The 458,199-nt window shown below is 73.4% G+C and carries 413 protein-coding genes, 5 tRNA genes, 2 rRNA genes, 8 pseudogenes and 1 riboswitch (2 of these 429 cut by a window edge); of the genes and pseudogenes, 232 read left to right on the top strand and 196 right to left on the bottom strand.

Annotated elements, in window-relative coordinates:
- The 3 genes from ACYX4T_RS28385 to ACYX4T_RS28375 all read right to left on the bottom strand — a co-directional run.
- Window positions 1–2,810: ribosomal RNA gene (locus ACYX4T_RS28385) — 23S ribosomal RNA — on the bottom strand (it extends 298 nt beyond the left edge of the window).
- A gap of 369 nt (window positions 2,811–3,179) precedes the next feature.
- A 16S ribosomal RNA gene (locus ACYX4T_RS28380) occupies window positions 3,180–4,711 on the bottom strand.
- Together the 16S and 23S rRNA genes form the textbook arrangement of a ribosomal RNA operon.
- A 452-nt stretch (window positions 4,712–5,163) precedes the next feature.
- Window positions 5,164–7,260, bottom strand: coding sequence for a bifunctional copper resistance protein CopD/cytochrome c oxidase assembly protein (locus tag ACYX4T_RS28375; RefSeq protein ID WP_476012536.1), 2,097 nt, complete (start codon window positions 7,258–7,260; stop codon window positions 5,164–5,166).
- Between the two features lie 59 nt (window positions 7,261–7,319).
- On the opposite strand from ACYX4T_RS28375, the gene ACYX4T_RS28370 reads away from it, so the two are divergent.
- Window positions 7,320–7,392: transfer RNA gene (locus tag ACYX4T_RS28370), tRNA-Arg, on the top strand.
- A gap of 164 nt (window positions 7,393–7,556) precedes the next feature.
- On the opposite strand, the gene ACYX4T_RS28365 is transcribed toward ACYX4T_RS28370, so the two are convergent.
- Window positions 7,557–8,390, bottom strand: a complete 834-nt coding sequence (locus ACYX4T_RS28365) for an alpha/beta fold hydrolase (protein ID WP_476012535.1) — start codon at window positions 8,388–8,390, stop codon at window positions 7,557–7,559.
- A gap of 24 nt (window positions 8,391–8,414) precedes the next feature.
- Between ACYX4T_RS28365 and ACYX4T_RS28360 the strand changes: the two genes are divergently transcribed.
- Together ACYX4T_RS28360 and ACYX4T_RS28355 are read left to right on the top strand one after the other, a co-directional pair.
- Entirely contained in the window at window positions 8,415–8,978 is a 564-nt protein-coding gene (locus tag ACYX4T_RS28360) for a TetR/AcrR family transcriptional regulator (protein WP_476012534.1), read from the top strand.
- Between the two features lie 265 nt (window positions 8,979–9,243).
- Window positions 9,244–10,674, top strand: a complete 1,431-nt coding sequence (locus tag ACYX4T_RS28355; RefSeq protein ID WP_476012533.1) for a WS/DGAT/MGAT family O-acyltransferase — start codon at window positions 9,244–9,246, stop codon at window positions 10,672–10,674.
- 28 nt (window positions 10,675–10,702) lie between these two features.
- On the opposite strand, the gene ACYX4T_RS28350 is transcribed toward ACYX4T_RS28355, so the two are convergent.
- Entirely contained in the window at window positions 10,703–12,214 is a 1,512-nt protein-coding gene (locus ACYX4T_RS28350; protein ID WP_476012532.1) for a gluconokinase, read from the bottom strand.
- Window positions 12,215–12,313: 99 nt separating this feature from the next.
- Between ACYX4T_RS28350 and ACYX4T_RS28345 the strand changes: the two genes are divergently transcribed.
- From ACYX4T_RS28345 to ACYX4T_RS28310, 8 genes are all read left to right on the top strand, one after another.
- Window positions 12,314–12,409 (top strand) — tRNA-Sec (locus ACYX4T_RS28345).
- Window positions 12,410–12,438: 29 nt separating this feature from the next.
- Entirely contained in the window at window positions 12,439–15,672 is a 3,234-nt protein-coding gene (gene fdh, locus ACYX4T_RS28340; RefSeq protein WP_476012531.1) for a formate dehydrogenase, read from the top strand.
- On the top strand, window positions 15,672–16,769 hold the full coding sequence (locus ACYX4T_RS28335) for a 4Fe-4S dicluster domain-containing protein (RefSeq protein ID WP_476012530.1): 1,098 nt from the start codon (window positions 15,672–15,674) through the stop codon (window positions 16,767–16,769). The genes fdh and ACYX4T_RS28335 overlap by 1 nt, the downstream gene beginning before the upstream one ends.
- Window positions 16,766–17,851: an NrfD/PsrC family molybdoenzyme membrane anchor subunit gene (gene nrfD, locus ACYX4T_RS28330; RefSeq protein ID WP_476012529.1), complete on the top strand. Its 1,086-nt coding sequence runs from the start codon at window positions 16,766–16,768 to the stop codon at window positions 17,849–17,851. The genes ACYX4T_RS28335 and nrfD overlap by 4 nt, the downstream gene beginning before the upstream one ends.
- Window positions 17,852–17,923: 72 nt before the next feature.
- Window positions 17,924–19,006, top strand: a complete 1,083-nt coding sequence (locus ACYX4T_RS28325; RefSeq protein WP_476012528.1) for a permease — start codon at window positions 17,924–17,926, stop codon at window positions 19,004–19,006.
- Window positions 19,007–19,013: 7 nt separating this feature from the next.
- Window positions 19,014–20,312, top strand: coding sequence for an L-seryl-tRNA(Sec) selenium transferase (gene selA, locus ACYX4T_RS28320; protein ID WP_476012527.1), 1,299 nt, complete (start codon window positions 19,014–19,016; stop codon window positions 20,310–20,312).
- Window positions 20,309–22,099 carry a selenocysteine-specific translation elongation factor gene (gene selB / locus ACYX4T_RS28315; RefSeq protein WP_476012526.1) on the top strand — a complete coding sequence of 597 codons (1,791 nt, stop codon included), beginning with the start codon at window positions 20,309–20,311 and terminating at the stop codon, window positions 22,097–22,099. Before selA ends, selB begins: the two co-directional genes overlap by 4 nt.
- Window positions 22,100–22,296: 197 nt before the next feature.
- Window positions 22,297–23,553 carry a cytochrome P450 gene (locus tag ACYX4T_RS28310; RefSeq protein WP_476012525.1) on the top strand — a complete coding sequence of 419 codons (1,257 nt, stop codon included), beginning with the start codon at window positions 22,297–22,299 and terminating at the stop codon, window positions 23,551–23,553.
- Window positions 23,554–23,706: 153 nt separating this feature from the next.
- Here ACYX4T_RS28310 and ACYX4T_RS28305 read toward each other — a convergent pair whose 3' ends face one another.
- The 3 genes from ACYX4T_RS28305 to ACYX4T_RS28295 form a co-directional block, all read right to left on the bottom strand.
- A complete protein-coding gene (locus tag ACYX4T_RS28305; RefSeq protein ID WP_274234701.1) occupies window positions 23,707–24,444 on the bottom strand; it encodes an RNA polymerase sigma factor SigF in 738 nt (245 codons plus the stop codon).
- 92 nt (window positions 24,445–24,536) lie between these two features.
- Window positions 24,537–24,992, bottom strand: coding sequence for an ATP-binding protein (locus ACYX4T_RS28300; RefSeq protein ID WP_476012524.1), 456 nt, complete (start codon window positions 24,990–24,992; stop codon window positions 24,537–24,539).
- Window positions 24,993–25,085: 93 nt separating this feature from the next.
- Window positions 25,086–25,451, bottom strand: coding sequence for an anti-sigma factor antagonist (locus tag ACYX4T_RS28295; RefSeq protein WP_274192486.1), 366 nt, complete (start codon window positions 25,449–25,451; stop codon window positions 25,086–25,088).
- A gap of 329 nt (window positions 25,452–25,780) precedes the next feature.
- Between ACYX4T_RS28295 and ACYX4T_RS28290 the strand changes: the two genes are divergently transcribed.
- Window positions 25,781–26,104 carry a WhiB family transcriptional regulator gene (locus ACYX4T_RS28290; RefSeq protein ID WP_476012523.1) on the top strand — a complete coding sequence of 108 codons (324 nt, stop codon included), beginning with the start codon at window positions 25,781–25,783 and terminating at the stop codon, window positions 26,102–26,104.
- Between the two features lie 27 nt (window positions 26,105–26,131).
- Here ACYX4T_RS28290 and ACYX4T_RS28285 read toward each other — a convergent pair whose 3' ends face one another.
- Complete coding sequence (locus ACYX4T_RS28285) at window positions 26,132–26,611, bottom strand: bacterial proteasome activator family protein (protein ID WP_476012522.1); 480 nt, start codon at window positions 26,609–26,611, stop codon at window positions 26,132–26,134.
- A gap of 141 nt (window positions 26,612–26,752) precedes the next feature.
- Between ACYX4T_RS28285 and ACYX4T_RS28280 the strand changes: the two genes are divergently transcribed.
- A complete protein-coding gene (locus ACYX4T_RS28280) occupies window positions 26,753–27,538 on the top strand; it encodes an ATP-binding protein (RefSeq protein WP_476012521.1) in 786 nt (261 codons plus the stop codon).
- Window positions 27,539–27,548: 10 nt separating this feature from the next.
- Here the strand turns inward: ACYX4T_RS28280 and ACYX4T_RS28275 are convergent, their stop codons facing one another.
- Window positions 27,549–28,631, bottom strand: a complete 1,083-nt coding sequence (locus ACYX4T_RS28275; RefSeq protein ID WP_476012520.1) for a DNA topoisomerase IB — start codon at window positions 28,629–28,631, stop codon at window positions 27,549–27,551.
- Window positions 28,632–28,704: 73 nt separating this feature from the next.
- On the opposite strand from ACYX4T_RS28275, the gene ACYX4T_RS28270 reads away from it, so the two are divergent.
- From ACYX4T_RS28270 to ACYX4T_RS28255, 4 genes are all read left to right on the top strand, one after another.
- Window positions 28,705–30,417 carry a RecQ family ATP-dependent DNA helicase gene (locus ACYX4T_RS28270; protein ID WP_476012519.1) on the top strand — a complete coding sequence of 571 codons (1,713 nt, stop codon included), beginning with the start codon at window positions 28,705–28,707 and terminating at the stop codon, window positions 30,415–30,417.
- Between the two features lie 78 nt (window positions 30,418–30,495).
- Window positions 30,496–30,933, top strand: coding sequence for a hypothetical protein (locus ACYX4T_RS28265; protein ID WP_476012518.1), 438 nt, complete (start codon window positions 30,496–30,498; stop codon window positions 30,931–30,933).
- Between the two features lie 42 nt (window positions 30,934–30,975).
- Window positions 30,976–32,925, top strand: a complete 1,950-nt coding sequence (gene malQ, locus ACYX4T_RS28260) for a 4-alpha-glucanotransferase (protein ID WP_476012517.1) — start codon at window positions 30,976–30,978, stop codon at window positions 32,923–32,925.
- A gap of 83 nt (window positions 32,926–33,008) precedes the next feature.
- The gene (locus ACYX4T_RS28255; RefSeq protein ID WP_476012516.1) at window positions 33,009–33,986 is read left to right on the top strand and encodes a type IV toxin-antitoxin system AbiEi family antitoxin domain-containing protein; all 978 of its coding nucleotides are present in this window, start codon (window positions 33,009–33,011) and stop codon (window positions 33,984–33,986) included.
- Between the two features lie 13 nt (window positions 33,987–33,999).
- Here the strand turns inward: ACYX4T_RS28255 and ACYX4T_RS28250 are convergent, their stop codons facing one another.
- Both ACYX4T_RS28250 and rfaE2 read right to left on the bottom strand, forming a co-directional pair.
- On the bottom strand, window positions 34,000–34,830 hold the full coding sequence (locus ACYX4T_RS28250) for a glycosyltransferase family 2 protein (protein ID WP_476012515.1): 831 nt from the start codon (window positions 34,828–34,830) through the stop codon (window positions 34,000–34,002).
- Entirely contained in the window at window positions 34,827–36,392 is a 1,566-nt protein-coding gene (gene rfaE2 / locus ACYX4T_RS28245; RefSeq protein ID WP_476012514.1) for a D-glycero-beta-D-manno-heptose 1-phosphate adenylyltransferase, read from the bottom strand. The genes ACYX4T_RS28250 and rfaE2 overlap by 4 nt, the downstream gene beginning before the upstream one ends.
- 128 nt (window positions 36,393–36,520) lie before the next feature.
- On the opposite strand from rfaE2, the gene ACYX4T_RS28240 reads away from it, so the two are divergent.
- Window positions 36,521–36,922, top strand: coding sequence for an STAS domain-containing protein (locus tag ACYX4T_RS28240; RefSeq protein WP_476012513.1), 402 nt, complete (start codon window positions 36,521–36,523; stop codon window positions 36,920–36,922).
- 23 nt (window positions 36,923–36,945) lie between these two features.
- Here the strand turns inward: ACYX4T_RS28240 and ACYX4T_RS28235 are convergent, their stop codons facing one another.
- The 7 genes from ACYX4T_RS28235 to ACYX4T_RS28205 form a co-directional block, all read right to left on the bottom strand.
- The gene (locus ACYX4T_RS28235; RefSeq protein ID WP_476012512.1) at window positions 36,946–37,701 is read right to left on the bottom strand and encodes an SDR family oxidoreductase; all 756 of its coding nucleotides are present in this window, start codon (window positions 37,699–37,701) and stop codon (window positions 36,946–36,948) included.
- Window positions 37,698–39,128, bottom strand: a complete 1,431-nt coding sequence (locus ACYX4T_RS28230; RefSeq protein WP_476012511.1) for a PfkB family carbohydrate kinase — start codon at window positions 39,126–39,128, stop codon at window positions 37,698–37,700. Before ACYX4T_RS28230 ends, ACYX4T_RS28235 begins: the two co-directional genes overlap by 4 nt.
- A complete protein-coding gene (locus ACYX4T_RS28225) occupies window positions 39,125–39,772 on the bottom strand; it encodes a D-sedoheptulose-7-phosphate isomerase (RefSeq protein WP_476012510.1) in 648 nt (215 codons plus the stop codon). Before ACYX4T_RS28225 ends, ACYX4T_RS28230 begins: the two co-directional genes overlap by 4 nt.
- Window positions 39,769–41,013 carry a glycosyltransferase gene (locus ACYX4T_RS28220; protein WP_476012509.1) on the bottom strand — a complete coding sequence of 415 codons (1,245 nt, stop codon included), beginning with the start codon at window positions 41,011–41,013 and terminating at the stop codon, window positions 39,769–39,771. The genes ACYX4T_RS28225 and ACYX4T_RS28220 overlap by 4 nt, the downstream gene beginning before the upstream one ends.
- A 128-nt stretch (window positions 41,014–41,141) precedes the next feature.
- The gene (locus ACYX4T_RS28215; RefSeq protein WP_476015390.1) at window positions 41,142–42,149 is read right to left on the bottom strand and encodes a glycosyltransferase; all 1,008 of its coding nucleotides are present in this window, start codon (window positions 42,147–42,149) and stop codon (window positions 41,142–41,144) included.
- A gap of 126 nt (window positions 42,150–42,275) precedes the next feature.
- Complete coding sequence (locus tag ACYX4T_RS28210) at window positions 42,276–43,340, bottom strand: glycosyltransferase family 9 protein (protein ID WP_476012508.1); 1,065 nt, start codon at window positions 43,338–43,340, stop codon at window positions 42,276–42,278.
- Window positions 43,337–43,867 (bottom strand): HAD-IIIA family hydrolase, encoded by a 531-nt coding sequence (locus ACYX4T_RS28205; protein ID WP_476012507.1) that lies wholly within the window; start codon window positions 43,865–43,867, stop codon window positions 43,337–43,339. Before ACYX4T_RS28205 ends, ACYX4T_RS28210 begins: the two co-directional genes overlap by 4 nt.
- Window positions 43,868–44,071: 204 nt before the next feature.
- Between ACYX4T_RS28205 and ACYX4T_RS28200 the strand changes: the two genes are divergently transcribed.
- The 8 genes from ACYX4T_RS28200 (at window position 44,072) to ACYX4T_RS28165 (ending at window position 51,743) form a co-directional block, all read left to right on the top strand.
- The gene (locus ACYX4T_RS28200; RefSeq protein WP_476012506.1) at window positions 44,072–44,581 is read left to right on the top strand and encodes an ATP-binding protein; all 510 of its coding nucleotides are present in this window, start codon (window positions 44,072–44,074) and stop codon (window positions 44,579–44,581) included.
- A gap of 236 nt (window positions 44,582–44,817) precedes the next feature.
- Complete coding sequence (locus tag ACYX4T_RS28195) at window positions 44,818–45,555, top strand: RNA polymerase sigma factor SigF (RefSeq protein ID WP_274234703.1); 738 nt, start codon at window positions 44,818–44,820, stop codon at window positions 45,553–45,555.
- A 1-nt stretch (window position 45,556) separates the two neighbouring features.
- Window positions 45,557–46,510 carry a glycosyltransferase family 9 protein gene (locus tag ACYX4T_RS28190; RefSeq protein WP_476012505.1) on the top strand — a complete coding sequence of 318 codons (954 nt, stop codon included), beginning with the start codon at window positions 45,557–45,559 and terminating at the stop codon, window positions 46,508–46,510.
- Between the two features lie 10 nt (window positions 46,511–46,520).
- On the top strand, window positions 46,521–47,372 hold the full coding sequence (locus ACYX4T_RS28185) for a DUF2127 domain-containing protein (protein ID WP_476012504.1): 852 nt from the start codon (window positions 46,521–46,523) through the stop codon (window positions 47,370–47,372).
- A 48-nt stretch (window positions 47,373–47,420) separates the two neighbouring features.
- Entirely contained in the window at window positions 47,421–48,338 is a 918-nt protein-coding gene (locus ACYX4T_RS28180) for a YhjD/YihY/BrkB family envelope integrity protein (RefSeq protein ID WP_476012503.1), read from the top strand.
- A complete protein-coding gene (locus ACYX4T_RS28175; RefSeq protein WP_476012502.1) occupies window positions 48,335–49,153 on the top strand; it encodes a carotenoid biosynthesis protein in 819 nt (272 codons plus the stop codon). The genes ACYX4T_RS28180 and ACYX4T_RS28175 overlap by 4 nt, the downstream gene beginning before the upstream one ends.
- The gene (locus ACYX4T_RS28170; RefSeq protein ID WP_476012501.1) at window positions 49,150–50,262 is read left to right on the top strand and encodes a glycosyltransferase family 2 protein; all 1,113 of its coding nucleotides are present in this window, start codon (window positions 49,150–49,152) and stop codon (window positions 50,260–50,262) included. Before ACYX4T_RS28175 ends, ACYX4T_RS28170 begins: the two co-directional genes overlap by 4 nt.
- Entirely contained in the window at window positions 50,184–51,743 is a 1,560-nt protein-coding gene (locus tag ACYX4T_RS28165) for a phytoene desaturase family protein (RefSeq protein WP_476012500.1), read from the top strand. The genes ACYX4T_RS28170 and ACYX4T_RS28165 overlap by 79 nt, the downstream gene beginning before the upstream one ends.
- Before the next feature lie 42 nt (window positions 51,744–51,785).
- Here ACYX4T_RS28165 and ACYX4T_RS28160 read toward each other — a convergent pair whose 3' ends face one another.
- Together ACYX4T_RS28160 and ligD (ACYX4T_RS28155) are read right to left on the bottom strand one after the other, a co-directional pair.
- Window positions 51,786–52,430 (bottom strand): CDP-alcohol phosphatidyltransferase family protein, encoded by a 645-nt coding sequence (locus ACYX4T_RS28160; protein ID WP_476012499.1) that lies wholly within the window; start codon window positions 52,428–52,430, stop codon window positions 51,786–51,788.
- Window positions 52,427–53,353 carry a non-homologous end-joining DNA ligase gene (gene ligD / locus ACYX4T_RS28155; protein ID WP_476015389.1) on the bottom strand — a complete coding sequence of 309 codons (927 nt, stop codon included), beginning with the start codon at window positions 53,351–53,353 and terminating at the stop codon, window positions 52,427–52,429. Before ligD (ACYX4T_RS28155) ends, ACYX4T_RS28160 begins: the two co-directional genes overlap by 4 nt.
- Before the next feature lie 112 nt (window positions 53,354–53,465).
- Between ligD (ACYX4T_RS28155) and ACYX4T_RS28150 the strand changes: the two genes are divergently transcribed.
- The 7 genes from ACYX4T_RS28150 to ACYX4T_RS28120 all read left to right on the top strand — a co-directional run bounded on the left by ACYX4T_RS28150 (window position 53,466) and on the right by ACYX4T_RS28120 (window position 60,670).
- Window positions 53,466–53,654, top strand: a complete 189-nt coding sequence (locus tag ACYX4T_RS28150) for a hypothetical protein (protein ID WP_476012498.1) — start codon at window positions 53,466–53,468, stop codon at window positions 53,652–53,654.
- 69 nt (window positions 53,655–53,723) lie between these two features.
- A complete protein-coding gene (locus ACYX4T_RS28145; RefSeq protein WP_476012497.1) occupies window positions 53,724–55,745 on the top strand; it encodes an SDR family oxidoreductase in 2,022 nt (673 codons plus the stop codon).
- Window positions 55,742–57,367, top strand: coding sequence for an AMP-binding protein (locus ACYX4T_RS28140; RefSeq protein ID WP_476012496.1), 1,626 nt, complete (start codon window positions 55,742–55,744; stop codon window positions 57,365–57,367). Before ACYX4T_RS28145 ends, ACYX4T_RS28140 begins: the two co-directional genes overlap by 4 nt.
- Before the next feature lie 106 nt (window positions 57,368–57,473).
- On the top strand, window positions 57,474–57,977 hold the full coding sequence (locus ACYX4T_RS28135) for a PH domain-containing protein (RefSeq protein WP_476012495.1): 504 nt from the start codon (window positions 57,474–57,476) through the stop codon (window positions 57,975–57,977).
- A complete protein-coding gene (locus ACYX4T_RS28130; RefSeq protein WP_476012494.1) occupies window positions 57,974–59,464 on the top strand; it encodes a PH domain-containing protein in 1,491 nt (496 codons plus the stop codon). The genes ACYX4T_RS28135 and ACYX4T_RS28130 overlap by 4 nt, the downstream gene beginning before the upstream one ends.
- Before the next feature lie 10 nt (window positions 59,465–59,474).
- Window positions 59,475–60,149: an oligoribonuclease gene (gene orn, locus ACYX4T_RS28125; RefSeq protein WP_476012493.1), complete on the top strand. Its 675-nt coding sequence runs from the start codon at window positions 59,475–59,477 to the stop codon at window positions 60,147–60,149.
- 107 nt (window positions 60,150–60,256) lie between these two features.
- Window positions 60,257–60,670 carry a cupin domain-containing protein gene (locus ACYX4T_RS28120; RefSeq protein ID WP_476012492.1) on the top strand — a complete coding sequence of 138 codons (414 nt, stop codon included), beginning with the start codon at window positions 60,257–60,259 and terminating at the stop codon, window positions 60,668–60,670.
- Between the two features lie 6 nt (window positions 60,671–60,676).
- Here ACYX4T_RS28120 and ACYX4T_RS28115 read toward each other — a convergent pair whose 3' ends face one another.
- Entirely contained in the window at window positions 60,677–60,919 is a 243-nt protein-coding gene (locus ACYX4T_RS28115; RefSeq protein WP_476012491.1) for a DUF1049 domain-containing protein, read from the bottom strand.
- A gap of 160 nt (window positions 60,920–61,079) precedes the next feature.
- On the opposite strand from ACYX4T_RS28115, the gene ACYX4T_RS28110 reads away from it, so the two are divergent.
- The 5 genes from ACYX4T_RS28110 to ACYX4T_RS28090 all read left to right on the top strand — a co-directional run bounded on the left by ACYX4T_RS28110 (window position 61,080) and on the right by ACYX4T_RS28090 (window position 64,406).
- Window positions 61,080–61,152, top strand: a tRNA-His gene (locus ACYX4T_RS28110).
- A gap of 64 nt (window positions 61,153–61,216) precedes the next feature.
- Window positions 61,217–61,289 (top strand) — tRNA-Lys (locus ACYX4T_RS28105).
- Between the two features lie 206 nt (window positions 61,290–61,495).
- Window positions 61,496–62,614, top strand: a complete 1,119-nt coding sequence (locus tag ACYX4T_RS28100; RefSeq protein WP_476012490.1) for a tyrosine-type recombinase/integrase — start codon at window positions 61,496–61,498, stop codon at window positions 62,612–62,614.
- A gap of 854 nt (window positions 62,615–63,468) precedes the next feature.
- Window positions 63,469–63,915: a hypothetical protein gene (locus ACYX4T_RS28095; protein WP_476012489.1), complete on the top strand. Its 447-nt coding sequence runs from the start codon at window positions 63,469–63,471 to the stop codon at window positions 63,913–63,915.
- Between the two features lie 71 nt (window positions 63,916–63,986).
- Window positions 63,987–64,406 carry a hypothetical protein gene (locus ACYX4T_RS28090; protein WP_476012488.1) on the top strand — a complete coding sequence of 140 codons (420 nt, stop codon included), beginning with the start codon at window positions 63,987–63,989 and terminating at the stop codon, window positions 64,404–64,406.
- 300 nt (window positions 64,407–64,706) lie between these two features.
- Here the strand turns inward: ACYX4T_RS28090 and ACYX4T_RS28085 are convergent.
- From ACYX4T_RS28085 to ACYX4T_RS28075, 3 genes and pseudogenes are all read right to left on the bottom strand, one after another.
- A pseudogene (locus tag ACYX4T_RS28085) lies at window positions 64,707–65,468 on the bottom strand (IS3 family transposase); the annotation flags it as partial.
- A 14-nt stretch (window positions 65,469–65,482) separates the two neighbouring features.
- Window positions 65,483–66,556: an IS110 family RNA-guided transposase gene (locus ACYX4T_RS28080; RefSeq protein WP_476015388.1), complete on the bottom strand. Its 1,074-nt coding sequence runs from the start codon at window positions 66,554–66,556 to the stop codon at window positions 65,483–65,485.
- Window positions 66,557–66,788: 232 nt separating this feature from the next.
- Window positions 66,789–67,082: pseudogene (locus ACYX4T_RS28075) on the bottom strand (transposase); the annotation flags it as partial.
- Between the two features lie 190 nt (window positions 67,083–67,272).
- Here ACYX4T_RS28075 and ACYX4T_RS28070 point away from each other — a divergent pair.
- From ACYX4T_RS28070 to ACYX4T_RS28050, 5 genes are all read left to right on the top strand, one after another.
- Window positions 67,273–67,593, top strand: coding sequence for a helix-turn-helix domain-containing protein (locus ACYX4T_RS28070; RefSeq protein ID WP_476012487.1), 321 nt, complete (start codon window positions 67,273–67,275; stop codon window positions 67,591–67,593).
- Window positions 67,586–68,641: a serine/threonine protein kinase gene (locus ACYX4T_RS28065; RefSeq protein WP_476012486.1), complete on the top strand. Its 1,056-nt coding sequence runs from the start codon at window positions 67,586–67,588 to the stop codon at window positions 68,639–68,641. Before ACYX4T_RS28070 ends, ACYX4T_RS28065 begins: the two co-directional genes overlap by 8 nt.
- On the top strand, window positions 68,638–70,434 hold the full coding sequence (locus tag ACYX4T_RS28060) for a tetratricopeptide repeat protein (protein ID WP_476012485.1): 1,797 nt from the start codon (window positions 68,638–68,640) through the stop codon (window positions 70,432–70,434). Before ACYX4T_RS28065 ends, ACYX4T_RS28060 begins: the two co-directional genes overlap by 4 nt.
- Before the next feature lie 718 nt (window positions 70,435–71,152).
- On the top strand, window positions 71,153–72,811 hold the full coding sequence (locus ACYX4T_RS28055) for a GmrSD restriction endonuclease domain-containing protein (protein ID WP_476012484.1): 1,659 nt from the start codon (window positions 71,153–71,155) through the stop codon (window positions 72,809–72,811).
- A 166-nt stretch (window positions 72,812–72,977) separates the two neighbouring features.
- Complete coding sequence (locus ACYX4T_RS28050; RefSeq protein ID WP_476012483.1) at window positions 72,978–73,418, top strand: hypothetical protein; 441 nt, start codon at window positions 72,978–72,980, stop codon at window positions 73,416–73,418.
- Here the strand turns inward: ACYX4T_RS28050 and mobF are convergent.
- From mobF to ACYX4T_RS27995, 11 genes are all read right to left on the bottom strand, one after another.
- Window positions 73,403–77,857: a MobF family relaxase gene (gene mobF / locus ACYX4T_RS28045; protein ID WP_476012482.1), complete on the bottom strand. Its 4,455-nt coding sequence runs from the start codon at window positions 77,855–77,857 to the stop codon at window positions 73,403–73,405. The two genes, ACYX4T_RS28050 and mobF, sit on opposite strands and share 16 nt — an antisense overlap.
- A 300-nt stretch (window positions 77,858–78,157) precedes the next feature.
- On the bottom strand, window positions 78,158–79,018 hold the full coding sequence (locus ACYX4T_RS28040; RefSeq protein ID WP_476012481.1) for a serine/threonine-protein kinase: 861 nt from the start codon (window positions 79,016–79,018) through the stop codon (window positions 78,158–78,160).
- On the bottom strand, window positions 79,015–79,368 hold the full coding sequence (locus ACYX4T_RS28035; protein ID WP_476012480.1) for a hypothetical protein: 354 nt from the start codon (window positions 79,366–79,368) through the stop codon (window positions 79,015–79,017). The genes ACYX4T_RS28040 and ACYX4T_RS28035 overlap by 4 nt, the downstream gene beginning before the upstream one ends.
- Window positions 79,365–80,090, bottom strand: a complete 726-nt coding sequence (locus ACYX4T_RS28030; protein ID WP_476012479.1) for a hypothetical protein — start codon at window positions 80,088–80,090, stop codon at window positions 79,365–79,367. Before ACYX4T_RS28030 ends, ACYX4T_RS28035 begins: the two co-directional genes overlap by 4 nt.
- Complete coding sequence (locus ACYX4T_RS28025) at window positions 80,087–81,646, bottom strand: hypothetical protein (RefSeq protein ID WP_476012478.1); 1,560 nt, start codon at window positions 81,644–81,646, stop codon at window positions 80,087–80,089. The genes ACYX4T_RS28030 and ACYX4T_RS28025 overlap by 4 nt, the downstream gene beginning before the upstream one ends.
- A 51-nt stretch (window positions 81,647–81,697) precedes the next feature.
- Window positions 81,698–83,605 carry a type IV secretory system conjugative DNA transfer family protein gene (locus ACYX4T_RS28020; RefSeq protein ID WP_476012477.1) on the bottom strand — a complete coding sequence of 636 codons (1,908 nt, stop codon included), beginning with the start codon at window positions 83,603–83,605 and terminating at the stop codon, window positions 81,698–81,700.
- Window positions 83,605–83,952 carry a hypothetical protein gene (locus ACYX4T_RS28015; protein ID WP_476012476.1) on the bottom strand — a complete coding sequence of 116 codons (348 nt, stop codon included), beginning with the start codon at window positions 83,950–83,952 and terminating at the stop codon, window positions 83,605–83,607. Before ACYX4T_RS28015 ends, ACYX4T_RS28020 begins: the two co-directional genes overlap by 1 nt.
- Complete coding sequence (locus ACYX4T_RS28010) at window positions 83,939–84,484, bottom strand: hypothetical protein (RefSeq protein WP_476012475.1); 546 nt, start codon at window positions 84,482–84,484, stop codon at window positions 83,939–83,941. The genes ACYX4T_RS28015 and ACYX4T_RS28010 overlap by 14 nt, the downstream gene beginning before the upstream one ends.
- Window positions 84,481–84,903: a WhiB family transcriptional regulator gene (locus tag ACYX4T_RS28005; protein WP_476012474.1), complete on the bottom strand. Its 423-nt coding sequence runs from the start codon at window positions 84,901–84,903 to the stop codon at window positions 84,481–84,483. Before ACYX4T_RS28005 ends, ACYX4T_RS28010 begins: the two co-directional genes overlap by 4 nt.
- Window positions 84,900–85,139: a hypothetical protein gene (locus ACYX4T_RS28000; protein WP_116709536.1), complete on the bottom strand. Its 240-nt coding sequence runs from the start codon at window positions 85,137–85,139 to the stop codon at window positions 84,900–84,902. Before ACYX4T_RS28000 ends, ACYX4T_RS28005 begins: the two co-directional genes overlap by 4 nt.
- Window positions 85,139–85,423 (bottom strand): hypothetical protein, encoded by a 285-nt coding sequence (locus ACYX4T_RS27995; protein WP_476012473.1) that lies wholly within the window; start codon window positions 85,421–85,423, stop codon window positions 85,139–85,141. Before ACYX4T_RS27995 ends, ACYX4T_RS28000 begins: the two co-directional genes overlap by 1 nt.
- Window positions 85,424–85,621: 198 nt before the next feature.
- Between ACYX4T_RS27995 and ACYX4T_RS27990 the strand changes: the two genes are divergently transcribed.
- From ACYX4T_RS27990 to ACYX4T_RS27975, 4 genes are all read left to right on the top strand, one after another.
- Window positions 85,622–86,686, top strand: a complete 1,065-nt coding sequence (locus ACYX4T_RS27990; protein ID WP_476012472.1) for a hypothetical protein — start codon at window positions 85,622–85,624, stop codon at window positions 86,684–86,686.
- Between the two features lie 4 nt (window positions 86,687–86,690).
- Window positions 86,691–87,824, top strand: coding sequence for a hypothetical protein (locus ACYX4T_RS27985; RefSeq protein WP_476012471.1), 1,134 nt, complete (start codon window positions 86,691–86,693; stop codon window positions 87,822–87,824).
- Entirely contained in the window at window positions 87,742–88,230 is a 489-nt protein-coding gene (locus tag ACYX4T_RS27980) for a gamma-glutamylcyclotransferase family protein (RefSeq protein ID WP_476012470.1), read from the top strand. Before ACYX4T_RS27985 ends, ACYX4T_RS27980 begins: the two co-directional genes overlap by 83 nt.
- A 77-nt stretch (window positions 88,231–88,307) precedes the next feature.
- Entirely contained in the window at window positions 88,308–88,502 is a 195-nt protein-coding gene (locus ACYX4T_RS27975) for a hypothetical protein (RefSeq protein WP_476012469.1), read from the top strand.
- Here ACYX4T_RS27975 and ACYX4T_RS27970 read toward each other — a convergent pair.
- From ACYX4T_RS27970 to ACYX4T_RS27955, 4 genes are all read right to left on the bottom strand, one after another.
- Window positions 88,490–89,434 (bottom strand): hypothetical protein, encoded by a 945-nt coding sequence (locus ACYX4T_RS27970; RefSeq protein WP_476012468.1) that lies wholly within the window; start codon window positions 89,432–89,434, stop codon window positions 88,490–88,492. The two genes, ACYX4T_RS27975 and ACYX4T_RS27970, sit on opposite strands and share 13 nt — an antisense overlap.
- A gap of 311 nt (window positions 89,435–89,745) precedes the next feature.
- Window positions 89,746–89,991 carry a hypothetical protein gene (locus ACYX4T_RS27965; RefSeq protein ID WP_476012467.1) on the bottom strand — a complete coding sequence of 82 codons (246 nt, stop codon included), beginning with the start codon at window positions 89,989–89,991 and terminating at the stop codon, window positions 89,746–89,748.
- A 104-nt stretch (window positions 89,992–90,095) separates the two neighbouring features.
- Window positions 90,096–91,277, bottom strand: a complete 1,182-nt coding sequence (locus ACYX4T_RS27960; protein ID WP_476012466.1) for a sigma-70 family RNA polymerase sigma factor — start codon at window positions 91,275–91,277, stop codon at window positions 90,096–90,098.
- Between the two features lie 398 nt (window positions 91,278–91,675).
- Window positions 91,676–92,638, bottom strand: a complete 963-nt coding sequence (locus ACYX4T_RS27955) for an ATP-dependent DNA ligase (protein WP_476012465.1) — start codon at window positions 92,636–92,638, stop codon at window positions 91,676–91,678.
- Window positions 92,639–93,681: 1,043 nt separating this feature from the next.
- On the opposite strand from ACYX4T_RS27955, the gene ACYX4T_RS27950 reads away from it, so the two are divergent.
- From ACYX4T_RS27950 to ACYX4T_RS27940, 3 genes are read left to right on the top strand one after another with little or no spacing between them, the layout of a single operon-like run.
- Complete coding sequence (locus tag ACYX4T_RS27950) at window positions 93,682–97,533, top strand: hypothetical protein (RefSeq protein ID WP_476012464.1); 3,852 nt, start codon at window positions 93,682–93,684, stop codon at window positions 97,531–97,533.
- A 1-nt stretch (window position 97,534) separates the two neighbouring features.
- On the top strand, window positions 97,535–99,466 hold the full coding sequence (locus tag ACYX4T_RS27945) for a phospholipase D-like domain-containing protein (RefSeq protein WP_476012463.1): 1,932 nt from the start codon (window positions 97,535–97,537) through the stop codon (window positions 99,464–99,466).
- Between the two features lie 12 nt (window positions 99,467–99,478).
- Window positions 99,479–106,048, top strand: a complete 6,570-nt coding sequence (locus tag ACYX4T_RS27940) for a hypothetical protein (protein WP_476012462.1) — start codon at window positions 99,479–99,481, stop codon at window positions 106,046–106,048.
- 3,113 nt (window positions 106,049–109,161) lie between these two features.
- On the opposite strand, the gene ACYX4T_RS27935 is transcribed toward ACYX4T_RS27940, so the two are convergent.
- The 3 genes and pseudogenes from ACYX4T_RS27935 to ACYX4T_RS27925 form a co-directional block, all read right to left on the bottom strand.
- On the bottom strand, window positions 109,162–109,428 hold the full coding sequence (locus ACYX4T_RS27935) for a hypothetical protein (protein ID WP_476015387.1): 267 nt from the start codon (window positions 109,426–109,428) through the stop codon (window positions 109,162–109,164).
- A gap of 98 nt (window positions 109,429–109,526) precedes the next feature.
- A pseudogene (locus tag ACYX4T_RS27930) lies at window positions 109,527–109,796 on the bottom strand (ATP-binding protein); the annotation flags it as partial.
- A 714-nt stretch (window positions 109,797–110,510) separates the two neighbouring features.
- Entirely contained in the window at window positions 110,511–110,696 is a 186-nt protein-coding gene (locus ACYX4T_RS27925) for a hypothetical protein (protein WP_476012461.1), read from the bottom strand.
- Window positions 110,697–111,295: 599 nt separating this feature from the next.
- On the opposite strand from ACYX4T_RS27925, the gene ACYX4T_RS27920 reads away from it, so the two are divergent.
- From ACYX4T_RS27920 to ACYX4T_RS27905, 4 genes are all read left to right on the top strand, one after another.
- Window positions 111,296–112,249: a DUF3500 domain-containing protein gene (locus ACYX4T_RS27920; RefSeq protein ID WP_476012460.1), complete on the top strand. Its 954-nt coding sequence runs from the start codon at window positions 111,296–111,298 to the stop codon at window positions 112,247–112,249.
- Window positions 112,246–112,485 (top strand): hypothetical protein, encoded by a 240-nt coding sequence (locus tag ACYX4T_RS27915; RefSeq protein ID WP_476012459.1) that lies wholly within the window; start codon window positions 112,246–112,248, stop codon window positions 112,483–112,485. Before ACYX4T_RS27920 ends, ACYX4T_RS27915 begins: the two co-directional genes overlap by 4 nt.
- Before the next feature lie 87 nt (window positions 112,486–112,572).
- Window positions 112,573–113,604 (top strand): HoxN/HupN/NixA family nickel/cobalt transporter, encoded by a 1,032-nt coding sequence (locus tag ACYX4T_RS27910; protein ID WP_476012458.1) that lies wholly within the window; start codon window positions 112,573–112,575, stop codon window positions 113,602–113,604.
- 68 nt (window positions 113,605–113,672) lie between these two features.
- Window positions 113,673–114,371, top strand: a complete 699-nt coding sequence (locus tag ACYX4T_RS27905; protein WP_476012457.1) for an O-methyltransferase — start codon at window positions 113,673–113,675, stop codon at window positions 114,369–114,371.
- 155 nt (window positions 114,372–114,526) lie between these two features.
- On the opposite strand, the gene ACYX4T_RS27900 is transcribed toward ACYX4T_RS27905, so the two are convergent.
- Window positions 114,527–117,028 carry an HAD-IC family P-type ATPase gene (locus ACYX4T_RS27900; protein WP_476012456.1) on the bottom strand — a complete coding sequence of 834 codons (2,502 nt, stop codon included), beginning with the start codon at window positions 117,026–117,028 and terminating at the stop codon, window positions 114,527–114,529.
- A gap of 113 nt (window positions 117,029–117,141) precedes the next feature.
- On the opposite strand from ACYX4T_RS27900, the pseudogene ACYX4T_RS27895 reads away from it, so the two are divergent.
- The 5 genes and pseudogenes from ACYX4T_RS27895 to ACYX4T_RS27875 all read left to right on the top strand — a co-directional run.
- A pseudogene (locus ACYX4T_RS27895) lies at window positions 117,142–117,468 on the top strand (mannosyltransferase YkcB-related protein); the annotation flags it as partial.
- Between the two features lie 86 nt (window positions 117,469–117,554).
- Window positions 117,555–118,832, top strand: a complete 1,278-nt coding sequence (locus ACYX4T_RS27890; protein ID WP_476012455.1) for a glycosyltransferase — start codon at window positions 117,555–117,557, stop codon at window positions 118,830–118,832.
- 47 nt (window positions 118,833–118,879) lie between these two features.
- The gene (locus ACYX4T_RS27885; protein WP_476012454.1) at window positions 118,880–120,970 is read left to right on the top strand and encodes a glycosyltransferase family 39 protein; all 2,091 of its coding nucleotides are present in this window, start codon (window positions 118,880–118,882) and stop codon (window positions 120,968–120,970) included.
- A 211-nt stretch (window positions 120,971–121,181) separates the two neighbouring features.
- Complete coding sequence (locus tag ACYX4T_RS27880; protein WP_476012453.1) at window positions 121,182–121,913, top strand: response regulator transcription factor; 732 nt, start codon at window positions 121,182–121,184, stop codon at window positions 121,911–121,913.
- Window positions 121,910–123,448 (top strand): sensor histidine kinase, encoded by a 1,539-nt coding sequence (locus ACYX4T_RS27875; protein ID WP_476012452.1) that lies wholly within the window; start codon window positions 121,910–121,912, stop codon window positions 123,446–123,448. Before ACYX4T_RS27880 ends, ACYX4T_RS27875 begins: the two co-directional genes overlap by 4 nt.
- Before the next feature lie 346 nt (window positions 123,449–123,794).
- Here ACYX4T_RS27875 and ACYX4T_RS27870 read toward each other — a convergent pair whose 3' ends face one another.
- From ACYX4T_RS27870 to ACYX4T_RS27850, 5 genes are all read right to left on the bottom strand, one after another.
- Window positions 123,795–124,259 carry a site-specific integrase gene (locus ACYX4T_RS27870; RefSeq protein WP_476015386.1) on the bottom strand — a complete coding sequence of 155 codons (465 nt, stop codon included), beginning with the start codon at window positions 124,257–124,259 and terminating at the stop codon, window positions 123,795–123,797.
- Window positions 124,259–124,741: a nitrilase-related carbon-nitrogen hydrolase gene (locus ACYX4T_RS27865; protein ID WP_476012451.1), complete on the bottom strand. Its 483-nt coding sequence runs from the start codon at window positions 124,739–124,741 to the stop codon at window positions 124,259–124,261. The genes ACYX4T_RS27870 and ACYX4T_RS27865 overlap by 1 nt, the downstream gene beginning before the upstream one ends.
- A complete protein-coding gene (locus ACYX4T_RS27860) occupies window positions 124,645–125,034 on the bottom strand; it encodes an AraC-like ligand-binding domain-containing protein (RefSeq protein WP_476012450.1) in 390 nt (129 codons plus the stop codon). The genes ACYX4T_RS27865 and ACYX4T_RS27860 overlap by 97 nt, the downstream gene beginning before the upstream one ends.
- Window positions 125,035–125,127: 93 nt before the next feature.
- Complete coding sequence (locus ACYX4T_RS27855) at window positions 125,128–125,811, bottom strand: MBL fold metallo-hydrolase (protein ID WP_476012449.1); 684 nt, start codon at window positions 125,809–125,811, stop codon at window positions 125,128–125,130.
- 56 nt (window positions 125,812–125,867) lie between these two features.
- Complete coding sequence (locus ACYX4T_RS27850) at window positions 125,868–126,554, bottom strand: winged helix-turn-helix transcriptional regulator (RefSeq protein ID WP_476012448.1); 687 nt, start codon at window positions 126,552–126,554, stop codon at window positions 125,868–125,870.
- Between the two features lie 114 nt (window positions 126,555–126,668).
- Here ACYX4T_RS27850 and ACYX4T_RS27845 point away from each other — a divergent pair, with 114 nt between their 5' ends.
- The 5 genes from ACYX4T_RS27845 (at window position 126,669) to ACYX4T_RS27825 (ending at window position 135,878) form a co-directional block, all read left to right on the top strand.
- Window positions 126,669–127,394: an alpha/beta fold hydrolase gene (locus tag ACYX4T_RS27845; protein ID WP_476012447.1), complete on the top strand. Its 726-nt coding sequence runs from the start codon at window positions 126,669–126,671 to the stop codon at window positions 127,392–127,394.
- A 51-nt stretch (window positions 127,395–127,445) separates the two neighbouring features.
- Window positions 127,446–129,326, top strand: coding sequence for a primary-amine oxidase (locus ACYX4T_RS27840; RefSeq protein WP_476012446.1), 1,881 nt, complete (start codon window positions 127,446–127,448; stop codon window positions 129,324–129,326).
- Window positions 129,327–130,069: 743 nt separating this feature from the next.
- The gene (locus ACYX4T_RS27835) at window positions 130,070–131,326 is read left to right on the top strand and encodes an MFS transporter (RefSeq protein ID WP_476012445.1); all 1,257 of its coding nucleotides are present in this window, start codon (window positions 130,070–130,072) and stop codon (window positions 131,324–131,326) included.
- Window positions 131,327–131,389: 63 nt separating this feature from the next.
- A complete protein-coding gene (locus ACYX4T_RS27830) occupies window positions 131,390–132,748 on the top strand; it encodes an LLM class flavin-dependent oxidoreductase (protein WP_476012444.1) in 1,359 nt (452 codons plus the stop codon).
- Window positions 132,749–132,872: 124 nt separating this feature from the next.
- Window positions 132,873–135,878: an ATP-binding protein gene (locus ACYX4T_RS27825; RefSeq protein ID WP_476012443.1), complete on the top strand. Its 3,006-nt coding sequence runs from the start codon at window positions 132,873–132,875 to the stop codon at window positions 135,876–135,878.
- A gap of 508 nt (window positions 135,879–136,386) precedes the next feature.
- Here the strand turns inward: ACYX4T_RS27825 and ACYX4T_RS27820 are convergent.
- A complete protein-coding gene (locus tag ACYX4T_RS27820; protein WP_476012442.1) occupies window positions 136,387–137,670 on the bottom strand; it encodes a cupin domain-containing protein in 1,284 nt (427 codons plus the stop codon).
- On the opposite strand from ACYX4T_RS27820, the gene ACYX4T_RS27815 reads away from it, so the two are divergent.
- Both ACYX4T_RS27815 and ACYX4T_RS27810 read left to right on the top strand, forming a co-directional pair.
- Window positions 137,641–138,759, top strand: coding sequence for a cytochrome P450 (locus ACYX4T_RS27815; RefSeq protein ID WP_476012441.1), 1,119 nt, complete (start codon window positions 137,641–137,643; stop codon window positions 138,757–138,759). The two genes, ACYX4T_RS27820 and ACYX4T_RS27815, sit on opposite strands and share 30 nt — an antisense overlap.
- Window position 138,760: 1 nt before the next feature.
- Window positions 138,761–139,789: a 2Fe-2S iron-sulfur cluster-binding protein gene (locus ACYX4T_RS27810; RefSeq protein WP_476012440.1), complete on the top strand. Its 1,029-nt coding sequence runs from the start codon at window positions 138,761–138,763 to the stop codon at window positions 139,787–139,789.
- Window positions 139,790–139,941: 152 nt separating this feature from the next.
- On the opposite strand, the pseudogene ACYX4T_RS27805 reads toward ACYX4T_RS27810, so the two are convergent.
- The 3 genes and pseudogenes from ACYX4T_RS27805 to ACYX4T_RS27795 all read right to left on the bottom strand — a co-directional run.
- Window positions 139,942–141,042 (bottom strand): annotated as a pseudogene (locus ACYX4T_RS27805) (MFS transporter); the annotation flags it as partial.
- A gap of 170 nt (window positions 141,043–141,212) precedes the next feature.
- A complete protein-coding gene (locus tag ACYX4T_RS27800) occupies window positions 141,213–142,568 on the bottom strand; it encodes an LLM class flavin-dependent oxidoreductase (protein WP_476012439.1) in 1,356 nt (451 codons plus the stop codon).
- A 67-nt stretch (window positions 142,569–142,635) separates the two neighbouring features.
- Entirely contained in the window at window positions 142,636–143,235 is a 600-nt protein-coding gene (locus ACYX4T_RS27795; RefSeq protein WP_476012438.1) for a TetR family transcriptional regulator, read from the bottom strand.
- Window positions 143,236–143,372: 137 nt separating this feature from the next.
- On the opposite strand from ACYX4T_RS27795, the gene ACYX4T_RS27790 reads away from it, so the two are divergent.
- From ACYX4T_RS27790 to ACYX4T_RS27765, 6 genes are all read left to right on the top strand, one after another.
- Window positions 143,373–144,278 (top strand): LysR family transcriptional regulator, encoded by a 906-nt coding sequence (locus ACYX4T_RS27790; protein ID WP_476012437.1) that lies wholly within the window; start codon window positions 143,373–143,375, stop codon window positions 144,276–144,278.
- A gap of 65 nt (window positions 144,279–144,343) precedes the next feature.
- Window positions 144,344–145,102, top strand: a complete 759-nt coding sequence (locus tag ACYX4T_RS27785; protein WP_476012436.1) for an SDR family NAD(P)-dependent oxidoreductase — start codon at window positions 144,344–144,346, stop codon at window positions 145,100–145,102.
- Complete coding sequence (locus ACYX4T_RS27780; protein ID WP_476012435.1) at window positions 145,099–146,889, top strand: thiamine pyrophosphate-binding protein; 1,791 nt, start codon at window positions 145,099–145,101, stop codon at window positions 146,887–146,889. The genes ACYX4T_RS27785 and ACYX4T_RS27780 overlap by 4 nt, the downstream gene beginning before the upstream one ends.
- A gap of 197 nt (window positions 146,890–147,086) precedes the next feature.
- Window positions 147,087–147,887 (top strand): IclR family transcriptional regulator, encoded by an 801-nt coding sequence (locus ACYX4T_RS27775; RefSeq protein WP_476012434.1) that lies wholly within the window; start codon window positions 147,087–147,089, stop codon window positions 147,885–147,887.
- Between the two features lie 273 nt (window positions 147,888–148,160).
- Entirely contained in the window at window positions 148,161–149,549 is a 1,389-nt protein-coding gene (locus tag ACYX4T_RS27770; protein WP_476012433.1) for an LLM class flavin-dependent oxidoreductase, read from the top strand.
- Between the two features lie 27 nt (window positions 149,550–149,576).
- Window positions 149,577–152,000: an aldehyde dehydrogenase family protein gene (locus ACYX4T_RS27765; protein WP_476012432.1), complete on the top strand. Its 2,424-nt coding sequence runs from the start codon at window positions 149,577–149,579 to the stop codon at window positions 151,998–152,000.
- 33 nt (window positions 152,001–152,033) lie between these two features.
- Here the strand turns inward: ACYX4T_RS27765 and ACYX4T_RS27760 are convergent, their stop codons facing one another.
- The 6 genes from ACYX4T_RS27760 to solA (ACYX4T_RS27735) form a co-directional block, all read right to left on the bottom strand.
- Window positions 152,034–153,074 carry a mandelate racemase/muconate lactonizing enzyme family protein gene (locus tag ACYX4T_RS27760; protein WP_476012431.1) on the bottom strand — a complete coding sequence of 347 codons (1,041 nt, stop codon included), beginning with the start codon at window positions 153,072–153,074 and terminating at the stop codon, window positions 152,034–152,036.
- A gap of 66 nt (window positions 153,075–153,140) precedes the next feature.
- Window positions 153,141–154,088 (bottom strand): PDR/VanB family oxidoreductase, encoded by a 948-nt coding sequence (locus ACYX4T_RS27755; protein ID WP_476012430.1) that lies wholly within the window; start codon window positions 154,086–154,088, stop codon window positions 153,141–153,143.
- Window positions 154,089–154,098: 10 nt separating this feature from the next.
- Entirely contained in the window at window positions 154,099–155,289 is a 1,191-nt protein-coding gene (locus ACYX4T_RS27750) for an NAD(P)/FAD-dependent oxidoreductase (protein WP_476012429.1), read from the bottom strand.
- Window positions 155,286–156,710 carry an aldehyde dehydrogenase family protein gene (locus ACYX4T_RS27745; protein ID WP_476012428.1) on the bottom strand — a complete coding sequence of 475 codons (1,425 nt, stop codon included), beginning with the start codon at window positions 156,708–156,710 and terminating at the stop codon, window positions 155,286–155,288. The genes ACYX4T_RS27750 and ACYX4T_RS27745 overlap by 4 nt, the downstream gene beginning before the upstream one ends.
- Window positions 156,707–158,038, bottom strand: a complete 1,332-nt coding sequence (locus ACYX4T_RS27740) for an aromatic ring-hydroxylating oxygenase subunit alpha (protein ID WP_476012427.1) — start codon at window positions 158,036–158,038, stop codon at window positions 156,707–156,709. The genes ACYX4T_RS27745 and ACYX4T_RS27740 overlap by 4 nt, the downstream gene beginning before the upstream one ends.
- Window positions 158,039–158,083: 45 nt before the next feature.
- Window positions 158,084–159,277: an N-methyl-L-tryptophan oxidase gene (gene solA / locus ACYX4T_RS27735; RefSeq protein WP_476012426.1), complete on the bottom strand. Its 1,194-nt coding sequence runs from the start codon at window positions 159,275–159,277 to the stop codon at window positions 158,084–158,086.
- Window positions 159,278–159,430: 153 nt separating this feature from the next.
- Here solA (ACYX4T_RS27735) and ACYX4T_RS27730 point away from each other — a divergent pair, with 153 nt between their 5' ends.
- The 13 genes from ACYX4T_RS27730 (at window position 159,431) to ACYX4T_RS27670 (ending at window position 174,828) form a co-directional block, all read left to right on the top strand.
- Window positions 159,431–160,351, top strand: a complete 921-nt coding sequence (locus ACYX4T_RS27730) for a LysR family transcriptional regulator (protein WP_476012425.1) — start codon at window positions 159,431–159,433, stop codon at window positions 160,349–160,351.
- Between the two features lie 407 nt (window positions 160,352–160,758).
- Entirely contained in the window at window positions 160,759–162,126 is a 1,368-nt protein-coding gene (gene benA, locus ACYX4T_RS27725; RefSeq protein WP_476012424.1) for a benzoate 1,2-dioxygenase large subunit, read from the top strand.
- A gap of 2 nt (window positions 162,127–162,128) precedes the next feature.
- Window positions 162,129–162,674 (top strand): benzoate 1,2-dioxygenase small subunit, encoded by a 546-nt coding sequence (benB, locus tag ACYX4T_RS27720; protein WP_476012423.1) that lies wholly within the window; start codon window positions 162,129–162,131, stop codon window positions 162,672–162,674.
- Between the two features lie 13 nt (window positions 162,675–162,687).
- Window positions 162,688–165,495, top strand: a complete 2,808-nt coding sequence (gene benC / locus ACYX4T_RS27715) for a benzoate 1,2-dioxygenase electron transfer component BenC (protein ID WP_476012422.1) — start codon at window positions 162,688–162,690, stop codon at window positions 165,493–165,495.
- A 20-nt stretch (window positions 165,496–165,515) separates the two neighbouring features.
- Window positions 165,516–168,242: a helix-turn-helix transcriptional regulator gene (locus ACYX4T_RS27710; RefSeq protein WP_476012421.1), complete on the top strand. Its 2,727-nt coding sequence runs from the start codon at window positions 165,516–165,518 to the stop codon at window positions 168,240–168,242.
- A 25-nt stretch (window positions 168,243–168,267) separates the two neighbouring features.
- Complete coding sequence (locus tag ACYX4T_RS27705) at window positions 168,268–169,155, top strand: dioxygenase family protein (protein ID WP_476012420.1); 888 nt, start codon at window positions 168,268–168,270, stop codon at window positions 169,153–169,155.
- Between the two features lie 83 nt (window positions 169,156–169,238).
- A complete protein-coding gene (locus tag ACYX4T_RS27700; RefSeq protein WP_476012419.1) occupies window positions 169,239–170,345 on the top strand; it encodes a mandelate racemase/muconate lactonizing enzyme family protein in 1,107 nt (368 codons plus the stop codon).
- Window positions 170,346–170,347: 2 nt separating this feature from the next.
- Window positions 170,348–171,124: a CoA transferase subunit A gene (locus ACYX4T_RS27695; RefSeq protein WP_476012418.1), complete on the top strand. Its 777-nt coding sequence runs from the start codon at window positions 170,348–170,350 to the stop codon at window positions 171,122–171,124.
- 1 nt (window position 171,125) lies between these two features.
- On the top strand, window positions 171,126–171,782 hold the full coding sequence (locus ACYX4T_RS27690) for a CoA transferase subunit B (RefSeq protein ID WP_476012417.1): 657 nt from the start codon (window positions 171,126–171,128) through the stop codon (window positions 171,780–171,782).
- A 14-nt stretch (window positions 171,783–171,796) separates the two neighbouring features.
- Window positions 171,797–173,008: an acetyl-CoA C-acetyltransferase gene (locus tag ACYX4T_RS27685; protein ID WP_476012416.1), complete on the top strand. Its 1,212-nt coding sequence runs from the start codon at window positions 171,797–171,799 to the stop codon at window positions 173,006–173,008.
- Window positions 173,009–173,010: 2 nt separating this feature from the next.
- Window positions 173,011–173,727: a maleylpyruvate isomerase family mycothiol-dependent enzyme gene (locus ACYX4T_RS27680; protein WP_476012415.1), complete on the top strand. Its 717-nt coding sequence runs from the start codon at window positions 173,011–173,013 to the stop codon at window positions 173,725–173,727.
- A 522-nt stretch (window positions 173,728–174,249) separates the two neighbouring features.
- Window positions 174,250–174,570 (top strand): DUF6247 family protein, encoded by a 321-nt coding sequence (locus tag ACYX4T_RS27675; RefSeq protein WP_476012414.1) that lies wholly within the window; start codon window positions 174,250–174,252, stop codon window positions 174,568–174,570.
- A 3-nt stretch (window positions 174,571–174,573) separates the two neighbouring features.
- The gene (locus ACYX4T_RS27670; protein WP_476012413.1) at window positions 174,574–174,828 is read left to right on the top strand and encodes a hypothetical protein; all 255 of its coding nucleotides are present in this window, start codon (window positions 174,574–174,576) and stop codon (window positions 174,826–174,828) included.
- 71 nt (window positions 174,829–174,899) lie between these two features.
- Here ACYX4T_RS27670 and ACYX4T_RS27665 read toward each other — a convergent pair whose 3' ends face one another.
- The gene (locus ACYX4T_RS27665; protein WP_476012412.1) at window positions 174,900–176,018 is read right to left on the bottom strand and encodes a PD-(D/E)XK nuclease family protein; all 1,119 of its coding nucleotides are present in this window, start codon (window positions 176,016–176,018) and stop codon (window positions 174,900–174,902) included.
- A gap of 273 nt (window positions 176,019–176,291) precedes the next feature.
- Here ACYX4T_RS27665 and ACYX4T_RS27660 point away from each other — a divergent pair.
- Window positions 176,292–176,387 (top strand) — tRNA-Glu (locus ACYX4T_RS27660).
- Window positions 176,388–176,699: 312 nt separating this feature from the next.
- Here the strand turns inward: ACYX4T_RS27660 and ACYX4T_RS27655 are convergent.
- The 3 genes from ACYX4T_RS27655 to ACYX4T_RS27645 all read right to left on the bottom strand — a co-directional run bounded on the left by ACYX4T_RS27655 (window position 176,700) and on the right by ACYX4T_RS27645 (window position 180,056).
- Entirely contained in the window at window positions 176,700–176,957 is a 258-nt protein-coding gene (locus ACYX4T_RS27655) for a YrhK family protein (RefSeq protein ID WP_476015385.1), read from the bottom strand.
- Window positions 176,958–177,261: 304 nt separating this feature from the next.
- Window positions 177,262–179,046, bottom strand: coding sequence for an oleate hydratase (locus tag ACYX4T_RS27650; RefSeq protein WP_476012411.1), 1,785 nt, complete (start codon window positions 179,044–179,046; stop codon window positions 177,262–177,264).
- 152 nt (window positions 179,047–179,198) lie between these two features.
- Entirely contained in the window at window positions 179,199–180,056 is an 858-nt protein-coding gene (locus ACYX4T_RS27645; RefSeq protein ID WP_476012410.1) for a hypothetical protein, read from the bottom strand.
- Between the two features lie 685 nt (window positions 180,057–180,741).
- Here ACYX4T_RS27645 and ACYX4T_RS27640 point away from each other — a divergent pair.
- Window positions 180,742–181,620 carry a hypothetical protein gene (locus tag ACYX4T_RS27640; RefSeq protein WP_476012409.1) on the top strand — a complete coding sequence of 293 codons (879 nt, stop codon included), beginning with the start codon at window positions 180,742–180,744 and terminating at the stop codon, window positions 181,618–181,620.
- Window positions 181,621–181,636: 16 nt separating this feature from the next.
- Here ACYX4T_RS27640 and ACYX4T_RS27635 read toward each other — a convergent pair whose 3' ends face one another.
- Genes ACYX4T_RS27635 through ACYX4T_RS27615 form a run of 5 tightly spaced genes read right to left on the bottom strand, consistent with a single transcriptional unit; the run spans window position 181,637 to window position 186,750 of the window.
- Window positions 181,637–182,089 (bottom strand): hypothetical protein, encoded by a 453-nt coding sequence (locus ACYX4T_RS27635; RefSeq protein WP_476012408.1) that lies wholly within the window; start codon window positions 182,087–182,089, stop codon window positions 181,637–181,639.
- Window positions 182,086–184,080 (bottom strand): FUSC family protein, encoded by a 1,995-nt coding sequence (locus ACYX4T_RS27630; protein WP_476012407.1) that lies wholly within the window; start codon window positions 184,078–184,080, stop codon window positions 182,086–182,088. The genes ACYX4T_RS27635 and ACYX4T_RS27630 overlap by 4 nt, the downstream gene beginning before the upstream one ends.
- Window positions 184,077–184,892, bottom strand: coding sequence for a DUF1275 family protein (locus ACYX4T_RS27625; RefSeq protein WP_476012406.1), 816 nt, complete (start codon window positions 184,890–184,892; stop codon window positions 184,077–184,079). The genes ACYX4T_RS27630 and ACYX4T_RS27625 overlap by 4 nt, the downstream gene beginning before the upstream one ends.
- 21 nt (window positions 184,893–184,913) lie before the next feature.
- Window positions 184,914–185,567, bottom strand: coding sequence for a flavodoxin family protein (locus ACYX4T_RS27620; RefSeq protein WP_476012405.1), 654 nt, complete (start codon window positions 185,565–185,567; stop codon window positions 184,914–184,916).
- Window positions 185,568–185,571: 4 nt separating this feature from the next.
- On the bottom strand, window positions 185,572–186,750 hold the full coding sequence (locus tag ACYX4T_RS27615; protein ID WP_476012404.1) for a cupin domain-containing protein: 1,179 nt from the start codon (window positions 186,748–186,750) through the stop codon (window positions 185,572–185,574).
- Between the two features lie 637 nt (window positions 186,751–187,387).
- On the opposite strand from ACYX4T_RS27615, the gene ACYX4T_RS27610 reads away from it, so the two are divergent.
- The 3 genes from ACYX4T_RS27610 (at window position 187,388) to ACYX4T_RS27600 (ending at window position 191,255) form a co-directional block, all read left to right on the top strand.
- Window positions 187,388–188,089, top strand: coding sequence for a helix-turn-helix domain-containing protein (locus ACYX4T_RS27610; protein ID WP_476012403.1), 702 nt, complete (start codon window positions 187,388–187,390; stop codon window positions 188,087–188,089).
- Between the two features lie 20 nt (window positions 188,090–188,109).
- Entirely contained in the window at window positions 188,110–189,879 is a 1,770-nt protein-coding gene (locus tag ACYX4T_RS27605) for an oleate hydratase (protein WP_476012402.1), read from the top strand.
- A gap of 98 nt (window positions 189,880–189,977) precedes the next feature.
- Window positions 189,978–191,255, top strand: coding sequence for a chloride channel protein (locus ACYX4T_RS27600; protein WP_476012401.1), 1,278 nt, complete (start codon window positions 189,978–189,980; stop codon window positions 191,253–191,255).
- A gap of 23 nt (window positions 191,256–191,278) precedes the next feature.
- On the opposite strand, the gene ACYX4T_RS27595 is transcribed toward ACYX4T_RS27600, so the two are convergent.
- Window positions 191,279–192,598, bottom strand: a complete 1,320-nt coding sequence (locus ACYX4T_RS27595) for a DUF1254 domain-containing protein (protein WP_476012400.1) — start codon at window positions 192,596–192,598, stop codon at window positions 191,279–191,281.
- A gap of 301 nt (window positions 192,599–192,899) precedes the next feature.
- Between ACYX4T_RS27595 and ACYX4T_RS27590 the strand changes: the two genes are divergently transcribed.
- The 5 genes from ACYX4T_RS27590 to cydC all read left to right on the top strand — a co-directional run bounded on the left by ACYX4T_RS27590 (window position 192,900) and on the right by cydC (window position 199,880).
- Window positions 192,900–193,721: a tyrosine-protein phosphatase gene (locus ACYX4T_RS27590; RefSeq protein ID WP_476012399.1), complete on the top strand. Its 822-nt coding sequence runs from the start codon at window positions 192,900–192,902 to the stop codon at window positions 193,719–193,721.
- Between the two features lie 164 nt (window positions 193,722–193,885).
- Window positions 193,886–195,361, top strand: coding sequence for a cytochrome ubiquinol oxidase subunit I (locus ACYX4T_RS27585; protein WP_476012398.1), 1,476 nt, complete (start codon window positions 193,886–193,888; stop codon window positions 195,359–195,361).
- Window position 195,362: 1 nt separating this feature from the next.
- The gene (cydB, locus tag ACYX4T_RS27580; protein ID WP_476012397.1) at window positions 195,363–196,382 is read left to right on the top strand and encodes a cytochrome d ubiquinol oxidase subunit II; all 1,020 of its coding nucleotides are present in this window, start codon (window positions 195,363–195,365) and stop codon (window positions 196,380–196,382) included.
- A gap of 13 nt (window positions 196,383–196,395) precedes the next feature.
- Window positions 196,396–198,183 (top strand): thiol reductant ABC exporter subunit CydD, encoded by a 1,788-nt coding sequence (gene cydD / locus ACYX4T_RS27575; RefSeq protein ID WP_476012396.1) that lies wholly within the window; start codon window positions 196,396–196,398, stop codon window positions 198,181–198,183.
- Entirely contained in the window at window positions 198,180–199,880 is a 1,701-nt protein-coding gene (gene cydC, locus ACYX4T_RS27570) for a thiol reductant ABC exporter subunit CydC (protein ID WP_476012395.1), read from the top strand. The genes cydD and cydC overlap by 4 nt, the downstream gene beginning before the upstream one ends.
- A gap of 58 nt (window positions 199,881–199,938) precedes the next feature.
- Here the strand turns inward: cydC and ACYX4T_RS27565 are convergent, their stop codons facing one another.
- Together ACYX4T_RS27565 and ACYX4T_RS27560 are read right to left on the bottom strand one after the other, a co-directional pair.
- Complete coding sequence (locus ACYX4T_RS27565) at window positions 199,939–202,266, bottom strand: FdhF/YdeP family oxidoreductase (protein ID WP_476012394.1); 2,328 nt, start codon at window positions 202,264–202,266, stop codon at window positions 199,939–199,941.
- A 545-nt stretch (window positions 202,267–202,811) separates the two neighbouring features.
- Window positions 202,812–203,636: a hypothetical protein gene (locus ACYX4T_RS27560; protein WP_476012393.1), complete on the bottom strand. Its 825-nt coding sequence runs from the start codon at window positions 203,634–203,636 to the stop codon at window positions 202,812–202,814.
- 67 nt (window positions 203,637–203,703) lie between these two features.
- Between ACYX4T_RS27560 and ACYX4T_RS27555 the strand changes: the two genes are divergently transcribed.
- Entirely contained in the window at window positions 203,704–204,363 is a 660-nt protein-coding gene (locus ACYX4T_RS27555) for a TetR/AcrR family transcriptional regulator (protein WP_476012392.1), read from the top strand.
- 10 nt (window positions 204,364–204,373) lie between these two features.
- Here ACYX4T_RS27555 and ACYX4T_RS27550 read toward each other — a convergent pair whose 3' ends face one another.
- From ACYX4T_RS27550 to ACYX4T_RS27540, 3 genes are all read right to left on the bottom strand, one after another.
- On the bottom strand, window positions 204,374–206,251 hold the full coding sequence (locus tag ACYX4T_RS27550) for a TIM barrel protein (RefSeq protein ID WP_476012391.1): 1,878 nt from the start codon (window positions 206,249–206,251) through the stop codon (window positions 204,374–204,376).
- A gap of 7 nt (window positions 206,252–206,258) precedes the next feature.
- Window positions 206,259–207,116: a shikimate dehydrogenase gene (locus ACYX4T_RS27545; protein WP_476015384.1), complete on the bottom strand. Its 858-nt coding sequence runs from the start codon at window positions 207,114–207,116 to the stop codon at window positions 206,259–206,261.
- Between the two features lie 71 nt (window positions 207,117–207,187).
- The gene (locus ACYX4T_RS27540; RefSeq protein WP_476012390.1) at window positions 207,188–208,534 is read right to left on the bottom strand and encodes an MFS transporter; all 1,347 of its coding nucleotides are present in this window, start codon (window positions 208,532–208,534) and stop codon (window positions 207,188–207,190) included.
- A gap of 237 nt (window positions 208,535–208,771) precedes the next feature.
- Between ACYX4T_RS27540 and ACYX4T_RS27535 the strand changes: the two are divergent.
- Together ACYX4T_RS27535 and ACYX4T_RS27530 are read left to right on the top strand one after the other, a co-directional pair.
- Window positions 208,772–209,080, top strand: a pseudogene (locus ACYX4T_RS27535) (SDR family oxidoreductase); the annotation flags it as partial.
- A gap of 335 nt (window positions 209,081–209,415) precedes the next feature.
- A complete protein-coding gene (locus ACYX4T_RS27530; RefSeq protein ID WP_476012389.1) occupies window positions 209,416–210,303 on the top strand; it encodes a hypothetical protein in 888 nt (295 codons plus the stop codon).
- 26 nt (window positions 210,304–210,329) lie between these two features.
- On the opposite strand, the gene ACYX4T_RS27525 is transcribed toward ACYX4T_RS27530, so the two are convergent.
- Window positions 210,330–210,719, bottom strand: coding sequence for a DUF5997 family protein (locus tag ACYX4T_RS27525; RefSeq protein WP_476012388.1), 390 nt, complete (start codon window positions 210,717–210,719; stop codon window positions 210,330–210,332).
- A gap of 42 nt (window positions 210,720–210,761) precedes the next feature.
- On the opposite strand from ACYX4T_RS27525, the gene ACYX4T_RS27520 reads away from it, so the two are divergent.
- Window positions 210,762–211,454: a LysR family substrate-binding domain-containing protein gene (locus ACYX4T_RS27520; protein ID WP_476012387.1), complete on the top strand. Its 693-nt coding sequence runs from the start codon at window positions 210,762–210,764 to the stop codon at window positions 211,452–211,454.
- Window positions 211,455–211,497: 43 nt separating this feature from the next.
- Here ACYX4T_RS27520 and ACYX4T_RS27515 read toward each other — a convergent pair whose 3' ends face one another.
- Entirely contained in the window at window positions 211,498–212,463 is a 966-nt protein-coding gene (locus tag ACYX4T_RS27515) for an NADP-dependent oxidoreductase (protein ID WP_476012386.1), read from the bottom strand.
- Between the two features lie 294 nt (window positions 212,464–212,757).
- A riboswitch (guanidine-I (ykkC/yxkD leader) is annotated at window positions 212,758–212,868 on the top strand.
- Between the two features lie 183 nt (window positions 212,869–213,051).
- Here ACYX4T_RS27515 and ACYX4T_RS27510 point away from each other — a divergent pair.
- From ACYX4T_RS27510 to ACYX4T_RS27485, 6 genes and pseudogenes are all read left to right on the top strand, one after another.
- Entirely contained in the window at window positions 213,052–214,065 is a 1,014-nt protein-coding gene (locus ACYX4T_RS27510; RefSeq protein ID WP_476012385.1) for an agmatinase family protein, read from the top strand.
- Window positions 214,062–215,564, top strand: a complete 1,503-nt coding sequence (locus ACYX4T_RS27505; protein WP_476012384.1) for a sodium:solute symporter family transporter — start codon at window positions 214,062–214,064, stop codon at window positions 215,562–215,564. The genes ACYX4T_RS27510 and ACYX4T_RS27505 overlap by 4 nt, the downstream gene beginning before the upstream one ends.
- Window positions 215,565–215,813: 249 nt before the next feature.
- The gene (locus ACYX4T_RS27500; RefSeq protein ID WP_476012383.1) at window positions 215,814–216,203 is read left to right on the top strand and encodes a DUF5994 family protein; all 390 of its coding nucleotides are present in this window, start codon (window positions 215,814–215,816) and stop codon (window positions 216,201–216,203) included.
- A 60-nt stretch (window positions 216,204–216,263) separates the two neighbouring features.
- A pseudogene (locus ACYX4T_RS27495) lies at window positions 216,264–216,368 on the top strand (RGCVC family protein); the annotation flags it as partial.
- A gap of 31 nt (window positions 216,369–216,399) precedes the next feature.
- Window positions 216,400–217,458, top strand: a complete 1,059-nt coding sequence (locus ACYX4T_RS27490; RefSeq protein ID WP_476012382.1) for a fatty acid desaturase family protein — start codon at window positions 216,400–216,402, stop codon at window positions 217,456–217,458.
- A gap of 237 nt (window positions 217,459–217,695) precedes the next feature.
- Window positions 217,696–219,858, top strand: a complete 2,163-nt coding sequence (locus tag ACYX4T_RS27485) for a malate synthase G (RefSeq protein WP_476015383.1) — start codon at window positions 217,696–217,698, stop codon at window positions 219,856–219,858.
- A 29-nt stretch (window positions 219,859–219,887) separates the two neighbouring features.
- Here ACYX4T_RS27485 and ACYX4T_RS27480 read toward each other — a convergent pair whose 3' ends face one another.
- Window positions 219,888–220,232, bottom strand: a complete 345-nt coding sequence (locus ACYX4T_RS27480; protein WP_476012381.1) for an ArsR/SmtB family transcription factor — start codon at window positions 220,230–220,232, stop codon at window positions 219,888–219,890.
- Window positions 220,233–220,308: 76 nt separating this feature from the next.
- Between ACYX4T_RS27480 and ACYX4T_RS27475 the strand changes: the two genes are divergently transcribed.
- Together ACYX4T_RS27475 and ACYX4T_RS27470 are read left to right on the top strand one after the other, a co-directional pair.
- Complete coding sequence (locus ACYX4T_RS27475; protein ID WP_476012380.1) at window positions 220,309–222,345, top strand: heavy metal translocating P-type ATPase; 2,037 nt, start codon at window positions 220,309–220,311, stop codon at window positions 222,343–222,345.
- Complete coding sequence (locus ACYX4T_RS27470; protein ID WP_476012379.1) at window positions 222,342–222,782, top strand: Fur family transcriptional regulator; 441 nt, start codon at window positions 222,342–222,344, stop codon at window positions 222,780–222,782. Before ACYX4T_RS27475 ends, ACYX4T_RS27470 begins: the two co-directional genes overlap by 4 nt.
- Window positions 222,783–222,800: 18 nt before the next feature.
- Here ACYX4T_RS27470 and ACYX4T_RS27465 read toward each other — a convergent pair whose 3' ends face one another.
- From ACYX4T_RS27465 to ACYX4T_RS27445, 5 genes are read right to left on the bottom strand one after another with little or no spacing between them, the layout of a single operon-like run.
- Window positions 222,801–223,052, bottom strand: coding sequence for a type B 50S ribosomal protein L31 (locus ACYX4T_RS27465; protein ID WP_476012378.1), 252 nt, complete (start codon window positions 223,050–223,052; stop codon window positions 222,801–222,803).
- Window positions 223,049–224,305, bottom strand: coding sequence for a ribosome hibernation factor-recruiting GTPase MRF (mrf, locus tag ACYX4T_RS27460; protein WP_476012377.1), 1,257 nt, complete (start codon window positions 224,303–224,305; stop codon window positions 223,049–223,051). The genes ACYX4T_RS27465 and mrf overlap by 4 nt, the downstream gene beginning before the upstream one ends.
- A gap of 20 nt (window positions 224,306–224,325) precedes the next feature.
- A complete protein-coding gene (locus tag ACYX4T_RS27455; RefSeq protein WP_476012376.1) occupies window positions 224,326–225,189 on the bottom strand; it encodes an SAM-dependent methyltransferase in 864 nt (287 codons plus the stop codon).
- A 7-nt stretch (window positions 225,190–225,196) separates the two neighbouring features.
- Entirely contained in the window at window positions 225,197–225,367 is a 171-nt protein-coding gene (gene rpmF / locus ACYX4T_RS27450; RefSeq protein WP_476012375.1) for a 50S ribosomal protein L32, read from the bottom strand.
- A 41-nt stretch (window positions 225,368–225,408) separates the two neighbouring features.
- Window positions 225,409–226,194, bottom strand: a complete 786-nt coding sequence (locus ACYX4T_RS27445; protein ID WP_476012374.1) for a class I SAM-dependent methyltransferase — start codon at window positions 226,192–226,194, stop codon at window positions 225,409–225,411.
- A 273-nt stretch (window positions 226,195–226,467) separates the two neighbouring features.
- Here ACYX4T_RS27445 and ACYX4T_RS27440 point away from each other — a divergent pair, with 273 nt between their 5' ends.
- From ACYX4T_RS27440 to ACYX4T_RS27430, 3 genes are read left to right on the top strand one after another with little or no spacing between them, the layout of a single operon-like run.
- Complete coding sequence (locus tag ACYX4T_RS27440) at window positions 226,468–227,148, top strand: TetR/AcrR family transcriptional regulator (protein ID WP_476012373.1); 681 nt, start codon at window positions 226,468–226,470, stop codon at window positions 227,146–227,148.
- Between the two features lie 19 nt (window positions 227,149–227,167).
- A complete protein-coding gene (locus ACYX4T_RS27435; protein ID WP_476012372.1) occupies window positions 227,168–229,000 on the top strand; it encodes an ABC transporter ATP-binding protein in 1,833 nt (610 codons plus the stop codon).
- A complete protein-coding gene (locus ACYX4T_RS27430; protein WP_476012371.1) occupies window positions 228,997–230,739 on the top strand; it encodes an ABC transporter ATP-binding protein in 1,743 nt (580 codons plus the stop codon). The genes ACYX4T_RS27435 and ACYX4T_RS27430 overlap by 4 nt, the downstream gene beginning before the upstream one ends.
- Window positions 230,740–230,834: 95 nt before the next feature.
- Here the strand turns inward: ACYX4T_RS27430 and ACYX4T_RS27425 are convergent, their stop codons facing one another.
- On the bottom strand, window positions 230,835–231,683 hold the full coding sequence (locus ACYX4T_RS27425; RefSeq protein ID WP_476012370.1) for a class I SAM-dependent methyltransferase: 849 nt from the start codon (window positions 231,681–231,683) through the stop codon (window positions 230,835–230,837).
- A gap of 104 nt (window positions 231,684–231,787) precedes the next feature.
- Between ACYX4T_RS27425 and ACYX4T_RS27420 the strand changes: the two genes are divergently transcribed.
- The gene (locus tag ACYX4T_RS27420; RefSeq protein WP_476012369.1) at window positions 231,788–232,423 is read left to right on the top strand and encodes an alpha/beta hydrolase; all 636 of its coding nucleotides are present in this window, start codon (window positions 231,788–231,790) and stop codon (window positions 232,421–232,423) included.
- Window positions 232,424–232,465: 42 nt separating this feature from the next.
- On the opposite strand, the gene ACYX4T_RS27415 is transcribed toward ACYX4T_RS27420, so the two are convergent.
- Both ACYX4T_RS27415 and ACYX4T_RS27410 read right to left on the bottom strand, forming a co-directional pair.
- Window positions 232,466–233,296: an SAM-dependent methyltransferase gene (locus ACYX4T_RS27415; protein ID WP_476012368.1), complete on the bottom strand. Its 831-nt coding sequence runs from the start codon at window positions 233,294–233,296 to the stop codon at window positions 232,466–232,468.
- Window positions 233,293–233,499, bottom strand: coding sequence for a hypothetical protein (locus ACYX4T_RS27410; protein WP_476012367.1), 207 nt, complete (start codon window positions 233,497–233,499; stop codon window positions 233,293–233,295). Before ACYX4T_RS27410 ends, ACYX4T_RS27415 begins: the two co-directional genes overlap by 4 nt.
- Window positions 233,500–233,605: 106 nt before the next feature.
- Between ACYX4T_RS27410 and ACYX4T_RS27405 the strand changes: the two genes are divergently transcribed.
- Complete coding sequence (locus tag ACYX4T_RS27405; protein WP_476012366.1) at window positions 233,606–233,878, top strand: DUF4242 domain-containing protein; 273 nt, start codon at window positions 233,606–233,608, stop codon at window positions 233,876–233,878.
- Between the two features lie 81 nt (window positions 233,879–233,959).
- Here ACYX4T_RS27405 and ACYX4T_RS27400 read toward each other — a convergent pair whose 3' ends face one another.
- Window positions 233,960–234,400, bottom strand: a complete 441-nt coding sequence (locus ACYX4T_RS27400) for a methyltransferase (RefSeq protein WP_476012365.1) — start codon at window positions 234,398–234,400, stop codon at window positions 233,960–233,962.
- 187 nt (window positions 234,401–234,587) lie between these two features.
- On the opposite strand from ACYX4T_RS27400, the gene ACYX4T_RS27395 reads away from it, so the two are divergent.
- The 8 genes from ACYX4T_RS27395 (at window position 234,588) to ACYX4T_RS27360 (ending at window position 238,750) form a co-directional block, all read left to right on the top strand.
- Window positions 234,588–236,303: a methyltransferase domain-containing protein gene (locus ACYX4T_RS27395; RefSeq protein ID WP_476012364.1), complete on the top strand. Its 1,716-nt coding sequence runs from the start codon at window positions 234,588–234,590 to the stop codon at window positions 236,301–236,303.
- Window positions 236,304–236,433: 130 nt separating this feature from the next.
- On the top strand, window positions 236,434–236,817 hold the full coding sequence (gene cmtR / locus ACYX4T_RS27390) for a Cd(II)/Pb(II)-sensing metalloregulatory transcriptional regulator CmtR (RefSeq protein ID WP_476012363.1): 384 nt from the start codon (window positions 236,434–236,436) through the stop codon (window positions 236,815–236,817).
- A gap of 98 nt (window positions 236,818–236,915) precedes the next feature.
- Window positions 236,916–237,080, top strand: a complete 165-nt coding sequence (gene rpmG, locus ACYX4T_RS27385) for a 50S ribosomal protein L33 (protein ID WP_476012362.1) — start codon at window positions 236,916–236,918, stop codon at window positions 237,078–237,080.
- Entirely contained in the window at window positions 237,080–237,322 is a 243-nt protein-coding gene (gene rpsR / locus ACYX4T_RS27380; RefSeq protein ID WP_476012361.1) for a 30S ribosomal protein S18, read from the top strand. The genes rpmG and rpsR overlap by 1 nt, the downstream gene beginning before the upstream one ends.
- An 8-nt stretch (window positions 237,323–237,330) precedes the next feature.
- Window positions 237,331–237,567, top strand: a complete 237-nt coding sequence (gene rpmB / locus ACYX4T_RS27375) for a 50S ribosomal protein L28 (protein ID WP_476012360.1) — start codon at window positions 237,331–237,333, stop codon at window positions 237,565–237,567.
- 3 nt (window positions 237,568–237,570) lie between these two features.
- Window positions 237,571–237,876: a 30S ribosomal protein S14 gene (gene rpsN / locus ACYX4T_RS27370; protein ID WP_476012359.1), complete on the top strand. Its 306-nt coding sequence runs from the start codon at window positions 237,571–237,573 to the stop codon at window positions 237,874–237,876.
- 10 nt (window positions 237,877–237,886) lie between these two features.
- The gene (gene ykgO, locus ACYX4T_RS27365) at window positions 237,887–238,009 is read left to right on the top strand and encodes a type B 50S ribosomal protein L36 (RefSeq protein WP_476012358.1); all 123 of its coding nucleotides are present in this window, start codon (window positions 237,887–237,889) and stop codon (window positions 238,007–238,009) included.
- An 81-nt stretch (window positions 238,010–238,090) separates the two neighbouring features.
- Window positions 238,091–238,750, top strand: coding sequence for an SAM-dependent methyltransferase (locus ACYX4T_RS27360; protein WP_476012357.1), 660 nt, complete (start codon window positions 238,091–238,093; stop codon window positions 238,748–238,750).
- Between the two features lie 28 nt (window positions 238,751–238,778).
- Here the strand turns inward: ACYX4T_RS27360 and ACYX4T_RS27355 are convergent, their stop codons facing one another.
- Window positions 238,779–239,429 (bottom strand): TetR/AcrR family transcriptional regulator, encoded by a 651-nt coding sequence (locus ACYX4T_RS27355; RefSeq protein WP_476012356.1) that lies wholly within the window; start codon window positions 239,427–239,429, stop codon window positions 238,779–238,781.
- Between the two features lie 142 nt (window positions 239,430–239,571).
- On the opposite strand from ACYX4T_RS27355, the gene ACYX4T_RS27350 reads away from it, so the two are divergent.
- From ACYX4T_RS27350 to ACYX4T_RS27305, 10 genes are all read left to right on the top strand, one after another.
- A complete protein-coding gene (locus ACYX4T_RS27350) occupies window positions 239,572–241,413 on the top strand; it encodes an ABC transporter ATP-binding protein (RefSeq protein ID WP_476012355.1) in 1,842 nt (613 codons plus the stop codon).
- Complete coding sequence (locus ACYX4T_RS27345) at window positions 241,410–243,140, top strand: ABC transporter ATP-binding protein (RefSeq protein WP_476012354.1); 1,731 nt, start codon at window positions 241,410–241,412, stop codon at window positions 243,138–243,140. Before ACYX4T_RS27350 ends, ACYX4T_RS27345 begins: the two co-directional genes overlap by 4 nt.
- 184 nt (window positions 243,141–243,324) lie before the next feature.
- Window positions 243,325–244,149: an ABC transporter ATP-binding protein gene (locus tag ACYX4T_RS27340; protein ID WP_476012353.1), complete on the top strand. Its 825-nt coding sequence runs from the start codon at window positions 243,325–243,327 to the stop codon at window positions 244,147–244,149.
- Between the two features lie 31 nt (window positions 244,150–244,180).
- The gene (locus ACYX4T_RS27335) at window positions 244,181–244,951 is read left to right on the top strand and encodes a class I SAM-dependent methyltransferase (RefSeq protein WP_476012352.1); all 771 of its coding nucleotides are present in this window, start codon (window positions 244,181–244,183) and stop codon (window positions 244,949–244,951) included.
- A 13-nt stretch (window positions 244,952–244,964) separates the two neighbouring features.
- Window positions 244,965–245,738 carry a class I SAM-dependent methyltransferase gene (locus ACYX4T_RS27330; RefSeq protein ID WP_476012351.1) on the top strand — a complete coding sequence of 258 codons (774 nt, stop codon included), beginning with the start codon at window positions 244,965–244,967 and terminating at the stop codon, window positions 245,736–245,738.
- Window positions 245,735–247,033, top strand: coding sequence for a DegT/DnrJ/EryC1/StrS family aminotransferase (locus ACYX4T_RS27325; protein ID WP_476012350.1), 1,299 nt, complete (start codon window positions 245,735–245,737; stop codon window positions 247,031–247,033). Before ACYX4T_RS27330 ends, ACYX4T_RS27325 begins: the two co-directional genes overlap by 4 nt.
- Window positions 247,034–247,038: 5 nt before the next feature.
- A complete protein-coding gene (gene solA / locus ACYX4T_RS27320; RefSeq protein WP_476012349.1) occupies window positions 247,039–248,253 on the top strand; it encodes an N-methyl-L-tryptophan oxidase in 1,215 nt (404 codons plus the stop codon).
- On the top strand, window positions 248,250–249,305 hold the full coding sequence (locus tag ACYX4T_RS27315) for an ABC transporter substrate-binding protein (RefSeq protein WP_476012348.1): 1,056 nt from the start codon (window positions 248,250–248,252) through the stop codon (window positions 249,303–249,305). The genes solA (ACYX4T_RS27320) and ACYX4T_RS27315 overlap by 4 nt, the downstream gene beginning before the upstream one ends.
- A 137-nt stretch (window positions 249,306–249,442) precedes the next feature.
- Window positions 249,443–250,462 (top strand): FecCD family ABC transporter permease, encoded by a 1,020-nt coding sequence (locus ACYX4T_RS27310; RefSeq protein ID WP_476012347.1) that lies wholly within the window; start codon window positions 249,443–249,445, stop codon window positions 250,460–250,462.
- A 46-nt stretch (window positions 250,463–250,508) separates the two neighbouring features.
- On the top strand, window positions 250,509–252,212 hold the full coding sequence (locus tag ACYX4T_RS27305) for a (2,3-dihydroxybenzoyl)adenylate synthase (protein WP_476012346.1): 1,704 nt from the start codon (window positions 250,509–250,511) through the stop codon (window positions 252,210–252,212).
- 7 nt (window positions 252,213–252,219) lie between these two features.
- Here the strand turns inward: ACYX4T_RS27305 and ACYX4T_RS27300 are convergent, their stop codons facing one another.
- The gene (locus tag ACYX4T_RS27300; protein WP_476012345.1) at window positions 252,220–252,948 is read right to left on the bottom strand and encodes a thioesterase II family protein; all 729 of its coding nucleotides are present in this window, start codon (window positions 252,946–252,948) and stop codon (window positions 252,220–252,222) included.
- Between the two features lie 98 nt (window positions 252,949–253,046).
- On the opposite strand from ACYX4T_RS27300, the gene ACYX4T_RS27295 reads away from it, so the two are divergent.
- The 9 genes from ACYX4T_RS27295 (at window position 253,047) to car (ending at window position 271,944) form a co-directional block, all read left to right on the top strand.
- Window positions 253,047–254,648, top strand: coding sequence for an aminotransferase class III-fold pyridoxal phosphate-dependent enzyme (locus ACYX4T_RS27295; protein ID WP_476012344.1), 1,602 nt, complete (start codon window positions 253,047–253,049; stop codon window positions 254,646–254,648).
- A gap of 95 nt (window positions 254,649–254,743) precedes the next feature.
- Entirely contained in the window at window positions 254,744–255,418 is a 675-nt protein-coding gene (locus ACYX4T_RS27290) for a class I SAM-dependent methyltransferase (protein WP_476012343.1), read from the top strand.
- A gap of 26 nt (window positions 255,419–255,444) precedes the next feature.
- On the top strand, window positions 255,445–257,145 hold the full coding sequence (locus ACYX4T_RS27285) for a condensation domain-containing protein (RefSeq protein ID WP_476012342.1): 1,701 nt from the start codon (window positions 255,445–255,447) through the stop codon (window positions 257,143–257,145).
- Window positions 257,069–259,918, top strand: coding sequence for an amino acid adenylation domain-containing protein (locus ACYX4T_RS27280; protein WP_476015382.1), 2,850 nt, complete (start codon window positions 257,069–257,071; stop codon window positions 259,916–259,918). The genes ACYX4T_RS27285 and ACYX4T_RS27280 overlap by 77 nt, the downstream gene beginning before the upstream one ends.
- Complete coding sequence (locus ACYX4T_RS27275; RefSeq protein WP_476012341.1) at window positions 259,915–261,021, top strand: saccharopine dehydrogenase NADP-binding domain-containing protein; 1,107 nt, start codon at window positions 259,915–259,917, stop codon at window positions 261,019–261,021. The genes ACYX4T_RS27280 and ACYX4T_RS27275 overlap by 4 nt, the downstream gene beginning before the upstream one ends.
- Entirely contained in the window at window positions 261,018–262,154 is a 1,137-nt protein-coding gene (locus tag ACYX4T_RS27270; RefSeq protein ID WP_476012340.1) for a Gfo/Idh/MocA family oxidoreductase, read from the top strand. The genes ACYX4T_RS27275 and ACYX4T_RS27270 overlap by 4 nt, the downstream gene beginning before the upstream one ends.
- A 13-nt stretch (window positions 262,155–262,167) precedes the next feature.
- A complete protein-coding gene (locus tag ACYX4T_RS27265; protein ID WP_476012339.1) occupies window positions 262,168–262,878 on the top strand; it encodes a VOC family protein in 711 nt (236 codons plus the stop codon).
- Entirely contained in the window at window positions 262,875–268,439 is a 5,565-nt protein-coding gene (locus ACYX4T_RS27260; protein WP_476012338.1) for a non-ribosomal peptide synthetase, read from the top strand. Before ACYX4T_RS27265 ends, ACYX4T_RS27260 begins: the two co-directional genes overlap by 4 nt.
- A 22-nt stretch (window positions 268,440–268,461) precedes the next feature.
- Entirely contained in the window at window positions 268,462–271,944 is a 3,483-nt protein-coding gene (gene car / locus ACYX4T_RS27255) for a carboxylic acid reductase (RefSeq protein WP_476012337.1), read from the top strand.
- 16 nt (window positions 271,945–271,960) lie between these two features.
- Here the strand turns inward: car and ACYX4T_RS27250 are convergent, their stop codons facing one another.
- Genes ACYX4T_RS27250 through ACYX4T_RS27235 form a run of 4 tightly spaced genes read right to left on the bottom strand, consistent with a single transcriptional unit; the run spans window position 271,961 to window position 275,481 of the window.
- Window positions 271,961–272,974, bottom strand: a complete 1,014-nt coding sequence (locus ACYX4T_RS27250) for a pyridoxal-phosphate dependent enzyme (protein ID WP_476012336.1) — start codon at window positions 272,972–272,974, stop codon at window positions 271,961–271,963.
- Window positions 272,911–273,861 (bottom strand): GHMP family kinase ATP-binding protein, encoded by a 951-nt coding sequence (locus tag ACYX4T_RS27245; RefSeq protein ID WP_476012335.1) that lies wholly within the window; start codon window positions 273,859–273,861, stop codon window positions 272,911–272,913. Before ACYX4T_RS27245 ends, ACYX4T_RS27250 begins: the two co-directional genes overlap by 64 nt.
- Window positions 273,862–273,916: 55 nt before the next feature.
- Complete coding sequence (locus ACYX4T_RS27240) at window positions 273,917–274,747, bottom strand: Rossmann-like domain-containing protein (RefSeq protein ID WP_476012334.1); 831 nt, start codon at window positions 274,745–274,747, stop codon at window positions 273,917–273,919.
- Complete coding sequence (locus ACYX4T_RS27235) at window positions 274,744–275,481, bottom strand: methyltransferase (protein WP_476012333.1); 738 nt, start codon at window positions 275,479–275,481, stop codon at window positions 274,744–274,746. The genes ACYX4T_RS27240 and ACYX4T_RS27235 overlap by 4 nt, the downstream gene beginning before the upstream one ends.
- 176 nt (window positions 275,482–275,657) lie before the next feature.
- Between ACYX4T_RS27235 and ACYX4T_RS27230 the strand changes: the two genes are divergently transcribed.
- The 5 genes from ACYX4T_RS27230 to ACYX4T_RS27210 are packed head-to-tail and all read left to right on the top strand — an operon-like array spanning window position 275,658 to window position 280,229.
- On the top strand, window positions 275,658–276,914 hold the full coding sequence (locus ACYX4T_RS27230; RefSeq protein ID WP_476012332.1) for an MFS transporter: 1,257 nt from the start codon (window positions 275,658–275,660) through the stop codon (window positions 276,912–276,914).
- A gap of 2 nt (window positions 276,915–276,916) precedes the next feature.
- Window positions 276,917–278,017 carry a FecCD family ABC transporter permease gene (locus tag ACYX4T_RS27225; protein ID WP_476012331.1) on the top strand — a complete coding sequence of 367 codons (1,101 nt, stop codon included), beginning with the start codon at window positions 276,917–276,919 and terminating at the stop codon, window positions 278,015–278,017.
- A 1-nt stretch (window position 278,018) separates the two neighbouring features.
- Window positions 278,019–278,804 (top strand): ABC transporter ATP-binding protein, encoded by a 786-nt coding sequence (locus ACYX4T_RS27220; protein ID WP_476012330.1) that lies wholly within the window; start codon window positions 278,019–278,021, stop codon window positions 278,802–278,804.
- A complete protein-coding gene (locus tag ACYX4T_RS27215) occupies window positions 278,801–279,808 on the top strand; it encodes an ABC transporter substrate-binding protein (RefSeq protein ID WP_476012329.1) in 1,008 nt (335 codons plus the stop codon). Before ACYX4T_RS27220 ends, ACYX4T_RS27215 begins: the two co-directional genes overlap by 4 nt.
- Before the next feature lie 19 nt (window positions 279,809–279,827).
- Window positions 279,828–280,229 carry a GNAT family N-acetyltransferase gene (locus ACYX4T_RS27210; RefSeq protein WP_476012328.1) on the top strand — a complete coding sequence of 134 codons (402 nt, stop codon included), beginning with the start codon at window positions 279,828–279,830 and terminating at the stop codon, window positions 280,227–280,229.
- A 2-nt stretch (window positions 280,230–280,231) separates the two neighbouring features.
- Here ACYX4T_RS27210 and ACYX4T_RS27205 read toward each other — a convergent pair whose 3' ends face one another.
- The 3 genes from ACYX4T_RS27205 to ACYX4T_RS27195 are packed head-to-tail and all read right to left on the bottom strand — an operon-like array spanning window position 280,232 to window position 283,247.
- Window positions 280,232–281,227 (bottom strand): FecCD family ABC transporter permease, encoded by a 996-nt coding sequence (locus ACYX4T_RS27205; RefSeq protein ID WP_476012327.1) that lies wholly within the window; start codon window positions 281,225–281,227, stop codon window positions 280,232–280,234.
- Window positions 281,224–282,207, bottom strand: coding sequence for a FecCD family ABC transporter permease (locus tag ACYX4T_RS27200; protein WP_476012326.1), 984 nt, complete (start codon window positions 282,205–282,207; stop codon window positions 281,224–281,226). Before ACYX4T_RS27200 ends, ACYX4T_RS27205 begins: the two co-directional genes overlap by 4 nt.
- Before the next feature lie 11 nt (window positions 282,208–282,218).
- The gene (locus ACYX4T_RS27195) at window positions 282,219–283,247 is read right to left on the bottom strand and encodes an ABC transporter substrate-binding protein (RefSeq protein WP_476012325.1); all 1,029 of its coding nucleotides are present in this window, start codon (window positions 283,245–283,247) and stop codon (window positions 282,219–282,221) included.
- Window positions 283,248–283,384: 137 nt separating this feature from the next.
- On the opposite strand from ACYX4T_RS27195, the gene ACYX4T_RS27190 reads away from it, so the two are divergent.
- The 4 genes from ACYX4T_RS27190 (at window position 283,385) to ACYX4T_RS27175 (ending at window position 286,275) form a co-directional block, all read left to right on the top strand.
- Window positions 283,385–284,161, top strand: coding sequence for a phytanoyl-CoA dioxygenase family protein (locus ACYX4T_RS27190; protein WP_476012324.1), 777 nt, complete (start codon window positions 283,385–283,387; stop codon window positions 284,159–284,161).
- A gap of 44 nt (window positions 284,162–284,205) precedes the next feature.
- A complete protein-coding gene (gene cmtR / locus ACYX4T_RS27185; RefSeq protein WP_476012323.1) occupies window positions 284,206–284,538 on the top strand; it encodes a Cd(II)/Pb(II)-sensing metalloregulatory transcriptional regulator CmtR in 333 nt (110 codons plus the stop codon).
- A 119-nt stretch (window positions 284,539–284,657) separates the two neighbouring features.
- On the top strand, window positions 284,658–285,236 hold the full coding sequence (locus tag ACYX4T_RS27180; protein WP_476015381.1) for a cation efflux transmembrane domain-containing protein: 579 nt from the start codon (window positions 284,658–284,660) through the stop codon (window positions 285,234–285,236).
- 16 nt (window positions 285,237–285,252) lie between these two features.
- A complete protein-coding gene (locus tag ACYX4T_RS27175; protein WP_476012322.1) occupies window positions 285,253–286,275 on the top strand; it encodes an LLM class flavin-dependent oxidoreductase in 1,023 nt (340 codons plus the stop codon).
- Here the strand turns inward: ACYX4T_RS27175 and ACYX4T_RS27170 are convergent.
- Complete coding sequence (locus ACYX4T_RS27170; RefSeq protein ID WP_476012321.1) at window positions 286,244–286,636, bottom strand: SCO5389 family protein; 393 nt, start codon at window positions 286,634–286,636, stop codon at window positions 286,244–286,246. The two genes, ACYX4T_RS27175 and ACYX4T_RS27170, sit on opposite strands and share 32 nt — an antisense overlap.
- Window positions 286,637–286,892: 256 nt before the next feature.
- Here ACYX4T_RS27170 and ACYX4T_RS27165 point away from each other — a divergent pair, with 256 nt between their 5' ends.
- The 8 genes from ACYX4T_RS27165 (at window position 286,893) to ACYX4T_RS27130 (ending at window position 295,021) form a co-directional block, all read left to right on the top strand.
- Window positions 286,893–287,882 carry a metal ABC transporter solute-binding protein, Zn/Mn family gene (locus ACYX4T_RS27165; RefSeq protein ID WP_476012320.1) on the top strand — a complete coding sequence of 330 codons (990 nt, stop codon included), beginning with the start codon at window positions 286,893–286,895 and terminating at the stop codon, window positions 287,880–287,882.
- Between the two features lie 14 nt (window positions 287,883–287,896).
- Entirely contained in the window at window positions 287,897–288,754 is an 858-nt protein-coding gene (locus tag ACYX4T_RS27160; RefSeq protein ID WP_476012319.1) for a metal ABC transporter ATP-binding protein, read from the top strand.
- Window positions 288,755–288,770: 16 nt separating this feature from the next.
- The gene (locus ACYX4T_RS27155) at window positions 288,771–289,673 is read left to right on the top strand and encodes a metal ABC transporter permease (protein ID WP_476012318.1); all 903 of its coding nucleotides are present in this window, start codon (window positions 288,771–288,773) and stop codon (window positions 289,671–289,673) included.
- Between the two features lie 97 nt (window positions 289,674–289,770).
- Window positions 289,771–290,724 (top strand): ATP-binding protein, encoded by a 954-nt coding sequence (locus ACYX4T_RS27150; protein WP_476012317.1) that lies wholly within the window; start codon window positions 289,771–289,773, stop codon window positions 290,722–290,724.
- A gap of 25 nt (window positions 290,725–290,749) precedes the next feature.
- Window positions 290,750–291,037: a DUF1490 family protein gene (locus ACYX4T_RS27145; RefSeq protein ID WP_476012316.1), complete on the top strand. Its 288-nt coding sequence runs from the start codon at window positions 290,750–290,752 to the stop codon at window positions 291,035–291,037.
- The gene (locus ACYX4T_RS27140) at window positions 291,037–293,241 is read left to right on the top strand and encodes a heavy metal translocating P-type ATPase (RefSeq protein WP_476012315.1); all 2,205 of its coding nucleotides are present in this window, start codon (window positions 291,037–291,039) and stop codon (window positions 293,239–293,241) included. Before ACYX4T_RS27145 ends, ACYX4T_RS27140 begins: the two co-directional genes overlap by 1 nt.
- Window positions 293,238–294,254 (top strand): permease, encoded by a 1,017-nt coding sequence (locus tag ACYX4T_RS27135; RefSeq protein ID WP_476012314.1) that lies wholly within the window; start codon window positions 293,238–293,240, stop codon window positions 294,252–294,254. The genes ACYX4T_RS27140 and ACYX4T_RS27135 overlap by 4 nt, the downstream gene beginning before the upstream one ends.
- Before the next feature lie 8 nt (window positions 294,255–294,262).
- Entirely contained in the window at window positions 294,263–295,021 is a 759-nt protein-coding gene (locus ACYX4T_RS27130) for a TIGR03943 family putative permease subunit (RefSeq protein ID WP_476012313.1), read from the top strand.
- Here the strand turns inward: ACYX4T_RS27130 and ACYX4T_RS27125 are convergent.
- The 6 genes from ACYX4T_RS27125 to ACYX4T_RS27100 all read right to left on the bottom strand — a co-directional run bounded on the left by ACYX4T_RS27125 (window position 295,006) and on the right by ACYX4T_RS27100 (window position 300,592).
- Window positions 295,006–295,710 (bottom strand): ABC transporter ATP-binding protein, encoded by a 705-nt coding sequence (locus tag ACYX4T_RS27125; RefSeq protein WP_476012312.1) that lies wholly within the window; start codon window positions 295,708–295,710, stop codon window positions 295,006–295,008. The two genes, ACYX4T_RS27130 and ACYX4T_RS27125, sit on opposite strands and share 16 nt — an antisense overlap.
- Window positions 295,707–296,633 (bottom strand): oligopeptide/dipeptide ABC transporter ATP-binding protein, encoded by a 927-nt coding sequence (locus tag ACYX4T_RS27120; protein ID WP_476012311.1) that lies wholly within the window; start codon window positions 296,631–296,633, stop codon window positions 295,707–295,709. The genes ACYX4T_RS27125 and ACYX4T_RS27120 overlap by 4 nt, the downstream gene beginning before the upstream one ends.
- A complete protein-coding gene (locus tag ACYX4T_RS27115; RefSeq protein WP_476012310.1) occupies window positions 296,630–297,391 on the bottom strand; it encodes an ABC transporter permease in 762 nt (253 codons plus the stop codon). The genes ACYX4T_RS27120 and ACYX4T_RS27115 overlap by 4 nt, the downstream gene beginning before the upstream one ends.
- Window positions 297,392–297,539: 148 nt before the next feature.
- Complete coding sequence (locus ACYX4T_RS27110; protein ID WP_476012309.1) at window positions 297,540–298,550, bottom strand: ABC transporter permease; 1,011 nt, start codon at window positions 298,548–298,550, stop codon at window positions 297,540–297,542.
- Window positions 298,551–298,563: 13 nt separating this feature from the next.
- Entirely contained in the window at window positions 298,564–300,162 is a 1,599-nt protein-coding gene (locus ACYX4T_RS27105) for an ABC transporter substrate-binding protein (protein WP_476012308.1), read from the bottom strand.
- 85 nt (window positions 300,163–300,247) lie between these two features.
- Window positions 300,248–300,592, bottom strand: a complete 345-nt coding sequence (locus ACYX4T_RS27100; protein ID WP_476012307.1) for a cupin domain-containing protein — start codon at window positions 300,590–300,592, stop codon at window positions 300,248–300,250.
- Window positions 300,593–300,817: 225 nt separating this feature from the next.
- On the opposite strand from ACYX4T_RS27100, the gene ACYX4T_RS27095 reads away from it, so the two are divergent.
- Window positions 300,818–301,666, top strand: a complete 849-nt coding sequence (locus ACYX4T_RS27095) for an alpha/beta fold hydrolase (RefSeq protein WP_476012306.1) — start codon at window positions 300,818–300,820, stop codon at window positions 301,664–301,666.
- Between the two features lie 25 nt (window positions 301,667–301,691).
- Here the strand turns inward: ACYX4T_RS27095 and ACYX4T_RS27090 are convergent, their stop codons facing one another.
- The 3 genes from ACYX4T_RS27090 to ACYX4T_RS27080 form a co-directional block, all read right to left on the bottom strand.
- Window positions 301,692–301,853 carry a hypothetical protein gene (locus tag ACYX4T_RS27090; protein WP_476012305.1) on the bottom strand — a complete coding sequence of 54 codons (162 nt, stop codon included), beginning with the start codon at window positions 301,851–301,853 and terminating at the stop codon, window positions 301,692–301,694.
- 98 nt (window positions 301,854–301,951) lie between these two features.
- Entirely contained in the window at window positions 301,952–302,479 is a 528-nt protein-coding gene (locus ACYX4T_RS27085) for a hypothetical protein (protein WP_476012304.1), read from the bottom strand.
- 438 nt (window positions 302,480–302,917) lie between these two features.
- Entirely contained in the window at window positions 302,918–303,325 is a 408-nt protein-coding gene (locus tag ACYX4T_RS27080; protein ID WP_476012303.1) for a MarR family winged helix-turn-helix transcriptional regulator, read from the bottom strand.
- Between the two features lie 17 nt (window positions 303,326–303,342).
- Between ACYX4T_RS27080 and ACYX4T_RS27075 the strand changes: the two genes are divergently transcribed.
- Together ACYX4T_RS27075 and ACYX4T_RS27070 are read left to right on the top strand one after the other, a co-directional pair.
- Entirely contained in the window at window positions 303,343–303,768 is a 426-nt protein-coding gene (locus ACYX4T_RS27075) for an NAD(P)-dependent oxidoreductase (protein ID WP_476012302.1), read from the top strand.
- A 138-nt stretch (window positions 303,769–303,906) separates the two neighbouring features.
- Window positions 303,907–305,604, top strand: coding sequence for a heparin lyase I family protein (locus tag ACYX4T_RS27070; protein WP_476012301.1), 1,698 nt, complete (start codon window positions 303,907–303,909; stop codon window positions 305,602–305,604).
- A 17-nt stretch (window positions 305,605–305,621) separates the two neighbouring features.
- Here the strand turns inward: ACYX4T_RS27070 and ACYX4T_RS27065 are convergent, their stop codons facing one another.
- Complete coding sequence (locus ACYX4T_RS27065) at window positions 305,622–307,178, bottom strand: acetolactate synthase large subunit (RefSeq protein ID WP_476012300.1); 1,557 nt, start codon at window positions 307,176–307,178, stop codon at window positions 305,622–305,624.
- Window positions 307,179–307,376: 198 nt separating this feature from the next.
- Here ACYX4T_RS27065 and ACYX4T_RS27060 point away from each other — a divergent pair, with 198 nt between their 5' ends.
- Both ACYX4T_RS27060 and ACYX4T_RS27055 read left to right on the top strand, forming a co-directional pair.
- Entirely contained in the window at window positions 307,377–308,306 is a 930-nt protein-coding gene (locus ACYX4T_RS27060) for an alpha/beta hydrolase (protein ID WP_476012299.1), read from the top strand.
- 168 nt (window positions 308,307–308,474) lie between these two features.
- A complete protein-coding gene (locus tag ACYX4T_RS27055; RefSeq protein ID WP_476012298.1) occupies window positions 308,475–308,840 on the top strand; it encodes a hypothetical protein in 366 nt (121 codons plus the stop codon).
- Between the two features lie 171 nt (window positions 308,841–309,011).
- Here the strand turns inward: ACYX4T_RS27055 and ACYX4T_RS27050 are convergent, their stop codons facing one another.
- Together ACYX4T_RS27050 and ACYX4T_RS27045 are read right to left on the bottom strand one after the other, a co-directional pair.
- Window positions 309,012–309,773 (bottom strand): hypothetical protein, encoded by a 762-nt coding sequence (locus ACYX4T_RS27050; protein ID WP_476012297.1) that lies wholly within the window; start codon window positions 309,771–309,773, stop codon window positions 309,012–309,014.
- 312 nt (window positions 309,774–310,085) lie between these two features.
- Window positions 310,086–310,811 (bottom strand): alpha/beta fold hydrolase, encoded by a 726-nt coding sequence (locus ACYX4T_RS27045; protein ID WP_476012296.1) that lies wholly within the window; start codon window positions 310,809–310,811, stop codon window positions 310,086–310,088.
- Between the two features lie 111 nt (window positions 310,812–310,922).
- On the opposite strand from ACYX4T_RS27045, the gene ACYX4T_RS27040 reads away from it, so the two are divergent.
- Window positions 310,923–311,606, top strand: a complete 684-nt coding sequence (locus tag ACYX4T_RS27040; RefSeq protein WP_476012295.1) for a GntR family transcriptional regulator — start codon at window positions 310,923–310,925, stop codon at window positions 311,604–311,606.
- Here ACYX4T_RS27040 and ACYX4T_RS27035 read toward each other — a convergent pair whose 3' ends face one another.
- A complete protein-coding gene (locus tag ACYX4T_RS27035; protein ID WP_476012294.1) occupies window positions 311,607–312,878 on the bottom strand; it encodes a bifunctional 3,4-dihydroxy-2-butanone-4-phosphate synthase/GTP cyclohydrolase II in 1,272 nt (423 codons plus the stop codon).
- A 173-nt stretch (window positions 312,879–313,051) separates the two neighbouring features.
- On the opposite strand from ACYX4T_RS27035, the gene ACYX4T_RS27030 reads away from it, so the two are divergent.
- Window positions 313,052–313,564, top strand: coding sequence for a flavin reductase family protein (locus tag ACYX4T_RS27030; protein ID WP_476012293.1), 513 nt, complete (start codon window positions 313,052–313,054; stop codon window positions 313,562–313,564).
- Here the strand turns inward: ACYX4T_RS27030 and ACYX4T_RS27025 are convergent.
- Window positions 313,561–314,568 carry an AraC family transcriptional regulator gene (locus ACYX4T_RS27025; protein ID WP_476012292.1) on the bottom strand — a complete coding sequence of 336 codons (1,008 nt, stop codon included), beginning with the start codon at window positions 314,566–314,568 and terminating at the stop codon, window positions 313,561–313,563. The two genes, ACYX4T_RS27030 and ACYX4T_RS27025, sit on opposite strands and share 4 nt — an antisense overlap.
- Window positions 314,569–314,842: 274 nt before the next feature.
- On the opposite strand from ACYX4T_RS27025, the gene ACYX4T_RS27020 reads away from it, so the two are divergent.
- Complete coding sequence (locus ACYX4T_RS27020) at window positions 314,843–316,318, top strand: aldehyde dehydrogenase (protein WP_476012291.1); 1,476 nt, start codon at window positions 314,843–314,845, stop codon at window positions 316,316–316,318.
- Window positions 316,319–316,360: 42 nt separating this feature from the next.
- Complete coding sequence (locus ACYX4T_RS27015; RefSeq protein ID WP_476012290.1) at window positions 316,361–317,539, top strand: LLM class flavin-dependent oxidoreductase; 1,179 nt, start codon at window positions 316,361–316,363, stop codon at window positions 317,537–317,539.
- Between the two features lie 40 nt (window positions 317,540–317,579).
- Here ACYX4T_RS27015 and ACYX4T_RS27010 read toward each other — a convergent pair whose 3' ends face one another.
- The gene (locus tag ACYX4T_RS27010; RefSeq protein WP_476012289.1) at window positions 317,580–317,996 is read right to left on the bottom strand and encodes a DUF6958 family protein; all 417 of its coding nucleotides are present in this window, start codon (window positions 317,994–317,996) and stop codon (window positions 317,580–317,582) included.
- An 8-nt stretch (window positions 317,997–318,004) separates the two neighbouring features.
- The gene (locus ACYX4T_RS27005; protein ID WP_476012288.1) at window positions 318,005–318,478 is read right to left on the bottom strand and encodes an SRPBCC family protein; all 474 of its coding nucleotides are present in this window, start codon (window positions 318,476–318,478) and stop codon (window positions 318,005–318,007) included.
- Between the two features lie 48 nt (window positions 318,479–318,526).
- On the opposite strand from ACYX4T_RS27005, the gene ACYX4T_RS27000 reads away from it, so the two are divergent.
- On the top strand, window positions 318,527–319,018 hold the full coding sequence (locus tag ACYX4T_RS27000; protein ID WP_476012287.1) for a MarR family winged helix-turn-helix transcriptional regulator: 492 nt from the start codon (window positions 318,527–318,529) through the stop codon (window positions 319,016–319,018).
- Window positions 319,019–319,172: 154 nt separating this feature from the next.
- Window positions 319,173–319,349 (top strand): hypothetical protein, encoded by a 177-nt coding sequence (locus tag ACYX4T_RS26995; RefSeq protein ID WP_476012286.1) that lies wholly within the window; start codon window positions 319,173–319,175, stop codon window positions 319,347–319,349.
- A 52-nt stretch (window positions 319,350–319,401) separates the two neighbouring features.
- Here the strand turns inward: ACYX4T_RS26995 and ACYX4T_RS26990 are convergent, their stop codons facing one another.
- Genes ACYX4T_RS26990 through ACYX4T_RS26965 form a run of 6 tightly spaced genes read right to left on the bottom strand, consistent with a single transcriptional unit; the run spans window position 319,402 to window position 325,878 of the window.
- Complete coding sequence (locus ACYX4T_RS26990; protein WP_476012285.1) at window positions 319,402–319,866, bottom strand: hypothetical protein; 465 nt, start codon at window positions 319,864–319,866, stop codon at window positions 319,402–319,404.
- An 8-nt stretch (window positions 319,867–319,874) separates the two neighbouring features.
- On the bottom strand, window positions 319,875–321,335 hold the full coding sequence (locus ACYX4T_RS26985) for an Nramp family divalent metal transporter (protein WP_476012284.1): 1,461 nt from the start codon (window positions 321,333–321,335) through the stop codon (window positions 319,875–319,877).
- A gap of 5 nt (window positions 321,336–321,340) precedes the next feature.
- The gene (locus ACYX4T_RS26980; RefSeq protein ID WP_476012283.1) at window positions 321,341–322,102 is read right to left on the bottom strand and encodes a dihydrodipicolinate synthase family protein; all 762 of its coding nucleotides are present in this window, start codon (window positions 322,100–322,102) and stop codon (window positions 321,341–321,343) included.
- Between the two features lie 43 nt (window positions 322,103–322,145).
- Window positions 322,146–323,861 (bottom strand): IlvD/Edd family dehydratase, encoded by a 1,716-nt coding sequence (locus ACYX4T_RS26975; RefSeq protein WP_476012282.1) that lies wholly within the window; start codon window positions 323,859–323,861, stop codon window positions 322,146–322,148.
- A complete protein-coding gene (locus ACYX4T_RS26970; protein ID WP_476012281.1) occupies window positions 323,858–324,580 on the bottom strand; it encodes a FadR/GntR family transcriptional regulator in 723 nt (240 codons plus the stop codon). Before ACYX4T_RS26970 ends, ACYX4T_RS26975 begins: the two co-directional genes overlap by 4 nt.
- Window positions 324,577–325,878, bottom strand: coding sequence for an enolase C-terminal domain-like protein (locus ACYX4T_RS26965; protein ID WP_476012280.1), 1,302 nt, complete (start codon window positions 325,876–325,878; stop codon window positions 324,577–324,579). The genes ACYX4T_RS26970 and ACYX4T_RS26965 overlap by 4 nt, the downstream gene beginning before the upstream one ends.
- 163 nt (window positions 325,879–326,041) lie before the next feature.
- Between ACYX4T_RS26965 and ACYX4T_RS26960 the strand changes: the two genes are divergently transcribed.
- Both ACYX4T_RS26960 and ACYX4T_RS26955 read left to right on the top strand, forming a co-directional pair.
- Window positions 326,042–326,311: a DUF2277 domain-containing protein gene (locus ACYX4T_RS26960; protein ID WP_476012279.1), complete on the top strand. Its 270-nt coding sequence runs from the start codon at window positions 326,042–326,044 to the stop codon at window positions 326,309–326,311.
- Window positions 326,312–326,431: 120 nt separating this feature from the next.
- Window positions 326,432–326,641 (top strand): hypothetical protein, encoded by a 210-nt coding sequence (locus tag ACYX4T_RS26955; protein ID WP_476012278.1) that lies wholly within the window; start codon window positions 326,432–326,434, stop codon window positions 326,639–326,641.
- A gap of 57 nt (window positions 326,642–326,698) precedes the next feature.
- On the opposite strand, the gene ACYX4T_RS26950 is transcribed toward ACYX4T_RS26955, so the two are convergent.
- The 6 genes from ACYX4T_RS26950 to ACYX4T_RS26925 form a co-directional block, all read right to left on the bottom strand.
- A complete protein-coding gene (locus tag ACYX4T_RS26950; RefSeq protein WP_476012277.1) occupies window positions 326,699–327,760 on the bottom strand; it encodes an SEC-C domain-containing protein in 1,062 nt (353 codons plus the stop codon).
- A gap of 21 nt (window positions 327,761–327,781) precedes the next feature.
- Window positions 327,782–330,238 carry an ATP-dependent helicase HrpB gene (gene hrpB, locus ACYX4T_RS26945; protein ID WP_476012276.1) on the bottom strand — a complete coding sequence of 819 codons (2,457 nt, stop codon included), beginning with the start codon at window positions 330,236–330,238 and terminating at the stop codon, window positions 327,782–327,784.
- A 60-nt stretch (window positions 330,239–330,298) separates the two neighbouring features.
- A complete protein-coding gene (locus ACYX4T_RS26940; RefSeq protein WP_476012275.1) occupies window positions 330,299–331,693 on the bottom strand; it encodes a phenylacetate--CoA ligase family protein in 1,395 nt (464 codons plus the stop codon).
- A complete protein-coding gene (locus ACYX4T_RS26935; RefSeq protein ID WP_476012274.1) occupies window positions 331,690–332,502 on the bottom strand; it encodes an SDR family NAD(P)-dependent oxidoreductase in 813 nt (270 codons plus the stop codon). Before ACYX4T_RS26935 ends, ACYX4T_RS26940 begins: the two co-directional genes overlap by 4 nt.
- 92 nt (window positions 332,503–332,594) lie before the next feature.
- Window positions 332,595–333,368, bottom strand: a complete 774-nt coding sequence (locus ACYX4T_RS26930; protein ID WP_476012273.1) for an SDR family NAD(P)-dependent oxidoreductase — start codon at window positions 333,366–333,368, stop codon at window positions 332,595–332,597.
- Window positions 333,368–334,477: an LLM class flavin-dependent oxidoreductase gene (locus tag ACYX4T_RS26925; RefSeq protein WP_476012272.1), complete on the bottom strand. Its 1,110-nt coding sequence runs from the start codon at window positions 334,475–334,477 to the stop codon at window positions 333,368–333,370. The genes ACYX4T_RS26930 and ACYX4T_RS26925 overlap by 1 nt, the downstream gene beginning before the upstream one ends.
- 235 nt (window positions 334,478–334,712) lie before the next feature.
- Here ACYX4T_RS26925 and ACYX4T_RS26920 point away from each other — a divergent pair, with 235 nt between their 5' ends.
- The 7 genes from ACYX4T_RS26920 to ACYX4T_RS26890 all read left to right on the top strand — a co-directional run bounded on the left by ACYX4T_RS26920 (window position 334,713) and on the right by ACYX4T_RS26890 (window position 341,170).
- On the top strand, window positions 334,713–335,084 hold the full coding sequence (locus ACYX4T_RS26920) for a Zn-ribbon domain-containing OB-fold protein (RefSeq protein WP_476012271.1): 372 nt from the start codon (window positions 334,713–334,715) through the stop codon (window positions 335,082–335,084).
- Window positions 335,081–336,220: a thiolase family protein gene (locus ACYX4T_RS26915; RefSeq protein ID WP_476012270.1), complete on the top strand. Its 1,140-nt coding sequence runs from the start codon at window positions 335,081–335,083 to the stop codon at window positions 336,218–336,220. The genes ACYX4T_RS26920 and ACYX4T_RS26915 overlap by 4 nt, the downstream gene beginning before the upstream one ends.
- Entirely contained in the window at window positions 336,217–337,485 is a 1,269-nt protein-coding gene (locus ACYX4T_RS26910; RefSeq protein WP_476012269.1) for a cytochrome P450, read from the top strand. The genes ACYX4T_RS26915 and ACYX4T_RS26910 overlap by 4 nt, the downstream gene beginning before the upstream one ends.
- A gap of 15 nt (window positions 337,486–337,500) precedes the next feature.
- Window positions 337,501–338,136: a TetR/AcrR family transcriptional regulator gene (locus tag ACYX4T_RS26905; protein ID WP_476012268.1), complete on the top strand. Its 636-nt coding sequence runs from the start codon at window positions 337,501–337,503 to the stop codon at window positions 338,134–338,136.
- Window positions 338,133–338,894, top strand: a complete 762-nt coding sequence (locus ACYX4T_RS26900; protein WP_476012267.1) for an SDR family NAD(P)-dependent oxidoreductase — start codon at window positions 338,133–338,135, stop codon at window positions 338,892–338,894. The genes ACYX4T_RS26905 and ACYX4T_RS26900 overlap by 4 nt, the downstream gene beginning before the upstream one ends.
- 11 nt (window positions 338,895–338,905) lie before the next feature.
- Window positions 338,906–340,384, top strand: a complete 1,479-nt coding sequence (locus ACYX4T_RS26895) for a class I adenylate-forming enzyme family protein (RefSeq protein WP_476012266.1) — start codon at window positions 338,906–338,908, stop codon at window positions 340,382–340,384.
- 474 nt (window positions 340,385–340,858) lie between these two features.
- Window positions 340,859–341,170: a hypothetical protein gene (locus ACYX4T_RS26890; protein WP_476012265.1), complete on the top strand. Its 312-nt coding sequence runs from the start codon at window positions 340,859–340,861 to the stop codon at window positions 341,168–341,170.
- A gap of 13 nt (window positions 341,171–341,183) precedes the next feature.
- Here ACYX4T_RS26890 and ACYX4T_RS26885 read toward each other — a convergent pair whose 3' ends face one another.
- The 3 genes from ACYX4T_RS26885 to ACYX4T_RS26875 form a co-directional block, all read right to left on the bottom strand.
- Window positions 341,184–341,882, bottom strand: coding sequence for an SDR family oxidoreductase (locus ACYX4T_RS26885; RefSeq protein WP_476012264.1), 699 nt, complete (start codon window positions 341,880–341,882; stop codon window positions 341,184–341,186).
- Window positions 341,879–343,090: a thiolase family protein gene (locus ACYX4T_RS26880; protein ID WP_476012263.1), complete on the bottom strand. Its 1,212-nt coding sequence runs from the start codon at window positions 343,088–343,090 to the stop codon at window positions 341,879–341,881. Before ACYX4T_RS26880 ends, ACYX4T_RS26885 begins: the two co-directional genes overlap by 4 nt.
- Before the next feature lie 93 nt (window positions 343,091–343,183).
- A complete protein-coding gene (locus ACYX4T_RS26875) occupies window positions 343,184–343,774 on the bottom strand; it encodes a hypothetical protein (RefSeq protein ID WP_476012262.1) in 591 nt (196 codons plus the stop codon).
- Window positions 343,775–343,909: 135 nt separating this feature from the next.
- Between ACYX4T_RS26875 and ACYX4T_RS26870 the strand changes: the two genes are divergently transcribed.
- Together ACYX4T_RS26870 and ACYX4T_RS26865 are read left to right on the top strand one after the other, a co-directional pair.
- Window positions 343,910–344,503, top strand: a complete 594-nt coding sequence (locus ACYX4T_RS26870; protein WP_476012261.1) for a TetR/AcrR family transcriptional regulator — start codon at window positions 343,910–343,912, stop codon at window positions 344,501–344,503.
- Window positions 344,504–344,614: 111 nt separating this feature from the next.
- Window positions 344,615–346,081: a GntP family permease gene (locus ACYX4T_RS26865; RefSeq protein WP_476012260.1), complete on the top strand. Its 1,467-nt coding sequence runs from the start codon at window positions 344,615–344,617 to the stop codon at window positions 346,079–346,081.
- Between the two features lie 35 nt (window positions 346,082–346,116).
- Here ACYX4T_RS26865 and ACYX4T_RS26860 read toward each other — a convergent pair whose 3' ends face one another.
- A complete protein-coding gene (locus tag ACYX4T_RS26860) occupies window positions 346,117–346,707 on the bottom strand; it encodes a dihydrofolate reductase family protein (RefSeq protein ID WP_476012259.1) in 591 nt (196 codons plus the stop codon).
- 107 nt (window positions 346,708–346,814) lie between these two features.
- Between ACYX4T_RS26860 and ACYX4T_RS26855 the strand changes: the two genes are divergently transcribed.
- The 3 genes from ACYX4T_RS26855 to ACYX4T_RS26845 all read left to right on the top strand — a co-directional run bounded on the left by ACYX4T_RS26855 (window position 346,815) and on the right by ACYX4T_RS26845 (window position 349,377).
- Complete coding sequence (locus ACYX4T_RS26855; protein WP_476012258.1) at window positions 346,815–347,024, top strand: hypothetical protein; 210 nt, start codon at window positions 346,815–346,817, stop codon at window positions 347,022–347,024.
- A gap of 68 nt (window positions 347,025–347,092) precedes the next feature.
- Window positions 347,093–348,469, top strand: a complete 1,377-nt coding sequence (locus ACYX4T_RS26850) for an FAD-binding oxidoreductase (protein WP_476012257.1) — start codon at window positions 347,093–347,095, stop codon at window positions 348,467–348,469.
- Entirely contained in the window at window positions 348,469–349,377 is a 909-nt protein-coding gene (locus ACYX4T_RS26845; RefSeq protein ID WP_476012256.1) for an alpha/beta fold hydrolase, read from the top strand. The genes ACYX4T_RS26850 and ACYX4T_RS26845 overlap by 1 nt, the downstream gene beginning before the upstream one ends.
- On the opposite strand, the gene ACYX4T_RS26840 is transcribed toward ACYX4T_RS26845, so the two are convergent.
- Window positions 349,367–350,878, bottom strand: coding sequence for a class I adenylate-forming enzyme family protein (locus ACYX4T_RS26840; RefSeq protein WP_476012255.1), 1,512 nt, complete (start codon window positions 350,876–350,878; stop codon window positions 349,367–349,369). The genes ACYX4T_RS26845 and ACYX4T_RS26840 overlap by 11 nt on opposite strands.
- A 137-nt stretch (window positions 350,879–351,015) precedes the next feature.
- Here ACYX4T_RS26840 and ACYX4T_RS26835 point away from each other — a divergent pair, with 137 nt between their 5' ends.
- Entirely contained in the window at window positions 351,016–351,780 is a 765-nt protein-coding gene (locus tag ACYX4T_RS26835) for a GAF and ANTAR domain-containing protein (RefSeq protein WP_476012254.1), read from the top strand.
- Window positions 351,781–351,807: 27 nt separating this feature from the next.
- On the opposite strand, the gene ACYX4T_RS26830 is transcribed toward ACYX4T_RS26835, so the two are convergent.
- The 6 genes from ACYX4T_RS26830 to ACYX4T_RS26805 all read right to left on the bottom strand — a co-directional run bounded on the left by ACYX4T_RS26830 (window position 351,808) and on the right by ACYX4T_RS26805 (window position 356,719).
- Window positions 351,808–352,659: a sulfite exporter TauE/SafE family protein gene (locus ACYX4T_RS26830; protein ID WP_476012253.1), complete on the bottom strand. Its 852-nt coding sequence runs from the start codon at window positions 352,657–352,659 to the stop codon at window positions 351,808–351,810.
- A 151-nt stretch (window positions 352,660–352,810) separates the two neighbouring features.
- Window positions 352,811–353,146 (bottom strand): hypothetical protein, encoded by a 336-nt coding sequence (locus ACYX4T_RS26825; protein ID WP_476012252.1) that lies wholly within the window; start codon window positions 353,144–353,146, stop codon window positions 352,811–352,813.
- A gap of 38 nt (window positions 353,147–353,184) precedes the next feature.
- Window positions 353,185–354,612 (bottom strand): HNH endonuclease signature motif containing protein, encoded by a 1,428-nt coding sequence (locus ACYX4T_RS26820; protein WP_476012251.1) that lies wholly within the window; start codon window positions 354,610–354,612, stop codon window positions 353,185–353,187.
- A 70-nt stretch (window positions 354,613–354,682) separates the two neighbouring features.
- On the bottom strand, window positions 354,683–354,994 hold the full coding sequence (locus tag ACYX4T_RS26815) for a hypothetical protein (protein WP_476012250.1): 312 nt from the start codon (window positions 354,992–354,994) through the stop codon (window positions 354,683–354,685).
- A 112-nt stretch (window positions 354,995–355,106) separates the two neighbouring features.
- Window positions 355,107–355,787, bottom strand: a complete 681-nt coding sequence (locus tag ACYX4T_RS26810; RefSeq protein ID WP_476012249.1) for a SanA/YdcF family protein — start codon at window positions 355,785–355,787, stop codon at window positions 355,107–355,109.
- Window positions 355,784–356,719 (bottom strand): alpha/beta hydrolase, encoded by a 936-nt coding sequence (locus tag ACYX4T_RS26805; RefSeq protein ID WP_476012248.1) that lies wholly within the window; start codon window positions 356,717–356,719, stop codon window positions 355,784–355,786. Before ACYX4T_RS26805 ends, ACYX4T_RS26810 begins: the two co-directional genes overlap by 4 nt.
- A 332-nt stretch (window positions 356,720–357,051) precedes the next feature.
- Between ACYX4T_RS26805 and ACYX4T_RS26800 the strand changes: the two genes are divergently transcribed.
- On the top strand, window positions 357,052–357,792 hold the full coding sequence (locus ACYX4T_RS26800) for an ANTAR domain-containing protein (protein ID WP_476012247.1): 741 nt from the start codon (window positions 357,052–357,054) through the stop codon (window positions 357,790–357,792).
- Between the two features lie 9 nt (window positions 357,793–357,801).
- On the opposite strand, the gene ACYX4T_RS26795 is transcribed toward ACYX4T_RS26800, so the two are convergent.
- The gene (locus tag ACYX4T_RS26795) at window positions 357,802–358,761 is read right to left on the bottom strand and encodes an NADP-dependent oxidoreductase (RefSeq protein ID WP_476012246.1); all 960 of its coding nucleotides are present in this window, start codon (window positions 358,759–358,761) and stop codon (window positions 357,802–357,804) included.
- Window positions 358,762–358,871: 110 nt separating this feature from the next.
- Between ACYX4T_RS26795 and ACYX4T_RS26790 the strand changes: the two genes are divergently transcribed.
- A complete protein-coding gene (locus tag ACYX4T_RS26790) occupies window positions 358,872–359,393 on the top strand; it encodes a MarR family winged helix-turn-helix transcriptional regulator (protein WP_476012245.1) in 522 nt (173 codons plus the stop codon).
- A gap of 27 nt (window positions 359,394–359,420) precedes the next feature.
- On the opposite strand, the gene ACYX4T_RS26785 is transcribed toward ACYX4T_RS26790, so the two are convergent.
- The gene (locus tag ACYX4T_RS26785) at window positions 359,421–360,527 is read right to left on the bottom strand and encodes a mandelate racemase/muconate lactonizing enzyme family protein (protein ID WP_476012244.1); all 1,107 of its coding nucleotides are present in this window, start codon (window positions 360,525–360,527) and stop codon (window positions 359,421–359,423) included.
- Entirely contained in the window at window positions 360,524–360,940 is a 417-nt protein-coding gene (locus ACYX4T_RS26780) for an NUDIX domain-containing protein (RefSeq protein WP_476012243.1), read from the bottom strand. The genes ACYX4T_RS26785 and ACYX4T_RS26780 overlap by 4 nt, the downstream gene beginning before the upstream one ends.
- Window positions 360,941–361,060: 120 nt before the next feature.
- Between ACYX4T_RS26780 and ACYX4T_RS26775 the strand changes: the two genes are divergently transcribed.
- The gene (locus tag ACYX4T_RS26775; protein WP_476012242.1) at window positions 361,061–362,386 is read left to right on the top strand and encodes an MFS transporter; all 1,326 of its coding nucleotides are present in this window, start codon (window positions 361,061–361,063) and stop codon (window positions 362,384–362,386) included.
- A 38-nt stretch (window positions 362,387–362,424) separates the two neighbouring features.
- On the opposite strand, the gene ACYX4T_RS26770 is transcribed toward ACYX4T_RS26775, so the two are convergent.
- Window positions 362,425–363,831: an NAD(P)/FAD-dependent oxidoreductase gene (locus ACYX4T_RS26770; RefSeq protein WP_476012241.1), complete on the bottom strand. Its 1,407-nt coding sequence runs from the start codon at window positions 363,829–363,831 to the stop codon at window positions 362,425–362,427.
- A 98-nt stretch (window positions 363,832–363,929) separates the two neighbouring features.
- On the opposite strand from ACYX4T_RS26770, the gene ACYX4T_RS26765 reads away from it, so the two are divergent.
- Entirely contained in the window at window positions 363,930–365,144 is a 1,215-nt protein-coding gene (locus ACYX4T_RS26765; protein WP_476012240.1) for an MFS transporter, read from the top strand.
- 235 nt (window positions 365,145–365,379) lie between these two features.
- Window positions 365,380–365,679, top strand: a complete 300-nt coding sequence (locus ACYX4T_RS26760; protein ID WP_476012239.1) for a hypothetical protein — start codon at window positions 365,380–365,382, stop codon at window positions 365,677–365,679.
- 58 nt (window positions 365,680–365,737) lie between these two features.
- Here ACYX4T_RS26760 and ACYX4T_RS26755 read toward each other — a convergent pair whose 3' ends face one another.
- From ACYX4T_RS26755 to ACYX4T_RS26730, 6 genes are all read right to left on the bottom strand, one after another.
- Window positions 365,738–366,169: an ATP-binding protein gene (locus tag ACYX4T_RS26755; protein ID WP_476012238.1), complete on the bottom strand. Its 432-nt coding sequence runs from the start codon at window positions 366,167–366,169 to the stop codon at window positions 365,738–365,740.
- A gap of 46 nt (window positions 366,170–366,215) precedes the next feature.
- Window positions 366,216–367,712, bottom strand: coding sequence for a PP2C family protein-serine/threonine phosphatase (locus ACYX4T_RS26750; RefSeq protein ID WP_476012237.1), 1,497 nt, complete (start codon window positions 367,710–367,712; stop codon window positions 366,216–366,218).
- A gap of 82 nt (window positions 367,713–367,794) precedes the next feature.
- Window positions 367,795–368,733, bottom strand: coding sequence for an RNA polymerase sigma-70 factor (locus ACYX4T_RS26745; protein WP_476012236.1), 939 nt, complete (start codon window positions 368,731–368,733; stop codon window positions 367,795–367,797).
- Window positions 368,730–369,941 carry an NAD(P)/FAD-dependent oxidoreductase gene (locus ACYX4T_RS26740; protein WP_476012235.1) on the bottom strand — a complete coding sequence of 404 codons (1,212 nt, stop codon included), beginning with the start codon at window positions 369,939–369,941 and terminating at the stop codon, window positions 368,730–368,732. The genes ACYX4T_RS26745 and ACYX4T_RS26740 overlap by 4 nt, the downstream gene beginning before the upstream one ends.
- On the bottom strand, window positions 369,938–370,261 hold the full coding sequence (locus tag ACYX4T_RS26735) for a hypothetical protein (RefSeq protein WP_476012234.1): 324 nt from the start codon (window positions 370,259–370,261) through the stop codon (window positions 369,938–369,940). The genes ACYX4T_RS26740 and ACYX4T_RS26735 overlap by 4 nt, the downstream gene beginning before the upstream one ends.
- Window positions 370,262–370,354: 93 nt before the next feature.
- A complete protein-coding gene (locus tag ACYX4T_RS26730; RefSeq protein ID WP_476012233.1) occupies window positions 370,355–371,104 on the bottom strand; it encodes a GntR family transcriptional regulator in 750 nt (249 codons plus the stop codon).
- A 133-nt stretch (window positions 371,105–371,237) separates the two neighbouring features.
- Here ACYX4T_RS26730 and ACYX4T_RS26725 point away from each other — a divergent pair, with 133 nt between their 5' ends.
- Genes ACYX4T_RS26725 through ACYX4T_RS26705 form a run of 5 tightly spaced genes read left to right on the top strand, consistent with a single transcriptional unit; the run spans window position 371,238 to window position 376,536 of the window.
- Window positions 371,238–372,470, top strand: a complete 1,233-nt coding sequence (locus ACYX4T_RS26725; RefSeq protein ID WP_476012232.1) for an acyl-CoA dehydrogenase family protein — start codon at window positions 371,238–371,240, stop codon at window positions 372,468–372,470.
- A gap of 12 nt (window positions 372,471–372,482) precedes the next feature.
- Window positions 372,483–373,364: a fumarylacetoacetate hydrolase family protein gene (locus ACYX4T_RS26720; RefSeq protein WP_476012231.1), complete on the top strand. Its 882-nt coding sequence runs from the start codon at window positions 372,483–372,485 to the stop codon at window positions 373,362–373,364.
- Window positions 373,361–374,341, top strand: coding sequence for an alpha/beta fold hydrolase (locus tag ACYX4T_RS26715; RefSeq protein WP_476012230.1), 981 nt, complete (start codon window positions 373,361–373,363; stop codon window positions 374,339–374,341). Before ACYX4T_RS26720 ends, ACYX4T_RS26715 begins: the two co-directional genes overlap by 4 nt.
- Window positions 374,338–374,943 (top strand): VOC family protein, encoded by a 606-nt coding sequence (locus tag ACYX4T_RS26710; RefSeq protein ID WP_476012229.1) that lies wholly within the window; start codon window positions 374,338–374,340, stop codon window positions 374,941–374,943. Before ACYX4T_RS26715 ends, ACYX4T_RS26710 begins: the two co-directional genes overlap by 4 nt.
- Before the next feature lie 3 nt (window positions 374,944–374,946).
- Window positions 374,947–376,536, top strand: a complete 1,590-nt coding sequence (locus tag ACYX4T_RS26705; RefSeq protein WP_476012228.1) for an FAD-dependent monooxygenase — start codon at window positions 374,947–374,949, stop codon at window positions 376,534–376,536.
- Here the strand turns inward: ACYX4T_RS26705 and ACYX4T_RS26700 are convergent.
- Window positions 376,461–377,231: a phosphotransferase gene (locus ACYX4T_RS26700; protein ID WP_476012227.1), complete on the bottom strand. Its 771-nt coding sequence runs from the start codon at window positions 377,229–377,231 to the stop codon at window positions 376,461–376,463. The two genes, ACYX4T_RS26705 and ACYX4T_RS26700, sit on opposite strands and share 76 nt — an antisense overlap.
- 92 nt (window positions 377,232–377,323) lie before the next feature.
- Between ACYX4T_RS26700 and ACYX4T_RS26695 the strand changes: the two genes are divergently transcribed.
- Complete coding sequence (locus ACYX4T_RS26695) at window positions 377,324–377,917, top strand: NADPH-dependent FMN reductase (protein WP_476012226.1); 594 nt, start codon at window positions 377,324–377,326, stop codon at window positions 377,915–377,917.
- A 7-nt stretch (window positions 377,918–377,924) separates the two neighbouring features.
- Here ACYX4T_RS26695 and ACYX4T_RS26690 read toward each other — a convergent pair whose 3' ends face one another.
- Window positions 377,925–378,539 (bottom strand): maleylpyruvate isomerase family mycothiol-dependent enzyme, encoded by a 615-nt coding sequence (locus ACYX4T_RS26690; RefSeq protein WP_476012225.1) that lies wholly within the window; start codon window positions 378,537–378,539, stop codon window positions 377,925–377,927.
- Between the two features lie 270 nt (window positions 378,540–378,809).
- Here ACYX4T_RS26690 and ACYX4T_RS26685 point away from each other — a divergent pair, with 270 nt between their 5' ends.
- A complete protein-coding gene (locus tag ACYX4T_RS26685; protein ID WP_476012224.1) occupies window positions 378,810–380,261 on the top strand; it encodes an HNH endonuclease signature motif containing protein in 1,452 nt (483 codons plus the stop codon).
- Window positions 380,262–380,443: 182 nt separating this feature from the next.
- Here the strand turns inward: ACYX4T_RS26685 and ACYX4T_RS26680 are convergent, their stop codons facing one another.
- Window positions 380,444–380,905, bottom strand: a complete 462-nt coding sequence (locus tag ACYX4T_RS26680; RefSeq protein ID WP_476012223.1) for a MarR family winged helix-turn-helix transcriptional regulator — start codon at window positions 380,903–380,905, stop codon at window positions 380,444–380,446.
- Window positions 380,906–380,985: 80 nt separating this feature from the next.
- Here ACYX4T_RS26680 and ACYX4T_RS26675 point away from each other — a divergent pair, with 80 nt between their 5' ends.
- Entirely contained in the window at window positions 380,986–381,480 is a 495-nt protein-coding gene (locus ACYX4T_RS26675; protein ID WP_476012222.1) for a VOC family protein, read from the top strand.
- Window positions 381,481–381,485: 5 nt separating this feature from the next.
- Here ACYX4T_RS26675 and ACYX4T_RS26670 read toward each other — a convergent pair whose 3' ends face one another.
- On the bottom strand, window positions 381,486–382,415 hold the full coding sequence (locus ACYX4T_RS26670) for a DUF5996 family protein (RefSeq protein ID WP_476012221.1): 930 nt from the start codon (window positions 382,413–382,415) through the stop codon (window positions 381,486–381,488).
- Window positions 382,416–382,432: 17 nt separating this feature from the next.
- Entirely contained in the window at window positions 382,433–383,983 is a 1,551-nt protein-coding gene (locus ACYX4T_RS26665; protein ID WP_476012220.1) for a S10 family peptidase, read from the bottom strand.
- Window positions 383,984–384,122: 139 nt separating this feature from the next.
- Between ACYX4T_RS26665 and ACYX4T_RS26660 the strand changes: the two genes are divergently transcribed.
- Entirely contained in the window at window positions 384,123–384,542 is a 420-nt protein-coding gene (locus ACYX4T_RS26660) for a cupin domain-containing protein (protein WP_476012219.1), read from the top strand.
- 16 nt (window positions 384,543–384,558) lie between these two features.
- Here ACYX4T_RS26660 and ACYX4T_RS26655 read toward each other — a convergent pair whose 3' ends face one another.
- Together ACYX4T_RS26655 and ACYX4T_RS26650 are read right to left on the bottom strand one after the other, a co-directional pair.
- Window positions 384,559–384,876 (bottom strand): DMT family transporter, encoded by a 318-nt coding sequence (locus tag ACYX4T_RS26655; protein WP_476012218.1) that lies wholly within the window; start codon window positions 384,874–384,876, stop codon window positions 384,559–384,561.
- Window positions 384,873–385,211 carry a DMT family transporter gene (locus tag ACYX4T_RS26650; RefSeq protein ID WP_476012217.1) on the bottom strand — a complete coding sequence of 113 codons (339 nt, stop codon included), beginning with the start codon at window positions 385,209–385,211 and terminating at the stop codon, window positions 384,873–384,875. Before ACYX4T_RS26650 ends, ACYX4T_RS26655 begins: the two co-directional genes overlap by 4 nt.
- 72 nt (window positions 385,212–385,283) lie before the next feature.
- On the opposite strand from ACYX4T_RS26650, the gene ACYX4T_RS26645 reads away from it, so the two are divergent.
- The 3 genes from ACYX4T_RS26645 (at window position 385,284) to ACYX4T_RS26635 (ending at window position 389,317) form a co-directional block, all read left to right on the top strand.
- Complete coding sequence (locus tag ACYX4T_RS26645) at window positions 385,284–386,225, top strand: LysR family transcriptional regulator (protein WP_476012216.1); 942 nt, start codon at window positions 385,284–385,286, stop codon at window positions 386,223–386,225.
- 72 nt (window positions 386,226–386,297) lie between these two features.
- Window positions 386,298–388,541 (top strand): RNA polymerase recycling motor ATPase HelR, encoded by a 2,244-nt coding sequence (helR, locus tag ACYX4T_RS26640; RefSeq protein WP_476012215.1) that lies wholly within the window; start codon window positions 386,298–386,300, stop codon window positions 388,539–388,541.
- A 26-nt stretch (window positions 388,542–388,567) separates the two neighbouring features.
- Window positions 388,568–389,317 carry a hypothetical protein gene (locus tag ACYX4T_RS26635; RefSeq protein ID WP_476012214.1) on the top strand — a complete coding sequence of 250 codons (750 nt, stop codon included), beginning with the start codon at window positions 388,568–388,570 and terminating at the stop codon, window positions 389,315–389,317.
- Here ACYX4T_RS26635 and ACYX4T_RS26630 read toward each other — a convergent pair.
- Window positions 389,300–390,229, bottom strand: coding sequence for a hypothetical protein (locus tag ACYX4T_RS26630; RefSeq protein ID WP_476012213.1), 930 nt, complete (start codon window positions 390,227–390,229; stop codon window positions 389,300–389,302). The genes ACYX4T_RS26635 and ACYX4T_RS26630 overlap by 18 nt on opposite strands.
- A 66-nt stretch (window positions 390,230–390,295) precedes the next feature.
- Entirely contained in the window at window positions 390,296–390,523 is a 228-nt protein-coding gene (locus tag ACYX4T_RS26625) for a helix-turn-helix domain-containing protein (protein ID WP_476012212.1), read from the bottom strand.
- A gap of 79 nt (window positions 390,524–390,602) precedes the next feature.
- Between ACYX4T_RS26625 and ACYX4T_RS26620 the strand changes: the two are divergent.
- Together ACYX4T_RS26620 and ACYX4T_RS26615 are read left to right on the top strand one after the other, a co-directional pair.
- A pseudogene (locus tag ACYX4T_RS26620) lies at window positions 390,603–390,788 on the top strand (enoyl-CoA hydratase); the annotation flags it as partial.
- A 104-nt stretch (window positions 390,789–390,892) separates the two neighbouring features.
- Window positions 390,893–391,402: an enoyl-CoA hydratase-related protein gene (locus tag ACYX4T_RS26615; RefSeq protein WP_476012211.1), complete on the top strand. Its 510-nt coding sequence runs from the start codon at window positions 390,893–390,895 to the stop codon at window positions 391,400–391,402.
- 10 nt (window positions 391,403–391,412) lie between these two features.
- Here ACYX4T_RS26615 and ACYX4T_RS26610 read toward each other — a convergent pair whose 3' ends face one another.
- Genes ACYX4T_RS26610 through ACYX4T_RS26590 form a run of 5 tightly spaced genes read right to left on the bottom strand, consistent with a single transcriptional unit; the run spans window position 391,413 to window position 396,545 of the window.
- Window positions 391,413–391,859: a CBS domain-containing protein gene (locus ACYX4T_RS26610; protein ID WP_476012210.1), complete on the bottom strand. Its 447-nt coding sequence runs from the start codon at window positions 391,857–391,859 to the stop codon at window positions 391,413–391,415.
- Between the two features lie 56 nt (window positions 391,860–391,915).
- Complete coding sequence (gene gad / locus ACYX4T_RS26605) at window positions 391,916–393,337, bottom strand: glutamate decarboxylase (protein ID WP_476012209.1); 1,422 nt, start codon at window positions 393,335–393,337, stop codon at window positions 391,916–391,918.
- A gap of 60 nt (window positions 393,338–393,397) precedes the next feature.
- On the bottom strand, window positions 393,398–394,789 hold the full coding sequence (locus ACYX4T_RS26600) for an alkaline phosphatase family protein (protein ID WP_476012208.1): 1,392 nt from the start codon (window positions 394,787–394,789) through the stop codon (window positions 393,398–393,400).
- Window positions 394,786–395,295, bottom strand: a complete 510-nt coding sequence (locus ACYX4T_RS26595) for an adenylyltransferase/cytidyltransferase family protein (RefSeq protein ID WP_476012207.1) — start codon at window positions 395,293–395,295, stop codon at window positions 394,786–394,788. Before ACYX4T_RS26595 ends, ACYX4T_RS26600 begins: the two co-directional genes overlap by 4 nt.
- Window positions 395,296–395,306: 11 nt before the next feature.
- Window positions 395,307–396,545, bottom strand: coding sequence for an acyl-CoA dehydrogenase family protein (locus tag ACYX4T_RS26590; protein WP_476012206.1), 1,239 nt, complete (start codon window positions 396,543–396,545; stop codon window positions 395,307–395,309).
- A 74-nt stretch (window positions 396,546–396,619) separates the two neighbouring features.
- Between ACYX4T_RS26590 and ACYX4T_RS26585 the strand changes: the two genes are divergently transcribed.
- From ACYX4T_RS26585 to ACYX4T_RS26555, 7 genes are all read left to right on the top strand, one after another.
- Window positions 396,620–397,138, top strand: coding sequence for an isochorismatase family protein (locus tag ACYX4T_RS26585; protein ID WP_476012205.1), 519 nt, complete (start codon window positions 396,620–396,622; stop codon window positions 397,136–397,138).
- A gap of 61 nt (window positions 397,139–397,199) precedes the next feature.
- Window positions 397,200–397,565: an ArsR/SmtB family transcription factor gene (locus ACYX4T_RS26580; protein ID WP_476012204.1), complete on the top strand. Its 366-nt coding sequence runs from the start codon at window positions 397,200–397,202 to the stop codon at window positions 397,563–397,565.
- Window positions 397,540–398,052, top strand: coding sequence for an SRPBCC domain-containing protein (locus tag ACYX4T_RS26575; protein WP_476012203.1), 513 nt, complete (start codon window positions 397,540–397,542; stop codon window positions 398,050–398,052). The genes ACYX4T_RS26580 and ACYX4T_RS26575 overlap by 26 nt, the downstream gene beginning before the upstream one ends.
- Window positions 398,053–398,135: 83 nt before the next feature.
- Complete coding sequence (locus ACYX4T_RS26570; protein WP_476012202.1) at window positions 398,136–398,960, top strand: MOSC domain-containing protein; 825 nt, start codon at window positions 398,136–398,138, stop codon at window positions 398,958–398,960.
- Window positions 398,957–399,718 (top strand): crotonase/enoyl-CoA hydratase family protein, encoded by a 762-nt coding sequence (locus ACYX4T_RS26565; protein ID WP_476012201.1) that lies wholly within the window; start codon window positions 398,957–398,959, stop codon window positions 399,716–399,718. Before ACYX4T_RS26570 ends, ACYX4T_RS26565 begins: the two co-directional genes overlap by 4 nt.
- A 41-nt stretch (window positions 399,719–399,759) precedes the next feature.
- Window positions 399,760–400,227: a DUF1707 SHOCT-like domain-containing protein gene (locus ACYX4T_RS26560; RefSeq protein WP_476012200.1), complete on the top strand. Its 468-nt coding sequence runs from the start codon at window positions 399,760–399,762 to the stop codon at window positions 400,225–400,227.
- Window positions 400,228–400,316: 89 nt separating this feature from the next.
- On the top strand, window positions 400,317–400,763 hold the full coding sequence (locus ACYX4T_RS26555; protein WP_476012199.1) for a hypothetical protein: 447 nt from the start codon (window positions 400,317–400,319) through the stop codon (window positions 400,761–400,763).
- Here ACYX4T_RS26555 and ligD (ACYX4T_RS26550) read toward each other — a convergent pair.
- Window positions 400,760–402,955: a non-homologous end-joining DNA ligase LigD gene (ligD, locus tag ACYX4T_RS26550; RefSeq protein WP_476012198.1), complete on the bottom strand. Its 2,196-nt coding sequence runs from the start codon at window positions 402,953–402,955 to the stop codon at window positions 400,760–400,762. The two genes, ACYX4T_RS26555 and ligD (ACYX4T_RS26550), sit on opposite strands and share 4 nt — an antisense overlap.
- Before the next feature lie 44 nt (window positions 402,956–402,999).
- On the opposite strand from ligD (ACYX4T_RS26550), the gene ACYX4T_RS26545 reads away from it, so the two are divergent.
- The 5 genes from ACYX4T_RS26545 to ACYX4T_RS26525 all read left to right on the top strand — a co-directional run bounded on the left by ACYX4T_RS26545 (window position 403,000) and on the right by ACYX4T_RS26525 (window position 405,417).
- Window positions 403,000–403,182: a hypothetical protein gene (locus ACYX4T_RS26545; RefSeq protein ID WP_476012197.1), complete on the top strand. Its 183-nt coding sequence runs from the start codon at window positions 403,000–403,002 to the stop codon at window positions 403,180–403,182.
- 26 nt (window positions 403,183–403,208) lie between these two features.
- Window positions 403,209–403,865: a Dph6-related ATP pyrophosphatase gene (locus tag ACYX4T_RS26540; protein ID WP_476012196.1), complete on the top strand. Its 657-nt coding sequence runs from the start codon at window positions 403,209–403,211 to the stop codon at window positions 403,863–403,865.
- A 28-nt stretch (window positions 403,866–403,893) separates the two neighbouring features.
- On the top strand, window positions 403,894–404,565 hold the full coding sequence (locus ACYX4T_RS26535; RefSeq protein ID WP_476012195.1) for an MBL fold metallo-hydrolase: 672 nt from the start codon (window positions 403,894–403,896) through the stop codon (window positions 404,563–404,565).
- 49 nt (window positions 404,566–404,614) lie between these two features.
- Complete coding sequence (locus ACYX4T_RS26530) at window positions 404,615–405,028, top strand: hypothetical protein (protein WP_476012194.1); 414 nt, start codon at window positions 404,615–404,617, stop codon at window positions 405,026–405,028.
- A gap of 92 nt (window positions 405,029–405,120) precedes the next feature.
- On the top strand, window positions 405,121–405,417 hold the full coding sequence (locus ACYX4T_RS26525; RefSeq protein ID WP_476012193.1) for an iron-sulfur cluster assembly accessory protein: 297 nt from the start codon (window positions 405,121–405,123) through the stop codon (window positions 405,415–405,417).
- A gap of 84 nt (window positions 405,418–405,501) precedes the next feature.
- On the opposite strand, the gene ACYX4T_RS26520 is transcribed toward ACYX4T_RS26525, so the two are convergent.
- The 11 genes from ACYX4T_RS26520 to iolC form a co-directional block, all read right to left on the bottom strand.
- On the bottom strand, window positions 405,502–405,861 hold the full coding sequence (locus ACYX4T_RS26520; protein ID WP_476012192.1) for a universal stress protein: 360 nt from the start codon (window positions 405,859–405,861) through the stop codon (window positions 405,502–405,504).
- Between the two features lie 28 nt (window positions 405,862–405,889).
- Window positions 405,890–407,380 (bottom strand): sugar porter family MFS transporter, encoded by a 1,491-nt coding sequence (locus tag ACYX4T_RS26515; RefSeq protein WP_476012191.1) that lies wholly within the window; start codon window positions 407,378–407,380, stop codon window positions 405,890–405,892.
- Between the two features lie 408 nt (window positions 407,381–407,788).
- Window positions 407,789–408,775: a sugar phosphate isomerase/epimerase family protein gene (locus ACYX4T_RS26510; protein ID WP_476012190.1), complete on the bottom strand. Its 987-nt coding sequence runs from the start codon at window positions 408,773–408,775 to the stop codon at window positions 407,789–407,791.
- A gap of 80 nt (window positions 408,776–408,855) precedes the next feature.
- Complete coding sequence (locus ACYX4T_RS26505) at window positions 408,856–410,358, bottom strand: CoA-acylating methylmalonate-semialdehyde dehydrogenase (protein ID WP_476012189.1); 1,503 nt, start codon at window positions 410,356–410,358, stop codon at window positions 408,856–408,858.
- Window positions 410,358–411,260 carry a sugar phosphate isomerase/epimerase family protein gene (locus tag ACYX4T_RS26500; protein WP_476012188.1) on the bottom strand — a complete coding sequence of 301 codons (903 nt, stop codon included), beginning with the start codon at window positions 411,258–411,260 and terminating at the stop codon, window positions 410,358–410,360. Before ACYX4T_RS26500 ends, ACYX4T_RS26505 begins: the two co-directional genes overlap by 1 nt.
- Entirely contained in the window at window positions 411,257–412,309 is a 1,053-nt protein-coding gene (locus tag ACYX4T_RS26495; RefSeq protein ID WP_476012187.1) for a Gfo/Idh/MocA family protein, read from the bottom strand. The genes ACYX4T_RS26500 and ACYX4T_RS26495 overlap by 4 nt, the downstream gene beginning before the upstream one ends.
- The gene (locus ACYX4T_RS26490) at window positions 412,306–413,238 is read right to left on the bottom strand and encodes a sugar phosphate isomerase/epimerase family protein (RefSeq protein ID WP_476012186.1); all 933 of its coding nucleotides are present in this window, start codon (window positions 413,236–413,238) and stop codon (window positions 412,306–412,308) included. Before ACYX4T_RS26490 ends, ACYX4T_RS26495 begins: the two co-directional genes overlap by 4 nt.
- Entirely contained in the window at window positions 413,235–415,145 is a 1,911-nt protein-coding gene (gene iolD, locus ACYX4T_RS26485) for a 3D-(3,5/4)-trihydroxycyclohexane-1,2-dione acylhydrolase (decyclizing) (protein WP_476012185.1), read from the bottom strand. Before iolD ends, ACYX4T_RS26490 begins: the two co-directional genes overlap by 4 nt.
- Window positions 415,138–416,019 (bottom strand): 5-deoxy-glucuronate isomerase, encoded by an 882-nt coding sequence (gene iolB / locus ACYX4T_RS26480; protein WP_476012184.1) that lies wholly within the window; start codon window positions 416,017–416,019, stop codon window positions 415,138–415,140. The genes iolD and iolB overlap by 8 nt, the downstream gene beginning before the upstream one ends.
- A complete protein-coding gene (locus ACYX4T_RS26475; RefSeq protein WP_476012183.1) occupies window positions 416,016–416,918 on the bottom strand; it encodes a Cgl0159 family (beta/alpha)8-fold protein in 903 nt (300 codons plus the stop codon). The genes iolB and ACYX4T_RS26475 overlap by 4 nt, the downstream gene beginning before the upstream one ends.
- Window positions 416,915–417,883 (bottom strand): 5-dehydro-2-deoxygluconokinase, encoded by a 969-nt coding sequence (iolC, locus tag ACYX4T_RS26470; protein ID WP_476012182.1) that lies wholly within the window; start codon window positions 417,881–417,883, stop codon window positions 416,915–416,917. Before iolC ends, ACYX4T_RS26475 begins: the two co-directional genes overlap by 4 nt.
- A 175-nt stretch (window positions 417,884–418,058) precedes the next feature.
- Here iolC and ACYX4T_RS26465 point away from each other — a divergent pair, with 175 nt between their 5' ends.
- Window positions 418,059–418,808, top strand: coding sequence for a GntR family transcriptional regulator (locus ACYX4T_RS26465; RefSeq protein WP_476012181.1), 750 nt, complete (start codon window positions 418,059–418,061; stop codon window positions 418,806–418,808).
- Window positions 418,809–418,862: 54 nt separating this feature from the next.
- Here ACYX4T_RS26465 and ACYX4T_RS26460 read toward each other — a convergent pair whose 3' ends face one another.
- From ACYX4T_RS26460 to ACYX4T_RS26445, 4 genes are all read right to left on the bottom strand, one after another.
- Window positions 418,863–419,648 (bottom strand): CYTH domain-containing protein, encoded by a 786-nt coding sequence (locus tag ACYX4T_RS26460; RefSeq protein WP_476012180.1) that lies wholly within the window; start codon window positions 419,646–419,648, stop codon window positions 418,863–418,865.
- Window positions 419,649–419,782: 134 nt separating this feature from the next.
- On the bottom strand, window positions 419,783–420,052 hold the full coding sequence (locus ACYX4T_RS26455) for a hypothetical protein (protein WP_476012179.1): 270 nt from the start codon (window positions 420,050–420,052) through the stop codon (window positions 419,783–419,785).
- 50 nt (window positions 420,053–420,102) lie between these two features.
- Complete coding sequence (locus ACYX4T_RS26450; RefSeq protein WP_476012178.1) at window positions 420,103–420,669, bottom strand: TetR/AcrR family transcriptional regulator; 567 nt, start codon at window positions 420,667–420,669, stop codon at window positions 420,103–420,105.
- On the bottom strand, window positions 420,666–421,001 hold the full coding sequence (locus ACYX4T_RS26445; RefSeq protein WP_476012177.1) for a DMT family transporter: 336 nt from the start codon (window positions 420,999–421,001) through the stop codon (window positions 420,666–420,668). Before ACYX4T_RS26445 ends, ACYX4T_RS26450 begins: the two co-directional genes overlap by 4 nt.
- Window positions 421,002–421,154: 153 nt before the next feature.
- Between ACYX4T_RS26445 and ACYX4T_RS26440 the strand changes: the two genes are divergently transcribed.
- Window positions 421,155–422,132 carry a helix-turn-helix transcriptional regulator gene (locus ACYX4T_RS26440; RefSeq protein ID WP_476012176.1) on the top strand — a complete coding sequence of 326 codons (978 nt, stop codon included), beginning with the start codon at window positions 421,155–421,157 and terminating at the stop codon, window positions 422,130–422,132.
- A gap of 44 nt (window positions 422,133–422,176) precedes the next feature.
- Here ACYX4T_RS26440 and ACYX4T_RS26435 read toward each other — a convergent pair whose 3' ends face one another.
- The 3 genes from ACYX4T_RS26435 to ACYX4T_RS26425 all read right to left on the bottom strand — a co-directional run bounded on the left by ACYX4T_RS26435 (window position 422,177) and on the right by ACYX4T_RS26425 (window position 423,982).
- Window positions 422,177–422,764 carry a hemerythrin domain-containing protein gene (locus ACYX4T_RS26435; protein ID WP_476012175.1) on the bottom strand — a complete coding sequence of 196 codons (588 nt, stop codon included), beginning with the start codon at window positions 422,762–422,764 and terminating at the stop codon, window positions 422,177–422,179.
- Complete coding sequence (locus tag ACYX4T_RS26430) at window positions 422,761–423,012, bottom strand: hypothetical protein (RefSeq protein WP_476012174.1); 252 nt, start codon at window positions 423,010–423,012, stop codon at window positions 422,761–422,763. Before ACYX4T_RS26430 ends, ACYX4T_RS26435 begins: the two co-directional genes overlap by 4 nt.
- Window positions 423,013–423,094: 82 nt before the next feature.
- The gene (locus ACYX4T_RS26425) at window positions 423,095–423,982 is read right to left on the bottom strand and encodes a manganese catalase (RefSeq protein WP_476012173.1); all 888 of its coding nucleotides are present in this window, start codon (window positions 423,980–423,982) and stop codon (window positions 423,095–423,097) included.
- 348 nt (window positions 423,983–424,330) lie between these two features.
- Between ACYX4T_RS26425 and ACYX4T_RS26420 the strand changes: the two genes are divergently transcribed.
- Both ACYX4T_RS26420 and ACYX4T_RS26415 read left to right on the top strand, forming a co-directional pair.
- Complete coding sequence (locus tag ACYX4T_RS26420) at window positions 424,331–425,011, top strand: AfsR/SARP family transcriptional regulator (RefSeq protein ID WP_476012172.1); 681 nt, start codon at window positions 424,331–424,333, stop codon at window positions 425,009–425,011.
- A 72-nt stretch (window positions 425,012–425,083) separates the two neighbouring features.
- A complete protein-coding gene (locus ACYX4T_RS26415; protein WP_476012171.1) occupies window positions 425,084–425,575 on the top strand; it encodes a hypothetical protein in 492 nt (163 codons plus the stop codon).
- 7 nt (window positions 425,576–425,582) lie between these two features.
- Here the strand turns inward: ACYX4T_RS26415 and ACYX4T_RS26410 are convergent, their stop codons facing one another.
- The 4 genes from ACYX4T_RS26410 to ACYX4T_RS26395 all read right to left on the bottom strand — a co-directional run bounded on the left by ACYX4T_RS26410 (window position 425,583) and on the right by ACYX4T_RS26395 (window position 428,269).
- Window positions 425,583–425,945 carry an adenylate/guanylate cyclase domain-containing protein gene (locus ACYX4T_RS26410; protein ID WP_476012170.1) on the bottom strand — a complete coding sequence of 121 codons (363 nt, stop codon included), beginning with the start codon at window positions 425,943–425,945 and terminating at the stop codon, window positions 425,583–425,585.
- Window positions 425,918–426,403 carry a hypothetical protein gene (locus ACYX4T_RS26405; RefSeq protein ID WP_476012169.1) on the bottom strand — a complete coding sequence of 162 codons (486 nt, stop codon included), beginning with the start codon at window positions 426,401–426,403 and terminating at the stop codon, window positions 425,918–425,920. Before ACYX4T_RS26405 ends, ACYX4T_RS26410 begins: the two co-directional genes overlap by 28 nt.
- A gap of 37 nt (window positions 426,404–426,440) precedes the next feature.
- Window positions 426,441–427,286 (bottom strand): GAF and ANTAR domain-containing protein, encoded by an 846-nt coding sequence (locus ACYX4T_RS26400; protein ID WP_476012168.1) that lies wholly within the window; start codon window positions 427,284–427,286, stop codon window positions 426,441–426,443.
- Window positions 427,287–427,357: 71 nt separating this feature from the next.
- Window positions 427,358–428,269, bottom strand: a complete 912-nt coding sequence (locus ACYX4T_RS26395) for a pseudouridine-5'-phosphate glycosidase (RefSeq protein WP_476012167.1) — start codon at window positions 428,267–428,269, stop codon at window positions 427,358–427,360.
- A 56-nt stretch (window positions 428,270–428,325) separates the two neighbouring features.
- On the opposite strand from ACYX4T_RS26395, the gene ACYX4T_RS26390 reads away from it, so the two are divergent.
- Window positions 428,326–430,041, top strand: coding sequence for an alpha-keto acid decarboxylase family protein (locus ACYX4T_RS26390; RefSeq protein ID WP_476012166.1), 1,716 nt, complete (start codon window positions 428,326–428,328; stop codon window positions 430,039–430,041).
- Between the two features lie 99 nt (window positions 430,042–430,140).
- Here the strand turns inward: ACYX4T_RS26390 and ACYX4T_RS26385 are convergent, their stop codons facing one another.
- The 3 genes from ACYX4T_RS26385 to ACYX4T_RS26375 form a co-directional block, all read right to left on the bottom strand.
- Window positions 430,141–431,061, bottom strand: a complete 921-nt coding sequence (locus ACYX4T_RS26385; RefSeq protein ID WP_476012165.1) for an endonuclease domain-containing protein — start codon at window positions 431,059–431,061, stop codon at window positions 430,141–430,143.
- 111 nt (window positions 431,062–431,172) lie between these two features.
- On the bottom strand, window positions 431,173–432,144 hold the full coding sequence (locus tag ACYX4T_RS26380; RefSeq protein ID WP_476012164.1) for an endonuclease/exonuclease/phosphatase family protein: 972 nt from the start codon (window positions 432,142–432,144) through the stop codon (window positions 431,173–431,175).
- A gap of 185 nt (window positions 432,145–432,329) precedes the next feature.
- Complete coding sequence (locus ACYX4T_RS26375) at window positions 432,330–432,626, bottom strand: hypothetical protein (protein WP_476012163.1); 297 nt, start codon at window positions 432,624–432,626, stop codon at window positions 432,330–432,332.
- Between the two features lie 155 nt (window positions 432,627–432,781).
- Between ACYX4T_RS26375 and zwf the strand changes: the two genes are divergently transcribed.
- Window positions 432,782–434,278, top strand: a complete 1,497-nt coding sequence (zwf, locus tag ACYX4T_RS26370; protein WP_476012162.1) for a glucose-6-phosphate dehydrogenase — start codon at window positions 432,782–432,784, stop codon at window positions 434,276–434,278.
- A 1-nt stretch (window position 434,279) separates the two neighbouring features.
- On the opposite strand, the gene dinB is transcribed toward zwf, so the two are convergent.
- Complete coding sequence (gene dinB / locus ACYX4T_RS26365; protein ID WP_476012161.1) at window positions 434,280–435,482, bottom strand: DNA polymerase IV; 1,203 nt, start codon at window positions 435,480–435,482, stop codon at window positions 434,280–434,282.
- A gap of 162 nt (window positions 435,483–435,644) precedes the next feature.
- Between dinB and ACYX4T_RS26360 the strand changes: the two genes are divergently transcribed.
- Together ACYX4T_RS26360 and ACYX4T_RS26355 are read left to right on the top strand one after the other, a co-directional pair.
- Window positions 435,645–436,106, top strand: a complete 462-nt coding sequence (locus tag ACYX4T_RS26360; RefSeq protein ID WP_476012160.1) for an Hsp20/alpha crystallin family protein — start codon at window positions 435,645–435,647, stop codon at window positions 436,104–436,106.
- 118 nt (window positions 436,107–436,224) lie between these two features.
- Window positions 436,225–436,605 (top strand): MerR family transcriptional regulator, encoded by a 381-nt coding sequence (locus tag ACYX4T_RS26355; protein ID WP_476012159.1) that lies wholly within the window; start codon window positions 436,225–436,227, stop codon window positions 436,603–436,605.
- A gap of 33 nt (window positions 436,606–436,638) precedes the next feature.
- Here ACYX4T_RS26355 and ACYX4T_RS26350 read toward each other — a convergent pair whose 3' ends face one another.
- Entirely contained in the window at window positions 436,639–437,055 is a 417-nt protein-coding gene (locus ACYX4T_RS26350) for a PPOX class F420-dependent oxidoreductase (protein ID WP_476012158.1), read from the bottom strand.
- Between the two features lie 66 nt (window positions 437,056–437,121).
- Between ACYX4T_RS26350 and ACYX4T_RS26345 the strand changes: the two genes are divergently transcribed.
- The 5 genes from ACYX4T_RS26345 (at window position 437,122) to ACYX4T_RS26325 (ending at window position 441,118) form a co-directional block, all read left to right on the top strand.
- The gene (locus ACYX4T_RS26345) at window positions 437,122–438,180 is read left to right on the top strand and encodes a patatin-like phospholipase family protein (protein ID WP_476012157.1); all 1,059 of its coding nucleotides are present in this window, start codon (window positions 437,122–437,124) and stop codon (window positions 438,178–438,180) included.
- Between the two features lie 47 nt (window positions 438,181–438,227).
- On the top strand, window positions 438,228–439,805 hold the full coding sequence (locus ACYX4T_RS26340) for an IucA/IucC family protein (protein WP_476012156.1): 1,578 nt from the start codon (window positions 438,228–438,230) through the stop codon (window positions 439,803–439,805).
- Window positions 439,802–440,110 (top strand): Dabb family protein, encoded by a 309-nt coding sequence (locus ACYX4T_RS26335; protein ID WP_476012155.1) that lies wholly within the window; start codon window positions 439,802–439,804, stop codon window positions 440,108–440,110. The genes ACYX4T_RS26340 and ACYX4T_RS26335 overlap by 4 nt, the downstream gene beginning before the upstream one ends.
- 36 nt (window positions 440,111–440,146) lie before the next feature.
- Window positions 440,147–440,590 (top strand): universal stress protein, encoded by a 444-nt coding sequence (locus ACYX4T_RS26330; RefSeq protein ID WP_476012154.1) that lies wholly within the window; start codon window positions 440,147–440,149, stop codon window positions 440,588–440,590.
- A 117-nt stretch (window positions 440,591–440,707) separates the two neighbouring features.
- Window positions 440,708–441,118: a hypothetical protein gene (locus ACYX4T_RS26325; protein WP_476012153.1), complete on the top strand. Its 411-nt coding sequence runs from the start codon at window positions 440,708–440,710 to the stop codon at window positions 441,116–441,118.
- 70 nt (window positions 441,119–441,188) lie between these two features.
- On the opposite strand, the gene budC is transcribed toward ACYX4T_RS26325, so the two are convergent.
- Window positions 441,189–441,962, bottom strand: a complete 774-nt coding sequence (budC, locus tag ACYX4T_RS26320; protein ID WP_476012152.1) for a meso-2,3-butanediol dehydrogenase — start codon at window positions 441,960–441,962, stop codon at window positions 441,189–441,191.
- 134 nt (window positions 441,963–442,096) lie between these two features.
- On the opposite strand from budC, the gene ACYX4T_RS26315 reads away from it, so the two are divergent.
- A complete protein-coding gene (locus ACYX4T_RS26315) occupies window positions 442,097–442,690 on the top strand; it encodes a PadR family transcriptional regulator (protein ID WP_476012151.1) in 594 nt (197 codons plus the stop codon).
- Window positions 442,687–443,949 carry a cytochrome P450 gene (locus tag ACYX4T_RS26310; RefSeq protein ID WP_476012150.1) on the top strand — a complete coding sequence of 421 codons (1,263 nt, stop codon included), beginning with the start codon at window positions 442,687–442,689 and terminating at the stop codon, window positions 443,947–443,949. The genes ACYX4T_RS26315 and ACYX4T_RS26310 overlap by 4 nt, the downstream gene beginning before the upstream one ends.
- Here ACYX4T_RS26310 and ACYX4T_RS26305 read toward each other — a convergent pair.
- The 4 genes from ACYX4T_RS26305 to ACYX4T_RS26290 all read right to left on the bottom strand — a co-directional run bounded on the left by ACYX4T_RS26305 (window position 443,946) and on the right by ACYX4T_RS26290 (window position 451,617).
- Window positions 443,946–444,698 carry an ANTAR domain-containing protein gene (locus ACYX4T_RS26305; RefSeq protein ID WP_476012149.1) on the bottom strand — a complete coding sequence of 251 codons (753 nt, stop codon included), beginning with the start codon at window positions 444,696–444,698 and terminating at the stop codon, window positions 443,946–443,948. The two genes, ACYX4T_RS26310 and ACYX4T_RS26305, sit on opposite strands and share 4 nt — an antisense overlap.
- 109 nt (window positions 444,699–444,807) lie before the next feature.
- Window positions 444,808–446,469 (bottom strand): acetolactate synthase large subunit, encoded by a 1,662-nt coding sequence (locus ACYX4T_RS26300; RefSeq protein ID WP_476012148.1) that lies wholly within the window; start codon window positions 446,467–446,469, stop codon window positions 444,808–444,810.
- A 90-nt stretch (window positions 446,470–446,559) separates the two neighbouring features.
- Complete coding sequence (locus ACYX4T_RS26295) at window positions 446,560–449,307, bottom strand: cutinase family protein (RefSeq protein ID WP_476012147.1); 2,748 nt, start codon at window positions 449,305–449,307, stop codon at window positions 446,560–446,562.
- 192 nt (window positions 449,308–449,499) lie between these two features.
- Window positions 449,500–451,617: a S9 family peptidase gene (locus ACYX4T_RS26290; protein WP_476012146.1), complete on the bottom strand. Its 2,118-nt coding sequence runs from the start codon at window positions 451,615–451,617 to the stop codon at window positions 449,500–449,502.
- A 71-nt stretch (window positions 451,618–451,688) separates the two neighbouring features.
- Here ACYX4T_RS26290 and ACYX4T_RS26285 point away from each other — a divergent pair, with 71 nt between their 5' ends.
- On the top strand, window positions 451,689–452,714 hold the full coding sequence (locus ACYX4T_RS26285) for a tryptophan--tRNA ligase (protein ID WP_476012145.1): 1,026 nt from the start codon (window positions 451,689–451,691) through the stop codon (window positions 452,712–452,714).
- A gap of 9 nt (window positions 452,715–452,723) precedes the next feature.
- Here ACYX4T_RS26285 and ACYX4T_RS26280 read toward each other — a convergent pair whose 3' ends face one another.
- Together ACYX4T_RS26280 and ACYX4T_RS26275 are read right to left on the bottom strand one after the other, a co-directional pair.
- Window positions 452,724–453,023: a hypothetical protein gene (locus tag ACYX4T_RS26280; protein ID WP_476012144.1), complete on the bottom strand. Its 300-nt coding sequence runs from the start codon at window positions 453,021–453,023 to the stop codon at window positions 452,724–452,726.
- A gap of 221 nt (window positions 453,024–453,244) precedes the next feature.
- Complete coding sequence (locus tag ACYX4T_RS26275; protein ID WP_476012143.1) at window positions 453,245–453,679, bottom strand: HIT family protein; 435 nt, start codon at window positions 453,677–453,679, stop codon at window positions 453,245–453,247.
- Between the two features lie 82 nt (window positions 453,680–453,761).
- On the opposite strand from ACYX4T_RS26275, the gene ACYX4T_RS26270 reads away from it, so the two are divergent.
- Entirely contained in the window at window positions 453,762–454,493 is a 732-nt protein-coding gene (locus ACYX4T_RS26270; protein ID WP_476012142.1) for a type 1 glutamine amidotransferase, read from the top strand.
- A complete protein-coding gene (locus ACYX4T_RS26265; protein ID WP_476012141.1) occupies window positions 454,490–455,404 on the top strand; it encodes a TIGR03854 family LLM class F420-dependent oxidoreductase in 915 nt (304 codons plus the stop codon). Before ACYX4T_RS26270 ends, ACYX4T_RS26265 begins: the two co-directional genes overlap by 4 nt.
- On the opposite strand, the gene ACYX4T_RS26260 is transcribed toward ACYX4T_RS26265, so the two are convergent.
- Both ACYX4T_RS26260 and ACYX4T_RS26255 read right to left on the bottom strand, forming a co-directional pair.
- Window positions 455,401–455,829, bottom strand: a complete 429-nt coding sequence (locus tag ACYX4T_RS26260) for a TIGR03618 family F420-dependent PPOX class oxidoreductase (RefSeq protein WP_274233398.1) — start codon at window positions 455,827–455,829, stop codon at window positions 455,401–455,403. The genes ACYX4T_RS26265 and ACYX4T_RS26260 overlap by 4 nt on opposite strands.
- Before the next feature lie 34 nt (window positions 455,830–455,863).
- Window positions 455,864–457,756 (bottom strand): hypothetical protein, encoded by a 1,893-nt coding sequence (locus ACYX4T_RS26255; RefSeq protein WP_476012140.1) that lies wholly within the window; start codon window positions 457,754–457,756, stop codon window positions 455,864–455,866.
- 211 nt (window positions 457,757–457,967) lie between these two features.
- On the opposite strand from ACYX4T_RS26255, the gene ACYX4T_RS26250 reads away from it, so the two are divergent.
- Window positions 457,968–458,199, top strand: the beginning of a protein-coding gene (locus ACYX4T_RS26250) for a type III PLP-dependent enzyme (RefSeq protein ID WP_476012139.1). Its footprint extends 956 nt past the window's final position; only the first 232 of its 1,188 coding nucleotides appear in the window; the start codon lies at window positions 457,968–457,970; its stop codon lies beyond the right edge, outside the window.

The raw sequence follows: 458,199 nt of genomic DNA, 5'->3' as shown, positions 1-458,199 counted from the left end.
GTCTCACGACGTTCTAAACCCAGCTCGCGTACCGCTTTAATGGGCGAACAGCCCAACCCTTGGGACCTACTCCAGCCCCAGGATGCGACGAGCCGACATCGAGGTGCCAAACCATGCCGTCGATATGGACTCTTGGGCAAGATCAGCCTGTTATCCCCGGGGTACCTTTTATCCGTTGAGCGACACCCCATCCACCTGGTGGTGCCGGATCACTAGTCCCGACTTTCGTCCCTGCTCGACCCGTCGGTCTCACAGTCAAGCTCCCTTGTGCACTTGCACTCGACACCTGGTTGCCGACCAGGCTGAGGGAACCTTTGGGCGCCTCCGTTACCCTTTGGGAGGCAACCGCCCCAGTTAAACTACCCACCAGGCACTGTTCCTGGACCAGATCATGGTCCGAGGTTAGATGCCCAATTCGACCAGAGTGGTATTTCAACGTCGACTCCACGACCACTAGCGTGGCCGCTTCCCAGTCTCCCACCTATCCTACACAAGCCGAACCGAGCACCAATACCAAGCTGTAGTGAAGGTCCCGGGGTCTTTCCGTCCTGCCGCGCGTAACGAGCATCTTTACTCGTAGTGCAATTTCGCCGAGTCTGTGGTCGAGACAGCGGGGAAGTCGTTACGCCATTCGTGCAGGTCGGAACTTACCCGACAAGGAATTTCGCTACCTTAGGATGGTTATAGTTACCACCGCCGTTTACTGGCGCTTAAGTTCTCAGCTTCGGCCTTGCGGCCTAACCGGTCCCCTTAACGTTCCAGCACCGGGCAGGCGTCAGTCCGTATACATCGTCTTGCGACTTCGCACGGACCTGTGTTTTTAGTAAACAGTCGCTTCCCCCTGGTCTCTGCGGCCCCACCCCGCTAACCCGCAAGGGGTTTCACGGGACAGGGCCCCCCTTCTCCCGAAGTTACGGGGGCATTTTGCCGAATTCCTTGACCACAGTTCGCTCGAACGCCTCGGTATTCTCTACCTGACCACCTGTGTTGGTTTGGGGTACGGGTCGCGTAGGAACTCGCTAGAGGCTTTTCTCGGCAGCATGGGATCACTCTGCTTCGCCTCAACCGGCTATGCGTCACGTCTCAGCCTCATGGTGTACGGATTTGCCTGTACACCGGCCTACACGCTTGCACCAGCACTACCACTAGCTGGCGGAGCTGCCCTCCTGCGTCACCCCATCGCTTGGCTACTACCAGGCGGGGTCCCGCGCTCCCCCCGAGCTGCTCCCGAAGGAGACAGCCGGGGCTCGGGCGGTTAGCACACCTGGATTCGCCAGGGACGCGCCTACACGAGCACGGGAATATCAACCCGTTGTCCATCGACTACGCCTGTCGGCCTCGCCTTAGGTCCCGGCTCACCCTGGGCGGAAAAACCTGGCCCAGGAACCCTTGGTCATCCGGCGGCAGAGTTTCTCACTCTGCTATCGCTACTCATGCCTGCATTCTCACTCACACGGGCTCCACGGCTGGATCACTCCGCCGCTTCACCGCCCGCATGACGCTCCCCTACCCAACACCACCACCATCCCGCAGGAAGTGTTCACGTGGTGTTGCCGCGGCTTCGGCGGTGCGCTTGAGCCCCGCTACATTGTCGGCGCAGGACCACTTGACCAGTGAGCTATTACGCACTCTTTCAAGGATGGCTGCTTCTAAGCCAACCTCCTGGTTGTCTGGGCGATCCCACATCCTTTCCCACTTAGCGCACGCTTAGGGGCCTTAGCCGGCGATCTGGGCTGTTTCCCTCTCGACGACGAACCTTATCGCCCGCCGTCTCACTGCCGCGCTACACGCTCACCGGCATTCGGAGTTTGGCTGACTTCAGTAAGCTTGTCGGCCCCCTAGGCCAACCAGTGCTCTACCTCCGGTGAGTACCACGCGACGCTGCACCTAAATGCATTTCGGGGAGAACCAGCTATCACGGAGTTTGATTGGCCTTTCACCCCTACCCACAGCTCATCCCCCAGGTTTTCAACCCTGGTGGGTTCGGGCCTCCACGCCGTCTTACCGGCGCTTCACCCTGGCCATGGGTAGATCACCCCGCTTCGGGTCTAGAGCACGCGACTAGAAACGCCCTGTTCGGACTCGCTTTCGCTACGGCTACCCCTCGACGGGTTAACCTCGCCACGTACCGCTAACTCGCAGGCTCATTCTTCAAAAGGCACGCCATCACCCCGCTGTGAAGCTAAGGCTCTGACGGCTTGTAGGCACACGGTTTCAGGTACTATTTCACTCCCCTCCCGGGGTACTTTTCACCTTTCCCTCACGGTACTCGTCCGCTATCGGTCACCAGGGAGTATTTAGGCTTACCGGGTGGTCCCGGCAGATTCACAGCGAATTACACGGGCTCGCTGCTACTCGGGCACGCCACCACGAGGTGGGCGGTGTTTTCGTCTACGGGGGTCTCACCCTCTACGCCGACGCGTCCCAACGCCTTCGACTAACACCACACCACCACCGCACCGGCACGGCAGTACCGGTCCGTGACGCCCCACAACACCCCACCAGCAACGCCTGCCGGCTCTCACACTGGCGGGGTTTAGCCTCTTCCGCTTTCGCTCGCCACTACTCACGGAATCACTCTTGTTTTCTTCTCCTGCGGGTACTGAGATGTTTCACTTCCCCGCGTTCCCTCCCACCGTCCTATACATTCAGACGGCGGTGACACCCCATGACGGGTGCCGGGTTTCCCCATTCGGACACCCTCGGATCAACGCTCGGTTGACAGCTCCCCGAGGACTATCGCGGCCTCCCACGTCCTTCATCGGCTCCTGGTGCCCAGGCATCCACCGTGCGCCCTTGACAACTTGACCAACACACACATCAAGAAATCACGACACAAATGTGCACAGAAACAAAAGATGCTCGCGTCCACTGTACAATTCTCAACGACCACACGAACCAGCGCCCAACCCCACCACACGGTGAAGCGGGCGCTGCCCGTCCAGAGAAGACGTTGTCCCCTCAGGACCCAACAGTGTGCCGCCCCCCGACCCCACCAAGAGGCCAGGAGGACATGTCCGGTGTTTCCACTTTTCTCGAGCAACCCCTTCCCACCCCACGACCACGCCCGAAGACGCGGACCGTGGGAGGTACCGGGGCCCTCCACCACCACGGTGCAGCGCGCAGGACACTCGCCTGCGAGCACCACACCACCAGCGGTGTCCGGTGAAGCTCCTTAGAAAGGAGGTGATCCAGCCGCACCTTCCGGTACGGCTACCTTGTTACGACTTCGTCCCAATCGCCAGTCCCACCTTCGACCGCTCCCCCCCTTGCGGGTTGGGCCACGGGCTTCGGGTGTTACCGACTTTCGTGACGTGACGGGCGGTGTGTACAAGGCCCGGGAACGTATTCACCGCAGCGTTGCTGATCTGCGATTACTAGCGACTCCGACTTCACGGGGTCGAGTTGCAGACCCCGATCCGAACTGAGACCGGCTTTACGAGATTCGCTCCACCTCACGGCTTCGCAGCCCTCTGTACCGGCCATTGTAGCATGTGTGAAGCCCTGGACATAAGGGGCATGATGACTTGACGTCATCCCCACCTTCCTCCGAGTTGACCCCGGCAGTCTCCCATGAGTCCCCGGCATAACCCGCTGGCAACATAGGACAAGGGTTGCGCTCGTTGCGGGACTTAACCCAACATCTCACGACACGAGCTGACGACAGCCATGCACCACCTGCACACCAGCCACAAGGGAACGCCCATCTCTGGACGCGTCTGGTGCATGTCAAACCCAGGTAAGGTTCTTCGCGTTGCATCGAATTAATCCACATGCTCCGCCGCTTGTGCGGGCCCCCGTCAATTCCTTTGAGTTTTAGCCTTGCGGCCGTACTCCCCAGGCGGGGCGCTTAATGCGTTAGCTGCGGCACGGAACCCGTGGAATGGACCCCACACCTAGCGCCCAACGTTTACGGCATGGACTACCAGGGTATCTAATCCTGTTCGCTACCCATGCTTTCGCTCCTCAGCGTCAGTATCGGCCCAGAGACCCGCCTTCGCCACCGGTGTTCCTCCTGATATCTGCGCATTTCACCGCTACACCAGGAATTCCAGTCTCCCCTGCCGAACTCTAGTGATGCCCGTATCGACCGCACGCCCAGAGTTAAGCCCCAGGTTTTCACGGCCGACGCGACACACCGCCTACGAGCTCTTTACGCCCAATAATTCCGGACAACGCTCGCACCCTACGTATTACCGCGGCTGCTGGCACGTAGTTGGCCGGTGCTTCTTCTCGACCTACCGTCAGCCATGCCAAAAGCATGACCTTCGTCGATCGCGAAAGAGGTTTACAACCCGAAGGCCGTCATCCCTCACGCGGCGTTGCTGCGTCAGGCTTCCGCCCATTGCGCAAGATTCCCCACTGCTGCCTCCCGTAGGAGTCTGGGCCGTGTCTCAGTCCCAGTGTGGCCGATCACCCTCTCAGGCCGGCTATCCGTCGTCGCCTTGGTAGGCCATCACCCCACCAACAAGCTGATAGACCGCGGGCCCATCCCCCACCGAAAAAACTTTCCACCAACCAGCATGCACCAGTTGGTCCTATCCGGTATTAGACCCGGTTTCCCAGGCTTATCCCGAAGTGGAGGGCAGGTCACCCACGTGTTACTCACCCGTTCGCCGCTCGTGTACCCCGAAGGGCCTTACCGCTCGACTTGCATGTGTTAAGCACGCCGCCAGCGTTCGTCCTGAGCCAGGATCAAACTCTCCAACAAAAAACATTGGAACAAACAGTCCCAGCAAAAACACCCAGCCCCCACTAGCCAAGGACCAGGCGACTCAAAGAAACCCCACGACACCACACACACGCCACCAACGACGCACACATGATGCCGACGAGGACAAACACACCAAACATTCAGCACACTGTTGAGTTCTCAAACGACAACCACACGCGCTTCTGCCAGACCGTTTCCGGCCCGTTTCTTCGCGGTGTTGACCACTCTACCCGACCCGATCGTGGCCGTTTCCGGGGGGTCCCGGTCGGTCCGTCCGATGATCGGACGCGGTCGGTGCGTGCACCCGGAGGGCTCGGCGCGACCGCGGTCTTCGACTGTACCCGAGGCGCTGGGCCCCGGTCGGCTCCCGGCCGGCCGCCGTCGGCGTCCGTTCCCCGGGTGCGGCATCAACTGTACGCGACCGTCCGGGCTGGCCCGCAACGCGGGGGTCAGCTCCGGCGTCGCTCCAGGTCAGGGGCATCGTCCTCGACCCGGGCCGGGTCGTCGGCGTGGGTCTCCGGTGCCGGGCGACCCGACGTCGCCAGCGAGCGGAGCATCGCGTTGTACGCCTCGAGGTCGGCGTCGCCGTCGCGGTCGGCCCGGCGGTCCTCGCGTCGCGCGGTGCGCTCGTCGGCCCGCGACCACTGCACCAGCAGCGCGATGAGCACGAGCAGCATCGGCACCTCGCCCGACGCCCACGCGAGCCCGCCGCCGGTGGTCTGGTCGGCGAGCCGGTCGATCCACGGCATCTCGAGCTGCTGGTAGAAGCCCGACCCGATCACCGTGTCCGAGCTCATGACCGCGACCCCGAAGAAGGCGTGCAGCGGGATGGCGACGAAGAGCAGGCCGAGGCGGCCGATGGGCGGCAGCGGCCGGGGGCTCGGGTCGATCCCGACGATCGGCCAGAAGAAGATCAGGCCGACGAGCAGGAAGTGCACGTTCATCGCCACGTGCGCCCAGTGCGACGCGAGCGCGACCTCGAACAGGCCCGAGAAGTACAGGACGTAGAAGCTGCCGACGAAGAGCGCCAGGGCGACCAGCGGCTGGGTCAGGACCCGCGCGACCGGCGAGTGCACCGCCGCGAGCACCCACTCGCGCGGTCCCGGCGGCGCGCCCGCGCCCGCGGGCGGCAGCGCCCGCAGCAGCAGCGTCACCGGACCGCCGAGGACGAACAGGATCGGCACCAGCATGTTGAGGACCATGTGCTGGGCCATGTGCACGGAGAACACCGCCGGCGCGTACCGGCCGAGGCCCGAGGAGGTCGCCACCAGCAGCACGAGGCACGCGGCGAGCCACGCCACCGTGCGCCCGACCGGCCAGCCGTCCCCGCGACGACGCAGGCGACGCACCCCGGCGAGGTAGAGCCCCGCGAGGACGAGCGCCAGCGTGCCGAAGATCAGGTCGAACCGGGCCTCGGTCAGGACGCCGGCGGCCGTCAGCGGCCCGTCGATCGGGTAACCGAGCAGCGCCTCGGTGCGCGTCGGCAGCGGCGCGGGCACCACCGGTGGCGGGGTGCGCCCGAGGGCCACGGCGACGCCGAACGTCGCCGCCATGAGCAGCACCTCGAGGCCCGCGAAGCGCACGAGCGCGCCCCGGTCGCCCGCCGCGAGGGCGGGCAGCGTCCGCCGGCGGTGCCAGAGCCCGAAGCCGCCGAGGGCGACGAGCGCCAGCACCTTGCCGAGCACCAGCGCGCCGTAGGTGGTCGACACCAGGTCGCCGGGGGTGATGCGCACCAGCGCGTTGACCACGCCGGAGACCGCGAGCACGACCCAGCAGACGAGCGCGACCGCGGAGAACCGCCGCGCGGCGAGCACGGGGAGGCGCCCCCGGGCGGCGAGGTGCGTGACGAGCGCCGTGAGCCCGCCGACCCAGAGCGCCGCGGCGATCACGTGCATGACGAGGCTGTTGCTCGCCACGTCGTGGGCGCTGCCGCCGGCGGAGTGGCCGGTGAAGGCGAGCGGGAGCAGGCCCGCGAGCGCGACGCCGAGGCCGACCACCGTGGCGCCCCAGCCCAGGACGACGCGGGTCACGACGAGGGCCACGAGGGCGACCACCGCCGTGAGCGCCCACGCCGTGGTCGTCTCGATGCCGGTGACCGAGGCAGCGAGGATGCGCACGTCGAGCATCTCGGAGACCGGGCGCCCGTAGGCGTCGGCCGCGCTCAACGGGATCATCAGCAGCGCCGCCGCCGACCACGACGCCACGGACCACGACGCCACGCGCACCGCCCGGTACCCGTCGGCCGACAACCAGCCCGACGAGGCCGGTGGCGTGAAGAAGGACGCGAACAGCAGGAACCCGACCGTGGCGGCCGCCGCCACCTGGCTGATCGCCCGAACCACCGGCAGGGCGTAGACCGTGACGGGGCCGGGGTCGGGCAGGCCGAGGCGGGCGAAGGTCGCCGCCCCCGACAGCGTGCTCAGCGCGAGGGCCACCACCGCGGCGACGGCCAGGAGCGGCCCGACCTGCGCGGCGAACAGGCCGCCGGGTGCGGCACGTGCCGCGGGCGTCGGCGCCTCGGCGGGCGGTGGGGTCGTGGTGGCCACGCGACCAGGGTAGGTCGCCGTCGTGGGGTGCACGTCCGGTCGGGCTACGCTCCCCGCGAGCCCCCGTAGCTCAACGGATAGAGCATCGGCCTTCTAATCCGACGGTTGCACGTTCGAGTCGTGCCGGGGGCGCATCCGCTCGACGAGGGTGGCGAGCCCGTGGGCCCGGTCGCCGAGCAGCCGCCGGCACAGCGCGGCCTCCCGGTCGTGGCTGAAGACGTCGGTGGTGTCGGTCATGCCGCCACGCTGACGCGGCGCCGGCGGCCGGTCGAGGTTCCTTGCCGGAACGGCAAACCTCAGGGGCCGGCCAGGAAGTCGAGGACCTCGCGGGTCAGGCGGTCGGGGTCGTCCTCCATGAGGAAGTGCCCGGCCCCGTCGACCACGACGAGCTCGGCGCCCGGGATGTCCTTCGCCAGGCGCTCGGCGTAGGAGACGGGCTGCCACCGGTCCTCGCGGCCCCACACGACGCGGACGGGCACCGCGATCTCCACGAGCCGGTCGGTGAGCTCCTCGGTGTGGCGCGAGTCGTAGTGCCGGACCTGGTGCTCGAAGAACGAGGTGCGGCCCAGGGGTGTGCGGTGCGGGGCGAGGAAGGCCGCCAGCTCGTCGCCGGTCATCACGGACCCGTCGGCGACGGTCATCGTCAGCTGGCGGGTCATCATCGCCTCGAAGTCGTCGGCCGACATGGCCGCGTCGCTCTCGAGCCGGGTGCGGATGATCTCCCGCCAGGTCTCCGACGGCCACGAGTCGTAGCTGACGGTGTCGATGAGCATGAGGCGCCGGATCGTCCCGGGGTGCAGGACGGCGACGCGCTGGCCGATCGCCCCGCCGATGTCGTGGGTGATCAGGGTCGGGCGAGTGACGTCGAGCTCGTCGAGCAGGGCGAGCAGCAGGTCGGTCTGGGCCGCGACCGAGGTGTCGCGGTCGAGCGGGCGCTCGGAGTCGCCGTAGCCGAGGAGGTCGTAGGTGACGACCCGGTGGCCCGCGGCCTCGATCGCCGGCACGACATGGCGCCACTCGTAGGAGTACGAGGGGGTGCCGTGCACGAACACCACGGGATCGCCCTCGCCGCGGTCGCGGTAGGCCAGGCGGACGCCGTCGACGAGGAGGTGTCGGTCGAGAAAGCTCATGGGAGGTAGACTAGTCTACCTATCATGAGCGCACGAGGATCGGCCCGCGCGAAGCTGCTGGACGCGGCGGCGGCGCGCTTCTACGCCCAGGGCGTGGCGGGCACGGGCATCGACGTCATCACCGCGGACGCGGGCGTCGCGAAGATGAGCCTCTACAACAACTTCCGGTCGAAGGCCGAGCTCGTCGCCGCCTACCTCGAGCGGCGCCAGCAGGAGTTCCTCGACCTGCACCGGCAGCGGCTCGCCGCGCTCCCGGCCGACGCGGCGCCCGGGAACCGCGCGCTCGCGGTCTTCGACGCCTACCTCGAGCACGCCGAGGGCGCCGCCGACTTCCGGGGTTGCGGGCTGCTCAACGCGGCCGGCGAGCTGCCCGCGGGCGACCCGGGGCGGGCGACGGTGGCGCGGCAGAAGGCCGAGGTCGAGGGGCTGCTGCGGGAGGCGCTGGCGCCGCGGGAGGACGCCGACGCGCTCGCCGAGCACCTGTCGCTGCTGCTCGAGGGCGCGATGGTCCGCGGCGGGCTCGACGGCGATCCGGACCGCCTGCGCCGGGGCCGGGCCATGGCGGCCCTGCTCGTCGGCGCGCACTGAGCGAGGGCGGCGACACGGCAGCGACACGGCAGCGACAGGGGGTCGACACGGCGTCGACACGGCGCCGTCGGGTGGATCGGGAGCCCGGGTCGTCGACCCGGTGCACCGCCGGAGAGCGCGCGCCGCCCCGGCGCATCGGGGGGACGGGTGAGCCGCTCCGCGGGGGTGACCCCCGCGACACCGACTCACGAGTAGGTCACACTGGTGGACGAATCCGTGCGTCCGTCCCCGGACGGACGCGCACCGGGGGTCGGAAGGGGTGTCGATGGCGACCATGTCGTTCCGGGACGCGATGTTCCTGCTCGCGGAGTCGAGGGAACGACCGACCCATGTCGGGTCGCTGATGCTCTTCGACCGGCCCGAGGGCGCGGGGCCGGACTATCTCACCGACCTGCACCGGAAGCTCGTCTCCGGTGACGTGGAGGTCGCGCCGCTGTTCCGGCGGCGCGCGACGCGGGGCCCGTCCACCCTCGGTCAGTGGTCCTGGGTGAACGACGACGACGTCGACATCGAGTACCACGTGCGCCTCTCCGCGCTGCCGCGGCCGGGCCGCATCCGCGAGCTCCTCGAGCTCGTCTCACGCCTGCACGGGAGCCTGCTCGACCGGCACCGGCCGCTGTGGGAGTTCCACCTCATCGAGGGCGTGGAGGGCGACCGCTTCGCGGTCTACAGCAAGATCCACCACGCGATGATGGACGGGGTGCGCGCGATGCGGCACCTCGAGAAGGCGCTGTCCACCGACCCGGAGCGCCGCGACATGGCGCCGTTCTGGGCCGTCGACCCGCGCCCGGGCCGCGCGAGCCGCCCGGTGGGCGAGAAGGCCCCCGCGCCGACGGGCGTGCTGGGAGCGGCGCGCGAGTACGTCGGCGGCGCGCTGCGCACCGCCGGCACGCTCGCGGAGACGGTCGGCTCGGCGCTGAACGTCGGGCCGGCGCTGGCGTCGTCGCTCTACCGGGGCCTGGTGGAGCACGACCTGGCCCTGCCGTTCGAGGCGCCGCCGACCATGCTCAACGTCCCGATCACCGGGGCCCGCCGCTTCGCCGCCGAGTCGTGGCCGCTCAAGCGCATCCAGCGGGTGCGGGAGCGGACCGGGACGACGGTCAACGACGTCATGCTCGCCATGAGCGCCGGCGCGCTGCGCCGCTACCTCTCCGACCACGGCGGGCTGCCCGACAAGCCGCTGGTGGCGGCGCTGCCGGTGGCCCTGGAGGACTCGGGGTCGGGCAACGCGCTGGGCGCGATCCTCGTCAACCTGGCGACGGACGAGCCCGACCCGGCCGAGCGGCTGAAGAAGATCCGGCAGTCGGGGCTCGCGGCCAAGGAGAACCTCCAGGGGCGCGACCCGATGGCGATCGCCGCACTGTCGGCCGTCGTCGCCGCCCCGATCGGTCTGGGCCTGGTCCCCGGTTCGTCGGCGATCAACCAGGGCTTCAACCTGATCATCTCCAACGTGCCCGGCCCGAAGGACCCGCTGTACTGGGAGGGCGCGAAGCTCAGCGGCATCTACCCGATCTCGGTCCCGCTGGACGGGCAGGCCCTCAACATCACGGTCATGTCCTACGCCGACGACATGGAGATCGGCATCACGGGCGACCGGCGGGCGGTGCCGCACCTGCAGCACCTGCTCGGCCACCTCGAGGAGGCGCTGGTCGAGCTCGAGGCGGTCGCGGACGCCGCGGACGCCGCCGACCGCTGACCACCGCCGGCTGATCACCGCCGGCCGATCACAGCTGCCCGGTCACCGCCCCCAGCGCGTCGTAGGCCTGCTCGAAGAGGGGCAGGCGCGCGGCGTGGACCGCGGCGTCGGGGCCCGGGTGCAGCGTCTCGCCGAGCGGGATGCGCTCGGCGACGTCGACGAGCGCGTCCGGGCCGGGCGGGAGCAGGCCGACGCCCTGCATCCCGAGCAGCGCGGCGCCGAAGGCGGAGCCCTGGTCGACGGTCGGGAACCCGACGGGCAGGTCGAGGGCGTCGGTGAGCAGGCGACGCCAGAGGGTGCTGCGGGCGAAGCCGCCGGTGGCGCGCACCTCGTGGACCTCGAGCCCGGCCTCGCGCATCGAGTCGAGCACGAGGCGCAGCTGCAGGCAGACGCCCTCGAGCAGGGCCCGCACGACGTGGCCGGGCGTGTGCCGCCGGTGCAGCCCGACGAGCGCGCCGGCGCCGCCGACGGCCCAGTGCGGGGCGCGCTCGGGCAGCAGGTGGGGCAGGGCGAGCAGGCCGTCGGCGCCCGCCGGCACCTCCGCCGCCGCGGCGAGGAGGTCGTCGACGTCCGCCCCGAGCGTCTCGTGCGCCCAGTCGAGGACGAGCCCGCCGTTGGTGATGGCCCCGCCGACCACCCAGCGGTCGTCGGTGAGGTCGTAGCAGAACACGCGGCCGCGAGGGTCGACGGCGGGTCGCTCGACGGTGACGCGCAGGGCGCCGCTGGTGCCGATCGAGCACGCGGCGACGCCGGAGCGCACGGCGCCGACCCCGAGGTTGGCCATGGGCCCGTCCCCTCCCCCCGCGACCACCGGCACGCCGGTGGGCAGGCCCCACCCGGTCTCGCGCAGCCGCCCGACGACGGTGGTCGGCGCGACCGGCTCGCCCAGGACCGCCCGGGTGATGCCGGCGATCTCGAGGGCCTCCGGGTCCCAGCGGCCGGCGGCGACGTCGAGGAGCCCGCTGCCCGAGGCGCAGGAGGTGTCGGCGACGCGGGCGCCGGCGGCGCGGGCGAGCACGAACTCCTTGATGCCGCCCCAGGTGTGCGCGGCGGCGTGCAGGCTCGGGCGGGCGCGGCGCAGCCAGACGAGCTTGACCAGGGGGCTCATCGGGTGCACGGGCGTCCCGGTGCGGCGGTGCAGGTCCAGGGCGCCGTCGCGGGCCCGCAGCTCGCGGGCGACGTCGCCCGCGCGGCTGTCGGCCCAGGTGATCAGGGGGCCGATCGGGTCGCCGCGGTCGTCGAGGGCGAGCAGCCCGTGCATCGCCGAGCTGAACGACAGCGCCGCCACCCGGGCGGGGTCGAGGCCGGCGAGGGCGTCGCGGACCGCGTCGCCGACCGCCTCGTAGACCGCCTCGGGGTCCTGCACGGCGGCGCCCGGCTCGGGCTCGTCGAGGTGGTGGGGCGCCTCCCCGGCGCCGTGCTCGGCGCCGTCGGCCGAGAACGCGACGGCCTTGGTGGCCGTGGTGCCGATGTCGACGCCGAGGACGAGGTCGGGGGTCACGGCGTCGCCACCGGCCGGGTGCTCGGTCGGCGTCCCCATGCCCGGCCCTGTTCCCCGAGGGGACGGCGCCTCGAACCTGCTCCCGCGTCCTCGTGCCCCGACCTGCGTGGTCACGGACCCCGACCTAGGCTGCTGCGCGGAGGCGTCAGGGTTCCTGGTGGGCCCCGCGGTCTTCAACACCGTAGTGGCCGAGCATCTCGGCCAGGCGGGTTCGATTCCCGTCCGCCTCCGCCACTTCTCCTCGACACCTGGGGGACCAACACGTGGGTGCGCGCACCTGGCTCGGCGAGTGGCCGATGTTCCGGCAGGCCACCGGAGCCGACCCGCTCGGACGCGGCGCCGCCGTGCAGAGCCCCCGGACGCAGGCCCTGGGGCCACGGACCGCGGACGCCGACGAGGTCGTCAAGTCGGTCTGCCCGTACTGCGCCGTCGGCTGCGGGCAGAACATCTACGTGCGCGACGGGCGCGTCACCCAGATCGAGGGCGACCCCGACTCGCCGGTCTCCCGCGGGCGCCTGTGCCCCAAGGGTTCCGCGTCGACGTCGCTGGTGACCTCCCCGACGCGCGTGACGACCGTGCGCTACCGGCGCCCGTACGCCACCGAGTGGGAGGACCTCGACCTCGACACGGCGGTCGACATGATCGCCGACCGCGTCATCGACGCCCGCCGGCGCGGCTGGCAGGACACCGACGACGACGGCCGCGTCCTGCGGCGCACGCTGGGCTTCTCGAGCCTGGGCGGGGCGACGCTGGACAACGAGGAGAACTACCTCATCAAGAAGCTGTTCTCCGCACTCGGCGCGATCCAGGTGGAGAACCAGGCGCGCATTTGACACAGCGCCACCGTCCCCGGTCTGGGGACCAGCTTCGGTCGTGGCGGCGCCTCGAACTTCCAGCAGGACCTGCAGCACAGCGACTGCATCGTCATCGAGGGCTCGAACATGGCGGAGGCCCACCCGGTGGGCTTCCAGTGGGTCATGGAGGCCAAGGCGCGCGGCGCCACGGTCATCCACGTCGACCCGCGGTTCACGCGCACCAGCGCGGTGGCCGACCTGCACGTGCCGTTCCGGGCGGGCGCGGACATCGCGTTCCTCGGCGGGCTCATCAACTACGTGCTCTCCGAGGGCAAGGACTTCCGCGAGTACGTCACGACGTTCACGAACGCCGCCGAGATCGTCGGTGAGGACTTCGTCGACGCCGACGCCACGGGCATCTTCTCGGGCTACGACCCCGAGACCGGGCGCTACGACCCGATCTCGTGGCAGATGGAGGGCGCGGGCTACGAGGCGCCGGCGGCGGGGATGCGCGACCACTGGGAGCCCGAGCTGCGCGAGCACCACGCCGCGCACGCCTCGGACACCGCCGGGGGTGCGGGCGAGCAGGCCCACGCCCCCGCCGACCCGCCGCGCGACGACACGCTGGCGCACCCCCGCTGCGTCTACCAGGTGCTCAAGCGGCACTACGCGCGCTACACCCCCGAGGCGGTCGCGTCGGTGTGCGGGATGTCGGTCGAGCAGTTCCTCGCCGTCGCCCGCGCGATCACCGCGAACTCGGGGCGCGAGCGCACGACGGCGTGGGTGTACTCGGTGGGCTGGACCCACCACACCGTGGGGGCGCAGTACATCCGCGCGGCGGCGATCCTGCAGACGCTGCTGGGCAACATGGGCCGTCCCGGCGGCGGCATCCTCGCGCTGCGCGGCCACGCGTCCATCCAGGGCTCGACGGACATCCCGACGCTCTACGACCTGCTGCCGGGCTACATCCCCATGCCCAACGCGCACCTGCACGAGGATCTGCAGAGCTTCCTCGACGCGGACGCCGCGAAGACCGGGTTCTGGGGCCACATGGACGCCTACCTGGTCAGCCTGCTCAAGGCGTGGTGGGGCGACGCGGCGACCCGCGAGAACGACTTCGCGTTCGACTACCTGCCGCGCCTGACCGGCAACCACGGCACCTACGGGATCGTCCGCGACCAGATCGACAGGAAGACCTTCGGCTACTTCCTCGTCGGCGAGAACCCGGCCGTGGGGCACGCCAACGGCAAGATGCAGCGCCTCGGGCTCGCGAACCTCGAGTGGCTCGTCGTCCGGGACATGCAGATGATCGAGTCGGCGTCGTTCTGGAAGGACGGCCCCGAGATCGAGACCGGGGAGCTGCGCACCGAGGACATCGGCACCGAGGTCTTCTTCCTGCCGTGCGCGAACCACACCGAGAAGTCGGGCACGTTCACCAACACCCAGCGGCTGCTGCAGTGGCGCCGCGAGGCGGTGCACCCGCCGGGCGACGCGCGCTCGGAGCTGCACTTCTACTTCCACCTCGGCAAGCGGGTCCGGGAGAAGCTCGCCGGCTCCACCGACGAGCGCGACCGCCCCCTGCTCGACCTGACCTGGGACTACCCGACGTTCGGGGTGCACGCCGAGCCGGACCCGGAGTCGGTGCTCGCCGAGATCAACGGCTTCGACGCCGACGGGAACCACCTGTCGAGCTACACGCAGATGCGCGCCGACGGGTCGACGTCGGGCGGCTGCTGGATCTACACCGGGGTCTACAAGGACGGCGTCAACCAGGCCGACCGGCGCCGGCCCGGCTCCGAGCAGGACTGGGTCGCCGCGGAGTGGGGCTGGGCGTGGCCCGCCAACCGGCGCACGCTCTACAACCGCGCGTCCGCCGACGCCGACGGACGCCCGTGGAGCGAGCGCAAGGCCTACGTGTGGTGGGACCCCGAGCAGTGCTCCTGGACCGGCCACGACATCCCCGACTTCGAGGCGACGAAGCCGCCGTCGTACCGGCCGCCGGAGGGCGCGCAGGCCGAGGACGCCCTGGCGGGCACGGACGCGTTCATCATGCAGGCCGACGGGAAGGCGTGGCTCTACGCGCCGACCGGGCTCGCGGACGGCCCGATGCCCACGCACTACGAGCCCGTCGAGTCCCCGGTGGCGAACCTCCTGCACGACCAGCAGGACAACCCCGCCCGCGAGGACATCGATCGCGCGTGGAACCGGCTGAACCCGGCCATGTCCGAGACGTATCCCTACGTCTTCCTGACCTACCGGCTCACCGAGCACCACACGGCGGGCGGCATGAGCCGCTTCCTCGGCTACCTCTCGGAGCTCCAGCCGGAGTTCTTCTGCGAGGTCTCCCCCGCGCTGGCCCGCGAGCGGGGCCTCGAGCACCTGGGGTGGGCGACGCTGATCTCGGCGCGGACCGCGATCGAGGCCCGCGTCGTCGTGACCGAGCGCATGAAGCCGCTGCGCATCGGGGACCACGTGGTGCACCAGATCGGACTGCCCTACCACTGGGGGTCCAACGGTCTGACGCACGGCGACCCGGCGAACGACCTGCTGGGCGTCGTCATGGACCCCAACGTCCACATCCAGGAGTCGAAGGTGGCCACCTGCGACATCCAGCCCGGGCGTCGACCTCGCGGACCCGCGCTGCTCGAGTTCGTCGAGTCCCACCGCCGCAAGGCCGGGCTGGAGCCGGGAGGGACCACGTAGTGACCAACGTCTTCGACGCTTTTTCCGGGACCACACCGTCGCTGTCCGGCCCGCTGCCGGATCCCTCCACCGACGCGGGCTGGGCGGGCGACCACCCCAAGCGCGTCGGCTTCTTCACCGACACCTCGGTGTGCATCGGCTGCAAGGCCTGCGAGGTGGCGTGCAAGGAGTGGAACCTGGTGCCCGACGACGGCACCGACGCCTCGGACCTCTACCGCCTCACCGGGATGTCGTACGACAACACCGGCGACCTGGGCGCCTCGTCGTGGCGGCACGTGGCGTTCATCGAGGACGTTCGCCCGCACGGGTCGGCGACGCCCGCACACGGTGGTCAGGTCGGGGGCCAGGAGACCGGCTTCCTCCCGGCGGGGCTGCCCGCGGTGCACGGCGGGGGCAACGGCCACACGCCCCGGGACGCGGCGACGGCCCCGCCGAGCCCCGATCCCGCCCACCCGGGCACGGTCGACCTGCTGGCCCTCCTGCCCGACGCCGGCGCGCACGGCCAGCAGACCCCCGACGACGAGCGCGACGTGCGCTGGCTGATGTCGTCGGACGTCTGCAAGCACTGCACGCACGCCGGCTGCCTCGACGTCTGCCCGACCGGGGCGCTGTTCCGCACGGAGTTCGGCACGGTCGTCGTGCAGGACGACATCTGCAACGGCTGCGGCTACTGCGTGCCGTCGTGCCCGTACGGCGTCATCGACGTGCGCGAGTCCGACGGCGGCGCCCACAAGTGCACGCTGTGCTACGACCGGCTCGGCGAGGGCCTCGAGCCGGCGTGCGCGAAGGCGTGCCCGACGAACTCGATCCAGTTCGGCGACCTCGACGAGCTGCAGGCCGCCGCCGACGCCCGGCTCGCCGAGCTGCACGGGCGCGGCGTGCAGGAGGCGCGGCTCTACGGGCGCGACCCCGACGACGGGGTCGGCGGCGACGGCGCGTTCTTCCTGCTGCTCGACGAGCCGGAGGTCTACGGGCTGCCGCCGGACCCGATCGTCACCACCCGGGACCTGCCCGAGATGTGGCGCAACGCGGCGCTCACGGCGGTCGGCCTGGGCGCGGCCGTCGTCGCGGCGTTCTGGAAGGGGGGTCGGCGGTGACCGACGCCAACCCGGCCGAGATGCCGGCCCGCTCCGGGCACGACGAGGGCCGCGCGGCCGACCGCGGCAGCGGGAAGCGGCGGGGGCGCAGGGGCGAGCAGCTGCAGGTCCCCGAGGCCGAGTTCCGCTCGTACTATGGCCGCCCGATCATCAAGGCGCCGGTGTGGAAGAACCCGGACGTCCCGCTGTACCTGTTCCTCGGTGGGCTCGCCGCGACGTCGGCGGGGCTCGGCGCGCTCGGCGGGGCGACCGACCGCCCGACGCTGCGGCGCACGGGACGCCTCGCCGCGGCCGGTGGCGCGGTCGGCGGCACCGTCTTCCTCGTCCACGACCTGCACCGGCCGTCCCGGTTCCTGCACATGCTGCGGGTGTTCAAGCCGACGTCGCCGCTGTCGGTCGGCACCTGGATCCTCTCGCCGTTCGCGACGTTCGCCGCGGCGACCGCGGCCGCCGAGGTGGTGGAGCCGTCCCTGCGCCGGCGCGGCGCCCGCCGGCTGGCCCGGTTCGTGCGGCGCGCGGGCAACGCCTCCGGCGCCGCCTCGGCGGTCGTCGGCCCGGCGCTCGGCACCTACACCGCCGTGCTGTTCTCGAACACCGCGGTGCCGACCTGGCACGAGGCTCACCGCCACCTGCCGATCGTCTTCGCCGGCAGTGCGGCGGCGGCCGGCGGCGGGATGGGGCTGGTCGGGTCGTCGGTGCGCGACAACGTCCCGGCGGCGCGGCTGGCCGTGGCGGGCGCCGCGGTCGAGCTCGCCGCGGGCGAGGTCATGGAGCGCCGGCTGGGGCTGCTCGGCGACGTGTACCGGAAGGGCCGGGCGCACACGCTGATGCGCGCGTCGAAGGCGTGCCTGGCCGCCGGGGCCGTCGGGACGGTGCTGGGGCGGCGTCGTCGCTGGTCGGCGGCCCTGTCCGGGCTGGCGCTGATGGCGGGCTCGGCGCTGACGCGGTTCGGGGTGTTCGACGCGGGCATCGCGTCGGCGAACGACCCGGCCCACATCGTCGTCCCGCAGCGCGAGCGCCTCGAGCAGCGGCGCTCGACGATGGACCAGGACGTGGCCCCGCCGGACCGCACCTTCGCCTGATCCGCCCGGCGCGCGGCGACGCCCCGGTCGTGTGACGATCACGATCTCGCTGACGCGTGATCGGAGGCGGCCGTGACCGGGACCCCGCTCGCCCGCCGGACGGGACCGCCGCCGTGGGCCGTGGCCGCCGGGTTCGGGGTGCTCGTCGTCGGCGGCCTGCTGTGGGCGAAGTGGGCGCCGTACTGGGCGAAGGTCCCCGCCGTCGCGGGGTCCGGGTCGCTCGGCTCGTCGATCCTGACCGGTGGCGAGCCCGCGCCGCCGGGGGTGTCGCTCTCGGCGGGGCTCGCGTTCGCGGGCACGTACTTCCTCGCGATCTGGCCCGCCCTGGTCGTGGGGCTCGTGCTGGCCGCGGCCGTGCAGGTCGCGCTGCCGACCGCGTGGGTCACCCGGGTCCTCGGCGCCGGCGTGCGCGGCGGCGTGCGTGGGAGCGCGCTGGCCCTGCCGTCGCTGATGTGCTCGTGCTGCGCCGCGCCGGTCGCGGTCGGGCTGCGGCGGCGCGCCGCGGACCTGACCGCGACGCTCGCGTACTGGCTCGCCAACCCCGCGCTCAACCCGGTCGTGCTGGTGTTCTGCGCGTTCGTGCTGCCGTGGCCGTGGACGGTGCTGCGCGCCGTCGCCGGCCTCGCGGTGGTGGCCGCGGCCGTGGGACTGGCGCGGTGGTGGTCCCGCCGCTCCCCCGGTGACGCCGTGGTGGAGGCGAGCGAGATCGTCGAGGACACCCCGGCGGACCACCGCCCGCTGCCCGTGCGCTTCCTCGCCGCCCTCGGCGGGCTGTCGGTCCGGCTGCTGCCCGAGTACCTCGTCCTCGTCGTCGCGCTCGGGGCGTTCCGGGGCGTGCTCTTCCCGGTCGGGGCGTCCTGGCTGTCGGGGACGGGCCTCTCGCTCGCGGTCGCCGCGGTCGTCCTGCTCGCCGTCGCCGGTACGCTCCTGCCGATCCCCACCGGCGCCGAGGTCGCGGCGGTCGCCGCGCTGCTGGCCGTCGGGGTGTCGGGACCGCTCGCCGCGGCCCTGCTGATCACCCTGCCCGCGGTGAGCCTGCCCTCCCTGCTCATGGTGCGCGGGGTCTTCCCGCGGCGGCTGCTCGTCGCGGTCACCGCCGCCGTCGCGGGCGTCGGGCTGCTGACGTCGGCGGGGGCGCTCGCCGTCGGGCTCTGAGCGCACAATGGGCGGCGTGAGCGACGATCAGCGCCGCCGGGTGCCGCGGACCGACACGGTGCTCGCCGACGCCCGGCTGGAGCCGGCCCTGGCGACGCTGGGGCGCGCGCGGGTCAAGGAGGTCGTCGTGGCCGCGCAGGGCCGGGCGCGGGCCGGGGAGATCGCGCCGGAGGCGGTGGCCGACGAGGTCGTCGCGTCCCTCCCGCGCACGGCGGCGAGCATGCGCCCCGTCCTCAACGCCACCGGGGTGCTGCTGCACACCAACCTGGGGCGCGCCCCGCTGTCCGCCGCCGCCCGGGACGCGCTGGACGCGGCCGCCGGCACCACGGACGTCGAGCTGGACCTGGCGACGGGCGGGCGGGGGCGTCGCGGGGCGGGCGCGCTGGCGGCGCTCGCGGCGGCGGTGCCCGACGCCGGCGGCGTGCACGTGGTCAACAACGGGGCCGCGGCGCTGATCCTGGCGGCGACGGCGCTGGCGGGCGGCGGCCGGGAGATCGTCATCGCGCGCGGCGAGATGGTCGAGATCGGCGACGGGTTCCGCCTGCCCGACCTGCTCGAGTCGACCGGCGCGCGGCTGCGCGAGGTCGGCACGACCAACCGGGTGCGGGTGGACGACTACGCGGACGCGGTCGGCCCGCAGACCGGCATGATCCTCAAGGTCCACCCCTCGAACTTCGTCGTCACGGGGTTCACGTCGTCGGTGCCGGCGTCCGCGCTGACCGGGCTGGGCGTGCCCGTCGTCGCCGACATCGGGTCCGGGCTGCTCGCACCGCACCCGCTGCTGCCCGACGAGCCCGACGCGGCCACCGAGCTGCGCGGCGGGGTGCCGCTGGTGACGGCGTCCGGGGACAAGCTCCTCGGCGGCCCCCAGGCCGGGCTGCTGCTCGGCGACGCCGACCTCGTCCACCGGTTGCGGCGCCACTCCCTCGCGCGGGCGCTGCGCGTCGACAAGCTGACCCTGGCGGCGCTCGAGGCGACGCTGCGCGGTCCCGAGCCGCCGGTGCGGGCGATGCTCGCCGCGGACGTCGCCTCGCTGCGCTCGCGGGCCGCCGAGGTGGCCGGGGCGATCGGCGGGCCGGCCGCGGCGGTCGACTGCGGCGCGCAGGTCGGCGGCGGCGGCGCGCCGGGGGTCGAGCTGCCGAGCGCGGGGGTCGCGCTGCCGGAGGCGTGCGCCGCGGCGCTGCGGGCCGGCGCCGACCCGGTCGTCGCGCGCGTCGAGCAGGGCCGGTGCGTGCTCGACCTGCGGTCGGTGCCGCCGTCGGAGGACGCGCGGCTGGTGGTGGCGGCGCGGGCGGCCCTGCCGTGAGGGTCGTGGCGACCGCCGGCCACGTCGACCACGGGAAGTCGACGCTGGTCCGCGCGCTGACCGGGATGGAGCCCGACCGGTGGGCCGAGGAGCGCCGGCGCGGCATGACGATCGACCTCGGCTTCGCGTGGACGACGCTGCCGGGTTCCGCCGAGCCGGTCGCCTTCGTCGACGTCCCGGGCCACGAGCGGTTCGTGACGCAGATGCTGGCCGGGGTCGGTCCGGTACCGGCGACGATGTTCGTCGTCGCGGCGGATTCGGGCTGGATGCCCCAGTCGACCGAGCACCTCGACGCGCTCGACGCGCTCGGGGTGCGCGACGGGCTGCTCGTCGTCACCCGCAGCGACCTGGCCGACCCGGAGCTGGCGCGGGACGAGGCGCTGGAGCACCTCGCGGAGTCGTCGCTGGGACGGCTGCCGGCGGTGTGCGTGTCGGGGGTGACCGGCGCGGGACTCGACGAGCTGCGCACCGCGCTGTCGGAGCTGGTGGGCGGGCTACCGGCGCCGGACCTCGACGCGGACGTGCGGCTGTGGGTCGACCGCGCGTTCACCGTGCGGGGCGCGGGGACGGTGGTGACCGGGACGCTCGGGGCCGGGACGATCCGCGTCGGCGACGAGCTCGCGCTGGGCTCGCGGACGGTGAGCGTGCGCGGGCTGCAGGCGCTGGGCGAGAGCGTCGACCCGGTGGCGGCCGTCGCGCGCGTCGCGCTGAACCTGCGCGGCGTGGGGCTCGACGAGGTCGGGCGCGGCGACGCGCTGACCACGCCCGGGAAGTGGCTGCGCTCCGACGTCGTCGACGTGCGGGTGGGGCCGCCGCGCGGGTCCGACGTGGCGGTCGACCTGCCGCAGCAGGTGATGCTGCACGTCGGGTCGGCGGCGGTGGCGGCGCGGGTGCGCCCGCTGTCGTCGGAGCCCGGCGCCGAGCGGACGGTGCGGCTGACGCTGCGCGAGCCGCTGGCCCTGCGCCCCGGCGACCACGCGCTGCTGCGGGACCCGGGCGCGCACCGCGTGCTCGGCGGGGTGACGGTGCTCGACGTCCGACCGCCGGCGCTGCGGCGGCGGGGTGCGGCACGGGCGCGGGCCGGGGAGCTCGCGGCGACCGACGGGACGGCCGACGCCCTCGGGGAGCTGGCGCGGCGGCGGCTGATGCAGCGCGACGAGCTGGTGGCGCTCGGGGCGTCGGTGCCCGACGAGGTCCCGTCGGCGGGCGGGTGGCTGGTGGACCCGGGGTGGTTGCCCACGCTGGCGTCGCGGCTGGTGGCGGCGGTGGCCGCGCACGCGGAGGCGCAGCCGCTCGACGCGGGCCTGCCGGCGAAGGCCGCGGCGCGGGCGCTGGAGCTGCCCGAGCCGCGCCTGCTCGACCTCGTGCTCGCGGAGCCCGGCGCGTCGTCGCTCGTGGCGGCGGGCGGGCGGATCCGGTCGCGGGACGCCGGCGGGCTGCCCGAGGGGGTGCGGGCGGCCGTGGAGACGGTGCGCGCCGAGCTCGCGGAGGCGCCGTTCGCGGCCCCCGAGGCGCACCGGCTCGCCGAGCTGGGCCTGCGCACCCGCGAGCTGGGCGCGGCGGTGCAGGCGGGCGCGCTGCTGAAGGTGGGCGACGGGATCTACCTCGGACCCGACGCGGTCGACGTCGCCGTGGCCCGGCTCGCGGACCTGCCCTCGCCGTTCACCCTGTCCGAGGCGCGCCAGGCGCTGGGCACGACCCGGCGCGTGGCGGTGCCGCTGCTCGAGTACCTCGCCCGCCACGGCCGCACCCGCCGCGACGACGAGGGCCGGCACGCCCTGCGGTGAGGCCCGGTGCGAGCGATGCGGCATCCCTGGCGTCCAAGGCCAGGATCGCCACATCCTCGCTCGCGCGACACGCCGTGGGGCGGGCTGCTCGGCGCGAGGGCGGTGCCGGCGTGGCGTCCACGCTCGCACTCGACGTCAGAGGATCCCCCGCGATCACCCGCCTTCCGCACCGCCCCGACCCGCGCCAGGATCGTGTCGTGGACCTCCGGCGCGACGTCGCCCTCGCCGCGCGGCTGGCGGTGACGCGCGCCGGCGGGCTGGCGATGGCCCTGGCCGGCGACCCGGTGCTGCGCCTGCTCCACCGCCCCTGGATCGACGACCCGACATCGGTGTACCGGCAGCTGCGCGAGGGGCCGCAACCGTACGCGAGCCGCACCGGCGTGCTCGTCGTCGCCACCCACGCGATGTGCCGCGACCTCGTGCGGGACCGTCGCTTCCTGGTGCGGCCGCGGGACGGCGGCTCGCTCGGCGGGTCGGTGGCGGGTGCGCGCGACCCGCTGCTCGAGCCCGTCGACCTGTCGTTCCTCGGCATGGACCCGCCCGAGCACACGCGCCTGCGGCGCCTCGTGGGCGGCTGGTTCACGCCGGCGCGGGTGGAGGCGTACGAGCCGCTGGTCGCCCGGCTGGCCGAGCGGTTGGTCGACGACGCGGTGCGGCGGGAGCGGTTCGACCTGGTCGCCGAGGTGGCGACGCCGCTGCCGGTCGCCGTGATCGCCGAGCTGCTGGGCGTGCCGGACGAGCACGCGGCGTCGTTCGCGCGGTGGGGGCGGTCGGTGGGCGCCGGGCTCGGCGGGGTGCGGTCGGTGCGCGCGCTGCACCGTCTCGACGCCGCGGTCGGCGAGCTGCGCGGGCTGCTGGGCGACCTGCTCGCGCGGCGGCGCCACGACCCCGCCGACGACCTCCTCAGCCACCTCGCCGCGCAGGACGCCGACGTCGAGGAGACGATCAGCCTGGCCGCGCTGCTGCTGCTCGCCGGGTTCGAGACGACGAGCACGCTGCTGGGCAACGCCGTCGCCGCCATGACCGACGCCCGCGAGCCGTGGGCCGGGCTGGCCGCCGACCCGGCGCGCGCCGCCGACGCGGTCGAGGAGAGCCTGCGCTTCGACGCGCCGATCCGATTCACCGCGCGCACGCCGCACGAGACGGTGCGGCTCGGCGAGCGGGACGTCGCGCCGGACACCGTGGTCCTCGCGATGCTCGGGGCGGCCGGGCGCGACCCGGCGGTGCACGACGATCCCGACGTGTTCGACCTCGACCGCCCCACGCGCGGCGAGCACCTCGCGTTCTCCGGGGGCATCCACTACTGCCTCGGCGCGCCGCTGGCCCGGCTCGAGGCGCGCGTCGCGCTGGCGGCGCTGGCCGGGCGGATGCCGAGGCTGCACCGGACGAGGGGCGCGGTGCAGCGCCGCTCGCTGCTGCTGCGGAGCTACCTGCGGCTGCCCGTCGAAGCGTGAGCCCTCGTGATCGTCAGGCCGTCCACGGGTTGAGTGGCAGCGTGGATGCCACGCTGGCACACCCCGTGCGCCGAGCAGCTCCGGCGTGTCGCGCGGCGAGGATGTGGCGATCCTGGCGATGGACGCCAGCGATGCCGCATCGCTCGTACCGACCTACGACGCCGGCGGGTCCGAGAGGTCGGCGCGGAGGGTCGCGAGGGTGCGGGTGAGCAGGCGCGAGACGTGCATCTGCGACACGCCCACGCGCTCGGCGATCTGGGTCTGGGTCATACCCCCGAAGAACCGCAGCATGACGATCGTGCGCTCGCGCTCGGGCAGCTTGCGCAGGGCCGGCTGCACGGTCTCGCGGTGCTCGACCTGCTCCAGCTCGGCGTCCGCCGACCCCAGCACGTCGGCCAGGCGCCCGGACGAGGGGTCGTCGACGAGCATGTCGTCCAGCGAGCTGGAGCGGTACGCGTTGGCGGCCTCGAGCGCCTCGAGGACCTCCTCGCGGCTGCGCTGGAGGTGCTCGGCGAGCTCGCCGGCGGTGGGCGCGCGGTTGAGCTCCTGGGACAGGTGCGGCATCGCCGACCCGATGGCCAGGCGCAGGTCCTTGAGGCGCCGGGGTACGCGCGTCGACCACGCCTTGTCCCGGAAGTAGCGCCGGACCTCGCCGGTGATGGTCGGCACCGCGTAGGACAGGAAGTCCGAGCCCCGCTCCGGCGAGAACCGGTCGACGGCGTGGATCAGGCCGACGGTCGCGACCTGCTCGAGGTCCTCCTGCGGTTCGCCGCGCTGGGCGAAGCGTCGCGCGATGTGCCGCGCCAGCGGCAGGTAGCCCTCGACGAGCCGGTCGCGCAGCACCTCGCGGCGCGGGTCGTCCTGGTCGAGCCCCGCGTGCTCGGTGAGCATCGGGACCAGGTGGTCGTACGAGTCCTCGTTCCGGGAGCTCCCCCCGCCCGACGACCCGCCCGCGCGGCCCGGCAGGGCGCGCGCCGCCTCGCTCACGGGTCGAGCCGTTGCTTGCGCAGGTGGATACCGAGCCACTCCGGGTCGGCGTCGAGGACCTGGGCGTCGTCGGTGAGCGTCGTGAGGACGCGCCAGCCGAAGGTGTCCTGGCGCAGCGTGGCGTCGCCCGTGACCGGCACCCGGCAGATCACGTCGATGCGCCCGTCCGTCGTCGCGAAACCGCAGCGCAGCTGCCCGCCCTCGCGGGCCAGCGGCACCAGCGCCGAGCACGCCTCGTCGACCGCCATCCGGAGGTCGGAGACGGCGTCGAGGTCGAAGTCGGCGCGCGCGGCGAGGTCCGCCGCGACGGCGCGCACCGACGGGATCAGCGCGGGGTCGGCGTGCACGCGGACCTCGACGGGCGTCGGGGTCTCGGCCAGTCCGCCCGAGCCGGCGCCCGGATCGGTGGCGGTGGACGAACGATCACGCTGCTGCGGTTCCGGCGTCTGCACGGCTGCTGATCTCCGTTTCGCGGCAGGTGAGGCGGGCGGTGGCGGGGTCACCGTATCGGCGCAGGCGATGCCGACGGCAGGCCCCCGCACCGGTCATCCGGCGAGCGCGGCCTCGACCGACGGGTAGAGCGCGAACAGGTCGGTCAGCCCCGTGGCCTGCAGCGGCCGGCTCACCGGGCGCGAGTTCGCCACGAGGCGCAGCGCGACGTCGCGGTTGCGGGACTCGTCGAGCGCCTCGACGAGCAGCGCGAGGCCGCTCGACCCCAGGAACTCGACGGACAGCATGTCGAGCACGAGCACCGTGGGCTTGCCCTGGAGCTCCTCGTTCACCTTGGCGCGCAGCGCGGGGGTCGTCAGCATGTCGATCTCGCCCGCCAGCCGGATCACCGACGCGCCGTTCGACCGCTGCACATCGACGCCCAGCGGGTCCTCCGCGGTGAGGTCGTCATCGGTGGCCACGGTCTGGTCCCCCTCCGGTCTGGTCGGGTGTGCTCGGGGCGTGCGCTGAGCACTCCTCGTCGATCGGGCAACGTACTTGCCGTGCCGGTGAGCCTACTCGTCACCCCCCGTGGGCACCCGCCAACGACCCGGACGACCGCCCGGACGACGTCGTGCGACACCCCTGCGGGTGGCGACACGCCGAGCATGACGGAGAAGACGCTCGATCGTGACCCACGCTGGGCCGTTCAGGGGTGTTTGGGGTCTCGGAGCCGCGGGGACTCCGCGCCTGCACCTCCGGTTCCGGGAGAACAGTCCCCCGCCCGGACGTCCCGACTGGGAGGACCGCCATGGCCGACATCCGCCTCCTGCCCGGCCCGATCATCGACGAGTGGGACTGGCAGCTCCACGGGTCGTGCCGCGGGATGGACTCGAGCTTCTTCTTCCACCCGGACGGGGAGCGTGGGCCGCGCCGCGAGCACCGCGCCGCCGAGGCCAAGAAGGTGTGCGCGAGCTGCCCGGTGATCGAGCCCTGCCGCCGGCACGCGCTGGCGACCCGCGAGCCCTACGGCGTCTGGGGCGGCCTGACCGAGGATGAGCGGCGCGTCGCGCTGCGCGGTGACCGCCGCGGCGCGACCCCCGAGGCCGGCGCCGTCGTCTACGAAGCCCCCTGACCGTTCCTCACCTTCCCTCACAGCCCCTCACAGGTACTGCCCGCCGCCGCCGTCCCCGCCCGCCGAGGGACGGCCGCGGCCCTGACGCATCTGTTCGAGCTGCCCGCGCGCGGCCATCTGCTGCGCGAGCACGGCGCTCTGGATGCCGTGGAAGAGCCCCTCGAGCCAGCCCAGCAGCTGCGCCTGGGCGATCCGCAGCTCGGCCTGCGACGGCGTCGCGTCCGAGGAGAACGGCAGCGTGATCCGGTGCAGCTCCTCGCGCAGCTCCGGGGCGAGCCCCTGCTCGAGCTCGCGGATCGAACGCTCGTGAATGTCGGCCAGTCGTGAGCGCCCCGCCTCGTCGAGCGGCGCCGAGCGGACCTCCTCGACGAGCTTGCCGACCATCCCGGCCACCCGCATGACCGCGCCCGGCGAGGCGACCAGGTCGCCGGTGCCCGCGCCCTCCCCCGCACCCGACGCGGCAGCCGCCGCGAGGGCGGACGAGGGACGTTCGTCCTGATCGCTCATGGCCCCATCATGGCCCGCCGTGGGCGGCCCGTCAGGTCGGTCGGCGGCCGGTTCCCACCGCTCGTCCACGGCGGGCGAGCCGCCCGGAGACGACGCGCATGGCCCCCCGGGGGCGGGGGTACCAGGGTCCGGAGGTGAGTCGTGGACACAAGGATCGAGCTGCCCCTCGAGAACACGGGGGACGGCGAGGGCGACGCGTGGCCGGACCGGGACGGTGCGGAGGGCTCGGCCCCACCGGTGGTCGTCGCGCTGTCCGGTCCCCTGTCCCTGACCACCGCCCGCCCGCTCGTGGAGCGAATCTGTCGGGCGTTGCGCCGCTACGGTGCGGTGGTCGCCGACCTGTCGCGGGTGGAGCTCGTCCACTCCGGCGCGGTGCACGCGTTCCCGGAGGCCGCCGCCCGGGCCGGTGAGTGGCCCGAGGTCCGGCTCGCGCTCGCGGCCCCCGACGCGACGACCGCCGCGCTCCTCGAGAGCTCGCGGGTCGCCGAGCGGATCCCGGTGCACCCCGACGTCGACGCCGCCCTGGCCCACCTCGACGAGCGCCCGGCGCTGGTCCGCGGCTGGTGGCGCTTCGGCGTCGACCCCCGCGCCCCGGGCGACGCGCGGACGAACGTCCGCCGGGTCTGCGCTCACTGGTCGGTTGACGAGGACGCCCGCGAGGCCGCCGAGATCGTCGTCACCGAGCTCGTCACCAATGCCGTGGAGCACGCGCAGAGCCGTTCGGTGGTCGAGGTGGAGCGCCGCGAGCAGCGGCTGCGCCTCACCGTGCGGGACTTCGACCTCGCGCCCCTGCCCGAGGCCCACCTGCCCGCCCCCACGTCACCGCGGGGGCGAGGCCTGGCGATGGTCGCCGCCGTCGCCTCCTCCTGGGGCGTCGAGCCCCACCGCGACGGCAAGACGGTGTGGGCGGAGATGACGACCGCCTGAGCGCCCTGCTCTACGCGGCGGCGGCCAGGTCGACGACCTCGCGGTGGTCGAGCAGCTCGAGGACCGCGCGCTCGACGTGGAGGCGCAGGGCCCGGTCCTCGGCGGGGGCCGAGCGCAGCGCCTCGGCGATGGACCGGCCGTGCTCGAAGTGCGACACGATCACCGGGTCGACGTAGGAGCGCTTGCACACCGCGGGGGTGTTGCCCAGCTGCTCCGCGACGGCCTTCATCGTCCGCGTCACGGCGCCCTTCTGCTTGCGCTGCGCCCGCGGCGGGGCGCCGGCGTCGTCGCACTCGCCGGCGAGCGCCACCGCGGCCTGGACCCCCGCGTTCCAGGTGCGCAGGTCCTTGGCCGTGAACTCCTCGCCGATCAGCTCGCGCACCGCGTCGTTGACGTCCTGCGCGGTGACGTCGTGCCACGGACCGCGGTCACCGCCGCGACCGCCGCGCCGGAACGCGAGCAGGTCCTCGCCCCCGCCGCGGCGGCGCTTGAGGGAGGTGACCAGGGCGTGCACGTGCTCGTCGTGCAGCGTGATCCGCCGCGGGACGCCCGACTTGGCGGTGTAGCGGAACTCGACGCCGCCGTCGCGCCGGGCGATCGCGTGCTCGCGGCGCAGCGTCGCGAGCCCGAAGGACGCGTCGCCGGGCGAGTCGTCGCTGGCGTACTCCTCGTGCCCGACGCGGAAGACGCCGAGGTCGAGCATCCACACCGCGCCGGCGAGCACCCGGTCGCGCCCGAGGCCGCGCCCGGCGGACAGGCGCTGGGCGATCTCGGTGCGGGCGTCGCCGATGACGTGCCCGAGGCGGGCGACGCGGACGAACTTCTCCTGGTTGCGCTGCAGCGTCCACTGCTCGTGGTAGCGGTACTGCCGCCGACCCGCGGCGTCGGTGCCGACGGCCTGGATGTGGCCGAGCGGGTCGGCGCAGATCCAGACGTCCTCCCACGCCGGCGGGATGACGATCTTGCTGATGCGGTCCAGGTGGGCGGCGTCGGTCACCGACGCACCCGACTCGCGGTCGAAGTAGCTCCAGCCCTTGCCGCGACGACGGCGGCCGAGGCCGGGCCCGTAGGGCTCGACGTGCACCAGTTCCACCGGTCGGGCGTACCCACCGGTCACCCGGCACGAACGCCGTTTCCGGCGCGATCCGGTCGGCTACCACCGGCCGGTGACCGACCCCCGCCAGGATCTCCTCGGGCCGTGTGGCCCCGTCGACCGCCCCACCCGTGACGCGGTCGACGCGGCCGTCGTGCGGGTCCTCGGCGAGGGCGCCGAGCTCGGCGACGGCCAGCGTGACGCCGTGCTCGGCGCGCTCGTCGACGACTGCCTCGCCGTGCTGCCGCCCGCCGCGGGCAAGACCGCCGTCTACGCCGTCACCGGTCTCGTGCTGGGTGGTCGGACCGTCGTGGTGTCGCCGACGCTGTCGCTGCACCGCGACCAGGTCGCCCACCTCGTCGACGCGGGACTGCGCGCCGAGGTCCTCAACTCGACGCTCGCGAGGGGCCGGCACGCCGAGGTGCTCGACGCGTTCGAGGCCGACGAGCTCGACGTGCTCGTCACCTCGCCCGAGCAGCTCGCGCGCCCTGACGTGCTCGACGCGCTCGCGGCCGGTGAGCCCTCGTTGCTCGCGATCGACGAGGTCCACTGCGTGTGCGACTGGGGCCCGGACTTCCGCCCCGACTACCTTACGCTCGCCGTCGCGCGCCGCCGCCTCGGCCATCCCCGGGTGCTGGGGCTCACGGCGACCGCGTCGGTGCCCGCCCGCCAGGAGATCCTGGAGCTGCTCGGCGTGCCCGAGGCGTGCGTCGTCGTCCGCGACCCCGACCGCCCGCACATCCACCTCACCTCGCACCTCGTGCACGACGAGGAGACGAAGTGGGAGCGGGTGGTCCGCGAGGTCACCGAGCTCTCCGGGGACGGGTCCACCGGCATCGTCTACGTGACGACCCGCGGGCACTCGACGCTCGTGCGCGACCGGCTGCGCGACGCCGGCATCGCCGCCGAGGCCTACCACGGCGGGATGAAGAACGCGGAGCGCGCGCGGGCCCAGGACGCGTTCATGGCCGGCGAGGCCCCGGTCGTCGTCGCCACCAGCGCGTTCGGGATGGGCATCGACAAGCCCGACGTGCGGTGGGTCGTGCACGGCGACACGCCGACCTCGATCGACGCCTACCACCAGGAGATCGGGCGCGCGGGCCGCGACGGCGAGCCGGCGACGGCGGTGCTCTTCCACCGCCCCCAGGACCTCGCCCGCCCCAAGCTGTTCGCCTCCGGCCGGGACGCGAAGCCGCGGGCCCTGTCGACCGTGCTCACCGCTCTGCGCGCCAACCCGCGCGGGGTCACCATCGACGACCTCGCCGACCCGGCCGCCCTGTCGAAGGCCGCGCTCGCCCGGGCCGTGCCGGGGCTCGTCGCCCTCGGCGCGGTGCGCCAGCTGCCCGGGCGCGTCCTCGCGCCGGGTGACGCGCTCGCCGAGGACGACATCGACGCGATCGCGCGGGCAGCGGCCGAGCTCGTCACACGTCGCCGCGAGCGCGAGCAGAGCAAGGTCGAGCTGGTGCGCCGCTACGCCGAGGCCACGGGGTGCCGGCGCCGCACGCTGCTCGAGGCGCTCGGCGAGGCCCGCGACGAGCCGTGCGGGTCCTGCGACATGTGCGACGCCGGACGCGCCGGCGACCCGGGCGACCGCACCGGCCTGCACGAGGGCGGCGGCCGGGAGGGCGACCCGGTGCCCGGCGAGGCCGTCCGCCACGACGCGTGGGGCCGGGGCACGGTCACGACGGTGGCCGAGGACTCGGTCGTCGTGCTCTTCGACGGCGGCGGCTACCGGACGCTGTCGTTGCCGCTCGTGCGGGAGAAGCAGCTGCTCGCACCCGCGTGATCGTCACGTTTCCGGCGGCCCCGCGGAGCCGATCCCGGTGGTGCGCCCACGACGGTGCGCCCACGACGGAAGGTGACCGTGCTCCACGAACCGACGATCCCCACCCTGGCCCCGCCGGCCGCCGCCCCCGACACGCTCCCCGCTCCCCGCACGACACCTGCCGAGACCACACCTGCCGAGACCATCGCTGCCGACACCGAGCCGCGGGCGGTCACCGTCCGGTCGAGCGGGCGCCCGACGCCGCCGCCCGACCTGCGGGCCCTGGCCCGCCGGGTCGGGCGGGACGCCGTCGCGGCCCGGGAGCTGGCGGCCGCGCTGCTCTCGCGCGGGTGGGAGGTCCGGGACGCCGTGGCGGCCACCGGGCTCGCGGAGACCGCGGTCGCCGCGCTCGCGGGTGTCCGACGTCCGGGTACCGCGGCCGGTGCCGTCGCCGCGGACGTCGTCGCCCGCGCGCGGCGTCGGGCCGCCGGCACCGAGGAGCTGCCGCCCGCGCCGCGCGCCCGCCCGTCGGCCTGACATCCTGCTCCTCCCCCGCCCCACCGAACCCAGGAGACGCCGGTGCCCGAGCCGGTCGAGCCGGACCTCGCCGAGCTCGCCACCGCCCACGGCGTGGCGGTGCGCTACCGCGACGCCGACGAGCAGGAGGTCGAGCTCGACCGCGGCGTCGTGCTGGACGTCCTCGCGGCGCTCGACGTCGACGCGCGCACCCCGGAGGCGCTGCGCGCGGCCCTGGAGCGCCTGCGGTCGGCGGACCCCGACGCGCTGCCGGCGACGCTGGTCGTCGACGTCGGGGCCACGCGGTCGCTGCCGGCGCCGGGCACGCTGACGCTGGAGGACGGGACACACCGGTCGGTCGACGAGGTGCCCGCCGACCTGCCCGTCGGCTACCACCGTCTCGTCTGCGGCGACCAGGACGTCGCGCTGATCGTCGCGCCGCCCGCGCTCGACCCGCCGCCACCGACGTGGGGGTGGATGGTGCAGCTCTACGCGCTGCGCTCGGCGGCGTCGTGGGGGTGCGGGGACTACGGGGACCTCGCGTCGCTGCTGGCGCGCACGGCGTCGGAGCAGGGCGCGGGGGCGCTGCTGGTCAACCCGCTGCACGCGCTGGCGCTGGCCCCGGAGGTCGAGGCGTCGCCGTACTCGCCGTCGAGCCGGCGCTTCCTGCACCCGCTGTACGTGCGGGTGACGGGTCTGGCCGCGTACGCCGCCGCGCCGGCGTCGGTGCGCGCGGAGGTGGACGCGCTGCGCCCGCGGTCGGGCGACCTCGTCGACCACGACGCGGTGTGGGCGGCCAAGCGGGCGGCGCTGGAGCTGCTGCGGCCGTACGACACGACGGCGCCGGCCGACGTCGACGCGCTCGACGAGGAGCTGCGCGACGTCGCGACCTGGTACGCGCTGGCCGAGCGCCACGGCAGCGACCTGCACGACTGGCCCGCGGGGTTGCGGCACGTCGGGGACAGCGGTGTGGAGGCCGCGCGACGGGAGCTCGCCGACCGCGTGCTGTTCCACGCGTGGTGCCTGCAGCTGGCCGACACGCAGCTGGCGGCGGCGCACGAGGCGACGTCGGGCATGGCCGTCGGGCTGATCGCCGACCTGGCCGTCGGCTGCTCGGCCGGGGGCGCCGACGCGTGGACGCTGGCGGACGCGCTCGCGCCCGGGGTGACCATCGGCGCGCCGCCCGACGACTTCAACCAGCAGGGCCAGGACTGGGCGCTGCCGCCCTGGCGACCGGACGCCCTCGCCGCCTCGGGGTACGCGCCGCTGCGCTCGATGATCCGCGCGGTGCTGCGCCACGCCGACGGCCTGCGCGTCGACCATGTCGCGGGGCTGTGGCGGCTGTGGTGGATCCCGCCGGGCCGCGGGGCGCGCGAGGGCGCCTACGTGCACTACGACGCGCGGGCGATGCTCGCCGTCGTGGCGATCGAGGCGTCGCGGGCGGGCGCGGTGGTGGTCGGCGAGGACCTGGGCACCGTCGAGCCCGAGGTGACCGAGGGGCTCACCGAGCACGGCATGCTGGGCTGCGCGGTGCTGTGGTTCCAGCGCTCCGCCGACGGCGAGCTGCTGGCGCCGCGGCGCTGGCACCCCGACACCCTCGCGAGCGTCTCGACCCACGACCTGCCCACGGCGGCAGGATTCCTGGCCGACGAGCACGTGCGCGCCCGCGCCGAGGCCGGGGTGCTCTCCGACGTGTCGGCGGCGCGGGCGGACGCGGCGCGCGACCGGGAGGAGCTGCTCGCGCTGCTGGCGGCCGAGGGGTTCGAGGTGTCCTCGACGTCGGGCGCCGACGAGGTGGTGCTCGCGATGCACCAGCTGCTCGCGACCGCCCGCTCGCGGATCGTGCTCGCGGCGTTCACCGACGTCCTCGGCGACGTCCGCCAGCCCAACCTCCCCGGCACGGTGGACGCCTACCCGAACTGGCGGATCCCCCTCTCCGCCTCCCTCGAGGACCTCCTCACCGACCCCCGCGTCCACGCGGTGGCGTCGGCGCTCCGCTCCCGCCCCATGTGAGCACTTTCCTGCCCTATAGGGCAGGAAAGTGCTCACATCCCGGGTCGTGGAGCCGCGAGGCCGTCGCCTGCGTCGAACCGGGTATGGACGACCTGGATATCGACGGGTGGCGGGCCCTCCGCCGCGAGCAGCACGACGTGGTGACGATCGAGCAGTTGTACCGCCGCGGCTTCACCGAGCGCGGCATCGAGGCGCAGGTCCGTGCCGGCCGGTGGCAGCGTCTCCATCGCGGCGTCTACGTGCTCCACAGCGGGCCGGTGTCGCCCGAGGCACGGCGCATCGGGGCCCTCCTCGCCTGCCGAGGCGGGGCGGTGCTGAGTCACGACACGGCCGGCGCGCTGTGGGGCATGGTGCCGCCCCACCCGGACGGCCCGATCCACGTGACCGTCCCGTACGGGAGCGCGGCCGTGCGCCGGGACGGGCTACGGCTTCACCGGTCTCGGGCCTTCTCCCACATCGGCGCCCCGCAGGCCGATCCGCCGCGCACGAGCCGGGTACACACCCTGCTCGACCTTGCTGTCGCCGCCCCGGGAGCCGGCGAGGCGATGCGTGTGGCGCACGAGCTCGCCGTGGCCCACCGCATCCATGCGACGACGCTGGAGCGAGCCGTCGATCTCCGTCGTCCGACTCGGCACGGCCGGGCGATCGCCGACGCACTGTCGCTCCTGCGCGACGGCATCGACTCCGTGCTCGAACTGCGCTACCGGGAGGACGTCGAGCTGGCCCACCGCCTCCCCGTCGGCAAGCGTCAGGAACCCGTGCTGGTCGACGGACACCGCCGCCTCGAGGACGTCGTGTACGACCTGCCGAAGGGCAGGGCCATCGTGCGTCTCGACGGCTACTGGTCCCACGCCGACAAGCTCACGGCCCTGACCGATCGACGTCGGTCCGTGGCCGCCGTCCTCGATCACGCCCCGGCCCTGCCCTACGGCTGGACCGAGGTCACCACGGCACCGTGCCGGACGGCCCGCGAGGTCGGAGCCGTGCTCCACACGCTCGGATGGGCGGGGCACGTGATGCCCTGTCCACGGTGTCGATGTGAGCAGTTGCCTGCCCTATAGGGCAGGCAACTGCTCACATGGGGAGGGCGTCGACGGCCGAGATGCCACGGTCGGGAAGGGCGGTGGGGGACTCCTGGTGGTAGGCGCCCCCGGGCAGGATGCCGGCGGCGCCGCGACGGGCCATGACCCGCTGCTGGGAGTACACGTCCTCGCCGTGCGCGTCGGGCGGCACGTCCCGCCAGAACTCGAACCCGCCGGCCTCGACCAGCGCCGCGCGGTCGAACAGCACGCACCCCGCCACCCACGCCACCTTGTACGCCACGTAGCGCTCGGGCGACGGCACCGGCGACCCCGGGCCGTCGAGCCCCAGCGACTCGGCCAGGTGCAGCCCGTTCGCCGCGTTGTGCAGGCGCCAGCGCTCCCAGCCCGGGCCGTCCTTGACCAGCGTCTCCGGCTCCACCGGCCCGGACCACGGCTGGAACGACGTCACCTCGCCCGGCCGCCGGTCGTCGGCGTGCCCGAGCGCCTGCATCGCCGCGCCGACCATCCCGCAGCGCAGCTCGCCCAGCGCCCGGTGCAGGCGCGCCAGGGCGCCCGGCTCGAGCCACACGTCGTCGTCGAGGTAGAGCACCGCCGGCGCCGTCGCGCACGACAGCAGGAAGGCGCGCTGCTCGGCCATCCCCCGCCGGGGCAGGTGACGGTGGAGATCCACGGCGACGCCCCGCCGGCGCAGCCACCGGATGACCGTCCACGCGGGCGAGGTGTCCCACGAGGGCGCGTCGTCGGACTGGTCGGAGACGACCAGCCGGTACGACACCCCGGTCTGCGCCGCCAGGCCCGCGAGGGTCGTCGCGAGCTCGATCGGCCGGTCCTTGGTGGGGACGAGGACGTCGACGTCGGTCACCGCGCGGACCCCCGGATGCGGTCGACGATGGCGCTGGTGGAGCGGTCGGGCAGGTAATCGAGGATCACCGTGCGCCCGCCGTAGGCGCGGACCGTCTCGGCCTCGCGCAGCATCTCGGGGGTGTAGTCGCCGCCCTTGGCGTAGACGTCGGGGCGCAGCAGCTCGAGCAGCTCGACGGGGGTGTCGGCGTCGAACGTCGTGACGTGGTCGACGCAGCTCAGCGCGCCGATCACCGCCGCGCGGTCCGCGAGCGGGTTCACGGGGCGCTCGGGGCCCTTGAGCCGGGCCACCGAGTCGTCCGAGTTCAGCGCCACGACCAGCACGTCGCCGAGCCGCTTGGCCTGGTTGAGCGAGGCGATGTGCCCGCGGTGCACGACGTCGAAGCAGCCGTTGGTGAACACCACCCGCCGGCCCGTGACCCGCTGCTCGTCGACGAGCGCGGCCAGCGATGCGGCGTCGAGCAGCGGGCCCTCGGCGGCGGCGACGCGCTCGGCGAGCTCGCCGGTCGCGCACACCGAGGTCCCGGGCCGGCCCACGACGACGTCGGCGGCGGCCTGGGCGAGCTCGACCGCCGTGGCGGCCGGGGTGCCCGCGGCGAGCGCGAGGGACAGGGCGGCGGTGAACGTGTCGCCGGCCCCGCACGTGTGGCTCTCCGGTGCGGGGCGGGCGAAGGTGCGGTGGGTCGGCGCCTGCTCGTCGGGCAGCAGCAGCGCGCCGTCGCGGTCGAGGGTCACGACGACCGCGCCGGCTCCCGACCGTGCCCGCAGCTCCGGGCCCGCGGCCTCGGCGGCGGCGACGCGGTCGGGCCCGCCCAGCTCGCGGCCCAGCAGCCACCCCGCCTCCCCCGCGTTCGGGGTGACGACGTCGGGCCGCGCGGGCGCCCAGCGCCCCGCGTCGTGCGCGTCGACGACGAGGCGCCAGTCGCGGCCCTCGTGCAGCGACCCGACGAGCGCGATCGTCGAGTCGTCGAGCACCCCGCCGCCGTAGTCGCAGACGACGACGGCGTCGGCGCCCTCGACGGCGTCGCGCAGCGCGGCGTGCACCGTCTCGCGCGCCCCGGCGTCCAGCGGCGTGCGGGGCGTGGTGTCGAAGCGCGCGACGAGCGCGTCGTCGGCGAGCACGCGGCGCTTGGCCGCGGTGGGCCGCGTCGGGTCGGTGATGACGCCGTCGGTGCCGACGCCGTAGGCGGTGAGCAGCTCGCGCACCGTCGCGGCGTCCGCGTCGTCGCCGAGCACCGAGACGAACTCGGTGCGGGCGCCGAGCGCGGCGAGGTTGGCCGCGGTGTTCGCGGCGGCACCGGGCGAGCCGCGGGTGTGGTCGACCTCGACGACCGGCACCGGGGCCTCGCGCGACAGGCGCGTCGACGGCCCGGTGAGCCACTGGTCGAGCACGGCGTCGCCGAGCACGACCACCCGCGGGGCCGCGGCGGCCAGGCGCGCGGGGAGGTCCGCCGCGAGCGGGGCGGCGTCGAGCGGGGGCAGGACGCCGGTGTCGCGGTGACCGGTGTCCGGGCCGGTGTCGGGACGACCGGCGTGACGGCGGTCGATCTCGGGGGCGGCCATCAACGATCCGTCCTTCCGGGGGAACACCTACAGGTGCGTTCGGCGGGGTGTGTTCCCGCCGGTCGGCGCGTCGCCGGTGGCGTGGGTACTGTCGTCCCCCGCCCCGTCACGCGCCTCCGGGAGTGCCGATGGCCCAGAACCCCCCGACCGATCCCGCGCTCGAGACCCCGGTCGCCGCGGACACCACCGTCACCGACGTCACCACCCGCTTCCTGACCCCGACCGTGGCCGTGGTCCGCCCGGTCGGCGACGTCGACACCGCGACGGCCGGCCCGCTGCGCGGCACCATCCAGGAGCAGGTCACCGCGGGCGCCCAGCACGTCGTGCTGGACCTCTCGGGCGTCGACTTCATGGGCTCGGCCGGGCTGGCCCTGCTCATCGCCGAGCGCGAGGCGGCGATCGCCCGCGAGGGCGAGCTGCGCCTGGCCGGCGTGCCGCGGACGGCGGGCCGGGCGCTGAGCCTGACCGGGCTCACCGAGCTGTTCGACACCTACCCGGATGTGGACGCCGCGGCCGCCGACCTGCGCTGACGGCTCGGTCACGGGGGCCCCGGTCACGGGTACGAGCCCTCTTCCGACGACGTGACGACGAGCTCGCGCACCTCGCTGCCCGCGGGGCGGGTCAGGGCGTAGAGCACGGCGTCGGCGGTCTGGGCGGGGTCGTTGAGCTTGGCGTCCGCGCCCGGCTTGTACTGGTCGGGGCGGTCGTCGAAGAAGTGGGTCCACATGCCGCCGGGGATCAGCAGGGTGACCCCGACGCGACCGGCGGTCTCGGCGGCCAGGGCGCGGGTGAAGCCGACGACGCCGAACTTCGAGGCGCAGTAGGCGGTCGCGTTGGAGACCGCCTTGACGCCGAGCGTCGAGGACACCGTCACGACCTTGCCGCGACGCGACTCCAGCTCGGGCAGGGCGGCGCGGACGACGGCGGCGGTGCCGAGCAGGTTGACCGCGATGACGCGCTCCCACTCCGCGGCGTCGACGTCGACGAGCCGGCCGCACCGATCGATGCCCGCGGCGGTGACGACGGCGTCGAGCCCGCCGACCTGCTCGCCGGCGCGGCGCACGGCGGCCTCGGCGGCGCGGGTGTCGGACAGGTCGACCTCGACGAAGGCGTGCCCGGCGTCGGGCGCCTTGACGTCGAGCACGACGGGCGTCCCGCCGGCGGCGACGACGGCCTCGCACACGGCGGCGCCGAGGCCCGACGAGCCGCCGGTGACGAGCACATGGCCCGGGCCGCGGCGCTGCGTGTCGGCGGCCCGGGTGGCCTCGGGGTCGGCGGCGGGGACGGGGGACGCGGCGGCGCTGGTCATGGGGTTCCTCCCGAGGGGACGGCGTCAGGGGTCTCGTTCTCGAGGCGCGCCAGCAGGCGGGTCGACGAGCGGCCGGCGTGGTACGGCACGGCCACGACCTCGCCGCCCCAGCTGCGCACCAGCGGGGTCTCGAGCAGCTCGTCGGTGGCGTAGTCGCCGCCCTTGACCCACAGGTCGGGTCGCAGGCGGTCGAGGACGGCGCGCGGGTCGTCCTCGTCGAACACCTCGACGGCGTCGACGGCGGCGAGCGCGGCGAGCATTTCGGCGCGGTCGGCCTCGGCGACCACGGGCCGGTCGGGGCCCTTGAGGCGGCGCACCGAGGCGTCGGAGTTGAGGCAGACGACGAGGACGCCGTCCTCGCCGGCGAGCCGCCGCGCCGCCGCCAGGGTGCGGGCGTGCCCGGCGTGCAGGAGGTCGAAACACCCGCCGGTGGCGACGACGGTGGCGCCGCGGGCGCGGGCGGCGGCGACGACGTCGGCGGTCGGCGGCTCGGCGGGGCTCTCCGGCCCGGGCTCCACGTCGTCCAGGGCGGCCGCCCCACCGGCGGCGACGAACGCGGCCGCCGCGGCGACCGCGGTGCGCACGGCGTCGTCGACGGCGGACCCGTCGGCGAGGGCGACGGCCACGCTCGCGGCGAACCGGTCGCCGGCGCCGCAGGGGTCGCCGCCGCGCGCGGGTGTCGCGGGCGTGACGGAGGTGCCGGTGGCTCCGCGCAGCACGGCGCCGTCGCGGCCGGCGGTGACCGCGACCGCGTCGACGTCCCAGTGCACGCGCAGGGCCTCCCCGAGCGCCGCGGGCTCGTGCGGGAACCCTTGTGAGCACTTTCCGGCGCTATAGGGCATGAAAGTGCTCACGTAGCCCCGGGCCTCGCCCAGGTTCGGGGTGACGAGCGTGGCGCCGGGGATGGGCGGGGCGCCGTTCGGGTGCGGGTCCCAGACGACCGGGACGCGCCCGGCCGCCGCGGTCAGGGCCTCGCGCACGGCGGGGTCGGCGGTGATCCCGCGCCCGTAGTCGGACACGAGGACCACGCCGGCGCCGGCGATCGCGTCGAGCAGCTCCCGGCTCGCCGCGCACGGCGCCAGGCCGCCCTCGTCGAGGCGCAGCAGCACCCGGTCGTCGGCCAGCATGCGGGTCTTGGTCGGCGTGGTGCCGCCGGTCTCGACGGCGACCACGTCCACGCCCGCCAGCAGCGCGCGCATCGCGTCCGCGTCGGACCCCAGCACCGTCGCCAGGCGCACCGGGCGCCCGGTGCTGCGCGCGGCGAGCAGCGCGGTCAGGCCGGCGCCGCCGGGGCGTTCGCGGCGCCGCGCGGCGGCGAGCACCGGCGCCGGCGCGTCGGGGCAGAGCCGCTCGACGGCGCCGACCACGTCGACGTCGCGCAGGCAGTCCCCGACCACCACGATCGACGAGCGCGTCCGGGGGCTCACGGCACGAGCTCCTCGGCGGCACGCGAGCTCGGGGCCGAGCTCGGGGTCGAGTTGGCGGCCGCGGCGCGCCCGGCGAGCGCGCGGTCGACCATCTCGCAGATCAGGTGCACGGTCACCAGGTGCGCCTCCTGCACCGAGGGGGTCTCCCCCCGCAGGCACAGCGCCTCGCTCGCGGCGTCGGCGAGCGGGTTCGGACCGGGCCCGGTCAGCGCCCACACGGTGAGCCCGAGGGACCGGCCGGCCTCCGCGGCGGCGACGAGGTTCGGGCTGCGCCCGCTCGTCGAGAGCAGCACGAGCACGTCCCCGGGACGGCCGTGCGCGCGGACCTGGCGGGCGAAGACCTCGTCGTAGCCGTAGTCGTTGCCCAGGGCCGTGACGGTCGAGGTGTCCGCGTGCAGCGCGATCGCCGACAGCGGCTCGCGCTCCCCGCGGTAGCGCCCGACGAGCTCGGCGGTGAGGTGCTGCGCCTCGGCCGCGCTGCCCCCGTTGCCCGCGGCCAGCAGCCGCGAGCCGTGGCGCAGGCGGGTGGCCAGCTCGGTGCCCCAGCGCTCGATGCGCCGCGACTCGCCCGCGAGCCCGTCGAGCGTCGCGGCCAGCCCGCCGAGGTGGCGGCGCACGATCCCGTCACCCGCCGGGCCGGTCATGCCGGGCTCCCCGTCGTCAGGGCACCGACGGCACGGTCGCTGCCGACGGCACCGGCGATCACCTCGCCGTACACGCGCTCGTGCGCGGCGGCGACGCGGTCCCAGCCGTACTCGGCCTCCGCGCGGCGGCGCCCGGCCCGTCCGAGGGCGCGGGCGCGGCGCGGGGCCTCGCGCAGGCGGCCCAGGGCCGCGGCCACGGCCGCCGGGTCGCCGGCGGGCACGTGGTGGCCGGTGACGCCGTCGACGACGGTGTCGGCGAGGCCGCCGACCGCGGCCGCCACGACGGGGCGGGCACACGCCATCGCCTCGAGCGGGACCAGGCCGAACGGCTCGTAGGCGGGCACGCAGGCCACGGCGTCGGCGGAGCGGTACAGGGCGGGCAGCGCGTCCTGGCCGACCGCGCCGAGGAAGCGCACCCGGTCCGCGACGCCGAGCTCGCGGGCCAACCGGCGCAGCCGCGTGACCTCCGGGTCGTCGTCGAGGCCCTCGGCGCGCGGTCCGCCCGCGACGACGAGCTCGGCGTCGGCGGGCAGGGACGCGAGGGCGGCGACGACGGTGTCGACGCCCTTGCGCGGCACGAGGCGGCTCACGGTCAGCACGCGGAAGCCGCCCCGGGGAGGCGTGTCCCCCTCCGGGCTGAAGTGGGCGACGTCGACCCCGCACGGCACCACGGTCACCCGCTCGACGGGCACCCCGAGCGCGACGAGCTCGTCGACCTCCTCGCGGCAGGTCGCGAGCACGCGGTCCACCGAGGCGCCCAGGTCGCTCTCGACCGCGACGCGGCGGGCGGGGCTGGTGTCCTCGGCGCCCTGGTGGCGGCGCTTGACCGACCCGAGGGCGTGGAACGTCTGCACGACCGGCGCCCCGAGCGCGCGGGCGGCCGGCAGCGCCGCCATCCCGGACATCCAGAAGTGGGCGTGCACGACGTCGGGGCGCTCCTCCCGCCAGCACGCGGCGAGCTCGGCGGAGAAGGCGTCCATGTGCCGGGCGAGCTCGTCCTTGGGCAGCTCGACGGGCGGGCCGGCGTCGACGTGGTCGACGGTGACGCCCGCGGCGAGCGCGACGCGTCGCGGCGTGCGGCGGTCGGTGCGGCGGGTGTGGACGACCACCTCGTGGCCGGCGTCGGCCAGCGCCAGCGCCAGCGCGCGCACGGCGACGTTCTGGCCGCCGGCGTCGACGCCGCCGAGCCCGTCCGACGCCGCCAGCGGGCTGGCGTGCTCGGAGACCATCGCGATCCGCATGCGCACTCCTCCCTCGGCCCGTGCGGGGGCCGGGTCATCGATCGGGGGCGGCGCGGCGGGCGCGCCACGGGACGAGGGGGGACTCGGACCGGCACGTGGCTGGACCGGTCCCGCACCCCGTGGGGTGGTCAGACCGCGGGTGCCAACCGGCGGGGGTCTCGGGCGCGCCCCGTCGCGTCGCCCTCGATCAGCTCGTCGAGCAGGAGATCCCAGTCGGCGAGGAAGCGGTCCACCCCGTGGCGGGCCAGCGCCGAGGCCCGGGCGGTGGCGCCCGCCGCGCGGGCGAGCCCCGGATCGTCGCGGTAGGTGCGCAGGCCTTCGTGCAGGACCCGCAGGTCGGTCGCCACGACGCCCGCCCCGTCCGGGACGTCGACGGCGGCCTCGGTGGTCGCGAGCGCGACCACCGGCATCCCGAGCATCATCGCCTCGATCAGCGACAGGCCCAGCGAGGTCCAGCGCACCGGGTGCAGGTAGACGCGCCGGCGCGCCATCTCGGTGTGCAGCCGGTCCTGGGGCAGGTCGCCGCCGATCGCGATGCCGGGATGGCGGACGGCCTCGCCGAGGCGCTCGCTGCCGATCCCGTAGACGTCGAGACCGACGGTGTCGGCGAAGCCCGCGAGCAGGTCGGTGCCGGTGACGCGGTGGCGCCGCACCGGCTCGTTGACGACGACCGCGGCGCGGTCGAGCTCGCCGGTGTAGCGGTCGCCCGGGTCGAGCACGCCGTGCTCGACGACGTGGACCGGTGCCCGCCCGGTGTCCCACATCAGCGCGTTGAAGTGCGTCACGTGCACGACGGGGATGTCGTCGCGGTCGGCCATCGGGTGGCGCGACGTGGGGACGTCACCCTTCGGCGTGTTGTGCTCCACGAACACCGCGGGCAGGTCGACGCCCGGTCGCCGCCCCGTCCAGCGCTCGGTGAGCTCGATCTCCTCGGGGCGTTGGAGCACGACGGCGTCGATCGTCGCGGCGCGCTCGCGCAGCTGCTCCGGGGTGGCCTCCTGCACCCGTGCCGGCCAGTCCCAGGCCGCCGGCCGGCCCCCGCCCCAGGGCCCGCGCTCCGGCAGCACCGGCAGCAGGCACGTGTGCCGCCCCTGGACGAACGCGGTGCTCCAGGAGCCGTGGACGTGCCAGTGCAGGACGGTGCGCGCCGGCGTCCGGGCTGGTTCCCGGACCGACGCCGGGGACGGCGCGGGGTCGGACGGGTAGGTCACCGGCGAGGTATTGGTTCCGCGTCGAACCCATAAACTCCGCCCGCCGAACTACTACTCTCCGTACACGACCGTGGCGACGGCCTCGACGACGTCGCGGCCGCGGACCTGGTCCAGACAAGGGTGACCAGGCACGGGGCAGGTCCGCGCGCGTGTCCCACGGCACGGCGCGTCCTGATCGCCGAGCAGAATCCGTGGCACTCCGTAAGGGGCCCACCGCTCCGGCGGCACCACGGGAGCGAACAGGGAGATCACCGGCACACCCACGGCGGCGGCGAGGTGCGCCGGGCCGGTGTTGCCCACCACGACCGCCCGCGCACCGGCGAGGACGGCGGCGAGCGTGCCGAAACCGGTGCGCCCGCCGAGGTCCACCCCGTCGCGGCCGGCGACCCGCGCGGTCAGCGCCGTCTCCCCCGGCGCCCCGGTCACGACCACCCGGTGCCCGGCCGCGGCGAGCGCCGTCACGCCCTCGGCCGCCCGGTGCGGTGACCACGCACGCGCGGGCACCGACGCGCCGGGGTGCAGCACGAGGTAGTCGTCGGTGACGGCGTGCGCGGCGAGCAGGTCGGCGGCCTCCCGGCGGGCGTCGTCGTCGACGGTGACCGCGAGGCGCCCCTCGTCCCCCGGGGGCAGCCGGTAGCCGGCGCGCTCGGCGATCGCCAGGGCGCGCTCGGCCTCGGGGAGGTCGTCGGGCAGGTCGACGGTCGGGTCGAGGGCGGGGTCGCCCGGGCGCAGGCGGACGTCGAGGAGGCTGCCGGGGTAGTCGACCGACGCCGCGGTGATGCGCGGGACGCCCGCGAGGCGCAGCACGAGCGCGGTGGGCAGGGGCGACTGGTGGAACGAGGTGAGCACCACCGCCTCGTCGACGCGCAGGGCGGCCAGGGCGTCGACGACCTGCGCGGTGCCCTCCCGCGTCACCGGCGGCGGCTCGCCGTCCACCCACGGGCAGCGCCAGACCGCGACGGCGTCGACACCCGGCAGCAGCCCGGCCGCCTGCCGCCCCCGGGGCCCGACGAGCGCCACCACCTCGTCGGCGCCGGCGGCGACGGCGCGGATCGCGGGGCCGGACAGCAGCACGTCGCCGTCGCTGTCGAGGCGCACGACGAGCACGCGCGTCATGCGTCGAACCCCAGGAGGGCCACGGCGCCGAGCAGGTCGCCGGCGAGGATGCCGCGCGCCCGGGCGGCGTCGACCTCCTCGGGGCGGGTGGCCGCGGTCGGCACGAGCACCGCCCGCGCACCGGCCGCGTCGGCCGCGCCGACGTCGGCGGCGATGTCCCCGACCACCGCGACCTCGCCCGGCGCGACCCCCAGCGCCGCCGCCGCGGCGAGCACCATGCCGGGCGCGGGCTTGCGGCAGTCGCACCCGTCGTCGGCACCGTGCGGGCACCACCGCCAGTCGGCGAACGGCCCCAGCAGCTCCTCCACCCGGCCGTTCACGGCGACCACCTGCGCGGGGTCCAGGAGGCCGCGCGCGACACCCGACTGGTTGCTGACGACCCCCACGGGCACTCCCGCCGCGCGGAGGCGCCCGAGGGCCGCGGCGGCGGTCGGCACGGGCTCCACGCGATCCGGGTCGCCGTTGTAGGGGACGTCGACGACGAGGGTGCCGTCGCGGTCGAAGAGCACCGCGCGGGGACGGGTCACGGCGCGGCAGCACACCACACGGCGACGCGCGGCGCGCACGTCACCCCGTCGCGAGCTGGGGCGTCGAGGGGCTCGGTTTGTGGGGTGGGGCCCCGGGTACACGCCGGGAGACCGGAGCCTCGCCGGTCTGTCCGCCGCCCGCGCGGGCGTGACCGACCAGGAGGACCTGCGTTGATCAGCCCCCAGCCACCCGAACACCGGGGCATGGGTGCACCGCGTGACGTCGAAGTGCGCGTGCTGCCCGTGCCGGAGGCGCTCGTCACCGTGCGCACCGTCGCCGGCGACCTCGCCGCGCGGGCCGAATTCACCCTCGACGTGGTGGACGACCTGCGCCTGGCGGTCGACGAGGCGTGCACCTGCCTCGCCGCGCTCGCGCGTCCCGACACCAAGCTGACCGTCACGTTCGCCGTCGACGACGAGCGGATCGTGATGACCGCGTCGGTGTCCACCACCGGGCCGACGACCCTGCCGGTCGACACGTTCGCGTGGCGTGTGCTCACCGTCCTCGCCGACGACGTGCGCGTGCTCGCCGGGGCGCCGTCGTCCCCGGGCGAGGCCCACCGCCTCGCGCTGCGCGTGATCGTCGAGCGCCGCCGCGGCCTCCCCCTCGCCGACGTCCTGCCCGACACCGGGACCGGCGAGGACATCGAAGAGACGGCCCCCGCGGCAACCGTCACCCGACTCCCCGAGCCCCCGCGGAGCGTGGGCCCGTGAGGAGCCCCGCCGCCGGCGCGCAGGCCGGAGCCACCGCCCCCGATCCCACGGATGTGAGCTCGATCGACGTCATGACCGACACCGCCGGCGCGACCGGGACGCAGGCCGCCGACGGCGACGCCACCACGGCGCCGCGTCCCGAGCCGCAGGACAGGGGCACCGAGGAGCGCACCGACGGCCGCAACGGTGGCCGCAACGGCGATCGCAAGGGCTCGCGCGGGGAGTACGACCACCTCATGCCGAAGCTCGCCGAGCACGCGTCGCTGGAGCAGGGCTCGCCGGAGCGGCTGCGGCTGCGCGACGAGCTGGTGCGCGGGCACCTGCCGGTGGCCCAGCACATCGCGCGCCGCTTCTCGCGCCGCGGCGAGCCGGAGGAGGACCTCGAGCAGGTCGCCACGCTCGGTCTGATCAACGCGGTCGACCGGTACGACCCGGCCCGCGGCACCGACTTCCTGTCCTACGCGGTGCCGACGATCACCGGGGAGGTGCGCCGGCACTTCCGGGATCAGGCGTGGTCGATGCGCGTGCCGCGCCGGCTCAAGGACCTCAACGTCACGCTGAGCTCGGCGATGTCGCAGATGTCGCAGACGCTGGGCCGCGCGCCCAACGCCGCCGAGCTCGCCGAGCACCTCGGCATCGGCAAGGAGGAGGTGCTCGAGGCCCTCGAGGCGTCGAACGCCTACCGCAGCGGCTCGCTCGACGAGATGCTCGTCGACGACCCGGACTCGGGCACGGTCTCCGACCTGCTCGGCGAGGCCGACGCGGCGCTCGAGCAGGTCGAGTACCAGCAGTCGCTGGCCCCGCTGCTCGAGAAGCTCCCGCAGCGCGAGCGCACGATCATCATGCTCCGGTTCTTCAAGAACATGACGCAGTCGCAGATCGCCGAGCGCGTCGGGATCTCGCAGATGCACGTGTCCCGCCTGCTCGCCAAGACCCTCGCCCAGCTGCGCGACGGCCTCGGCGACGCGCGCTGAGGTGTCCTCCCCGGGTCGCCCGACGGCCGTCGTCCTGCGCGACCTCGGCCTCGGCGACCTGCTCGTCGCCGTGCCCGCGCTGCGCCTGCTGCGCCGCGCCCTGCCCGACCACGAGATCGTCCTCGTCGCCCCCGACGCCCTCGCCCCCCTCGTGGCGCGGCTGCCGGAGGTGGACACCCATGTGAGCAGTTGCCGCCCCTATAGGGGCGGCAACTGCTCACGTACCGACGTGGCCGTCAACCTCCACGGCAAGGGGCCCGAGAGCCACGCGCGGCTGGACGCCCTGGCGCCCCGGCGGCGGATCGGGCACGCCGCGCCCGGCTGGGACGGGCCGGCGTGGACCGACGACCCCGCCCGCCCCGAACGCCGCCGCTGGTGCGACCTGCTCGCGGCCACCGGCCTCGTCTCCCCCGACGACGCCCGCGACGGCGCCGACGACCTGGTGGTCCCCGGCCGGCGCGCGGTCCCCGGCGGCCCGGTCGTCGTGCACCCCGGCGCCGCGTTCGGGTCCAAGCGCTGGCCGCCCGAGCGGTTCGCCGCGTGCGCCGTGGCCCTGGCCGCGCGGGGCCACGCGGTCGTCGTCACCGGCAGCGACGGCGAGCGCGCGCTGACCGCCGAGGTCGTCGCCCGGGCGGGCCTGCCCCGCGACGCCGACCTCGGCGGGCGCACCGACCTCGCCGGCCTGCTCGACCTCGTCGCCGCCGCGTCCCTGGTGCTCGCCGGCGACACCGGCATCAGCCACGTCGCCACGGCGTTCGGCACGCCCTCGGTGACCGTCTTCGGCCCCGTCCCGCCGACGCAGTGGGGACCGCCGCCCGGGGGCCCGCACGCCGTCCTCGGCGACGACGCGGTGCGCCGCGGCGAGCGCTTCGCCGACGACCCCGACCCCGCGCTCCTCGCCGTCACCCCCGCCGACGTGCTCGCCGCGATACCGGCCGCCGCCGTGCCCGCCTAACCTCGCGCCCGTGAGGCTGCGCTACGAGCTCCTGGGCTGTGCGCTGCACGGGCACGCGCTCGTCGGCACGGACGCGGCCGCGGTGCGCGCCCGGGACGCCCTGCTCGTGCGCGAGGACGCCGAGGGCCTGCGCTGGCACCGCTGCCTGCGCTGCGACGCGTGGGAGCCCCGCGCGGCCCCGGCGTCGCCGGCGCGGGACACCGTGCCCGGCCCCGACGAGGTCGACGTGCCCTTGCGCGGGCGCCCGCTGCGCGACCGGTTCGTCCTGCGCCTGATCGCCCTGGACCGCGCGGTGCACGTGGTGGCCCTCTCGCTGCTGGGCACCGCGGTGCTCCTGTTCGCCACCTACCGCGAGGCGTGGGGCCCGACCGCCGGGCAGATCGTCGGCATCCTGCAGGCCGGGATCGGCGGCCCGGTCGGCCACGGCGGACCGACCCTGCTCGTCGAGGTCGAGCGCGCGTTCGACGTCCCCGCCGCGACGCTGTACCGGCTCGCTGCCCTCCTGCTCGCCTACGCGGTGCTCGAGGCCGTCGAGGCCGTCGGGCTCTGGTACGCGCGCCGGTGGGCGGAGTACCTGACGTTCGTCGCCACCACGGTCCTGCTGGTGCCCGAGGTCTGGGAGCTCACGCACGGGCCGACGCCGCTGAAGATCCTGGCGCTGGTGGTCAACCTCGCCGTCGTCGCCTACCTCCTCGTCGCCAAGCGGCTGTTCGGGCTGCGGGGCGGCGGGCGGGCCGAGGAGGCCGAGCGGGCGCACGACACGGGGTGGCCCGCGGTGGAGCGCGCCGGCCCGGCGGTCGCGTGCGCCCAGGTCAACGACCGATCGGCCCCCGGGCAGGGCCCTCTCGACCCCCACGTGTGAGGTCCGCGTGACCGGTTGTCCGCCGACGGAGCGGGGTACGCCGGGGCAGTGCCCCGTTCCGTCTCGTCGTCCCCGCCGGTGGTCTTCGCCCGGTCGGTGGCGGCGTCCGTGGCCGCGACGCTGCGCGGACGTGACCTCGCCGCCGTCGCCGCCGGCCTGACCTACTTCGCGGCGCTCGGCGTCGTGCCGTGGCTGCTGCTCGCGGTGTGGGGCGCGGCCCTGCTGACCTCGCCCGCGGCGATCGCCGGGTACCTCGCCGACCTGCGGATGCTGGTGCCGGCGGAGATGGGCGCGCGGCCGGTGTACGACGGGCTCGTGCGCGCGGGGCTGAACCTGGGGTGGTGGGGAGCGTTCGTCACGATCATCCCGGCCACCTTCTACGGCGAGGGCCTGCGCCGGGCGTCGCTGCGCCTGTCCCCGCGCACCGACCGCTTCACCGGCTGGCGCGCGCGGGTGAGCCTGCTGCCGCTGGTGCTCGCGGTGCCGGTGCTCGCGCTCGGGGTGTTCGTGACGGCCCCGCTGCTCGCCGACCTCGCCCGCACCGGCGGCTTCTGGGGCACTCTCGGCCAGGTCGTCGTCGCCTTCCACGTCTCGTTCGTCGCCGTCGGCGTGGTCCTGACCTGGGGGTTCCGGGTCGTCGCGCCCGGCGGGCCCGGCTGGGCCGCGACGCTCCTCGGAGCGTTCGGCACCGCCGCGGTGATCTCCGGCTTCCTGCAGGGCTTCCTGCTGTTCCTCGCGCTCCCGATCGACCTCGGCATCCCGTTCGGCGGCCTCGACGTCGTCGGCGCGACGGTCGCGATCGCGCTGTGGATGTTCGTGCTGCACGTGCTGCTGCTCACCGGCTGGGCCACCACCGACGCCCTCGACCGCCGGTTCCGCGCCGCGCGGGAGGCCCGCGCCGACGAGACGCCCGACCCCGGCCCGGCCCCCTCGTCCGCGCCGCTGACCGTCGGGGCGGGACGGTGAGCCACACGACCCACACCCGCCCGGTCACGCGGCGCCGCCCGGCCCTCCGGCCCTCCCGGCACGCCGTGCCGTGGGCGCTCGGCGCGGGCGTGGTCGGGGTACAGATCGCGTTCCCGCTCACCGGCGGCGGCACCCCGGCGCTGACCGTCCTGGCCGTCGCCCTCTTCGCGGCCGCCTCGGTGTCCCACGCCCTGCTCACCCGCGGGCCGGGTGCCGCGGTCGGCCTCGTCGTCGTCGCGGGCGGCGGCGGGCTCGTCGTCGAGGCCGTCGGGCTGGCGACGGGCCTGCCGTTCGGCGAGTACCGCTACACCGGCTCGCTGGGCGCCGAGGTGCTCGGCGTCCCCGTCGTCGTCCCCCTCGCCTGGACGATGATGGCCTACCCGTCCCTGGTCGTCGGCCGCCGTCTCGCCGCGGCGCTCGGTCGCGGGCGGGGCACGGTCACGCTGCTCGGGGCGTGGGCGCTGGCTACCTGGGACGTCTTCCTCGACCCGCAGATGGTCGAGGCCGGGCACTGGTACTGGCTCGAGCCCTGGCCGACGCTGCCCGGCGTGCCGGGCATCCCGCTGTCGAACTTCGCGGGCTGGCTGCTCGTCGCCCTGCTGATGATCGCCGCGCTCGACCGCGTCGTGCCGGCCCCGACCGAGGGTGACGACCGGCTGCCGCTGACGCTGTGGTGCTGGACGTTCCTGTCCTCGACGATGGCCGCCGCCGTGTTCTTCGGACGGCCGTCGGTGGCGCTGGTCGGCGGCGTGCTCATGGGGCTGGTCGGGGTGCCGCTGCTCGTGGTGCTGCGACGCCACGGGGCGCGGACGTGAGGACCACGGCCGTCGGGACCGCACTCGGGACCGCGCTCGCGCTGGGGTCCCTCGGTCTCACCGTCGACAACCTGCGCCGGCTGCGCGTCCCGGACCCGACGGCACCGCCGCCGCGCGAGCGGGTCGCCGTGCTCGTGCCCGCGCGCGACGAGGAGGCCGACATCGTCGACTGCGTGCGGGCCCTGCTCGCCGCGGTCGAGGGCTGGCCGGTGCCCGCGGAGATCCTCGTCCTCGACGACGGGTCCACCGACACCACGGCCGCCCGGGTGCGCGAGCTCGGCGTGCGCGTCCTCGACGGCGTCGCGCCCCCGCCCGGCTGGCTCGCGAAGCCCTGGGCGTGCCACCAGCTCGCGCGCGCGACCGGCGCCGACGTCCTCGTGTTCGTCGACGCCGACGTGCGCGTCGCGCCGCACGGGCTCGCGGCGACGGTCGACCTGCTGCGTCGCGCCGGCCTCGACCTCGTCAGCCCCCACCCGCGCCAGCGCGCCGAGGGCCCGGCCGAGCGGCTGGTGCAGCCGCTGCTGGCGTGGTCGTGGCTCGCGATGCTGCCGCTGGGCATCGCCGAGCGCTCGCCGCGCCCGACGCTGTCGGCCGCCAACGGCCAGCTGCTCGCCGTCGACGCGCGCGCCTACCGCGCGGCCGGCGGGCACCCGCCCGACCAGGTCCTCGACGACCTCGCCCTGCTGCGCGCGCTCAAGCGCCACGGCCGCCGCGGGGTGGTCGCCGACGGCACCGGGGTCGCGGAGTGCCGGATGTACCGCGGGGCGGCGGAGGTCCGCGCCGGCTACACGAAGTCGCTGTGGGCGGCGTTCGGCACCCGCCCGCGCGCCGCCGCGGTCGTCGGAATGCTGGCGCTCGTGCACCTCGTCCCGGCGCTCGCGGCCCTCCGGGGCTCGCGGGTGGGGCTGGTCGGCTACCTCGCGGGGGTCGCGAGCCGGGTGCTCGCGGCCCGGCGCACCGGCGCGCGCCCGGGCGACGCCGTCGCGCACCCCGTCTCGGTGCTGGCGGTCGCCGCGCTGACCGTCGAGTCGTGGCGCCGGCGCCGTGCGGGCACGCTGCGCTGGCGCGGGCGCCCGGTGGTGGCCGAGTCGCCGTCGCGGGCGGCATGACGCGCGCGGTCGTCGTCGGCGGGGGGCTCGGCGGGCTGGCGGTCGCCGCGCGGCTCGCCGCGGCCGGCCAGCAGGTGACGCTGCTCGAGGCCGCCGGGCGGGTCGGCGGCAAGCTCGGCACCGTCGAGGTCGACGGGTTCCGCTTCGACACCGGCCCCTCGCTGGTGACCATGCCCGCGGTGCTCGAGCGCCTGTTCGCCGACACCGGCGTGCCCCTGCGCGACGTCCTCGACCTGCAGCGACTCGACGTCGCGGCGCGCTACCGGTTCGGCGACGGCGTGGAGCTGGACCTGCCCGGGTCGCGCGCGGAGATCGCCCCGGCCCTCGACGACGCGCTGGGCGCCGGCGCGGGCGCGCAGTGGGAGGCGTTCCTGTCCCACGCCGAGCGCGTGTGGGACGCGACGCACGAGCACTTCCTGGAGTCCCCCGTCTCCCCCGCCGGGCTCGCCCGAGTGTCGCTGCGGGTGCGCGACCTGCTCGCCGTCGCCCCGTGGCGCAGCCTGCGCGGGGTCGGCGACCGCTACCTGCGCGACGAGCGCCTCGGCCTGCTGCTCGACCGCTACGCCACGTACTCCGGGTCGGACCCGCGGCGCGCGCCGGCGGCGCTCGCGGTGGTGCCCTACGTCGAGCAGCAGTTCGGGTCCTGGTACGTGCGCGGCGGGCTGCGCCGGCTCGCGGAGGCGGTGGCCGACCGGTGCCGGGCGCTGGGGGTCGAGGTGCGGACCGGCGCGCGGGTCGCGGCGATCGACACGGTCGCCGACCGGGTGTCGGCCGTGCGCCTGTCCGACGGGGAGCGGCTGGCGGCCGACGTGGTCGTCGCCAACGCGGACGCGGCGACGGTCTACGGGCCCGGCGGGCTGCTCCCCCACGCGGCGTCGGCCCGGCGCCTGGCGCGCACCACGCCGTCGTCGTCGGGGTTCGTGCTGCTGCTGGGGCTCGCCGGGCGGGAGCCCGGCACGCCGCACCACCGCGTGCTCTTCCCGCCCTCGCGCGCGGCCTACGACGCGGAGTTCGACGCGTACCGCTCCGGCGCGCCGGCGTCGGCGCCGGCGGTGTACGTCCACGCCCCGGACGACCCGGCGCTGCGCCCGGGCGATGACGGCGAGGGGTGGTTCGTGCTGGTCACGGCCCCGCGCCACGACCCGGAGCGGGGGGTCGACTGGGACGCGCCGGGGGTCGCGCCGCGCTACGCCGAGCGGATCCTCGAGGTCATGGCGCGCCGCGGGCTCGACGTGCGCCACCGCATCCGCTCGTGCACCGTGCGCACGCCCGCCGACCTGGAGCGCGAGACCCTCTCCCCCGGCGGGTCGATCTACGGCACGTCGTCCGACGGCGCGCTCGCGGCCTTCCTGCGCCCGGCCAACCGCTCCCCGGTCGCCGGGCTCTACCTCGTCGGCGGCTCCTCCCACCCCGGCGGCGGCCTCCCCCTCGTGACCCTCTCCGCCGAGATCACCGCCCGCCTGGTGCGGTCCCGTATGTGAGCACTTTCCTGCCCTATAGGGCAGGAAAGTGCTCACATACCCTCACGTGCGGAGCCGGCGGCGCACCGTCACCACGACCTGCACGAACCCGACCACGGCGAGCAGCGCCGCGATCACCATCGCCACGGTCGCCGCCGGCACCGAGGGCGTCGTCGTCGCGCCGACCAGCCCCAGCGCCGTCACGATCACGCGCGAGGGCCGCTCCCACACGCTGACCACGCCCACCTCGGGCAGCGCCGCCGAGGCCCGCACCGACTCCTGCAGCAGCGTCAGCGTCCCCACCCCGACCGCGAGCCAGCCCGGCGCCCCCGCCAGCACCAGGGCCACGAGGAACGCCACGTCCCCGACCCGGTCGACGAGCTGGTCGAGCACCCGGCCCCACGCCGTCACGGTGTCGGTGAGCACCGCGACCGCGCCGTCGAGCCCGTCGAGCAGCGCGCACAGCACCGCCAGCACAGCCCCGAGCACCAGCCCCCACCGGCCCAGCACGACCGCGAGCGGCACCGCCACCCCGCACACCAGCGACGCGAGCGTCAGCACCCACGGCGGCACCCCGCGGCGGGCCAGTGGCCGCACGAGCACGTGCACCACCCGCAGCCAGCCGAGCACGAGGCCCCGCGGCTCGATCCCGCCGTGCGCCGCCGACCACCGGCGCAGGTGGTCGGGGAACTCCGGGACGGAGGTCACTGCTCCCGCACGACGTCGGCGGGGTCCTTGTCCTCGCGCAGGCCCTGGTAGCGCGGGTGGCGCAGCCGTCCGTCGGTGGTCCACTCCCCGAACCCGACCGCGCACACCAGCTCGGGGCGCACCCAGTGCTGGCCCTTCTCCCGCACCGCGTCGACGAAGGGGCTGTCCCCGACCGTCAACGGGTCCAGCCGGTCGCGCAGCATCACCAGCGTCGCCGCGTCGTACCCCGTCCCGACCTTCCCGGCGTAGCGCAGCCCGCCGTCGGCGTAGTAGCCGACGAGCAGCGCGCCCAGCCCGCGCCGCGAGCCGCTCGGGTCGGTCCAGCCGCCGATGACGAACTCCTGGTCGCGGACGCACTTGAGCTTGAGCCAGTCGCGGCTGCGCCCGCCGACGACGTACGGGGCGTCGCTGCGCTTGGCGATCAGCCCCTCCCAGCCGTCGGCGCACGCCTCGGCGAGCAGGTCCGACGGGTCGCCCTCGAGCGCGGGCGAGCGGAACAGGGGCGCCTCGAGGCCGACGACGGCGTCGAGGATCCGGTGCCGCGTCGACTGCGGCAGCCGCGTCACGTCGACGTCGTCGAGCACCAGCAGGTCGAACAGGTGCGCCTCCACCGCGACGCCCGTGCGCCGCGCCCGGTCGGGATTCGTGAGGTGCATGCGCGCCTGCAGGCTGGAGAACGTCCCGTCGGCGGCGGTGATCTCGCCGTCGAGCACGAAGCGAGACGGCCCGTGCTCGGCCAGCGCCTCGACGATCTCGGGGTAGCTCGCGTCCATCGACTTCTCGTTGCGCGACCACAGCCGCGGCGCCCCGCCCCGCTCCCGGGTCGCGATCACCCGGACGCCGTCGAGCTTGCGCTCGAACACCCAGCCCGCCCGCAGGTCCGCCCCCACCCGCCCGGGCTCCTTGGAGAGGGTCGCGAGCATCGGTGCCCGGGAGCGCACGTCCTCCGCCCGGCGCAGCGCGCGCTGCTGCTCGGGCGGCAGGTCCCACACGTCGTCGGGCACCCCGCCTTCCTACCCCCTACCGTTCCGGTCCATGAGCGAGCAGCGTCAGGACGCCGCCGACATCGAGCAGCGCTACGTCCAGGAGTACGACGAGGACGCGGCACTGGTCGAGGGCCTCGACCCCGACAAGCCGCGCGGGCAGAAGACCACCGACCAGGTCGAGGCCGTCGGCGACGACGTCGAGACCGACGTCGAGGAGATGGCCGACCCGGAACGCTGAGGTCACGACGGTGACCGGCCGGTAACCACCCGTGGCGGCCGGTGGTGGCCTGTGCCACGATCCTCCGCCATGCGGTATCTCGTGACCGGCGGTACCGGGTTCCTGGGGCGGATGGTGCTCGCCCGCCTGCTCGCCCGCGACGACTGCGAGGCGGTCTACGCGCTCGTGCGCGAGGGCTCGCGCGACCGGCTGCTGCGCCGACTCGCCGACACCCCGGGTCACGACAAGGTCGTGCCCGTCGTCGGCGACCTCACCCGCCCGCGCCTGGGCCTGCACGACACCGAGGTCGACGGGCTCGCCGGCCGCGTCGACCACGTCCTGCACCTGGGCGCGGTCTACGACATCACCGCCGACGACGACACCAACCGCGCCGCCAACGTCGACGGCACGCGCGGCGTCGTGGAGCTGGCCTCGCGACTGCGCGCCGGCTGCCTGCACCACGTCTCGAGCGTCGCCGTCGCCGGCGAGTACGAGGGCACGTTCACCGAGGACGACCTCGACGTCGGGCAGCGCTTCGGCAACCCGTACCACGAGACCAAGTACGCCGCGGAGCGCATCGTCCGCGAGGAGTCGACGGTGCCCTGGCGCGTCTACCGGCCCGCGGTCGTCGTCGGCGACGCGCAGACCGGCGAGATGGACAAGGTCGACGGGCCGTACTACCTGCTCACGGCCATCTCGCTGCTCGGGCGCCTGCCGAGCGCGCTGCGGTTCGCGATCCCCGAGCTGGGCGCCACCAACGTCGTCCCGGTCGACTTCGTCGCCGACGCGATGGTCCACCTCGTGCACCGGCCCGGCCTCGACCGGCGGGCGTTCCACCTCGTGCACCCGCGCCCGCAGCCGCTCTCCGAGGTCTACAACGCCCTCGCCGCGCCGCTGGGCGCCCCGCAGGTGCAGGCGACGATGCCCACCGGCGTCGGCGACCTCGTCCGCCGCGGCGCCGGTCTCGCCCGGCGCGTGCCCGCGCTCGGCGCGGCCCGTGACATCGTGCTGGCCGAGCTCGACATCCCGCCCGAGGTCCTGCCGCACCTGACCTTCGGCGCCCGGTTCACGGCCGACCGGACGAACGCCGAGCTCGCCGGCAGCGGCATCCGCAGCCCCGAGATCGACGAGTACGCCGGGAACCTCGTCGCGTACTGGCGCGAGCACCTCGACCCCAACCGCCACCGCCGTCCCCGGCCGGGCGGCCCGTTGCAGGGCCGGCGCGTCGTCATCACCGGGGCGTCGTCGGGGATCGGGCGCGAGACGGCGTTCAAGGTGGCGCGGGCGGGCGGCGTCCCGCTGCTGGTCGCGCGGCGCACCGAGGAGCTCGAGGAGGTCAAGACCCAGATCGAGCGCGACGGCGGCCAGGCCTGGGTCTACTCGTGCGACATCACCGACGCCGAGTCGGTGGACGCGCTGGTCAAAGCCATGATCAACGACCACTCGGGGCCCGACACCGGCATCGACATGCTGGTCAACAACGCCGGCCGCTCGATCCGGCGGGGCGTGCGTCTCGAGCTGGAGCGCTTCCACGACTTCGAGCGCACCATGGCCATCAACTACTTCGGCGCCGTGCGCCTCACGCTCGCGCTGCTGCCGCACATGCTCGAGCGGCGCTTCGGGCACGTCGTGGACATCTCGTCGATCGGGGTGCAGACCGGCCCGCCGCGCTTCTCCGCCTACGTCGCGAGCAAGGCCGCGCTCGACGCGTGGGCGTCGATCGTCGCCACCGAGGTGCTCGGCGAGGGCGTCACGTTCACCACCGTGCACATGCCGCTGGTGCGCACCCCGATGATCGCCCCGACCCGCATCTACGACGCCTTCCCCACCGACTCCCCCTCCGAGGCGGCGGACAAGGTGATGCACGCGCTGGTCGACCGGCCCAAGCACGTCGGCACCGCGCTCGGCACGTTCGGGGCGGTGGCGGGCGCGCTGACCCCGGGCGTCAAGGACGCCGTCATGCACGTCGCCTACCGCGTGTTCCCGGAGTCAGCGGCGGCACGTGAGGGTAGTGACCGTCCGAACCACGACGACGCGCGGACGCTCGACACCGGCCCGCTCTCGCGCGGCGCCCAGGCCATGGCCCGACTTCTCCCTGGAGTGCACTGGTGAAGACCCCGTTCGGCACCCCGACCGAGCTCGCCACCGGCCTGCGGCTGCTGACCGGGGCGGGCGTCGTCGCCCCGGTCCCGCCGCACCGGCTCGCGATGTTCCCCACGGCGCTCTACCGCTACGGGTTCACGCCGACCACGGCCTACGTCGTCTCGCGCTGGCGCCACCCGGACCGTGTCGCGATCATCGACGATCGCGGCACCGTGACGTTCCGCGAGATCCACGACCGCACCGACCGCCTGGCCCGCGCCCTCGCCGACCGGCGCGTCGGGCCCGGCAGCCGGGTCGCCGTGCTCTGCCGCAACCACCGCGGGCCGATCGAGACGATCCTCGCGGTGAGCAAGCTGGGCGCCGACGTCGTCCTGCTCAACACCGGCCTGTCGCCCGCGCAGATGAAGGCCGTGGTCGAGGAGCAGGAGATCACCACCGTCGTCTCCGACGCGGACCTCGCCGACCGCCTGGACGAGGTCCCCTCCGACGTCCGGCGCATCTGGGCGTGGACCGAGGGCCCCGGCTGCTGGGGCGACGACACCCTCGAGGGCCTCATCGGCGCCGACGGATCGCAGGAGCTGCCCACCAAGCCGCCGATCGGCAAGACGATCGTGCTGACGTCGGGCACCACCGGCACGCCCAAGGGCGCCGAGCGGCCCTCGATCGGCGGGATCGGGCCGGTCAACGCGATCCTCTCGCGCATCCCGCTCTCCGCCCGCGAGCCCGCGCTGGTGTCGGCGCCGCTGTTCCACACCTGGGGTTTCGCCGCGTTCCAGATCGGCTCGCTCATGGGCTCGACGCTGGTGCTGCGCCGCAAGTTCGACCCCGAGGACGCCCTGGCCCAGCTCGCGCAGCACCGCTGCACCGCCATGTACGCGGTGCCGGTGATGCTGCAGCGCATCCTCGAGCTCGACGAGGAGGTCATCGCGCGCTACGACGTCTCGGCGCTCAAGACCGTCACCGCGACCGGCTCGGCGATGCCACCGGCGAAGGTCACCGAGTTCCTCGAGACCTTCGGCGACAAGCTCTACATGCTCTACGGGTCCACCGAGGTGTCGTGGGCGTCGATCGCCAAGCCCGAGGAGCTGCGCGCCGAGCCCGGCACCGCCGGCCGCCCGCCCGTCGGCACCGTCCTGAAGATCCTGGGCGACGACGACCGGGAGCTCCCGGCCGACGAGACCGGCCGCATCTTCGTCGGCAACGAGATGCTCTTCACCGGCTACACCGGCGGGCGCGGGGAGACCGAGCTCGTCGACGGGATGCTCGGCACCGGCGACCTCGGGCACTACGACCGGAAGGGCCTGCTGTTCATCTCCGGCCGCGCCGACGACATGATCGTCTCGGGCGGCGAGAACATCCACGCCGGCGAGGTCGAGGGCCTGCTCGCGGAGATGGACGGGGTCAAGGAGGCCGCGGTCGTCGGCGTCGACGACGACGAGTACGGCCAGCGCCTCGCGGCCTACCTCGTGCTCGAGTCGGGCGCGACGGTCGACGCCGACCAGGTGCGCGACCACGTCAAGAACCACCTGGCCCGCTTCGCCTCGCCCCGCGACGTGGAGTTCCTCGACGAGCTGCCGCGCAACAACACCGGCAAGGTCCTGAAGAAGGAGCTGGGCTCGTCGGCCTCGTGAGTGTCAGCGGAGTGGCTCCGCTGACATTGAGTGTCCGTATCTCCACTCCGTCGCCCGGCGGGCCGCGACCCGGCGCGCCCCCGCGCCGATCGGTCAGACTGGAACGGTGACGACGCCGCCCGCCGGCTCGCGGCTGCGCGCGCCGGCGCACCGCGTCAGCCCGCGCGCCCGGTGGTGGTGGACGCTGCGGTCGGTGATCGGCACGCTCGTGGTGCTCGCGCCGCAGGTCGCCGCCGCCGTGGTCGTGCCGCGCGTCGCCGACGTCCTGCTCGTGACCGGCGCCGCCACGCTGGTCGTCGGCGTCGCCCACGCCCTCGTCGTGCCGCGCGTGCGCTACGCGCTGCACCGCTGGGAGGTCACCGACGACGCCGTGCACACGCTCTCGGGGTGGCTGCGCCTGGAGTGGCGGATCGCCCCGATCTCGCGGGTCCAGACCGTCGACACCGACCGGGGCCCGCTGCAGCGCGCGTTCGGCCTGTCGTCGGTGACGGTGACGACGGCGTCGTCCAGCGGCGCCCTGACCGTCGACGGCCTCGACGCCGGCGACGCCGTCGTGCTCGCCGACCGCCTCACCCGCGCCACCGAGCACCTCAGCGGGGACGCGACGTGACCGCCGCGGATCCGGCGACCCAGCTGCCCTGGCAGCGGCTCGACCGCCGGATGCTCGTGGTGCACCCGATCGTCGACCTGGCGAAGCTCGTACCGGTCCTGCTCGTCATCGCGATCACCGGCGGGACGGCCGACGACCGCTGGCGCCTCGGGGGCGGGCTGGCGCTGGCGGTCGCGGTGATGCTCTTCGGCGTCTCGCGGTGGTTCACGACGACCTACCGGATCGGCGCCGACCGCGTCGAGCTGCGCACCGGCCTGCTGCGCCGCCACCACCACAGCGTGCACCGCGACCGCATCCGCACCGCCGATCTCACCGCCAACCCCGCGCACCGCCTGTTCGGGCTCGCCGTCGTGCGCGTCGGCACCGGCCGGCGCGAGGGCGGCGAGGACGCCGAGCTCACCCTCGACGCCGTCGCCCGCAGCGAGGCGGAGCGGCTGCGGACCCTGCTGCTGCGCGAGGCCGCCCCGGCCGGCCCCGACACGCCCGCGGCGCCCGAGCTCGCCCGCCTGCGCTGGACGTGGGTGCGCTTCGCGCCGCTGACGTTCTCCGCGCTCGCCGTCGTCGGCGCCGTGTGGTTCGGCCTGTTCCGCCTCGCCGAGGAGTTCTCGGTCCGGCCCGGCACGCAGGTGCTCGAGGAGACCGCCGGGCGCGCCCCGATCTGGCTCGGGGCCGTGGCGCTCCTGGTCACCGCGGTCGTCGGGGCTTCCGTGGTGTTCGTCGAGGGCTGGTGGGGCTACCGGCTCACGCGCGCCGACGACGGCGGGCTCGTGCTGCGCCGCGGCCTGCTGACGCGCCGGACGCTCTCGCTCGAGGGGCGCCGGGTGCGCGGCGTCGAGCTCGACGAGCCGCTGCTCGTGCGCCTCGGGCGCGGCGCGCGCCCGCTCGCCCTGACCACCGGCCTGCGCTCCGACGGCTCCGGCGAGCACGTCGGCGCGGTCGGCCCGGCGATGCCCCGACGGGAGGCACACCGCGTGGCCGCCGGTGTGCTCGGGGTCGGCGAGGACGAGGCCACCCGCACCCGCCTCGTCCGCCACCCCCGCGCCGCACTGGTGCGTCGGGTGACCCGGTCGCTCGGGCCGGCGCTCCTCGTCGCCGCGGTCCTGCTCGTGCTGCAGCGGGTGCCCGGGGACGAGGTCGTCGCGGCGGTCGTGCTCGGTGGAGCCGCGCTGCTGGCCGTCGACCGGATCCGCTCGCTCGGCCACGCGTTGACGCCGTCGGCGCTGGTCGCGCGGCAGGGCGCCTGGGTGCGCCGGACCGTGGTGCTGCGCCGCGGCGGGGTGATCGGCTGGCGCCTCGAGCAGAGCCTCACCCAGCGCCGCGCCGGGCTCGTCACGCTGCAGGCGGTGACCGCGGCCGGCCGGGGGCGCTACGAGGTGCTCGACGTCGACGCCGCCCGCGCGTTGGAGCTGGTCGACGAGGTCACCCCGGGGCTGCTGGCACCGTTCGTGATCGACGGTCGGGGGGCTCGATCGTTCGTGCGCCGTTAGGGTCAGTCGCGTGAGTCCCCGGTTGGTGTGGATCGACTGCGAGATGACCGGCCTCGATCTGCGGAACGACGCGTTGATCGAGATCGCCGCCCTGGTGACGGACGCGGACCTCGTCCCGTTCGGCGAGGGCGTCGACGTCGTCATCCACGCACCCGACGCCGCCCTCGACGCGATGCCCGACGTCGTGCGGGACATGCACGCGAAGTCGGGGCTGACCGAGGAGGTCCGCCGCTCGACGGTGACGATGGCCGAGGCCGAGAAGCTGGTGCTCGACTACGTCCGCACCCACGTGCCCGACGGCCGCTCGGCGCCGCTGTGCGGAAACTCGATCGCCACCGACCGCGGCTTCATCGCCCGCGACATGCCGGAGCTCGACGGCTACCTGCACTACCGCATGGTCGACGTCAGCTCGATCAAGGAGCTGTGCCGGCGCTGGTACCCGCGCGTGTACTACGCGCAGCCGGAGAAGGGCCTGGCGCACCGCGCGCTCGCCGACGTGCGCGAGTCGATCCGCGAGCTCGAGTACTACCGCCGCACCGCGTTCGTGCCGATGCCCGGCCCCACCACCGAGGAGGCGCAGGCCGCGGCGTCGTCGGTGGTCGCCGACGACCGCGCCGGCGTCGTCGCCGAGGAGGCCTCGACCGCGGGCCCCGCCGGGGGGCAGGCGCCGCCGCCGGGGGCGTGACACCCACGTTTGGGTGACGGTAGGGCCCGGTATCCCGGGACCCGGCACACACGCCTCCAGCACCGAGGGGCCGTCTCGTCCCTGCCTCCCCACCGCGAGGAGCGCCGATGTCGCACGCCGTGACCACCCTGGGCGCCGAGAGCGCCCCGAGCCGCGTCGCCACCCCCGACGACTGCACGTGGGAGGTGTGGAACGACGAGCGCGGCGAGCTGCGCTGGTGCCTGCTCGTCGACGGCGCCGACACCGCGCCCGACGTCGTCACCACCGGCATCGTGGTCCTCGAGACCGGCGGACGGTTGGCACCGCACCGCCACAGCGCGCCCGAGGTGTACTTCGTCCACGAGGGCGAGGCGGTCGTCGACGTCGGCGGCGAGGAGGTCTCCGTCGGCCCGGGAGCCGTGGTGCACCTGCCCGGCGACGTCGAGCACGGCGTGCGCGCCGCCGGCACCGGTCCGGTCCGCATCCTGTTCGTCTTCCCGACCTCGGCCTTCGGCGACGTCGTCTACCGCTTCAGCAACTGACCCGGGTCACCGGCGCCGGCGCCGCAGCATGAGCCCGATGACGATCCCGACGACCAGCGTGATCGTCAGCGCCGCCCACTGCGGCATCACCACGACCGGGATCAGCAGGCGGATCGTCACCAGGTCGCGGTTCTCGAGGATGAACACGACCACGAGCACGGCCAGGACGGCGGGGAGCACCCAGCGGGCGCGCCACCAGGGCGTCGCGCTCGACGGTCGCGGGGCGCTGCGGGGCGGGGTGTCGGTCACGGTGTCCTCCGGGCGGTCGACGGGTGACGACGACCGTGCCGCACCCACCGGCCCCCGGCCTCCCCCGTCGCGGATGAGGTGGGTGTCCCGGTCGCAACCGCCTCGCGACCGGCTTGTAGGCTGGTCACAGCTCACCGGGGACGCCCGGCGGGTCGCCATGGTGGGTGTAGCTCAGTTGGCAGAGCACTGGGTTGTGATCCCAGGTGTCGCGGGTTCAAGTCCCGTCACTCACCCGGACGGCAGCGGGGCCACCCGCTGTCGGATCGAGAGCCTGGCTTTGCTAAGGTTCTCGATCACGCGCCGTTAGCTCAATGGGCAGAGCAAGTGACTCTTAATCACTGGGTTCGGGGTTCGAGTCCCTGACGGCGCACTCATCGTTGCAGGTGTCGGGCCTGCGGTGCTTTCCTCCCGGAGATCGACCGGCCGTTTACCGGCCGGAAACTCCTCCGAGCCTCGTCCGGGAGCCTCTCGATGGCCCGTCCACCACTCCCCCTCGGCACGCCTGGTGCGATCACCACGAAGGAAGAGTCGCCCGGGCTCTGGGTGGCCCGGTGCCGCTTCCGGGACCACGACGGGGTGACCCGTCGGCTGTGGAAGCAGGGTCCTTCGAAGACGGCCGCGAGGGGCGCGCTGCACCAGACGATCCAGGACCGTCAGCGCGGCTCTGGTGGTGGCAGCACCCTCACTCCCGCGTCGCGGTTCAAGGACACGGCCGAGCTCTACCTCGCCAAGGTCGACCGCAAGCGCGAGGACTCGACCCACGCGCTGTACGCGTACCACCTCAACCGCACGGTCCTCCCCGCCCTGGGCGCCCTCCAGTTGCGCGAGTGCACCGTCGCCCGTCTCGATGCCTTCCTCGAGGCCCTTGAGCCCCGGTACGCAGCCTCCACCCGCCGCACGCTCCGCTCAATCGTCAGCGGGGTCCTCCAGGTTGGCGTCCTCCATGAGGCGCTGGCGGCGAATCCCGTGCGGGAGCTCGATCGCATCGAGCAGCCCAAGGGCCAGGCGAAGAAGAAGCCTCGTGGGCTGACCATCGACGAGCGCCAGGCCCTGCTCGACTGGTTCGACCGCGACTCGGACGATGACCGAGTCCGCCGCCTCCAGCGAGTGGCCCGGTCGGCTGAGCTGCCGGACCTCGTGCGCTTCTCCCTCGGAACGGGCCTGCGTATCGGAGAGGCGTTGGCGGTCCGTCGGCTCGACGTGAATCTCGACGGGGTGCCGGTTCGCGGCCAGCACGGCACGCTGCGCGTCCCGGTGGTCACCATTGCCGGCAACGTCACGTGGGTGAAGGGCAAGGGCCTCGTGCGTCATGATGGCAAGAGCGAGGCCGCCCTCCGCGTCATCCCGCTCCCCCAGTTCACCTCCGACCTCCTCCGTGGGCGACTCGCGCTGCCGGGCGAGGACAGCTGGCCGCTGTTCCCTGCGGCCGGCCGGGACGGCCGCATCACCTATCGCTGGCCGTCGAATGTCAGGCGGACCCTGCGGTCCGTCCGCCAGGAAGTCGGCCTCGAGTGGATGACCCCGCACACCTGGCGCCGCACCTACGCCACCATCCTCGATGACGAGATCACCTTCACCGACCGCATGAAGGCCGACCTCATGGGCCAGGCCCAGTTCCTCAAGGACACGTACGTCAGCCGCGGCGAACTGCATGCCGGCGCCGCCGTCCTCCTCGATGCGGCCCTCGCCGCTTGACGTTGCGCAGCCAATGTGTCGAGAAGAAGGGGCACCCCCTGACCGACGGCTTGTAAGAACGCGGGAAGGCGTTTCTCAAGCCGCCTACCTGCGTCTTCGTTGTCGCGCGCGTGTCACTGGGGGCTCCACAAGCCTCTCGTAGCCTCCAGTTCGCACCACGATTCGCACCACGAGCCAAGATCTTGCCCTGAGACCAACAGCGCGCGCCTCGCCCACGGCTAGCCGCAGGCGCCACCTCGCCATGGGCCGCCTGGACCAGCGTCGAGGTGCCCATCAGGGATCGCATGCCCAAGACCGCCAAAGGGCTGTCGGCGGCGCACCGCGGCTCCTTCCCACCCCGAGCTGTGTCGACCTACTTCGGGATACAACAAACCACGACTATTGCGGAAGCGATGAAAATTAGACTAAGAGAGGGATAGCGCTGCTCCAAACGGGTAGGACCGGACGGCAGAGTACTCGCAGAGTGTGACACTCGTCTTCACGCGACGCTCCGAGCGGCAAGTATCTGGGGGATGCAATGGATATTCGTCCGGCTCCTGGCATCGGACCTTCCAGGCCCGTCGTCCGAGGTCTTCAGCAATTTCAAGCTGACGCAAGCGGTGCGGCACCAACTGCGGACGAGCTTGGCGATTGGGTACAAGAGCAGAGCTCCATGAGTTGGAACGCTGCAGTGCGAGCCGGGTTTGCACTTGCCGAACTCTCGACAAGTTACAACCGCAAAGTCTTCCTTGGCTCGTTCAGTCGCTCAGCATCTGTTTTCGAAGGAGACGAGGAGAGGATTCTACGGGACGTCTCTGAGGCTTCTCGTCAGCGTGTCGTCTCTTGACGCAACCGCCACCCTCACACTCCCTGCTGTGGCTGCGCAGGCCGAGCTTGGACGGGTTGAAGCAAGCGCACGTCTATCTCTAGTTGGCTTTCGAGACAATAACGTAGGCCAATTGATTCCACCCCTTTCCGAATTCGACGTATCTGCGTTCGGGAAGTACCTCGAGGCGGCTACGCGAATTCAGGCTTATGTCGGAAGTCACTCAGAATCGATCACGCCAACGCTTCTGATGACGCGCAGTCGCACCAGCGCCCCCTTCGACTTCAGCGAAAGTATCGGCGTAGTACTTGCACTTAGATCGATTACCGCGGGAGATACGTTGGAAGACGCGGTTAAGAACAACAGAGATACAATTGGCATCGAAGATGTGATCCGATCTACCTACGCGCAGCTCGGGCCAAACCTGCTACCGGACCAGGCGCCAACCGGGGCGATACGGCTCGATGCTGAGCGTGCCCTCGGGCCGCTCAGCTGAGATCCTGCCTCGAGTTCACCGATCAGCCACACCAATTTCTCGCTCCTATGGCAACAAAGGAAATCACCGGCGTGACGATCATTTCCAGCTCCGAGCGGACGCGCCTGCCTCGAGAGGCCGAGTGTTTGGTGCTCGCGAAGAAGCACGCGACAGAGGTCGTCGAGGACCTAACGCAGCGAGGCCTCACGTGGACTGCGGTGCCGCGGCCGCTGTCGAGCCAAGTCGCCGGCAGGTTGGCTAAGCACATCGTCTCGCTGAGCGGCGGTGACAAGCTCGACGCCACGACGAAAGCGCCCCGGTGCTTCGGCGTCTACATCTGCGCAGTCGACCAGCAGGTCGAACTTGCGGACTGTTACTGCCTCCGTCCTCTCGCGCGAGTAGAGGCCGAGGCGAGAGCGAAGGAAGAGGTCAAGCGGACCGTCGGCCACAAACGTGCGGTGCTCGAAGACGTCTTACCGGACGGTGCTACTCCAGCCGCTCCTTCAGGCTGAGCGCCCCACGTTGTCCCGATTCCGCCCGGTAGAGCGTCGTAACGCTTGCTCCGCTGCGACCGCGCGACTCGCCTCGCGCTCCATGGAGAGAAGGTCATGACAGACGAAGAGATGCGCGGTGCGTATGTCCTGGCTCAGAGCTACCGCCGTGACGCTGTGCTCGAGGGGAACCGGGCCAGCAGGCTCCCTGAGGGTCCAGAGCGCGAGCAGCTCACCGCGGACGTCGACCGCTGGGCAAATTATGCCCGTGAGCACGAAGCCCGCGCTGCCGAGCTCGAGAAAACGCACGACAACCGGGGTCGACTCGGCGAGCGCGTTGTCGAGCGCATCGCCGACGGTGCCGACCGAGGGGGCGACGCCGGCTTCGGCGAGCCGCTCGGTGAAGGCGATCGAGGTGTATTGCGACCCCGCGTCGCTGTGGAAGATCAGCTGCCCATGGCGGTTGCGGCCTTGCTGCTCGCGGGTCCACACGGCCTGCTCGAGCGCGTCGAGTACGAGGCTGGTGCGCATGGTGGTGGCGGCGCGCCAGCCGAGGATGCGCCGGGAGTAGGCGTCGAGGACGAAGGCGACGTAGACCATGCCCGACCAGGTCGCGACGTAGGTGAAGTCCGCGACCCACAGCCGGTCCGGCGCCGGCGGGTTGAACTCCCGTCCGACCAGGTCACGGGCCCGCACACCCTCGCCCGGGATGGTGGTGCGCACGTGGCGGCCGCGGTGTACGCCGGCCAGCCCGTGGGCGCGCATCAGGCGCTCGACGGTGCAGCGCGCGACCGGGATGCCTTCGCGGTTGAGTGCCAGCCACACCTTGCGGGCGCCGTAGACGCCGTAGTTGTCCGCGTGCACTCGGCGGATCTCCAGCACCAGTGCCTCGTCGGGCAGGGCCGCGGGCGGCGGATGGGCCAGCGCGCGGCGGGCGTCGTAGTAGGTGGACGGGGCGATCGGTGCGCCCAGCTCGGCGAGCTGACCGCAGATCGACTCGACGCCCCATCGCCGCCCGCAGCTGGTGCGGGCGGCGTGCTGCTCGATGAACCTCACGAGCGTCGCGGTGGCCGGTCGATCTCGGCGATGCTCCTATGTCAAGCGACCGCAGTCAGATCGCGGTCAGTGGTGGCGACGGCCGGCGAGGGCGGGTGCGCGGTCGCGGGTGGTTCGTCGGCCCGCAGGGCCGCGAACACGGCGTCGGACACGCGACGACGGAGCAGACGCAGCGCCTCGGTACGGGTCTTGCCGGCAGCCAGGAGCTTCTGGTGGTAGCTGGCGCCGGGTCCGATGCCGCGGGTCTGGGTCAGGGCGATCATGTGCAGGGCGCAGTTCGCGGTGCGGTTGCCGCCACGGTTGAGCCGCACCTTCCCGGCGGTGTTGCCCGACCAGACCGGGATCGGGGCGGTGCCGGTGAAGCGGGCGTAGGCATCCTTATTCCGAAAGCGGCGTGCTCCGGCCGTCTCGGCGAACAGCGTCGCCGCCGAGAGCACCCCGCAGCCGGGTAGGGCGAGCAGGGTCGGGGCGAGCCGGCGCATCAGAGTGCGCAGTTCGCGTTCGAGCTCGTTGATCTGCACGGTCAGCTCCCGGCAACGAGCCAGCTGCTCCCGGCTGACCCGCCCGAGTGCGCCGTCACGGTCGGCGAGCAGCTCGGCGAGGTAATCCATCACGCGGAAGCGCCGCAGCCCGCGGCTCGGCACCGCCAGGGTCGGATCGAGTTCGTGGAGGTACCAGCGCAACCGGCTCTGGATACGGGTCCGCTCGGCGACCAGGTCCCGGCGATGGTCGACCAGCAGCCGCACCTCACGGGCGGGGCCGTCGAGCTCCGCGACCGGCAGGCCGTCGTGGCGCAGCGCCGCCAGCGCGACCGCTTGGGCGTCGATCGGATCGGACTTGCCCGGCTCGCGTCCGCCACGTCGGGCGCCGGCCATCAGCCGCGTCGGAACCCGCACCACCCGGGCGCCAGCGCCGAGCAGGTCCCGCTCGAGGCGACGGGTCAGATGCCGGCAGTCCTCGAGCGCGAAGCTGACCTGCTCCCACTGCCCTGACCAGGCGAGCAGCTTCAGGTGCCCCTCGGTGGTCGCGGCAACGGTCAGCTCCCCGAGCCGACGTCCGACGTCGTCGAGCGCGACGACGGTGTGGGTGCGCTTGTGCGAGTCAGTTCCAATCATCACCACGCGGGCCGCTCCAGAAGATGCGTCGGGACGTGTCCTCCGCATCGCCCGGGAGCGGGCACGCCTCAGTGGGGCCGAGCGCACGCTCCTATCAAGCCACGCCTCCCGGGCGACCCGGACGCCCGACAGGGCCGCACATCGCCGAGAAGCCACCACGCTCGTCTCGGGGCGGGCACCGAAGAAAGGAGCGAACCCTGCCAGGCGGTGATCATCGTGGCACTGACGCGAAGAAAGCCGAGGCCGCCTTGAGGATGTCGTTGGCCCGCTTGAGCTCGGCGTTCTCCCGACGCAGCCGCTTGAGCTCGTCGGACTCTTCGCTCGTGGTCCCCGGCCGGACACCGCCGTCGATCTCGGCCTGGCGGACCCACGTGCGCACCGTCTCCCCGGTGCCGATCCCGAGCTTCTCGGCGACTGCGTTCATCGCCGCGCAGGTCGAGTCGTAGTCACCCTGGACCTCGGCGACCATGCGCACCGCCCGATGCCGCAACTCCAGCGGATAGGGCGGCTGGGAACGACGTGTCATGACCAGATTTCCTCAGACCGTCTGGTCTCCGGACACGCCGGGGCGGTTCACCTTCCCAATGTCGCGGCGACGACTGACCCAAGTCCCATCATCGGATGCCTTGCAGGCTCGCACCGCAGGCCACACGCAGGCGCAAGAGGCGCTGTCCGACGGTGTTGCCAGCAGTGGCAACACCGCCTAGCCTCGTGGCGTGAGCACACCCGAGTCCGCCGCGAGCCTCCTCCGCCGCCTTCGGCGCGAGCAGGGGCGCTCGCTTCGTGCGGCCTCAAGCCACCTTGGACTTGCACCTTCCCAGCTCTCGAGGATCGAACGAGGCGAACGTCATCCCAACGCGGAGACCACGAGGAAGCTCGCTGACTACTACAGCGTGCCAGCCGACGTCCTTGCACTCCAGAATGGCAAGGTCCCCGATGACATTGTTCAGATCCTTACCGAGCACCCTGAAGAGCTTGACCGGCTAAGGCGAACGTACAGCTCGATAGACACTTTGGAGTCCAGCCTTAATGAATGACTACTGGCGACAGTTTTTCGAAGGCAAGACAGTCGGCAAGTACGAGATTCGCGAATTCATAGCGCCCGGCGGATTCGCACTCGTGTTTCGAGCGGAGCACAGCGAAACGGGCCAGGAAGTAGCGCTCAAGCTACTCCCGCCCAGTGCTAGTCAAAGTCAGGCTAGTGAGTTCCGGAACGAGGGGGTCCTGCTCGGAATCCTGAACGTCTCTTCTAGCGTTGTCCGGCTCTTCGAGTCGGACGAGGCCGACTGCTTCGTCCCGGTCGCCAACGGGGACACGATGCCGGTACGTGTTCCCTACCTCGCCCTTGAGCTTGGCTTTGGCTGTCTAGAAGAGTTGGTACTGAACCGCGAGACACTCGCATGGCGCGATCGGCTTTCCCTCTGGCGCGGAGTTGTCCGAGGGGTGCACCAGATGCATCTCCGCAAAGTTGCTCACCGAGACATGAAGAGCGAGAACTGCCTCCTTTTCATGCGCCCGAAGAACTCTGTTGAGAGTAAGGTTACGGATCTCGGCCGATCGCGCCATTGGGCGGGGCCACGCCTTCATCCTCTCGAGATGTACACCCACCCCTTGGGTGATTACCGCTTCGCTCCACCAGAATTGCTACTCGGCCTCGGGTCCGATTCGCCCAAGTGCCATACACTCGCCGACCTCTATGGCCTAGGCTCCGTGTTCTTCGAACTCGCCACAGGCCAAGGGATTACAAGCATAGCGCTGGGGGACGGTTTCAGCGCAATGCAGAGGTTCGCGACGTTACACGCTTCAGGGCAGAAGTTGCCGCCAGACGCGCTCATAGACGACTACGAAAGAGCTTTCGAACTCTTCGCCAGCTCCGTCCCGCTCTCTATCCGAGATAAGGCGACCCCGCTCCTTCGCCAGTTGTGCTGTCCGCTTCCCGCCCACCGAGTTCCTAAGACATCGAACAAGAAGAAGGAACGAGTCGTCGAGCCTGGCCTAGACTGGCTCCTCCGGCGCGTCGATATTGTGCGTAATAGCCTAGTCGAGGTCGAAACCCCACACCTAGTCGCCGCGGGGGCGTCATGAGTCTCTTCCAGCCCACTGATGGAAACTTGCTAGACCTGGTATCCAAGAGCGACTCTTTCTCGCCCCTGCCCAGGAATCCGGACAAGAAGAGTGAGCCGGGAGACTTCGCAACCTCGAGCGGGCACGGAGCACTGAAGCAAGAGCCAGCGACCATCGATCTTACTGCGTGGACGGCCAGAGCGGAGCAGTGGGCGCAGCAGGCGCGAAATGCGCGTGACTCCAATCCCGAGTCGCCGGCCGCCTACAGCCGCCTGGCTCACGCTGAGCAATGTGCCGGGAACAAAAACGCGGCAGCAGCTGCAGCGGAAGCATGCTTGCGCTTGGTATACAAGCGCAGCGCGGAGTCTGGCTTCCGGATGTTTGATTTTCCGTCGGCGCTCGCGGCAGCCACGACCTTGACAGAGGAAGGCCGCCGCGACCTCGCAGATAATCTTCTTGCAGAACTTCCCCCTACCCTCGAACTTCGCCGTCTACGGGCCAGGTACGCCGTGGACGCGGGCCGAATCAAGAGTGCACTCCGCCTATTGGCGGACGACGAGTCAGCAGAAGCAGCGAGCCTTCGTGGGTACATCTATCTTGTCGGGCAAGAGTACGCGAAGGCACTACACGAGCTGAGACTGGCTTGGAGCGAGAACAGTCGTCGAGCGGACACAGCCCTCAACATGGCGATTTGCTTCTCAAAGCTTGGCTCTCTCAATAAGGCCATCACAGCTGCTCGGCAGGCGTCTAAGATTGCTCCTAGTCGACGGGACGTCAGCCTGACGCTTCTCGATCTCTTGGCGACCTCAGGCCACGTCGATGCTGGTCGGAATGAGGTTCGACGGCTGAAGAGTCTCGATGGATTTGGCACCATTGACTTAGCTATCGCCGAGGCGAGAATCGAGCTTACCGCTGGAGCGCGAGGAAAGGGCAAGCGCCTGCTGCAGGCCGCTGCCCGTGGCGCTCGAGCGGCGGGCCTCCTCCGGCTAGAGAAGGAGTTGGAAGCGGATGTATCGATTTTAACAATCGGCTCGGAAGAAGACGCTGAGTTAGCGCGCTTACAAGTCAAGCGTCGAACGGACGAAGAGCCGGAGAGCGTAGCCCTTGTCGAAGCACTTTCGCACTTGAGCCGGAAGCGGCAGCATCATCAGGCGCTCGAAGAGAGCTTTGGACGCATTGAGGCCAATTGCGCGCAAGCCACCTCGGTCAGCCTGCGAGCCAAGCTTGCCTACTTGAGGTGCGACTTCGAGGAACACCTTGAACTCACTGCGAAGTGGCAAGAAGTCGAGCCTCTTCTTCCGACTGTTTGGGCTGAACGCGCTTTGCTTCTTGGGCAGGTACGGGACGACTGGAAGGGGGCTGGCCGGCTTGCGATGCAGACGCTCCGCAAATTCGGTCCGATTCGCAGCATCTCGAACAACATCGCTTACACGCTTGCGCTAGCAGGAAGAAGTGATGTCGCCCAGAATGTTCTGAACTGTTCCAGCTCGAGCACGTTCTATCAGCGCGCAACGTCTGGGCTCGTCCAGATCGTGAAGGGAAATCTCGACGAGGGCTTGAAGCTCTATCGAGAGGCCGCAAACCAGGCGGATAAGGAAGTGGACGGCGGCAGGTCTCGTGCACTAATGACCATCCACCAAGGCTTCGCGCTCCGGCACCTGAATCTACTTCCCGTCGCTGAACACAAGTCGATTGCCGCGAAAGCCCTTCCTCCCGTGGCGCTTCCACACGACTGGGAGGATTGGCCAGGTTTCGTCCTCTTGCACGACGCTGCCCTGAGACATGATTGGTCATGGCCACTCACGATCGATTAGGCGTCAGGGGCATCGAACCTCGAAACTAGCCTTCACAAGTGAGCGACGCGCCGACGGCGAGGAAGGCCTCGCACAAAGGTCTATGCCGAGAGAACCGACTGTGACAGCGATGGGCTCCGTGGGTGTCGCTGGTTACAGAGCCTGCTACATGAGCAGTTCGATCACCCCGTTGTGCGATTGGCACGGCTCGGCGCAGTGGCCGTTGTCAACGATGCCGGCGAAGTCGTGATGTGGCGCCACCGATTCGCGGTCGACGAGTGGATAGGAGCTCCAGGGCGGGGCCGAGGAACCGGACGGGGGCCCGTCGCGACTGCGGCGAGGGAGTTCGAGGAGAAACTGGCTGGCGGCGGACGGGCTCATTACGGCAGGTTGTGTCGTTCCAGCCCAGGAGTAACACGCTAGCCTTCGAAGGGCCTGCGCGAGGGCCGAGTCAGCTTCAAGGTTGGCCGACCCCACAACCCTTTGATATACGCACCTGCCCACTCGGGTTCAGAGCCGACTGGTCGAGGTCCCAGAGCTCGACTTCGCTGGACCCGCCTCGACGCCCCATCACTCAGACGACTGACACTTCCCGCGAGCTTGAGCAGCGAGAGAGCTTCGCCGGCGCCGCTTCGATGCCTAGCGGCCCTTGTCAGCGGCGCTCACTCACAACTTTCTGGTTCGTCGGGGTGTCAGACCCCAACCTCGCGGCTTTGACCAGATCATATATCATGTGCGCGTGAAACTCACGCCGGAGAATTATGCCGTTGCCGATTTGATCAAACTGGTCGATGATGGCAATCTTGCACTTCCGGAGTTCCAACGCGATTTCATCTGGCGGCCACCCCAAGTTGCAGAACTACTCCGAACCTACACCCGCAAATGGCCAGCCGGAACGTTCCTGCTACTGGCGGTCGACGGTCAACCCGATTTCGCTACAAAGCCCCTGAAGGACGCACCACCGTTAACGAGTCCGACGCTTCTCATACTCGATGGGCAACAGAGAACGACAGCACTCTATCAGGCGCTGTGCGACCGAGCAGAAGAGGTCTACTACATAGACCTTGGAGAGGTGAACGCTAACGACACTTTCGATGACGAGAACCTCCAGTACCTCAAACGGAGTCGATTCGCTAAGAAGTACCCGACACTGAAGGAGCAGGCGCAGAGTCGAATTGTACCTGTCCACATCCTGATCGACGACAGCGTATGGCAGAAGTGGCTTCGCTATGTGGAAGACACCGAGGAGCAGGACGCGCTGATTTCAGCACGAACTCGCCACCTACCGGGTTTCAAGGGTTACGACGTTCCTGTCGTGCGACTTCCGTTTGAAGTACCGCTTCAAGCTATTGCGAAGATCTTTGAGACCTTGAACAAGACAGGCACTCCTCTCGCCACTTTCGACCTGATGGTCGCCCGCCTCTATCCTTACGAGTTTAGGCTCCGCGACCGATGGCTCGAGGCCCGCGACACCCACCCCGAGCTTATTGAATTTGGACTTGACAAAGACCGAGACGGTGTGGAGATCCTAAAAGTCATCGCGCTATTGGAGCATCTCCAGCAGAGAGCGGCGAACGTCAGACGCACGGTGAAGGGCGTCCGAGAGTCGGATGTCCTTAGCCTTGAACCACACACCGTTATCTCGCATTGGGATGATGCCGTCGCGGCATACACGTCGGCGGTGAACTTCCTAAAGGACAGTTGTGGGGTCATTCAGCGTAGCCTCCTACCTTCTCAGAGCATGTTACTACCGCTTGCCCACTTGATGCTTCCTAAGAACCCTCGTCGCGCTGGACTGGAGTCCGACCTAGAGCGCTGGTTCTGGGCAACGAGCTTCTCGCAGACATACTCGCAGGGCGCCAACACGCGCGCAGTCTCAGATGCGCAGTCGCTAACGGCATGGCAATACGATCCAGCGCAGATTCCCCCGCTTATCGCCAACTTCAGACTCGACAGCGAGCTCTTGAAGGATGGGCGTCGCAGGAACGAGATGCTGCTCCGAGGAATCCTCTGCCGAACAGTCACTCTAGATGCTCGAGATTGGCTGCAGCACAAGCGCTTCCTAGAGCTTGCGAGTCCAGTGGAGTTCCATCACATTATCCCGGACGAGTACCTGAAGAAACATTGGAAGGGCGATGCGGATCCAGTCGCAAACTTCGCAGTTCTTGCCGAGGCGACAAACAAGGCGCTGAGGAATACCTCACCCTTTGACGTTCTGGCGCGTCCTGACGTGCGTGAGTCGGACGTCGATAGTGGTCAGGTTGACCCCGAATGGGTCAGACAGGCCTGGGCGATCGAGGACACCGCCGAGCGCATCGAGAAGTTCCTGAGCCTACGTGCCGCGAAACTCGAGGCGTTGTGCTACGAGGCGGTCGGAGTCCCAAAGCCACGGGACTAGTGCGTCACCCTCCCATGGCAGTCCGCAGGCCGACACTAGCGCGGCCTACAGCGCAGGGGACGACTCCAAGTCGTAGTACGAGCCGACAGCTGGGTAGCCCTAGCCGTGACCGCTTAGCTGACGGACGTCACTCGCCTCCTGCGCCTCAGGGTGTCACCCTCTACACGTGGAAGTCACCCGGTCGGACATTGATGGTGTCCCGATCGGCAATCTTCGGGTGCCTCGACAGGCGTTCATCGCGCTGTGGGAAGCCGCGAGTGCTCGGGCTACTGAGCACGGAGCTCGGGACATCACCGACTGGTACGCCGGGGCAGTGGCCCTAACCTGCCGCTGGATGGCAGCCGCGCCACTTCGGACTTCGCGCGGTAGCGGCATCACCCGCTCGCCCGCAACGAGGAGGAGGGTCCTCGCCTACGAGGAGCTGATCGAGGAAGAGTTTCTCGCGGCGCAAAGCCTTGAGCGGCAACGGCCTGATCTCGCCGCTCGTCCTGGCTGGTGCGAGGGGGTACGCGCGACGTTGACGTGGGCGTGGCGCGCGGAAGGCCCGCCGCCCCTCGCGCTGCCGTCGGCCGCCAGTGCCGACGACCCTGCTCACACCTCGACCTGATCGAAGGCGTCCACCTCCTCCTGGTCTGTGCTCTCGCTGATGTCCGCGTCGACGTCCTTCTCGGTCTCGTCTCGCTTCTGCCACTCCGAGAGTTGGTCGGCGCGGTGTTGCTCCTCCTCGCGGGCGTCCGTCTCCTCGCGTGCTCGCATCTCGGCGAGTGCTCGGTTGGCCCGCTCGACCGCTGCCGACGTCTCGTCGGCCGTCGGGACCCGGACGTTGTCCTCGGCGACCTGCGGCGGCTCCGCGTCCGCGATCTCGCGGATGTCGGGCTCGGGCGGGGCGTGAGCGCCCTGCTCCTCGTCCGCGGCTGGCTCGTCGTCGAGGACCTCGCCCGCCTCGGGCTGTTCTCGTCCGGCCTCGTCCGCGCTCTCATCGTCGATGTCCGTCGGGCGGTCGCTGACATCGGCGTCGGTTACGTCTCGGTTGGCCTCCTCGTCCACGACGGCCTGGCGGTGCGCTGCGAGCCACTCTCGCGCGGTGACCACAGGCTCGGGCGCGACGTCGTCGGCGTGGCGGGCGGCAAGCTCGGCCTTTGCGCGTTCCGCGGCCGCACGAGTCCCGGCGGTGTGCGCAAGCCAGCGGGACCGCGCATCGTCGAGCTCGGCGAGCTCGCCGGCGCGAGCCTTGAGCGTGCCGGCGAGCGCCTCTGTCGCGTCGGCGGCCTCGTGCAGGCGTGTCTGTTCGGCTTCGTCGGCGGCGGCCTGAGCCTCGGCGCGGCGAAGTTCGGCGTCCTGGCGTGCGCGGTCGGCGGCCTGGTTGGTGCCGGCGACCTCGTTGGCGACGTAGCGGGGTGCCCAGGCCGCCTCGCGTTCGTGGGCTCGGAGCCGAACTCTGAGTTGGCCGTCGGAGAGCTCGAGCTCTTCGCGGTCGATGTCAGGGCGGCCGAGGGCTTGCCAGGCGGCGCGGTAGGAGGCGTAGGCCTCGACCTTGCCGGGCGCCGGCGCGGGGCCGAGGGCGTCGTCGGGGTCGTTGTGGTCCTGCAGCTCGCGCCAGTTAGCGACCGTGCCAGCCGCGTCGAGCCACTCCTCTCTCTCCTGCGGGTCGGCAGGCGCGGGCCCGAGTGCCTCCATCAGCCAGGGTGGCGCGGTCTCGGCGAGCTCCTCGGCGAGCTCGGCGGTCCGTTGATCAGCGGCGTCGGCGAGGGTCTCGAGGTACCGGTCCCAGTCGGCACGACCAGTCGCCGGCGTCCACTCGCGCCACATGGTGCCCTGAGGGTCGAAGCTGTGGGCGTCGCGGATGCGGGCGTGGACGACGTTGGTGACGTTGCGAGCGCCGTCGAGGGGCCGGTCGGCCACGGCGTCCCGAAGCACCAGCTCGGGGTCCTTGCCGGAGATCTCCGCGCGGCGCAGCACGCGGGTGAGCGAAGCGGCGCCGTCCTCGGCGGCGAGCCGGGCACGGTCGTCGCCGGTGATCACCCCGTCAGCGGCGAGGCGGTCGAGCCATCGGCCGGTGCGTTCGGTTGCGGCCAGAGCGGCGGCATCGGCGAACAGCTCCCCCGCGGTGCGAGTGGTCTCCGCGTCGGCGGCGGACTCGGTCGCGATGGCCAGCGCGGACTTGGCTTCGAGCCCGTCGTCCTTGGCCATCACCGCGGCGAGCACGGCGATGGGGTCGCGGTGGACGGAGTGGTCGGCGGCGAGGCCGCGGGCGGGGTCGGTCGGACCCGTAATCGTGGTGACGTAAGCGGTGTTGGCTTCCTGGCCGCGGCTCAGCCCGACGTAGGCCGCGGCACGACCGGTGGCGGGAGTGATGACCTGGTGACCGGTGTCGACGTTCGCGCCTTGCGCGGAGTGGACGGTGCCCGCGTAGGCGAGGGAGACGTCAGCGTCGACGTACTCGGCGGGGAGCACGATCGGTCGGGCCGACGACCGCTCGGACCCGGCCTTCTCTCCGTCGGTGCGGATGACGGTGAGGGAGCCGTCGTCACCGACGGCGGTGACGCGGTAGGTCTCTCGGTTGATGGGTCCGCGGTGGTTGCCGGCGCGGCCGGTGAGTTCCCAGCCGTTGCGGCGGGCGGCGACCAGATCGCCGATGCCAGCGTAGGTGCCGTCACGCCCGAGGAACGCGCCGTGTTCCTCGACGCGTCCGAGGCGGACGAGGTCAGTACGCAGGGAGGCGTTCAGGCGGGCGGCCTGGTCGTTGGTGTCGACGATCAGCAGTGAGCGACGTCCGGCGAGGGTGTCGGCCAGCCAGGCGCGCGAGGCGGATACCTCGGCGTCGTCAAGGCTGCCTGCGTCGATCAGGCGACCGTGACGGTGGTAATCGCGCAGCACGGTCTCGTCGCCATCGCGAAGGCGCAGGGACGCCGGCCCCTCCCAGCTCTCGTGGAAGCGGCGGGCTTCGGCGAGCTCGTAGCGGGTGCCGGTCTGCGCGACGAGGTCCATCGCCCCGCCGGCGCCGATGGCGGCGAGCTGGCGGTGGTCTCCGACGAGCAGCAGCTTGGCGCCGGCGGCTTCGGTGTGGGTTCGGACGGCGGTGAGCGCCGAGGTGTCGGACATCGCCGACTCGTCAATGACTACGAGGTCTCCGGCGGACAGGGTCCAGGCGGCGTCGGCGGGGTGCGGACGGTCGGCTTGCGCGAGGCGCTCCTGGGTCTTGAGCCAGCGCTCGACGTTGCGCGCGGTGAGCCCTTCGTCGGTGAGGACGTCGGTGGCGACCTGGCTGGTCGCCAGGCCGAACACGCGGCCCGCGGCAGCTCCGCGCAGCTCCGGGTCGGACCACGCGCGGGCGATGGTGCCGACGACGAAGCTCTTGCCGGTTCCTGCCGGTCCGACGAGGGTCTCGACCTTCGCACCGGAGGTGAGGACGCCTCGGACAGCCGCCGCCTGGTCGACGCCGAGCTCGAGTCCGGCCTCGCGTAGCTGGGTCAGGAATCGGTCGGCGACGAAGTGCGGTGCTGCTGCGGCCTCGCCACGTCGGGCGGCGGCGACCATGGCTCGTTCGGTGTGCACATGGTCAGGCGTGGCGTAGAGCCGCGCGCCGGGTGCTTGGTAGGCCGATGATCCATCAGCCAGGCGCAGTTCGTCGGGCAGTGCGTCGTGGCCGGGGCGGGCGGCGTCGAGTGGCGTGGCCAGGGCGATGCCCTGGTCGGTGAGTCGGTCGAGCAGGGTGGTGACGTCGTCGCCGTCGGCGATGCCGAGGGTGTCGGGGAGCGCGTCGTTGATGGCGCGGGTGAGGTCGGCGCGGGTCCATCCGGCCTTCTTGTCCTGGACCTCGGCGAGCGCGGTCTCGAGCACTGCGGTCGGCGACCATGAGTCGACCGCAAGCTGCGACTCGCTCCTCGCGGCGAGGACGTCCTCGGCGACGCCGCGCAGCCCGCCGACGACCTCGTCGCGCAGCTGGCGGTCGATGCGGTCGAGTAGCTGCTCGCGGGTCTCTCCTTCGTGGGACTTCGCGCGGCGCGTGACCAGGGTGGCCTGGCGGGAGAGCCGGTCCCGCTCGAGCCCGTTGGCCGCGCGGTCGTGACGGGCCTCGAAGTCGGCGATGAGCTCGGCGGCCTTCGCGGTCACAGCGCGGCGACGCGACGAGAGCAGGTCGGTGGCGGTCTCGTCGACGCCGATGACCTCCCGGGCCTTGCCGTCGGGGCGCATCGCCAGACGAACGCCAAGGGTCTCGGTGAGGCGCTCCTCGGTGGTGCGCTCCCCCACCGCGGCGGCGGCCGGGCGGAAGCGGTAGATGCTGCGCCCGTCCAGGGTGCGCCACTGCCCGTCCGAGCCTTCGACGCGGTTGAGGATCGGGTTGTGGATGTGCAGCTGCGGGTCGTGGTCGCGGGAGTCGTGCTGGAAGAACGACGTGCCGACCCAGTCGTGAGCGTCGACATAGCGGCCGGCCGCTCCCCCGTGGTGCCCGACGCGGGCGTAGCCGGCGTGCTCGGCCAAGTAGGACAGGGCGGCGTTGTTGCCGGCCCAGATGGCGTCCTCGACGGCCTGCCGGTACTCGCCCCAGGCTGATGCGGCCTCGTCATTACCGGCCGCCCGCGCGGCGACTTCTTGGGCTTCGAACGCGGTGTGCAGCACCGTCACCGACTTCTGAACGCTGAACGTCGCATCCAGGAACGCGACGTTGTGGCGGGCCTGCTTGCCTGCCTCGACCTGGAGTTCAGCGCGGCGTTCAGCCGAGGCGTCCGGCTCGCGTTCAAGCGCCGCGGCGTACAGCTCGTCCTCAGTTGCGTACCGACGACCGCGGTGGCCGAGGGTTGGGACCTCGTCCCACCGGTCCGGGTCGCGGAAGGCCTCGTGGCGCGGATCGAGGAAGTGCTCGTAGACCGCGCGCATGTCCTGCGGGTCGACCAGGCCCGTCAGACCGAGCTTCTCCGCGCCACTCCCCCACCAGCGCCCCGGCGGTTCGCCGTCGGTGACCGCGCCGGTGTAGTAGTTCTCGCGGCCGGCGGCCACTTCCTTGAGCAGGTAGTCCGGTGAGTAGCCCGATGCGACGCTCAGCATCCGGACGACCTTCTCCGCGGTGCTCCGGCCGCCCTTGAAGATCAAGAAGCCGGTCCGGTCGCCAACGGTGTGTTTCGGGCCGGCCGGAGGCCGGCCCGTGCCTAGGGATCGTGATGCATAGGTGTGCAGCTCTTGATCTTTCCCTTGATCTTTTCGCCCTTCGGTCCTGTTGCTCGTGTCTGGTCGTCTGTTTGGCGTAGTGATCGGTGTCGGGAAGTGGTCGTGCTCGTAGCTCTTGTTCTTCTGCTGGCCGGTGGGTCTGGTCGGTGATGCTGGTTGTGGTGATCGGCGCTTCGGTGGTCACGGGTGGGCCTCGTCGGTGGTGTCGGAATCGGCGATGTTGATCAAGTGCAGGGGCAGCGGTCGGTCGCGGAGCGCTTTGAGCGCGGCGGCGGTGCCGCGGGAGACGGTGGCCGCAGTCTCGAGCTCGCTGACGGTGGGCCAGGCGCCATGGCGCTGGGCGTGCTGCGACGCGGCCGCCTCGGCCCGGTCGCGCGCCGGTGACGGCGCGGCGCGGGGCGTCGAGGCACTCGTCGGAGCACGCCCAGCGCCCTCCGGCTCCGCGTCCTCGACCTCCGCGTCTCCTGGCGGGTGAACGGCGCCGGGGAGCGCGTCGGGTTGTACGAGGGGCGGAGTGAACGGGGGCAGTTGAACGCCGTGGTGCTGAACGGACACGACGTCGAACGCTGGGTCCCGCGGCGGCGGGGGCTGAACGGCGTGATCGGGGTGCGCGGTCGCGAGCAGGTAGAGCAGGTGCGCGACGACCGCCGCCGCGATCGCCGGCCAGGCGCCGACCCCGAACCGCAGCGCCGGCGCGACCTCGACCGCCGGCCCTCCGGCGAGGTAGGCGGCCTGGGCGAGCCCGGCCGCCGTGACGACGACCGACCATGCGTAGCGGGCCGCGCCGTCGCGCAGACGGGCGGTGGCGCTGTAGGCCACCAGCGCAAGCCCGTCGGTGATCAGCGGGTAGAGCCACGCAATACCGGTCGGCACCCGCGCCGCTACGGCGACCTCGAACAATCCGTGAGCGGTGGCGATGGCCGCGCCGAGCGCAACTGCCAGACCTGGGAGCCAGAGCAGCGCGCCCCTCGCGCCCGCTCGGGGCGCCTGGTTGTCGACGTCGCCCACAGGGTCGGTCTGATTCTCAGCCACCGCGATCACCCCGCGTCGGCGTCGCCGGCAGCGTGCGCGGCTTCGCGGTCGTCGCCGTGCCAGCGGGTGAGTTGCTCGCGGCGGGCCTGGTCTCGGAGGGCGCCGTTCTGGTGGGCGGCCCCGCGGTTCGCGTCCCGGACCGCCATGGGCGTCCTTGCGGGGTCGCGCGCTGCCTCGCGGTCGAGCTCGGCGACCGCGGCGCGGAGGTCGTCGAGAGAGCCGCAGAAGCAGTGGAACTGGTCCGGCGCGATCGCGTTCATGTGCGCGAAGTAGATGTCGCTGAGGCGGTCCCACTCGGCGCGCTCGGCGTCGCGTGCGCGCTGCTCCGCGCGACTCTCGGACTGGTCGGCAGCGGTCATCGCGACCATCCCTCGCGGCCCCCGGTGCCGTTCATGGCCGTGCTGATGCCGGCCCCGTTCGGCCGGTTGGTGTCCTCGGCCGCCGGCTCCGGGGGCGCGTCATCCCGAGCGGCGGCCCACCACCAGGCGATCGATGTCGCCGCGCCGGCTCCGGGGACCGGTGTGGCGCCGAGCGGGGCGCTGTTCCACCCGGGCCGGGTCTGGTGCCGTTCCCGCGAGCACGACGCAACCGAGGTCTTGAATCGACGCACGACCCCGGGGCGCTGGCGGTCGTGCCAGTCCCCGGCCAGTTGGACCGACGCGCCCCGGCCCTCGTAGGCCGCGCGCCAGGCGTGCATCAACCAGAGCAGCTCCTCGACGACGTCGGGGTGCCAGAGCCAGCACTCGGGCAGCACCGCGGCACCGTCGGGGTAGCGCAGGAAGACCGCGTGCAGCCAGCGGCACAGCTCGTCGAGCAGCGCTGCGAGGGCTTCGGAGTCGGTCGGGGCGGCCAGCCACGAGGGCGCCACGGTCGGGCCCGGGCGCGCGGGGACGGCGGACACGGCGTCGGCGAGCTGGGCGACGGTGCGGGCCAGGTCGTCGACCCGGGTCGGAGTGCCGACCAGGGCCTCCAAGCCGCGACGCAGCCCGTCCACCTCACGGGCGAGGCCGGCGAGGGCCTCGACCCGGGCGAACTCGCCACCGTCGGTCCCGCCGGGCTGTCCCGGTGGGCGGCGGGTCACCGGGCCCACCCCGGCTCGCCGTCACCGTCGCCCCGCGTGTCCAGCTGCACGTCAGTGGCGCGGTGATCGTCGTCGTGCCAGCGGATCAGCTGGTCGCGGCGCTCACCCTCAAAGCTCGCTTCCCGAGTGGCGATCGTGGCCTGCAGGTCCTCCACGCGCTGGCGCAACCGCTCGAGGTCGTCAGGTGGCGCCGCGTCGTCCGCGGTGACGGGGTCATCAGCACCGGCAGCCTTGGTGGTCACCGCACCGGTCGACGACCCGACGCTCCTGCTGTCGTCAGAGCCTCCCTCGTCGGCAACGTGCTCGCGGAGGCGGCGCTCGTCGCCGTGCCAGTCCTGCATCGATCCACGGTCCGGCTCGTCCCGGCCGATGCGAGGTAGGTCGTCGAGGGCGTCGCGCTCGGGCAGCGGGGCGAGCTCGGCGAGGGCCTCGAGGCGTCGGTACTGCGCCCACGCGTAGGGGTCGTGGTCGTGGGCCCAGTCGGAGTGGATCGCCCGCTCACGGGCTTCAGCCAGGGCGTCGTCGACCTCGGTGCTCGGCTGCAGCGACCAGCCCGCCGCGGGCGGGGTGTTCTCCTCGAGCCACGCGGTGCGTGCCACGGCTTCGGCGTCCGAGGCGGGCTCGCGCCAGTCCGGGTCGCCGTAGTCCGCGGCCGGGTTGAACGGCGAGGCCTCGTCGGGCCGGCTGTCGAGGTAGGCCTCGTGCTCGTCCGCGGTCCACTGCGCTGGCTGCGTCGGTTGGCCGGTGCGAGCCTGCTCGACGAGCGTCGCGCGCTCGGCGGTCAGCGTGCGGACCCCGCCGGGCGCGGTCAGGTCGACCAGGACGAACCCGTCGCGCTCGGCGATCGCGGAGGAGACCTCCCCGTCGACTGCGTCCGGGTCCTTCGCAGCGGGTCGTCCGTCCAGGCGGACGACCTGCTCGGTGTCAGGGTCGGTGTAGACGTCGGTGTCCGGGTCGTAGCCGGCGACATCCACCCCCGCGGCCTGGGCCAGGCTCTGCGCGCGGTCCGCGCGCTCCCCCACCGTCAGCTCGCCGCCAGCACCGCGGGCGGCGGCGGTGCTCCGGACGCGGTCGGCGGCGAGGCCAAGGGCGTGTTCGCTGGGCGGCAGCGCGGTGCCGAGCTGCTGGCGCCACGTCGCAGCCTCGGCTGCGAGCGCATGGTCGTAGTCCTCGCGGACCAGACCGATGTAGCCGGCGACCTGGGCCGGCATGCTGATCGCGGGCTGCCCGGCGGCGCGACGCTCGGCCTCGTCCCACGCGGCGTCGAGGTCGCGCAGCGCGACGGCCTGGTCGGCAGGGCTGCCGGTGTGGGCGATCTCGTCGCAGTACGCGGCACGCGCGATCAGCTCCCGGTCGGTGAGCTGCTCGGGTGGCAGGGTCGGGTCCGGCGCCGGCCATGCGGGGTCGGCCTCGACGGTGCGGGTCCGATCGTCGGTGGGCTCGCTCATCAAGGACTCCTGTACGAGTGCGGCGTGCTCGACGCTGTCGAGGTCGTGCTGGGGCTCGTCCGCATCGAGGCGGTAGCGGTCGTGGTCGAACTCGGGGCCCGCCGTCAACGCGGCTGCCTCCGCGCGCTCGACCTGCTGGGCGGCGCAGGTCGGGAGAGGTCATCGCAACCACGTCCGATCACCGCCGTGCTCGTGGTCGTGCTCGCCGAGCACGGGAGGGGCGACGGGCTCGACATCGATCACCAACGGCGGCCCGTCCTGCGTTTCCGCAGGAGGCGCCGAGCTCGTGGTCCGCCGGCAGGCGTTCACCAGCCGCCGCCACCAGGCGCCAGTGCTGGCGGTGCGGCGGCGCTGCGGGGCGGCGACCCGACGCCGCAGGGCGGCGAGTCCGACCTCGGCCCACGCGCGGGTGCGCTGCCACCGGCCTCGCCACCCGGTCGCGACCTGCTGACGCTGGGCGCGCACGTCGCTGCGGGTCCAGGCCATGCGCGCCCGCCCGATCACCGGGGCGATCCCCCGCCGGTAGACCACGACCTTCCCCGCCGGGAGATTCGCAATCTGGGCCGGGGCGAGCACTGGCACCTTGCGCACCGTCCGCGAGGCGACTCGCCCGCGCATGTCTGTGGTGGTGATCCGCTCGTCGCGCTCCCCGGCCAGCGTCGACCAGAACTGCAGATCCTCGCGGTCGCGGGTGCCGCCGAACAGCAACACGGAGCCGGTGTTGTTCAAGATCGTGGCGGTCTTGTGCTCCCCGTACCGGGCCAGCAGCTGGGCGCGGGACTGGAACGGGGCGATGATCGTGACCCCGCGCCCGCCCATGTCCGCGGTCCAGTTCTCCAACGGCACCGGGCTGATCAGCGCCGCCTCGTCCAGCGCCAGCAGCAGCGGCGGGTCCAGCCGCCCCGATGGCTTCTGTACGGCGAGCCGGCGGGCCTCGCGGGCGATGTGCCCGGTCAGCGCGCACACCAGCGGGCCGGTGTCGGCCTCCTCAGCGCCGAGCAGGAACACCGTCGCCCGCGACCGAAGCAGCTCCTCCACGTCGAAGGGCTGATCCGTGGGCGCCGCGGCGGCCGCGGCGTCGGGATGGTTGAGCCACCCCAGGGCCGGCATGATCGAGTTGGTGATCGAGGTCCGGGTCCGGTCGTTGGTCTCGACGAACTGCTCGGCGGCCTTCTCGAACGACTCCACCTGAGAACGGCGCAGCAATGCCGGCACCTCCCGCGAGGCACGCGCGTTGTCCGCGACCCACCCGAGCACGTCGCGCATCGACCCGCCGCCGAGCGCGGCCGCATGAAGCAGCGCCGCGAGGACTCGGCGGGCTTGGGCGTCCCAGCGCTCCGCGTCCCCGTGGGTGGCCCGAGAGGTCGCGGAGACCATGTCGGTGGCGCGTTCCATCGCGGTCACCGGGTCGGTGCAGCCGGTCAGGGGGTCGAAGCTGATCGTCGAGCGCAGCCCGCCCAGGCCGACCGGGTTGAACACGAACACCGGACCCCGGCTCTTCTGCCGGATCGGGGCGCACAGCTCCAGCAGATCGGTGCGGGTCGAAGTCACGACCGCCGCGCCCGGAGCATCGAGGACGCGGCCGGCGAGCCAGCCGGTCTTGCCGGTGCGCGGGCCGCCGAACACCAGGGTCACGTCCTCGACCGAGGACCACACCCGCTGTAGCGCGACGCGGCACAGCTCCACCCCGACCGCGGAGGTCGGCACCGCCCACCCCTCGCGGCGCAGCAGCGGCCCCAACGACGGGCGCACCGTGCTCCCCCGCCGCCGGGTCGCGACCGTGCCCGCGTGCCGGGCGATGTCGATGGTGGAGGCGACCCCCGCGCGGCGGCGTGACCGCGCCGACCACCGGGTGATCGTCGCCCGCGACCGCGACCAGCGGTGCCAGCCCACCAGCACCAGCACGGCGATCCCGACCAGCAGCGCCGACCAAGACAGCGCCTGCAGCAGCGTCGTCGCCGGCAGCGCCGCCAGCGCCCCGCACACCATCGCCGGCCGGATCGCCCCGCGCGTCAGCGACACCGCTGTCGCTGCGCACAGCAGCACCAAGATCACGAATGTGCCCATCACCGTGACCACCCGCCGTGGCCGGACGGGGCGCGATCAGCCCCGTCGGCGAGCCAGTAGCCACCGTCGCGATGGCCGAGCTGGAAGCGCACGCCGTCGCCGAGCATCCGCCGTGCCCACCCCTGGGCCGCCTCGTCGGTCATCACCTCGTCGGTGCGGCCGACCAGCACCGCGTCGACGAACAGCGCCCACGTCACCGGCCCGCCGGCCGGGGCCTCCCCCAACGGCAGCCCGAGCATCGTGGCCGCGACATCGGCACGGACCAGCTCCGTGCCCAGCAGCAGCGGCGCGGTCTGCCCCAGGGCTGTGCTGGGCGCCGACGTCCTGCGACCTCTACTCCTCGACATCGGACCCTCCCTCCGTCTCGCGGCGCCATGCCTGCAGGGCGGCGGCCCGTCGGGCGCAGCCGTCGACGTGGCCGGTCTCGCGGTCGTCCGGGTGTGAGGCGAACGGGCCGGTGTCACGCACACGCCCTCGGCAGGTCGTGCACGCCCACACCGCCGACCCAGGGCAGCCGGGCTCGCAGGACGGCGCGGCCGGGCGGTGCTCGACCAGCCACTCCCACGCCGCCTCAGCGCGCGTCCCGCCCTCGAGGGCGGCGGGCAGCTCCAACGCCTCGCCGACGTCGTCCCAGGTACGACCGGCACCCCGGGCGCGCAGCGCCCACTCCCGCAGCTGGCCCGCGGCGACGTCGGACACCAGGCGCCCCGCGCGCACCCCGGCCAGCGGGTCGTCCAGCGCCGGACGTGACAGCTCGTGGAACCCCTCGATGGGCTCCCGGTGCTCGATCGCGTCGAACGCGATCACCGCCACTCCGCGCACGAGCTCGCGGGTCCTCCACGCCGCCTGCTCACGTCGGCTCACCTCGAGCGCGCTCATCGGGCACCTCCCTCGGCTCCGGTCTGCTGATCACGGCGCAGTCGGGACGCCCATCGCTCGACGGTCCGCACGCTCACGCCGAACAACCGCGCCACCTCGGGATGCGGCCGGCCGGCCTCGAGGAGCGCGCGCCACCGCGGAGCGCCCAGGCCGGTCGCGGGGCGCAGGTGGCGGCGTTCCTGCTCGGTCAGTCCGCCAGCGATCCCGTACGGCATGCGACGCAGCGCTTCGGCGAGACAGCTCGACCGCACGGGACAGCGACGACAGACCGCCTTGGCCGCCATGACCTGGGCCTGGTAGGCCGGGCCCAGCGACGCCACGGGGAAGAAGAGCTCAGGATCCTCGCCGCGACAGGCCGCCCAGGCTCGCCAGTTCTCGCGTGCTGCCCCTGCATCGGTGCCGGGCGTGGAGAGGTTCATCGCGGCCCTCCCTCGGCATCGGCGTCCTGCGTGCCCGAGAGGGCCGGGGTGGTGGCCTGGTCGACCGTCGACATGAGCGTGGAGATCGCTCCGGGCAGGCTCTGTCCGGCGGGAGTGCCGATGAAGAGCACCAGGGCGACCAGCGAGAACACGACGGCGCCGGCGGCGGAGCGGGTCTTGGCGCAGATGAAGGCGCCGAGGATCGCGAAGAGGATCAGGAGACCGACGCTGGGCATCACGCGCCTCCCAGAATCTGGTTGTCGGGGTGCGCCATCGCGGACGCGGCGTCGGACCCGGCCGCCCACGCCTCGGCGATCGACCGGTTCACGTACCAGCGGTTACCGATACGACGCGCCGGGAGGACGTGAGGAATGAGCCGCCGAATGCGTTGGCAATTCGTGCTGGCCGAACCGTTCTTCCCGACCTCACCGAACCAGAGGCGCGCCACCTCCTCCACGGTGATGAGTAGTCCGCTGTCGCCGCGCCCGATGACCTCGGGCGCTTTCTTGCGCTCTTCCATGTCCGCTCCCGCTCTCACGTCCCTCGTGCTGCGGCCCTGACGGCCACCACCCGTTGACGTACTGAACGGTGCTGTGACGAGGCGTCGCGTTGCGACGCCTCAGATGTCGCATCTCCGCCGTGAGCGTCTCCCGACGTTGCGTCCGTGTCTCGTTTCGTCGTACAATTGACGCTTCCGGGAACGAGTTGGGGAGTCGGAATGGCCGATCCCGTTGTCCTGCGCGACCTACTTCGCGAGAAGCACTGGCAGAAGTACCAGACGTTTCTTCGTGAGTACGACAAGGCCGCGGCGAGCATCGACAGCTCGTTGGTGGGCACGGCGCCGAGTCGTGCGCAGCTGCACCGTTGGCAGTGCGGTGAACTGAAGGGCCTGCCGCATCCTCAGCACTGCGAGGTCCTCGAGGCAATGTTCCCGGGCCGCAAGGCGGCCGAGATGTTCGTCCCCGCTCAGCGCAGTGCCGCGCCCAGCACCGCCGACCTCGCGGTCGCCGTCGGGGACGGCCTCGAGGGCGTAGCCCCGGTTCCTTCGGCGTGGTCGACGCCCCTCCGTCCCGTGCCCGAGTCCTCTGGCCCGCTGCCGGTCGACACACTTCGAGGTCCTGCCCACGACCAGGCCGAATCCCTGGCGAGAGCGCTCCAGCTCCTGGGCAAGCGCCGGCGCATCCCCGACGAGGAGATCGCGGAGCTGGCGCTCCTCGCCGGCCACCTCGTCGACCTGGAGATGGAGTGCACCATCGACATCGAGCCCGACGGATGGTCCTCGGTCACGTACCGGTTCGAGCTCCTCAACCTGACGAACGCACCGATCAAGCGCCTCCTCCGGGAGCAGTGGTTCGAGAACACCGACGGAGTCCGCATCGAACCGCATCCCGACGGTGAGCGACGGGTCTCGATCCAACGGCTGCACGACATCGGCAACATGACGAAGTTCGCCTGCGTGCTCTCGCCGCCGATCGAACCGGGCGGTATCGGAACGGTGTCATACACTTCCCGCGGTGGCCGCTTCGTCCACGACCACTATTGGCAACAGTCCACTCCGCGGAACACCCGGCACCTCACGCTGACGATTCGTCACCGCGGCGTAGATATGCTGGTGGGCTGCACCGCCGTAGAAGACCAGCCGGATGGCGCGCAGGTCTCCGCCATCGATGACCTGTTCTGCGTCGAGGACGACGAGGGCGCACTCATCACACTGACGCGCGATTATCTCCAGCCCGGCCAATCGGTGACGATCCGATGGGAGGTCGCGCGTGGGGGATCGTGACCGCGTGGAGCGCCTCGTTCGCGGATGGCACGACCTCGAGAAGAAGGTCGGCTCGAGCGCGGTCATCGACTTCGACTGCGCGCCTGATGTCGTCGGGGACGTCGTCCAGGACAGGTTCGAGGTCCTCGACCGGTTCCTCGCGTTGCGATCCGAGGCGGACGACTGCGACGACGTGAGCTACGTGCTGGACGCCCACCTCGCCTACCTTCGAGCGCTGCTCGGTGAACGCCTCGACTTGGCCGAGTACATCGAGCTCACTCAGGGCGCGCCCACCACAGGCTGGGCGCCCGCCTACGTCGCCGAGGTCGGCGAGCAAGCGCGCCGCGCTCTCGCGGACGTCGACGTCGCATGGGACGACCAGACGCGCACTGCTTTCGACGCCTTGAGCCCCACCGTGCCGGCGGAGGACGCCGGCGACGTCATCCGCGATTACGCGCGCGAGTACGAGGCGCAGGTCAGGAGCCTGACGGGAGCGGAGACCACCTTCGAGCTCGACGTGGAGACGGTGGAGGTCGACGCGTACTGGTCCTACTGGCTGGACGGCGAGGGCCGACGAGCTCGGCTGCGGATCAACCGGCGCAACGCGTCCTTCACCCAGGTCGACGCCTACCGCTTCGCGCTCCACGAGGTGCTGGGGCACGCGCTGCAGTACGCCAACCTCACCGACGTCTCCGAGCACGCGGAAACGCCCTGGCCCCGGCAGCTCGCCATCCACTGTCCGCACCAAGTCCTCTTCGAGGGCCTGGCGCAGGTCCTTCCTCTCGTGGCGAGCCCGGACGACCCTCTCGTGCGGGCGCGGACCCGGCTCGACCACTACGTGCAGCTCGTCAACGCCGAGCTCCACCTCATGGTCAACGCCGGCGCCAGCGCGTCGGCCTGCCGTGACCATGCGCTGTCGAGGTTGCCGTTCTGGCGACCGGCCGACGTCGCATCCGCCCTTCGCGACCGGTCGCTCGATCCCCAGCTGCGCTCCTACCTCTGGGCGTACCCGGCCGGCATTGACTGGTTCCTCAACGTGCACGATCACCGCGGTAGCCTCCTCGCGGAGGTTCTGCATGCCGGTTACCAGCGACCGCTTGTCCCGCGCGAGCTCGAGCAGCTCTGGCCCGCCGGACCGCGGATCGGCGGGAACGCCTGACCTGTTCGTCTACGGCACGCTCGCACTCGACGACGTGGTGCGGACGTTGATCGACCGTGTTCCGGCGAGCGAGCAGACGAGCGCTCCCGGGTGGCGGGCGGCGCGGCTGCCGGACCTGCCGTACCCGGGTCTCGTCCGCGATTCTGAGGCCGAAGCGACAGGTCGGGTGTACACCGACCTCAGCGAGACCGAGTGGAGCGTCCTCGACGCCTTCGAAGACCCGACGTACTCCGTCGAAGTCGTGCGCCTAAGGTCGGGACGGTCGAGCCTTGCCTACGTCTGGCCCGACGAGGTGCTGGCCGACAGCTGGACGACGGGCTCGCTCGAGGGCGCCGACATGCAGGCCTACCTCGAGCGTTGCTCCCGTTGGCGCGCCGGCTGGGAGACCCGCAGCGGAAGTGGCTGAGCGCCGCCTCACCCGCTCGCGTGACATGCCGGTGTCGTCTCCCCGTCGATGTCGGTGGTGCTTCCTACCGTTCTTCCGTGCCGGAGGACTCGCCGCAGGGAGAAGACGCCCGCCCGCTCACCGTGCTCGAGCGGCTCGTGCGAGCTGGCATCGAGGAGGAACGGGCGCGCACCTGGATCCACTCGGGTGGTGCTCGCGTCGATGGCGAGCCCATGACTGATGTCGACTACCCGGCCGAGCCTCCCCGCCGCGTCGTCCTCTACCCCGCGTGACTCCTGAAGTCCTGTCGCTCTCCGCGCGGCTCAGCGGTCGGTGCTGACGCGAGCTGTTCGAGGAAGCGGTCGAGACCTACGCGGTCGTAGAGGTCCTTGGCGTCCTCTCCGGGCTCGCCGACGAGCACGCGGGCGTGGGGCAGGGCAGCGACGAGGCGGTCGAGGCAGGCAAGCCCGGCGCCGTCGTGGTCGGGGACGATGACGACGTCGGCGCCCTCGAGGACCCGGGTGAGGGTCTCGACGGGTGGGCTGCCGGCTCCCCCGGCCCAGGTGGTCGCGTAGACGCCGTGCAGGGCGTCGCAGGAGGACTCGCTCTCGCAGAGCACGACACTCTCGCCGGCGGCCGCGGCCATGCGGACCTCGTCCTCCCGGTAGAGGGGCAGATCGACTTCACGCGTGCCGAGCAGGCCCGGGACCCACTCCCCTCGCGCGTTCCGCGACTCCCACCGCATGGTCTTGGAGCCGTCGGCTCGGCGCATCCGTTGCTTCGCGTGGTCGGGGCCGTAGAGGTGCCAGGCCTCGTGGCGGTAGCCGGCCCTCTCCGGGTGGGCGGCGTTCTTCAGCTCCGGCCATTCCCGACGGAGCCTGCGGAGGTGGACATAGCGGCTGGGGGTGATGTGAGGCGGCCGCTGAAGGTGGTTGGGGCGCAGCCCGAGAGCGCGCAGGACAGCGGTGACCGAACAGCCGGCGTGACAGTGGAGCCAGGCGCCCCGATCGTCGTCGCGACGGCCGATCGCCAGGGCGGCCGAGTGCAACCCGGTGTGGCCGTGCGCGGGGCACTGCCACTTGCGTCCGGCACGGCGACAACCCATCGCCGCGAGCACCTCACCGAGCCAGTGTTCGGGCGAGGGCGTCAGCGTGCCGGGACCGCTGCGTTGGCTGGGGACCCGCGTTGTCGGGCTCGACGTGGTGCGGGCCTCGGTGTCGGTCATGACGTTCTCCTCGGGATTGTCGGGAGGGTTCCCTGTCGAGCGGTCTCGACGCGCGTACGTGGAGTCGGGGCTCGGGGCGATGGGTGGAGGCGTGCTGTCTGCCTCCACCGCCCAGCGGGCGCGCCTCGGGCTGCGGAGGCTCGCGGTCCAGGGGCCGGACGCAGTCCGGTCGCGCCGCGACGCGCAACGCCCTTGACCGCGAGGGCGGCCCGATCAAGCTCCCCCGGGCACCGACATGGACCAGGGCAGCGCCGCGCAGCGGCTCCGCCATCGGCCCGGAGGGCCGCTCGGCCCGGGCGGCCTTGAGCCCCTCAACTGACACCGACCTGACCGCGGACGAACTCGCCGACGGCGAGCGCCTCGAACGCGGCGGCCGCGGTCGAGTCCCAGGGGGCCAGATCGGCGAGCTCCTCGCCGGCGACCGGGTCGCCATCGAGGGCGGCGGCGAAGAGTCGCTCAACGTAGCCGCGTGGCGGCCCTGTCGTGTCGTCCGTCGAGTGGCGATAGGTGCTGGTCGGCGGGCTGAGGTCGGGTGGGAGCTCGTGGTCGTGACGCATACCGGTTGGAAGGTCGGGGCCGGTTCCGGGTTCCCGGGTCGCCCGGACCTGTGGACGGGGACCTGCGGAGCGGCGCCCTCGTCGCAAGGGCGCCGCCCGGAGGTTCAGAGCGGGAACCGCAGACCCCTCGCAGCGGCCGCCGCACCCATGGCGGCGCGGGCGCGGGCCCGGCGGGACTTGAGGGTGCCCTCGGCGACCTCGAGGCGAGAGGCGGCCGCACCGATGTCGAGGCCCTGCAGGTCGACGAGTTCGACGGCGGCGCGTTGCGCGGGGGTCAGCACCGCCAACAGATCGTCGAGGACCGCGCTCGCATCCAGCTGTTCGATTGTTCCGAGGGCATCTGAAGGACCGTCAAGAGAGCGCCGAATCTCGGTGGCGACCTGTGCCGGGTCGCCGAACAGCTCAGCCGGGCGGGACCGGGCCCGGCGGGTCGAGTCGAGGGCTGCGTTGTGCGCGATGCGGTAGAGCCAGGTGCCGACGGCGGCATCCCCGCGGAAGGTGTCGGCCTTCGTCGCCACCTTGATCCAGGCGTTCTGCACCGCGTCGTCGACCTCCCCGCGCGCACCCAGAATCCGACGGGCCGCGCCGACCATGACGTCGTGGTATCGGGTCGCCAGCACCGCCAGCGCGCCACGGTCGCCGTGCTCGGCGTAGGCGGTCAACAGCTCGCGGTCCTCCCGCTCGTCGTCGGCGGACGCAGCGACGCATCCGCTCGTGGGCGTCGTTGCCTTCGCCCCGCTGGCCAGGTCGCGCGCCTGGCTCGTCGCCTCGGCGTGCACCGCCCCCGGCTGGCTCGGCTCCGGCGTGCTCCGCCGCGGCGCGGGGTCCACATCGTCAGGACGGAGGAACGGCGCGGGAGGCGCGGTTGGTGAGGTGAGAAGTCGCGCGCAGTGGGTCCAGACCTCGGCGAGTCGGCGGGCGGCCACGCGATCGCAGATCTGCCAGAGCACCGGTCCGACGCGAACCCAGACGTGGGCGGGAACGATCTGACCGCTGATCTCGCGGCGACGCTGGTAGCCGACGGAGCTGGCGGCCGGGGTGCCGTACCGAAGGAGAAGGGTGGGCGGGTACGTGCCGGGCTCGATGCCCAGCCAGGTCAGCGACGCGGTCCAGGCGAGCTGCTGGCGCTCGGCCAGGGCCAGGGCATCGGTGAAGCCTCGCGCGATCCCCGCCGCAGCCTCGACAGCGGTGACGTAGGTCAGCGTGTCCCCCACGCGGACCCCGACCTGCTGGGACGGCGTCCCGTAGTGGTGGGCGAAGGCCTCGGTAGTGAGCTGTCCGGCCACGCGGTTGGTGACCGAGCGGATGACCGAGGTGTGCGAGCTGGGGTCGACGGACACGTGAGCCTCCCGGGCCAAGAGCGCCGGGGCTGGTGGGCCCCGGGGCGATGGGTGGAGGCGCCTGCTGCCTCCACCGCCCGAAGGGCGCCGAGTGGGCCGCCGAGGCTCGCGGTCAAGGGCCGGACGCAGTCCGGTCGCGCAGCGACGCGCAGCGAAGCGGAGCGCCCTTTACCGGGAGAGCGGCCCGATCAAGCTCGCCGGGGCCCACCAGACCGCGCCGCGCAGCGGCGTCCGCTCGGGCCGCAGGCCCTCGGCCACGCGGCCTTGAGCGTGAAGACCGACATCGACGAGAACGGCCATGCCCGCCAGGGACGCTTCCAGCTGTGTCGGGTTTGGTCGCCCGGCTACCCGGACTCAGCGGCGAGGTCGTCGACCGAGAGGTCGCGTCGGACGCGTAGAAACCGGGTCGCGTGTCGCCAGCGGCCCTGCTCGAAGGCGGTGTCGGTCTCGATCTCGACGACGAGCTCGGGGACGACCTGCACGTGGTCGATCTCGTCGCCGGGCGTCTGCCCGAACCGGCTCGACGGCAGGCGGGTCGGCCATGGGTGACCGAGAGGCGCGGGGCGCAGGAGGCGCGCGACCTGCGCCCACGCGGCCGACGAGAGGGGTCCGGTGCGTCCGGCGACGCGCAAGCGCCCCTGCTCGTAGCTGCCGAGCACCAGCCCACCGGGCTGGCCCAGGCCACCCAGGACTCCACCGACGACGGCCTCGGCGGTGCGTCGTGCCTTGAGCTTCTGCCAGCCGCGGGCGCCGGGTCGGTAGCGCTGGTCGCGCTTCTTGGCCACGACCCCCTCGATGCCTGGCGGCTGGTCCCGCAACCACGCCGCTGCCGCGACGACGTCGGTCGTCATCGGCACCAGCCCCAGACCCGGTCGCGGCTCGGCGAGCAACGCCTCGAGCACCCGGCGCCGCACGTCGTAGGACTCGCCCCGCAGGTCCCGCCCCTCGTGGCGCAGGACGTCGAACACCGCCAGGTGCGCAGGGGCTTGCCGGGCCAGCTCGGCGACCCGGCGGGCGCCAGCGTGGAGGCGGTGCTGGAGCGCGGCGAAGTCGACCCCGCCGCCGGCGGGGATGACGAGCTCACCGTCGAGCACGAGGCCCTGCGGCAATTTGCGGGCCGCCGAGACGATCTCGGGGAAGTACCGGTCGAGGGCCTTGCTGCGGCGCGAGTCGAGCCGCACGTCGCCGAACTCCGACACCGTCAGCAGCGCCCGAAACCCGTCGAACTTCGGCTCGTAGGCCCAGCAGTCCGCCGTCGGCAGCGCCTCTACTGACCGCGAGAGCATCACTGCGACCTTCTCCACCACCGGCGGCGCAGTCTCACCTGGTGGTGCGCCGCCCGCTCCCCGACCAGTGGCTGGCCTCGATTGGGCGACCGTTCCGCCCCCGGTTCCGCTGCAGGCCGCAGTGCTCCTGCTTCCTGCCGCTGACAGCCTCGGGTTCGAGGCGATGGAGCTCGCCGCGGACACCGGGCTGACCCTCGCTCGATCCCGGTGAGTGCTTGCATCAATAGTCGCCAGTGGTCCATCGGACAGGTCACGCGAAGGAGAGCTGCGCGAGCGCAAGATAGCCCCTTCGATCGCAGCAGGCTCGACGTTTCGTGGCGGCATGTGCAGGCACCCCGTTGAGCGCAGTGTTAACTTCTATGGGCTTTCGACGAGGGCTTGTTCGGTTACGGCGGTGGTCGTTTCGACCACTCACTGTCAACATGCGTACATTCGGCGAATCGCCACCGGTGGCCTGGGCGAAATCGAGCGGAGCTGTGCGTGCGAGACCGGACGCGACCGCCTCGACGATCGCGGTCACGGGGCCGGTCACGTTCTGAACGACTTCGTTGGCCAAACACCCTTACCCTGGCACGTACGAGGACCGTCTCCCTCCTGGCCGCCGCGCCAGCGGCGGCCGTCTCCGGCGCTCCAGGCGTTCCCCGGATTCGCCGAAGACGCGCAAGGATCATTCACTGACTTCCCGCAACCGGAGCGCAGAGAATGCAGTAGGCCGCAACACTGAAGAATAACCGCCGCATCCTGTAGTTTCGCTACGTCGAGAGTAACAGTGCACGCCAGAGAAGCACTGACTGGTGAATCTAGCATCACAGCACGACCACAATCTGAACAATCAATTGGATCATACAGAGAGTCACAACTCGTGTACGAAACGTGGTTCTTTCCTGTTACCACCCGATTCGACTAGAGCCTGACGATGCATCTTCGCGTACCGTCAAGGTGCGCTGTCGCTCCTCGTCGCCGATTCGCCGCGACTTTCGGCCACTTATCGATCTCCGGCGTCAGCGCCTGGGACCGCCCACCACTTAAGCCGCTCGGCTTCTGCATCGACCGGAGGGTGTGCGATGGCTGAGGACCCACTTGCGCTGTTCGCCGTGGCATCCGCCGGAACAGTCGAGCAATGGGACGGCCACCCCACACCACCCGGAATTCTCCTGCGCTGGTTCCTGCCCACCGGGATCGATCCTCCCGACTTTGGGTTCGACGTGCACCGAGCGCGGGTGCCCGACGTTCCACCGTTGCCCTTCAACGACCTGAATGTGCCCTTTGTCGAGGGAAAGCCTTCCTGGACCTACGGCAGTGTCACCCTGTCCTGCCCGAACGGGCTGCATTTCGAGCCGGCCCAGCTCATCGGCTGGTGGCAGCTCATGGTGACCGCGTCCAACCCGCTGACGCTTGATTTCGCCACGCCAGCCTGGCTGGTGCAGGTTGTGGCGGGTGACCGCACCGTCGGGCTGGACGCCATCGGGTCCAGCGGAGGCACCGTCCGGGTCAGTGATCGGCTCACGGTCTTCGGCGCGTACTTGACGTGGCGGACCAGGGGTCTCCAGCGGGTCGTTATCACCGGCGAGGGCTCGATCTCCTTCGCTGGCTTCCACTTGCTCGAGGACAAGGCGTCTTGGCAGCTCCTGAGCCATCTGTGCCTGCCGGTTATTGACCCGGGCTACCCATGCGGGCCGCTTAGCGGGGTCGACGAGGCCGACACTGCCAGGCGGCGGCTGCCGGCGGGCCCGGCCACAGAGTGGTCGACCAGGTTCGCCGCCCAGTTCGACGACATGCTGCCCGTGCTGCGTCGGCTGGCCCTGCACGGTCCGAGCGAGCAGTTGCCATCGTCAACGGACCCGGAGGCACCGGCGATCGGTGCGGACGACCGCGCGCTGCTGGAGTTCGGCCTGCTCGACCCGCACGTTGCGCGCATGGCCGGATTCGCCTTCGACGACCCGCTCGGCGGCGTGCTTGACGGGGTTGAGTACATCTACAAGGTCACCGGCGCCTGGCGGGGCACGCCGGCCGCCTACTTGGCTGCGGACGGCGATGTCCTGCAACGCCTGGCGGCCGATGGGGCGGCCACGGTGGTCCCGTCGCAGACTCCGCCCGGAGTTGAGGTCACCTTCACCCCGCCTGTGCTGGAGCTGGATGCCACATGGAGCCAAGGCGCGGGCGTGGTGTGGGTGGTGACCGACCTTGGGGGCGGAGTCACCAGCGGCGTTCTCGGCTCGGACGGGCAGCTCACAGCGGGCAGGGTGGGCAGCCTTTCGCTGGCCTTCGCGGGGGCGGCGCCGGTGTTGGAGGCGCTCTCGTTCACCCCGCGCGTGACCCGTGTCGGCCTCATCCCCGGGATCGTCGCGGTCGAGCCAGGTCCGCCACCTGGACCTACCTCGATCAGCGCAGTAGTCACCCGGTTGAGCCCGTCGCTGCCGGCCTTGGCGGCGCTTGATTGGGTCACCGACCGGGCGCCGGATGGCACCGTGCAGGAGGGCTCTCCGGTGGGGTACCAGGTCGGGCACCGCCAGCTCGCCACTGACCCGCGCGCCCCGGAACCGACACCGCCGGCCTGGACCGACCGCAGCGACCTGGTCGCCGACGGCGGCCTGATCTACCTGCCCGAGCCAACGGCGCAGCGCGAGTCGATTGGGCCACCAGGGCTGTACCTCGACGGCCTGCACACCCGGCTGTCCGAGGGGTGGTGGGGCTGGTGGTGCCGTGGCGTCGACCTCTTCGGCCGGGTCAGCGGGCCGACGCCGTGGGCCGTGGCCGCGGTCGCCGACGACGGTCCGCCGCCCGCCCCGGTGCTAATCGCGGCCGAGTACCTTCAGCCCGCCGTGCCCGTCATCGCCACTGGGCGTGGGCCGGAGGCGGTGCGTTGGCTGGCCGACCATCCCGACGCCGACGGCTTGCTGGTGAGCTGGCGCTACGGCCCCGACCAGGCCGACCAGAACGGAGACGTAACTCGCTTCCGGCTGGCCCTGCGCCACCCGGCACCCGGACAAACGGGGCCGGGCGCGTACCCGGCCTTCCCATCGGGGCCGCCCGGCGCGACATCGGGCACCACCGGAATTGTGGCCGAGCTCGGCCCGGTGACGATCCCGATGACAGCATCCGTCACAGCCGCGACGACAGACCCTGTCATCGCGGTCACGATCACCGCGGTCACCGCCTTGCCGCCCAACCCACTGACTCCGGCTGCAGGCCGGGCGAGCAGCCTGTGCCGGGTCGACCTGGCGGGCGACGGCACGGGAACGATCTTTGCCGGCGGCACCTTAACCGTCGCCGGGTCGGCTCTCAGCGTCGTGGCCTGCGGCGATGGCCCAGAGCTGGTCCTCACCGTCGAGCACCCGACCGGAACGGTGGTCGTCGAGGGACCCGCCGAGCTCCGCGCCCCCACCGGGCGGATCGTGGCCGTCGAGGCCGCACTGACACCGCCGACCGTGGCTGGCCTACGGGCTGGCGGCGGCCTGCTCACCTGGCAGAGCGTCGGCGGTGACGGGCGGCTCGTGGTCGTGGTCGCCAGCGGCTCGCGGCTGCTGTGCGCCTCCGGCGACGCGGGTCCGGCCGTCGGCTCCACCGTTGCGTGGTACCCCGACTGGTTCGCCCAGCTCGACGGCAACCTCGTCGGTCTCACGCCAGCCGCAGACCGGCCAGCAACAGCCCAAGTCGCCGTCCGGGCGGTGCGGGAAGGGGGGCCGGAGTCGAGCCCGAGCGGCCCAGGCACCGTCACGGCTGTGGACGCCACCGTCCCGGAGCCACCAGCCCTGAGCGCGATCGCGTTCGACCCCGCCGACCGGTGTGTAGTCCTGGCGTCTCCGGCCACCCCATTCCATGGGCGGTCGTCGTTTACCGTTCGCTGGACGGCCGACGCGAGCCGCACGGTGCGGGTGTGGCGGGCGCTGGCAGACGAGGTGTGCCGTCTCGACCTGGCCGAGCATGACCGCGAGGGCCGGGCCCACAGCTTCCCCGATCCGGCCTGGCCGACGGGCGTCCGGTCCGACCCGGTCCGCCGGCAGCGGGTGCTGGCCGAGCTAGCCGCCGTCGACGCCGCCCGGGCGGCCGTTGGCCCGGGTCGACCCGACGCTGTTCAGGCGGCCTACGACGCCCTCACTATTGACACTCAAATGCTTCTGGCGCGCCAGACCTACGCCAGCGCCGCCTTCACCGCCCTGACCGCCGAGCCGCTGGCCGGGGACCACTACGAGGACGAGTTCGACGGGCGCAGCCACGGACACCGCTTCTATCGGCTGAGCAGCAGGACTGCCTCCGGGATGGAGAGCGGCCCGAGCGAGCCGACGCCGCCCATCTGCGCGCCGGACGTCGTGGCCCCGGCTGTGCCCCTTGCTCTGCTCGTGCTGGCGGACGAGGCCGGCGGCGCCGTCGCCGTCCGCTGGCAGGCGTCGCCCGACGCAGACCTGGCCCTCTACGAGCTGGTCGCCGCTCGGCAGCCTGTTGCCGAGGCCGACCTCGAGCGGCTGACGCCCGCCCTGACGGTCACACCGAGTCCGCACAAGCCAGGAGCGACCGTCGAAGCCACCCTCCGGCTCGACCCTGGCGACTGGTGCATCTGGGTCAGGGCGGTTGACATGTCCGGCAATTGCAGCGCCTTCTCCCGCATGTTGCGGGGCCGGTCGCTGGTGCCAAGGCCGGCACCACCTGTCTGGATACGGGCAGAGCGTATGGGCGGGGTCGTGCGGCTGGAGTGGAATCACCCCGCCGACGGCCGGTTGGCGACGCTGGTCGAGCGGCGGATGCCGGGGACCGACCTGTGGCGGCCACTTACCGCGGCTTTCCTGCCTCGCGGGCGGTACACCCTCAACGACGATCCACCCGACCCCGCAACGGGCTGGGAGTACCGCCTGCGCGTGGCAGACCACCAAGGCCAGTCGGCCGTGGAGCTGCCAGTCATAACGCTGGGAGGACCATGACATGGACCTCAGCGAACTGGTGGCGACGTATGTCACCTCCGATCCCGGTGTGTCCGGCGATAGCCGGGTCACCGCGTTCATCGACGGCAGCGATTACAACGACGCTCTCGCCGCCGCCCTTGCGCGAGTCGGCACGGATGCGGACTCGGTGGTCAATAGGGCCAAGGGCGACTTCATTTACATCCACGGTTGGTGGCTAGGACTGCTGGGTGGCAAGGTCGCCGGCGGCAGCGGGATTCCGGTGCTCGATGCCGGCGTCGAGGTCCCGCCCTACAGGCTCGGCGCCGAACCGCTGCTGAACATTCTCAAGGAAAAAGCGGCCAAGGGCGTCGATGTCAGGGTGATGGGCTGGTGCCACTTTGCAGTGATCAACTCGCCCTTTGCCAGAGGGAAGATCCCTTCCATCACCCGCAGCAACGTGATGACCCTCGAGTCCATAAGGGCGCTGCGCAACGACCCGAACATCGGCGGCAAGGCCATCCTCAATATCATCCATCACACCGGCGGGGCAGCCCACGCCAAGCTTGTCGTGATCGGTAACACCGCCTTAGCGACGGGGTTCACCGGCGGGATCGACCTGGTTGCCGACCGCTACGCCACCTCGCTACACCCAGGCGGGGAGTTCTGGCACGACGTCATGGCCAGGGTCGAGGGCCCAGGGGTTCAAGGACTGTACGACTGGTTCCGGGTCACCTGGGCCGAGGTGACGACGCTCGACGGGCGACCCAGACCCCAGCTCAGCTTCCGGACAGCGGCCGGCGAGCTGCGTCACGACCTGCTCACCAGCCCGGCCGTCGAAGCCCGCGACTTCTCCGGCTCGCCGTCCCCAGTCGGCGGGGCCGGCACGCCGGTGCGCCACCGCGTCCAGTCACTGCGCACTATCCCGGCGAAGCGCTACCAAGCGCTGTCGTTCGCGCCAGCGGCGCTCCGCAACGGCGAACCCGAGGCGGGAGAGTTCAAGCTCCGTGATGCCTGGGAGAAGGCAATCAAAGCGGCCACCCGCTACGTCTACATCGAGGACCAGGCGCTGCAGTCAACCGAGATCCTCGGCTGGGTTAACGCCCGAGTCAAGCAGGTCTCCGACCTCCGGGTCGTGCTGGTTACGGGAGCGACGGGCGACCCGAACGATCCGGCAACTAACACCCACTCATACCTGTGCCAGAGCTTCAACAACGCTTTACTGACTGGGCTAGACGCCGCGCAGCGAGCCCGGGTGCGGGTGTTCAGACGCTGGGGCGACGGGATCACGATTCCCGGCTCCAGCTCGATCATCTCGATTGCGCCTGGGCCGGGCGGGACCTTCACCGTCCGGACGGACCTGCCGGGTCCGGCCAAGGCCGATGCGCTCAAGGGCAAGCAGGTGTACCTGCGCCAGGGCAGCGTGTACGCCGAGATCACCGGCAATAAGGCCGCCGCGCCAGGGCAGCAGCTCGAGGTGATGGTCAAGGCGCCGACCCCAACCGGTGCTCTGGTCGCCGGGCCGGTGAGTCTCTACATCGTCCAGGGCCTATTCGTACACACCAAGACCACCATAGTCGACGACCACTGGGCGATCATCGGCTCAGCCAACTGCATGCGCCGCAGCCTTTACACCGACCACGAGCACGCTGTCGCTTTCGTCGACGCCGACGACACTGGGGTGAAGGAGTACCGAAAGAGCCTCTGGGCCCACCACTTTCGCAACGCCGACCCAAACGCCTTCGACGACATCGACGCGGCGCTGCACGCCTGGGAACCGTCCTGGTTCACGGCCGGTGCCGCGCCGGCCCGCCCGTCACGGGTCGGCGCGGCTGGGCCGGAGTGGATCGAGCCGCTCCCGCTGCCGCTGACGGACTGCGCGCCGCTGACCTCCGAGGAGCAAAGCAATTACGACGTGGTCCTCGACGTCGACTCCCGCCACCCGTGGGGATTCGTCTTCCCCCCGAGCCTCTGATCGGAAGCAACGATGACCGTCGTCACGGAGGAGCCGTACTACCGTCGGGTACGCGAGCTGGTGCCCGACGGGCTGCCGTTCTCGGGGCTAGTGGCAGCTTTGCCTGAGGCGCTCGATCTGCTTTGGGTCGGCGAGGCGGGGATCGATCCGGCCACCGGGCGAGCCTCCGCTCGCCTCTTCGTGGAGGTCCCGGTCGAGTTGGCCGTGCCCGGAGTGGAGTCGCTGACCGTCGTCGTCTCGCCGGGTAGCGGCGGGGTCGAGTTCATGCTCGAAGCCGGCCTGGTCCCAGTCTTCTCCCTCGCGCTCCGCGAGGTCAGCCTGGCCCTGCGCGTCTCTGGCGACGTCCTGCGGCCGGTCAAACCGGGCACGACCGAGCTGGACCCGGACCGCGATCACGTCGACATCACCCTGCCAAGGGTGGACCTGGAGGTGACCGGCGAGGGGCACGTCTCGCTCACCCTGCCCGACGGGATCGACCTCGAACGCGCGATGATCGGCACCAGCGGAGTCATCGTCGAGGCCGAAGGGCTGCGCTGGCTCACGCTGGCCGATGCGGCACCCCATGCGAGCGCCCCGGCCGCCTTCGCCGGGCTCTACGTCGAGTCGGCGTCGCTCGACCTACCCGGCCTGACCGCACCTCCTGGAGCATCGGCGTTCACCCTGCGCCACCTGTTCATTGGGACGGGCGGGGTCACCGGCTCGGCGGCCCTCCAGCTAGCCGCCACCTGGGATGGCACCCGCTTTACCGGCCCGGGCAGGCTCGACGAGCTGTTCGGCTTCGACGGCTGCCTTACCGCCGTGTCGATCACCGTCCGACAGTGCGCCCTGACCGCCTTCGATGTGAGCGGCAGCGTCCGGATCCCGTGGCTCGACCGGGTCGTAGGAGTCACCATCGGGGTCGGCGACGACGGGCTCACGGCCATCGCCCGGACACCGACCTGCCAGTTCACTCCCGCCGCGGCTGTCCAGGCGGCCGGGGCAGGCCCGTCCGGCTATCTGCTCACGGTCACCACCGAGGCCGGCATCCTCGACCTCAACCGGGTCGAATTCCAAGCCGGATCGAGCGGGGCCTCCGTCACTCTGGCCGGACGGATCGCGGTCAGTGCGGCCGGGTTCGATATTCCGCCGGTGGTGTTCCAGGGGCTGCGCATCGCCACCGACGGCAGGGTCACGGTCGAGGGCGGCTGGCTGGACGTCGAGTCGGTCAGGACCGCCTCGCTTAAGGGTTTTCCGCTCCAGATCACCAAGGTCGGCTTCGGCGCCGAGGCAGACGGCCGGCGCTGGATCGGCCTCAACGGCGCCATCAAGCTCGCGGACCCGCTGCCGATCGGAGCCTCTGTCGAGGGGCTGCGGGTGAGCTGGGCACCCGGCGGCGGCAACGTGCGTTTCAGCCTTGAGGGCATCGGGGTCGAGATGTCCTCGCCGGGCACGTTCTCCTTCGCGGGCAGCGCGGCCTTCTTCTCCGGACAGGGTGCCTCGGGGTTCAGGGGCAGCATCAAGCTCAGCCTGAACACCCTCAAGCTCGATATTGACGCCAGCATCATGGTCGGTCGGACCGATGACGGCACCGCGTTCTTCTTCCTGTACCTGGACATCACCCTGCCGGCTGGAATTCCGCTGTTCTCCACCGGCGCGGCCATCTACGGCTTTGCCGGTCTGCTGGCCGTGAATCTGCGTCCTGACCGGCACGACGGGCAGCATTGGTACCACGGCTACTATCGGCGCTCGCCGAGCGGCGTGACCCGGGCCGAGAAGTGGGCGGTCAGGCGCGACGCGTTCGCTATCGGGCTCGGCACAACGATCGGCTCGCTGCCAGACCTCGGCTACACCTTCGCGGCGAAGCTGTTGCTGGTCATCGTCCTGCCCGGCCCCCAGCTCATCCTCAACGGCAAAGGCGGCTTCCTCGTCGCCACCGAGGAGGGCGACACGGCCGAGGGCCAGTTCGAGGCGCTGCTCGTGCTCGACATCCCCGGCCGGCTCTTCCAGGTTAACCTGAGTGCCCGCTACATGGTTCAGGCAGAGGACCCGAAGCTGGTCGACGTCGGCGGCGGGGTCGACGTGGCGTTCACCTGGGCAGACGCCCCGCCGCCCGACTACTGGCACGTCTACCTGGGTGAGAAGACCCCGTCGGAGCGCCGTATCCACGCCACGCTGCTCAAAATCGTCCAGGGCGACGCCTGGGTCATGGTGAACCGGCCGGGCTCATTCCAGGGGCTCAAGGCATTGACCCCCGAGCGGCTGGGCGAATTCGAGCTGGGCGGCTCGGTCAGCATCGGCGGCGACTGGAGGTTCGGGCCACTACGCGCCTGGTTCGAGGCGGTGATGGAAGGCGGAGCTGGGATCAGCGTCGCCCCGGAGCAATTCTCTGGCTACCTAGAGGTCCGCGGCGGAGCCGGGCTGTCGGTCTTCTGCTTCCGGATCGAGGCCGTGGTCAGGGCCCGGGCCGACGCCAAAGCGCCGACGCCCTGGTGGCTGGCGATCGCCGTCGAGGCTGGCATCAAGATCGACCTGTTTTTCTGGAAGTTCGAAAAGAAGGTGCGCTTCCCACTGCGGTGGGGCGACGAGCACGCGCCTCTGCCGTCACCAGTTACCGGGATCGCCTCCATCGCGGTCGAGCACCCCAAGGTTGACGAGGACCGTGCCCTCGACGGGGTAACCGTTCCCGGCGACGCGAAGCCCTTGATCACATTCTCCCGGCCGGTTACTGACGGCGCCCGCTTCGGCAGCCCCGGGCCCATCTCAGCGCCGCCGGAGCAGGTCGGGCCGGTCGCCTTTTCTTATCATCTTCGGCACGTCGTGCTGCGCACGGCAGCGGGCGGGCTGGTCGGCGCTGCCGGCCAGGCGGTCGCGGCAGGGACAACGGTGTCCTTCCCGGGCATCCCAGCCAGCGGCGCGGACGCTCTGCCCCCGCTAGCTGGGGCCGCGCTGAGCGTGGTTGACGACACCTTCACCGAGCGGGGGCCGTGGACTGTGGTGTCCGGTGGCGGCAATAGCGCTGTCCTGTCGGGCGCACCGCCCGCTGGCACCCACGGCTACCGTCTCAGCGCCCCCAGGCCATCTGCGAGAGTCGAGGTGGCTGCAGTGGTCGCAGTGGCGGACGGCAGCTCACTGCTCACCCTCGCCAGTGCCCCCGCCGACCCGGAACGTTTCGACGGCGGCACACTGGACATGGAGGGGCAGCGCTGGCCGGTGCTGGCCGTCGCCGGCGCTCAGGTGAGGGTGCTGACAGGAACGAACGCGCCAGCCATCGGTCCTGCCATCCTGGACGGGCCTAACCCGGCCGCGGTCGAAGCGTGCTGGGCGGCCGTCGGAGCGCCTGGCGACCTTAGCTCGGCAACCCGGTTGTCGATCGGGGCGAAGACCCCCTTCGGCTTCTACCGGCGCAACGAGATCGAGTCGGTCAAGGGACTGGACCCGTTCACGGGTCCCTACGCCTGCGGCCCCGCACCAACTGAGGAACCGATCTGCCTGGACATCGCGGGCATGGCCGACGGGCCGCTGAGCGGCGCCGTCAGTATCGACGGCGTTCAAGCCACGACCTCGGGATTCGTCCGCAAAGCCGGGGCGGAGATCCAGCTCGGGCAGGCCACGGGCGGGAACGGGACGATCACGTTCACATTGACACCGCCGGCAGACGCAGTCTGGGTCACGGCTAAGGCGGCAGAGTCCGGTCGGGTTACCGTCCGCCGAGACGGGGCGGTCGTTAGGCAGGCGACATTGGACGCGACTGGCCAGCAACTGCGGGCGCCAGGGGCTGATGAGGTCGAAATCACCGGCACGCTGGTGACCGTCTCCGGATTGTGCTATCTACCCGGCTGGACGTGCACTCATTTCAGCGCAGTCAACTTCCCCCAAGGCGCCACTGGTTCGACCACCTATGCCGGGCTGAACCTCCACAGCCCAGGCATCATGACTGTCGATGGCGCAGGTGTGCTGGTTGTGACGGCCGGCCCGCAGGAGGCCAGGCCGCTCCCGCCCCACCTGATCGCCTGGCTACTGGGCGACGATAGGACGGCGACCGAATTCGGCCTGACCGGGACCGTTCTCGAAGTCAACGACCTGGAGCGAGAAAGCGTAGCGGCGGTCCCTGCTGTCGGCGAGGTCGTCGTGGTCCCACCGGGCAGGACGGCGGCCGCTGGCCCCTCACTTGTCCGGGCGTTCCTGGACGGCGCGACCGAGGTGCCGGCCCCGCTGCTCAGGGGACGGGCCAGGCTGGGCGCGCCAGCCATGTTGACGGTCGTAATGCCCGCCCCAGCCACCAGGGTGAGGATTAGCCTCGACGGCGATGCGACTGTAATTGCCCTGGCCGGTGAGGTGGAGGTTGACAGGGGCCACGGCACCGCTAGCGCGAGCGTGGCCCTTGTAGCCAATCCGGCAGGGCCGGCCCGTATCGGCTGGTGCGACAGAGTCGCCATCATCGCCCCAACCACGGTCAGGATCACCCAATTCTGCACCGACGCCGGGCCATTCGGCTGGGCCCGATTTGAGCAGTGGCGCTGGTCCAAGGGCGTCCAGCGAGCGGTCGAGTCGATGTACCGGCCAGATACGATTCTCCGTCCCGGAACATATCGGCTGCAGGTCCATACCGCGACTGTGACCACCGGAGCGGCGCAGGGTGAGCAGCTAGAGTCAACAAGTGCATCGTTCGCCGTAGGTGAGCCGCCGGGCTTCCCGAGCGGGGGAACGCCAGCCGGGCTGGCCGGAGCGACCTACCCGAACGGCGGTCCCCTGACCGACCTGACTACCTATACGGCAGGGACTGTTCCGGCAGCGGGAATCCGGCCTTGGTACCGCAAGCTGGACACCGGGGTGGTGTTCAACGAGGGCTACGTAACCCGGATGTACCTGCAGACTGGGCGCGAGCTGCGCGTGGTCGTAAGGGACGCCTCAGGTCGGATTGCTCGCGGGCCGACGCCCCACCGCTGGGGTACCACGCAGGTCGAGCTGGACGGCTGGACGTGGGAGTGGGTCCGCACCCTCAACGGCGATGGCAGCGACCCCTGCGCAACCGTCGACCTTGATCGGATGACCAAACCGGAAGCGGTCTCGGCGGGAGGCGGAGAACCGCTAGCGCCGGCCGAGCTCCACCGCAGTCAACTGGTCGCTACCGCCAAGGCCGGTGAGCGGGTCGTCCACAACTTCGAGTTCGTCACCTCGCGTTTCACCGACATCGTGCAGCACCTCGCAACCTTCGACGGGCGCTGCCGCCGGGAGCCTGCTGCCGCCGCCGCAGCCCCGACCGACTTGGCCGCCTTGGCCGCAGCATGGATCAACACCGCCGACGGGCTTGCTGCCCTGGCAGTCGACGCGCGCACGAAGGCGGCGGCGGCGCGCAGCGGAACCGTGCCCGCCGCCGCCATTGAGGCCGACCGCGCCGCGCGAGCCGCCCTCGTAGCGAGCAGGGCCGCGGTCGGGGCGAGCGGCGTCACGGACTTCACGCGCTATTGGTCGAGCTGGCTCGGCGAGCTCCCGGGCGGAGGGCTGCCCGTCGGGCTGATGCTTTCGGCACTGCGGGTGCCTGGCCCAGGTGGCGGGAACGTGCTGTTACTCGAGAGCCCGGAGCCATTGGACTGGGACCGGCTGGCGGTCACAGCTGCAGCCGGGGCGCCGCTTGCGCTCGAGCTGGCGGTCAGCGCACCAGGTGGACGGTTCGGCGCCCCAGACGCCGGCTTCGTCGTCGAGCACGGTGGGTTGCGCTGGCGGGCGGGCGTGGAGCTGTGGGCGGCAGGCGGGGCGGTCAGGGCCAAGCGAGACGACGAGGACCTGGACGTCACCATTGAGGTCGGCTGGGCAACGGGCGTTACCCTACGGCTGGCGCTGGCCGCTGGAGAGGCCGCTACGGTGACGACGATCCCACCTCGGGCCACTGGCGCCATGACCGTCGCCGCCCCGTCCGAGGGTGGCGAGGTGACCGCCACCGTCGCGGCCGGGCGCTCCGAACCGGTCAGCGCCCTCACCGTTACCGGGCGTGGGGCCGGGGTGGTCTCGGTGACCGCCGCCCGCCGATTCGCCCCGAGCGTTCCTGATCGCGAACTGCGCATCAGCGAAGTCGTGCTGCCGACCGCAGCCAACCCGTCCGGTCACCATGTCACCGTGGTCGCTCTGGCCCCGGTGCCATCGCTCGACGGCTGGAGGCTGGAGTGGAGCGACCCAGACACGCCGGGCGAGCCAGCGCTGTACGCCCAATTACCAAGGATCGCGCTCGCCGACGGCGACCGGCTGCGGCTGTTCCCCGGCCTAGCACAGCCGCCTGTGCTGGACGACGTTCTGGCCACGGCCGGCGGACCGGGCGACGACCCGCCCATCCATGGCGTGATCATGCGACTGCTCGACCCACTTGGCAGGGTCGCTCATGAGACTGTGGCTACCGTGGCGTCCGCCGCGACTCATCGGGTGGCCGCAGTGGCTGACCGCGACGGGACTCGTGCCTTACTCATCAACACCGACGGCGGCTTTACTAGCGGCTGGTGGACGCTGACCTTCGACACAGCGGCCGACGCGGGGCCCGACCTACCCCTCCAGTCGGTCGCCGGCCGTCCGGAAAATCGGACAGCCAGCCTGCGCTTTGAGGTCCCGAGCTGATCCCAGCTGGTGACGGAGGCCCGCCCGCCGGGTGGATGCTTCGAGCAACAAGGTGAGATCCACCGCTGGCGCTCGAGCGCGCACGGAATGTGCTGGAGGCTCGTCGACGGGGGGCGCCCTCGACCGTGCCGACCTCCGTCGTGCGCTGGGGTACCTGCGGCCGGTGTGCAGCGATGCGGTCCTCTCGGCGTGGTCGCGGGAACGTTACGCCGGCTGGCGGGTAGGGGTGGCGGTCCGACGCTGGACCCATTCGGGGTTGTGGCGACCCCATCGCGCCAGTGCGGCCCAGTAGTCGGAGCGGCAACTCGCTCAGTGGGCCAGGTTTGCGAGCCTGGGCCTCCCGCTGCTCCCGCGACCGACATCAGTGCGCCTGAGATCGACCGGCCCGGTCGCGAACTCCGCGCCGTGGGTCGAGGTCGTGGCCAAGAAGGCGGTCTCGTCGACCCGGAGCGCGGCCTCACCCTCGAGCCGGGGCCGGGGTCCTCGACCAACGGGGGGCCGTGCTCGACCACCGCGCGCATCACCGTCGCCAGCCGACCCCGAAGTCGGCGGCAGCGACGGTCATCGTGGTGCCGAGGGCTTCGTGCGCCGACGGTGGCGTGCCGGAGCGAAGGTTGGTCCCCAGCAGGTCTCGATGTGTGACCTGGTCGACCGACAGGCCGAGTAGCTGGGCGGCGAGGACGTTCGATCAAGGCAAGAATGACAACGCTGGAATCGTCACATCACCCCGGCGCGGTACGTGCGTGCGCGGAGCTGGGACCCGCCATAGGCACCTACCTGCCGTGATTGACCCCTGGCCGGGCCAGCGCTCGGTCGAGCGTGCGCGCGCTAGTAGCTATTTCCTTTCGTCCAAACGACCTCTAGCCATAGCAAGAGCGTCCGAGGAGCGTGTTGCTGACTGGAAGCTAACCTGGGGGCGCTGTCAGACGTGAGCCAACAAGAATTTCGAGGCGAGACATGGCTTCGGCGTATTGTTCCAATTGTCGGGCTCGTCGCCGCATGCGGTCTTGCACTGTTTGCCCTTTGGATAGCTCCAGACGACCAAGCTCAAGGATTCCAGCGCGATGCTGAACTAATGAGATCTTCCCTTACGTTGGCTATCGCCCTAGTGTCCGGTGCGGTCGTGTCCTTCTTGATAGGCGAATACGGGCGTGCGGCTGACGATAGCCGTAAGGAGTCCGAGAATTTCGCCCAGCAAGAGAAGAGTGACGAGGCAGAGAGACGACGCCTGGTTGGCGAGCTGCGCGGATTGCATCACGCCGTCAAGACAGCACAATTGCGAATTAGAGCCCATAGAAGCGTGCTGACTTATGGGAAGGAGGTTCGCGATGTAATTATGCCGGCAATCGCCCGGCTTGGGGACGTGATAAGCGATGTTAATCGGCATTCTGGAGGACTGATCCCGAGAGATTGTGCCGCTGCGACTAATGGGCGACTCAAGGTTGTCAATTTCTATCTGAATGGAATCACGGACGAATTTGAGAAGAAGTACCTGCCCGCATCCCGCCTACAGGAGGCCGACCATAAGTGGCGCCAGGAGAAGCTCGGTCAGCTTGTAAGAGATTCATCCGCTCCACCACCACTATCCGAGTTACCGGACACAGGGGAGAAGGAAAGCTCAGTATGGAATTACATCATATCGGTGGACGATAGAAGCCTTTATAGGTTCCCTCACCTCCTAGTCTTTCTCGAGCGGTTTGATGCTAGCGACCTCGCGAGGCACCACGTGCGACACACGCATAGAAAGGGATTCTCGGAGCCTATTCGCTACGCGATGAAACTAATCGATCAAGCCCAACGTAGCGCTACTTAAGGACGCAGTACCATCGAAGGATCACCTGGGACACCCCTATCGCATTGGGTAGGTGGCACCAGCCGGGACCTCACCGGGCCCGACATGCTCATTCTCGCCGACCGCGACTTCTACGGCTACGCCCTGGCTTCTCCGCGCGAATCGCCATCAACGCCGTTGGCGATGGCGGCGCTGCTGTCACTCGTAGCTGCCAGTTCAGCTCGTGGGCCGCCCGAGCCATGCCCAAACGATGCGATCACCGTCGCTCAGCCCGGACGGCCAGCCGCGTCTTGAGCGTTCGCCGGTCTTCCGCCGTCGTTACCGCTTCCGACTTGCGACACGAAAGGCAGAAATTGCGTCGTAGCGGCAGGATTATCGAATGTCCCAGCGAAGACGGCTCCCATTCCGAGCGCCATCGATGTAAGCGCAGGAGCGCCGATACCTCCGCTCGCGATCGTGACCGCTGCGTTCGTTCCTACAATCCCAGCGCCGGCAATGATTGATAGCCCGCGCCGAAGAGGCGCATGAAGCGTCCGGGACTGGACTGGCGCTCGGTCTGTTCAAGTTTCGCTCGACAACCTCCTTACGTCCTGCCGCACGCTATCTGCCTTCGGAAGGTCTGAGAGGTGCATTCCCGTACTTTTCGAATCGCTGCCACTGCCCACTCTCCCGAGGTGAAGAAGCATGGCTGCGGGTTCCGTCTCGTTCATATTCGCATGCCGCCTCAGCGTCGCCGCCTCGAAATCAAGAAACTCGCTGGAAGTCCTATTCATCTGTTCTGGAAGCCGGGCACTGTTGTCCTTGAGCGCGTCCCACCCCTTCCAGAAACCGTCGTGATCAGATAGGTATGATAGTCCATACGGCAACGCAGAAGAGTTGCCGCGCAATGCCTCGCGATAGGCGTCCAGAAGTGGACCTAACTCTACGAGTCGGCGTACCTCGTCCTCTGACACGGTCATCGGCCTACACCCCTGAGAATAGTTGACGTCCGATGTTCGCAGCCTGCCGAATGGCAAGCCAACAAGGTCGCTCGAACGGACCATTGCGATCGGGTTAATACGGCTGCCGCCCGGAAGCAACTGATTACTTGCCGCTACCAGGACGGAGCGTGGAACTCTCTCGAAGCTTCGCCCGGCGACGCGTTGGGGCCCTTCCCTCGGCGGCGCGGGCTCTGCCTGCAGGGCCGGTCGGGCGGGTGCAAGCACCCCGATCGTCGAGCACGGGCGCCGGTGCTGCCAGGTGGCGTCCGGGCGGGGGCGGCGCCAGCGCGGCCTCCCAGCACCCGGGTATCCATCTGCAGTAGCAGCCCCCCACTTGGCCATCACCGACGGGCCGGTCGCCGGCGCTCGCCACCAGGTGCCCGACGCCGGCGCCGTCGGCGAACCCCCACCCGAGCAACTCGCGGTGAAGGTGCGGGTGGTGCCGGGCTCGGCCGAGCCCGCCTCGGTCCGGCGAAGAAGCGCATGCAGGTGTTCCACCGGCCCTCCAGGGCGGCCTTATGGCAGCGGGCGGCCAGGTCGCCGGCGGTGGTGAAGTGCACCCGCACCCCGGCCTCGGCCGTGCCCCGGGCCAGGGCGGTGGCCAGCATGGTCTTGCCGACTCCGGGGGGGGGGCGACGAACAGCACGTTGGCGGCGTCGTCGAAGAAGCGCAGCGCCGCGAGGTCGCGGACGAGTTTCTCGTCGACACCGGGTTGGGCGGCGAAGTCGAAGTCGCTGATGGTCCAGGGCCCGGGCAGGCAGGCGCACCGCAGCTGGATGGCCAGCCGGCGGGCTCCGGTGGCTTCGACCTCGACCTCGAGGAGGCGCTCGCGCGCGACGGTCAGCGAGAGCCCCTCTCTGCGGGCGGCGTCGAGCACGGTGTTCAGGGCGTCGGCGGCGTCGTCGAGCCTGAGGTAGCCCAGGTGGGCGCGCAGGTTCTGGTAGCGGCGGGCCTCGCTGGTCGGGCTGGTGGTCATCGCAGCTCACTGTGGTTGGGACACTTCGGATGCCCGCGAAGTCCCGTCACGAAGTCCGCGTTCGGGTCGTCGGTCGTCGACAGGACCTCAAGGTGATCGACCACCACGGCCTGTACGTGTGCGACTTGTCGGTAATGCGTCCAGTTCGGCGGCCAACCCGGTCCGCACCCTCACCGCGTTCGCGTTGCGTCTGGCCGACCACCTCGGAGGGTGACGGGGTCGTGTCCTCGTACTCCGGGCTTCTCCGGGAGTCTCCCGAGAGCGTGTGGAGCACGCGGCCGGTACTCACCTCCGCGCGGGGCCCGGGCACGGCGGGGACACGGACGGTCGGGCGGCCGCCGTCGCGCTGCCTGGTGTCGTCGCCGCGCCCTCCATGTGGGCTCGGTTACGGTTCTTCTGCGAGGCCCTCGATCCGCTGACGTTGCCGTCGGGATTGGTGCCGCCCCGCCTCTCGCAATGGCTGGGCGGCAATCACCGACCGCTTAGGTGGCCGCTTACGTCCCACCATGGCGCTGCGCGAGGCCCTACCGCAGATGATCGAAACCCTCGGGCGCCATCGCTGAGCAGGACGGATGGTCACCGTTCATCACGAAGGACGCCCTGACTCTTGTCCACTGGGTTCGGGGTTCGAGTCCCTGACGGCGCACAGTCTTCCCAGCTCCGAGGCCGGATCACCCTCCGCGCCCGCGCCGAGGTCCATGATTTGCCCACGATCTACGTCCTCCTGGTCGTGCTGGTCGTGCCACGCGTCGAGGGCGGCGGCCGCGGCCGGGTTAGCGATGCGCTGGCCCAGGTAGTGGGATGGGTCATCGACACCTGTGCATGCCCGAGCTGGTCGGCGACCGAGCGCGACGACTGGCCGGACTGGTCGAGGATCGTGGCGCAAGTCCGGCGGAACACGTGCCTGGTGACCCACGCGAAACCCTCGTGGTCGACGGCCCGCTGGTGAGCGACGGGCGGGTCGAGAGCTACACCGGCCTGACCTACGGCCGCGACGCGTCGCCGGCGTCCTCCACCGGCACGGTGGGCGCTGCGCCGCTTGCCCTACGGGATCGCCAGCGCATTGACGAACATAGTCGGGCGGCCAGCCGTTGGTGGGCTTCCGGCCAACCGGTCGGACTACCGCACGACGACCTGGAGCGCACCGAAAGGAGGCGGCTCCTCCCGTGGCGCGCCGGGCGATCTTCCGGTCCGCTTCAGGTCGCGGTGCGAGGATTCCCGCCGTCCGAGCCGGGGCGGGCGCGCGCCCCGGAGCGCCCCTTGGCTCCCTCCCGTCCGCAGACCTCCAGGAGTCCTCCCCGATGCCCACGGCCACCGGTCGTCCCCCTGCCGCTCGTAACCGCCGCCCTGCTTCGCGGCGCCACGCCGCTCTCGGTGCTGCCGCGGCGCTCGCCCTCGTCCTCGCCGCGGGCTGCAGCTCAGGGGGCGGGGTCAGCGGAGGGGGCGTCGGAAACTGCGCACCGTCGGGGGCGACACCGACAGCGCCGGCGGCCGGGGCCGTGCCCGCCCCGGCCGACGCCCGCTCCGTGCAGGGCGCGGTCGAAGCCTCGACCGCGTTCCTGGCCACGCTCACGCCGGAGCAGCGGGGCGCCGCAGTGTTCGCCTACACCGACCTCGACGGCAAGCGCTGCAGCTGGTCGAACTTCCCCGCCGGCGCGTTCACCGGCCGTCAGGGCGCCAAGCTCGGGGACCTGAGCGAACCGCAGCGCGCCGCAGCGCTGGCCGCCGTGCGTAGCGTGATGTCCGCCGCCGGCTACAGCCAGGTCGAGGGCATCATGGCCGCCGACGACTACCTCGCCACCCAGGAGCCCGACGGACCTGGTTTCGGCTCCGCGAACTACTTCCTCGCTTTCTACGGCGAGCCGTCGACCGGCCAGCCCTGGACGCTGCAGTTCGGCGGGCACCACCTCGCCGTCCACGTCTCCCTCGGCGGCGAGACGCTGAGCGTCTCCCCGAACTTCACCGGCGTCGAACCGATCAGCTTCGCCCTGGGCGATCGCCAGTACGCGCCGATGGAGGCCGACGCCCGCGACATGTTCGGCCTGTTCGGCTCCCTCGACGAGACCCGCCGCAGCACCGCCGAGCTCTCCGGCTCCTACGACGACCTCGTGATGGGCCCGGGCGTGGACACCGGCTACCCCGCGACCGAGGGGCTGCCCTATACCGAGCTCACCCCGGAGCAGCAGCAGACCGTCCAGCGGGTGATCGCCGACTGGGTCGCTGACGCCGCCCCCGAGATCGCCCAGCCGCTGCTCGATCTCTACGCCACCCAGCTCCCCCAGACCCGCATCGCCTGGTCGGGATCCACCCAGCCCACCGAGACCGCCTACTTCCGCGTTGACGGGCCGCGCGTGTGGATCGAGTGGATCAATACCCCCGGGGACACGGGCATCCACTACCACACGCTCTACCGCGACAAGCAGCTCGACTACGGCACCGGGGTGGGCGGGTGAGCCGACGCGCGCTCGCCGTCGCGCTGGCCGCCGTCGCGGCGCTGCTCGTGCTCCTGCCCGGCACGGCGCTCGCCCACGACCCGGCCTCGACCCTGGTCGAGGTCGCCGTCGACGAGCGGACCGACCGGCTCGGTCTCACGCTCACCGCGCACGTGCCCGTCGACCGCCTCGACTTCGCCTACGACCGCGGCCTCGCCGCCGCGCCGGCCGTGACCGTCCCCGCCCAACACCCGTAGCTCACCGAGCTGTTCGCGCGCAGTGTCGCGGTCACGGCACCGGACGGGACGCCGTGGTCGACGACGGTCACCACCGTCGAACCCGAGGTGTTCGAGGGTCTGGACAACGTCCGCGTCGTGATCTCCGCCGTCGCACCCGACGGCGCTGTCGGCGACACGACGGTGGGCCTGCGCTGGGGCGCGATCACCGAGGTCGTGCACTCCCACCAGGTCGTCGTCGGCGGGGTCGGCACCGACGGCACCACCCATCTCGCCGGGGCCGTCACCCACGCCCACCCCGTCCTGCCCCTCGAGGTGCAGGCCCCGACCACGAACCCGTTCACCGCCCTGTTCACGTCCGGGTCCACCTCGCCCGCCGCGGGCACGTCGACCGGCGACCCCCTGACGGACTTCCTGCGCCGACCCCTCGGCTCCGCGTGGGCCGTCGCCGTCCTGCTCGGGGTCTGCGCCCTGCTCGGCGCCGCCCACGCCCTGACCCCCGGCCACGGCAAAGCCCTGATCGCCGCCTACCTCGTCGGCGAACGAGCCCGACCCCGCGACGCCGTCGTCCTCGGCCTCACCGTCACGACCACCCACACCGCCGCGGTCATCGGACTCGGCGTCGCAATGCTCCTCGCCGGCCGCTACCTCCTGCCCGAGGTCGTCACACCCCTGCTCACCCTGCTCGCCGGCGCACTGGTCCTCGGGCTCGGCGTCAGGCTCGTCCGCCGACGCTGGACCGCACCCGAGCCTGCCCTCGCCGGCCACGGCCACGGGCACGGGCACGGGTATGGATACGGGCACGTCGGCGTCGACCCGCCGGGCCTGCGGGGCGTGACGACCCTCGGCGTCTCTGCCGGCCTCATCCCCTGTCCCGAGGCCCTCGGCGTGCTCCTGCTCGCCGTCGGGCTCAACCGGACCGCCCTGGGCATCGTCATGATCGTCGCCTTCAGCGTCGGACTCGCCCTCGTCCTGACCGTGCTGGGCCTGCTCCTCGTCGCCGGCGCGCCATGGCTGAGCAGGCTCACCCACCGCATGCCCGCCGGAGCCGCGTCGCGGCTGCCCTTGATCTCGGCGAGCGTCGTCGCCGCGCTCGGCAGCCTCATGGTGTTCGCCGGCGTCGGCGCGCTCGTGGGGTGACGCGGCAGGGTGCCCGACGCACAGCGTCCTCTCATCGAACGCACCGGTTCCGGTGCCAGCATCGAGGCATGGCAGCACCCCGGATCGATCCCGCCAACAGCCTGAGCCGCCCGCCGGTCGCCGACGTCCTGAGCGAGCTCTACGCCGACGCCGCCCGCAACCGCGGCGGCAGCCCGCCGCGGCCGAAGGGGCTCCACGCCCGTGGCGGACGCCCAGCCGAGGGACGGGACGGCCGACCCCGCTCCAGCCGCGAGCAGTTCGCGCTCATGCGCCACGCCTACATGGCGGTCACTCCCTCGGTCGGCCGACTGCTCTACCAGCTCGCGCGCCTGCACGGCGCGCGGTCTGTCGTCGAGTTCGGCACCTCGTTCGGCATCTCCACGCTGCACCTGGGCGCCGCGGTCCTCGACAACGGCGGCGGCCTGGTCATCGGCACGGAGTACGAGGCGAACAAGGTCGAGGCCACTCGACGCTCGGTCGCCGCCGCCGGTCTCGCCGACGTCGTCGAGGTGCGCGACGGCGACGCCGCCGACACCCTCGCCCACGACCTACCCGACCGGGTCGACCTGCTCTTCCTCGACGGCGCGAAGGACATGTACTCCGACGTGCTCGGGATGCTCGAGCCCCACCTCGCCACCGGTGCGCTCGTCGTGGCCGACAACGCCTCGCGGGCGACCGGCTTCCTCGAACAGCTCGACGCCGACCCGCGCTGGCTGTCCACCTTCCTCGAGGGCGAGGACCTCGTGATCGCCCTCCGCATCACCTGACGTCGCCCGGCAGCTCGTGACCCGACCACTTCAGAAGTGACCGCGCGCGATGGTCGAGCGCCATGGAGTCGGTGATCGTTGAGAGGAGTTGCTGTCGACCGGAGGCTGTGCGAGCCGTCGACACGGGCGCCGTGGCCGTCAACAGAGGCGGCGGCTCACGCCGGCGTCCGGGGGCCCCCGGTCAGACCGAGGACCCGTTCGAGCACGCGGTGGCGCAGGACGAGGCTGAGCGCGAGGAACCAGGCCGCGAGCGCGATCCCGGCGGCCTCGATCACAGGCGGGTCGGGCGCGGTGAGGCCGAAGTAGCTGCGGGTGGCGGGGACGATCAGCACAACCGCGAAGGCCACGAACAGCGCGAGTGCCAACCACAGGGGTCGGCGGTCCTCGCTCACCGGGGCCCAGGCGGTGAACATGCGGTGCGGTGGCTCGAGCAGCAGGATGAGGACGATGGCGGAGCTCGAGACGAACACCGACAGCCCGCTCTGCGCGCCGAGGGTGGCCGCGGCCGCGACGAAGTCGGGGTCGCTCGGCGGCAGTCCGGTGTACCGCTGCCACCCGACGATGAACTCCGGGCGCACGGCCGGGCCGCTGAGAATGGCGGTCACTCCCGTGTAGAGGTAGGCGTACACCGCGGTGCCGAACCCGGCGGTGAGCACGCCGACCGGGATCACGAAGCGCGCCAGGGAGACCAACAGGTCCTCGGCCGGCGGCTTCGGGCGCGCCCACAGCGTGAGGAAGAACGTCGGCACGCCGACGGTGAACAGCGTCAGCCCGACTTGCGTCGGTGTGTAGGGGAAGCCGAGACCCAGCAGCGTCACGGACAGGATGACCAGCATCTGTGTCGACACCCGCGACAGGAACAGGTACATCGAGCTGCTGACGCCGGCGATGATCCGGCGGCCCTCGACGCGCGCCGGAGGAAGCGTGGTGAACGAGTCGTCGAGCAGGACGATGTCGGCGACGTCGCGGGTCACCGAGCTGCCCGAACGCATCGCGACGCCGACCTGGGCGCGCTTGAGGGCGCGGGCGTCGTTGACGCCGTCGCCGACCATCGCCACCTGGTGGCCGCGGCGGCGCAGCGAGTCGACGATCTGCTCCTTCTGCTCGGGGGCGATGCGGCCGAAGACGCCGTGCGCGTCGACGGCGTCGTCGAAGGCCTCGCCCTGGAGGGCCGCGAGACCCGGGCCGGCGATTGCCGGGGCGTCGAGGCCGGCGCGGCGGGCGAGGGCGGCGACCGTGTCCGGGTCGTCGCCGGAGATCACCTTGACCGCGACGCCGTCGTCGGCCAGGCCGGTCAGGACGTCGGTGACGCCGTCGCGCAGCTCGTCGGCCAGAGCGACGAGCGCCACCGCCCGCAGGCGCGGCAGGCGCGGGCGGTCGTCGGCGTCGCGCAGCGTCCCGGTGCCGCGGGCGAGGACGAGCACGCGCAGGCCCTGGTCGGTCCGTCGGCGCACGGCCTCGTCGGCAGTGAGCGATGTGTCGTCCAGCGCGGGGCGCAGCGTCGACGGCGCACCGAGGACCAGCGTGGTGCCGTCGGCGAGGGTGATGCCGCTCCAGCGCAGCGACGAGCGGAACTCGACCTCGTCGGCGATCTCGCGACGGTCACCGGGCAAGGCCTCGTCGGCGGTCAGGGCGGAGGTGGTGGCGTTGGTGCTCGACATCGAGCGGGCGAAGGTGCCCAGCAGTTCCCGAGCACCTGCCTCGTCACCGTCAGCGGGCACCACCTCGACGAGCGCCAGCCGACCGCTGGTGAGGGTGCCGGTCTTGTCGGTGCAGACGACGTCGACGCGGCTGACGGCCTCGACGGCGTTGGGCAGCTGCACGAGTGCGCCACGACCGGCGATCCGCGCGGCGCCGACGGTGTAGGCGACGGCGATGAGGAAGAACAGCCCGTAGGGCACGAGACCCGAGAGCACCGCCGAGGTCTGCACGAACCGCACCACGGTCGTCCCCTCGAGGGCGGCCTGGGCGAGGATCGCGCCGCTGATGAGCACGACGAGCAGGATCAGCAGCCGCACGACCAGCTCGATGCGCCACTGCAACGGGGTCAGGGCGGTGGTGTCGGCGCGGGCCGCGAGGGTGAGCCGGCCCGCGTGGCTGTCGGTGCCGACGGCCTCGGCGCGCTGCAGGCCCTCGCCGCCGGAGATCGAGCTGCCCGAGAGCAGCACGTCGCCCACGGCCTTGGCGACCGGGTCCGACTCCCCGGTGAGCAGGGACTCGTCGGCCTCCAGCCGGCCTGCGGCGAGAGGACCGTCGACCACCACCTGGTCGCCGGTGCGCACCCGCACGAGGTCGCCGACGACGACCTCTGACGGCGGCACCGGCCGGTCCTCCCCGTCGCGCACCACCGTGACCGGCTCGCGTGCGAGCAGCTGCAGCCGGTCGAGCTGGCGCTTGGCCCGCAGCTCCTGGAACGCCGCGAGCGCCGCGTTGATGATGCCAAGACCGACACTGACCACGGCGTCGCTGTAGCGCCCGAGCACCAGCAGCGCGATCCCGATGACGAACAGCGTGTTGTTGTAAAACGAGAACACCGTCGTGCGCAGGATCGTCGCGGTCGTCCGCCCCGACCCGGACACCGGTGTGTTCGCCCGGCCCTCCCGCGCCACCTGCTGCGCCTGCGCCTCGGTGAGGCCCTCGACGGTCGGCGTGATCATGCTGTCGTCCCCCGCTCGATGCTCGGTCGGCACCATGATCCCGACCGAACCTGGAGCGGAGCTGAGGGGTGCACGGTGCGTTCCCGAGGCAGTGCCGGTCTCCAGCTTTTGGACAGGGGGATGGGTCATATACCTGGGTGACGGCAACGGTCGGCTCCAGCGCCGCGGCCGGCTACCAGCTCGCGAGCGGGGCATCGGTGATGGCGCTCGGCGGATTCAACGGCACCGACCCGGCACCGACGCTCGAGCAGTTCCAGGCTCACGTGGCAACCCGGAGCCGTCCACACTTCGCCGGCGACGCGTCATCGGCGTCGGCCTCCACCAACCACACCGACGGCAGCGACGCGGCGGCCCAGATTGCCGACTGGGTGGCCCGGCGCTACACCGCGACCACCGTCGGCGGGACCACCGTCTATGGCCTCCCGACGTCCGCCCGATGAGCGGCACCGTGCAGGGCCCGCGGACGCACAGCTCGGACACAGCCTCGGCCCACGGCGTATCCATCTCCGCGCCCGACTCTTCGAGCATGACCGCAGCGACCCCGGCCCGCGCCCTCGCGGACGCTCCCCAGCCCGGCCCCGCGCCCGCCCCGGTGGCCGCCACCGCAGGCGTCGCGCTCGACGTCGTCGTCCCCGTGTTCAACGAGGAGCGCGACCTCGGGCCCTGCGTCCGGCGCCTGCACCGCCACCTCACCGACGGGTTCCCCTACCCGTTCCGGATCACCGTCGCCGACAACGCCAGCACCGACCGCACGCTGGCCGTGGCGCGGGAACTGGCCGACGAGCTCGACGCCGTGTCCGTCGTCCACCTCGACGAGAAGGGCCGTGGCCGGGCCCTGCGGACCGTCTGGGCGGCGTCGGACGCGCCCGTGCTCGCCTACATGGACGTCGACCTGTCGACCGACCTCAACGCCCTGCTGCCGCTGGTCGCGCCGTTGATCTCCGGCCACTCCGACCTGGCAATCGGCTCGCGGCTCTCGCGCAGCGCGCGCGTGGTGCGCGGGACCAAGCGGGAGGTCGTCTCCCGCTGCTACAACGTCATCCTCCGCGGGACGCTGAGGGCGCGGTTCTCCGACGCCCAGTGCGGCTTCAAGGCCATCCGCCGCGACATCGCTCAGCGGCTGCTTCCCCTCGTCGAGGACACCGGCTGGTTCTTCGACACCGAGCTGCTGGTGCTCGCCGAGCGCTCCGGGCTACGCATCCACGAGGTGCCCGTCGACTGGGTGGACGACCCGGACTCGACCGTCGACGTCGTCGCGACCGCGATGGCCGACCTGCGCGGCGTCGCTCGCGTCGGCCGCGCCCTGGCCACCGGCGCGCTGCCGGTGGCTCGGTTGCGCGAGGAGTTCGGCCGCTCTCCGCTGGCCCCCACCACGTCCGACGAGGTGGCGGGAGTGGCTCCCGGCATGACCGCCCAGATTGTCCGCTTCGCGGTCATCGGCGTCATCTCCACCCTGGCGTTCCTGCTGCTCTACACCGTGTTCCGCGGGGCGTTGGCTCCGCAGCCGTCGAACCTGCTGGCCCTGGTGATCACGGCGGCGGCCAACACCGCGGCGAACCGGCGTTTCACCTTCGGCATCCGCGGGCGCCGCCACGCCGGGCGTTCCCAGATCGAGGGGCTGCTCGTGTTCGGGTTGGGCCTGGTCCTGACGTCGGGTGCGCTGGCCCTGCTCGGGCACCTGGCACCGGCCGCGAGCCACAGCGTCGAGCTTGCCGTGCTCGTCGTCGCCAACGCCGTCGCGACCCTGCTCCGCTTCGTCGCCTACCGCGCCTGGGTGTTCCACCCGCGCCGCCAGCGCTCCTGACCGTTGCTGCCCCGATCCCGCACGTCTGACGGAGGGCCCGCTCCCCGATGAGCACCAGCACGTCCGAGACCGCCGTGACCGACCCTGTGGCGGCCCCGCCCGCCGACCCCGTCCCGCCCCGCGCGGGCCGGAGCCGACGGTTCGTGCGGGGCCGCGAGGACGACCCGCGCTGGGTTCGTCCCACCTACCTGCTCCTGCTGACCGCGACCGCGGTGACCTACCTGTGGAACCTCGGCGCGTCCGGCTACGCCAACAGCTTCTACGCGGCCGCGGTGCAGGCCGGGACCCAGTCACCGAAGGCCTGGCTGTTCGGGGCCCTGGACGCCCCGGGCCTGATCACGGTGGACAAGCCGCCCGCCGCGCTGTGGGTCATGGCCCTGTCCGGCCGCATCTTCGGGTTCTCGTCGTGGTCGATGCTCGCCCCGCAGGCGCTGATGGGGGTCGCCTCGGTGGCCCTGGTGTACGCCACGGTGCGGCGCTGGTCCGGCCCGCGAACGGCGCTGGCCGCCGCCGCGATCCTGGCCTTCACCCCGGTGGCGGTGCTGATGTTCCGGTTCAACAACCCGGACGCGCTGCTGGTGCTGTGCATGGTCGCCGCGGCCTACGCCACGACCCGCGCGGTCGACGCCGCCGGCCGTCGCGCCGGCACCTGGTGGCTCGTCGCCGCGGGCGCGCTGGTCGGCGCCGGATTCCTGACCAAACAGCTGCAGGTCATGCTCGTGGTACCCGGCCTCGCGCTGGTGTACCTGCTCGTCGCGCCGACGACCCTGCGGCGGCGCGTCCTCGACCTGCTCGCGGCCGGTGTCGCCATCGTGGTCTCGGCCGGTTGGTACCTGCTGCTGGTCGAGCTGTGGCCCGCCTCGTCCCGCCCCTACATCGGCGGGTCGACCGACAACTCGTTGCTCGAGCTCGCCCTGGGCTACAACGGGTTGGGCCGCATCCTCGGCGGTGAGGGAAACGGCGAGGGAGGCGGCGGCCCGGGCGCCGCCGGTGGTGGCTTCGGCGGCGAAGCGGGTCTCACCCGCATGCTCACCAGCGAATTCGCCGGCAACGCCTCGTGGCTGCTGCCCGCCGCGCTGGTCGTGCTGGCGACCGGGTTGTGGCTGACCCGCCGTGCTCCCCGCACCGACCGCACTCGCGGCCTGCTGGTGCTCGGCGGGACATGGCTGCTCGTGCACGCCCTCGTGTTCAGCTTCATGAGCGGGACCATCCACCCGTACTACGTGGTGGCCCTCGCTCCCGGTGTGGCGATCACCGCCGCGGTCGGCGCCTCCATCCTCTGGCGGCGTCGCGCCTCGCCGGCGGCCCGCGCCGTGCTCGCGGTGGTTGTGGCGGGCACGGCCGCCTGGAGCGCCGTCATCCTCACCCAGGAGCAATCGCTGCTCCCGCTGCGGTGGGTACTCCTCGTCGCCGGCGTCCTCGCCGCGGTGGCGCTGTCGTTCTCCTCCGGTGCGGGGCGACGGGTCCGGGCCGTCCGGGCCATCGGGGTCGTCGCCCTCGCGGCGTCGCTGCTCGCCGCGCTCGGCGCGTCGACCGCCTACGCCGCGATCACGGCGGCCACGCCCCATCAGGGGTCAATCGTCTCGGCCGGAGCGAGCAGCGGCACGGGCGGCCCCGGCGGCGGCGCGGGAGGCCCGGGCGGGCGTGCGGCTCCGGACGGCCGTGACGGTTCGGCCCAGGCACCCGGGCAGGCCGGCCCGCCGGGCCGGACCGGCGGCGGGGGCGCGATGGGCGGCGAGACCGCCTCGCCCGCGATGGTCACGCTGCTCCAACAGGCCGGCACCCGGTGGGCGGCCGCGACGACCGGGGCGATGAGCCAGGCGTCGTTGCAGCTGGAGTCCGGCGTCCCGGTGATGGCCCTCGGCGGTTTCACCGGCAGCGACCCGGCACCCACCCTCGCCCAGTTCCAGCAATACGTCGTGTCCGGGCAGGTCCGCTACTTCGTCGTCGGTGGGGGGCCCGGTGGCGGAGCTGGCGGGAGCCCCGCGTCCCCGTCCGGCCAGCCGGGCCAGGGCGGCGGGGGTGGTCGCGAGAGCCGCGGCACCACCGGTGAGATCAGCACCTGGGTGACCACGCACTTCACACCGATCGATGTCGGGGGGCGCCTCGTGTACGACCTGGCCCGACCGACGTCCTGACCGCGGCCGCCCGGCCATGCCCGGGCGGCCGGAGACCACCGGCCCTGCCGGTGCCCGCGAGGGCCGCGCGCCGCCGTTCCCCCCACGGCTCGCGCGGCCCTCGCCCCGTCGTGCCCGCCGCGCCGGACCACACTCGACCGCACCGGACCGCACAGCGGGCGCACAGGAACCACCCAGCCAGGACCGACGTCCGCAGGGCACTCTATGGAACATGGCTGCGACCCCCTCCGACCTGCGGCGTTCCGACGGCACCCCGGTGCGGGCGCTCGTCGTCGACGACGAGCCCACGCTCGCCGAGCTCCTGTCGATGGCGCTGCGCTACGAGGGCTGGGAGGTGCGCAGCGCCGGCGCCGGCATGGCAGCGGTGAAGCAGGGTCGCGAGTTCCGCCCGGACGTCGTGGTCCTCGACGTGATGCTCCCGGACATCGACGGCTTCGAGGTGCTGCGCCGGCTGCGCGCCGACGTCCCCGACGTCCCGGTGCTGTTCCTGACCGCCCGCGACGCCGTCGAGGACCGGGTCGCGGGCATCACCGCCGGCGGCGACGACTACGTGACCAAGCCCTTCAGCCTCGAGGAGGTCGTCGCCCGCCTGCGAGGGCTGCTGCGCCGCGCCGCCGCGGCCACCGTCGCTCGCGACGAGGCCGCCCTCACCCTCGGCGACCTGCACCTCGACGAGGACAGCCACGAGGTGACCCGCGGCGGCGATCAGATCGACCTGACCGCGACCGAGTTCGAGCTGCTGCGCTTCCTCATGCGCAACCCGCGTCGGGTGCTGTCCAAGGCCCAGATCCTCGACCGGGTGTGGAACTACGACTTCGGTGGCCAGTCCAACATCGTCGAGCTCTACATCTCCTACCTGCGCAAGAAGATCGACGCCGGCCGCGTCCCGATGATCCACACGGTCCGGGGAGCCGGCTACGTCCTCAAGCCGGCCGCCGGGTGAGCACCCCGATCCGCCGAGCCCTGCGACGGCTCCCGTCGTTGCAGAACCGGCTCGTCGTCTCCACCGTGCTGCTGCTGACGGTGGTGAGCGTCGTCGTGGGGGCGGGGGCTGCACTGTCGTTGCGCGGGTACCTCTACCAGCAGCTCGACAGCCAGGTGCAGGACATCGCGCGGTTCCGCAGCGACCCGCCCGGTCCCGACGCGGGCACCCGGCCGCCCCCGCCGGACGCCGGCGGCGGCTTCGTCGGCGGCGGGCCGGACCGGCCGGCCAACACCCTGGAGGTGACCGTCGACGACGGACGCGTGGCGAGTGCGGTGCTCGTCGGGCGTCGGGGCGCCGTCCAGCCGGTGAGCGTCGCTCAGGTCGCCCCGGTCATCGCGGTGGCTCCGGGCGACGCGCCGCGGACCGTCGACCTGGACGGCCTCGGGAGCTACCGCGTCGCGTCCGCCCCACGTCTGGACGGGACCGTCACCGTCGTCGGGCTGGGTACCGGCGCTCTCGAGGACACCGTCGACGAGCTGGTCCTGCGGGAGGCGGTCATCTTCGGGATCGGCGTCGTCATCGCCGGCTTCGGCGCCGCATACACGACCCGGCTGACCCTCCGCCCGCTGCACCGCGTCTCGGCGATCGCGCGCCGCGTGTCCGAGCTGCCGCTGGAGAGCGGCGAGGTGGAGCTGGTCGAGCGGGTACCGGACAGCGACGCCGATCCGCGCTCCGAGGTCGGCCAGGTCGGGATCGCCCTCAACCGCATGCTCGGCCACGTCGGTGCCGCGCTCGAGGCCCGCCAGGACAGCGAGACCCGGCTGCGACGCTTCGTCGCCGACGCGAGCCACGAACTGCGCACCCCGCTCGCGGCCATCCGCGGGTACTCCGAGCTCGCCGCGCGGCGCTCCGACGAGATGCCGCCCGAGGTCGCGCGGCTCCTCGAGCGTGTCGGCTCGCAGACCCGGCGGATGACCGCCCTGGTCGAGGACCTGCTGCTGCTCGCCCGCCTGGACGCCGGGCGCCCGCTGGCCCGGGAGCGCGTCGACCTCGCCCGCACCGTCGTCGACGCCGTCACCGACGCCCACCTCGCCGCCCCGGACCGCCACTGGTCGCTCGACCTCCCCGACCGGGCCGAGGACGACACCGGCGCCGACCTCGACGTCGTCGGCGACCCGGAGCGCCTGCACCAGGTCCTCAGCAACCTGCTCGCCAACGCCCGCACCCACACCCCGCCCGGGACCACGGTGACCACGCGGCTCGTGCGGGCGGACGATCTGGTGCGCCTCGAGGTGGCCGACAACGGGCCGGGCATCCCACCGGATCTCCTGCCGCACGTGTTCGAGCGCTTCGCCCGCGGCGAGACCGGCCGGGCCCGCACCTCCGGGAGCAGCACCGGGCTGGGCCTGTCCATCGTCTCGGCCGTCGTCACCGAGCACGGCGGCTCGCTGGACGTCACCAGCCGGCCCGGCGACACACGGTTCCGCGTCGCCCTCCCCGCGGCCCCGGGTCAGGGCCCACCCTCTCCCGACGAGCGAGCCGACCTTCCGTGAATCGGGTCCCCGAGAGCCTGGCGACCGAAGAGGAGGCCGGGCGGCGCTCGGTGCGCTGGCCGAGATGGACGCGCTCGTCGAGGGCGAGGCACCCCGCTGCGCGCGAACGAGGACATCGGCCGCCCTCTCGACCGACGCACGCGCACCGCCAGCGGCTGCGGCGGCCCGCTCAGGGGACCACTTGCGTCACACCATCGTCTGCCGCAGGGCTCCGCCACAGATGATCCAGATCGACGGGCACCATCGCTGACCAGCACCAACGCTCACCGTGCATCACAAGCGAGTCCCTGACTCTCGTCCACTGGGTTCGGGGTTCGAGTCCCTGACGGCGCACAGTCTTCCCAGCTCAGAGGCCGGACCACCCTCCGCGCCCGGGCCGGGTCCCATGATTTACGTCCTCCTGGTCGGGCTGGTCGTGCCACGCGTCGAGCGCGGCGGCTGCGCCGGGGTTCGCGATCCGCCGGCCGAGGTAGTGGTTCTGGGTCATCGAGACCTGCGCGTGCCCGAGCTGATCGGCGATCGAGCGCGACGACTGGCCGGACTGGTCGAGGATCGTGGCGCAGGTCCGGCGGAACACGTGGCTGGTGACCCACGCGAAGCCCTCACTGCCGCGAGCGTCGCGCAGCGCGCGGCGGGTGTTCGAGGGGTCGCGCCAGCCGCCGAGGGTGTCGGGGAAGACCGGCCCGAGCGCGTCGCCGTCGGGATTGCGCCGGCGCAGCATGGTGACCACGAACCGCGGCAGGGTCAGGATGCGCTCACCGGTCTCGGTCTTGGTCGACTTGCGGATCAGCCCGACGCCGGTGAGCCGGATCAGCGTGCGCGAGACGTCGACCGTTCGGCGGCGGACTTGGCGATCGAGATGAGCGAGAAGTCCAGGTCGGCGACGACCAGACCCTCCTCGGTCTCGGCCAGGTCCTCGCCCAGCGGCGTGCCCTCCGGGCCGTAGATGCGGGTGAACCCGCCGCCCTGCAGCAGCAGCTGCCGCTTCGTGTCGGTGTCACAGTAGAGGTCGTGCGCGGCCTGGCCGACCACGGAGCACGGCGCCACGACGAACGTCTGGCCCTCCACGGCGTACATGAGGCTGGCGGCGTTGTTGACCTCCGGGCCGAGGGCCCGCGCGCCGCCGCGGTACACCGAGAAGCTGGGCCACGAGGCAACGTGGATCTGCTCGCCGAGGCTGTACATCGCGTACTTGGTCAACGGCTGGAAGTGCTCCCACCAGGTGAGGGCGCCGAGGCGCCCAAGCGGTGTCTCGTGGACCTGGAGGTCGCTGCCGTCGCCCTCACCGAACACCGAGTACCGGGCGTCAGGCGCGCCGTGCGGTCCTCCTGCGAGACGAGCCCGGTCCCCTCGAGTTGGATGCTCGCGAGCAGGTACTCCTCGTGGCTGCGCCGGATGAGGCTTCGGGTGCGCTCCACCAGTTGGGCGTCGGCCGACACCAGGGACAGCCCCACCTCATCGACCCCACGGTGCTCCAGCCGCCCGGCGAACGGCCCGGACGCCGCCGGGCGGGCGGCGAACTGGACGAACGTCTCGCAGATGATGTCGCGCCAGTAGCCGAAGGCCTCGTCCTGATCGACGACCACTCGGCCGATGCCGGGGTCGCTCCCATACCTCGAACATCGAAGCGTCGTCCGGCGCCGGTGTCCACCACGGAGAACGCCTCCACATCGTCACGGTCAGTGCACGACGGTGCGCACACCCTGGATCCAGGCGTCGAGGTCGTCGACGGGGTAACCGTGGGTGGAGATGATCAGCTCCGGGCGCAGCTCGGCGAGACGCCAGCGCGAGGCGACGGCGGCGCCGGGGTCGTGGTGCAGCTTCTTGGGCATGTGCAGCCAGCGCGGGTGGCTGGGGTCGGTGGACAGGTTGATCGGGCCGTCCCCGACGACGAGGACGCGGTCGGCCTCGCGCCAGAAGGCGAGCAACCCGGGGCTGTGCCCGGGTTGAGCAATGACCTGGAAGCCCGCGACCGTGTCCCCTTCAACCAGTCGCCGGTCCACGGTGCGACGACGGTGACCCATGGGCGCGATGAGGAACCTGCCGCCGGCGCCGGCGTGGTAGGCGATGTCCCCGCGCTCGAAGTCGTCGGCCTCGACGGCGCTCATGGCCAACGGCGCGCCGGTGTGCGCGCAGAGCCACGCCGTCGCGCCGACGTGGTCCCCGTGCGCGTGGGTGACGACGTGCTCCGAGACGTCGCGGCCCCGCAGGAACCGAGCAAGGCGGCGGCCCGACCAGGGCGGGCCCGCGTCGACGACCACGTCCCCGGCCGGACCCTCGAGCACGACGGTGTTGAAGACGTGGCGGGGGAAGAGGGCGCCGACGTGCACACCGTCGGCCACCTTGCGCAGGGCGGGAGCCATGGTCGGGCAGCGTGGCACGACGGCAGCCACCTAGCCGGTACAGCATCTGTACCGGCTCAGGTACTCCGCACGGCGACCCCGTCGGCGAAGGCGCTCAGCGCGAACCACCGGGGAAAGGCGGCGACGAGGGCCGCCTCCCCTGCGAGCTCCAGCTCGCGGCGCCCGAGCACCTCCGACCACTGGCGGTGGCCGTACCAGAGCTCGTGCCAGACGCGGGACGGCGCGCGCGCGTAGACGTCGACGTCGAACATGGGGTGCCTGGTGCAGGCCGAGGAGTCCTCGCCGTCGAGGACGAGCCAGCCCCGGACCGGCGCCGGCTCCTGGTCGAAGATCAGCTCGACGGTGACCCGACGCCCGGGAAGGTGCTCGCTGAGCAGCCCCTGCCGCATCCGCCAGAGAAGCAGGTGCGGGTCGAGCTGGGTGTCGGTCGGCTCAGGGAAGCACCACCGCACGCTCCACGCACCCAGCTCGGCGAGGACCCCCCGGAGATCCGCACCCATCGGCGTGAGCCGGTAGCCCTCGCCCCCGGACCCGTCCTCCGCGGCGGCGGCGACCAGCCCGGCGTGCTGGAGCGCCCGCAGACGCTGGCTGAGGAGCGTGCGCGAGAGACCCGGCAGACCACGGTGGACCTCGTTGAAACCTCGAGCGCCGGAGAGCAGCTCGCGCAGGATGAGCAGGTTCCAGCGCTCGGACACCACCGCGGCGCCGATCGAGACGGGGCAGTACTCGGGGGCGCGTGCCATCGGCGAAGGGTAGGGCGAGGAACCCGACAAGGTACAAATCCTGTACCGGCGTGATCGGGACGACACCGTCATGCTGCGCGCACCCGACCCTCGCCGGATCGCAGGAGGAGCCACGTGACGCGCACATTCGTGCTGGTGCCGGGGTGCTGGGTCGGCGGCTGGGCCTGGCATCCCGTCGCGCGAGTCCTCACCGAGCGGGGCCACCGCGTCGTCGTTCCCGAGATGCCAGGGATGGCCCATGACGACGACCCACGTACCGTCTCGCTGGCGGACGCGACCACGGCTCTCGTCGCCCAGATCGAGCGGGCGGACGTCTCCGGGGCGACGGTCGTCGCCCACGACTGGAGCGCCTACCCGGTCACCGCCGCCGCCCACCGCGTCGGGAACCGGTTCGGACACCTCGTCCACTGGGCCTCGTTCGTCCCGGCCGCCGACGAGTCGATGCTCGACGCGATGCCCGACGAGGACGCCGAGATGCTGCTCGGCCGCGCGAAGGCCGCCGGCACCGAGAGCGTGCTCCTGCCCTTCGAGCGATGGCGCACCAATTTCGCCCAGACGGCAACGCGCCCGGTCCAGGAGCTGACCTACGGCCTGCTGCGGCCCCAACCGCTCGCCTACCTCGCCGAGTCCTTGTCGGCGGCCGACGCCGCGCTGCCCGACCTGCCCACGACCTACCTGGTCGGGGACCGGGACCTCGCCCTCCTGCCCGGGAACGAGTGGTGGGCCCCGAAGTACTCGGATCGGCTCGGCGTCGCCCCGGTCCGCTTCGACGGCACCCACGCCGCGCACCTCACCGATCCCGCGACCGTCGCCGACGTGCTGGCCGCCACCGCACCCTGATCCGCCCGACCTCCACCGATGCCGCCGCCGCGGCGTGAGGAACCGATCGCGATGACCACCCTGGAGAACCGCACGCACGCCCTGGCCATGGCCACCGAGGACGAGATCCGCGTCGTCCGCGACGTGCTCGCCGAGGCCGGGCTGGTCACCGAGACCGTGCGCTACGCCTTCTGCCTGCCCGAGGAGCCTCCGAAGGCCGACGTCCTCGCCGGTGGCGCGACCGACCGCCGGTTCCGCGTCGCGCTGCTCGACATCGCGACCGGTCGGTCCTGGGACACGGTCGTCTCCACCGATACCCGCGCGGTGGTCTCGTCGCGCGAGCTCGACCCGCCGCGTGACGGCCAGCCGCCGATCATGGACTTCGAGTTCGAGATCGTCGAAGGGATCCTCAACGCCGACCAGCGATGGCTCGACGCGCTCGCCACCCGCGGGATCGATCCCGCCGCGGTCCGCGCCGTGCCGCTGGCCGCCGGCGTCTTCGACTACCCCGAGGAGACCGGCCGGCGCATCGCCCGCGCTTTCGGATTCCGGCAGGACCACGAGGCCGACCACCCCTGGGCGCACCCCATCGACGGGCTCGTCGCCTACGTCGACCTCATCAACCACATCGTGGACCGGGTCGTCGACACCGGGGCCGTCCCGGTCCCCGACACGAGCGGCAACTTCGACGATCCCGAGGTGCAGGGGCCGCCGCTCGAGGGCCTGCGGCCCATCGAGATCACCCAGCCCGAGGGCCGCTCCTTCACCGTCGAGGACGGCCACGTCCGCTGGGGGCGATGGGACCTGCGCATCGGGTTCAACGAGCGCGAAGGCCTGACCCTGCACCAGATCGCCTTCGACGGCCGTCCGATCTGCTACCGCGCCTCGGTCGCCGAGATGGTCGTCCCCTACGGCGACCCCGGCTCGGTGCGGTTCTGGCAGAACTACTTCGACTGCGGCGAGTACATGTTCGCCCGCTACGCCAACTCCCTGAAGCTGGGATGCGACTGCCTCGGCGACATTCACTACACCGATGTCGTCATCGCCGACGACTTCGGCAACCCCAAGACCATCGAGAACGCCATCTGCATGCACGAGGAGGACTACGGCGTCCTCTGGAAGCACACCGACCTGTTCACCGGCGCCAGCGAGACCCGGCGTCAACGACGGCTCGTCATCTCGTTCTTCACCCCGATCGGCAACTACGACTACGGGTTCTACTGGTACCTCTACCTCGACGGCACCATCGAGCTGGAGACCAAGGCGACGGGCATGGTCTTCACGTCGGGCACCCCGGGCGAGTACGCCACGGAGATCGCCCCGGGCCTCGGTGCGCCGTTCCACCAGCACCTGTTCTCGGCACGCCTCGACATGACCGTGGACGGGACGTCCAACGCCGTCGACGAGGTCGACGCGGTCCGCGTCCCGCTGGGGCCCGGCAACGAGTACGGCAACGCGTTCGGCCGCCGCGTGACGCGCCTCGGCCACGAGTCCGACGCCCAGCGCCGCACCGACGCCGCCTCCGGTCGGGTGTGGCACGTCGTCAACCCGGACAAGACCAACGCCGTCGGGCAGCCGGTCTCCTACGTGCTGCACCCGGAGTCGCAACCCACGCTGCTCGCGCACGACGACTCCTCGATCCACGGGCGGGCCACGTTCGCCACGAAGGCGCTGTGGGTCACCCGCTACGACCCCGAACAGCGCTACCCCGCCGGCGACTTCGTCTACCAACACCCCGGGGGCGCCGGGCTGCCGGCGTGGGTCGAGGCCGACCGCGACGTCGACGGCCAGGACATCGTCCTGTGGCACACCTTCGGGCTGACCCACTTTCCGCGCCCCGAGGACTGGCCGGTCATGCCGGTGGACTCCAGCGGGTTCACGCTCAAGCCGTACGGCTTCTTCGACCGCAACCCCGCCCTCGACGTCCCCCCGCCGAGCAACGGTCACTGCTAGTCCTGCCGGCCGTCGGTGGACGAGCCGCGGCGCCCCCACCGACGGCCGGTTGGCGGTCGGCATCCACTCCCTCGACGAGGTCGCACCGACAACCCGTTCTTCCTCATCGACGCGAGCTGTCACGAGGGCGACGCCGACGGCGCCGCGCTCACCGCGGCAGGCGTCGTCAGACTGCCCGAGGAGATCGGATCTCGTCAGGTCCATCCCACCCGCCGTGTACGCCGGAGCTGAGAAGCGTGCGGTGCGGATGGTCGGTGAGATCGCCGCGGACTACGAGTCGCCGTGACCGAGGGTGCGTGCGGTTGCTGAAAGCCCGGGATCGGGTCGACCGAGTCCGTCCGGCTTCCGGGTGCGCCACGCCGGGAACAGGCATCCCCGGGACTCTCGGAGCCTCCAGCGCGCCCGGCCGCTGCTGACCGAGATCCCGCAACGGACCGACGAGACCCACGCGTCCTCTCGCCCCGTCTCCGTAGTCCAATCCGTGCTCACCACGGATGTGGGCATGCTCCTGCGACACAGATAGTGGCGGCGTCCTGCTGTGGGCCACGGCCAGACGACCCGCCTACGAGGAGTGGCGCAACCAGCCTCGCCGAGAGGTTTCCCTTGGGCCACCGCACGACCTCGACCTGCCCAAGTCGTCTGGACGCGAGGCTCAGGGCCATCGCGGCCCCGAGCGAGACGAACCCCCGTGGCCGGCCACGACGCCACCCCGTGCAGCTCCGACACCGCTGGATGGTCATCCGTTGTCCGCTTCCACCGATGGTCGCACGCCATCTGCTGCCCACGCCGGACGCGGTCGTGAGAGCAAGACCTTCTCGATCGCGATCCTCCTGCTCAGTCAGGTCATGGCGATGAGCGTGTGGTTCTCCTCGACGGCCGCCCTGCCCCAGATCCTGCTCTTCGAGCCGTTGTCCGACTTCCGTATCGCCGCGATGACGAGCGCGGTGCAGATCGGCTTCGTCGTTGGCACAGTCCTCAGCGCGGCCGGTCGCCTACCGGACCGGATCGACCCCCGCAAGCTGTTCATGATCTCCGCACTCATGGCCGGCCTCCTGACCGCGAGCCTGGTCGTCCTCCCCGCCGCTGACGGATGGTCGATCTGCGTGCGACTGGCGACCGGAGTGTGCCTGGCCGGTGTCTATCCGATCGGATTGCGCATCGCCGCGACATGGGCGTCGGGTGACCTGGGCTGGCTGATGGGGCTGCTGGTCGGGGCACTCACACTCGGTTCCGCGAGCCCCCACATCATCACCAGCATCGGTGGTCCGAGGTGGCAAGTGGTCTATGCGGTGGCAGCCGCGGCGGCCGTCGTGGCCGGCCTCCTCATCACGCTGATCGGCCTCGGTCCGCGGCGGGTGACCGCTCCCCGCCTCGAGCGTGCGGCGTTGGCGCAGGCGTGGAGAAGGGTCCCGTTGCGGCTCGCCAACCTCGGATACCTCGGCCACATGTGGGAGCTGTACGCCATGTGGGCCTGGATCGGCTTGTTCTTCCACGCCAGCTTCGCTGCCTCGGGAGCCTCATCCGCCGGCTTGCTGGCAGGGCTCGCCACCTTCGTCGTCATCGGTGTCGGCGCGTTCGGCGCCAGCCTCGGTGGCCTCCTGGCCGATCGCGTCGGACGCACAGCAACGACGATCGCCGCGATGTCCGCCAGCGCGAGCTGCGCCCTCGTGATGGGCTGGCTGTTCGCCATGTCGCCGGTGCTTCTCATCGCTGTCGGTGTCGTATGGGGCGTCACCGTGATCGCCGACTCCGCCCAGTTCTCGGCCAGCATCGCGGAACTCTCGGAACCCTCGACGGTCGGAACGATGCTGACGATCCAGACCTCAGCCGGCTTCCTCCTCACCCTCGTCACCATCCAGCTCGTCGGTCCTGTAGCCGACCTGCTCGGGTGGGCAGGAGGCTTCTCGATGCTGGCTCTCGGTCCGCTCCTGGGCTGCTGGGCGATGGCTCGGTTGCGCAAGCATCCAGCTGCGCGGCAGCTCGCCGGAGGCCTCCGATGACCTGAGACGCCCTCCCGCCGTCCTCGCCCCGCTGACGCTCCACCACACATCCGAGAGGTCGACATGACCAAAGAGATCATTCTCAACGCCTTCGACATGAACTGCGCGAATCACCAGTGCCACGGCCTGTGGCGGCATCCTCGTGACCGCACTTCCGGGTACACGTCGATGTCCTACTGGACAGATCTCGCGCAGACGCTGGAACGAGGCCTGTTCGACGGCCTGTTCCTCGCCGACGTTCTCGGCACGTACGACGTCTACGGCCACGGCCCGCAGGCGGCCTTGCGGAACGGCACACAGATACCCGTCAACGATCCGATGCTCGTCGTGCCGCCGATGGCCATGGCGACCGAGAATCTCTGCTTCGGCATCACCGGAACTCTCTCGTACGAGAGCCCGGTGCCCTTCGCACGACGTATGTCCACCCTTGATCACCTCACTGACGGTCGGGTGGCCTGGAACATCGTCACCGGCTATCTCAAGAGTGCCGCGAAGGGGGCGGGTCACGCCGATCAGGCGCAGCACGACACGCGCTACGACATCGCCGACGAGTACATGGAGATCATGTACAAGCTCTGGGAGACGAGCTGGTCGCAAGACGCTCTGCGACGCGATGCCCGTACTGGCGTCTACGCCGACCCGGACCGGGTTCAGCAGGTGGAACACGACGGCACGTACCTGCAGATCGACTCGGTACACCTGTCCGAACCCTCGCCACAACGCGTCCCTGTGCTCTACCAGGCCGGCGCGTCGCCGAAAGGAAGGGCCTTCGCGGCGAAGCACGCCGAATGCGTGTTCGTCACCGCGCCCAGCGTCACGGTCTTGGCACCCGTCGTCGCGGACCTGCGCGCGCGAGCAGCGGCCGCAGGACGAGCCCCATCCGATTTGAAGATCATCGCCATGATCACCGTGATCACAGCGGTCACCGACGAGGATGCACAGGCCAAGCTCGCCGACTATCAGAGCTACGTGAGCCACGAGGGCGCATTGACCGTGCTGTCCGGATGGACCGGGATCGACTTCTCCACGCTCTCGCTCGACGACAAGATGGTCAATTCGACGGTCAACGGCATCCAGGGAGTCGTCGATGCCTTCACTGCGGACCCGGGGCGGGTCTGGACCATCAGGGAGATCGCCGAGAAGGTCGCCATCGGTGGACCGGCACCGATCGTCGTCGGTTCGCCGACCACGGTCGTCGACGAGATGCAGCGGTGGGTCGACGAGGCCGATGTCGACGGATTCAACCTCTGCCGCGTGGTCGCTCCCGAAACGTTCGTCGACATCGTCGACCTGGTGGTTCCCGAGCTGCAGCGTCGCGGCGCCTACAAGACAGCGTATCGGTCCGGCACCTACCGCGAGAAGTTGTACGGCCGGGGGCCCTGCCTGACCGCTCCGCACCCGGGAGAGACCTACCGTCGGTGACCATCGAGGCGTCGGCTCGCGCGATCTTTCCTCGCTGCCCTCCGTCGGCGAGCGGGGAGCTCGGAGTCGGACAGCCCGACGTCGCTGTTGACCGGTCTCACGTCGGCACGCCTATCGTTGCTGGGTGGGCACGGGACATCGCTGGCCGGCGTCGTCGCTGTCCGCGAGGGGTATCACCGATCGTGAGGCCGAGGTCCTCGCTGAGGTGGCCGAGCACCGGTCGAACGCGACGATCGCCACCCTGCTCGGCATCTCGGTACGTACCGTGGAGAGTCACGTCTCCTCACTGCTCACCAAGACCGGACTCTCCTCGCGGAGCTCGTTGGTCGAGCTGGGGCGTGAGATCGGCTCCGAGTGGCGCAGGGCGGTCGGGCTGCCCGCTCCCGTGGTCGCCCTGGCCGACCGCGGCCCCTTCGTCGGCCGGGCACACGAGATGGACCACCTCCAGGGCTGCTGGCGGGATGCGCTGGAGGGGCGGCAACGACTGGTCTTCCTCTCCGGTGAAGCCGGTATCGGCAAGAGTCGGCTTGCCGCCGAACTCGCCGTCACGGCACGTCGCGACGACGCCCTTGTCCTCTACGGACGTTGCGACGAGGAGCAGACCGCGCCGTACCAGCCCTTCGCCGAGGCGCTCGCCGCCTACGTCCGAGCCTGTCCTCAGGAGACCCTCGAGGCTTCGCTGGGTGGTCTGGTGGCCGAGCTCCCGCGTCTCGTGCCCGGGCTGTCGGCCGGCGGCCCGGCGCCGATCGGCGTCGGGCAGACGGAGCCGGAAGCAGCCCGCTACCGACTCTTCGAGGCCGTTCGCCTCCTGATCCGCGAGGCGGCCGAGACCGCCCTGCTGCTGATCGTCGACGACCTCCACTGGGCGTCGCGTCCGACGCTGCTGCTCCTGCGTCACATCGTGCGGGGTCTCGAGCCGTGCCAGGTGATGGTGCTCGGGACGTTCCGTGACACCGAGCCGGACGACCGCATCACCTGGTTCCTCGGGGACACGCGTCGAGACGTCGCGCACGAACGGGTCGACCTGCGAGGCCTGGACACCAGCGAGGTCCGAGCGCTCGTCGAAGGCACCCGGCCGCGAGGCCGCGACCTCGTCGATCCGAGCGGTGCCCTCACTCGCACCATTCACGCCGAGACGAACGGCAATCCGTTCTTCGTCGGCGAGATGGTGCGGCACGCCCAGGACCCACGCGGAGGGGAGCAGATTGCGCGGACGATCCCGGTGGGTGTGCGGGAGGTGGTCGGACTACGCATCGGGCGCCTCGATGCGCGGACCGGTGCCGCGCTGCGCGCCGCTTCCGTCCTCGGTGACGAGTTCGAGCTCGCCGTCCTCGAGGATGTCGCGGAGATGGGCGGAGCCGACGTGCTCGACGCGCTCGAAGAAGCCGTCGCGGCCGGCCTGGTCCACGAGGTGCACCAGGCTGCGCGTGCACCTGGAGCGGCGAGCGAGCGCTACGGATTCGGACACTCCATCGTCCGCCGGACCTTGCTCAGCCAACTCTCGTCCGCTCGCCGGCGCAGGCTTCACGCACGAGCGGCCCGCGTGCTCGTGGCCAGGCAGGTCGACGACCTCGGGCACCGCGCCGACGAGATCGCTCGTCACCTCGTCGAGGCCGGTGATGCCACGGAGCGCGGCCAGGCGATCCATTACCTCATCAAGGCGGGTCGGCACGCGTTGCGATGCGCTGCGTTCGAGGAGGCTCTGACCTACTTCGAACAGGGCCTCACTCTCGCGGCCGACGGGGACTCGACAGAGAAGGCCGAGCTGCACTTCCAGCTCGGCGTCGCAGCACGAAGCCTCGCCCAGTGGGAAACCGCGATCACGAGCTGGCGGTCGTCGCTACGAATCTTCTCGGCGCTCGGTGACGTCGAAGCCGTCGGAAGGGTCTGCGAGGCAGCCAGCTACAACCTCATGTGGGCACTGCGGATGGCCGACGCCATCGACATGGCTCGTGACGGCCTCGCCACGCTGGGCAGTCGCAGGGGGCCCGAAAGGGCTCGCCTGCTCGGCGCATTCGCCTTCATCGGTGGCTGGGCCGGCTTGTACGACGAGAGCGCGAACGCCGTCGAGCAGGAGCTTCAGCTGGCAGACGACCTCGGAGACGAGGGTCTCCGGGGACATGCGCTCGCGGCGAAGACGATGCAGCGCACCGCCTACATGCAGCACCGCGAGGCGGCGGAGGCCGGAACGGAAGGCGCGGAGATCCTCCGTCGCCACGGGGAGTGGTGGGATCTGGCCAACCTGCTCGGCTTCCTGCAGGTCGCCCTCGTCGGCTCGGGCCGGCTGGACGAGGCCCGTCGGGTCAGCGCGGAGCTCAATCCTCTGGCAGAACGACTAGGCAATTACGGCGCCTTGTCCCAAGGCACCCGAATGGACGCCATGATGCAGTTCTTCCAGCATGGCGACCCCATCGCACTCGAGGCATTCGCGCAGCGTGACCTCGAGTTCTGCCGAGCCATCGGCATCGGCCTCGCCGACCACTCGCAAGGGTGGCTCGGGCTCGCCAAGTTCCTCCGCGGAGACTGGCCGGCGGCCCGAGCTGACCTGGAAGCAGCCGCGCTCATGGAGGCCCCCGGAACGACCATGGTGGGCTGGGCGTGGGCATTCATCTTCGATCACCACGCCTACTCCGGCGAGCGGGAAGCCGCCCTGGACAAATTGGACAGGGCACGGTGCCAACTGCCCCACGCCGGGCGACCGAACGCCTGGGGTTCCTGGGTCATGCTCCTGTCTGCCGTCGAGGGCCTCGTGGTGCTCGGTGAACTGGCCCTCGCAGCCGAGTGGTACCCCCTTGTGCTCGAGTGCATCTCGAGCACCGGTGCCGTCTGCATCAACTTCCGGGACGGCCGTCTGCTCGAACGGGTCGCCGGTATCGCCGCGGCCGCCGGAGGACGATGGAGTGCAGCGCAGGATCACTTCGATGTCGCGCTCAGCCTCGCGCGGTCCCTCCCCCACCGCGTCGAGGAAGCGCACACGCTGCGCTTCCACGCGCTCATGCTCGACGGACGTGACGCGCTGGGCGATCGCGATCGCGCCGCCGAGCTCCGTCGGCAAGCGTCGTCGCACTATCGACGCATGGGGATGCTCCGACACGCCCAGCTCGTCGAGCACCGCGCCGCAGCCCGCTGAAGTGCGGTCGCCTCCCCCGGGAGGCCTCCGTGCGCGCTCCGCGCCCGCCAGGTGCAGATGGCCACCCGGGTGCTGGGGGTCGCGGAGTCCGGCCACGACGAGGCCCTGACCCGAGCGCCCTCGGCCCGCTCGATCCGCCACGCCTGGCTCACCGACCAGAGCCGGCAGGGTCGCCCAGGCCTCGAACGGCACCGACGGCGGCCCTCGGGTGTCCGCCGAGCTCACCCTCGGGCGCGGGATCACCGTCGGGCCCAACGCGGTCGAGATGCTCATGGCCCGCGCCGGCATCCAGGGCATGACCGGCCGGCCGCGCTGGCGCCGCCCGCGCCCAGACCTGATCGCCAAGGACCTGGTCGACCGTGGAAGACCCGCACCGAGCTCGCCAACGCGATCTTCTAAGTACCTCGAGATTTGGCGTCACCGACGCTGCCGACACAGCGCCCTGGGCTGGCGGTCCCCGAGAGAGTTCGAGAACCCGAACAAGATCGTCGTGGCGGGAAGCCTCCAGCTACCCGACCCCGCTGAACCCAGGCCACCCCGGGTCGGCGTGGGTCTCGAGCAGGACCGGGGCGGTGCTCAGCGACCGGGACGTATGAGGCGCGACGGCGGATACCCGTAGCGGCGTCGGTAGGCGGCGGCGAACCGGCTCGCGCTGGAGAAGCCCCACGCGGCCGCCACGTCGCTGATCGTCGCGCTCGGGTCCGCGGCCAGGGCGGCGTCGGCCCGCCGGAGACGCACGCGGACGAGGTACTCCATCGGCGTGCAGCCGACCCAGCACCGGAAACCCTCCTGGAGGCGACGCACGCTCATCCCGGCGATGGCCGCCATCTGCGCGGCGGTCCAACCCCGCGCGGGATCGTCGTGCAGGGCGTCGACGACGAGGGCGAATGCGCGCGGCCGACGCGCCGTCGTCCGGGCAGCTCGCCGTGAGGAAGCCGGCAGCCACGGCGCCGGCGAGCTGCTCCTTGACCTTCGGCGAGCTGCCGAAGGCGCCGGGTTCGCACAGGTGCTCCGCGATCCCGGTCACGAGCCGGGACCACTCGCGGGCGGCGCCGTCACCGAGCTGGAGCTGGTCGGGCACGAGGCCACCGACACGCACGACGTCGCGATCGAGCACCTGCGCGGCCTCACGGTCGAGCCAGTCGGCGTCGAACTTGACCCCCAGCACGGTGCACGAGGAGTCCCAGCGGCTGATGAGCGAGGGGGTGTCGGCCCGGAAGACGGTCGCCTGGCCCGGGGCCGACGTCACCGTGTCGTACCGGCCGCGGCTCTCGAGCGTGCCCCGCAACGGCATGTTGACCTCGTAGGCGTCGGGGTAGTCGCAGGCGATCTCGACATCGGCGCCCCACCCCACGTAGCCGATCAACACCGGGCCGAGGTCGAGCGTGCGCAGCGTCGGTCGGGGCGCGGTCCCGCCACCGAGCACCCGCAGCTCGTGGGGGAAGTAGGCCGCGGCGACGGCGCGTGAGACGTGGTCCCAGTCGCGCGGTGTCGTCTCCGGTTCGGCCGGCATGGGCGGAGAATACCTGAGATCGCGATCACAAACTCGTCGCGCGATCGGTATCGGCGCCGCGCGAAGCGTGTCGTCGGCGGCGTCACCGATCCCTACCTTCTCCGTCCACCACCACGACGAGGCGGGGAGGCCGAACGCCGATGACGACCACCGAGCATTCAGATTCTGGCGTGGCTCAATGATGTCACCGTCACCGAGCTCGAACGCGATCCGTATCCGGTCTACGAACGCCTGCGTCGCGAGGCACCGGTGGCCTTCATCCCGGCGCTCGGTTTCCACGTCGCCACGACGAAGGAGACCTGCCAGGAGGTCGCCGCGAACAGCGACATCTGGGACGGGGTCATCAGTCCGGCGGGTGGTCGCACGTTCGGACACCCCAACGTCCTCAACGCCAACGGCCCGGAGCACGACGAGCTGCGCGGCATGGTCGAGCCGTCGCTGCAGCCCGCCGAGGTCAACCGGTACGTCGAGGACCTCGTGCGCCCGATCGCCCGCCGCTGTGTCGAGGCCATCGAGGACAAGGGCGAGGCCGACCTGGTCGCGGAGTTCTGCGAGCCCGTCAGCGTGCGTTCGCTCGGTGATCTCATGGGCCTGCAATCGGTGAGCTCCGACAAGCTGCGTGAATGGTTCCACAAGCTGTCGGTGTCGTTCACCAACGCCGCCGTGCTACCCAATGGAGACTGGGCCAATCCCGACGGCTTCATCCCCGGCGACGAGGCCCGCGCCGAAATCCACGAGGTCGTCGATCCCCTGATCGACGGGTGGATCGCCGAGCCCGACGACAGCGCTCTTTCTCACTGGCTGCACGACGGGATGCCCGAAGGGCAGACGCGACCGCGCGAAATGCTTTATCCCACGATCTTCGTCTTCCTGCTCGGGGCCATGCAGGAACCCGGTCACGCGATGGCGTCCACGGTCGCGGGCCTGTGGACCAGGCCCGAGCAGTTCGAGCAGGTCGTCGACGACCCGAAGCTGATCCCGCGCGCGATCATCGAGAGCCTGCGCTGGACCTCACCGATCTGGTCGGCCGTCGCCCGGACGAACAAGGTCGACACCACGGTCGGTGGAACGTTCCTGCCGGCCGGATCGGTGGTGATGCTGTCCTACGGCTCGGCCAACCACGACACCAACGACTACGGCGCGCCCTCGCGCTACGACCTGGACCGACCGCCGGTGCCCCACCTCGCCTTCGGCGCGGGCAAGCACGCCTGCGCCGGGGCGTCGTTCGCGAGCGAGGTCTGCCGCATCGCCCTCGAGGAGCTCTTCGAGGCGATCCCCAACCTCGAGCGCGATGACCGGCACGACATCGACTTCTGGGGCTGGGGCTTCCGTGGCCCCACCGAGCTCCACGCCCGATGGGAGGTCTGAGATGACCGAGCAGTACACCGCGCGCCTGAAGACCCTCGAGACCGAGGTCGCCTGCGGCGCCGACCAGAGCATCCTCGACGCGTTCCTGCGCGCCAACACCTGGCTGCCCCACGGCTGCAGCCAGGGCACCTGCGGCAGCTGCAAGATGCACGTCCTCGAGGGCGAGATCGACCACCGCGGGTCGTCGGACTTCATCCTCACCGGCCAGGAGCGCACCGAGGGTCTCGCTCTGGCCTGCCAGGCGACCCCGGCGAGCGACCTGCTCGTCGAACCGGTCGCGGACGTCGCCGACGACGGCGTGGTCCGCCACCCGCTGCGCGACGTCCACGGCACCGTCTCCGTGCTCGACGACATCGCGCGCGAGACCCGCCGCCTGGTGATCGACCTCGACGAGCCGATGCCGTTCACCGCCGGCCAGTACGTCGAGCTGCTGGTGCCCGGCACCGACATCCGCCGCCAGTACTCCATGGCCAACGCGCCCTCCGACACCGCGGCGCTCGAGCTGCACGTCCGGCGCACCGAGGGCGGCGCCGCAACCGCTGGCTGGATCTTCGCGCACCTGGCGGTCGGGGACCGGGTCGAGGTCCGGGGGCCGATGGGCGTGTTCGGCGTCGGCAAGCCCCAGGACGAACCCGCGATCCTGGTCGCGGGCGGGACCGGTCTGGCGCCGATGAAGTCGATCGTCCACGCGGCGCTCGCCGAGGACCTGGTGCCCGAGCTGTGGCTCTACCACGGCGGGCGCACCTCCGAGGATCTCTACGACGTCGAGCTCTTCACCCGCCTCGACGCCGAGCACCCGCACTTCCACTACCGCCCGGTCCTCTCCGAGCAGGAGTGGGAGGGGGCGGCCGGCATGGTGACCGACGCGGTCCTCGAGGACTTCTCCACCTGCAAGGGATACGCCGGCTACCTCTGCGGCCCGCCGGCCATGGTCGAGGCCGGACGCAAGGTCTTCAAGCGTCGCCGTATGGCGCCGCGGTTGATCCACCAGGAGGAGTTCACCGACGCCTCCGACCTCGCTGCCGGGTAGCCGTCGCGGCGGAGGAGACCGGGCAGCCGGGTGGTGGCCACCAGCGCGACGAGCGTGAGGGCGAGCGCGCTGACGGCCATCACCGGCACGGCCACGGTCAGGGGGACCACCATCGTGATGAGACCGGTGAGGAGGGTCGGGAGGGCGGCGCCGAGGTAGAAGGCGACGTAGACCGCAGCGGTGACACCGCTGGCTCGATGCGCGGGCACGACCTCGCTCACCATCTGCGCGGCGCCGGTGTAGAGCAGTCCGTGGGCCAGTCCGCCGACCCCGCACGCGAGCAGCATCGCAGCCGGCGAGACCGTGCCGGAGGCCAGCGTGCCCAGCGGTACGACCATGGCGAGGAGACCCACGAGCTGGGCGCGTCGCGGCCCGAGACGCCGCAGTGCGGGTGTCGCGAGCGCCGAAGCGGCGAGCAGCGCCCCCGCGACGCCGCCGGAGACGGCCGGGCTGCCCGTACCCGACGCCCGCTCGACGAGTGACGAGAGCAGGCCGAGGAACAGGCCGACCACCGTCCACCCCAGGAAGCCGTTGCCCGCGGTGACCAGCAGCACGCGTCGCGTCGCCCGGTCCAGGGCGACGGGCGAGGCGACCGCCGCGTCCTCCCCCACCTCGCCGTCCCTCGGATCCGTGTCGCGGCTCGCGGTCTGACGCGGCTGGTGCACGACCGCGTCCCGCACCGAGCCGAGCCCCGCGAACACGATCGCGAGCAGGACCAGGTGCACCAGGAAGGGCAGGACCGAGGGCGCCGGTGCGTACTGGGCGAGCACGCCGGTGACCGCGGGCCCGGCCGCCGAGCCGAGCAGGAACGCCACGGCTCCCGCCCCGACGGTGCGCGCGCCGGGGACCGTGCGGGTGGTCAGCGCCATCCCCACGCCGGTGACGGCGCCGAGCGCGAGGCCGTAGGCGATGCGGCCGGCCACGAGCCAGGCCGGGCTGGTCGCGACGGCGAGGCACACGGTCCCCGCCGCGGCGGCGGCGACGCCGGCGCGCAGGACCCGTCGTGGCGGGAGCCGGTCACCGAGAGGCCCGAGCAGCAGCAGGGCCGGCACGCTGACCAGCCCGTACACCGCGTACACCGTGGTCATCGTCAGGTCGCTGAACCCGAACGTCTGCTGGTAGTGCGGGTAGAGCGGGCTGGGCATGTTGGCGCCCGCCGCGAGGAGCACGAGCACCCCGAGGACCCAGGGCCGGGTCGCCCGGGGCGAGAGTGCGGCGGGGCCGGACGGACGGAGGGCCGCGGGAGAGGTCATCAGGGGCACGCAATCGACGGTGCACCTGGTGATGTTTCACCGCCATCACAGAGATTTGCAGCCAGTATGTAGCACGTCTACATGATCGGATCGTGGCGCCTCCGCCGCAGGTCGCCGCCGACGTCGCACTCGGGAACGCCCGGTCAGGGCGGCTGCCCCCGTGCGCCGGGTCACGCGGTCGACCGGCTCCCGACCGCGTGGGGCGGCGACGGGCGTCGGAGTCCCAGGTGGTCCCGCAGCGTGGTGCCCGCGTAGTCCTCCCGGAACAGACCGCGCGAACGCAGCACGGGCAGGACGCCGCCGGCGAAGTCGTCGAACCCCGACGGCAGGTGGGAGGACGCCACGAGGAAGCCGTCGACGGCACCCGCCGCGTGCCACTCCTGGAGCGAGTCGGCCACGGTCTCGGGCGTCCCCACGAGGGTGCGGTGTCCGTAGGAACCGACGACGGACCGGTAGAGCTGACGGATCGTCAGCCCCTCCGAGCGGGCCATGCGCACGATCAGGTCCTGGCGGCTGCGGTACGAGTTGGTCGTCGGGATGTCGTCCGGGAGGGGCCCGTCGAGGTCGTGGCCCGAGAGGTCGAAGCCCAGGAGCTGCGAGAGTCGTGCGAGCCCGACCTCGGGGTGGATCAGCTCCTGGAGCTCGTCGTGCTTGCGCCGGGCCTCGTCCATCGTGCCGCCGATGACGGGGTTGATCCCTGCGACGACCAACAGATCGGCCTCGTCGCGCCCGTGCTCGACGGCCCGCCGCTTGACGTCCGCGGCGAAGGAGACGGCGGCGCCCAGCTCGCGCTGGGCGGTGAAGACCACCTCGCCGATGGCACCGGCCAGTTGCCGCCCGGGCTCGGAGGCTCCCGACTGGACGATGACCGGGTGTCCCTGGGGTGACCGCACGACGTTCAGGGGTCCGGCGACGCGGAAGTGCTCGCCCTCGTGGTGGAGCCGCCGCAGGCCCGACGGGTCGAAATAACGTCCGGAGGCCTTGTCGAGCACGAACGCATCGTCGGTCCAGCTGTCCCACAGACCGGCGGTCACCTCGCAGAACTCCCGCGCCCGGTCGTAGCGGTTGTCGTAGGTCGCATGTTCGGAGAGGTGGAAGTTCCTCGCCTCGGCCTCGACGTAGGAGGTCACCACGTTCCAGCCCACGCGCCCCCCGCTGAGGTTGTCGATGGAGGCGAGCTTGCGCGCGAGGTGGTACGGCTCGTTGTAGGTCGTCGTCGCGGTGGCGACGAGCCCGATCCGCTCGGTCGTCACCGCGAGGGCGGAGAGCAGGGTGAGCGGCTCGAAGCGGTGGACGACGGGGTCGCGGCTGAGGACGTCGTCGCTCGCGTCGGGCAGGCACAGCTCGTCGGGGAGGAACACGAAGTCGATCTTCTCGGCCTCGGCCCGTCGCGTGATGTCGCGGAGATCGGCGAACGTCGCCCCGGCGTGGGAGAGCGCGTCGGGGTGGCGCCACCCGGCGATGTGCACGGTGGAGGGGGCGAGGACGACGCCGAGGTGCATCGGACGGGATCGGTCGAGCGTCACGTTCGCCTCCGGATCGCACAGCAGCTCTCCGCGTCAACGTAACAGTCGTTCCAAGAACTGCTCGCGGTCACCGCTCGAGGGCCGCAGCGAGCAGGTCGAGGGCGTCGTCGACGCGCCGGATGTTCTCGGTGTCCTCCGAGCCGCCCGCGTCCTCCCCCGTACTCAGGTGATCGACGATCAGACCTGTGAGCGCCGCGAGCATCAGCGACGCCAGACGTTCGGCCTCCCGCCGGCCACGACCCTCGGCCACGAGCCACTCGGTGAAGTAGTGCACCCAGAACAGCAGGAGGTCCCGGCGGCGCTCGGGCGACACCGTCGCCGTGTCCGAGGTGAGCATCGCCTCCAGGTTCAGCCGGGGGAAGGCGAGTCGCTCGGGCTCCTCGCGCCACCACGCCCACAGCTCGCGCACCGCGTCCGCCACGGGGAGCTCCGGCCGGCGGGTCCGCAGGTCGGTCAACATGTCGAGGGTCGCGGAACGCGCACGAGCCAGCGCCGCGTCGATGAGCCCGTCCCGGGAGCCGAACTGGTAAGAGATGGTGTTCGTGCTCACGCCCAGGTAGGCGGCGAGCTTGCGCATCGACAGGCCGACCAGCCCGTGCCGGGCGAGGAAGGCGACCGCGAGATCGAGCACCTCGTCCGCGCGGCGCGGGTCCACCGGTCGGCCCATCGACCACCTTCCCGATCGTCGCCCGGAGCGTAGGCCACCACCGCGACGGGCGATCGGTGCGGCGACGGCGATCCGATGCGAGTCCGCGTGTTCAGCGACGACCCGAGACCGGCGCCAATGCGGTGTAGCTTCGCTACATGATCGATTCGCGCCTGCGGACCCTGCAGCTCGTCGCGCACCACGGCTCCGTGACCGCGGCGGCGCGGGCGCTGCACTTCACGCCGTCGGCGATCTCGCAGCAGCTGCGCAGCCTCGCCGAGGAGTTCGGTGTCACCCTCGTCGAGCAGGTCGGCCGCCGGATGGAGCCGACCGCCGCCGGCCACGTCCTGCTGCGGCACGCCGACGTCCTGCACGCCCAGTCCGAGCGGGCCCGGGCCGAGCTCACGGCCGTCGAGGACGCCGCGGGGTCGATCGGGCTGTGCGGGTTCTCCACGGCCGCGACCACCGTGCTGGCCCCGACCGCCGCCTCCCTGCGCGACCGCTTCCCCGGCCTGGCGATCCAGGTCGTGGAGGCCGAACCCGCCCGCTGCGTGGACCTGCTGCTCGCCGGCGATTGCGACCTCGCGCTGCTGGTCGTCGACGACCGGGTCCCGCCCGAGACCGACATCCGCTTCGAGCAGCGCCCGGTGCTCGACGACCCCATCGACCTCGCGGTCCCCGTCGGCCACCGGCTCACCGCCCGTTCCCGGGTCACGCTGCGGGATGCGGCGTCGGAGCCGTGGATCCTCGGCCGGCCCGACGGCGCCTACCACCGCCTGGCCCTCGCCGCGTGCCAGGCCGCGGGTTTCCGGCCCACGGTCGCCCACTACTCCGACGAGTGGAGCACCGGCGCCGCCCTCGTCGCCCACGGCCTGGGGATCTTCATGATCCCCCGTCTCGCGACGCTGCACCGCGACGACGTGGTCCGGCTGCGGCTCGCCGGCCCCAGCGCGCCGGTGCGCCGCATCGTCGCGCTGACCCGCGCGGGCACGGCCGAGAGGCCGACCGTCGCCCACGCGCTGCACGCCATCGACGAGATCGCCGCGGAGGCCCTGCAGGGCTGAGGCCGCCGGTGTGGTGGGCGGACCCGGATGGCACCGTGGCAGCGCATCGCCGGGAGGGAGGGCCCATGACGCTGGAAGGCAGACTCGCGCTGGTGACCGGAGGTGGCGAGGGCATCGGCCGCGGCGTCACCGAGCGGTTCCTGGACGCGGGCGCCCAGGTGGCGGTCCTCCAGCGCCGGCCCCTCGCCGCGGACCTCGGCGGGCGGGCTGGCGTCGTCGGCGTCCGGGCCGACCTGACCGACCCATCGAGCCTCCGCGACACCGTGGACCGTGCCGCCGAGCTGCTCGGCGGCCTCGACATCGTGGTCAACAACGCCGGAACGATGCTCGAGCGCAGCATCGACGCGATCACCGCCGAGGAGTGGGACCGCATGGTCGCGCTCAACCTGCGCGCCCCGCTGTTCCTCGTCCAGGCCGCGCTGCCCCACCTGCGCGCTCGCGGCGGCGGCAGCATCGTCAACATCGGATCCATCGAGGGGCGGGCGGCCAACCCCGAGCACGCGGCCTACAGCGCGACGAAAGCCGGCCTGCACGGCATGACCCGCGCCATGGCCGTCGACCTGGGCCGCGACGGCATCCGCTGCAACGCGATCGCCCCCGGATGGATCGACACCGACCTCAGCGAGTACTACCTCGCCGCCCACCCCGACCCCGGCGCGGCCCGGCGGGCCCTCACCGGCCTCCACCCGGTGGGGCGCACCGGCCGGCCGACCGACGTCGGCGACCTCGCGGTGTACCTCGCCGGCGACGGCGCGGCGTTCCTCACCGGCGAGGTCGTGGTCCTCGACGGCGGCCGGACCGCCCGGCTCTCCCTGCCGTCATGACGGCCGGGACCGTGCGACTCACCGGTGGACAGATGATCGTCGAGCACCTGGTCCGGGAAGGCGTGGAGCACGTCTTCACCATCCCCGGGCACGGCAACACCGCGCTGCTCGACGCGTTCGTCGGGCGCGGCGACATCAGCGTCATCCCGGCGATGCACGAGCAGGGCGCGGTGCACATGGCCGCCGCCCGGTACCGCGCGACGGGCCGGCTCGCCGCCGCGTGCGTGTCGATCGGACCCGGCGCGACCAACACCCTGACCGCGCTGGCCGGCTCCTTCGTCGACTCGGTGCCCTTGCTGCTGCTCACCGGCGGCGTCCACACCTACCTCGTCGGGCGGGGCACCTTCCAGGAGATCGACCGGCCGCACGGGGCGAACTTCCCGCGCATGGCCGAGCCGGTCGTGAAGCGCTGGTGGCAGCCCCAGCGCGCCGACGAGCTCCCCGCCGTCCTCGCGCGGGCGTTCACGACGATGACCGAGGGCCGCCCCGGCCCGGTGCTCATCGACGTTCCCCAGGACGTCCAGGCCGAGAGCGCCGAGTGGCGCCCGCCGCCCACGACGACGGTGCCGTCGCGGCCACGCGGCGAGCACGCCGCGATCGTGGCGGCGGCGGAGCTGCTCGCCGCGGCCCGGCGTCCCGTCGTCCTCGCCGGCGGCGGCGTGATCGCCGCGTCGGCCACCGAGGCACTGCGGGCGGTGGCCGAGCACCTCGGCGCCCCGGTGGTGCACACCTACCAGGGCAAAGGGGCTCTCCCCGCCGACCACGACCTCGAGGCCGGCGGGTGCGGCGACATCGGCACCGACGCCGGCAACGCGATGACCCGCACCGCGGACGTCCTGCTCGCGGTCGGCTGCCGCTTCACCGACCGGATCGCCTCGTCCTACCGGCCCGGGGTGACCTTCGCGATCCCCGAGGTCACGCGGCTCGTGCAGATCGACATCGACGGCACCGAGATCGGCAAGAACTATCCCGCCGAGATCGGGATCCACGGCGACGCCCGCCTGGCGCTCGAGGACCTGGCCCGGGAGCTCGCCGGGCGCGCGGGAGCGGGCGTCGACCGGGTTCCCGAGCTGCGGGAGCTGCGCGCCGGCTGGGAGTCGCGGCTCGCCCCGGCGCGCACCACCGAGCACCGCCCGTCGACCGTCTCGCGTGTGTTGGTCGAGGTGCGCGCGGCCCTTCCCCGGGAGGCCGTCCTGGTCACCGACACCGGGTACTGCGCCGATCAGGCCTTCTCCGAGTTCCCGGTCTACGAGCCCCGGACCACCATCGTCTCCGGGGGCATGTCGGAGATGGGCTTCGCGATCCCCACCGCGATCGGTGTGCGGCTGGCCCGCCCCGACGTGCCCGTCCTCGCGCTCGTCGGCGACGGCAGCGTGCTGCAGAGCGGCACCGAGCTCGCCGTGGCCGCGGCGCTCGACCTACCGCTCGTGGTCCTGGCCTGCAACAACGCCGGATGGACGTCGGTGCGCGACAGCCAGCTCGCGCTGCACGGGCCCGACCGCGCCCTCGCCACCGACTTCCGCCACCTCGGCCCCCGGCCCTACGCCGCCGACCTCGCCGGGTTGGCGCGCTCGCTCGGCGCCGGCGCCGAGCGGATCGAGGACCCCGACGCGATCGGTCCCGCCCTGCGCCGCGCCCTGCGCGCCGACGGGCCGGTGCTGCTCGAGGTCGCCACGACCTCCGACCCCGAGCACACCGCGATGGTGCAGACCGGCTGGTGGGACGTCACCGTGCCCGAGTACCTCACCGCGGCGCGCGCCCGGTACACGCACCGCCGAGGGTTCTGAGAGCCGCGTCCACGCGGCGGGCACAGCGCCGGACGCGGTGTGGATCGTCGACACAGGAAGGCCTCGAGCAGGCCTGCAGAACGAACACGGCCCGTGGGCCCAGGGCCCTGCCGGCGTTCAGCAGGTGAACACGCTGACTACACTCGTCGGGCGCCGAGGCGTACGTACACCGGCGCCGTGGTCGAGAGAAGGGCAGCATGGGCGACTCTGCCGAGGCTGGCGAGCAGCCCGAGTCGAGCAACCGCTCGGTGCGGAAGGCCGTCCGGCTCCTCCGCGAGCTCGCGAACCACCCGCGGTCGGGGGCTACGGCGACGGCTCTGGCGCGGGCCACCGGGCTGACCCGGCCGACGACGTTCCGCCTGCTCCACAGCCTGCAGCAGGAAGGCCTCGTCGAGCGCCTCGACACCACCTATGTCCTCGGCTGGGAGCTCGCCCGCCTCGGACGGCACGCCGACCCCTACGCCGGCCTCGTCGCCCGCGCCCAACCGCTGCTGGAGGGACTCGCGGAGAAGTTCGACGAGTCGGTCACCCTCTCGGTGCCGAACCCGCAGGGCGGCATCGACCTCGTCGCCGAGGCGTCGGGCTCGCGGGTCGTCGGGGTCATCGCCCGCAACATGATCGGCGAGCGCTACCCCCTCCACGCGAGCTCGACGGGCAAGGTGCTGCTCGCCGAGCAGGAGCCCAGATCGGTCGTCCGAGCGCTGCCCGAGACGCTCGAGGCGTTCACGCCCAGCACGATCGTCGACCGTGAGGTCCTGCAGAGAGAGCTCGCGCAGGTGCGGGAGCAGGGCTTCGCCATCATCGACAACGAGCTCGAGGACGGCCTGCTCGCCCTGTCGCGCCCCGTCCGCGACGGCGCGGGCGCCCTCGTGGCAGTGCTGACCCTGAACGGGCCGCGGAACCGCTTCGGGCGCGAGCAGATTCCCGAGGCGCTCTTCGAGATGCAGAAGACCGTCGACGAACTCACCGCTCAGCTCTGGAGCGGGCGCGACACCTGAGTCGCGCCGACACCCAGGCCACCTCCTCCACGCGCCGGCTCGGACCGACGCGTACTTCGTTTTGTGAACGAACCGTCCAACTGGTGAACGATCTGTCGGCCGCAGGATGGCACCGTCGTAGAGCCGTGGTCAATGCAAGCTCCTCTCACTCTTGCGGCTTCACGGCCCTTGACGGCGTCGACCGTGGCATCGCACCCTGTTTGTGCTCACATACTGAACATATCGTTCAATCGCTGCCGCCCGTTCCGTCCCGCCCTGAAAGGAAGACCGATCGTGTCCGACCGGATGCGGCTCTTCGCCTTCGACTTCGGCGCCCCGGCACACCTCTCGGCCGGCCTCTGGCGTCATGAGCGCGACCGTGGCCACCGCTACACCGACCTGCACTACTGGGCCGACTACGCCCGGATGCTCGAGGCCGGCCGCTTCGACGGCGTCTTCTTCGCCGACAACACCGGCTACCACGACGTCTACGAGGGCAGCCCCGCCTCGGCACTGGCCGACGCCGCTCAGATTCCGCTCGTCGACCCGTTCCTCGTGGTCCCGGCGATGGCGAGCGTGACCGAGAACCTCGGCTTCGGCGTCACGGCCTCGACGGCCTACGAGCACCCGTACGCGCTGGCCCGACGCTTCGCGAGCCTCGACCACCTCACCGGAGGGCGCGCCGGCTGGAACCTCGTCACCTCGTACTCCGCGAGCGCTGCGCGCAACCTGGGCAGCGGTCACCAGGTGCCCCACGACGAGCGCTACGCCATGGCCGCGGAGTACCTGAAGGTGTGCCGCCGGCTGTGGGAGGAGTCATGGGAGGACGGCGCCGCCGTCCATGACGCCGAGCGCGGTGTGTATGCCGACGCCTCCCGGATCCACGACATCGACCATGACGGTGCCTACTTCCGCGTGCCCGGCTTCGCCCAGTGGGAGCCCTCGCGGCAGCGGACACCGGTGATCTTCCAAGCGGGTGGCTCGTCGCAGGGGCGCGCGCTCGCCGCCGCCAGCGCCGAGGGTGTCTTCGTCAACGCGATCACCAAGGGAGCGCTGCGGCGTCAGGTCGACTCCCTCCGGACCCTGGCCGCCGAGCGGGGACGCGACCCGCAGGAGCTCAAGGTGCTCCAGATGCTCAACGTGGTCGTCGCCCCGACCGACGAGCAGGCCCACGCGAAGTACGAGTCGTACCGGCGGCTCGTCAGCTACGCCGGGGCGATGGCCCGCTACAGCGGCTGGGCCGGCCTGGACATGTCCCGGTTCGACCCCGACGTGCCCCTTCGTCACGTCCGCACCGACGCGGGCCAGACCATGATCGACCTCTTCTCCACGATGGACCCGGAGAAGGAGTGGACGCCCCGTGACATCGCCGAGTTCGTGGGCATCGGCGGCGCCGGCCCGACGATCGTCGGCTCGCCGCACACCGTCGCCGACGAGCTGACCGCCTGGAAGGACGAGACCGGCGTCGTCGGCTTCAACCTCGCCCACGCCGTGAAGTTCCAGGACATCGCCGACTTCGTCGAGCTCGTCGTCCCCGAGCTACAGCGCCGCGGCCTCGTCCAGACCGAGTACGCGGGGTCGACCCTGCGCGAGAAGCTCTACGGCCCCGGGGTGGTCCGCCGACGCGACGTACCGGCCTCGCACCGGCCCGCCGACGCCCCCGTCGTCGCGGCCTCCGCCTGATCGCCACACCCCCGGGAGGACGACCCCATGCCCGACCTGGACCTGCACGGAATCCTGGCCGCCGTCCCCACCCCGCTCGGCCCCGACGGCGCGCTCGACCGGTCCGCCGTCGACCCGCTGACCGAGCACCTCGTCGACGGAGGTGTCCGCGGTCTCGTGGTCGGCGGGAGCACCGGCGAGTTCACCGCCCTGGACTCCGACGAGCGCACGCTCCTCACCGAGACGTTCGTGGCCGCGACCCGCGGACGGGTCCCCGTGATCGCCGGGACCGGCGCGCCGACGACCGCGGCCGCCGTCGAGCTCAGCGTGCACGCCGCGAAGGCCGGGGCGGCGGGCGTGATGGTCGCGCCGCCGTACTACGAGAAGCCGACGTTCGACGAGCTCGTGACCCACGTGCACGCGATCGTGGAGTCGGTCGACGTGCCGGTCACCTACTACCACATGCCCTCGTTGACCGGCGTCGAGATCACCGCCGCCCAGCTCGTCGAGCTGGTGCAACGCTCCGGCGTGGCGTCGGTGAAGGACAGCAGCGGGGACATCACCGTCCTGACCCACCTCCAGCACCATCCCGACGTCGGCGCGGTGCTCAACGGATGGGACAGCCTGACCCTCTCGGCCTTCGCCGGCGGGGCCCCGGCCGCGGTGTGGGGCCTGGCCAGCGTCCTGCCCCGGCAGTGCGTCGACCTCCACGAGGCCCTCGCGGTCCGCGGTGACCTGGCCGCGGCGCGGTCGCTGTGGGCCGACCTCTTCCCGATCTGCGCGTTCCTGGACACCGTCAACTACATCGCGGCGGTCAAGGCCGGTCTCGAACTCGTCGGCGTCCCCGTCGGTGAGCCCCGCCCTCCGGTCCAGGAGCTGGACGTGTCACACCGCGGACGACTGGCCGACCTCCTGCGCGCGGCCGGCGCCCGGGTGGTGGGGGACTCCCCCGCCCACATCGCACGTCGCGGGACCGACGGGACGCCCGTGCGGCGCGGACGGTCGCTGCTCGATCCGCGGCTGCTGCCGGCGCGCGGGCACGTCATCGACGGAGGAACGAGTCCCGGCGACGGGGACGCCTGGATCGAGGTGGTCGATCCCTGCACCGAGGTCGCCGTGACCGCCGTCGTCGCCGGGACCCCGTCCGACGTCGATCGCGCCGTCGCGGTCGCGCGACGCGCGCAGGCCGGCTGGGGCGCGACCGTACCGAGGGACCGCGCCGCGGCCCTGCACGCCGTCGCCGACCGGCTCGAGCAGCACACCGAGGACCTCGCGGTCCTCGAGTCGGTCAACACGGGCAAGCCACTCGCGGTCTCCCGCGACGACGTCGCCGGCAGCGTCGACACCTTCCGGTTCATGGCCGGCGCGGTCCGGGGCTTCACCACCCAGGGGGCCGGGACCTACGTCGAGGACCACCTGTCGGTGATCCTGCGCGAACCGCTGGGCGTCGTCGGCGTCGTCACGCCCTGGAACTACCCGCTGATGATGGCCGCCTGGAAGATCGCCCCGATCCTCGCCGCCGGCAACGCTCTGGTGATCAAGCCGTCGGAGCAGACGCCGCTGACGACGCTCCGGCTCGCGGAGCTGACCGCCGACCTGCTGCCGCCGGGGGTGCTCAACGTCGTCACCGGTTACGGCCCGGAGGTGGGTGGTCGCCTCGCCGACCACCCCGACGTCGCGATGATCGCGCTCACCGGATCGGTCGCGAGTGGTCGCTCGGTCGCGCGCCGGGCGGCGGAGTCGCTCAAACGCGTGCACCTGGAGCTCGGGGGCAAGGCACCGGTCGTCGTCTTCCCGGACGCCGACCTGGCCGCCGCGGCCGTGTCGCTGCGTGCCGCCGGGTTCTGGAACTCCGGCCAGGGGTGCGGGGCCGACTGCCGGGTCCTGGTGCACGAGGACGTGGCCGCGGAGCTTGTCGACCACCTGGTCCGCGAGGTCGGGACGCTGGTCGTGGGCGAGCCCGGCGCGGGCGAGGACGTCGAGATCGGCCCGCTGGTCTCCCGGGCCCACCACGACCGCGTCGCCGGGTACCTCGAGCGGGCCGCGCGCCAGGGCATCCGGGCGGTACTCGGCGGCACGCCGTCGCCCGGTCCCGGGTGGTTCGTGCCGCCCACGGTCCTCGTCGACGTCCCCGAGGGCGCCGAGTGCGCCCGCGAGGAGATCTTCGGACCGGTCGTGACCGTCGAGACCTTCACCGGCGAGGACGAGGCCGTCCGCCGCGCGAACGCCACCCCGTACGGCCTGGCCGCCTCGGTGTGGACCGACGACGCCCGGCGCAGCCACGACGTCGCGGGCCGGCTGGACTTCGGCACGGTCTGGGTCAACGCCCACCTCGTGCTCTCCAGCGAGGTGCCCTGGGGTGGTTTCAAGGGCTCGGGCTACGGGCGGGACCTGTCGATCTACGCCCTGGACGACTTCTCGCGGACCAAGCACGTCATGCACCACCACGGGCGGCGGGACGGCGTGCGGTAGGCGGCGGGGCGGGGTCGGGGACGCGTCGTCGGGCTAGGCGAAGGAGGCGACGGGGTCACCGAACACGCCCTCGTCGGGGGTGATGCCGAGACCGGGCCCGGTCGGTAGCGGGATGCTCCCTCCCGTCACCCGCACGGGGTGGCTCGAATCGTAGTGGACGTCCATGAAGGGAGCGGCCAGCCAGACCCCCTCGAACAGGCGTGGCTGCACCGTGGCCCCGAGGTGCGTGCACGCTGCAGCGATGATGTCCCCTCCCCACGAGTCGTCGCAGGTGTGGGGCATCGAGCGGGCCTCGCAGACGTCACGCACGGTGGCCGTGGCGCCCAGACCGCCGAGGCGGGTGATCTTGAGTCCGAACCCGTCGCAGACTCCGAGGGAGATGGCTCGGAGCACGTGGCCGAGGGACTCGGTGTTCTCGTCGAGGTAGACCGCGTGGTCCAGTTGCCCGCGGATCGCGGCGATCTCCTCCATGGTGTTGCAGGGCTGCTCGAGGACGAGGGGGATGTCGACGCACTCGCGGTCGATCCGGAGGACGTCACGGGCGGGCAGCGCTCGATTGGCGTCGACGGCCAGCCGGGTGCATCCCGTGGCCTCCCAGACCTTCCGGATCGTCTCGATGTCGGCGTCCACCGGGCGGCCACCGATCTTGACCTGGAGGCGGGGGTAGCCCTCGGCGATCTTCTCCGCGGCGAGGGCGGCCACGTCGTCCGGATCGCCGATCGTGAGGGAGTAGTAGGAGTCGACGCGCTCGCGCGTCACGCCACCGAGCATGTCGCACACCCGCATGTCGTGGGCTCGGCCGAGGAGGTCGTGGACCGCGATGTCGATCGCGGCCTTGGCATAGTGGTGCCCGTCGAGGAGCCCGTCCAGCGCGCGTCGGATCTCCAGGGGACCGGTCACGGCTCGCCCGATGAGGCCCGGCGCCATCTGCGCGAGGGCCGCTCGCGCCCCGAGCGCGTGCGCGGGCGCGTAGGTCGGACCGACCGGGCACGTCTCCCCCCACCCGGCGATGCCCATGTCGGACACGATCCGCACGATCGTCGAGTCCAGTGCCGTGCGGGCGCCGTCAGCCATCCGGTAGACCGTGCCGCTCAACGGCAGATCCACTTGGTAGACGTGGATCTCGGCGATGCGCACGATTCAGAGCTCGAGCTCGAGCCGGTCGCATCCGCGCTCGGCCCGCGAGACGCAGATGAAGATCGTGTTCTGGTCGGCCTTCTCCTCGTCGGTGAGCAGCGAGTCACGGTGCTCGGCGCGACCGGCGAGCAGCGGCGTCTCGCACGAACCGCAGGTGCCCTCGCGGCACGACCAGAGCGCCGCGATCCCGGCCTCTTCCGCCACGGTCAGGATGCTGCGGTCCGGCGGCACGGTCGCGGTGATGCCGCTGCTCGTGAACTCGACCTCGAAGGTCTCACTGCCGGTGTCATCGATCGCCTTCGGCGTGAACCGCTCGACGCGCAGGCTGCCCGGACGCCATCCCGCCGTGATGGCCTCGACGGCGTCGAGCATCGGGGTCGGGCCGCAGGCGTAGACGAGGGTGTCGCTACGAGGGGCCGCGAGGAGCCCGACGAGGTTGAGCAGCCCGACCTCGTCCTGCGGGGCGAGGGTGACCCGGTCGCCGTGGCGGGCGAGCTCGTCGACGAACGCCATCGAGCTCCGGGTGCGCCCGCCGTAGAGCAGCGTCCAGTCCGCGCCCGCCGCCTCGGCAGCCGCGATCATCGGCAGGATCGGGGTGATCCCGATGCCGCCGGCGACGAAGACGTAGCGCGCGGCCGCCTCGAGCGCGAAGTGGTTCCGCGGCTCGCTGATCTGGACGATGTCGCCGTCGTGCAGCTTGTCGAACACGTACTGCGAGCCCCCGCGGCTCGACGGCTCACGCAGGACGCCGAGACGCCAGCGCTGCCGGTCGCCGGGGTCGGAGCACAGCGAGTACTGGCGGACGACGCTGTCCTCGGCGTCGGAGCCGAGCGTGACGTCGACGTGCGCGCCCGGTGCCCAGGTCGGCAGCTCACCCCCGTCGGCCCGGCCGAGGATCAGGGACACCACACCGTCGGCCTCGTCGCGCCGCTCGTGAATGATCAGGTCCATCGTGGTCTCCTCAACGCATCTGGCCGGCGCCGACGTAGGGGTGGGGGCTGGTGAGCAGGTCGCCCTCGGCGAACCGGGAGAGACGGAAATCGGCCGCGGGGACGTCGGCGTCGGAGCTCTGCCCGTCGATGACGAGGTCGGCGACGAGCCGCCCGACCGCCGGGGAGATCTTGTAGCCGTGCCCCGAGAACCCGGCGGCGACGATGAGCCCGTCGAGCTCGGTCCGCGAGATGACCGGGTTGAAGTCCGGCGTGACGTCGTAGCAGCCGGCGTAGCTCCCGGCGATCGCCGGGTTCGCGAGGCCCGGCAGACGGTCGCCGACCTTGTCGACCGTGAGGTCGACGAACGCGTTCGTGGCCCGGTTCGAGTACCGGTCGGGGTCGGCCGGCTCGAGCACCGAGAGGTCGGAGTTGCCGAACAGGAGCTGGTTCGCGCCCTCGGGGCGGATGTACTGGAGGGACACGAGGTCGGAGAACACCGGTACGGGACCGACGTCCTGACCGGGGTCGACGAGCACGATCTGTTCGCGGTGCGGGGTGATGGGCAGCTCGACTCCGTGCGCGGAGAGCAGGGCTACCGACCACGGGCCTGCGGCGAGGACGACGTGCCCTGCTGCGATCGTGCTGCCATCGGCGAGGTCCACGCCGGTGACCCGGTCGTCGGAGGTGCGGATGGCCGTGACGCACGTGCCCTGAAGCAGTCGCGCGCCGGCCCGACGCGCGCCTCCCGCGAAGGCCTGGGCAGTCTGGTAGGCGTCGCCGTAGCCGCCGCGCTCTTCCCACGCGAAGGCCGCGAAGGGCTCGAGGTCGGCGACCGGCCAGAGCTTGCGCACCTCGGTGTGGTCGATGTCCTCAGTACGCACCCCGACGGCGCGCTGGGCGGCCATCGAGGCGTGTAGTGCGTCGACGTTGGCCGGGCCGACCCCGACCACGTACCCGGTCTGGTGAAAGCCGACGTCCGCCCCGAGCACGTCGTGCGCGTTCTCGAACGTCTCGAGGCTGCGGGTCGCCATCGCTGCCAGCGACGAGACGCCGTAGTGGCAGCGCACGACACCCGAGGACTTGCCCGTGCCCCCGGCACCGACCGTGGAGCGCTCGACGATCGTGACGTCGGTGACGCCGGCCTGCGTCAACGCCCACGCGGCCGCGCAGCCCTCCAGCCCGCCGCCCACGACGACGACATCGGCGACGTCCGTACTCACGATGGCTCTCCTTGTCCGGGGGCGCGCCCGACACGGGCGACGACGGTCTTGTGGCGGAGGTAGCTGTCGAGCGCGACGAGCCCGCGCTCCCGTCCGGTGCCGCTGAGCTTCGTCCCACCGAACGGGACGGCCGGGCCGCCGGCGAAGTACTCGTTGATCATCACGTAGCCGGCGTCGACGCGGTCGGCCACGCGCAGCGCGCGGTCGACGTCGCGGGTGTGGATACCGACGCCCAGGCCGTAGTCGGTGCCGTCGGCGAGCGTGATCGCCTGCTCCTCGTCGTCGAACGGCAGCACTGCCAGCACCGGTCCGAAGATTTCTTCTCGGGCGATGCGCATGTTCGGCGTGACGCCGGTGAACACGACGGGCGGCACGAAGTAGCCGCCGTCGGGCACCCGTTGCGGCCGATCGACCCGCGTCGCGCCCTCGACCCGACCGAGCTCGAGGTAGTCGTTGACGCGCAGGTGGTGTGCGGCCGACACCATCGGGCCCAGGTCCGGGTCGTCGATTCCGGGAGCCAGAGTGAGCTCCGACGCTCGGAGCGCGATGCGCTCGGCGAGTTCGTCGTGGACCGATCGTTCGACGAGCAAGCGTGTCCCGGCGTCGCAGTACTGCCCGCTGTTGGCGGTGAAGCCGGTGACCACCTGGCCGGCGACGTCGTCGAGGTCGGTGTCGGCGAAGACGATCTGCGGGGACTTGCCGCCGAGCTCGGTCACGACAGGGGTGATGTGCTCGGCCGCGGCCCGCAACACGGCGCGGCCGGTGACGACGGAACCGGTGAAGGTCAGCGACCCGATGCCGGGGTGGGCGGCCAGCGCGGCGCCCGCCTCGGCGCCGAGCCCGGTCACGACGACGACGGTGTCGGGCGGCAGCCCGGCCGCGAGAGCGAGCTCGGCGAAGCGCAGCGCCGTGAGCGGCGTCTGCTCGGCGGGCTTGACCACCGCGGTGTTGCCGGCCGCGAGCGCCGGGGCGACGCTGCGGCACAGCATCGACAGCGGCGCGTTCCACGGCACGATGTGCGCGGTGACGCCGACCGGCTCGGGCACCGTGTACGCCAGCGACCCCGGGCCCTGCGGGATCGTCGTGCCGTGCTGTTTGTCGGCGGCGCCGGCGTAGTAGTCGAGGTAGGCGACGCAGCCCGCGATCTCGGATCGGGCGAGGGAGAGCGGCTTGCCCGTGTCCCGGGTCTCGAGGCGGGCGAGCTCCTCGCGGGCGCCGTCGAGCTCGGAGGCGAGGTCCCGCAGCATGCGTCCACGGTCGGACGGGGTGCGCCGGCGGGCTCGTCGCGCACCCGCCCGGGCGGCGGCCACCGCACGGTCGATGTCCTCACCATTGCCGCGCGCCACGTGGGCGATCACCTCGCCGGTGGAGGGGTCCTCGACGGCCAGGCTGTCCTGGTCAGTGAGCGTCGCGGTGCTCACGGGTCGGGGAACATACGGGTCATGGTGTCCTCGTCACCCCCGGGCACCCGATCGATCCCGACCATCCGGTCGACGACCATGTTCTGGTAGCGGTGCAGCGGCTCCTCGAAGCGGAAGCACATCCGTCCGCCGCGGTAGGCGGGGTTCTCCAGCCCCTCCTGGACGCGTTCGACGATCTCGAGGTCCTGGCGGTTGACCAGGTCCCAGAACTTGGCCAGCTGCTCCACCCCCTCAGCGGCGGTGTGGTCCCCGCCCGTCCCGTCGAGCGACTCGGGGTGGGCGAGCAGGACCGCGGTCTCGACCGTGCGGTTCGGCGCGACGGGCCGGTTGAACAGCACGAAGGCGTGGTTGGGCAGCACGACCAGCGCGGTGCCGGGGAACAGCCAGACGAACCGGCCGCTGTCGGCGTCCTGCGGGCCGAGGAACGACAGGGGCGCGAGGCCGTCCCAGCCGCCGGCGTCGGTGTTGCGCGACACCGGCGTGGTGCACATGCCGGTGTACTTGCCGGGGCCCTGCCAGCGGTAGTGGTCGGAGAACTTGGAGACCTGGTTGAGCTCGGGGTGGACCCAGGGCAGGTGGTAGTACTCCATGAAGTTCTCGCCGATGAGCTTGTAGTTCGCGGCGACGTCGTAGGTGAGCGTCCGTAGCGTGACCCACTCGTCGAGGCGGTGGTCGGCGAAGCGCTCCGGCAGGTCCCCCAGCTGGGTCACCAGCGGCGCGGGGTCCGGCGACAGGTTGACGAACAGGAACAGGCCCCACGAGTCGACCGCGACCTCGAGCAGTCCGTAGTCGGCGCGGTCGAAGCCCTTGGCCACCGAGGTGTCGAAGATCGGCTCCTGGCCGGCGGGCACGTCGGAGTCCTCGAACAGCGGCGTGCCGAGGCACGTGCCGTCGGTGTCGTAGGTCCAGTTGTGGTACGGGCAGCGGATGCGCCCGCGCTTGCCGACCTCGCGGGCGTCGTTGTCGAGCAGCTTGGTGGCGCGGTGGCGGCACAGGTTGTGGAAGGCGCGCAGCTCGCCGTAACGGTTGCGGGTGACGAAGACCGAGCGTCCGGCGACCTCGACGACGATGCAGGCGCCGGGCTTGGCGACGTCGCTGGTGATGCCCACGGCCACCCACGAGGTCGTGAACAGGCGCTGCTGCTCGAGGGCGAAGAACTCCGGGCTGGTGTAGGCGTCGGGCAGCAGTGTCGAGGCGAGCTCGACGGGCAGCCGCGTGGGCGCGTAGGTGCTCTCCGCGGTGAACAGGGCCGGGTCGACGGGCCGCGCCGGGAGCGCGGCGTACGGGTCGACGCGAGCGGTGCGGCCGGTCGTGGTGTCGCTCGTCATGGCTGTCGGGCTCCTCTCGGTGGTGCTGACGCGCTCAAGGCCTGCTCAGACGTGGAAGCTGCGGGGGAACGACGAGTCGGTCAGCGCGGGGCGGGTGATCGAGAAGGCGTCCACGGGGTGGGACGGCTCGTGACCCAGGGCCAGGTCCGCGAGCAGGCGCCCGATGAGCGCGGCGAACTTGAACGCGTGACCGGCGCCGTTGGCGACCGTGATCTGCGGGTGCTCGGGCAGCGTGTCCAGGATGAAGTTCTGGTCCGGCGGCACCGTGTACAGGCAGGTCTTCGAGTACAGCTCCGGCCCCCCGAAACGCGGGACGTGCCGCGCCACGAAGTCGGCGTAGCGCTCGCGCCGCACGGGGTCGGGCTCGAAGGTGCGGGTGTCGGCGGTGGTCTCGTCGCCGCCCATGTGCTGGCCGAGCTTCGTGGCGACCTCGCCGTAGACCGGGAAGCCGTAGAAGTTGTGCCGACCGTGCCACATGAACACCGGGAACCGCGACGGCGCGAACTCCGCGAGGTGCGGGGTGGCGTAGTACGTGACCTGCTCACGCAGCACGGTCAGCGGGAACTGCACGCCGGTCTCGGCGAGCACCTGGTTGGTCCAGGCGTCGGCCGCGACGACGACGCGGTCGGCGTACAGGGTCTCCGCGTCGGTGACCACCGCGACGCCCTCGCCGTCGGGCCGGATTGCGCGCACGGGGGTGTTCGCGCGGACCTCGGCCCCGTGGGCCCGGGCCAGCGCGATGTGCACGGCGTTGGCCCGCGCGGCGTCGACGATGCCCGAGTCGGGCTGGTAGAGCGCCGCCACGCCGTCGTGGGTGCGGAACTGGGGCCAGCGCGCGGTCAGCTCGTCGGCGTCGAGGCGCTCGTAGGCCACCCCGTGGCGGTCGAACATCGCGGTGTAGCCCTCGATGTTGCGGGTGCCGGTCGCGGTGCCGCGGCGCTCGTCCCGGTCCTCGATCACCAGCCCGCCGGTGGGGGTGACGATCTGCTGGCACGCTTCGGCCTCGACCTCGTACCAGGCTTTGTAGGCGGGGGCGGCCAGGGCGGCGTACGCCTCCTGGTGCTGGGCGAGCCGGATGATCCGGGAGTGGTCCTGGGAGGCGCCGCGGTGGTGCCCGAGCTCGAACTGCTCGATCCCCAGGACGCCGCCGGGTTGCGAGCCGACAGCGGAGGCGAGGCGGAAGAGAGCAGCGGACCCGAGACCCCCGAGGCCGACGACGATCACGCGGTAGGCGGACATCCTTGACTCCTGCAACAGCCGAGGGATCGCCCCGGCGGGGGTGATGGAGCACCAGCGAGGCAGCCGTGACCCCGTGGTGCCTCTGCAGTGTCAGCGGCGATTTCCGTCCGCGTCCATCGCAACGTCGAACCTCTGATCTTGTACGTTGTGTACATGATCGACCGGCGGTTGCGGGTGCTCGCGGCCATCGCCCGCCACGGCACCGTCACCGCCGCCGCCGAGGTCTGCCGGCTCACCCCCTCGGCGGTCTCGCACCAGATGCAGGCCCTCGCCCGCGAGCTCGACGTGGCGCTGCTCGAGCCGGTCGGGCGCGGGGTCCGCCCGACCCCGGCCGCCCGCACCCTGCTCGAGCACGGCGACACACTCACCGCCCAGTGGGAGCAGGCCCGCGCCGACCTCGCCGCCCACCGGGCCGGCGCGGTCGGCGGCACCCTGCGCTTCGCGGCGTTCTCCTCGGCCGCCGCGGTCGTCGTCCCCCGGGCCCTCGAGCACCTGCGCGACGAGCACCCACGGCTGCGCGTGCACCTGCGCGAGAGCGAGCCCGCCCGCTCGTTCGACCTGCTCGCGGCCGACGAGGCCGACCTCGCCGTGGTCGTCGCGACCCCCAGCATCCCGCCGGCCTCCGACACCGCCTTCGACCAGCACGCCCTCTACGACGAGCCGCTCGACGTCCTCGTCGGCCCCGAGCACCCCCTGGTCGGCCGCCGCCGGGTCGCGCTCTCCGACCTCGCCGGCGACGCGTGGATCTGCGGCACCCCCGGGCGGGCCTACCACCAGCTCGTGACCCTCGCGTGCGCCGCGGCCGGGTTCGCGCCCGACATCGCGCACTTCGCCGACGAGTGGGACACCGGCGCGGCCCTGGTGGCCCGCGGGTTCGGCGTCGCCCTCGTCCCGCGCCTGGCCGACCTGCCCGCCCATCACGACACCCGCCGCATCCCGATCACCACCGACCCCGTGCCGACCCGCCGCGTCGTCGCCGCCGTGCGCGCCGGCAGCCGCGACCAACCGACCATCGCCGCGGGCCTCGACGCCCTGCGCCACGTCACCGAGACGGGGCTCCCGGCGCTCGGGTGATCGTGTGATCGTTGCCGCCGGGTCGGCGCCGGTCACGTGGTCGGGATGGACGTGCGGACGCTCGAGGTGAACATCGCGTTCGAGCTCGCCTCCGGTTGACGCGCCATGGTCGGGTCGGAGGTCGAGGCCGTCGTCGGCCCGCCCTCGGCGGCGATCATGTCCGGACGACGACCGGTCCGCCTCGCCCTGGGCGCGCTGATTGCCCAACGAGTCCGCGAGTGACCGATCGGCATCGACGCGATCCGTGGTCGGCACTAGGAGAACGCCTGGGCCGACGTCCGTCACCAGGGTGGTTCCTAGCTGAGGACTAGGCACATGCCTGGTGTGTCCGGCGCCATCGTCGAGCACCGTCGACGGCAGAACTTCCCGGTCCGGACACCCGGACGTCCACCACCTGGGAGGGTGCGATGACGCAGAGCCTCGACCGAGTCGGCCCCACGGTCGCGGAGATCCTCGACGACGCGGTCGTCGACGACCGCGAGTCCGGGGTGGTGAAGGCCAACCGGCGCATCTTCACCGACGAAGAGATCTTCGAACTCGAGATGAAGCACATCTTCGAGGGCAACTGGGTCTACCTCGCGCACGAGAGCCAGGTCGCCGAGCCCGGCGACTACTTCACGACCTACATCGGCCGCCAGCCCATCATGATCACGCGCGACAAGGACGGCGGGCTTCATTGCCTGATCAACGCCTGCGCGCACCGCGGCGCGATGCTGTGCCGCAAGAAGCGGGACAACCGCAAGACGCTGACCTGCCCGTTCCACGGTTGGACCTATCGCAACGACGGCACGCTGCTCAAGGTCAAGGACCCGGAGGGCGCCGGCTACCCGGAGAGCTTCAACACCAACGGGTCGCACAACCTGGTCAAGGTGCCGAAGTTCGAGAGCTACCGCGGCTTCCTGTTCGGCAGCCTCAACGCCGATGTCGTCTCCCTCGAGGAGCACCTCGGCGACACCACCGAGATCATCGACATGCTCGTCGACCAGTCGCCCGACGGGCTGGAGGTGCTGCGGGGTTCGTCGACCTACACCTTCGACGGCAACTGGAAGGTCCAGGCGGAGAACGGCGCCGACGGTTACCACGTCACCGCGCTGCACTGGAACTACGCCGCGACCACGTCGCGCCGCTCGAGCGGCGAGTCCAAGAACGAGACCAAGGCCCTCGACGCCGGCGGCTGGGGCAAGTCCGGGGGTGGCTACTGGTCGTACCCGAACGGCCACCTGTGCCTCTGGACCTGGAAGGCCAACCCCGAGGACCAGCCGCTCTTCACCGAGATCGACAAGCTCAAGGAGCAGTTCGGCGAGGCCACCGGCGACTTCATGGTCCGCGGGTCCCGCAATCTCTGCCTCTACCCGAACGTCTACCTCATGGATCAGTTCTCGACCCAGATCAGACACTTCCGCCCGATCGCGCCGAACCAGACCGAGGTCACGATCTACTGTATCGCCCCGAAGGGCGAGAGCGACGAGGCCCGCGCCAACCGCATCCGCCAGTACGAGGACTTCTTCAACGCCTCGGGCATGGCCACCCCCGACGACCTCGAAGAGTTCCGCGCCTGTCAGTTGACCTTCCAGGCCACCACTGCCCCGTGGAACGACATGACCCGCGGGGTGCAGCACTGGATCGACGGCCCGGACGAGGTCGCCCAGTCGCTCGGCATGGGCGGTGTCATCTCCTCCGGCGCGAAGAACGAGGACGAGGGCCTCTACCCCGTCCAGCACGGCTACTGGCTCGAGACGATGCGCGCCGCACTGGCGACCGAGAAGGAGGCCTGATCATGACGACGACAGAGAACAGCGCCGCCCAGGGCTCCACCGGCGCCACCGGGAACGCCCTGATCACCCAGAACATCATCGAGCAGTTCCTCTACCGCGAGGCCCGCTATCTCGACGACCGCGAGTTCGAACGTTGGCTGGAGTGCTACGCCGACGACGTCGTGTACTGGCTGCCGTGCTGGGACGACGACGACAAGCTCACCCAGGACCCCCAGCGCGAGATCTCGCTGATCTACTACCCGAACAAGGGCGGCCTCGAGGACCGGGTGTTCCGCATCCGCACGGAACGCTCGAGCGCGACCTCGATTCCCGAGCCGCGCACCAGCCACAACATCTCGAACGTCGAGGTCATCGAGCGCCGCGGCGACCTGGTGGACGTGCGCTTCAACTGGCACACCATGTACTTCCGCTACAAGACGGTCGACCCGTACTACGGCACATCGTTCTACACGATCGACTTCTCCGGACCGTCGCCATTGATCCGCCGCAAGACCGTGGTGCTCAAGAACGACTACATCCACCACGTCGTGGACATCTATCACTTCTGAGGAGGCTCGAGCGATGAGTGCACCGACGCACGACGTCGCTCTGACCTTCGAGGACGGCGTCACCCGCTTCGTGCGGTGCCGCGAAGGTCAGACGGTCATGGACGCGGCTTACCGGTCGAAGATCAATATTCCGGTGGACTGCAGCGACGGGGCCTGCGGGACGTGCAAGTCCCGCTGGGAGTCCGGCGAGTTCGAGATGAGCGACTACGTCTCCGACGCCCTCTCGCCGGACGAGGAGGCCGACGGGTACGTCCTGACCTGCAGCATGAGCCCGAAGACGGACCTGGTGCTGCAGATCCCGACCACCTCGGCGGTCGCGAAGACCAGCGCGGGTAGCTTCACCGCCACGATCGTCGACGTGCAGCGGCTCTCGTCGACGACGATGTCGCTCACGCTGGACTGCGACGACCGCGACAAACTGGTGTTCCTGCCGGGTCAGTACGTCAACATCGCTGTGCCGGGAACCGACCAGACACGCTCCTACTCGTTCTCCAGCGGCCCGGACGACGAGCAGCTGACCTTTCTGATCAAGCTCTCCCCGGGCGGGGTCATGTCGGACTGGCTGGAGAACTGGGCGTCGACCGGTGACTCGGTGCAGTTCACCGGTCCGCACGGCAGCTTCTTCCTGCGCGAGTCCGAGGCGCCGCTGCTGCTGCTCGCGGGGGGCACCGGCCTCGCCCCCATCCTGTCGATCCTGCGCCGACTCGAGGCGTCGGGCAGCGAGCGACCGGTGCACCTGATCTACGGCGCGACCACCGACGACGACGTCGTCGAGCTCGACACCCTCGCCGCCCTCGACGAGGAGATGGACGCGTTCACCTGGGCGTACACCGTGGCGGACGAGAACACGGCCGCCGAGCGCCAGGGCTACGTCACGGCGCACACCGAGCACGAACACCTCCACAGCGGAGACGCCTCGGTCTACCTGTGCGGGCCGCCGCCCATGGTCGACGCCGTGCGCTCGGACTTCTCCGATCGCGGCTTCGAGCCCGCCGGCTTCTACTACGAGAAGTTCGCGCTCGCCGCCAAGCCGGACTCCGAGGAGCACGCCGAGGACGTCGAGGGGGCCGAGCCCGAGGCCGACGCGAGCACCCCCACCGTCGAGAGCCCCGTGGGTGAGGAGCTGCGGACCGACGACATGCGGCCCTCAGCCGTGGTGCCCCTCGACTCCGAGCCGTCGGTGGAACTCCTGCAGAGCCTCGAGGGCCGGGAGCTCGACGGCCAGACGGTCCTGCCGCGGGTCGAGCTGGCTGAGGTGGGTCCCGACGCGCAGATGACCGCCGCGTCGGATCTGCCCGACGGCAGTCCGGTCGAGGACCTGCCCCGCCGGCTCCTCGGCCGGGTCGTGCTGCCGGGGGCCGAGCACGACGACGGTGTCTCCGTGGTGTCCGACGATGACGAGCTGCTGGTGGCCGACGGGGCCCGGGGCATCCTCGGGCAGGACGTCTTCGCCACGAGCGTGGTCGAGCCGCTGGTCGCGCCCCGCGCGCCGGAGCCGGCCGCCGAGGCCGTCCCGGGCACCGTCACCACCGACGGCTACGAGATCGGCCAGCAGCACCCGTCCATCCAGGTGTCCGACGCGATCTTCGACGCGCGCCGCGCCCTCGAGCTGGGCGCGCTCGAGCTCACGATCGGTCGGATCACCTCGCAGCAGGTCGCCGGGTATCGCGTGCTCGCCCAGGCGACGGTGCCCTATGTCGACGTCGAGAACGAACGGTTCACCGACGCGGCGGCCTACACCGAGACCAACGCCGCCTTCCACGACTACCTGTTCACCCTCACCGGCAACGAGCACCTGCTGCACGCGTACCAGGACCTCGGGGTGAAGGGGCACATGGAGGACTCCCTGCGCTCGGCGACGTGGTGCGACCCGCGCTGCGCGCAGGACCACCTCGACATCGTCGACGCGTTCGAGTCCGGCGATCGTGACGGGGCGCGGCGCCTGATCTCCGAGCACGCCGAGAGGTCGAAGGCCACGACACGACGGGCGATGGACGAACGGCTGGCGTCGCGCCGGCCGCGCTTCATCACCCCGGGGCGCTTCCGCGACCAGGTCGTGGTGATCACCGGGGCCGGCCAGGGCATCGGCGAGGCCACCGCGCGGCGCATCCATGCCGAGGGCGGGCTCGTCGTGCTCGCCGACCGTGCCGACACCGTCAAGGAGCTCGCCGCCGAGCTGACGGAGGACCCCTCCGAGGGCGTCGGCGACGCGGTGGCCGTCATCGCCGACCTGGAGACCTGGGACGGCGCCAGGGCGGTGGTCGACGCGGCGATCGAGCAGTTCGGTCGCGTCGACGTCGCCATCCACGGCGTGGGGGGCACGATCTGGGCCAAGCCCTTCGACCAGTACCCGCCCGAGGAGATCCAGGCGGAGATCAACCGTTCGCTGTGGCCCACGCTGTGGTGCTGCCGCGCCGTCGCGCCCCACATGATCGAGCAGGGCCGGGGCACCATCGTGAACGTCTCGTCGAACGCCACCCGGGGCATCCTGCGCGTCCCCTACTCGGCGGCCAAGGGAGGCGTCAACGCCATCACCACCGCGCTGGCGATGGAGCTCGCGCCGCACGGGGTCAGGGTCGTGGCCACCGCGCCGGGCGGCACCGACGCGCCCGAGCGGAAGACCGCGCGGGGGCCGGCGCCGGCGTCCGACGACGAGGTCCAGTGGCGCCACGAGATGGTCGATCAGGTCACGCAGTCGTCGCTGATGAAGCGCTACGGCACCCTCGACGAGCAGGCCGCGGCGCTCGCGTTCGTGGCCTCCCCCGAGGCTTCCTACATCACCGGCACGGTGCTGCCCGTGGCCGGCGGCGACTTCGGCTGATCGGATCACCGACGATGGCGATGGCGATACCTCCGGAGGCGGGTGAGACGGAGCGTCCGAACGGTGACACGCGCCTGCTCGACGGCGTGCCGCGTGGCCCGCACGAGCGCCAGGAGGTCCGCCGGGCCCTGGTCGACGTCGTCGTACAGGGCCGGGGAACGGTACTGGTCACCGGTGAGCCCGGGATGGGCAAGTCGAGGCTCCTCGCCGAGGCCGAAGCTGCGGCTCCGGGGCGGGTGGCGACGGCGTCCGGCGTCGAGTGGGAGACGGACCGCCCCTGCGCGGTCCTCGCGCAGCTGCTCGGCCGGGACGTCGAGTCCCTCGATGGGGGCGACTCCTTCGCCGCCGCGCGTCATCTCGCCGAGCTGGGCGGGGACGAGCACCTCCTCGTCGTCGTCGACGACGCCCAGTGGTGCGACGAGGAGTCGCTGCGCGCTCTCTCGACCCTCGTCCGACACCACCGTCAGGTCCCGGCCGTCGTCCTGTTCGCGGCGTCGCCCGGTCGCGGAGCCTCAGCGACCACGGAGCTCCTCCGTCGGATCGCGGGCGCGACCGTGTCGCTCGGCTCGCTGTCGTCGCACGAGCTCGAGGAGCTCTGCGCCGACCGCGGGCGTCCCCTCCCGCCGTGGCTGACCGAGCGGCTCCGACGTCACACCCACGGCAACCCGCGCCACGTCCTCGCGCTGCTCGACGAGCTCCCCGCCGACCGGTGGGAGGCGCCCGACCTGCGCCTGCCCGCCCCTGGCGAGGTCGCGGTCCGCGTGCAGGAGGCCTGGCTCGCCCTCAGTGCTCCGGCGCGCCGACTCGTCGAGGCCGTCGCGTGCTTCGGCGACCCGGCGAGCCTCGACGAGGTCGCGCGCACGGCCGATCTCGACGACGTGCTCCGTCCGCTCAGCGAGGCCGCGAAGCACGGGCTCGTCACCCGGTTCGGCGGGCGATCGCTGCCCGTGGTCGGCCCGACCGATCCCATGGTCCGCGCCGCGGTCCTCGACCTGGTGGGACCGCACGAAGCCGCCGAGCTCCGCCGGCGCGCCGCCGGGGTCGTCGCCGAGGAGCACCGACGGCTCGCGCTGCTCGCGGCGGCCACGCCGGGCCCGGACACGGACCTCGCGGGCCGGCTCGCCGACCTGGCCCAGAGCAAGGCCGCCGACGGCGCCTGGTCCGACGCGGCGTACGCGCTGCTGGAGGCGAGCCGGCTCACCGATCGGCACGCGGACCGCGAGCTGCTCCTGATCAGGGCTGTCGACGCCATGATCGGCGCCGGCGCGGTGTTCGAGGCCGAGGCGATGATCCCGGCGATCGAGAACCTGCTCGACACCGCGATCCGCAACTCGGTGCTCGGCTATCTCGCCATCCTGCTCGGCCGGACCGGACAGGCCGAGCGGGCTCTCGGCCGCGCATGGGAGCTCGGCGCGCCCGAATCCGACCCCGACACCGCCGCCTGGATCTGCCAGCGCCGTGTCCTCGACGCGCTGTGTCGCGGCGACGGTCGCGCGCTGGTCGACTGGGCCGACCGCGCCACCGAGCTCGTCGGGCCCGAGCACCCCGCGGCCGTCGAGGCGCTCGCGATGCGCGGTCTGGGCACGGCCGCCACCGGTCACCCGCACGACGGCCTCGCCGAGTACCGCGTCATGGCCGACCGCGTCCGTCAGGGAGCGCAGCTCCAACGCGTCACGATGGGCCACGGCTGGCTGCACCTGGTGCTCGGCGAGGTGGACGAGGCCCGCGCCGAGCTCGAGGGCGCCATCCCCACGACCACCCTCGGCGGGTCGTCCCGCATCTCCCTGTGGGCCTCAGGCTGGCTGGCCCGGGTGCACTTCCTCGCCGGCGACTGGGACCTCGCGTTGCGCGCCGTGGCCCAGGGCCTGCGCCGGGCCGAGCAGACCGGGATCGCGATCGTCACTCCTCTGCTCGCGTGGACCGCCTGCCAGGTCCACAGCCTGCGCGGCGACGCCGAGCGGGCCGAACGGATCCTGCGCGACGCCGACAGCGGCGCGGACGACTACGAGATCATGGCCGTCCCCCGCCGCCTCGCCCGCGCCTCGATGGCCGAGGTCCGTGCCGACTACGCCGCGGTGGTTCGGGCCCTGTCACCGCTGAGCACGCAGGACGACACGGCCGTCGCCCAGCCCGGGTGGTGGCCCTGGCGCGACGTGTACGCCAACGCGCTGGTGATGGAAGGTCACCTCGACGACGCCGACGCCTTCCTGACCCGCCACGAGAAGCGCGCCCGCGAACAGCAGAACCGTGCCGAGATCGCCCGACTCGGTTGGGCACGGGGCCGCATCCACACGGCGCGGGGCGACCTCGACTCCGCCCGCGACGCGTTCGAGGCATCCATCGCCGCGCTCGACAGCCTCCCGCTGCGGTGGGACCGGGCCCGCGCCCACTACGCCTACGGCCAGTCCCTGCGCCGGCTCTCCCAGCGACGCGAAGCCGACACCATCCTCTCGACGGCACGAGAGCTCTTCCTCGCCCTCGGCGCCAGCAGCTACGTCGCCCGCTGCGACCGGGAGCTGCGGGCGGGCGGGGTGCACCAGTCCCGCCCCGAGCGCGGCACGCAGGGCCTCACCGCGCAGGAGTCGGCCGTCGCCGACCTCGTCGCTCGCGGCCTGTCCAACAAGGACGCCGCCGCCGAGCTCCACGTCTCCCCCAAGACCGTGCAGTACCACCTCACCCGGATCTTCACGAAGCTCGGCGTCCGCTCACGTGCCGAGCTCGCCGGGCTCCCCCGCGACAAGCCATGACACCGTCCACCACCAGGAGAGAGACATGACCACCACCGACGACCAGCCCGTCTCCCCCACCTCCCCTTCGGCTGCCGTCACCGCCGGCGCGCACGCCACCGAGATCGCACGCTCCGGCGCGTCCAACCAGCGCGGCCCCGCCGCGGGCGGGGTCGACCAGCGGCGCGTCGCGGCCGTCGTCGGCGCCGCGCTCGAGGGCATCCGCGCCGCGATCCGCGAGCACGAGGTCACCTACGAGGAGTTCGACGCCTTCAAGCAGTGGCTGATCGCGGTCTCCGACACCGGCGAGTGGCCGCTGTTCCTCGACGTCTACCTCGAGCACGAGGTCGAGAAGGTCGCGGCGAAGAGCCAGCAGGGCTCGCTCGGCACGATCCTCGGCCCGTTCTGGCTCGACGGGCAGGCCCAGCTCGACTCCCCGGCCACGTTGCCGATGCGCGACGACGAGCCGGGCACGCCGATGATCCTCGCCGGCCAGGTCACCGCCACCGACGGCACGCCGCTGGCCGGCGCCACCGTGGACATCTGGCACACCGACGACGAGGGCTGGTACTCCGGCTTCGCGTCCACGCCGCCGGCCGGCAACCTGCGCGGCGTCGTGCGCTGCGACGACCAGGGCCGCTTCGAGATCCACACCCGCAGGCCCGCCCCGTACACGATCCCGCTCGACGGCCCCACCGGGCAGATGACCCAGGCCGCCGGCTGGAGCCCGTGGCGCCCCGCGCACATCCACCTGCTCGTCGCCGCCCCCGGGCACCGCACCCTGACCAGCCAGCTGTTCTTCACCGGCGACCCCTACCTGGGCCACGACGTCGCGTCGGCCGACAAGCCCGAGCTCACCCTCGACCCGCAGGCCACGGGGAACGGCGACGAGATCCGCGCGGACCGCGACTTCGTCCTCGAGCCCGAGAGCTGAGGCCGCGACAGAGGTGACCGGGCCGGCTCCGTCCACCCGGCCACCTCGTCGCGCCTCCATCCGACCCAACCGGAGACCTCACCATGAAGATCGCGTCCGTCGAGGCGATCCCCCTCGCCGTCCCCTACCGGCGGCCGTTCGCCTTCGCCAGCGGCGTCGCCACCAGCGCCGACCACGTCCTGGTGCGGATCACCACCGACGATGGGCTGGTCGGGCACGGCGAGGCCCCGCCCCGGCCCTACACCTACGGCGAGACCGCGACCTCGATCGTCGCCGTCGTCCGCGACGTCTTCGCCCCGCTGCTCGTCGGCGCCGACCCGTTCGCCCGCGAGCGCCTGCGCGCCGACCTCGCCCGCACCGTCGCCAACAACGCCGCCAAGGGCGCGATCGACGTCGCGCTCTGGGACCTCGCCGGGCAGGCGTGCGGGCAACCGGTGCACGTGCTGCTCGGGCACGCCGCCGACGACGTCGCGGCCGCGCACATGATCGGGCTGGGCACGCCGGCGCAGATGGTCGCCGACGCCGTGGAGATGACCGAGCGCCACGGCGTCGCCGCGTTCAAGGTCAAGGTCGGCCGCGACCTCGCGCACGACATGGCCGCGGTGCGCGAGCTGCGCCGCGAGCTCGGCGACGCCGTCGAGCTCTACGCCGACGCCAACCGGGGCTGGGACGCCGACACCGCGATCGTCGCCGCCCGCCGCCTCGCCGAGCACCACGTCACCATGCTCGAGGAACCCAACCCCGCCGACGACGTGCTGGGCCGGCGCCGGATCGTGCGCGAGAGCCCGATCCCGATCGTCGGCGACGAGTCGACCATCACCCTCGGCGGCGTCGCCCGCTCCCTGCTCGACGGCGACGCGCACGCCATCAGCGTCAAGGTCGCCCGCACCGGGTTCACCGACTCCGCGAAGATCGTCGGGCTGTGCGAGGGCCTGGGCGCCGCCACGGTCGTCGGCAACCAGATCGACGGCATGCTCGGCACCGTCGCCTCCACCGCCCTGGCCTGCGGACAGCGCGCCCTGGCCCGCCACCCCGTCGAGGTCACCAACTTCCTGCTCATGACCGACGACATCCTCGCCGAGCCACCGGTGATCGCCGACGGCCGCGCCACCGCCCGCCAGGCCCCCGGCCTCGGCGTCACCATCGACCCCGACAAGCTCGCCCACTACCGCACCGATGGGCGGGGGTAGGCATGACCGTCGACAAGACCGTGGCGTCGGCCGACGAGGCCGTCGCCGACATCACCGACGGGGCGTCGCTGGCCGTCGGCGGCTTCGGCCTGTCGGGCGTGCCGATCGTGCTCATCGACGCCATCTCGCGCGGCTCGGCCACCGGGCTGCACCTGGCGTCGAACAACTGCGGCACCGACGGCTGGGGCCTGGGCATCCTGCTCGAGCAGCACCGCATCGCCCGCGTCGTGGCCTCCTACATCGGGGAGAACAAGGAGTTCGGCCGCCAGTACCTCGCCGGCGAGCTCGAGGTCGAGCTGACCCCACAGGGCACCCTCGCCGAGCGGATGCGCGCCGCCGGCTCCGGCATCCCCGCCTTCTACACCCCCGCCGGCGTCGGGACCTGGGTCGCGGACGGCGAGATGCCCTGGCGCTACGCGGGCGACGGGTCGGTGGCGGTGACCTCGCCGCCCAAGGAGGTCCGCGAGTTCGACGTCGACGGCGAGCGGGTGCCCTTCGTCCTCGAGCTCTCGCTGACCTGCGACTTCGGCCTCGTGCGCGCGGCCAAGGGCGACCGGCACGGCAACCTCGTCTTCCACCGTTCCGCGCGGAACTTCAACCCGCTCGCGGCGATGGCCGGGCGCACGACGATCGCCGAGGTCGAACAGCTCGTCGAGCCCGGCGACATCGACCCCGACCAGGTGCACGTGCCCGGCATCTTCGTCCACCGCGTCGTGGAGCTGACCGGCGAGCAGGTCACCACCAAGCACATCGAGAAGCGCACGACCCGGGAGGCGTGAGATGGCCCTGACCCGCGAGCAGATCGCCACCCGCGCCGCGCGCGAGCTCGCCCACGGCTCCTACGTCAACCTCGGCATCGGGCTCCCGACGCTCATCCCCAACCACCTGCCCGAGGGCGTCGAGGTCCTGCTCCACTCGGAGAACGGCCTGCTCGGCGTGGGCCCCTACCCGCTCGAGGAGGAGGTCGACCCCGACCTCATCAACGCCGGCAAAGAGACCGTGACCGTCCGCGAGGGCGCCTCGTTCTTCGACTCCGCGCTCTCCTTCGGGATGATCCGCGGCGGCAAGGTCGACACCGCAGTGCTGGGCGCGATGCAGGTCGCGGTCACCGGCGACATCGCCAACTGGGCGGTGCCCGGCGCGATGGTCAAGGGCATGGGCGGGGCGATGGACCTCGTCCACGGCGCGCGGCGCGTGCTCGTGGTCATGGAGCACGTGACGAAGAAGGGCGCGGCCAAGCTCGTCGAGTCCTGCTCGCTGCCCCTGACCGGCCGCGGCGTCGTCTCCCGCGTGATCACCGACCTCGCCGTCGTCGACGTCACCCCCGGCGGCTTCGTCCTGCGCGAGCTCGCCCCGGGCGTCACCACCGAGGAGGTCCGCGAACAGACCGGGGCGCCGCTCCTCGACGCCGACGACCTCGCCGAGACCGCTGCCTGAGGAGGAACGAGCTGATGCCTGACGCTGTCGTCTGTGAGCCCCTGCGGACCCCGGTGGGTGGTTTCGGGGGTGCGTTGCGGGACGTGGCGCCGCAGGAGCTGGCGGCGACGGTGATCCGGGAGCTGGTGTCGCGCACCGGTCTGCGGGCCGAGGACGTGGACGACGTGGCGTTCGGGCACTGCTACCCGACGATGGACGCGCCGGCGATCGGGCGGGTGGCGGCGCTGGACGCGGGCCTCGAGGTGACCGTGCCCGGCATCCAGGTGGACCGGCGCTGCGGGTCGGGCCTGCAGGCGGTGCTCTACGCGGCGATGGCGGTGCAGACCGGCGGGGCGTCGGTGGTGCTCGCGGGCGGCGCGGAGTCGATGTCGGGCGCCACCTACTACAGCCAGGCGCCGCGCTGGGGCACGAAGGCGGGCGGGTTCCAGTTCAAGGACGCGCTGGCCGAGGGCCGGGTGCACGCGGGCGGGGTGAACCACCCGGTGTGGGGCGGGATGATCGAGACCGCCGAGAACGTGCGGAAGCGCTACGACATCCCGCGCGAGGAGCAGGACCGCCTGGCCGTCCGGTCGCACGAGAAGGCGACGGCGGCGGTCAAGGAGGGTCGCTACGCCGACGAGCTGGTGCCGGTGACGATCCCGGGCCGCAAGGGCGACACCGTCGTCGACCAGGACGAGCACATCCGCCCCGACGCGAACCTGGAGTCGCTGGCGAAGCTGCGCCCGATCATGGGCAAGCAGGACGACGCGGCGACGGTGACCGCGGGCAACGCCTCGGGCCAGAACGACGGCGCCGCGGTGTGCCTGGTGACGACGCCGGAGAAGGCCGCCGAGCTGGGGCTGCGGCCGCTGGCGCGGCTGGTGTCGTGGGGGCTCGCGGGCGTGGGCCCGGAGGTCATGGGCATCGGGCCGGTGCCGGCGACGGAGCAGGCGCTCTCCCGCGCGGGGCTGTCGCTGGCCGACCTCGACGTCATCGAGCTCAACGAGGCCTTCGCCGCCCAGGCCCTGGGCGTCGGGCGGGAGTGGGGCATCGACCTCGTCACCGACGAGCGGGTCAACCCCAACGGCTCGGGCATCTCGCTGGGGCACCCCGTCGGCGCCACCGGCGTGCGCATCCTCGCGACGATGCTGCGCGAGATGGAGCGCCGCGAGGCCCGCTACGGCCTCGAGACCATGTGCATCGGCGGCGGCCAGGGCCTCGCCGCCATCTTCGAACGGACCCTCTGACCATGATCTTGGCCAAGAACACTCGTACGCTGACGAGCGACATCAACGTGCTGCAGCGTGAGTCGGGCATGGCGATGGCCACCATCGCCAGCCTCACTGATGACGAGCTCACCGAGCCGACGAACTGCGCGGGATGGACACGGGCGCACGTGATCGCGCATCTGGCACTCGATGCAGACGCCACGGCGAACCTCGTTACCTGGGCCGTCACCGGGCAGGAGACGCCGGCCTACGAGTCCCGGGAGAAGCGTGACATCGACATCGAGTCGGCTGCTCAGCTGTCTGCCAGCGGCCTCACAAAGGCCCTCGAGCAGGCTGATGCACGCCTGCTCGAGGCGTTCCGAGGTCTGAGGAACGGGGTGAAGGTCGAGACGGTGCCGACCCTCTTGTCCGGGGAGGTCAACGTTTTCTCGCTGCCGGCCCGACGCACCACTGAGATCATCGTTCACCACGACGACCTCAACACCACGTGGGAATGGCACGAGGCCGATCCCGACGCCACCGTGGACGCCATCGAGGTTTGTGTGCACCGGCTACAGGGACACCCCGTCAGCCCAGGCCTACGGATTCTGGCCCGCGAGGGTGAGGAATGGGTGGTCGGCGACGGCTCCCACCGGATCGAGGGCTACTACGAGTCGCTGCTGCCGTTCCTGGCGCGTGAACAGGTGAGTGAAGATCTTTTCTGTGAGGGCGACGTACCGCACCTGCCCCATTGGTGAAGCCAACCCGATCTGCGGGCCCACGGGGCGACGTCGTCAACGCTCGGAGACGACACCGTGCCCAGTGCTCGATCGACAGGGCCCGTCCCGCCTCTCCTCGAACCGCACCCCACGGGAGCGAAGAAGATCGCCCACCTCGGTGCCCGCCTACTGCCCGTCGGCCCGCTTAGGGGACCGCTTACGTCACACCTTGGTCCCCCACAGCAGCCCACCACTCATGATCGAGAAGTGATGAGACCGCTGCTGACCAGCACGAACATGCACCACACGCCATCGCGAAGGAGGTGACTCTCGTCCACTGGGTTCGGGGTTCGAGTCCCTGACGGCGCACCCTTTCCGCAGGTCACAGCTTCGCGAAGCGATCTTCGATGTGAGTCTCCGGCCGGTCCACCGGCCGTTTACTCCGCGACATCCTGCCGCAGGAAGATCAATAATCGGCGTGCTGGCCATCGGGTGCGCCTGCATCGACACCCGCCGCGACGGCGCTCGCGGGGTGTCGGTGGGTGCCGCTACCGTCGAGCCGTGACTGCCGCAGCCCGTCGCGACCCGGGCCCTCACCCTCTTGCCCGCGGTGCCTCTCCTGCGGTGGTCAAGGCGTGGTTGCTCCCCCACGACGCCGACCGGTTCGTCGTGGAGTACGAGGCGGCGCTGGATGACGCTCGTGCCTCGTTGGAGCTCGCTGAGGTTTTCGAGGTCGTCGAACGGTGGCGCCGGATGGCGATCCTGCAGACCGATCCGGACGCCTACCGACGCACCATCCGTCACGCGGCGGCACTTGCCACCGGCGAACCCTCTCCCGATGACGAGCCGCTGGAGGTCACCAGCACGAAGGCCGGTCTCTAGCAGGTGTACGTCGTCGAGCCAGTCGGCGAGGACGTCGCAGCGTCGATCGAGGCGCTACCGCCAGAGCTTCTCGTTCCGTTCGCCGAGCTCAGGGCTGCGCTCGAGGTCGCCCCCTGGATGGTCGGAAGCCCGCTCGTACCGTCCAACCCGACCGGTCTCCGCGTCGCCACCATCGGCCCGGGCGGCACCGGCCAGGTCGTCTTCCACATCCTCGAACGCGACCGGGTGGTCCCGATCGTCCAGGTGACCTTTCTCTGATCACCACGGTGACCGGCGCCCGTCTGAAGCGTCGTCGCAGGAATGCCACCGTACCTCGGGGACCTTGTTGGTCACTTCGCCGGATTCTGGGTGCTCCACTCCGCTGAATGACGCGCGTACGTGACGCCGAGCTCAACCACCGTGCTGACTGACGTCTCCGGCGCCAGCTTGCGGTAGCGGTAGACGAAGTCGTCGTCGAAGCGGTTGAATTCGAGCCGGCCATCATGAGCGGAACGAGACCGGCCGTCGTCGTGACTGAGGACATTCTGCATCGGGCCGAAGTCGAAGAACTCAGAATGCTCGCGAGCGACTTGCATCCGAGCGGCGCGACTCTCGTCGGACCGTCCGGCGAGGTCGCCGAACATCATTGCCAGTCGCCACTGCCCGTTCTGGAACTGCCAGCCCACGCGACGTCTCGGTCCAGCCCAGTAGTACATCGAGAGCAACGGGGTGCCGTTGCTGAAGTTGGCCTCAAAGCGCTCGGGCGTACCCCTCGTGTCGCCCACTGGCGTGCCGATGCGAGCCCGGATCAGGTTCATGGTCGCCTGCACGCGTGCTTTGGCCACTGCGTCAGCGATCCGGATGCCCTTCATGCGCTCCCGTAGGTCGGCGGGCAGCACCAGCGGGTCGTCGGGGCCGACATCAGCGACCAGGTCCATCAGATCGGAAAGCTGCTGCATCAGCGTCGCGTGGTGGACCACCACCTGCTCGGCGAAGCTCTCGCCCGGCGCGAACGCATCGTGCAGCCGGCGACCCAGCTCGCGGTAGGAGACGAAGCGCCAGGTGCCGTGCTCAGTCGGCAACTCGCCGCCGCGCCACCCCGGGTCGGTGAGGCTGAGCAGAACCAGCCTGGCGCTGCTGGAGATTCTCTCGGCGACGACCTCGGCGTACCGGCGTAGCTGACTCTCGTCGGGAAGCGCGAACGCCTTGTTCTCCACGACGAGGACCTCACCGTCAGCGAACTCGACCACGAGGTCGAGATCGAGGTACTCCCGGCGGACCCCGCTGACCAATGCGTCGCCCGACAGCCCGAGGACGTGACGACTCCGGTCGGCCCACGTCTCCAGGGCCCACCCGAGCAAGTTGGAGTGGAACAGCTCCTTCGACCCGAGCGAGGCGTGCCAGAGCGGTTCGCACCCCAGAAGGGTGCTTGCCTCGTCGACCGCCGCGCGCAACGCGTCGTCGTCCACCTCAGACCCCCCGTGGTCAGGACACTCCGACAACTACGTCGGTCGCCGCCCATGGCGTACGCGCGTGACGCCGCCAGAGTTCGGCCAGACGTCTCCCACACTTGCGACGGCGTCGAGGTAATACGGATCTTGGGGTCCTGTCTGACCACTTTCCGTCGTCGGCAGGAGGAGCCTGGTCGAGCCGAAGATCGCGACGACCGGCCGTCTAGCAGTCCGCTTACGTCACACCATGGCAGCTCGCGGTCGCCGACCGCTCATGATCCGAATGGTGTGGCACCGTTGCTGACCAGCACGAACGAGCACCGCGGCCCACGGCAACAGACGTGACTCTCGTCCACTGGGTTCAGGGTTCGAGTCCCTGACGGCGCACCCTTTCGGCTGGTCACGGCTCTACAGAGCGATCTTGACAGTTGACTCCCCTGAGGGCTCGCGCCCCGCTTACTCGGTCACTCTCGTCGATTGAGATCGATGCGGGAGCGCTGCGAGGTGCCCCAACGGGTTCGAGTTTGGGTGCCGCCGCGCCACACAGTCCTGCTTGGGCGCGGGCTCCCGACTTGACCACGTGGCGTCGAATCAGCGCTGGGCTCGGTGCGCCGTCGAGCACGAGAAGGTTCAGACCGCGGCGACGCCATCGAGCCGACGATCCGGACTCAGCGAGCCCGGGTCACCCGGCCGGCTGGGTCAGAAGTCCTGGTCGGCATCGACCTGACGGCCGGTGGCCGTCGGCAGTCGCTGCAGGTGCACGCGCCGGAGCAGGCGAAGGTTGGGTCGGATCAGCAGTTCGATGCTGCCGATGACGAAGAGCCAGGTCCCGGCGTACGTGGTGGCCTCGGAGAAGAAGAGGATGCTTCCCACGAGGAACCAGAGCCCGACGAGGATGTCGTTGATGATCGACAGCACCTCGTAGCGCCGGCGGATGACGAGCTCCTCGCGGCCCATCGTGAACACCAGAGGTGGTGGGTGCCCGGGTGCCGACCCGTCGTCGGAGCCCGAGTGGTCGTGGGCGTTTTCCGGTGCGCTCACCACCCCATCCTGCCGGACTGTGCCGACGGCCTGCGTCCCGAGCCGGGCCGCTGGCGGCTTCACCCTGCTCGCCACAGGCCGCACCTCGCTCACGCGTGCGGTCGGCCTTCGATCGAAGTGTCTGGACCAGGACGGTCGCGCCACCGCTCGGCCCCCGCGCTCGGGCGCCGGCGCCCACGCAGCCTCGTGAAGCGGAGTCTCACCTGGTGCGTGGCATCGCTCAGATGAGGTTGGCGTCGGCGAGGAGCTCTTCGATGTAGGTGCCCTGAATCCTCTTGAGGCCCCACTTCTCGAGGATCGAGACGACGAGCGGCGTCTCGATCTCGGAGAGCTTCTTGCGGTCGTTGAGGTAGTAGACGGTGCGCAGGAGCATGCGTGCGTCGAAGGCGGAAGCGAACACCTCCGGCACGCCGCGGTCGACGTCGAGCAGGGTGTAGACGGCCTCCATGGCCGTGCGCACCGAGTACTCGGTGGTGAAGACGGTGTCGCGCTCGGTCTCGGCGAAGTTGCCGAGGAAGGCGAGGTTCTTCGAACCGTCGGGTACCACCTGGGGCCTGTCGCCCAGGGATCGGGGCATGAAGTACGAGGTGATGTAGGGCATGTAGCAGGGGATGGTGCGCGCCGACGTGGTCGCCAGGTCGACGATCTCGTCCTCCGGGACGCCGAGGTGGTACAGCCATTCCTGGCACAGCTCCGAGCCGGTGCACTCGGTGATCGGCTTGCGGACGAAGTCCCCCGGGCGGTCAGAGAAGAGCCCGTAGAGCCAGACGATGACCTGGTCGGCTCGCTGTGCGGCGAAGTGGGGCTGCCGGCTGATGCTGAAGCCGTAGAGCCAGCTGGAGTCGGTGATGTTGACCGGTCCGCTGGTGACGATGGAGCCGCTGCGGGGGTCGACCTGGGTGATGCGCTCGATGTAGGGGAGCACTCGATCGTCGGTGAGCGTCACGGTCGCCGAGATGACCCAGTTGGCCTCGGGGACGTTCTCGCAGAACTTCTCCGGCTTGCCGAACTCCGGGTCTTGGGCGGCGAGGTTCTTCCACAGCTTCCAGCTGCTGCCGAGGTCACGGCGTCGCGGAGCGGGCGAGTCGTTGTCGCCGAAGGAGGTGCTCTCCGTGATCGATCCGTTCGTCACGAAGACGAGGTCGTCCTCGGTGAGATCGAGGGTCTGCTCCTGGCCCTCGACGTCGAGGACGAGCGCCTTGGCGACCTTCGCCCCGTCGACGTCGTCCACGACCACGTTGGTGACCTGGGTGCCGTAGCGGATGGTCACGCCCTGATCCTGCAGGTATGCCGTGAGCGGGCGGATCAGCGATTCGTACTGGTTGTACTGCGTGAATTTGAGTGCGCTCATGTCGGACAACGTGCTGATGTGGTGCACGAAGCGCATCAGGTACCGGCGCATCTCCATCGCGCTCGCCCAGGGCTCGAACGCGAACATCGTGGCCCAGTACATCCAGAAGTTGGAGGCGAAGAACTCCGCGCTGAACACCTCGTCGATACGGGTGTCGCCGAGGTCCTCCTCCTTCGTCAGGCAGAGGTGGAGGATCTCCTTGATGGCCTCCTGACTGAGGGTCAGCAGCCCGTCGGTCTCGAGGCGTTCTCCTCGATTGTGGATGAGACGGCACCGGGAGTGGCTCGGGTCGTGCTTGTTGAGCCAGTAGAACTCGTCGAGCACCGACACGCCCTCGGTCTGGAGCGAGGGAATCGATCGGAAGAGGTCCCACAAGGTCTCGAAGTGGGCCTCCATCTCGCGGCCACCTCGGATGACGAAACCCTTGTGGTCGTCGTAGATGCCGTCCATGCTCCCGCCCGGTACGGCGAGCTCCTCGAAGAAGTGGATGCGCTCGCCGGGAATCTGCGCATCGCGGATGAGGAACGCGGCGGCGGCGAGCCCGGCGAGCCCGGAACCGACGAAGTAGGCGGACTTCCGGTCCGCGCCGGCCGGCTTCGCCGGTCGCGCGAATGCCTCGAAATTGCCGTTGCTGCGGTACACGAGCGACTCCATCGCCACTGGTCGGACCGGAACCACCGGCAGACGACCTGAGGAGCCGATGGGATGGCTTTGCACGGTAGGCGACGAAGATCGACGTGTCCCTACCTACTCACGAGATTCCTCCGGACGGAGTCCGCCTGGGCACTATTCGTCCAAGGTGCTGCTCAGTGGGCGCCGCGTCGCCGCGACGCCGTTCTGTCCGGCCCTGAGAGCGAGGCCTGAGCGGGTGACCCGGCGAGCACGGTGACACTCCCGAGCGCCAGTAGAAGTCCGATCGCGAACATCGGCCACCAGCCGGCCCTCACGCTGTCCCCGAGCACCAGGAGCCCCACCAGTCCGGGGACGAGGGTCTCGGTGACCGCGAGGACCGCCACGACGGGCCCGACCGTCCCCCGGCCCAGCGCCACTGTGTACAGCCCCAGGCCCATCGCGCCGTACGCGGCGATCAGGTAGGTCAACGGATTGGTCAGCAGACCCGGGACGACCAGCTCGGCGGGCCCTTGGAGATGCACCAGGCGGACCGTGATGGCTGTCCCGCTGAAGGCGAGGCCGGCGAGCAGGGCCACCGGCCATGCCGCGCGGGTGTGGCGAACCGTGACGACTCCGGCCACCGCCACGATGAGGAGGCTGGCGACGAGCAGCGCGGTCCCCTCGCCGAGGGCCTGCGGGACCGCCGACGTGGTGGAGGCGGAGACCAGCAGCGCGAGGCCGAGGACGCTGGTGACCGCGGCGGCGACGTCGAGCCGACGCAGCGGGGTGTCGAGCACCCAGTGCGAGGAGATCACGGTGATCGCGACCTGACCGGCCACGATGGCCTGGACAGCGACGATGGGCATGTAGCGCAGCGCCACGACCGAGAGCACCCACCCGGAGGCGTCGAGCACGAGGCCCACCAGGTAGGTGGGGTGGAGGAAGACCGTCCGGGTGTGGGTCGTCCGGCGTGTCGCCGACGCCTCCAGCAGTGCCGCGCCGGCGTTCGCTCCGGCAGCCGCCAGCGCGACGACCAGACCGACGAGGAACACGGAAACCCCCTCGGGAGAAGCGATCGAACGGTCCGGTTCGCCCATCGTCGTCGCGGCTCGCGCCGATGCGCCTCCGGGATCATCCCCGACGTACGCCGCGCTCGTGCGGGGCGAGCGATCGACCGCGGCGCTGGCGCGACGGCGGCCCGCCGGTGGCCCCACGATTAAGGTGCGCGACATGGGGCTTCGCAGCGTCCTCGTTCCGCCGCTCCGTCTCGACGCGACCGACGAGGACCGGCTCCGGAGGCTCGGATTCGTCATCGTCACGCCGTCGGCGAGCGTGGTCGTCTCGGGGAACGGCCCGGCACCTGGCGATGAGGGAACGACCCCTGATCTGGCCGAGGCCATCCTCCTGGGAGGGCGAGCGGGCGCGATCTCGACCGTCGTCGGACGCGGGACGGAGCCGCGGGGCTGGCGGCGTGAGGGGGCGGCACGGCTCGAGGCGGTGACGAACGCCCTCCGCGTCACGCCGCTGCTCGGCCCGCTCGCTCTCGTCGTCCTGCCTGCCCGGTCGGCTCCGAGACCCGGGGCGGTCGCGGTTCTCTCGCCGGCGGGATCGGTCTCGTCCCACGAGATCTATGTCGGGGCCGCGCTGGCAGCGTCCTCCGGTCGACGCGTCGAGCACCTGAACGGCCGCGGCACCGCGGGGTCGGCGATCCACTGGGGGGTGCCCGGCCGAGCCGCGGTGCGCGCTGCGTCCCCTGACTGGCACGAGCGGGCGGCCCCCCGCCCGGAGCGTGCGCTGGCGACGCTGTCGACGCGTCCGGCGGTCATCGTCGTGCCCGTTCTTTCCGGCGCGGTGCACGCGGCGCCGGTCGTCGCCGATCACCCCGACGCCGACGTCGTCCTGCTCTTCGACGTCGCCCACGCACGGCACGGTCCGACGGTGGCCCGGCAGGTGGCCTCGATCGTCGAGAACGCGGCGGGCGTCGAACTGAGCTTCGCCGAGGTCGGTTCGGACCATGGTGCGTCCGAACCCGGCCCCGCACCGGTTGTCGAACCGACGACCCGCGACGATGCCCGCCGGTCGGTGCGTGCGTCCGACGTGATCCACGTCCGCCTGACCGATGTCGCCCTCGAGCTGACGAACCGCACGACGCAGCAGGTCCACCTCCGCGTGACCCTCGGCGCCGCGTCGGGCTCGCAGCGCGTCCGGGCGGTGTTCGAAGCCTCTCTGGAGGCCGGCGAGACGCACGCCGAGCCGACCGACACGGTCGCCGGCGTCGCGGACCTCGCCTCACCGACCCGGGTGGTGTGGCACGGCAGCCACGGCACGGACGAGGTGTACGAGGGCGGCGAGCGTCGCATACTCGCCGTCGAGACCGCCGTGGTCGATGCCGCCGGCGTCGTCCGTGGGCGGCGCCGGGACGACGCCCCGAACGGTGTGGATTTCTCGATCACCGCGCGCGCTCTCACCACCCTGGTCGGCGAGGAGCCGGCCCGCCCGGCGCTCCCCGAGCCCGCCCCCCACACGGCTGCGCGCTCCGCGACGCAGGACCTCTTCGCCGCCCTCGAGACGGCGCTCGCCGTGGGCGCGGATGTCCTGGCCCGCCATCACCGCTGACCGGCGCCGAGAACGGTCAGCTTCGCTCGAACCGGACCCGAATCTTCACGAGCGCGGAGTACACGCTCTCGCGGTCGCTCAGGTACTGCGCGATCGTCGCGGCGTCCGCGTCACCGCTCAGCGGTACCTGCCCGATCGCGAGCACGATGTAGCGGCGGCCGATCGCGTGGCCGGTCCACTCGTCGGTGACCGGGTGGTCCAACCACACCCCGTCCGGGGTGCAGAGCTCGACCCGCATGGCCCGCAGCGAGGCGTAGAGCGTGTCGGTCCCGATGGGCAGGATGTCGCCGTCGGCGTCGAGGCGCTTGAGGCCCAGACCGGCGACCGCATCGGCGAGTGTGCCGTCGTCCGGCGTCGCGATCGGGTGCACGAGCACGAAGGCGGTGGGCTCGCCGAACGGGTTGGGTGCCGACCATGTCGTCATGCCGATCTCGAGGGTGGACGAGGTGGAGGGGCTCGGCTCACTCACGGCGGGAGAGTATCGGGCGCCCGTCGGTCTCGGCGCCCTTCCAGGGGGGTTGCGTGGGCGCGCGTGAGCATCGGTTCCAGGTCGGCCAGTTCGTCCGCCAGTTCCCTGAGGGCGGGGTTCTCGGTGTCCTCGCCGCTGCGCGGCGGGGAGGGGGCACGGTGCTCGTGGTCCTGGCTCCCACGCCGGCTGAGCACGGCGAGCTCGTCCGCCAGGTCGGAGAGCACGGTGACGTCGGAGGTCGTGGGGCCGGGGACGCGTGAGGCGGACGCGTCGGTGATCCGGTCGGCGACCCGCTCGGCCGCGGTCACCACGGGGATCCATGCCCACGCCTCCGCGCCCGCCGGTGGCGGTTCGGAGAGCGTGCGCTGGAGGTTGGCGGCCGTGTCGGAGAGCCTCCGGTAGGCCGTCCGCCGGGCTGTGGCGATGGTGGTCGTCGCGGCGCCGGCAGCCACGTCGCGGGCGTACTGCGTGAGGGCGGTGAGGGCGTCCTCGAATCGCGCCGCGAGGCGCGGGTGGCGGGCCGACGGCCAGATCAGGTAGCCGGCGACGATGGCGATGAGTCCGCCGAGAACCGTGGTCCCGATCCGGGCCCACGTCAGACCGACGATCGAGGCATCGGGCGCGACGAGATCGATGAGGATCATGACGAGCGGGGTGAGGAAGAGGGCCTGCAGGGCGTAGGACCGGGCCATGCCCCAGGGCAGGCAGGCCGCGAGCAGCGCAATCGCGACGCCGACCCCGACCGTGTCGTGCAGGAGGAGACCGACGACGACCGCGATGGCGGCTCCGGCCACCGTTCCGACGCTGCGCAGCACGGCCCGGCCGAAGACGGAACCGAGGTCGGGCTTCATCACCAGCGCCACGGTCAGCGGTATCCAGTACCCGTGCGGCACCGGGAGCAGGAAGTAGGCGGCGTAGGCCAGCGCGGTGCACAGGCCGACCACGCCTGCCGCGGCGAGGAGGTCCGGTCCGGGCGGCGCAAGCCGTGCGCGCGGACCCGTCGCTCGAGAGGGTGAGGGTGAGGTCGGCGCAGCGTCGCCTTCCCAGATCGCGTCTTCGAGCATCGCGAGCCGCACCAGGGTCCCGGGCGCCGCTGCTCGTGGTGGGGGGCGGAGACGCCGCGAGACCGCCGTCGCGCACTCTCGGAGTCGCTCCGCAGCCGCCGCGGAGAGGGCCGGGTCGGCGTCGTGGGCGAGGAGCCGCGCGAGCAGCTGGTCCGCGGCTCTCGAGATGCGCGCGGCGCGCTCGTACTCGGCGAGGGGACCCTGAGCGGTGCCTCGACGTACGAGCGCGATGCGGTCGAACTCGTCGATCGCGCCGAGCGCGCTGGCGCGGAGGGCACTGAGATCGGTCGAGGTGGTCGCGGCGCCGTCGGACAGATCGGCGAGGGCCTGCAACAGCGCCCCGAGCGCGGTGCGCTCCGGGCGCCGGCGGTCGACCGCCATCTCGACGCCGAGCAGCAGGACGTAGAACACGGCGCCCGCCAGGAAGAGCACCGCGGGCCACCAGTACGGAGCCGCAGCCTCGACGCCGATGGCGATGGCACCGATGAGCATGGCCTGCATGGCGGCCACGGATACCGGCCCCGAGTAGTTGCTCACGACGCTCCCGGCGAACGCCACCGCGGTCATGACCACGACCGTGACGAGCGGTGGGAGCCCTGATAGCACCCCGAAGAAGTAGGAGAGGGCCGCTACCGGCGTCACGATCGCGATCTGCCGTAGCCGTGAGGTGTACGACACGGATCGCTCGCCTGCCGTCAGCAGCAGCGTTCCCATGGCCAGCCACATGCCGACGACGGCGTGCCCCATCAGGGAGGCCACGACCACCGGGCTGCCGACGCCGATCGCCGCACGGACGGATCGTCCGACCGGCCAGGTGGCCGGTGCCTGGCGGGCCAGGGCGCGCAGCCACAGCGATGGTCGCCACGGCGGGGCGCCCGGCCCGTCCTCGGTGCCGGTCGTACGGGACGGCGGCCTCGGGTCGGTCACGCGAAGGAGCCGCCCGGAGTGGGGTCCACGTCACGGAACTTCCGGCTGGAGGCGACGGCCACGAGGATCAGGGCTATCACCGCCGGGATGAAGATCGAGGCGCCGTTGGCGACGACTCTGTCCACCAGGAACCCGAGCGCCCCGCCGCCGGCGAATCCGAGCAACGTGAGGAAGAAGATCCCCGACCACATCAGGTTCGGCTCGCCGTTGATGCCCTTCCTGTTGAACAGCGACTGGATCAGGAAGTTGAACGCCATCTGCACGACGAAGGTGACCGCCACGTTCCCGTACAGCATCCCGTGGTTCTTGTGGAACGCGTTGCCCTGCGCCCCGGCGACGAAGCTGATGGCGATGGCGATCCAGTGCGCCGTCGCGGAGTGGTCCCTCGTGAGGTCGAGTGCCGTCCCCGCCGCGGGTCCCTCACCGACCAGGGAGAGGGCGAGCACGCCGAGAATGATCAGGAGAACGGCCTGAGTGGCGAGGACGGCCACGGTCATGATGCGCCCGCTGCGCAGCAGCGACGTCATGAGAACACCGCACGCCGCCGACCCCAGACCGAAGGCCAGGACCGAGAGTGCGGGGAAGCTGAACTTCTCCCAGTTGCCTTGGACCGCCCAGTAGCCGAGGGAGACCATGTTCCCGGACTGGACGGTGGAGAAGGTCGACGCATTGGCCAGGGTCCAGGCGTTCAGGCTCCCCGCCATCAACGCCAGGAGGAAGCCGACCCCCGGGAGCTCCATGAGCGGGAAGCGGACCCGTTCCGGATGGTCCTGGATGACCTGGACCCCGGCCGCCGACGCGGACGTGGACATCTGCGCTCCTCGAGGACTCGGTCAGCTGAAGACGTCTGCGGCAGTAGGCGGAGGCCGGCGCCCGGCGGGTGGTTCGCCTTCCGTCTCCCGGGTGGCGTCCCGAAGTGCCGCCACCGCTCGGGTGACGTGGACGAAGCGCCTGAGGTGCTCGTCGAGGACCGACGTCACGAGATCGCTCGCCGGCAGCTTCCCGTGGTCGAGCACGAACGTGAGCCCGTACGGATTGCCGTTGATCTTGTTGATCGTCGCGTTCGCGGTGCTGGGCGGGACCAGCAGGCAACCCCACGCGGCTCCGACGGCATTGAGGTCGTCGACGACGCGCTCCTGGCCCGCGTGTGCGAAGCCCGAGGTGGCCATCGCGGTGAACGTCTTGTCGAGGTAGGCGCCTGCGACGGCGGCGTCGTGGTTCTGGTCGATGAACGCCTTGATCGAGGCCGAGGGCAGACCGGTGTGCGAGGGCGAGCCGAACACGTAGCCGTCGGCCCAGGCGAGGTCGTCGGCGGTGGCGAGCTCGGCGTGCTCGGCGGACGGCTGGGCCTCCGCCGGCAACGCGACCTCGTGGACGCGGCGGACCCGGACCTCGGCGCCGACCGCGCCGAGGGAGGAGCCGACCAGGTTCGCCAGCTCGGCATTCGCGCCGAACAGGCTCGCGAAGACGCAGAGGATGCGAGCCACGGCGCTACTTCTTCACCTTGGACTGGTCGTACCAGATGACCGGCGCGGGACGGTCATCGGTCGGCAGCGACTCGACGAACTGGGTGGTCACGTTGAGGTGGTCGGCGACGATCTTGGCCGGGTTGGACGCCAGCCACTTGTTGGCCGAAACGTCGGAGTACTCCGGGTACTTGAACACCTCGACGAAGATGAGCTTCTCGTCGCCGATGTTCTGCACGTAGTGACCGGCGACGAGGGGGACGATCCCGACGTCGCCGGCAGTGAAGTCGAACGTGCGGGCCAGGCCGTTCGAATCGAAGATCGACATGCGCGCCTTGCCCTGGATGTAGTACTGCCACTCCGCGGCCTTCGGGTGCCAGTGCAGTTCGCGCATGCCTCCCGGCTCGACCTCGACGAAAGCAGCCGAGATCGTCTTGGCCGCCGGGAAGGTGTTCACGTCGACGATCCGCACCCGTCCCGCCTCGGACTCGATCGGCGTGACGTCCTCCATGTGCAAGGTGAAGGGCGACGGGACCTTGCCACCGGGGACGGGGCGGTCGACGTCGGCGATCGGGCCGGGCAGCTCGGCCGGGAAGATGTACTTCTCGGACGTCGGGAAGACGCTGATCTCGCCCTCCGTCTTCTTCAGGTTCGCGGCGACCACGTCCTGGGGCATGTGGGCGAACCAGTCCGACAACAGGAAGGTGAAGTTCTCCGAGAAGTCGGGATCGCTGAACACCAGCAGGAACTCGACACCGTCGTCGAGGCCCTGGATGGAGTGGGGAAGGCCGGCCTCGAAGTTCCAGAGGTCACCGGCCTTGACGTCGTCGATGAACGACCGGCCGTGCTCGTCGACGGCCGTGACCCGGCAACTGCCGACCAGCACCAGGCCCCACTCGGCTTCCTTGTGCCAGTGCAGCTCGCGATAGGCGCCCGGCTCGAGGGCCATGTTGACGCCGGCCACGTCCTGCGACGCCGGGATCTCGCGGTTGGTGACCTCGCGCGCCCATCCACCCGTCTCCAGCCGCTGGTGGGAGTCGGAGAACGAGAACTTCATGTTCGCCATCGTTCCGTGATCGGTCGGAGGCGGAACGAGGATGTCGGGGTTCTCGCGGTCGCGCCAGATGTCGCGTGGACCGAGGTCCAGCCATCCCTTGTTGTCGGATGCGCGGATCGGCTGCGGGGTGGTCGCCTGATCGGTCATCGTGCCCCTTCGAGGCCGAGCGGGTGCGAGTGTGACGATGGAGATCCACCGACCAGCGCAACGTAGCGGCGACCGCCTTGCATCTCAGTCGTCCGGCGCAATATCGCCCTCGAAGTCGGCACGGAATCGAGGTTTGCTCGCTCCTCGTGATCAGCGTGCGGGGACCGTCGGCCGCCGCGACCTCCCGAGCTCGACGAGCTGACCTGGGCCTGAGCTGCACCGCGGCCGTCGTCGATGCTTCGGACCGTACGTTCGCCGAACCCTCGTTCACCCGACGGGGGGCTTGGTCCTTCCCGAGACGTGCACGATGGTGATCTCTGGACGATGACCGGGCACGCAGTCCGTCCGACATGGGGGGGCCATGGGAGGTGCGACGGAACCCGCTGCCGGTGAGCGGCCGAGAGACGGGGGCCGCGCGCCGGCCGCCGCGACTCCCCTGGGTCGGCCGCCCTCCGACGGTGCGCCGCGTGCGGTCGCCTTCCAGAGGTGCGCGATCCTCGTGGATTCTCTCGAGGCGGTCCGGCGCGGCTGGCGGGCGCTCTCGCCCTACGAGCCGAGAGCTCTCCTGGTCCACACGCGTCGAGGTGGCGGCGGTCAGCCGGTCGCCGGATCACCGTGCCGAGCACGCTCGCTGCTGTTGACACGTCCGGACGCCGAGAGCGCCATCTCGGAAGACGCCGCCGTGGTGGCCCTCGCGGTTCCGCAGGCGCGACTGACAAGCCCTGCGCTACCACCTGCGACCGTCGTCGACGAGACGCCCCTCGTGCGCGCCTCGCGCTCCATGCTGGAGACCCTCGCCGAGGAACTACCGGCTATCGGTAGGCCCGAGCCCGGCCTCGACGACGTCTTCGTCGGCATGGTGCGCAGCATCCTGGCGGGCCTCCCCGTCCCCACCACCGCCGATTACGGCGGAGAGGCACTCGTGGCGCGTCTGGAGTCCCTGATCGAGGCGCGGCACGGCGACCCGAACCTCGACGTGACCCAGATCGCGCGCGAGCTCCACACCAGCCGCCGCAATCTGTACCGCCACGCCCCGAGTAGTGGCGTGGCCGCCATGCTGACGCAGCGCAGGATCGCGACCGCGACGGAACTGCTCGAGAACCACCCTGAACTCTCGGTGGCCGAGGTCGCCGAGCGCTCGGGCTTCACCAGCGTTTCCCGCCTCCGTGGCCAGTTCTTACGCCGTACCGGCACCACGCCATCGTCCTACCGCTCGCGCGGGAGCGGTCCCGCTGGCCATGCGGAGGATGGGGGCGTCTCGCTGGCGGTGCCGATGCCGAGGGTGCCCCGGCAGCTGGCCCTCTCCATCTGTCGCGACGACGAGAACGCGGTGAGCTGACGCCGCCGGGAGAGGACCAGGTGCACTACAGCAGCGGCAACTACGAGGCATTCGCCCGCCCTCGCCCGCCGGCCGGCGTCGAGGGCAGGACGGCCTGGTTCGTCGGGGCCGGCCTCGCCTCGCTCGCGGGAGCAGCCTTCCTCATCCGCGATGCGCAGATGCCCGGCGACAAGATCACGATCCTGGAGCGCCTCGCCCTCCCCGGCGGGGCCCTCGACGGGATCAAGGAACCGAGGAAGGGCTTCGTCGTTCGCGGGGGCCGCGAGATGGAGAACCACTTCGAGTGCCTCTGGGACCTCTTCCGTTCCATCCCCTCGATCGAGGTCGACGGCGCTTCGGTCCTCGACGAGTTCTACTGGCTGAACAAGGACGACCCCAACTCCTCGCTCCAGCGCGCGACGGTCGACCGAGGTCAGGACGCCCACACCGACGGCCTGTTCACGCTCGGCCGGCACGGCCAGCGCGACGTCATCCGCCTCTTCCTGGCGACGCGGGAGGAGATGGAGGGCAAGCGGATCGACGAGGTGGTCGGGGAGGAGTTCCTGACCAGCAACTTCTGGCTGTACTGGCGCACGATGTTCGCCTTCGAGCAGTGGCACAGCGCGTTGGAGATGAAGCTCTATCTCCACCGCTTCATCCACCACATCGGCGGCCTTCCGGACTTCTCGGCACTGAAGTTCACGAAGTACAACCAGTACGAGTCCTTGGTTCTCCCGCTCTATCGCTGGCTGCTCGACCACGGTGTCGTGTTCCGCTTCGACACCGAGGTGACCGACGTCGACTTCCACATCACCCTGGACGCCAAGGTGGCCACGCGCCTGCACTGGGTCGCCGACGGCGCCGAGGATGGTGTGGACCTCGGCGCGGACGACCTGTTGTTCATGACGATCGGCTCACTCACCGAGAACTCCGACGACGGCGACCACCACACGCCGGCCCGGCTCGACGAGGGGCCGGCGCCGGCCTGGGACCTGTGGCGGCGCATCGCCGCGAAGGACCCGGCGTTCGGGCGCCCCGACGTCTTCGGTGCCCACATCCCGGAGACGAAATGGGAGTCGGCCACCGTCACCACCCTGGACGCCCGCATCCCGGAGTACATCCGGCGAGTGTGCAAGCGCGACCCGTTCAGCGGCAGAGTGGTGACCGGCGGCATCGTCACCGTCAAGGACTCACGCTGGTTGCTGAGCTGGACGGTCAACCGACAGCCACACTTCAAGCAGCAGCCCTCCGACCAGATCGTGGTCTGGCTCTACTCGCTGTTCGTCGACACCCCGGGTGACTACGTCGACAAGCCCATGCAGGAGTGCACCGGGGAGGACATCACGCGGGAGTGGCTCTACCACCTCGGCGTCCCCCTGGAGAGCATCGACGAGATGGCCGCGACCGGCGCGAGGACGGTGCCGGTGATGATGCCCTACGTCACGTCGTTCTTCATGCCCCGGCGGGCGGGGGATCGCCCGGACGTCGTTCCTGACGGAGCGGTGAACTTCGCCTTCATCGGCCAGTTCGCCGAGACCGGTCGCGACTGCATCTTCACCACCGAGTACTCCGTCCGCACCCCGATGGAGGCGGTGTACCAGCTGCTCGACATCGAGCGCGCGGTGCCCGAGGTGTTCGCCTCCACCTACGACGTGCGCTCGCTCCTGGCGGCCACGGGACGCCTGCGTGACGGCGAGGAGATGGCGCTGCCCGCCCCGCATCTTCTCCGCCGTTGGCTGCTCGACAAGCTGGACGACACCGAGATCGGCGGGCTGCTCGCACGGTACGGTCTCGTCGCCCAGGACGACTGATCTCCCGACGGATGCGAGGCGGCCCGATCCGGTCCGGTCCGATCCGGTCCGAGGAAGGAGCGCACTTGTCGTCCCCGGATCCCGAGATGTCCCCGGCCATGGGGCGAAGCCTCCTCGTCCTCGCGACACTCGCGATCGTCGCGGGCGCGGCCGCCGGTCTGGTCGGCGGCGCCTTCCGCTGGCTGTTGGTCCGCGCCGCCGAAGTGCGCACGGCCGGGGCCATCTGGGCCCATTCCGTTCCGTGGGGATGGGCGATCCCGGTCCTCGCCGCCGCCGCCGCGGCGGCCGCGGCGGCGGCCATCGTGCGGCTCTCACCGCGCGCAGCAGGTAGCGGCATCCAGGACGTCGAGGCCGTCGTGCGCCGTGAGGCCGACCCTCCTCCGATGTCCGTCGTGCCGGCGCGCTTCCTGGGCGGCGTCCTGTCCATCGGCAGCGGGATGGTGCTCGGACGGGAGGGGCCGACGGTCCATATCGCCGCCGCGCTCGGGGCCGGCACCGGACGCACGGCCCGGCTCGGTGACGAGGACGCCCGGGCCCTGCAGACCGCCATGGCCGGCGCGGGCCTCGCCGTCGCGTTCAACGCGCCCGTCGGCGGAGCCCTCTTCGTGCTGGAGGAGGTGACGAAGTCCGCGCGGCTCCGGTTCCTCGCGCCCACCCTCGCCGGGGTCGCGGTCGCGGTGGCCTGCGCTCGTCTGATCCTCGGCGACCATCCTGACTTCGCTGTCGGGGAGGTGCCGACGCCGTCCGCCGCAGTCCTCCCCCTGTTCGTCGTCTTCGGTGTCGTCGTGGGACTCGTCGGGGTCGGCTACAACGTCGTCGTCCTCCGGCTGCTGCAGTTCACCGACGGCCTGAACAAGATTCCTCCGATCGCGCGCGCTGGACTGATCGGCGGCGTCGTGGGGCTCCTGCTCTTCCTCGACCCCCGGTTCGTGGGCGGCGGAGACGACCTCACCCAGGCGCTGCTCGCCGGCCAGGCTCTCGCCCTCCCGGTCCTGCTGCTCTACCTCGCGGTCCGCTTCTTCGTCGGTCCCCTGTCCTATGCGGCCGGGACGCCCGGTGGGCTCTTCGCGCCCCTCCTGGCGCTGGGGGCACTCCTGGGATCGGGCTTCACCACGGTCGTCGAGCTCGCTCTACCGGCGCTCCCGCCGGGGTTCGCGCTGGGCATGGTCATCGTCGGCATGTCGACCCTGTTCGCCGCCGTGGTGCGCGCGCCGCTGACCGGCATCGCCCTGACCGTGGAGATGACAGCGATCACGACGGTCACGGTGCCCATGCTGCTGGCCGGGATCGCGGCGGTGATGACCGCGACGCTGCTCAGGTCCGCTCCGGTGTACGACAGCCTCCGCGAGCGGATGATCGGGGCCGGTCCGCGGTGATCCACCGATCGGCACCGAAGGTCTCAGAGGGCGCGCAGTGCCGGGGGCGTCCACCGCCCGGCGAGGGCGACGGGAGCCGGTGCGTAGAGACGCAGGACGAGGCGGAGCGGTCCAGGAGGCGTCGGCAACCAGTTGATACTCCGAGCGCCACCCGGATCCGTGGGGCCGACGAAGAGATCGAGCGACTGGTCCGGGTTGGTCCGCACACCCTGGCCGCGGAGCACGGACCGATCGTTGCCGTCGGTACCGGCCGTGATCGACCAGAATGCGCCTGCCGGCGGAAGCTGACCAGCGGGAAAGTGCACGGTGTAGTTCCTGTCCCCGGCGACCGGAGCGCCCGTCGCGTCCGAGACCGCAGTCACGGCCATCGCCTCCTCGAGGGGCACAGTCCCGGGACCGAGCATCGCGTCGCGTGCGCGCTCGCGGTAGCAGTTGCCGTAGACACCGAGAGGCGTCGAGGGGAGCCTCCATCCGTTGAGTACCTGGTCTCGGCCCTCGACTCCTGCGCGGCGCAGGTCGATCGAGTCGCGCGCGCCAGATCGGATCGCCGCGAGCTGGTCGTCGTCGAACCGCTTCGGATCGAACCCGACCTCGTCGAACCCCAGCCGTGCCAGTCGAGCCAGGACCGAGAAGTCGGTGGGATGGGGAGGGTAGACGGCCAGGAGGTCGGAGGCGAAGGCGAAATACTCGGTGGCGTCCAATCCATCGACGATCACCGTCCGGGCCCGGCTCAGGTCCACCGACGCCGGAGGCGCCGGACCACGCACGTTCGTCCACGGTGCCTCGCCGTCGATCGTCTTGAGGGAGAGCCCACGCTCGAACTCGTGGCGCTCTCCGCCAGGTGCCCCACCATTGCTCTGCACCAGAGCGATCAGCCGCATGACCGGTGTCGGGACATGGATCGGTTGCGCGTCAACGGGCAGCGGCCCTCGCCAGGCGGGCGAGATCAGCGCGATCCGGGTCGCGCCATCCCCCGTGGTCCGGCTCCCCGATGCCGCGAAGACGTCGCTCCACATGTCCAGCATCACGAGCATGTAGTGATGCCCCCCGCTCTCCGGCACGTCGAGCACGAGAGGTCCATCGGAGAGGTCGAGCCAGGCGTCGGAGCAGCGCATGTCGGCCTGTGGCTCACCCAACGGTCGTGGCGCCGTTCCGGCTCCCGCTCGGCCGTGGCTGAACGTGTTCGATGCGGAGACGGCTTCCTCGACGCCGATCTCCTGCCACCGACCGATCTCCATCGTCACCAACGGGTAGAAGTACGTGTGGGCCTCCGCCGCGATGGCGCGCAGATCGGCGGACGGCAGGCTGATCTCCGCGTGGTCCGCGCTCCGCCTGCTGAACAAGTGCCTCAACCGCGACGCTCCCCGACCGCCGCCCACCCCGCCCGCTCGGGCGCTCTCGTCACGCCACCCGAGACGCGGACCCGACGACTCCGACACCATGCCCCTCACCTCTGGGCGACCCGACGGCAAGATCAAGCCCGCGCGTTCGACACCGCCCCGTACTCCATCAACACAGTAGCCCGGCGGAGCGCGCCACGACTCTGATGCCCTACACAGGGTGCACATGCCCGCCTCACGCTGTCGGATCTCCAGAAGCTGCGGGCGTCGAGCGACGAGTCTGATCCACGAAAAGGACGAGAGAGTGGCCGCGACTGAGGGAGTCTTTCGTCCGGGACGGCGTATCGACATCCCGTCGGTTCCCAACCTCCGGGACATCGGGGGCTATGAGACGGCGGGCGGCGGGCGGGTCCGCCCAGCGCAGCTCTACCGGTCGACGGAGCTGAGCCACCTCCGAGACGACGAGGACCTCGAACGGTTCTCAGCGCTCGGCGTCCGTGTCGTGCTCGACCTGCGCACGGCACCTGAACGTGAAGCCGAGCCCGACGTCGCCCTGGTGGGCACCGATCACGTGGTCTGTGACGTACTGGGGGGCTCCCAGGGCGCGCCTCCTGCCCACGTTCTCGACTTCCTGTCGAACCCGGCGCAGGCCGAGAAGGTCCTCGGCGACGGGAAGGCGACGGAGCTGTTCGAGCGTGCCTACCGCGAGATCGTGAGCTCGCCGGGCGCGCTCGCGGCCTACCGCAAACTCTTCACCACGATCGCTGACGACAGCCGCCGGCCTGCGCTGTTCCACTGCACGACCGGCAAGGATCGCACCGGTTGGGCCGCCGCGGCGACACTCCTGTTGCTCGGCGTCTCGATCGAGGACGTGCTGCACGACTACGAGCTGACCAATCGCGACCTGTTGCCCGCGCTCAAGCCGGTGTTCGAGCACTTCCGCGCCGCCGGCGGTGACCCGCGCCTGCTCGAGCCGGTGCTCGGGGTACGGGCCGACTACCTGCGCGTGGCACTCGATGAGATGGGTACGGCGTTCGGCCCGATCGAGGCCTACTTCGCGGACGGTCTCGGCATCGACGAGGATCAGCAGAACCACCTGCGTGACGTTCTGGTCCTCAGGGACTGAAGCTCCTCGACGTCGCGCCGCGCGGGGCCACCTGCACGACCGGCCGCGACCAACGTCCGAAGGCACGCAGGGCCCGAATCTGCTCGAGCCGCGGCCTCCGTTCGGGTGACCGGCAAAGATCACCTTGGGGGATTGATGGGAGGTCACCGACGCTGTAAAGATAGGTGGCCCGTGCGTCGTCGAAAGCAGACATGATGGCAACCGAACTCCTGCACCGCCTCCAGTTCGGCATGACCATCTCCTTTCACTTCATCTTCCCTCCGATGTCTCTCGGACTCGGACTGCTCCTCATCATCTTCGGAATTCAGTCGGTGCGCACGAACGACCCCAAATGGCGGCGCCTTTCCCTTTTCTGGACCAAAGTCTACGGGCTGATCTTCTCGATGGGCATCGCGACGGGGATCGTCCAGGAGTTCCAGTTCGGGACCAACTGGTCGGTGTACTCGCGATTCGTCGGGAACATCTTCGGCGCACTGCTGGCCGCCGAAGGAATTTTCGCCTTCATGCTCGAGGGCGGATTCCTGGGGTTGATGATCTTCGGAGGGGCGAGGCTGGGAAATCGGCTGTGGCTGTTCGCCACGACCATGGTGGTGGCAGGAGCGACCTTCAGCGCCACGTGGATCATCATGGCGAACTCCTGGATGCAGACGCCTCGCGGATACGTGGTCCGCGACGAAGGCAATGGGCCTCAGGCCTTCATGCAGAGTTTCGCGGAGGTCGTCTTCACGCCCTCGTTCGGGCCGCGGTTCTTCCACACCCTCGTCGCGTCGTGGATGGTGGGGGCTGCGCTGGTGCTGAGCGTCGCGGCCTTCTACCTGCTCAAACAACGACACATCGATCTGTCGAAGACGATGGTGCGCGTCGCTCTGCCTGTCTTCGCCGTGCTCGCGCCGCTGCAGGTGATCCTCTTCGGCGCCAATCAGGCGACCGAGGTCGCGGACTATCAGGCCGTGAAGCTCGCTGCGATGGAGGGCGTGTACACCACACAGTCCTGTGCACCCATGACCATCGTGGGATGGACGGACCCGCAGACGCAGACGACGACCGGCCTCAAGGTCCCCTGCCTGCTCAGTCTCCTCGTCGGAGAGAGCCTCGATACGCCGGTTCAAGGCCTCAACGAGTTCCCGCGTGACGAATGGCCCAATGTCGGGCTCGTCTTCCAGATGTACCACATCATGATCCTTCTCGGGATGCTCTTCGTCGCCATCGGAGTGGTCGGGCTCTTCTTGTGGTGGCGCAGGGGCAAGCTGTGGAACACGCGATGGATGTTGTGGGTCCTCGTCGGGACCATCGTCCCCGTCCACGCCGCGATCCTCACCGGTTGGTGGACGGCCGAGTTCGGGCGCCAGCCGTGGATCGTCTGGCAGGAGCTCCGCACCGTCGACGCGGAGAGCCCCTTCGTGTCGACCGGCGAGGTGGCGTTCTCCGTCGTGATGTTCGCTGTGCTCTACACCGTGGTGCTCGTCCTCTTCCTGTTCCTCCTGGACCGCAAGATCAGGGTAGGGCCTCCGGCCACCCCTCTCGAGACCGACGTGGAATCACTCCCCGACAGTTTCGGTGAGATCTTCCGAAATCCGCCACACCGGGCGTCGAGCGAGGACGACCCCGCCGATGACGCAACGCCCTCCGGAGTCAAGTGACATGTGGCTGAATACGACGTGGTTCATCCTGTACGTGTTCGTCATCGGCGGCTACGTCATCCTCGACGGGTTCGATCTCGGTGTCGGCATGCTCGCCCCCGTCGTCGGCAAGGACGAACACGATCAGCGCATCCTGCTCAACAGCATCGGTCCGGTCTGGGACGGCAACGAGGTGTGGCTGGTGCTCGGTGGTGGCGCGCTGTTCGCCGCCTTCCCTCTCGTCTACGCCTCGCTGTTCAGCGGGTTCTACCTGGCCATGATGCTCGTCCTGCTCGTCCTGATCCTGCGGACCGTCGCCGTCGAGTTCCGCTCGAAGCGCCCGGGCCAGGGTTGGCGGTCGACATGGGACTGGACCTTCTTCGGTTCCTCCCTCGGGATCACCGTTCTCCTGGGTGTCGCCCTGGGAAACGTCGTGCAGGGCGTCCCGGTCGACGCCCGGGGCGACATGGACATCGACCTGATCAGCCTGCTCAACCCGTACGCGATCGCCCTCGGCCTCGTGGCCGTGGTGATGCTCTCCCTGCACGGCGGTATCTACCTGTGCCTGAAGGTCGAAGATGACCTGCTCGAGCGTGTCCGGCGTCTCGTGCCGCGGCTGATGGTCGCGGCGTTCGTCCTGCTCACCCTCATCATCGGCTGGACCCTGCTGCTCGACGACAGGATCCCCCAGAACTTCCGCGAGCGGGCCTGGCTCGCCGTCTTCCCCCTGGCCGCGCTCATCGCGGCGATCACGGCCTGGCGGATGATCGGCCGGCAGCGATACCTGTCCGCGTTCGCCGCGTCCTCCACGATGATCGGATTCTTGTTGACGACGGTCGCAGCCGGGCTCTACCCGGTGCTCCTGCCCTCGTCGATCGATCCGGCCAACGACCTGACGATCTACAACGCGGCGTCGGCCGAACCCACCCTCTTGGTCATGTTCGTGATCGCCATCATCGGGATGCCGTTCGTGCTGCTCTACACCGCGGGGGTCTACTACTTCTTCCGCGGTCGGGTACGCCTCGACGAGCACAGCTACTGATCGGCGGCGGCGCGTGGCCTCATGGTGGCCGTCCGGGACCGGCGCCCGCCGTCCCTCCTCCTCGCCCCTCTCCCGGCTCCGGGTGCTCACCGAGGATCGTCGGATCGCGCTCGCGTCGGCGGCATCGATCGGGGCCGCCGTGGTCGGGACGGTGTCCACCCTCGCGTGGTTGATCCTGCTCGCAACAGTGATCGACACCGTCTTCCTCGGTGGCGGGGACCTGGCCGACGTCGCCACGACGATGGGCGTGATGGTCGTGCTGCTCGCCCTTCGCGGCGTCTGCACCTGGGCGACGGAGGTTCTCGGTGAGAGGGCCAGCGCGCTCGCCCGCGACCGGATGCGCTCCCGTGTGGTCGGGCACGTGTTCGCAGTCGGTCCGGCCGGGTTGTCCGAGGAGAGGACGGGGGAGGTCGCGGCCGTCATCGGCGACGCCGTCGAGGCGCTGCACGACGACATCACGCGCTACGTCCCCGCGGCCGTTCTCGGCGTCGTCGGGCCCGCCCTGGTGTTCGGCGCGATCCTGGTCCTCGACCCGTGGACAACGCTGGTCCTGCTGTTCGCCGGCCCGATGCTGGTGCTGCTGCTGGCGGTGATCGGTGGGCGGACCCGGCAGTTGACCCGTCGTCGACTCGAGGAACTCGGATGGCTCAGCGCCTTCTACCTGGACATGCTCCGCGGTCTCGGCACGCTCAAGTCGTTCGGCCGCTCCCGCGACGGCGCCGCGATGATCGAGCGCGCCAGCACCAGACTCGGCGACACCACCATGGACGTTCTCCGGACGGCGTTCCAGACGTCGCTGGTGATGGAGTGGGCGGCGACCGCGGCCACGGCGCTGGTGGCCGTCGAGGTCAGCTTTCGCATGATCGTCGGGGACCTGCCGTTCGCGACGGCGCTGATGGTCCTCGTGCTCACCCCGGAGTTCTTCGTGCCGTTCCGACGACTCGCACTGGAGTACCACGCGGGGCACGCGGGCGCGGCGGCCCTGCGGCGGATCGACGAGTTGCTCGCGATGCCGGCGACCGCCATGTCGACGCCGAGCCGGGGGCCGGCGCGCGTGGTGCCGAGGGATCGTGACCTCCCGGTGGGGGTGCCGAACGGTGCGGCGGCTGCCCTTCCTGTGGAGTTCGACGGAGTCGGCTACCGCTATCCCGGGGCGGCCTCAGCCGCCCTCCGGGAGGTGGACCTCCGTGTGGAACCCGGTCGGACCGTGGCGCTCGTCGGCCCGACCGGCGCAGGCAAGAGCACGATGGCCCGCCTGCTGCTGCGATTCATGGAGCCGACGGAGGGCCGAATCCTCGTCGGTGGCCGGCCGATCGCCGAGATGGACGTCCGTGAGTGGCGACGTCACATCGCGTGGGTCCCGCAGAATCCGACGCTCCTGGCCGGCACCGTGGCGGACAACATCCGTCTCGGCGATCCCCGCGCGACCGACGAGGCGCTGTACCAGGCGGCCGAGGTCGCGCGTGCCACGAGCTTCGTCCGCGACCTTCCCGAGGGCTTCGACACCGTGGTCGGGGAGCAGGGGTTGCGGCTGAGCGGAGGGCAACGCCAGCGGCTGGCCATCGCCCGGGCCGTCCTCCGGAACTCGCCGGTCGTGGTCCTGGACGAGTACACCGCGCACCTCGACGACCGCACCGAGACCGAGATCGTCGAAGCGATCACCGCGCTCCTGCGCGGGAGAACCGCTCTGGTGATCGCCCACAGGACGAGCACCGCACATGCTGCCGATCGGATCGCGACGCTGCGCGACGGTCGCATCGTCCCGACGACGACAGCGTCCCTCGGCGCGGGGCCGCGGTGAGCGTCGCCGGGGCCCCGTCCGCCGGGACGGCCGCCCGTCTCGCCCGCCTCGTCGGCCGGTTGCGGTGGTGGCTGCTCGGTGCGGCTCTGATCAGCGCGGTGACGCTCGCGGCCGGTATCGGGCTGCTGTCGACGTCGGGCTACCTCATCTCGAGGTCTGCGCTGGTGGAGTCCACAGCGACCCTGGGGCTCACCATCGTCGCCGTTCGATTCTTCGCCGTCGTCCGGGCCGTGGGACGGTACCTCGAACGCTACGTCGGGCACCTCGTGACGTTCCGGATGCTGACGCGAGTCCGGGTGTGGTTCTACGAGGAGATCGAACCGCTGGCGCCGGCCGGGCTCATCGACGAGCGCTCGGGTGACCTCCTGACCCGCATCGTCGGGGACGTGGAGACGCTGCAGGACCTGCCGCTGCGCGTGGTGATCCCTCGCGTCGCCGCGATCCTCGGTGCGGGGGTCGGTGTCACGGTGCTCGGCCTGCTGCAGCCGTCGCTCGCCGTCGTGGCGAGTGCGTTCCTGCTCATCAGCGGCGTGGCGGTCCCCGTGCTGGCGCGCCGATCCGGACGGGCGGCGGCCGAGGCGCTGGTGACCGAGCAAGCGGCGCTCAACGCGACCGCCGTCGAAGGGGTGAACGCGCTCGCGGACCTCGTCGCCTACGGCCGGGAGGACCTCTTCACCGGCCGTCTCGCCGAGGTCACGAGCAGGCGCACCAGGGCGCAGCGTCGCCTCGCGCACGTGCGGGGGATGCAGAACGCCCTCGCCGGAGTCCTGGCCGGCGCGGCCGCCCTGGGTGCCGCCGCCCTGGCCATCGAGCTCGTCATCGATGGCCGGCTCGACGGCGTCCTGCTCGCGGCCGTCCCGTTGGCCACCCTGGCGACGTTCGAGGCGATCGCCCCGGTGGGGGTGTCGTACGAGCACATGGACCGATGCCGCGCCGCCGCCCGCCGCCTGTTCGAGCTGGCCGACCGGGCCCCCACCGTGCGCGGGGACGGGCCGCACGAGTCCACGGCTGAGCCGGGCGTCGGGGCAGGTGCTGTCGAGTTCGACAACGTGACGTTCCGCTACCGGTCCGAGGGCCCGGACGTGCTGCGCGAGGCCACCTTCACGGTGCCGGCAGGTACCTGGGCGACGATCGTCGGACCGAGCGGGGCGGGGAAGTCCACGATCGCGGCGTTGCTGCAGAGGTTCTGGGACCCTCAGCGCGGAACGGTTCGCCTCGACGGCCGCGACCTACAGGAGACCGGAGCGCGCACCACCCGCGTCGCCGTGGTCGCGCAGCACGACCACCTCTTCGACACCACCGTGCGGGACAACCTCCTCCTCGGCGATCCCGCCGCCAGCGACGATCGGCTGCTCGCGGTGTGCCGCGCCGTGGCGCTGGACGAGGTGCTGTCCGGGCGGCCCGGCGGACTCTCGGCGCGGGTCGGGGAGAACGGCATGCGGCTCAGTGGTGGCGAGCGCCAGCAGGTGATGATCGCGCGCGCGCTGCTCGCCGACGCCTCGGTGCTCGTGCTCGACGAGGCGACCGCCCATCTCGACGCCGACACCGAGGAACGGGTGCGGGCGGGCGTGCGGGCGTGGCGCTCCGGTCGCACCACGCTGGAGATCGCTCACGGTCCTGTTCGGCCCGGAGCGTCTGATGGTGACCTCGTCCTCGAGTTCGCCGCAGGCCGGATTGCGTCCCCCGCACAGCCCTGAACAGCAGTGCTGCGGCGACCGTCAGACCTGCTCGCGGCTCTGGTCGGCCCCTGCCGTCTCAAATCGCGACCGGCCGTCCGCCGGGCACACGCTGGGTGCCGGGCTCGAGGCGGACGATCATCTGCTTCGATGCCGGGGTGTTGCAGCCGTCGGCCACGGAGGCGCGGGGCATCAGCTCGTTGGCCTCCGGGAAGTAGATCGCGGCGCAGCCGCGCTTGGTCGGGTAGGAGACCACGCGGTAGCCACGGAGGACCCGGTCGGCCTCCCCCGGCCACTCGCTGAACACGTCGACGGTCTGCCCGTCGGCCAGGCAGAGCTCCGCGAGGTCCTCGGGCGACACGAAGATCACGAAGCGGCCCTGGTGGATCCCGCGGTAGCGGTCGTCCAGGCCGTAGATCGTCGTGTTGTGCTGGTCGTGGGCGCGCATCGACTGCAACATCAGCCGCCCCTCCGGCACCTGGACGTGCTCCGTCTCATGGAGCGTGAACTGCGCCTTGCCGGACGGCGTCGGGAACGTGCGGCTGTCGCGCGGGCCGTGCGGGAGCACGAAGGTCCGCTCACCCCGGATCCGCTCGTTGAAGTCCTCGAAACCCGGGATCACCCGGGCGATCCTGTCGCGGATCCGGTCGTAGTCCGCCTCGAAGCCCGCCCAGTCGATGTCCACCGATCCGTCGAGCACGCGCCGCGCGAGCCGGCACAGCACGGACACGTCCGACAGCAGACCGGGCGCGACGGGCTCGAGGTCGCCCACGCTCGTGTTGATCCGGCACACCGTGTCCTCGACGGTGACGGTCTGCACGCCGGTGGCCTGCACGTCGCGCTCGGTGCGCCCGAGCACCGGCAGGATCAGCGCCTCCTTCCCGGTGACCACGTGCGACCGGTTCAGCTTCGTCGCCACCTGCACCGTCATCCCGACCTTGGCGATGCCCTCCTCGGCCTTCCGCGAGTCCGACACCGCGGCGACGACGTTGCCGGCCATGCTCATGAAGAACGAGATCGCGCCGCGCTCCATGGCGTTCACGCTGTCGACCGTGTCGAGACCGTGCGCGCGCGGTGGCGCGAAGGCGAACTCCTTGCCGAGCGCGTCGAGGAAGCGGTCGTCGACCTTGTCCCAGACGCCCATGGTGCGGTCGCCCTGCACGTTGCTGTGCCCGCGGATCGGTGACGCGCCCGCACCCGGCTTGCCGATGTTGCCCTTGAGCAGCAGCAGGTTCATGACGTCGGCGATCGTGGCGACGGATTTCTTGTGCTGCGTGACACCGAGCGCCCAGGTGACGATGGTCGCGCCGGAGCGGATGTAGCGCGCGGCGAGCTCGTCGATCTCCGCCGCCTCGAGGCCGGTGGCTGCGAGCACCTCCGCGTCGTCGATCGCGAGGATCGCGTCACGGTACGCCTCGAACCCCTCGCAGTAGGTGGCGATGAAGTCGTGGTCGAGCACCGTCCCGGGCGCCGCCTGCTCCGCCAGGAGTACCCGCTTCGCGACCGCCTGCACGAGGTGCTGGTCGCCGCCGATGCGGATGTGCACGAACTGATCGGACAGCTTGGTCCCCTCGCCGACGATCCCGCTCGGCTGCTGCGGGTTCTTGTAGCGCAGGAGCGACGCCTCGGGCAGCACGTTCACACCGACGATCTCGCCGCCCTCGTGCTTCGTGGCCTGCAGCGCGTTCAGCATGCGGGGGTGGTTCGTGCCGGGGTTCTGCCCCATCACGATCACGAGATCGGCCTTCTCGAAGTCGTCGTAGTGCACGGTCGACTTCCCGATGCCGATCGCCGCCGTCATCCCGGCGCCCGTGGCCTCGTGGCACAGGTTCGAGCAGTCCGGCAGATTGTTCGTCCCGAACGCGCGCGCGAAGAGCTGCAGCAGGAAGGCCGGCTCGTTCGTGATGCGACCGCTGGTGTAGAACACCGCCTCGTCGGGCGAGCTCAGTCCCTTCAGGCGCGCAGCCGCCAGATCGAGCGCCTCGTCCCAGCTCACCGGCACGTAGTGATCGCTGTCGGCCGCCTTGTACAGCGGCTCGACGATCCGCCCCTGCATACCCAGCCAGTACTCCGACTTGTCGCGCATGCTCGTGAGCGAGTGCTCACCCCAGAACGAGCGCGGGATGGTCAGCGGCGTCGCCTCCCACACGATCGACTTGAAGCCGTTCTCGCAGAAGTCGATCGGGCGCCCCTTGTCCGGGTTCGCCCACGCGCAACTCGGGCAGTCGAACCCGCGCTTGTGGTTGATCGTCAGCGCCGTTTCAGCGCTCCGCTCGGGCCCCATGTCCCCGAGGGCGGGCAGCAGCGCATGCTCGATCGCCGGGATGCCGACCGCCCACGAGGCAGGTGGCCCGACGCTCAACTCCGAGTCGCTGAAATCGTCGACCAGGGGGTGCCGATGACTCACGCGTGCTCCATCCTCGTCACGTCGCTGACGGGCGCGATCGTACGGCGAGATCCACACGCTACAGCGACTTCGGCACGAAACCGCCTGCGTGATGGCACCGAGCCAGTGCACCCGCATCATCGGGCACCACGAGCAAGGGCGGCGCTCCACGAGACGCCCGCTCCCGCACCTGTTCAGTCGGGAGATGGACGCACGCACTTCTCGCCCGGGCCACACGATGACGATCGACGGCGAGGACCGCTTTGGGTACCGCTTACGTCACACCACGGCCGATTTCGGAGGGTGATCGCTGATGATCGATACTCGACGACACGTCCACTGACCAGCACGAACGAGCACCGGACGGCACCACTGCCGACGTGACTCTCGTCCACTGGGTTCGGGGTTCGAGTCCCTGACGGCGCACCCTTTCCGCTGCTCAAAGCTCTGCGGAGCGATCTTCGAAGGTTACTCCCTCTACCCTTGTGGCCCGCTTACTTCGGGCTGTCGGTGGTCCCGGGCCAGCGCGAGCACGGCGAGGGGCTCGCGGCTGCGGGGACCGCCGTCTATCGCGCTCGCTCGGCCTCGACCGCCCGCGGGTGCACGAGCAGGCGATCGAGCCCGGCGCGGCAGGCGCCGAGGAACACACCGTCGTGGACGGGCCCCCGCTCCCCCGCCGTCGTATCGGGCGACGCGTCCGGAGCCTGCGCGGGCGCACCGGGCGTGCCGATGACGAGGGGGACCTGCGGAGGCACCGTCGCCAGCAGGGAGGTCGAGGCACCCATGTCGGGTCGGAGCTCGTCGGCGGGCACGCGGACATAGCCGAGCGCGTCGCCGGCCGTCACGACCAGCTCGGCCACCTCCTCGGGGTCGGCCGTCGACGGTGCGACGTCGAGCACGACGCCGCCCCGCGTGCCCTCGACGACGGCCAGCGCCGTTCGGGGCGTGGTGACGGGCGTGCCGGATGCGGGTACGAGGAGCGGCCGTACCCGGAACGGGCGAGCCTGCTCGCAGAGCGCCGCGAAGGCGACGGCAGTCGCGCCGACCGTCTGGGCCGCTCCGGCGCGTGCAGTCACGAACTGCGCACCCAGGCGGCTCGCGAGGTCGAGGACCCGGTGCTCGGACCGGTGCGGCTCGCGAGGATCTGCGCCCTCGTCGACGGCGAGGTCGATGCGCCCGACGTCGAGGGTGGTCACTCGGGAGACGAGCAGCGCGTCGATCAGCTCGGCGAGCATCGGCGTCCCGGCGCCACCGCCCCACGTCTGTTCGACGTCGGCGGCCGAGGCGACGTGCAGGCCCACGGAGTCGATGCCTCCGGCGCAGGCGGCGAGCACACAGGCGACGGGGTCGGCGGGCGACAGCACGGACTGGTGGACGGCGACGCGATTCACGCGACCATGATGTACTGCTTGGTGAACTACGGAGCACGCGCACGGATCCGGCAAGGACGGGGGCACGGTGGCGGCAGGGCCCGAGGCGGTCCCGGGACGGCAACGCGACGCCGAGCGCACGCGGGCGGAGATCCTCGCGGTGGCCACGGAGGAGTTCGCCGAGCGTGGCCTGGCCGGCGCGCGGGTGGACGAGATCGCCGCGAAGACCCGCACGACGAAGCGGATGCTCTACTACTACTTCGGCAGCAAGCAGGGGCTCTACCTCGCGGTGCTGGAGAAGGCGTATCTCGGCATCCGCCAGCTCGAACAGGGCCTCGACGTGGAGCACCTGCACCCGACGGCGGCGATGCGGGCGCTGACCGACCTCACCTTCGACCACCACGAGGCGCACCCGGCGTTCATCCGGCTGGTGAGCATCGAGAACATCCACCACGCCGAGCACCTGCGGAGCTCGCCGATCCTGTCCGGGCTCGCGGACCCTGCGCTCGACGTGCTGGGCAGCATCCTCGAACGCGGGCGCGCTGCCGGGCTGTTCCGGGACGACGTCGACGCCCTCGAGATGCACATGGTCATCAGCGCCTTCTGCGTCTTCCGCACGGCCAACCGCTACACCTTCCGGGCCGTGTTCGGGCGCGACCTGCTCGACCCCGCCGACCGCGACCGGCAACGTCGGATGCTGGGCGATCTCGTCGTCGAGTACCTCACCGCCCACGTCGCGCGCGCTTGACCGCAGGCCGTCAGCGGACCGCGCGGGCGCTGCGCGCGGCGCGGGCGCGGCGGTGCGCGGCCATGCGGACCGGGGCGCCGGGCGCGCCGTGTCCGGAGTACCCGCCGATCCGCTGCACCGCCTCGAAGAACACGCGCCCGCCGAGGACCTCGGTGACGACGTGGCGGTACTCGCCGTGCTGATCGCGGTCCCGCAGGACCCGGTGGGCGCGCAGCTCGGCGACCGAGGCCTCGTCGAGGTCGCCGCGTGCCGCGAGGTCGTCGTAGTAGTTGTCGCCCGGGTCGAGCAGCGGCAGGCCTGCCGCCGTGGCCACCCGCGCCAGGGCGACGACGTCGTCGACCGCGAAGGCCACCGACTGCGGATCGGGGACCCCCGGCGCCCATCCCCCGCGACGCACGACCGCGGACGACAGCACGAGCCGCACCGCGTCGGCGCCCGCGCCCGCCGCGAGCAGGCGGCTGCGGACCAGGCCGAACGGTGCCGCGACCTCCCATTCCCCCGCCGCCTCGAGGCCCAGCACCATGCGGTGGAACAACGAGGCCTCCGCGACGTGGTCGTAGGGCGGGGTCAGCGCGACGTGGTCGACACCGAGGACGTGCCCGGTGCGGCGTGCGACCCCGGTGGCCGCGAAGTCGCCCGGCCAGAAGTCGTCGTCACCGGGCAGTGGACGCTCCGGGCAGCAGAACAGCAGTGACCCGTCCGGCGCGGTCACCGCGCGGAGCTCGGCCTCGTCCGTGGCGTGCGGCGGGACGCGCGGAGCGGCGAGCAGGGCCTCGGCGCGGGCGGCGAGCGCGGCGGGGTCGGGGGTGCGCACGGCGAGACCGGCAACGGCCGTGGTGGGACCCGGCGCGGTCCCCGGCCCCGGCTCGAACGCGTCGCTGCGCACCACGACGCGGGCGTCGCCGGCCTCCCACAGCGTCACCGGTTTGGTCCGGTGGCGGCCGGTGCGGTCGAAGCCGAGAGCGTGCAGGGCGATGGTGACCTCGTCGGCGGTGACGGGGTCGACGGCGAGCTCCACGAACGCCGTGCCTCGCAGACCGGGGTGTGGTGGCACTCCGGACACCGCCGAGGCTGCCGACGCCGCTTCCTCGAGGGCGAGCAGCGAGCGTCGCGCGTCGACGGCAGCTCCACGGGGGTCGGCCTGGCGGAACACGTCGTTGAACACCTCGAGCGACCACGGGCCGGAGTAGCCGGCGGTGTCGAGGTGGGCCACGAGGGCGGCGAGGTCGAACGCGCCCTGCCCCGGGAAGAGCCGGTGGTGGCGGCTCCACTGCAGGACGTCCATGTCGAGCTCGGGAGCGTCGGCGAGCTGAAGGAAGAAAACCTTGTCGCCGGTGACATCGGCGAGCCCCGAGGCGTCCGAGCCACGCGAGAGGATGTGGAAGCTGTCCACGCAGAGCCCCAGCGCGGGGTGGTCGGCCTCGGCGACGATGCGCCACGAGTGGTCCCAGGTGTTGACGTGCCGGCCCCAGGCGAGGGCCTCGTAGGCCAGGCGCAGGCCGTGATCGGCGGCGCGGTCCGCGAGGGTGCGCAGCTGATCGGCGGCCAGCGCGTCGTCGTCGATCGCCTCGGGCGAGACCGACGAGCAGATCAGCGCCGTCTCGACCCCGAGGTGCTCCATCACGGCGAACTTGTGCTCGATCCGGCGCAGCGCGGCTGCGAACGACTCCGGGGGGAGGGCCTCGACGTCGCGGACCGGTTGGAACAGGTCGACCGACAACCCGAGGTCCGCGCAGCGGGCGGCGACGTCGGCGGGCGGTTCCGGCGAGGCGATCAGGTCCGGCTCGAAGATCTCGACGCCGTCGAAGCCCGCCGCCGCCGCGGCCGCCAGCTTGTCCTCGAGCAGGCCGGAGAGGCAGACCGTGGCGATGGCGTGTCGGTGCATCATGCGCTCCTCAGCCGCCGTCCGCGACGAGCTCGGCGAAGTGGGCCGTCATCCGCTCGACGTCGGGTTCGACGCCGGTGAACAGGCGGAACGACTCGACGGCCTGGAACACGGCCATGCCACCCCCGTCGAGCACGCGTGCTCCGCGCGCGCGGGCGTGGCGCACCAGCTCGGTCGCCAGGGGGCGGTAGACCAGGTCGGCCACCCAGTGGCGCGCGTCGAGCAGGTCGGGGTCGACCGGGCATCCGGGGTGGGCGGCCATGCCGGTCGGCGTCGCATGCACCAGGCCGTCGGCGTCCCGTAGTGCCGCACCCAGCCCCCGAACATCGGCCACCGAGGCGCCGGCGGCCAGCTGCCCGGTCACCGCGGCCGCGAGCGACTCGGCTCGTGGGCGGTCGCCGTCGACCACGACGAGGTGCCGCGCGCCGAGGCGGACCAGCGCGTGCGCGACGGCGGCGCCGGCACCGCCGGCACCGAGCAGGACCACGCGGTCGGTCGCGGCGTCGGGCAGGCCGCGGCGGAAGGAGCGGGCGAAGCCGGACCAGTCGGTGTTGTGCCCGACCACGCCACCGGGGTCGAACACGACGGTGTTCACCGCGCCGAGGGCAGCGGCGTCCTCGGAGAGCGCGTCGAGGTGGGGCAGGACGGCCTGCTTGACCGGGTGGGTCAGGTTCAGGCCGCGGAACCCCGCCAGCTGCGCGGCGTCGAGCACGCGCCCGATCTCCTCCGGCCCGAGCCCGAGAACGTCGAGGTCCAGATGCTGGTAGTGGTAGCGCATCCCCCGCGCGTCGCCCTCGCGCTCGTGCAGCGCAGGGGTGAGCGAGGGGCCGATGCCGGACCCGACGAGCCCCACCAGGCACCGCGGGATCGGCCGCGTCCCGACAGCGAGATCGGCGCGTGTCGAGGTCGGGGTCTCCCTCGGGTCGTGGTCGACGAGCATCACCGGACCTCGAGCGACGCCGGCGACGCGGCGGGGGCCACGACGGCGTCGAGCTCTGCGGTGGGCACGTGCGCGGTCTCCCGCGCGGTCGCCGCCGCGCCCGCGGCCAGCAGGCAGAGCACCGCACCGAGAACGGCCACCGGCACCCAACCCCCGGGGCCCTCCCCCGCGATCGACTCGGCGATCGTGGGGACGAAACCGCCGATGGCGAACCCGATCTGCGTGCCCACCGCGACGCCGGTCAGGCGCACGCGCGTCGGGAACATCTCCCCGTACAGCGACGGCCAGACGCCGTTCGAGGCGCTGTAGACGACCCCGGTGAGCAGGATGCCGGTGGCGAACACCAGCGCGTACTGCGCCGAGGAGATCGACCAGAGATAGGCCGCGAACACGACCGCGCTGGCCAGGGCGCCGCCGATGAAGACCGGCTTGCGGCCCGTGCGGTCGGCCAGCCACGCGAACGCCGGGATCGCCGCGAGGGCGACGACGTTCGCCGTGATGCTCACCCACAGCATCGTCGTCCGCGAGAGCCCCACGGTGCCGGTGGCGAACGACAACGCCCAGACGCTGAACAGGGTGCTGATCGACGAGACGAGCGCCGCGAGCACCACACGCATCACCGCCGCCCAGTGGTGGCGGAACAGGACCGCGATGGGGAGCTCCTGCCGGCGCCCCTCCTCGGCCTCCGTGGCCGCGAACACGGGGGTCTCATCCAGGGTCCGGCGGATCAGCAGGCCGGCGACGACCACCACGACGCTGAGCCAGAACGGCACCCGCCAGCCCCAGGCGAGCAGCTCATCGCGCGGCAGCGCCGCGAACGGCAGGAAGACCGCGGTGGCCACGATCATCCCGGCCTGCGTCCCGCTGAGGGTGAAGCTCGAGAAGAAGGCGCGGCGGTGGTCGGGGGCGTGCTCGAGGGTCATCGAGTTCGCGCCGGCCTGCTCACCGCCGGCGGAGAAGCCCTGCAGCAGGCGCGCGACGACCAGCAGGATCGGTGCGATCGCGCCGGCGGTCTCGTAGCTGGGCAGGCAGCCGATCGCGAACGTCGCCACCCCCATCAGCACGATCGTCGCCACGAGCACCCGCTTGCGCCCGAACCGGTCGCCGATGTGACCGAGCACGACTGCGCCCAGCGGGCGAGCGACGTAACCCACACCGAACGTCGCCAGCGCGAGCAGCGTCCCGGTCGCCGGGCTCGACGACGGGAAGAACACCTCGCTGAACACCAGCGCGGCGGCGGTGCCGTAGATGAAGAAGTCGTAGTACTCGAGGGCGCTGCCGATCCAGGCGGCCAGCGCCGCCTTCCGTGGCTGGGCCACCGGGGCGGCGGCCGGGGGGTGCGACATGGACGTCTCCTGACCCGTGCTCCGTTGCCGGTCGGGACGGTGTAGCGCGAGCGCTTATGTACCGTCTAGTTACGTACTGGATGGTGAGTTAGGTGCCGAGATCGTGTCAAGTCGCCGAGCAGCTGTTCAGGGAGACGGTCGACCGGGCCGGGCCACCCACCGTCCTGGTGCTCGACGGGCCGGGTCCGGGATCGGGCACCGCCCGCGACATCGACCCGGACGGCATCCGGACGGGCGATCGACACCCCCGTCGCCCCGCAGCAGGTCCTCGTCGACCTCGCTGTCCGACCTGGGCCCGGCGGGTACCTGAAGACCCTGGCCGCGGAGGTGGCCCCCTCCGGGATCACCGTCCACTCGCTGCTGCCCGGGCGCGTCGCCACGGCGCGCGCCGAGCAGATCGACACGGCGCTCGCCGAGCGCACCGGGCGCTCCCGCGAGGAGGTGGAGCAGGGTGCGCAGCACGATCCCGGTGGGTCGGTACGAGACCCGCCCGAGTTCGGGGCGGTGGCCGCGTTCCTGTGCAGCGACCCCGCCGCGTACGCCACCGGGACGGCGCTGCAACGGCGGCGTGGCGAAGGTGAGGCGGTACGGGCCCCGCCGACCGGTCAGCGCGACCCCGTCCGCATCGACGTGGGTGTTGAACGAGGTGTTCTCCTCGGCCACGTCGGCCCCGAGCCCGACGTGGTTCATCACGGGCAGGTCGCCCGCGTGCCCATCGAGGGCGGTGAGGTCGAGATCGTCCTGGACGGACTCGCCGCCCCGTGCTCCTGCCGCACGGGTCCGGACGGCCGTATCTACGTCGGCCTGGGCGGCTCGGGCGAGATCCTGGCCTTCGACCCCGAGACGTCCGTGACGGAGAGCGTCGGCACGGCCGCCCGGGGATGGACAACCTCGACGTCTCGACGGCCGGTCGCCTCTTCGCGTCCTACTACATCGACGGCGCCGTGGACGAGCTCTTCCCGGACGATGGGTCGCGGGAGATCGTGGCCCCCGGCCTCATGGCGCCCTACGGCCTGGCGGCCACCACCGCCGGCCTGTGCGTCGCGGACGGCCTCGGGGCCGCCACGGTGACCGCGGACCTCGCTCTCGTGCGGACGGAGAAGATCACCGACCCGGACTTCCCCGGCTTCGTGCGCGGCGTGTGCGCGTCCGCGGACCGGGCCGCGATGTTCGTGACGAACAACCTGCGCATGGTCACCCGTCACGCCGCCGGTGCGTGGACCTCGCCGGAGACGTGGGCCGAGGGCCTCGGCGAGTGCACCGGCGTCGCCGCGTGGGGCGACGGCGTCGTCGTGGCCGACTCCGGGGGTGGCCGGGTGCTCGGGCTCCCCCGCGCCGGCGAGACGGTGGAACTCGCGACAGGACTCGAGCGCCCGAGCGACGTCGCGGTGGGCGCCGACGGCAGCGTCTACGTGTCCGACGGAGCCCGGGGCACCGTGGAGGTGGTCCGGCCCGACACCACCTGTGTGGTGTTCGCCGACGACCTGCACATCCCCCAGGGCGTCGCGATCGACCGTGACGGACTCGTCGTCTGCGAGGTCGGCCGTCGTCGCCTGGTGTGGCTGCCGTTCGACGGGAGCGAGCGCCAGATCATCGCGGACGACCTGCCCGTCGGCGAGAACGGCGCGCTACGTCCCACCGTGAACGGTCTGCCGATGATGATCCCGGGACCGATTGCTCCGTTCGCGGGTGTCGAGGTGGACGACGACGGCACGATCTACGTCGCCGCGGACCAGGAGGGCAGCGTGATCGCCCTGAGTCGCCTCTGACTCCGGGCCGCACCCTCGACGGTCGCCTACCGGGAGCCCCCGCCGCTCGAGCGCTCGGCGCGCAGCCGGGCCTCCTCGCGCTGCACCTCGGCGCGGAGGTCGCGCTCGCGGCGCAGCCACTCCGGGTGCTCCTCCTTCAACGCCGTGATCTGGGCGGTGGTCAGCGGCTCGGTGATCTCGGCCCGGGCCAGGGCGGAGATCGACACACCGAGCCGGTCCGCGACGACGGGGCGCGGGTGGGGGCCGTCGCGCCGCAGCTCGCGCAGCCACGCGGGCGGGTCGGCCTGCAGGGCGTCGAGCTCGTCGCGGGACACCACGCCCTCGCGGAACTCGGCGGGCGTCGCGTCGAGGTGCACGCCCAGCTTCTTCGCCGCCGTCGCGGGCTTCATCGTCTGCGTCGCCCTCTGCCGCGCCATCGGTCCAGCTTATCGGCCTCGACCGGCGGATAGCCTGAGCCCGTGACCGAGTCCGGCGAGACCGCGTCCTTCCGGCTCGGCTACGTCCCGGGCGCCACACCGGGGAAGTGGGCGCGGATCTGGGCCGAGCGTCGCCCCGACGTCCCCCTCGAGCTCGTCGGCGCGCCCACGGAGGAGGTGGTGAGCCGCATCCGGGCCGGTGCCGTGGACGCCGGTGTGGTGCGGCTGCCGATCGACCGGGCCGGGCTGCACGCGCTCCCGCTCTACACCGAGACCACCGTGGCCGTCGCGCCGAAAGACCACGTGCTCACCGCGGTCGACGAGGCACGACTCGAGGACCTGGCCGACGACGTCGTCCTCCGGCCGCGGGACGACACCCTCCCCTGGCCCGCCGGCCGGCCGGGCCGAGCGGCGACGTCCGACCCGCCGACGACCGCCGAGGCGATCGAGCTCGTCGCCGCCGGCGTCGGCCTGCTGGTCCTCCCCCTGTCGCTGGCACGCCTGCACCACCGCCGGGACCTCGCTCACCGGCCGGTGACCGACGCGCCGCAGTCCAGCGTCGTCCTCACCTGGCCGGACGCGGAGAACACCGAGCTGATGGAGGAGTTCATCGGCATCGTCCGCGGCCGCACGGCCAACAGTTCGCGCACTCCCCGCCGTCCGGACGGCACGCCACCGGCCGCCTCCGCCCCCGCGAAGAGAGGTCGCGGGCGCCGCGCCGCCCGTCGCCGGTGACCGGGAACGGGCAGGTCCGCGGGGAGACCGGGGACGGCTCCCGTCAGTGCGTGAGGTCCACGACGACCTTGCCGCGCCCCTCGCTCTCCGCGAGCTGGTGAGCCCGGGCCACGTCGTCGAGGCCGACGACGTGCTCGAGGGGCACCCGCAGCCGACCGGTCGCGACGAGGTGCAGCAGCGCGGCGAGGTCCGCGCTGCGCGCGGCGGTCCGTACCGCGGTGAAGGCGCCACCCCCGGGACGCAGCGAACGCAGCACGTCGGGGTGCAGGGGCCGGACCGACACCACGATTCCGCCCCGGGACAGGAACGGCGCGAGCTCGCGGCGCCGGGAACGCCCGGCGGCGTCCAGCACGAGGTCGAACGGACCGGCGTCCGCCAGCTCCGAGCCCAGGTCCGCCGCGCGGCGATCGAGCACCCGGTGGACGCCCAGGTCCCGCACCCACGCGACCTTGCCCGCGCTGGTCGTCCCGGTCACCCGGGCGCCCTCGAGCGCCGCGAGCTGGACCGCGAACGCGCCGATGCCGCCGGCGGCCCCGGAGACCAGCACCCGCGGCGGGCCGCCGTCGGCGTGCCGTCGGGCCCGCAGGCGCCCCTGGCGATGCAGGGCCTGCAGAGCGGTGAGTCCCGCCAGCGTCACCGCCGCCGCGTCGGTCGCGGCGACGCCGTCGGGGATCCGGGCGGCCCGGTCCTGCGCGACGAGGACCTGCTCGGCCAGCCCTCCCCCGCGGTGCGGCAGCAGCGCGGCGACGCGGTCACCGGGCGAGAAGGCCGTCACCGCCGGCCCGACCGCGAGCACCCGCCCCGCGACGTCGAAGCCGGGCACGAACGGCATCCGCCCCCACGTCGCCGGCGGCAGGTCGCCGCGGCGCAGGCCGAGATCGGTCCCGTTGATGCTGCTCGCCTCGACCCCGACGAGGACCTGCGCCCCCTGCGGCGCAGCCGGTGCCGGACGGTCCCCGACCCGCATGACCGACGCGTCCCCGAACTCCGCGAAGAACCCCACCCGCACCCGCCTCACCCACCTCGCGCGACCCGGTTCCCCTCGCTCCCGGGTGCCCGGTCGGCGCCGGAGCGCACCTCCGGGCGCACCGGCAACGGTGGATGCCGTGGTCGGGACCGGGGTCCCGCGAGACCCGCCGACAGCCCCGCCGCGGCCAGCAGAGGAACCTGCGAACGTCGGGGTCGGCCGCCCGCTCCGGGCCCACGGTCGCCACGCGATCGTCATCCGTGCCGCCGGGACGCAACGCCGCCGACGCACCGCGGCAACGAGCCACGCCTTCACTCGTCGACGACTCACCCTCCGGTGAGGCGCGTCTAGGGTTCCGTCTGCACCGCGACAGGGGCAGGGGCTGGTCCGAGAGACGCAGGCGGCGGGTGCACCGCCGCTCCACGGCGGGACAAAAGCCCGGGAGATGACCGAAGTCCCGGTCGTCTCGCGACGGCCGGCCACCCCGGGAGTCGCCCGTGCAGCTCGCCCCGTCGCACCCCGTCCCGCACGCCGGCCCCCCGGCACGGCCCCGAGGCCGCCCGGGCCGTCGAGATCGAGGCCACGCTCGGCCACGCCGGCCGCGACGCCGAGATCGCCCGTGGCCTGGAGATGGGCCTCGAGGCCGCCGACTCGGTCGTCGACCGCACGATCCCGACCTTCTCCCGCGGCGAGCTGCCGCACTTCGCCGGCATCCCCACCTTCATGAAGGCGCCGTTCGTCGAGGACGTGCGCGCGTGCGGTGACTACGACGTCGCGATCATGGGGGCACCCTTCGACGGCGGCACCACCTACCGGCCCGGCACCCGGTTCGGCCCCAAGGGGATCCGCGACATCTCGTTGCTCTACGGCACCTACTCCTTCGAGCTCGGGGTGGACCTGCGCGAGTCGATCACGATGTGCGACGTCGGCGACGTCTTCACGATCCCGGCGAACATCGAGAAGACGTTCGACCAGATCACGAAGGCGGTCAGCCACGTCTACGCCTCGGGCGCCTTCCCGGTGGTGCTCGGTGGCGACCACTCCATCGGCTACCCGACGAGCCGCGGGGTCGCCGAGAACCTCGGCGACGGCAAGCTCGGGATCATCCACTTCGACCGTCACGTGGACACGCAGGAGACCGACCTCGACGAGCGGATGCACACCACGCCGTGGTTCCACGCCACGGACCTGCCGAACGTGCCGCCGGAGAACCTCGTCCAGATCGGCATCGGCGGCTGGCAGGCACCACGGCCCGGCGTCGAGGTCGGCCGGGACCGCGGGACGACGATCATGACGGTCACCGACTGCGTCGAGATGGGCATCGAGGCCGCGGCCGAGCGGGCCCTCGAGGTGGCCTGGGACGGCGCGGACGCGGTGTGGCTGTCGTTCGACGTCGACTGCCTCGACGCGGCCTTCGTCCCGGGCACGGGCTGGCCCGAGCCCGGCGGCTTCCTGCCCCGCGAGGTCCTGAAGTTCATCCAGCTGATCGCCGACGCCCGACCCCTCGCCGGGATCGAGATCGTCGAGTGCTCCCCGCCCTACGACAACGCCGAGATCACCGCGCTGATCGCCTGCCGGGTCATCTGCGACACGCTCGGCTGCCTCGTCCGCTCGGGCCACCTCCCGAAGCGCGGTGTGTCGTGATCATCCTCGGGGTGGGCGTCGGCGTCCTGCTCGTCGTCGCCGTCGGCCTGTGGTTCGCCCGCCGGGTGGACGGCGACTCGACCAACTTCCTCGTGGCGGGCCGGTCGCTGGCCCTGCCGCTCTCCGCGGCCGGGCTGATGGGCCAGGCCGTCGACTCCAACGCGACGCTCGGCAACACGGACCTGACCTTCTCGCTCGGTTTCTGGGCCGGGGCCTCGCTGCCGCTGGGGCTCGCGCTCTGCCTGCTCATCACCGGGTTGCTGTTCGCGGCGCGGATGAACGCGATGGGCCTCTACACGCTGCCCGACTTCTACCGCCTGATCTACGGGCGCGGTGTCGAGGTGACCGCTTCGGTGCTGATGATCGCGAGCTTCTGCATCCTGCTCGCCGGCAACCTCGTCGCCGGCGGCTACCTGTTCGAGGCTTTCCTCGGCACCAGCTACACGGTCGGTGTCCTGATCATCGTCGGGGTGGTGCTCGCGTACACGATCACGGGCGGCATGTTCTCCGACGCCTACACCGCGCTGGTCCAGATGGTGATCACGGTGATCGGTTCGGTGTCCCTCCTGTTCTGGGTGGCGGCGACCTACGGGCTGTCGACGCCCGAGGGGCTCGGGCCCTTCGACCTGGAGCAGCTGACCTCGGCGAGCGCCGGTGCGCCGATCAACTGGGCGACCCTGGTGTCGCTCGGGATCGGCGACATCGTCGCGATCGACTTCATGCAGCGGATCTTCTCGGCGGGCTCGCCGGGCATCGCCCGTCGTGCCTGCTTCGTGGGTGCCGCGATGACCGCGGGGGTGGGCGTCGTCTACGCGCTGGTGGCCCTGGCGATCGTGCCCGTCCTCGGCCCGGAGCCGGCGACGCCGGTCCTGTTCGCGCTGCTCGAGGGGTTCGCGCCGGCCTGGCTGGCGATCCTCGTGCTCTCGGCGATCGTCGCCGCCTCGTGCTCGACGGCCAACGGCGTCATCCTCGGCACGGCGTCGGTGGCCGTGCGCAACATCCGGGGATTGCGCGACCCCGAGATCGGCAGCGGCGACAGCCGCACCGACCCTCTGTTACGGGCGGTGCGCTGGACGATGCCGCTGGTGTGCGCGCTGGCGATCCTGCTGGCCCTGCGCGTGCCCCAGACCGGCATCCTGTTCACGCTCGCGTTCGACCTGCTCCTGGCCTGCCTGCTCGTGCCGTTCGTCGCCGGGCACTGGTGGCCCCGGCGGGCCACCGCGGCGGCGGCGGTCGCGGCCGTGGTCGTCGGGCTGGTCGTGCGGCTGACGCTCTTCGTGCTCACCCCGACGATCTTCGGCGCGGAGAACACGCTGCTCCACGTGCCCAACGACCTCGTCGGCCCGGGCTTCGACGGCTACCCGACCTTCATCGGCTTCGCGGCCTCGTTGCTGGCGTTCGTCGTCGTGGCCCTCCTGCGCCCGCCCCGCGAGCCGGCGGTCCTCTCCCGGCGGGAGGACCTGGCCGCGATCTCCTCCGACGCGAGGCGCGTCGCCTGACCGGGCCTCCACGAGGACGACGTGGTCGGGACGGGCGCCGGAGGTGCCGCACGACGGCTCGTGCGCCGCAGCGTAGGGTGCGGTCACCGAAGGTTTCTCGCACGTCGGCGTTCGAGCCGTCGTCGTCGTCGGCGAACTTCTCCCCCGGTCCCCCGGGCCGGAGACGGGAGTTCCGGCATGAGCCCGGCCTCGAGTCACCCACTCTCCACGACGGCCGTCCGCGGCGATGACACCTCCTCGTCCGCACGCGTGCGGCTCAAACCCGAGGCGCCGGTGTCGGGCCACGTCGACGGCGGCTGGTGGCCGCACTCGCGCGACCTGCCGACCGAGCTGCCGTCCCTGCTGGTCGAGCTGGGGCCGCGCGTCGGCCCGGCCGCACGCGTCAGTTACCACCTCAGCGGGTGGGACCGCGCCCCGCGGCGCCTCCCGGGCGACCGGGTGCGGCTCGAGGGCTTCCGCACGATCGACCGGCACACGCTGACCGTCGTCGGCGTCTCGGGCAGCCGGCTCGTCCTGCTCGTCGTGCCGGCGGAGAGCTCAGGAGCCGCCGCCGGGTCCGCCCTCGACGCGGCGGCCACGCCGGACGATCGACGGTCGACCGCCGAGCTGCTCGCCGACATCGGGACGGGGGCGTCATGACCCACCGACCGCCCGTCCTCGCCCGATCACGTCACCGCACCGACGAGCACGTCGCACCCGTGGCCGGACCACGACGCCCTCGGGCGCCGCTTCTGCAGCGCGACCCAGAGCTCCGCACTGACACGCGGGTGCATCTGCGCCCCACCGACCCGGGACGTCCGGTGACCGGCGGGGAAGCGCCGGGGAACGCGGGCGGATGACCGCCGGGGCCACAGGAGTCACCCGGCACGGACCTCCGTTCGCCGACCTCACCCGCGCGATCAAGGACGCCGGGCTGCTCGGTCGGCGCCGCGGCGCCTACGCCGCCCTCACCGCGCTCAACGCGGCGATGCTCGCCGGCGTCATCGCCACACTCGTCCTCGGCGGGCCGTCGTGGTGGCAGCTGCTCACCGCGGTCGTGCTCGGGGGCGTGTCCACGCAGCTGGCCTTCATGGGCCACGACGCCGGACACCAGCAGATCTTCGCCCGTCGCCGGGCGAACGATGCGGTCGGGTACGTCCACGGGGTCCTGGTCGGCATGAGCTACGGCACCTGGGTGGGCCAGCACAACCGTCACCACGCGCAGCCCAACCACGTCGACGCCGATCCCGACATCGACATCCCCGTCCTCGCCTTCAGCGTCGAGCAGGCGACGAAGCGCTCGGGCCCGGCGCGGTGGATCGTCGCGTACCAGGCGGTCGCGTTCGTCCCCCTGCTGCTGCTCGAGGGCTGGAGCCTGCATGTCACCGCGGCGAGGGCCGTGCTCCGCGGCGAGGTGGCACGCCCCCGCCTCGAGGGCCTGTTGCTCGGCGCCCACGGGCTGGGCTACCTCGTGCTGGTGGCCTCGCTGCTCACGCCCCTGCAGGCCGTCGCCTTCACCCTGGTCCACCAGGGCGTGTGGGGCCTGTGCATGGGCTTGGCGTTCGCGCCCAACCACAAGGGCATGCCGACCGTGGCGCCGGGTGTACGGCTCGAGCACCTGCACAAGCAGGTCCTGACGTCCCGCAGCATCCGTGGGGGGCGGCTCGTCGACTACGCGTTCGGCGGGCTCAACCATCAGGTCGAGCACCACCTCTTCCCCCGCATGCCCCGCCCGAACCTGCGCCGCGCCCAAGTGGTGGTGGAGGCCTTCTGCACCGGTCTCGGCCTGCCCTACACGCGCACCGGCGTCCTCGACTCCTACCGCCAGGTCCTGCGCCACCTCCACGACGTCGCCGCACCCGTGCGCCGGCGGCCCCGGGCGGAGACGTCACCACCGGCACCACGAGACACGTGATCGAGCGCCGGCGGCCCACGCCCGACATCGGGGTCGGTGACTCGACGAAACGGTGGGTCACGGAGGTCAACCTCCGCGGCCCGACGTCCCGCCGATCCCGACCACCGCCGGTGAGGGTGTTCGGCGGGCGCCCGGGCGGGCAATCGTCCTAGGGTCGGCTCTGAGGAGTCGTCCCACGGCGGGGGGCGAGAGCACGACAGCCCACGGTGAGAGAGAGGCGGTCCGTCCGTGTCCGAGATGTCCGAGCGCTCCGGGCTGAAGGTCGACGAGCACCTGCGAGCGTTCGTCGAGGACGAGCTGCTCGCGCAGGTCGAGATCACGCCCGAGCAGTTCTGGTCGACCCTGGCCGACCTGCAGGAGCGGTTCGCGCCGCGGATCGCGACGGCGCTCACCGAGCGCGACGACCTGCAGGGCAAGATCGACGCCTGGCACCGGGAGCACGGCGCCGGCTCCCGCGACGACTACGAGAAGCTGCTCACCGATCTCGGCTACCTGGAAGCGGAGCCGCCCCGCGTCCCCACGATCGACGTCGACCGGGTCGACCCGGAGATCGCCGAGGTGCCCGGTCCGCAGCTCGTGGTGCCGTCCACGAACGCGCGGTTCTCGCTCAACGCCGCGAACGCGCGTTGGGGCTCGCTGTTCGACGCGTTCTACGGCACCGACGCGCTCCCCCAGGACCACGAGCTGGCCAAGGGCTACGACGAGCGGCGCGGCGCCAAGGTCATCGCGGCCGCCGACGAGCTGCTCGACGAGCTGTTCCCGCTCGAGCGCGGGAGCCACGCCGACGTCACCGCCTACCGCCCGTCGACCGACGGGCTGGCCGCCGACACCCCGGACGGCACCGTGGGCCTCGCCGACCCGTCGGCGTTCGCCGGCTTCAACGCGCCCGACGGCGACGGCCGCGGGAACGTGCTGCTCGTCCGCCACGGCCTGCACGTCGACCTGGTCATCGACCCCTCGACCCGGGTCGGCGGCCAGCACCACGCCGACCTCAGCGACGTCGTGCTCGAGTCGGCGGTGACCACGATCGTCGACCTCGAGGACTCGGTCGCGACCGTCGACGGCGAGGACAAGGCCCTGGCCTACCGCACGTGGCTCGGGCTGATGACCGGCGACCTGGTCGCGGAGTTCTCCAAGGGCGGCGAGACCGTCACCCGCCGGGTCCACCCGGACCGCGAGTACACCGCCGCGGGGGCCTCCGCCGGCTCGACGCTGACGCTGCCGGGCCGCTCCCTCATGCTGGTGCGCACCTGCGGGCACCACATGACCACCAACGCGGTGCTCACCGCGGACGGCGAGGAGGTCGCCGAGGGCGTGCTCGACGCGCTCGTGTGCGCCGTCGCCGCCCTCTACGACCTGCGCGGGCTCGGACCGCACACCAACTCCCGCGCCGGGAGCGTCTACGTCGTCAAGCCCAAGCAGCACGGGCCGGCGGAGGTCGCGCTGACCGTCGAGCTGTTCGCGGCGGTCGAGGAGGCCCTCGGCCTCGACACGAACACGCTCAAGATCGGCATCATGGACGAGGAGAAGCGGACGACGGCCAACCTGTCCGCCTGCATCGGCGCGGCCGCCCACCGCGTCATCTTCGTCAACACCGGCTTCCTCGACCGGACCGGCGACGAGATCCACACCTGCATGGCCGCCGGCCCGGTGCTGCGCAAGGGCGACATGAAGTCGACGACCTGGCTGCAGACCTACGAGGACCGCAACGTCGACGTCGCCCTGGCGGCGGGCTTCTCCCACCGCGCGCAGATCGGCAAGGGGATGTGGGCCAAGCCCGCCGCCATGGCCGAGATGCTCGAGCAGAAGATCGGGCACCCGAAGGCGGGCGCCAACACGGCGTGGGTGCCCTCGCCGACCGCCGCGACGCTGCACGCGCTGCACTACCTGCGCGTCGACGTGCACGCCGTCCAGTCCGAGATCGCGCAGCGGGAGACCGCCGACCGCCGCGGTCTGCTGGAGCTCCCGCTCTCCGACCCGAGCACCCTGACCGACGACGACGTGCGCCGCGAGCTGGAGACCAACGCCCAGTCGATCCTCGGCTACGTCGTGCGGTGGGTCGGGATGGGCATCGGCTGCTCGACGGTGCCCGACCTCGACGGGGTCGGGCTCATGGAGGACCGCGCGACGCTGCGGATCTCCAGCCAGCTCATCGCGAACTGGCTCGAGCACGGCGTCGTCGACGCCGACACCGTGCGGGACACCTTCGTGCGCATGGCCGCCCTGGTCGACGAGCAGAACGAGGGCGTGGACGGCTACCCGCCGATGGCGCCCGACCCGGAGAACAGCGAGTCGTTCCAGGCCGCCCTCGAGCTGGTCTTCACCGGCGGCACCGAACCCAACGGCTACACCGAGCGCCCCCTCACCCAGTGGCGCCGCAAGGCCAAGGCCCACGCCTGAGCGGACCGGGGTCGTCGGCGATGCCGCGCTCAGGGCGCGGGGTCGGCGGCGCGGAGGCGGAGGTGCTCGACGTGGTCACGGGCCTCGTCGAGCAGCTGGGCGACGTGGTCGTCGTAGAGCCGGTAGTGCATCGACCGCCCGCTGCGGGTGGCGACGACGAGCCCGAGATGGCGCAGGACGCGCAGCTGGTGGGACACCGCGGACTGCTCCATCGCGACCGCGGTGGCGATCTCGCCGGCGGCGCAGGGCCCGCCGACGAGGTGCAGCAGGATGCGCAGTCGGCTCGGGGTGCTCAGGGCGTGGAGGGTCTCGGCGACCCGCGCGAGCTCGGCCTCCGTGGCCGGGCGCGCGTCGGAGGAGACCCCGTGACCCATGGCCGGAGCCTACCCGGGCGCGACCTCACCACCTGCTGAGCTGTGGGAGCATGAACATCTGAGCGATCGTTCATGCATGCTCCCGACGGACACCCTCGACGAGGCCGCCCCGGCGGCCGGCCGTGGCCGCACCCTGCCCCGCGCCCCCGGCGCGCTGCGCACCCTGGCCGGGCTGCCCGAGGCCCGGTGGGCGGGCGCCTCGGTGCTGCTGTTCGCGCTGGCCCTCCCGGCGCAGCTGCTCGAGACGTCGGGCTGGGTGTGGGCGCCGCTCTACGTCGGCTGTTACGTCACGGGCGGCTGGGAGCCGGCGTGGTCCGGCCTGCAGGCCCTGCGGGAGCGCACGCTCGACGTCGACCTGTTGATGATCGTGGCCGCGCTCGGGGCGGCGGCGATCGGGCAGGTGCAGGACGGCGGCCTGCTCGTCGTCATCTTCGCGACCTCGGGCGCGCTGGAGGCCTGGGCCACCGCGCGCACCGAATCATCGGTGCGGGGCCTGCTCGAGCTCGCCCCCGACCGCGCCACCCGCCTCGACCCCGCCACCGGCGACGAGGAGCGTGTCGCCACCGACGAGCTGGCCGTCGACGACGTCGTGCTCGTGCGGCCGGGCGAGATGGTCGGCGCCGACGCCGTGGTGCTCGACGGGGTGAGCGAGGTCGACCAGGCCACGATCACCGGCGAGCCGCTGCCGGCCGCCAAGGCCCCCGGCGACGAGGTGTTCGCCGGCACCCTCAACGGCACCGGCGCGCTGCGGGTGCGGGTGGTCCGCGAGGCCGGCGACTCGGTCGTCGCCCGCATCGCCGAGCTCGTCGAGCAGGCGTCGGCCACCAAGGCCCGCACCCAGCGGTGGATCGAGAGGATCGAGCAGCGGTACTCGGTGGGCGTCGTGGTGGCCACCCTCGCGGTCTTCGGCGTCCCGGTGCTGCTCGGCGAGCCCCTCGCCGACGCCCTCCTGCGCGCCATGACCTTCATGATCGTCGCGTCGCCCTGCGCGGTGGTCCTCTCGACCATGCCGCCGCTGCTCGCCGCGATCGCCACCGCCGGCCGCCACGGCGTGCTGGTCAAGTCCGCCGAGGTCATGGAGCAGCTCGGCACGGTCACCGCCGTCGCGCTCGACAAGACCGGCACCCTGACCCGCGGGCGCCCCGAACTGGACGCCGTCCACGTCGTGGACGCCTCCTGGGACGCCGACACGGCCCTCGCCGCGGCCGCGGCCGCCGAGCACCCCAGCGAGCACCCGCTCGCCCGCGCGGTCGTCACCGCCGCCCGGGAGCGCGGACTCGCCCTCCCGCCCGCCAGCGACTTCACCGCCCGGCACGGGCACGGGGTGCGCGCCACCGTCGCGCAACGGGCGATGGCGGTCGGCCGCCCCGGCGAGGACGCGCCCGGGCATGTGCGGGAGATCGCCCGGGAGATCGAGGACGCCGGCGGCACCGCCGTCGTCGTGCACGCCGACGGCGACCCGGTCGCCGTGCTCGCCGTGCACGACGCGCTGCGGCCCGCCGCCGCCGACACCGTGGGCGCCCTTGCCGCCCGCACCGCCACGCCGCCGGCGCTGCTCACCGGCGACAACCCCCGCGCCGCGCGGCGCACCGCCGACGCGGTGGGCATCACCGACGTCCATGCCGCACTGCTGCCCGCGGACAAGGTCACCGAGGTCGAGCGCCGCCGCGCCGACGGCGAGCGCCTGCTCGTCGTCGGCGACGGCGTCAACGACGCCCCGGCACTGGCCGCCGCCGACGTCGGCGCCGCCATGGGCCGCGCCGGCGCCGACCTCACCCTCACCGCCGCCGACGTCGTGGTGGTCCGCGACGACCTGACGACCCTGCCCGCCCTGCTCGACCTCGCCGGCCGCGCCCGCCGCGTGGTGATCGCGAACCTCGCCATCGCCGCGTCGATCATCACCGGGCTCGTCGTCTGGGACCTCGTCGGGCACCTGCCCCTGCCCCTCGGCGTCGCCGGCCACGAGGGCTCGACGATCCTCGTCGCCCTCAACGGCCTGCGCCTGCTCCGCTCGTCGGCCTGGACGCGGCCGCCCAATGCGCGCACCCCGGCGGCCCGTCCGGACGCGCGCCCGGCCTCGTCCCGTGCCGCCTCCGATATCCTGGGCCGGTGAGCCCACCGAAGCCTCCCCGGTCGGGTCGCGGTCCGGCGCGCTTCACACGGCACCGGTCCGCGGTCCGCGAGGCGCTGGCCGCCAACCACGGCTTCGTCAGCGCCCAGGAGCTCCACCGCCAGATGCGCGACGGCGGGGACACGATCGGCCTCACCACCGTCTACCGGCAGCTGCACCTGCTGGCCGAGCAGGGCGACGCGGACGTCGTGGTCTCGGAGGAGGGGTCGCTCTACCGGATGTGCCGGGACGACGACCACCACCATCACCTCATCTGCCGGGCCTGCGGGCGCACCGTGGAGATCGGCGGTACGGACGTCGAGCGCTGGGCGCAGGAGGTGGGCCAGGCGCACGGTTTCTCCGACCTCGACCACACCGTGGAGGTCTTCGGTACGTGCGAGGGCTGCGCAGGGAGGAAGGCGCGAGCGGCCTCCGGCTGACCCGCGCGCGGACCGCCGTCAGCGGCCGGTCCGCCCGTACCGGCGCCGGAACTTCTCGACCTGGCCGCCGCGCTCGATCGGGCGCGCGGAGCCGGTCCAGAGCGGGTGGGAGTACGCGGAGATCTCGACGTCGACGACGGGGTAGGTCCGCCCGTCCGACCACTCGATGGTCCGGCCGGACGTGACCGTCGACCGCGTCAGGAACGCATCGCCGGTGCTGGAGTCCCGGAACACCACGGGGTGGTAGTCGGGGTGCAGGCCGTCCTTCATGCGGTTCCTCCGTGTGCGTCGTCGGTGAGGGTGGTCGCCGTGCCGGGCTCGCAGGGGTCGGTGTGCCAGAAGCCGAAGGGGTCGTCCCAGCTCCGCCAGGCGTCCTCGCCCTCGGCGAGCTCCTCCGGGGTGACCAGGGCGCGCTCGACCGCTGCCGCGAGCGCCCCGGGATCGGCGTCGTGGGCCAGGATCACGAGCTGCTGCTCCCGGTCACCGAAGCGCTCGTCCCAGCGCAGCGCCGACGCGATCCGCCGGTCCGGGCCGGCCTCGTCCCAGGCCTCCGGGCCGGCCGCGACGAGCCACGATCCGGCGTGACCGATCTGCAGCCCGCCGCCGGCCGACTCGACCCACAGCACGGACTCGGGCTGGGAGGCCACCCAGACGCGGCCGCGGATGCGGACGGTGCCCTCGAGCAGGGTGTCGAACGCCTCGTGGAGGCGGGTCGGGTGGAAGGGGCGGCGCTCCGCGATGTGCACCAGCGACACCCCGGCCTGCGCGGTCAGGGGCGGTTCGCCACGCAGCAGCGGGCCGTGCGGGTCGTCCGGGCGCCCCCGCCGCGCCGAGGGCGGGAGCCGGTCGACGATCGACGCCACGTCGGGCACGGCGGCGCCGCGTCCGAGCACGGTGCGCGTGGCCCGCGGTGCGAGCCGGTCGAGCACGGCATCGAGCCGCGCCCGCTCCCACCCCTCGGGCGCGCGGCCGGCGAGGAGCAACAAGTCGGCGAACTCGGCCTGCCCGACCACGATCTGCGCGACCGAGCGCTCGTCGTCCGTCGCGAGGCCGAGCCCGCGCTCGACCAGTGCGTCGTCGGAGGTGGCGTCGTCGATCCAGGTCGCCGCGTCGAGCACCGCGACGACCGCCTCGATGTCGACGACGTCGAGCACGGTCACGTCCTCCCCCTCGGGAAGGACCAGGTCGAGCGTCTCGCAGACGGACTCGGGCTCCATCCCGGGATCGAGCAGCAGGACGATCCGCCGGACCGTCGGCTGCCGACCGAGACGCAGCAGCAGCGGGAGCACGTCCTCGCGCAGCGTGCAGGAGATGCAGCCGTGGGCCAGTTCCAACGCCGTCCACGCGCCGCCCGGGTCGATCCCGCGGGCGATGCGCCGGCGGACGACACCCTCGGTCAGCCCGGACAGGTCGTGTTCCACGAGGACCGTGCCCGGTCCCTGCAGCAGAGCGCCGGTCCTCCGCACGTCCGCGCGCGAGGCGCCGCAGACCATGACGAGGCCGGTGCGCGGGTCCTCAGCCATGTCAGGACCTCCCGTCGAGATCATCGTTCCCGTTCTGAGGGCAAGCGGCCGGACGCGAGCACGACCGGCAGGACGGCGTAGTGGCCCGGCTCGTGGAGGAGGTTCTCCGTGCTGTCCGGAGCGAGCAGACGCTCGATCTCGGCGAGGTCCTCCGGCGTCATCCCGGCCCGCACGCCGTGGGAGCGGATGGAGGCCAGCAGCTCGGGGTGCACGCCCCGCCCCAGGTACGCGCGCCCGGCCGGGTCCTCCCCCGGGCCGATCACGCGGGCCACGGATCGGAGCCCCACGTCGCGCAGGCCGGCGTCGACGAGCCAGCGGACGTGACGTTCGGGATGGTCGGACCCCTCCCGGGGCAGGTCCCAGGCGAGCTCCGACGCGGTGTGGGCGAGTCGCTCGAGGCGGGTGCGGCCGGGCAGGAAGACCGAGCGGTGATAGTGCCCCGAGAGGATCGCGACCACGCCCCCGGGCGCGAGCGCGCCGGCCATCGCGGCCACGACGGGGCCCGGCGGGCCCACGTTGCCCGGCCACAGCAGCTCGCTGGACCACACCGCCGCGTAGCCGCCGGCCGGCGGGTCGGCGAGCGCCGAGGCGACATCGAGGGTTCGCAGCTCGGCCCGGTCGGCCACCCCGCGGTCCACGATCTCCCGGCCGGCGAGCGCGAGCGCCCGCGGGTCGACGTCGACGCCCACCACGCGACCCTCCGGCACCGCCGCGGCCAGGGCGCCGAGAGCCCCGCCGGCGCCGGTTCCCGCGTCGAGGACGACGCCGTCGCGCGGCAGGTCCAGGGCGTGCACGGCCTCCTCGATCACCGGGGCCATGACGTCGCGGTGGGAGAGCAGGTAGGCCTCGAGTGGCTCGAGCAGCGCGTCGGACGTCGTCTCCACCGAGGCCTCAGCCCTTCGGCCGCAGGATGCCGCGCTGGTAGGCCCGCACGAGGGCGCGCGGCACGAGCAGCTCCCGCCCCTCGACCGTGATCGGCACGAGGTCGGGCGGGGTCGCCTTCCACTGAGACCGGCGGGCGTGGGTGTTCGCGCGGGACATCCGGCGCTTCGGTACGGCCATACGATGATGATAACGGTTGTCGATAGTGGCCGCCTCCCGGGTCACGGCGAGGAGCGAGCCGTCACCACCAGGTACTCGGCGGGCACGTCGACCGGGCCACCGTCGGGCGAGAACACCGCCTCGATCGCCGCGAACATCTCCGCGGCCCGCTCGCCGGCTGCCGCCGCCGCGCCGGCGTGGGCGGGCGAGTGCTCGCGGAAGAAGGTCGTCATCGCCGTCGGGGTCGGGAACGACCACGGCAGCGCCGCCGACTCCGTGCGCACGTCGGTGAATCCGGCACCGGCGAGCAGGTCGCCGACCTCGTCCGCGTCGCCCCACGCGAACGGGTTCGGGCCGGGCGAGGCGCCTGCGGGTGGTGGCGGGAAGAAGCCGCCCATCGCCTGTGTCATGCGCGCCATCACGCCGTCGGCGGTCCAGGCGGTGAAGGCCAACCGGCCGCCGGGGACGAGGACCCGTCGCACCTCGGCCAGGGCCGCCGCGGGCCGGTCGGCGAAGATGAGGCCGAAGGAGGACAGCACGAGGTCGGCCGACCCGTCCTCCACCGGCAGCGACGCCAGGTCCCCCACGTGCCAGGTGACCGGGACGCCCCGGTCGGCGAGACGCCCACGGCCGGCCGCCACCATGCGCGGGGACCCGTCGACGGCCGTGACCGTCGCGCCGCGGGCCGCGGCGGCCTCCGCGACCTGGCCACGACCGGCGGCGACGTCGAGCACCCGATCACCGGGACCCGGCGCCGCAACCTCGACGAGGCGGTGGCCCGCGGGCGCGAGCCGCTCGCCCAACGGGCCGTAGTCGACCATCCCCCACAGGTCGTCAGCAGTGGTCATGACTCCTCCTCACGAGATGTCGGTCGGCGCTCGCGACCGCACCTCCGCCGATCACACCGATGTGAAAATCATTATCATCGACACACTCTGCCCGACGGCCACCCCTGGGTCGCCCGCTGCGGCCGCTCCCTCCCGGGCACGGGCCGGCGGAGCACGACCGGCCCGGCGCGACCGACGCGAGCCCGCTCGTGAGCCCTCACCGCGCGACCAGCCCTGGACAGCAGGAGTAGGTGACCCTAAATTCTTGCGTACGGCGTATACCGAGGAGGGACCGTGACCGACACACCGACGCGTCCGACGGAGGTGCGTCGTCGTGGCCGCGGCCTGCTCGACCTGCCCTCGATCGTCGACGTCGCGCTCGCGATCGCCCGCAGCGACGGGCTGGCGTCGCTGAGCATGCGCCGCATCGCCGACGAGCTGGGCCGCTCCCCGATGGCGCTCTACCGCCACGTCGCCGACCGCCAGGCGCTCGTACTGGCGATGCTCGACGCGGTGGCGGCGCGCATCGTCGTCCCGCCGCGCCACGACGACGTCCGGGCCGAGATCACGGCCCTGATGCACGCGGTGCACGACGCCGCCCGAGGTGAACCGTGGCTCGTGCCCGCCCTCGTGCAGGAGGGGCTGGCGAGTCCCCGCATCCTGCCGATCATCGACCGGACGTTCGGCGCCCTCGAGCGGGTGGGCCTGCACGGGGCGGAGGTGATGTCGGCCCACGCACTGCTGTGGGAGTTCGCCTACGGCGAGCTGCTGACCTCGCACCACGACCGGGCCGACGCCTGGAACCGGCGGATGGTCCGCGCCTCCGACCCCGAGGACTTCCCGGCACTGCACAGGGCCGTGCGCGCCGTGGACGACGCGCGCGGGGACGCCCCGCCCGATCTCTTCGCCGCCCACCTGCAGACCGTCCTCGACGGCCTGCTCGGCGGGCGCCCCACCCTGGGAGGAACGTCATGACCGGAGTCGGGGGTGCGCGGTGACCGCCGCCGCGACCGAGACGGTGGCCAGAACCGACATCACACCCGCCACCGCTCCGCCGGACGTCGATGGCCGTGCCCGGGCTCGGCGGGAGAACGCGGCGCTGACAGCGCTGCGCGCCCCGGTCGTGTGGAAGATCCGCATCGGCTGCGTCCTGGGGGCGCTGGGCGCGCTGTGCGCCCTGGTGCCCTTCGCCGGGCTGGCGGAGCTGGGCGCGCTGCTGCTGGCGCCGGGCCCGGTGGACACCGGCCGGGTCGCGCTCGTCGCCTGGCTCGTCGCCGCGGCCCTCGGTACCCGCGGGCTGCTGCTGGGTGCCGGGCTGACGCTCACCCACGTGGCCGACCAGCAGTTGCAGGGCATCCTGCGTCGGCGGATGGTCGACCAGCACGGCCGGGTACCGCTGGGCTGGTTCAGCCAACGGTCGTCGGGGCTGGTGCGCAAGGCCGCGCAGGAGGACGTCGACGACCTCCACCAGCTGATCGCCCACCACTCCGTGGAGCTGACCGCGGCCACTGTCCTGCCGGTCGGCGGCCTGGCCTACCTTCTCTGGCTGGACTGGCGCCTCGCCCTGCTCGCGCTGGTCACGCTGCCGTTCTACGCCGCCGCGTACGCCTGGATGATGCGCGGTTACGCGGAGAAGATGCAGGAGATGAACGCCGCGTTCGGGCGCATCAGCGCGGCGGTGGTCGAGTTCGTCAGCGGCATCGCCGTGGTCAAGACCTACGGGCAGGGCCGGCGGGCCAACGAGAGCTTCCGCCGCGCGGCCGCGGACTTCGGCCGCTTCTACGCCGAGTGGGTCCGCCCGATGCTGCGCCTCGAGGCGGTCAGCTCGATGGCGATCGGCGCCCCGGTGGTCGGGCTCGTCGCCGGCGGCGGCGCGGTGTGGTTCGCGGCGGAGGGCTGGGTGACGCCGATCGACGCGCTCACCGGCGTCCTGGTCGCGCTCGTCGTCCCGACGACGATCATGGCCATGGGCTTCGGCGCCCAGAACCGGCGCACCGCCGCCGCCGCGGCGCTGCGGATCCACGAGCTGCTCGAGACCCCGACCCTGCCGATCACCGACCACCCCCGGGAGCCGGTGGGCCACGAGGTCGCGTTCGACGGCGTCCGGTTCTCCTACGACGGGGTCACCGACGTCCTGCACGGCGTGACGCTGCACTGCGCGCCGGGCACGGTGACCGCGCTCGTCGGGCCGTCGGGGTCGGGGAAGTCGACGCTGGCCACCCTGCTGCCCCGCTTCCACGACGTCCGCGAAGGCGCCGTACGCATCGGCGGGGTCGACGTCCGCGAGATCGCGCCCACGGTCCTCTACCGCCACGTCGGGTTCGTCCTGCAGGACGTGCAGCTCGTCCACGGCACCCTCGCCGACAACGTCCGGCTCGGACGACCCGCGGCGGCGGAGGACGACGTGGGCCGGGCGTGCCGAGCCGCCAACATCCACGACCGGATCCTCGAGCTGCCGCGGGGCTACGACGCCGTCGTCGGCGAGGACGCCCGGCTCTCCGGGGGCGAGGAGCAGCGCGTCTCGATCGCCCGGGCCCTGCTCGCCGACACGCCCGTGCTCGTCCTCGACGAGGCCACGGCCTTCGCCGACCCCGAGTCCGAGGCCGCGATCCAGGACGCGCTCTCGGTGCTCGCGGCCGGCCGCACCGTGCTCGTCATCGCCCACCGGCTGTCGACGATCACCGGCGTCGACCGGATCGTCGTCCTCGACGGCGGCCGGATCGTCGAGTCCGGTACACACGCCGAGCTGCTCGCCCTCGGTGGCACCTACGCCCGCCAGTGGGACGCGCACGAGGGCACGTCGCCGGAGAGGACGGTCCAGGCATGATCTCCGATCTGCTCACGCTCCTGGGGCACCAACACCGGCGCCGCCTGTACACGTACTTCGGCTGGGTCACGGCGTACGGCGTGCTCCAGGGGATCGCGACGGTCCTGCTGGTCCCGGTGTTCTCCGCGCTGCTCGCCGGCGACACGGGGCGAGCCCTCGGCGGTCTCGCGGTGGTGGCGGTCGCGGTGATCCTGGCGTGCCTCGCGCACTACGTCCAGGCGATGCAGGGGTTCGCCGTGGCGATCGTCGTGCTCACCTCCATGCACGAGCGGATGGGCGACCACGTCGCGACGCTGCCGCTGGGCTGGTTCACCTCGGAGAAGGTCGGGCGGCTCTCCCGCACCGCGACCGGCGGCACCACGATGGTCGCCGGGCTGTTCGCGCACCTGCTCACTCCGGTCGTCGTCGGGGTGGCCACACCGGCCACGATCGTCCTCGGAATGCTGTTCTTCGACTGGCGGCTCGCCCTGGTCGTGCTGCTCTGCACCCCGCTGCTGTACCTGGCCTTCCGCACCGGCGCGCGACTGGTCGGGCGCGGTGACGAGCTGAACGACGCGGCGGCGGTGGAGTCCGGCAACCGTGTCGTCGAGTTCGCCCGGACCCAGCGGGTCCTGCGCGCGTTCGGACGGGGTACCGACGGCTACGCACCGCTGGACGATGCCCTCGAGCACCAGCGCGCGACCGGCCGGCGGGTGATGTGGTACGGCGTCGTCGGGATCGTGCTCGGCGGGATCACGGTGCAGTTCGCCTTCACCGTGCTGCTGGTCACGGGCGTCGTTCTCGCCGTGACCGACCAGGTCGCGGTGGCCACGGCGATCGCGCTCGTCGCACTCGCCGCGCGGTTCACCGGTCCGCTCGCCGAGATCGGCGACTACGCGGGCGTGCTCAAGATGGCCCGCAACGACCTGCGCCGGCTCACCGTGATCCTCGAGGAACCCGCGCTGCCGGAGGCGTCCGCGCCGGCCGCGCTGCCCGAGCCGGGTGCGCTCGAGCTCGACGGTGTGACCTTCGGCTACGACGCGGATCGTCCGGTCCTGCGCGGGGTCGACCTGCGCATCCCGCCACACAGCATGACCGCCCTCGTCGGCGCCTCCGGCTCCGGCAAGACGACGATCACCCGCCTGCTCGCCCGGTTCTGGGACGTCGACGCCGGCGTCGTGCGCGTAGGCGGCACCGACGTGCGCGACCAGCCGACCGAGCAGCTGATGTCCCAGCTCGCCCTGGTGTTCCAGGACGTCTACCTGTTCGACGACACCCTCGAGGCCACCATTCGGGTCGGCCGGCCCGACGCCACGGCCGCCGAGCTGGCCGAGGCCGCACGGCTCGCCGGCGTGACCGAGATCGTCGACCGGCTCCCGCAGGGCTGGCAGACCCCGGTCGGCGAGGGCGGAACCGCGCTCTCCGGCGGGGAGCGCCAGCGCGTCTCGGTGGCCCGGGCCCTGCTCAAGCAGGCCCCGATCACCCTGCTCGACGAGGCCACCGCCGCGCTGGACCCGGAGAACGAGCGATTTCTCACCGCTGCGCTGCGGACCCTCGCGGAGCGCAGCACGGTGCTCGTGATCGCCCACCGGTTGCCGACGGTCGTGACCGCCGACCGGATCGTCGTGCTCGACGACGGCCGTGTCGCCGAGTCGGGCACGCACGCCGAGCTGCTGGCCGCGGGCGGCCCCTACGCGGCGTTCTGGGAGTCCCGGCGCCGGGCCCGCGGGTGGCGCCTCGTCGGCGCGTCCGGGAGCTGACGGTGCCCGCGACCGCAACGACGACGCCGAGTGCGTCGCGGCGGTGGCACCTCACCTCGCGGACCACCGGACCGTCGTGCCGGTGACCGGGCCGTCTACCGCGATCCGACCCTGGCCGCCCACACCGTGCGTGTGGTCCGGGCCGCCGAATCCTCCCGGTGCGCCAGGCCCTCGGGGTCGTCGGGGTCGAGCAGCCGGTCGAGCGCGGCCAGGTCCTCGCCGGGCAGGGCGTCGGCGAGCGCACCGCGCAGGCGGCGCAGCCCGCCGTCGGCGTACCGGACGACGGGGTCGGACCCGGAACCCTGGACGATCACCGTGTCCGACCGGCGTGCCTCGACGGTGAACCCGGCGGCGGCCAGCGCCGGCGCAAAATCGGCCCCGCGGAAGGGCATGGCCTCCCCGGTGCGCCGGTCGATCACGTCGTGGGCGCGGGCCTCGAGACCGGTGCAGAAAGCGGGGCCGTCCTCGGGCAGGAAGTACGGGAAGCCGTCGGGCTCGACGACGACGAGCAACCCACCCGGAGCGAGCAGATCGTGGAGGCGGCTCAGGGCGGCCTCCGGGTCGGCGAGGTGGTGCAGCGACGCCGAGGCCCAGACCAGGTCGGGCCGAGACACCTCGGGCCAGACGTCGTCGAGGTCGGCGAGCACCGTCGTCACCCGGTCGGTGGCCCCGACCGAGGCGACCTTGTCGCGGACCCGGCGCAGGTGGCTCTCCGACGCGTCCACCGCGGTGACCCGTGCGCGCGGGAACCGCGCCAGCAGCGCCACCGTGCCGCCGCCCGGCCCGCACCCCAGGTCCACGATCCGTTCGGCACTCGCCGCCGGGAGCCAGTCCACGATCGATGCGGTGTACGCGGCGAACACTTCGGTGTCCAGGTCGAGGACGTCTCCCATCGCGTGGTCGTCCTGCTCGCCGTGCCCGTGGTCTTCCCTGGTCGAGGTCATCACCGGAAGCTAGCCAGGCCGCACGCCGCGACCAACGGTACTTGCCGGCATGGCAAGTCCGGTCCGTCCCACCCGCGTCCTCGGTGACTGCGACAATGATTGTCATGTCGCTGACCCAGTACCGGATCGAGCGCGACGGTGTCGATCGTCTGCTCTTCCTCATGCACGGATACACCGCCGAGCAGCATCACCTCGCCTCCTACGTCCCCCTGGTCGACCCCGGCGAACGGTTCACCGCCATCGCCCCGCGGGGGCCGCTCACGATGCCCGACGGCGACGGTGCCGGCTGGTGGCCGCTCGACACCGAGACCTTCGAGCACGACCTCTCGGGCGTCGAGCCGGCGCTGACGGCCCTCGAGGCGTTCGTCGCCGAGGAGGCCGACAAGGCGCGGATCCCGCCGGAGCGATGCGTCCTCGGCGGGTTCAGCCAGGGCGGGTACCTGGCGCTCGCGCTCGCCAACAAGTCGGACGCGCCCCGCTACGCGGGCGTGTGGGCGATGTGTTGCGGGGCGCCGAGCAAGCTCGGTCTCGACATCGACCTGTCGGGCGGCGACGGTCGCCCGGTGCTGTTCCAGTGGGGCACCCGGGATCCCGTCATCGGTCTCGATCAGCCCCGTGAGGCGATCGCCGCGCTCGAGGCCGGGGGATGGGACGTGCGCCACCACGCCTACGACATGGCGCACAGCCAGACGATCGAGATGATGATCGACGCCAGGGACTGGCTCGCCCGGGTGTTGTGAGAGCGCCGGCGACGCCGACAGCCGCTCGACGCGGGTGACCGGTCACCGCGTGGCGTGGATCAGGAAGCTCTGCGGGACACCGGGGGTGTCCCGCGGGAACGTCGGACCGGGCCACCGTCCGAACCGCGCGCCCACCTCCGAGTAGAGCGACACCGTCGCGTGCCATCCGCGAGGCCGGAAGAGGTCATCCTCGGGCCGATCGGTGCCGAAGCGCCACGGGAAACCCTGGGCCGCGAGATGGTCGAGCCACGGCGCCGTGTCGGGATCGTCGAGCAACGACCGACCGACCGTGTCGGTCAGGAGCTCGCTACCCGACGCGGAGAGCCGGGTGATCTCGTCGAACAGCCGGTACACCTCGTCGGGGTGGAGGTAGAAGATCAGGCCCTCCACCAGCCACACCGTGGGCGCAGCCGACTCGAACCCGGCAAGGGACAGAGGGCTCGCCCAGTCCTCGGCCAGGTCGACCCCGACCGGGCGCCGGGCGCACCGCGGCGTGGCGCCGAACTCGGCCAGCGTCCGGCTCTTGAGGGCCAGCAACTCGGGTCGGTCCAGCTCGTACACGACCAGCGACTCCGGCAGGTCCAGGCGGTAGGCCCGGGTGTCCAGCCCTGCGGCCACCAGCACGAGCTGCGCCGCCACCCCACGGGCCCCCAGCGCGTCAATCAGCGCGTCGTCGTAGAACCGCGTCCGGATCGCGAACCCCGGGCGGTCCGACGTCCCGCGCATGCGTGCGGCCAGCTCATGACCGGCCTCGCCGGCCAGCGCGCCGGCCAGCGGGTCCGCGATGAGCCGGTCCGGGCGCTCGGTCTCGCGGGCTCGCTCGGCGGCGGTCCACCGGGCGGTGGCGGCGAGCCGATCCAGGTCGTCCGTCACGAGGGGGGCGGACTCGGCACCCGACCCCCGCCGCGACCGTCCCCGTGCACCTCGCGGCTGACGTCGGTGGCGACCGCGTTGATGGTGATGTCGTCGAGCAGCAGGAGGTCCCGCTCCCGGGCGAGGCGACCGAGGACCGCTCGCACGGCCTGCGCGGCGCGCTCCTGCGGCGTCGAGGGCTCGGTCGACGGGATCAGCCACATGCGCACCACAGTCGACGATGACAACCATGTTCGTCAAGCGAGACGACGACCGATCCCGTCCGGCCGGGCAGGTCGGATCCAGAGTGACAACGGTTACCGTTCGTGTATGCCGAAGTACGTGATCGAGCGTGAGCTGCCGGGAGCCGGATCGCTGTCCGACGACGAGATCCACGGCATCAGCGCCACCAGCAACGACGTCCTCTCTCGGATGCCGGACGTGCAGTGGGTACAGAGCTACGTCACCGACGACAAGCTCTACTGCGTCTACATGGCCCCGGACGCGGACAGCATCCGCGCCCACGCCGAGGAGGGCGGCTTCCCGGCGAACGCGGTCAACGAGGTCGCCCGCACGATCGACCCCACCACCGGCGGTCGCTGAGTCCGCTCGGTCAGGGAGGAGACGCCGGTGGTCGGCTCGACCCAGCGCACGTAGGCGTCCCGCAGGGCGGCGGCCGCGGCGTCACTCATCCGGCGTGGCCTCGACGACCGACATCGCGGCCGGCGCCGGCAGCTGCGTCACCGACCGCACGGTGAAGCCCGACGTCGCACACAGGTCGCGGAACTCCGCCTCCTTGCGCTCCCGGCCGCCGACGTTGACCAGCATGTTCACGTCGCTCAGGTACGTCGTGGCCGGCAGGGCACCGTCCACCCGCTCGGGCAGGATCGGCTCGACGATCAGCAGTCGGCCGGTCGGCGGAATCACCCGGCGGACGTGCCCGAGCAGGAGACGTACCCGGTCGTCGTCCCAGTCGTGCACGACGCTCTTGAGCAGGTAGACGTCCGCGCCCTCGGGTGCCGCGGCGAAGTTGCCGTGGGAGACCGTGCAGCGCTCCGACACCCCGGCCTCCGTGAGGACCGGGGCCGCCTCCGCGGAGCCACTCCGGGGTGTCGAAGAGGACACCTCGCAGGTGGGGGTGAGCGGCGAGGATCCCCGCGAGGAGGGTCCCGTCGCCGCCACCGAGGTCGGCCACCGTGCCGGCGCCGGAGAACTCGACGACGCCGGGCAGGACCTGGGCGGTGAGGCGCCCTGCGACACCGGTCGGGACGAAAGGCGTCGATCCTTCACACCGATGATAATCGTTACCACGATGACTACTGTCGAAGCGGTTGATAACGAGTCGCACGACGAGTACGCCCCGTCGGCGCCGTACCTGCACCTGCTGAGCCTGCCCGCCTGGACCCACCTGCGGGACGGGGTCGTCGCGGAGCTGCAGGCCGTCGACCCCAGGGCGGGCACCGTGGTGGAGCTGGGTCCCGGCACGGGCATCGGCACCGAACTGCTCCTGGAGACCGTGCCGGCAGCTCCCGTGCTGACGGCCGAGCCGTCGGACGCCCTGCGTGCCGTGCTCATCGGCCGTCTCGCCGCGCACCCCCAGGTCCACCGGCTGACCGTGCGGCCGTGCCGCGCCGAGCAGCTCGAGCTGCCAGATCGGATCTCGGCTGTGCTGGGCGCCCACGTGCTCGGGCACATGGCGCCCGACGCCCGCCGCCAGCTGTGGCGTGCAGTGGCCGAGCGACTCGCCTCCGGTGCACCGGTGGTCCTCACCGTGGAGCCACCGGCCGTCGCGGAGGCGGTACCGGAGCTCCCGCCGTTCGACGTTCACGCGGCGGGTCTCGTGTACCGCGGCACCGGCAGCGCGGTCCCTCTCGGGCCCGGCACGGTGCGCTGGCACATGCGCTACGCGACTCTCGACGGCGATCGCGTCGTCCATCGTGCCGAGGCCACCTACCTCCATCACGTCCTGTCGCGGGAGCAGCTCGCCGACGAGCTCACCGACGCCGGCCTGTCGGTGGGCGACGGTCCGCTCGCCGGGACGCAGGACGGCCTCGTCGCCCGGGCCCCCGGTCCGGTCCCCGCGGTGACCGGGGCGGGACGGCTGCGCGCGCACTCGATGCTCGCCGACCTCGGACGGGCCGACGACTGGCGACACCTGCTCGCCCACGAGGCCGCCGTCGAGAGCGGCCTGCTCGACGCCCTGCCCGGCACGGCAGGCGACCTCGCGGCGCGCACCGGGCTGGACCCGGACGCCGCACGTGCCGTCCTCGGCCTGCTCCGGGCCGGCGGCGACGTCGTCGGGGACGCCGGCGCCGATGCCGTCCTCCGACGCCCGGAGCGACCTCGCGACGACGTGGAGCAGACGCTGCTCCTCACCCAGGCCCGGGCGCTGCGCCGCTGGTCGCAGGTCCTGGCCCCGCGATTGCGCACACGCACGGCCGGGCCGGACGGCGCCGTGACCCCGGCGCCGCTGCGCCTCGACGCCCTGGCCGCCGTCGCCCGTCCCGTCGTGGGCCCGGTCGCCGAGGCGTGCCTGCGCCGACTGCCCGCCGGGACCCGGGTGCTCGACCTCGGCGGGGGCCACGGCGTCTTCGCACGGGCCCTGGCCGAGCGCGGGGCGAGTGTCGTGCTGCAGGACCTGCCGGCGGTGGTCGAGAGGGTGGGCCCCGAGATGGCGGCCGCGGGGGTCGCAACCATCGGGGCGGACCTGCGCGACGAGCTCGCGCCGGGCCCGTTCGGACTGGTGCTGCTCTCGACGGTGACGAACATGTTCCCCGGGGACGCCTGCCGCGACCTGCTCACCCGCGTGCACGACGTCCTCGTCCCCGCCGGCGGCGTCGCGATCGTCAGCTACCTGCGGGGCCGGACGGCCGTGGCGGACGCCTTCGCGGTACAGATGCTCTGCTTCACCGACGGGGGCGACGCGCACGACGAGGCGGCCTACCCGCCGCTGGCTGGAGGCAGCGGGCTTCACGGGGGTCGAGGTCACCGACCTCGACGAACCTCCCCAGACCCTGGTCCTCGCTGAACGGCACGGCGACACGTCCTCCTGACGCTTCTCTCGAAATGCCGTATCGCACTATTCGCATATCACCAACGACAGTTCTCCCCGCGTCAGGGAACGGCCGGTCCGTCAATTCCTGGGGTAGATTCGCCGCATGCTGACCGGGGAGACGCGCGACGCGGCACTGGCCCGTGTCGGCCGCGCCCTGGCCGATCCCACACGGTGTCGCCTCCTGGTCGCCCTGCTCGACGGCCCCTGCTATCCCGGCCAGCTCGCCGCGGCGCTGGGGCTCTCGCGCTCGAACGTCTCCAACCACCTCGCGTGCCTGCGTGGCTGCGGCATCGTCACCGCCTCGCTCCAGGGTCGACAGACGCGCTACGACCTGACCGACCCGCACCTGCGGACCGCGATCAGCGAGTTGGCCCGGGTCGTGCTCGCCGTCGCCACCCCCGAGCCCTGTCCGGACGAGGCCGAGCCGGCCGAGGCCGAGCCGGCCGAGGACCGGGACGGGATCACCGCCTCGCTCCGCGGGGCCTGACCTCCACCTGACCTCCGCCTGGCCTTCTTCCCGGGCCCGGGGCTCACGACCGTGCACCCTTCAGTTATGATAATCGTTGTCATTACTGAGGAGGTGCCATGGCGCGGAACGACGTCCGGCCGATCATCAAGCTCCGGTCCACCGCCAAGACCGGGACGACCTACGTGACGCGGAAGAACCGCCGCAACAACCCCGACCGGCTCGTGCTGCGCAAGTACGACCCGGTCGTGCGGCGCCACGTCGAGTTCCGTGAGGAGCGGTGATGGCCGGCAGGCCGCGCGTCGGCGCCGCGCGACGCAAGAAGCAGAACCCACTCGTCACCCGGGGAATCGAGTACGTCGACTGGACTGACATCTCGCTCCTGCGCACCTTCATCTCCGATCGCGGGAAGATCCGCTCACGGCGGGTCACCGGCCTCACCGGCCAGCAGCAGCGCCAGGTCGCCTCCGCGATCAAGACCGCGCGCGAGATGGCGCTCCTGCCCTACACGTCGAGCCCGAAGTAGGTGATCCCATGTCACGCCGCTGCCAGCTGACGGGCCGCGAGCCCGGCTTCGGCAAGAACGTCTCGCACTCGCATGTGCGCACGAACCGCCGGTTCGACCCCAATGTGCAGGACAAGCGCTACTGGCTGCCCAGCGAGGGACGCTACGTGCGCCTGCGACTGTCGACCAAGGCGATCAAGACCGTCGACCGCGACGGCATCGAGTCGGTGGTGGCGCGCCTGCGCGCGGCCGGGCAGAAGGTCTGAGGCATGGCGAAGAAGAGCAAGATCGTGGCCAACAACCGGCGTCGGGAGATCGTCGCCAAGTACGCCGCGCGGCGGGCAGAGCTCAAGGACACGATCCGCCACCCCGACACCCCGGACGACCAGCGCGCGGCGGCGCAGCTCGAGCTCCGGCGCCAGCCCCGGGACGCGAGCGGCACCCGCGTCCGCAACCGCGACGCGATCGACGGGCGCCCGCGGGGCCACCTCCGCGCGTTCGGCCTGTCCCGTGTCCGGCTTCGCGAGCTCGCCCACGGCGGCTACCTGCCCGGCGTGACCAAGTCCAGCTGGTGAAGGAGGAGACGTGAAGGTCCGCGCCTCGTTGCGGTCGCTGAAGAACAAGCCGGGATCGAAGGTCGTGCGTCGGCACGGGAAGATCTTCGTCATCAACAAGAAGAACCCGAAGTGGAAGGCCCGGCAGGGCTGATGTTGCCGGAACGGCAAGAAGGTGTGCCGACCGGAGCCGTGATCGCGATCATCGGTGTCACCTGCTGACCGAAGGAGCCCGATGACGTCCGCCGAGCACGAGACCGCGACCAGCGACCCCGACGAGCCCGCGCGGTTCTGGGACGGCCTCTACCGCAGCCGCGAGGTGCCCTGGGGAGCGCGGCCAAACGCCCGGCTCGTCGAGGTCGTCGAGTCGCTGGCGCCCGGCGCCGCCCTGGACCTCGGGTGCGGCGCCGGCGGGGACGCCGTCTGGCTCGCCCGGCACGGCTGGCAGGTCACCGCCGTGGACATCGCGGCGGCCGCGGTGGACGGGGTGCGTGACCACGCCGCAACGCTCGGACTCGCCGACCGGATCACCGCCGAGCGCCACGACCTGCCCCACACCTTCCCCGCCGGCACGTTCGACCTGGTCTCCGCCCAGTACTTCCACTCGCCCTTCGCGGTCGACCGCGCGGACGTCCTCCGGACCGCCGCCCGGGCGCTGCGCCCCGGCGGCCTGCTCCTGCTCGTCGATCACGGCTCGATCGCACCCTGGTCCTGGAACCAGGACCCCGACACCCACTTCCCCACCCCGCACGAGATCGCCACCGAGCTCGCCCTGCCGGACCCGCCGTTCGCGGTCGTCCGCGCCGACATGCCCCAGCGGGAGGCCACGGGACCGCAGGGCGAGACCGCGACGGTCACCGACAACGTGCTGGTGATTCGGCGATCGGCGGGCTGAGCGCCCGATCGAGCAGCGGGGTCCGGATTCAGGGGGTCGCCGGGGCGAGGGCGGCGAGTCCCCCGAGGACGAGGCGCAGCTTGGTCCGCATGTAGTCGCGTGGGTCGACCATGACGCGGTGGACCTCTGCCGCGACGTCCTCGGAGTAGGCCGTCAGGTGATCCCGCGCGTCCTCGGACAGACCGCTGGGGTGGTGGACGTCCTGGGACCACCGCGCCTGGGTCGCGTCGCTCTCGGCCACGCCGAGCACGGTGTCCGCCACGAGGGTCGCATCGCCCACGGCGAAGCCCAGGTCGGTCAGCACCCTCACGACCGCCTCGAATCGTGCGGCGAAGACGGGCAGGAGCGCCGCCTCCCGCCCGGCGACCAGACCCGGGTGGTCGAGGAGGAGCGCCCACCAGAGCTCGGCCTCGTCGATGAGGAACGCCTGCCAGCCGCCGTCCGCCGAGGGCAACGGCGTCCGGAGGAACAGGCGCTCCGCCGCGGCCAGGGCGAGGTCCTCGAGCCCCTCGACGTACCGGTACAGGCTGGTCGGGGCCATCCCCAGCTCCGCCGCCACCCGCTCCATGGACAGCGGACGGTCGCCCGTCGCGATCGCCGCGTCGATGATCGCGTCCCGATCGAGCCGCGGCTTCGGGCCGGGGCGCTTGCCGAGACGCCGCGAGGGGCTGCCGGACACCCCGACACCCTAGTACGGTCATTGCGAGGCACCCTCGCCAATAGGTAAGGCTTACCTTATTAGGAGGCTCGATGCCGATCCGCATCCCACCGTCGCAGCGTCTGCTCGAGCCGGGACGCCGCCTCGGTACGCGGCGGACGCCGTGAGCGCGGCGGGCGCCACCACCCCGGTGGACGCGGACGAGGATCTCGAGGCACCGGCGTCGGCCTCCGCGGAACCGGGCGCGGAGCCCGCGGACGGCGCATCGAGCGGCCGGCGCGCGGCCGCCGCCCTGCGGGAGCTGCGCCGCCCGGTCATCTGGCCGACGCGGCTCGCGGTCGCGCTGTCGGCACTCGGCGCCCTGGCCGGCCTGGTGCCGTTCGCCGGGCTGGCCGGGCTGGCCGAGCTGCTCCTGGCCCCGGGGTCGACCGACCGGTCGGCGGTCCAGCTCGTCACGTGGCTCGTCGTCGCCGGGCTGGCCCTGCGGCTCCTCTGCTCCTGGACCGCGCTGAGCATCACGCACTTCGCCGACGTCCGGCTGCAGGCCCACGTGCGTCGGCGGATGATCGCCCATCTCGGCCGCGTCCCGCTGGGATGGTTCACCGAGAACGCGTCGGGATCCGTGCGCAAGTCGGCCCAGAACGACGTCACCGACATGCACCACCTGGTCGCCCACCAGAGCGTCGAGAGTGCGGCCGCGGCGGTCCTGCCCGTCGGCGGGCTTGCCTACCTGGTCTGGCTCGACTGGCGGCTCGGCGTGCTCGCCGTGGTCACGCTCCCGATCTACGGACTCGCCTACGCCTGGATGATGCACGGCTACGGCGAGATGATGGAGGAGATGGACTCGGCGTTCGCCCGGGTCAGCGCCGCCGTCGTCGAGTTCGTCAGCGGCATCGCGGTCATCAAGACCTATGGCCGGACCCGCCGCGCCCACGAGAACTATCGGCGCGCGGCGACCGAGTTCGGGGGTTTCTACGAGGCCTGGGTCCGGCCGATGCTCAAGGTCGAGGCGCTGAGCTCGATGGCCCTCTCGGCGCCGCTCGTGGCCGTGGTCAACGTGGTCGGTGGCCTCTGGTTCGTCGGGGCGGGCTGGGTCACGCCGATCGAGGCGATGACCGGGGTCCTGGTCGCCATGGTGATCCCGACGACGGTGGTGGTGCTCGGCTACGGCGTCGAGGCGCGCCGCACCGCGGCCGCCGCGGCCCTGCGGATCCACGACCTCCTCGCGGTCCCCGCGCTGCCCGTGACCGACGACCCGCGGCTGCCCGTCGGCCACGACGTCAGCGTCGAGCGGGTGACCTTCGGCTACGGCAGCACCGACGTCCTGCGCGACGTCAGCGTCCACCTCGGGGCCGGCACCGCCACCGCGCTGGTCGGGCCCTCCGGATCGGGGAAGTCGACGCTCGCGACACTGATCCCCCGGTTCTACGACGTGCGGTCGGGCGCCGTGCGCATCGGCGGCGTCGACGTCCGCGACATCGCCCCCGACGAGCTGTACCGACGGGTCGGGTTCGTGCTCCAGGACGTCGAGCTGCTCCGCGGGACGATCACCGAGAACATCCGGCTCGGCCGCCCGGAGGCCACCGACGCCGAGGTCCACGCCGCGGCGGCCGCCGCCCAGATCCACGACCGCGTCCTCGCGCTGCCGCGGGGGTACGACTCGGTGGTCGGCGAGGACGCGCTGCTCTCGGGGGGCGAGCAGCAGCGGGTGTCGATCGCGCGGGCGCTCCTGGCCGACACTCCCGTCCTCGTGCTCGACGAGGCCACGGCGTTCGCCGACCCCGAGTCGGAGGCGGCGATCCAGGAGGCCCTCTCCACCTTGGTTCGGGGACGGACGCTCCTGATCATCGCCCACCGCCTCGCGACGGTGACCGAGGCCGACCGCATCGTCGTGCTGGACGCCGGCGCGGTCGTCGAGAGCGGGACGCACGCCGAGCTCGTGGCCGCCGGTGGCCGGTACGCACGGATGTGGGACGTCCACGACGCCTCGGGGAGCTCACGATGATCGACGACCTCGTCCGGATCGTCGGCCCGGAACACCGCCGCACACTGATGACCTACGGGGCCTGGGTGACCGGCTACGCGGTCGTGCAGGGCGTCGCGATGGTGCTCCTCGTCCCCGTCCTGGAGGCCCTGCTGGCCGGCGACCGCACCGCCGCGTGGTGGTGGGCGGGGGCGCTGGCGCTCGCCGCGTCGGCGACCTGCGTCGCGCACTACCGGCAGGCCATGGCCGGCTTCCGGGTGTCCATGGAGGCGATGCGGACCATGCACCTGCGGGTCGGCGACCACGTCGTCGGCCTGCCCCTGGGCTGGTTCTCCGGCGTGCAGGTCGGGCGGCTCTCCCGGCTGGTCACCAGCGGGACGATGACCGTCTCGGGCCTCTTCGCCCACCTCCTCACCCCGCTCGTCGTCGGCGTCGTCACCCCGACCACGATCATGGTGGGGATGGCGTTCTTCGACTGGCGCCTGGCGCTGGCCACCGCGATCTGTACGCCGGTGCTCGTCGTGGCGTTCCGGTTCTCGGCCCGCCTGATCGGCCGGGGCGACGAGCTCACCGACCACGCCGCCGTCGAGGCCGGCGACCGCGTCGTCGAGTTCGCGCGGACGCAGCGTGTCCTCCGGGCGTTCGGCCGCGGCGTTGAGGGCCACCGACCCCTCGAGGAGGCCATCACCGCACAACAGGTCGCCGGACGGCGAGCCCTGTGGCTGTCGGTGCCCGGGCTCGTCGCCGGGGGTTTCGCCGCGCAGTTCACCTTCACCGTCCTCATCGTCGTCGGCGTCCTGCTGGCGCTCGGCGGCAGCCTCGACCCGGTGACGTTGATCGCCGTGCTGGCCCTGGCCGCACGCTTCACCGGTCCGCTCGCTGAGGTCTCCGCCTTCGCCGGGCTCCTGCGCCAGGCTCGCAACGACGTCCGCCGCATCGCCGCGGTCCTCGACGAGCGCCCGCTGCCCGAACCGGACTCCTCCGAACCCCGGACCGCACCGGGTGAGGTCGAGTTCGCCGGCGTCGGCTTCGGTTACGACCCCGGCCATCGCCTCCTCCGGGACGTGTCGTTCCGCGCGCCCGCGCACACGATGACCGCCCTGGTCGGCCCCTCGGGCTCGGGCAAGACCACCATCACCCGGCTGGTCGCCCGGTTCTGGGACGTCGACGAGGGAACGGTGCGCGTCGGAGGGGTCGACGTCCGCGACCAGACCACCGAAGGCCTGATGGGTCAGCTCGCCCTGGTCTTCCAGGACGTGTACCTGTTCGACGACACCCTCGAGGCCAACGTCCGGATGGGGCGCCCCGACGCCTCCGACGAGGAGGTCCGCGAGGCCGGGCGGATGGCCGGGGTCGAGGAGCTGGTCGAACGCCTGCCGCACGGGTGGGCCACCACGGTCGGCGAGGGCGGGACGTCGCTCTCGGGCGGGGAACGGCAACGCGTGTCCGTTGCGCGGGCGATCCTCAAGAACGCGCCCGTCGTCCTGCTCGACGAGGCGACGGCCGCGCTGGACCCGGAGAACGAGCGCTTCGTCCGGGACGCCCTGCACACCCTCATGGACCGCTCCACGCTGCTGGTCGTCGCCCACCAGCTGCCCACCGTCGTGGCCGCCGACCAGATTCTCGTCCTCGACGAGGGACGGATCGCCGAGCGCGGCACCCACACCGAGCTGCTCGCCGCCGGGGGCCGGTACGCCGCGTTCTGGCACGAGCGCCGGCGCGCGCGGGGCTGGCGGGTCACCACCTGAGTCCGGACGATTCGGGCCAGTTGATATTGACAACGGTTATCATTGCTTTTACCGTCAGTGCCTGTTCGGCCACCCAGGGCGACTCGTCAGCCACCTGATCGAGGGACGCATGACGTCCGGACATTGCTGCCCCGTCAGCACCCGCCCCGTACCAGCCACACGATCGAGGAGATCGAGGACTTCGATGAGGCTCACGCTCGACGGGGTGTCGGTGACGATCGACTCCGTACCGATCGTGACCGGGGCCGACCTCGAGGTCTCCGACGGCGAGAAGGTGGGGCTGGTCGGTCCCAACGGGTCCGGGAAGACGACGCTCCTGCGCACGATCTACCGCTCGATCCGCCCCTCCGCCGGCACGATCACGCTCGACGACCAGGACCTGGCCGCGCTCCGCCAGAAGGCGGTGGCGCGGCGCGCGGCGCTGGTCGCCCAGGAGTCCTCGTCCGACTTCGACTTCTCGGTCGACGACGTCGTCGCCCTCGGACGGGCCCCCCACCAGAGCGCGCTCGACCGCGAGAGCGATGCCGACCGGCGCCACATCACCGACGCCCTGCTGCGGGTCGGCATGGCCTCGTACCGGTCGAGGTCGTTCGCCACGCTCTCGGGCGGGGAGAAGCAGCGGGTGCTGCTCGCCCGCGCCCTCGCCCAGCGGACCGAGCTCCTGCTGTTGGACGAACCCACCAACCACCTGGACGTCAACGCGGCCCTCGACCTGCTCGAGCTCGTGCGGTCACTGGACCTCTCGACCCTCTGCGTCCTGCACGACCTCAACCTCGCCGCCGCCTACTGCGACCGGGTGTGCGTGCTCAGCGCCGGGCAGGTCGTCGCGGTCGGGTCACCGGCCAACGTCCTCACCGAGAGCCTGGTGCACGACGTCTTCGGGGTCCGCGCGCACCGGATGACCCACCCCGCGACGGGCCGGCCGCTCCTGGCCTTCTCACACGCGCACGCCCCGGAGAGCGCGGGGACCGCGATGGCCGTCGCCGACCACGACCACCCATCGGGATGACCTCGACCCGTCCCCGCCACGAAGGAGACCGATGACGACCGACGCCGCCCCCGTCGACACCTCCCCCGCCGGCATCACCGCCATGGTCCGCGCCATCTGGGACGCCGCCGCCGACGGCGACTACAGCTACGGCAACCTCGACGCGACCGACGCCCAGCGCCAGGCCTGGACGATCCTGCTGCGCCGCCTCTTCCCCGTCGAGCGCCCTTTGTCGATCCTCGACCTCGGGTGCGGGTCGGGATTCATGACGCTGATCCTCGCGGGACTCGGCCACACGGTGACCGGCCTCGACGTGTCCTCCGGGATGGTGGGTGTCTGCCGGAAGTTGGCCGACGAGCAGGGCTTCACCGACGTGGCGCTGGTGGAGGGCGACGTCTCGCATCCGCCGCCGGGTCTGGGCCCGTTCGACGCGGTGATCTCCCGCTACCTCCTGTGGACGCTTCCCGACCCGCAGCAGGCCGTGGCCGCGTGGGTTGGGCTGGTGCGGCCGGGCGGGCGGGTGCTCGCCGTCGACGCGCTGTGGTCGGAGGAACTCGTCCGCGCGGCCGCGGGCGAGGAGTACCCCGAGGAGGTCCTGCGCATCCTGCCCTTCCTGCACGCCCAGGACCTCGAGCCGGTGCGCAACGCATGGCATCGCGCCGGCCTCGGCGACCTCATGGCGGAGGAGCTGACGTGGATCGACTCCCTGGTTCGCTCCGAGGTCGACGTCCACATGCGCCCGATGCTGCGGCGGTGGCGCTACTACCTCGTCGAGGGGACCCGGCCCGACCGCTCTAGTCCGCCGTCCACCCCGCGATCGTGAAGGAGCGCCCGCGATGACCACCCGTACCGACCCCACGACCGGCTGGCAGGCCGATATGGCCTCGACCATGCAGCGCTACTGGGACGCGACGGCCGAGAGCTACGCGAACTACGAGCTGTTCAATTCCAACGACCCGCAGCGTAAGGCGTGGATGTCGCTGCTCGCGCAGATGTTCCCCCCGCGGGAACCGATCTCCATCCTGGACATCGGCTGCGGGTCCGGCCACGTCGCGCTCTGCCTCGCGGAACTCGGGCACCGGGTCGTCGGCCTCGACATCTCCCCGGAGATGCTCAAGGTCTGCCGCGCCGACGCCGAGGCCCGCGGCCTGGACGTGACGCTCGTCGAGGCGGCGGCCGAGGCCCCGCCGACCGACATCGGGCCGTTCGACGCGGTCGTCTCCCGGCACGTGCTGTGGACACTGCCCTGGCCGGAGCAGGCGGTCGCGGCGTGGACCGCTCTCACGCGCGCGGGCGGACGCGTGACCGCCATCGACAGCCTCTGGTCGCCGGAGCTGATCCGCGAGATGGACAACGACGACTACCCGCCCGAGGTCACGCGCTTCCTCCCGCTCGTCCACGCCCGCGACCTCGAGCCCACCCGCAACGTGTGGCGCCGCGCGGGCCTCGAGGACGTCCTGGTCGAACGCCTTGCCTGGATGGACGGGGTGCTGCGCACCCAGTCGCCCTCCGATACGGCGATGATGTACCGCGAGCTCACGTTCTACCTCGTCGAGGGAATGCGTCCGCCCGAGGGGGCGGGCTCGTCGACGGAGCAGGAGCGTCGGTGACGCCCTACTCCGTCTCCTTCGACCACCGGGCGAGCCTCGTCGACGACGAGGACCTGGCCGCGGTCGCGGAGCTCATCCGCTCGAACGAGGCACTGTCGGGAGGGAAGCGCCGCGAGGAGTTCGAGGCGGCCTTCGCCGCACGGACCGGGACCCGCCACGCCCTCACGGTCACCAGTGGCACGGTCGCCCTCGACATCGCGACCAGCCTGCTCGAGCTGGGTCCCGAGGACGAGGTCATCGTCACCCCGCAGACCTACCACGCCACCATCCAGGCCCTACTGGACCAGCCGGCGCGAGTGACGTTCTGCGACGTGGACGCCGACACGCTCAACATGGACCCGGACGCGCTCGCCGAGCTCATCGGCCCGCACACGAAGGCCGTCTTCCTCGTGCACTACGGCGGCCTGCCCGCCGAGATGGAGCGCATCACGGCGCTGGCCCGGCGTCACGGGATCATCGTCGTCGAGGACTGCGCGCACGCACTGGGCGCCACCTACGACGGCCGGGTGCCGGGGAGCTTGGGCGACATCGGCTGCCACAGCTTCTTCGCCACCAAGAACATCACCACCCTCGGCCAGGGCGGCATGCTCACCCTCGACCGCGACGACTGGGCCGGCCGCGTCCGCCGGGTGCGGGCGAACGACGTCGACGGCCACGTGGTCCCCCGCGTCGACGACGCCGAGCCCGAGCCGGACGCGCTGCCGTACATGAAGTTCCACGACGACCCGTACCGGCGCGCCTACGAGACGGTGGTACGCAGCGGGACGAACGCGAACATGCCCGAGGCCGCCGCCGCGGTGGGGCTCACGCAGCTGGCGAAGCTCGACGACATGATCGGGCGGCGCCGGGAGATCGCCCACCGGCTCGACGCCGTCGCGGAGCGCTTCGCCGGCGTCCGGGTCCATCGCGCGCCACCGCGCGACCAGCACGCGAACCACCTCTACACCTTCTTCCTGGACACCGGCGCCGAGGCACGCGACGCGCTCGTGCGGGAGCTGGACGGCCGCGGCGTGGAGATCCAGCTGCGCTACTACCCGCTGCACCTGCGACCCGAATGGCGCCACCTGGGTCACGGCCCCGGCGAGTGCCCGGTGGCCGAGGACAGCTGGTTCTCCCGCCACATGAACCTGCCGTGCCACCCCGGGCTGACCGACGCCCAGGTCGCCCATCTCGTGGACGCGCTCGAGGAGTCGCTCACCGCCGTTCTCGGACCGGCCGGCCCGGCCGGACCGGTTCGGCCGGCGCCACCGGCCATCCGGCCGGCGGACGAGCGCGACACCGAGAAGGCCGGGTGACGACGATGACCGGGACCGACGCCGACACCGTGGTGCTGGGTCTGGGCGCGTGGGGTGCCGCCACGCTGTGGCGGCTGGCGGCCCGCGGCGTCGACGTCGTCGGGGTCGAGCGGTTCGCCCCGGGCCACGCCTTCGGCTCGTCGCACGGGGGCAGCCGCATGTTCCGGCTCACCTGCTACGAGCACCGCGGCCTCGTGCCGCTGGCGCGGCAGTCGCTCGACCTGTGGACCGAGCTCGAGAGGACGACCGGCACGCACCTCGTGGACCACAGCGGGGGTCTCATGATCGGCGCGCCGGACGGGCGGATGATCGGCGGGACGCTCGCCCACGCGCGGGAGTTCGGCATCGCCGTGGAGTCCCTGGACGCCGCCGAGATCACGCGGCGCTGGCCCCAGCACGTCGGCGTCTCCCCCGACCAGGTCGGGGTGTGGGAGGCCGCGGCCGGGATCGTGCGGCCCGAGGCCGCGGTGATCGCGGCGATCGCGGCGGCGGTCGATCTCGGCGCGCGCGTGTACTCCGACACCCGGGTCCTGCGGCTCGAGACGGTGCCCGGTGGCGTCGTCCTGCACACCCCGACCCGTCAGCTGCGGGCGAAGCGCGTGGTCGTGGCGGCGGGTCCGTGGTGCGCGTCGCTGCTGCCCGGGCTCCCGCTGCGGGTGATCCGGAAACCGGTCACCTGGTTCGCGCCTCTCGCGGAGCCCGACGAGTACGCGCTCGACCGCTTCCCGATGTTCAAGCGCGAGTGCGAGGACGGGATGGTGCTGTGGGGGTGCGGCGCGGTCGGGGACCCGGACGTGAAGCTCGGCATGGAGGCCAAGGGCGGCTGGGTGCCACCCGAGATCGACCCGGACGTCCTCGACCGGTCGACGTCGATCGACGACTGGGAACGACTCGCCGACGTGGTCGCGCGGACGGTCCCCGGCGTCCGCCCGGTGCCGTCGCGTGTCTCGGTCTGCATGGGGACCCACACCCCCGACAACCAGTTCCTGCTCGGGCCGGTCCGCGGCGACGACCGGATCCTCGTCGCCGCCGGCGAGAGCTCGCAGGGCTTCAAGCACGCCACCGGCGTCGGGGAGTTCCTGGCGCAGACGGTCGTCGGTGAGCCGCCGACGGTCCCCGTGCCCTTCACCGACCCCGACCGCTTCGCCACCGCCCCCCGACCGGCCGCTCGCACCCCCGAGTACGCGAGCGCCACCGAGCCACGAGAGGAACGCCGATGATGCCGACGAGGTCCCCCGGACGGGAGCGCCACCTGTCGGGACGCCTGCCGGCGCGAACGACCACGCCGCGCCGCCGGACGGTGCGGGTCGTGCTGGTCGCGCTCGCCGGGATGCTCGTCGCGGCCTGCGGGTCCGGCTCCACCGAGCAGGGAGGCGGTGGGGACGCCCCGCCCGGGTTCCCGGTGACGGTCGAGAGCTGCGGGCGGACGCTGACCTTCGACGCCCCGCCGCAGCGGGTCGTGATCCTCTCCCCCATGATCGCGGTGGACCTCGCCGCGCTCGGTGTCGCGGACCGGGTCGTGGGCCAGTCCGGGACGGACTTCTTCGTCCCGCCGCCGGAGACCGCGAACGTCCCGGTGCTCAGCCCCGGCGAGTCGACCAACACCGAGGCACTCCTCGGGGCGCAGCCCGATCTGATCATCAGCGAGGGCAGCTACCGGCTCGACCCCGCCCAGGGCGGCGCCTCGCGCGAGCAGCTCGACGCGGCGGGCATCACGTCGTACGTCTCCGCGGCCGGGTGCGACTTCGTCGCCGGCCAGGTCGGGAACATGTTCACCGATCTGGAGAACCTCGGACGGATCTTCGGTGTGCAGCCCCAGGCCCAGGCGCTCGCGCAGCAGCTGCGGTCGGACCTCGCCGACGTCGAGGGGCGTGTCGCCGACCTCCCGCCGGTCACCTCGTTCGCGGGCACGGTCTACGACGGCGGCCAGTACTACCCGGTGTCCGGCATCGGGTTGGAGGCCCTCCGCGCGGCCGGCGGAGAATCGATCTTCCCGCAGGTGGACAACCCGAACGCTCCGGTGAGCGTGGAGGCGATCACCGGCGGTGCCCCGCAGGCGTTCATCTATCAGGAGTCGTACCCGAGGGCCCTGGACGAGGCTGCGGTGACCACAGAGCTGGCGACGACCTTCCCGACGGTCCCCGCGATCCGCGACAACCGGATCTACTTCATCAACTACTTCTCGGCGGCTCTCCCAGGCAGCGCCGTCGAGACGGTCGGCGCCATCCGTCAGATGGCCACGTTCCTGCACCCGGCCGCGTTCCAGGCGTAGCCGTGGCGAGGATGACACCGGGCCGAGTGGTGCTGCGCCCTGCTCCCGAGGATCGCCGCACCACCGGCGGCAACCGCGAGGGAGTCGAGCCGAGCACGTCCGGGCCGCCCCGGTCCACACGGGAGACGCCCCTCGCGGTGGTGCTACCGGTCCTGTCGCTCGTCCTCGTGCTCGCCGTGGGGGTGGGCGCCGGGGTCGGGACGGTGACAATCGGACTCCCGACCGTGGCGCAGGTGGTGGGCCACCACCTGCTCGGTGACCTGGTGCCCGCGACCTTCTCGCCGCTCGAGGACCAGGTCGTCTGGCAGCTCCGGATGCCCGGCGCGCTACTCGCCGCGGTCATCGGCGCGGGCCTGTCCGTCGTCGGCGCCACGCTGCAGGCGGTGGTCCGGAACCCGCTCGCCGACCCCTACCTGCTCGGTGTGTCCTCCGGGGCCGGGTTCCTGGCCGCCGCGGTCATCACGCTCGGGTCCGCCGCGGTCGCCGGCCTGTCCACCTCGGCGGCAGCGTTCGTCGGCGCGCTGCTGTCCACGGTGCTGGTCCTCGCCTTTTCGGCGGGCGCGGGTGGACGGTTCGCGCCGACCCGCGTGGTGCTCGCCGGGGTGGTCCTGAGCTTCCTGTTCCTGGGCCTGACCAACTATCTGATCTTCCAGAGCGACGACCCGTCAGCAGCCACCTCGGTGCTGTTCTGGCTGCTCGGGTCGCTGTCCGATGTGACCTGGTCGAGCCTGGTCCTCCCGACCCTCGGGGTGGTTCTCGGTGGGGCCTACCTGCTCGTGCAGGGCCGGGCGCTCAACGCCGTGGTGGTCGGCGAGGAGACCGCGCTGTCGGTGGGAATCCACGTGCGGACGTTCCGGATCGCCATGCTGGTCGTGACGTCCCTGATGACCGGCCTGATGGTGGCGGCTGCAGGAGGCATCGCTTTCGTCGGTCTGGTCGTGCCCCATGCCGTGCGCCTGGTGGTCGGTCCGGACCACCGCCGGGTGTTGCCGGTGTCGGCGCTCGCCGGCGCGATCTTCCTGGTGGTGACCGACCTGATCACCAGGGTCGCCGTCAGCCCGCAGGTGCTGCCGGTGGGCATCGTGACGTCACTCGTCGGCGCCCCCTTCTTCCTGTGGCTGCTCCGGCGTTCCCGGACCGGGGCCATGAACCGATGACATGACCCGGCGATCCAGCGATTCGCGGACGAAGGAGGAGAGCGCGGTGTCGAGCACAGAGCGGAGCCGGTCCGCGGCGGGCAGCCCCGTGTGGGCGCCGTGGCCCGAGGAGGTGGCCGCGGAGTACCGGCGGCGGGGCTGGTGGCGCGGCGAGACGCTCGGGGCGATGCTCCGTGGTTCCGCGCAGCGGCACCACGGCGCGATCGCGGTGGTGTCCGGGGACACGAGACTGACCTACGCGGAGCTCGATCGCCGCTGTGACCGGCTGGCCCGCGGGATGCGGGACCTGGGCGTGGGTGCGGGCGACCGGGTCGTGATCCAGCTGCCGAACACGGCGGCGTTCGTCGAGGTGCTCTTCGCGTCGGCACGGCTCGGAACCATCCCGGTGCTCGTCATGCCCGCCTACCGACAGCACGAGCTCCGGTCGGTCATGGAGATCGCCGAGCCCGTCGCCTACGTCGTCCCCGACGGCCACGGCGGCTTCGACTACCGCGCCCAGGCCGCCGCGCTGCTCGACGACGTCCCGACCCTGCGCCACGTCGTCGTCGCCGGGGATGCCGGGGACACCGGAGGGTTCACGCCGCTCGCGGACCTCGCCGCACACGACACCGCGCACGACACCGGGGACGACGCCGGTGCGGACTTCCCGGACGTCGATCCCGAGGGCATCGCGCTGTGCGTCATGTCCGGCGGGACCACGGGGGCACCCAAGCTGGTGCCGCGGACGCACGAGAACTACGCCTACCTGCCCACGGTGTGCGAGGCGGCGGGACTCGACCGCGACGAGGTCTACCTCGCCACCCTGCCGCTGGCCCACAACTTCCCGCTGTCCTGCCCGGGCCTGCTGGGCACGCTGCAGACCGGCGGGACCGCGGTGATGGCGCCGTCCTCGAGCCCGGACGAGGTGTTCCCGCTCATCGAGCGCGAACGCGTCACCTGGAGCACGGTCGTGCCCACCATCGTGGATCTCTGGACGCACGCGGTGCAGTGGCAGAGCGGCGACCTGTCGAGCCTACGGATGCTGCAGGTCGGGGGCGCGGTCTTCCGGCCCGAGACCGCACGGCGTGCCGTGGAGGTCCTCGGATGCGGGCTCCAGCAGGTGTACGGCATGGCCGAGGGTCTGCTGACGATGACGGCGCTCGACGACCCGGAGGAACTCGTCCTCACCACCCAGGGCCGACCGCCCAGCCCCGGCGACGAGATCCGCGTCGTCGACCCCGAGGGCGACGACGTCGAGCCCGGCGCGGTGGGCGAGCTCTGGACACGCGGCCCGTCCACGGTGCGCGGGTACTTCGGCGTGCCCGCGGGGAGCTCCGAGTCGTTCACCCCCGACGCCCACTACCGCACCGGGGACCTCGCCCGCCGGCTGCCGTCGGGCCACCTGGTGATCGAGGGCCGGGTGAAGGACGTGATCAACCGCGGCGGTGACAAGGTGCCGTGCGAGGAGCTCGAGGGCCATCTGCTCGCCCACCCGGCGGTGCGGTCGGTCGCCGCCGTGCCGGTGCCCGACCCCGGCCTCGGGGAGCGCGTCTGCGTCTACCTGGTGACCGAGGAGGACGCGGAGCTCCCGACGCTGCGGACCCTGCGGGTCTTCCTCCAGGAGCGGGGGGTCGCGAGCTTCAAGTTCCCGGAGCGCATCGAGCCGATCGATCGGCTCCCGCTGACCAAGATCGGCAAGGTCGATCGGAAGTCGCTGACGGCGCAGGCAGTGGCCGACCGTGGGGCCGACCGTGGGGCTGACCATGGATGAGCGCCACTCACGCCAGCCCGAAGCAGGCCGCGAGCCGGCGCGGGAGCTGCACGTCGGGGGCCTGCAGGTAGAAGTGGCCTCCGGACAGCACGGCCCGCGGGTGGACGTGGACGGCTCGGGCGCTCCAGCCGGCGAGGCGCTCGGGCGAGACCTCCTCGTCCCCGTCGCCGTGACAGACGAGGATCTCGCCCACCTCGGTCGACGTCGGCACGTAGGTCTCGAGCACCCGGTAGTCCTCGCGCAACGGGGGCAGGAACATCGCGCGCAGCTCGTCGACCTCCCAGACGGCCGCGGACGCCGGGTTCTGCCGGAGGACGTCGTCGACGAGGGCGGCGTCGTCCGCGCGGTGAAGCGCGGTGCCCGGGCGGTGGTCGGGGGAGTTCTGCCCGGAGACCGCCACCCGCACGCCCGCCGCGCCCGCGCGGGTCAGCGCGGCGCCCGTCTCGTACGCGACGTAGGCACCCATCGAATGACCGACGAGCACCGGCGACCCCAGCCCGTCGGCCGTGATCGCGTCGGCGACGGCGCGCGCGGCACCGGCCAGGTCGTCACCGTGGGGCCCGTCGGCGTAGGACTCGTCGACCCGCGTGTCGCGACCGGGATACGTGACACCGATCAGCGTCGTCCCGGGCAGGACCGCGGACCAGTGCGCGAAGAATCGGGCGCTCCCGCCCGCGTGCGGAAAAGCGACGACGGTCGGCGAGCCGGGCGATCCCCGGTGCAGGACGGTGAGCATGGGAGCCATTGTGGGACAGGGGGGCCGAATTCGCGGTGTGGAACCGGCCACCGAACCGATCGCCGCCGGACGACGATCAGACGAAAGGGAATGGCGACGTGACCGAGACTCTCGTAGAACACGACTCCCGTCGGGACGACGACAGCCCCGATTCCGCGCTCGCGGCGTGGCTCGGCGGCATGGGGCTCGGTGTCGAATACGTCCGGGCGTCCGGGAACACGCTCTGGTTCCACGACGGCGACGGCACCGAGGTCGCCGTGCTCGACCACGCCGGCGGTCTCGGGACGCTCATCTTCGGACACCACCACCCCGAGCTCGTCGAGCACGCGAAGGCCGCGCTGGAGGCGCAGGTCCCCGTCTACGCGCAGCTGTCGTGGCAGACCGTCTCCGACCGTGTCGCCGGGATCCTCGATGCCGCGATCGCCCGCGAGACCGGGAGCACCGAGCGCCACCACGCCGTCTTCGCCAACAGCGGGGCCGAGGCCGTGGAGGTCTGCATGAAGCACGCCGAGCTGGAGCGCGGGGCCCGGCTGGCCGAGCAGACCGCGCTGATCGCGGAGCATCTCGACGAGGCCCGACGCGCGGCGACGGACGGAGCGGTGGTCACCGATCCGGACGGCCTCCTCGCCGGCGCCACAGGGTCGACCCCGGACGGTGTCGAGGCCGCCGTCGCCGCCATCGAGGTGGAGAACACACGGCGCCGCGCCCTGCCCCCGGTCTGGCTGGCTCTCGAGGACTCCTTCCACGGGAAGCTGATCGGGTCCCTCCAGATGACCCAGAATCCCCTGTGGCGGACCCCCTTCGCCGGCCTCGCCGCGGGGGCGTGCTTCCTGTCACCGGACGACGGGACCGCGCGGGAGGCGTCCCTCGGCGCGGTGCGGGTCGGCGTGCTCGACCTCGCCGTCGAGGGGGCCGGTATCCGCGTGGTCGAGCGCGAGATGCCGCGCGTCGCCGGCTTCCTCGTCGAGCCCGTCCGGGGATGGGCCGGCATGGCCACGGTCTCCCCCGACCTCGTCGCCTGGATCCGCGAGACGTGCACAGCGCTGGGCTGCCCGATCATCGTGGACGAGGTGCAGAGCGGCATGGGCCGCACCGGCTCGATGCTCGCGAGCGCGCAGCTCGGACTGGTCGGCGACTACTACGCGTTCGCCAAGGGCCTCGGCGGCGGCATCGCCAAGAACGCGCTGGCGTTCATCCGCGCCGGCCGTTTCCGACCGGAGTTCGACATCATCCACAGTTCGACGTTCGCCCGCGACGGATTCTCCGCACGGATCGCGTTGAAGGTTCTCGAGATGCTGGAGACCGACGACGGAGGCACCTATCGGACCATTGCCGAACGAGGGGACCGACTGCGGGAAGAATTGTCGACGGTGTGCGCCGAGTTCCCCGACGTGCTCGGCGGCGTGAACGGCCTGGGACTGATGCTCGCGGTGTCGGTCAGCGACCAGTCGGAGGCCGCGCACGAGGGTGTGCGGGAGCTCGCCCGGGGCGGCGCGCTGTGTTTCGCCGCGGCGGGCTTCCTGCTGCGGGAACACCGGATCCGGACGGCACCTTTCGGCCCGGCGATGGACTACCTCCGGTTCTCCCCGTCCCTGCTGCTCACCGACGAGGAGATCGCGGCGACCGGCGTCGCCCTCCGGTCACTCGCCGGCGCGCTGCGTGAACGACCCGAGGCATTGATGCCGTCGCCCGGGCGCTGAGCCCGTCCGCCGACGCGACCGAGAGACGTGTCTCCCTTTATCGACAATGACAACCATTTAAATCACACGTTCGACTCGATCACCTGGGGAGTGGCATGGACACCGACTTCCGGCCCAGCGGGACGCACGACTGGCACTCGGAGGAGTACGTCTCCGAGTGGATCTCCGGTGATGCGACACGGGACGACGAGCGCCGGCCCCATCTGGAGCGGCTGGCGGGCCTGATCCCGGCGGAGGACCGGCCGACGAGGGTGCTCGACATCGGGGGCGGCTACGGCGCCCTCGCCGAGGCGGTCCTGGAACGGTGGCCCGACGCGTCGGTCACCCTCCACGACTACTCGGAGGTCATGATCGAGGCCGCCCGGACCCGCCTGGACCGCTTCGGCCCGCGCGTCACCTTCCATTTGGCCGACATGACCCGGCCCGGCTGGCTGGACGGTCTCGGCGAACCGTTCGACGCCGTCGTGTCGGCCCTGGCCGTCCACAACGTGGAGGAGCCGGACCTGATCCGGGGTGTCTACCGCGACCTCCACGGGATCGTCCGGCCCGGCGGGGCCCTGCTCACCTTCGACCTGGTCTTCCCCACGCGAGCGGGTCTCGCCGAGCTCTACCAGCGTGATCCCACCCGCGACCTCAACTGGGACGCCCGGGTCGGCACGGCCGACGTGCGGGACCACCTCGCGTGGTTGCAGGAGGCAGGCTTCGACGAGGTCGACTGCGTCTGGAAAGACCTCGAGCAGGGCCTGCTGTGGGCCCGCCGCACCGCATGAGGCCCGCGACCGACGGTGCGGGGCCCGTGACGCCCGACGACGTGCGGGCCGTCGTCGCGTCCGTCCTGGAGCTCCCCGTCGACCAGGTCGACGAGCACACCGACCTCATCGGGCTCGGCATGGACTCGATGACGATGATGCGGCTCGCGGGTCATTGGCGGCTGACGGGCTCCGGCGTCGGGTTCTCCGATCTGGTGGAGGCGCCGACCGTCGCGGCCTGGCGGGAGCTCGTCGCCCGGCGAGCCGAGCCCGGGTCGAGCCCGGACGACCATGGCGGTCCCGGCGACCCCGTCGACGAGTCGGCCCCCTTCGCCCTGACGACGATGCAGCACGCCTACTGGGTGGGCCGGGCGCCCGGTCAGCGGCTCGGGGGTGTCGCCGCACACTTCAGCTACGAGTTCGACGGCGTCGACGTCGACCCGGAGCGCCTCGAGACAGCGGTCCGCGCGCTGATCGCGCGACACGGGATGCTGCGGGTGCGCATCGGCGACGACGGGCGCCAGCAGATCCTCGACCACGACCCCTGGCCGGGACTGGACGTCCACGACCTGCGCGGCCTGACGGCGGACGAGGCCGACACCGCACTCGCGGATCTGCGCCGCCGGCTGTGGACCCAGGAGCTGGACGTGCGGTCGGGCCGCGTGCTCGACGTGGCGCTCTCCCTGCTGCCGGACGCCCTGCGGCCGGGCGGGACACGGCTTCACCTCGACCTGGACATGATCCCGGCCGACGCCCTCAGCGTGCAGACCCTCTTCAGCGAGCTCGCCCACCTCTACACCTCACCCGGGACCCCGCTGCCCGATCTCGGGTACGGGTTCGCGCGCTACTGCGCCGACCGCGTGGCCGCGGGGAAGACCGGGGGACGCCTCCGGTACGAGACCGACCGGGAGTACTGGCGGGAGCGTCTCCCCGGCCTGCCGCCCGCCCCCCAGCTCCCGGTCCGCGCCGAGGGCGAGGACGCGACCCCCACGCAGGTGGTCCGCCGCAGCCACTGGCTCGCACCGCAGGCCGCCCGCCGTCTCGAGCACCTCTCGCGCGAGCACCGCCTGACCCCGGCGATGACGATGGCCGCGGCCGTCGCCGAGACCCTCTCGGCGTGGAGCGCCGAGCCCGACCTGCTGCTCAACCTGCCCCTGTTCGACCGCGAGCCGCTGCACCCCGACGTCGACGCCGTCGTCGGCGACTTCACGTCGTCGGTCCTGGTGAGCTGGGTCGGGTCTCGTCCGGGCTCGTTCGCCGAGCGCGCCCGGCGGCTGCAGGACCGCTTCCGCGCCGACGCCGCGCACGCCCGCTACTCGGGCGTCGAGGTGCTCCGGGACGCGTCGCGGCTCCTCGGCGAGCCGGTCCTCGCCCCCGTCGTCTACACCAGCGCGCTGGGGTTCGGCGACCTGTTCTCCCCGCAGCTGCGGTCGAGTCTCGGGGACCCGGTCTGGGTGGCCTCCCAGGGGCCTCAGAATCCACCTCGACGTGCAGGTCAGCGAGTTCGACGGCGGGATCCTGCTGAACGCCGACGCGCGCGAGGCCGCGTTCGAGCCGGGTGTGCTGGACGCGATGTTCTCGGCGCTGCGCGATCTGGTGACCTGGTTGGACGAGGGACGATGGGACGAGCCGGTCCCCGACCTGCTGCCGGACGAGCAGCGACAGGTCCGGGTGGCGGTCAACGCGACCGGCACCCCCACCGGCACCGCTGGGACGCTGGACGGGGGGTTCTTCCGCCGCGCGCGTGAAGCCCCGGAGCGGGAGGCGCTGCTCTGGGGCGACGACGGGGCGATGAGCTACGGCGAGCTCGCCGACCGGGCGCTGCGGGTGGCCGGAGCCCTGAGCGCCCGCGGAGTCGCCCGTGGTGAGCCGGTCGTGGTGAGCCTGCCCCGCGGCGCCGACCAGGTGGTCGCCGTCCTCGGGGTCCTCGCGGCGGGCGGGGCCTACCTGCCCATCGGTCCCGACCAGCCGGCCGCGCGACGCGGACGGATGCAACAGCTCGCCGAAGCCCGGCTGGTGCTCACCGACGCCGCCGGCGCCGACGGATGGACCGCCGCCGAGGTGCTCACCGTCGACGGGGCGACCGCCGGGCCACCGGCGCCCGCTCCGGTGGCCGTCGATCCCGACGAGCTCGCCTACGTCATCTTCACCTCCGGGTCGACCGGGGAGCCCAAGGGTGTCGAGATCACCCACCGTGCCGCGGTGAACACCGTCGAGGACATCAATCGCCGGTTCGGTGTCGGTGACACCGACCGTGTTCTCGCCGTCTCGGCCCTCGAGTTCGACCTGTCGGTGTACGACGTGTTCGGGCTCCTGTCGGCGGGCGGTGCGGTGGTGCTCGTCGAGGACACCGCGCGCCGGGACGCGCGACGCTGGGCGGAGCTGGTGGCGCGGCACGGCGTCACGGTCTGGAACTCGGTGCCGGTCCTGCTCGAGATGTTCCTGACCGTCGTCGAGAGCGGCGACACTCCCCCGCCGCCGCTACGCCTCGCGATGGCGTCCGGGGACTGGGTCGGTCTGGACCTGCCGGGCCGCGTTGCCGCCGTGGCGCCCCGCTGCCGCTTCGTCGCCCTGGGCGGAGCGACCGAGGCGGCGATCTGGTCGAACTTCACGGAGGTCGCGCGGGTCGACCCGGACTGGACCTCGATCCCCTACGGACGCCCGCTGGCCAACCAGTGCTTCCGTGTGGTCGACGGCGCAGGCCGCGACCGCCCCGACCGTGTGCCGGGCGAGCTGTGGATCGGCGGGGCGGGCGTCGCCCGGGGCTACCGCGGCGCTCCGGAGATCACCGCTCGGCAGTTCGTCACCGACCGCGGACAGCGGTGGTACCGGACCGGCGACCTCGGGCGGTACCTCCCGGACGGGACCCTCGAGTTCCTCGGCCGCGCGGACCAGCAGGTGAAGATTCGCGGGCACCGGATCGAGCTCGGGGAGATCGAGGCGGTGCTGGCGGGCCACCCGAGGGTGGGCCGCGCCGTGGCGACCGTCACCGACGACCGTCAACTGGTCGCCGCCGTTCTCGAGGCGACTCCTCCCCTCACCCCGGCACCACGAGCCCCCTCCCCCGCCGGCTCCGCGGTGGGCGACCCGTCGGACACCTCCGGGGATGTCGTCGACACCGTCCTGGTCCGTGCCCTCGGCCTGGACACGCTGCTCGACGGTCGGAGCGAGCCGGTCGACCCGCTCGGGGACGGGTGGATCGCGGAGGCCCACCGTCCCGTCGTCGCTCTCTGGCTGCGGTACCTGCTGCAGCGCGAGGTCTTGACCGGTGACGCCGAGGCGGTCACGTCGGGCCCGGGTCTGCCGGCCGCGCCGCGGCCGGCGGAGCGCCGGGACACCGGGGCCGACGGCGACCGGGACGACGCGGTCCACGACCGCCTCCTGTCCCGGATCGACGACTACCGCCGGATCCTCGCCGGCGACCTCGACCCCGCGGTCCTCCTCGACGACGAGCTCCTGGCGCCGGCCGCGCTCGCCGACCGGGACCCCGACGGCCGCGCGGCACTGGCGGACGTCGCCGGGGAGATCGCCGCGCTGGCCGCGGCGCAAGGGCGCCCCGTCGAGGTCGTCGAGCTCGACGGCCGCGCCGGCCTCACCGCCGCGCGCCTCCTCGAGGCGCTCACCCCCGATCAGGTGCGGTACACGCTGCTCGACCGCTCGACCGGGATGCTCGCCGACGCGGCGACCCGGCTCGACCCGTTCCCGCACGAGACGGGGACGCACCTGCTCCCCGCCCCCCGCGTGCCGTCGGAGCTCCGGCACCGCTTCGACGTCGTCCTGGCCTCCGGCGCGCTGCACCGATGTCCGGACCCGACCCAGGGCCCGGCGCTGGCCCGTCTGCTGGCCCGCCCCGGCGGACGGCTGTTCGCGATCGAGCAGGGCGAGCTCGGCCCTCTCGCGCTGGTCACCGCGGCCCTGCTGGACCACGGCTACCGGGATCTCGACGCGGAGCGCCGGGCGGCCGGATCGCCGACCCTGCCGCCGGACCGCTGGACGACGCTGCTCGAGCACGCCGGGTGGGCGGACGTCGCACACCACGCTCCGGGCCGGTCGCCGACCGTGCTGTTGCGGGCGTGCCGCCCCGCGGACGCCCGCGACGTCGACACGGTCGAGCTGCGGGAGCACGCAAGCGCTCTGCTGCCCGAGCACATGCTGCCCGAGCGTGTCGAGGTCGTCGCCTGGCTGCCGCTCGGCCACAACGGCAAGCTCGACCGCGCCGCGCTCGGCACCGTCCTCGGCACCGACCGCCCGGCCGAGCCGACCGAGCCGCCGCAGGGCGACCTCGAGTGTTCGGTGGCCGGAGTCTGGGGGGACCTGCTGGGAGTCCGGGACATCGGACGGCATCAGAACTTCTTCGCGCTCGGCGGCGACAGCCTGCTCGCGACGAGGCTCGTCGAGAGCCTCGCCCAGCGTCTCGGCACGACCGTGTCCCTGCGGCGGTTCTTCACCGACCCGACGGTGCGCGCGGTGGCCGCGGAGATCGGGAGCATCGCCATCGAGGTCGACGAGGGGGTCCTGTGATCGGGCTGCTGGGCGCCTCGGGCGGGGTCGGCGCGGCGACGGGCCGGCTGCTGGCACGCCACGTCGAGGGCGGCCTGCTCGTCGGTTCGCGGCGCCCGGAGGCCGTCACCGAGGTCGTCTCCGGGTGGGCGGAGCCGCGCGCGGACGTGACCGTGGCACGGGTCGACGTCGCCGACGACACGTCGCTGGCCGCGTTCGTCCGGGGCTGCTCCCTGGTGGTCGACTGCGCGGGCCCCTCGGCGGGCCTCGCGGCCCGGGCGGCCCGGGCGGCGTGGGCGGCGGGTGCGGACCACGTCGACGCCGGGGGCGACGCGGGTGTCGCGGCGGCCCTCGCCCGCGACCCGGCGGCCGCCACGCGCCGTGCGGTACTCGCGGCCGGCGCGTGGCCCGGGCTGTCGGGCCTCCTGCCGCGCTGGCTGGCCGCCCGGGAGCTCACGACCACGCACGCCCTGATCGCCTACGTCGGCGTGCGCGACCGGTTCACCCCGGGCGCGGCGTCGGACTTCCTCGACGGCGCGCTGGACGGGACGAGCGAGCCCCTCGCGGCCTGGCGCGACGGACGGCGCCGCTCCGGGGCGCTGACCCGGCGGGTCGGCGAGGCCGTGCCCTTCTTCCCCGGTGAGGTCGCCGCGCTGCCCTACCTCGACGACGAGGGCGACACCGTCGCGCAGCTGCTCGGGCTGTCCCGCGCCGACTGGTACAGCGTCGTGCCGGAGGCGTGGTCGGTCGCGCTCGACCACGCGCGGACCCGGCCCCGCTCCGAGGCGGTCGCCGACCTCTGCCGCGCGGCCGAGCTGGACGCGGCGGGTCAGCCGCCCTCGACCACCTTCCTCGCCCAGCTCGACGGGGAGACCGACGGCGCCGCGCGCACGCGCACCGCGCTGCTGCGCGGCCCCGGGGTGTCCGAGGTGACCGCCGCGGTGACCGCGGTGACCGCCCTCGCCGTCCTCCACGGAGAGGTCGAGCCCGGTGCCCACGTCGCCGCCGCCGCCCTCGACCCGCTCGCCGCGGTGGCCGGGCTCGCCGCGATGGGCGTGGGCGGACCCGACGTCCTCGAGACCTCGATCGCGGCGCTCGCCACCATCGAGGAGGGAGCGCTGTGAGCCGCCCGCTGCGGGTGGTGGTCTGCGGCACCACCTTCGGGCAGTTCTACCTGGCCGCCCTCGCCGGCCTGACCGACGAGTTCGAGCTGGTCGGCCTCCTGAGCCGGGGCAGCGCGCAGTCGCGGTCCTGTGCCCGCCGGCACGGGGTGCCGCTGTACCTCGACCCCGACGACCTGCCCGCCGAGGTGGACGTCGCGTGCGTGGTGGTCCGCTCGGGCGTGACCGGCGGGGCGGGCGGCGACCTGGCCCGGCGCCTGCTGGCCCGGGGCATCCACGTGCTGCAGGAACAACCGGTGCACCACGACGACGTGGCGGGGTGCCTGCAGGTCGCCCGGCGTCACGGCGTGGCCTACCTGCTCGGCGACCTCTACGTCCACCTCCCGCCCGCGCGGCACTTCGCGGCCGTGGCCCGCACGGTGCTCGCCCACCGCCCGGCGCGCCACGTCCGCGCAGCCTGCGCGATCCAGGTGGCCTTCCCGCTGGTCCACCTGCTCGCCGAGGCGCTGGGCGGGGTCCGCCCGTGGCACGTCGCCTCCGCCGACCCCGCCGTGTCTGCCGAGGCCGGGACGACGGAGAACACGGCGAGGACCCCGTTCTCCGTGGTGACGGGCTCGATCGCCGGCACCCCGGTGACGCTGACCGTGCACCACGAGATCGACCCCGACGACCCCGACAACCACCTGGGCCTGCTCCAGGAGATCACGGTCGACACCGACGCCGGGCGGCTCGCGCTGGCCGACACCCACGGCCCCGTGACCTGGGCTCCGCGGCTGCACATCCCCGACTCGGTGAAGGACGCCTTCGACTTCGACACCGCCTCGGCGTCGCACCTGGACGAGCCCAGCCTGGTGCCGCTCGACCCCGCGCCGCCGAGCTACCGCCGGATCCTCGCCGAGTGGTGGCCCGCGGCGATCGGCGCGGACCTGCTCCTGCTGCGGGAACGGGCCCTCGGGACGGGCGGCACCGCCGCCGCGCTCACCTCCGCCCAGTACCACCTGACCCTGTGCCGCCTCTGGCAGGACGTGACGACCGCGCTCGGCTATCCGGCGCTGCGTCCCCGACAAATCCATCGACCGCTGCCGGTGGGCGAGCTGACGGCCGTCACGGCGGCGGCCGGCGCCGACCGGACGTGAACGGAGTGTTCCCGTGCTGAGCTGCAGCCATGTGATGTGCCGGGTCGACGACCTGCGCGCCCTGGTCCGCGACTACGAGGACCTGGGATTCACCGTGGAGTGGGGGGCCGCGCCCGAGCGCGCCCACAACGCGTTCGTCCACTTCTCCGAAGGTCCGTTCCTCGAGTTCTACGACACACCCTCGTCGGCCCGGTGGTTCCGCGTGCCGTTCGCCCTCGCCTTCGGCACCGCGGCGGGCGAGCGCCTGGTGCGCTGGGCCGGGCCCGGGCAGGGGTGTCGCGACGTCGCGGTGGCCACCGAGGACACGAGCCTCGCCACGGCCCGCTCCGCTCTGCGCTCGCGGGGCGTCCCGACCTCGCGGGTGATCAAGGGCAAGCGGACCCGACCGGACGGAGTGCTCGTGCGGTACGAGTTCCTCGCGACCCGTCCGGCCGGGATGCCCTTCGTGGTGTCGGCCTACGACCCCCCGCAGCGTCCGGGGCACGTCGAGCACGCCAACGGCGCCCGCGGCATCCATCGGGTGCGGCTGGGCGTGGCCGACACCGACCGGGGCGTCCTCGACGCCCTCGTCCCCGACGACCCCCACCTCGAGATCGTCGCCGGTCCCGTCACCGGCGTGCTCGGCGTGGAGCTGGACGGGCTCACCGACGAGCTCGACGCCGCGAAGCTGCACGGGGCGGCGCTGACCCGCGCCGCACGGACGACGGAGGAGGGTCTCTCATGACCAGCACCGCCGGGGCGGAGGACCTCCTCGCCGACCTGCACCGCATGGGGGTGCATCTCTGGGAGGAGGAGGGCCGCCTGCGCTACCGCGCGCCCCAGGGCGTGCTCACCACCGAGCGGCTCGAGGAGCTGCGCACGCACAAGGACGACGTGCTCGAGTGCCTGCGCGCGCAGGACCGCGCGTCGACGCTGACCCCCGACCTCGACGCCCGCCACGACCCGTTCCCGCTGACCGACGTGCAGGCCGCCTACCTGCTGGGGCGCGAACGGGCGTTCGACTACGGCGGCGTGGCGTGCCACGTCTACCTGGAGATCGACCACCCGCATCTCGACCCGGCGCGGACCGAGGCCGCATGGAACCGGCTCGTCGAGCGCCACGACATGCTGCGCGTCGTCATCGAGCCCGAGGGCTACCAGCGGGTGCTGCCGGAGGTGCCCCGCCTCGTCGTACCCGATCTCGACCTGCGCGACGCCGACGAGGCGCGGGTGGCCGCCGAGCTCGCCGCGATCCGGTCGGACCTCGACCACAGCATCCACGACACGACGACGTGGCCGGTCTTCGCGGTCCGGCTCACGCGCACGCCCGACCGCGCCGTTCTGCACCTGTCGATGGACTTCCTCGTCGCCGACTGGACCAGCATCTGGATGCTGCTCGGCGAGTTCGAGGCCCTCCACGCCGACCCCGGTCACGAGCTGCCCCCCGTGGAGGTCACCTTCCGGGACTACCTTCTCGCCGAGCGCAACCTCCGGGACACCGGCCGCTACCAGCGGGACCGCGACTACTGGTGGTCGCGTCTCGACGAGCTACCGGGTGCCCCCGAGCTGCCCACCCTCCCCGACGCGGACGGCGCGGACGGCGCTGTGGCGCCGCCGCGGTTCACCCGGCGCAGCCTGCGCCTGGACACCCCCGACTGGGAACGCCTGCAACGGCGCGCCCGGGACCGCGGCCTCACCCCGTCCGCGGTCGTGCTGACCGCCTACGCCGCGGTGATCCAGCGCTGGTCCGGGATGCCGCGCTTCAGCCTCAACCTCACCGTGCTCAACCGGCTCCCCCTGCACCCCGGTATCCGCCAGGTCGTCGGCGACTTCACCTCCGTCGACGTGCTCGCGGTCGAGTGGGGCAGCGGCGACACGTTCGCGGACCGCGCGGCCGCGATCGGCGGCCAGCTGTTCGACGACCTCGACCACTCCCTCTGCACGGGTGTCGAGGTGCTGCGCGAGCTCGCTCGGCGTCGTGGGCGGGAGGCCGCCCTCATGCCGGTCGTGTTCACCAGCGCGATCGGGCTCGGCGACTCCGCCGAGGGGGCAGGCGGTCGGGAGCAGCCCGCGCACCGGTTCGGCGAGCACGGGGTCTCCCAGACACCGCAGGTCTTCGTCGACTGCCAGACGATGGACGACGCCGACGGGCTGGCCGTGAACTGGGACGTCCGCGACGGCGTGTTTCCCGAGGGCGTCGCGGACGACATGTTCGCGGCCTTCGAGGCGCTGCTGCTCGCGCTGGTGACCGACGAGCGTCACTGGGGCGCCGACGACGTCGTCCCCCTCCCCCACCGCCAGGTTCAGGAGCGCCGGGCGGTCAACGACACCGGTGCGGCGCTGCCGACCGGGCTGCTCCACGAGGAGGTGCTCGCCCAGGCGGTGCGCACGCCGGACCGCCCGGCGCTGGTCGCCGCGGACCGGACCGTGAGCTACGAGCGTCTGGCCGGGTGGGCCGGCGCGGTCTCGCGCGCACTGCGGGAGGCGGGGTGCGCGCCGGGCGACCGGGTCGCGGTCGTGATGGACAAGGGCGTCGAGCAGGTCGCCGCCGTGCTCGGCGTCCTCGGCGCCGGCGGCGTCTTCGTGCCGGTCGACACGGTGCAGCCACCCGCGCGCCGCACGGCGATGCTCACCGACGCCGGCGTGGGCCTCGTCCTCACCCAGTCCTGGCTCACCGCGGGCACGGCGTGGCCCGACGGCATCCGGACGATCGCGGTGGACACGCTCGGGGCCGACGCTGCCTCGCCCGCGCCACCCGGGCCGACCGCGCCGTCCGACGGGGACCCCGACACCCCCGCCTACCTCATCTACACCTCGGGCTCGACCGGACGCCCCAAGGGCGTCGTGATCACCCACCGCGCCGCGCTCAACACGATCGTGGACATCAACCGGCGCTTCGCCGTCGGCGCCGAGGACCGGGCGCTCGGGGCGTCCAACCTCGGCTTCGACCTGTCGGTCTACGACGTCTTCGGGCCGTTGTCGGTCGGCGGCGCCCTGGTCCTTCCCGAGTCCGACCGGCGCGCCGATCCGTCGCACTGGGCCGACCTGCTCACCGAGCACCGGGTGACCCTGTGGAACTCGGTGCCCGCGCTGATGCAGATGCTCACCAGCTACCTGCGCGCCGACCCGTCCGCGTCCCCGCCGTCGCTGCGCCTGGTGCTGCTCTCCGGCGACTGGATCCCGCTCGCCCTGCCCGACGAGATCGACGGCTGCGTCCCGGGAGCTCAGGTCGTGAGTCTCGGCGGCGCGACCGAGGCCTCGATCTGGTCCATCTACCACCCGGTCACCCGTCGCGAGCCGGGATGGCCGAGCATCCCCTACGGCACGCCGCTGGCCAACCAGGGCTTCCGGGTGCTCGACCCTTCGATGCGCGACGCCCCGGAGTGGGTCGCCGGGGAGCTCTGCATCACCGGTGCCGGCCTCGCGCAGGGGTACCTCGGCGACCCGGCGACGACCGCCGCCCGGTTCGTCGAGCACCCCCGCGACGGGCAGCGGCTCTACCGGACCGGCGACCGTGCCCGCTACCGCCCCGGTGCGGTCCTCGAGTTCCTCGGACGGGACGACACCCAGGTCAAGGTGCGCGGCCACCGGATCGAGCTGGGGGAGATCGAGGCCGCTCTCGCCGACCATCCGGCCGTCGCGGCCGCGTGCGTCGTGCTCGACGCCCCCGCGGCCGGCGCGCAGGGCCAGCAGGGTCAGCAGGGTCTGCTCGGCGTCGTGGAGTCGGCCCGGCGCGAGCCGGTCGGTGACCCGGAGCGCGCGGGACGCACCACGGGGCTCGTGGCCGCGGAGACCGGCCCGCTTCTCGCCGGCGTCGACCCGGTCCGGGTCGCGACCTACATCGAGCGCCTGGACGACGCCGTGCTCGCCGCCATGGTCCTGGCGTTGCGACGGCTCGGACTCTTCGCGGACGCGGACGCCGTCCACGACGCCGCGGAGATCGCCGCGCCGGTCGACCCGCGCCACCACTGGCTGCTGCGACGCTGGCTCGCGGCGCTGATGGACGCCGGGTACCTCGAGGAACGGGAGGGCGGCCGCTACGCGGTCGGCCGCCCCGTCGACGAAGCCGTCGTCGCGGACCGCAGGCGCGAGGCCGAGGCCGCGTCCGACGGCCTGGGCTCGGAGGGGTTCCTGCGGTACCTGCACAGCAACACCGACGCCCTGCCCGCACTGCTGACCGGGGAGCAGGACCCGGTCGCGCTGCTCTTCCCGGGCGGCCACTCCGCCACGGCCGACGCGCTGTACCGCGAGAACCTCATGGTTCGCTACCTCAACCGCGCCGTCGCCACGGTGCTGCGGGAGGTGGCCGAGGCCGCCGCCGGGGGCGGGGAGGGACCCGTGCGTGTCCTCGAGGTCGGGGCGGGGACCGGCGCGACCACCGAGGCGGCGCTCGACGGGCTCGAGGGCATCGAGATCGACTACCTGTTCACCGACGTGTCGACGTTCTTCCTGCCCGACGCCCGCAACCGGTTCGGGGACCACCCCGGCATCCGGTTCGGGGTGATGGACGTCGACACCGACCCGCGCGACCAGGGTCTGGTCCCGAACTCGTTCGACGTCGTGCTCGCCGCCGGTGTCCTCGAGAACGCGCAGGACCCGGCCGCGGCCCTGGGCCGGCTCCGGGATCTCGCCGCTCCCGGCGGCCAGGTGGTCCTCACCGAGCCGACCCGGGAACACCCGTGGATCCTCGCGTCCCAGGCGTTCATGATGACGCCGCCCGAGGACGACCTCCGTCGCTCCGGGTCGACCTACCTCGACCGCGACGGGTGGCTCCGGCTGCTCGAGCGGGCCGGTGCCGTGGACACGGTGTGCCTCCCGGCCGACGACCACGCCCTCGCGGCACAGGACCTGCACCTGTTCGCTGCGCGGGTCAAGCCCGACCGTGTCCCGGTGCGGCCCGGCGAGCTGCGGTCGTTCCTCGCCGAGCGCCTGCCCGAGCCGATGATCCCCGCGCACCTCCAGGTCGTCGACGCGCTGCCGCTGTCCGCGAACGGGAAGCTCGACCGCGACACGGTGCGGAGCTGGCGGACGACCGCGACCGGGACCGGGGCGGAGGTGTCGGTCGACGCGCCGGCCGACGAACTCGAGGGCGAGCTCGCGAACCTCTGGGCGCAGGCGCTCGCGACCGGCCCGATCGGCCGCACCGAGAGCCTCCTCGAGCGCGGTGCGGACTCGCTGATCACCGCCCGGACCGCCGGTCGGCTGCGCGAGGACATCCCGGCGGCCGCGGCGGTGCCGTTCGACACGCTGCTGCGCCACATGCTCAACGACCCGACCGTCGCGGCGCTCGCCGGCTTCCTGCGCGAGCGGGCGGAGCGCGAGGCGGAGGGGCCGGCGTCGGGGCAGGCCCCGAGCACCAACGCCGCCCTCGTCCGCTTCTCCGAGGGCGGCGACGGCCCCGTGCGGGCGATGTTCCACGCCGGCATGGGCACCATGGATTGCTTCCGGCCCCTGGCGGCCCGCCTCACCGATCAGGACCTCGGGCCGGTGATCGGGATCGCGATCGACGACCCGGAGGTCTACTGCGCGCTCGACCCGGTCGAGGCCGTCGAGCGGCTGGCCGACGACTACGCCGAGCGCCTGCTCGCCGAGGGGCACGAACGGTTTCAGCTCATCGGGTACTGCGTGGGCGGTCTCTACGCCACCGAGGTCGCCCGCCGGCTGCTGGAGCGCGGGGTCGAGGTCTGCGAAGTCGTCCTGGCCAGCAGTCACCCGCTGCTGGCCGATGTCCGGGAGGACCTGATGATCGAGGCGCTCTTCATCCCGAACCTCGGCATCGGGCTGGGCGATCTCGGGCTCGGCCCGATCGACCCGGACGCGGCGGGTCGCGCGTTCGCCCACGCCATCGAGACCCACGGCGGTGTCGTCCCCCGGGGCTCGCTGGGCGAGGTCGGCGGCGACCCCGGCCTCGACGAGGCCGCGGCGTTCTTCCGCACGCTGGGCGCGTACCCGCAGGAGGACCGCTTCGCGCTGTACGCGCAGGTCGCGTCCCGGGTCGCGGGTCAGGAGACCCCTGCGGCGATGGTCTCGGGCATGTTCCGGGTGCTGCGGCAGAGCTTCCTGTCCACCCGCTTCCAGCTCCCGCCGTTCGCCGGGGACATCCGGTTCCTCCTGCCCCAGGCCACGTCCGGGTTCGCGCCCGGGCTCAACGACACGACCATGGGGTTCTGGCGGGAGGTCTGCCTCGGCGACCTCGACGTCGTCGAGGTCGACGGCGACCACTTCAGCTGCATGAACGAGCCCCTGGTCGCCCAGATCGCCGACCACGTGGCCGAGCCGGTGCGCCGGGCCGCGGGGCCCGCGTGACCACGACCGGGAAAGGTGTGCCGTGACCACCACGCAGAGTTCGGAGGACCAGCGGCTGGCGGAGGTCCTCGCCGCCGACGCCGAGGTGCGGGCGCGGGAGCCCGCGCCGGAGGTGACCCGCGCGATCGCCGGGTGCGAGGGCCCGCTCGCCCAGGTCGTCGAGACGGCCATGCTCGGCTACGCCGAGCGCACGGCTCTCGGCGAACGCCCGCTGCAGCTGAGCTCCGTCCCCGGTGCGGGCCACGTGCTGGCGTCGGACTACGAGACGGTCACCTACGAGGAGGTGTGGCGCCGGGCGCGGTCGGTCAGCACGGCCTGGCGGCAGCCGGGCAGCGAGCTCCTCGCGGCCGGTGACGTCGTCTGCTCCGCCGCCGCGGCCGGCATCGACCACACGGTCCTCGAGCTCGCCACGATCGCGACCGGCGCCGTGTCGGTGCCGGTCACCGCGTCCGCACCTCCCGGCCAGTGGCACGCGATCCTGCGGGACACCCGGCCGCGGGTGCTGGCGCTCGACGCCGAGCTCGTGGCGGGCCTGCTCCCGACCCTGCTCGGCGCCCTGCCCGACGACCTCCCGCCGCCGGGGCTGCTGGTCCTGGGCCGGGCGGGAGCCTCGCGCCGGACACATGCGGCGGTCGAGGGCGCGCGCCGGCTGCTCCCCGACGGCACCGCGGTGCACACCCTCGACGGCCTCGACGACCGGGGACGGGACCTGCCGCCCGCCCCCCTGTTCGTCCCGGAACCGGGCACCGAGCCACTGGCTCAGATCCTCTACACCTCTGGGGCCACCGGCGACCCCAAGGGGGCGATGTTCACCGACCGTCTGCTGACCTCGACCTGGCGCGGTTTCGCCCAGATCCCCCGCCCGGCCGTCGTCATGCACCACGCGCCGATGTCGCACATCGCCGGGCGGATCGCGCTGGTCGGGACGCTCGCCCGGGGCGGCACCTGCTTCTTCGCCGGGCGCGGGGACATGTCGACCCTCCTGGAGGACTTCGCGCTGGCCCGGCCCACCGAGCTCTCGCTGGTCCCGCGCGTGTGCGAGATCCTCCGGGACCGCTACCGCAGCGACCTCGAGGCGCGCCGGGCCGCCGGGTCGGCCCCGCAGGACGCCCACCGTGAAGCCCTGGCCGCCCTGCGCGACGACGTCCTCGGTGGCCGCGTGGTGGCGGCCTCCAACGGCAGCGCCCTGCTCGGCGACGAGCTGCGCGCCTTCATGGAGTCGGTGCTCGGACTGCCGTTCCACGACGGGTTCGGCACGACCGAGGCCGGCGGGCCCATCCTGTTCGACAACCGCCTCCTGCGGCCCAACGTCATCGACCACAAGCTCGTCGACGTCCCCGAGCTCGGCTACTTCGCCACCGACCGGCCGCACCCGCGAGGCGAGCTGCTGATCAAGACCATGTCGATGATCCCGGGGTACTTCAACAGACCCGACCTCGACGCCGAGCTGTTCGACCCCGACGGCTTCTACCGGACCGGCGACATCGTGGCGCAGACCGGACCCGACGAGCTGCACTTCGTCGACCGGCGCAACAACGTGCTCAAGCTGTCGCAGGCCGAGTTCGTCGCCGTCTCCCAGGTCGAGGACACCTTCCTCCGGGCCGAGCTCGTCGAGCAGATCTTCCTCTACGGCGGCCACGGGCGGAGCTTCCTGCTCGCCGTGGTCGTCCCCGGCGCCGACGCCGTGACGGCGCACCCGGACCCCGCCGGGCTGAGATCGGCGGTCCTGCGTTCGCTGCAGGAGCGGGCCGAGCAGGCCGGTCTGCGCCCCTACGAGATCCCCCGCGACGTCATCATCGAGCACGACCCGTTCACCGCCGGGAACGGGCTGCTCTCGACGCTCGGGAAGCCGCTGCGGCAGAAGCTCGTCGAGCGCTACCGCGACCGGCTGGAGGGCCTCTACGCCGAGCTCGCCGACCGGCAGTCCGCGGAGCTGGCGTCGCTGCGGGACGGCGCCGACGACCGGCCGGTGATCGACACGGTGCTCCGGGCCACGAGGATCGTCGTGGACGGCGGGGGCGACGAGGTCACCTCCGACCGGTACTTCGCCGAGCTCGGGGGCGACTCGCTGTCCGCCCTGAGCCTCGCGACGTCGCTGGGCGATGTCTTCGGGATCGAGGTCCCGGTCAGCACGATCGTCGCGCCGGGCACCACGCTCGCCGGGCTCGCCGACGCGATCGCCGACGCGCGGACGGCGGGGACCACCCGCCCGACGGCCCGGTCGGTGCACGGCCGGGGCACGGTGGTCCGCGCCGACGACCTCACCCTTGAGGCGTTCGGTGTACCGGCCATCCCGGCGGTCGCCCGCACCGGCCGTGACGGGCGCACCGTGCTGCTGACGGGGGCGAACGGCTTCCTGGGGCGGTTCCTCGCCCTCGAGCTGCTCGAGGATGCGAGCACACGGGTCGTCTGCCTGGTCCGGGGGTCCGACGCGACGGCGGCACGCCGCCGCCTCCACGAGGCGTTCGACACCGATCCCGAGCTCGCGCAGCGTTTCCGCGCGCTCTCCGCGGACCGGCTCGAGGTCGTCGTCGGGGACGTCGCCGAGCCCCGCCTCGGGATGACCGTGCCGGAGTGGGACCGGCTCACCGACACCGTCGACGCGGTCGTGCACCCGGCGGCGCTGGTGAACCACGTCCTGCCCTACGAGCAGCTGTTCGGCCCGAACGTCGCCGGCACGGCCGAGGTCGTCCGCCTGGCCGTGACCTCCCACCTCAAGGAGGTCGTGTTCATCTCCTCCGTCGGGATCGCCGACCAGGCGGGCGAGTCCCTCCGCGAGGACGACGACGTCCGCGTGTCCCAGCCGACGCGCGAGCTCTCGTCGGCGTACGCGGGCGGCTACGCCACCAGCAAGTGGGCCGCGGAGGTCCTGCTGCGCCGTGCCCACGACCGGTGGGCGCTGCCCGTCACGGTGGTGCGCTCGGGGCTGATCCTCGGCCACCGGCGCTACGTCGGACAGCTGAACCTGCCCGACGTGTTCACCCGGCTGGTCGTGAGCATCCTCGCGACCGGGGTGGCCCCGGCGGCGTTCCCGGCGGGCGGCGGGCGCTCTCCGGTGTCCGGAGGCGTCCCGGTCGATGTCGTCGCCCCGGCGGTCGTCCGCCTCGGCCTCGGTCACGACGGCGGGTACCGCACCCTCCACGCGACGGCCCCCGAGACCGCGGCGCCCTCCCTCGACACGATCGTCGACTGGCTGGTCGACTCCGGCGAGCCCGTCGCCCGCGTCGACGACCCCGCCGAGTGGCTCCGCCGCTGGGAGATCGGTCTGAGCGGCGTACCGGACCGCCTGGCCCCCTACACGGCGCTGCCGTTGCTCGAGGCGTTCCGGCGCCCGGTGGACGCCGGACCGCCCGCCCTGGTCACGGCCTCCCGGTTCGCCGCCGTGGCCGCTGAGGCCGGGCTGACCGAGGACGGGGCAGTGCCGGGACTCACGCGCCCGCTCGTCGAGAAGTACCTTTCGGATCTCGCGGCGCTCGGCCTCACCGACGGGCCGGCCAGGCGCTGAGCACCCGGCGAGCCGGTCAGAGCCCCGCCACCGCGGGCGCGGGCGCCGGAGCACCGTTCCAGGCCAGGCGCGACCAGGGCAGGGCGAGCTCGTCGGTGCCGGACACCACGTGCGGGGCGAGGTCTGTCACCGGCGCGGCCTCGCGGTGGCGGGCGAAGACGCTGTCGACGTAGCGGTTGCCCGTGTCGGCGGCGATGACGAGCGCCGTCCGACCCGGGTCCCGCGCCTGCTCCCAGCGGGCGGCGAGGTAGGCGGCCCCGGTCGAGAGGCCGGCGAACACCGCGTGCCGGCGCAGGAGATCGACCGCGCCGGCCAGGGCGACGTCGAACCCGACGTAGTGGATCGTGTCGTAGCGGCTGTGGTCGACGTTGCCGAACGGGATCGAGCTGCCGATGCCGGCGATGATGATCTCGGGGTCGTCGACGTGGGCGCTGTCGAAGGTGATGCTGCCGAAGGGCTGGACGCCGACCAGGTCGACGTCGACGTTCGCGCGCAGGAATCCGGCCAGACCGCCGGTGGACGCGCCCGAGCCGACACCCCCGACCAGACGCACGCGATCGGTGTCGAGCTCCGCGAGGACGCGGTCGGCGACCGCCCGGTAGCCGAGGTAGTGCACGTCGTCGTGGTACTGCTGCATCCAGTGGTAGTCGGGGTGCTCCTCGAGCAGCCGGTGGACGAGGGCGACGCGGCGGTGCTGGTCGAGCTGGAGGTCGTCCGACGGCGGCATCTGGTCGAGCTGGACCCCGAGGATCTCCAGCTGGATCCGCACCGTCGGGTCGACGGTGGTCGACCCGACGATGTGGCAGCGCAACCCGTGGCGGTGCGCGGCGAGGGCGAGCGCGTAGGCGTAGATGCCGCTGGAGCTGTCGAGCAGCGTGTCGCCCGGCCGCACGACGCCGCGCTCGAGGAGGTGGGCCACGGCGGCGTCGGCCGAGAGCACCTTCATCGTCTCGAACCGCAGGCAGATCAGCCCGTCGTCGAGCCGCACGAGATCGGGGCGGCCGACGGCGTCGCTGACGTGGTCGTCCACAGGGGCGCTCCTCGTGACGGGGTGGCGGGTGGCGGGACGGCGAAGGGCGCCGTCGGGACGAGGTCGTGGGCGGCCAGGGCGGCGGTGGTCCGTCGGAGCCGCCGGGACGACTCCGGGTCCCGCGCGTCGAACAGCAGCCCGGCGACGTTGCCGCTGTGGGCGATCTGCACCCCGACCGCGCCGAGCTCCTCGGCGAGCCCGACGAGCAGGTCGAGCTCGTCGAGCGGCCGCCGACGCTGGTGGCGTCGGGCGCTGCCGGTCGCGACACGACCGAGCAGGACGGGGTCGTCGCGCACGACCGCCTCCCGGAGCAGGTCCCGGAGCTCCTCGAAGGCCGCCAGATCCTCGTCGTCCGTGGCCCCCGGATCGGGTGTCGCCACGGCGAGGGTGTCGACGGGCCGGCCCTGCCCGGTGAGGCAGCCCGCCACCACGACGGGCGGCAGCGTCTCGCCGAGGACCTCGAGGACGCGGCCGCGGCGCTGGGCGAAGAGCATCGGTCGCGGGTCGAACATCGTGGGGTCGCTGGCCTGCTCGGCCGCGACGGCCAGCCGGGCGATCTCGGTCGGGGACAGGACGATGTCGTGGGAGGACGCCACGGCGCGGACCGCCGCGATGACGTCGCCGGTCGACGAGCCCATGCCCAGGCCCACCGGGATCGTGCCGTCCAGCTCGAGGTGGCCGCCGCGCACCGGCGACCCGGTCCGTCGGGCGCAGAGCGCCGCGGCGAGCCGGGCCGCCCGCCCGGCCTTCCGGCGGTCGGTCGGGGCCACGGTGATGCCCGGTCCGGTGCCGCCGGGGGACGGCCGGAACACGGCATGCACCGCGGCGTGCGGCGAGGGCAGGGTCACCAGACCGTGCTGGGGCCGCCCGTCCGCGTCGAGGAACACGCCCTGGAGCAGTTCCCCGTGGTGCCCACCCGCCCGCCCGGCGGCCGCCCTCGGGTCAGCCCTGCCCGGCACGGTAGCGGTAGAGCCAGGTCGGCTCGGCGCTGAACTGGGAGAACGGGAAGGGTTCGGCGCACACGCGATCCACCCCCGCGTCGATGAACGCGCGGGCGACGGCGCTCCCGGTCTGGGCGTAGACGGTCAGCGGGATCCCGCGCTCCCGGCAGCCCGCGAGGATCCCGCCGAAGGTGCCGTTGGCCAGCGTCATGCCGGTGGCGACCACGGCGTCCGCGGCCGCGATGACCTCGTCGCTCGAGCTCGAGACCGGCTCGTCCCACTGCGTGCGACGCAGCACGAGGTCGCAGGGCAGGCACTCGCCGCCCCGCTCCCGGATCGCGGCGATCAGCGGGTTCACCACCCCGATCAGCGCCACCTTCGCGCCGGGGGTGATGTCGACGAGATCGGCGATCGCGGCGTCGCGGGCACCCGCGCGCTCCTCCGGGGTGCCGGCGGGCAGCTCGACGGCCTCGGCCCGCGGATCGCCGAGGTGCGGTGTGGTGTGGGCGAGGTAGGCGTCGAGCGCCGCCACGCGCAGGCCCGTCGCCTCGTGGCGCAGGAGGGACGCGACCGGGGTCCCGGACGCGGCGTAGAAGATCTCCGGGTCGATCGCGTCGGTGCCGAGGGAGCAGGCACCGAACGCCCGGCCGACCCGCACGAGGACGTACTGGTTGCGGTAGACGACGTCGCTGCCGGCCAGCCGCGTGCCGTGGGCGGCGTGGAAGACGCTGGTGGCGGTGACGTCCTCGGGGTCGGCGCCGTGGCGTCCGGCGAGGACGTCGGCGACGAGGCCCTCGACCGGGTCGACGGCGACGTCGGCCGTGCCCGTCATCGCCCGCCCTCCCGGGTGAAGCGGAACAGGTAGGTCACGACGCCGTCCTCCCAGTCGTACCGGTGGAGCACCTCCGGGACGAATCCCTGCTCGACACCGGCACCGACGACGGCCCGCAGGTCCGCGGTGTTCGACGCGGCGACGACCACCTCCCCGCCGGGGGCGAGCACGTCGCGCGCCACGATCTGGGCGAACAGACGCTCCAGGATCGTGGCGCCGACGCACACGTTGCGGACGACGTCGGGATCGGTGCTGACCTGCTGGCTGACCAGCGGCGGGTTGAACGTGATCACGTCGAGCTGCGTGTCCGGGGGCAGCGCGTCGAGCAGGTCCGAGACGAGGGGGAAGAAGGGCGCCACCGACCGCCCGACGAGGCGCTCGTACGCCTCCTCGGCCGTGGCGACGCTCGCCGGGTGCACGTCCGAGGCCCACACCTGCGCGGCCCCGCCGATCCCCGCCGCGACGGCGTCCACCCCGAGCCCGGTGCCCACGGCGAGGTAGCGCCGGCCCCGGACCGGGATCCCGCCGTCCCGGAGCCTGTCGAAGATCATCGCGCTCGTGGCGCCGGGCCGGAAGACCGCGGGCGGCACCTCGAACGCCCAGCCGTTCCACTCGTATCGGCGCGTGGTGTGCAGGTCCCCGCGGGGGCCGTTGAGAGCCACGATCTGCTCCGCCGGCAGAGGTGGGGGCAGCTCGTCGAGTACGGCGGCCGAGGGACGATCGCTGTCACTCATAGGTGAAAACGATAACCATACGCGATCAGCAGCGGAGTGTGACACTTCGGACACGCCTGGTGGGGTTGCCAACTCGATAATCGTTGTCATCATCGGAGCGCTCGCACGCTGGCGCGCTGCCCGCGGACCGTCCCGGCAGCGCACCCGATCGCCACCGACGTCAGGACCCCCGCCCCGTGACCGATCCGCTCCCGCCCGCCACCCGCGCGCGGTCGGTGTACCTGGAGCCCGCGTTCCTGCGCCTGTGGATCGGGGCCACCGCGTCGGGCCTGGCCACCTGGGCGCTCCCCTTCGTCCTCGGGCTCGCGGTCCTCGACGGGGCGCTCTCCGCGGTCGACCTGGGCCTGGCACTCGCCGCCCGCACCGTCGGCTTCCTCGCCGCCGTGCCGGTCAGCGGCGTGGTCGCCGACCGCCTGTCGCGACGACTCGTCATCACGGTCTCGGGGCTCGCCGCCACGGTCGCCTCGGTCGGCGTCGCCGTCGGTCTGGGTCGCTCCCTCCTGCTCGTGCTCGCCGCCGCGGCGGTCGCGGGCGCCGGGCAGGGCGCCTGCCGGCCCGCTTTCCAGGCCCTCGTCGCCGAGGTCGTGAACGACGAGCGTCGCCAGCAGGCCAACGCGGCCATGACGCTGGCCGTGCGGGTGACCACGCTGGTCGCGCCGGCCGGGGTCGCCCTGCTCGGCACCGTGCTCGACGTGCGCGCGCTGCTGATCGGGATCGGTCTGTGCTGGCTGGTCACCGCTCTCGTGCCCCCGGCCGGCACCCACACGGCCGTCCCCGGCGGCCGTTCGGTGCGGGCCTTCGTCGGCGAGTTCGCCGACGGGCTGCGCGAGGCCCGCCGCCACCCCTGGTTCCTGGCGGGCCTCGGCGCCCTGACCACCGTCATCGCCACCGGCTACTCGGCCACGGGCGTCGCCCTGCCCCTGGTCAGCCGCGACCGCTTCGGCACCGAGGCGGCGCTCGCCGCCGCGCTGACCGCCTACACCGCGGGCGCGCTGATCGGGGCGCTCGTCATCGGGCGGTGGCGACCCCGCAACCAGGGCTGGGCGGCGCTGGCGGGCCTCGGTGTCTACGGATTCGCGCCGCTGGCCCTGCTCCTGCCCGTCCCGATCGCGGTGATCGTGGCCGCGTACGTCGTCGCCGGGATCGGGATCGAGCTGTTCAACGTGCCGTGGTTCACCGCCACCCAGCGCGAGGTCGACCCCGCGCTGCTGGCCCGCGTCTCGTCGCTGGACTTCCTGCTGTCCTATGGCCTCGCGCCGCTGGGCCTGTCGCTGATCGCCCCCGCGATCGTGGCGTTCGGCGCTGCCCCGGTGCTGGGGGTCTGCGCGGTGCTGTGCTTCGCCGCGCCGGCCCTCGCGGCCCTGGTCCCGAGCGCGCGGCACTTCTCCGTGTCGCACCGGGACCGGGCCGCCGTCGCCGACGGGGGGCGGTGACGGTGGCCGTCGAGGACGTCACCACGCGGTCCGTCGAGGGTGGGGACGGCGACACGCGATCCAGCGGACGGCGGGGGCGCGTCGCCGTCCTGGCCGTCGTCCTCGCGGTGCTGCTGGCCGGGTCGGCCCTGGTGGCGATCGGCATCGGCGCGGCGTCGGTCTCCCCACCCGACACGGCCGCGTTCCTCTGGGCCTCGGTCACCGGGGGATCGATCGACGCGGACCAGGCCTCGCAGTACGCCATCGTCTGGGACATCCGGACCCCGCGGGTGCTGCTGGCGGCCACCGTCGGGGGCGGGCTGGCGACCGTCGGCGTCGTCATCCAGGCCCTCGTCCGCAACGCCCTCGCCGACCCGTTCGTGCTCGGCGTCTCGTCCGGGGCGTCGGTCGGTGCGGTCGCGGTCATCGTCACCGGCGCCCTGGCCGTCGCCGGCATCTACGCGGTGTCGCTGGGCGCCTTCCTCGGCGCGCTCCTGGCCTCGGCGGCGGTCTACGCGCTGTCCCGCAGTCGTGCCGGCACCACGCCGCTGCGCCTCGTGCTCGTCGGCGTCGCCCTCGCGTACGGGTTCCAGGCCGCGATGGGGCTGCTGGTCTACCTCGTGCCCGGGGGCGAGGCGACCGGCACCGTGCTGTTCTGGACCCTCGGCAGCTTCGGCGCGGCCACGTGGGGCTCGCTGCCCCCGGTGATCGTCGCGGTGCTGGCGTGCCTGGTCTGGTCGTGGCGGCGTGCCCGGGCCCTCGACCTGCTCGCCCTCGGGGACGAGACGGCGACCAGCGCCGGGCTCGACCCGCCGGTCCTGCGCCGCGAGCTGTTCGTGCTCACCGCGGTCGCGACCGGGGCCATGGTCGCGGTGAGCGGGGCGATCGGCTTCATCGGCCTGGTGCTCCCCCACGTCGTCCGGCTCGTCGTCGGGGTCGCCCACGCCCGCGTGCTGGTCGTGGCGCCCCTGGTCGGCGCGGTCTTCACCGTCTGGGTCGACCTCCTCGCGCGCACCGTCGTGGCGCCCCGCGACCTGCCCCTCGGCGTCATCACCGCGCTGATCGGCGTGCCGGTGTTCGTCACGCTCATCCGCCGCCGCGGCTACGTCTACGGAGCGAGCTGACGTGGACCTGCAGCTCACCGATCTCACGATCGACCTGGCCGGGCGGGAGATCGTGCACCGGCTGACCCTCGAGGCCGGCTCGGGCACCGTCCTCGGGCTCGTCGGTCCCAACGGCAGCGGCAAGTCGACGGTGCTGCGCAGCGTCTACCGCGCCCTGCGACCCTCGGCGGGCACCATCCACGTCGGCGGCACCGACCTCGACGAGCTGTCGCGCCGCCAGGGCGCGCAACGGATCGCGGCCATGCCCCAGGACGCGGGCGCCGACCTCGACTTCACGGTCGACGAGCTCGTCGCCCTCGGCCGGGCGCCGCACCTGCGGGGCAACCGGGCGCTCGGCGCCGAGGACCGTGCGCTGTGCCGGCGCGCCATGGAGCAGCTCGATGTGCTCCACCTCGCGCACCGTGGCGTCCTCACGCTCTCCGGCGGCGAGCGCCAACGCGTGGTCGCCGCGCGTGCGCTGGCGCAGGACCCCGAGGTGCTCGTGCTCGACGAGCCCACCAACCACCTCGACGTCAGCCACCAGCTCGACCTGCTCGGCGTGCTGCGCCGCAGCGGCGCCACCGTCCTGATCGTCCTGCACGACCTCAACCTCGCCGCGGCCGTGTGCGACCGGATCGGCGTGCTCGAGCAGGGCCGCCTCGTGGCCGCCGGGACCCCCGCGGAGGTCCTCACCGAGGACGTCGTCGCGCGGGTGTTCGGCGTCGCGTCGCGCGTCGTCACCCACCCCGACACCGGAGCCGTCCAGCTGTTGTTCACCCTCCCCTCCCCCGTCCGAGGAGCCTCATGACCACCACGCGTCGCGTCCGCACCGTCGCCGTCGCCGCCGTCGCCACCGCCCTGGTGCTCACCGGATGCGGAGCCCAGGTCGAGCAGGACCCGGCCGCGCCGCCCGGCACCGTCGTGCCCCGCTGCGCCGAACCGATCGCCTACCAGCCGCCGACGCGGACGGTCACCTACGAGGCCGGCAGCACCGACAAGCTCCTCGTGCTCGGCCTCCGGGACCGGATCCGCGGGTACGTCATGCCCCCCGCCAACCCGCCGGTGCAGGAGTCGCCGTACGCCGACCAGTACGCACAGCTGGAGCTGCTGAGCACCGACCTGCTCAACCGCGAGCTCGTCGTCGACGCCGGCGCGGACATGGTGGTGGCCGGCTGGCGCTCCGGGTTCAGCGACGAGCGGGGCATCACCCCCGAGATCCTCGAGACCCTGCGCATCCAGAGCTTCATGCACACCGAGACCTGCTACAACTACCCGGGCTTCGGAGAGCAGGTCCCGCCGCTGGAGGCGCTCTACAGCGACCTCGACCGGCTCGGCCGGATCTACGGCGTGCCCGACCGCGCCCAGCAGGTCATCGGTTCCTACCGGGAGCGGATCGCCGCGGTGGAGCAGGCCGCGCCCACCGACCGCCCCCGTCCCCAGGTCTTCGTCTACGACTCGGGCACCGACCGGCCCATGTCGGCCGGGTCCCAGGTCCCGCCGACCGATCTGCTGCGCGTCGCCGGCGCCGAGAACATCTTCGGCACCGAGCCGAGCCGCTGGAACGAGGTCACGTGGGAGGCCGTCGTCGACCGGCAGCCCGACGCGGTCGTCATCGTCGACTACGGCGACCAGAGCGCCGAGGACAAGATCGCGTTCCTGCGCTCGCTGCCCCAGCTGCAGACCGTCCCCGCGATCCGGGACAACCGGTTCTTCGTCCTGGACTACAACGAGGCGATCAGCGGACCCCGCAACATCGACGGTGCCGAGAAGCTCGGAGCCTGGGTGCGCTCGCTGCCCCCGACCGCGCCGTGACCCGCTGACGGTGGAGAGCATGGTGCTCACCGACGGCCTACCGACGCCCGAGGAGCACGCGCGGCTGCGCGGCGCGGCGGGGATGAGCCCGTTCCCCGTCGCGCCGACGCCGGCGGCGCTGGCCGCCTCGTGGTTCGCGGTGACCGCCCGGGCGCCGTCGGGCGAGGCGGTGGGCATGGGCCGCCTCGTCGGCGACGGCGCCCTGTTCCTGCAGGTCGTGGACATCGCGGTCGATCCCGCGTACCAGCGCCGCGGGATCGGCACGGCGGTCCTGCGGCGCCTGCTCGGGCACGTCGACCGGCACGCCCCGGACGCCTACGTCTCCCTCGTCGCCGAGCCCGCCGGGCAGGCGCTCTACCGGCGGTGCGGCTTCGTCGACGTCGCCCCCAGCACGGGGATGAAGCGCGGCCGACGACCCTGATCTCAGAGCCACTCGCCGCGCCGCCGCGCACGGATCAGCAACGCGATGAGCAGGGGCGCCCCGCACACCGCGGTCACCACGCCGACCGGGACCTCGGACGGCGCGGCGATCCGTCGCGCCACGATGTCCGACAGTCCCAGGAGCACCGCGCCGCACGCGGCGGAGAGCGCGAGCGGGGGCGGCCGGCCGCGGTCGAGGCGACGGGCGATCTGCGGGGCGGCGAGCGCCACGAACGCGATCGGCCCGCCGACGGCGGTGACGGCGGCGGCCAGCAGGGTCGCGGCGGCCAGCAGACCGGCGCGGGCGCGCTCCACCCGGAGCCCGAGCCCGCCCGCGGCGTCGTCGCCGAGGTCGAGCAGCCCCAGGGCGCGGCGACCGGCGGCGACCAGGAGGCACGCGACGGGTGCCGCGACGAGCACCGGCAGGACGAGGTCCCACGATCGGCCGGTGAGGCTCCCGACCAACCACACCGTGGCCTGTTCCGCGACGTAGAGATCGGCGGTGGTGAGGAACCACGACGTCAGGGCGGTCGCGACCGCGCCGACCGCGATGCCGACGAGCACCAGGCGCCCGCCGGTGACACCTCGCCGCGACGACAACCGGTACACCGCCAGCGCGGCCAGTGCGGCGCCTCCCGCCGCGCCGACGACCAGGCCGACCGGCCCGGCCGCGAGCACGATCAGCGCGCCGACCGCCCCGAGCCCGGCGCCGGCGCTGACGCCGATGACGTCGGGGCTCGCGAGCGGGTTGCGGGCGAGCCGCTGGAACACCGCGCCCGAGAGCCCCAGCGCCGCCCCACCCACGGCGGCGGCGAGCGCCCGGGGCAGCCGCAGGTCGAGCACCACGTAGCGGACCCGCGGACTCCCGGCGCCCGCGACCGCGGCGGCGACCCGGTCCGGGGGGATCGGGTAGTCGCCGAGGACGAGGGCCGCGCCGACCGTCAGTCCGGCGAGCGCGACCGCCACGAGCAGGCGCCACCGGGTCGCGCGCCCCGTCACACGGCGACCTCGTGCCGCCGCCGGACCAGCGCGATCAGCACCGGCGCGCCGACGACCGCGGTGACCAGCCCGACCTGGACCTCGCGCGGCGCGAGGACGAGCCGCCCGACGGTGTCCGCGGACAGCACGAGCACCGGGCCCAGCACCACGGCCAGCAGGACCTGACGACGGTGGGAGACGCCGACCAGCAGGCGCGCCCCGTGCGGGACGGCCAGACCGACGAAGGCGATCGGGCCCGCGAGGGCGACCGCCGTCCCGGCGAGGAGGACCGCCGCGGTCGCGGTCGTGGCGCGGACGAGGGCCAGGCGGGCTCCGAGCCCGGCGGCGACGTCCTCTCCCAGCGCCATCACGTCGAGGGCGGGCGTGACGGCCGCGGCCAGCACCAGCCCGGCGAGGACGAACGGCAGCGCGCCGAGCAGGGACGCCGGGTCGGCCGCGCCCAGTGCGCCCACGTTCCAGAACCGGAACGCCGCAAAGGTCGTGCGGTCGGACAGCGTCACCGCGGTGGTGACGGCACCGAGCGCCGCCGACACGGCGGCGCCCGCCACGGTGACCGACGCCGGCGTCGCGCCCCGTCCCACCGCCGCGAGCAGGTGCACGACCACGCCGGCCACTGCGGCGCCGACCATGGCGCACCAGGCGAGCCCGGGCATGCCGGCCACACCGAGGACGGCGATGCCGACCACGACGGCGAGCGCCGCCCCGGCGTTGACGCCGACGATGCCCGGGTCGGCGAGCGGGTTGCGGGTGAGTCCGATGAGCAGCACGCCGGCGACCCCGAGCCCGGACCCGGCCAGCACCCCGGTGAGCGTCCGCGGAAGGCGCAGGTGACGCAGCACCAGCGCGTCGGGGTCGAGCCCGGGGTCGGTGAGGTGGCGCAGCGCCGAGAGCGGGACCGGCTCGGGGCCCACCAGCAGGGACGCGAGGACCGCGAGGGCCAGCAGCGCCAGGGCGAGGGCGAGCGCACCGGCGGTCGGCACGCCGCGTCGCCTCACAGGCCGGGGGCGCCCGGGTGCAGGATGCGGGCGACGTTCGCGACCGCGTCGGCGTTGCGGATGCCCGGGCTGATCTCGGCGAACGTGATGCCGGCGAGGCGGCCGTCGCGCACCGCCGGGACCGAGGCGAGCGCGGGGTCGGCGCGCAGCCCGTCGATCACCTGCTGCGCACCCTCCGGACCCGTGTCGGCCGAGCAGCAGGCGGGCACGAGGATGACGTCGGGGTTGCGCCGCACGATCTCCTCCGCGCCGACCTGGGTCTGGCGCCCGCTGACGTCGGCGAACGCCTGCTCTCCGCCGGCGGCCTCGACGATCGTCGTCGCGATGTCGTCGGTCCCGAAGACGCGCAGGCCCGACCCACCCGACGCGAGCCTGTTGAGCACCGCGACGCGCGGCTTCGGCAGCGGCTCGACCACCCCCTGCACCCGCGCGATCTCGGCCCGCATCCCGGCGACGCGCTGCGCGGCGAGGTCGGGCCGCCCCAGGATGCGGCCGAGGTTCGTGATGTCGGCGTAGACCTCGTCGAACGGCACCGGCGCGGCGACGACGTCGGCCTGGGCACCCCCGTCGGACGGCGGGCAGTAGGGCGTGAAGAGGTAGCTGGTGATCCCGATCGACTCGAGCTCCGTGCGCGTCCCCAGACCCTCGGTCGTGAACGCGCCGGTGAAGCCGCTGACGACGAACTCCGGGTCGAGCCGGAGGACCTCCTCGCGGCTGGGGTACTCCTCGGGGAAGTACGCGGACCGCGCCTGTGTCGCGGCGAACTCCGGAAGGATCGGGTTGTCCAGGTAGGCGGTGCCGACCAGGCGGTCCCCGGCGCCGAGCGCGTGGACCATCTCGATGCCGTTCTGGAACGCCGCGAAGATGCGCTCCGGCGGCGCCCCGACGGGCACCGGGCGTCCGCAGTTCTCGATGGTCGCTCCGGCCTCCGGCGGAGGAGCCGCCGGCGCCGAGCTGCACGACGCCGCGAGGGCCAGCGTCAGCACGGCGCCGGCGAGGGCGGCGAGACAGCGGGATCGCGGCACCGGGTGCTCCGTTCGGGCGGGGGTTCGGTGCGCGAGAACGTACCTTCACCTCATCATCTGATGAAGTGTGTTGTCGATAACGACAACCGATTCGCCTCGGTCTTGCTTCCACGTTGCTGCTGCTAGACGTTGGCATCATGTTCGCGAGCACGGTCACCGGCGACGGCTTCCTGGTGCATCCCGGAGCGTTCTCTCCGGACGAGGTCGTGGCGCTGCGCGAGGGCGTCGAGTCGGCGGTGGCCCGGGCGGTCGCCCTCGTGGAGCACGCCGACGCGCACGACCCGGACCGGGTCACCGCGTGGACCACCGACGCCGGACACCTCCTCCAGACGGTCCACGACGCACCGCAGGACACCTCCCTGCACTGGGAGCCCGACAGGACACCGGCCGGCCCGGTCGTCCGCAACCTGCGACCCGTCACGCATCTCGACGCCCGCCTCGACCTCTGGGCCGATCCGCGCCTCACCCGGCCCTCCGCCGATCTCCTCGGTGTCGACACGGTGAGCCCGCTGACCTCAAAGATCAGCGTCAAGCGCGCCCACGTCGGGTCCGAGTTCGTCTGGCACCAGGACCACAGCTTCCTGACCGGATTCCTCGGTCCGCAGCACGCCGCGGAGGTCGTCACCGCGATGCTGCTCCTCGACGACGCCGACGGCGACAACGGCGCACTGTGGCTGGTCCCGGGCACCCACCGCGGCCCGGCGCGCCCGGACCACGAGCCCCCGCGTCCCGGAGACGCCGATCCGGTGCGCGTCGATGCGGCGGCCGGCACGGTCGTGTTCTTCCCGACCCTGATGCTGCACCGGTCGGACGCGAACGGCTCCGACCGCGACCGCCGTGCCCTGTTCCTGCTCTACCAGCCGGCGGGCCGGCCCCACCTCGACGAGACCCGACGGTACGACGGCCCGACCTGACACTCCTGCTTGAACTGTTCACGTTGGCCTGTACCGTTCACCATGTGCTGACCAGTGAGACCCGCCATGCCGCGCTCGCCCGCGTCGGCCGCGCCCTGGCCGACCCCACCCGGTGTCGCCTGCTCGTCGCCCTGCTCGACGGGCCCGGCTATCCCGGTGAGCTGGCCGAGGCGCTCGGGCTCTCCCGGTCCAACGTCTCCAACCACCTGGCCTGCCTGCGCGGCTGCGGACTCGTGGTGGCGTCCTGGGAGGGCCGGCGTACCCGGTACGAGCTCGCCGACCCCCACCTGAGGGCCGCCCTGCGCGAGCTCGCGACCGTCGTGCTCGCCGTCGCACCCACGGACGGCTGCCTCGACGACGCCGAGGTGCCGGCGTGAGCGCCCCCGAGGACGGGCGCCCCGCCCTCCCGGTCGTCGCGGTCACGGAGGCCGGCTCGTCGTGCTGCGCCCACGACGGGGAGCCCGCGACGGAAGCCGCCGGCCCCGAGCGCCGCGCGGTGCTCACGCGCCGGGTCCGGTGGCTCGTCGGCGCGACGATCGCCTACAACGTCGTCGAGGCCGTCGTGGCGATCACGGCCGGCACCGTGGCCTCGTCGGCCGCGCTGATCGGCTTCGGGCTGGACTCGACGATCGAGGTCGCCTCGGCGACGGCCGTGGCCTGGCAGTTCTCCGGGCGCGACCCCGAGTCCCGCGAGCGGGTCGCCCTGCGCGTGATCGCGTTCTCGTTCTTCGCCCTCGCGGCCTACGTCACCGTCGAGGCCGTGCGGGCGCTGTTCGGGGCCGCGGAGGCCGCGCCCTCGACCGTGGGGATCGTGCTCGCCGCCCTGAGCCTGCTGATCATGCCGTTCCTGTCGTACGCCCAACGGAAGGCCGGCCGCGAGCTCGGCTCGAACTCGGCGGTCGCGGACTCGAAGCAGACCCTGCTGTGCACCTACCTGTCCGGCGTGCTCCTGCTCGGCCTGGTGCTCAACGCCACGCTCGGGTGGAGCTGGGCGGACCCGGTCGTCGCGCTGGTCATCTCCGCCGTGGCCGTCAAGGAGGGACGCACCGCCTGGCGCGGCGAGCACTGCTGCTGACGGGACACTCGACGGCATGCGCCTGGGCCTGTTCCTGATCTCCCCGCAGTGGCCGGGCCGCTCGCACGGCGAGGCGCTCGGCGAGACGGTGCGCCTGGCCCGTCTGGCCGACGAGGTCGGCCTCGACGAGGTGTGGCTGGCCGAGCACCACTTCATGTCCTACGGGGTCTGCCCGTCGGCGATCACCCTGGCCGGGCACCTGCTCGCGGCGACACGGCGGATCGGGGTGGGGACGGCGGTCAGCGTGCTGCCCAGCACCCACCCCGTCGCGCTCGCCGAGCAGGCGGCGATGCTCGACCAGCTCGCGCCGGGACGGCTGCGGCTCGGGGTCGGGCGCGGCGGGCCGTGGCGCGAGATGACGGTGCTCGGCGGCGCCGACGGCCTGCGGCGGTGGGAGCGCGGCGTCGGCGAGGAGCTCGACGTGCTGCTCGCCGCCCTGCGAGGACCGACGGTGCGCGGCTCCGGCCCCGGGCTGCGGTTCGACGAGGTGCCGGTGGTCCCGGGTCCCGCGACGCCGGGCGGGCCGCCGGTGTCCGTGGCGGCGACGTCCGCGGCGACGGTCGACGCGGCGGCCGCCCGCGGACTGCCCCTGCTGCTGGGCATGCACGCGGGCCTCGACGAGAAGGCGGGGGACGTGCGGCGCTGGGCCGAGCAGGCGGGCGGACCGGTCGCCGATCACCTGTCGGTCGGGATCGCCCACGTCGCCGACACCCGCGGCGAGGCGCAACGCGCGGTGCGCGCGGCGCTGCCCCGCTGGCTGCGCCCCGGCCTCGCCGGCTACGTCCGCGCCGACGGTGCGCCGCGCACCCCCCGCGACGCCGACGAGTACACCGACCTGCTGTGCCGCCTGCACGCCGTCGGCACCGCCCTGGACCTCCACGCCGCCCTGGAGGACACCCGCGTGCGCGTCGGGGTCGACCGGGTGGCGCTGATGGTCCAGACCACGGACGACCCCGGGCGCACGACGGAGACCGTCACCGCGCTCGGTGAGGTGCGGCAGAGCCTCGTCAGCAGTCGCGCAGCTCCGGCGACTGGTTGAGCAGCTGGCCGCGCGGCGACACGAACGCGCGGTGGGTGTCGCCGCCGACCGCGTCCGGGCGGAAGGCGGCCACGCGGTGGCAGTTCTGGAACGCCAGGCGCATTCCGAAGTGCCGCTCCAGGCCCCCGCGGATGGCGTCCGACGCCAGCGCCCGCAGGAGCTGGCCGCGCTCCGCCTCCGAGGGAGGCGGTACCTCGTGATCGGCCATCTCGCCCCCGGACACCTCGAGGTCGGCGGCGACGGAGGAGATCACCTCCCAGGCGTAGGGCAGCGACGTGCGGACGCACGCGACGAACTCGTCGTCCGACACCGCGCCGCGTTCGGCGGCGGCGAGCAGATCGGGGGACACGTCGAGCGACATCGGACCTCCAGCGGCGGGGAACGGGCGCACCTCAGCCAACGCGGCGGAGGAGAGCGACCACAAGCTCCGGTCGGGCGGTGCGGCGCTCGCTCTCCGTGACGCCTCCTCGCTCCCGCGGCGAGAGCACCACCCCGTCGGCGCAGGCGCGGAACCATCAATGCTCCCGCATGTGACCAGAGGGTCACGGCCCACGGGATGCACGAAAAGTGGGAACGATTACCATTTGACGAACGGACCGAGGAGGAGGACGACAGCGATGACGATCCCGAGTACCGCGCGCGGCGCGGCACGCCCCCGTCGACGCGGGGCGATGCCGTGGCTGGGCGCCGTGGTGGGACTGCTGGGCCTGGTGACGGCCTGCTCGTCCGGTGGCGGGCAGGCCCCACCACCGAGCGCCGAGGCCCCGGCGCCCGCCCCCTCGGCGGCCCCCGCGCCGACGCGCACCCTCAACGTCGTCGCGACCACCAACGTGTGGGGTGACATCGTCTCGCGGGTCGCCGGGCCGGAGGCGCAGGTGCGCGCGATCATCTCCGACCCCAACGTCGACCCGCACTCCTACGAGGCCACGCCGGCCGACGCCCAGGCGATCACCCAGGCCGACATCGTGGTGTTCAACGGCGGCCACTACGACGAGTGGGCCGAGCAGGCCCTCGAGGCCTCCCCCGGCGCGCAGGAGAAGTCGATCGAGGCCTTCGCCCTGCGGCCCGACCAGGCCGAGGAGAACGAGCACGTCTGGTTCGACCCCGCCACCGTCAGCGCGGTCGCCCGCGAGGTCGCGAACCGGCTCGGTCAGGTCGACCCGGCCCAGGCGCAGGCGCTGAACCAGCGGGCCGACGCCTTCGCCGGTCAGGTGGAGCAGATCGGCCAGCAGTACGCCGCGATCGGGCAGGCCCGACCGGGACTGCAGAGCCTGGCCAGCGAGCCGGTGCCCTTCTACCTCACGCAGGCGGCCGGCATCACCGACGCCACCCCCGAGGAGTTCGCCGAGGCCATCGAGGCGGAGACCGACCCGCCCGCCGCAGCCGTCGCGGCGACCAACGCACTGTTGACCAACCGCCAGGTGAACGTGCTGTTCTTCAACCCCCAGACCGAGTCGCCGGTCACCCAGAACCTGCGCACCCTGGCCGACCAGAACCAGATCCCGGTCGTGGAGGTCGGCGAGACGCTGCCCCCGGGTATGGACTACCTCGCCTGGTATGGCGGGCTGCGCTCGCAGCTGGCGACCGCCGTGGGGGCGCCGCAGTGACCTCGGGTCACGCGATGTCGACGACCGGCGCCGCCCAGGTGGCGCCGGTCGTCGCCCTGCGCGACGCCGCCGTCGAGCGCGGCACACGCCGGCTCTGGTCCGACCTCGACCTCGACGTCACCCCTGGCGAGTTCGTCGCGATCCTCGGGCCCAACGGGTCGGGCAAGACGACCCTGCTCACGGTCCTGCTGGGCCTGCTGCCTCTCGCCGACGGGGAGGTCCAGGTCGTCGGGCGACGGCCCCAGCGCGGTTCGCCGCGCGTCGGGTACGTGCCGCAGCAGAAGACGCTCGACCCGTCGGTGCCGCTGCGCGGCCGGGACTTCGTCGGCCTCGGTCTCGACGGGCACCGCTTCGGACCGGTCCTCGGTGCCCGGCGCCGCGAGCGGCGCCGGCGCATCGACGACGCGCTGCACCAGGTCGGCGCGGACGCGTGGGCCGACGCGCCCGTCGGGCGTCTCTCCGGCGGCGAGCAGCAGCGTCTGCGGGTCGCCCAGGCCCTCGTCGGCGACCCCGAGCTCCTGCTCTGCGACGAGCCCCTGCTCTCCCTCGACCTCGCCCACCAGAACATCGTCGTCGACCTGCTCGACCGGCGACGCCGCGAGCACGGCACCGCGGTGCTGTTCGTGACCCACGAGATCAACCCCGTGCTCCCGGTGGTCGACCGCGTCCTCTACCTCGTCGACGGCCGGTTCCGTGTCGGTACGCCCGACGAGGTCATGACCTCCGAGACGCTCTCCGAGCTCTACCGCACCGACGTGGACGTCGTCCGGATCCGCGACCGCATCGTGGTCGTCGGGCACGAGAACGCCCCGCGACACCACGTGGGCGAGCAGGACGACGTGGTCATGACCTCCTCGCCCGCCGCCTCCTGACCGGCCGGAGCCCACCGTGGACGACCTCATCGACCTCTCCCAGACCGCCGAGCTGCTCGGGCTGTCGTTCGTGCAGTCGGCGCTCGCCGCCGGGGCCGTGCTCGCGCTGCTCGCGGGCCTGCTCGGCCCCCTCGTGGTGGGGCGCGGCATGGCCTTCGCGACCCACGGCATCAGCGAGCTCTCCTTCGCCGGTGCCGCCGGGGCGCTGCTGATCGCCGGCACCGCCTTCGTGGGCGTCGGGGCGCTGGTCGGCGGCATCCTCGTCGCGGTGATCTTCGCGACCCTCTCCACGCGCGCCCGGCACAACGACACCGTGATCGGCGTCGTGCTGGCGTTCGGGCTCGGTATGGGCGTGCTGTTCCAGTCGCTCTACCAGGGCCGCACCGCGAACAAGTTCAGCCTGCTCGTCGGTCAGATCGTCGGGGTCGACAGCGAGCAGGTGATCACCCTCGCCACGGTCGGCGTCGTGGTCGCGGTGGCGCTCGTCGCGCTCTACCGCCCCCTGCTGTTCGCGAGCCTCGACCCGGACATGGCCCTCGCGCGGGGCGTGCCGACCCGCGCGCTGGGCATCGCCTTCGCGGTGATGCTGGGCACGACGGTCGCCCTCGGCATCCAGATCGTGGGGGCGCTGCTCGTGCTCGCGCTGCTCGTGACCCCGGCGGCGGCAGCGACCGCCGTCACCGCCAACCCCGTCGTGGCCACGGTGCTCTCGGTGGTCATCGCCGAGGTCGCGGTGGTCGGGGGCATCATTCTCTCCCTGTCCCCGGGCCTGCCCATCAGCCCCTACGTCACCACGATCGGGTTCGTGATCTACCTGGGCTGCCGCGCGATCGGCGCCGTCCGGCTGCGCCGTGCCGGGCGACGGGTGCCGGCCGAACCGTCCGTCACCGGCCCCGCACCGGTCACGACGGCCCGGTGATTCCCCCGCCCGGGTCACGCCCGGACCCTCGGCCGACCCGCCGGCTGCCCGATGCCAGGCTTGCGCGACCCGTGATCACACGCAGGAGGAGCAGGACGTGAAGGTGGCCTTCGTCGGCAAGGGCGGCAGCGGCAAGACGACGCTGGCGTCGTTGTTCGCACTGCGCGCGGCCCAGAGCGGCGCCCCCGTGCTCGCCCTCGACGCCGACATCAACCAGAACCTCGCGGTGGCCCTGGGCGCCGACGAGGAGGTCGCGGCGGGACTGCCCACCCTTCCCGACCACCTGACCGCGCTCAAGGACTGGCTCCGCGGCGAGAACCCGCGCATCCCCTCCGCCGCCGCGATGATCAAGACGACACCGCCCGGACGGGGCTCGCGGCTGGTCACGGTCACCGAGGACAACCCGGTCTACGACGCCGCCGTGCGCGAGGTTGTCCCCGGGGTAAGGCTGGGCCTCGCGGGCGCCTTCACCCCCGACGACCTCGGGGTCGCGTGCTTCCACGCCAAGACCGGTGCGGTGGAGCTGCTGCTCTCGCACCTGCACGACGGGCCGGGTGAGTACGTCGTGGTCGACATGACCGCCGGTGCCGACGCGTTCGCGTCCGGGCTGTTCACCCGGTTCGACGTCACCTTCGTCGTGGTCGAACCGACGATGCGCTCGGTCGGGGTGTACCGCCAGTACGCGGGGTACGCCCGCGACTTCGGGGTGCGCCTCGCCGCCGTCGGCAACAAGGTCGACGATCCCGCCGACGAGGAGTTCCTCCGCGACGAGCTCGGAGGCGACCTGGCGGGCGTGCTCGACCGCTCGGCGCACGTGCGGGCCGGCGACCGGGGGGCCGCGCGCGACATCCGTAGCCTCGAGGAGCACAACGCCGCCGTGCTCGACGCCCTGCGCCGCACGGTGGACGCGGTGCCGAAGGACTGGGCCCGGTACCAGGACGACGCGGTCCGGTTCCACCTCCGCAATGCAGCGTCCTGGGCCGGGCCCGAGCTCGCCGAGCAGGTCGATCCCGACTACGTCCCCGGGCTCCTCACCGGACGGACGTCATGAGCACGAGAGGACGGAGCAGCCAGTGATGTTCGCGGGAGCGCTCGCCAGGGCCGCGGGTGCGGTGGCCACCGGTGTCGTCGGGGTGGCCGTGGTGGAGGGCGCGCGCAAGCTCGTGGGCCCGCAGTCGGTGCACCGTGCAGCCGTCGCGGTCACCACGGTGGGCCTCCGGGGGGCCCGAGCGGCCGAGACGGGCGCGGAGCGGGCACGTCTCGCCCTGGGTGACGTCGTCGCCGAGGCGCGGGAGCGCGTCGGTGAGCAGGCCCCGGTCCCGGGCAGCACCGGCGACGGCCACGCGCACGACCACGAGCACTGATGCCCGCGGCGGTGGTGGACATCCGCTCGGCCCCGAGCGCCTCGCGGCTCGTCTCGGACGCCGCGGGGCGCGTGCGCTACGACTGCCCCTGGCTGCGGGGTGACGTCGCGCGGGCCGTGCTCGTCGAGGAGACCCTCGGGGCGCTGCCCGGCATCCGCCAGGTCCACGCCTACCCGCGGACCGGCGCCGTCGTCGCCTGGACCGAGCCCACCACCGGGCGCGACGGCCTCGTCGCGGCGCTCACCGACGTGGCGACGCGCGCCGTCACCGGTCCGCCCGCGCGGGCACCGCGGTCCGCCGAGGTGCGCAATCGCGACCTCGTGCGGATCGTGGCCGGCGGCGTCGCCCTGCTCCTGCTCGGCGGGCGCCGCTGGGTGCTGGGCCGCCCGCCGGTGCTCGGCCCGACCAGCCGGACCCTGGCCACCGGCGTCACGATCTTCACGGGCTACCCGTTCCTCCGCGGCGCCCTGCGCGCCCTGGTCGGCGGGCGCGGCGCCGGCACCGACGCGCTGGTCTCGACGGCCACCGTCGCGAGCCTCGTGCTGCGCGAGAACGTCGTCGCCCTGACCGTGCTCTGGCTGCTGACCATCGGCGAGTACCTGCAGGACCTCACGCTGCGCCGCAGCCGCCGGGCGATCTCCGACCTGCTCACCGGCTCGCGCACCACCACCTGGATGCGGCTGGTCGACGGCACCGAGATCGAGGTCGACATCGCCCGGGTGGCGGTGGACGACGAGGTCGTCGTCCACGAGCAGGTGGTCCTGCCCGTCGACGGCGTCGTCGTCGAGGGCACCGGCGTCGTCGACCAGGCCGCCATCACCGGGGAGAACCTCCCCGTCCAGGTCGAGGCGGGCACGCGCATCCCCGCCGGCGCCGTCCTGTTGCGCGGGCGGCTCGTCGTGCGCGCCGTCGCGGTCGGCCGTGACAGCGCGATCGGGCGGATCATCGAGCGCGTCGAGACCGCGCAGGCCGACCGGGCGCCCATCCAGACCGTCGGCGAGTCGTTCTCCCGGCGCTTCGTGCCGCTGTCGTTCGCGCTCGCCGGCATCACGCTCGTGCTCACCCGCGACGTCCGCCGGGCGATGACGATGCTGCTGGTCGCCTGCCCGTGCGCGGTCGGTCTCTCGACACCGACGGCCATCAGCGCGGCCATCGGCAACGGGGCCCGGCGCGGCATCCTCATCAAGGGCGGTTCGCACCTCGAGGCCGCGGGACGTGTCGACGCCGTCGTGTTCGACAAGACCGGGACCCTGACCACCGGACGGCCCGTCGTCACCAACGTCGTCTCCTTCGACGACGACTGGGAGCCCGAGCAGGTCCTCGCGCACGCGGCCAGCTCGGAGATCCACTCGAGGCACCCGCTGGCGCAGGCGGTGATCCGCTCCACCGAGGAGCGGCGGATCGTGATCCCGCCGCACGAGGAGTGCGAGGTCATCCTCGGGCAGGGCATGCGCGTCCAGGCCGACGGCCGCACCCTGCTCATCGGGTCCCGGGAGCTGCTGCGCAAGCAGGGCGTCGCCGTCTCGCGCAAGGCCCACGGGTGGGTCCGCAAGCTGCAGCGCGCCGCGGAGACCCCGCTGCTGCTGGCCGTCGACGGGGGGCTCGTCGGCCTCATCAGCCTGCGGGACACCGTGCGGCCCGAGTCGGCGGCGGTGCTCGACCGGCTGCGCGCCGACGGGGTCACGCGCATCGTCATGCTCACCGGCGACCACCCCGAGACCGCCGCGGCCGTCGCCGCCGAGCTCGGGATCGACGAGTGGCGGGCCCAGGTCACGCCGGCCGACAAGCACGACGTGGTCCGGGACCTGGTGGCCGAGGGCCACACCGTGGCGATGATCGGGGACGGCACCAACGACGCGCCGGCCCTCGCCCTCGCGGACATCGGCATCGCCATGGGCGTCGGCGGCACCGACGTCGCGGTGGAGACCGCCGACGTCGCCCTCGCCGGCGACGACCTGACCCGGCTGCTCGAGCTGCGCGACCTCGGCCGGCACGGTGTGGCCCTGATCCGACAGAACTACGGCATGTCGATCGCGGTCAACGCCGTCGGCCTGGTGGTCTCCGCCGCCGGTGCCCTCTCCCCCGTCGTCGCCGCGATCCTGCACAACGCCTCGTCGGTGGCCGTGGTCGCGAACTCGAGCCGGCTCATCCGCTACCAGCTGGCGGGGGACGACGCGGTGGAGCGTCGGCGACCCGCGTCGTGAGCGCCGCCCCCCGCTCGGGGACGGCCCCGGACCCCTCCGGGCAGCGGGGCCTCACGGCGGCGGCCCTGCTGCTCGCCGCCGTCTGCGTGGCGATGCTCGTCGGGCGGCAGGTGTGGGCCGTCGCGGGCGGCGACGGCGTCACGGCGGCGACCTGGGCGACCCTGTTCTCCGCGGTCGTGCTCCAGGCGCTGCCCTTCCTCGCGCTCGGCGTGCTGGTGGCCGCCGTGGTGTCGACGATCGTGCCGACGCGGTTCCTGCGACGCACCCTCGGCGGTCGCTCCTGGGCCGCGGTCCCGATCGCGACGGCCTCGGGCGTGGCGCTCCCCGGCTGCGAGTGCGGGTCGGTACCCGTCGCGGCCCGGCTCATGACCCGCGGCGTCCGACCGCCGGCCGCCCTGGCCTTCATGCTGTCGTCGCCGGCGGTGAACCCGGTGGTGATGGTGGCGACCGCGGTGGCCTTCCCCGGACGGCCGGTCATGGTCGTCGCGCGCGTCGCGGCGTCGGCGGCGGTCGCCCTGGTCGTCGGGGCGCTCTGGTCGCGGTTCGGCCGCGGCATCCCCGGGGCCACGGCGGAGGTCGACGAGCACGACCACGGTGCCGCCGCTCCGCCGTCGCGGGCTCGCGAGATGCTGCTCACCGCCCGCCACGACCTCCTCCAGGCCGGCGGGTTCCTCGTGATCGGGGCCGCGGTCAGCGCGACGCTGACCATGGCCATCCCACCGACCTGGGCCGAGACCCTGGCCGGGGTCCCGGCGATCTCGGTCCTGGTGCTCGGTGTCCTGGCCGTGCTGCTCGCGGTGTGCTCCGAGGCGGACGCCTTCGTCGCGTCCGGGCTCACCGCCTTCTCCCCCACCGCGCAGCTCGCGTTCATGGTCGTCGGCCCCGCCGTCGACCTGAAGCTCGTCACCCTCCACCTCGGGACCTTCGGCGCCGACTTCACCGCCCGCTTCGTCCCCCTGGCCTTCGCCACCGCGCTCCTCGCGAGCCTCGCCGTCGGGGGGCTGCTGCTGTGAGGGGACCGATGAGCGCCGCCGTCCTCGTCGGGCTCGGGGGCACACTGCTCGCGCTGACCCTGTCCGGGGAGTACCTCGACTACGTGCGCGCCGCGCACCGGCCGTGGCTCCTGCTGACCGCCGCCGGGCTGGTCGCCCTGGGGCTGTTCGGCCTCCTCGTCCCCGACGAGCAGGCGCCGCGACCGCGTGCCCGGCTGCACACCCACGGCCCCCTCGCCGCGCCGCCCGAGGCGATCGCGGCGGCCCGTCGCGCCGAGCGGCGCCACGACCACCATGCGATCCCCGCCGTGGGGTGGCTGCTGTGCCTGCCGATGCTGCTGGTCCTCGTGGTCACGCCGCCGCCGCTGGGCGCCTTCGCCGCCGCGCGGTCCGACGCCGCCGTGCCCCGACCACCGGCCAGCACCCGCTTCACCCCTCTGCCCGCCGGTGACCCCGTGCCGCTCGCGGTCCACGACTACGCCGCCCGCGCCGCGTGGGACGACGGCCGGACGCTCGCCGGGCGCACCGTCACCCTCACCGGCTTCGTCACCCCGGACGACCGCGGCGGCTGGTCGGTGACCCGCGCCGTGATGACCTGCTGCGCCCTCGACGCACGCAGCTACCTCGTCCACGTCGACGGCGACGGCTCCCCGCACGCGGCCGGCGCGTGGGTCGAGGTCACCGGCCGCTACGCGCCGCCGCCGGACCCGGCGGGCCACACCGCGACCGTCGCGGCCGCCGCCGTGCGTCCGGTCGCGCGCCCGACGAACCCCTACGAGGAGACCTGACGACCGCTGCCGGGGAGGGCTCCGGCCGGCACGCCCGCGCCCCAGGGCCGCAGCACCTCGCCGGCCCAGGCGGCGAGCAGGGGCTCGTCGTGGCTGACGGTCAGGACGCCGAGGCCCCGCTCCACCTCCTCGCCGATCACCGACACCAGCGCCGCGGTGGTCGAGGCGTCGAGCATGGCCGTCATCTCGTCGCACAGGAGGTACGCCGGCGCGGGGGCCAGGGCCCGGCCCAGGCAGGCCCGCTGGAGCTGGCCGTCGGACACCTCGTGCGGACGCCGGGTGCGCAGCTCGGCGGTCAGCCCCACCCGCTCGGCGAGCTCGTCGGCGCGCGCGCCGAGCACGCCCGGGTCGCGCTCGCCGGCGGCGCGCAGCGGCTCGAGGAGCAGGTCCTCGAGGGTCAGGCGCGGGTCGGCGGCGGCACGCGGCTGCTGGAACACGACCCCGAGGCGCCGGCGCAGCGCCGCCGGTGCGCCGAACCGCACCCGGGGCGTGGTCGCGCCGTCGACCGCGACGTGCCCCGCCCACGGCGGGTGGAGCAGCGCGAGCATCCGCACCAGGGTCGACTTGCCGCACCCGCTGGGGCCCGCGACGCCGACGACCCGCCCGCGCGGCACGGTGATGTCGAGGTCGCGCACCACCGCGTGGCCCCGGCGCCAGCCGCCGGTCAGCGCGCGTCCGTCGAGGCTCATCGCGCCACGCACCCCACCGCGCGCTCCCCGAAGAGCACGAGCCGCGGGTCGTCGGTGCAGGTCGCGGCGTGCTCCGGGCTCCGCGGGCGGAACGGGCACCCGTCGGGCAGGGCCGAGAGCTCGGGCGGGTGGCCCGGGATCGGCGCGAAGCCCTCGCCGGGCAGCGCGCCGAGCAGGCCCGCGGTGTAGTCGTGCCACGGGTCGGCCAGGACGTCGGCGACCGGTCCCGTCTCGAGCAGCCGCGACGCGTACATCACCGCGAGGTCGTCGGCGGCCCGCCGTGCCGCCCGCAGGTCGTGGGTGATCACCAGGACGGCGCGGCCCTCGTGTGCCGTGGCGGCGAGCAGGTCCATCGTGTGGTCGACCAGCGGGCGGTCGAGGCCCGCGGTCGGCTCGTCGGCCAGCAGCACCGGAGGATCGCCGGCCAGGGCGGCGGCGAGGCCGACCCGCTGCGCCGTGCCGCCGGACAGCTCGTGGGGGTAGAGGTCGAGTGCCGCGACGGGCAGCTGGACGCGCTCGGCGAGCTCGCCGACGTCGATCCCCGAGCCCAGGTGCCGCACCGTCTCGCGCAGCTGCGCGCCGACCGTCCGCGTCGGCGTGAGGTAGCTGCCCGCCGACTGCCCGACCAGCCCGATCCGACGCCCCCGCACCCGCTCGCGCAGCGTGCGCTCGTCCGCCGCGAGCAGGTCCAGGTCCCCGAGCACCGCCTCTCCCCGCACCTCGGCGGTCGACGGCAGGAGCCCCGTGAGCGCCTCGGTGAGCACCGACTTGCCACAGCCGGACTCCCCGACCAGCGCGAGCAGCCGCCCGGGGCGCAGGTCGAGGTCGACGTCGCTGACCGCCCGCACCCACCGCGCCGGGCGCCGCCCCAGGCGGAAGCGGACGTCGAGGCCGCGCACCCGCAGGCCCGTCCCGGTAGTCACAGGGCCAGCTCCGAGCGTCGGCGCGGCAGCGTGCGGTCGCGCCACCACGCGGCGATCCCGGCGACGGCGAGCGTCGTCGCGGCGAGCAGGGCCGACGGGAAGACCACGATCCACCAGCTCCCGAGCAGGACGGCCTGGCGGCCCTCGGCGAGGATGTTGCCGATGCTCGCCAGATGGGGCGGCAGGCCGAGCCCGAGGAAGCTCAGCGCGGTCTCGTGCCACACGGCGTGCGGCAGGATCAGCACCGCCGAGAGCACCGCCGGCGGCACGACGGCGGGCAGCAGGTGGCGGCGCAGCACGCGCCCCCGCGAGGCCCCGCCGCTGACCGCCGCGTCGACGAACGGGCGCTCGCGCAGCGAGAGCACCTCGGAGCGGACCACCCGCGCGACCGTCGTCCAGTGCGTCAGCCCGATCGAGGCGATCACCGCGAGCACGCTGCCGCGGTAGAGCGCGACGATGACGATCCCGAGCATGAGGTGCGGGACGGCGTTCACCCCGTCGACGAAGCGCATGAGCACCCGGTCGACCCAGCCGCCCAGCAGGCCCGACGCCGCCCCGAACAGGGTGCCGATGACCGTGGCGATCACCGCGCACGACGCCGCGACGAGCAGCGAGATCCCGAGGCCCTTGAACGCGCGCAGGGCCACGTCGCGCCCGACCGAGTCGGTGCCGAACGGGTGTGCGAGCGAGGGTGGCTGCCGGATCGCGGTGTAGTCGACGAGGCCCTCGTCGAGCCCGCCGAGCCACGGGACTCCCACGGCGGCCAGGGTCAGCACGACCAGCCCGCCCACACCCCAGACCAGCCGTGCACGGCCCCGCCACGGCGACCGCGCGCCGCGGACCGACCCCGGGCGTCGGTGGCCCGCCGGGCGCCACGCCGACTCGGTCCTGGGTCGCGTGTCGACCTCAACCATCGGCGCGCACCCGCGGGTCCAGCAGCAGCACGGCCACGTCGGCGATCAGCGCGCCGGCGAGCACCGCCACGGTCGTCAGCAGTGTCAGCGCCGCGAGCAGCGGGAAGTCGACGGCGAGCGCGGCGGTGACGATCGCCGCGGCGATTCCCGGCCACGAGAACACCGTCTCGACGAGCACCGCGCCGGTCACGAGCTCGGGCAGGCGGTTGCCGAGCACGGTGACGAAGGGCAGCAGCGCGGTCGGGAGGGCGTGGCGCAGGACCACCACCCGCTCGGGCAGGCCGCGGGCCCGGGCGCCGAGCACGTGGTCCTCGTCGAGCGCCCCGATCAGTGACGACCGCGCGTGCAGCACGAGCCACGGCGTCTGCGACACCCCGAGCACCAGCGCGGGCAGGACGATGTGCCGCGCGACCTGGTCGAACGTCGCCGGCGCCCCCGCGTCGGTGAGTCCGGCGACGGGCAGCACCGGCCAGGCCACGGCGAACACCGCGATCGCGGCGAGGGCGAGCACGAACGGCGGCAGGCCCTCGAGGGTGTGCCCGACGGCCGTGACCGCGCGGTCGACCCACCCGCCCTGGCGCCAGGCCGCCACCACCGCGGCGCTCAGCGAGAGGACGACGCTGACCAGCAGCCCCAGCGCCACCAGCAGCAGGGTCCACGGCAGGCGCTGGGCGATGACGGTGGCGACCGGCTGCCGGAACGACAGGCTCTGACCGAGGTCGCCGGAGAACACCCCGCCGATCCAGCGCCCGAACTGCTCCCACACCGGGATGTCCAGCCCCAGCTGGGCGCGCGCGTTGGCGATGTCGGCGCCGGACGCGGAGAAGATGCCGGCGCCGAAGTACTGGTAGACGGGGTCGAACGGCGACACCGCGGCCAGCACGAACACCGTGATCGCCACGAGGACCACGACCGGCACGGCCACCAGGAGCCGCCAGGCCACGAGCTTCGCGACCTCGCGGCCGCGGTGCCGCGCGGGGAGGGTGTCGACGGCAGCCGTCACGAGCTGCACCTGATCATGACCGGGGCGTCCAGTCCTCGACGTTCCACCACGGGCCCCACGTCGTGCCGTGGGTGTGGGGCTCGACGACGGGCTGGTAGCCGTCGAAGCGGTCGCGGGTGAGGTAGCTGTGGCCGAGGAAGGTCAGGAAGACCATGCCGGGGTCGGCGGCGTAGGCGGTCTGGAACCGGCGCAGCTCGGCGGCCCGCGAGGCCCGGTCGGGGGCGCGCTGGGCGGCCTCGAGGGCGGCGTCGACCTGCGCGTTCCGGTACGAGCCGGGGTTGTTGTAGCCGTCGGCGGCGTTCGACGAGTGCAGCAGCTGCCAGCTCTTGAACGCGGTGTCGAACGGGTTGCCGCCGCCGAGGACGACCGCGTCGGTGCCCAGGCGTGGGTCGATCGCGTCCCAGCCGAGGCCCTCGAGGCGGACGTCGACACCGACCGCCCGCGCGTCCGACGCGAACGCCTGCGCGAGGTCCCGACGCACGGTGTCGCTCGCCCCGTACATCAGCGTGAACCGTGCCGGCAGACCGTTGCGCGCCCGCACGCCGTCAGGACCGCGCACCCAGCCCGCGGCGTCGAGCATCGTGTTCGCCGCGGCCGGGTCGTAGGCGAACTGCGCGGTCGGCTCGACCTCCTCGGGCAGCACGTCGGGGACCGGAGTCGACGCCGGGCGCCCCTGGCCCGCGAGCAGGGCGTCGATCATGCCCTGGCGGTTGACCGCGCGGTTGAGCGCCTGGCGGATCGCCAGGTCGGCGGTCACCGGGTTGGCCATCGGCATCGTGATCGTGCGGTAGTCGGCGCTCGCGTGCTCGCGCAGCACCATCCCCTGGGCCTGGACCTGCCCGGCGATGCCGCGCGCGAGCGAGGGCGGGAGCACGGTGCCGTCGAACTCGCCGGTCGCGGTGCGCTGGGCGCGGGTGTTGTCGTCCTCGGCCATGACGATCGTGATGCGCCGGACCGCGGGCGCGCCACCGTGGTACCGCTCGTTGGCCTCGAGGACCATCGACGAGCCCTGCCGCCACTCGGTCATGCGGTAGGGACCGGTGCCGACCGGCCGCGTGCCCAGGCTGAGGTTCGACGCCGGGCCGGGGGTCGCCAGCGCCTCCGACGGCACGATCGGCAGGGTCAGCCGGCCCGGGAACAGCAGGAACGGGTAGCTCAGGTCGAACCGGACCGTCTGCGGGTCGACGGCGGTCACCCCGCGCAGCATCGGGAAGCCCGAGCTGACGGTGGCCGCCCGGGCGGGGTCGAGCACGGCCGAGTACGTCGCGACCACGTCCTGCGCGTCGAACGGCGTCCCGTCGTGGAAAACGACGCCCGGCCGCAGCGGGACCGTCCAGGACAGCCCGTCGGGCGACGGTGTCGGCACCGCCACGGCGAGGTTCGGCTGCGGGTTCCGGTCGGCGTCGAACGCGATCAGACCGTCGTAGATCTTCGACGCGCCCTCCTCGCCGTAGCCGAGCAGGGGATTGAGGTCGTCGGGCTCGTAGCCGTCGGCGAGCACCATCGCGGACGGGTCGGCGCCGGACGGCGCCGGCCCGGTGGTCGGGGCGGAGCAGGACGCGGCGACGAGGCCGGCGAGGAGCGCGACGATCACGAACCGGACGCGGGGCACGTCGGGGGACAGTAGGTCGCTGTCACCGACTCGGGCAACGGCTTGATTATCGCTACTGCCTAGGATAGGCAGTAGAACGCAGCGCTCAGGGTGACGCACAGACGGCGACGAAGACGAGCCCCTCCGGGCCGGCCCTGAGGTGCCGGGACGACTCCACGGTCACCCCGATGAACTGCCCCGGTCCGACGGGGGTCTCCTCCCCGTCCACGACCAACCACCCGCGCCCGCCGAGGATCGCGTAGGCGTCCTCGGCGTGGTCGTCCCGGTGGTCGTGCGGAACCGTCTCCTCCCCCGCCGGCAGCTCGATCTGGTACAGCCCGAACGCGGTGATCCCGAGGGCCTCACCCACGCGCTTCTCGAAGGGGCTCGCGGCGGGGTGCGGGCCCCGCCCCGTGGTGAGGGCGGCCGGATCGACGATCTGGAAGGTCACGAGCACGAACCTACGGGGCGCCGCCCGCGCGGGCGGGCGGCCGCGAGCACGAGGCGTGACGCCCGGGACGGTCGGTCGACCGATGCCGCCACGTCACGCGCCGCGGCACCCGGCGACCGGCGCCGCAGCAGCGTCCCGCGATCCGGGACGCCCACTTGACTTCACAGACCAGTGAACCTACCGTCGGTGGCGACTTCACAGATCGGTATAGGAGGCGCGGTCGGGATGAGTGAGGGACGGGACGCCACCGGATGGGTGCTGCCGGAGGAGTTCGAGACCGACGAGGGGGTCGTGCGCTGGGCGCGACTGGGCGAGCGCGGGGAGCCGATCGTGCTGGTGCACGGCACCCCCTACTCCTCCTACCTGTGGCGCGACGTCGCCCCGGCCCTGGCCCGCACGCGCACCGTCTACGTCTTCGACCACCTCGGCTACGGGCGGTCCGACCAGCGCGAGGGCCAGGACCTCACCCTCGCCGCCCAGGCCCGCCGCTTCGCCCGGCTCCTCGAGCACTGGGGACTCGAGGCCCCGAGCGTGGTCGCGAACGACATCGGGGGCGCGATCGTCCTGCGCGCCCACCTGCTCGAGGAGGCCCGCTACCGCGACCTCACGATCTTCGACGCCGTCAGCGGCGGGCGCTGGGAGCGCGGCCTGTTCGCCCTGATGCGCGAGCACCCCGAGGTCTTCGCCGCCCTGCCCGGCTACGCCCACGAGGCCCTGGTCGCGGCCCACCTGCGTAACGCCAGCCACCGCGGTCTGCGCCCCGAGGTGCTCGACGCCTACCTCGCGCCGTGGCGCGGCGCCGACGGCCAGGCCGCCTACTACCGGCAGTACCGCCAGCTCGCCGAGGCCGACACCCGCCCCTACGAACCCCTGCTCGCCGACATCAGCATCCCCGTGCGGCTGCTCTGGGGCCGCCACGACCGGATCCTCCCGCCGGAGTACGGCACGTGGTTGCACGAGCACATCCCGCACGCCGAGATGCACTGGATCGACGACGCCGGCCACCTGCTCCAGGAGGACGCGCCGGCCCGGCTCGTCGCCCACCTGCTCGCCGACGTGCCGGCGCCCCGCTGAACGGAGCGCCGGGCCCGGTCGGGGATCAGACCCCCGTCCCGACCTCCACGGGCTTGTTCTTCCTCTTGTCCATCCCGTTCTCGACCGCTCCCCAGGTGAGGACGGCGGCGACGGGGGCGAGGGCCACCGCGAGGGCCTTCGCGCCGGGACCGAGCACTCGCAGGACGAGGCCAGCGATGATCACCATGGGCTCCTCGGGTCGGGGAACACGACGATAGCGGGGTGGCGTGCGGCCGAGAGCCCGATCCGGGTCGGACGCGCTGGATCGGGCCCCTCCGCACGAGCTCACCGCGGGATCGCGTCCGGCGGGAGGTCGCTGCTCGGGGCGTTGCCCCCGACGACCGGGGTCAACGTGACCGTCCACGTCGTGAACTGCGTCGAGGACGTGGTGAACGGGAACGGGTCGTCGTAGCGAGTGGCCCGGCGGTCGGCGGTGAACCCGCGGATGTCCTCGTTCCACCCGCTGCCGGTGGCGATGTAGATGTCGTAGGTGCCGTCGGGGACGTCGCTGACGGTCGCGCTCTCCCCGGCCCGGACGTAGACGCCGCGGACCACCTGCTGGCCGGACGCCAGGGTGACGTAGGCGTCGGTGCTCCCGCCGTTCTCGGCGGTCAGCCGGCCGTTCCCGGTGCCTCCCTGCTCGACGAGCACGGTGCCGGTCGCGGGACGCGGCCCCTTCGGTCCGGGGAGGGGCGGTGTGCTCGGTGCCGGAGCCGCGGTGGTCGCGGCCGGTCCCGGAGGCGACGCGTCGGAGGCACCGAGCCGGACCAGCCCGACCAGGCCGAGGACGACCACCGCCACGGCGATCAGCACGTTCCGTCCCGTCCGGGGGCGCGGCGGCCCGGGGGGCCGGCCGGGAGCCGGAGGACCTCCGAGGCCAGCGGGCGGCGGACCCGGCGGGACCGCCGGCGACGGAGGCCAGGCCGGCTGGCCGGCCGGCGGGGTCGCCGGGGAGAACGGGTGCACGTACGGCGCGGGCGTCCCGGGGTGGACGGTGCCCGAGGAGAGGACGGGCGGTGCTCCCGGGAACGGGCCGTTCCACGGGGTCCGGTCGTGATGGGTGCGGGGTGTGGTCATCGCGTGCCCCTCGTGGAGCGGGACCGCCCGGTCGGCCTGTCCCGGATACCCACGAGCGTGCTCGCCGGTGACCGCGGTCACGAGGGGGCGGACACCCGGCCGGGGTGGTGTCGGCCCCCGGTCCCACCGGGGGCAGCGCAGTCACCGTCCGGCGCGCCCGGCCGACTGGTGATATCAGTCTGTTGATCCGAGCGCGGTGCGCACGTGCCCGAGGAGCTCGTCGAGCATGCCGGCCTGGGCGGGCGTGAGACCCAGCGCGGCCGGGGTGTTGAACGCCCACACCGACGGCCACGCCCGCTCCAGGGCCGTCCGCCCGGCCTCGGTGAGCGCGATGCCCACGCGCCGGCCGCGCCCGCCCGGCCGCGCGCGGACGACGAGACCCTGCTCGAGCAGCGAGCTCAGCAGTACGCCGATGCTCTGCGGGCGGACCAGCACCCGCCGGGCCAGCTCCGCCTGGGTCAGTCCGTCGTCGCCCTCGTCGAGCCGCTGGAGCTCGAGGAGGACGGCGAACTGGGTGGGCGTGAGGTCCGTCCCGGCGAACAGCTCACCGAACCGCAGCCCGACGACGTGCGCGGTCTGCACGAGGTGGCCAGGACGTCGTGGTCTTCGCGGCCGGTCCGCCGGGCCGGCGCGCCCGAGGGCTCTACTCGGACGCGGCACGGGCCATCGTGGCCGCCATGCACCGTTGCGGGGTCGACCGCTTCGTCGGCATCACCTCGGCCGGGGTGCGCGACGACGATCCCGAGCTCGCCCTCTGGTACCGCCTGCTGGTCCGGCCCCTCCTCCGCGAGCTCTACGCCGACATGGTCCGGATGGAACAGATCGTGCGGGCCGGCGGTTTCGACTGGACCTTCGTCCGCCCCGTCCTGCTCCTCGACGGCGAGGCCACCGGCACCTACCGCGTGCTCGACGGGGCCACTCCCGCACGGGGCCGCACCATCACCCGCGCCGACCTGGCGGACTTCATCGTCGGGGAGATCGACCAGCCCCGGTGGTCGCGCCTCGCCCCGACGCTGGCCCAGTGAGCGCGTCGACGTCACCCCGGCCGCCCGAGCCCGCCGACCGGCCCGCGCCGGGAGGCAGCTGTCGCAATCCACTGGGTCGCCGGCACCAAGCTCGCCGGTAGGGCGTTTCCCGCGTCGCCCTGCGGCAACGTCACACAGGTGGCACGCCATCGCGACACGGGCGCCGGCACGCGCCCGGAGCTGCCCGCCGAGGGCAGCCGTTCCCACCGTCGCCCCGAGAGCGTGACCCGCAACCGCGCCGTCTCCGTCGTGGCTGTCGGTGCCCTCGCGGGCGGGATCGCGGTCGCCGGCACGTCCGGACCCTGGTCGCCGGATGCCGGACCGGACCGGCCCGAGACCCGTGCCGGGGACCGGTCGGGGACGGAGGACGCCGAGCCCGGGGTGTCCCCCGTGCCACCGCCGAGCGCTCCCGCGCCGCCCGAGGCGATCCCGGCCGCCGCGCCGGCGCCGGTCGCGGAGCCGCCGGCGCCGTCGATGTGGCGGGCCGACGGTCCGGGCGCGTTCCGGCGGACACCGTGGAACACCGTGGGCGCCCTGCCGCCCCGGGTGGACGACGACGAGGTGGCCGTCGCCCTGACCGGACGCGGCCAGCGCAGCGAGGTCGAGCCCGACGTGCCCGCCGCCCAGGAGGGCGACCGCCACGACCTGACCTTCTCGGTGCGGCTGGACGGCGAGTTCGCCCGGACTCCCGCAGCCCAGCAGGTCATCGCCCGGTGGGAGAACGACGGCCCGGGGTCGGCGCCGATCGATCTGCGGGTGCGCGACGGGGAGCTCGTGCTGCACGGCGGCGAGGGTCACCCGTCGGGGCCGCGCACGGTCACCCACGACCTCGGTCCGGCGCCGGTGGGCGAGTGGACCGACCTGCGCGTGCAGGTGGACTTCTCGGCGAACCCCGACAAGGCCCGCGTCAGCGTGTGGCGGGACGGACGGCTCGTCGTGGACGATCACCCGCCCGGCGGCACGCTGTACCCGGGCCAGCAGAGCTACCTCAAGGTCGGCCTGCACCGGGACCGCCTCCTCGCGCAGCCCAGCTCCGTGCGGTTCCGGACCTGGCACCTCGAGCACGGCCCCACCGCGCCGGAGGCCGGGACCACCGACCCGGCGCCGCCGGCGGAGAGCTCGTCCCCGTCGGACGCGTCGGCGCCGGAGACGTCCGAGGCGTCGTCGCCGACCGCGTCGGCCCGGGACCTCGCGGCACTGGCCCGGGCGGTGGAGCGGGAGACCGACCGGGAGACGACCTCGAGCGAAGGGGCGCGTCGCACCGCGTCGGAGGACCGGTCGGCGTCGGACCGCGACGGGAGCTCGACCCGCGGCTCGGGGTCCGACCGCCGCGCGACGTCCGACCGCGGCTCGACCGCGGAGGGCTCGGAGCACCGCGCGCGGGCCGGCGACGACCGCGACGACGACGAGCCCCGGTCCCGCGCGACGGAGCGGGACCGGCGGACGCAGGACCGCTCGACCGACGACAGGCCAGGGGACGACCGATCCGGGCAGGACCGGTCCGAGGACGACCGATCCGGAGAGGACCGGTCCGGCGAAGACCGATCCGACGACGACCGATCCGACGTCGACCGGTCCGACGACGACCGGTCCGGGGCCGACCGGTCCGGGGACCACCGGTCCGACGACGACCGATCCGACGACGACCGATCAGACGACCGGTCCGAGCGCCGCGGATCCTCGCGCGACGAGTCGGACGGCCGGTCGGAGCACGACCGGTCCGACCACTCCGACCGCGACCACTCCGACCGCGACCACTCCGACCGCGACCGCTCCGACCGCGACCGCTCCGGCGGAGGCCGCGCCGACCGCTCCGGGCCCGACACCGACGCGTGACACGGCGTGCGCGGTCCCTACCCCACCGCGGGGACGATCGCCTCGATGAGGTGCGGCCCCGGTTCGCGGTGCGCCCACCGCAGGGCGTCCAGCAGGTCCTCGGTGGTCTCGACGCGCCGTGCCGGGACGCCGTAGCCGGTCGCGAGCGCGACGAAGTCGGGCGTCGGGTCGGTGAGGGTCAGCATCCGCCCGGCACGCCCGGAGTGGGCCGCCTCCCCGGCACCGGTCCGCGCCAGCTCGACGCGCAGGATCGCGTAGGCCGCGTTGTTGATCAGCACCGTGGTGACGTCGAGCTGCTCGCGGGCCTGGGTCCACAGCGCCTGCAGCGTGTACAGGGCGCTGCCGTCGGCCTGCACCGCGACGACCGGCCGGTCCGGGGCCGCGACCGCCGCGCCCACCGCCGCGGGCGGGCCCTGGCCGATCGCGCCGCCGGTGAGCGCCAGCTGGGTGTGCGGGGCTGCGGTCTGCAGGGCCGGGGCGAGCACGGCCGCAGCGGTCAGCGACTCGTCCACCACGATCGCGTCCTCGGGCAGCGTCGCCGCGACCGCGGCGCACAGCGAGCGCACGTCCAGCGGGCCGGGCGCGGGTTCCGGGGCGTCCCGCGGCGCCGGCTCGGCGACCGCGTCCGGCGCCACCTCGGCGGCGAGCGCCTCGAGGGCGGCGGCCGCGTCGGTCGCCGCGTCGGCGAGCCCGACCACGGTGGCGCCGCCGGGCACCAGGTCGCCGGGCACACCGGGGTAGCCGAAGAACGACACCGGGGAGCGCGCCCCCGCCAGCACCAGCGACGACGCCCCGTCGAGCTGCTCGAGCGCCTGCTCGGCGAAGTAGGCGAGCTTGTCGACGCGGGGGCGCCCGGCGCCGGTGTCCCAGCGCCGCGGGAAGGTCTCGACGAGCAGGCGCGCGCCAGTGGCGGCGGCGACGCGGCCCGCGGCGTCCATCGCGCGCGCGGTCAGCGCCGGGCCGCCGAGCAGCATCACCGCGCCGGGCTCGCGCACCGCCTTGGCCGCGTCCGTCACCCGCGAGGCCGCCGGCGGGAAGGGGGCCGCGGCCGGCAGCGGCGGCACCGGCACCGCGCCGTCGGACCACGACACGTCCGCGGGCAGGACCAGCGTCGCGACCTGGCCGCCGCGCTCGGTCGTCGCCGCCACGGCACGCACCGCGTCGTCGGCGACGTCCCGCACGTCGCCGCAGGTGTGCACCCAGCCCGACACCGTCCGCGCGAGCGCGGTGATGTCGGACTCGAGCGGGGCGTCGTGGCGGACGTGGTCGGTGGCGTGCGCGCCGACGACGCAGAGCAGCGGGGTGCCGGCCCGCCGCGCGTTGTGGAGGTTCGCCATCCCGTTGCCGAGCCCGGGCCCGAGGTGCAGGAGCACCGCGGCGGGCCGCCCGGTGATGCGCGCGTGGGCGTCGGCCGCCCCCGTCGCGACACCCTCGAACAGCGTCAGGACGCCGCGCATCGCCGGGACGTCGTCGAGGGCCTGCACGAAGTGCATCTCGGAGGTGCCGGGGTTCATGAAGCAGACGTCGACACCCGCCCCGACCAGCGAGCCGACGAGGGCCTCGGCGCCCCTCACGCGGCCCGCCGGCCGTGGGTGGCGGACGGGGAGCACCACGAGATCGTCATGGGTCCACCTCACACGGTCTGGGCCGGCGGCGGAAGCCGGGGCCGGCAGTCGACCGCCCCGTCAGGACGATGACCCGGTACTGACGCACGGCGCATACTCCTCGGCGAGCGGGAGCACCGGCGCTCCCCGACGGGAGGACGGTGCACGATGCCGCTCGATCCGCAGATCGAGGCCCTGCTCGCGCAGATGGCCGCCGAGGGCGCGAGATCGCCGGAGAGCATGACGGTCGCCGAGAACCGGGCCATGATCGAGGAGTTCGCTCCGCTCGGCGGGCCGCCGGCGGAGCTCGCCCGGGTCGAGGACACCGCCGCGCGCGGCCCCGAGGGCGACATCCCGGTGCGGGTCTACGTGCCGCCGGGCGGAGGTCCGCTGCCCGTGGTCGTCTACTACCACGGCGGAGGGTGGGTGATCGGGAGCCTGGACAGCCACGACGTCCTCTGCCGCGCGCTGGCCGCCAGGTCCGGGTGCCTGGTCGCGGCCGTCGACTACCGGCTCGCACCCGAGCACCGGTTCCCCGCCGCGGTCGACGACGCCGAGGCCGCCCTGACCTGGGCGGCGGAGAAGATCGGCGACTTCGGCGGCGACCCCGCCCGACTCGCCGTCGCAGGTGACAGCGCGGGCGGCAACCTCGCGGCCGTGGTCGCCCAGCTCGCCAAGGAGCGGGGAGGGCCACGACTGGCGTTCCAGCTCCTGATCTATCCCGCCACCGACCGCTTCGACGACAGTCCGTCGATGTACGAGAACGTCGGCGGCCCGCTGCTCTCCCGGGCCTGGATGGAGTGGTTCTACGGCTGCTACCTCCACTCGCCGGACGAGGGCGCCGACACCCGGTTCTCGCCCGGCCGCGCCGAGGACGTGAGCGGCCTCCCGCCCGCGCTGGTGATCACCGCGGAGTTCGACCCGCTGCGCGACCAGGGCGCGGCGTACGCCGGCAAGCTGCGGGCGGCCGGCGTCGACGCGCAACTGCTCCCGGTCGACGGCATGATCCACGGGTTCGTCTCGATGGCCGGGGTCGTCGACAAGGCCCGGGAGACCGTGGACGCGGCGGGCGACGCGCTGCGGTCGGCGCTGGCCTGAGCGGGCGCCGTCGCCCTCCAAGGCGCTGGTCTACAGCTACTTCGGCTCCAAGGAGGGCGTGCACGCGGCGTGCCTCGCCGAGGCCGGCGGCCTGCTGACCGCGGAGATCGAGCGGGTGGCCCGCGACGGGAGCGCCGGCGTCGAACGGGAGTGCGCACGCTCGCGGCGATGTTCGCGGTGCTCGACGACCGTCGCCACGTCTGGCGCCTCCTGCACGACCGCACGGCCCCCGCGGACGGCCCGGCGGCCGAGGTCGTCGCGCGGTACTCCGCCCGCATCGAGGCCCTGGCCCAAGAGGGGGTCCTCGAGCTGCTCGGCGACGCGGGGATCACCGACGAGCTCGACGTCTCGGCGATGGTCCGGACGTGGCTCGGCATCGTCGACTCGTTCATGAACTGGTGGGTCGATCACCCCGACCAGGACGCCGAGGAGATGACCCGGCGGGTGGCCCGGCTGATCGCAGCGCTGGTGTCCGACCACACCCGTCGCCGGACCCGGGACCCGGGACCCGGCGGCGCGGCGCCCGACGGGTAGATCGCGCCCGGGTCGCCGGGACGGACGTCGGCGGTGGGGAGCAGCGCGCATCGGGGCCGGCCCCGGACTTCGTCCCGGGGGGAAGGAACCGCGTCCGGGACCGGCACCACCATGGTGGCACTCGCCGCGGTGTCGCGCTTCCGGGTCGCCGACCTCGAGGGCCGTCAGGCGTCAGTCGCCCTGTCGGGCGGCAGGCGTACCGGGGGTGGCCACGGCGTGGACCGCGAGGGCGTCGATGTCCCGCGGACCCACCCCGGCCGGGCGCCGCCGCTCCCGCCAGGGCCGCGCGGACCACCGTCGGGACCAGTCCGCCGTGGCGATCAGCGGCAGGAACCCGGCCCAGAACTCGTTGACGAGGTCCCAGAGGGGCGGTCCGCCGCACCACTCCTCGGACATCGTCGCCCGGCCCGCGAAGCCCGCGACGACCTCGCAGGCGACCCAGCCCGGGTCGGCCTCGTCACGGAGCAGGCCGCCCGCCCGCGCCCCGACGAGCAGTTCCTCGGCCTCGTCACGCCACCACGTCCCGACCTCGGCCAGGGTCGGCGCGGTGACGACGCGGTCGCGCAGCACCCGGCCCGCACCGCGCACGATCGGGTCGTCGAGACGGACGATCACCGCGTCGGTGAGCAGGACCAGCGCTTCGAGATCGTCGCCGGCGACCCGACGGACCGCGGGCAGGACCTGCTCCCACGACTCGCTCATCGCCACCACGAGGGCCTCGGCGACGGCGAGCTTGGACGCGAAGTGGAAGTAGAACGCGCCCTTGGTCGGGAGTCCGCCGTCCCCCAGGAGCTCGTTCAGCGCCGTGCCGTGGAAGCCCTGCACCGCGAAGCGCTCGCCCGCCGCCGCGAGCAGGGCGCGCCGGGTCGCGCGCGACCGCTCCTGCTGCGGGACCCGCCCCCCGTCCGTCGTCGACGTGGCCTCGCTCGCCACGGCACGCTCCTCCAACCCGGTCGGCCTGCGCGACCGACCCCACAGCCTGCCGGTCGACATCCACCCCCGACAGAGGGCAGCCCACCCGGAGGGCGCCTGGTGCGCCGATCGGCCGCATTTCCTGGACGAGGGGCGCCTCGGCTGGCCGGCGAACGGATCCGACCCTTCCCCGGAACCGTACCGCTGGGTACGGTTCAGGGGCGGGCCTGGTGCAGTCGGGGGCCCTGATCCGCGTACGGGGGGTGGCGACGTCGCCGGAAGGGGGGCCGGCGACGTTGTCCCCGCCCGTCGGCGACGGCGCTGCCCGTCCGCTCAGCCGGTCGTGCGGACGGCGTCGCGGATCAGCTGCGCGACGGCGTCGGGCCGCGACACCGTGACGGCGTGGGAGGCCGTGACCTCCACCGAGTGCGCCCCTGCCCTCTCCCCCATGAACCGCATCGAGGCGGCGGGGATGGCGAGGTCGTCGGTGGTGACCAGGTTCCAGGACGGGACGGTCTTCCAGGCGGCCCTCGTCGCCGGCTCCTCGAGCGCCGCGGCGGTGATGGGCCGCTGGGTGGCCGCCATGAGGTCCGCGACGTCCTCGTCGACGTCGGCGGCGAACACCTTCCGGAACTCCTCCTGCCGGATGGAGAGGTCGCTGGCGGTGCCGCCACCGGGGAGCGGGACCGGGACGGCGTCGAGGGCGGCACCGAGCTGGGCGCCGGGGAACCGCGCAGCCAGCTCCCCGGTGCTCTCCCCCGGCTCCAGGATGAAGCTCGCGACGTAGACGAGCGCCCGGACGCCCGGGTGGCCCTCGGCGGCTTCGCTCATCACCGAACCGCCGTAGGAGTGGCCCGCCAGCACGATCGGGCCCTCCACGCCGTCCAGGACGCCGCGCACGTACGCGGCGTCGTCGTGCAGGCCGCGCAGCGGGTTGGCGACGGCGACGACGCGGAGGCCGTCACCCGCGAGTTCACGGATGACGCCGTTCCAGCTGGAGGAGTCGGCGAACGCGCCGTGGACCAGGACCACGGTGGGACGGGTGTCGGAGTTGCTCATCGGAGGCCTTCCTGAGTGTGCGACAGTTACATGCAAAATATTGCACTACGCACGGCGCAGAGCAAGGGTGTCGCGTTGACAGGAGCCGACATTCGGGATGCGGTGTGCCGCATGCCGGTGCCAGGAGGTCGGGGACTCGTCGCGCGGTCGCTCCTGCGGGAGGACGCCTACCGGGCGATCCGGGACGCGATCGTCGACGGCACGCTCGCCCCCGGGGAGCGACTGGCCGACGCCGACCTCGTCGAGTGGCTGGGCGTCAGCCGCACGCCGGTGCGCGAGGCCCTCGCCCGACTCGAGCAGGCGGGCCTGGTCCAGACCAAGCCCGGCCGGTACACGATGGTCAGCCCGCTCGACGTCCGCGCGGCCCGCAACGCCCAGTCGGTCACCGCCGCCATGCACGAGCTCGCGGCCCGGGAGGCCCTGCCGAACCTGTCCGCCACCGAGCTCGACGCGATGCGGACCGCCAACCGGCACTTCGCCGACGCCCTGCGGGCCGACGACGCCGACGCGGCCATCGCCGCCGACGACGACTTCCACGGCGTCCTGGTCACGGCCAGCGCGAACGACGCCCTCCGCGAGGTCCTCGAGCGCTACACGCCGGTGCTGCGCCGCCTGGAGAGGCTCCGCTTCTCCTCCCTCAGCGGCCGGGACTCGGTCGCCCAGCACGAGCGGATCATCGCGCTCTGCGCGGCCGGCGACGTGGACGGCGCCGCCGCCGCGAACCGCGCCAACTGGCAGACGCTCGCCGTGCTCATCGACGGTCTCGACGAGGCCGCCGACGCTCCGGAGCGGTGATCAGCTGGTCGCGCTGTCGAGCCCTATGGCGTGGCCGAGACGCTGCTGCTTGGTCCGGAGGTAGCGCAGGTTGTCCGGGCCGGCGGCGGGTGGCAGGCCGACCCGCTCCAGGATCTCGAGACCGTAGCCCGCGAGCCCGGTGTACTTCGCCGGGTTGTTGGTGATCAGTCGCAACCGGCTGACGCCCAGGTCGGCGAGAATGTGCGCGCCCGTACCGTAGGTGCGGGTGTCGACGGGCAGGCCCTGCGCGATGTTCGCGTCGACGGTGTCCAGACCGGTGTCCTGGAGGGCGTAGGCGCGGATCTTGTGGGCCAGGCCGATGCCGCGCCCCTCGTGTCCCCGCAGGTAGACCAGCACCCCGGCGCCCTCGGCGGTGATCGCGCGCAGCGCCTGCTCGAACTGCGCGCCGCAGTCGCAGCGCAGGGAGCCGAGGACGTCGCCGGTCAGACACTCGCTGTGGACCCGTACCAGGGCGCCGCGGGCCGAGCGACCGGCGGCCGCCGCGTCGCCGTGGACGAGCGCGAGGTGCTCGGTGCCGTCGACGGTGGAGCGGTAGGCGACGGCCCGGAACGGCCCGAACGCGGTGGGCATCGCGGAGGTCGCGACGTGCTCGACGAAGCTCTCGGTGGCGCGACGGTGGCGAACGAGGTCGGAGATCGCGACCACCGGTAGGTCGTGTTCGGCGGCGAACCGGACCAGCCCCGCGCCGCGGAGCATGCCGCCCTCGTCGTCGACGATCTCGCCGATGACCCCGACCGGGGTGCGGCCGGCCAGCCGGAGCAGGTCCACCGCGGCCTCGGTGTGGCCGGCCCGGACGAGGACGCCGCCGTCGCGGGCGCGCAGGGGGAAGACGTGGCCGGGGCGCCGCAGCTCGTCGCCCCGGGTCGCGGAATCGGCGAGGGCGGCGATGGTGCGCGCCCGGTCGGTGGCCGAGACACCGGTGCCGGTGGCCACGTGGTCGACGGTGACGGTGAAGGCGGTGCCGTGGGGGTCGCCGTTGGCGTCGACCATCGCGGGCAGGCCGAGCACGTCGGCGCGCTCGCCCGTCATCGGGGCGCAGACGATCCCGGTCGTGTGCCGCACGATGAATCCCAGCTGAGCGGGGGACACCGTGTCGGCGGCCACGACGAGGTCGCCCTCGTCCTCGCGGTCGGCGTCGTCGGTCACGACCACCATCCGGCCCTCGGCGAGCGCCGCGACCGCGCGCTGCACCGACGTCGTCGACGGCAGCTCGGCCACGGGTGTGCGTGGGTCCGGTGCGGTCTCGGTCATGGTGGTGTCCTCTCGCGCGACGATTCCTGCCGTGACGCTAGGAATTCCGGATCGGCCACCACCATCCGTTCCGCGCACGTCGATGACCGATCCCCGCCGGACGCCGTGGACGGATAGGCGGCGGCGGTGTGCGGATATCGCCGATCCGGCGCGCCTCCCTACGTTTTCCGGACATGGACGAATGGTCGGCGGACGAGGTCCGCATCGAACCCACGCACATGCGTCACGTGCTCGGCCACTTCGCGTCGGGCGTCGTCGTGATCACGGCGATGACGCCGGACGGGCCGGCGGGGTTCACCTGCCAGTCGTTCGGCTCGCTGTCGCTCGACCCGCCGCTCGTCTCGTTCTCGCCCTCTCGCACGTCGACCACCTGGCCCCGGATCCGCGAGGTCGGGCACTTCTGCGTCAACGTGCTGGCCGACGGCCACCGCGACACGAGTACGGCGTTCGCGCGCTCCGGTGCCGACAAGTACGCCGGGGTGTCGTGGGCTCCCGCGCCGTCGGGCGCGCCGCGCCTCGACGGGGTGGTCGCCTGGATCGACTGCACGCTGCACGGCGAGTTCCCCGGTGGCGACCACACGATCGTCGTGGGCCGGGTCCGGTGCCTCGACGCCGACCCGGACCCCGCCCCGCTGCTGTTCCACCGGGGCGCGTACGGCGTCCTCGCGGTGGGCAACGGGATCTAGCCCCTGTCGCGGAGCGTCTCGCGGGGCAGCTCCCCGAAGCGCTCGCGGTACTGCTGGGCGAAGCGACTCTGGTGCAGGAAGCCCCAGCGCAGCGCCACCTCGGTGACCTGCAGGTCGGCAGGGTGGCCGCGCAGCAGCTCGGCGCGGACGTGGTCGAGGCGCAGGCGCCGCAGGTAGCTCATCGGGGACTCCCCGAGCTCCTGCTGGAAGGTCGCGTGCAGGGTGCGGACGCTCAGGCACCCGACCCGCGCGAGCTCCTGCGGGGTGAGCGGCTCGTCGGCGTGCTGCTCCATGTACTCGAGCACGGGCCCGAGCCGGCCCCGGCGCACGGGGTCCGCGGGCGCGGCGAGCGCGTCGGTGTAGCGGTGCCGGCCGGCGTGCAGCAGCTGGGTCATGACGAAGGCCTCGAGCTGCTCGCGGGCCAGCGGCATGTCGCCCAGACCGCCCGGGCGGTCGAGCTCGCGGGCGAGGAACTCGACCGACGACAGCAGAGTCCGCCCGGCCGGTGACGTGAGGTCGATGCCGAAGGCGAAGTCGACGACGTCGTGGACGGGACGTCCGAGCTGGTCCCCGAGGTGCGACTCGAGGCTCGTCCGCGGAATCTTCAGGATCCACTGCTCCGCGTCGGCCGACCACCGGACCGTGTTCGTGTGGGTCGGCAGCAGGACCACGCCCGACCGGCCGGCCGCCGTGGTCCCGCGCGTCCCGTCCGACCGCTCCGCGCGCGTGGCCCCCGCGATCGTCAGGTTGACGTGGTAGTTGTCCTCGGTCGGCGGCATGACCAGCTTCGCCGGCGACTGGTAGGTCAGGAACCCGAAGGTGAACAGCCGGTCGGTCGTCGCGTTGAGCGTCATGGCGACGTCCTCGGCGGGCGCGTCCAGGTCGTGGTCGAGGTAGACCCGGGCCACCGCCTCACGCGCCTCGTCGAGCCGGCGGGTGTCGAGGACAGGGTGGCGCCGCAGGCGCCCCGACCCGTGACCCTCGTCGTCGCGGACGGATGCCATCGCCCGACACCTCCCCGTGCCGATCCCCCGGGACCGCTTCCGAGGACGCTAGGCGGGACGCGGGGCGACGAACAGCCCGAGAGTGCAGCGCGCCATCCGTTCCGTGCGGGAGCGCCGCGCGACGACGTGGATCGGCTCACCGTGGGGACGCGCGACGAGCGTGCACGGAACGGATCGGGCGGCGCCGTGCGCGGATATCGGTTCTCCTCTCCCCGTTCCTAGCGTCGTCCTCGCCGGAATCGCCTCCGGCAGGACCACGGCAAGGAGAACGTCGATGACGACATCCCTCGAGGAGTTCAAGCTCTTCATCAACGGCAAATCCGTCGACGCCGTTTCCGGCGGCACCTTCACCTCCGACGACCCCTATCGCGGAGAGGCGTGGGCGCGCCTCGCCGACGGGCGCGCCGAGGACGTCGACGAGGCCGTCGCCGCGGCCCGCTCCGCCTTCGAGGGCGAATGGGGGCGGATGACGGGGTTCCAGCGTGCTGCGGTCATCCGGCGGTGCGGCGACGCGGTCGCGGCGAACGCCGAGCGCCTGGCCCGACTCGAGGTCAACGATTCCGCCAAGCTGCTGCGCGAGATGCGCGGGCAGCTGACCAGCCTGCCGCAGTGGTACCACTACTTCGCCGGGCTGGCGGACAAGATCGAGGGCCGCACCGTACCGCCGGTCAACCCGAACTACTTCGGCTACACCCAGCGAGAGCCGGTCGGCGTCGTCGGCGCCATCACGCCGTGGAACTCGCCCCTGCTGCTGCTCACGTTCAAGCTGGCCCCGGCGCTGGCGGCGGGCTGCACGATGGTGGTCAAGCCCTCCGAGCACTCCCCCGCCTCGACCGTGGCCTTCGCCGAGATCCTCCACGAGGCCGGCCTCCCCGCCGGGGTGCTCAACGTCGTCACCGGCTGGGACCGCGCCACCGGCGAGGCACTCGCCGGCCACCCCGGCGTCGACAAGATCGCCTTCACCGGGTCGACCGCCACCGGCGCGAAGATCGCCCAGGCCGCCGGCGCCAACATCAACCGCGTCACGCTCGAGCTGGGCGGCAAGTCGCCGCAGATCGTGTTCCCCGACGCGGACCTCGACGCCGCCGCCAACGGCCTGGTGGCCGGCGTCTTCGCCGCGACCGGGCAGACCTGCATGGCCGGCTCCCGGCTCATCGTCCACGCGGACGTGCACGACGCCCTGGTCGAGAAGGTCGCCGCCCGCGCCGAGGCGATCGTCCTCGGCGACCCCACCGAGGCGGCCACCGAGATGGGCCCGGTGGCCAACCGCCCGCAGTACGAGAAGGTGCTGGGCTACCTGCGAGGCGCCGCGGACGAGGGCGCCACCTTCGCCTCCGGCGGCGGCCCCGACGAGCGCGGCGGGCTCTTCGTCCGGCCGACGGTCATCACCGGTGTGACCCCGGAGAACACCGTGGTCCGCGAGGAGGTCTTCGGACCGGTGCTGGCCGCCTACACGTTCACCGACGAGGACGAGGCCCTCAAGCTCGCCAACGACACCCCCTACGGCCTCGCCGGCGCCGTGTGGACGAAGGACGTGCACCGCGCCCACCGCGTCGCCGCCCGGCTGCGCGCCGGCACCGTCTGGATCAACGCCTACCGCGTGATCGCGCCGAACATGCCCTTCGGCGGCTTCGGTTCCAGCGGCATCGGCCGCGAGAACGGCGTCGACGCCATCGCCGAGTACACGGAGAACAAGTCCGTCTTCGTCGAGCTCACCGGCGGCACCCGCGACCCGTTCCAGCTCGGCTGACGCGCGCTCGCCGACGACACCCACCCCGACGAAGGAGATCCCGTGACCGTCACCGCCAACGAGCGCCTCGGCCTCGCCCCCACCGACCCGCGCCCCGCGAGCGAGACGCGCCCCCTGGTCGACCGCACCCTCACCAACCCGCTGTTCGGCGACCAGAAGATGAAGCTCGGCCTGTTCGGCGTGAACTGCTCCTACGGGCTGATCATGAGCCACGCGCCCAGCACCTACGAGATCACCTGGGCCCACACCAGGGAGATCGCCCGGCGCGCCGACCGCATCGGCTTCGACGTCCTCGTCCCGGTGGCCCGCTGGAAGGGCTTCGGCGGCTCCACCAACTTCAACGGCAACTGCTTCGAGACCTTCACGTGGGCCGCGGGCATCGCGGAGGCCACCGAACGGATCGCGGTCGCGTCCACCTCCCACCTGCCGACCGTGCACCCGATCGTCGCGTCCAAGATGGCGACCACCATCGACCACATCTCGGGCGGCCGGTTCGCGCTGAATCTCGTGATGGGCTGGGTCGCCCCCGAGATGGAGATGTTCGGATCCGAGCAGCGCGAGCACGACGAGCGCTACGCGTTCGGTCAGGAGTGGCTCGACTTCGCCGACCGCCTGTGGAGCGAGGAGGGCACCTTCGCCGTCCACACGCGGTACTTCGACGGCGAACTGCTCGAGGCGTACCCCAAGCCGCACCAGGCTCCGCGCCCGGCGCTGCTCAACGCCGGCAACTCGGCCTCGGGCATCGAGTTCTCCGCCCGCAACGTCGACATCAACTTCGCGTCCCTCGACACGCTCGAGAACATCCGGTCCTACAGCGACAAGGTCCGGGCGAAGGCGCGCGACGACCACCGGCGCGACATCCAGGTGATGACCTACGGCCTCGTCGTCTGCCGGGACACCGAGGAGGAGGCGCAGCGCGCCTTCCAGCAGGTCGTCGACGAGGGCGACTGGGGCGCGGCGGGCAACGTCATCAAGATGGCGACCTCCGGGGCCAGCCAGTCGTTCGCCCACGCCGCGACGAAGATGCAGGAGCGCTTCATCGCCGGCTGGGGCGGCTACCCGATCGTCGGGACCCCCGAGCAGGTCACCGAGAAGCTCGGCGAGCTCAACGACGCCGGCATGCAGGGCATGATCTTCGGGCTCATCGACTACAACGAGGAGCTCGAGTACTTCGACGACAACGTCATGCCCCTGCTCAAGCAGGCCGGGCTGCGGCACTGACGACGGTGGGGGCGCGGGGACACCGCGCCCCCACCGTCTCTCACGCCAGGGCGCGAGGGAGGTGCCGTTCCTCGAGCTCAGGGTCCCGCGGAGCGCGGCGGATGCGCTGCGGGCTGCTCCGCGGCACCCGCTCGACCTCTCCCCGGGCTTCGAGATCGACCTTGGTGTAGGTGCAGTAGTTGCGCGTGCGCCCGCCGGGGAAGAGCGGATGGGTGGCGTAGCGCTGCTGCGCGGTGGCGACGACGTCGCGCAGGGCGACGGTGCCGTCCTCGCCGGCCTCGTCGTCGATCATCTGCAGGATGTGGGCCCGCATCAGCTCGTACTGGGCGAGGTCCATGGTCCAGCCGTCGAGACCGTCGGGCCGGGTCGCGTTGAAGATCTCCACCCGGCCGCGCTCGCGCGCGAGGGCGTCGGCGTGCCAGGCCCGCTCGGAGACCGGGCCGCTGTGCGGGTCCACGTCCGGGCTCAGCGCTCGTGGGCCGGGGCCTGCTCGACGTGGTCCTTGAGACGCACGAGGTCCTCGTCGTGCAGCCGTCGCACGCGTCGGCCCAGCAGCGCCTCCACCAGGTGCCGCGCACCGGGCGGGAGCGGGGCGGTGGCGCGGAAGTCGAGGTGCACGCGGGTGCGCTCGGCGTCGATCGCCTCGAGGCGGAAGTCGACCTCGGGGGTCATCACCCGACCTCCGGGGCCCTCGTTGCGCAGCCGGTACTCCACCCGGGCGGGTTCCACCGCGGTGAGGCGTTGGCGGCCCTTCTCGGTGCCCGCCGCGTCGCGGAACACGATGGCGGAGCCGAGCGAGCGGCCGTCGCCGTCGAGCGCGCACCGGTACCCGGTCGCGTCGGGCCACGCCGACCACTGCACGAGCCGGTGCTCGTCGGCGATCGCCTGCTGCACCTGCGGCAGTGGCCGCTCCACGGTGATGCTCCGGGTCCACTCCATCGTCCGTCCTCCGTTGGTTCGATCGGTGAACGATGAGACAATGGAACCATGACGTCGCTCGAGACGCACCTCGACGGCCCGCTGCTCCTCGCCTGCCGGGAGCTGGCGCGGGCCATGGACGAGTTCGAGGAGGCCGCGTGCGCGACGCTGGGACTGGGGCGCAGCGACCTGCGCGCGCTCAACCTCCTGGAGCACGGGCCGCTGCGCCCCTCGACGCTGGCCCGGCGCCTGGGCCGGACCCGCCCGGCGGTGACGGCACTGATCACCCGCCTCGAGCAGGCCGGTCACGTGGCGCGCACCGCCGTTCCGGGAGACCGTCGCGCCGCTGCGGTGGAGCTGCGACCGGCGACCTGGCAGGTACTGGCCCGGGTCTACCGGCCGGTCGGCGAGGAGATCGGACGGCTCGACGCGGGACTGGACGACGCCACGCGGCACGCCGTCGTGCAGACCCTCGGGACGATCGTCGCCTCCTTCGACGGGGTCCGCGCGGCCCGGGCGGACGGGGCCGGTCCGGACCACGAGCCCGTCGAGCCGGGGTGATCGGTGCGGCGAGCACGGCGCCGATCTCGCCGGTGGTCGTGCTCACGCCCGCGAGCGCGTGAGGATGCGCGGCCGGTCGTGTCCAAACCGAACGAGGTCGACGGTCAGCGCCGCCCGACCGGACGGCTCCGTCGACACGTGAGGGAGGACCGACGTGAGCACCCCGTCCAGCACCACCAGCACTGCCGGCACCGCCCGCCCGCGCCGGCGGGGCCGGGACGTGCGGGTCCGGGTGCGGGGCGTGGTCGCGCTGGCGGGACTCCTGGCGTTCTCCGTCGTCGGCGGGGTCCATCGCTTCGCCCCCGACCTCTGGACGCTGCCGGGCCACTGACGCGCGCGCCCCGAACCGCCGGGATGCCGACGTCAGCCGCGCGCCGGCGGGGTCAGGATCCGACGCCGGGGGCACGGCACGTGACGGGCGGACCGCCGCGTGCCCTTCCGTCCGTCGCGGACGGGGCCGGGGGGGTCGACGCGGACGGCAGCGCCGCCGCGTAGCGCTGCACGCGCCGTCCCCGGAGCACCGCGACCAGCACCGCCCCGGCGGCGAGCACCGCCAGCGGCGGCTCGACCAGCAGCAGCCCGCCGGCGACCAGCGCGCCGGCGAGCGCCAGCACCTGCCAGCGGCGCAGGGCCGCGCGGCAGCGGGCCACCTCGGCGGCGACCTCACGCGGGTCGGCGTCGGCGGGTGCCACCAGCGCTGAGCCCTGGCCGTCGCCCCGCAGCGCGAGCCACGCGTTGGCCACCGCGGCGAGCCCGAAGACCACCGCCCACACGGTCGCCCCCTGCGCACCGCGGACGCCGGCCAGGGCCAGGAAGCCGACCGCCAGCGCCAGGTACCGCCACGTCACCGTCGTCCTCACGCGATCGCCCCCACCAGCTCGAGGATCGCCACCACGCCGCAGACGGTGAGGAAGAGCGAGCCGAGAGCGACGAGCACCCGCAACGTCCGGCCCATCCGGTAGGGCCCCGGCAGGTTGACCTTGTCGATGTAGAGCAGCCCGGCGCCGTAGATGCCGCAGGCGAAGACCCCGCCGAGGATGGAGGCCGGGGTGATGAGGTCGGTGAAGCTCAGGTCGGAGAGGATCGCGGCGAGGGCGATGACCCCGGTCCAGCCGTAGACCAGGGGCCGGATGCCGCGCTGGCCGCGGGCCCGCACCTTCTCCGAGACCGCCGCGAGGCTCTCGTAGGCCGTCCAGGAGTACGCCTCCCACAGCGCGTAGATCGTCCCGAACAGGACCATGACGATCGCGACGATGTAGAAGTACTCGAACACGGGCGCGACCACGCCGAAGAACTGCGACTGGTAGGTCAGGACGTCGTCGTCCTCGGGCACCTGCTGCTGCGCGCCGAGGATGGTGGCGCCGTTCATCATGAACGCGGCCGCGATGACGCCGAGCGCCACGAACGCGGCGAGCATGTCGAACAGCGGAGCGCGGCTCCAGGCCCGTGCCGTGGCGACGTCCTCCGGCGCGGTCGACAGCGGGAGCGGGGCGCGGTCGTCGTGGGCCGCCAGGTCCTCCTCGATGCGGGCGGCGTCCCGGTGGCCGAGCATCCCCCACTTCTTCTCGCGCAGCATGCCCGTGTAGCCGATGTAGTCGTACATGCCGCCGCCGAGGCCGCCCATGAACACCGCGAGCTCGACCCACACCGACGTCTCCGCGACGTCGGGGTACCGCTCGGCCACGAACGGGGCGTAGTCCGGGATGACCGGCACCAGCCCGCGCAGGGCGGCCAGCCAGTCCGGGTTCGACACGAACACCGCGACGAGGACCAGGAGGACCATGAGCCCGGCGATCGCGACCTGCACCTTCTCCAGCACCGCGTAGCCGCCGATGAACGACAGCGCCGCGGCGAGGAGCAGCACGCCGATGGCCCACAGGGTGGCGTTGCCGAGCCCGAGGGCGTCGAGGTAGTCACCGAGCGCGGTCGCCACCCCGCTGGCCCAGCCCGGGAAGGAGGCGAAGCAGATGATCACGAGCACGATCGGGAACCATCCGCGCGGGCCCGGCAGCACCCGCGCGAAGCGCCGCATCGGGTGCTCGCCGGTGAGCGTGATGTAGCGGTTCGAGGCGTAGACCAGCGCCCCCTTGGCGACGCAGCCGACCACCACGGCCCAGAGCACCGCGTAGCCGAAGACCGCGCCCTCGCGGGAGGCGAGGATCGACTCGCCGCTGCCGATCGTCAGCGACGCGATGATCGCGCCGGGTCCGAAGTACCGCAGCGCGGTCGCCAGCCCCACGCGTCGCTTGCGCAGCGCCGCGGGCGCCTCGGGAAGGCGCAGCGCCGGGCCCGCGCGGTCGGTCTCGGAGGTGGACACACCGCTCACCCCATCCGCACGACGTCGGAGGTCCCGAACCGCTCCGCGACCAGCTGCTTGACCCCGCGGGGGAAGTCACGCTCGGCGGCGAGGTGGGTCGGCGTGAACTTGCGCATCGCGTCGCCGTCGCCGGCGAAGGCCGCGGCGCAGAGCTCGGGGGCGACGTTGGCGAGCGCGAGGATGCCGCCCGCGCAGCCGAGCGCCCCGGCCAGGTGCATCAGCCCCGGTTGCCCGGTCCAGACGGGCCCGGCGTAGGAGTCGACGGTGGCGAGCAGGCGGGTCGCGTCGCCGGAGGAGTCCTTGACGCCCGCGACCGGCAGCGAGGGCAGCATCTCCACCGGGATCCCGGGCGGGGACACCGCCGGGAAGTGGTAGGCGAGCACCGGCGTCGAGCCCGCCGCGTCGGCGATCTCGCGGTAGTAGCCGGACGGGTCGGCCAGCCCGCGGGGCGTGCGGGCGATGACGGCGTCCACCCCGGTCTCGACCGCCTGCGCGGTGACGCGGGCGGCCTGGTGGGTCGACGCGGCGCCGGTGCCGCCGATGACGACGGCGTCCCCGACCGCGGCGCGCACGGCCGTGAAGAGCCGCAGGCGCTCGTCGTCGTCGAGCGCGTCGGCCTCGCCGGTCGTGCCGGCCACGACGATCGCGTCGCTGCCGAGGTCGACCAGCCGTGCGGCCAGGTCGGCGGTGGCGTCGGCGTCGAGCGCCCGGTGCTCGTCGAACAGCGTCACGAGGGCGACGCCGACGCCGGTGAAGACGGGATCCATTCCGGTACCTCCTCGTCGGAGTTGTGCAGTGGGTGCAGTGGGTTCAGTGGGACTCGCGCGGGACTTCGGCGCCGCTGTGCCCGACCAGGAAGTCGAGGTCCGCGCCGCGGTCGGCCTGCTGCACGTGCTCGGTGTAGAGCCGGGTCCAGCCCCGGCTGCTGGGCGGCGCGGGAGCACGCCACCGCGCGCGCCTTGCGGCGAGCTCGTCGTCGTCGACGTGCAGGACCAGCCGCCGGCCGGGGACGTCGAGCTCGATCTCGTCGCCGGTCTCGACCAGCGCGAGCGGGCCGCCGACCGCGGCCTCGGGGGCGACGTGCAGCACGACCGTGCCGTACGCCGTGCCGGACATCCGCCCGTCGGAGACCCGCACCATGTCGCGCACCCCGCGCTCGAGCAGCTTGCGGGGCAGCCCGACGTTGGCGACCTCGGGCATCCCCGGGTAGCCGCGCGGCCCGTTGTTGCGCAGCACCAGCACCGTCGAGGGGTCGCACTCCGGGGCGTCGAGCTCGTCGCTGACCGCCCGGTACTCCTCGGGGGAGTCGAAGACCAGCGCGCGGCCCCGGTGCTGCCGCAGGTCCGGCGACGCGGCCGACTGCTTGATCACCGCACCGTCGGGCGCGAGGTTGCCGTGCAGCACGGCCGTGCCGCTGCCCGGGGGCGCCAGCGGCGCGTCGAACGGGCGGATGACCTCGCGGTTCCAGCACGCGGCGTCGGCGATGCCGTCGCCGAGCGTGCCGCCGGCCACGGTGGGGCGCCCGAGGTGGAGCAGGTGCGCGATCTCGGCCATCACGGCCGGCAGCCCCCCGGCGTAGCAGAGGTCCTCCATGAGGAACCGGCCCGACGGCTCGAGGTCGACGAGCGTGGGCACGTCGCGACCGAGGGCGTCGACGTCGTCGAGCGTGAACGGCACGCCGAGGCGGCCGGCGATCGCGGCCAGGTGGATGACGGCGTTGGTCGAGCCACCGATGGCCGCGTTGACCCGGATCGCGTCCTCGAACGCCTCCCGGACCATGATCGCCGACGGCCGCACGTCGTCGCGGACGAGGTCGACGATGCGCTGCCCCGCGCGTTGCGCGGTCTCGTCGCGACGGGCGTCGACGGCCGGCCAGGTCGCCGAGTAGGGCAGCTGCATCCCCAGCGCCTCGACCAGGCACGCCATCGTCGACGCGGTGCCCATCGTCATGCAGTGCCCGGGCGAGCGGGCCATCGCGCCCTCGGCCACGGCGCACTCGGCCTGGGTGATCGTGCCGGCGGCGAGCTCCTCCTCGAACCGCCACACCTGGGTGCCCGAGCCCAGCTGACGGCCCTGGTAGCGGCCGCTGAGCATCGGCCCGCCGGTGACCACCACCGCCGGGATGTCGACGCTGGAGGCGGCCATGAGCAGCCCGGGCGTCGTCTTGTCGCAGCCCGAGAGCAGGACCAGCCCGTCGAGGGGGTTGGCCCGCATGAGCTCCTCGGCCTCCATCGCGAGGAGGTTGCGGTAGAGCATGGCGGTGGGGCGCAGCAGCGTCTCGCCGAGCCCGGTGCACGGGAACTCCCGCGGGAAGCCGCCCGACTGCCACACCCCGCGCTTGACCGCCTCGGCCACGCGGTGCAGGTGGGCGTTGCAGGGCACGAGCTCCGACCAGGTGGTGGCGATCCCGATGACCGGGCGGCCGTCGAAGACCTCGTCGGTGACGCCCTGGTTGCGCATCCAGGAGCGGTGGATCATCCCGGACCGGCCCTCGGCGCCGAACCACGCCGTGCTGCGTCCGCTCATGGGCGGCCTCCCGCGGTCGTGAGGTGGGCGCGGACCCATTCCTCGACCTCGACGACGTGGGTGGTCGCCGCGGTCCACGCGGCGAGCGAGTCCCGCGCGCGCAGGGCCCGCAGGATCGCCACGTGCTGGTCGTGGGTCCACGACAGGACGTCGTGCTCGACGATCGCCCGCCAAATCCGCACACGTGCCGTGCGCCCGGCGACGGCGGCGGTCAGCGACGCGAGCGTCGCGTTGCCGGCCGCGGTGGCGATCGCGGCGTGGAAGTCGAGGTCCTCGGCGACGAGGCGCTCGGGGTCGTCGAGCCCGCGCATGTGCTCGAGCCGGTCCTGCAGGCCCGCCAGGGCGGCCTCGTCGATGCGGGTCGCGGCCAGGGCGGTGGCGCCGGGCTCGAGCACCCGGCGGCACTCGAACAGCTCGGCGACCCCGTGCTCGCCGACGAGGTCGAGGAACGTGCCGCTCGCCCGCACGAGCCGGTCGGGCCGCAGGTCGCTGACGAACGTGCCGTCCCCGCGCCGCACCTCGAGCACGCCCGCTCCCGCGAGCGTGCGCACCGCCTCGCGCAGCGACAGGCGGGAGACGTCGAGCTCGGCCGCCAGGTCCGCCTCCGGGGGCAGGCGCTCCCCCGCCGAGAACTCCCCGTTCTCCACGCGGGCGACCAGCGCCCCGATCACCCGGTCGACGACGCTCCCGGTGCGGGCGCTCTCCTCGGTCCGCGTCACGTCGCGGCCCGCCAGGCCGAGCCGTGCGGGAACGCGTACGCGGCCCGGGACGCCGGGAGGATCTCGGCGCTGTAGCCGGGCCGGGTCGGCGTGAGGTAGGACGGGCCGCGCATCCGGACCGGGTCGACGAAGTGCTCGTGGAGGTGGTCGACGTACTCGATCATGCGGTCCTCGCGGGAACCGCTGATCGCGACGTAGTCGAGCATCGAGAGGTGCTGGACGAGCTCGCAGAGCCCGATGCCGCCTGCGTGCGGGCAGACGGGGACGTCGTGCGCGGCCGCGAGCAGCAGGACCGCGACGGCCTCGTCGACACCGCCGGGCCGGGCCGCGTCGAGCTGGCAGACGCCCATGGCGCCCGCGGCCAGGAACTGCTTGAACATCACCGCGTTGTGGGCGTGCTCGCCGGTGGCGACGCGGGTGGGGGCGATGGCGCGCGCGATCGCGGCGTGGGCGAGGACGTCGTCGGGGCTGGTCGGTTCCTCGAACCACCAGATGTCGGAGGGCGCGAGCGCCTCGGCCCAGCGCACCGCGTCGGCGGCGCCGAGCGTCTGGTTGGCGTCGATCATCAGGCGGCGTCCCGGCCCGATGACCTCGCGGGCGAGCGCGCAGCGGCGCACGTCGTCGGCGAGGTCCCGCCCGACCTTGAGCTTGACCGCGTCCCAGCCCGCGTCCACGACCTCGCGGCACAGGCGGGCGAGCTTGTCGTCGTCGTAGCCGAGCCACCCGGCGCTGGTCGTGTAGGCCGGGTAGCCCTCCTCGCGCAGCCGGGCCTCGCGCTCCGCGCGCCCGGGCACCTGCTTCTCGAGCATCTCCAGCGCGGCCTCGGGGGTCAGCACGTCGCGCAGGTAGCGCCAGTCGACGAGGTCGACCAGCTGCTGCGGGGTCATGTCGGCGAGGACCTTCCACACCGGCGCGCCGGCGACCTTGCCGATGAGGTCCCACGCGGCGTTGACGACCGCGGCGAGCCCGAGCTGGATCGTGCCCTTCGCCGGCCCGAGCCAGCGCAGCTGGCTGTCGGCCTGCAGGTACCGGGAGAAGCCGCCGGGGTCGGCGACGAGCTCGTCGATCGACCGGCCCCGCGCCCGCCGGCCGATCGCCGCCGCGGCCGCGGCCGCGAGCTCGTTGCCCCGCCCGATGGTGAACGTGAAGCCGTGCCCCTCCAGGCCCACGTCGGTGTGCAGCACGACGTAGGCCGCCGAGTAGTCGGGCGCCTCGTTCATGGCGTCCGACCCGTCGAGCGCGCGTGACGTCGGGAAGCGGAGGTCTACGGTCTCCACGTCGACGATGACCCCGGGCATCTCACTCCTCTGACGTCTCGACCTCGTCGTCGGGCCCCTACCACACGAAGCAGCGGCTCCTGCACCGTGCCAGGGCGAGACATCAGATGTCTAGGCTCGGTGAAGAGAGCTCCCACCGACAACGGGCCTCGAACGTCGACGTGGAGTGCGGCACGATCGCGGCATGTGCCGCAACATCCGGGTCCTGCACAACTTCGAGCCCCCGGCCACCGAGGGCGAGGTGCACGAGGCCGCCCTGCAGTACGTGCGCAAGATCAGCGGTGCCGCGCGCCCCTCGAAGGCGAACGAGGAGGCCTTCGCGCGGGCGGTCGCCGAGATCACGGCGAGCACCCGCACGCTGCTCGACGAGCTGGTCACCACCGCCCCGCCGAAGGACCGCGAGGTCGAGGCGGCCAAGGCCCGGGAGCGGGCCCGCGAGCGCTACGCCCGCTGAGCCGGCGCGCGCCGGGGTGAGCCGGTCGGCCTCACCTCCGACGGATGAGGCCGGGACCCGGCGCGTGGCCCACGATGAGGGCGGCGACCCGGGGGACGACGGCCTGGTCGGGAGGACGGCGTGTTCGAGACAGCTCTGCGCGAGGGCATCGAGCGGGCCCAGGAAGGACTGCGGCGCGCCCGTCGCGAGGACCTGCCGTACGAGGCGTCCGCGCACGCCGCACGCCTGCTCGATCTGCAGGACCGCGCGCACCACGCCGGCATCGACACCACGGGCTGGGTGGACCCGGAGCTCGTGACCGTGGCGCAGGCCCTGGCGGGAGACCTGTGACGGGAATCCGCACCGGTCGGGGTCGAGGGACCCGCGCGCCGCTCGACGACCCCGCGCTCAGCGCGCCCGGGTCCGCGAGCTGGGGCGGCGACTGAGCACGCGCTCCGAGGAGGTCGGCGTCGTGGGGACGGGCGCCGGTGCCTCGGCGGGAGCCGGTGCCTCGGCGGGAGCCGGCGGATCCTCGCCCCGGGCGCGACCGCGGGGCAGGCAGCACTTCTTGTACTTCGCGCGGGAGCCGCACCAGCACGGGTCGTTGCGGCCCGGCGGCCAGGGCAGGCGGGGGCCGGGCACGGGGTCGGCGCCGGGTTCGGTATCGGGGTCGTCGCCGGACAGCATCGCCGCGAGCAGCTCCGGGGTCGCGACCTCGACCTCCAGGACCTCGCCTCCGGCGTCCGCGGCCTGCAGCTCGCCCTCGACCAGCGCGCGGTGGGCGTCCCAGTCGCGGCCGATCTCCTCGGCCATCGACGGCTGCGCGGCGAGCAGCTGCGCGAACGCCGCCTCCGGGAAGAACACCAGGTCGGGGGCGGCGTCGAGGTCGTCGGCGAGCACGTCGTACTCGTCCGGGGCGAGGCCGAGCCCGGCGCGCACGTCGCGGCGCGTCACGACCAGCTCGTCCACCACCTCGGACACCTCGAGCTCCTCGTCGGACCCCTCGGCGGTGCGGTCCTCGCGCTCGATCGCCGTGAGCACGGCAGCGGTGAGCCACTGCTCGGCCAGCTCGCCGCGCCCGGTCTCCGTGAGCGCCTCGGCGACCGGTCCCACGGCGTCGGCCTCGCGGTGCAGGAGGGGGCGCAGGGCCGCGAGCGCCGCCATCCCCTCGTCCTCGCGGCCGAGACGCAGCAGGCGCTCGGCGTGGTGGGCCGCCAGCCACGACGCGTCGAGGGTGCCGCCGCCCGTGCCGGCCGCGCGCGCCGAGAGGGAGATGGCCTCCTCGTGGTCCCCGGCGCGCTCGCGGGCCTCCGCGGCGAGGCTCAGCGCGTAGCCCGTGTCGTCGGGATCGGCCAGCCGGCCCCCCTCGACCGCGGCGACCAGCTCGTCGGCGTGGGGCCGCGGGTCCCGCGCGCTCTGGACGGCGACGCCGATGTCGTCGAGGTCGTCCGAGGTCAGGAGCGGAGCCACCACCGCACCGTAGTCGGCGCCTCAGCGTCGCGGGTCCTCCGGCCACGCGTGCTTCGGGTAGCGCCCGCGCAGCTCCGCGCGCACCTGCGGGTAGCCGGAGTCCCAGAACGAGGCGAGGTCGGCGGTCACGGCCGCGGGGCGTCCCGCGGGCGAGAGCAGGTGGACGACGACGGGCACGCCCGCCAGCACCGGCGCCCGCTCCCACCCGAACGCCTGCTGGACCCTCAGCGCGACGACGGGCGCGGCCGGGTCGGTGTAGTCGACGCGGACGCGGTGCCCGGACGGGGTCGCGACGGCGGTCGGGGCGAGCTCGTCGAGCCGGCCGGCCTCCGACCACGGCACGAGGTGGCGCAGCGCGGGCGCGACGCGGAGGCGCGCGAGGTCGGCGCGGCGCCGCACCCGGCTGAGGTCGAGCCACTCGTCGAGCCGGACCAGCAGGGACTCGTCGTCGACGGCCGGCCACGGGTCGCCGCGCGCCGCGTGCAGGAACGCCAGCCGGGCCCGCAGCGCCGTCGCCGCGTCATCCCAGCGCAGCAGCCCGAGGCCCTCGGTGGCCAGGCCGTCTCGCACCGCGGCCGCGACCGCGGCCGGGTCGGGGTCGGTCAGGGGCCGGCGGGCCAGGACGATCGCGCCCAGGCGCTCGCGGCGCTCGGCCACGACGTCGCCGTCCTCCCAGGCCACCACCGGGTCGTCGCGCCACCAGCCGGCCGCGGCCTCCCGGGCGCGGTCCTCGTCGATCGGGACGGCGAGCCGGACCCGCGCGACCCGGTCCCCCGGCCCGCGCACCGCGTCGGCGACGGCGAGCCACGGACTGCCTCGCAGCCGCGACCCCGCGGCGAGCTCGACCCCGGTGCCCCCGGTCGTCAGGTACTCGCGCGCGTCGGCGCCGCGGGCGCGGGCGAGGCGGTCGGGGTAGGCGAGCGCGACGACGGTCGCCGCGGCCCCGGGAGCGGGGTCGGCGCGCCCCCGCCGACCACGGGACCCCAGCCGGCGGACCTCCGCCCGCCACCGCGGGTCGTCCGATGCCCGGACCGCCCGCCAGCGCTCCTCGAGGTCGTCGCCCTCGCCGGGCACGTCGGCGGCGAGCAGCGCGACCACCTCGGTCGCGGCGTCCGCCCCGACGGCCTCCCCGCCGTCGAGCAGGGCGCGCCCCAACCGCGGGTGGACCCCGGCCGTGGCCACCGACCGACCCCTGTCGGTGACGCGCCCGCTCCCGTCGACGACCCCGAGACCGCGCAGCACCTCCCGCGCGGCCTCGAACCCGGCGGCCGGGGGCGCGTCGAGCAGGGCCAGCCCGGCGGCGTCCGGTGTGCCCCACCGCGCGAGCGCCAGCGCGAAGCCCGCGAGGTCGGCGTGCGCCACCTCGGGGGCGTCATCGCGGTCGCGGTGCGCGTGCTCGGCCTCCGACCAGCAGCGGTACACCGTGCCCGGCGCCTCGCGGCCCGCGCGCCCGGCGCGCTGCGTCGCCGAGGACTGCGACGCGAGCACCGTGACCAGGGCGTCGAGACCGCGGGCGTGGTCGGTCCACGGGCGGCGGGACAGCCCCGCGTCGACGACGACCCGCACCCCCGGGACGGTCAGGCTCGTCTCGGCGACCGCGGTCGCCAGCACGACGCGGCGCTCGTCCGTCGAGCCGCTTAGCACCCGGTCCTGGTGCGCCGCGTCCTGCCCGCCGTGCAGCGACAGGAGCTCGGCGCCGACGTCGGGGACACCGCCCAGGCGCCGGGCGACCTCGTCGATCTCCCGGCGGCCGGGCAGGAAGACGAGCAGGTCACCGCTCGCCCCGGCAACGTGCCCCGTCGCTCCGCTCGCCCCGGACAGCGCGCGCCGCACGACCGCGGCGACGTGGTCGAGCAGGGCCGGTTCCACCCGCATCCCGCGCGGCGGCGGGACGGGGCGCGGCGGCGGGCTCCAGACGACGTCGACGGGGTGCAGCGGGTCGGGGGCGGTGACGACGGGGCCGTCGAGGACCGCCGCCAGGTCGTCGGCGGCGGCCGTCGCGGACGTCGCGAGCAGGCGCAGGTCCGGACGCAGGGCGGCGCGCGCGTCGGCCGCGAAGGCCAGTGCGAGGTCGGTGTCGAGGTGGCGCTCGTGGCACTCGTCGAGGACGACGGCGTCGACGCCGCCGAGCTCCGGGTCGCGCTGCAGCCGGGCGACGAGCAGCCCCGTGGTCACGACCTCCACCCGGGTGTCGGGCCCGCCGCGCCGCTCGCCGCGGATCGCGTAGCCGACCCGCCCGCCCACCGGCTCGCCGAGCAGCCACGCCATCCGCGCGGCCGCCGCCCGGACCGCGACGCGACGCGGCTCGGCGACGAGGACCCGCCCGCCCACCCGCCCGGCGAGCGCCAGCGGCACCAGCGTCGTCTTGCCGGTACCGGGCGGGGCGACGAGGACCGCGGCCCCGCGCTCGCCCAGCGCCGCCCCGAGCGCCGGCAGCGCCGCGCGCACCGGCAGGTCGAGGTCGACCTCGTCGATCACACCTGCCGGTCTACCAGCCGCGGCGACGTCCAGCGTCGGTGACCACACCGACCGCCGGGGTCAGCCCTGCGGTCGCTCGTCCACGACCCGGCGGGCCTTGAACGTCGTCTCGGGGAGGGTCCCGGGCTCGAGCAGCGTCACCGGCACGCGGATGTGGACGCTGCGGCGCAGCGCGTCCTCGACGCGACGCACCAGCTCCTCGCGCTCGTCGGCGGGCAGCGCACCCGACGCCCGGTGGGTGAGCTCGGCCTCGACCGCCATCTCGTCGAGCGCGCCCACCTTGCTCACCCGGATGCGGAACTCGGGTCCGAGCTCCGGCACGGTGCGCAGGCCGATCTCGACCGCGCTGGGGAAGACGTTCGCGCCGCGGATGACGAGCATGTCGTCGAGGCGGCCGAGGATCCCCTCCGGGAGGCGCGGGTAGGTGCGCCCGCACGGGCACGGGTCGGTCGCCAGGTAGGTCTCGTCCCCGGGCGCGAACCGGATCATCGGCTGGGACTCGCGCCAGAGGTGGGTGTAGACGACCGCGCCGCGCTCGCCGGCCGGCACCGCCACGTTGAGGTCGTCCGCGGAGGCGACCTCGGTGAACACCTCGTCGGTGATGAGGTGCGTGCCGGTCCCGGCCTCGCAGCCGACGCTGGTCTGGAACGGGTACATCTCCGAGGTGGAGCCGGCGTCGCTGGCGATCGCTCCCCAACCCTCCTCGATGATCTTCCGCGTCCCCGGCAGGCTGCCGCCGGGCTCGCCGCCCACCAGGATGCGCCGCACGCTGCTCGCGGCCAGGTCGATGCCGAGGCGCTCGGCGACCGAGAGCAGGTGGATGCAGTAGGAGGGCGTGGCGCTGAAGACCGTCGAGCCCAGTGTGGTGATCAGCTCGAGGTGCCGCTGCGAGTCGGTGACGCCGAGCGGGAAGACGGTGGCCCCGATGCGCTCGGCGCCCTGCACGACGCCCCAGCCGCCGAAGAACAGGCCGAACGGGAAGCCGACCTGGACGAGGTCGTCGGGCCGGATGCCGGCGCACCACTGGGCCATGGCGTGGACGTCGGCGGCGCGCCGCCAGTCGCCGTGCGAGACGGCGTACATCGTCGGCGTCCCCGACGTGCCCGACGAGCCGTGGATGCGGGCGATCTGCCCCGGCGCGAGCTCGGGCGTGTAGCTGCCGAAGGGCGGGTGCTCGCGCTGGTCGGCGATCAGCATCTTCTTGGTGATCACCGGGACCCGGGCGGTGAAGTCCTCGAGCGACCGCACCTGGTCGGGGTGGAAGCCGTGGGCGTCGTAATGGCGCCGGTAGAACGGGAGTTCGTCGTACGCGTAGCGCAGCTGGTGCTGCAGGCGCTCGAGGATGATCCGGTCGCGTTCGGCGAGGTCGCGGGTCTCCCGCTCGGCGTCCCAGAAGCGCGGGAACCCGCGGTCGTCGAGGGCCGCCACCGCCTGCGGCCGGGCCTCGGTGGTCACGACGCCGGCCGCGCGACGATGCCCTGGGCCTCGGCGACGTCCCAGTACGAGTGCAGGCCGCGCACGTGCTGGCCGCCGTCGACGGGGATGAAGTGGCCGGTGATCCGGCCCGCCGCCGGCGACATGAGGAACAGCGCGACGTCGGCGATGTCGGAGGGCTCCTGGTGCCGCGGGGGCCCCACCAGGGTGCGGTCGAGGAACTCCTGGCCGATCTGCCCGACCGTGAAGCCGGCGCCCAGCGGCGTGTTGACGGTGCCGGGCCCGATCGCGTTCACCCGGATGCCGTGGCGCCCGAGCTCACCGGCGCAGACCTTGGTGAAGTTCATGACCCCGGCCTTGGCGGCGCAGTAGTGCCCGAGGCCGTCGGTGGCCGCCACGGCGTTGAGCGACGAGATGTTGACGACCGTGCCACCCCGGCCCGCGGCGAGCGCGCGGCGGGCGAACGCCCTGGTGCACAGGAACGTGCCCTTCAGGCAGGTGTCGACGATGAGGTCCCAGTCGTCCTCGCTCGTGTCGACGACCAGCGACAGCGAGGCGGTGCCGGCGTTGTTGACCAGGTGGTCGACCGTGCCGAAGCGGCTCTCGGCGAGGTCGAACGCGGCGTCCACGTCCACGGCGACGCTGACCGAGCCCTCCGACCAGGCGAGGCGCTTGCCACCAGCGAGCTCGTCGGTCGCCGACTTGATGTTGGCCGGCTCGATCTCGAGGCCGACGACGTTCGCGCCGCGCTCGAGCAACGCCGCGGCGATCCCCTTGCCGATGCCGCTGCCGGCCCCGGTGACCACGGCGGTCTGTCCAGCGAGGTCCATGCGTCTCCTTCGGTCGTCGCCAGGGTTCGTCGCAGGAGGTCGCGCGGGACCGACGCCGGGGGGAGACGCCGGTCCCGCGCTGCACCGGCCTGTCAGCCGGCGCTGCCCTTGGTGTTCCAGCCGCCGTCGACCGGGAGGATCTCGCCGGTGCAGAAGGCGGCGTCGTCGGAGAAGAGGAAGGCCGCGGCCGCCGCGATGTCCTCGGGCCTGCCGAGACGCGGGATGATGTGGGCGGCCTCGAAGTTCTTCCGCATGCTGTCGGTGATGCCGGCGAGGATCGGGGTGTCGATCGTGCCCGGGCAGATGCAGTTGATGCGGACGCCCCGGGGCCCGTACTCCATGGCCGCCTGCTGGGTCAGGCTCACCACGCCGCCCTTGGCCGCCGAGTAGGCCGCGAGGTTCTCGAGGCCCTTGAGCGCGGCCATCGAGCCGATGTTGACGATGCTCCCGCCACCGTTCTCGAGCATGCGCGGGATCGCGGCCTGCATGCCCAGCCAGACGCCGCGCAGGTCGGTGCCCACGACGTGGTCCCAGCCGACGTCGTCCAGGTCGACGACGTTGTCGGGGCCGAACGTGTTGGTAACCCCGGCGATGTTGCCGAGCATGTCGAGCCGGCCGTGACCGCCGATCGCCTCGTCCATGAGGCGCTTCCAGTCGTCCCGCTGGCGGGTGTCCATGACGATGTGGGTGGCCTGCCCACCGTCGGCGATGATCTGCTTGGCGGTGGAGTCGTCGTCCTGCAGGTCACCGATGATCACAGTGGCGCCCTCGCCGGCGAGGCGCAGCGCCACCGCGCGGCCGATCCCCTGCACGCCGCCGGTGATGACGGCAACCCGCCCCTCGAGGCGGGTGATCCCGTGCGCCATCAGGCGATCCCGAGCGCGACGTTGGCCATCTGCTGCCGGCGGGCCATCCGCTGGTTGGCCTCGAAGTTCGGCTTCACGTAGCGGGCGAACATCTCCAGCGAGCGGTTCCACTTGTCGGTGGTGACCCAGTCGCGGCAGTTGATCAGCAGCGTGCCGAAGCCGCCGGTTTCCTCCTCGAGCTCCTTGATCTGTCGGGTGCACTCCTCGGGGCTGCCGACGATCCAGGGGATGTTCTCGACCATCCAGTCGAGCGTGAGGTCGGCGTCGGTCATCCCGTCGCCGATCTTCATCAGGGCGCCGAGCCCCAGGCCGAACAGGTAGTCGTAGGAGAGCTTGACGCCCTCGCGGATGTCGCGGAGCGCCTGGTCCTTGTCGTCGGTCACATAGACCTCGCGCACGACGCGCCAGTTCTCGCGGGTCACCGACTCGGCGATCCCGGCGCGGTTGCCGGCCTCGAGCATCGCGGCGCCCATCGCCTTGAGGTCCGGGGCGTCCATGTAGGTGCCGTTGTCGGTCGGCGCGAAGTGCACCGACAGCGGCTTCCAGCCCTTCTCGCCGCACTTCGCGTAGTTGTGCGTACCGGTCAGGCCGGCGATCGCGAACGGCGGGACGTCCTGGTACGGGCCGACCTGCAGCTGGCGGTTCTCGTACTTCCAGTACACGCCCTCGTAGCTGACCGGGTCCTCGGACGTCAGCAGCTGCCAGATGATCTCGAGCGCCTCGTTGGTCCGCGGCGCGGCCTCCGACGGCTCGAGCCCGAACAGTGCCTTGTCGGTGGGCAGCCCACCCCCGCCGAAGCCGTACTCGAGCCGGCCGTGGGTGAGGTGGTCGAGGAACGCGAGGCGCTCGGCGACCATGAAGGGGTCCTGGTACGGCAGGTTCACCACGCCCGTGCCCAGCCGGATCCGGTGCGTCACCGCCGACGCCTTGGCGATCATGAACTCCGGCACCGGAACGTTCTCGTACCCGCCCGTGTGGTGCTCACCGATCCAGTACTCCGAGAACCCGAGCCGCTCCGCTTCGACGATCGCGGCGATGTCGCGGTCGTAGGACAGCGTCCAGTTCTCGATCGGCGGGTGCTCCGGCATGGTGAAAAAGCCGAACTTCATCGATCGGTTCCTCCTGCTCGACTCGAGCGCGCACTCACGGGGCGGGTCGGCGTTGGCAAACGATCGTTTGCCATCGGTGTCGGAATCACTGTGGTACGGCTCACGCGTGGTGTCAAGGTCAGCACGATGGTCGTGCTGTGCGGCTTTCACCGCGTCCAAACCTCGCTCACCGCTGGTTGTTAACCGACCTTTCGTTTGCTTACATGGGGCCGCCAGCCGAGACGCAGGAGTGCTCATGCCCTCTCCGACGGGCCCCGATCCGCGCCCGGAGGTCCACCGCACGGATCACGGCGACTGGGTCGTCGTGGGCCGTCGTTGTCGCGCCTGCGCCGAGCCGGTGGCCTACGCCTGGCCGCGGTGCCCGGCGTGCGGCTGCGCGGTGGATGAGGCGCACTTCGGGCCGCGAGGCACCGTCTGGAGCAGCACAGTCGTCCGGATCGCCGTGCCCGGGCACACCCCGCCGTACTCCCTGGCCTACGTCGATCTCGACGACGGGCCGCGCGTGCTCGCCCACGTGGCCGGGGACGAGCCGGCCCCGATCGGCGGCCCGGCCTGGCTGATCGGCGCCTCCGACGAAGGGGACCTGCAGGTGGAGGTGGTGCGGTGAGCCCCCGATCGACCACGGCGGTGGCCGGCGTCGGGACGTCCCACTTCGGCCGACAGCCCGACCGCGACCTGGTGGGCCTGGCGTACGACGCGGTCGGCGAGGCGCTCGCCGACGCGGGCGTCGAGGGTGTCGACGCCGTCTGGGTCGGCACCGTGTTCGGGCCGGCCGGTGTCGCCCAGCGCGTGCTGCGCGCCATGGGGATCACAGATGTCCCGATCGTCACCGTCGAGAACGCCTGCGCGAGCGGCACCACGGCGTTCGTCGAGGCGCACGAGGCCGTCCGCACCGGGCGCTACGGACGGGTGCTGGCGCTCGGCCTCGAGCAGATGAGCACCGCCTTCTCCGGCGCCATCACCCCCGAGGCCACCGACCCCGAAGGACGGGCCGGGCTCGCGATGCCGGCCATGTACGCGATGAGCGCCGCCCGCTACCTGCACACCGGCGCCGCCACCCCCGAGCAGCTCGCCGCGGTGTCGGTGAAGAACCACGCCCACGCCGTGCACAACCCGCGCGCGCAGTACTCCGGGCGCTACAGCGTCGACGAGGTGCTGACGTCGCGCATGATCGCCGACCCGTTGACGCTGCTGCAGTGCTGCCCGACGTCGGATGGGGCCGCCGCGGCGGTGCTCACGGCGGCGACCGGTGCCGCCGGTGAGGTCGTCGTGCGCGGCACGGCGCTGCGCAGCGGCGCGCCCTGGAACCACCGCTCCGCCCACGTCTGGGGTCACGACGTCGTCGCCGACACCACCCGCGACGCCCTCGCCGCCGCCGGTGTCGACGCCACCAGGGACGTCGACGTCGTCGAGGTCCACGACGCCTTCACGATCGGCGAGATCGTCACCACCGAGGCCCTCGGCCTCGTGCCGCCCGGCGACGGCGGCAAGGCCGCGGCCGGCGGTGTCACCACCCTCGGGGGCGCGCACCCGGTCAACCCGTCGGGTGGGCTGCTCTCCCGCGGCCACCCCCTCGGCGCCACCGGTCTCGCGCAGCTCGCGGAGATCACCTGGCAGTTGCGCGGGCAGTGCGGGGCGCGGCAGGTCGAGGGGGCGCGCCTCGGGCTCGTCGAGACGATGGGCGGGGGCGTCTCGGTACTCGACGGCAACGCCTGCGTGGTCGCGCTGCTGGAGGCCCGGTGACCCGCGGGGGCAAGCGCAGCGGCGGGGGAACGCCCCAGCACGACCTCGAGCGCGCGGACCTGCTCAGCGCCGAGGCCGTCGCCGACCCGTACCCGCTGCTCGCGGCCCTGCGCGAGCACGACCCCGTGCACTGGAGCACCCGGTACCGCTCGTGGTTCGTCACGCGCTACGACGACGTCCTCGCCGCACTGCGCGACGAGCGCTTCTCGTCCGACCGGATCACGCCCTACCGCCGCGCCAAGCTCGAGGGCCCCGACACCGACCCCGGCGTGCGCGCGGCGTTCGAGGTGCTCGAGGGCTGGATGGTGTTCAAGGACCAGCCTGACCACAGGCGTCTACGCCGCCTGCTCAGCCGCGCCTTCACCCCGCGCGCGGTCACGCGGATGACCTCCTCGATCGAGGTGATCGCGTCGGAGCTCCTGGACGGGATCGCCGCTCGGGACGCCGGCGGCGTCGACCTCATCGGCGATTTCGCGTACCCCCTGACCGCCTCGGTGATCGCCGACATGCTGGGCGTGCCCCGCAAGGACCGCGAGCAGTTCAAGGACTGGTCCGACCAGATCACCGGGCTCGTCTTCGGTGGCATGGGCGACGCGTCGCGGCACGCGGTCGGCGCCCGGGGCATGGGCGAGCTGACGTCGTACCTGTCGGACCTCGTCCGCCGCCACGAGCGCGAGCCGGCTGACGACCTCATCTCCGCGATGATCAGTGCCCGCGACGAGAAGGACGCGCTGAGCCACGACGAGGTCATCTCCACCGGGGTCCTGCTGCTGTTCGCCGGGCACGAGACGACGACGAACCTCATCGGGAGCGGGATGCTGGCGTTGCTGCGGAACCCCAAGCAACGCGACCGCCTGCGTGCCCGGCCCGAGCTCGTCGCCGGTGCCGTCGAGGAGGCGCTGCGGTTCGACGGACCTGCGAAAACTGTCGCGCGGGTGATGGGTGAGGACGTCGAGCTGCGCGGCCGCGTGCTGCACCGCGGGGAGCGCGTGTTTCTCAGCCCGTCGTCCGCCAACCGCGATCCCGAGGTGTTCGCCGACCCGGACACGTTCGACATCACGCGCGAGAAGTCCGGCCAGCTCGGGTTCGGGATCGGCACGCACTACTGCCTGGGCGCCCCGCTCGCCCGGCTCGAAGCGTCGATCGCGATCCCCCGGGCGTTCGCCCGCCTGCCGGGGCTCCGGCTCACCGACGAGCCGCTGGAGTGGCATCCCGTCCTGCTCTCGCGCGGCATGCAACGCTTCCCCGCGCAGTTCACGCCCTGACCCCCGGAGTCCCCCATGCCCCGTCCCAGCCGCTGGCCGGAGATCCTGCAGGCCGCCGGCCAGGAGTTCCGCGAGCACGGGTACGAGAACGCGACCCTCGAGGGCATCGCCACCCGCGTCGGCATCCTCAAGGGCAGCGTCTACAACTACGTCGACAGCAAGGAGGACCTCCTCCTCGCCGTCGTCGAGCAGCCCGCCCGGGCCCTGCTCGACGAGCTGGAGCGCCTGCTCGCCGACACCGACAGCGGGGTCGCGATCCGGCTCCGCGAGCTCGTGCGGATGCAGGTCCGGATCTTCAGCGAGTACTACCCGGCCGCGTTCGTCTACCTCGAGCACCTCGGACGCCTCGAGCAGTCGGCGCGCTTCGCCGAATTCCGGCGGATGGACGCGCGGTACATGGAGGCCGTCGAGGCGCTCGTGGCCGAGGGCGCCGCGTGCGGTGAGTTCTCGCTGGCCGCCGAGCCGCGGATCGTCGCGCGCGCGATCGTCGGCATGATCGACTGGATGCAGCACTGGTTCACGCCGCACGGCGAGGAGGAGGACATCCGCCTCGCGGACCAGCTGTTCGCGCTCGCCCTGGGCGGTCTCGCGGCCGGGGGCAGCATGCGCGCGATGCTCGGCGCGCTGCCCGACCCGATCGCCGCGCCGTGAGCTCCCGCCTCGACGGTCGCGTCGCCGTCGTCACCGGGGCCTCGTCGGGGCTCGGCGCGCACTTCGCCGTCGTCCTCGCGCGCGCCGGGGCGGACGTCGTCGTGGCCGCGCGGCGCGCCGACATGCTCGCGACGGTCGCCGCGTCGGTGGAGGCCGAGGGGCGGCGTTGTCTCGCCGTACCGACCGACGTCACCGACGCCGCGGCGTGCTCGGCGTTGATCGACGCCGCCGTCGAGGGCCTGGGCGGCTTGCACGTCCTGGTCAACAACGCCGGCGCCGGCTACGCGCGGCGCAGCGAGCGCGACGACCCGGCGCAGGCGGCGCGGTTGCTCGAGGTCAACCTGCTCGGCGCCTACCACGTGGCGGTCGCCGCGGGACGGGCGATGATCGGTGCCGGACGCGGCGGCTCCGTCGTCAACGTCTCCTCCGCCCTCGCGCTCGCCACCAGCGACATCCCCCAGGCCGCGTACTCCGCATCGAAGGCCGGGTTGCTGGGGATGACCCGCGACCTCGCCCGCCAGTGGGCGCGTCACGGCATTCGGGTCAACGCGCTCGCGCCGGGGTTCTTCGCGTCCGAGATGACCGACCCGCTGCTCTCGCACGACAGCGGCGCCGCGTCGGTCCGCGCCATCACGCCGCTCGGCCGGATCGGTCGCCTCGACGAGCTCGACGGCCCGCTGCTGCTGCTCGCGTCCGACGCCGGCTCCTACATCACCGGGACCACGCTCGGCGTCGACGGCGGCATGGCGATGCACTGAAGGGACACGTGGTGCGCACAACCCTGGGAGCGGAGTTCACCGCCGCGTTCGATCGGCACCGCGACCGGATCGCCGTCGAGTCGCGGGGACGACGCTGGACCTTCGCCGACCTCGACCGCTGGTCCGCGGCGGTCGCCGCGCAGCTGCAGGAGTGCGGCGTCGGGCCGGGCGAGCCGGTCGCGCTCCACCTCGTCAACGGCGTCGAGTTCGTCGTCGCCGACGTGGCGGTCATGCGACTGGGCGCCGTGAAGGTGCCGGTCAACACCCTGCTGCCGGCGGACACGGTGCGCCACATCGTGGCGACGACCCGGGCCCGCGTGACCATCGTCGACCCGGCGATCGGCGTGGCGGTCCCGGGCCCGGTGATCCTGGTGGACGACCTCGCCGCACCGTCGGCGGCGCCCCCGCCCGCTCCCCCGTCGATCGGCCCCGACGCCCGGGCGGCGATCTACTTCACCGGCGGGACGACCGGGAGGCCGAAAGGCGTCGTTCACACCCAGGCATCGGTCGTCGCCCTCCAGTACGCCCAGCTGCTGGAGGCCGAGATCGTGCAGGACGACCGGTTGCTGCTGACCACGCCGCTCGCCCACGCGGCGGGCCTGTTCGCGCAGTCCGCGCTGCTCCGGGGCGCGACCAGCGTCATCGAGCCCGAGTTCGACGCCGACACCGTGCTCGCCGCCCTCCGCGGTCGCGGGATCACGTGGACCTTCCTCGTCCCGACGATGCTCTACCGCCTGCTCGACGCCATCGGCGACCCCGAGGAGTTCGGGCTGCGGACCGTCGTCTACGGCGCCGCCCCCATCACGCCTGATCGGCTCGCCCGCGCCCTGGAGGTCTTCGGGCCGGTCTTCGTGCAGCTCTACGGCCAGACCGAGTGCCCGAACTGGGGCACCCGACTGGCCAAGGACGACCACGACCCGGCCCGCCCGTGGCTCCTCGACTCCTGCGGCCGCCCGTCGATCATGGCCGACGTGGCCGTCGTCGACGACCGGTCCGAGACGGCCCCGACCGGGGAGACGGGCGAGGTCTGCCTGCGCTCGCCCTACGTCCTCGAGAGCTATCTCGACGACCCGTCGGCGACCGCCGAGAAGTTCCTCCCGGGCGGCTGGATCCGTACCGGCGACGTCGGTCTCCTCGACGCGGACGGGTACCTGCACCTGCGCGACCGGCGCGCGGACATGGTGATCAGTGGCGGGATGAACGTCTACTGCCGCGAGGTGGAGGACGTGCTCGCGAGCCACCCGTCGGTCTCGCAGGTGGCGGTGATCGGGGTTCCGCACGATGACTGGGGCGAGGCCGTGCACGCGGTGCTCGTCGGGTCCGTCGACGTGGACGAGGTCCTGGCGTGGTGCCGCAACCGGCTCGCCGCCTACGCCCGCCCGAAGTCCGCCGAGCTCGTCGACGACCTCCCCGTGACGCCGTTCGGGAAGGTCGACAAGAAGGCCCTCCGGGCTCCGCACTGGGCGGGTCGAGGTCGCGCGATCGGCTGACGTCCAGTGGCCGGCGCGCGCTGCTCGTCGTCGAGGACCTCAGCCCGGCGCGCCGTACCCGGACCCACGCGGTGTCGGTGGCGACGAGCTGCAGCCCACGCAGGCCCGGCCCAGAACGGCGAGCCCATGCGCCACGGCGCGCGGCTCGTCCGGACCACCGAGCGGGACACCGCGGCGTGGAGGCCTCGCGGGCGGTCGTGGCCCGTGTGGAGCGGAGTGGGAGGCCCACCTCGGCGGGTGGGCAGCTGCGGCGCGTCCTCACCGACCTGCGGGAGATCACCGACCGTCGCAGCGAACCGGCGCGCTCCGGCCGGTGTGATCGCCGACCGTCGCGGACACCCGGGTTCCACGCCCCGCCGACCCGATGGGGCCCGGGAAACGAACCGGGAGCGAACGGGGGCGCCCGGCACGCTGGTCCCCGTCCGCGGCCGGCACCGGTCGCGCCCTGCTCCGCCCGTCCGACCCGAGGTGCCCGTGAACCAGCCGCCCGCCCTCCCGCCCGGTGACGGGCGGCGCCCCCTCGACGACCGCGAGGCGCGCGCGTTCGACGAGATCGTGCAGGGCTACCGCCGCACCGCCCGCCGTCGACCGGCCGAGCCCGGGGCGCCGCGGTTGCGGTGGCGCACGGTCGTGCTGGTCCTGGCCGCGGCCTCGGTGTTCGCGGTGATCACCGCGCTCCTGCCGTCACCGGCGAACCTGTGGAGCCCGGTGGCCGCCCTCGTCGCCGTCGCGGTCGCGAGCGTGGTGTGGGCGGTGCGGGCCCATCGACGGGGCGGCCGGCCGTGACCCTCGCGGGTCGTCAGAGCTCGAGGCCCGCCGGCGGGCCCGCCAACGCCCCCTTCAGCGTGTGGCTCGGGGCGTCCGCGAGCACCTGGTCGTCGTCGGCCGCGACCGCGTCGAGGATGCGTGCCGCGACGTCGGGCGCCGCGATCTTCGGCACGTCGAGGTGGGCGACCATGTCGGTGTCCATGAACCCCAGGTGCACGCCGACCACGTGCGTGCCCTGCGCGCGGAGCTCGGCCCGCGCGCTGTTGGTGAACGACCACGCGGCCGCCTTGGTCGCCCCATAGGAGCCGGCCCACGGCGCCGCCGCCCACGCCAGCGCGGAGAGCACGTTGACGACCGTGCCCCCGCCGCGACCCGCGAGCACGGGCGCGAACGCGCGCAGGACCGCGACCGGGCCCCAGTAGTTGGTCTCCATCTCGGCGCGGGCGCGCTCGGGGTCCGCGATCAGCAGCGACCCGGCGCCGCCGACGCCGGCGTTGTTGACGAGCAGGTCGACGTCGTCGGCCCGCGCGGCGGCCTCGCGGATCGTGCGCAGGTCGGTGACGTCGAGGAGCAGCGGCACGACGCGCGGGTCCGGGTGCGCGAGCCGGCGGGGGTCGCGCGCGGCCGCGTACACGGTGCCCGCGCCGCGGGCGAGCAGCTCCTCGACCAGCGCCGCGCCGAGGCCCCGGTTCGCGCCGGTGACCAGGGCGGTCGTCCCGGAGATGATCATCGGTCGAGCCTCTCGACGATGGTGGCGTTGGCGGTGCCGCCGGCCTCGCACATGGTCTGCAGGCCGTAGCGCCCGCCGGTCTGCTCGAGCACGCCGAGCAGGGTGGTCGCGAGCCGCGCCCCGCTGGCGCCGAGCGGGTGCCCGATGGCGATGGCACCGCCGTTGACGTTCACCCTCGTCGGGTCGGCGCCGGTCTCGGCCAGCCAGGCCAGCACCACCGACGCGAACGCCTCGTTGACCTCGAACGCGTCGACGTCGCCCAGCGCGAGCCCGGCGCGGGCGAGGACCTTCGCGGTGGCGGGGATGATCCCGGTGAGCATGAGGACCGGGTCGTCGCCGGTGACGGTGGCCGTGTGCACGCGCGCTCGGGGCGTCCAGCCGTGGGCGGCCGCGATCTCCGACGTGGTGACGAGCAGGGCGGCGGCTCCGTCGTTGACCGGGCTCGCGTTGCCGGCGGTCACCGCCCAGTCGAGCGGGCCGAAGCGCTCGGTCCAGCGCGGGTCGGCGAACGCCGGCCGCAGGCCGGCCAGCACCTCGGCGGTGGTGCCGGGGCGGACGGTCTCGTCCGTCTCGAGCTGGGCGACCGACCCGTCGGCGCGGGTGGCCTTGAGCGGGGCGACCTCGCCCGCGAAGCGGCCCTCGGCCCACGCCGCGGCGGCCTTCTGGTGGCTGGCCAGGGCGAACGCGTCGAGCCGGTCGCGCGAGAAGCCCCACCGGCGCGCGATGAGCTCGGCGCTCACGCCCTGCGGGACGAGCCCGGGCGCGTAGCGGGCGCCGACCGACGGGCCGGCGACGTCCTGGCGCACCCCGTCGACCTGCGTCTGGCTGCCGATCGGGATGCGCGACATCGACTCCACGCCGGAGGCGATCGCGATGTCGTAGGCACCGGCGACCACGCCCTGGGCGGCGAACGACAGCGCCTGCTGGCTCGAGCCGCACTGCCGGTCGACCGTCACCCCGGGCACCGACTCGGGGAAGCCCGCCGCCAGCGCCGCGAAGCGCGTGGTGTTGCCGCTCTGCTCGCCGACCTGGCCGACCACGCCGCCGATGACGTCGTCCACCTCGGCGGGGTCGAGGCCCGTCCGGTCGACCAGCGCCCGCAGGACGTGCGCGTGCAGCTCCACCGGGTGCACCCCGGCGTACGCCCCGCTCGGCTTGCCCTTCGCGAGCGGGGTGCGTACGGCGTCGACGATGACCGCGTCCCTCATGGCTCCTCCTCCGAGACGGACCGGACGGTCCCGGACCGATCGGTCCCGATCCGGCTCCCCGTTGGAACGAGAAGCAAGCGACCGTCGCGCCGGTCACGCGCCGGGCCGGCCACCCCGTCCCGCCGCACCGAGCCGCAGCGCCGAGACCAGGAAGAACAGCCCGCCGAGCAGGGCGTAGCCGGCCACGCCGACCAGCGACGCCGCCGGGGCGGTGAGGACGAACGCCACCCCTGCCAGCACCGAGAGGCCCCCACTGACGATCATCGCCCACTGTCCGCCGAGGTGGCGCCGCCGGAGAGCGACGGCGAGCTGCACGAGGCCGGCCACGACCGCCCAGGTGCCCCACACCCGCAGGACGGCCGGGACCCCGGAGGACAGGGCGACGGCGAGACCGACGGCGGCGACCAGGCTGATCGCCACGTTGACGGCCAGCGCCCCGGTCGATCCGCCGGCCCGGCCGTGGCGGGCGTCGACCACCGCCGCCGCCGCGTCGACCACCGGGTACAGCACGAGCAGCACGGCGGCCGCCACTCCGGCCCCCACTCCGGCCTCCACGTCGGCGCTCGACGCGGCGAGGACGAGCAGGACCGCCCAGACGAGGGCGAAGACGGCCCGCGCGGCGTGGAGCCGCCGGAGCGTCGGGGCGCCGGCGGGCGCAGCCGGCGTGGTGGTGGCGGTGGTCATGGCAGGTTCCTCTCGTCGACGGCGCGTCCCGACGAGCGTCGGGCAGAAAGACCGTTCTCTCTTGCGCTGTGGACGAGGCTGGCACATCGGGGCGGTGACAACAAGACCGACCGTTCTTTCTGTTACCGTCGACGCGTGTCGACCCCGACCCGCTCCGGCCACTCCGAGGCCCGGGAACGCCTGCTGGCCACGGCGAGCGCGCTGTTCTACCGCGAGGGGATCCGGGCCGTGGGGGTGGAGCGGATCCTCACCGAGGTGCCGACGACGCGGGCGACGTTCTACCGGCACTTCCCCTCGAAGGAGGACCTCGTCCTGGCCTACCTGGCGGGTGTCGACGCCCGCACCCGCGCCGGGGTGCAGGCCGCCGTCGAGGGCGCCGCGTCGCCGGCCGACGCGCTGCGGGCCATCGGCGCCGCCGTCACCGACGACCTGACCGACCCGGGGTTCCGCGGCTGCGCGTTCCTCAAGGCCGCGGCCGAGTACCCCGACCCCGACGACCCCGTGCGGCGGCTGATCCTCGACCACCGCGCCTGGTACGTCGCCACGCTGTCCGGGCTGTTCGCCGAGGTCTTCGAGGACTCACCGCGACGCGGTCGGCCGGAGGACGCCGCGGCGCACTTCGCGATGATGCGCGACGGCGCGATGACCGGCGCCTCCCTCGATGGCGCCGAGAACGTCGGCGCGGCGTTCCGGCGGGGCCTCGAGGGCCTGCTCACCCTGCTCCACTGACGCGGGCCGGCGTCCGCGTGGCCCCTGGTCACCGGGAGGGGTGTTCTGTTCTGATCTGGGACCCGTCCGGTGGCCCGACGGCGCACCGGTCCGCACCTCCGGGAGGACACCGTGGACCAACCGGCTCCGGCGCTCGGGACGACGCCGCTCCTGCTCATCGCGGTCGGCGCCGTCGCGCTGCTCCTGGTACTGATCATGGGGTTCCGGCTGCACGCCTTCGTCTCCCTGATCCTCGTGAGCGTGCTGACCGGTGTCGCGACGGGACTACCGGTGTCCGAGCTCGTCGACACGCTGCTCGACGGCTTCGGCTCTACCCTGGCCGAGGTCGCCCTGCTCGTCGGCCTCGGGGCGATGCTCGGGAAGCTGCTCGAGGTCACCGGCGGCGCGCAGGTGCTCGCCGACAGCCTCATCTCCCGCTTCGGCGAACGGCGCGCGCCGATGGCGCTCGGCGTCGCGTCGCTGCTGTTCGGCTTCCCGATCTTCTTCGACGCAGGCTTCGTGATCCTGCTGCCGATCATCTTCACCGTGGCCCGGCGCTTCGGGGGGTCCCTGCTCTTCTACGCCCTGCCCTCGGCCGGGGCCCTCGCGCTGATGCACGCGTTCGTGCCGCCCCACCCGGGTCCGGTCGGCGCCGGCAACCTGCTGGATGCCGACATCGGGCTCCTCGTGGTCGCGGGACTGGTGGTCGGTCTACCGACGTGGTTCCTCGCGTCCTACCTGTTCTCCCGGTGGATCGGCGCCCGCATCGACCTGCCGGTGCCCACCATGTTCGGGCAGTACCCGGGTGACGGTGGCACCAGGGACGACCGGGACGACGGGCCCGTTTCCGACGAGGGCCAGGACGGCGGCTCGTCCGGCTCGTCCGGGGGCACCGTCACCGCGACCCCGGTCCGGGCGCCGGCGTTCGGCACCGTCGTCACGCTGCTCCTGCTCCCGCTGGTGCTCATCCTGTTCAACACCGGCCTGAACACGCTCGGGACCTACGGCGCCGTCCCCGAGGACGCCACCTGGGTCGTCTCCCTGCGCCTGGTCGGGGAGACCCCCATCGCGCTGCTGATCACCCTGCTCGTGGCGCTGGTCGTCCTCGCCCGCGAGCGGTTCACCCGCGAGGAGACCGAGGAGCTGCTCAACTCGTCGCTCGGCCCGATCTGCTCGATCATCCTGATCACCGGTGCCGGGGGCATGTTCGGCGAGGTCCTGCAGGCCAGCGGCATCGGGACGGCCCTGACCGCGTCGCTCAGCGCGCTCGGCCTGCCCGTCATCGTCGCCGCCTTCGTCATCGCCCTGTGCCTGCGGGTGGCGCAGGGCTCGGCCACGGTCGCGCTGCTGACGACGGCGGCCCTCGTCGCGCCGGCCGTCGCGGCCGCCGGGATGTCGCCCTTCGACGTCGCGCTCGTGGTCATCGCCATCGCCGGTGGCTCCACCGCGCTGTCCCACGTCAACGACTCGGGCTTCTGGCTGGTCGGCCGGTTCCTGGACATGGACGTCTGGACCACCCTGCGCACGTGGACGGTGATGGTGACGCTCATCGGCGTGATCGGGTTCCTCATCGCCGCGGCGCTCAGCCTCGTCGTCTGAACGCCGCGGCGTGGCCGTCCCCACCCCCGGCCGCGTCAGCGGGTGACGTGCCGGGTGGGCCGGTAGACGAGCTCCTGGGTGTGGCCGTCGAGGGTCCGGTGCTCGAGCAGCTCCAGGTCGACGTCCGGCATGCCCCCGAGGACCGGCTCCGTGCCGGTCCGCCCCGTGATCACGGGGAAGATCGTGATCTGAAGACGGTCGACCAGCCCGGCGGCCATGAGCGCCCGGTTCAACGTGAGGCTGCCGTGCGAGCGCAGCGGCACGTCGGACTCCTGCTTGAGCCGGGAGACGACCTCGACGGCGTCGCCGCTCGCCACCGTGGCGTCGGGCCAGTCGAGCGGGCCCTGCAGCGTCGACGACACCACGGTCAGCGGCATCGCGCGCATGCGGTCGACCCACGGGTCGCGCACCTCGGACTCCTCGGTGCTCTCGGCCAGCATGGACGCGAAGACCCGGAACGTGGTGGCCCCGAGGACCATCCGCTGCGGCTCGGCGAACGAGGCGAGGCGGTGGTCGAGGAGCTCGGGCCCCTGCTTGCCCCAGTAGCCGCCCCAGTCGCCGTCGGCACCGTAGGAGCCGTAGCCGTCGAGGCTGGCGAAGACGTCGAGCGTGTACGTGGCGGTCACGGTGTCCTCCGTCGGCACGGTGGACCGGCCCGACGCCGGTCCCTCACCCTGGCGACGAACGGGACCTGGCCGGATTCGACATCCGCACCCGGCGGGCAACCACCGGGATGACCGGTGCAGCCGACCACGGCCCGACGCGGGACGACCCCGCCGCGGAGCACGACCGCAGCCGCCACCACCACCAGCAGGGTCCGCGCACGCGGAGGGACGAGAAGGCGCCCGCGGACGGCCGGGGCGGGCGCGGGCTCGCCGTCGGCATCGCGGTCCTGCTGGTCCTCGTCGCCCTGGCACTCGTCATCGGGCTCCTCGTGCTCTGACCGGGGCGAGCGGGACCACCACCCGGACGGCCGATGATCCCGCTCTCGGCGGGCCCGATGATGACGCGGTGTCACGCCTCGGGGGCCGACTCGGGATCCAGGGTCCCGTCCTGCGACCCGGTGACGACGGCTACGCCGCCGAGCTCGCGGGCTTCGACCTCGCCGTCGACCAGCACCCCGCGGTGATCGTCGGCGCGCTCGGGGCGGCCGACGTGGTGGCCGGCGTGCGCCACGCGCTCGAGCAGGGGCTCGCGGTCGGCGTGCAGGCCACCGGCCACGGCATCACCGCGCCCGCCGACGACGCCCTGCTCATCACGACGCGGCGGGCCGACGCGGTGCGCGTGGATCCGGCCGACCGCACGGCGTGGGTCGAGGCCGGCGCGGTGTGGAGCCGGGTGCTGCACGAGGCGGCGCCGCACGGGCTCGCCCCGCTGGCGGGCTCCGCGCCGGCGGTCGGCGCCGTGTCCTACACCCTCGGCGGCGGGCTGGGCGTGCTGGGACGGCGCTGGGGCTTCTCCGCCGACCACGTGCGCCGCCTCGACGTGGTCACCGCCGACGGCGTCCCGCGGCGCGTGACCGCCGACGAGCACCCCGATCTGTTCTGGGCGCTGCGCGGCGGTGGCGGCAACGTCGGCGTGGTCACCGGGATGCAGATCGGGCTGGTCGAGCTCGCCGAGCTCTACGGCGGCGGGCTGTTCTTCCCCGGGGAGGACGCGGGCGCGGTGCTCACCGCCCTGCTCGCGGCCGGCCGCGACGCCCTCGACGAGATCAGCCTGTCCGCGGCGGTCATGACCTTCCCCGACCTGCCGGCCGTGCCCGCGCCGCTGCGGGCCCGCTGGTGCGCCCACGTGCGGGTCAGCTCCACCGGGAGCCCCGACCGCTGCGAGCAGGTCATCGCCCCGATCCGGCAGGTCGCGACGCCGCTCGCCGACACCGTGCGCACGATGCCCGTCACCGACGTCGGCAGCATCCACAACGACCCGACGAGCCCGCGCGCCACCAACAGCCGCTCGCTGGTCCTGCACGCCGCCGACGACGACACCGTCGCGACGATCCTGCGCCACGCCGGGCCGCACGCCCCGTTCGTCACCGAGATCCGCCAGATGGGCGGGGCGCTGGGCCGCGATCCCGCCGTGCCCAACGCGGTCGGGCACCGCGACGGCGCCTACACGGTCTACGCCACCGCCTACCCGCACCCGGGCGGTCCCACCGCCGCCGACGGCGCCGCGGAGCAGGCGCTGCTCGACGACCTGCGCCCCTGGAGCAGTGGCGGCGCGCTGGTCAACTTCCTCGCCGGCCCGCACGTCACGCCGGCCGACGTCCGCGCCGCCTACGACCCCGACCGCTGGGACCGTCTCGTCGAGATCAAGACGGCCTGGGACCCGGGCAACCTGTTCCGCATGAACCACAACGTCCCGCCGCGAGCGGGCGCCGAGGAGCCGTGATGGACCGGGCACCCGCGTACGTCGCCGAGGTCACCGAGACCGCGTCGGGGCCCGTCGAGTACGCCGTCGTCGGCACCGGGACACCGGTCCTCGTCGTGCACGGCAGCCCCGGCGGCATCGACGCCGCGGCTCTCATGGCACGGATCCTCCCCCGCGACGGCGTCGCGGCGATCCTGCTCTCCCGTCCCGGCTACCTGCGCACGCCGCTCGCGGGCCGGGAGGGCATCGACGAGCAGGCCGACCTGCTCGCCGCGCTCCTCGACCACCTCGGCGTCGACCGCGCCGGCGTCTACACCTGGTCCGGCGGTGGGCCCGCGGGGTACCGGCTCGCCGTCCGCCACCCCGAGCGCGTCGGCGCCCTCGTCGCGAACGCCGCGGTGAGCCGGGCCTACGACCCGCCCGACCAGGACCTCGCGACCCGACTGATGTTCACCACCGCACCGGGCCGCTGGCTCCTGCGGCTGCTCGCCGCCCACCAGCCCGAGCAGTACATCCGGGGCGAGCTCGCGGGCGAGGGCGACCTCACCGAGGAGCAGCTCACGCAGCGCGTCCGGGAGGTCCTCGCCGACCCGGACAAGCGCGACCTCGCCCTCGCCCTCGGCCCGACCGCGGTCCCCGACGCCCACCGCCGCGCCGGCTACCACAACGACCTCGACCGGTTCGCCGCGATCACCTCGCTCGAGCTGGAGAAGGTGGCCGCGCCGACGCTGGTCGTGCAGGGCAGCGCCGACAGCGACCTGCCCCCGGCGCACAGCACCTTCGCCGCGAGCACCATCCCCGGCGCCGAGCTGCTCACCCTCGACACCGGCACCCACCTCGCCCTCTACACCCACCCCGACGCCGCTGAGGCGCAGGCGCGGGTCGTCGCGTTCCTGCGGGAGCGAGGGACGCCCCGGCTCAGGACGTGACCCGGGCCAGGATCGCGGCGCGGTCGGGCTTGCCCTGCTCGGTGAGCGGCGTCTCGTCGAGGGGGACGACGACCAGGGTCGCCGCGACGGCCTCCCCGTGCTCGGCGGCCACCGCGTCGCGGCACGCCGCCGGATCGACGTCCGTGCCGGGCCACGGTTGTGCCGCGGCCACGCGCCGGTCGCGGGCGAGGTCGGCGACGACGACCGCGTAGCGCACCGCCGGCAGCCGCATCAGCGTGTCCTCGATGCCGGTCGGGGTGACCAGGCGCCCGTCGACGACCGCGCAGTCGGCGGCACGCCCCAGGACGTGGAGGTGCCCGTCGGCGCCGAGACGCCCGAGGTCGCCGGTGCGGTACCAGCCGTCGACGAAGTGCTCGGCCTGCTCGACGGGGCGGTTGCGGTAGCCGTGGGCCATCGCGGGCGAGCGCACCTCGATGCTGCCGTGGTCCGGGTCGAGGGTGCCGTCGGTGCGGCGGAACCGGACCTCGACGCCGGGCAGGATCCGCCCGGCGCTGGTGGCGCGCTCGGGGTCGTCGGGGTCGTGCTCGGCCGGGCGCAGGGCGCTGACGATGCCGATCTCGCTGGCGCCGTAGGTGTGCTGGACCACCGGGCCCAGCCGCTCGCGGGCGCGGCGGCGCAGCGCGGGCGGCGCGGACGCGCCGATGTGGGTCAGCGTCCGCAGGCTCGACAGGTCGCGGCGGGCGACGTCGGGGTGGTCCATCAGCGCGACCAGCTGGGGCTCGACGAGGAAGAGGTCGGTGATCCGCTCGGTCTCGATCTGCGCGAGCAGGGCGGCGGGCTCGGAGTCGTCGCGCAGCACCACCACGCCTCCACCGATGATCGTCTGGGCGACGAGGATCTGCGTCAGGTAGGCCTCCGCGCCCGACGCGAGCTGGCGCCGCTCGGGACGCGGCGGGGTCGCGACCGCGGCGGCCCACGCGGCGACGTCGCGGATGCTCGCCTTGGGGATGCCGGTGGTGCCGCCCGAGGACAGCACCGTGCCGAGATCGCCCAGCTGCGAGCGCGACGCGAACGCCTCCGGCGACTGCGCGGCGGCGAGCTCGTCGAGGCGCAACGGCACGCCCTCGACCGGACCGACCGCGGCGACCGGCGCCGTCGTCCCGGGCAGCCAGTGCGCGGTCTGCGGGAACACCACGACCAGCCGCGGGTCGATCTGCTCGAGCTGGCGCGCGCGGCGCTCGGGCCCGGGCGGGGCCGACAGGTACACCGCGCCCGCGTCGACCAGGTGCGTCGCGTAGCGCACCGCGAGCGCGTCGGGTCGGTTCGGCGCGTACTGGGCGACGAGGTCGCCGGAACCGATACCGAGACTCGACAGCGCGCGGGCGTAGCGGTGGACGGCCGCCAGCAGCTCCGCGCCCGTGGTTGCCCCGTCGGGGTGGCGCAGCACCACGCGCTCCCCCGCCGCCGACAGCGCGGCGACGATCTGTTCGACGGACGGGTGCACCTCGGGGAGGGCGGCCTGGGTCGCCGTGTCGATCACGCTCCGTACCGTCCCTGCTGATCGAAGAGCGGACCATCGGCCGACCGGGTGAGGCCGCCGCCGAGGGCGACCGGGCGTTCAGCGTCACCGGGCCTCGAACGTGTCGCCTCCTTACGTTCGTGGGTATTTCTCTTCGCATGGCGTCCACACGGGAGAGTGACGAGCGGGAGCACGTCCACCCGGGAGCCGACGCACGCGTCGGCGAGGACCTGGCGCGCACGCTGGAGCAGGCGGCCCGGAACCTGCTGGAGCGGGGTGAGGAGGGTGTCGAGCACACCCTCACGCTCGTGGTGCGGGGCGCGATCCAGACGGTCCCGCACGTCGAGCAGGCCGGCGTCTCGCTCGTCGAGGACGGCCGGCGGGTCGAGTCGTACGCCCCGAGCACCGACGTCGTGCGCCAGATCGACGAGCTGCAGAACGCGCTGGGCGAGGGACCGTGCCTGGAGTCCATCTGGCACGAGCAGCGCACCGTCATCGACGACATGGGCGAGGCGGAACACCGCTGGCCCCGCTACGCGCGCGCGGCGCAGGAGCTCGGCATCGGCTCGTTGATGTCCTTCCAGCTCTTCGCCGAGCGCGGCAGCGCCGGGGCCCTGAACCTCTACGCCTCGCGACCGCACGTGTTCGACGAGAGCACCGTCGACGCCGGCCGGCTCTTCGCCGCGCAGGCGGCCCTGGTGCTGCACGGCGCCCAGCGCGTCCAGGGCCTGCACACGGCCCTCGAGAGCCGCGACGTCATCGGGCAGGCCAAGGGCATCCTCATGGAGCGCTTCGGCGTCGGGCAGGCGCAGGCGTTCTCGATGCTCGTCGAGTCGTCGCAGAACACGAACATGAAGCTGGTCAAGGTCGCCGAGTGGCTCGCCGGCGAGGCCGAGAAGAAGAGCGGCACCGACCGACGCTGAGGCGGCGTGCGGCACCCTGCTCGGACGTCAGCGGAGGTCGTCGCGCCGCCGCGTCCGCCGTCGCAGCGCGAGGATCTCCCGGATCGCCATGAGCAGCGCGAACACCGCGAACACCAGCCCGAGGACCTCCGCGTCGAGGGCCAGACCGAGCACGGCACCGGCGACGACGCCGGGCGCGGCGGTCAGCCCGAGCAGCCACCCCCACCGCGCCGACGCCGTGCCCTGGCGGACGTGCACCACCGACCCGACGACCGAGTTCGGGATGAACATCAGCAACGACGTCCCCGCGGCGACGTGCAGCTCCACGCCGAAGAGCAGGACGAGGGCCGGCACCGCCAGCAGCCCCCCGCCCAGGCCCATCGCCCCGGACCAGGCCCCGATCACCAGCCCCACCAGGACGGTCGTCGGCACCACGAACCACGGGTCCGCGAGGAGCTCCGCCGGCACCAGCGCGTGGCGCAGGAGCGCCGGGTCGACGGCGTCGAGCGTGAACTTGCCCGCGGCCATCAGCAGGATCGCGATGAGCAGGACCCGCAGCACCGTCTCGCGGGCCCGGGCGAGCAGCCACGGCCCGAGCAGCCCGCCGAACGTGCCGCCGACGAGCATCCCGGTCCCGACCCGCAGGTCCAGCGCGCCGCCGCCGACGGCGTAGGTCGCGGCGCCGGCGACGCAGACGCCGATGTTGGCGATGGTCGACGTGCCGTGCACCCGGGCGCGGGTCATCGCCGTGAAGCGGTCGAGCGCGGGCACGAAGAGCACCCCGCTGCCCCCGCCGATCAGCCCGCCGACGACCCCGCCGACCAGCCCGATCGTCGCGATGCCGGCGCGGGAACCGCCCTCGACGGCGACGTCGTGCGCCGTGCCGCTCGCGCGGACCACGGCGACTCCTCTCGCGGACCGGTCACGGGCCCGACGACCGCGCCACGAGGTCCGGCGCACCCTGTCCCGACGACCCTAGCGACCGTCCGGTCCGGCAGCGTCCGCATCACGACGGCCCGCCGGGCGACCCGGCCGCCGTCGGCGAGGGCGGTCACGCCACCGCGCGTCGCCGGCGCCCGTACACCCCGACGTGGCTGCTGACGTCGAGCAGGAACGCCAGCACGAGCCACAGGAGATCGAGGCCGCCGACGCCACCGGGCACGACCAGCACGTACGCCAGCGTCGTCCACGGCAGGAACAGGAAGCCGAGGATCGGCACCAGCAGCGTCCCGAACGCGGCGTCCCACACCAGCGGCGCGAGGAGCCACCACACGAGGATCACGGCCCGGGGCCCGAGGAGCAGCAGGATGATGAGCAGGCACACCCGACCGTCGTAGCGCCGCAGGCACCCGGCCGTCCCCACCCGCACGGGATGAAGCGGGCTCACGGCACGAGGGCGCACCTCCGCCTCGACGCCCCGTGGTGTCAGAGGGGGACGCGGGGTCGGCCGCCGGGTCGGGGCTGCTGGTCGGGGTCGATCCAGGGTGGTGGGGTGAACCAGGGCAGGCCGTCGCGGATGGTGACCTGCCAGTGGCCGTGGTGGATGAGCCGGTGGTGGTAGCGGCATGCCAGCACCAGGTTGGCCAGGCAGGTCGGCCCACCGTCGGCCCAGTGGTGCAGGTGGTGGGCCTGGCAGCGGCGGGGTCGGCGGTCGCAGCCGGGGAAGGCGCAGCCGCCGTCGCGCAGGTTGAGCGCCCGGCGGATCGCCTCGGGCACGGTGCGGGTGGCCCGGCCGACGTCGAGGGGCTCGGAGCGCGACCCGAGCACCACGGGCACGACCTCGACGTCGCAGGCCCAGCGGCGCGCGGTGGCGGCGGCGACCCGGTGCCCGGAGTCGAGGGTGGCGTGGCCGGTGGCCGCCTGCAGCCACCGGTGGTCCATCGTGATCGTCAGCAGCGCCCGGCCGGGCCGCTCGACCCGCGGCGGCCGCTCGACCCGCCCCGCCCGCTCGGGTGCCGGGCGCGGCGCGGAGATCAGGGCGTCCTCGACGTCCTCGACGTCCTCGGTGTCCTCGACGTCCTCGGTGTCCTCGGTGTCCTCGGTGTCCTCGGTGTCCTCGGTGTCCTCGGTGTCCTGGGTGTCCGGGGCGGCGGTGCCGTCGACCGGCTCGAGCTCATCGGTGGGGGTGAGGCCGCCGGGGCGGCGGGCGTCCTGGACGAGGTCCTTGAGCCCGTCGGCGCGGCGGCGCCCGATCTCGCGGCGGTCCTCGGGCCCGCACGGCTGGGCCAGGGCGTCGATGACCTCGCAGAACGCCTCGGCGTCGACCGGGTCGTGCAGCCGGCCCTTGTACTCCAACGCGCCGTCGCGGCGCCGCCGGGCCCAGATCAGCTCGTCGCGGCAGTCCTCCCCGTCGGCCGGGGCGACCCCGTCCGGGTCGAGCCGCGCCAGCAGCGCCTCGGCGGCCTTGGCCAGCGCGCGCGGCGCCAACCGCGTGGCCTGGGCGGCCAGGATCGCCTCGGCCTGGGCCCACTGCTCGGCGCTCACCGTGTCCACCCGGTCGAGCCGGGCCATGGTCCGGCGGATCACCGCCAGGTGCCCCGCCCCGATCTGCCCCGCCGCGGCCACGGCCGCGGTGGCCGGCAGCCGCGGCGGCAACGACTCGCCCAGCAACGAGCACCGCGCCACGAGGTCGGCGGCCTCCTCGCACCACCGCTTGGCGTCGTGGGCGTCGACGTGCCCCAGGTCCGCCACCAGCCGCGCCGTGCCCGCATCGCCGGTGCGCTCGGCGACCCCGTCGGCCTCCAGCGCGGCGATGTCCTCGAGCAACCGGAACTGCTCGGCGCGCAACGCGACCATCCGCGCTCGGGCACGGTCGAGCAGCTCCTGCCCGACCACACCCACCGGTTCGCTCATGTGTTCGAACCTAGAACACACCCCCGACACCGCGGCGCCCAACGCTGAGACCCGTCTCAGCAACGGGAGCTCAGCGCGGGTGCAGGAGATCGCCGAGACTGGTGTGCCCGGTGTCGCCGCCGGAGAGCGGCTCGCCCATCACGACCTCGACACCGGTCACGAGCAGGAGGGCCAGCACGAAGACGATCAGCGCGGCGCCGAGGCGGGCCACGGCGGCGGTGGCCCGGCTGCGGGGACGGCCGTGCGCCGGCCCGCCGGACTGGCCGACCCCGGCGAGGTGGATCCCGGGCGGGGACACGGGACCCCGGTGGTGTCCGCGCTCCGGGGGACGCACCCGGTACGGCGTCCCGGCGCGCTCCCCGGTCTTCTCGAACCGGGCCATGAGCCTCTGTACCCCGGGTGCCCGGGCCTGACTCGCCGTCACCTCCGCACGGTGCGGTGACGGTGCCGGACGCGGTCGTCCCGGGCCGCCAACGCCTCGTGGCGCCGGACGTCTACCGCGGCACCACCGCGGGCACCGGCCGGGCCCACGACGCCCGGCCGTCGCCGGCGACGGGGATGGCGGCGCCGCCGGTGACCTCGGGGCGCAGGGTGGCCTGGCCGAGCCCTCGCACCCGGGCCAGGACCTCGCGCCCGGCCCGGCCGCCCTCGCCCGTCACCAGGCCCTGCGCGTCGAGCCCCGCCGCGCGGGCGAGGTCGACCGCCCGCGCGGCGGCGGGCGCCTGCGTGACGACGACCGCCGAGGCGACACCGAAGACGTCGTGGGCGCGGCGCATGGTGTGCCAGGTGTCGAAGCCCGCGTAGTCGGTGAAGACGTCCTCGGGTGCGACGCCGGCGGCGAGCGCGGCGTCGCGCATCGCGTCGGGCTCGTTGTAGTCGGGGCGGCCGTGGTCGCCGGACACGAGCAGTTTCTGCACGCGTCCGTCGCGGTAGAGCGCGACGGCCGCGTCGACCCGCTGGCGGACCACGGCGCCCAGCGTCCCGTCCGGGCGCACCAGCGACCCGGGCACGATCGCGACCTGGGCAGGGCGCACCGCGGCGACCTCGGCGGTCACGACCTCGTCGGTCCGCGCCACGACGAGGACGTTGGCCGCGGTGACCACGAGGACGGCGAGCAGGACGCTCGCCACGAGGATCGTCGCGAGGACCCGCCACGGTGCCGCGTCGTCGCTCACGGCAGGTGCGCGGCGAAGAAGGCCGCGAGGCGCTCGACGGCCTCGTCGACGTACGCGGGCACGTCGTACATCTCGTAGTGCCGAGCACCCTCGACGACCAGCACCTCCTCGGCCACGGGCGCCAGGCGGGCGAGGCGCTCGCCGCCGGCGCGGGAGCCGGTCGTCCCGGCCTCGCCGCCGACGACGACCTGGACGGGCTGGGTGAGCAGCACGTCGGCGAGGTGGAAGGCGTCGAAACCGAGGATCGCGGGGTCGCTGCGGACGTGCCGGCGGTTGGTCGAGCGGGGGTGGTGGCCCCGCGGGGTGCGGTAGTACTCGACGGCCTGGAGCAGGTCGACGTCGGTGACGCCCGCGGCCCGCGCGTCCTCGAGGGTGTCGGGCAACCAGGGCTGCCGGGCCTCGTCGCCGTCGTCGCCGGCACCGTCGCCATCGGCCGGCGCCCGCCGTGCCAGCGCCTCGAGGGTGCCGGCGACCCCCTCGGGCGTGGCGGCCGCCATCGCGCGGAACGCGCCACCGATGTCCGACGGGACGACGGTGCCGAGCGCGCGCAGGCGGTGGTCGGTCATCGCGGCGCGCACGGCGTAGCCCCCGCCCGCGCAGAGGCCGAGCATGCCGAGACGCCGCGCGTCGACCCCCGGGCGGCGGACCAGGTGGTCGACGACCCAGCGCAGGTCGGCGACCCGCTCGGCCGGGTCCTCGAGGTCCCGGGGCTCGCCGCCGCTCTCACCCTGGAAGGCCGGGTCGAACGTGACCGCGACCCAGCCGCGGTCGGCCAGCCGTCGCGCGTAGGTCGCCCCGATCTGCTCCTTGACGCTGCTGCCCGGCGTCGCGAGCACCAGCGCGGGGAGCGGCACCGCGCCGTCGAACCCGTCGGGCACGTGCAGGTGCGCGGCCAGGTCGATGCCTCCGCGGTCGATCGACGTCGAGATCACCGACGACACAGGGTTCCTCTCGTGGGGTGGTGGTGCCGGCCCTCAGTGCGGCGCGGCGGCCGGAATGCCGATGACCGACAGCAGCTGGAGCTTCTCGTGGCTCTCGCTGCCCGGGACGGCGGTGTGAACGAGCAGCAGGACGCCGGCCTCGTGTCCGCCTTTCTATCGCCGAACCCGGCGGCCGGCCACGGATCGCCGATCCGCCCGTACGCGGACGGGATGGGACACGAGACGAGTGGGATGTACATTCTCGGAGCGGGTGACCAGCCACCCTCCACCGTGGCGCGCCCGGCGGAGGCAGCGGCGCGCACCTCGCGAAAGGCACTTCCCCGATGACGGCGGACGATCTCCGGACCTCGGACGACGACCTCGTGGTCACCATGCGGGCCGCGCTCCAGGACCTCATCGACAAGCGCAGCATTCGCGACCGGGACGCGCTGCTGTCCCAGCTGGTGACCGCGGCGGTCGCCCTCGTCCCGGCCGCCGCCGGGGGTGGCATCTCCCGGACCGAGGAGCGTGACGTGCGCTCCAGCCACGCGACGGACCCGGTCGTGCACGGCCTCGACCAGCTCCAGAGCGAGCTCGGCGAGGGCCCGTGCGTGGAGGCCGCCGACGAGCCGCCCGAGGCGGGCGTCCTGCTCGCCCGCGACCTGGGCGGGGAGGACGCCCGCCGCTGGCCGCGCTTCGCCCCGCGCGCCGTCGACGCCGGCTTCCGGTCGATCCTCTCCGCGTCCATGACCGGGAGCACGGGCGGGCGGCGCGCGGCGCTCAACCTCTACGCGCCCGAGCCCGACGCCTTCGACGAGCAGGCCGTGGTCACCGCCGGGGTGTTCGCCGGCCACGCCAGCGCGCTGCTCTACGGCGCCGACCACGCCCAGCTGCTCGGGGCCGCCCTCGACACCCGCGACACCATCGGGCAGGCCAAGGGCATCCTCATGGAACGCTTCGCGCTCGACAGCGACGAGGCGTTCGCGCTGCTGATCTCGTCGTCGCAGGAGACCAACATGAAGCTCGCCGACGTCGCCCGCTGGGTCGTGTCGGAGGTCACCGAGCGCCGGGCCGAGCGCGAGTAGCGGGGCGCGTCACTCCGGCAGGACGACGACCTTGCCGCGCAGGGTGCCGGCGGTGGCCTCGGCGTGGATCGTCGCCAGCTCCGGCAGGGACACCCGCCGGTCGACGTCGACGTGGAGCTCGCCGCGGTCGACCAGGGCCACGAGGTGCGCGAGCTGCTCGGCGTCGCTGCGGACGAAGACGTCGACCGCGCGCACGCCGCGCGCCTCGTCGGCGGGCGCCGGCGTGGAGGGCACGGTGTTGACGACGACCCCGCCGTCACGGACCCGGCCGACGAGCGCGCCGAGCTCCTCGGGGGTGATCGGGGCCAGGTTGACCAGGACGTCGACGGGCTCGGCGACCGCGGTGGTGACGTCGGTGCTGGTGTGGTCGACGACCTCGTCCGCGCCGCGAGCCCGCAACCGGTCGCCGCTGCGCGGGCTCGCGACCGCGATGACGTGGGCGCCCGCGTGCTTCGCGAGCTGCACGACGTAGCCGCCGACGCCCCCGCCGGCGCCGTTGACGAGCACGCGGTGGCCGGCGGTCACCTTCGCGTCGTCGACCAGCGCCTGCCAGGCGGTGAGCCCCACCATCGGCAGGGCCGCGGCGTCGGCCAGCGGGATGCTCCGCGGCGCCGTCGCCAGGACCGCGGCGGGGGCGACCACGTACTCCGCGGCCGCGCCGTCGGCCACCATCGGCAGGAAGCCGACGACCTCCTCGCCGACGTGCAGCCCGTCCCCGCCGTCAGCCCCGTCGTCGACGCCCTCGCCGAGCGCGTCGACCGTGCCGGCCACCTCGATGCCGGGCACGTGCGGCAGGACCACCGGGAAGGGGCCCTGCAGGTAGCCCCCGCGGATGCCGTCGTCGACCAGGTTGAACGCCGACGCCGCGACCCGCAGCCGCACCTCGCCCGCGCCCGGGACGGGCTGCTCCACGTCCTCGTACCGCAGGACCTCCGGGCCGCCGTACTCGTGGAAGCGCACTGCCTTCATCGCCGGGCCGTCCTCTCGAGACCGCACTGCTCGGACACGGTGATTCGAACTCGAAGCACCTCTCCACGACGCTAGTCCTGCTTCCAATTCGAAGCAACTAGACTCGGGTGATGCCCGACCCACCGCGCGACCCGCCCCACGAGGTGGACCCCGTGCAGCTCGGCGCCTACTTCGCGCTGATCGAGGTGACGAGCCTGCTCCGCCACGCGATCGAGCAGCAGCTGCACGCCGACGGCGGCCTGACCTTCGTGCGCTTCCAGGTGCTCATGCGCCTGCACCGGTCGTCGACCGGCAGCCACCGCATGACCGACCTGGCCGACGCCATCGTCGTCAGCCGCAGCGGGCTGACCTACCAGGCGGGCCTGCTCGAGAAGGCCGGCCTCGTGACCCGACGCCCGTCGCACGACGACGAGCGGGGCGTCACGATCACCATCACCGACGCCGGCCGCGCGCTGCTCGCGCGGGTGCTGCCCGGCCACGAGGAGGTCGTCGGCGACCTGCTCTTCGAGCCGCTCTCCCGCGCCGACGCGCAGGCCCTCGCCGGCCTGCTCGGGCCGGTGCGCGACCACATGCGCGCCGCGCCGCCCCGCTCCGCCTCGCGCCGCCGCGGACGCCCGGCTGCGCAGGGATGACCAGCTCGGCACCCCTCACGCGGGAGATCAGGAGTAGGTCGCGAGCCGACGGGTGAGGAGTGCGGGATCGGGGGCGACGCCCAGCCCCGGACCCTGCGGTACCGCGATGTGCCCGTCCTCCACCACGACCGGGTGGGCGGGGTCGTAGTGGGTGGCAATGCGGTCCTGGGCGATCCAGGTGCCCTCGAGCAGCCGGGGCTCGACGGTGGCGGCGAGGTGCACGCAGGCGGCGGCGATCACCGAGCCACCCCAGGCGTCGTCGACGGTGTGGGGCAGGGAGCGCAGGGCGCACAGGTCGCGCGCCTGCGCCGCCCGGGTCGGGCCGCCGAGGCGGGTCACCTTGAACGCGAACCCGTCGGCGAGCCCGTCGCTGATCGCGCGCAGGACGACGTCGACGTCCTCGGTGTTCTCGTCCAGCGCGACCGGGTGGGCGAGGCGTCCGCGCAGCAGGGCCATCTCCGCGAGGGTGTTGCACGGCTGTTCGAGGACGAACGGGATGTCGGCGGTGAGCCGGTCGAACTGCACGGCGTGCGCCACCGTCATGCCCCGGTTGGCGTCCACCGCGAGGCGCGCCCGGTGCCCGACGGCCTCCCAGCTCGGGCGCACGACGTCGACGTCCTGCGCGAGGTCCCGCCCGCCGAGCTTCACCTGCACCCGTGTGTAACCCTCGGCGACCTTCTGCTCGGCGAGCCGGGCGACGTCCTCGGCCGGGCCCACGGGCACCGCGTCGTAGGCCGGGACCCGGTCGACGAGGGCCCCGCCGAGCAGCGTCGAGACCGGGACACCGAGGTCCTGGCCGAGCAGGTCGAGGACCGCGATGTCGAGGGCGGCCTTGACGTAGCCGTGCCCGGCCAGCAGCGCGTCCATCCGCTGCGCGAGCCGGCGGGGTGAGGTGATCTCCGTCCCGACGAGGCCGGGGGCGATCTGCTCGAGGCCGGCGCGGGCGCCGAGGGCGTGGTGGGGCTGGTAGACCGGGCCCAGCGGGCAGGTCTCGCCCCAGCCGCTGCGCCCGTCGTCGGTGACGACCTCCACGAGCGTGCTGTCGAGCTCCTCGAGGGTCACGTGCGACATCCGGTAGGCGTCCCCGACCACCGGGAGCAGGGACTGGTGGACGTGGATGCGCTGGATCTTCACAGCAGCGGTAACACCTCGCGGGTGAAGAAGCGTCCGTCGGCGGGGTTCGACAGCGTCCCTGCGACCGACGCCGGTGGCACCCAGCGGGCCTCGGGGTTGGCCGGGTCGAGCGGCGCGAGCGTCGCCTCGACGCTCCGGAAGAGGAAGAGCGTGATCGTCTTGCTCTCGGGCAGCCCGTACCGGAAGCCGAGGCGGGTGTAGGAGCCGAGCTCGCGCACCAGCTCGAGGTCGGCGAGGCCGCACTCCTCGTGGATCTCGCGCCGCGCGGCCTCGAGCACGTCCTCGCCGTCCTCGAGATGGCCCTTGGGCAGCGACCACGTCCGCGCCGGCTGGCGCACGACCGCCACCCGCCCGTGCGGGTCGACGACCACCCCGCCCGCCGCCTCGCTCCGGAACATGACCTCGAGTGTCATCCGTCCGGTCTCCCTCCCGCTCGTCGGGACGACCCCTGGTGACCGGGACACTCCGCTCCGTATGGTGTCCGTCACACGGATTTCACATATCCGCGCAGCGGAGGGCCGGAGGTCGAGCACATGGCGACAGACCCGGGCGAACGCCCCGCCCCGACCGCGGCCGAGACCCGCCGGGTCGCGGGCGCGACGCTGATCGGCACGTCGATCGAGTGGTTCGACTTCTTCGTCTACGGCGCCGCGGCCGCGCTGGTGTTCAACAAGCTCTTCTTCCCGACCGCGAACCCGCTGACCGGCACGCTGCTCGCGCTCTCGACGTTCGGCGTCGGGTTCGTCGCCCGGCCCTTCGGCGGCGTGATCTTCGCGCACTTCGGGGACCGCATCGGGCGCAAGTCGATGCTGGTCCTGTCCGTGGTGATGATGGGCGGCGGGACGTTCCTCGTCGGCCTGCTGCCGACGTACGCGACGATCGGCGTCGCCGCGCCGATCATCCTCGTGCTGCTGCGCATCGTGCAGGGCATCGGGCTGGGCGGGGAGTGGGGCGCCGCCGCGGTGATGGCGGTCGAGTACGCGCCCCCGCACCGCCGCGGGTTCTTCGGCAGCTTCCCGCAGACCGGGGTCCCGGCCGGCATGCTCATCGCCAACCTCTCGCTGCTGATCATGTCCGCGGTCGTGTCCGACGAGGCCTTCCTGTCCTGGGGCTGGCGCGTCCCGTTCCTCGCCTCGATCGTGCTGGTCGCCGTCGGCATCGTGATCCGGCTGCGGGTCGCCGAGTCGCCGGTGTTCGAGCAGGCGAGGTCGGCGGGGAAGATCGAGCGCCAGCCGGTGCTCGCGGTGCTGCGCCGCCAGCCGGGCAACGTCCTGCGGGCCGCCGGCCTGCGCTTCGCCGAGAACAGCACCTTCTACATCCACACCACGTTCGTCCTGACCTACGGCACGGTCGTGCTGGGGATGCAGCGGGGCGACCTGCTGCTCGCCGTCATCATCTCGTCGGCGGTCGGGCTGGCCAGCATCCCGTTCTACGGCTGGGCCTGCGACCGCTTCGGCCGGAAGCCGGTCGTGCTTTGGGGCTCGATCGTCCTGCTCGCGATGAGCTGGCCGTACTTCTGGGCGCTCGACACCCGCTCGGTCCCGCTGATCGTGCTGGCCACCGTGATCGCGGTGAACGTCGGCAACTCGGCGGTCTACGCACCGCAGCCGGCGTACTTCTCCGAGCTCTTCGAGCCCGAGGTGCGCTACAGCGGGGCGTCGATCGGGGCGCAGGGCGCGAGCGTGTTCGCGGGCGGCCTGGCCCCGGTGATCGCCACGGCGCTGCTCGACGCGACCGGGGGCTACGACTGGATCGCGGTCTACATGTCGGCGATGGTGCTGATCACGATTGTCGCGGCTCTGCTCTCGCCCGACCCCTACCGGGCGTCGCTGCGCCGGGGCGAGCCGGTGCCGGTGTAGGCGGACCTCCGCGTGGCGGCGGCTCCGCGCGGTGGGGGTCAGCCGCCGGCGTCGCCCGACGCGCGCTCGGGCGGGAAGGCCATCTGCGGGTGGTGGGGCACCTCGGGGGACGACGAGTCCAGCGGCACCGACACCGAGCGCACCAGCCCCAGCTGGGTCGACTGGCGCGGCAGGACGGCGTCGAGCAGCCAGTCCGCGGCCGTGCGCAGGCGGTTGCCGGGCATCGAGAACAGGTGGTAGCCGCGCGCGACGGCCTTGGCGGGGAGACCGGCCAGCCGCAGGTGCAGGGGGTTGGCGGCCGCGTCGGTACTGCCGAGGTCGACGACGAACCCCAGGTCGCGGTGCCGGTACGGGCGGCGTCGCCCGCCGGCGAGCGACGCCGCGACGTTGCGGCCCGCGAGCCTGCCCTGCCGCTCGGCGTGCTGGGCCGTCATGGCGGTGTACCGACCGGGCCGGCCGGGATCGGGCACGGCGGCCGCGTCACCGCACGCGAAGACGTCGGGGTGCCCCGGCACCTGGAGGGTCCGGTCCACGACCACGCGACCCTCGGCGAGCTCCAGGCCGACGCCCTCGATCAGGGGGTCGGGGCGGACACCGACGCACCACACGAGGGTGCGGGTCGGCACCTGCTCGCCGTCGCGCAGGTGCACGCCGTCCTCGGCGGCCTCCTCCACCGTCTCGCCGGTGCGCACCTCGACGCCCCGCTCGCGCAGCACGCGCTCGGCGGTGCGCCCGAGGTGGGGGTCGAGACCGGAGAGGACCTCCCCGCGGGTGACGAGCAGCCACCGCACGGCGTCCTCGCCCAGGCCGCGGGACCGCGCGAGCTCGCGCGTGTACAGCACGCCCTGGGCGGCGACCTCGGTCCCCGTGTAGCCCGCGCCGACCACGACGAAGGTGCACCGGGCGCGGCGCTCGTCGGGGTCGTCGGTGGCGGCGGCCAGGTCGATCTGCCGGATCAGGTGGTCGCGCAGGTAGAGCGCCTCGGGGATGCCGCGGAAGCCGCGGGCGTACTCGCTCAACCCGGGGATCGGCAGCAGCTTGTGCACGCTGCCGACGGCCAGCACGAGACGGTCGTAGGTCGTGGTGTGGTACCGGCCCTCCGGGTCCATCCACCGCACGGACCGTTGGTCGAGATCGAGGTCGTCGACCTCGCCCTGGGCGTGCCGGATGGAGACCGGCAGCGTCCGGGCGAGCGACACGGAGATCCGCCGGGGCTCGACGACACCGCTCGCGACCTCGGGCAGCAGCGGCAGGTAGAGGAAGTAGTTGGTCGGGCTGACCAGGACGATCTCCGCGCTGTCGCCCATCGTGCGGGCCAGCGACCGCACGGCGTGGTAACCGGCGAACCCGCCGCCGACGACGACCACCCGGGGGCGTCCGCCCGACCGCTCCCCCGGTCGATCCGCCGCCGCGATGCCGGTGCCGTCCTCGTCCCCTCGCGTCATGGCGGCAGGCCTCCCCCGGCGCTCGCGCCGCGAAACCGCGTGATCGCCGCCTACGCTGGGGACGTGCCCCTCGACGCCCGGCCGGCCTGAGGCCACCGGTGCTGCGTCTCCGGACCCGGACCCGGACCACCGCCCGCCCCCTCGCGACGTTCACGACGGCGTCGGTCGCCTTCGTCGTCGCCTGCGCCGCGGCGGGCGTGCCCGCGCCCCTCTACGTCGTCTACCAGCAGACGTACGGGGTCTCGACGGTCGCGCTCACCGGCGCCTTCGCGATCTACATCCTGCCGCTGCTCGCGGCCCTGCTCTGCTGCGGCAGCCTGTCCGACCACCTCGGCCGGCGGTGGGTCGGCGTGCCGGCGCTGCTGGTCGGCGCCGTGGCGTGCCTCGTGCTCGCGACCGTCGACTCGGCGGCGCCGCTGATCGTCGGGCGGGCGGTCCAGGGGCTCTCGGTCGGGCTCGCGCTGTCCGCCCTCGGCGCGTTCGTCGTGGACCTCACGCCGCCGTCCCGGCCGGGGCTCGCCGGCGCGGTGACCAGCGGCGCACCGCCCGGGGGCATCGCGATCGGCGCGCTGGCCTCGGGCGCCGCGGTGGCGCTCGCGCCGGGCGGGGCGCCGGTGTGGTCGTTCGTGGTCGTCGCCGCGCTGCTCGTGCTGGCGGCGCTCGCGGTGCTGCTCCTGCCCGAGACGGTCACGCGCGGGAGCCGGTCGGCGGCCGTGCGGTCGCTGCGGCCGGTGGTCCGGGTGCCGGCGAGCGCGCGCCCGGTGTTCGGGCTGGTGTGCCTGCTCGTCGCCGCGACCTACGTGCTGGGCGGGTTCACCCAGGCGCTGTCCCCGTCGCTGGCGGTGTCGGTGCTGGGCCGCGGCGACCTGTTCAGCGGGGCGCTCACCGTCGCCGTCTACCACCTCGCCGGGCCGGTCGCGGGCCTGTCGGCGAACCGGCTGCGCGCGACGCGGGCGCTCGCGGGCGGGGCGGTGGGCCTGGTGGTGGGGGTGGCCGGGTTCGTCGGGGCGATCGCCGCCGCGAGCTTCGCCGCGTACCTCGCCGCCGCGGTGGTCGCCGGGGCGGGCTTCGGCGTGGCGTTCGCCGGCGCCATGCGGGTCCTGCTCGAGCGCAGCCCGGACGGCGCGCACGCCGGCACCCTCAGCGCGGTCTACCTGTTCTGCTACCTCGCCGCGGCGGTCACGAGCATCGTCGCCGGGCTGGCCGTCGACGTGTGGGGCCTGGCGCCCGTGGCGATCGTGCTGTTCGGCCTCGTCATCGTCATGGTCGCGGTGGGCGCGGTCGGGTCCGTGCTGCGGGTGCGCTCTCCCTGATCCCGGCGCTGCTCGTCGCGCCGGGAGCCGTCCGCGTCGCGCGACTCGGCCGACCGGGCGACACGCTCCGCCACCGTCCGCCGGGATTCGCTACCGCGCGTCACTCATCGGCGTGACGGGGTGCCGGTGCGTCACCACTCTTCGGAGTGGTCGTTGGGAGGTCGTGGTCACCGACCGGGCCGGGAGCCCGGGCGTGGCCGCGCTCCCCCGACATGCTCTCCGAGGAGTAGATACGTTGATCAAGAAGCTGGGTGTGGTCACGGTCGGCATCGCCGCGAGCCTGCTCGCCGCCGCCCCGCTCGCGTCGGCCACCGAGTGCCACGACGAGCACGAGCACCACGAGCCGAAGGCCGGCTCCGACTGCAACGTCACCGGCGGTGACGCCGAGGCCAACGGCGGCATCAGCGGCGACGCGCTCCTCGGCAACGCCCTGGCGCAGGCGCCGGTCGGCGGCGCCAACATCCTCAACATCACCTGCAACGAGATCCTGAACGACAACCTCAGCGGCAACTCGGTGTCGATCGACGTCCTCTAGCGGCGACGACCGACCGCCGGCACCGGCGGGGCGCCCCCGGTCGTCGGTGCGGGCGGGATCAGCGACGCAGGTAGCGGGTGAGGGCGAGCTCCGTGCCCGCCGGCGTCGACTCGACGACCACGTCGTCGACGAGCTGCCGCATCATCGCGAGCCCCCGCCCGCGGCCCGTGGTCTCCCGTCCGGGCGTCTGCCAGGTTCCGTCGTCGCCGACGGTGATGACCAGGGCGTCGTCGAGGGCCCGCGCGGTCAGCGTCATGGTGCCGACCGACGACGCCGCCACGAAGGCGTGGTCGCAGCAGTTCTCGAGCGCCTCGGACGTCGCCATGACGACGTCGTCGACGAGGTCGGCGTCCAGGTGGTCGCCGGCGAGCCACGTCGAGAGCCGACGGCGCAGTGCCCGCACGTGGTCCGCGCGTGCGGGCACGCTGATGCGGAAGGGCTCGGGCCAGGGAGCGACGTCGTCGTCGAGGGCGGGGTCCGGTGTGGTCATCGCGGCGGGGGGAATGCCCCGGGATCGCCCTGCCCAACCCGGGGGCTCACTCCCCCGGACGCCGCCCCGCCCGGATCACCAGGAGCGCGGTGTCGTCGAGCGCCGCCCCGGCCGCGTGGGCGTCGACGGCCGCGAGGACACCGTCGGCGGTGACGTCGGCGCCGGCCGCCGGGTCGAGGCCCTCGACGACGGCCAGCAGGCCCTCGAGCTCCAGCTCGCCGCCGCCGGTCGGGCGCGCCTCGGTGACGCCGTCGGTGAGGAGGATCAGGCGGTCGCCGACGTCCAGGTCGACGCGCTCCAGGGCGATCCGCGGCTCTTCGCGGACGCCCAGGGCCCGGCCCCCGGCCTCGAGGGCCACGACCGTGCCGTCCCGGCGCTGCAGCACCGCGGGCGGGTGCCCGGCGCTGGCGACACCGATCGCGAGCCCCTCCGCGCCGGTGCGCGGCGCCATCCCCGCGTAGACGGCGGTGACGAAGCTCGGGCGCTGGTCGAACCAGACGTGCAGCACCCCGTGCAGCGCCGCGAGCACGGCGGCGGGGTCGTCGTCGGTGTGGCCGATCGCCCGCACCGTCGAGCGGGCCAGTGCCGTGGTCCGGGCCGCCTGCGGGCCCTTGCCGCAGACGTCGCCCACGACCGCACCCCAGCCGCCCGGCGTGGGGAACAGGTCGTAGAAGTCGCCGAGCACCGAGGCGCCCGTGCCCGGCCGGTACCGGGCGGCGACCTCGACGCCCGGGAAGTCGGGCAGGCGCGCCGGCAGCAGGCTCTCGCGCAGCGTGGCCGCGAACTCGTCGGCCTCCGCGGCGTGGTCCTCGGCGAGCTTCGCCAGCCGCTGCGCGTCGGCGGCGAGCTGGTCCGACGTCGCGGCCTGCGCGCCCGCCGACCGGGCCTGCTCGCGGTAGTAGACGACGGCCGCGCCCGCCTCCCGGGCCTGGACCCCGGCCTCGCGGGCCTGCCGCCCGGCCTCCGCGGCGGCGTGGTCCGACGCCGCGGCCCGGCGCGCCGCCGCCGACCCCTCGGCCCGCGAGGCGGCCAGCGCCGAGCGCAGGGCGACCTCGCCGGTCGCGGCCTGGGCCAGGGTGGTCAGGACGTCGCGGTCGTGCGCGGACCAGGGATGACGGGCCGCGTCGACCGCGCACAGCACCCCGACCGCCGTCCCCGCGGGGTCACGGATCGGGACGCCGGCGAAGGCGCGGACGTCGGTGAAGGTGGTCTCCACCCAGCCGCGCGTGTGGGGCTCGTCGCCCGCCTCCTCCACCCAGGCGGGCCCGTCCTGCCCGAGGACGACGGAGCACAGTGACCGGTCGACCGGCGTCCCCTGCTGCCGGGCGTCCCGTGCCGCCGGCGCCGACGTCCCGGCGCCGGACGCGCTGCGCAGGTAGGCCCGGCCGTCGAGGACCAGCCACACGGCGCCGAGCGCCACGCCGGTGAGCGAGGTGGCCAGGCGGGCGAGCCGGTCGAACGCGTCGTCGGCGTCGGCGTCGAAGACGCGCGCGTGGGCGTGACCCGCCGACATCGCCAGGCCGCTGTCCCTGATGGTCGCCACCGCTCCTCCCCCGGTCGTCGGTGAACGTCACCATCCTGCCCCGGATTCGCGCGGAGGCCGACCATCCGGCGCCGTGACGTGCTCACGTCACGCCGTCCTCCCCCCGCGCGGGCCGCCGCCGGGCGAGCGCCTCGGCGCGCAACCGCCACGCGTCGGCGACCGGTCCGAGGTGGCCGAGCTTGTCGGGGTTGACCACCGTGCGGATCGTCTGGATGCGCCCGTCGAGCACGTCCAGGGCGAGCACCGCGACCACCCGGCCCTCCCGGTCGCGGACCACGACGCCCGGCTGGTCGTTGACCCGCTGGAACGCCACGTCCGCCACCCCGTCCATGAACGTCGAGAACCCCAGGAGCAGCCGCGCGACCCGGGCCGCGCCGCCGACCGGGTGGGCGAAGGCCGGCCCCTTGCCGCCGCCGTCGGCGACCGCGGAGACGTCGGCGGCGAGGAGCTCGGTGAGCCCGTGGAGGTCGCCCTCGCGCAGCGCGTCGACGAAGCGGGCGGCGAGCTCCTCGCGCTCGCGGCGATCGGCCTCGAACCGCGGACGCCCCTCCTCCATGTGCCGGCGGGCCCGCACCCCGAGCTGGCGGCACGCCGTCTCCGAGCGCCCGACCGCCCGCGCGATCTCCGGGAAGCCGAACCCGAACACCTCCCGCAGCACGAACACCGCCCGCTCGGTCGGCGTGAGCCGCTCGAGCAGCAGCAGCGCCGCCATCGACACCGAGTCGGCGAGCTCGGCCGCGCGCTCCGGGTCGGAGTAGGGGTCGCTGAGCAGCGGCTCCGGGAACCACGGCCCGACGTAGGCCTCCCGCCGCACCCGCGCCGAGCGCAGGACGTCGATGGCGATGCGGGTGACGACCGCCGACAGGAACGACCGCACCGAGGCGGGCTCGGTCGTCGACGACTCGTAGCGCAGCCACGCTTCCTGCACCGCGTCCTCGGCCTCCGCGACGCTGCCGAGGATCCGGTAGGCGATGGCGAACAGCAGCGGGCGGTGCCCGATGAACTCCTCGGCGCGGGTCACGACGCCGAGCCTGCCGCGACGGCCGGGGTCGCGGCACCGGTGTCGGCGGCCGCGTGCGGCCAGTGGGCGGCACCGGGGAAGCGGCGCTCGAGGCCGATCGCGGCCACGGTGGCCCGGACCTGGAACCACTTCGTGGCGACCGCCGCCCGGCCGGTGATCGGCCGGCCCCGCGCGGTGTCCCGGCGGTCGGTCGGCTGCAGCACGGCGTGACGGCGGCCCAGGCTGACCACGCGGGCGGTGAAGCCCAGATCGAGGGGGCGGGTGTCGGGGGTGCCCAGCGCCTCGGCCACCAGGAGGTCCGCGGCGTGCGCGGCCGACGGGAGCGCGTACTGGCAGGACATGCTGTACCGGCCACCGCCCGGCGCGGGCGCGTGCCCGGCGTCGCCGACGGCGAGCACGTGGTCGTCGGTGAGCGAGCGCAGCCGCCCGTCGGTGAGCACGGCGCCGCGCTCGTCGACGGCGAGACCGGCGTTCCACGCCAGCGACGGGGCGACGAACCCGCCGCACCAGACCGTGAGCGCCGCGGACAGCGTGTCGCCGCCGTCGAGGAGCACCCGGCCGGGCTCCACGGCCGTGACCCTCCTCCCGCCGACGGCCTCCACACCCAGCGTCGCCAGGGTGCGCCGGACGTGCGCGGCGCCGCGCGGGGTGAACCACGCCCCGACCTCGTCGGCGGTCACCAGCCGTACCCGCAGGTCGGGGCGGTGCTCGGCCAGCTCGCCGACCGTCTCGAGCCCGGTGAACCCGCCGCCGACCACGGCGACGTCCGCGCCGGCCGCCACTTCGTCGAGCGCGTGCCGCAGCCGTCGGGCGGCCCCGATGTCGCCGACGGCGTGCGCGTGCTCGCCGCCCGGCACCGGTACCTCCGTGGTGCTGCCGGTGGCGAGGACGACCCGGTCGTGGCGGATGGTGCGGGGCCCGCCGGGGCCGGCGACGATCGCGCGCCCGGTGTCGAGGCCGAGGTCGGTGACCTGGCCCTCGACGAACCGGACGCCCGCCCCCAGCATCGTCGCCAGAGCCGGTGCGGCGACCCGCCGCCCGACGGCGACGTGGTGCAGACGGAGCCGGTTGACGAACCCGGGCCGCGGGTTCACGACGGTGACGTCCACCCGCCCCTCGGCCCGCCCGGCCAGGCGCACGGCGGCCGTGGCCCCCGCGTACCCGGCTCCCACGACCAGGACCTGCATGCGTTGCGTTGCTGTGCTCATGCCTTCCCGACGAGACGGGCGCCCCGTGCTGTGACACGGCGCGGCGGGTCAGGCCCGGCGCGCCCGGTGACGTCGGCCTCGGCGCGGGCGACGAGGCGGTCGAGGTCGATCTCGGCCGGCGGGCCCGCGCCTCGGCTCCGGGCGAGGGCGTGGGCGACGGCGGCGTCGAGCAGGCGGGCGACGCGGTCGGCCACCTCGGTCTCCACGACCCGCACGCGCCCGGGCACCACGAGCCGCACCCCGACGTCGTCGGGACCCCGCCGCAGCGAGACGGCAACGAGCCGGGCGTCGGGGTGCTCGGAGCGCACCAGGTCGACCACGACACCAGCCTGGAGCGTCGCGCGGGGCGCCGGGAGTTTCAGCGCCGCGCCGTCACGCACTGTTCGCGCTCCCGCCACCGTCGGACCCGGCGCTCAGGCCGTGGCGTGCCCCCCGGCCGGGCCGGCTGACCGACCCTGCGGCAGCCGGCTCATCGCGGCGAGCATGGTCGCGAGGTTGTTCTCGAGGTGCTCGGCCACCGCGGCCCGCAGGCGCTCCGGCTCGCGGGTGCGGGCCGCGTCGACGAGCGCGTCGTGGGCGTGGGCGCGGTGGGCGGCGAAGGAGTCGGGGGCCTCGAGCGGGTCGAACACCAGGCGCGTGTAGCGCTCGGAGGCGTCCCACAGCGGGGCGAGCATGCGCCGGTCCCAGGCGCTCGCGGCCGGCTCGATGAGCGCGGCGTGGAAGGCGCGGTGCGGCTCCCAGAACGCCTCGCCCAGCACGTCGCCGAAGGTGGCGCGCACCATCGCGTCGAGGTCGGCGATCTCGGCGTCGGTGCGGTCCGGCGCGGACAGGGCCGCGAGCTCGGGCTCGACGGTGAGCCGCAGCCGGTAGATCGCGCGCAGGTCGTCGGGGTCGAGCGGGGTGACCATCGCGCTGCGCGACGGGCTGAGCACGATGAGCCCCTGCGCCTCGAGCTGCCGGAGGGCCTCGCGCACCGGCACGTGGCTCACGCCGAGCTGCTCGGTGAGCGCCGGCACCGTGAACGGCTGCCCGGGCGGCAGCTCCCCGCGCAGGATCGACCGGCGGATCTCGTGCAGCACGAGGTCGACCGCCGACGCCTTGCGCGCCGCGACCGACCGCACACCGCGGGGACCCGCGTCCTCCCCGCCGGCCGTCACCGTCACCCCTCGCCCTCCCTCGCACCCGACCGCCGGCGCTCACGGTAGCGCACGTTGACAACTTATAAGATAGCTCTCTAGCGTCCGGTCGTGGCACAGGTCACGCCGAGGTGACCGACCCGGCCCCTGGAGGTGCTCGATGACGTCACCGTCGATGGACGACTGCTCGCTGGACCGCCCCGGTACGACCCCCGAGGCGCGGGCGCTGCGCGCCGAGCTCGTCGGGCGCGCCCGCGAGATCGTCCCGGTCCTCGCCCGCAACGCGGCGCGCACCGAGTCCGAGCGCCGGGTCGCCGAGGAGAACATCGCGCTGATCGACGAGGCCGGCCTCTTCTCGATCATGAAGCCGCGGCGGCTCGGCGGGCTCGAGACCGACCTGCGCACGAAGCTCGAGGTCTCCCGCGAGCTCGCCCGCGGGTGCGGCTCGACGTCCTGGGCCACGACGCTCATGAACGTCTGCGCCTTCTTCGTCGGCCTGTTCGGGGACCGCGCCCAGCGCGACGTCTGGGAGGACACGCCCGACGCGCGCATCGCCGGTGTGCTCGCCCCCTCGGCCGAGGCGACGCGGGTCGACGGCGGCTACCGGCTGACCGGTCGGTGGGGCTGGGCGTCGGGGTGCCTGCACGCGCAGTGGGCCGTGGTCGGCTTCCCGGTGCCCGACGAGCACGGCGAGGTCGTCGACCAGGGCCTCGCGCTCGTGCCGATGACCGACCTCGCGATCGAGGACACCTGGTTCGTCACCGGCATGCGCGGCACCGGCTCGAACACGCTGGTCGCGCGCGACGTCCTCGTCCCCGAGCACCGGGTGATCTCGATCCCGGCGGCGATCGGCGGGCGCTACGGCACCGAGCACACCGACGAGCCGCTCTACCGGTCGGCGTTCGTCCCGGTCGCGGCGATCGTGCTGGCCGGCCCGCAGCTGGGGCTCGCGCAGGCCGCCCTGGACCTGGTGATCGAGAAGGCACCCAAGCGGTCGGTCTCCTACACCTTCTACGACACCCAGACCGAGGCACCGACCTTTCAGCTCGCCGTCGCGAAGGCGGCCGGGCTCGTCGACGCCGCCCACCTCGTCGCCTACCGCGCCGCCGCCGACATCGACCAGGCCGCCGTCGACGGCGTCTACCCCGACCACGCGGCCCGCGCCCGCGTCCGCATGGACACCGGCGCGGCGATCGAGAACGCCCGCGAGGCGATCCGCGTCCTGGTCTCCGCCCACGGCGCCGGGTCGTTCGCCGAGGCGAGCCCCCTGCAGCGGATCTGGCGCGACTCCGAGGTCGCGTCGCGTCACGCCGTCGTCAGCCCCGCGATCTCCACCGAGGTCTACGGGCGCGCGCTGCTCGGCATCACCGACGGCGTCACCGCCCTCGTCTAGGAGAGGACACACGTGCGCATCGCCAATCACGCGGGCCGGCTGGCCCTGGTGGAGCCCGACCCCGAGTCGGCGGGCGGCCTGCGCGGGCTCGACGTGGAGCGCGCCAGCGACGGCCGCTTCGTCGCGGACCCGCAGGCCGTCTACGACCGGTGGGACGAGTTCCGCGCGTGGGCCGACGGGGCGGACCTCGCCGCGGCGGTCCCGCTCGGCCCGGGCGCCCTCGGGCCGGTCGCCCCGCGACCGCCGCAGGTCTTCGCCGTGGGGCTGAACTACCGCGACCACGCCGCGGAGTCGGGCATGGAGCTGCCGACCACGCCGCTGGTGTTCACGAAGTACGCGTCGAGCTTCACCGGTCCGCAGGGCGACATCCGGCTCTCGCCGGGCAACGTCGACTGGGAGGTCGAGCTCGTCGCCGTGATCGGCACGGGCGGCCACCACATCCCGGCGGCACAGGGGTGGGACCACGTCGCCGGGCTGACCGTCGGCCAGGACCTCTCCGACCGCGTCACCCAGTTCGCCGCCCCGCCCCCGCAGTTCGGGCTGGGCAAGTCGTACCCCGGGTTCTCCCCGATGGGCCCGGCGCTCGTCACCGCCGACGAGCTCCGGGCGGCCGGCCTCGACCCCGACGACCTGGAGCTCGGCTGCCTCGTCAACGGCGAGAGCGTCCAGAAGGGCCGGACCGGCGCGATGATCTTCTCCGTCCCTGACCTCGTCGCCGAGCTCTCCGCGATCGTGACGCTGCTGCCCGGCGACGTCGTCTTCACCGGGACCCCGGCCGGCATCGGCGCCGGGCGCACTCCGCCGCGCTTCCTCGCCGCCGGCGACGAGCTGGTCACCTGGTGCGCCGGGATCGGTCAGATGCAGCACCGCTTCACCGACGGGAGTGCGTCGTGACGATCCTCGAGGCCGCGGACCGCGCAGGGGTCTTCGTCCCCCACGCGTACCCGGAGCAGACCGTCGACCTCGGCGAGGTCCGGATGAACTACGCGGTGGCCGGCGACCCGTCGTCGCCGGCGCTGCTGCTGGTCCCCGGGCAGTCCGAGTCGTGGTGGGGCTACGAGGCGGCGATGCCGCTGCTCGCCGAGCACTTCCACGTCCACGCCGTCGACCTGCGCGGGCAGGGCCGGTCGACGTGGACGCCGGGCCGCTACACGCTCGACCTGTTCGGCGGCGACCTCGTCCGCTTCATCGACGTGGTGATCGGGCGCGAGACGCTGGTCAGCGGTCTGTCGTCGGGCGGCGTGCTCGCGGCGTGGCTGTCGGCGTACGCGAAGCCCGGCCAGGTGCGCGCCGCGGTGTGGGAGGACCCGCCGCTGTTCGCCTGCGAGCAGTCACCGGCCGTCGGGCAGGGCATCCACCAGGCGATCGGGCCGGTGTTCGCGGCGTGGAACCGGTGGCTGGGCGACCAGTGGTCGGTCGGCGACTGGGCGGGGCTGATGGCGGCCATGCCCCGCGAGGTCCCCATGGACCTGCTCGGCCGGTTGTCCGCGATGATCCCGCCGGACCCCGGCGCCGACCCGTCCGTGCCGCCGCAGAACCTGCGCGAGTACGACCCCGAGTGGGGCCGGGCGTTCGTCACCGGCACCGCGACCGCGTCGTGCGACCACGCGGCGATGCTCTCCCGCGTCCGCGTGCCGGTGCTGTTCACCCACCACGTCCGCACCGTCGACGAGCAGACCGGCCGGCTCGTCGGCGCCTCGTCCGACGAGCAGGTCGCGCGCGTCCGCGAGCTCGTCGAGGGCGCCGGCCGGTCGTTCGCCTCCCGGTCCTTCCCGGAGATGCCGCACTCGATGCACGAGCACGCGCCGAAGCAGTACGTCGAGACCGTCCTGGACTGGGTCACGACGCTCGACCGAGAGGAGTCCCGATGAACGAGCACAAGCAGGCGCCGATCATCCCGCCGAAGCTGCACCACGCCACGTTCCTGACGTTGAAGCTGGACGAGATGGTCCGCTGGTACGGGCTCGTGTGCGGGCTCCACCCGGTGCACTACGCCGAGTCCGCGGCGTGGCTGACCAACGACGAGGCCAACCACCGGATCGCGCTGATCAAGCACCCCGCGGTGCACCCGCCGGTGAACAAGCCGACCAGCGCGGGCCTGCACCACACGGCGTTCGAGTACGACTCGTTCACGCAGTGGCTGGACAACTACGAGCGCCTCCGCGACCACGACATCCGCCCGTTCATGTGCCTGGACCACGGCATCACGATGTCGATGTACTACGCCGACCCGGAGGGGAACGGCGTCGAGATCCAGTTCGACGCGTTCGGCGACTGGGCGGTGTCCAAGGAGTGGATCTGGGCGTCGCGGGAGTTCGCCGAGAACCCGATCGGCGAGTGGTTCGACCCCGACAAGCTCGTCGAGGCGCGGGCCGCGGGCCTGTCGGCCGACGAGATCCACGAGGGCGCGCGCGCCGGGAAGTACCGCCCGGAGGAACCGCCCGCCGATCTCCTGCTGCCCGAGGTGTACTGAGGCGTGATCCGGACCAGCGTGCTCGTCGCCGGCGGTGGCCCCGTCGGGCTCGCCGCCGCGGTGGAGCTCGGGCGGCGCGGGGTCGCGTGCGTCGTGGTCGAGCCGCGCGCGACCGTGTCCCACGCGCGGCCGCGCTGCAAGACGGTCAACGTCCGCACGATGGAGCACCTGCGGCGCTGGGGCGTCGCCGAGCGCCTGCGTGCCCGGGCGCCGCTCTCGCCGGCGTACTCCACCGACGTCGTGTTCTGCACGTCGCTCGTCGGGCACGAGCTCTCCCGCTTCACCGGCGTTCTCGGGCTCGCCGTCGGCGACGACCGCTCGCCCGAGACCGGGCAGCAGGCGCCGCAGTTCGTCCTCGAGGAGCTCCTGCGCGACGTCGTCGACGAGCTCCCGACGGTCTCGGTGCACCACCGCCGCGTCGTCGACCTCGTGCAGGACGACGACGGGGTGACGGTGGCGCTGGACGACGGCGAGGCGGTGCGCGCCGAGTACGTGCTCGGCTGCGACGGCCCGCGCAGCGCGGTGCGCGACGCCGTCGCGGCGCGGTACGTCGGCGAGCACGCGCTGCGCCCGAACGTCGGCATGGTGGTCCGCGCGCCCGGGCTCGCCGCGCGCGTGCGGCACGGGCCGGCGGTCCAGTACTGGACGGTGAACGCCGCGACACCCGCGCTGCTCGGTCCGCTCGACCTCGACGGCACGTGGTGGGTGATCGCGTTCGGCGTCGACCGCGAAACCGGGGAGCGCGAGGGGGCGCGGCTGCTCGACGGCGCCGTGGGCGAGCGGGTGGACGCGGAGGTGCTCTCGACGGACCCGTGGACCGCGCGGATGCAGCTGGTCGACACGCTGCGGGTCGGACGGGTGTTCCTCGCCGGCGACGCCGCGCACCTCAACCCGCCCTTCGGCGGCCACGGGCTCAACACCGGGATCGGCGACGCGGTGGACCTGGGCTGGAAGCTCGCCGCGGTGCTCGCGGGCTGGGGCGGACCGGGCCTGCTCGACAGCTACGAGGCCGAGCGGCGGCCGGTGCAGGAGCGGGTCGTCCACGCCGCGAGCGAGAACATGCGGACGCTCTCGACCGACCTGCTCGCCGACCACCTCGACGCCGACACCCCCGCCGGCCGCGAGGCGCGCCGGGCCGCCGACCGGCGCATCCAGGAGACCAAGAGCGCCGAGTTCCACGCGCTCGACCTCGTCCTCGACGTCGAGCACCGGGGCTCGCCGGTGGTCGCGGACGGCGCGGGCGGGCGTCTCCCCCACGCCCGGCTACCCGACGGCCGGTCGCTGTACGACGCGCTCGGTCCCGACCTGACGCTGCTGGTGCGCGACCCCGCCGACGGCGCGGCCCTGTCGCAGGCGTGCGCGCGCCGCCGCATCCCGCTGACCACCCTCGTGGACGACGACCTCGGCGCGCGCTGCGCGGCGGGCGTGGTGCTCGTCCGCCCCGACCAGCACGTGGCGTGGGCCGGGCCGGCGGCCCCGTCCGACCCGGACGCGCTCCTCGACCGCGTGACCGGGCGTCAGGCGCTCAGGTCGTCGAGCGCGGCCGCCACGAGCGCGTCGTCGCCGGCGTCGAGGCCGTGGACCACGGCGTAGCAGGGGCCCACCGTGCGCCAGTCGTGGGCGCGCGCGGTGAGGTCCTCCCCGTAGGCGTCGATCACCGCGGGCGCGAGACCGGTGTCGAGCAGCAGCCACTCGAGGTCCTTGGCCGGGTCGCCGGCGCGGGCGTCGCCCCAGTCGATGACGCCGGTGAGCGCGCCGTCGACGACCAGCACGTGCTCTGCGCGCAGGTCGCCGTGGACGGCGGCGGTCGGCGGGACCTCGCGCAGGCGGTCGAGGGCCGCGCGCAGGCGCCGGTCGTCGGGCACGCGCGGGGCGACCTCGGCCTCGAAGCGCGCGAAGGCACGGCGTCGCCAGTCGCTCGTCGTCGCGGCGTCGGGCAGGCCCCGGGCGACGGCGTCGGCGAGCGGGACGTCGTGCAGGGCGCGCACGAAGGCACCGAGGCGGCGCGCGTCGTCCGGGGTCAGCGTGTCCGGGGGGAGCGTGTCCAGCCCGGCCCCCGGGACCAGCGCGTGCCGCACGGTCAGCGGTGTCTCGCCGACGACGACGGGTCGCGGCACCGGCAGCGGGAGCCGGTCCGCGAGCCAGGGCAGCAGGAGCGTCTCGCGGCGCAGCCCGTCCTCCGCGTCGGGGCGGCGGGCGGTGCGCTCGACCCAGCGGTCGTCGACCAGCACGGCGTCGCGGTCCCAGCCGGACCCCAGCGGCACGCGGCGCGGCTCCCGTGGCGGCACCCTGTCACCGTGACGGACGCCCGCGCGCGCCGCGCGCCGGCGAGGAGGAGAATGGTTGTACGAACAACTATCCGAGCCATCGGAGGAGTCCCATGACGCAGGCCGAGCGCCGCCCGCTGCTGCAGATCATCGTCGCGAGCACCCGCCCCGGGCGGATCGGCGACCCGATCGCGCGCTGGTTCGCCGACTACGCCCGGGCCTACGAGGGCTTCGAGGTGGAGATCGTCGACCTGGCCGACGTCGACCTGCCGATGTTCGCCGAGCCGGAGCACCCGCGTCTCGGGCGCTACACGCTGGACTCGACGAAGGCCTTCAGCGCGACCGTCGCCCGCGCGGACGCCTTCGCGATCGTGCACCCCGAGTACAACCACAGCTACAACGCCGCGCTGAAGAACGCGCTCGACCACCTCAACCGGGAGTGGGCGGGCAAGCCGGTCGCGCTCATCGGCTACGGCGGCGTGGCCGCGGGCGCCCGTGCCGCGGAGGCGCTCCTGCCCGTGCTGCTCGCGCTGCGCATGGTGCCGGTCGCCGCCACCGTGCCGATCCCCTTCGCGGCCAAGCACGTCAGCGGCGAGGGCGAGGAGCGCACCTTCGACCCGGCCCCCGAGACCGAGGCCGGGGCCAAGGCGGCGCTCGACGGGATCACCGAGTGGCTCGGGACGCTGGGCCTGCGCGGGGAGCGCTGACCCGGGCTCAGGTCAGGTCGGCCAGGCCGGGGCCCGCGAGCTCGTCGGGGCGCACCGGTCGCCCGCTGACCGCGAGGAGGAGCGCCAGCGCCGTGCCCCGCACCTCAGGGCCGTCCCCGATCACGACGTCGGTGTCGGTCGCGCGCAGGCGCAGCGAGGCCACGCGCTCCTTCGCGCCGCCGAAGGACGCGGGGGTGCGCACCTGGAGCCGGAGCGCGCGGACCACCGCCTCGGTCGGGTAGGTGTGGGCGATGCCGAGGGGCCGGCGGACGTCCTCGCCGTGCACCACCTCCTCGACCAGCCGGGTGTCCGACGGCGCGGGCGGCGCCGAGGTCCGCGTGACGACATCGGCGAGCCGCTCGAGGGTCTCGCCCGGCGTCGCCCCGCGCTCGCGAGCGACGCCGCGGGAGTTGAGGCGGTCGAAGTCGAAGCGGGCCCGGACCATGCCGGCCACGAAGCCGAGCCGCGTCGTCCGGGCACTGTCGACGAGGTGCGCGACGACGTCGTGCACGCTCCACCCCGCGCACGGCGACGGCGTGTCCCACCGCGCCGCGTCGACGCCGCGCAGGTCCTCGACCAGCGCCGCGCGCTCCGCATGCACCAGCGTCCAGACGTCGGCCACGGCGGGTCCTCCCGCGATCCTGTCCATGCCGGGTGGGACGGACGGCGCGGCCGGAAATCATCGCGCACGGTGCCGACCGGTCCCCGCGCGAGTCATCGCCGGCTGCCGCGAACGCCAACGCCAACGCCAACGCCAACGCCAACGCCAACGCCAACGCATCGAGGAGACAGGCCGGGGACACGGAGGAAACCGGGACCTCGCCGTACTGAGCTGAGACGGGTCTCAGGATCTCCGGCGTCGTTGTCGGGGGTCGGGGCTAGATTCGAACACATGAGCGAACAGGTGGGTGCGGCGGAGTGGGAGGCGCTCGCGCGCGCCCGCGCGGAGGTGGTCGCCCACCGCCGTGGCTACCACCGCCGGCTGCAGGCCATCGCCACGCTCGCCGAGCTGAAGACGGTGGTCTCCACCGGCTACCGCTCGCTCGAGGCCATGCTCGCCGACCGCGACAACCTCGACCGCGCCGACGCGACACGCCTCGTGGCCGAGGCCGCCGACCTGTGCCCGCGCAGCACGATGCACGGCCAACCGCTGCCCGCCCGGCTGCCCGCCACCGCCGACGCGCTGGCCGCGGGGGCGATCGACCCCGCCCACGTGAAGATCATCCGGGAGACGATGCGCCGGCTCGACGCCCTGATGGCCCCGCCCCCACCCGAGGAGTGGTCCGGGGTGGAGCGCACGCTCGCCGAGCAGGCCCAGGTGCTGCCGCCGCGGATGCTGCGGGTGCTGGCCAAGAAGTTCGTCGACCTCTACGACCCCGACGGCGCCGCCCCACCCGACGGCGAGAACAGCCGCGACGAGCTGCGGTTCCTGCGCCGCCGCGACGGGTCGCTGTGGTTCACCGGCCGCCTCGGCGACCCCCTCGACGCCGAGATGGTCATCGAGGTGTTCGGGGTGCTGGCCGCCCCCGCCGGCACCGACGACGAACGCGGCCTCGAGCGGCGCCAGGCCGACGCGTTCACCGAGCTGGTCCAGGACGCCCGCGGCCCCCGCGGCCTGGCCACCGACACCCGCCACGAACACCGCGACACCGAGCCCGCACCCGAGGACGAGCCGGTCACCGACACCGAGCCCACCGACACCGAGCCCACCGACACCGAGCCCGAAGACGCAGACGCCATGACCGCGGCCGCCGAGCCCTTCCCGGGCAACGGCGAAGGCCCGCTCGCGCTGATTCCCGCACCGCGCCGGCCAGGTCCGCCCGCATCGTCAGGTGGCTGGACCGAGCGGCCCGGCCGCGCCCTGCTCACGATCACCATCGACCACCGCTGGCTCTGCGCAGCGCTGAAGGAGCGCAGCGGTGCCGGCACCCTCGACTCCGGCCACCACGTCGACCCCGCCACCGTGCGCCGCTGGGCCTGCGACGCCGAGATCGTCCCCATGATCCTCGGCACCCGCTCCGAACCCCTCGACGTCGGCCGCACCCAACGCACCGCCCCCGACGCCCTGCGCCGCGCCCTCAACCAGCGCGACCGCGGCTGCGCCTTCCCCGGCTGCACCCGCCGACCCCGCCGCTGCCAGGCCCACCACCTGCGCCACTGGTACGACGGCGGAGCCACCGCCCTGCACAACATGTGCCTGCTCTGCCGCTACCACCACCAGCTCATCCACCACAGTGAGTGGCAGATCGAGATGATCGACGGCCGACCCTGGTTCACCCCACCCTGGATCATCGACACCGACCGAAGACCCCGCCCCGGCGGACGCCCCCGCATCCCGCTCTGACCGTAGCCGGGCGACGCGGCGGTCGTGGTCGAGTCGATCGGTCCTCCTGACCGCACCCGCTCCCGGGTCCGGCTGCGGGACGAGAGGGTGGACAGCGCAACCCGGACGGCAATGTCCCACGTCGGCCCTCGACCTCGAGGCAGCCGGGACCACGGCGCTCCAGCGCGCGGCCGTGACCGGAGTCAGCCCCGGTCTCGCTCGACCCGCGCCAGCACCTCGTCGCTGATGGCCGCCCAGGCCTCGACCTGGGCGTCGTCGAGACCGTCGAACACCAACGACCGCACCGCCTCGACGTGCCCCGGCGCCGCCTGCTCGATCGCCTGGCGGCCCTCGTCGCTCAGGAGGATGAACGCGCCGCGCGCGTCGTCGGGGCAGTCCTGGCGGTCGACGAGGCCTCGCTTCTGCATCCGTGCGAGGTGGTGGGACAGCCGGCTCTTCTCCCACTGCAGCTCGTCGGCGAGCTCCTGGACGCGCAGGGGTCCGTCGCGCTCGCTCAGCGCGACCAGCACGTCGAAGTCGGCGAACGAGAGCCCCGCATCGGCCTGCAGCCGGCGTCCGAGCTGCGCCTGCAGCCGCGCGTTCATCGCGAGGTAGCCGCGCCACGCGCGCTGCTGGTGGTCGTCGAGCCACCGGGGTCCGCCCATGGCGTCGATGCTACTCGTTGACGTGTCATCGAACAGGGTGCAACATAGATGACACGTCAACGTCTACCGAGGAGAGTCCGATGACCGTCGACACCGCCACCCTCGACGCCGAGCGCGCCCGCATCCGCGACGCCCACCTCCATCCGCTCGCCGAGCGGCCCGCGTCCACGGCGCGGGGGCTGCACCACACGGCGCTGGTGTCGAGCGACGTCGAGCGGACCGTGCGCTTCTACCAGGACGTGCTCGGCTTCCCGCTCACCGAGCTGATCGAGAACCGCGACTACCCCGGCTCCTCGCACTTCTTCTTCGACATCGGCAACGGCAACCTCGTCGCCTTCTTCGACTTCCCCGGCCTCGACGTCGGCCCCTACGCCGAGGTGCTGGGCGGGCTGCACCACCTGGCCATCAGCGTCGAGCCGGAGCGCTGGTCGGAGCTCGTCGCGCGCTTGGAGGAGGCCGGCGTCGAGCACGAGGTGCACAGCGGGGTCTCCGTCTACTTCCGCGACCCCGACGGCGCGCGCATCGAGCTCATCGCCGACCCCCTCGGCGAGATGTACGGCCACCAGGTCCTCTGATCGCCCTACCGCGGCGAGGCGCGCCGCACGGGGTCGTCCTCGAGCTCGGCGCGGTCCCAGTCGCCGTGGTCCGCGGCCGCCTCGTAGGTGTCCTGGAGGAAGTCGAGCAGCGTGTTCTCCGGGTCGGCGCTGGTGCGCACGGCCTCGTAGGGCAGCAGGAACTGGCCGCCCGCCTCGTAGTAGAAGGCCTCGGACGGGCGCACGGGGTGCTCGCGGAACCCCGTCGGCTCCGGGTAGGCGTAGGCGTAGAACGAGCCCTCCCCGCCGCCGCCCGGCCAGAACCCGGCGCTCGACAGCTCGTGCGAGTAGCCCTCGACCATCACCCAGTCCCCGCAGTTGGGCGCGCCGCCGGGGTGGTCGGGGGCGCGGCGGCCGGAGAAGCGGGTGACGGCCATGTCGAAGCTGCCCCAGAAGAAGTGGACGGGGCTGACCTTGCCGATGAACCGCGACCGGAACGTCGACAGCACGCGGTCGGTGGCGACGAGCTGGCCCCAGAACCGGTGCACGGCGTCGGCGTCGTAGCTCGCGTGCTCGGCGTCGGACTCGAACGGGATCGCGCGCACGACCTCGACCGGCCGCGTGTTGATCGGGATGTCGAGGCCGAGGTCGTCGAGCGCGCGGCGGGTCTCGGCCCAGAACTCCGACACCGGCTTCGGCTCGAGCGCGACCGTGCGCTCCTCGCCGCTGCTGACCCGCAGGCGCAGGCGGTGGGAGACGAAGTCGAACTCGGCGTCGAACAGGCGCCGGCCCCACGGCACGGACGAGGTGGTGAGCCCGCGCGGGGACACGTAGAGCGGCACCTGCCACCAGTGGTTGACCATCGGCGCGGCCGCCAGCCGGACCTTGCCGATCACCTGCGTCCACATGTGCAGCGTGTCCCGGGTGGCCTCCCAGTCCTCGACGCGCAGCGACGGCCAGCCCTCGTCCGTGGTCATGGTCGAGAAGGTACGCGTCACCGGGCGACCGCCTCGTCGACGAAGCGCGCGATGGCCGCGGTGAACTCCCGGCGGCTGTCGGTCCAGGCATAGAACATGTGCCCGCCCTCGAAGTGGTGCACGGTCAGGCGTTCGGCCGTGCCCGGGTCGAGGCGCATGAGGTTGCAGAGGCGGTCGGTCGCGAAGTAGGGCGTCTGCAGGTCGTGCCGGCCGTGGGTGATGAACGCGCGCGTGTGCGGGTTGAGCGCCATCCCGTACCGGAAGTCGTCGGTCGCGCCGGGGATCGGCTGCAGGTAGACGCCGGCCGCGTCGTTCTTCCAGTTCACCACCACGTCGGTGTTGAGCAGCTTGTATTCCCGGTCGGTGTCGACGCCGATCTCGGAGCGCAGGACGCGGTTGACCCCGGCGGTGAACACCGGGCCGATGCCCGTGAGGGTGGGGTCGCCGCCGGCGAAGACGTCGCGGTCGGGGAACGGGTCGGTCGTCGTCACCGTCGCGTCGTACCGGCCGACGACCCGGCCCTCGTCGCGCAGCAGCTCGCGGGTGAACTGGGCGACGCGCACCCGCCCGGCCACGCGGGCGACGAACGCCGGCGCGAGCCCGAGCAGGTCCGCGAGCCGCGCCATCACGCGCTCGCGCTCCTCGACCGGCATCGAGGCGCCGCGGGTGAGGAACACGGCGTACTCGCCGGTCGCGAACTCCTCGACCGTGCGGCGGACCTCCTCGAGCGACGTCCCCGGCGCGAACGCGCGGGAGCGTCCGTGGTGGTGGGCCGCGAGGACCATCGTCGGGAGCACGTCGACCCACGGCACCACGTCGTAGTCGCCGCCCCCGAGCGCCCCGACGGCCAGGCTCGCGAACTCGAGCGCCGGCGAGATGAGGATCGACCCGGCGATCCCGATCCCGGCACTCTCCTGCAGGACCCGGGTGAGCCGCCCGACGCGGTAGCCGCCGTAGCTCTCGCCCGCGAGGAACACCGGCGAGCTCCAGCGCCCGTTCTCGGACAGCCAGCGCCCGATGAACTCCGACATCGCGGCGAGGTCGCGGTCGGTGCCGAAGTAGGCGTCGGCGTTCTTGGACGCCTCGCCGTCGCCGCCCTCGTCGATCATGCGGCTGAAGCCGGTGCCGACGGGGTCGACGAAGACGAGGTCGGTGAACGCGAGCCACGCGTCGTCGTTCGTCACGAGCCGCGGCGGCGGGGCGGGCATGGTGCCGTCGCCGGGGACGTCGATGCGTTGCGGGCCGACGGCTCCGACGTGCAGGTACGCCGACGAGGCACCCGGACCGCCGTTGAAGACGAAGGTCACCGGCCGGAGGGCGTCGGAGGTGTCGTCGGGGCCCATGACGTACGCCACGGAGAAGATCTCCGCGGTCGGCTTCTCGTCCTTGCGCAGCACGAGCCACCGCGCGGTCGCCTCGTACTCGGCGCCGTGCCAGGTGCCGGTGGTCGAGGCCCCGGGCGGCGGCTCGTGCGCCGACCTGCCCGCCGGCTCGGTGGTCGTCGAGGTGCTCGTCGAGGTGCTCGTCGAGGGGGTCGCGTCGGGGCGGTCCGCGTCGGCGCGGGTCATCGGGCTCCTCCGGGGACGGTCGGGGTGACCCGACCATCACAGACCGTGCCGTGGCGGCACGGTCAACCCGCCCCGCCGACGCCCGCCCGCGACCCGGATGTCTTCCCCCGACGGGGCCCGGGTCCGCACGCTGGGACCCATGGACGCAGCGAGCATCGAGCGCGCCGACGAGGGCGGCTTCCCCTACCTCCTGCACGAGGGCGAGGCCCCGGTGCGGGCGCAGTGGTACTTCCGCGAGCAGACGCGGCTGCCGGTGGCCGTGCACCGCTGGGTGTTCCCGCCCGGCGCGACCGAGGGCAACCACGTCCACCCCCACGACGAGCCGCTCGACGAGCTCTACCTGCTCGTCGCGGGCCGGGCGACGATGACGCTGGGCGAGCGGCGGGTCGACATGGTCGCCGGTGACGCGCTGCTGGCGCCGGCGGGTGTCGAGCACGGCGTGCGCAACGACGGTCCGGAGCCCGCCGTGTTCGTCGTCGTGTGGGGGCGGCCCGGCGAGGGCTTCGACTGGACGCCGTACGGGACGGGTCGGGCGGCGGAGCAGGCGGCCGACACCTGATCCGGCGCGCACGACGTCAGCCGCCGTGCACCAGCACCACGCCGCCCAGCACGAGCGCGAGACCGACGAGCTGCGGGCGGGCCAGGCGGTCGCGGAACACCAGCACGCCGGTCGCGGCGCCGAGCGCGACGCCCGCCCCGCTCCACACCCCGTACCCCACCGCGAGCGGCATCCCGAGCACCAGGGCGCGCGACATGAGCAGCACCGACGCCGCCATCCCGGCGCACGCCGTGACCACCCACCGGACGCGCCGGAGGCCGTCCGAGGCGCGCATGGCGGCCAGGGACACGGCCTGGGCCGCGACGGACCCGACGAGCAGGAGGGAGGCGGTCACCGCGGCACCTCGGTGCGGTGCAGCAGCACGGAGCCGCCGAGGATCAGCAGGAGACCGGCGCCCTGGACGGGCGCGAGGGGCTCGCCCAGGAGGACCGTGCCGAGCGCCGTCGCCGACACCAGCCCGCAGCCGGTCACCGTGCCGTAGGCGACACCGAGGGGCAGGCCGTGGTCGAGGGCCCGCGAGAAGAGCAGGACCGCGGCCGCGTAGCCCGCGAGCACCCCGAGGGCGCCCGCGGGCCGGGTGAAGCCCGCCGCGGCGGGCAGCGACAGCGTCCCGGCGACCTCGCAGACGATCGTCCCGACCAGCAGCAGGCGACCTCTCCACGCGTCCACGTCCGCCATGGTGGGCCCGCGATGACATCAGTGGGAGTGACTTCTCCTCGCGTACTGGTTCAGCATGACTGCATGCCTCTCGACCCCCACCGGCTCCTCGTGCTGCGCGCGGTGCACCGCACCGGGAGCGTCCGGGCCGCCGCGTCGGCCCTGCACCTCACGGCCTCCGGGGTGTCGCAGCACCTCACCCGGCTCGAGGCCGAGACCCGCCTCGCCCTGCTCGACCGCACGCGGCGCGGCGGGGGCCGGACGGTGGCGCTGACGACCGCCGGGCTCGCCCTGGCCGAGCGTGCCGACGACGTCGCCGAGGCCCTCGCCGGCGCCGACCGCGAGGCGGACCGCCTGCGCGGGGGCGCCGGGGGCACGGTGCGCGTGGGCGGCTTCCCGACCGCGCTCGGGAGCTTCGTCGTGCCCGCCCTCCAGGAGCTCGCGATCAGCGACCCGGCGCTGCAGGTGCAGGTCGTCGAGGTCGACGGCGAGGAGGGCGTGCAGCTCGTGCGGGCCGGCGAGCTGGACCTGCTGCTGGGCGAGCGGTACTCGGAGGCGACGTCACCGCGTGGCGGTCCGCACCCGGGGCTCGTCGAGGACGACATCCGCCGCGACCCGTTCCGGATCGTCGTCCCGCACATCTGGGCGCGTCCCGCGACGCTCGAGGAGCTCCTCGCCGGGGCGTGGGTGACGACGCCGCGGCGCCTCGGCGTGCGCCAGGTCCTCGACCGGCTGGCCGACGAGCACGGCGTCGCCACCGGTCACCTGCACCTGTGCACGGACTCCCGCACGGTCCTGGCCCTCGTCGCGGCGGGGCTGGGCGCCGCGGTCATCCCCGAGCTCGCCCTGTCCTCGTTGCCCAGCGGCGGCGTCGACCTCTACGCCGCCGCGGTCGACCTCGGCGCCCGGGTGCTGACAGTGGTGGGGACGGCGCACCAGCGCCGCTCGCCCGCGACCGCGCGCTTCCACCGGCTGATCCGCGAGATCGCGAGCCGGGAGGCCTCTCCCGCCGTCTCCACCGTATAGCGCGCGCGGGGGCTTGCCGCAAGACCGGGGTCGTTCCGCACCCTTCTCCGCATCGAACCGGCGAGGAGGCCCGTGTCGGATCAGGGACACCACGAGGAACTGCGCGCCGAGCAGCGCTACGTCGCCGGGCTCTACGCCCGCCTGGACGCCGAGCGCGGGCGGGCGCGGGCGGCGTACCGCGCCGCGCTGCGGGGCGACGGCGAGTCGCCGATGGACCGCGACGTGCGCGTCCGCGCGCTCGCGTCGCAGGTCAGGCGACTGGACGTGGCCGACAGCGGCCTGTGCTTCGGGCGGCTGGACGCCGAGAGCGGCGAGCGCCACTACGTCGGCCGGATCGGGATCCTCGACGAGGACGACGAGTACGCGCCGCTGCTGCTGGACTGGCGGGCGCCGGCCGCGCGACCGTTCTACACCGCGACCGGCGCGCACCCCGAGGAACTGCGGCGGCGCCGGCAGTTCCACACGCACGGTCGCCGGGTGGTCGACTTCTCCGACGAGCACTTCGGGGACCTCCGTGAGGAGGCCGGCGGCGACGAGGCCCTGCTCGCGGCGGTCGACGCGCCGCGCGGCGAGGGCATGCGCGACATCGTCGCGACGATCCGGGCCGAGCAGGACGAGATCATCCGCCTCGAGCACCCCGGCGTGACGGTGATCGAGGGCGGCCCGGGCACGGGGAAGACCGTCGTCGCCCTGCACCGCGTCGCGTACCTGCTCTACACCCAGCGGGAGCGCATCGCGCGCCACGGCGTGCTCGTCGTCGGCCCGAACCCGGCGTTCCTCGACCACATCGGACGCGTGCTGCCCGCGCTCGGCGAGACCGACGTCGTGTTCGCGACGCCCGGCGACCTCGTGCCCGGGCTGTCCGTCACCGCCGAGGACACGCCGGCGGCCGCGCGCGCCAAGGGGTCGCTCGCGATCCTCGCCGTGCTCGCGGTCGCCGTCGCCGACCGTCAGCAGCTGCCCGACGAGCCCCTGGACATCGAGCTCCAGGATCTCACCGTCCGCATCGACGCCGCGACCGCGCAGTGGGCGCGCGAGGAGGCGCGGGCGAGCGGGCGCCCGCACAACGAGGCCCGGTCGGTGTTCCGCGAGATCGTCGTCTACGTCCTCACCGAGCGGGCGATCGGGCGGATCGGGCGGGGCTGGCTGACCCGCGACGACCGCGCGGCGTGGGAGCAGATGCGCACCGAGCTCACCGACGAGCTCGCCGAGCACGAGGGGTTCGCCGCCGCGATCGACGCGCTGTGGCCGGTCCTGACCCCCCAGGACGTGCTGGCGACGCTCTACACCTCGCCCGCGCGGCTGCGGGCCGCCGGCGCCGACCCGGCGCTGCACCGCGGGGTCGGCGACGCCTGGACCGTCTCCGACGTGCCGCTGCTCGACGAGCTGGTCGACCTGCTCGGGCAGGACCCCGCGGCGGCGCGCGCGCAGGAGCGCCGGGCGAGCGCCGAGGAGCGGGCGGAGGCGGAGTACGCCGCGGGCGTCATGGACATCCTCACGCTCGACAGCGAGGAGCTGGACGAGGACCTCGGCGTGCGCGTCGGCGACCTCACCCACGCCGGCGTCCTCGCGGAGCGCTTCGAGCAGACCGACACCCGCGAGCTCGCCGAGCGTGCCGCCGCAGACCGCGACTGGACCTACCGCCACGTCGTCGTCGACGAGGCGCAGGAGCTCTCGGCGATGGACTGGCGCGTGCTCATGCGCCGCTGCCCGGGCCACGGGTTCACGGTGGTCGGGGACCTCGCGCAACGCCGCTCCCCGGCGGGCGCGACGTCGTGGGGCGAGGTGCTCGACCGGTACGTGCCGGGGCGGTGGGTGTACCGGTCGCTGACGGTCAACTACCGCATGCCGGCCGAGATCATGGCCGTCGCGGCGGGGGTGCTGGCGGCGTTCGCGCCGGGGGTCGCGCCGCCGGAGTCGGTGCGGGCGAGCGGCGCCGTCCCGTGGTCGCGGCGGGTCACCGCGGCCGAGCTGCCCGCGGCGATCGCGGCGTTCGTCGCCGACGAGCAGGACCGGCCGGGGACCAGCGTCGTCATCGGCCCGCCCGACGTCCCGGGGGCGACGGCGCCGTCGGCGACCAAGGGCCTGGAGTTCGACGCGGTGCTCGTCGTCGAGCCGGAGCGCATCCTCGCCGACGGGCCGCGCGGTGCGGCCGAGCTCTACGTCGCCCTGACCCGCGGGACGCAGCGCCTCGGCGTGCTGCACCGCGAGCCGCTACCGGCGGTGCTGTCGGGGCTGGCGGAGGTCGGGGTGGCGGAGGTCGGGGTGGCGGAGGTCGGGGTGGCGGAGGTCGGGGTGGCCGCCGCGTCACGGTAGGCCGGACGGCGCGGCACCATGGGTGCGTGGCCGCCGTCGTCCCGCACACCGCAGCGGTCCTGCGGCTGCCCTGCCTCGGCCCCGAGCCGCTGCCGGTGGGCCGCGCCCTCGACGCCGTCGTCGGGTATGCGCGCGCCCGGCGGTGGCTGCGCTTCCGGTCGCCGGGGACGCCGGAGGGGCGCTGGGTGGCCGTGCCGGCGTACGGGTGGGCGCGGTTCGACGCGCGGCCGGCGGCGCGCGGGGTCGACGCCGAGGTCCTGCTCGCGGAGGGCCTGCACGGGCGCCTGGACCGCGACGGCTGGCAGGAGGTCCACGACGCGCTCGCCGCGACCGCGCCGCTGGCCGACGCCGTCGTGGCGCGGGCGGCGGGGCGCGCGTTCTGGGACCTGCCCGGCGAGGAGCTCTCCGTCCTCGACGAGCCCGGCACGGTCGGCGCGCTGCTGCGCCGGCTCGGCGAGGAGGCCGGGCCGCACGCCGCGCACGTCCTCGCCGCCCGGCACCACGCGCACCCCGACCTCGTGCCGCACCTGACGCGCACCACCCGCCGGGCCCTGCTCCCCCACCTCGAGGAGGGCGACAGCGGCGTCGAGGCGGTGGTGCACCGGGACCTGCGCGCCAACGCCGACGCGTTCGCCGCGCTGGAGGCGGCGGTCGCGGCGGCCGTGCCCGACGCCCGGCCGACGCGCCTGCGCCTGCACGACGTGCTGCTCTGGCTGACGACGACCCTGCGCGCCGCGCACGCGGAGCAGGCGGGACGGTCAGGCGACGAAGCGTGAGCGGTACCGGCCCGCCAGCACGAGCAGGGCGAGCTCGACGACGACGGCGCTGACGACGAGCTCGGCGTCGAGGTAGCCCAGCGCGACGTTGACCCCGGCGAGGGCGACGAGCAGGCCCGCGCGGCACAGGCGCACCCCGATCCGGTCCCGGCCGAGCGCCAGCGCGCCGGCGGCGAGCACGAGCAGCACACCGACGACGGCCTCCCCCGCCGACGCGACGACGAGCATCGGCGGGCGCGTGCCCGGCGGCACCACCCGGTCGTCGAGGACGATGCTGACGTCCGGGTCGCTGCTCCACAGCGCGACGAGCACGACGAGCCCGACCAGCGAGAGCAGGCCGAGCAGCGCCGATCCCGCGATGAGCAGCAGGCGGTGCGCCCAGCGCGGGAGGAGCAGGGCCTCGGCGCGCCGGAGGGCCGGGCGTGGCGGGCGCTTCTCCGGCACGCGCTCCGGGCGCCGCGCCAGGACCGACACCCCGAGCACGCCGAGGAACACGCCGTAGATGATCGGCGCGGCGAGCGGGGTGAAGTAGTCGTTGCGGGCGGTGATGAACTTGCCGACCTCGTCGACGAACAGTCCCGACCCGACGCCGACGCAGACGGCGGTCACCCGCGGCACCCAGGCGTCGGACCACAGCAGCGCCGTGAGCCCGCCGAGCAGGAGCAGCAGCCCGCCCCACAGCGCGTGGGCCAGGTGGTACTCCCCGCCGCCGATCTGCGGGTAGCCCGTGAGCTCGAGATAGAGCCGCGTGACGACGACGGTGACGCCGAACGCCACGGCCACCAGCCGCACGCTCCGCGCGGCGTCGGGGCGCAGGACGGGGGCGCGGGAGGACGGCGCGCCCGGGGACGACGCAGACGGGGCCGACCGATCGTCCGCGTCGTCCGACGCGGGCACCGCGGTCGTCGTCATCGCGTCTCCCGGCCCTGGTCCTCGCTCCCCCGACGGTAGTGACCGGGGCAAGCGGGCCGGGTGCGCTCAGGTCCTCCGGGGCCGGCTGCCGCCGCGGGGCCGCAGGGTGACGCCGGCGTCGAGCAGGAGGCGGCGGACGTGCCCGAAGCTGCGGCCCGTGTCCTCGGACAGACGCATGAGGCTCACGCCCGCCGCGTACCGCTCGACGAGGTACCGCGCGAGCGCGGCCCGGTCCGCGTGCTGCCCCCGTCCGGCCTTCGACGACGTCCCTGTCCTCGCCACCGTCTGCGACACCAGCGATCTCCTTCGGTCGGTTGCCGACGACGGTAGGGACGAGCGGACGGTCATCCCGGGAACCGTCCAGGATTGAGACATGACCTCTCTGTGGCCCGAGACCCCGCCGCCGTCCGCGGAGGATGTCGCCGCGCGGGTGCGGACCGAGCGCCGCGGCCACGTCCTCGTCGTCCGGATGACGCGCGCCGACAGGCGCAACGCCGTCGACGCCGCCATGACGAGCGCGCTGGACCGCGCCCTCGACACCCTCGACGACGACCCGGACCTGCGGTGCGGTGTGCTCACCGGCGGGCCGGAGGTGTTCTGCGCGGGCACCGACATCGCCGTGGGCCCGGGCGCGCCGACACCGCGGGGCGGCAACTACGGCGCGTGGCGCGGCGGCGCACGACGCCGCTGGTCGGCGCGGTCGAGGGCGTCGCGTTCGGCGGCGGTTTCGAGATCGCCCTGGCGTGCGACGTGCTCGTGGCGGGGCGCACCGTGCGGTTCGGGCTGCCCGAGGTCGGGCTGGGGCTCGTCGCCAACTGCGGGGCGCTGTTCCGCGGGCCGCGGGCGCTGCCGCCGATGGTGGCGCGGCAGATGCTGCTCACCGGCGACCCGCTCGACGCCGAGCGGGCCCACGCGCTCGGGCTCGTCGGTGACCTCGTCCCGCCCGGGCAGGCCGAGGAGCACGCGCTCGCCCTGGCCGAGCGCATCGCGTCGCGCTCGCCGGTCGCCGTGACGGCCACCCTCACCGCCCTCGACGCCGCGGTGGAGGACGCCGACGCGCGTGGGTGGGCCGACACCGGGTCCGCGGTGGCCCGCGTCCTCGCGAGCGAGGACCGCGTCGAGGGCTTGGCGGCGTTCTTCGCGAAGCGCCCGCCGGTGTTCCCGGGCCGCTGAGCCCGCGCGGCTACTCCGCCGCGCGCTCGGCCCGCTCCCGCTCGCGGGCCTCGACGTCCTCGCGCGAGCAGAAGCCCCGACCGTGGCGCTTGCGGCAGAGCAGGCCCAGCAGCCCGCCCTGCTCGTCGACGACGGCGAGGCGCCGGCCCGTCATGGCCTGCCGGACCTCCTCGACGTCGGCGTCCGGGCCGACGGTCCGCCCGGCGAGTCGCCCCCGGTCCACGACGGCCGCGCCCGCCGGCGCGCCCTCCAGGTCCCCCCGCTCGACGACGGCGAGCAGCTGGGGACCGTCGACGACGAGCACCGCGTGCACGTGGTCGTCGGCGAGCACCGCCCGCGCGTCCCCGACCGTCGCCTCGGGCGCGCAGGTCTTGGGGCACGCGAGCATCGCGTCGGCGACCGTCGCCCCGGCGCGCAGCCGGTCGCCGCGGCACGTGTCGGGCAGCGGGAGGGTCACGGCTCCGGATTCTCCGCGTCGGACCCGGACCTTGCACAGGGCTGTGAGCGACGGGCTCAGGACGCCGGGGCCCCGGTGTGGCTGAACGACGCGTCGGCGGTGTCGCGCATCGGCCGTTCCTGGCGCGCGAGGCGGTCGAGCACGCGGCGCAGGTCGTCGAGGAGCTGGTCGGCGAGGTCGTGGGTCAGCCCGTTGCGGACCACGAACCGCAGCACGGCGAGGTCGGTGCGCTCGGGCGGGAACGTGTAGGCCGGCACCTGCCAGCCGTGCTCGCGCAGGCCGGCCGAGACGTCGAAGACCGAGTACGCGGTGACGTCCGGGGCGAGCGTCGCCGCGAACACCGGCAGCTCGTCGCCGCGCGTGAGCAGGCGGAACGGGCCGAGCGCCGCGACCTCGCGCGCCAGGCGCGTCGCGACGTCGCGGCAGTGCTGCTGCACGCGCGTGAAGCCGTCCCGCCCGAGGCGCACGAACTGGTAGTACTGCGCCGCCACCGGGGCGCCGGGGCGGGAGAAGTTCAGGGTGAAGGTGGCCAGCTCGTCGCCGAGGTAGTTCACGCGGTAGACGAGCTCGTCGGGCAGGTCCGCGGCCTCCCGCCAGGCGACCCACCCGAGCCCGGGGTAGACCAGCCCGTACTTGTGGCCCGAGGTGTTGATCGACGCCACGCGCGGGAGCCGGAAGTCCCACACGAGCTCGGGGTCCAGGAACGGCGCGATCATCGCCCCGGACGCGCCGTCGACGTGGACCGGCACGTCCGGCCCGCCGCGCGCGGCGAGAGCGTCGAGGGCCGAGCAGATGTCGGCGACGGGCTCGTAGCTGCCGTCGAAGGTCGAGCCGAGGACGGCGACGACCCCGATGGTGTCCTCGTCGACGTGCGCGAGGGCCTGCTCGGCGTCGAGGTGGAAGCGGTCGCCGCTCATCGGCACCAGGCGGGGCTCGACCTCGAAGTAGTTCGCGAACTTGTCCCAGCACACCTGCACGTTGCCGCCCATGACGATGTTGGGCCGGCCCGTGCCGCGACCTCCCGTGCCCCCGCCCTTCCCCCGCCAGCGCCGCTTGAGCGCGAGGCCGGCGAGCATGCAGGCCTCGCTGGAGCCCGCGGTCGAGCAGCCGGGCGCGCCCGCCGGGTCCGGCGCGTGCCAGAGGTCCGCGAGCATGCGCACGCAGCGGCGCTCGAGCTCGGCGGTGCGCGGGTACTCGTCCTTGTCGATCATGTTCTTGTCGGCGCACTCCGCGAGCAGCTGCGCCGCGTGCGGCTCCATCCACGTCGTGACGAACGTGGCGAGGTTGAGCCGGGCGTTGCCGTCGAGCATCAGCTCGTCGCGCACGAGCTGGTGGGCCAGCTCCGGCGCGAGCTCGCCCTCGGGCAGGCGGTGCGCGGGCATCCGCCCGGGCTCGTCGGTGAACGTGGGGACGACGGCGGCGTCGAGTCCGCTGCCGGCGTAGGGCGCGTGGCGCGGACGGGGGTGCTCGTGCGGCATGGGGTGATCGTGGTGCACGGGGACCGCCACCTCGACCCGCTCCACGGACGTGACGCCCGATCAGCCGGGCCGGCGTCCGGCATCGCGGCCGCGCGGCGGCACGACCATCGCCTCCGGGGTGTCGGGCAGCGCGAGGGTGGCCCGGGCGGTCGGGCGGTGGCCGAGGAACGCGGCGCGGTTGGCGTGGCCGAGCAGCAGCGGCAGCAGCTCGCGGGCCGCGACGCTGCCGTACCAGCCGGCGCACGCCGGACCCTCGCCGAACGCGGTGACGCCGTCGGAGCGCACGGTGGGCCCGGCGACGACGAGCGGGGTGGGGTCGCCGGTGTGCAGCACCCCGCCCGTCGACGGGGTGGCGTGGTCCCCGGTGACGGCGACGACGGCGCGCTCGGCGAGCTCGAGCAGCGGCGCGAGCCCCGGGTCCGCCGCCTCGAGGACCTCGAGCTTGGCGCGCGGGTCCTTCGTGTGCCCGGCGTCGTCGGTCGCCTTCGTGTGCACGTGGACGAACGCCGCACCCTCGTCGAGGAGCTCGCGGGCGGCCGCGAGCCGGTCGTCGAGCTCGGCGCCGAGGTCGGTGCGCGGGTCCAGGTAGGGCGGCACGTGCCGGCTGCGCAGCCCGAGCAGGGCGGCGAGGCCCCGGTAGAGCCGCGTGCTGGTCACGGCCGCGCCGGGGATCCCGACCTGCTCGGCGAAGCCCGGCACCTCTCCCCGCGTCCCGGACCACTTGGTCGTCAGGACGTCGAGTGCCGGCAGCCCCCGCTCGCGCCGCGCGGTATTGCGGGGGTGCTCGACGAGGGCGGCGCGGAGGTCGAGCAGCAGCGCGGAGAGCGCCGCGGCGGTCGGGGCAGCGCCGGGCGCGTCGTCGTGCGGGAGCACCCGCAGCCAGGGGTGGCGATCCTCGAAGAAGGGGTCGGAGTCGGTCACGCGACCGTCGGCGTCGTCCCCCAGCACCAGCAGCGCCTCGCCCCGGCCGCCCAGCGCCTCGAGCCGCATCCCGTGGTCGCCGGCCAGCGCGGCGACGTCGCCCAGCAGCGCCGCCGCGTCGTCGCCGTCGGTCGACGCCGTCCGGCCGGTGATCCACACCCGGCCGTCCGGACCCGTCGCCGACGTGCGCAGCGCGGCGTGGGTGACGGCGACGCCCGGCGGGACCTCGATCCCCGCCCCGAGCGCCTCGAGCACCGCGCGCCCCGGGAACGGCACGTCGGCGTAGCCGAACACCGCCCAGTGCGCGAGCTCCGAGGACGGCGCCCGCCCCCACCCGAACGGCAGGTGCCAGCCGGACGCACCCCGCGCGGCGAGCTCGTCGAGCACCGGGGTGTGCGCCGCCTCGGACGGCGTGCGGTCGCCGAGCGCAGGCACCGTCCGGTCGCCCAGGCCGTCGAGGACGACGAGCACGACGGGCAGCCGGTCGTCGTCGAGCCGCGGCTGCCCCTCGCCGTACCCGGGCGGTCTCACCACGCGCGCCCCGCGAGGAGCTCCTGCAGCACGGGCACGGTCGCCGGCGGTACGAGGTCACGCCACGTGCCGTCGGCCAGGTGCGCGCGGATCGTGGCGGCGTCGAGCTTGGTCGCGGGGTCGCCGTCGACCACGACCACCGCGTAGCCGCCGTCGGCGAGCCGCCCCGCCTTGTCGGTCTCCCACGCCGAGTACGCCCGCACGAACTGCACCGCGTCCCGCGGCACGTACTCGGGCCACAGGTGCGGGCGGGTGAGGTCGAAGGGGACGACGGTCGCGCGGTCGGTCAGCCCCGCCCCGGCGAGCGCGGCGGCGAGGAGGCGGACGCGCTCGAAGTAGGTGAACGGGTTGGCGTCGTCGGTGTGCCGGTGCGCGGAGGTGGCGGCCTCGTGGCGCGCGCCGGTGTCGGGGTTGGTGACGGCGACCACGAGGTGATCGTGCTCGGCGAGGGCGAGCGCGAACAGCTCGAGGTGCTGGGCGTGCACCGGCTGGAACCGCCCGGTCACCGCGGCGAGGCTCACCGCCGCGAGCCCCGCAGCAGCCCCCGGGCGATGGCGTTGCGCTGGATCTCGACGGTGCCCGCCGGGATCTTCAGGTTGCGTGCGATGCGGAAGAGCTTCTCCTCGGGCGACCCGAGCCGCAGGCCCGTGCCGCCGTGCACCTGCACCGCGCGGTCGGTCACGCGGAAGAACGCCTCGTCGTTGATGACCTTGACCAGGCTCGTGAGCCGCGGTGCCTCGGGGTGCAGCGGCATCCCGAACGCGCCGCCGGGCAGCTCGTCGAGCTCGGCCTGGGCCTGCAGCGACGCGGCGCGCGCGGCGTACAGGTCGGCGTCCATGTCGGCCAGCATGTGCTGCACGGACTGCAGCTCCGCGATCGGCGCGCCGCCCGAGGTGCGGGTCCGGGCGCGGTCGAGGGCGCGCTCGAGCAGCCAGGTGCCCCAGCCCGCGCACATGCCCCCGCGACACAGCCGTCGCCAGTTGATCCACGCCATCGCCAGCGCGAACCCGCCCCCGATCTCCCCGACGACGTCCTGCGCCGGCACCCGCACGCCCGCGAGGTGCAGCTCGCCGGTGAGGCCGTCGTTGAGCATGGTCGGGATGTCGCGGCCGCGCGTGAAGCCGGGGCTGGTCGCGTCGACGAGGAACATCGACAGCGACCGGGTGCCGGCGCCCGGCTCGGTGACGGCGACGACCTGCACGACGTCGGCGAAGTGCGCGTTGGTGATCCAGGCCTTGGTGCCGTCGAGGACCCAGTCGTCGCCGTCGGGGCGGGCGCGGGTCTCCATCGCGAGCACGTCGGTGCCGACGGCGATCTCGGTGTTGGCGAACGCCGCGGTGATCTCGCCGGCCATGAGCGGGTCGAGCCAGCGCTCGCGCGCCGCCGGCGAGCAGTGCTCGATCGCGGGGTTCGGGCCCTCGGTCCAGGCCAGCGCGGCGAGGCCCAGCCCGAGGCCCGCGTGCCGGTAGACGAACTCCTCGACGTGCTGCATCTCCGCGCGGGTGAAGCCGCCACCCCCGACCGCCGCCGCCACCTGGGGCGTGTACAGCCCGGCCGCCGCCGAGCGTCGCTGCACCTCGCGGCGCGCCTCCCACACCGCGGGGTGCATCCGGCCGGCCGCGTCGAGGCGGGGGTGGGAGGCGGTGCCGACGTCCTGCTCGGCGAGGGCGGCCTCCAGGGGCGCCACCTCCGTCTCCAGGAACGCGGCGAAGCGCGTGGTGTAGTCGGCGACGCGGTCGGTGCGGCCCGTGGTCACCCGCATGCCCTACGGCGCGCGGGGAGGTCCCGTCAACCTCCCGTCGATCATCCCGGCGCTCTACGGTCGACGCCGTGCCGCTGCTGACCTCCGGGGACTCGACCCTGCTCGTCGTCGACCTGCAGGAACGCCTCATGCGCGCGATCGCCGGCGCGGAGGCGGTGCTGGAGAACACCGGGCGCCTCGTGCAGGCGGCGTGCCGGCTCGGGGTCGGCGTCGCCGCGACCGAGCAGAACCCTGAGGGGCTCGGGCGCACGGTCGGCGTCGTCGCGGACCTGCTGCCCACCCCCGCCGTCGCCAAGACGTCCTTCGCCGCCGACCCCAGCGTCGCCGGCCCGGGCACCGTCGTCGTCGCCGGGTGCGAGGCGCACGTGTGCGTGCTGCAGACCGTGCTCGCGCTGCGCGCCGCGGGCCGGGAGGTCGCCGTCGTCGCCGACGCGGTGGGCAGCCGCCGCGACGCCAACCGCGACCGCGCGCTGGACCGCCTGCGCGCGCACGGCGTCGACGTCGTGACCACCGAGATGGTCGTGTTCGAGTGGCTGGGGACCAGCGAGAACCCGGTCTTCCGCGAGGTCCAGAAGCTGATCAAGTGAGCACCCTGGCCTCCGCGTCGCTTCTCCGCTAACGTTCGTGGTCGCTGACGGAGGTGGAGCGGTGGCCGATGACGACGACCCGGAGGGCGTGACGCTGCGCGCCCTGGTCGAGCCGCGGCGCCGCTCGATCCTGCGCCTCGTCGCGCACGACGAGCTCTCCGCCGGGGAGATCGCCGCCGCGTTCGACGTCACCCGGCCCGCCGTCAGCCAGCACCTCACCGTGCTCAAGGACGCCGGCCTGCTCACCGAGCGACGCGAGGGCACCCGCCGGCTCTACCGCGCCCGCCCCGAGGGCCTCGACGGCCTGCGGGAGTTCCTCGAGGACATGTGGGCCTCGTCGCTGGACACCGCACGCCGCCTCGTGGAGGCCGGCCGAGAGAGTGGACACAGGGGGATCGCCGATGACGAGCACCACGCCGCGGGCTGAGACCGCCACCGTCACCACCCTGCGCCGGCCCCCCATCCGGCAGGCGACGATGGTGCGCAGCACTCGCGAGCACACGTTCGACGTCTTCGTCGCGACCATCGGGCAGTGGTGGCCGTTGCAGCCGTACTCCGCCGGCAAGGAGCGCGTGCGCACGGTGGAGGTCGAGCCGCGCCTCGAGGGCCGGGTCTTCGAGCGCTGGGACGACGGCACGGAGTGCGACTGGGGTCGCCTGCTCGCCTGGGAACCGCCGGCGCGCCTCGTCATGTCCTGGAACATGACGCCCGAGCCCACCGAGGTGGAGCTGACCTTCACCGCCCTCGGGCCGTCGCTCACCCGCGTCGCCGTCGAGCACCGCGGCTGGGAGGCCCTGTCCGACGCCCAGCTCGGCGAGGACTGCGCGCGCCCCGGCGGCTACATGGGTGGTGCCTTCGTGCAGGGCTGGACCGAGGTGCTCGGCCGCCTCGCCGCCGCGGCCGAGGCGGGCTGACGGCGGGGGCGGCCCGCGACACGGACGGCTACCGTCCCCCGACGGGAGCCGACGCGGACGTCGGACCCGGGGAGGGACGACGGATGCGGATCACGGCGCTGTGGCGGTACCCGGTGAAGTCGATGCTCGGTGAGGCCCTCGAGGTCTCCCGGGTGGACGCGGGCGGGGTCGCGGGCGACCGCGCGCTCGCGCTGGTCGACGACGTGACGGGCATGGTGGCGACGGCCAAGCACCCCCGGCTCTGGCGCGGCCTGCTGCAGTACACGGCCGCCTCCCGCGACGGCGGGGTGCGCATCACGTCGCCCGCCGGCTGGACGCGCGACGCCCTCGACCCGTGGGTCGCCGACGCGCTCGCCCGCGAGCTGGGCCGTCGCGTGCGGGTGGCGGCGGACCGCCCGGATGCGGCGTCGGTCGAGCGCCCCGACCCCGAGGAGGTGCTGGACCGGGGCGTCGAGGCCGAGGTCGAGGCGCCGACGCTGGAGATCGCCCAGGGCACGACGGCCGGGTCGTTCGTCGACCACTCCCCCGTGCACGTCATCACCACCGCGACGCTCGCCGCGACCGGCGCGGAGTACCTGCGCTACCGGCCGAACGTCGTCATCGAGACCCCGGAGGGCACCGGGCCCTGGGTCGAGAACACCTGGATGGGGCGGGAGCTGCACCTGACGCGGGACGACGGCTCGTCGGTGACGCTGGAGGTGTCGCTGCCGACGCCGCGTTGCTCGGTGCCCACCCTCGAGCACGGCGCGCTGCCGCGGGCGCCGCACGCGGTGCGCGAGCCGATGCGCGCCAACCGGGTCGAGGTCCCGGGCTTCGGGGTGCTGCCGTGCGCCGGCGCGTACGCGCAGGTCACGCGCGGCGGCGAGCTGCGGGTCGGCGACACCGTGACCCTGGGCGACGCGCCGTGACGGTGCGGGTCGAGCGCCACGACGCGGTCACCGTCGTCAGCATCGACCGCCCCGAGCGGCGCAACGCCGTCGACCGCGCCACCGCCGAGCGCCTCGCCGACGCGTTCCGGGCCTTCGACGCCGACGACGACGCGGCCGTCGCGATCCTGCGCGGCGAGGGCCCGTCGTTCTGCGCGGGCGCGGACCTGCAGGCCGTCAGCACCGGGCACGGCAACCGCGTCGACCCCGACGGCGACGGGCCGATGGGGCCGACCCGGCTGCGGCTGTCGAAGCCGGTGATCGCGGCGCTGCACGGGCACGCGGTCGCGGGCGGGCTCGAGCTCGCGCTGTGGGCAGACCTGCGGGTCGCGGACACCACCGCGGTGTTCGGGGTGTTCTGCCGGCGCTGGGGCGTGCCGCTGATCGACGGCGGCACGGTGCGCCTGCCCCGGCTGATCGGTCGCAGCGCGGCGATGGACCTCGTGCTCACCGGCCGGCCCGTCGACGCCGACGAGGCGCTGCGCCTCGGCCTCGCGAACCGTGTCGTGCCGGCGGGCCAGGCGCTCGACGCGAGCCTCGAGCTCGCCCGCACGCTCGCGGCCTTCCCGCAGACCTGCCTGCGCCACGACCGGGCGGCGCTGCTCGAGCAGGAGGGGCTCGACGAGGACGAGGCCCTGCGCCGCGAGTTCGCGCACGGCCAGATCTCGCTGCAGGCCGACACCGTCGTCGGCGCGACCCGCTTCGCCGAGGGCGCGGGGCGCCACGGTTCGGGGGTGTGACGAGGGGTCACGGCGGCCGCCCCCGGTGGCATGCTGGCGCCGTGACCGAGCCGGCGCCGCCTCCTTCCGGGCCGCCCTCGCCCCGCATCGGCACCGCCGAGCGGGACGCGGCGATGGCGGCGCTCGACGCCCACCTCGAGGCCGGGCGCCTCGACGTCGAGGAGTACGGCGAGCGCAGCGCCCGGGCCGCCGAGGCGCGCACGGCCGCCGACCTCGAGCCCCTCTTCACCGACCTCCCGGACCCCCGTCCGCCCTTCGGTCCGACGCCCGCCCCGGAGACCCCGCGCGCGGCCGCACCCGCACCCGCACCGACGGCGCCCGAGCGCGCCCCCGTCGCGCGCCGCGAGCCCGGGGCGCTCGCCCGCTACGGGCCGGCGATCAGCGGCGCGCTGCCGATCATCGCGCTGGTCCTGTTCCTCACCGTCCCGATCCCCAACGCCTGGGTGTTCTTCCTGCTCATCCCCCTCGGCGGCTGGCTCTTCGCGAGCTCGCGACGCGACGGGCGCTGACCCTCGACCCACGGCCCGCAGCGGAGGACCATGCGCTGCACACGGCGGGCGGTCGGGGTGCTGTCGGGGCGAGGACACGGGGTGAGGACATGACACACGCGACGGGGCCGATCGGCTCGGGGGGCGCACCGACGGTGCGGATCGCGCAGGGCGGGCGCCGCTCGACCATGCCCTGGCAGGTCCTGTCCGCGGTCGCCCTGCTGGCGATGGGCGGCATCCACCTGTGGCTGGTGTTCAACGGCACCGGCGGGGTGCTCGGGAACCTGTTCATCCTCAACGCGGTCGGCGCGTTGATCCTCGCGATCGCCGTGGTCCTCACGCGCGGGGAGCTGCTCGCGATCTCCGTGGTGCTGGGCCTGCTGTTCCTCGCCGGCACCCTCGCGGCCCTGGTGCTCGCCCTCACCGTCGGGCTGTTCGGCATCAGCTCGAGCCTCGACTACGACCTGGCGCCGACCACCCTCGTCGTCGAGTCGATCGGCACCCTCGTCCTGCTCGTCACGACGATCCTGGTGCTGCGGCAGCGGCGCCGCGTCTAGCCCGAGAGCGCGGGCAGCGTCTGCGCCCGCCCGAGCAGCGGCCGCAGCGGGTCCCCGACCGCGGCGAGGCGGTCGAGCGCGGTCCGGACCGTCCAGCGGTCCGGCGTCAGCTCCGGGTCGTCCAGCTCGTCCCAGGTGATCGGCATCGACACCGGCGCGTCCGCCGCCGGTCGCGGGCTGAACGGCGCCACGAGCGTCTTGTTGATCGCGTTCTGCGTGTAGTCCAGCCGCGCGAGGCCGCGGCGCCGGTCGGTGTGCCACTCCCACGACACGAGCTGCGGGACGGTCCGGCCGACCGCGCGGGAGAGCTTCTCGACCCACGCGCGGGTGTCGTCGAAGGTGTAGCCGTCGGCGATCGGCACCCAGATCTGCACGCCGCGCTTGCCCGTCACCTTCGGCGCCGCCTCGACGCCCACGTGCCCGAGCGCCGTGCGGTAGAGCCGGGCGAGCACCAGCACGTCGGCGAACCCAACGGCGGGACCGGGATCGATGTCGATGAGCGCCCAGGTCGGCTGGTGGACGTCGGGCAGGCGTGACGTCCACGGGTGCAGCTCGATCGCCCCGTAGTTCGCGAGCCACACCAGCGCCGGGGTGCTGTCGACGACGAAGTACTGCTGGGTCTCGTCGGGCGCCGCCTCCGGGTTGCGCCAGCGCCGCAGCCAGCCCGGCGCGTGGTCGGGGACCTCCTTCTGCCAGAAGCCCGGGCGGGCGGTGCCGTCGGGGTAGCGGTGCAGGTTGACCGGCCGTCCCGCCAGGTACGGCAGGAGGTGCGGGGCGATCCGGGCGTGGTAGCGGATGAGGTCGCGCTTGGTGACGGGCGGGCCGGCGACGCCCGGGACCAGCACCTTGTCCAGGTTGGTCAGCGCGAGCTCGCGCCCGCCGACCGTCCAGCTCCCCCGCGCGCCCAGGGCGTCGAGGGCGGCCAGCTCGTCGTCGGACGCCGCGGCCTGCTGCGCGGGGTCGTCCGGCGCCAGCGGGACCTCGGCGTGCTCGGCGCTCGCCTTCGACACCCACATCGCCGTCGGGGCGGCCGCGACCTCGTCGTTGGTGCGCCCGCTCGTCACCGAGTGCGGGTGGTCCTCGGGGTCCCAGCCGTCGACGGCCACGTCGTCGCGCTTGTGCACGAGGACCCACTGCTCCTTGCCGCCCGAGCCCTCACCGCGCCGCCGGACCAGCACGAACCGCCCGTGGAGCTTCTCGCCGTCGAGGTCGAAGTGCAGCTCGCCCGCCGCGAGCGCCGCCGCCGGGTCGTCGGTGCGCGCCGGCGTCCAGGTGCCGCGGTCCCACACGATGACGTCGCCCCCGCCGTACTGACCGGCCGGGATGACGCCCTCGAACGACGCGTAGTCCATGGGGTGGTCCTCGGTGCGCACGGCCATGTGCCGTGCGGCGGGGTCGAGCGTCGGCCCGCGGGGCACGGCCCAGCTCGCGAGCGCGCCGTCGACCTCGAGGCGGAGGTCGTAGTGCAGCCGCCGGGCGCGGTGGCGCTGCACCACGAAGATCGGCGCCGCGGTGCTCGCCGACCCGCCGGCGGGCTCGGGCGTCGCCGCGAAGTCCCGCATGCCGCGGTAGGTGGCCAGGCGGTCGGTCCCGGGCTGGTCCTTCGGGGGCGAGACCAGCGTCCGCACCCACGCTGCCGAGGCGCGCCCCGGCTCGTACGCGGCGTCCCGGCGCTTGGCGACGACCCCGGCCAGCCCCTGCTCCCGGGCGAGCCCGAGCACCACGGCGGGCGCGGACTCCGTCGTCGCCGGCGCCACCGCCACCCGCGGCCACGCCTCGAGCCCGAGCTCCTCGAGCCGCGCGCGCCGCTCGTCCCAGGTCCGGTCGCGCAGGTCGTCGGCGTCGACGCAGAGCACGTCGGCGAGGTAGAGCGAGACCGCCGCGTCGTCCGGGCCGCACCGGTTCGCGACACGCTCGGCGAGCAGGTCGGGCCGCGGGCGGCCGCGCTCGTCCAGCACGACGACCTCGCCGTCGAGCACCAGGTCGTGCTCGGTGTCGAGGTGCGCGAGCTCGGGGTACGAGCCGGTCACGTCCCGGCCGTCGGCGTCGGTGAGGTGCACGCCGCCGGCGACGGTGGTCACCAGCACCCGGACCCCGTCCCAGGTGAGCTCCGCCGCCCAGCCGGGGCCGGTCGGCGGGGCGCCGTCGGTCGGGAGCATCGGACGCTCGGGCCCGGCGCGGTGTGCGGTCACCCCGCGGCGGTACCCGATCCGGGCCGGGCGGGTAGCCGGGGGCCATGTCACGACCAGACGAGGCCCGCAGTGACGCCCGCGACGAGTCCCTCGACGCCACCGACGTCGACCCCACCGGCAACGCGGTCGACAACGACGCCACGGGCGCGAAGGACAGGGCGGCGCAGGACACGTCGGCGACCGCGCGCGAGCACGAGGGCGACGAGGAGGAGGCCAGCCCGACCTGATCGCCGACCCCGCTAACGTCGTGGCGGTGACCGCCCGGGCCTGGATGAGCTGGTCGGGCGGCAAGGACGGCGCCTTCGCGCTCGCCGCGGCCCGCACCGACCCGGACGTCGAGGTCTCCGGGTTGCACACCACGGTCCGCGCCGACGGCGAGGTGGCCGCCAGCTACGTCCCGCTCGCCCTGGTCCGGGCCCAGGCCGCGGCGTTGGGCCTGCCGCTCGAGACCGTCGAGCTGCCCGTGCCGTGCCCGGACGAGGTCTACGAGGAGCGCACGCGCGCCTCGTGGGCCCGCCTGCGCGAGGGCGGGGCGACGCAGGTGCTCTACGGCGACCTCTTCCTCGCCGACATCCGGGCGTTCCGCGAGCGGGCCCTCGAGGGCACGGGGCTCGCGGCGCGCTTCCCGCTGTGGGAGCGGCCCACCGCGCCGCTCGCCCGGGACATGCTCGCGGCCGGGGTCCGCGCGGTGGTGGTCTGCGTCGACCCGGCGCGGGTGCCGTCGGCACTGGTGGGCCGGGCGTGGGACGCCGAGCTGCTCGCCGAGCTCCCCGACGGCGTCGACCCGTGCGGGGAGAACGGGGAGTTCCACACCCTCGTCACCGACGGCCCCGGGTTCGCCCGTCCCGTGCCCGCGACGGTCACGGGGACCGCCGAGCGCGACGGGTTCGTCACGGCGGTCCTCGCCTGACACCGTCCCCGCCTGCCACGCTGCGCGCATGGCTCCTCGTCTGCGGGAGGTGGCCGACGGCGTGCACCTCGGCGCCCTCGTCCCCGCCGGTCTCCTGCACACGGTGCTGATCGAGGGCCCGGAGGGCGACGTCGTCGTCGACGCGGGGTTCCCGTGGTCGGCGCGCCGCCTCGTCGCGCTGCTGCGGGGCCGTGACGTCGCCCTGCACGCCGTGACGCACGCGCACGGCGACCACGTCGGCTCGTCGGCGTGGCTGTGCCGGCAGACCGGCGCCCCGCTGGCGATGGGCGAGGCGGACGCGGGCCGCTTCGAGGACGGGCGGCTCGACACCCACTCCGGCGCGCTCGGCCGGCTCGTCCTCGCCCCGCTGGCCCGCGAGCGGCGGCCGGTCGACCGGCGCCTGCGCGAGGGCGACCACGTCGGCGGGTTCGAGGTGCTCGCCGTGCCCGGCCACAGCCCCGGCACCCTCGCGCTGTGGCGGGCCGAGGACCGCGTGCTCGTCGTCGGCGACGGGCCGGTCAACGTGTCGACGGACCCGCGCTCGCCGCGGTGGCTGCCCCTGCCGCGCGGCCTACACGACGACCCGGCGGTCGCGGTGGCCTCGCGCCGCCGCCTGGCCGAGCTGCGTCCGGCGCTCGTCGTCGCCATGCACGGCCACCCGGTGGCCGACCCCGACGCCTGGGGCGCGGCCGTCGAGTGATCTTCCGCGAGCAGGGTGCGGACGCCCGATCCGGGCGTAGCGTCACGAGATGGCCAAGGACCAGAAGACGAAGGACCCGAAGGACGCGAAGAACAAGGACAAGCGCGAGGACCCGGTCGCGACGGCGCTCACCGCCCCCGACGCCCCCGTCGGCGACCCCGGCTCCCCGGCGGTCGTGCCCGCCACCGGCCCGAGCGAGCGGGTCACCGCCGGCGCGCCGAGGACCTCGACCGCCCGCCGCGACGCAGCGTCGGCAGCGCCCGCCGCGCGCGGCGTGACCGACACGGTGGTGTCCACCGCCGCCGACGCCGCCCACGTCGTGCAGCGGGTGCTGCCCCACCGCGCGCCCGTCTACCTGGGCGGCGCGGCGCTGCTCGTCGTCGGGATCCTCGACTTCCCCGCCGTCGCCGGTGGCGCGCTCGTCTACGAGGCGCTGCGGCGCTGGCGCCCCGCCAGGCCCTGAGCCGCGCGGTCGTCGACGCCGCACCGCTGCGTGGTCCCCGACCTATCATGGTCGGCCGCGACGGCCGGATCGACAGAGGAGGAGAGGCACCGATGACGCTCAGCGACGACGCCGTGGAGGCACTCACCCTGCTGTGCCGACGGAGCCGGGACGCCGGCTGCGTGGTCCGCATCCGCTCGGTCAGCGCCGGCACGCTGCCGACGGTCCACCTCGAGCTCGACGCGGTCCCCCGCGACCGCGACGTCGTCGTCGCCCGCGGCGGCGTCACGGTCGTCGTCGACCGCGAGCTCGCGCCCGCCACGCAGGACAAGGTGCTGCACGCGGAGCCCCACGGCGAGGACGAGGACCGGCCGGTCTTCCTGCTCGAGGACGTCTCCGAACGCGCCTGACGCAGGAGGGGTCTCGTCCCGGGCGCCGACACGCCGATGCGCGGACCGCCGGTGGCGGCCCGCGCATCGGGGATCGCGGTGGTGTCAGTCCTCGGCCTTCACGGCCAGGACCGGCACCGGGCTCTCGAGCAGCAGCCGCTGGGCGACGCTGCCGAGCAGCGCCTTGCTCACCGGCGAGCGGCGCTTCATCCCGATGACGAGGCGCTGGACGTCGGGCCGCTGGTCGATCTCCTCGAGGACGGTGTCCGCCGGGTCGCGGTCCTCGGGGCCGGAGCGCTCGAGGAGCGTCACCTTCAGGTCCTCGGGCAGGCCCGAGACGTCGATGCTGTGCAGGGTCAGGTTGAGGACGACGAGGTCGGTGTCGAGCAGCCGGGCCTCGCCGGCGCCCGCGTGGAGGGCCTGAGGGCCCTCCCGTCCCTCGGGGACGGCGACGAGCACGGTCATGGTGGGTCCTTCCGGGAGGGTGGGCGGGTCAGGAGTACTGGCGCATGAACTGCTCCTCGAGGTCCTCGAGCGAGCGGCCGCGGGTCTCGGGCACCGAGCGGTACACGAAGATCAGGGCCAGGACGCCGAGGGCGACGAAGATGAAGAACGTCGGCGCGATGCCGAGGCTCTCGACGACAACGGGGAAGCCGAGCGAGACGACCGCGTTCGACAGCCACAGCACGAGCACGCTGATGCCGATCGCCAGACTGCGAATCTTGAGCGGGAAGATCTCGGCCAGCAGGAGCCAGACCAGCGGGCCGATGGTGCCCTGCATGCAGAAGACGAACAGCACGACGAAGACCAGGATGAACCACGCCTTGGCCGGGCCGTCGGGCAGCAGGGTGGCCGACAGGCCGACGAGCAGGTGGAAGAACGTCGTCAGCGCGAAGCCGCCGAGCAGCAGCGTGCGGCGGTTGACCTTGTTCATGATGAGCAGGCCGACGGTGATGCCCAGGACGCTGAACAGGCCGTTCGCGGTGTTGGCGATGATCGCGGCCTGGTCGGAGAAGCCGGCGTCGCCGAGCAGCTGCGTGCCGTAGTACATGATCGAGTTGATGCCGGTGAACTGCTGGAACATGCCCAGGCCGGCCCCGAGCAGGATCAGGCGCCGGATCCAGCGCACGCCCAGGTCGCTCGCCCCGGCGGTCTTCGACGCCCGCTCCTCCTCGGCGAGCTCGTGCACCTCGGCCATCTCGGCCTGCGCCCGCTCGGGCGTCCGCACCTGCTGCAGCACCGCCAGGGCCTCGTCGTCCCGGCCCTGCGAGACGAGCCAGCGGGGGCTCTCGGGCATCCGCAGCATGCCGATGAACAGCGCGATCGCCGGGAGCACCGCGACGACGAGCATGATGCGCCAGACACCCGGGTTCTCGCCCCAGATGTTGAAGATGATCGCGTTGATGACGAAGGCGGCGAACTGACCGCTGACGATCATGACCTCGTTCCGGGTCACGATGCTGCCCCGCCGCTCGGCCGGCGCGACCTCGGCGAGGTAGACCGGCACGGTGGCCGAGGCGCCACCGACCGCGAGGCCGAGGACGAAGCGGAAGAACGCCAGCACCGGCCAGGTCGGCGAGAGCACACAGCCGATGGTGGCGAGGGCGAAGAGGATCGCCAGTAGCAGGATGTTGTGGCGGCGGCCGAACCGGTCGGACAGCGCGCCACCCACGACGGCACCGACGGCCGCACCGAAGATCAGGATGCTCACGACGATGCCCTCGGTGAGGGCCGTGAGGCCGAGGTCGGTGGTCATCGGCTCGAGGGCGCCGTTGATGACGCCGGTGTCGTAGCCGAACAGCAGGCCACCGAAGGTGGCGACGACGGCGATGATGCCGAGCCGCTTCGAGTGCGGGCCGGGCACGTCCGGCGGGAGAGCAGCCCGTGACGGCTGCTCGTTGTAGGTGGTCATGACGTGGCGCTCCCCGTTGAGGAATGGCGTGACGAGATGTGTCGGGCTCTCGGCGAGGGCAGTCGCGGGCATCGTCCGGAACAGCGTCCCGGGGCCGTCGAGATCGACCGAATGTCCCTGGTGACGACGAGGATGACCGGGGGGTGTGATCCAAGTCAAGAGTTCCTCGACAGTTGTCTGTCGAATTCTTCTGCGCGATCGACATGCCACCTGAGCAGCGACGATGAGAACGAAAAAGGCCCGGGACGACGGTGCGTCCCGGGCCTCGCGCAGTTCGTGGTGGTCATTTTGTCGACCATTCTCCGACCGCCTTTCGAGCGCGGCGAAGAGAAGTCGGGAAAGGGCGGGAGAACGGCCCGACACCGATCCGGACGGGGGTTCTCCCTGGTCGGCCCGCGGTGTCGCGCGATGACGGAGACGTTACGGACCCGACCACCACCCGTCAAGACTTTGTCCTGACATTAGGTCCAAGTCGCCGGCCTAGACGTCCGCCGCTGCAGCGGTGAGCACGCCGGCCGCGACCTCGAGGCCCTCGAGGCGGCCGAGCTCGACGTCCTCGTGCTCGATGTTCACGGCCATGTCGGGGTCGACCTTCGCGAGGGCCCGCAGGAAACGGGTCCAGAACGCCTGGTCGTGGCCCTTGCCCAGCGCCACGAAGTCCCAGCCGGCGTTCTCCGGCCACGCGTTGAGCGTCGCGTCGCCGCCCAGCCGGACCGGGTCCTCGGTCACCTTGCGGTGCCGGTCGTCGAGGACACCGTGGACGCGCACGGCGTCGTTGATGCGGGTGTCCTTCGCCGCCGCCAGGTACACGAGCTCGCCGAGGTGCTCGATGGCGGCGACCGGGTCGATGCCCTGCCAGAACAGGTGGCTGGGGTCCATCTCCGCCCCGACCGAGCGCGCCCCGGTCTCCTCGACGAGCCGCGTGAGCGTCGAGGGGTTGAAGACCAGGTTGAACTGGTGCATCTCGATGCAGACCTTCACGCCGTGCTCGCCGGCGAGCGCGTCGATCTCCCGCCAGAAGGGGACACCCACCTCCGCCCATTGCCGGTCGCGCACGTCCGAGTACGTGGACTCGAACGGCATGGGGTTCCAGACCGGGATCGTCCCGCCCGGCTCCCCGGCCGGCAGCCCCGACATCGTGACGACCCGGCGCACCCCGAGCCGCCCGGCGACCTCGATGGTGCGCCGCAGGTCGCGGGCGTGGACCTCGCCGATCCGCGGGTCCGGGTGCAGCGGGTTGCCGTTGCAGTTCAGGGCGGTGAGCTCGACCCCCTCCGCGGCGAAGACGCCGAGGTAGTCCTCCGCCGCCGTGCGGCCCGCGAGCAGGTCGTCGACGGGCAGGTGCACCGGGGGCAGGAAGCCGCCGGCGTTGACCTCCAGGCCGGTCAGGCCGAGCGAGCGCACGGTCCGCAGGGCCTCGGACAGGGGCCGGTCGTGCAGGACCGCGTCGTAGACGCCGAGCTTCATGATCGATCTCCGGGATGTGGGCACGCCGGGGACACCCGCGGCCGGTCGACGGACCGGCCGCCGGGCCTCCGGGGCACGCGTCAGCTGTTGCGGGGGAACCCGAGGTCGAGCTCGCCGGCCTCGCCGCGGCGGGCGGGGTCGATCCAGCGGGTGGTGACGACCTTGCCGCGGGTGAAGAAGTGCACGCCCTCGGCGCCGTGGGCGTGGGTGTCGCCGAAGAGCGAGTTCTTCCAGCCGCCGAAGCTGTAGTAGGCCATCGGCACCGGGACCGGCACGTTGACGCCGATCATCCCGACCTCGACCTCGTTCTGGAACCGCCGCGCGGCGCCGCCGTCGTGGGTGAAGATCGCGGTCCCGTTGCCGTACGGGTTGGCGTTGATCAGCGCGACGGCCTCGTCGTAGGTGTCGACGCGGACCACCGAGAGCACAGGGCCGAAGATCTCGTCGTTGTAGATCGACATGTCGGTGGTGACGTGGTCGAACAGCGTCGGGCCGACGAAGAAGCCCTCCCCGTCGGCGTCGGGCTCGACGCCGCGCCCGTCGACCACGAGCGACGCCCCGGCGGCCTCGCCGGCGTCCACGTAGCCCGACACCCGGTCACGGGCCGCCGCGCTGACCAGCGGGCCCATGTCGCAGCCGCGACGCCCGTCCCCGGTGCGCAGCCCGCGGGCCCGCTCGGCGATCCTCTCGACCAGCGCGTCCCCGCACGAGCCGACCGCGACCACCGCCGAGATCGCCATGCAGCGCTCGCCCGCCGACCCGAAGCCGGCGTTGATCGCCTGGTCGGCGGCCAGGTCGAGGTCGGCGTCGGGCAGCACGACGGCGTGGTTCTTCGCCCCGCCGAGGGCCTGGACGCGCTTGCCGTGCGCGGTGCCGGTCTCGTAGACGTAGCGCGCGATCGGCGTCGAGCCGACGAAGCTGATGCTCTTGACGTCGGGGTGGGTGAGCAGCCCGTCCACGGCGACCTTGTCGCCGTTGAGGACGTTGAACACCCCGTCGGGCAGCCCGGCCTCGCGCCACAGCTCGGCGAGCCACAGCGCCGCGGACGGGACCTTCTCCGAGGGCTTGAGCACGACGGTGTTGCCCGCGGCGATGGCGATCGGGAAGAACCACATCGGCACCATCGCCGGGAAGTTGAACGGCGAGATGATCCCGACGACCCCGAGCGGCTGGCGGATCGACGAGACGTCGATCCCGGTGGACGCGTTCTCGGTGGCCGAGCCCTTGAGCAGGTGCGGCATGCCGCACGCGAACTCCACGACCTCCTGGCCGCGCGCGACCTCGCCGGCCGCGTCCGCGAGCACCTTGCCGTGCTCGGCGGTGATGATCGCGGCCAGCTCGTCGGCGCGGGCGTTGAGCAGCTCGCGGAACCGGAACAGGATCTGCGTGCGCTTGGTCAGCGACGAGTCGCGCCAGCGCGGGAACGCATCGCGCGCCGCGCCGATCACGGCCTCCACGTCCGCCTCGGTCGCGAACGCGACCTGGCGGGTCACCTGACCGGTCGCGGGGTCGGTGACGTCGCCCAGGCGCTCGCCGGTGGACTTGAGCACGGCGCCGCCGGCCCAGTGGTGCAGGGTCTCCATCAGGGGTTCCTCCCGGGTGCGGGCTCGAGGACGGTGTCCGTGCCGAAGTGCTTCGCCACGAGGGCGGTGATCGTGTCGCGGTCGCCCGTGACGACCTCGGTCGCGCGCTCCTCCCACCCGAACACACAGTGGGTCAGCGTGCCGTCGAAACCGGCCACGGCCAACGCCGCGAAGACGGCGTCGAAGTCGACCTCGCCGGCCCCCATCGGCGCGTGCTGGTGCACGCGGACCGTCGAGCCGGGCGGGTTGACGATGTAGCGCAGGCCGCCCGACGCGGTGTGGTCGAGGGTGTCGGCGAGGTGCACGTTGGTCACGCGGGCCCCGGCGCGGGCGATGATCCCGGCCGGGTCGTTGCCCTGGTGGAACGTGTGCGGGGTGCAGTACAGGAACGTCACCCAGTCGCGGTCCAGCCCGGCCACCATGTCGACCGCGGCGTGCCCGTCCTCGATGAAGTCGTCGGGATGCGGCTCGAGCACGAGGCGGATGCCCTCGCGCTCGAAGTCCGGGGCCAGCTCCTCGAACGAGCGCAGGAACATCGCCTCGGCGTGCTCCGCGCCCTCCGGGCGGCCGTTGAACTCGGTGTTCATCGTGTCCACACCGAGGTCGACGGCGATCTGGATCGCGCGCCGCCAGGCGCGCACGGCGGCCTGCCGGGCGTCCTCGGACGGGCCCGACCAGCGCAGCACCGGCAGCACCGAGGAGATGCCGACGCCGGCGTCGGCGGCCCGGCGCCGCAGCGTGGCGACGGTCGCGGAGTCGACGCGGGGGTGGGCGAAGAAGGGGATGAAGTCCTCCTTCGGCGAGAGCTCCATCCACGCGTAGCCGGCGCGGGCCACGGCGTCGGGCAGGTCGGTCAACGCGTGGGTGCGGTGGAACATCTGGGCGTCCAGGGCGAGCTTCACGACTGCTCCTCCCCCGTCGTTCCGCTCGCCCCGGACCGGACCTCCATGCCGGTCTCGATGCGCTCGCCCTTGACGACGGCGGCGACCCCGGCCTCGCAGATCGCCGCGGCGGCGTAGCCGTCCCAGCTGCCGGGGCCGTGGACGGCGTCGCCGCCCGACGCGATCCCGGTGCGGGCGGCGTCCACCCAGCGCTGCATCTGGTCGTCGTAGGCCTGGCCGAAGCGGGCCACGAAGTCCGGGGTGATCGTCCCGCCCCAGGTCCCGCCGCGCCGCTTCGTCACGACGTTCTGGTCGAGTCCGATCACCGCCGAGCCGTGCTCGGCGACGACCTCGGTGCGGACCTCGTAGGCGATCCCGGTGCGCACGAAGATCTCGACGGTCACGAGGGCACCGGAGTCCGCCTCGAACAGCACGAGCATCGGGTCCGACACCCCGGCCGGGGCGTCCGCGGTCGGGCGTCCGCGCACCACGCTGACCGCGGCGATCTCCTCGCCGAGCAGGAAGCGTGCCGAGTCGGCCTCGTGCACGACCGAGTCGCGGATCATGTACTCGGAGTCGAAGAACTCGGGCACCGCGGGGTTGCGGTGGGTGCAGTGCAGCATCAGCGGGGCGCCGAGCTCGCCGCCGGCGATCATCTGCTGCAGCGCGACGTACTCGTGGTCGAAGCGGCGCATGAACCCGACCTGGATCAGCCGGCGCCCGAGCTCGGTCTCGCGGCGGTGCACCGCGGCCGCGGTCGCCGCCTCGGTGGTCAGCGGCTTCTCGCACAGGACGGGCTTGCCCGCCTCGAGGCAGGCGAGCACCTGGGCCTCGTGTGCGCTGCCCGGGGTCGCGATGACGGCGGCGTCGACGTCGTCGGCGGCGATGGCCTCGGCGGGGTCGGCGACGACGCGGGCGCCGATCGGGTCGGCGACGCGGTGGGCCTGATCGTCGGAGACGTCGCTGACCACCGTCACGCGGGCGCCGCGGGTGCGCCGGGTGAGGCTGTCGACGTGGAACGAGCCCATCTTGCCGACGCCGAGGACCGCGATGCGGATCTCGTCGTTCACGAGCGGATCTCCTCTCCGGCCGGCGTCCCGATGCGGACCGAGCCGGCGCCGCACGAGCCGAGGTAGGTGTGGGTGCGCTGCGCGATCGGCAGCGGCTGGTCGGGCGGGCAGGGGTACATGTCCTGCTCGACGATGGCGAAGACGTCCAGTCCGGCCTCCTCGATCGCACCGAGGACCTCGGGCATCGAGGGCACGCCGTACGGCGGCTCGATCATGGCGCCCGCCTTGACGGCGTCCGGGAACGGCAGGTCCTCGGCCTCGACGCGGTCGATGACCGTGGGGTCGACCTGCTTGAGGTGCAGGTAGCCGATGCGCTCGGGGTACTTCCGGATGATCGCGACGTTGTCGCCCCGGTAGTAGGCGACGTGCCCGGTGTCCAGGCAGAGGTTGACGAAGCGGGGGTCGGTCGACTCGACGAACCGCTCGATCTCGGACTGGTACCCGACGTGCGAGTCGGCGTGCGAGTGGAACTGCACGCGCAGCCCGTACTCCTCCAGCACCCGGCGCCCGAGGGTGTCCATGCCGGTGGTCAGGCGGTCCCAGCCCGCGGCGTCGAGCGTCGGCGACTCCAGCGGCGCGCCGGTCTTGTGGTCGCGCCAGGGCTCGGGGATGACGACGAGGTGCTCGCCGCCCACGGCGCGGGTCAGCGCCGCGACCTGCGTGACCTGGTCCCACACGTGGTCGAAGCTGTCGGGGCGGTGCAGGTGCTCGAACACCGTGCCCGCCGAGACGGTCAGCCCGTGGGTGCGCAGGGTGTCGGCGAGCTCGGTGGGGTCGGTCGGCAGGTAGCCGTACGGGCCGAGCTCGATGACGTCGTAGCCGGCGGCCGCGACCTCGGCGAGGAAGCGGTCGGCCGGGGTCTGGTCGGGGTCGTCCGGGAACCAGACGCCCCAGGAGTCGGGCGCGGAGCCGACGCGGATCGAGGTCACGAGGGAGACACCTCTTCGCTGGGGTGGAGGAAGTTGCGCTGGGTCGACTTGGCGTCGTCGTAGGTCTTGCGGGCGCGCTGGGTGGACTCGAGCGCGGCCACCGCGGCGACGGGGACGTCCCACCAGGAGCGGGAGTCCGGGGCGGGGACGAGCGGGTCGGTCTCGACGTGGACGACGACGCTCTCCGTGGCGGCCTTGGCCTCGCGCAGGGCGGCGGCGAGCTCGTCGGCCGTACGGGCGGAGATCACCCGCACGCCGAGCGACGCGGCGTTGGCGGCGAGGTCGACGGGCAGGCGCTCGCCGTCGAGACGACCCGAGCTCTCCGAGCGGTACCGGTACCGGGTGCCGAACCGCTGCGAGCCGAGCTCCTCGGAGAGGGCGCCGATCGAGGCGTAGCCGTGGTTCTGCACGAGGACGGTGATCACCTTGACGCCCTCCTGCACGGCGGTGACCAGCTCGGTGGCCATCATCAGGTAGGAGCCGTCGCCGACCATCACCACGACGTCGCGGTCGGGGCAGGCCATCGCGACGCCCACGCCGCCGGCGACCTCGTAGCCCATGCAGGAGTAGCCGTACTCGACGTGGTAGCCCTTCGGGTCCCGCGTGCGCCACAGTTTGTGCAGGTCACCGGGCATCGACCCGGCGGCACAGACCACGACGTCACGCGGGTCGGTGAGGTCGTTGACCAGGCCGATGACGGCGTTCTGGGTGAGCAGGCCGTTCGACTCGGCCGCCACCTCGGCGGCGTCGACCGTCGACTCCCACTCCGCGTCGAGACGCCGGTACTCGTCCTCGTACGCCACGTCGACGCGGTGGCCCTCGAGTGCTGACGTCAGCGCCTCGAGGGTCTCCCGGGCGTCGGCGACGACGCCGATACCGGCGTGCTTCACCGCGTCGAGCCCGGCGACGTTGACGTTGACGAACCGGACGTCCGGCGCCTGGAACGCGGTGCGGCTGGCGGTGGTGAAGTCCGAGTACCGGGTGCCGATCCCGATGACGACGTCGGCGTCGCGGGCGATCGCGTTGGCCGCCGTGGTGCCGGTGGACCCGAGGGCGCCGAGGCACTGCGGGTGGTCGAACACCAGCGTGCCCTTGCCGGCCTGGCTCTGGCCGACCGGGATGCCGGTGGCCTCGCAGAACGCCGCGAGGGCCGCGGTCGCTCCGCTGTAGTGGACGCCGCCGCCGGCGACGACGAGCGGGCGCCGGGCCGACCGGACGGCCTCCGCGGCACGGGCGAGCGCCGCGCGCTCGGGCAGCGGACGGGCGACGTGCCAGACCCGCTTCGCGAACAGCTCCACCGGCCAGTCGTGGGCCTGCGCCTGCACGTCCTGCGGGAAGCAGACCGTGACCGCGCCGGTCTCCGCCGGGTCGGTGAGCACCCGCATCCCCGCGAGCATCGCCGAGGGCAGCTGCTCGGGGCGCCACACGCGGTCGAAGTACCGCGACACCGGACGGAAGCAGTCGTTGACGGTGACGTCGCCCGAGGCCGGCAGCTCCAGCTCCTGGAGCAGCGGCGACGCCGCCCGGTCGGCGAAGGTGTCGGCGGGCAGCAGCAGCACCGGCAGCCGGTTGATCGTGGCCAGCGCCGCACCGGTGACCATGTTGGTCGCACCGGGGCCGACGCTCGTGGACACCGCCCAGGTCTGCAGGCGGTCCTTCATCCGGGCGTACGCGGCCGCGGAGTGCACCATGGCCTGCTCGTTGCGGCCGAGGACGTAGGGCAGCTCGTCCGGGTCCGCCAGCTCGGACTCGAGCAGTGCCTGCCCGATGCCGGCGACGTTGCCGTGCCCGAAGATGCCGAAGCAGCCGGCGAACAGCCGCTGCTCGACGCCGTCGCGCTCGGAGTACTGGGCGCCCAGGAAGCGGACGAGGGCCTGGGCGACGGTGAGACGGACCGTGTCAGTCATCGGTGGGCACCAATCGCGGGTCGACCGGCTGGTCCGCCCACGTCGCGCGGACCCAGGCCTGGTCGGGGTGGTCGGTGATCTTCCAGGCGCGCTCGCCCGGGCCGGCCATGACGTTGAGGTAGTACATGTCGTGACCGGGCGCCGCGGCGCACGGGCCGTGCCAGCCGTGGGGCACGAGCACCGTGTCGCGGTCGTGGACCTCGACGAGCACGTCGATCTCCCCGGCGCCGGAGGCGCTGGTGCGGTGGAAGCCGAGACCGGGCTCGCCGTGCGGGCCGGGCGCGATCTCGTAGTAGTAGATCTCCTCGAGGGCCGACTCGGTGTCGGTCTCCTCGTCGTGCTTGTGGGCGGGGTAGCTCGACCAGTTCCCGCCCGGGGTGACGACCTCGACGGCGATGAGGTTGCCGGCCTCGACCACGCCGGCGGCCCCGAAGTTGCGGACCCGGCGGCTGCACTGCCCGGCCCCGCGCAGCTCGACGGGCACGTCGGCGGCCGGGAGGTACCGGAACGGCAGCACGACGTCGCAGCGCGCGCCGGTGAGCGCGACCCGGGCCGGCCCCTCCGCGGCCCGGATCGTGGCCGTCGTGCCGAGCGGCAGGTACGCCGTGTCGGTCGGCCCGGCGAAGACGTCGGGCCGGCCGGCGAGCACGTGCTCGGTGACGCCGTCGGTGACCGTGACGCCGCCGGACAGCGGGACGACGATCATCTCCTCGTCGCCGGTGTCGAGGGTGTGCGCGGTGCCGGCGGGGAGGGTCAGGGTGCGCAGGCTCGAGTGCGACCAGCCGGCGACGGTGGGTGTCACCTCGAGGTCGTAGCCGTGCGTCGCGGCCGTACCCGCGGGCAGGTGCAGCTCGGTGCGGGTCGGTGCGCTCACGACGCCACCTCCGGCCGGACCATGGCGACGGCGGTGTCGACGGCGCCGGCGACGTCGTCGTCGGCGGGGTAGAGCAGGGTGCGCCCGACGATGAGGCCGCGCACGCCGGGCAGCGCGAGCGCGTGGCGCCACGACGCGTAGGTCTCGTCGGGCGCGGTGGTCGGGTCGCCCCCGAGCAGGAGGGTCGGCAGCGTGGTCGCGTCCATGACGCGCTCCATCTCGTCGACCACCGGCAGCTTCATCCAGGTGTAGGCGCTGCCGGCACCCAGGCCCTGCGCGATGTGGATCGACCGGACGACGGCGTCGGCGGAGAGGTCGTTGACGACCTTGCCCTCGATGCGCCGGGAGATGAACGGCTCCACCATGGCGACGGTCTGTGCGCGGTTGAGCTCGGTGACGGCGTCGGCGCAGGCCTGCAGCGTCGCGACCGTGGCCGGGTCGTCGTAGTCGATGCGGGTGAGCATCTTGGCGGCGTCGAAGCCGGACTCGACGGTGCCGCGCACGTCGTAGCCGGTCATGCGGTCGTCCATCTCGAAGGTCGCGCCGGCGAGGCCGCCGCGGTTGAGCGACGACACGACGACCTTGTCCTCGAGCGCGCCGAGCAGCAGCAGGTCCTCGAGGATGTCCGCCGTCGCGAGCACGCCGTCGACGCCCGGGCGGGCCAGCGCCGCGGCGAGGCGGTCGAGCAGCTCGGGACGGCTGGCCATGGCGTCGGCGCGCCCGGCGGCGGACAGCGCACCGCGGGCGGGGTGGTCGGCCGCGACGATCATGAGACGACCGTCCGCGGGCACGAACGGGCGCCGGCGGCGGGCGGCGAGGAGCTTCGCGATCCGCTCGGGCTCGGTGGCCCGGATCTCGCGGACCTCGTCGTGGGTGGCGGCGAACTCGGCCTCGCTCACAGCAGGGTGCCCTTCTCGAGCAGGTCGTTGATCTCGTCGGGGGTGGGCATGGCGGTGGAGCACTCCAGCCGCGCGGCGACGATGGCGCCGGCGGCGTTGGCCCGGGTCAGCACGGTCGCGAGGTCCCAGCCGCTGAGCAGGCCGTGCGCGAGCGAGCCGCCGAAGCTGTCGCCGGCGCCGAGGCCGTTGAACGGAGTGACGGGGATGGGCGGGGCGACGACGCGCTCGCCGGCGCGGGTCTTGCCGAGCACCCCGCGAGGGCCCTGCTTGACCACGGCGACCTCGACGCCGGCCTCGAGCAGCGCGTCGGCCGCGCGCTCCGGGTCGGTCTCGCCGACCGCGACCTCGCACTCCTCGCGATTGCCGACCGCGACGGTGACCTGGCCGAGGACCTTCTGGACCTCCGAGGTGGCGGTCGCGGCGTCGGGCCAGAACATCGGGCGGTAGTCGAGGTCGAGCACGACGTGGCCGTGCCGGTCGCGGGCGGCGAGCACGTCGTGGTGGGTCTGCCGGCTGGGCTCCTCGGAGAGCCCGGTGACCGACAGCCACAGCAGGTCGACGTCCCGGACGGTGTCGAGGTCGACGTCGGCGGTGCGCACCTGGAGGTCGGGGGCGGTGGGCCGGCGGTAGAACCACAGCGGGAAGTCGTCCGGCGGGAAGATCTCGCAGAAGGTGACGGGCGTGAGGTGGTGCGGGTCGGTCACGACGTGCGCGTCGTCGACGCCGAGCCGGCGCAGCTCGCGGCGCACGTAGCGGCCGAACGGGTCGTCGCCGACGCCGGTGATGATCGCGGCGCGCCGACCGAGCCGGCTCGCGGCGACCGCGACGTTGGCGGTGGTGCCGCCGAGGAACTTGCCGAAGGTCTCGACGTCCTCGAGGCCGATCCCGGTCTGCAGCGGATAGATGTCGACGCCGCTGCGACCGAACGTCAGGACCTCCGGCACGGTGCGCGGGGCGGTGCTCATGGGCTGTCCTCGGCTGCTGGGGTGGCTGGCTGGTCGCCGGCTGGTGGGTCCCCGCCGTCGCACGGTGGCGCGGCGATGACGAGGACGTTAAGCAGCGCGACGCGGCAGCGTCAATACTTTGTCCGGACATAGAGTCATAGAGACGAACGACGCTGCAGCCGCTACGCTGACCACCATGACCGTCGCCTCCGGGCCCGTCGAGCTGGACATCGACCTCGACCGCTCCAGCCCGGTGCCGCTCTACCACCAGCTCGCGGTCGCCCTCGAGCGCGCGATCGGCGACGGCCGCCTGCGCGCGGGCGATCGCCTCGAGAACGAGCTGGCCATGACCACCCGCCTCGGCCTCGCCCGCCCCACGGCGCGCCAGGCCATCCAGGAGCTCGTGCGCAAGGGCCTGCTGGTGCGCAAGCGCGGCGTCGGGACGCAGGTCGTCGCGGCACCGCCGATCCGCCGGGACGTCAAGTTCTCGAGCCTGCACGACGACCTCGCGTCCTCGGGCCACGAGCCGTCGACGGAGCTGCTCGAGCGCGCGACGGGCACACCGGCCGAGCTCGGCGTCGACGACCTCGTCGAGGTCGACGAGCCGCTGACGTACCTGCGCCGCCTGCGGCGGGTCGACGGCGAGCCGCTCGCGATCATGTCCAACTACCTGCCCGCCCGGTTCCGGCTCGAGGACGACGACCTGCGCGAGCGCGGCCTCTACGCGACGCTGCGCGCGCAGGGCGTCGGCTTCGCCATCGCGCACCAGACCATCGGCGCGCGCCTCGTCACCACCGAGGAGGCCGGGCTCCTCGGGGAGGCCGAGCCGGCGGCCTGCGTGACGATGCAGCGCCTCGTCTACGACGACACGGGGCGCCTCGTCGAGCTCGGCCGACACATCTACCGCGCGTCGCAGTACTCGGTGCAGACCTCGCTGGTGATCTGAGGGCGCGGAGTCGGGCGGGGCGGAGTCAGGCGGGCCGGAGTCGGACGGGCGGGGTCAGGCGGAGCGGGCGGCGCGCAGCACGTCGGCCCACACCGCGGTCTTGGTGCGGTGGGGCGGCTCGGGGGTGAGGCCGTGGCGCGTCAGGAACCCCGCGAGGGCCTCGGCGGTGACGCGGGCGTCGGCGGGCGCGCAGCGCGCCGAGAACTCCTCGAGCACCCGCCCGCCCGGGAAGCGGCAGCGCTCGTGGCGGGCGTGGGCGAGCCGGCACCGTGGGCGGGGCACCGAGGCACGCTCGACGACCAGCGGCCCGTGCATCCCGAGCTCCGCGCCGGCGAGGTCGGGCACCGCGCCCGCGAGCAGCGCCGCCTGGTCGTCGGTGAGCAGGTCGTGCACGTCGACCCGGCCGTCGCGGCAGGCCGTCGCGGGCCCGACGGGGAGGGGCTCGCGCACCTGGGTGCTGCGGAAGACGACACCGGGCAGCACGTCGAGCTCCACGCGCACCCCGGGCGGCAGGACGCCGCCGGGCACGGGGTCCTCTCCCCGGACCCGGACGGTGAGGTCCCACCGGTCGCGACCACGGTCGCGCAGGCGGACGTGGACGCCACGGCGGGCGAGCGCGAGGTCGGGCGTGTCGAGCAGGTGCAGCCGCCGGGTGCGCACGCGCCCGTGGCGCCCGGCGAGGCGCAGGGTCGAGCCCTCCCGGGGCACGAGCAGCACCTTCAGCTCGACGCTCTCGGCGCCGGCCTCCGCGATCCGGCTCCACGCCGCGTCGCCCGGCCGTGGGAAGCCGAGGGCGGTCGCGAGGTCGGTTCCCTGGAGCGTCCGGGAACGCTCGAGCATGCGCGCTCCTGCCCGACGCGGACGTCGCGGGTCGGTGACGGCTCTCTGGCCGGTCTGATGAGTCGGTGGGGAGGTCGCCGCGGCGCGCTGCTCGACCGCGGTCCGTCGACCGTAGGCGATGACCGGGCGGTGGGTCACCTCACCGACGGCGCCGCCCCGCCACCCCGGGCCGCGCGCTGCTTGCCCTCCCACAGCTCGCCGCCGGTGAGCACGTAGACGAAGGGGACGATCGGCACGAGGGCCAGGACCGCCCACACGAGCTTGGCGGTGCCGCTGAGCTCCGGGCGCACGACGAGGTTGAGCCACACGAGCACCACCGCGACGGGGTGCAGGAAACAGACCAGCAGCTCGGCGAGCTTCTTCATCGTCGCGTCCGCGGTGTTCGGGGTCGCCCGGAGGGCCACCGAGGAGCCGACCGTAGCGGGATCCTCCGACGCCGCACCAGACGCGCCGATCACGGCGGGACCCCGGGGACGAGGGCCCGCAGCACCTCCTCGACGTCCGCGGCCGTCCACGGCGTCGGGTCGCACCAGCAGCGCAGGCACAGCCCGTCGACGGCCGCGCCCACCGCCGCACGACGCCGCGGGTCCGGGACGACGGGGGCGAGCGCGGCGTCGAGCGCCCGGGTCCAGCGCTCCCACTCGTCGCGCAGCCCCGGACGCCGTCCGGCCTGCAGGAACAGCTCGTACTCGGCGTCGACCGAGCCCCCCGGCTCCACCGACCCGGCCGCGACGAGCGCGGCGAGCGGGGGCAGCGGGTCGTCCTGCCGCGCGCAGCGCTCGAGCGCGCCGACCCACCCGTCGTTCACCGCGGCCAGCGTCGCCCGCAGCAGCGCGTCGACGGTCGGGAAGTGGTAGCTCACGAGGCTCGGGGCGAGTCCGGCCTCGGCCGCCACCGCCCGCTGGGTCACCGCGGCCACCCCGCCGCGGGAGATGACGCGCATCGTCGCCGCGCGCAGCAGCCGGCGGCGCTCCTCGCCCTTGCGCCGGCGGCCGTCGGTCTCCGGCAGCGTGCTCGTCACGCGGCGCCCGGGCTGCGGGCGCCGAGCTCGAGGGCGAGGACGCCGGCGATGACGAGCCCGATGCCCCCGACCTGGACCCACGTCAGCGACTCGCCGAGGAACAGCGTCCCCGCGATCGCGACGAGGGCGACGCCGGCGGCGGCCCACACGCCGTAGGCGACGCTGACCCCGAGGCCCCGCGCGAGGGCCTGGGAGAGCAGCGCGAACGTCGCGAGGTAGCCGACGACCACGACGATCGAGGGCACGAGCCGCGTGAAGCCCTCGGAGAGCTTGAGCGACACCGTGGCGACGACCTCGCAGAGGATCGCGATCGCGAGCAGCAGGTAGGCCACGGGGCACCATCTCCGGAGAAAACTGGTCGACTGCCCAGGATTCTACGTGCCGTCTCCGCTGCCCGCTGATGAAAAGCCTGGCGAAGTAGCCTCTCGCCGATCGAGGACCGATCGGTCATCATCAGTTGCGCACGATCGACCGGGGAGCGTGGGATGACGGACGGCAGGAGCGGGCCGGAGCCGGTCCTGCGCTACCGGTGGGCGAGCACCGACCCCGAGGCCGCCACCGAGTACGTGCGCAAGACCTACACCGACCTGGCGCCGGTGGACGTCCCGTCGGAGGACTTCGTGTTCTCGGTCGAGGGCGCCGCGGCCGGACCGCTCGAGATCAGCCGCCTGCGCCACTCCGGCGGGCTGCGCGCCTCCTCCCGGCCGACGGACGCGCTGGTGGTGGTCGAGACCCTGGACGGCGGCCCGAGCTGGGTCGACGACGGCACCGGGCGCGTCGCCGGTCCGGTGAAGCTCCTGCCCGCCTGGGCGCCCTACGAGACCGGGTGGGACGACCTCACCGCCCGCGTCTGCATGGTCGACCAGGCCGAGGTCACCCGGGTCGGCGCCGAGCTCTCCGGACTCGAGCCCGCGGCCGTCACGTTCACGGCGCCGGCGCCGGTCTCGCCCGCCCTGGCGGCCTACTGGTCCCGCGTCGCCGCCCACGTCGACGACGACGTGCTGGCCTCCGACGTGCTGATGGCCTCGCCGCTGGTCCGCGCGAACGCCGTGCGCCAGCTCGCCGTCGCGATGCTCGCGACGTTCCCGAACACCGCCCTCGACGCGTTGTCCGTGGCGCGGGACGACGCGAGCGCCGAGCCGGGCACCGTGCGCCGCGCCGTCGAGTTCATGGACGCCCACGCCCACGAGGACATCGGGCTCACCGAGATCGCGGAGGCCGCCCGGATCGGCCCGCGGTCGCTCCAGCTCGCCTTCCGCCGCCACCGCGACACCACGCCGCTGGAGTACCTGCGCCGCGTGCGCCTCGAGAGCGCCCACCGCGACCTGCAGGCCGCCGACCCGACGCGCGGCGACCGCGTCGAGGCGATCGCCGCGCGGTGGGGGTTCGGCCACCCGGGCCGCTTCTCGGTGGTCTACCGGGCGCAGTACGGCCGCTCGCCGAGCGCGACGCTGCGGCACTGACCGGCACTGACCGGCGCTGACCGGCGCTGAGTGGCGCCGACCGCTCAGCGACCCCGGCCGGTGAGCGCGTCGCGCAGCCGGTCAACCAGCCCGGCGCCCGGCGCGAGCGCCGCGAGCGCGCCGCCCTCGGACGGCGCGCCGGGGTGCGGGTGCGTCGGCGCCGTGCGCTCGGTCGACAGGAGCCGCCGGCCGATCTCCTCGCGGTCCTCCGTCGACACCGACGCGGCGAGGCGGGGGAACAGGTACTGCTCCTCCTCCCCCACGTGCTGGGCGATGAGGTTGGTCAGGATCCGGTAGGTGATCCAGAAGTCCCCGCTGCGCGCGGGCAGGGCCTCCAGGCGCTTCATGGTGCGCTCGGCCTCGTCGTGCTCGGCGATCTCCCGTTCGGCCAGCGCGTCCCCGTCGTCGAGGACCTCGCGCACGAGCGGGTAGAGGTGCACCTCCTCGGCCACCGAGTGCTGCACGAGGCGGGTGACGACCTCGCGGGCCGTGTCCTCCACCTCCGCCGCCGACGACCCGAACCGGGCCTCGAGCTCGGCGAACAGCCGTTCGACCTCGCGGTGCTCGGCGGACAGGACGTCGATGAGGTCGCTGGACTGCTGGGACTGCTGGGACTGCTGCGTGGTGGTCACAGGGTGACTCCCGTGTTCGCTCGCGGGCACTTCTCCGGCGGCTGGGGCATCAACCGGGCGCGGTGTACCCGCTCTGGCCGCGCGTGCGCGCGACGGTGGACGAGGACGGCGGCGGGGCGGACCGCCACCGCGGCCGCGGCGAGCACGAGCTGCACGGCCGTCGGGCCCCCGAGCACGTGGGTGATCAGGCCGGCGGCGACGAGGGCGAGCGCGAGCAGGGCGGCGGCCACGAGACGGTGGGGCAGCACGGCGGGCTCCTCGGGAGCGCAGGCGTCCCTCGTCGGCGGGTCCCGGGCGCACCCGGGACCCGCCCACGGGGGGTGGACGGCGTCAGGCCTGGCCGGACGCGCTCCGGCTGCCGTTGCGCGTGCCGTCGGGGCGCTGGCCGTTGGGGCCGCCCGGCACGGTCGCGTAGAGGTACGGGTCCGCCGAGGGCGGGACCGGCTCGCCGGTCAGCGGCTCGGGGCTGTCAACGTAGCTGAACTGGCCGCGGCCGTCGGGCCGGGGGCCCGAGGCCCAGCGGCCCTGGGACGAGTCGCTGCCCGCCGAGAGGTTCCACAGCTGGCCGGAGTACTCGTCGAACTCCTCGTCGATGACGCCGGCGGGCACCGGGTCGTACTCGAGGCCCTCGTCCTTGAGCTCCTCGATGGCGGCGAGCCACTGGTTCTGGTGCATCGAGTCGCGGGCGAGGTTGAACTTGAGCATCTTCTTGACGCCGGGATCGTCGGTCATGTTGTAGACGCGCGCGGCCTGGATCTTGCTCTGACCCTCGGCGGCGGCGTTGACGCGGAAGTCGGCGAGGAGGTTGCCGCTCGCGACGATCCACTTGCCGCTCCACGGCGTGCCCGCGGAGTCGGCCAGCACCGGCCCGCCGCCGGAGACGATCGAGTGCTGCGGGTTCTGGCCGCCGACGATCGCGGCGAGCATCGGGTTGTCCTCGCAGGCCCGGGCGGTCTGCTCGGCGGGCGCGCCCTCGAGCAGCTTCGCGATCATGTTCGAGATCATCTCGACGTGGGCCAGTTCCTCGGTGCCCGTGTCGAGGAGCAGGTCCTTGTACTTGCCGGGGATGCGGCAGTTCCAGCCCTGCATGAGGTACTGCATGGCCACGGTCAGCTCGCCCCAGTGCCCGCCGAGGAGCTCCTGGAGCTTCATCGCGAAGACGGGGTCGGGGCGCTCGGGGGTCGACTCGAACTGCAGGCCCTTGTAGTGGAAGAACACGGCTCTCGTCGCGAGGGGTCGCGGACGTGACGCTCACGCCGGGTCTCCGGCGACCGGGGACACGCTGCCGGTGGGCCGTGTCCGCCCCGTGGCAGCGCGTGTACCGCCGGGCGTGGCGGCGGGCGTGGCGGCGGGCGTGGCGGCGGGCGTGGCGGCGGGCGTGGCGGCGGGCGCACCGCGTCCCCGTCACCGTCGGCGTCACGGGACCGTCACCCGCAGCGGCAGGGGCGACGGGGCGAGACGGGGTCCCGCGCGGTTTGCCGACGACGGCGTCGGGAACCAAGCTGGGGCGCAGGTTCACTACCGAGAGCCGCATCGCGAGTCCGTGACTCAGGGTGTGGAGGCCTCGTGGATGTGTCCGCAACGGCCGAGCTGTCGGTGCTCGGCCGCTTCTCCTGCCGCTCAGCGGGACAACCGCTGCTGCTCGCCCCGCGCGGGGAGCGTCTGCTGGCGTACCTCGCGCTGCAGCGGACGCCGGTGCGGCGCGACCAGGTCTACGGCGCCCTGTGGGGCGACTCGTCCGACAGCCGCGCGGCGTCCAACCTGCGCTCGACGCTGTGGCGTCTGCCACGGACCGCGGCCGGACCGCTGGTCGAGGTCGCCGAGGGCCACGTCGGGCTGTGCCCGGGCGTCGCCGTCGACCTGTGGCGTCTCGAGGCCGGTGACGTCGAGGGCTGCGAGCCGATGCTCCTCGCCGGGGACCTCCTGCCCGGCTGGGACGACGACTGGGTCGCCGCCGAGCGCGAGCGCTACCGGCAGCTGCGCCTGCACGCCCTCGAGGACCTGTGCGCCGCGCGGCGCACCGCGGCGCGATTCGGCGACGCACTGCGGCTCGCGCTCGTCGCGGTGCAGACCGAGCCGCTGCGCGAGACCGCGCACCGGCAGGTGATCGAGGTGCACCTCGCCGAGGGCAACGCGGGCGAGGCGCTGCGCCAGTACGACGCGTTCCGCCGCCTGCTGCACGCCGAGCTGGGTCTCCCGCCGTCGCCGGCGATGCGCCGCCTCGTGGACACGGTGCTGGACGCCTGAGACACGTGTGGGCGGTCCGGCGCACCGGGGACCCGCCCGAGCCCGACGCACCCGTCCCCGGGAGGGACCCTCGTGACCACCGCTCTGCGGACCAGGCCCGCCGACCGCCTCGGCCCCGTCGACCGCACCGTGCTCGCGCTCGGGCGCGGGGCGCTCGCCGGCCTCCTCGGCACCGCGGCGATGACGGTGTCGAGCACGATCGAGATGCGCCTGCAGGGCCGCGGGTCGTCGACGACCCCGGCGCAGGCGGTCGCGGAGGTCACCGGCGTCCGTCCCGCCGACGACGACGCCCAGCAGCGGCTCAACACCCTCGCGCACTGGGGCTACGGCACCGCCTGGGGCCTCGCCCGCGGCGCGCTCGACCTCGCCGGGCGCCGCGGCCCGCTGGCGTCGGCGATCCACCTCGCGGCGGTCCTCGGCGGCGAGCAGGTGATGATGCCCGCGCTGGGCCTCGGCTCGCCGACCCCGCGCTACGGGGCGTCCGCCGCGGCCACCGACGCCCTGCACCACGTCGTCTACGCCGGTGCGACGGGACTGGCCTACGACGCGCTCGTGGGCCGCTGAGGCCCGGTCAGGCGGGCCGGTCGACCGAGAAGATCTGCAGGTCCTCGGGGGTGCCCTTGAGGCGCGTGTGCCAGCGCTTGCGGCGCACCCGCAGGCTCGCCTCGTCGAGCCGGGCGAGCAGCTCCCCGCTGACCAGGATCTCGCCGGGCCCCGCGCGGTCGCCCAGGCGCGCCGCGGTGTTCACCGCGACGCCCAGGTAGTCCCCGCCGACCCGCCGCGGCCGGCCGAGGTGCAGGCCCGCGCGCATCCGGGGGGTCCAGCCGTCGGCGTGCACGTCCGCGAGCCGGGTGCGCGCGGCGAACACGGCCTCCAGCGCCTCGACCGGGTCGGCGAACGCGGCCATCATCCCGTCGCCGAGGCGCTTGACCACCGTGCCCGCGCGGGCGGTGACCGGCTCTTCCAGGCCTCGCTGACCTCGCGCAGGACGCGCTGCACCTCGTCGTCGCCGACCTGCAGCGCCCAGCGGGAGAACTCGACGAGGTCGGTGAACACGAGCGTGACCTCCCGCTCGCCGGCCCCGCCGCCGAAGCGCTCGAGCACCGCCTGCCACAGCTGCAGCCCGCCCAGCGACACCTCGCGGGTGACACCGGGCCGGTCGCCGGTGAGGTCGACGACGGCGCGGCCGACGAACTCGGCGTGCCGGGCGCCGCCGAGCGAGAGCGGGTCACCGAAGTGCGCGTCGCCGGGCAGCGCGCGGCGCACCCGCGCCACCGCGGCGCGCAGCCCCTCGGAGCGGTCGAGCTCGCGGGCCCGCCGTCCCGCGTCGCCGAGGGCCGCGCGGAAGCGGGCGGCGCGGCTGCCGGCGGCGGGGGCCTCGTCGTCGGTCACGGGACGATCCTCGCGCACGGAACGATCACGGAAGGGCTCAGAGATCGGCGCGCCGTTCCGCGAGCGTGGCGGCGACGTCGCGCAGCTTGACGTTGAGATCCTGGGACGCGCGGCGCAGCACGTCGAACGCCTCGTCGGCGGGCAGGCCGCGGCGCTCCATGAGGATGCCCTTGGCCTGGCCGATGACGTCGCGCGAGTCGAGCGCGGTCTGGAACTCGACGTCGCGCAGCTGCGAGGCCTCGGTGACGGTCACGTAGGCCAGCGCCGTCGACACGTGGGCGGCGAGCAGGAGCCCGGCCTCGCGGTCGGCCTGGGAGAACCCGCCGGTGCCGCGGCGGTAGAAGTTCAGCGCCCCCCGCAGCGGCCGTCGCTCGCCGACCGGGAAGAGCCCGACCGCGAACACGCTGCCCACCCCAAGTGCGGCGGCGGCGGGGCCGAAGCGCGGCCACTCCCCGTCGCGGGCGAGGTCCTCGCTGCCGGCGACACCGAGCCCGCCCGCCTCCAGCGCACGGACGCACGGACCCTCCTCGTGCTGGTACTGCACCTGGTCGAGGCGGACGGCGAGCTCGTCGGAGTACGCCGGGGTCGAGTAGCCGTCGCGACCACCCCGGCGCAGGGTGACGCTGACGACATCGGCCGCGGGCACCAGGCGGGCGCCGAGGTCCACCACCCGCTCGAGGACCTCGTTGACGCCGCCGGCCTCGGGCGTGGCCAGCAGGGTGCGGGTGAGCTCGCCGACGGCGCTCGCGAGCAGACCGATGCGCGGGCCCCCGGGCGGCGACCCGTTGACCGGGTAGCCGTCGTTGCCCTTCGCGCGCTCGGTCGCGTCCTCGGCCACGAAGGCCGTGCGCTCCGCGTCCCAGTCGACCTCGCTACCGGTCACCCGATCTCCTTCCAGCGCCGCTCCGACGGCCCGTACCCGTCGTGGTGTCCTGCCTACACGAGTCTCCCAGGTCAGGAAGGTGCGGCCGGCGTGGCGAGGGCGACGGCGACCTCACCGGCCAGCGCGGTGTTGCCGAGGTAGACCGCCGTGTTGACCTCGAGGCTGCGCCCCTCGGTGGCCCGATGCACGTGGTCGAGCAGGAACGGGGTCGTGTCGTGACCGGTGACGCCGCTCGCGTCGGCGGCGGCGAGCGCGGCGTCGAGCACCGCGCGGTGCTCCGCGACGTCGAGCTGCGCCGCCGCGGCGACGGGGTTCGCCAGCAGCACCGCCCCGGACAGGCCCAGCGCGTCGCGGGCCCGGACCACCGCCGCGGCCTCGCTCGGCGCGTCCACCCGCGCGGGCACGGGCACGCCGGCGTCGGTGACGTAGAAGCCCGGGAAGGCGTCGGTGCGGTAGCCGAGCACGGTGACGCCCCACGTCTCGAGGCGCTCGAGCGTCGCCGGGACGTCGAGGATCGACTTCACGCCCGCCGACACCACGGTGAGCGGCAGCCCCGCGAGCGCGACGAGGTCGGCGGACTCGTCGAAGGTGGTCGCCGCGCCGCGGTGCACCCCGCCGAGGCCGCCGGTGGCGAACAGGCGGATGCCGGCGCGGTGGGCGAGCCAGGCCGTCGCGGCGACCGTCGTGCCCCCGTCGACACCGCGCGCCACCGCCACCGGCAGGTCGCGCACGCTGAGCTTCTCGACCCGCTCGCCGGAGGCGAGGTGCGTCAGCTGCTCGCCGGTGACGCCGACGACGGGCTCCCCCGCGACGACGCCGATCGTCGCCGGGACGACGTCCGCCCGGCGCAGCAGGTCCTCGGCCGCCCGGGCGACCTCGAGGTTGCGGGGCCGCGGCAGGCCGTGGGTGACGATCGTGGTCTCGAGCGCCACGACCGGCCGCCCGGCCGCGACCGCCGCACGGATTTCCTCGGACACGAGCACCGTGCTGTCCTCCCGAGCCTGGTCCGGGTGCCACCGACGGTGAGAGTCTGCCGCCCGTGAGCGGATACACCGTCGCGGACCACCTCGTCGACCGGCTGGCCGAGCTGGGGGTGGACCGGGTCTTCGGCGTCCCCGGGGACTACAGCCTCGCCATGCTCGACCACGTCACGCACCATCCGACGGTGCGCTGGACCGGGTGCACCAACGAGCTCAACGCCGGCTACGCCGCGGACGGCTACGGGCGCCTGCGCGGGATCGCGGCGCTGTGCACGACGTTCGGGGTCGGCGAGCTCAGCGCCATCAACGCGATCGCCGGCGCCTACGCCGAGCACGTCCCGGTGGTGCACGTCGTCGGGGCGCCCGCGCTGACTGCGCAGGCCCAGCGCCGCCCCGTGCACCACACCCTCGGCGACGGGGTGTTCGGCCACTTCACCGCCATGCACGCCGACATCACGTGCGCGCGGGCCTCGCTCACGCCCGAGAACGCGGTCGCCGAGATCGACCGGGTGCTGGCCGCGGTGCGCGACCAGCGCCTGCCCGGCTACCTCGTCGTGCCCGCCGACGTCGCCGCCGCCCCCGTCCCCGAGGCCACCACGCCCCTGCCCGCGCCGGTCGACACCACCGACCCCGAGGCGCTGGCGGGCTTCGTCGACGCCGTGCGCCGGCTGCTGGAGACCGCCGGCTCCCCCGACGACGTCGCGGTGCTCGCCGGGCTGATCGTCCACCGGCTCGGCGCCGCGGAGATCCTCGCGGACCTCCTCGGGACCGGTCCCCTGCCGCACGCGACGACGCCGTGGGCGAAGAGCCTCGTCGACGAGAGCGCCCCGCGCTTCGCCGGCACCTACACCGGGGCCGCGAGCCCGCCGGCCACCCGCACGGCGGTCGAGGACGCCGCGGTGCTCCTCGTCGCCGGGGTGACGTTCACCGACCTCGACAGCGGCATGTTCACCCAGCACATCACGCGCAGCCGCACCATCGACGTCGGTCCGCGCTCGGCGACGGTCGGGGCGGCGACGTTCGCGCCGGTCGAGCTGCCGACGGCGCTCGCCGCGCTGGCGCCGCTGGTCGCCGAGGTCGCCGCGCGCCGCACCGGCCCGGCCCCGTCGGCGCCCCTCGCCGCGCCCACGCCCGCCGCCGAGCCCGCGCCGGACGACGAGGCGCTGAGCCAGACGACCCTGTGGCGGGAGGTCGGCGCGGCGCTGCGCAGCGGCGACATCGTGCTCGCCGACCAGGGCACGAGCTTCTACGGCATGGCCCCGCACCGCCTGCCCGCCGGCGTCACCTTCGTCGGCCAGCCGCTGTGGGCCTCGATCGGCTACACGATGCCCGCGCTGCTCGGCACGTGCGCCGCGCTCCCGGGGCACCGCGGGGTGCTGCTCATCGGCGACGGCGCCGCGCAGATGACCGCCACCGAGCTCGCGACCGTGCTCCGCGAGCGCATCCCCGCCGTGGTCGTCGTCGTCGACAACGACGGCTACACCGTCGAGCGCGCCATCCACGGCCCCGACGAGCCCTACAACGACATCGCGCGCTGGGACTGGCCGGCGCTGGCCCGGGCGATGGGCGACGGCGAGCACCTCGCGGCCACCCGCGCGACGACCGTGGGCGAGCTGCGCGCGGCGTTCGCCCACGCGAGCGAGCACCCCGACGGCGTCACCCTCGTCCAGGCCGTCGTGCCGCGCGACGACGTCCCCGACCTGCTCGCCGCGCTGACCCGCGTGCTGGGGTCGCGGCCGGCGCCGTCGGGGTCGGAGCCGGCGCCGTCGCGCTGACCGTCCCGCGTCGCGGCAGGCCGGTGGCGGTGCCGAGCCCGGCGCGGCCGGCGTGATCACGACCTCGGTGACGAACCCCGGCAGATGTGCGGCGGTTCGTCACCGGGATCGTGATCTCGCGGCCAGGGTGCGCCGCAGGCGGCCCAGGAACGCATCCGGGTCACCCACCAGTTCGTGCCAGTGCGTGCGCAGGACGACCCACCCCTCCGCCGCGAGCGCGGACTGCCGCGGCCCGTCGCGGAGGAACGCGCGCAGGTCCCGGTGGTAGGCCCAGCCGTCGATCTCGAGGACCACCCTCGCCTCCTCGAACACCACGTCCCCCAGCGCGCGGCCGAACCCGGGCAGGACGATCTCCGTGTTCGCCGTCCAGCCGGTGAGCCCGGCGCCGCGCATCAGCCGGTGCGCCCGCCGCTCGGCCTCCGAGCGCGCCCCGTCGCCGGCCAGGCGCAGCAGACGACCCGCGAGCGGCGCGCCGTGACGGCCGGCCGCGCGGTGGTGCGCCGAGCGCAGGGCGTCGAGCCCGACCAGGCGCCGGACCAGCGCGCGGTCCATGAGCTGCGCGCCCTCGTGCAGCCCGAGGCGCACCGCGGCGTCGAGCACGGTGGGTGCGCGGCGGGTGACCACCAGACGGCGGTGCCGTGTCCGGTCGACGGGGTCGACGTCGCGGCGGAGGATCTCGACACCGCGCCGCGGGCGGACCTGCCGGTCGCGGCCCACCGCCACCTCGACGAAGGCGGGCGGTGTGCCGTGCAGGTCCCACCACCAGGCCGCCGAGCGGCCCACGAGCACCGCGCCCTCGCCGACCGACAGCATCGCGGCGACCGTGCGGGACGCCGGCGTCTCCTCGTGCTCGGCGACGAGGACGACGCGGGTCCCTGCCGGCAGCCAGGCGCGGGACGCGAGGCGCCGGCGGATGGTGTCCGCGCTGAGCCCCGCCGCGCGGGCCTGGGCGAGGCTCAGCACCCCGTGCTGGGCGCGGACGAGACGGCGGAGCTCGGAGCGCTGTGCAGGTGTGCTCACACCGTGTCCGACGCAGCACCGGGCCCCGCGGATCCATCCGTCGTCGACCATGATCACGGCTTCGGTGACGAAACCCCGCAGCCCTGCGGTGGTTCGTCACCGAGACCGTGATCAGCCCAGCTCGGCGAGCACCGCGCGGTGGTCGCTGCCGGGGAGGTCGAGCACCCGGGTGTCGCGGACCGCGATGCCGCCGCCGGCGAGGACGTGGTCGATCCGGAACCCGAGGCGCCGGGGCCACCGCGACGGCCAGGTCGGCGGACCTCCGGGTGCCCGCACGTCCCCGAGGGCCGCGAGCGCGCGGTGCTCGACGGTGGCGTTGAGGTCGCCGGCGATCACCGTCGGCGCGCCCGCCCGGGCGCGCCAGGCGGCGAGGAGGTCGAGCTCGTCGGCCCAGGTCCGCACCAGCCCGGGCACCGGGGCGACGGGGTGCGTCGCGAGGACCCGCACGTCGCCGAGTGCGCCGCCCCGCACTTCCAGCCAGCCGTAGAGCCCCCCGGTCGCGACGGGCACCGCCTCGACGTCGCCGAGGGACGGGGCGACGAGCACCGTCGTCCAGGGGCCGTCGGGGTCGTCGGGGACGTGGCGGTGCGGGCGCGGCGGCGGGGCGGTCTCGGCGCGGTAGTCGAGGTCGGCGCCGAGGTCGGTGTCGAGGTGGGGCTCGAGGTGGGGCTTGAGCCGCGCCCGGAAGCGCTCGCCGGCCTCGGGCAGCACGACGAGGTCGGGGCGCTCGGCGCGCAGGATCGCGGCGAGCGCGGCCGGGTCGGCGCGCCCCTGCCGGACGTTGGCGACGAGGACCCGCAGGCGGACCGGTCCCGGCGCCGGCCGGGCTCCCCGCGCGCCGCGCAGCAGCGAGGCGCCGGCCACCACGGCCGAGGTCACCACCGCGCCCACCGCCGCCGTCCGGGCCCGCGACGACCCCGCGGCCAGCGCCCCGGCCACGACACCGATTCCGCCCGCCAGCGCGGGCCGCGCGGCGAGCAGCACCGGCCACGGCTGGCGCCGCTCCAGGCCGATCAGCTCCGGGACGAGCAGCGCGGCCGCCGCCCCGGCCCCCGCCGCGCCCTGCACGGACCTCGACGCCACGGTCTCTCCTCTCGCTCGACTCCGCGAGGATGATCGCGGGCCGGGGCCGTTCGGTTCTCCGTGCCGCTCGATCGTCGGCCTCCCGGATCGCGACCGTGGTCCGCCGTGCGCCGTGTCCGACCGATCCACGACGCCGACGCCGACCCGCGCCAGGATCACGTCCCATGGAGAGCGAGACGACCGGGTCACGGCTGGTGCGCACCGTGATCGCCCGCGACTGGCGCGAGGTGTACGCCTACGCCGCCGACCCGCGCCACCTCGTCGACTGGGCCGCGGGGCTCGCGAGCGCGCGGGTCGAGCCCGTGCCCGACCGTCCCGGGACGTGGACCGCCGACTCGCCGCTCGGGCACGTCGAGATCACCTTCGCGCCGCCCGACGACCTCGGCGTGCTCGACCACGTGGTCCGCCTGCCCGACGGCACGGACGTCGACAACCCGCTGCGCGTCGTGCGCCTCGACGACGGCGCCGAGGTCGTCTTCCACGTCCGGCGACGCGCCGGGATGAGCGACGACGACGTCGCCGCCGACGCGGACGTGGTCGCCCGTGACCTGGAGACCCTCCGGCACATCCTCGAGAACGGGGGCTGGACGTCCGGCCGCGACCCACGATCGTCACCTGTGCGGGCTACGGTCCCCGTATGGCCGACCGCCAGCCCGAGTCCATCGCGTACCCCGGTCCCGGCTCGCGTCCCTTCCGGCGCGACCTCGAGCCGACCCTCCCCCACGTCATCGTGCTGTTCGGCTGCACCGGCGACCTCGCGAAACGCAAGCTGCTGCCGGGCCTCGCCTACCTCGCCGAGTCCGAGCTCGCGCCCGCGATCCGCATCGTCGGCACGGCGATGGAGGACCTCGACACCGAGCAGTTCCGGGCCCTCGCGCACGACGCCGTGCAGAACTACGGGATGCACCGGCTCGCGGAGGACGACTGGGAGGACTTCGCCACCCGCCTGACCTACGTGCCCCAGGGCGCCGGGCCGGAGGGCCTGACGTCGGCGGTGAAGGAGGCGCAGTCGCTGCTCGGCGACGACGCGCGGCTGCTGCACTACCTGTCGGTGCCGCCGAAGGCCGCGCAGGCCGTCGTCGAGATGCTGCGCGACGCCGACCTCGTCGGCGGCTCACGGGTGATCATGGAGAAGCCCTTCGGGCACGACTTCGAGAGCGCGGTCAAGCTCAACGACTTCGTCCACGAGGTCTTCGACGAGTCGCAGGTCTTCCGCATCGACCACTTCCTGGGCAAGGAGGCGGCGCAGAACATCCTCGCGTTCCGCTTCGCCAACGGGCTGTTCGAGCCGATCTGGAACCGCAACTTCATCGACCACGTTCAGATCGACATCCCGGAGGAGCTGGGGCTGGACACCCGGGCCTCGTTCTACGAGGCGACGGGCGCCTACAAGGACATGGTCGTCACCCACCTCATGCAGGTGATGGCGTTCGTGGCCATGGAGCCGCCGACGGCGCTCGAGCCCCGGTCGATCAGCGAGGAGAAGAACAAGGTCTTCCGCTCGCTGCTGCCGATCCACCCCGAGCACGTCGTGCGCGGGCAGTTCGGCGGCTACCGCGACCACCAGGACGTCGCGAACGACTCGGACACCGAGACGTTCATCGCGCTCAAGGTTGGGCTCGACAACTGGCGCTGGGCCGGCGTGCCGTTCTACCTGCGCACCGGCAAGCGCCTGGCCGAGGGCCAGCGGATCATCTCGATCGCGTTCAAGGAGGCGCCGCGCACGATGTTCCCGCAGGGCTCGGGCGTCGGCACCCAGGGCCCGGACCACCTGACGTTCGACCTCGCGGACTCCTCGCGCGTCTCCCTGTCCTTCTACGGCAAGCGGCCCGGGCCGGGCATGCGGCTGCAGAAGCTGTCGATGCAGTTCTCGACGCAGGAGACCGGCGAGGCGGCCGACGTCCTCGAGGCCTACGAACGCCTGATCCTGGACGCGATGCGCGGCGACCACACGCTGTTCACGACGTCGGAGGGCATCGAGTCGCTGTGGGAGCGCTCGATCCCCCTGCTCGCCGACCCGCCGCCGGTCAAGCCCTACCCCATCGGCTCGTGGGGGCCGAACGCCATCCACCAGCTCATCGCGCCCAACGCCTGGCGCCTGCCGTTCGAGCGCGGGTGGCGGGAGAAGAGATAGCTCACCGGTCCGGCAGCATCGGCATCTCGAGCCCCTGGTCGCGCCCCAGCAGCGTCCCGCGGGTGAGCGCCGAGAGGCCGTAGCGCTCGCGCACGTCGTCGACCGCGAGGTCGAGGGCGAGGGGATGCGCCTCACCGGCGAACGGCAGCTCGAGCTGGGCGCCGCCGGTGTCGTCGAGGTTGCCGACGGCGACACCGAGCATCGTCAGCCCGCGCTCGGCGATCAGCGGCGCGGCGGCCTCGGCGAGCTGCCGCACGGCGCCGAGGACCGCGTCGTGCTCGGCCGTCGCCACGGTGAGGGTGTGCGAGCGCGTCGCGCGGGTGAAGTCGTCGAACCGCAGCCGAAGGGTGACCGTGCGCCCGGTGCGTCCCGCGCGGCGCATGCGGCGGGTCACCCGGTCGACGAGGCCCATGAGCACGGCGTCGGTGCGCTCCGGCGACACCGGCCCGCGCCCGAGGGCGCGCTGCGCCCCGACCGAGCGCCGGCGTCGCCCGACCTGCACCCGGCGCGGGTCGCGGCCGTGGGCCAGGGCGTCGAGGTGCCGCCCGGCGGCGCGCCCGAGCAGTGACTCCAGCGTCGGGGCGCCGATCGCGGCCAGGTCGCCGACGGTGGTGACGCCGTGGCCGCGCAGCTTGCGGGACGTCACCTCGCCGACGCCCCACAGCACCTCGACCGGCAGCGGGTGGAGGAACTCCAGCTCGCCGCCGGGCTCCACCACGAGCAGCCCGTCCGGCTTCGCGACCCGGCTCGCCACCTTCGCGAGGAACTTCGTGCCCGCCACGCCCACCGTGATCGGCAGGCCGACGTCGGCGGCGACCTCGCGCCGCAGCCGCGCCGCGATCTCCGACGGCGCGCCGGCGATCCGCCGCAGCCCCGAGACGTCGAGGAACGCCTCGTCGATCGAGAGGGGCTCGACCAACGGCGTCACCGAGTCGAACACGGCGAACACCGCCCGGCTCGCGCCGCTGTAGGCCTCCATGCGCGGCGGGACGACGACGGCCTCCGGGCACAGCGCGCGCGCCGTGCGGCCGCCCATCGCCGTGCGCACCCCGCGCGCCTTGGCCTCGTAGCTGCAGGCGAGCACGACGCCGCCGCCGACGATGACCGGGCGCCCGCGCAGCGCGGGGTCGTCGCGCTGCTCGACCGAGGCGTAGAAGGCGTCGAGATCCGCGTGCAGGATCGTCGGCTCGCCGGGCACGAACACACGTTCGCACAGCTCACCGACGACGTGCCCGCCCTCACGGGACCTCCCCTTCTGGCGCCACAGAAGTTTCATCGACCTCTTGCACGAACCTGTAGGTAGAGCTATAACTATGGCCATCGGACCCCCGCAGCGCAGTACGTCGAGGGAAGGAGATGACCGATCGTGCTGCTGAACTACGACCCCTTCGACCCGTTCCGCGCGCTCGAGCGCCTCGCCGGCGCCTCCCGGCAGCAGCAGGCCGTGAGCGGCATGCCGATGGACGTCTACCGGGCCGGCGACCACTTCGTCGCCTCGTTCGACCTCCCGGGCGTCGACCCGGGGTCGATCGACGTCTCGGTCGACGGCAACGCGCTCACCGTGACGGCCGCGCGGACCGCACCGAGCAGCGACGGCGACTACCTCGTCGCCGAGCGGCCCCGCGGGCGCTACAGCCGCCAGCTCGTCCTGGGCCGCGACCTCGACCTGGACCGTCTCCACGCGTCGTACACCGACGGTGTGCTGACGCTGACGATCCCCATCGCCGAGCGCGCGAAGCCGCGCCGCATCGAGGTCGAGCACGCCCGCACGACGACCAGCATCGAGGGGACCCCCGACGAGCACCGCGAGGAGGCGCCGACGTCCTGACACCCACCGACACACCACGACACCCATCAGCCGAGACCGAGACCGACGCGTGAGCACCCGCCGGGCGCCCCGGCGGGTGCTCACGCACGCCTCGCCGAGCTGCGGGAGAGGAGGGGCCATGGGCGTCGACCGGCTCGACGACCACGACTACCCGTCGCTGACCATCGGCCAGGCCGCCGACCTCATCGGTGTCGCGCCCGCCTTCCTGCGCAGTCTCGACGCGGCCGACCTGCTGCACCCGCAGCGCTCGGGGGGCGGTCAGCGGCGGTACTCGCGCCGGCAGGTCGACTTCGCCGCGCGCGTGCGCGCCCTCTCCGACGAGGGGCACACCATCGCCGGGGCGGCGTCGATCCTCACCCTGCGCGGCGACCTCGCCGACGCGCAGCGCGACCTGGCCGCCGCGCGGGCGGAGCGCGACGAGGCCCGCGCCCAGCGCGACGAGGCCCGGGCCGACCTCGCGCGGGCGCACGACGCGCTCGACGAGCTCCGCACGGAGTAGGACCGGGTCGCACCGGGTCTCACCCTGCTCGACTCAGTCCCGCAGGCGCAGGATGACCCGCTCCGTCGGGCCGCCGCGCCCGACGAGCGCCCCGAGCCGGCCGACCAGCCCGAGCACCGAGATCAGCCGGTACTGCAGGCCGTACTTGGCGGCGAGTGCTCGGCGCGGCCCGTCCTGGGCGGCGGGGTCGTCGACGATCTCGGCGCGTCCCTCCGCGGTCGGGGCGTCCGGCGCGACGGTGCCGGCGCGGTCGCAGGGCCGCAGCACGATGCGGGGGTCGCGGCGCAGCCGCATGACCTTGCCGCTGGTCGCCGACGTGATCACGACCAGGGAGTCGCCGTCGCGGGCGACCCACACGGCGGTCGGCACCGGGGTGCCGTCGCGACGGTGGGTGGTCAGGGAGAGGAAGGGTTCGTCACCGAGGGCGGTCACGTCCGTGGTCGCGCTCACCCGTCCAGCTCACCACGACTGCGGTGGGCCCGCGCAGCGAGGGAACGAGGGGGGAACATGGGCCACATGGCCACCACAGCCCGGCGACGCCGCCCGGCGGACCTCGTGCTCGAGGGCGGCGGGGTCAAGGGCATCGGGCTCGCGGGCGCGGTCGCGGCGATGACGGACCGCGGCTGGGCGCCGCACCGGATCTCGGGCACCTCCGCGGGTGCGCTCGTCGGGGCGATGGCCGCCGCGGGCGCCGTCGGCGAGCAGCTCGGCGAGATCACCGCGCGTCTGGACTTCCGCGAGGTGGCCGACCGCCGCGGCATCGGCCGGCTCCCGGTGGCGGGCCCGGCGCTCGCGTTCCTCGGCGGGCAGGGGCTCTACCAGGGCGAGTGGCTGCACACCTGGGTCGGCGAGGAGCTCGCCGCGCTGGGCGTGCACACCTTCGGCGACCTGCGCATCGACGACCCCTCGCTGCCGCCCGCCCAGCGCTACCGCCTCGTGGTCACCTGCTCGGACCTGACACTCGGGCAGCTGGTGCGGCTGCCCTGGGACTACCGGTCGGTCTACGGCCTCGACCCCGACGAGCAGCCGGTCGCGGACGCGGTGCGCGCCTCGATGGCCATCCCGTTCCTGTTCAAGCCGACGACGTTGACCAACGCCCGCACCGGGGTGACGTCGACGCTCGTCGACGGCGGGCTGCTCTCGAACTTCCCCATCGACTCGCTGGACCGCACCGACGGGCGCGAGCCGGCGTTCCCGACGTTCGGCGTCACGATCACCACGGCACCCAAGCCGGGGATCGGCGACAACGTCGCGCTGTTCCACTCGCGGTGGTTCGACATCCCGCAGCCGGCACCGCTGCGCCTGCTCGAGCAGCTGATCACCACCATGATCCTCGGGCGCGACCAGGCCGTGCTCAACCAGCCGTGGGTCGCGGCCCGCACCATCCACGTCGACGCCGGAGCGGTCGGCCTGCTCGACTTCGGGATCACCCCGAGACGGGCCCGCGCGCTCTACGACGCCGGGTACGTGGCCGCCGAGGAGTTCCTGGACCGCTTCGACTGGCGGGCCTACAAGCGCCGCTTCCGCCGCGACGCCCACGAGGCGATGGCGGGCTCGGCCGCCGGGGTGCGGTGACGCCCCGCGGGCGTCGCGCGTGAGGGCCGGCGGGCAGACTCGGCGGCGTGAGCACCGCCGGGGCGCGTGCCCGCGCCGAGCGCGCGGCGCGCGAGCGTCTCGTCACCTCGCTGCTGCGCGAGCTGGACCCGCCGGTCACGCGCGACGGTGACGCCCTGCGCCTGACGCTCCCCGCCGGCACGCTCGGGGTGACGCTGGTGCACCGGTCCCCGACCGGGCACCACCGCCTCGGCGACGCGGTCACCCTCGACGGGAGGCCCGCGACGCACGACGAGGTCGTCGCCGCGGTGCTCGAGACCGTCGGGGAGGGCGAGCCGGTCGACCACCTCGCCGCGATCGTCGCCGACAGCGTCGCGCGCACGGCCCGCTACCTGGACGCGCCCGCCGTGCCGACCGGCGACCGCACCCGCGACGCCGAGCAGGCGGTGCGCCACGGCCACCCGTTCCACCCCACCCCGAAGAGCGCCGAGGGCCTCGGCGACGACGACCTCGCCGCCTGGGCGCCCGAGCTCGGCGCGTCGTTCGTCCTGCACCACCTCGCCCTGCGCGACGACGTCGTCCTCGCCGACGGGGCGCCGTTGACGCCGCCGGCCGCCGTCGCCCCGCACGTACCGGCCGGTTGGACCGCGCTGCCGGTGCACCCGTACCAGGCGCGCGTCCTCGCCCGTGACCCCACGCTCGCGCTGCTCGAGGCCGAGGGCGCCGCGCGGTGGCTCGGGCCGCTCGGGGACCTCGTGTGGCCGACGTCGTCGGTGCGCACGGTCGTCGACACGGTGACCGGGGCGTCGTGGAAGCTGCCGCTGCGGGCGCGCCTGACCCACTTCGTGCGCACCACCCCGCCCGAGCACGCCCGGCGGGCGCTCGACGCCGCGCGCGTGATCGCGCAGCTCCCGGCCCTGCCGCCCGGGTTCGGCGTCGTCACCGACCTCGGCTTCGCCACCCTCGACCCGGCGGTCGGCGGCGAGCGGCTCGCCGCCGACCTCACCGTCATCGCCCGCGCGCCGTTCCCGCCGGGCGGCCCGCGGGTGCTCGCGGCGGTGCTCGAGGACGGGCCGGCGGGCGAGGACCCGCCGCTGCTCGCCGACGTGCGCGCCGCCGGCGACGCCCACGCCTGGCTGCGACGCTGGCTCGCGGTCTCGCTCGTGCCGATGCTGCACGTCTTCGGCTCCGCGGGCCTGGGGTTCGAGGCGCACCCGCAGAACACGCTGGTCGTCACCGACGACGGCGGGTGGCCGGCGGCGTGCCTGGTCCGCGATCTGGAGGGCGCGCACCTGCGCCGTGACCGCCTCCCGTCCGGGCTGCCCCCCGGCTCGCCGCTGGTCTACACCCGCGAGGAGGCCTGGCAGCGGCTGCGCTACCACGCCGTGACCAACCACCTCGCCCTGCTCGTCGCCGTGCTCGGGCGGCACACCGTCGGCGAGGAGCCGTTGTGGGCGACGGTGGCCGACGTGCTCGGCGCGGTCCGCGACCCCGCCGCCCGGCCCTGGGCCGACGAGCTGCGCCGCAGCCCGACCCTGCCCGCCAAGGCCCACCTGCGCAGCTGGGCGGCTGGGCGCGGGGAGGACCCGATCTACGTCGAGGTGCCCAACCCGATCGCCGCCGCGGGGTGGAGGATGCCCGCATGAGCTTCACCCACGTCGTCACCTTCAGCTGGGCCGGGCAGGCCGCCGAGGACCCCTCGATCGCAGACGGCATCGCCGAGACCCTGCGCCGGTGGATCGCCGACGCCGACCTGGCGGGGCTGCGGTCGTGGACCTGCGGGCGCGACGCGGGCCTCGCCGAGGTCAACGCGGACTTCGCGGTGGTCGCGGTGTTCGACGACATGGACTCCTACCTCGCCTACCGCGACGACCCCGAGCACCGGCGGATCATCCTCGAGGACATCGCGCCGCACGTGGGGCAGCGCACGTCGGTGCAGTTCGCCGGGTGACGGTCGGCCCCGCCCGATCGGGGGCATGATCGGGCCATGACGGGCTTCGAGCTCGGGACCGACGGCCCCGGCACCATCCTGGTCGGGGTCGACGGGTCGATCACGTCGCTGCGCGCCGGCGCCTACGCGGCGGGCCTCGCGCGTCGCCAGCACGCCCACCTGCTCGTGGTGACGGTGGCGACGACGTCCTCGCTGGCGGCGATGGCGCCCGGCGCGCTGGCGGTGCTGTCCGACACCGCCGAGCAGCTCGCCGCCGAGGTGCAGGGCGAGGCCAGGCGCTATCTCGAGGACCTCGCGCTCACCGGCGAGCTGGTCCGCGTGCAGGGCGACCCGTACGCGGAGATCGTGCGCCTCGCCGACGAGCGGAGGGTGGACGCCGTCGTCGTCGGCGCCTCGACCAGCGCGGGTCACCGGATCGTCGGCTCGCTGGCCGGCCGGCTCGTGCGTGCGGGGAAGTGGCCGGTCACCGTCGTGCCGTGACGGGGCGGGGTGGAGCGACGGATCGGCCCAACGAATCACCCGTCCGCACCAGCGAACGATCACGCACGGCACCTACAGTGAGGCGGGTCACCCGTCCCTGTCCTCGTCGAGGTCGCTGTGGCCACACCGCTGACACCCGCCAGCCCCACCCATCTCGCGCCGTCGTACGCGACGCCGGCCTGGCTGCTGCGCGGGCTCACCAACGAGCCCGGGGTGCTGAGCCTGTACGCGGGGCGGCTGCGGCTGGTGACCGCGGAGGGGGTGGTGTTCGACGCCCCGCTCGGCGCGGTCGAGCGCCTCGCGTTCCCGTGGTATCAGGGCTCGGGCGGGCTGCGGGTGACGGTCGGCGGGCGGCGCCACCGGGTGACGCTCAGCCGCCCCAAGGGCGCGGCGTTCCCGGCCTCGCGCCTGCTCGACGCCGGCTCGCGCGCGCACGCCGGCACCGACCGGGCCGCGCCCGTCACCGTGCACACGGTGCTGGAGGGACGTGGCGCCGGTCGGGTGTGGCGCACGCTCCTCGACGCCTGAGCTCGCGGGACATCGCAGCGAACGGCCTGTTCGCTGCTTCTTGGCGCGCGAACCCCGCGTTGATCAGTCGTCAGCCCATGTTCGGCTGACCGTTGGAGGCGCCCAGCCCGCCGTCGACGGGGATGTGGGCGCCGTTGACGAAGCGGGCGTCGTGGCTCGCCAGGAACGCGATGACGTCGGCGACCTCGGCGGGCTCGGCGGGGCGCCCCATCGGGATCCGCCGGCGGAACGCGGCCATCGTGTCGTCGTCGGAGCGGATGCCCGCCGACATGTCGGTGGCGGTCAGGCTCGGGTGCACGGCGTTGACGCGGACGCCCTCGCTCGCGTGGTCGAGCGCCATCGCGTTGGTCAGGTTGGTGACCGCGCCCTTGGCGGCGTTGTACGCCGCCATCCCCCAGTCGCCGCCGAGGCCCGAGACCGAGCCGACGTTGACGATGCTGCCGCCGCTGGCGCGCAGGTGGCCCAGCGCCGCCTTCGAGGCGTAGAAGACGCCGTCGACGTCGGTGGCCATGACGCGGCGCCAGGCGTCGCCGTCGAGGTCGGCGACGGTGCCGGGCTCGGCGACCGCGGCGTTGTTGACCAGCGTGTCCAGGCGCCCGTGCTCAGCGACGACGTCGTCGACCAGCGACGTCACCGCCTGCTCGTCGGACGTGTCGGCGACGCGCGGGACGATCACCGAGCCCTCCGGAGCGTCGGCGGCGACCTTGTCGAGCTTCTCCTGCGTGCGCCCGGTGATGACCACCGTCGCGCCCTCGGCGCCGAAGCGGTGGGCGGTGGCGGCGCCGATGCCCGAGCCGCCTCCCGTGACGATCACGACGGAGCCGCTGAACCTACCCTCGGCCACGGGTCCTCCTCGACGAACGGTTGACGGCCTGACCGGCCGCGGTTACCCGTGCTTGTCGGCCTCACCCGTGGTGTCGAGCACGCTCCGTCGAGTGGCGGGTCAGCCGTACCTAGGTCACGCTGACCTATGTGTGGGTGGACGTGCTACTCCTGGGCCAGCTGGCGCGGCGGCCGGCGCACGGCTACGAGCTGCGCCGGCGCATCGAGGCGGCGACCGGCATCAAGCTGCACAACAACTCGCTCTACCCGGCGCTGAAGCGCTTCGGGGAGGCCGGGGCGGTCACGCGCACGCTCGAGCCGCAGGAGGGCCGCCCGCCGCGGCACGTCTACACGCTCACCGACGTCGGGCGGGAGCTGCTGCACGACCAGCTCGCCGACCTGCCCGACGAGCTCGCGGGCGACGAGGCCGAGTTCCTCGCCCGCCTCGCGGGGTTCGGCCGCCTGACCCCCGCCGAGCGCCGCGGTGTCCTCGACGCGCGGGGCCGGGTGCTCGCCGAGCGCCGGGCACGGCTCGCCGGGCTGGCCGAGGCGGCGGCCCCCACGTCGGCCGACCCCGCCACCGACGACCCCGCCACCGACGACCCCGCCACCGACGACCCCTGGGCCGCGCTCGTCCTCGACGAGGTCCTGCGCCGCATCCGCGAGGAGCAGGGCTGGCTCGACCGGCTCGCGCTCCGCGCCGACGACCCGACCACCACCACCCGTCAGCACGAGGAGAGGCCTTCATGACCAGCGGGACCACGATCACCACCTCGACCGCGCACGACGACGCCCCGGACCTGCCGCAGCTGCCGTTCCCGCGCGAGGACGCGCTGACGATCTCCCCGCTCTACGAGCGCCTCCGTGCGGCGGGCCCCATCACGCGGGTGCGCACGCCTACGGGCGACGCCGTGTGGCTCGTGTCCCGCTACGAGGAGGCCAAGGCCCTCTTCGCCGATCGCCGCCTCGGGCGCTCCCACCCGCAGCCCGAGCAGGCCGCCCGCGTCTCGGACGCCGGGGTGATGGCCGGACCCTCCGGCGACCACGAGCACGAGGACGACGACCACACGAGCATGCGGCGCCTCCTGACGCCCGCGTTCTCGGCGAAGCGGATGCGCCGGCTGCACGACCGGGTCGCGGAGCTCGCCGACGGGCTCGTCGACGACATGCTCGCGACGGGGTCCGCCGGCGACGACGTCGTCGACCTGCACGCCCGCTTCTCGGTGCCGCTGCCGATCTTCGTCATCTGCGAGCTGCTCGGCGTCCCGGTCTCCGACCGCGCCTACTTCAAGGGCCTCTCGGAGCGGATGGCCACGCTGACCGGCGACGACCCGGCGGTCGCGCGCGCCGAGTTCGAGCGCTACACCGCCGGGCTCGCCGAGGCCAAGCGCGCCGAGCCCGGCGAGGACGTCATCTCCGACCTCGTCGCCGCGCAGGCGCACGACCCGCGCCTCACCGACACCCGCGTCGCCGAGCTGACCGCCGGGCTGCTGTTCGCCGGGCACGAGACGACGGTCAACCGGCTCTCGCTCGGCGTGGTCCTGCTGCTGGTCAACCCGGCGGTGCGCGACCGGCTCGTCGCCGACCCGACCGGCTCGGTCGACGCCATCGTCGAGGAGGTCCTGCGCCTCGCCGAGCCGGGCGGGATGGGGCTGCTGCGCTACGCCCACGAGGACGTGACGGTCGGCGAGGGGGACGAGCAGGTCACGATCGCGCGCGGGGACGGCGTCGTCATCGTCACCAGCGCGGCCAACCGCGACGAGGACGCCTTCGACACCGCCGGGGCGTTCGACCCCGACCGGTCGCCGAACCCGCACCTGTCGTTCGGCCACGGGCCGCACTTCTGCATCGGCGCGAGCCTCGCCCGGACCGAGCTGCGCGTCGGGCTCACGACGCTGTTCACCCGCCTGCCCGAGCTGCGCCTCGCCGTCGACCCGTCGTCGCTGACGCTGCACACCGAGCGCCTCACCGGCGGCCTCGACGAGCTGCCGGTGCGCCTGCGCGGTTAGAGCTCCTGGCGGCGGGTCACCAGGGTCTCGGCGACCTCGCGGAGCTTGACGTTGAGGTCCTGCGAGGTGCGCCGGAGCAGGTCGAACGCCTGGTCGGCGGTCAGGCCGCGGCGCTCCATGAGCACGCCCTTCGCCTGGCCGATGACGTCGCGGCTCTGGAGGGCCTCGCGCAGCTGCGCCTCCCGCAGCTCCGAGGCCGTCCGGGCCTGCACCGCGGCGATCGCCGTCGCGGCGTGGGCGGCGAGCACGAGGGCGTGGTCGCGGTCGGCGGCGTCGAGGCCGTCGCTGGTCCATGAGTAGAAGTTCAGCGCGCCGAACCGCGGCGGCTCGCCGCCCGGGAACATGCCCGTCGACAGCACGGCGCCGAGCCCGAGGCCCTCGGCGGCCTGGCGGCCGAACGTCGGCCACGGAGCGTCGGGGCTGGTGAGGTGGTCCATCGAGGCGCCGACACCGCTGCTGTGCATGGCGGTGTGGCTGGGGCCCTCACCCACCTCGTCCTGCAGCGCGTCGGCCTTGAACGCGACGTCGTGGCTGGCGGCGACGGTGTCGAGGCGACCGTCGGGGTTGCGCAGCACGACCGACACCACGTCGGCACCGGGCACGATCGCCCGTGCGGCGTCCACCACCCGCTCGACCACCCCGACGACACCCGTGTCCGGGGGCACGGAGAACAGGGCGTCGGCGAGGAGCACGAACGCGGGGCCGAGCCCGTCGATCGGGCCGGAGTCCGACGTGCTGTCGAGGGTCATCGAGGGGCACCTTCACCGGTGACGCAGGGACACGGACCCCCGCAATTATCCGTGATCCCGCGCGCCGGTCGGCGACCAGGTCGGTCCGTCTCTCCCCGTGACCCCACGGTCACCGAGCGATGAGCTGCCCCAGCCGCTTGGTGAGCTTGACGTTCTCGCTGTAGTCGACCGGGACGACGATCACCGACGGCTTGTCGCGCCGGTCGAACGCCTCCTTGAGCGCCGGCCGGAACTCGTCCGCCGAGCCGATCCGCCGCGCGTGGCAGCCCAGCCCCTCGGACACCGCGACCAGGTCCGGCGTCTTGAACTCGGTGCCGAAGTGGTGCCCGAACTCCACCTCCTGCTTCCAGGAGATGAGCCCGTAGTCGTTGTCCTCCCACACCACGTTGACCGGGGCGACGCCGAGCCGCGTGGCGGTCGCGAGCTCGGCCATGTTCATCATGAAGCCGCCGTCGCCGGAGAGCGCCACGACCCGCTTGTCGGGCTCGACCAGCGCCGCCGAGACGCCGCCGGGCACCGCGATCCCCATCGAGCAGAAGCCGTTGGAGATGATGCAGGAGTTCGGCGCGTAGGTCGGGTAGTGCCGCGCGACCCACATCTTGTGGGCGCCGACGTCGCTGATGAGGATGTCCTCGTCGTCCATCTCGGCGCGCAGCTCGGCGAGGATGCGCTGGGGCTTCATCGGGAAGTCGCCGGTCTCGGCCTCGGCGCCCGCACCCGCCTCGGTGATCTCCTCGGTGAGCGACTCCCGCACCCGGTGGTGCAGGTGGATGTCCTCGTAGTGGTGCTCGTCGGTGAGGCCCTCGTTGATGGCCCAGAGCGTCGCGGCGACGTCACCGACGATCTCGACCGTCGGCCGGTAGGCGTCGTCCACCTCGGCGGGGTCGAAGTCGATGTGCAGCAGGCGCTTGGTGCGACCGATGTTCCAGCGCGCCGGCGGCCACTCGACCATGTCGTAGCCGACGGCGATGACGAGGTCGGCGGCCTCGAAGACCTCGGTGACGTAGTCGCGCGACCCGAGCCCGACCGCGTAGAGGCTGCGCTCGTGGCGGTCGGACAGCGCGCCCTTGCCCATGAACGTCATGCCGGCGTAGATGCCGGTGCTCTCGACGAAACGCTGCAGCTGGCGACTGACCCGCGTGCGCACGCAGCCCTGCCCGACGAGCAGGACGGGGCGCTCGGCGCGGGCGATGAGGTCGAGCGCGGCCTCGATGGACTTCTCGTCCGGGACCGGTCGGCGGACCTTCTCCGGCGGCACGATCGGCGCCGCCTCGACCTCGTGCTTGGCGATGTCCTCGGGCAGCTCGACGTGCGTCGCCCCCGGCTTCTCGGCGACGGCCAGCTTGAACGCCTTGCGCAGGACCTCGGGGATCGTGGTCTCGTCGCGCAGGGACGTCGTCCACTTGGTGATCGGCGAGAACATGTTGACCACGTTCATCGCCTGGTGCGACTCCTTGTGCAGGCGCGTCGTCGCGCCCTGCCCGGTGATCGCGACGACCGGGGAGTTGTCCATGTTGGCGTTCGCGACGCCGGTGACCAGGTTCGAGGCGCCCGGCCCGAGCGTCGACAGGCACACGCCGGGACGGCCGGTCAGCCGCCCGTACACGTCGGCCATGAACGCCGCGCCCGCCTCGTGGTGCGTGGCGACGAAGCGTACCGACGACTCGCGCATCGACATGAGGAGATCGGCGTTCTCCTCGCCGGGGACACCGAAGACGTACTCGACGCCCTCCGCCTCGAGACAACGCAGGAACAGGTCGCTGGCCCTCATGTGTCGGTCCACTCCCGGGGATCGGCGCGCGTCGGACCACGGACTGATGCCCAGGGCGCGCGCTCGGCACACCCCGGACGGCGCCCGGCCCTACCCGGACCCCGGCCGGACCACGCCGATCCCGCGCGACGAGCGGTCGCGGGAGCTCGTGCCGGTGCTCGAGCCCGTGCTCGTGCTCGTGCCCGTGCCCGCGCCGGTGTTCGACGCGTCGGTGCCCCCGCCTCCCGAGGCGCCGTCACCCAGGGTGCCGGCGTCACCGGCGCCCGCGTCGCCCCCGGCGCCGGTGTCGTCGGCGGCGCCGCCCTGCTCGGCCCCGGCGAGGTCCGACACCGACGCGAGGGTCTCGCCGATCTTGAGGTCGTTGAGGAACACCGTCGCGGGCCGGGCGTCGCCGTCGGAGTCGCGGTAGATGCCGGTCTTCAGGTAGTCGAACGAGTCGATCATCGTGCCGCGCGGCGGGCGGAAGTCCTGGAGGACCTGCTGCCCGTCGCGGTGGACCGACACCGACCCCCCGCCCACCTCGAACTCGATGTCCATCTGCACCGCGAGGTTGCGGCCGGCCTGCACCGGGCCGAGATCGCGGACGCGGTCGCCGACGTTGGCCAGCCACAGCCGCCCGTCGACGATCTCCAGCGCCACCGGCGGCGAGGTGTTGGTGCCGCCGTCGTGCAGCTGCCACACGACCTGCCAGTCCGACGTGTCGACGGGGAAGCCGGGCGGGAGGAAGGCGCTGTAGCCGAAGAACAGGTGCTGGCCGGCCCGGATGTCCTGCGCCTCCTCCGGACGCACCTCGGAGCGCTTCGCACCGTCGGGCACCTCGAGCTTCACGACCTCCCGGCCCGGCACGTTGGGGCTCTCGACCTCCTCCGGGTCCAGCCCCCCGCCCTCGACGTTGCCGCCGTTGGAGTCGCGGAACCCCGCGAGCCCTGACGTCAGGGCCCACAGCGCGCCGGTGTCCCCGCCGGCCGAGCCGGTGCCGGTGCTGCCGGACCCGCTGCCGGCGGCGTCGGCCTCGGCGTTGGCACTGCCGCTGCCGCCGCCGTCCGTGCCGCCGCCGTCCGTGCCGCTGCCGCTGTCCTCCGCCGCGCTGCCGGAGCCTCCGGCCCCGTCGGACGGCGGCCGGGTCGTCGTGCCCGGCGACGACGTGCCGGCGTCACCACCCGAACCGCCGCCGCCGTCGCTGCCACCGCTACCGCCGCGACCGGTCGGCGAGCCCTCGCCCGGCGGCGTGGTCGACCGCGGCTGCGAGTTCGTGCCGTCCTCGGCCGCAGCGCTCCCGCCGCCGGTCCCGCTCCCGGTGCCGCCGTCGCTCCCGGTGCCGCCCGTCCCGCCGCGGCCGGCCGCCCCGCCCTCGTCGGGCGGCGTGGTCGAGCGCGGCAGGGAGCCGGTGCCGTCCTCCGCCGCGCCCGAACCGGCACCCGTGCCGCCGGACCCGCCCGCCCCGGTGCCGCCCGTGCCCGTGCCGCCCGTGCCCGTGCCGCCCGTGCCGCCGCGTCCGGCCGCGCCGCCCTCGTCGGGCGGGGTCGTGGGCCGCGGCTGGGACGCGGCGTTGTCGTCGGCCGCGCCGGGCGGCAGGGTCGACGCGCCACCCGAGCCCGAACCGGTCCCCGAGCCCGAACCGGCACCCGAGCCGGTGCCGGTGCGCGGCGCCGCGCCGGTCGGGGCGGCACCGCCGTCGCCGGTGTCGGGGTAGAGGTCGCCGCCCGCCGGCGGCTGCGACGACCCGGACCCCGACCCGGGCTGCCCGGACCCGTCCGGCACGGTCGTCGCCGGCACGGGCGTCGCCGGCCCGGCCGTCCCGGGGGCCGTGGTCGGCGGGACCGGGGCCGTGCCGCCCGGGAGGCCGCCCGCGTCGTCACCGGCGCCGGGGGCACCGGCCGTCCCGCCGCCGTCGGGCGGGCTGGTCTCGTACCCGCCGCCGCCCGGAGCGGGCTCGTACCCGTCGCCGCCCGGCGCCGGCGGACCCGGGGTCGTCGTCCCCGGCGCCGCGGTGCCGGCACCGGGCAGGCCGGTGGCGGTGGTCGTACCCGCCGGGTCCCCCGACCCCGGCGTGCCCGCCGGCGCCGCGCCCGTGGACGCGGGCGCGCCGGACCCGGCCGGCGCCGGCAGCGAGGTGACCAGCCGGCCCAGGGAGTCGGACGCCCACCGCGTGGCCGGCGTCCCGGGCGCGACGTCGAGGCGCGCGTACCCGGCGTGGGCGGGCGCGGTGACCGCCTGCTCGAGCGGGGGCGCGGCGGTGCCCGGCGGGGTCGAGCACACCGGGTCGTCGGGCGCGCAGACCTGGATGGTGCGCGACGCCAGCGCCCCGAACCCGCCCGCCCGCGCGGGCAGCACGCCCCGCCCGTCGACGCCGTCGGGGACGGTGCGGGCGGCCGGGTCACGGGCGGGGTCGCCGAAGAGCCCGACGGCCACGACCCGGTCGGCCGGCACGCGCGCCTCCTGCCCGCTCCCGATCCGCGCGGCGACGTCGCCGGCGACCTGGGCTCCCTGCGAGTAGCCGAAGAGCATCACCCTGCTGTCCGGACACGCGGCGAGCTGCGCGGCGACCTGGTCGGCGAGCGCCGTGACCGCCTGCTGCTCGCTCGCCGCGTACGACTCCCCCACCTCAGGTCCGGGCACCGCGACCACGGCCAGGCGGTTGCCCACCTGCCCCACCAGCGGGTCGGTGAGCGCCGCGAGCGTCTCGCCCCCGGCCGCGCCGCTGCCGTTGACCGCGAAGAGCGTCACATCCCGGCACTCGGCGGGCGCGCCGGGCGCTGCGAGCGTCACCACGCCCGTCCCGCCGGAGAACAGCGTCACGACGAGCACCGCCGCGGCGGCGACGACGCCGGCGGGCACGTGTCCGACGAGACCGCCCCGCACCGACCGCCGCATCTCGCCCTCTCACCGGGGTGCCCGGCCGTGACCGGGGCGGGGCGGGACCGGCACACGCGGCACGGGTCGCCCTCGCCCGGTCAGCTTCGGCGACCGCCGTGGGGCGTGGGTGCGGTTTCGGAGAACTCGTCGCGACCGTTCCCGATCGCACACGCGCTACCCCAGCGCGTCCCGCAGGAAGGCGACCTGCAGCAGGAGCAGGTTCTCGGCCACGACCTCCTGGGGGGTCATGTGCGTCACGCCCGACAGCGGCAGCACCGTGTGCGGGTGGCCGGCCGCGAGGAGCGCCGACGAGAGCCGCAGCGTGTGGGCGGCGACGACGTTGTCGTCGGCCAGGCCGTGCACGACCATGATCGGCCGCTGCGGGTCGCGCGTGCCCGGGTCGGCCAGGATCGACGACCGCGCATAGGCCTCGGGGTCCTCGTCGGGGTGGCCGAGGTACCGCTCGGTGTAGTGGGTGTCGTAGAGGCGCCAGTCGGTCACCGGCGCCCCGGCCACGGCGGCGTGGAAGACGTCGGGGCGGCGCAGCACCGCGAGGGCGGCGAGGTAGCCGCCGAACGACCAGCCGCGGATGCCGACGCGGTCGAGGTCGAGGTCGCCGACCTGCTCGGCGGCCGCGTGCAGGGCCGTGACCTGGTCGTCGAGCACCGGCGTCGCGGAATCCCCCCGCACCGCCCGCTCGTACGCCGGGCCGCGCCCGGGCGTGCCGCGGCCGTCGGCGACCACCACCGCGAAGCCGTGGTCGGCGAACCACTGCGAGGTCAGGAACATGCCGCGCGTGGCGAGGACCCGCTGCGAGTGCGGCCCGCCGTAGGGGTCGAGCAGGACCGGGAGCCTCCGCGAGCCCGGCACGTGGTCGCGGGGCAGCAGGACGGCGACGGACGGCCCGCCCGCCTCGGTCGCGACGCGGCGCACCGCGGGCTCCAGGCCCGGCGACTCGGCGTACGACGGGACACCGATCGTGCGCCCGTCGGCGCGCAGGACGGTGGTGCGGGTGCCGTCGGTGTCGAGGTCGCCGCCGGCGAGCACCGTCGTCCCCCCGGCGCGCCGCCCGCCCCACACCCCGTGCTGCGGGCCGACGCGCGCGGCGCCGTCGGCGCGCGACCACGTCCACAGCGTGCGGTCCTCGGGACGCTCCGCGGCGCTGAACAGCACGACGTCGCCGTCGACGTCGGCGACGGCCTGCACCTGCAGCCCGGGCGGGCTCACCGGCTCGTCGGCGACGACCAGCCGGCGGGTGTCGTCGCGGTCGGCGCAGCGCACGAGGGAGCCGTCGGCGAGGTGCGCGGGCACGCCGGGGACGAGGTCGACCCACACCGCGTCCTCGTCGGACACGAGCACCGCGGAGGTGCCCTCGTCCGGGTCGACCCGGCGCACGTCGACGCGGCGCTGGTCGCGGGTCGAGACGGTGACGAGCAGGTCGTGGGTGTCCCACGTGACGTCCGCGAGGTACTCCGTGCCCCGGCCGAGGTCGACGGGCACGCGGGTGCCGTCGAGGTCGACGAGGTGCAGGGTCACCTGCGCGTTCGCGGTGCCGGCGGCGGGGTAGGCGTTCTCGACGGGGCGCCGGTCGGGGTGGGCCGGGTCGGCGATCCACCACCGCGTCACCGGCGCGTCGTCGACGCGGGCGACGGCGAGCTGGCTGCCGTCGGGCGACCACCAGTATCCGCGGTAGCGGTTCATCTCCTCGGCGGCGACGAACTCCGCGAGCCCCCACGCGATGTGCGGGCCGTCCTCGGGGTCGGGCCCGGCCAGGACGTGGGTCGTGCCCGTCGAGAGCTCGTGCACGTGCAGGGTCCCGCCGCGGACGAAGGCGACGCGGGCGCCGGTGGGGTCCGGGCGAGGGTCGACGACGGGGCCGTCGACCGGCAGCAGCGCGGGCTGCGCCCCCGGCACGAGCTCCACGGTGAACGCGCGCCCGGACAGCACGAACACCGCCAGCCGCGCGGCGGCGTCGAGGGCGTACTCGACGACGCCGCCGGACTGCTCGCGGACCCGCTCGCGCCGCGCGCGCTCCTCGGGCGGCAGGTCCTCCTCGCCCAGGACGTCGAGCTCGCGGGGGTCGACGAGCAGGTGCTCCTCCCCCGTGGCGACGTCGAGCAGCCAGAGGCAGGTCACGGGGTCGTCGCCGGCCCGGCTGCGCAGCAGCACCACCCGCGCGCCGTCGGGCGAGACCGTCGGACGCCGGGGCGCGCCGAGGGTGAACCGGCGGGTGGCGGCCTGGCGGCGCGGGAAGGATGCCGGGGCAGCGGGCACGGCGGGGTCGGCGGGCACGCCCCGCAGTGTGCCGGGCGGGCGGGTGCGACGGGCGAACCCCGTCGCACCCCTTGGCTAGGCTCGGGGCCGTGGTGGAGACGGAGCGGCGCATCGCCCTGACCGGGATCAAGCCCAGCGGCGAGCCGCACCTGGGGAACTTCGTCGGCGCGATCCGGCCGGCGCTCGAGCTGGCGCGCACGGCGGACTTCGAGTCGCGGTACTTCATCGCCGACGAGCACGCGCTCACCGGCACGCCGGCGTCGGGTGACGTCGCCGCGTGGACCCGCTCGGTCGCCGCGACGTGGATCGCCGCCGGCCTCGACCCCGAGCGCACGATCTTCTACAAGCAGTCCGACGTCCCCGAGACCTTCGAGCTGACCTGGATCCTGTCCTGCGTCACGGGCAAGGGCCTGATGAACCGCGCCCACGCCTACAAGGCCGTGCGCGACCGCAACGCCGCCGCCGGCGAGGAGCCCGACGCCGGGGTCAACCTGGGTCTCTACAACTACCCGGTGCTCATGGCGGCGGACATCCTCGTCATGCAGTCCGACCTGGTGCCGGTGGGGCGCGACCAGCTCCAGCACGTCGAGATCGCCGCGGACGTCGCGGGCAGCTTCAACCACCGCTACGGCGACGTGTTCCGCCTGACCGTGCCCGAGGCCGTCGTGCCGCCCGAGACCACCGGGCACACGCTGCCCGGGCTCGACGGCCGCAAGATGAGCAAGTCGTACGACAACTACATCCCGCTCTTCCTGCCCGCCCCGCAGCTCAAGAAGCTGGTGCGCCGCATCCCGACCGACTCGACGCCGGTCGAGGCCCCGAAGGATCCGGACGCGTCGGCGGTGTTCCAGATCCTCGCCCAGTTCGCCGAGCCCGACGTCGTCGCCGACACCCGTAAGCGTCTCGAGGCCGGCGGTGTCGGGTGGGGCGAGCTGAAGAACCAGCTCGCCGAGGTCCTGGAGGCGCAGCTGGGGCCGCTGCGGGCGCGCTACGAGGAGCTCGTCGCCCCCGACAGCGAGCTGGACGCGATCCTCGCCCGTGGTGGGGAGGTCGCCCGGGAGCAGGCGTCGCGGGTGCTGCGCGGGGTGCGCCGCGCGGTCGGCGTCGAGGTCTGACGCCCGGGGTCAGCTCAGGGTGGCGCGGTCGGCGGGCGCCGGGCGACGGGGCGCCGGCAGGTCGGCCGGGGTGTCCCAGCCGCCGCGGCGCTCGAGCTCCGCGAGCGTGCCGGGGACGTCGGGCAGCTCGCCGACCCACAGACGCAGCGGGCCGGTGTCGAGGGGCCGCAAGGCACCCTCGGGGTCGGTGGCCTCGGCGCGGCGGCGCAGCCACGTCCCGAGCGCGAGCGCGGTGGCCACCGAGGCGACACACCACAGGACGACCAGCACGGCGACCCACACGAGCACCGACACGAGCACCTCCGACATCGGGGAGCGGGACGCAGTGACCGAGCGTGCCCGGGGGACCACCGCGTGCGTTGCCCTGAGGATGACATCCCCGAGGTGCCGCAGGGGCCGTTCTCACTCGATCGGACGTCCCGACTCCGACCGTCGGGCGCACGCTCGCGACCATCTGCTGCCGCTTCCGACCGTTCGACGCCTCGTCCCGGCCGTTCGTCGCCCATGAACCCCCGGAGCTGAACCGGTTCTCAGGTCGCGTCCAGCGCAGCGGCAATACGTCCGGCGATCGCAGCGGACTCGTCCGGGGAGCCGTACGGGTGCCGGGGTCCGAGGAAGAACCGGAGCCCGTCCCTGGGTCGGCGCGGGATGACGTGCAGGTGCAGGTGCGGCACGGACTGGCTGACAACGTTGTTGATCAGCACCAGCGAGCCGGGCGCGTCCATCGCGGACTCGACGGCCCGCTCGAGGCGCTGGGCCAGCGCGAAGAAGTCCGGCACCTCGTCCGGCGGGAGGTCCGCGAGGGTCGTGACGTGGGTGCGCGGGACGAGCAGGACGTGCCCGTGGAAGATCGGCGAGGTGTCCAGGAAGGCCGTCGTGGCCGGCCCCTCGTGGACGATGTCGGCCGGCGCCTCCCCGGCGACGACCGCGCAGAAGGCGCAGGGCTTGGTCGGGCGCGACGGCACGGGGCGAGCCTGTCAGGCGGGTCGGCCGACCCGACGCCGGGTCCCGGGGACGCACAGGGGGTGCCGGCGCGTTGTCCCGGACATGGGTGCACCGAAGATGTTGGTGATCGGCCACGAGGTCACGTCGGAGACCGTGCTCGTGCAGGCGGGGTCGCTGGCGAGCTGGGCGGCCGACCGCGGGGTGGAGATCGTGCCCGGTGTGGCAGGGGAGCCGCTGCCCGCGCCGACGGACGTGGACGCCGTCGCGGTGCTCGGGTCGGTCCGGGGCGCGTGGGACGACGACGTGCCCTGGCTCGCCGACGAGATCGCCCACCTGCGCGCCGCGATCGCCGCGGACGTCCCGGTGCTCGGCATCTGCTTCGGCGGGCAGCTCCTCGCGCGCGTGCTCGGCGGCACGGCCCACCCCGCCGAGGGGCGCCACGAGAACGGGTGGCGCGAGATCACCACCGCCGCGCCCGACGTCGTCGCCCCCGGGCCGTGGATGGAGTTCCACTTCGACAGCTTCACCCCGCCGCCGGGTGCGGAGGTGCTCGCGTGGTCCGACCGTTGCAGCCAGGCGTTCCGCGACGGCGCGCACCTCGGGGTGCAGTTCCACCCCGAGATCACGCCCGCCGAGCTCGAGACGTGGGTGGCGCGGTGGACGGGCACGCCCCTCGAGGCGCGCCTGCCCGCGCTCGGCATCGACGTCGACGCGCTGCGGGCCGAGACGGCCGCCCGCGCCGAGGCGTCGCGCGCCGTGAGCTGGGTCCTCTTCGACGCCTTCGCGGCGCGGACGGGGCTGGTCGCCGATGTCCCCGCGGACGCGGCCCGGTGACCGCGGCGGAGATGAAGGTCCGCCTCGGCATCGGTGCCGGGCCCTCGCGGGACGACCCGGCCGCGGCCACGCTCGAGCTCGTCGACGGGTGCGAGGCCCGGGACATCGACTCGGTGTGGTTCCCCGACCGGATCGCCGCGCCCGCCGTCGAGCCCCTGATCGCCCTCGGCTGGGCGGCGGGCCGCACGCGCTCGCTCAAGCTCGGCACCGGCGTCGTCGTGCTCCCCGGCCGCAACCCCGCCGTCGTCGCCGCCCAGCTCGCCTCGCTGGCCGCGCTCGCGCCCCGGCGCGTCCTGCCGGTGTTCGGCCTGCGCCCGGCCACCGCCGCCGAGCGGACCGCCTACCCGGTGCCCGGCCCGCGCGCGGCGGTGTTCGAGGAGGCCCTCACCGTCGTGCGCCGCCTGCTCACCGAGGAGTCGGTGACGTTCCACGGCCGCTTCTTCGACCTCGACGCGGCCGTCGTGGAGCCCCGACCGGCGCGGCCGCTGGACCTCTGGCTCGGCGGGCTCGTGCCGGCCGCGCTGGAGCGCGTCGGCCGTCTGGGCGACGGGTGGCTCGCCTCGTTCGTCACCCCGTCCGAGGCCGGCGCCGCCCGCGCGACGATCGCCGCCGCGGCCGCCGACGCCGGGCGGGAGGTGGAGGACGACCACTACGGCACCAACCTGCTCGTCCTGCCGCCCGGCACCCCGGACGCCGACGCGGACCGCGCCCGGGCCGCATCGGTCCACCGGCGCCCCGAGCTGGACCCGCACGACCTCGTCGCGGACGGGTGGGACGACGCGCGCCGCCGGGTGGGGCGCTTCGTCGACGAGGGCATCACGAAGTTCGTCGTGCGGCCGGCCGTCGCGCCCGACTCGTGGCCGGCGTTCCTCGACGGGTTCGCCGAGCACCTCGTCCCGTTGGAGACCTAGACGCCGCGGCTGCCCAGCACCCGGGTCAGCGCGATCTCCAGGACCACCCGCTGCGGGTTCTCCCGCGGCACCCGGTAGCGCTGCGCGTAGCGGTGCTCGGCGTCGGCCACGGCGTCCGGGGCGTCGCGGACGACCGCCAGCCCCTCGAGCGTCGACCACCGCCGCCCGTCGACCTGAGTGACCGCGACGCGCGCCCCGTCCTCCCCCGCCGCACGCACGTGGCGCGCCTTCGCGCTCGTGCCCGAGGTGATGACACGCGCGATCGCGGTGTCGAGGTCCAGCACGGCCCCCACGGGGACGACGTGCGGCGAGCCGTCCCGGCGCAGCGTCGCGAGCGTGCAGAGGTGGCGTTCGGTCCAGAACTGCGCGAACTCCTCGCCCCGCGCGCGCAGGTCGGCCGGGCTGACGGTGGGTGTCGGGCTCACCCGTCGATGGTCCCGCCCCGCCGCCGCCGGCCGATCACCCGCCCGGCGCCGGCGCCCGCGTCACGGTGCCGGCGAGCCAGGCCCAGAACCGTGGGTCCATCGGCGACGTGGTCGGGATGACCATCTGCGGGTCGGTCCCGGCCGCCTCGCTCGAGTCGGAGTCGGAGTCGGAGTCCGAGGTCGAGCCGGAGTCCGAGCCGGAGTCCGAGCCGGAGTCCGAGCCGGAGTCCGAGCCGTTGTCGATGCTCTCCCCGATGACGTTCGAGCCGTCGCTCGCGGAGTCGCTCTCGCCGGCGGCGGTGGTGCGCCGCGACGTGGGGCCGGAGCTGCCCCCGGAGTCCGAGGAGTCGGACGCCTCCTCGGCCGTGGAGCGTTCGGTCGAGCGCTGCGTCGTGGGGTCCGCGGACTCGTCCGCCGTCGGCCGCGTGCTCGGGTCGGACGAGGAGTCGGAGGACGACTCACTCGACTCCGGTGCCTCCGTGGTCGTCCGCGGCCGGGTCGACTCCACCGTCGCGTCCTCGTCGGGGCCCGACGAGCTGGAGGTCGTGCCGGCCGGTGTCGAGCGGCGGTCCGCCTCGGCCTGGCCCGTGGGCAGGAGCGAGCCGGAGTCGCCCTCCGCGGTCGTCGTGGCCGGATTGCGGGTGGTCAGCGAGGCGCCGGTGGTCGGGTCCACCGTGGTGGTCGTCCCCGCGGACGGGTCGATGGTCGTGGTGACGCCCGTGGACGGGTCGGTCGTGGTGGTCGGCTCCTCGGATCCGCCACGGCGGTCCGGGCCGGCGTCCGGCGCCACGGTCGCGTCCGCGGGCAGGGGCCAGCCCTCGGGTGTGGTGCTGGGCAGACTGCGGGTCGCGCCGCCCGGCTCCGTGGTGGCGCCCGTCGAGGCGGTGGACGCGTGCGCGTCGTCGGTGGGCTGCCCGTAGGTGGGCCAGCCCTCGGGCGTCGAGACGGGCGCCGCCGAGCCGGTCGGCAGCTCGAGGGTGGGCCCGCCGGTGGTCGTCGGTGGCGCGGCCCCGTCCGTGGTGGTGCGCGCCGGGCCGCCCGCCGGCTCGTCCGCCCCGTCGCCGGCCGGCGCGCGCCGGGCCGGGGGCGGCTCGGGCTCGTCGCGGTCGTCGCCGCCGGGCCGGAGGTCGGGCAGCAGGCCGCCGTCGCCCCGTTCCCCGCCGCGGCCACCGTCGTCGCCGCCCCGGCCGCCATCGTTGCCGCCGCCGTTGCCGCCGCCGTTGCCGCCGCCGCCGCCGTCTCCGGGCGGGAGGTCGGGGAGCAGGCCACCGTCGCCGCCCCGGTCACCGCCCCGCTCGCCGTCCCGGCCACCCCCGTCGCGGCCGCCGGGCGACCCGGTGGGCTCGTCACGCGTGGGGTCGGGCAGCAGCGGGAGGTCGAGGACCGGGCCCGGGTCGTCGGCCGTCGGTGTCCCGCGCGGCACGGTGGGCTCGGCGGGACCCGCGTCGCCGCCCGGGGCGTCCGGCACCGTCGGCCCGCCCGGGGCGGGCGGGCCGCCGGCGCCGGGCAGCGGCTGCGGGTCGAGGCTCGGGACCAGCTCGTCGAAACCGGGCGGCGGTGTCACGGGCGCCTCGGCGCCCGGGAGCACAGGCTCGCCGGGCGCGGACGACCCCGTGCCGAGCGCCCGCGACCCCGGCAGCGGGATCGGCGTCAGCGGCGGGGCGACGTCGTCGGGCAGGGCGGGGTCGGGCGCGCCGTCGGGGAGGGCGAGGGGCGCGCCGCCGGGGTCGTCGGCGGAGGGTGCGCCGGACCCGGCGGTGTCGTCGGCGGTGTCGTCGGCGGAGTCGCCGGGCTGCTCGGAGGTGGTCGGGGCGTCGGTCGCGCTGCCGGTCAGGCCCGTGGCGTCGTCCCGGGGACCCGGCACCACCGCGGTGCCCACGCCGACGAGCGCCGCGACGAGCGCCACCGCGAACAGCGACGTGATCACGATGTTGCGCGGCGTGCGGAACGGCCACGGTCGCGGACGCGGTGCCGGGTTCCAGCCTCGGGACGAGGTGGACGGCATGCAACCCCCTTCGAAACCAGCCCGCCCCCGACAGCGGTCCGCGGCCCCACGGCCCCGGAGATCCGTACGGTACGCCGTGCGTGTGTCCGCGGTCAGCCGTTCGGTGATGTCCGTGGAGATTCGGACAGGCACCATGGAGGACGTGGGTGTCGAGCCCGGGGCGCGCGCTGTCGCGCGGACCCCGACGCAGCGTCGGCCCAGCCCTCACCTCGATCTGGATCTGGCCACCGTGCGCCGGGCCTATCACGCGATGCGCACCGCGCTGCCCGGGATCGAGCTCTGCTACGCCGTCAAGGCGAACCCGCACCCCGCCGTGCTGGCCCTCCTCGTCGCCGAGGGCGCCTCGTTCGACCTCGCGAGCGTCG

The sequence above is a fragment of the Actinomycetospora sp. ABD4_176 genome (assembly GCF_056311855.1).
Note: the sequence above shows the minus strand (reverse complement) of the source record. Positions and strands in the feature narration are given on the sequence as shown.

What these genes read in the sequence shown, in the direction of transcription:
- ACYX4T_RS28120 (WP_476012492.1), top strand. Translation starts at nt 60,257, where the DNA reads ATGTCGCACGCCGTGACCACCCTGGGCGCCGAGAGCGCCCCGAGCCGC.
- ACYX4T_RS28355 (WP_476012533.1), top strand. Translation starts at nt 9,244, where the DNA reads ATGGCGACCATGTCGTTCCGGGACGCGATGTTCCTGCTCGCGGAGTCG.
- benB (WP_476012423.1), top strand. Translation starts at nt 162,129, where the DNA reads ATGACGACGACAGAGAACAGCGCCGCCCAGGGCTCCACCGGCGCCACC.
- ACYX4T_RS27540 (WP_476012390.1), bottom strand. Translation starts at nt 208,534, where the DNA reads ATGTCGCACCCCCCGGCCGCCGCCCCGGTGGCCCAGCCACGGAAGGCG.
- ACYX4T_RS27900 (WP_476012456.1), bottom strand. Translation starts at nt 117,028, where the DNA reads ATGATCACGCCGACCGTCGAGGGCCTCACCGAGGCGCAGGCGCAGCAG.
- ACYX4T_RS27940 (WP_476012462.1), top strand. Translation starts at nt 99,479, where the DNA reads ATGACCGTCGTCACGGAGGAGCCGTACTACCGTCGGGTACGCGAGCTG.
- ACYX4T_RS27855 (WP_476012449.1), bottom strand. Translation starts at nt 125,811, where the DNA reads ATGGCTCCCGCCCTGCGCAAGGTGGCCGACGGTGTGCACGTCGGCGCC.
- ACYX4T_RS27160 (WP_476012319.1), top strand. Translation starts at nt 287,897, where the DNA reads ATGTCGACGACCGGCGCCGCCCAGGTGGCGCCGGTCGTCGCCCTGCGC.
- ACYX4T_RS27795 (WP_476012438.1), bottom strand. Translation starts at nt 143,235, where the DNA reads ATGGGCCGACCGGTGGACCCGCGCCGCGCGGACGAGGTGCTCGATCTC.
- ACYX4T_RS27340 (WP_476012353.1), top strand. Translation starts at nt 243,325, where the DNA reads ATGAGGCTCACGCTCGACGGGGTGTCGGTGACGATCGACTCCGTACCG.
- ACYX4T_RS28210 (WP_476012508.1), bottom strand. Translation starts at nt 43,340, where the DNA reads ATGACGCGCGTGCTCGTCGTGCGCCTCGACAGCGACGGCGACGTGCTG.
- ACYX4T_RS28350 (WP_476012532.1), bottom strand. Translation starts at nt 12,214, where the DNA reads ATGGGGACGCCGACCGAGCACCCGGCCGGTGGCGACGCCGTGACCCCC.
- ACYX4T_RS27810 (WP_476012440.1), top strand. Translation starts at nt 138,761, where the DNA reads ATGACCGAGCAGTACACCGCGCGCCTGAAGACCCTCGAGACCGAGGTC.
- ACYX4T_RS27420 (WP_476012369.1), top strand. Translation starts at nt 231,788, where the DNA reads ATGTCGCTGACCCAGTACCGGATCGAGCGCGACGGTGTCGATCGTCTG.
- ACYX4T_RS27215 (WP_476012329.1), top strand. Translation starts at nt 278,801, where the DNA reads ATGACCACCACGCGTCGCGTCCGCACCGTCGCCGTCGCCGCCGTCGCC.
- ACYX4T_RS27765 (WP_476012432.1), top strand. Translation starts at nt 149,577, where the DNA reads ATGCCCGACCTGGACCTGCACGGAATCCTGGCCGCCGTCCCCACCCCG.
- rpsN (WP_476012359.1), top strand. Translation starts at nt 237,571, where the DNA reads ATGGCGAAGAAGAGCAAGATCGTGGCCAACAACCGGCGTCGGGAGATC.
- ACYX4T_RS26300 (WP_476012148.1), bottom strand. Translation starts at nt 446,469, where the DNA reads ATGAGGGCCAGCGACCTGTTCCTGCGTTGTCTCGAGGCGGAGGGCGTC.
- rpmB (WP_476012360.1), top strand. Translation starts at nt 237,331, where the DNA reads ATGTCACGCCGCTGCCAGCTGACGGGCCGCGAGCCCGGCTTCGGCAAG.
- ACYX4T_RS28365 (WP_476012535.1), bottom strand. Translation starts at nt 8,390, where the DNA reads ATGAGCTTTCTCGACCGACACCTCCTCGTCGACGGCGTCCGCCTGGCC.
- ACYX4T_RS26835 (WP_476012254.1), top strand. Translation starts at nt 351,016, where the DNA reads ATGGCGTCCACACGGGAGAGTGACGAGCGGGAGCACGTCCACCCGGGA.
- ACYX4T_RS27045 (WP_476012296.1), bottom strand. Translation starts at nt 310,811, where the DNA reads ATGAGCAACTCCGACACCCGTCCCACCGTGGTCCTGGTCCACGGCGCG.
- ACYX4T_RS26535 (WP_476012195.1), top strand. Translation starts at nt 403,894, where the DNA reads ATGGCTCCTCGTCTGCGGGAGGTGGCCGACGGCGTGCACCTCGGCGCC.
- ACYX4T_RS26355 (WP_476012159.1), top strand. Translation starts at nt 436,225, where the DNA reads ATGGGCGTCGACCGGCTCGACGACCACGACTACCCGTCGCTGACCATC.
- solA (WP_476012426.1), bottom strand. Translation starts at nt 159,277, where the DNA reads ATGTCCGCCTACCGCGTGATCGTCGTCGGCCTCGGGGGTCTCGGGTCC.
- ACYX4T_RS27190 (WP_476012324.1), top strand. Translation starts at nt 283,385, where the DNA reads ATGTTCGCGAGCACGGTCACCGGCGACGGCTTCCTGGTGCATCCCGGA.
- ACYX4T_RS27300 (WP_476012345.1), bottom strand. Translation starts at nt 252,948, where the DNA reads ATGCTCACCGTCCTGCACCGGGGATCGCCCGGCTCGCCGACCGTCGTC.
- ACYX4T_RS26845 (WP_476012256.1), top strand. Translation starts at nt 348,469, where the DNA reads ATGGACCGGGCACCCGCGTACGTCGCCGAGGTCACCGAGACCGCGTCG.
- ACYX4T_RS28150 (WP_476012498.1), top strand. Translation starts at nt 53,466, where the DNA reads ATGAGCGAGCAGCGTCAGGACGCCGCCGACATCGAGCAGCGCTACGTC.
- ACYX4T_RS28285 (WP_476012522.1), bottom strand. Translation starts at nt 26,611, where the DNA reads ATGAGCGATCAGGACGAACGTCCCTCGTCCGCCCTCGCGGCGGCTGCC.
- selA (WP_476012527.1), top strand. Translation starts at nt 19,014, where the DNA reads ATGGGCGGCGTGAGCGACGATCAGCGCCGCCGGGTGCCGCGGACCGAC.
- solA (WP_476012349.1), top strand. Translation starts at nt 247,039, where the DNA reads ATGACCGGGACCGACGCCGACACCGTGGTGCTGGGTCTGGGCGCGTGG.
- ACYX4T_RS28200 (WP_476012506.1), top strand. Translation starts at nt 44,072, where the DNA reads ATGGGTGCACCGCGTGACGTCGAAGTGCGCGTGCTGCCCGTGCCGGAG.
- ACYX4T_RS28255 (WP_476012516.1), top strand. Translation starts at nt 33,009, where the DNA reads ATGGACGACCTGGATATCGACGGGTGGCGGGCCCTCCGCCGCGAGCAG.
- ACYX4T_RS27755 (WP_476012430.1), bottom strand. Translation starts at nt 154,088, where the DNA reads ATGGACCTGATCATTCACGAGCGGCGCGACGAGGCCGACGGTGTGGTG.
- ACYX4T_RS27170 (WP_476012321.1), bottom strand. Translation starts at nt 286,636, where the DNA reads ATGTCGCTCGACGTGTCCCCCGATCTGCTCGCCGCCGCCGAACGCGGC.
- ACYX4T_RS26775 (WP_476012242.1), top strand. Translation starts at nt 361,061, where the DNA reads ATGGCGACAGACCCGGGCGAACGCCCCGCCCCGACCGCGGCCGAGACC.
- mobF (WP_476012482.1), bottom strand. Translation starts at nt 77,857, where the DNA reads ATGCTGAGCGTCGCATCGGGCTACTCACCGGACTACCTGCTCAAGGAA.
- ACYX4T_RS27965 (WP_476012467.1), bottom strand. Translation starts at nt 89,991, where the DNA reads ATGCGTCACGACCACGAGCTCCCACCCGACCTCAGCCCGCCGACCAGC.
- ACYX4T_RS26960 (WP_476012279.1), top strand. Translation starts at nt 326,042, where the DNA reads ATGTGCCGCAACATCCGGGTCCTGCACAACTTCGAGCCCCCGGCCACC.
- ACYX4T_RS27130 (WP_476012313.1), top strand. Translation starts at nt 294,263, where the DNA reads ATGAGCGCCGCCGTCCTCGTCGGGCTCGGGGGCACACTGCTCGCGCTG.
- ACYX4T_RS27020 (WP_476012291.1), top strand. Translation starts at nt 314,843, where the DNA reads ATGACGACATCCCTCGAGGAGTTCAAGCTCTTCATCAACGGCAAATCC.
- rpmF (WP_476012375.1), bottom strand. Translation starts at nt 225,367, where the DNA reads ATGGCCGTACCGAAGCGCCGGATGTCCCGCGCGAACACCCACGCCCGC.
- ACYX4T_RS26875 (WP_476012262.1), bottom strand. Translation starts at nt 343,774, where the DNA reads ATGACCACCGCCACCACCACGCCGGCTGCGCCCGCCGGCGCCCCGACG.
- ACYX4T_RS26335 (WP_476012155.1), top strand. Translation starts at nt 439,802, where the DNA reads ATGAGCTTCACCCACGTCGTCACCTTCAGCTGGGCCGGGCAGGCCGCC.
- ACYX4T_RS27260 (WP_476012338.1), top strand. Translation starts at nt 262,875, where the DNA reads ATGACCAGCACCGCCGGGGCGGAGGACCTCCTCGCCGACCTGCACCGC.
- ACYX4T_RS26905 (WP_476012268.1), top strand. Translation starts at nt 337,501, where the DNA reads ATGCCCCGTCCCAGCCGCTGGCCGGAGATCCTGCAGGCCGCCGGCCAG.
- rpsR (WP_476012361.1), top strand. Translation starts at nt 237,080, where the DNA reads ATGGCCGGCAGGCCGCGCGTCGGCGCCGCGCGACGCAAGAAGCAGAAC.
- ACYX4T_RS27490 (WP_476012382.1), top strand. Translation starts at nt 216,400, where the DNA reads ATGACCGCCGGGGCCACAGGAGTCACCCGGCACGGACCTCCGTTCGCC.
- ACYX4T_RS27740 (WP_476012427.1), bottom strand. Translation starts at nt 158,038, where the DNA reads ATGACGAGCGACACCACGACCGGCCGCACCGCTCGCGTCGACCCGTAC.
- ACYX4T_RS28145 (WP_476012497.1), top strand. Translation starts at nt 53,724, where the DNA reads ATGCGGTATCTCGTGACCGGCGGTACCGGGTTCCTGGGGCGGATGGTG.
- ACYX4T_RS26740 (WP_476012235.1), bottom strand. Translation starts at nt 369,941, where the DNA reads ATGAGCACAGCAACGCAACGCATGCAGGTCCTGGTCGTGGGAGCCGGG.
- benC (WP_476012422.1), top strand. Translation starts at nt 162,688, where the DNA reads ATGAGTGCACCGACGCACGACGTCGCTCTGACCTTCGAGGACGGCGTC.
- ACYX4T_RS26555 (WP_476012199.1), top strand. Translation starts at nt 400,317, where the DNA reads ATGACACACGCGACGGGGCCGATCGGCTCGGGGGGCGCACCGACGGTG.
- ACYX4T_RS28010 (WP_476012475.1), bottom strand. Translation starts at nt 84,484, where the DNA reads ATGAGCGCGCTCGAGGTGAGCCGACGTGAGCAGGCGGCGTGGAGGACC.
- ACYX4T_RS27850 (WP_476012448.1), bottom strand. Translation starts at nt 126,554, where the DNA reads ATGGCACGCGCCCCCGAGTACTGCCCCGTCTCGATCGGCGCCGCGGTG.
- ACYX4T_RS26515 (WP_476012191.1), bottom strand. Translation starts at nt 407,380, where the DNA reads ATGCCCGCGACTGCCCTCGCCGAGAGCCCGACACATCTCGTCACGCCA.
- ACYX4T_RS27165 (WP_476012320.1), top strand. Translation starts at nt 286,893, where the DNA reads ATGACGATCCCGAGTACCGCGCGCGGCGCGGCACGCCCCCGTCGACGC.
- ACYX4T_RS26680 (WP_476012223.1), bottom strand. Translation starts at nt 380,905, where the DNA reads ATGGGCGGACCCCGGTGGCTCGACGACCACCAGCAGCGCGCGTGGCGC.
- ACYX4T_RS26885 (WP_476012264.1), bottom strand. Translation starts at nt 341,882, where the DNA reads ATGATCATCTCCGGGACGACCGCCCTGGTCACCGGCGCGAACCGGGGC.
- ACYX4T_RS26645 (WP_476012216.1), top strand. Translation starts at nt 385,284, where the DNA reads ATGCCTCTCGACCCCCACCGGCTCCTCGTGCTGCGCGCGGTGCACCGC.
- ACYX4T_RS26965 (WP_476012280.1), bottom strand. Translation starts at nt 325,878, where the DNA reads ATGCCCGGGGTCATCGTCGACGTGGAGACCGTAGACCTCCGCTTCCCG.
- ACYX4T_RS26330 (WP_476012154.1), top strand. Translation starts at nt 440,147, where the DNA reads ATGACGGGCTTCGAGCTCGGGACCGACGGCCCCGGCACCATCCTGGTC.
- ACYX4T_RS27040 (WP_476012295.1), top strand. Translation starts at nt 310,923, where the DNA reads ATGCCGGTGCCAGGAGGTCGGGGACTCGTCGCGCGGTCGCTCCTGCGG.
- cydB (WP_476012397.1), top strand. Translation starts at nt 195,363, where the DNA reads ATGTGGCTGAATACGACGTGGTTCATCCTGTACGTGTTCGTCATCGGC.
- ACYX4T_RS26505 (WP_476012189.1), bottom strand. Translation starts at nt 410,358, where the DNA reads ATGGAGACCCTGCACCACTGGGCCGGCGGCGCCGTGCTCAAGTCCACC.
- ACYX4T_RS26310 (WP_476012150.1), top strand. Translation starts at nt 442,687, where the DNA reads ATGACCAGCGGGACCACGATCACCACCTCGACCGCGCACGACGACGCC.
- ACYX4T_RS26670 (WP_476012221.1), bottom strand. Translation starts at nt 382,415, where the DNA reads ATGACCACGGACGAGGGCTGGCCGTCGCTGCGCGTCGAGGACTGGGAG.
- ACYX4T_RS27890 (WP_476012455.1), top strand. Translation starts at nt 117,555, where the DNA reads ATGACCGCAGCGACCCCGGCCCGCGCCCTCGCGGACGCTCCCCAGCCC.
- ACYX4T_RS27210 (WP_476012328.1), top strand. Translation starts at nt 279,828, where the DNA reads ATGGTGCTCACCGACGGCCTACCGACGCCCGAGGAGCACGCGCGGCTG.
- ACYX4T_RS27945 (WP_476012463.1), top strand. Translation starts at nt 97,535, where the DNA reads ATGGACCTCAGCGAACTGGTGGCGACGTATGTCACCTCCGATCCCGGT.
- ACYX4T_RS28305 (WP_274234701.1), bottom strand. Translation starts at nt 24,444, where the DNA reads ATGCTCACCGAGCACGCGGGGCTCGACCAGGACGACCCGCGCCGCGAG.
- ACYX4T_RS26795 (WP_476012246.1), bottom strand. Translation starts at nt 358,761, where the DNA reads ATGAAGGCAGTGCGCTTCCACGAGTACGGCGGCCCGGAGGTCCTGCGG.
- ACYX4T_RS27055 (WP_476012298.1), top strand. Translation starts at nt 308,475, where the DNA reads ATGTTCGCGGTGCTCGACGACCGTCGCCACGTCTGGCGCCTCCTGCAC.
- ACYX4T_RS27990 (WP_476012472.1), top strand. Translation starts at nt 85,622, where the DNA reads ATGGCCGATCCCGTTGTCCTGCGCGACCTACTTCGCGAGAAGCACTGG.
- ACYX4T_RS27780 (WP_476012435.1), top strand. Translation starts at nt 145,099, where the DNA reads ATGACGGCCGGGACCGTGCGACTCACCGGTGGACAGATGATCGTCGAG.
- ACYX4T_RS27145 (WP_476012316.1), top strand. Translation starts at nt 290,750, where the DNA reads ATGTTCGCGGGAGCGCTCGCCAGGGCCGCGGGTGCGGTGGCCACCGGT.
- ACYX4T_RS27410 (WP_476012367.1), bottom strand. Translation starts at nt 233,499, where the DNA reads ATGTGGCTGATCCCGTCGACCGAGCCCTCGACGCCGCAGGAGCGCGCC.
- ACYX4T_RS26530 (WP_476012194.1), top strand. Translation starts at nt 404,615, where the DNA reads ATGGCCAAGGACCAGAAGACGAAGGACCCGAAGGACGCGAAGAACAAG.
- ACYX4T_RS27625 (WP_476012406.1), bottom strand. Translation starts at nt 184,892, where the DNA reads ATGTCCACGTCCGCGTCGGCGGCCGGGGTCCAGGTCATCCAGGACCAT.
- ACYX4T_RS26685 (WP_476012224.1), top strand. Translation starts at nt 378,810, where the DNA reads ATGAGCGAACAGGTGGGTGCGGCGGAGTGGGAGGCGCTCGCGCGCGCC.
- ACYX4T_RS27525 (WP_476012388.1), bottom strand. Translation starts at nt 210,719, where the DNA reads ATGGCGCGGCAGAGGGCGACGCAGACGATGAAGCCCGCGACGGCGGCG.
- ACYX4T_RS27655 (WP_476015385.1), bottom strand. Translation starts at nt 176,957, where the DNA reads ATGGGCCGCGAGGAGCTCGTCATCCGCCGGCGCTACGAGGTGCTGTCG.
- ACYX4T_RS26925 (WP_476012272.1), bottom strand. Translation starts at nt 334,477, where the DNA reads ATGAAGTTCGGCTTTTTCACCATGCCGGAGCACCCGCCGATCGAGAAC.
- ACYX4T_RS27480 (WP_476012381.1), bottom strand. Translation starts at nt 220,232, where the DNA reads ATGGGTCACGGGGTCTCCTCCGACGCGCGCCCGGCCACGGAGGCCGAG.
- ACYX4T_RS26270 (WP_476012142.1), top strand. Translation starts at nt 453,762, where the DNA reads ATGGGTGCACCGAAGATGTTGGTGATCGGCCACGAGGTCACGTCGGAG.
- ACYX4T_RS27730 (WP_476012425.1), top strand. Translation starts at nt 159,431, where the DNA reads ATGATCGACCGGCGGTTGCGGGTGCTCGCGGCCATCGCCCGCCACGGC.
- ACYX4T_RS27430 (WP_476012371.1), top strand. Translation starts at nt 228,997, where the DNA reads ATGATCTCCGATCTGCTCACGCTCCTGGGGCACCAACACCGGCGCCGC.
- ACYX4T_RS26930 (WP_476012273.1), bottom strand. Translation starts at nt 333,368, where the DNA reads ATGGCGCACGGGATCACCCGCCTCGAGGGGCGGGTTGCCGTCATCACC.
- ACYX4T_RS27475 (WP_476012380.1), top strand. Translation starts at nt 220,309, where the DNA reads ATGCTCCCGACGGACACCCTCGACGAGGCCGCCCCGGCGGCCGGCCGT.
- ACYX4T_RS26770 (WP_476012241.1), bottom strand. Translation starts at nt 363,831, where the DNA reads ATGACGCGAGGGGACGAGGACGGCACCGGCATCGCGGCGGCGGATCGA.
- ACYX4T_RS27935 (WP_476015387.1), bottom strand. Translation starts at nt 109,428, where the DNA reads ATGCTGGCCACCGCCCTGGCCCGGGGCACGGCCGAGGCCGGGGTGCGG.
- ACYX4T_RS27980 (WP_476012470.1), top strand. Translation starts at nt 87,742, where the DNA reads ATGCCGGTTACCAGCGACCGCTTGTCCCGCGCGAGCTCGAGCAGCTCT.
- ACYX4T_RS27360 (WP_476012357.1), top strand. Translation starts at nt 238,091, where the DNA reads ATGACGTCCGCCGAGCACGAGACCGCGACCAGCGACCCCGACGAGCCC.
- ACYX4T_RS26545 (WP_476012197.1), top strand. Translation starts at nt 403,000, where the DNA reads ATGTCACGACCAGACGAGGCCCGCAGTGACGCCCGCGACGAGTCCCTC.
- ACYX4T_RS28000 (WP_116709536.1), bottom strand. Translation starts at nt 85,139, where the DNA reads ATGCCCAGCGTCGGTCTCCTGATCCTCTTCGCGATCCTCGGCGCCTTC.
- ACYX4T_RS28290 (WP_476012523.1), top strand. Translation starts at nt 25,781, where the DNA reads ATGGCCGACATCCGCCTCCTGCCCGGCCCGATCATCGACGAGTGGGAC.
- gad (WP_476012209.1), bottom strand. Translation starts at nt 393,337, where the DNA reads ATGCCGCACGAGCACCCCCGTCCGCGCCACGCGCCCTACGCCGGCAGC.
- ACYX4T_RS27700 (WP_476012419.1), top strand. Translation starts at nt 169,239, where the DNA reads ATGAAGATCGCGTCCGTCGAGGCGATCCCCCTCGCCGTCCCCTACCGG.
- ACYX4T_RS28360 (WP_476012534.1), top strand. Translation starts at nt 8,415, where the DNA reads ATGAGCGCACGAGGATCGGCCCGCGCGAAGCTGCTGGACGCGGCGGCG.
- ACYX4T_RS28240 (WP_476012513.1), top strand. Translation starts at nt 36,521, where the DNA reads ATGGCCCAGAACCCCCCGACCGATCCCGCGCTCGAGACCCCGGTCGCC.
- ACYX4T_RS27290 (WP_476012343.1), top strand. Translation starts at nt 254,744, where the DNA reads ATGGACACCGACTTCCGGCCCAGCGGGACGCACGACTGGCACTCGGAG.
- mrf (WP_476012377.1), bottom strand. Translation starts at nt 224,305, where the DNA reads ATGGCTGAGGACCCGCGCACCGGCCTCGTCATGGTCTGCGGCGCCTCG.
- ACYX4T_RS27510 (WP_476012385.1), top strand. Translation starts at nt 213,052, where the DNA reads ATGGGCCTCGAGGCCGCCGACTCGGTCGTCGACCGCACGATCCCGACC.
- ACYX4T_RS27060 (WP_476012299.1), top strand. Translation starts at nt 307,377, where the DNA reads ATGCCGCTCGATCCGCAGATCGAGGCCCTGCTCGCGCAGATGGCCGCC.
- ACYX4T_RS27030 (WP_476012293.1), top strand. Translation starts at nt 313,052, where the DNA reads ATGGACGAATGGTCGGCGGACGAGGTCCGCATCGAACCCACGCACATG.
- ACYX4T_RS26525 (WP_476012193.1), top strand. Translation starts at nt 405,121, where the DNA reads ATGACGCTCAGCGACGACGCCGTGGAGGCACTCACCCTGCTGTGCCGA.
- ACYX4T_RS28195 (WP_274234703.1), top strand. Translation starts at nt 44,818, where the DNA reads ATGCCGAAGCTCGCCGAGCACGCGTCGCTGGAGCAGGGCTCGCCGGAG.
- ACYX4T_RS27425 (WP_476012370.1), bottom strand. Translation starts at nt 231,683, where the DNA reads ATGACCTCGACCAGGGAAGACCACGGGCACGGCGAGCAGGACGACCAC.
- ACYX4T_RS26855 (WP_476012258.1), top strand. Translation starts at nt 346,815, where the DNA reads ATGACCGGTGCAGCCGACCACGGCCCGACGCGGGACGACCCCGCCGCG.
- ACYX4T_RS26675 (WP_476012222.1), top strand. Translation starts at nt 380,986, where the DNA reads ATGACCGTCGACACCGCCACCCTCGACGCCGAGCGCGCCCGCATCCGC.
- ACYX4T_RS27775 (WP_476012434.1), top strand. Translation starts at nt 147,087, where the DNA reads ATGGGCGACTCTGCCGAGGCTGGCGAGCAGCCCGAGTCGAGCAACCGC.
- rfaE2 (WP_476012514.1), bottom strand. Translation starts at nt 36,392, where the DNA reads ATGGCCGCCCCCGAGATCGACCGCCGTCACGCCGGTCGTCCCGACACC.
- ACYX4T_RS27090 (WP_476012305.1), bottom strand. Translation starts at nt 301,853, where the DNA reads ATGGTGATCATCGCTGGCCTCGTCCTGCGAGTGCTCGGTCCCGGCGCG.
- ACYX4T_RS26725 (WP_476012232.1), top strand. Translation starts at nt 371,238, where the DNA reads ATGACGTCACCGTCGATGGACGACTGCTCGCTGGACCGCCCCGGTACG.
- ACYX4T_RS26790 (WP_476012245.1), top strand. Translation starts at nt 358,872, where the DNA reads ATGCCCGACCCACCGCGCGACCCGCCCCACGAGGTGGACCCCGTGCAG.
- ACYX4T_RS28225 (WP_476012510.1), bottom strand. Translation starts at nt 39,772, where the DNA reads ATGACCGGCCCGGCGGGTGACGGGATCGTGCGCCGCCACCTCGGCGGG.
- ACYX4T_RS27830 (WP_476012444.1), top strand. Translation starts at nt 131,390, where the DNA reads ATGACCAAAGAGATCATTCTCAACGCCTTCGACATGAACTGCGCGAAT.
- ACYX4T_RS27235 (WP_476012333.1), bottom strand. Translation starts at nt 275,481, where the DNA reads ATGAGTGACAGCGATCGTCCCTCGGCCGCCGTACTCGACGAGCTGCCC.
- ACYX4T_RS27600 (WP_476012401.1), top strand. Translation starts at nt 189,978, where the DNA reads ATGGGGCGAAGCCTCCTCGTCCTCGCGACACTCGCGATCGTCGCGGGC.
- ACYX4T_RS26935 (WP_476012274.1), bottom strand. Translation starts at nt 332,502, where the DNA reads ATGGACCTCGCTGGACAGACCGCCGTGGTCACCGGGGCCGGCAGCGGC.
- ligD (WP_476015389.1), bottom strand. Translation starts at nt 53,353, where the DNA reads ATGCTCGCGACCCTCTCCAAGGAGCCCGGGCGGGTGGGGGCGGACCTG.
- ACYX4T_RS28065 (WP_476012486.1), top strand. Translation starts at nt 67,586, where the DNA reads ATGAATGACTACTGGCGACAGTTTTTCGAAGGCAAGACAGTCGGCAAG.
- ACYX4T_RS27885 (WP_476012454.1), top strand. Translation starts at nt 118,880, where the DNA reads ATGAGCACCAGCACGTCCGAGACCGCCGTGACCGACCCTGTGGCGGCC.
- ACYX4T_RS27905 (WP_476012457.1), top strand. Translation starts at nt 113,673, where the DNA reads ATGGCAGCACCCCGGATCGATCCCGCCAACAGCCTGAGCCGCCCGCCG.
- ACYX4T_RS27240 (WP_476012334.1), bottom strand. Translation starts at nt 274,747, where the DNA reads ATGACGGGCACGGCCGACGTCGCCGTCGACCCGGTCGAGGGCCTCGTC.
- ACYX4T_RS26630 (WP_476012213.1), bottom strand. Translation starts at nt 390,229, where the DNA reads ATGACGACGACCGCGGTGCCCGCGTCGGACGACGCGGACGATCGGTCG.
- ACYX4T_RS27685 (WP_476012416.1), top strand. Translation starts at nt 171,797, where the DNA reads ATGCCTGACGCTGTCGTCTGTGAGCCCCTGCGGACCCCGGTGGGTGGT.
- ACYX4T_RS26695 (WP_476012226.1), top strand. Translation starts at nt 377,324, where the DNA reads ATGACGCAGGCCGAGCGCCGCCCGCTGCTGCAGATCATCGTCGCGAGC.
- ACYX4T_RS27995 (WP_476012473.1), bottom strand. Translation starts at nt 85,423, where the DNA reads ATGGAAGAGCGCAAGAAAGCGCCCGAGGTCATCGGGCGCGGCGACAGC.
- ACYX4T_RS27335 (WP_476012352.1), top strand. Translation starts at nt 244,181, where the DNA reads ATGACGACCGACGCCGCCCCCGTCGACACCTCCCCCGCCGGCATCACC.
- ACYX4T_RS26975 (WP_476012282.1), bottom strand. Translation starts at nt 323,861, where the DNA reads ATGAGCGGACGCAGCACGGCGTGGTTCGGCGCCGAGGGCCGGTCCGGG.
- ACYX4T_RS26280 (WP_476012144.1), bottom strand. Translation starts at nt 453,023, where the DNA reads ATGTCGGAGGTGCTCGTGTCGGTGCTCGTGTGGGTCGCCGTGCTGGTC.
- rpmG (WP_476012362.1), top strand. Translation starts at nt 236,916, where the DNA reads ATGGCGCGGAACGACGTCCGGCCGATCATCAAGCTCCGGTCCACCGCC.
- zwf (WP_476012162.1), top strand. Translation starts at nt 432,782, where the DNA reads ATGGCCGACCGCCAGCCCGAGTCCATCGCGTACCCCGGTCCCGGCTCG.
- ACYX4T_RS27760 (WP_476012431.1), bottom strand. Translation starts at nt 153,074, where the DNA reads ATGGCTGACGGCGCCCGCACGGCACTGGACTCGACGATCGTGCGGATC.
- ACYX4T_RS27465 (WP_476012378.1), bottom strand. Translation starts at nt 223,052, where the DNA reads ATGAAGGACGGCCTGCACCCCGACTACCACCCCGTGGTGTTCCGGGAC.
- ACYX4T_RS26465 (WP_476012181.1), top strand. Translation starts at nt 418,059, where the DNA reads ATGACCGTCGCCTCCGGGCCCGTCGAGCTGGACATCGACCTCGACCGC.
- ACYX4T_RS26575 (WP_476012203.1), top strand. Translation starts at nt 397,540, where the DNA reads ATGACGAGCACCACGCCGCGGGCTGAGACCGCCACCGTCACCACCCTG.
- ACYX4T_RS27650 (WP_476012411.1), bottom strand. Translation starts at nt 179,046, where the DNA reads ATGGAGTCGCTCGTGTACCGCAGCAACGGCAATTTCGAGGCATTCGCG.
- ACYX4T_RS26920 (WP_476012271.1), top strand. Translation starts at nt 334,713, where the DNA reads ATGCCCTCTCCGACGGGCCCCGATCCGCGCCCGGAGGTCCACCGCACG.
- ACYX4T_RS26510 (WP_476012190.1), bottom strand. Translation starts at nt 408,775, where the DNA reads ATGAAGCTCGGCGTCTACGACGCGGTCCTGCACGACCGGCCCCTGTCC.
- ACYX4T_RS26710 (WP_476012229.1), top strand. Translation starts at nt 374,338, where the DNA reads ATGAACGAGCACAAGCAGGCGCCGATCATCCCGCCGAAGCTGCACCAC.
- ACYX4T_RS26820 (WP_476012251.1), bottom strand. Translation starts at nt 354,612, where the DNA reads ATGAGCGAACCGGTGGGTGTGGTCGGGCAGGAGCTGCTCGACCGTGCC.
- ACYX4T_RS27125 (WP_476012312.1), bottom strand. Translation starts at nt 295,710, where the DNA reads ATGAGCCTCGACGGACGCGCGCTGACCGGCGGCTGGCGCCGGGGCCAC.
- ACYX4T_RS26880 (WP_476012263.1), bottom strand. Translation starts at nt 343,090, where the DNA reads ATGAGGGACGCGGTCATCGTCGACGCCGTACGCACCCCGCTCGCGAAG.
- ACYX4T_RS27680 (WP_476012415.1), top strand. Translation starts at nt 173,011, where the DNA reads ATGATCTTGGCCAAGAACACTCGTACGCTGACGAGCGACATCAACGTG.
- ACYX4T_RS26660 (WP_476012219.1), top strand. Translation starts at nt 384,123, where the DNA reads ATGGACGCAGCGAGCATCGAGCGCGCCGACGAGGGCGGCTTCCCCTAC.
- benA (WP_476012424.1), top strand. Translation starts at nt 160,759, where the DNA reads ATGACGCAGAGCCTCGACCGAGTCGGCCCCACGGTCGCGGAGATCCTC.
- ACYX4T_RS26345 (WP_476012157.1), top strand. Translation starts at nt 437,122, where the DNA reads ATGGCCACCACAGCCCGGCGACGCCGCCCGGCGGACCTCGTGCTCGAG.
- ACYX4T_RS28015 (WP_476012476.1), bottom strand. Translation starts at nt 83,952, where the DNA reads ATGTCGAGGAGTAGAGGTCGCAGGACGTCGGCGCCCAGCACAGCCCTG.
- ACYX4T_RS27530 (WP_476012389.1), top strand. Translation starts at nt 209,416, where the DNA reads ATGGACAACCTCGACGTCTCGACGGCCGGTCGCCTCTTCGCGTCCTAC.
- ACYX4T_RS27025 (WP_476012292.1), bottom strand. Translation starts at nt 314,568, where the DNA reads ATGGCATCCGTCCGCGACGACGAGGGTCACGGGTCGGGGCGCCTGCGG.
- ACYX4T_RS27790 (WP_476012437.1), top strand. Translation starts at nt 143,373, where the DNA reads ATGATCGATTCGCGCCTGCGGACCCTGCAGCTCGTCGCGCACCACGGC.
- ACYX4T_RS27035 (WP_476012294.1), bottom strand. Translation starts at nt 312,878, where the DNA reads ATGACCGAGACCGCACCGGACCCACGCACACCCGTGGCCGAGCTGCCG.
- ACYX4T_RS26305 (WP_476012149.1), bottom strand. Translation starts at nt 444,698, where the DNA reads ATGACCCTCGACAGCACGTCGGACTCCGGCCCGATCGACGGGCTCGGC.
- ACYX4T_RS27705 (WP_476012420.1), top strand. Translation starts at nt 168,268, where the DNA reads ATGACCACCACCGACGACCAGCCCGTCTCCCCCACCTCCCCTTCGGCT.
- ACYX4T_RS27840 (WP_476012446.1), top strand. Translation starts at nt 127,446, where the DNA reads ATGACCACCCTGGAGAACCGCACGCACGCCCTGGCCATGGCCACCGAG.
- ACYX4T_RS27140 (WP_476012315.1), top strand. Translation starts at nt 291,037, where the DNA reads ATGCCCGCGGCGGTGGTGGACATCCGCTCGGCCCCGAGCGCCTCGCGG.
- ACYX4T_RS27175 (WP_476012322.1), top strand. Translation starts at nt 285,253, where the DNA reads ATGCGCCTGGGCCTGTTCCTGATCTCCCCGCAGTGGCCGGGCCGCTCG.
- ACYX4T_RS27950 (WP_476012464.1), top strand. Translation starts at nt 93,682, where the DNA reads ATGGCTGAGGACCCACTTGCGCTGTTCGCCGTGGCATCCGCCGGAACA.
- ACYX4T_RS27345 (WP_476012354.1), top strand. Translation starts at nt 241,410, where the DNA reads ATGATCGACGACCTCGTCCGGATCGTCGGCCCGGAACACCGCCGCACA.
- ACYX4T_RS28060 (WP_476012485.1), top strand. Translation starts at nt 68,638, where the DNA reads ATGAGTCTCTTCCAGCCCACTGATGGAAACTTGCTAGACCTGGTATCC.
- ACYX4T_RS27695 (WP_476012418.1), top strand. Translation starts at nt 170,348, where the DNA reads ATGACCGTCGACAAGACCGTGGCGTCGGCCGACGAGGCCGTCGCCGAC.
- ACYX4T_RS26755 (WP_476012238.1), bottom strand. Translation starts at nt 366,169, where the DNA reads ATGACCACACCGGACCCCGCCCTCGACGACGACGTCGCTCCCTGGCCC.
- ACYX4T_RS28020 (WP_476012477.1), bottom strand. Translation starts at nt 83,605, where the DNA reads ATGGGCACATTCGTGATCTTGGTGCTGCTGTGCGCAGCGACAGCGGTG.
- ACYX4T_RS26460 (WP_476012180.1), bottom strand. Translation starts at nt 419,648, where the DNA reads ATGCTCGAGCGTTCCCGGACGCTCCAGGGAACCGACCTCGCGACCGCC.
- iolD (WP_476012185.1), bottom strand. Translation starts at nt 415,145, where the DNA reads ATGACTGACACGGTCCGTCTCACCGTCGCCCAGGCCCTCGTCCGCTTC.
- ACYX4T_RS27095 (WP_476012306.1), top strand. Translation starts at nt 300,818, where the DNA reads ATGAGTGAGGGACGGGACGCCACCGGATGGGTGCTGCCGGAGGAGTTC.
- ACYX4T_RS27690 (WP_476012417.1), top strand. Translation starts at nt 171,126, where the DNA reads ATGGCCCTGACCCGCGAGCAGATCGCCACCCGCGCCGCGCGCGAGCTC.
- ACYX4T_RS27485 (WP_476015383.1), top strand. Translation starts at nt 217,696, where the DNA reads ATGTCCGAGCGCTCCGGGCTGAAGGTCGACGAGCACCTGCGAGCGTTC.
- ACYX4T_RS27880 (WP_476012453.1), top strand. Translation starts at nt 121,182, where the DNA reads ATGGCTGCGACCCCCTCCGACCTGCGGCGTTCCGACGGCACCCCGGTG.
- ACYX4T_RS26800 (WP_476012247.1), top strand. Translation starts at nt 357,052, where the DNA reads ATGACGGCGGACGATCTCCGGACCTCGGACGACGACCTCGTGGTCACC.
- ACYX4T_RS26780 (WP_476012243.1), bottom strand. Translation starts at nt 360,940, where the DNA reads ATGACACTCGAGGTCATGTTCCGGAGCGAGGCGGCGGGCGGGGTGGTC.
- ACYX4T_RS27445 (WP_476012374.1), bottom strand. Translation starts at nt 226,194, where the DNA reads ATGACCACTGCTGACGACCTGTGGGGGATGGTCGACTACGGCCCGTTG.
- ACYX4T_RS27005 (WP_476012288.1), bottom strand. Translation starts at nt 318,478, where the DNA reads ATGGAGTGGACCCGGAGCATCACCGTGGAGCGGCCACTGCCGCAGGTG.
- ACYX4T_RS28220 (WP_476012509.1), bottom strand. Translation starts at nt 41,013, where the DNA reads ATGCGGATCGCGATGGTCTCCGAGCACGCCAGCCCGCTGGCGGCGTCG.
- ACYX4T_RS28235 (WP_476012512.1), bottom strand. Translation starts at nt 37,701, where the DNA reads ATGACCAGCGCCGCCGCGTCCCCCGTCCCCGCCGCCGACCCCGAGGCC.
- ACYX4T_RS27330 (WP_476012351.1), top strand. Translation starts at nt 244,965, where the DNA reads ATGACCACCCGTACCGACCCCACGACCGGCTGGCAGGCCGATATGGCC.
- iolC (WP_476012182.1), bottom strand. Translation starts at nt 417,883, where the DNA reads ATGAGCACCGCCCCGCGCACCGTGCCGGAGGTCCTGACGTTCGGTCGC.
- ACYX4T_RS27710 (WP_476012421.1), top strand. Translation starts at nt 165,516, where the DNA reads ATGGCGATACCTCCGGAGGCGGGTGAGACGGAGCGTCCGAACGGTGAC.
- cmtR (WP_476012363.1), top strand. Translation starts at nt 236,434, where the DNA reads ATGCTGACCGGGGAGACGCGCGACGCGGCACTGGCCCGTGTCGGCCGC.
- ACYX4T_RS28080 (WP_476015388.1), bottom strand. Translation starts at nt 66,556, where the DNA reads ATGATTGGAACTGACTCGCACAAGCGCACCCACACCGTCGTCGCGCTC.
- ACYX4T_RS27550 (WP_476012391.1), bottom strand. Translation starts at nt 206,251, where the DNA reads ATGATGCACCGACACGCCATCGCCACGGTCTGCCTCTCCGGCCTGCTC.
- ACYX4T_RS26665 (WP_476012220.1), bottom strand. Translation starts at nt 383,983, where the DNA reads ATGACCCGCGCCGACGCGGACCGCCCCGACGCGACCCCCTCGACGAGC.
- ACYX4T_RS28005 (WP_476012474.1), bottom strand. Translation starts at nt 84,903, where the DNA reads ATGAACCTCTCCACGCCCGGCACCGATGCAGGGGCAGCACGCGAGAAC.
- ACYX4T_RS26980 (WP_476012283.1), bottom strand. Translation starts at nt 322,102, where the DNA reads ATGGATCCCGTCTTCACCGGCGTCGGCGTCGCCCTCGTGACGCTGTTC.
- ACYX4T_RS27405 (WP_476012366.1), top strand. Translation starts at nt 233,606, where the DNA reads ATGCCGAAGTACGTGATCGAGCGTGAGCTGCCGGGAGCCGGATCGCTG.
- ACYX4T_RS27315 (WP_476012348.1), top strand. Translation starts at nt 248,250, where the DNA reads ATGATGCCGACGAGGTCCCCCGGACGGGAGCGCCACCTGTCGGGACGC.
- ACYX4T_RS26520 (WP_476012192.1), bottom strand. Translation starts at nt 405,861, where the DNA reads ATGACCGTGCTCGTCGCCGTCCCCGAGGGACGGGAGGGCCCTCAGGCC.
- ACYX4T_RS27000 (WP_476012287.1), top strand. Translation starts at nt 318,527, where the DNA reads ATGACGTCGCTCGAGACGCACCTCGACGGCCCGCTGCTCCTCGCCTGC.
- ACYX4T_RS28035 (WP_476012480.1), bottom strand. Translation starts at nt 79,368, where the DNA reads ATGACCGCTGCCGACCAGTCCGAGAGTCGCGCGGAGCAGCGCGCACGC.
- ACYX4T_RS26570 (WP_476012202.1), top strand. Translation starts at nt 398,136, where the DNA reads ATGCGGATCACGGCGCTGTGGCGGTACCCGGTGAAGTCGATGCTCGGT.
- ACYX4T_RS27395 (WP_476012364.1), top strand. Translation starts at nt 234,588, where the DNA reads ATGACTACTGTCGAAGCGGTTGATAACGAGTCGCACGACGAGTACGCC.
- ACYX4T_RS27785 (WP_476012436.1), top strand. Translation starts at nt 144,344, where the DNA reads ATGACGCTGGAAGGCAGACTCGCGCTGGTGACCGGAGGTGGCGAGGGC.
- ACYX4T_RS27615 (WP_476012404.1), bottom strand. Translation starts at nt 186,750, where the DNA reads ATGACCGATCAGGCGACCACCCCGCAGCCGATCCGCGCATCCGACAAC.
- ACYX4T_RS27970 (WP_476012468.1), bottom strand. Translation starts at nt 89,434, where the DNA reads ATGACCGACACCGAGGCCCGCACCACGTCGAGCCCGACAACGCGGGTC.
- ACYX4T_RS26815 (WP_476012250.1), bottom strand. Translation starts at nt 354,994, where the DNA reads ATGGCCCGGTTCGAGAAGACCGGGGAGCGCGCCGGGACGCCGTACCGG.
- ACYX4T_RS26440 (WP_476012176.1), top strand. Translation starts at nt 421,155, where the DNA reads ATGACGGACGGCAGGAGCGGGCCGGAGCCGGTCCTGCGCTACCGGTGG.